This window comes from Bacillus sp. RCC_6_1 (assembly GCF_041360755.1).
GTDB lineage: Bacteria > Bacillota > Bacilli > Bacillales > Bacillaceae_G > Bacillus_A > Bacillus_A cereus.
Map to the genome: position 1 here is coordinate 33,486 of NZ_JBFUPV010000003.1, position 418,761 is coordinate 452,246.

Consider the following 418,761-nt stretch of genomic DNA (forward strand, 5'->3'; position numbering starts at 1 on the left):
CTCTTTCGGATCCTCTGGTTTCACTTCTGGTTCTTTTGGTTCTTTCGGTTCCTCCGGTTTCACTTCTGGTTCCTTCGGCTCTTCCGGTTTCACTTCTGGTTCCTTCGGCTCTTCCGGCTTCACTTCTGGTTCCTTCGGTTCTTTCGGCTCTTCCGGTTTCACTTCTGGTTCCTTCGGCTCTTCTGGTATCTTAAGATCTTCTTTTGTTTTCGGTAAAATTGTAACTGTAGGCTCAAGTGGTGGATTTATTTTATCGTCCACTACCGCTCTATTTGTTATCCCTTTACTTGGTGCTGCTTTTACCTTCACTTTAAAAATAATACTACGTTCTTTCGTATCTGTAATTTCTAGATACTTTGCTATTACTTTTCCAAACTCCATTTTTAACTCTATTGGATTTGGTTCAGCCCCTTCAAATCTAATGCTATCTTGCACGTACTCTAAACCGGCTGGAATTTCATCTTCTACCTTTACCTCTGCTAGTTTGCCGTTTTCTACCGTATTTTTGAAACTAATTCGGTATTCTACTTCTTCTCCTAGCTTCGGTTCTTTATTATTTACTGTCTTCGTCGCTTTTAACTTACCATCTTTATATTCTGGCTTTATTGTCGCTGTCGGTTCCATAACTGGATGATCTGGATCATCTACATGAATGATCGCTTTATTTGTTATTTCCTCTCCAACTTTTACTGATTCTTTTACCTTTACTTTAAAGATGATACTTCTTTCTTTCGTATCCATAATTTCTGGATACTTCACTGTTACTTTTCCATTCTCGACTTTAAGTTCTGTTGGCACAGGATTATCACCTACGGCCTCCAGACTTTCTTTCACATACTCTAAACCAGACGGAATTTCATCTTCAATCTTTACATCAACTAACTTCCCGCCATCTACTGTGCCGTTAAAAGTAATTCTATATTCGATTTCTTCCCCTAGCTTTGGTTCATGGTTACTTACTTCTTTCCTTGCCTCTAGTTTCCCATCTTTATATTGAGGTGTAATTGGTATAAGTGACTCAACTGGTGGATTTGTCGGATTATTATCATCCACAACCGCCTTGTTTATAATTTCTTTTCCTACTTGTACCGTTTCTTGTACTTTCACTTTAAAGATGATACTTCTTTTTTTCGTATCCGTAATTTCTGGATACTTTGCTGTTACTTTTCCATTCTCAACTTTAAGTTCTACTGGATTTGGTTCCGGCCCATCAGACTTTATACTATCCTGTACGTATTCTAAACCAGCTGGAATTTCGTCCTCTACTTTTACCTCAGTTAGTTTGCCGTTTTCTACTGTATTTTCAAAACTAATTCGATATTCTACTTCTTCTCCTAACTTCGGTTCATGGTTACTCACTGTCTTTTCAGCTTGTAATACACCCTCTTTATGTTGAGGTTGTATCGCGACATTCGGTTTCTCTGGTGGATTTATAGTATCTTCCACAACCGCCGTATTCACAATCGCTTCTCCAATTTTAGCTTTTTCTTTCACTTTTGCTTTAAAGACGATACTTCTTTCTTTCGTATCCGTAATTTCTGGATATTCTGCGAGTACTATGCCGTTTTTCACTTTTACATGCAACGGTTTTGGATTATCCCCCTCAGCTCTTTCGCTACCTTCTACAAACTCTAAACTGTTTGGTAATTCATCCTTAATTTTCACCTTCGCTAATTTTCCGTGCTCAACTACGTTACGGAACGTAATTCGATACTCTACTTCTTCTCCTAATTTTGGAGCTGGGTTATTTACTGTTTTCTCAGCTTTTATTTTTCCATTCTTATACTCCGGTGTAATAATCGCTTCTGGTTTTTGCGGAGGATTCTTCGGATTATCATCATCCACAATTGCCGTATTCACGATTTTCTTCCCGACTTTTACTGCTTCTGTTACTTTTACCTTAAAGATAATGCTACGCTCAGCTGTATCAGTAATATTTTCATACTTCGCTGTAATTTTTCCAGCTTCTTCTTTTAACTCTACCGGATTTGGTTCATTACCTTCTGCTTTTAAACTATCCTTCACATACTCTAATCCATTTGGTAGTTGATCCTCAATTTTCACTTCTGCTAGTTTTCCGTTTTCTACCGTATTTTTAAAACTAATTCGGTACTCTACTTCTTCTCCTAGCTTTGGATCTTTTTTACTTACCTTTTTATTAGCTTTAAATTTACCATCTTTATGCTGCGGTGTAATATCTACTTCTGGTCGCTCTGGTGGATTTTTTGTATCATCAACAATTGCTTTATTTACAATTGCCTTGTCCACTTCAACGGAATCTTTCACCTTCACTTTAAAGATAATGCTTCTTTCTTTCATGTCAGTGATATTTTCATACTTCGCACTAACCTTACCAGCTTCTTCTTTCAACTCTACTGGGGCCGGCTTATCACCTTCTGCTTTTAGACTATCTTTCACATACTCTAAACCAAACGGAATTTCATCCTCAATTTTCACCTCTGCCAGTTTTCCATCTTTCACCGTATTATTAAATGAAATTCGATATTCGATTTCTTCACCTAGCTTCGGTTTATGATTATTCACCTTTTTATGAGCAGCAATTTTACCATCTTTATATTGTGGTGTAATTTTTGCTGTCGGATCAATTACTGGATGGTTCGGATCATCAACATGGATAATCGCTTTATTTGTAATGTCCTTCCCTATTGTAACCGAATCTTTTACCTTCACTTTAAAGACAATACTTCTTTCTTGCGTATCCATAATCTCTGAATACTTTGCCATTACCTTACCATTTTCTACTTTCAACTCCACTGGTTTTGGCTCTTCACCTTCAGCTTTTTCGCTTCCTTCTACAAACTCTAATCCAGCTGGAATTTTATCTTCTATTTTTACCTCTGCTAGTTTTCCATCTTTCACCGTGTTATTAAAAATAATTCGATATTCGATTTCCTCACCTAACTTCGGTTCATGGTTACTTACTTCTTTTCTTGCCTCAATTTTCCCATCTTTATATTGTGGTGTAATCGGTACATAAGGCTCTTCTGGCAGATTCTTTGTATCATCTACAATTGCCTCATTTACGATTTCTTCTCCCACTTTTACGCTTTCTTTTACCTTCGCTTTAAAGACAATGCTTCTTTCCTCTGTATCTGTAATTTCTGGATACTTTGCCATTACCTTATTATTTTTCACATGTAGCTCTACTGGTTTCGGTTTAGAACCTTCTGCCGTGATACTGCCTTCCACATACTCTAAACCATTTGGTAATGCATCCTTTATATTTACCTCTGCTAGTTTTCCGTTTTCTACCGTGTTTTTAAAACTAATTCGGTATTCTACTTCTTCTCCTAGTTTCGGTTTATGATTATTCGCCACTTTCTGCGCAGCAATTTTACCATCTTTATATTGCGGAGTAATTTCCACATGAGGCTCTTCGGGCTCATTTTTTGTATCTACTACGATTGCTTTATTAACAATCTCCTTGCCTACTTCTGCCTCTTCTTTTACTCTCACTTTAAAGATAATACTTCTTTCTTTTGTATCCGTAATTTCTAGATACTTTGCCATTACCTTGCCGTTTTCAAATTTCAATTCTACCGGACTTGGTTTAGAACCTTCTGCTTGTAAACTGTTCTCCACGTACTCTAATCCAGCTGGAATTTCATCTTCTACTGTAACCTCTACTAGTTTTCCGTTTTCTACCGTGTTTTTAAAACTAATTCGGTATTCTACTTCTTCTCCTAATTTCGGTTTTTTATTGTTTACAAATTTCTCTGCTTTAAGCTTACCGTCTTTATATTCTGGCGTAATCGTTACTTCTGAAGTTGTTGGATCTTTTGTATCATCAACAACCACTTTATTGACAAGGCCTTCACCAACTTTAAATTCTTCTTTTACTTTCGCTTTAAAGACGATACTTCTTTCTTCTGTATCCGTAATCTCTGGATATTTGGCGATTACTTTTCCATCTTTCACTTTCAGTTCTACTGGATCCGGCTTAGTACCTTCCGCTCGTAAACTATCTTTCACATACTCTAATCCATTTGGTAAATTGTCTTCTATTTTTACCTCTGCTAGCTTTCCGTTTTCTACCGTGTTTTTAAAACTAATTCGGTATTCTACTTCTTCTCCTAACTTCGGCGTTTCATTATTTACCGTCTTCTTCGCTTCCACTTTTCCGTCTTTATGCTGCGGAGTAATTTCTGCCTTCGGTGTTTCTGGTTCATTTTTCGTATCATCAACAATTGCTTTGTTAACGATTTTTTTACCGACTTTCACTTCTTCCTTTACTTTCACTTTAAAAGTGATACTTCTTTCTTCTGTGTCCGTAATCTCTGGATACTTCGCCATTACCTTACCATTTTCCATTTTCAATTCTACTGGATCCGGTTTAGTACCTTCTGCTTTCACACTGTTTTCTACATACTCTAAACCTTCTGGTAAAGTATCTTCTATTTTCACCTCTGCTAGTTTTCCGTCTTCTACCGTGTTTTTAAAACTAATTCGGTATTCTACTTCTTCTCCTAACTTCGGCGTTTCATTATTTACCGTCTTCTTCGCTTTCACTTTTCCGTCTTTATGTTGCGGAATAATTTCTGCTGTCGGTGTTTCTGGCGGATGTTTCGTATCGCTCACAATCGCTTCATTAACAATTGAATCGCTCACTTTACCTTTTACTTTCACTTTAAAGGTAATACTTCTCTCTTTTGTATCTGTAATCTCAGGATACTTTGCCATTACCTTACCGTTTTCAAATTTTAATTCCACTGGATCTGGCTTAGAACCTTCTACTTTTAAACTATCTTTCACATACTCTAATCCATTTGGTAAATCATCTTCTATTTTTACCTCTGTTAGCTTTCCATGTTCTACCGTATTTTTAAAGCTAATTCGGTATTCCACTTCTTCTCCTAACTTCGGCGTTTCATTATTTACTATCTTTTTTGCTTCAAGTTTTCCATCTTTATACTGAGGAGTAATTTCCGCTGTCGGATTAACTGGCTTATTTTGCGAATCATCAATAGTTGCTTTATTAATGATTTTTTTACCGACTTTTACTTCTTCTTTTACTTTCACTTTAAAAACGATACTTCTTTCTTCTGTATCCGTAATTTCTGGATATTTTGCCATTACTTTACCGTTTTCAAATTTCAGCTCTACTGAATCTATTCCGGCACCTTCTGCTTTCAAACTATTTTCTACATACTCTAAACCTTCTGGTAAAGTATCCTCTACTGTCACGTCTGTTAGCTTTCCGTTCTTTACCGTATTTTTCATACTAATTCGGTATTCTACTTCTTCTCCTAACTTCGGTGTTTCATTATTTACGATTTTCTTCGCTTTAATTTTTCCATCTTTGTGTAATGGTGTAATTTTCGCTTCTGGTTCTTTCGGATCTTTCATATCATCAACAATTGCCTTATTGATGATTTCCTTCCCCACTTCCGCTTCTTCCTTCACCTTTACCTTAAAGACAATACTTCTTTCTTTCATATCCGTAATATTGTCGTATTCAGCAATAACTTTTCCATCTTTCACACTTAACTTTAATGGAGCTGGTTTATCACCTTCAGCCTTTTCACTGCCTTTTACATACTCTAAACCGTTAGGAATTGTATCCTCTATTATTACCTTTTCTAGTTTTCCATTTTCTACCGTGTTCTTAAAGCTAATTCGGTATTCTACTTCTTCTCCTAGTTTTGGTGATGGATTATCTACTGTCTTCTTTGAATCAATTATTCCATCCTTATGTTGCGGAGTAATTCTTTCCTCCGGTTCAATCGGTGGATTTTTCGTATCATCAACAATTGCTTTATTGACAATCTCTTTATCTACTTTTACTTCTTCCTTCACCTTTACTTTAAAGACGATACTTCTTTCTTTCATATCCATAATATCGATATACTTAGCTTTGACTATCCCATTTTCAACAGCTAATTCTACTGGTTCAGGTGCTTCTCCTTCGGCCTTGATGCTATTTTCTACATATTCAAGACCTTTTGGAATTGTATCTTCCACTCGCACCGTTTCTAGTTTTCCGTTCTCAACCGTATTATGAAAACTAATGCGGTACTCGATTTCTTCACCTAACTTCGGCTTCTTATTATTAACTACCTTTGTAGCAGCAATTTCACCTTTTTTACTTTGCGGTGTAATAACAACCTTCGATTCAACAGGCTCATTTTTCGGATCTTTTGCAATTGCTTTATTTACAATTGCCTCCCCTACCTTTGCCGAATCTTTTACTTTCACTTTAAAAACAATACTTCTTTTTTCTGTATCCATAATCTCTGGATACTTGGCCATTACTTTGCCATCTTCCACTTTTAGTTCTACTGGCTCTGGTTTTATACCTTCAGCTTTCAAACTATCTTTCACGTATTCAACACCTTTAGGTAGTGTATCTTCTACTAGCACCGTTTCTAGTTTTCCGTTTTCTACCGTATTATAAAATGTAATTCGGTATTCCACTTCTTCTCCTAGTTTTGGTGTTTGATTCGTTACGTTTTTTTCTACATCCACTTTACCGTATTTATAATCCGGCGTAATCTTTTCTTCTGGATGCTCAGACTGTCCATTTGGCTCACTCACAACCGCTTTATTAACAATCGTTTCTCCCGCTTTTGCCTCTTCTTTTACTTTCACTTTAAAGGCGATGCTTCGCTCTTTTGTATCCGTAATCTCTGGATATTTTGCGATTACCTTACCATTCTCTACTTTTAACTCTACTGGATTTGGTTCAGTACCTTCAGCTCTCTCACTGCCTTGAACAAATTCTAAGTTAGCTGGAATTTCATCTTCTATTGTAACTGCATCTAGTTTTCCGTTTTCCACCGTATTTTTAAAGCTAATTTGATATTCAACTTCTTCTCCTAGCTTCGGCTTCTTATTTGTTGCTTTTTTCTTTGCAGCAATTTTACCGGCCTTATGCTGTGGTGTAATCTTCTCTTCTAGATTCTTTGGTGGATTTGTTTTATCTCTAACGGTTGCTTTATTAACAATTTCTTCACCAATTTTTGCAGTTTCTTTTACTTTTGTTTTAAAGACGATACTTCTTTCTTCCATATCCATAATTTCTGGATACTTTGCAATTACTTTTCCATTTTCAAACTTCAGCTCTACTGGCTCTGGTTTTACACCTTCAGCTTTCAAACTATCTTTCACGTATTCAAGACTACTTGGTAATTCGTCTTCAATGGTCAATACATCTAGACGTCCATCTTTTGTCTTATTTTTAAATGTAATACGATACTCTACCTCATCACCTAACTTCGGTGTTTTATTAGAAGCTATTTTTCTCGCCTCTATTTCCCCTGGAACTTCTTTTAGGGTAGTAACCGTAACATTTGCATCGTCCTCAGTTTCATACTTTATCTCGGCACTATCTTGTCCCTTTACAACAACGACATTTTTTACTGTTGTATCTGATTGTACAGAATCTTTCACTTTTACTTTGAATGTAATAACGGTACTTTCACCAGGCTTTAAAACACCGCCGTCTTTAGCATTAGCACCTTCACCAACACGGAAATCAATTTGATTATTTACAAACTCCGCTTCATCATCGCTTGCATCATCTGTTTTATTTCCTTTACTACTTCCAGAAACATATTGAATAGACCCTGGAACATACTCTAAACGGTCATCTAATTTATCAAAACCTTTTACATTCGATACCGGCGCTTGATTATTTTTCGTATCATTTTTCACTTCAATTTGATACGTAAACTCTTCACCAGCTTTAATTTCCTTAACTTCTTTACCGGTACTATCTAATGCCTTTTTATCAACTTGTAAGTTTGGAGCATTATGTTCTGTAACGAATGTGGCGTTGTTTAATACGTAAATATCACCACCACCACCATATGCTCTAAAACGCATTTTTCCTTCTTTCAAATCATTCTTTACTTGAGTGGGTCCTTCAAGGTGATACGTATGAATATCTGTACTGAAAGAATTTGTCCAATCTGGATTATATCCTGGGTATTTTTTCGTAACAAATTCGTTAGTGCCATCTACTTGTACTTCTGTCATAGATGAGTCATTAACATCATTATCTTTACCTTTAATATTTTTAAACTTTTGATACCCTAACCCAAAATCATACTCTCCATAATCATAGGCATATCCATCATTATCAGCTGGATCACCTTGCGATGAAAAATAACTAAATTTCGCCTTAAAAGCGCCTTCTTTTGGTGTGTTTATTTTATTAACACTAATATCTGTCCAGGCTGTACTTTTTTGAGAGACTAGCCCTTCCCAAATCTTCATGTCTTTTACTGTTTCTTTATAGTTTTCATAAACTAAGATAAGATTCCAGTTACCCCAGTAATAGCCGCCACCTGTTACATCTTTAATTTGTGGCACATTTGCAACTGTCAACGTTTGAGAAATACCTTGCTGTGCAATTATATTTGTTACATCTGCATACGCTACATATCCTGCGCCACTACCTGAGTAATTAGAAATATAAGGTAGATAATCAGCTTTTCTTATGCTATCAGCAGTTACCTCTGCATATTCTTTATTTCCCATTCTCATTTTGACTGGTTGCCTTACTTGATCCTCGGTAACCTTTCTATCAGCGATATTTCCTGGTAACCCCATTGCTGCTGTCCAGAATAAGTAAGCCTTTTTCACTTTACTTCCAGCAGGAATGTTAGGAAATGCACCTGTTGACGAATTAAAAGTACTATCATCGTTATCAACATCAACCGTCATTTTATTCGTTTTATAACCCATACTTTGTCTGCCATAATGATCAGATGTCAAACCAAGCGTCACATTACCAGTCTGTACTAAATTACCAGGAGCAATTGTAGAATACAACGGGTCTCCAAATCCTTGTTTATCTCCTGTTTGGATTTGAACCTTCGAAGCATTTTCTGATGCAGCTTGTACTTCTGCATCACTCTGCTTTACTGCTAAAGGTGATTGCTTTTTCTCTTTTTCTAGTTGCTTCTCAGCCTCAGGTTGTTTTATCTTCTCTATTTCTGTTTTTTGTGCAGATGTATTTTTATCTTCTACAGATACTTTTAATTTTCCATCCACTTCTTTAGTTTTTGAATCAGTTGTTGATCCGATAGCTTTCTTACTACTGTCAGCCTCATCATCGGTATTAGCTTCTAACTTCTCTTCAGAAGGAAGCCCTTCAACATCTACAGACATGTTTCCTATTTGTAGTTGATCCTTTTGCACACTAATTTTTTGCTTATACTCTTTATTAAAATGTTGCGCACGACGAGCTTTTATTAATACAGTCATTTTTTCATGTGATTTTAAATCTTGAATTTTAAGATTAGAAGAAAGAACCTTTCCTCCATTATCTTTTTCCTCTACATAGAAATCCGCTACCTTATTTTCAAGTAACTTCTCTCCGTTTACTTTCACAGATTGCGAAAGAAACTCAATTCCATTGTCATTATTTTGTTTAATTACTAATTCTCGGATTGGTGTATCTCCCGTATTTTCAATCTTATATTGAAATACGTGCTCCCTCTCCGCTACTTCTCCCTTATACATTTCAGCATTCACTTGATCTGCCTTAATTTTCACATCATTTCCTTGTAACTCATCCCAGCTTTTTTTATTTATCTCTGTAGCAAAAGCACTGGGCGAAGGCAATATGATGGATAGAAGAAGTGTGATCATTGTTACGACATTAAAACACTTCAATACTTGCTTCATATTTTCTACCTTTCTCCTTTCTATATACTTGCTATCCGCCTACTTCATTTCAGTAACCCTTTCATTTAGTAGCCGAATACATAGCAATATATATCCACTCGCAACAATCCGACCTACGAAAATGTATCGTTGAAATCCCAATGTCAACAATATAAATCTCATAGAATATTACTATTTTAATTTATCAAAAATAGCATATATACCGGACACTTATACAAACCTTTACCATACTTTTAATATAGTAAAAACACCGTGCTGTATAGGTTTATATAACAGTTAAAGGATACTTAAAAATTTTAACATACTCCTCATCCTATTTATACATACAATAGAAAATTTACCATTTTTTAGTTATTTTCAGTTTGTTTTTTATGATTAAAATTTTCTAAAAATAACAACCGTTACATGTAAAAATATGTTATATTAAAACAAGAACGAATGTTCTTTTTTTAAAAAAAGGAGGAATTTTTTATGCTACACGAACCTATTATCGTAAAAAAAGAAGCTTTCCACGCAATCGGCGTTTCGGTTACGACGACTAATGAAAAAGAGGCATCTACTGAAGGAAACATTCCACAACTTTGGAACCGATACTTTCAAGAACAAATGATGCATCACATCCCAAATCAACAAACGAAAGAAACATTCGCTTTCTACTCAAACTACGAATCAGATGAAACCGGTACATATCAATTTACAATCGGTATGCCTGTTTCTTCATTAGAAGACGTTCCTGAAAATATGACAACTTTAACAATACCTGCCGCTACATATGCGGTATTTACAACAAGAAAAGGACCAGTTGCTGAAGTCGTTTGTGAAGCTTGGGAATATATTTGGAAATGGTCGAAAGAAAATAAACGTGCCTTCACAACAGACTTTGAGCTTTACGATGAAAGAGCGTTAGATCCAAACAACGTTCAATTGGATATTTATATTGCGTTAGCCTAAAAAAAGATGCCCATTCGGCATCTTTTTTTGTCGTTAAATAGCTACTGGGCAAATTCATTATTATTGTCTACAATGAGAAAGTGCAGTATAGAAATATTAGAAACTGTATAAAACGATTGTTAATAAGTTTTTTAGTTTAAATTCGTCACATAGAAAGGAAGCAATATGGAGGAACTACAACAAAATAAAACTGCTTTAGAAGGAAGCGGAAAACCGTTATTAAAAAATACGAATTTCCTTTTTCTTTGGGCAGCTACTCTTTTTTCAAGCTTTGCTTTAGCCTTTTTTACTTTTTCACAAACGTGGTACATAGCAAAAACATTAAACCTTGAAGCTTCACTCGGTGTTGTTTTCGTAGCCCTTAGTGTTCCAAGGCTTATTTTTATGATTGTCGGCGGCGCTGTAGCTGATAAATTCCCGAAAAAAAACATTATGTTTTACTCCAATATCATTCGAGCGATTCTTGTCGCAACCATTCTCACATGGTTCATTGTCGGTGATGTAACACTATATACATTTGCTTTATTCGCTTTATTCTTTGGACTTGCTGATGCTTTCTTCTGGTCAGCGGATGGATCTATCTTACCGGAATTGGTAGAAAAAAGCCGGTTAACACAAGCAAATTCACTTACACAAATGACGAACCAAGCATCGGTCATCTTAGGCCCTGTACTTGGTGGTATTCTCATTAAATTCACGAACTATGAGACAATCTTTTCCATTACGATTTTATTACTGATTGTCGCTGCCATACTCGTTCAAAAAATACAATTTACGATGCCAGAACAAAAAGATACAGATAAAGGTATGTTCACTTCCATTAAAGAAGGAATCTTATATGTAAAGGAATCGCCATTCCTTTCAACTTTCCTTATTTGTAGCGCTTTTTTAAACTTATTTTTAATCGGCCCGATGCAAGTTGGTTTCCCGCTTTTTGTTAAAAACGTTCTGCATGGTGATTCGCTCCAGTTTAGTTACTTAGAAGCATCTGTAGGCGGCGGAATGGCAATCGGTGCTATCATTGTAGGTTTAAAAAATATTAATCGTAGACGCGGTCTATTTTGTATTATCATGATGCTATTGTCTGGTGTATTCTTCTTAGCCATCAACTTTAGCACCGTACTTTGGCAAGCACTATTAGCCGGCATGTTTTATGGTATTACAATCGCAATGGCGATTGTACCGCTTATGGCAATGATTCAATCGACAGTAAAAGAAGAAATGATGGGACGCGTAATGAGTTTACTTATGCTATCATCAATGGGCTTTATCCCGCTCTCTTATGCATTCACATCACTTGCACTTGCAATGGGAATTCCAATCGTAACCGTTATGAAAAGTGGTGCAATAGCTGTTATCGTCTTCGTACTATTTGTAGCGATTCGTGTTCCAGTTGTAAGGAAGTTCGATTAGCCACTTAGAGTCATGTATTATACGCATGGCTCTTTTTTGAATGGATCAAATAGTGATATTCCCTTACTTCTCCTTAATGCTGCTCCCCATTCTAATCCAACCTCTAAAAATAAATCTCGCACTGTACTGTATAAAAGTGCCCCAATGTCTTTACGAATTTCCCCATATTTATATGCTCTTACAACACTTTTCACGCGCCAAATTAAATTTCCATACACTTCTTCGTCAGCTAATATTTGCTCTAGTAAAACACCTTGTTCTAGTAACCCACTCTTTTTATACGCAAGCTCGACCTTACTCCAAAATATATTAATTTTCTTCGGATTACTCGTCATCGGCACCAGTGCGTATATAAAAGGCTTCGGTATATCATGACGGCAATACGTCTCATCAAGCTCATACGTTCCTTTTCTTTTCTCTTTTATTTGTGAAATGTTTTTAGAAAGAATTGTTTCCCCAGCAATTTTTTGCTCATTTTTACTACAGCCAGTTGCATTATCCTCAGTTTTACAAGCGGACATTTTCATACGGTCATCCATGCGGTCAATCGCAGATGTAAGAAATACATATAAGTTCGCACTATACCCGCCGCGTTTATGCCTTTCTTTTGTTGCAACACGCTTTATAATTCCTAGTTCCTCTAACTTTGCAATTGAACGGCGTACTGTACGAATACTCTTTCCAACATTCGTCGCAATCGTCCCCATTAATGGACAAGCGACTCCTACTGTTTTTTGTTTCTCATTCACCGCATATTTTCCTAAAAAATGAATAATGATAGAATCAGTTTTATTCAATTGAAATCGGTAGCACTTCAAAACTTGTTTTTGATATGTATTAAACTCTTCTTTACTTCGAAATTCACTATATGGTTTCATTAAATTATATAAGCTTCCCATTTATATCACCTCATTTATAAGTAAGAGGCAGGAAGCGAAATTGGCGTGATAGTTAATATTTTTTAATGGAGATGAAAATATGATCGTAATTAGCGCTTGTTTAGGTGGGATTGCTTGCCGTTATGACGGGAATGACAATCTTGTTTCAAAAATAGAGGAGCTTCTGCAAAAAGAAGATACAGTTCTCATTTGCCCTGAAGTATTAGGAGGACTACCAACACCTCGTCCTTCCGCTGAAATTATTGGCGGGAATGGCGACGACGTTTTAGACGGAAAAGCGAAAGTGATAACAAAAAATGGTGAAGATGTCACAGCAGCTTTCGTAAATGGTGCTTATAAAGCATTAGAACAAATTAAAGATTTACACCCAGAATATATTATTTTAAAAGAACGCAGCCCATCTTGTGGTAGTTCTACGATTTACACTGGAGAATTTAACGGTAATAAGCAAACTGGTTTCGGAGTGACAACTGCTTTATTTAAAAGACACGGATTTAAAGTCATTTCAGAAGAAGAATTTGAAAACAAAAAAAGGAATTGACCCTGTTCGTCAATTCCTTTTTATCTGTCTTATTTCACACTTAGTTTTTCTTTCACTTTCGCTGGAAGCTCGTCTTTTTTCACTTCTTCCCAAGCTGTTACACCTTTTTTATCTGAGTGGTATACGCGTAGGAATGCTTCTTTACGAAGATTTTTTTGAGCTATGAATTCTAATTCTTTCTCTTTACCGTCTTTATCAAAGCCAGTCAGCTTATATTCATAATCTTTAAATTTCTGCCCATTACTAGCTTTACTATCAAATTCTTTTCCATCTACTGTAATTTGAACATAATACTCATCTTTACCCATACGGTTTAAATCACAACCAACTAACAAACTTGCAAATACAACTAAAATACTAAATAGTGCAATGTATCTTTTCATTTCCTTCACCTCATATGTTTTTTCTTATATTCTTATCTTAAAGCCCGGAGCTTAAAGAAGAAATTCAAAAACATGACATGAACATTACACTTTTGTAAGATAATAATTATTTCTTCACTTTAGAAATTGTCATTCCATTAAGCTTCTGTATAACGTTTTTGTTTCTCACGCTCATCAGCTACACTACCGCCAATTTCGCCACTTATCACGTAATTTCCTTATACCGTTTATTACGCCTTCTATTATGCCCTCAATTATAATCTCTATTACAAGATATCTCACTAAACTAATAATAGGTTTAATTACGTATCTCCCTATAAATTCAAGAATATCCTCCATCATATTTTCCTCCTTCTTTTAAAAGGAAGCTGCTACTCCTCCGCGTCCAGTTACAATTTCTGCCCTACTGCGGTATATATCAACAAAGATAATACGACAACAACATCCACGATAACGCTATTGAATTTGGAAGAAACTTCGGTAAATACTAATACTGTAGTTAACATGGCTAAGAGAATTATTTTTTCACCTATATTCGGAGATGCTCCCAAAAACTTTATAAAATCAAAGACAACTTTACTACAATTCTTCCCGTAACTAATTTATTATCGTGGTAAACCGTCTTCCACTACATCCGTAACAGTTCCATTCGGTTCAAAGATTACACGTAATGATCCTTCTCCACCATAACCAGTATAGTCATATACTGAATAAGATTTATATTTCTCAATCACATGTGGCTGTCCAATTGCAGCTTTTACCTGATTCGCGGGCATACCTTTTTTGATTTTCAAATAATGATTGTAACTTACTGCTGCCGAATTGTTATTTACATCTTTATACCACGGTACACGATCGTTTTTTTCTTCATATTCCTTTACAGGCCCTTCACTACGTTTCGTAAATACCTGATTCTCTTTATCTGTATCTTTATCTTCATCCTTTATAGCAGTACGTTCAATGTTTACAACATAACCATATGTATTTAATTCAACCATAATTTCATATGTACCATCCGTATCTTTTTCAGTATAAAATACGCGTTTTTCATGGTTATTATAATGTTTTATGTTCTCACCACCATAGTCAATCGTATTAAGAATATCCGTATACGTCATCCCTTCCTCAATCTTTTGAGATTCATCATGAGAAATATAATGCTTTTGTGATGATGGTGCATCCTCATTTTTAATACTTTCACGTTTGCTCGTAGTCATAGGTGTTTTCTTCTGATCTTTTAGTACTTCACCTTCCGCCTTCGCTGGTTGCTTTGCTCCTGCTTTTGTTAATACGTCTGTATCGCTAGAACAAGCTCCCAAAATCGATACTGTAGTCAACGCCATCCCTACTATAAGCACTCTCTTAAATGACTTCACTCTAATCCCCCCGGTGTTTTTTATATCTAATAATCAACGTATTTTAATTAATACGGAACTATTCAGTTCTATACAATTTGCTATAGCCTTCTCGCTCATGCACCTTTTTTGTATAAAGTGAAACTTTAATCAGCCCTCGCCAATCATCTTCGTTACAAATATTAACATTAAATATAACTAATAAATAGTATATTTTTGCTAATCATTTACATTTTTTCTACATAATCTTATCTTAAAATGAACAATATGAATCTCGAATTCACAGCATTAATCATATATACCATATATAATAACATTTAAATTAATATCTAAATTAACTTTACATACATTTCCTGTTTTAACGCAAAAAGAAAAGACCTTTCTAACGATTTTATTCTATCGCTAAAAAGGTCTTTTCTTTTTTGGCTAAAAACTTAGCACTCTTCTGGCTTACCAGCATTCGATGCTGTACGGAAAGATGATCCACATCCGCATGATGCAATTGCGTTTGGATTGTCGATTGTGAATCCGCCGCCAAGCATAGATTGTTTATAGTCAATTTTTACTCCTTTAACAATTGGAGCACTTTCTGTATCGATAACAAATTCAACACCGAAAAACTCAAGCACTGTGTCGTCTTCTTTTGGTTCTACTTCAAATCCTAAGCCGTAAGAAAGACCGCTACATCCGCCGCCGTGTACAGCAAGGCGCACATACTTCTCTCCATCTTCAGCATCTTTTAACATATCTTTAATTTGAAAAGCTGCTTGTTCTGTTACTTCAATCATGAAATACACCTTCCTTTCTGTTCTTAGTCCATTATACATCTTTACGCTTCTATCTTGTACTCATACACTCCGCGGCAAATTACTTCCGCAGGTCCTTTCATCAACACGTTTCCTTCTTCAGTCCACGCAATCATTAAATCGCCGCCAGCTAAATGGACTGTAATTTCCTTACCACGTTCCATCTTTCCATTTAAAATAGCAGCTACAACTGCAGCGCACGCTCCTGTTCCGCAAGCTTGCGTTACACCAGATCCACGTTCCCAAACGCGGAAGTTCATCTCGTCATTATTCAAAATTTCGATAAACTCAACATTTACTCGCTCTGGGAACATTTCATGTGTCTCGAGAACTGGTCCAAGTGTTGTAAGAGGTGCTTTTTCTACATCATCAACAAAAATAACCGCATGCGGATTTCCCATTGAAACAGCTGTAAATGCATAACGATGATTATTGTATAAGAAGTTTTCACGAATAAATGGTGTTTCACCTTCACCAAGCATCGGTATTTCTGCACGTGTTAGACGAGGTGCTCCCATATCGATTTTTGCTAATGTCACGACACCATCTTCTACTGTTACTTCAGCCGTTACAATACCAGCTAACGTTTCAATTGTGAAAACTGTTTCTTCTACTAGTTTATGCTCATACGCATATTTCGCTACGCAGCGTAAACCGTTACCACAGCTCTTTCCTTCAGAACCATCATTATTAAACATACGCATCTTCACCGGAGCTACGTCTGAAGGGCAAATTAAAATCATCCCGTCTGCTCCAATACCAGTATTAATATTTGAAACCTTTTCGGCCACAAGGGCTAAATCTTCTTCAGGAATTTGCTCTTCAAACATATTTACATATATATAACTATTGCCAAGACCATGCATTTTTGTAAAAGAAAATTGGCTCATTTATATTCACTCCAAAAATAATTTGTTATGTTAAGTATAAAATGCATGCTTTTAGAACACAATATGAATGTCCCCCGTTTCTCATATTTGACAACGTTTGGCGATGAGCCACTCTTACACAATTTGTGTAAGAAAAAAGCCCTTCTAAAAAGGGCCTTTTTTTATTTATCCTACTATTTTCGATTGGGGAAGACTAATACTCAGTATTAGTCTTCCCCACGAAATAAAGTTTTATCTAATGAAAAAGGTGCTACTAATTCGCAACACCTTAAAACATTGGATTTTCATCCAAATACTCATATACATTATTAACAAGCTCTTCTACTGTTGCACCTTGTACAACTTCACCATTTACAAGTGCAAATGGTCCTTCAAAACAAATGCCACAATATCCTAAACAACCATACTCCATTACATCTAAATTCGGATCTTTTTCTAATTTTTCTAGAGCTGCTTGTGAACCACTTGCAAGGTTACCTACACAAAATTCAATTAATGGTTTAATCAAAATTCTCCCCCCTGTACTACAAAACAAATTACCTTTTCACTTTATCTATAAGAAGAAAACTAAGCTGTTTCTTGTTGTTTTCGTTACACAGTCTAAACTATTTAGTTACTTCATTACTTCACTTCAAAGTAGATGATTTCTTCTATATAACATGCTACTTACAATGAAAGAGTAACTTAAAAAGAAAAACAGTTTACTTTTCTTCTTATTGTACAACAGAGTATTCATTCATGCATTGTTATTTGTTCACAAATTCGATATAATTTGATTGAGTAAAGTCAAAATATTTTATTAATATAAAATTTTATGATTAGGGGATATTTCAACAGAAAAGGGGTAATCCATCATGAAACACCTCGTAATACTAGGTGGCGGCTACGGTGGAATGAGAATTCTGCAAAGGCTACTTCCAAGCAACCAACTTCCAGATGATGTACAAGTGACATTAATCGACAAAGTACCATATCATTGCTTCAAAACTGAATATTATGCATTAGTTGCGGGTACTATTTCAGAAACGCATATTCGTATACCGTTTCCTGAACACCCACGCCTCAATATTCAATACGGCACAGTAACAAATATTGACCTCGAAGAAAAAGCTGTTCATCTTGATGGCGGCGAAGCGATCCAATATGATGATTTAATTATCGGACTTGGCTGTGAAGATAAATATCATAACGTTCCTGGAGCTAGAGAATATACACATAGTCTACAATCAATTGAACAAACACGTAAGACATATGAACAATTAAATAGTCTAGAACCAAATGCAACAGTAGCTGTCGTTGGTGCTGGCTTAAGTGGCGTTGAAGTAGCAAGTGAACTTCGTGAAAGCCGTTCTGATTTAAAAATCTATTTATTTGATCGAAAAGATAGAATTTTATTCCCATATCCAGAGAAATTAAGTAGATACGTAGAAGAATGGTTTGTAAAGCATAAAGTTAACATTATACGAAACTCTAACATTACAAAAGTAGAACCAAATATTGTGTACAACCACGATGAACCACTTGAATGTGATGCAATCGTCTGGACAGCTGGTATTCAAGCAAATGAAGTTGTTCGAAACCTTCCAGTTGAACAAGATGGTAGCGGACGGGTTGTCTTAACTAAATATCATAATATTCCAAATAACGATCATGTTTACGTTGTAGGAGATTGCGCAGCACTTCCACATGCACCATCTGCCCAACTGGCTGAAGGTCAAGGAGAACAAATTGTCCAAATATTATTAAAACGTTGGAATAATGAACCACTCCCGGATGAACTACCTGTTATTAAATTAAAAGGTGTTCTAGGATCTCTTGGTAAGAAGCACGGCTTTGGTTTACTAGCAAACCAACCATTAATGGGACGTGTACCGAGATTATTAAAATCTGGTCTTCTTTGGATGTACAAATATCATAAAGGTTAATACTTTACAGGCTGTCTACTATGTAGGCAGCCTCTTTGCATCAGTTTTTAAAAATTATCAGACACATCTTTCTCAATATTTATAATGATTTATTTTTCATTTTTATATTAAAAAATATTGATAAACATTGTATGCTATTTGTAAGTTGTTTTATTACTTCCTTTAAGACCGAGTTCATTCGGTCTTATTTTTCATGTGATAAATACTTTTGTAGGAGGCATTACATTCCACTTATGAACTTATCGAAACTAAACAATCGAATAGAAGCGAAAAAGAAAGAGTTAATCTATCTCGTTGAACGATACGGATTCACTCATGATAAAGTGATTTCTTTCAGCCAAGAATTAGATCGTTTACTTAACTTATTAATAAAACTCAAGACGAAGAAAAAACGTTGTTCGTTATAACCATTTTCCCCTCTTTTTTTGATACGATATAACTAGAATCAGAAAGGAGCGATTTATGTTTATATTAAAAGACGTTATATATAAAGATATACTACACATTCCTTATTTACAGATTCAAAAAGAAAAGATTACTTGTATTATCGGTGAAAGCGGAAGCGGAAAAAGCACATTACTTCGCATGTTAAATGATTTACAATCCCCAACATCCGGTACAATTGAATATAACGGAAAGTTAATTTCTGATTATTACCCTATTCAATTACGTCGTGACGTAGTTATGCTTGGGCAAACTCCACCTATTTTTGATGGAACCGTTAAAGACAACCTATTAATGGGACTTCGTCTTTCTGAAAAACCATTTCCAAATGATGATGCCCTGCGGAGTGCATTACAAACCGTTAGCTTAGACAAGCAATTAGAAGATAGCACCTCCTCATTATCCGGCGGTGAAAAACAAAGACTTGCCTTTGCACGTATCGTACTTATGGATCCGCCTGTCTATTTATTAGATGAACCAACTTCAGCATTAGATAGTGATACAGAACGACGCGTAATGAAACAATTTACTGAACTAGCACGAAAAAAGAAAAAAACAGTTATCTTCATCACACACTCACAACAACTTCCAGAAGAAATTGCAGATGATATTATTGAAATTAGCAAAACAAAGGGTGCAACTAGAAAGGAAGTGCTCTCAGTTGAAGGGCGTTATTGAACTCCAAATTTGGCAACTTGCAGCTGCCTATATTTTCATTCTTATTTTAATTGGACTTGTAAAATTAAAAGGAATACCTCGCGAAAAACAAATCGCGCTCGCAACATTCCGTATGACCATTCAGCTCGTACTTGTTGCATATGTCCTTACATACGTATTTGAAAACAGTAATCCATTTTATACAATCGCTCTCATCACTTCTATTACTACCTTTGCAATTTTTAATATTTATAAACGAGTTAACATCCCAATGTCTAAAGAATTAAAACGAGTAGCCGCCCTTTCCATGGTCGCCGGATCAATTGGGCCACTTCTACTATTTATCTTTGTTATTATCGGTCATGACCCTTGGTATGCTCCGCAATATATCGTCCCTATTACAGGAATGTTAGTTGGGAATGCCATGACTGGTGTTTCTCTTGGTGCAAATACGTTCTTAAACAATATGAAATCGCAAAGAGGTCAAATTGAAGGTGCACTTATGCTCGGCGCAACACCGAAAGAAGCTGCTGCTCCGCTCATTCGAGAAGCTTTTGACTCTGCTATTTTACCAACAATTAATTCTATGGTCGGAATGGGAATTATAAGCTTACCAGGCATGATGACTGGTCAAATATTATCCGGTGTATCACCATTCACAGCCATTCAATATCAAATCGCCATCATACTCGGTATTTCTGGAAGTACTGCCTTTGCTGTCATTATCTTTTTACAGCTTGGATATAAAACGTTCTTTAATAAGCGATGTCAGTTGAAAGAGGTTGACTATGATGCGAGGTAAATGATGCATCGTTCTCGGTGAGTGAAATTATATTAACGATTTTTTCAATATATCTATCATAACTCAGAATATATCAACGATTTTGTACGAAATATCGATTTACCGACAAAAAGTGACATAATAAAAAGAGGAGGCTATTCGCCTCCTCTTCTATTTACTTACGCCTTCTTAACGAACTGTGATTTTAACTTCATAGCTCCGAAACCGTCGATTTTGCAATCGATATCGTGATCGCCATCAACTAGACGGATACTCTTTACTTTCGTACCGATCTTCACAACTGAAGAAGTTCCTTTTACTTTTAAATCTTTAATAACAGTAACAGCATCGCCATCTTGAAGAACGTTTCCGTTCGCATCTTTTACAACTTTTGCACCATCATTATTTTCAGCTTCTGCTTCTTGGCCCCACTCATGAGCACATTCTGGACATACGAAAAGAACGCCATCCTCATACGTATATTCTGAATTACATTTTGGACAATTTGGTAAAGTAGCCATAAATTCATTTCCTCCGTTCATTATTTATACGTAAAAATCAAAATTGATGTTTACATCTCGATAAATAAAATTTGTATAGCATTTCTTTATAGTGCCATAGTCTCACGTTATTGACAACCCTACCTCAAATTCTCATTTTTTATTGTATTTTACAAAATTTCAATTTGTATGCCGTTTTTCTATTTGCTCTTCTACTAATTTTAAAAATCTTCGTTGTGCATTTTTATTTTTCACGAGCAATCGAACTCTTAGCTTACTTTGTAAATATGAGCGAACTTTGTAGTTCGTAATAAATAACTTTTGATACTTCTCGTCTTCATATATCATTCGAAACCATTCATACTGCTGCAAGTAACGTATGTTAACATCAATCTTTTTCGTGTGTAAACCCGTACTTAAACTAATAGATCCTATTAGAGCTTCTATTCATGCTGAAATCATTTCTCTCCCCCTAATAAACAAAAGAAGAACCTTCACAAGATTCTTCTTTTCAAAATGAATGAGTTCCCTCTAGAACCCCCAATTATTTTCTTCAATGTAAATTTGATATTCTTCTACTTCGTCTTCACTTAACTTCTTATTATCTTCATATATCTCTTGCCACTCGAAATAATCTTCATCGAAATAAACAGCAAATTTAATTTTCACGTTTTTCTTCTCTGTATAATCATAACCAGTAAACTCTACTACGTCATAATCTTTTTCTTTCTTAACAAACTTCCAAGTTGGATTATCAGTCATAATCTCTAAAGTAACCCCTTCACCACTTGAACGAACAACGTTTTTAATATTCGGTTCAGTTGGTAAAAAGGACAGCCCGAGCGCAGCTAACCCAAACACAATCCCGACTATAACCTGTAAACCAATCATACCAGCAATACTTACGCCACCCTTTGATTGTAAGAAATACGCCTTCTCATGATCAGACGAATCTTCTCCCTTACGAAAAACACGAACAGCATGCTTGTAATATAAACGGTTTCCTTGCCATCCAGTAAATATCATCATTCCTAATTGAAGAGCTAAATTAAATGTTACATAAATCCCATCTGGAATATCTATAAAAGGGGGTATAACTATACTAGGTATAGCCAATAACGCAAATATAATAAATAACTTATACATTTTTCGATAAGCTAACCAAAAAGTTGGGAAGAAAAAGGCTACCCAATTCCATGTATTCCCTTGCGCTGGATTTTCTACTTTCCCCCACTTAAAGTCATAATAAGCTGTATTCTTTTGAACAACTTTATGTAATTCTTGTGGAGAAATCGTTTCTTGTAAAACAGTGTCCTTCACGTGCATCATCCTTTTCTTATTTCTATATACATTTATTGTATATGCACAAAATGAAGGAATCTAACAAAAAGTACACATATTTCATAAAAATGAACGGAAATCGAATATATTCCGACAATTATCCGTTTCTTATTTCATTTTACTTTTAAATATATTAAAATAATCATGTATCATATCTTTAATACACTAAGTTAATTATTTTATATATTCACTAAAAAGGATGCATCAAAATCATTTTTATACATCTTTTTTAGTGAATATATACTACTATTTTAAAACAAACATCTCGACTTAAAAGAGCTCACAAATTAGCCTTCTACTATTTCAAACATATTTCCACTTACACAACTCATGAATAGTTCATTATTAACTTCCTCTGCATAATGTTTCACATGAAACTATCAACATTCCGGGTTACCTTTCTACTATTTTCGACTGGTTTCAAACGTGGACATCTTATGAAAATTTAGTGGAAATAAATATACATTCCATTACTCCGGTACTAGCTGTCGTTCCAATATTAGAAGAAAAAGCGTTTCTACTTCTTACCTGTTTTTCTTTCTACAAATTAAAACAGTACGAACAAGCTAATCACTATTTACAGCAATATTTACATTGCGCCGTGCATCTGAATACCGAGGAAAAAGAGCCCGTATTCTTTCATGAAATTGATATGTATATAAAAAAACTAGTAGAAAGTGCAATGTAATTTCACATTGTTCTTTCTACTAGTCCTTTATCACAATTTTATATCCTATCCTACAACTCCCAAGTAATATTCATTTCTGCAAATGACTCCTTACTAGCTTCCAATCCTTCGCTATCTTCCGTTCCAATCATTGCTACTTCTTCTTTAGACAACTTAATTTCCTCATTTGGCCTTTGGATTTTTTTCTCATACACGAGTTGTAAAAGCTCTATTTGTTCCTCTGTCAGTTCATACTCTTCTTCCAGTCTTTCCATTGCTGATTCTGTATCAAGTAATGGAATTTCTAATAAGAATCCACCGTGCTCTTCCATCTCTTCAAATGAATCAATTGAATACGCACCACTATCCTCAATCCAAAATGCAGTTGTAATAAAAGGAACTGTTTCGCCTTCTACTTCTTCTAATACGTATTGAAGTGCTTCTTCTTTCGCAATATCTATTACTTCCGAAGGTGCCCCTTCAAAATAACTTTTCGCATCAATCCACTCATCCATTCTCTCACTATTCACATCTTGAAGACATACAATCGTGTAATTCGGATGAAACGTAATTGCCCCTTGTCCGCCTTGGCTATCTTGCATACTATAGTTAAATCCATCCCATGAACTTTCATGTGAGAAATCTGGACAATGCGCTACATTAATTGCATGGGCAATCGAATTTAAAACGCATCCTTTCCATAATTGTTCTCTATCTATATGTAATTTATATTTACTCATCATCTTCCCCCATGCACATATTTTTTCTATTATCTTTCCTCTACACAATACTTGTAAATACTTTTCTATCTACTACAAAATGAAAAAGACAATACACCCCACTGTATTGTCCATTTTCTTCCCTACCATTTCTCTCTACACGTCTCAATTAAATGCAGTAAGTACCTCTTCGTCATATCTGCCCTTCTCCACCTTGAGATCATTCGCTTTTCTTTTGGGTTCTGCCGTATTCTAGCTACTTCTTTTAATAAAAGCTCCCATTCTTCCGCTGAACGTTGTGACAAGTATTGCAAGCCTCTATCTTTTGAAACGATTGTTTTATGATCTAGTGTATATAAAATACGTCCCATCGTAACGACAGCTGATTCTACCCACTCTTCTATAAAAAATAAATATGGCTTCTTCGCCTTTTCACTCCAGTACTGTTCTACGTTATATTTCATCGTATTTACTACATCATTCCATTGTATTTGCAGTGGAAGATCTTCTGCTTCTTTTCCGGTAACTGTAATGCCTTGATTTTTCAACGTCCACCATGTGACCGCATTAATGTCCCAATGACCAACATTAGCTTTACCATCTGCACAATACACATACTCGTTCATTTCATCATTGTATTTCCCTAAGTCAGCAAGCGGAATATACATACCGTCCATTCTTTTACCTAGCATATTATCACTAAGTTTCTTATGTAGTTCCACAAGCTGCTGTTTTTCAGCTTCATTCACGGAATCATTTATCACTGTAACAAAATCAACATCGCTCGTTTCCTTATGAAATGCACCTAGTGCGATGGATCCGTAAATATATACCCCGACTATTTTTTCATCCAAAAAAATTTCTTTTAATTCTACTGTGTACCGCTCCATTAACTGCTCTACTTCCGTTGGTAACGCATGCTTCACTCCATTTTTCATATCTATCCCTCCAATAAAAAAAGCCTTTGCAAATTCGCAAAGACTTCTTGTTTTATAAATATTTCTCGATTTCTTCGTAAACATCCTTCAAACGAGGATTTCCTTCTCCAACAATTTCTCCATTTACAAGAACGACCGGATAAAATAAATCTTCTTCCACTACGCGCTCTGCGAATGCTTTTTTATCCGCATCTTCTTGTTCTTCCTGGAAATCAATATACTCGAAATTAAATTTATTTTCTTGTCCTTCATATTTACGACCAATTGCCGCTTGTAACCATTCAAACGTTTCTGTTGAAGATGGCATTCCAACACAGCTCGCACAAATTACTTTCGTCCCATACACTTGAACATTAACCATTTCTTCTCCCCCACTTCTTGTCCCAACAGTATATTCAGATGTCTTATTACATAAGCACATCATTTTACAAACTTATTCCATACCCCTATACTGAAAAAACACGATACAAAATTTCGACAATAAAACAAGAAGAGAAAAAATAGATTTTCCCCTCTATCTTGATTATAATAAAACTGATGAAAGGAGTCGATAAAAATGGAAAACCCACATATGCAAGAACAAGTATTAGAAGTATTAGATAAATTACGTCCATTCTTACTTCGCGATGGCGGAGACGTTGAATTAGTAGACATTGAAGAAGGTATCGTAAAACTACGCCTTATGGGTGCATGCGGAAGCTGCCCAAGTTCTACAATCACACTAAAAGCTGGTATCGAGCGCGCGTTACTTGAAGAAGTACCAGGCGTTATCGAAGTAGAACAAGTATTTTAATTAAAAGCGGAAGCGGCTCGTTCAGAACAGGAGGTCATTGGAGCTCCTGACGAAGAGGCGCTTTTGCCTCACAGGAAGGCGCGAAATGGCCGACTGTTCTAGCCGCTGGAGCTAGATACTAATCTAAAAGCGGAAGCGGCTCGTTCAGAACAGGAGGTCATTGGAGCTCCTGACGAAGAGGCGCTTTTTGCCTCACAGGAAGAAGCGAAGCCACCGAACATTTTAGCCGCTGGAGCTGGATATTATCTAGCGGCTCGTTCAAAGTCACTTGCTAAAAGGAGACCAAATTTGGTCTCCTTTTTTTATTCAAATCACATTTATCCGTTAACATCATAAAACAAAATTGGAAATCCCTCTCAAAAAATGCGATAATTAATACTATATAGTGAATCGTTCACACATATAAAGTAAAAAACATAGGGGGACGACACATGCCAAAAATGGGGAACACTTTTTTAACAATTCAAGAACTAGAAAAGAAAAAAGAATATTTATTAGGCCTTTCATCCGTTATACCAACATGGAATACAAGCTATCAATTTTTATTTAAAGAAATCCAGCAAGAATTATTGGGTAAAGTAAATGAAAAACTCGAAGGGCATCAATTCGTTTTAAATATATGTACAGATCAGCAGGTAGGGGCATAATGTATTACATAAAATTGTGGTATATAAAAAAGAGACCTCACTCGGTCTCTTTTTTATATTTTTAAGATAACCAATCTAATTTTCTAATCCCAAGCTTATCTACTGGTAAACGAAGCGAACCATAAAAATGCTTCATAAATTGCTCTGAGCGGTTCACATCGTGTAAAATGGCTTCTAAGCGATCTCTATATATGCTTTTTTGTTCTTCGTTTCCAGTTTGGTAATATCGTTCGACCGTTTCAAAATAGTGCAGCGGGAACAGGAGCCTTGCAAATAATAAGCGCCAGCCAAATGAGGATAGCGAATAATTCCGTTCATAATCCGTAACAAATTGAACGATTGTTTGCTCCCAGTCTTTCTTTTTTTCTATCGTCATATGGCGGATCCATTCTGCAATATCTCGACTCGGGTGATCATACACCCAATCAAAAGGAAGTTTGAGACGCTTCGTTTGATGCCATAATAAAGGTGTGAATCGTTCTTGGCAAATTGTTGCTGCATCCGTTAGTTGCGGCGTATCATCCATTTCTGTATCGACAACATATTGAATGGCATTTTCTGCAACTCCTAAGTAATACGGGAAGGATTCAATAAACAATTGATCGAATACATCTGAAGGGTGGTTCATCACTTGTGATTGCCAAAACTTTTCTAATTGATCGAGCCTTTTTTCCCATAACGCTTTCCATTCACCAATTCGGCTTAATTGCTCAATTTCTTCTGGAAAGAATGCACCTCGTTTATGGAATATAGAAAGCTCACTTCCTAATGACATAGCATGTCGTTCTAACGTGCGCATACCTTTTAATAAGCAATAATTTTGTTCTTCTATCTCACTTACATAGTAGCCGTGTATAGTCGGAACGAAAGTCGCTACAGTTATATCCCCTTGCTGGTTCATATAATCACTGAGCTTTTTCATCTCTACAAGTACTTCTTCCTCCATTTCTCCAATTGGAACAAGTACATAAATTTTGTTGCGAATCCAAAAGCTTTTATAGGGGCCAAGGGGGATTAATTCTTTAACATGCATGTGATAATGCTCATAAATATGCTGAATCATCGCAGTCGCCACCTATGGTTTTTCTTTATATATATGAGCTTGTGCTCGCCTTTCATTCCTATGCACATGATAAAGCAACGAAACGTATACAAATATTAAAAAGAAAAAAAGGTGATAAACATGAAAGAATCAAATCAACTACAAGAAAGAGCATTAAAACTATTACAAGAACGCGGTGTAACAATTGAAGATATTGCTGAACTTGTTCATTTTCTCCAAAAAAAATATCATCCAAATTTAGAGATGTCAGAATGCCGTTACAATGTAGAACGTGTACTATCAAAACGTGAAGTACAAAACGCACTGATTACTGGTATCGAGCTTGATGTCCTTGCTGAAAAGGGAATGCTAAGTGAACCGTTACAAGATATTGTAAAACGTGACGAAGGCTTATACGGAATTGATGAAGTTATCGCACTTTCTATCGTGAATGTGTACGGCTCTATCGGTTTCACAAACTTTGGATATATTGATAAATTAAAACCTGGTATTTTAGAATACTTAAATGATAAATCAACTGGAAAGGTGCATACATTCCTTGATGATATCGTTGGCGGAATCGCTGCCGCTGCTTCAAGCCGTTTAGCGCACCGAGCTGAGCACTCAGAATAATAGTGTTTTCTAGGCCGTCAGGTTCATGCTGACGGTCTTTCATATTCCATCAGCATAAATTCTCTTCCGCGACTCAAAAAAATAGGCCCTTGCTTAAATCCGATATTTTTATATAACGTAATCGCTCTTGTATTAAATGTCGCTACGCTTAATCGAAACATTTTTGCATTAAACTCTTTCGTGGCAAACGCTATTCCAGCTTGGAAGAATTCTTTCCCCAGTCCTTTCCCAGTTAGCGCCGGCTTCATGCCAAGTCCGATATCAATCACATCTTCTCGACCATATAAATGAGCATCTCTTCCACCTGGTACTTGTGCATTTGCTCCAAAACAAAAATAACCGATGAGGTCTCCTTGATCATCACAACAGCCATAATACGTTCCATCTAATAGCTCTTCCATTACTTCTTTCTCGCCTGAAAAACTATATAAATTATATGGTTCCTCGTACGTCCAAGTATTTATCTCATTTGCTTCTACCTCTGTTAATTTATGTATATCCACTTTCTCTTTCCCCCTATTATATTTCTATTAACAATATTCGATATTCATCTTATAATTCATCTTTCTCAATATATTTTTTTAATTTCTTGCTTCATTTTTATGGAAGATTTTTCTTATTATGTTACGATTAAACAGAATCATTATAAATAAGGTGGTGACAATTTGAATTACTTTTCTTATCTCTCCTCAGAAGAACGGCAAAATTTTTTCTATAAAGAACCTCTTAATTTTTCAAAAAATATAGGAAAAGAACAACTAGCTTACGCACTAGGCGCTACACTATATACTCCTGGCACGAAAGAAACGATTGCGGAAGATATAATTAGAAGGAAACATGTGGATGCTATCTCAATTATTCTTTGTCTAGAGGACGCTATAAGCGATGAGGAAGTAAAACTTGCAGAGCAAAACATCGTCGTTCAAATACAGCAAATCGCTAACTTAGTCAGTGCCAACATACTAAATCAAGCAGACATCCCACTCCTTTTTATTAGAGTTCGACAGCCAAGTCAAATGAAGAAAATTGTTACTGAATTAGGTAGTGCCGTTCATTGTTTATGTGGTTTTGTCTTTCCAAAATTCACACCGATTAACGGAAAGACTTATATCGATCAGCTTGCATATATAAACGAGTTATACTCATTATCGCTATATGGCATGCCGATTTTAGAATCACCCGAAATTATGTATAAGGAAACACGGGCAGAATCATTATTACAAATAAAGGATTTACTAGATTCTTATCACGATTACATCTTAAATGTACGTATTGGTGCTACTGATTTTTCAAGTATATTTAGTATTCGGCGTAATAAATACACACCTATCTATCATATTACTGTTGTCCGTGATTGTATTTCAGACATTATTAACGTTTTCTCAAGGGCAACAAATGAATATATTATTTCAGGATGTGTATGGGAATATTTTTCTAATGATCATGAAGAAGGGCTTATTCAAGAGGTATCACTTGACCATGCAAATGGCTTAATCGGAAAGACAGTTATTCACCCATCTCATATTAAAGTTGTACAGGCAATGCACATTGTCACAATGGAAGATTATTTAGATGCGAGATTAATTTTACAAAATGCAGATACGTATAATGGAGTGCTAAAAAGCAGTTTTTCTAACAAAATGAATGAAGTAAAACCTCATTATGGGTGGGCTCGCAAAACCATTTTAAAATCTAATATTTACGGGGTGCTACATGAAAACAAACAATTCACCGATCTCCTTATTACAAACGCAAAGCAACACGTATAACGTTTTAAATACTATACAAGTTCATGTAGAAGTACGTGATAATCCATATAATTTAGCGCTAGACAATCTTTTTCAAATGGCTGCGAGAATAAATAAGAAACGTAGTTTTTTATTTGTGAGTACAATCCTTGGAAAGCATCTTCCTATTAAACCTACAGTCTCTCTATCAAGTGGAGTTTCTCTCGCTGCAAGATATATGGAAATACTACATAATATTTCTCATCCATTTCAAAAAGAAATTTTAAATCTCATTTCATTAGAAATTGATGAAATCCCAGAGGAAGTATTTCGTTATCAATATCCTCTGCAAGAAGAAGTTTTGTTCATCGGATTCGCTGAAACAGCGACATCACTTGGTCATTCTATGTTTCAATGCTTTCAAAATGCAAAGTATGTACATACAACTAGGGAATCGATACCCCACCTAGAATCTGTCATTACATTTGAGGAAGAACATTCTCATGCAACATCACACCGTTGTTATGTAGATGAAAGCTTTTTTCAAAACAACAATCCAATTGTTCTCGTAGATGATGAGATGACAACAGGAAAAACAGCATTAAATATTATTAGATCTATTCAAAATAAATTCCCACGAGAAGAATATATAATTGCTTCTTTGTTAGACTGGCGTTCTCATACTAATAGAAAACAATTTAAACAATTAGAAGAAGAACTTCAAATTAAGGTTCATGTTATTTCTTTATTAGAAGGCAGTATTCATACAACTGGCCAACCATTAAATATTGCAAAAAAAGAGATTCAAATTGAAGAAACAAAACCTGATTTCAAAAAACATACCCTTACCTGCCTAAAATCACCCTATACATCAAATTATATAAAATATACTGGGCGATTTGGCATTTCAGCATATGAACAAAAGCACATTCATTCTTTCGCCCAAGAAGCAGGAAAAACTTTAAAAAGAGAAAGAATTGGAAAACGAACACTCTGTCTCGGAACGGGTGAATTTATGTATATCCCAATGAAAATTGCTGCTGAAATGGGTGAAAATATTTTATATCAATCTACAACAAGAAGCCCTATCCATTCTGTTTCAAATGATGTGAACTACGCCATTCATAATCATTTCTCATATCCAAGTCCTGAAGATTCTACTATTACAAATTACTTTTATAATATTTCACCTCATGATTACGATGAAGTATTTGTTTTCATTGAGCGTGATTTAGGGGAAGAAGCCCTATCTCCTCTTCTACAGCAGTTACAAACAGTTATTCCTTTTATTCATATCGTCTCATTTTCAAATAGCATAGAAAAGGAAGGTTGATAATTATGGTAAAATTAAATTCTCATATTAGTAGTTACAATCCAAATGATGCTATTTTTCTATTAAAAGATATTAGTGATTTAATGAAAGAAAGTTCCACGGAAACTAGAGAACAAGCAATTCAAGCTGGCACACATTATTCCGAAATGTTACCAATGGAATATAAACCCTCTAAAGCGTATATGGATTTATTCTTTTCTTCCCTGCAACAATACAAACACAAACTAGCCATCGCTGTTGGAGTTGTCGCCGAACAGATTATACAAACTAAAGGAACTAACCTTGTCCTCGTTTCATTAGCTCGTGCTGGTACACCTATTGGCATTCTTATCAAACGCTACATACGCTATCAATACAACCTTGATGTACCTCACTATTGTATTTCTATTGTTCGCGGACGCGGTATTGATGAAAATGCACTCCATTATATTTTGGAACATCACCCTAAAGAAACAATTCAATTCATTGATGGGTGGACTGGAAAAGGTGCAATAAAAAAAGAATTAGAATATGCAGTACACACATTTAACGAACGAAATAATACACACATTTCTCATTGTATGGCTGTGCTTGCTGATCCCGGTTACTGTACTTCAATTTACGGTACACGTGAAGATTTTCTTATTCCTAGCGCTTGCTTAAATGCAACAGTCTCTGGACTCATTAGCCGCACTGTACTAAATGACACCTATATCGGTCCAAATGATTTTCATGGTGTTAAATATTATAAAGAGCTAGAACAAGAAGACTTATCAAATTTATTCATTGATGAGGTAACAGATTTATTCCCTTCTGTTCATTCTCATATAGATAATCAATTACGTTATATTACTTCAACTTACACTGATCCCTCTTGGCAAGGATTAAAAGATATACAGTCTATCCAAAATCACTTTGAAATTGACGATATTAACTTAATCAAACCAGGAGTGGGCGAAACAACTCGTGTATTACTCCGGAGAATACCATGGAAAATTTTAATACGGAAGCAAAACAATCCCGATTTAAAGCATATTTTACTTCTTGCTAAAGAAAAGAATGTCCCTATTGAAATCTATGAGAATATGGCTTATTCATGTTGCGGGCTCATTAAGCCTCTTAAGAGGGAAACGATATGATTTTCGCCAGTGATCTTGATCAGACGCTTATTTATTCCCGGAAATCGTTTCGTGCCCCTATAGAAGATGAATCAATTCAACTCATTGAAACTTTAGATGGGAAAGAAATTTCTTTCATATCACATAAAACCATTTCACTACTAAAAAAATTGCAACTGCACTCACATTTCATCCCAGTTACAACAAGAACTATTGAGCAGTTTCAGCGTATTTCTTTATTCCAAGACGAAATCATTCCCGAATACGCCATTACAAGTAACGGCGGTAATATCCTTCATAACGGTAAACAAGATGGTACTTGGAACAGGATAGTAAAAGAAAGACTATCGTTTGAATGTATAGAGGGAAACGACATACTAAAGGAATTTGGACAAATAGCTCATAAAGATTGGGTTATATCACAAAAAACAGCTGATGATCTATTCCATTATTGCATTATTAAACGGGAGAACATTCCTTATGATGAATTATCATCCTTCACTTCCTGGTTAGACAAACAAGGCTGGAATCATTCACTTCAAGGTAGAAAGCTATACTTTGTACCAAAACCAATTAACAAATGGGACGCCGTGCAATATATAAAAGAAATTTTGCAAATAGATACGATTATTACAGCTGGGGATTCTTTACTTGATTTATGCATGCTTGAAAAGGCGAACCATGCCTTTGCACCACTTCATGGTGAGTTAGGGGCAATGCATGATAACTTACAACCTCATATTTTAAAAACAGACGCAATCGGCATATATGCCGCAGAAGAAATCGTAAATAAATCACTTCAAATTATTCACAGTTCATTACCTACCTCATGATCATAATATGCACAATTGCATACGCACCACAATTAAACAAATGGTACAATCTATTTGAATCGCTGTTGCTACACTTCTTGATTAAAGAAAAGGCGTTAACACGGAAATTAGCGTCTTATCAACCTCAAGCAATTGGCACATTTTGTCATCTTAAAAGACACTCCACGAGTGTCTTTTTTTCTATATCCAACAAGGACTTACTCATTTCAAAGTATAAATACATAAAATAATGTAAATCATTACACGCATGAATCACTTTCTAAAAGTTATAAAGTAGATTCAAAATAAAAAAGCACTCTTAACTAGAGTGCTTTTTACTTTCAAACAAGGAGGCTACATATATGGATAGTACTCTCGTATTTAACTTCGGCATTGGTATTGTCATTATTTTATTTGTCTTTTTTGTACTTTGTATGAGCGGGGTATAAAAAGGCGATTTTCGGGCGTCTTTTTATACATACATATGTATTACTTGACTTCTATAAAGGTAGTAACCATAATAGTTACAGATATACAAATAACTATTCACATATCCACAAATAGGAGGAAGAAAAATGAAACATGTAATCGTTTATGCACACCCGAATACAGAAAGCTTCAACCATGCGATTTTAGAAACGGTAAAAAGTGAATTAGAAGGAAAAGGTCACGAAGTACGCGTTCGCGATCTATACGAATTAAACTTTAATCCAGTATTAGGCGCTTCCGATTTCATCTCATTTTCTAAAGGAAATACACCAGAAGATATTAAAGAAGAACAAGAGCATATCTCTTGGGCTGATAGCATTACATTTATTTATCCAGTTTGGTGGGCGGGACTTCCTGCTATTTTAAAAGGATACGTTGACCGTGTGTTTAGCCATGGATTTGCTTATGCTTACGGTGAAAACGGTATTGAAAAGTTATTAAGCGGTAAAAAAGGATTGTTATTATCTACAATGGGCAATACGAAAGAAGCATACACAGCAGGCGGCATGTTTGATGCGATGAAGAAAACAGCGGATGTTGGTATTTTTGAATTTACAGGCATTGAAACAATTGAGCATACATTCTATACAAGTGTTCCTTCTGTGGATAACAGTGTGCGTAAACAATATCTTGAAGAGGTTAAAGACGTTGTGAATCGTGCTTTTTAATAAAATTATATCAGTGATTTTCTAAATATATCAGCGCAACTCAGATTATATCAGCGATTTTCTAAATATATCGGCGCAACTCAGATTATATCGGCGATTTTTCAAATATATCGACTTACCGACAAAAATCGACACTAGTCACAACTGAATGTTAGCCCACACCAATCGGGCTGCCCGCAAATATTAGAAAAAAAGCTGTTCCAAAGTTTGGAACAGCTTTCTTCATTACATCTTCTCAATCCACTCCGTCAAGTTATGCACAACTTGCGTTGGTTGTACTTCGTATTCTGTTAACTTCTCCACAGTTGTGACTCCAGTGTGGACAAGAAGGGTATGCATGCCAGCATTTATTCCTGCTAAAATGTCTGTATCGTAGTTATCCCCAACCATTAATGCTTCATTTTTTTCTATGCCAAGTACTTTTAAAGCTTGTTCCATAATGATTGATTCTGGTTTTCCGATAAAGATTGGATCCACACCTGTTGATACTGCTACAACTGATGTTAATGAACCATTACCTGGTAATAATCCTCGCTCAGTTGGGATGGCAATATCCCCATTTGTAGAAATAAACGTCGCGCCATTACGCACAGCAAGACACGCTTTTGCTAACTTTTCATATGTGATGTCACGATCTAAACCAACAACAACGAAATCAGGATTTTCATCCACAAGTTCAAATCCTTTTTCCACAAGTGCATCGTGTAAGCCTTCTTCACCAATCATATATACAGTTGCGTCTTGTTTACGTTCATAAATGAAGTTCGCAGTCGCCATACTCGTTGTGAATACTTGCTCTGCTTTCGCTGGAATATCGAAACGAACAAGTTTTTCTGCCACTTGTTCTGGTTTACGCGTTGAGTTATTCGTAACGAATAAATAAGGAATGCCGCGCTCTCCTAATGCTTTTACGAAGTCGCTTGCCTCTTCAATTTGTTCTTCTCCGCGATACATCGTACCGTCTAAGTCAATTAAGTAACCTTTATACATCGATTATGTCTCTCCTTCTATGCTAACGTTCTCACCTTATCATACCACTCTTATATTACCCGCTTTTTCCAAAGAAAAAAACGCTTTACCTAAAAGCGCCCCATAACGTTCATTTTTTCTCTTTTACTTGGTAAGAACAACTACAATCGCCCTCACACATATTTGCTAACGTCTTTACATCTGCTCCTGCAAATAAACGCTTATACATCTCTTTTTCATCTTCACATACTTGCGGGAATCTCTCTGCAATTTCCTTTAACGGACAGTTTTGTTTTTCAATTACGAAAGAATTCTCTCCATCTCTCTTTATTTGAACCATATAACCGTTTTTCTCTTGCATAGCTGCTATCTCTTGCACTTTATATGCTAAATTCTTTTGATTACTCACTCTCTTTTGTAACTGTTCTTCCATTCGCTTCGTTCTCTCTTTTAAAACGTAACGAAGTATTTTTTCATCACCCATTCGAGCTAAATCTTCTAGCATATCAATCGCAAATTGCTTATACTCTTTCGGGAATGTATCTTCTCCCTTTTCACTTAATCCATACAAATAAGTTGGTCTTCCGACATGTTGCCTTACCATCTTAGAATAAATGAGTCCGTCTTTCTCAAGATTACTTAAATGTCTTCGGATCGCCATTTCTGTAATCTCTAAAACGTCAGCTAGTTCAGCTACCGTGTGCTCTCCCTTTACTTTCAACAATTGTACAATTTCGTCTTTCGTCGTACGTGCTTCCCCCATACTTCACCCTTCTCCCTTTTCTTTCTCACATACAATATAAGATCCCCAAAAGGCATTCTCTGGGGATCTTATAAGCATAATTATTCTGGTACAAATGCAGATACAGGTCCTAATTCCTTTTCTAAATAACTGCGAATATTTGCTGGGTATTTCTCTACCACTGCAATATGTTTTTGAATCGTCTTATATAATTCATCATGATTCATTTGAATATAGCCTTGCGTAAGCATTTTTCGAAGAAGGATAATTTCTTTCATCCCTTGTCCATCTTCTTCACTTATCACTCGCTCGTCCATTAAAATATCAATAATATCTTCATAGCTTCCTGGATCGCGCATAATAAATCCATCAATCATCGCATTCCCGGCATCTAATACACAATCAATAATAAGATGGGCTATGCGCTCTAATGCGTAAAATTCAAACTCGGTTTCATATATCTTTTTCTCTTGAAATGTACTTGTTGCTCGTTCTAAACATACTAGCATTTGTTCTATTTTCTTTCTGTCTACAAAATACATGAATGTCACCTACCTGGAAATTAAAGCATTTACATTTTAATTGTAACGCTTTCTTCTGAAAAAATCGACAATTTTTCGAATTCACCTTTTCTCCGTTATTTGTTATAGTTATATTTGTATGATTTTTGAAATTGGAGGAATGGAATCTTGGAACGTGAACTCGCACTAGAAATTGTCCGTGTAACAGAAGCAGCAGCCTTAGCATCCGCACAGTGGATGGGCCGCGGAAAGAAAAATGAAGCAGATGATGCAGCAACTACAGCAATGCGTGATATGTTCGATTCAGTAAACATGGCAGGTACAGTTGTAATTGGTGAAGGAGAACTTGATGAAGCACCGATGTTGTATATTGGTGAAGAACTAGGAACAGGTAACGGTCCAGAAGTAGACATCGCCGTTGATCCATTAGAAGGTACAAACATCGTTGCAAAAGGTCTTGCAAATGCAATGGCAGTTATTGCAATCGCAGACAAAGGGAACCTTCTTCATGCTCCTGATATGTACATGGAAAAAATCGCGGTTGGTCCAAAAGCAGCTGGTAAAATTAGCTTAGATGATCCAATTGAAAAAACAATTGAAATTGTAGCAGAAGCTAACAATAAAAAGATTCGCGATCTAACAGTTATCGTTCAAGAACGTGAACGTCATCAAGATATTATTGACCGTGTTCGTGCAAAAGGTGCACGCGTAAAATTATTTGGTGACGGTGATGTTGGTGCGTCAATCGCAACAGCACTACCTGGAACGGGTATCGACTTATTCGTAGGTATTGGCGGAGCTCCAGAAGGTGTTATTTCTGCAGCAGCATTAAAATGCCTTGAAGGTGAAATGCAAGCTCGTTTAGTTCCAATGAACGAAGAAGAAGAAGCTCGTTGTCGTGAAATGGGATTAGAAGATCCTCGTCAACTTCTTATGTTAGATGACTTAGTATCTGGGGATGATGCAATCTTCTCAGCAACTGGTGTATCTGCTGGTGAGTTATTAGACGGTGTTAAATTCCTTGGTGGAGATTTAGCTGAAACATACTCTATCGTAATGCGTTACAAAACAAGAACAGTACGATTCATTAAAACGCATCACCATTTAGATCATAAACCACACTTAAACTTAGATATTTAATAAAGGAGCCATGTGTATGGAAGAACGTTTCTTTCTGTACGACGATACTGTCGCTACAAAAACTCGTTTCGTTAGCTTTATGGGAGAAAATGAGCGTCACGATTTAGCGCTATTATACTCCGATCGTCATTACGGTAAAACAATTGTCCTTGATATGCAACGCAATAAATTTGCAATCATCGGTGCTGACGATTTAAACGAACCAGGCTACTTAGAGCACGCATTTTCTATGACTGAAGAAATTGCAGAAGAATTACGCTCATTTTTATTTGAACTTATATAATTTATCTTAGGCACCAGCTGTTTTAGCTGGTGTTTTTTCATTATAAGTATTTTTAATTTTCAAACTAATATGTTATGATTAAGAATAAATCTATTTGGGTAGAAAGGACGTTATCTACGTATGCCAACATTTACTTTGTAATGGACCAGCAATTGGATAGCATTACTCTCAAAAAAGCACCACGCTTTTTCAAGGGAGTAGTCTGCCCATTCCCATTACAAAGGAACGTAACGCATCTGTAGTATGATGTTTACGGAGGTTCCTAAGGGAACCTCCTTTTATTTTTGTCTTTTTCTCATGTCTTCATACTACAAGACATCCAAATAGCTGTATTACGTTCCTTTGCCACTACTATAAGAGGTGAAGGAAAATGCAGAAAGTACAACTTTCTTGGAGTTTATATGAAAATGAACAAAACACAATCGAAAAGTATTGTAAAAATTGCAGACGCACTACCCTATTTACCGACACAAATATTCGTAGGCATAACGCCAACGGAAAAAACATATACCGCTTTGCCATTTATAAATGTCCGAAAGATCATACGTGGAATCAAAAACTGCGTATTTATAAATCATTTACTGATCACGTTGAAACAGTCGATATGACGCAGCAAGATCAAGCCGAAACAACTACTACTATTTCCATTATGCAACATAAAGAAAACGGCATAGCTAAAATCACGATCGTATTAGACATCGTTTTCGGTTCCCACCGCATCGATAAAGCCTTATCCACATATATTTCCGACTGGAGCCGTACACGCATTGTGGATAAAATTAAAAATGGGGATATTCAATTGAATGGACAACAAATGAAGCCAAATACAATACTATCTGAAGGAGATTATATCTCGATTTGTTTATAATGCAAAAAATCCTCTTACAATCGTAAGAGGATTTTTTTATTTCTTCACTTTTCGTAATACGAAGTGTGCGCAACCGAAGTTACAGTACTCGTATAAATACTCCGTTAACGTACTAATTTTCGTATCATATGTCGCACGCTGGTTACTATCATCAAAGAATCCGCGCAATCTAAGTTGCTCATATCCCCAGTCTCCAACGATATAATCATATTTATTTAAAATTTCTGCATAGCGCTCTTTAAATGCTTCTTCACTAAAACCGTCACGAAAGTTTTTAATTACTTCGTACTGCACATTATTAATGCTCACCGTAGCATGAATCTCTTGCTTTTGCTCCATCATTAACTTCCTCTCTAAGCATTCTTCTTTTTATCGTATCACAAAGCATAACAACCAACAATTTCAAATACAAAAAATTGCAAATTAGTACATGCTATGGAGAAGGAGGTGATACATCGTGAAAAAACAAATTTTACTTTCCCTTCTCACTATTTCCTTATTTGCAGGCTGCCAATCAGCGAACAAAGCTGAAATGGAACGTGAAGAAGGAAGCCGTGTTCTTGTTTCCAATAAAAATGACATGTATCATACGGAAAATACAAATACACGGCTCACAAGGGTCGGCTATTCATCTAAACAAAAGCATGAAGTATCTAACAAACAAGTAGGAGCCATTAACCGTGAGAAAGTTGCTGAAATGATTACAAGTATGACAGTCAAACTTCCTGACGTTACAAACGCCGCTACGCTCGTTACCGATGATGAAGTATTTGTTGTATACCGTGCAAACACAACGGATCCAAAACTCGTAGCAGATCAAGTATATAGAGCTGCTTTGTCCATCGTCCCTCGCTATTATAAAGCATATGTATCAACAGACCAAAAGTTGATTTCCCAAATTCAAGGTCTTCAATCTGGCGCATTAAATGATACAGAATATACGCAAAGCCTCGATATGCTAAAACGTGAAATGAGTAAAAATCCTCATTTGAACAATACGGGAGATCAGACTTTGAATGATATGATTAAAAAGTAAAACAGGTGGAGAAAATCTCCACCTGTTTTACTTTTTATTTTTTATTTTTTATTACGATTCGCATAAACCTCCATCGCATCACACATAAATTGCGCTAACCCCTCACCAAACTTATCGATATTTTTCGTGAAGCGCTCATCAGCGACGTACATTTGACCGAGTCCTTTAAAAGCATCTAATGAATATGCACCGAAGTTTTGCAAGTAATCGTACCACACTCCAATTGCTTCTTGCGCCTCTTTAGAATCTGGTGCTCCGTGTCTAAGCGCTGCTAAATTTCTATAAATAGCATTAAACTCCTCTTGGTTCTCTTTTGACATACCTTTTGCATATTCATTTGCTTTATCTACAGCTGCGTCTCCCCATTTTTCACGTGCTTCTTCTTCATATGGGTTATGGCTGAAATCGAATCCTTCAAATTTCTCTTTATTCGTCATTTCAATCTCTCCTTTTGTATGCTGAATTGTTTTATCAATCGTCGCAATCACCTTATCTAATCTAGCACGCTTTTCAAGAAGCATTTTCTTATGAAGCTCTAGTGCCTCTTCGCGATCAAATGATGGACTCATGATAATCTCTTTAATTTTTTTCAAAGGGAAGCCAAGCTCTTTAAAAAACAAAATTTGCTGCAATGTCTCTAAATTTTCATTGGAATACAGACGATATCCAGACTCTGTCGTCTCGTCTGGGGTTAACAACCCAATTTCATCGTAATGATGCAGTGTGCGCACACTAATTCCAACTAAATCAGCTACTTCTTTTACTCTCATTGTCATTTGTATCTCCCCCTTAGTACATACGATAAAGTATGACGCAACGTTAGAGTCAATAAGTAAATTCATTTTATCTTAAAAAGTTTCATCTATCCTATATTTGATGCATAATAGTTATGTACATATATTAGAAAGCGGTGAAAGTATGGTTTCAAATACTGTAATTGCCAGCATCATCTTTCAACTCATTGTCTCGATTCTGGTCCCAATTATTGTACTCGTTTATTTCCGTAAAAAATATAATATGAATTGGAAAGTGGTCGGCATTGGTGTTCTTATCTTTATCGGATTTACCCAAATTCTTGAAACACCATTCCACCTATTTATGCGCGGTAATCCAACAATCGCTCCATTTTTAGAAAATCCGTTTGTCTTCGCAATTTATGGCGGATTGACTGCTGGTATTTTTGAAGAATTAGGACGCTTCGTTGCCTTCTTCTTCTTACTAAAAAAATATCTAGAATATAAAGATGGCTTCGCTTATGGAATTGGTCACGGCGGAATTGAATCTATTTTAATTGGCGGTTTTTCTGCATTACAAGCATTAATCTTTGCTAATTCTATTAACGATGGTAGCTTCGCTCGACTGATTGAACAAAAACCCGAGCTGAGCATTTTACAGGACATGTTAATTCAGCAACCTGCCTACTTATACTTCCTTGGTAGCTTAGAAAGAATTATGGCACTCGTGCTTCAAATTGCCTTTACAATGCTTGTTTTATACGCAGTAAAACAGAAGAAATATATCTTCCTAGTATACGCTATACTATTCCACGCATTTGTAGACTTTTTCGCGGCACTTTACCAAACAAAAACAATCAATATCTTCGTTGCAGAAGGAATTACACTTCTTTGTACAATTGGCGCTGTCGTTCTTATTCGCAAAATGAAAGCGAAATTAATGAGTGTACCGGAGTAAAAAATAAACCACCAATTGGTGGTTTATTTTTTATGGATTGTCGCAATGATGATAGCTTTTTCCTTCTTGCAGCTCCCTCTTTGTTTCTGCATCTATAACGATATATTTATGAAACTCTTCTACTTCATTTTGAGAAAAGGAAGCAAAAAAATAAACTTGGCGATCAGGATGAACAAAAAAATCTTGAAGCATCACACTACTCCGACAACCCACGGCTGTTTTTTGTAAGAAAGAAAATTCTTCATCGGGCACTTCTTTAAATAAGATTTTTTTTCGAACACTATATGCTGCATTATTGTATTCTTTATAGATTTTCTTATCTAACTGTTTATAAAAAATATCCTCACTCACAAATGACTTATTTCGATTGCTTGGATAATTTACTTTTTGATTCGACTCTGCATAAGTTGTGGACAAGTGTATAAAAAAACAAAGACTAACTACAATACATATCATTTTATTCATGATTGCACCTCAAATGTTCATTATCCACATTACTTTTCCACATATTTAAATCCATATGCCGTTTTACAAGAAAAAGGAATTATTTCCACATTTGTCGAAGTATATAGCGTCAACTTGAAAGATGGGGATGAATTATGAAGAAAATTATTGTAATACGACATTGTTCAGCAACTGGGCAAAAACGTGATGCTGAATTAACGACCGATGGAAAAGACCAAGCAAATACCCTTGCTACATTCCTCTTAGAAAATCATCTACAAATCGATCATATTATTTCAAGCCCATTTGTCCGAGCTATCGATTCCATTCGGCCCTATGCGCTCCAAGCTAACTTATCTATCCAAGAAGATGAACGATTAACTGAACGCATATTGAGCAACGTTCCAATGGATGATTGGATGCAAAAACTAGAATCTACTTTTACAAATATAGATATTGCCTTTTCAGGCGGAGAGTCAACAAAACAAGCAACAGACCGTGCCATATCGCTTATTCAAGACGTTTTACAATTAAACCATACAACAACACTACTTGTTACACATGGCAATTTACTTACGCTCATTTTAAAGCATTTTAATCATACGATTGGCTTTAATGAATGGAGAACTTTAACGAATCCTGATATTTACGAAATTACAATCGACGAACAATGTATCATAAAACGCTTATGGGAAGCATCGTCCAAGTAATATCCCTTTCCAAAACATTCAGTTGACGCCACGAGAAGAAACTGTACTAATAATAGAAAGGGGTATCACTCCATATGTACGAAGATGTACTTGCTCTACTACATAAAACAAATGTTTCTTATGAAAAATTTGAACACGAACCAGTACTCGATTATGAGACAGATCGGATTGTACGTGAGAGACTCGGCTTACAAGGCACTCCAAGTAAAAGCTTATTTTTAAAATCAAAGTCTGGAGATTATTACGTATTTTTTACGTTAGAGGGCACAAGGCTCAACCGGGGAGAGATGAAAGAACTAACAGGAGAACGCTTATCTCTCTGTTCTCCTGATGAACTGCGAGACAAAACTGGTTGTACGCCGGGATGTGTGGCTCCTTTCGGATATTCACACGATGTAACAATTATTGTGGATAACGCTATTTATACGTACGATAAAATTTTAATTACACCTGGTGTACCTGAATTTACAATTGAATTATCCACAGAAGAATTAAAAAAGATTTTATTAACATGTCCAAATACCGTTTTAGAGTATAAACAAAAAGAGAGCTAATCGTTAGCTCTCTTTTTTCATTATTTAGCTTCTGCTGTTTTTTCTTTTGCAGAACGTACTTGCTCGTCCGCATGGTAAGAAGAACGCACAAGTGGGCCAGCTTCACAGTGGCTAAATCCTTTGCTAAGTGCAATTTCTTTAAGCTCTGCAAATTCTGCTGGTGGGTAATATTTAAGAACTGGTAAGTGCTTCTTAGATGGTTGTAGGTATTGCCCAAGAGTTAAAATATCCACATTGTTTGCACGTAAGTCATCCATTGCTTCAATTAAATCTTCTCTCGTTTCACCTAAGCCCACCATAATGCTAGATTTAGTTGGAATATCAGGCTGCATTTCTTTCGCTCGACGTAAAAACTCTAATGAACGTTCATATTTTGCTCTAGCGCGAACTCGGTCAGATAATCGACGTACTGTTTCAATGTTATGGTTTAAAATATCTGGTTTTGCATCCATTAACATTTTTAAGTTTTCTTCTACTCCACCCATATCAGATGGTAATACTTCGATTGACGTAAATGGATTTTTACGACGTACAGCGCGTACTGTTTCAGCAAAAACAGCTGCTCCCCCGTCTTTTAAATCATCACGTGCAACCGCTGTTATAACAACGTGCTTTAAGCCCATTTGTACTACTGAATCTGCCACGCGTTCTGGTTCTTGTAAATCAAGCTCAGTTGGTAAGCCTGTTTTAACCGCACAAAAACGACAAGCACGTGTACAAACCGCACCTAAAATCATAAATGTTGCTGTTTTTCTTACAGCCCAGCATTCATGAATATTCGGACATTTTGCTTCCTCACAAACGGTATGAAGATTTTTAGAACGCATCATTTTCTTTAAGCCTGTATAGTTTTCATTCGTGTTTAACTTAATTTTCAACCATTCGGGCTTGCGCTTATATTCTGTTTGTTTTGTCATGGTTATCAACTCCGCACAATATGAAATAGTTTACCGTGTTCGCTTCTTTCAATGTAACATATCTATTCTAACGTATGAAAGCGATTTGCTCAAATGAAGATTCTAAGATTTTTTCCAATCGTTCCCTATAATGAAATACTCCGTATATCCCACACTAAAAAGAGTGATGTTGTGAAAGGAGTCTATTTCATGCTTCGAAAAATTTCTCTTTTGCTTTCTATTTGTTTTCTTCTCCACCAAAACATCGCTTACGGTGAAGATAATCAGCAAAGCATATACGAAAAGCGCATGGTACTATATAAAGAAACCGAGCAGTCTTCAGGCATTCCATGGTATTACTTAGCTGCAATGGATCAATATGAAAGAAATATACGGAGCGTAAGAAAAGATATTCCGAAAAAACCAGATGCCATCATTTCCCTTTATTTCAAACCAGAAATATGGGCTGGACCTATTAATAGTAACGATACTCTTCCCCATACAATTTCTCTATTTGGCGGAATAGGTTTAGATGGTGACAAAGATGGATTTGCAAATGCAAATAGCGACCGTGATCTTCTGCATACCGCAGCGACTATTTTAAGGAAACAAGGAACATCAGAAGACCGTATTAAAATTATGCTCTGGGAATATTATAGACGTGCCAAAACAGTTGATTTAATTAGCGAATACGCCCAAATTTATAAACATTATGGACGTATTAATTTAGAAGGAAATGCTTTTCCTCTTCCGATCCGTAGTGACCATAGCTACCGTAGTACTTTCGGCGCTGGAAGAAGTTTTGGCGGCAGAAGGATTCATGAAGGAACCGATATTTTTGCCGGATATGGCGTGCCAGTAAGATCGACTTGCTATGGCATTATTGAAACGAAAGGTTGGAACCGCCTTGGTGGATGGCGCATTGGTATTCGCGACCTTCATAACAATTACCATTATTACGCTCATTTAGGCGGGTTTTCAAAAGAAATACAGCTTGGACAAATTGTTGAGCCAGGGAAAGTAATCGGATTTGTTAGTAGCACTGGTTATGGACCTCCTGGCACAGCCGGAAAATTTCCGCCCCACTTACATTTTGGCATGTATAAAGACAATGGCTATACAGAATGGGCCTTCGATCCATACATGCATTTAAGCCTTTGGGAGCGCAAAGAACGAGCAAATACAAAACGATAACCGTAGCTGCATTGCTACGGTTATTTTTTATCCAGTAAAAGCCTGACTGAGCCGAGTTTCACTTTATTTACAACTAACTATCTGTTTTCTTTTTATCAGGTACAGCAACACTTCCGCTTCCATAATACGTAGGCACTTCCCCTTGAACGATACGCGTCGCAATCGGAACATTTTGTTTCACCTTTATCTCTTTCGTATGAAATGGAATAATCACTTGCAATGTTACTTCCATTTCCATAACAATTTGAATTGCTGTAGTATTAATCCCATGCGGCTCAATTTTTTGTTTAATATCTGTATTCACATGTCCAACTGGCGTGAAATGAATCGGAATATCTGGTCCTATATTACCAAGAAGTGCATTATCAGTTACACGCCCAAAAGGAACTGCCATAGTCGCGCCGTTTTTTTCAGCAATACCTAGCTCCTTCAACTTCCCTTGTTCTACTTGCTGTAAATATTTTTCTATGTACGTGGTCGTTGATGTTACGATTTCATTTACTTGCTTTGTATTTAAATTAATTGTGGATACTTTTCCGTTTTTATCATTCTGTACTTTCATTAATGAATCTACATCGAATCCTTCATTAATTCGATCCTTTACTGCCTTCGTCATAATTGCCGTCGCCATTTTATGTGTCTCTACTTCCCCATATTTAATTAAGGTCGGCTGAATATTATTATTCACAATCCACAACCCTTGCGTAAGTAATATAACAAAAAGAATAAACGACATAAGCAGTATATACCGAAAGGCAATAGGTCCCCTTCGAAACCGCGAGTTTTTCGAGCGAAATATACTCATAAAAAAACCTCCTTCTTATATCATTTCTATGCAAGAAGGAGGAACGATATATGCTTATCTCATTTTTAATAATGCTTCTTTTCCGATTGTGCCAGTCGTAATACCTAAAGCTTCGGCTTCAATCGTTACTGATTCTAGCGGTGCTTCAAGAAGTTGTTCAATCGTTCTTACACCAACCGCACGGCCAGCAATAATTCCTCGATCACCTAATTTCTCATTTAAAAGACCTACATCTAATGCACCACACATAATATATCCTTTATCGCTCATTACAGCTAGCAAATTCGTCTTTGGAAGTTTCACCCTAACTGCAATAAACGTATAATTATCAATTATAATTGGCTCCACATTAACCATAGTTCACACTCCTCTCTTTCTTATCTGTATGACAAGAGAAAAATGAGTGTTACAAGTTAACTAGCCTATAGTTTAACGGAAGATGTATAAGTTATTAACATATCTGTTAACACATCTCTAAGTAGTTCTGGCATATAATATTGTTTGTCAGAAAGTGTGGATAGCTCTGGGTATAAGTAGCCAAATGTAAACATATCAATCGTTCCTACTGTATATATACGATCTAATTCCAGCGATTCCCCGTTAATTAATACATCTTCGAGTAAAATTTTATTCCCGGGAATCGTATCTGGAATGACTTCTACACCAGCGTAAATCATTTTCCCCATCACTTTTCCCCGAAATCCGAATCCTTTCACCTCAAGATTCTCCATATTCGGCTTACGTGCTTTCAAAATAACTTCTCTTAATATCTTTCCTGGAACTTTCAAACCACACGGATTAATTGGATGTGGACAAATTCTGTGAATATCTCCGCGCGTTACAACACCCTCTTCTAACCCTTCAAGAAGTACACCAGCGTTCACCATGCCAATCTCTGCATTGCACCATGTTTTCAGCGCACTTGCTAACATGTGAGAAAACGGCGTCTCATGAAACCAATCAACCGGTAATGACTCTTTTAAATGAACGACAGACTCTGCCATTATATGCTCACTTTCTTCCTGCAGTATTTCAATTGTGGATAACGGCTCGTTATAAGCACCTAAACGTTCCGTCTTAATCGCTCTACCGTCTTTTTTCAGCAATTTCTTCATCTCTATATCCACAGTAAGCTGCACGTGACCAACGTAACGCCCCCACTTTTCACAACAACAAAGTAAAGTATTATTCAGTAGAATACCACGCTCAAATAAATGATGCGTATGTGCTCCTAAAATAACATCTATATCATAATGCTCTGCCATATACTCATCCATACTTTTTCCAAGGTGAGAAAGGACAACCGTAATATGAGCCTCATCTTTCACTTCTTCTAAAATAGACTCTAAATGAATAATGGGATCTTCAATATGCCAATCGAGCATCTGATAAAACTCTGGATAAGCTACCGTTAATCCGATAAAAGCAATGGTAATCCCATCCGTCGTTGTATGCAATTTATAAGGCCTTGCCCATGACGGACGTACCCCTTCTTTTTCAAATAAATTTGCGACAAGTATTTCAAATCCAGCATCATCATAGAGCCGATTCAAATGCTCCTTCGCTAACGTAATTCCTTCATTATTTCCGATCGTTACATAATCATATAACGCCTCATTCAAAAGCTTCGTATTCCCAAGTCCATTCGTCGCTTCCGAAATACTATGAAAACGATCCACATGATCGCCGATATCAACCGTCAAAACAGTCTCTCCCGCTTCCTGTCTTCGCTTTTTCTCCCCTAGAACAAACCGAGAAATTTGCGGCCAATTTTCAAAATGACTATGTATATCGTTTGTATGATAAAGGTGGATGATTGTTTCTTTATTTGTATTCAGAGAAAAAACCTCCTCTCAGTTCCTTACTGCCATTTACGCTATGCGCACACAATAATCCTGTAAATACTTTTCGTCTTTTCTTGCTATTTTACATTGTACTCGCATTGTGAGAAAAAGCAAAAGATTGTCCTTTTTATATGAGAAACTTTATTTTTGCCAGTGTGGGGATTTGTTGGTAGAGCGGGGATTTGTCAGAAAGTTAGCCGTGGGGATTTTCCCATAAGTTCTTTGCTGCATTTGTCAGTATTTTAATCTAAATTACTTTCAGTTGCCCTCTTTATGTATAAATGCTCCTTTCCTTTTTGAAGGGTACGGGGTATTCGTTCCTCTTGCTATGTCGTAATTTGTTGATAAGTCGATATCCCTTGTCGAATCGTCGATATATTGAAATAATCGCTGATATATTTCGAGTTATGGACGATATATTTGAAAAATCGCTGATATATTTAACTGAACACCCACCCGGGTATCCTCTCCCAAGCCAAGACAAATCCGCAAAACAAAAAAGCGCCCTGCACAGCAGGGCGCTTTCTTCATACATATATTATCCAGCTTTGCCTCCTAGACCCTCATGTCTAAGAACCTTCCGCACGAGAAGATAAAAAGCATCTTCTGTGCGAAAGAACCTCAGCCAACGGGTCTGAACAGTCGGCTCCGCATTTCTATTTAACCAATAGAACCTTCCATCTCAAACTTGATTAGGCGGTTCATTTCAACTGCGTATTCCATTGGAAGTTCGCGAGTGAATGGTTCAATGAAGCCCATTACGATCATTTCTGTAGCTTCTTGCTCAGAAATACCACGGCTCATTAGGTAGAATAATTGTTCTTCTGATACTTTAGATACTTTCGCTTCGTGCTCAAGTGAAACGTAATCGTTTTTGATTTCGTTGTAAGGAATTGTATCAGATGTAGATTGGTTATCCATGATTAACGTGTCACACTCGATGTTAGAGCGAGAGTTTTTCGCTTTTGGTCCGAAGTGTACGATACCACGGTAAGTTACTTTACCACCATGCTTCGCAATCGATTTAGAAACGATTGTTGAAGACGTGTTTGGTGCTAAGTGAATCATTTTCGCACCAGCATCTTGGTGTTGGCCTTTACCAGCAATCGCGATAGATAATGTTAAACCACGAGCGCCTTCGCCTTTTAAGATAACTGCTGGGTATTTCATCGTTAATTTAGATCCGATGTTACCGTCAATCCATTCCATCGTTGCGTTTTCTTCACAAACCGCACGTTTTGTAACTAGGTTGTATACGTTGTTCGCCCAGTTTTGGATTGTTGTATAACGGCAATAAGCATCTTTTTTAATGATGATTTCTACTACCGCACTGTGAAGTGAGTTAGTAGTGTAAACAGGTGCTGTACAACCTTCTACGTAGTGTACGTGTGCGCCTTCGTCTACAATGATAAGCGTACGTTCGAATTGTCCCATATTTTCAGAGTTAATACGGAAATACGCTTGAAGTGGTGTATCAACTTTAACACCTTTTGGAACGTAGATGAATGATCCACCAGACCAAACTGCAGAGTTTAATGCAGAGAATTTGTTGTCTGTTGGTGGGATTACTTTTCCGAAATGTTCACGGAAAATATCTTCGTTCTCTTTTAATGCGCTATCTGTATCTTTGAAGACGATTCCTAGAGCTTCTAGGTCTTCTTTCATGTTGTGGTATACAACTTCAGATTCGTACTGTGCAGATACACCAGCTAAATATTTTTGCTCAGCTTCTGGAATACCTAATTTATCAAATGTTGCTTTAATTTCATCAGGTACTTCATCCCAAGACTTCTCAGATTTCTCAGATGGTTTTACGTAGTACGTAATTTCATCGAAATCTAAGTCGTTTAAGTCGCCGCCCCATTGTGGCATTGGCATTTCGTAGAACTTATCCAGTGATTTTAAACGGAAGTCTAACATCCACTGTGGTTCTTCTTTCATACGTGAAATTTCTTCAACGATTTCTTTTGTTAAACCGCGTCCAGCACGGAAAATCGAAACGTCTTTGTCTTTGAAACCATATTTATAATCGCCGATATCTGGCAGTTGCTTCGCCATGTTGGTGTGTCCCTCCTTAGATAACCTCGTTTTTAGGAACCTTTAACATTACTTATCTTCGTTTAAGCCCTTTTCTAACGCTTTCCACGCTAATGTTGCACATTTAATACGTGCAGGGAACTTGCATACGCCTTGTAATGCTTCAATATCTCCTAAATCGATGCTGTCATCGTACTCTTTTCCTAGCATCATGTCAGAGAAAATTTTCGAAAGCTGAAGTGCTTCTTCAATTTTCTTACCTTTTACTGCTTGTGTCATCATTGAAGCTGAAGACATTGAGATTGAACATCCTTCGCCTTCAAACTTCGCCTCTTGCACAATACCTTCTTCTACTTTCATCGTAAGTTGAATACGATCGCCGCAAGTTGGATTGTTCAAGTTAACGGTAACACTATCTTCTAATACGCCATGGTTACGAGGATTTTTATAATGATCCATAATAACTTGACGATATAACGTATCTAAATTATTAAATGACATTTGTGAAATACTCCTTTGTCTTGATTAGCGAGTCAACAAATGTATCAATTTCTTCTTTTGTATTATATAAATAGAAGCTCGCACGTGCTGTTGAAGAAGCTTTTAGCCACTTCATAAGCGGTTGTGCACAGTGATGTCCTGCGCGAACTGCAATGCCTTCTACATCTAATACAGTCGCTACATCGTGAGGATGTACGTCTTCAATATTAAATGTAACAAGACCAGCGCGATGCTTTGGACCATAAATTGTAACGCCATCTACTTCTGATAGTCTTTCTAAAGCGTATTGCGCTAATTCATGCTCATGCTTTTCAATATTATCAAGACCGATTTCTTCTAGGAAATCAATTGCCGCACCAAGTCCGATTGCATTACCGATAATCGGTGTACCTGCTTCAAACTTCCACGGAAGCTCTTTCCAAGTAGATTCCTGTAAATCTACGAAATCAATCATTTCACCACCAAATTCAATTGGCTCCATATTGTTTAGCAATTCTTTTTTACCATATAATACGCCGATACCTGTAGGGCCACACATCTTATGAGCAGATAATGCGTAGAAATCACAGTTTAAATCTTGTACATCTACTTTCATGTGAGGTGTACTTTGTGCACCGTCAACGACCATAATTGCGCCATTTTCGTGTGCAATTGCTCCGATTTCTTTTACAGGGTTAATCGTTCCAAGTACGTTAGAAACATACATGATAGAAACGATTTTTGTATTCGGTGTAATTGTTTGACGAGCATCTTCTATTGAAATTGTCCCATCTGGTTGAAGCGGAAGATATTTTAAAGTTGCACCAGTTTTCTTCGCAACTTGTTGCCACGGAATGATATTACTATGGTGCTCCATGTAAGAAATAACGATTTCATCGCCCTCTTTTACATTTTCAAGACCATAGCTAGCCGCTACTGTATTTAATGCAGTTGTCGTTCCGCGCGTGAAAATAATCTCTTCCATTGATTTCGCATTGATAAACTTGCGAACTTTCTCACGTGCACCTTCATACGCGTCGGTAGCTTTCGTACCGAGCGTATGAACACCGCGATGCACGTTAGAATTATATTCTTTATAGTAACGTTCTAACGTTTCAATGACTTGAATTGGTTTTTGAGAAGTTGCTGCACTATCGAAATAAACAAGTTGTTTGCCGTTCACTTTTTGATCAAGAATTGGAAACTGTTTGCGTATTTCATGAATATTCATTAGCGAACTTTCCTTTCAATTACCTCAACAAGCTGTGCCTTTACTCCTTCAATTGGAAGCTCATTAACTACAGGTGCTAAGAATCCATGGATGACTAAACGTTCTGCTTCGCGTTTTGGAATACCACGGCTCATCAAGTAGTATAGTTGGACTGGATCTACGCGACCTACTGAAGCTGCGTGACCTGCCATTACATCATCTTCGTCGATTAAAAGAATTGGGTTTGCATCACCGCGAGCTTTTTCATCTAACATAAGAACGCGAGAAGATTGTTGTGCATTTGATTTAGATGCACCGTGTTCAATCTTACCAATTCCGTTAAAGATAGATGTTGCACTATCTTTTTGTACACCGTGTTTTAAAATCCAACCTTCAGAATGTTTACCGAAGTGAACAACTTTAGTTGTAAAGTTTTGTGTTTGGTTACCACGGCCAATTGTTACTGTTTTCGTATCAGCATATGAACCGTCGCCCATTAAGTTCGTAACGTTCTCTGAAATTGTGTTTCCGTCATTCATAAGGCCTAGAGCCCAATCAATACGGCCGTCGCGTCCTACAACGCCGCGGCGGTTAACGTAAGTTGTTACGTCTTTTGCTAATAGATCAACCGCACCGAATTTCACTTGTGCGCCTTGTTCCACGATTACTTCTGCTACGATATTTGCAATACCTTTAGCATTTTCATTTGCAACATAGTTTTCTACATAAGTTGCAGTACTGTTCGCATCAGCTACGAATAGTACGTGGTTATATACGTTAGCTTCTTCGCCGTCTACTAAGAATACAGCTTGAAGTGGAGTTTCAAGAACAACGTTTTTCGGAACATATACGAATGCACCACCGTTGATTAATGCAGCATGAAGTGCAGTTAGACGATGCTCGTCTACTTTCACGCCGTCTTTCATTAAGTACTTTTGTACTAGTTCAGCATGCTCAGTTGCTGCTGTTACGATGTCTGTAAAAATAACACCTTTTTCTTTTGCTTCGTCTGCTAAAGAAACGAATGCAGTTGTACCAGTGCGTTGTACTAATACGCTGTTATTTTCATCGATTAAGTTTTTCACTGCTTCTGGAAGTTCAGTTAAAGAACTTACAGGCTCTTGCTTAGCAGCGTCGCCTTTTCCGATAAAGTCCCATTTGTCAATTTTCGTTTTATCAGGCGTTGGCATTGGAAGTTCAGTTGCTTGTGCAAGAGCTTGTAAGCGGAACTCAGTCAACCAAGCAGCTTCGTTTACTTCGCTTGCGCGTTGACGGATTGTTTCTTGATCGAAAGGTAATGTACCGATTGTCATGTTTATGCTCCTCTCTTACGCTTCTTGCTCTGTTGTTTCGTCTTCAATACCTAATTCTTTTTTAATCCAGTCGTAACCTTCAGCTTCTAGACGTTGTGCAAGCTCAGGGCCACCAGATTTAACGATACGACCGTTCATCATAACGTGAACGAAGTCTGGAGTGATGTAGTTTAATAAACGTTGGTAATGCGTAATCATTAGGCAACCGAACTCTTCGCCGCGCATTTCGTTAATACCTTTAGATACAACTTTTAATGCATCGATATCAAGACCTGAGTCGATTTCATCTAAGATTGCGATTTTTGGCTCAATCATCATTAATTGAAGGATTTCATTACGTTTTTTCTCTCCACCAGAGAAACCTTCGTTTAAGTAACGTTGTGCCATTTCTGGATCCATTTCTAGGAATTCCATGTTTTTATCTAATGTACGGATAAATTTCATAAGAGAAATTTCATCGCCTTCTTCACGACGTGCGTTAATTGCAGAACGTAAGAAGTCAGCGTTTGTTACTCCGCTAATTTCACTTGGATATTGCATTGCTAGGAATAGACCTGCTTGTGCGCGCTCGTCTACTTCCATTTCTAATACATCTTCACCGTCGATGATGATGCTACCTTCTGTTACTTCATACTTTGGGTGACCCATAATTGCAGAAGATAAAGTTGATTTACCTGTTCCGTTAGGTCCCATAATTGCGTGGATTTCTCCACCTTTTACTTCAAGGTTTACACCCTTTAAAATTTCTTTGCCATCAATTGATACGTGTAAGTCTTTAACCGTTAATGTAGAACCAGCCATCTCAATACCTCCATTAATCCTATATATACATTTTAAAAATTCCTAAAACGTTCATATTCTCATTTTATTCTCATTCTAATTTTATATCAAATAAAATGATATCGCAAACGACGAAAAAAAGTAACCGTTTTTTCACAAATGTATATAAGTATTTCCTTCACATCTTTCTATGATACACCTTTCTTCTTATTTATATAAAGAAAAAAGGACTGGTAATTTTCCAGCCCTTTCCTTATATTTATTCACTTACCGGAAGTACAGCACCTTTATATTCTTTATTAATAAAATCTTGAATTTCTTTTGAATGTAGCACTTCTACTAGCTCTTTAATTTCTTTTTTCTTCTCATCACCTTTACGAACTGCAATGATGTTTGCATACGGAGAGTCTGCTCCTTCAATCGCAATTGCATCCTTTGTTGGATTTAATTTTGCATCAATTGCATAGTTTGAATTAATAAATAAAGCATCACCTTCATTATTTTCATACAGCTTTGGTGACAATCCAGGCTCTACATCTGTTTTAAACTTTAAGTTTTTCGGATTTTCGACTACATCTTTTACTGTTGCCTTAACAACATCTACTCCGTCTTTTAATTTAATAACGCCGCCTTTTTGTAACAGTGCTAGCATACGGCCACGCTCCGCTACGTTATTACTCATAATCACTGTCCCGCCATCTGGTAAGTCTTTTAAGCTTTTATACTTCTTAGAATAAATACCCATCGGCTCTAAATGGATTTTTCCTGCGTTTACAATTTTATATCCCTTTTCTTGAATTTCTTTATCTAAGTACGGAATATGCTGGAAGTAGTTCGCATCAATTTCTTTATCCGCTAACGCTTTATTTGGCAGTACATAATCCTGAAACTTTTTAATCTCTAACTTAATGCCTTTTTTCTCTAATATCGGCTGTGCCTTTTCTAAAATAACAGCGTGCGGCACGTTAGAAGCTCCCACAACAAGCTTATTCTCTTCCTTCCCTCCGCAAGCAGCTAATGTAAATACAGATAATGCTGTAACAACTGACAATAGAATCTTTTTCATATGACGTCCCCTTCTCCCTATAGTTATGTAGTAAAAAAGGACCGGCATACACCAGCCCTTTTTCAGCAATTATTCTTTTACAGGAACAACTGCACCTTTATATTCTTTAGTAATAAAGTCTTCAATTTCTTTAGAATGTAATACTTCTACAAGCTCTTTAATCGCTTTTTTATCTTTATCACCTTTACGAACCACTAGTACGTTTGCGTATGGAGAATCATCGCCTTCAATTGCAATTGCATCTTTTTCTGGGTTTAATTTCGCATCAATTGCATAGTTCGAGTTAATTAAAACAGCGTCGCCTTCTTTATTGTTATACACTTGTGGCAACAAACCAGGCTCAATATCCGTTTTGAATTTTAAGTGTTTCGGATTATCTGCAATATCTTTTGGAGTTGCACTAACTGGATCTACTCCGTCTTTAATTTTTAAAATGCCTTCTTTTTGTAAAATTGCTAAACCACGTCCATGGTCAGTAACGGAATTACTCATAATAATTGTCGCCCCGTCTGGAAGTTCTTTTAAACTCTTATATTTTTGAGAATATACACCAATTGGTTCAATATGAATTTTCCCTGCTATTTCAAAATCATATTTTTTATCTTTAATTTCTTTTTCTAAATACGGAATGTGCTGGAAATAGTTTGCATCTAATTCCTTATCCGCTAACGATTTATTTGGCAACACGTAATCTTGGAATTTTTTCACTTCTAATTCAATTCCTTTTTTCTCAAGTAACGGTTTTGCTTTTTCTAAAATTTCAGCATGCGGTACGTTAGAAGCACCAACAACAAGTTTCTTTTCATCTTTATCTTTCCCGCCACAAGCAGCTAACCCAAAAATTGAAGTTGAAATAAGTGCCGTAAGTAATAATTTTTTCATTTAAAATATCCTCCCGTTTTTATTATCGTTTATCTATTCGAGTCGTTAAACTATCACCAATCCACTGGATTAAAAATACAACTAGTAATACACAAATTGTCGCAACGATTGTTACATCGTTATTCCCTCTCTGGAATCCTTCTAAGTAAGCAAGTGTTCCAAGGCCACCAGCACCAACAACTCCCGCCATTGCTGTATAGCCTACTAAAGCAATTGTCGTAACCGTAATACCAGATACTAATGCTGGTAATGATTCTGGAATTAACACTTTCAAAATAATTGTGCTTGTTTTTGCTCCCATTGCTTTTGAAGCTTCAATTACACCTTTATCAATTTCGCGAAGTGCAATTTCAACCATTCTCGCGTAGAATGGTGCGGCTCCAATAATTAAAGCCGGCAGAGCTGCACTTGCTCCAAGAATTGTTCCAAGAAGAATCTTTGTAAATGGGATTAATAAAATAATTAAAATGATGAACGGTATAGAGCGGAATATATTTACGAATGCTCCAATCACCGTATTAATTGATTTGTTTTCCCATAAATTATCTTTTGCTGTCATGAAGAGTAACAATCCTAAAATTAGTCCTAAAACAAATGTCGCAAGGGCTGCGATTGCCGTCATATATAACGTTTCACCAGTTGCTTCTAACATTTGATTCCAATCAACATTTGCGAGTAACTTATCCATGTGCAATCACCTCCAGCTCTACTTGATCTTGATGAATTCCTTCTATTGCTTGCTGGATCGCTGTTTCCTCACCATTTAAATGAACAACTAAACTACCGTAAGAACCGTTATTCGTTTGTGCAATATTTCCTTGCAAAATGCTAACTTCTATATCACTGCGTTGCATTAATCGTTGAAGCACTGGTCTTTCTACAGCCTCACCGATAAACTGCAAACGAATTACTTTTCCATCTGGATATTTTTCAATTAAACTTTCAATTGTTTCATTTGTATCTTCAGAATCTGTTAACTGCTGTACAAATCGTTTCGTAATATCTTGCTTCGGATTACGGAATACATCAAGTACTGGACCTGTTTCTACAATCTTTCCTCTCTCCATTACCGCTACTCGGTTACATATCTTTCGAATCACGTGCATTTCATGTGTAATGAGTACAATTGTTAAACCAAGGCGCTTATTAATGTCTAATAGTAAATCCAAAATTTGATCTGTCGTTTCCGGATCAAGAGCTGACGTTGCTTCATCACATAAAAGCACTTGTGGATTGTTAGCTAATGCTCTTGCAATACCAACACGTTGCTTTTGTCCTCCGCTCAGCTGAGATGGGTATGCGTCTCCTCTTCCTTCTAATCCAACAAGATGAATTAATTCATCAACACGTTTTCTTCTCTTCGCTTTATCAACACCTGCAATTTCAAGTGGAAACTCTATATTTTCACGTACAGTTCGCGACCAAAGTAAGTTGAAGTGCTGAAAAATCATTCCGATTTCTTGCCTTGCCTTACGAAGTTCACTTCCTGTAATAGCTGAAATCACACGATTTGCAATTGTAATTTGACCTGAAGTTGGTTTCTCTAACTGATTGAATAATCTGATTAACGAACTTTTTCCGGCTCCACTATATCCGATAACACCAAATATTTCACCTTTGTCTATTTTTAAATTGGCATTATCTACAGCAGTGACATCACCGCTTTTTGCTTTATATATTTTCTTTACATTCTCTAATAGAATCATGGTGTATCACCCCTTTTTTTGTTTGGATCGACTCCGCAATTTTTTATTTTTAATGCGTGTAGTCCACTGTTATCATTACTTTTATTATTTGAATGTCCTCCACATTCAAACAATAAAAAAACCTTTCTGCTTTAGAGAAGCAGAAAGGTTTATATGCGTATATAACAACATTATCCCTCTCTCTCATCTCTCAAAGCATTCGCTTTGCAGGAATTGGCACCATTTCAACATAAGTTGACGGTTGCCGGGCTTCACAGGGCACAGTCCCTCCACCTCTCTTGATAAGAGAAATCAGATTCAATTTTCGTCTGATTTGAAATTTATGAAATTGTCTATATTTTATGACTTGAATTGTATCAATATACACTCACCATGTCAACAGAAATTTTCGCGAAAAATGAAACTTCAGAATTTTAAGCACCTACTGACATCGGTTTACATATATGAAACATCGATTCCACTAATAACATCGTTCGGTACGTTCCTGAATATTGTACACGTCCATCGTTCATTAACATTTGCAATCGTACATTTCCATTCACCAATTGTTCTATATCCTTTTCATCTAAGCAAATGATTTGTTCCGTTCCTCTTTCCTCATGTACCAGCTCTATATAATCTCTTGAAATTTGTAACGAACAACTTTCATCTCCAAAGCGAAAATTAACAGTTTTTTCTTCTTGTCTTAAAAGCGGTTCTAAATGATATTGACCATTAGCGTAATTTACAAATGATTGAAGCAAAGAATATAATCTCACCCTAAATCACATCCTTCATATCACTTTCTATTACATACCATTCCCTCTCACTAAAGAGCAATCCTGTTATTTTCGCTCGACAAATACTGTATCCACCCTGCATCTCGACATATTTCCCAAGAAATATGTCGAGGCGGCAAAAATTTTGCCGCCTACTTTAATTCCGTATATAAATATTCAACCGAATGAAATGCGTATATCTTCTTCATCAGTGTCCCATTTTCAAAAACAAGTAAACAAGGTACACTTTCAATCCCATACTCTTTCGCTAAATACGGAGCATAATTTAAATCTAACATCCCAATTTTGAGGCCTTCAATTGTCATCTCAACGACTGTTAACATCTTTTTTGCTAATTGGCATGTTCCACACATTGGAGTATATACATATAATACTGTTTTTTCTTCGTTCTCTATTAGGGCTGTAGCTTCGGCTCCTGTCCAATCAATCACTTCTATCATTCCTTACCGTAAATATTCTGTATAAACGTCAATGTCGGCTCCCCATAATACATTTGCTAAGTGTGTAGATGGCGCAGTTGCCACTTCTCGGTACGAGCGATCAATATAGATATGCTCGGCTTGCGGAAATTCTTTTCGAAATTGTTTCCTTAACTTTTCTCCAGCATCATCAGCATCCACTAGCACATACACTTCCTTATCAAAAAACTGATCAACGAGCTCATCCATTTTCGACAAACCAATTGTACCATTTGTACAAACAATTTCCACCGGTTCACGAATAATAGATTCAATCTTTCTTCTATCTGATGTACCTTCTACAATAATGACTTTTTCTACATAAATCATATGTCATCACCCGATCACCATATACTATATAACCTTGAACTTAGTATATAGTATATTCGTTATTTTCATGTTGTTTCCTGTTTATTTTTGCAAAAGAAAAGCGGAAGCGGCTCGTTTAGAACAGGAGGGCATTGGAACTCCTGAACTAGAGGCGCCTTTTGCCTCAAGTGAAGGAGTGAAATGACCGACTGTTCTAGCCGCTGGAGCTAGACAACGAAAAGCGGAACCGACTGTTTAGCCCTGTTGGCTAAGGTTCTTTCGTACAGAAGACGCTTTTTGTCTTCTCGTACGGAAGGTTCTTAGACATGAAGGGCTAGGAGGTGGAGCTGGACAATGAAAAGCGGAAGCGGCTCTTTCAGATTGTGAGGGGGATGGAGCTTCTGACGTAAAGGCGCTTTTGGCCTTGCAGGAAGAAGCGAAGCCACCGAACAATCTAGCCGCTAGAGCTGGACAATGAAAAGCGCAAGCGGCTCGTTTAGATTGTGAAGACTTATGAAACCTTACCACAAAACAGTTTTTCTCATAATAGCTTATTTATTTACATATAACTTGAATTTCATTATTTCACACAAAATAAAAAAGGACAGCACAAAGGCTGTCCTTTAGTCGACTATAATTAGTCTTGGTTTGTCATTTCTGCATATTTTTCTGCAGTTAATAACTTCTCAACTTGGCTTGCATCAGAAAGTTCAACTTTAACCATCCATGCACCCTCGTATGGAGATTCGTTAACAAGTTCTGGTTGGTCACTTAATTCTTCGTTTACTGCTACAACTTTACCGCTTACAGGTGCGTATAACTCAGAAACTGTTTTAACAGATTCTACGCTTCCGAATGGCTCGTCAGCTTCGATTGTTGCACCTACTTCAGGAAGTTCAACGAATACGATATCGCCTAGCTCACCTTGTGCAAAGTGAGTGATACCGATAACAACTTCATTACCTTCAGTTTTTACCCATTCGTGTTCTTCAGAGTAACGTAAATTATTTGGAATGCTCATGACTGTACCTCCAGTGAATGTATTAATTATGTAAAAATACCTTATTGGTACTTTTTCCACACACTTTCAAACTGCTCTTCGTTAAAACCAAGTGTTACATTCGTTCCATCTGTTACAATTGGACGTTTAATCAACATGCCATCAGATGCTAAAAGCTCATACATTTCGTCTTCGCTTGCATCTTTCAACTTATCTTTTAGACCAAGTTCACGGTAACGCATTCCACTTGTATTAAAGAATTTTTTTAATGGTAATTCACTTTTTTCATGTAAATTACGTAAATCTTCTTTTGATGGTGGATTTTCAACAATATGAATCATCTCATATGCTACATCGTTTGCCTCAAACCATTTCTTTGCCTTTTGACATGTGCCACACTTTGGATATGAATAAAATGTTACTGTCATAAATTCACCTACTTTTTTACTAACCTTTACCTTTATCATATAGAAAACGTTTTATTATTTCAAACCATTATTCGCTAAACTTTTACTTATTTCGTGATAATTTTTAATAATCCTGCGAATTTTTCTTATTTTTCCGCCATTTGTTAAGAAAAAAATAAATATATAAATTTTTTAGATTCTGCACCAAACATATATCTTAAACAAGCGTTTGATTAATTCTCCATTTTTCTTTCTTAACCTTTGAACTACAGGAGTTTCTTCCTACCGAACATACAGCTTAAACAAACGTTTGATTAATTCTCCATTTCTCTTTGTTAACCATTGAGTTACATCAGTTTCTTCCTACCGAACATACAGCTTAAACAAACGTTTGATTAAAAAAATAAGAAGCCTCGTTTACAGGCTCCCTCATCATCTATTCAAATAATCTGCGATGGTTTGAAATACGACGATATACATATTATGAATACTTTCTTCTGTATTTCCACCATTAGATAAACCAATTGCCCATTGTTGCCCTTCACCACTTCCGATATTTGCAAAGCCTTGCGTATACATAGCATTTACATCTTTTCGTGCACTGTTATACTCTATTCCTTTTGTAATAAAAATTGAATATGATTTATCTTGTAAACCGATAAAAAACACTGGTTTCTTTAGCGATGAAAATACATTTTTATACTGCTCTGTTGAGGCTTCTTGAAAGTGATCTTTCATTATTAGAAAACCATCCACTTCCTTAGATTTCTTTTCTAGTTCCTCTAACTTCATTTCTTCAAACTTTACATTCCTAAACGTATCTTTCGGCTTTTCTCCAACAACTCCAATTACGAGTGCTCTTCCGTTATATTCTAATTTCTCTCCTTCTTTATCCTTTGCACACCCAGCACCTACTAGGCATATCAATATAAAAAATAAGAAATACGATAAACGCTTCATTTAGCACCCTCTCCTTCTTTTTAGTCAAGTGACAAAAACGTAAGGTTAATTCAAGAAAATGTAAGTAAAATCGATAGCCCAATTCACGTTTCTATATTATAATCAATTGAATTTACTTACATTACTAAACATAGGAGATCAACATGAAGAAATTTAAACTTTCATCTTTTCTTCCGTTAAGTTATATACTTCTACTCGTGCTCGTAAGTCCCCTTTACGACGTATTAAATAAATCGACTGTTCACGCAGTAGACGTTACAACTGTAGTAGATGATTGGATTCCATTTGTAAAAGCATTTATTATTCCTTATTTACTTTGGTTTCCATACTTATACGGCGCACTTATTTATTACTGCTTTGCTGACCGAAAGCAATATTATGTCACTTTAAGTAGTGTTATTTTTGGAAAGCTTGCTTGTTTTTCTATTTATTATTTTTGGCAAACAACTGTACCGCGTCCGACTGTCGTTGGAACAGATGTATTTTCTGAACTAGTTCGCTATATTTATAGTATCGACCAGCCAGTAAACTGTTTCCCTAGCATTCACGTTCTTACTACATTTGTAATTATGTTAGCTGCCTTTAAGCGTAGAGAACAGCATGCTTTTGAATATTACATCCTTACTTTCTTCGGTACACTTATTATTTTATCAACGCTATTTACGAAGCAGCATGCCTTTGTAGATGCCATTTCTGGAATGACGCTTGCAAGTATACTTTACTTCGGCGTTCAGCTCTTATTGGCCAAAGAACCAATAAGAGTTCCAGTAAAACAAAATCATAGAATGTAGCATGACAAAAAAGCAGACTGTGGCTTCTCAGTCTGCTTTTATATATTATTAAGGAGATTTTCAACTTAAGATTGCGGTACAGTCATATCACCAGAGTGAATACGACCTGCTTTTTTAAGAGCAATGTAAAGTATATAAGAAACAGCTACTGGAATGACGATATAAGTAATTACCATCGCCGGGAGAACTTCCCATCCTTGGCTGGAAATTAAATTAATTGGTGCGATAAGAGAACTTAATCCAAGACCTGCAATTTCCTTTCCTGCTTCCAGTTGGAAAATTAATGCGGATACTGGACCGACTATAGCACTGGCAACGACAGTTGGGACGAGAATCATTGGATTTTTAGTGATATTTGGTAACTGTACTTTCGGAGTACAAAGTGCTTGAGCTAATATGCCACCTAAATTATTTTCTTTCGCTGAGATGACAGAGAATCCGATAAACTGAGCGACGCATCCGGCAAGAGCAGCACCACCTGCAACACCGTCTAAGCTAAGTGCAATTGCTAACGCAGCTGATGAAGCTGGAGAGATAAGTAATAGCCCCCAAACTACTGCAATGACGATAGAAGCAATAAACGGACTACCAGCTGAGCTATCTTTAATAAACGCTCCAACTGCATTTAAAACAGGAGTAATATTATGAGATAACCAAATACCAACTAAACCAGAACCTAATATTGCTGCAAATGGAACGAGCATCATATCTAACGCAGTTTTTCCGCTTAAACGTTTACCAATATATACAGCTAAAGTTGCTGTTAATAATGCACCGATTGGCTCACCTGTTTTAATAATTAGACCGGCTTCAGTAATTGAAATGGATCCGGCACCAATTGCTCCGGCTACCATCGCCGAGAAGATTACAAGACCGTTTGCACCGAGCATAAAAGCAATGCCGGCACCAATCGCCGGTGCCATAAGGGATTTTGCAACAACTCCGATTGTAATAAGTAATGGTATATCAACAATTCTTCCTATATTTTCGATCAGTAAACCAATTCCGAGGGATACGAAAATACCTTGTGCGATTCCAGCAGATGCTTTAAATACACGAGACATTATATATTCCTTCATTCGTTTCACCTTCTTCTATAAGTTAGTAACCAATTGTTTTCATATAATCACGTAAAATATCGTTTGATTTTGCGAATCGAGATTCTTCATCCTCTGTTAAATTGAGTTCTACAACTTCTCTTATACCGTCTCTAGTAATAATAGCGGGTACTCCTGTACAAATATCATATTCACCGTACTCACCATCTAAAATGGCTGATACAGCAATGACACGGTGATCATCATTAAAGATGGAACTCGCAATATATGCTAGAGAATTTCCAATTCCGTAATAAGTAGTTCCTTTACGTTTATAAATTTCCCAACCAGCTTTTGCAGTCTTCTCAACAATTTCATCTAAATCTATTTTACCAAATCGTTCTTTTTGTTCTTCTAAAATTTGCAGAATTGGCTTTCCACCAACAGTTACGTGAGACCAAGCAACCATTTGAGAATCACCATGTTCTCCTAATGAATACCCATGAATACTACGAGGGTCTACATGTAACATTTCAGATAAAATTGTTCTTAAGCGAGAAGAATCTAATGATGTACCTGTACCGATTACGCGATTTCTAGGTAATCCAGATAATTTCCACACTTCATATGTAATAATATCAACTGGGTTCGATGCAAGTAAGAAAATACCATCAAATCCACTTTCCATTACGCCGCCAACAACACTTTCCATAATCTTCGCACTCGCTCCTAAAGTATCTAAGCGACTTTGTCCAGGTTTTGGTGCTGGCCCTGCTGTAATAATAACGATGTCCATATCTTTGCAGTCTTCATAGCTTCCTGCATATACTTTTGTTCTTGTATTTGTAAAGTTAATGCAATGTGATAAATCCATCGCTTCCCCAACTGCACGTTCATGATTTATATCAATTAATAATAGCTCTTCGCAAATTCCTTGATTTACAATGGAATACGCACAACTTGATCCAACTAATCCAGTACCGATAATTGCAATTTTTCTTGTATGTCTTTTCATAGCAATCTCTCCTAATTGATCATATAATCTATTTCTTTTGCTCTTTACACTCCTAATTATAGAGGTTATCACGATAGAAACCATGGATACTTTGTGAAATATTGAACAAAGTTTTTGTCCTTTTTGTGAATTGTTATATTACATTTTCGTCATATTTGTTACAACTGGAAAAATATTTATTATGTATTTATTGACATATACAAAAAGAAAACGAGCGAATAAATTCGCTCGTTTTCTTTTTCCTGTTATTCCGCACTTAATTGGCTTTTTAATTGTTGTACAATCATCGGATTTGCAGGTGCTGCCGGTTTGTAATAACTCTTTTGCTTTGCGTACTCATACATATTACGTTGGCGCATCTCATCTTGATTACGAATTTGAATTAACGTTTGATGTAACTGTTCATTATCAGACTGAGCAATATAATTTGCATAGCTTGTTAAACTTGCATTTAATCCTGCTAAATAATCATTTACCATATCTTTTTCATTCATCTTTCTCTTCCTCCTATCCTAGGAAAGTCATTAATTGCTGTTTCGTATTTCGTGCATCTTGCGCATCTTTTTGTAGCATTTGTTTCAGTTGTGGATCTGTACACGTCTGTGCATACTGCTCCAACTTGTTAATAATTGTTGCGTGTCCACCAATTAAATGACGTAAGTTTTCTACTTCAAGCTCTGTTAAATTTTGCATAGAATACTCCTACCTTTCTTTATTCGTTCACTGTTAGTATTTAGCTATTTTTTGATTGTATACATAAATTAACTTTTTCACGTGCATACAAAATAAAAGATGAATAGCTAAACCATTCATCTTTTATACTCGTTATGTATTTATTTTTATAGAGATACAATCATACTTATACTCACAAGTAAGTTCCATACAATGTGTAAAATAATACTAGGTATAATAGATTGCGTCTTTTTGTATAACATTGCAAATACCATTCCCATAATCGTTGCTGTAATTAGAAGACCTCCATGAAGAATTCCAAAAATGAAGGAAGAAATAATGATACTAACTAAAAAATTATATCTCTTTTCTAAAAATCGATATAAAATACCTCGAAATAGAATTTCTTCTTTAACCGGTGTAATGATAGCAACACTTAACACATATATAATACTTTGTATGCTATTTTGAAGCCTTAAACTCCCTAATTGTTCCTTTTGTTCCGCTGCACTTTCAAAACTAAACACATGTAACATTAAATATTGTGATACTGCAATGATAATAAAACCAATTAATAGATATAAATATGTCTTCCCACTCTTCAAAACGGATACATCCCAAATAGATTTAATAAAATGAAAAACCGGTTTATAGGCTAATAAAACGATAGCAACAACAATTGCATCGAATAAGAGTAAATAATATCCTTCTAATTTAGTACTTAATGCTTCTTCTCCATAAATCTCAAAGGCTAAACCAAGAAATAATCCTCCTAGGAGTGAAATCCCTATAATCATTGCTATCATTACAAATAGATTTTTATATGTTATATTCTCGATTTTTCTTTCCACACTATACGCTTCTAACACTGTTTTACTCACAGTATCCCTCCAGTTATTCTCATTTACCTTATTAAAATCCTTGAATTTGAATATAGGGATAATATAACAAAATTTACAAAAAGAATAATATGCAATTTTACATATTATGAAAACTTTATATTTTATAGTTTTAGGAATAGGATTGCTATGCAATAATTATTATATGAAATTTCAAAAAACACTTCCTATCCACCATAATCCTCGCATCATATAAAACTTATTAGTTAAAGGAGCAATGAACATGAAAACACATGACTTCCTTACAGAAATCCAGAAGGGCTCTGAGCCTAGTCCCTATCAAGACCCCATCGTATTCAGTTTCGTTTGCTTTTTCTTAGCGATATATACATTTTTCAAACCTGCAAAATAATATCATTTCATAAGAAAAAGCCTACCATTCTTTTCGAATCATATGCACTAAAAAACCTTAGAATCACTTCTAAGGTTTTTGTTTGCTTTGCTTCTTATTCACGTAACCCTTTAATAAACGTTTCCAATAATACATGTAAACTTATATCTAGATCTAACGGCAAACCAAATCCGCCTTGCTGTTCAATCGAAGCAAATCCATGACAAATACTTCTGAATCCGCGTGTCGCATGAAGTGCATTCTCTCCTTCTAAGCCATACTGTTGTAATACTTGAAGACAAAGCTTTACAATTCCGTCACCTGCTTTTCTTACTTCTTCATCTCGTAAAAAAGTTGCTTCATATAGTCCAGGATGTTTTCGGACAAATGCTACATACGCTTCTCCTAATGCATGAATTGCTTCATCCATACGTTTATCCTCGGTCGCTTCTTCCAGTCTGTTATACAGCTGTTTGATTCCGTAAATACCAAGATTTTTCCGTACATCTTGTAAACCTTTCACATGATTGTATAGTGAGGGCGAACGTATCCCTAACCTTTGCGCTAATGAAGCTAACGTTACTTCTTGTATTCCATTTGTATCTGCAATTTCTGCAGCTGTTTCTACAATTTTTTGTAATGTAAGTCCGATTCTCGGTGACATAAATTAACCCTCTTTCTTACTTTCTATATTCCGTTTCGCTTCCTTAATAGCAAGCTCTATGACAGTCCCTGGATTCTTTATCATTTCCCCATGCCCTGCCGCAAGTAAGGAAGGCTCATATTCGCTTAACTTCTCTGCACTTTGTAATGATATTTCTTTGCTCCACGTTGCCATCGCAGGAAACGGAAACCAAAATTTCATTTGTCCCGAAACAGCCATACCTCCTCTTGTTTGGAATGCATCCCCAACAATAAGAGCTTTATTCCGTACATCAAGAAACGACATGGATCCTGGTGTATGTCCCGGTGTCATAATTGCAAGAAGCGATCCAACTCGGTCGCCATCTTCTAATAAAACATCAGGTACCGTTTTTACTTTTTTAGGTACACCGCCTTTTATCGGTATATTCGGTTCATCCTTTTGTAACGTCGTATCTCCTTCTAACAGCTTTGCGTCCCGCTTAGAAATATAGACTGGAACATGAGGAAGTACTTCCTTTAATGCGTCTAATGCACCGATGTGATCATCATGCGCATGTGTTAATACAATTTTAGTAATTGGTTTTCCTATTTTCTCAGCCGCCTGTAAAATACCTTTTGCGCTATATGGCAAAGCCGCATCAATTAAAGTTAAACCATCTTCTTCCTCTACAAAGTAACAATTTACAGGAAACGCTCTTGGCAAAAATGACAATTGATATAACGTTTTTTCATGTATCATCCTCATAGTCCCATCTCCCTTTTCACGAAAACTAACACCATTAGTTTTATTATACTAATGGTGTTAGTTTTATGTCACTAAAAAATTTCTTTTTTTCAAAAAAAAGAACAGTAGCCGTATAAACGACTACTGTTCTTTAAAGATATTAAACTGTGTAACGCTCATCTTCTAAAATTTTCGCAGCGATTTCACGTTTCTTCGGAATTACGTTAAGTGGTGTGTGACGAGTTAATTTACGTAATGATGATAACATCATGCGCAGCATGTCGCCATTTTCAACTGCGATAAGTGTTTCTTTCGCATCTGCTTCGATTTCGTTGAATGCTTCTTGGCAGAATACTTCAGTGTATAACACTTTTTGTTTATTCTTTTCAAGACCAGTTGTTTTGATTGCTTTTTCTGTACGAAGAACAGCTGATTCCATTGCGTATAGATTACTTACGATGTCAGCGATATTCACAAGAATTTCTTGCTCTTTATCTAATGCTTTACCGTATTTTTGAGCCGCTAATCCAGCTACCATTAAGCCGATTTTTTTCGCATTAGTTACTAAATATTTTTGAAGTGCCAATGGCTCATCGCCCACTTCTTCTGGCATCATCATCATTAACTCTTCTTGTAATTTTTGTGCTTTTTGAAGAAGTGGTAATTCACCTTTCATCGCTTTACGTAAGAACGTACCTGGTACGATTAGGCGGTTAATTTCGTTCGTTCCTTCGAAAATACGGTTAATACGAGAATCACGGTACATTCTTTCAATCTCGTATTCTGCCATAAATCCGTAACCACCGTGAATTTGAACACCTTCATCTACTGTATAGTCTAATACTTCAGAACCGAATACTTTGTTTAAAGAGCACTCGATTGCATATTCAGCGATAGAAGCTGCTACTGCTTTACCGTCTTTTACTTCTTCTTCAGATAATGTGCTCATGCGGCTTTCGAATAAACCTACTGTACGATATACAGAGCTTTCAGCTGCATATGTTTTTGCTGCCATATTCGCAAGTTTCTCTTGAATTAATGGGAAGCGAGCGATTGGTTGTTTGAACTGTTGACGTTGGTTTGCATATTGTGCTGAAATTTCTACTGCACGTTTCGCAGATCCAACTGTACCAACACCTAATTTATAACGACCGATATTTAAAATGTTGAATGCGATAATATGACCTTTACCGATTTCACCAAGTAAGTTTTCTTTCGGTACTAACGCATCTTCTAAAATTAACGTACGAGTTGAAGAACATTTAATACCCATTTTCTTTTCTTCTGGGCTTGTAGATACGCCAGCGTAGTCTTTCTCTACGATAAATGCTGAGAAGTGCTCTCCATCGATTTTTGCATATACAACGAATACGTCAGCGAATGCAGAGTTTGTAATCCACTGTTTTTCACCGTTTAATACATAATGTGTACCTTCTGCATTTAAACGTGCAGTTGTTTTTGCGCCTAATGCGTCAGATCCTGAACCTGGCTCTGTTAATGCGTATGCAGCTAATTTTTCACCAGTTGCAAGTAATGGTAAATACTTTTTCTTTTGCTCTTCGTTACCGAATAATACGATTGGTAAAGATCCGATACCTACGTGAGCACCGTGAGTAATTGCAAAACCACCAGCGCGAGAGAATTTCTCTGCGATTAACGCTGAGCTTACTTTATCAAGACCAATTCCGCCGTACTCTTCTGGTACGTCAGCGCCTAATAAACCAAGTTCTCCAGCTTCTTTTAAAAGACGAACTGAACGATCAAACTCATGTTGCTCTAAATATTCAAGCTCTGGAAGAACTTCATTTACGATAAAGTCCTCTGTCGTTTTAGCAATCATTTTATGCTCAGATGAAAAATCTTCTGGCGTAAACACTTGATCAATCGTAATCTCATCTACTAAAAAGCTACCGCCTTTAACCGCATTTCCTACTGTTTTTTCCATGAAAATTTCCTCCTTCATATTTTCATGAGCCGCTTCTCTCTTTTTGAAAGAAGCTGGCTCTCCCTTTTTTTATAAACCTTTGTTGCTTCCATTTTTTTTTATAATCCAGTTCCAGCGGCTAGAATGTTCGGTGGCTTCGCTTCTTCCTGCGAGGCAAAGAACGCCTCTACGTCTGAAGCTCCATCCCCCTCACATTCTGAACGAGCCGCTTCCACTTTTTTTCATAATCCAGTTCCAGTGGCTAAAACAGTCGGTCGTTTCACCCCTTCCTGTGAGGCAAAAAGCGCCTCTTCGTCAAGGCTTCCAACGCCCTCCTGTTCTAAACGAGCCACCTGCACTTTTTAAAGTAATTCAAATACTCCCGCTGCTCCCATTCCGCCGCCGATACACATTGTTACGATACCGAATTGTTCGTTGCGGCGTTTCATTTCGTGAATTAGAGATAGTGTTAGTTTTGCTCCTGTACAGCCAAGTGGATGTCCAAGTGCGATTGCACCACCGTTTACGTTTACATTTTCTTCATCTAAACCAAGTTCACGAATAACTTGGATCGATTGAGAAGCAAATGCTTCATTTAGTTCGAATAAGCCAATATCAGATAACTCTAAGCCAGCTAGTTTTAACGCTTTTGGAATTGCAGCGATTGGGCCGATTCCCATTACTTCTGGTGGTACGCCAGCTACTGCAAATGAACGGAATTTCGCAAGTGGCTTCATGCCATCGCTCACTGCTTTTTCGCGATCCATTAATAATACAGATGCTGCACCATCACTCATTTGTGAAGAGTTACCAGCTGTTACAGAACCGCGAACGTTAAATGCTGGACGTAATTTACCTAAAATGTCTAGCGTCGTCTCTGCTCTTACACCTTCGTCTTGTGCGAAAGTGATTGTTTCTTCTTGAAGTTTATTGTTTGATCCAACCGAGCGTAACGTCACATCTACAGGTACTGTTTCATCAGCAAAGTTTCCTGCCGCTAATGCTTTCGCAGCACGTTGATGGCTTCTTACTGCAAATGCATCTTGCTCTTCACGAGAAATTCCATATTTCACAGCAACTTGCTCTGCTGTATGTCCCATACCCATATAATATTCTGGAGCCGCTTCTACAAGGCGACTATTCGGACGAACAACGTGTCCCATCATTGGAACTAAACTCATTGATTCTGCTCCGCCTGATAATACAGCTTCAGAGTGACCAAGCATAATACGCTCAGCTCCGTAAGCGATACTTTGTAAACCTGAAGAACAGTAACGGTTAATCGTAATAGCTGGAACATCGTAAGAAAGTCCTGCTAATCCGCCGATATTACGAGCCATATTTAAACCTTGCTCTGCTTCTGGCATCGCACAACCGAAAATTAAATCATCGATTGGTCCTTCATAATTCGCACGCTTTAACGTTTCCTTTACTACTAACGCCCCTAGATCGTCAGGACGAACTGTTTTTAATGAACCCCTCTTTGCTTTTCCAATTGGTGTTCTTGCTCCCGCAACAATGACAGCTTCTCTCATGAACGATATCTCCCCTCGTTATTAGTTACGTAATGGCTTTCCTTTTACAAGCATGTGCTGCATTCTTGCTTGTGATTTCATCTCACTTACTAAGCTAATAAATGCTTCACGTTCTACATCTAATAAATATTGCTCATCAACCTCTGTTCCGTACGGCACTTTTCCGCCCGCAATGACATATGCAAGTTTCTTAGCAATGTGAAGATCGTACTCTGAAATGTAACCAGATAAATGCATTGCTTCCGCACCAAGTGCAAGAGTTGCATATCCTGTTTCCCCAACAACTGGTATCTTTTTACGGATCGGCGCTTTATAACCAGCTTCATATAAAGCAAGTGCTTTCTGTTTCGCATCGTATAGTAAGTGATCACCATTCACACTAATACCATCTTTATCACCTAAGAAGTTATGAGAAACTGCTTCTTGTCCTGAAGTTGAAACTTTCGCCATTGCGACTGTTTCGAACACTTTATTTGCAACTTTTTGCAGATCAAACTCTACACCGTTTGCCATTTTGTTTAAGTGTTTAATGTATAGCTCTTTATTACCGCCTCCGCCAGGGATTAAGCCAACACCAACTTCTACTAAGCCCATATACGTTTCACTAGAAGCTTGAATGCTCGCTGCTGGTAAGCAAACTTCTGTACCTCCGCCAAGCGTCATACCATATGGTGCTGCTACAACTGGCTTAGAAGAGTACTTAATTTTCGTCATTGCATCTTGGAAGTTTTTCACAACCCACTCAATTTCAAAGTAGTTGTCGTCTTGTGCTTCCATTAAGATCATTGCTAGGTTCGCACCAACGCAGAAGTTCTTCGATTGGTTACCGATAACAAGACCTTTATAATTCTTTTCTACTTCATCAACAGCGTAGTTAATCATTTGCGTAATATCCATACCGATTGCATTGCTCTTCGAATGGAACTCTAAGCAAAGGATGCCGTCGCCTAAATCAATTAAGCTCGCTCCGCTATTTTTCTTTAAGACACCATTTTTTGCTTTTAATTGCTTAAGAGAAATTGCTTTTTTATTACGCTCGATTAGCTTATATTCGCCATTATCGTAATAGTAGCTATCGCCGTTATCATGTTTATAGAAAGTAGTGAAACCTTTCTCTAACATTTCTTTCACCCAAGTAGGAACAACTACGCCGTTTTCTTCCATCTTTTGAACAGATTTTTCAACGCCGATTGCATCCCACACTTCAAATGGCCCTTGCTCCCAGCCGAAGCCCCACTTCATCGCTTGGTCAATTGCAACGATATCGTCAGCAATTTCTTTATGAAGTTTTGCAGAGTATAAAAGAGTTGGTGTAATGATGTTCCATAATAACTCTCCTGCACGGTCTTTCGCGTATACAAGCGCTTTCAATTTATTCGCTAATCCTTTTTCTTGTTTACTTAACTCTACGGATGCAGCTTTTAATTTTTTACGCGCTTCGTATTCCATCGTTTCAGGATTTAATTCTAAAATTTCTTTTCCTTGTTTTAAGAAGAAGCCTTGCCCCGTTTTACTTCCAAGCCATTTTTTCTCAAGCATGTCATGCATGAAAGCTGGTACTTTAAATACATCACGCTCTTCTTCTTGCACATTTTCATATACGTTATTCGCAACGTGTACGAATGTATCTAAACCGACAACATCTAATGTGCGGAACGTTGCGCTCTTCGGACGACCAATAAGTGGGCCTGTTACAGAATCAACCTCCCCAATGCTATAGCCGCGTTTTACCATCTCTTGAAGAGTAACAAGTAAACCGTACGTACCGATGCGGTTTCCAATAAAGTTTGGTGTATCTTTTGCGATAACAACGCCTTTTCCAAGAACGTCTTCGCCAAATAGTTTCATGAAGCTTAATACTTGTGGATCTGTTTCTTTCGTCGGTATTACCTCTAGAAGTTTTAAATATCGTGGTGGGTTAAAAAAGTGTGTGCCTAAGAAGTGTTTCTGGAAGTCGTCTGAACGACCTTCTGCCATTTTTTCAACTGAAATGCCTGACGTATTCGAGCTTACAATTGAGCCCGGTTTACGAACAGCGTCTACTTTTTCAAATAATTTCTTTTTAATATCTAAGTTTTCAACTACTACTTCAATAATCCAATCTACATCAGCTAGACGCTCAAGATCATCTTCTAAGTTACCTGCTTCAATCAGTGCTAGATTTCCTTTCACTGTCAGAGGAGCTGGTTTTTGCTTTAATAGTTTTTGCACAGCCGTATTACTAAAACGATTTCTCACACTTTTATGTTCTAATGTAAGTCCCTTCGCTTCTTCTTCTTTCGTAAGCGCAGGTGGTACAATATCAAGCAATAATGTCGGAATACCAATATTAGCTAAGTGTGCCGCAATTCCCGAACCCATTACGCCTGAACCTAGAACAGCAGCCTTTTTAATTTGGAACATCCAATTCTCCCCCTATTCTTGAATGAATGCTCATTCAATTTTTCGACATAAGTCGCAATCAATGAGTGAGCCTCTACTAATAAATATATGATACTGTTTAAATTTTCGCAATATATTTATTGATAAAATTTTCTGAAATAAATATTTTTCTTTCATTTGGCCATGCTATATATGTATTTTCTTCACTAAAATACACTTTCCCTTTTTATAATCTGACGAAACTGGAGGAATATATATGGCAAAACTTAAGAAGAACCCTTCAAAGGCTGGAATTAGTGCAGCTAGTGTAACTGGAAATGCAGGTCCGCATAACCACGGCGTGGAAAAAGGACGTCAAGGTAATAACCAACAATATAAAAAGCATAATATGGGCGAAAAATAACGCTATATTTTTGGGCAGAGAACGTGGCATAATGATTAATGGCTGCTTTTTCTGCCCAATTTATTTGTAACAAATGAGGGAATTATAATGAAACGAACAATAGTTATGATTGTAATGATTGCTACACTATTTACAGGGATGATTTTCTTCTCTTATGCACAAAGGCAACAATCTGTAAGAGCTGATCAACCTAATATTACTGGGCAATACGGAGTTACAATCGATGCAGACACAGGTGAAATTTTGTATGGGAAACGTGAAGACGAACGCTCTTATCCGGCTAGTATAGCCAAAATGATGACAACCCTTCTTTTACTAGAGAATGTAAAAGAAGATGAAGAAATTACAGTTACAGAAAAAGCAATTAAAACAGAAAGTCAAAGCAAGAAAATTAAACTTCGTGCTGGAGAAAAATTAAAGCGTGATGAGGCATTAAAACTTATGCTTATCATTAGTGCAGATCCAATAGCTGAATCAATTGCAGAACATATCGCAGGATCAAAAAATGAATTTGTGAAAATGATGAATGCTAGAGCGAAGGAACTTGGTACAAAGCATGCGACTTTCAAGAACGCAAGTGGTGCTGATGCACTTGGAAATAAAGTATCGCCATATGACATTGCTATTATTACGAAAGAAGCATTAAAGTATCCAGTTGTTTTAGAATATATGAATTCAACGCGTACAACTCTACATACTTCAGAACGCTCTCCAAACATCGCAAACTACGGACGAGAAGAACTATATGACGATCCATATGCGATTGGAAGTAAAAGCGGTCTATCAGCACTTGGCAAATATACAGTCGTAACAGTGGATGAAAAAGACGGTAAACGTGTCATTAATGTTGTATTATCTTCTACCCGCAAGCAACTGTATCCTGATACGAAGAAAATGGCACATTATGCATTTCAGCAATTAAAATAACCAAGGAGTATTTTCTCCTTGGTTATTTTTTAACCATACCTTTTAATACGAACGCAACGTTTGCTGGACGCTCTGCTAGACGACGCATGAAATATCCATACCAGTCGTTTCCATAAGGTACGTAAACACGCATTTTGTAGCCTTCTTTTACTAGCTCAAGTTGACGCTCATTACGAATACCATATAACATTTGGAATTCAAATTGATCCCTTGGAATGTTGTGTTCTTCAGCAAGTTTTTTTGTATATTCAATAATCGCTTCGTCATGTGAAGCAATTGCAGTATAATTTCCATTTAATAAGTGCATTTTAATAATTTTTTTATAATTGTCATCTACATCTTTCTTGTCTGGGAATGCCACTTCTTCAGGTTCTTTATAAGCACCTTTTACAAGACGTAAATTAGGATTATAAGCATTTAAATCTTCAATATCTTTTTCTGTACGATATAGGTAAGCTTGAATAACAGTACCAATATTATCGTATTCAGATTTTAATTGTTTAAAGATATCAATTGTTTTACCACAGCGTGTATAGTCTTCCATATCAATGGTAACGAACACACCATTTTCTTTCGCCGCTTCTAAAATACGGCGCATATTGTTCATTACGATTTCATCAGAGATATCTAATCCCATAGAAGTCATCTTTAAAGAAAGCTGCGAATCAAGACCTTCTCTTCCAATTGCACGGATTGCTTCAATCGATTGGTTAGCCATTTCATTTGCTTCCGCTTCATTATCAACGAATTCCCCTAAATAATCGATTGTTACACAAAGTCCTTGCTTGTTCAATTGTTTAATAGCTGCTGTCGCTAATTCAATTGTCTCCCCTGCGACAAAGCGACCTGCACCAAAGCGTAAACCGTACTTTTTAGCCAGTTTTGTTAGCGCTTTATTTTTTGACAAGAAAAGAAACGAATTTCGCATTAATTGTTCCATGTAATTCACCCCTATGACTGTGATTTATCTGTTTTTTACCCCTCTTCAAAATTATATCATTGTTTAAAATTATTGGATACAAATAATTATTTAGATAATTTATAAAATACTATAAAAACATTTAAAAACCTATATTTCTGCTTATAAATATACCTGAAATATTTTTCGACATTTAGAAAAATGGAGTTTAATAGGCATAAAATAGGCATGTCGAAAATATTCGACATGCCTATAAAACCCTTAATATTCCATGTAAATTATATAAGGATATTAATACAGAAAACTTACGATTATATTTCCCTCAAGTTTTTTTATTGCTCATTTCGCTTCTCTTCATTCAGCCTTTTAATATCCGTAATTAACTGCACCATCTCTTCTTTCGCATCGGGATACGTCTCATTCCAATGCTTCACTAAAGCTGGCATCGTCTTCGCTATGTAAGAATACAGTGCCCACTTCTGTACCTGTTCTTTTCTCTCTTCATTGCTCTCTCCAAGTAACAGTTCCGTGTATTTCTCTAACAACCCGTCAAATTGTTCGTTAAACTTTTCACTCATCTTATTTACCTCCTATATGAAAAAAGCAGCGAAAATCGCTGCTTTTCTTTATAATTTTGATCGAACAGAGTTTAATTTTTTCTCCATTGTGCTTACTTTATCACGACGATCATCAATACGAATTGTTGTTGCAACACGCTGTGCACCTTTCGTATATGGAACTTCATGCATTTGTTGAATTACTTCTAGAATGACAGGAAGATCTCCTTCAATAATTGTATTCATCGGTGTTAATTGATACTTCACGCGATCCGCATTTTTCTCTAGCACCTTTTGTACTTCTGCTACATATTCACTAACACTTGGATTACCTGTTCCTACTGGAATAATCGATACATCAACAATTGCCATAGTAGTCTTCCTCCTATAATCGTTTCTTATATATCCATTGTCTATTTTACCGAAATCCTCATCATTTTACTAATATGTTACTCTTCCACTTTAAACTGCTCGACTAATCTTTCTAAATCTCTCATATGTTCTGTCAAACTTTCCATCGTGTGAGCTACCTTTTCTAAATGATTCACCTGTGATTCCGTTGCAGCATGTACCTCTTCAGAAACAGCTGCACTTTCTTGACTCGTACCAGCAATTGTATGCATTACCGCTGTAATTTCCCCTTGCTCGTAACCTATGTTATGTACCTCTTCTACAATTTTTTCAACTGAAGTACTAATCGTATTTACGACTGACATAATTGTACGGAACTCCATTTCCGCCTCTGTCGTCACTTTATTTTGCACATCTGCAATGTCTTTCAATTTACTTACAACTTCTACAACCCTTTTTACTTCTAATTGTACATCACCAATCATCGTTGTGATTTCTCCGGTTGCCTCTTTTGATTGTTCCGCTAATTTCCGAACCTCTTCAGCAACAACCGCAAATCCCTTACCTTGCTCACCTGCACGGGCAGCTTCAATCGATGCATTTAAAGCAAGTAAATTTGTTTGATCCGAAATGCCTTTTATAAGCTCAACAACATTTTGAATCGATCCAACTCTTTGTTCTAACTTATCCGATGCTTCTTCTGTATGAACAACAATCGAAGATGATTGTCCCCTCGTACGGATTAAATTCCTCATTGTATTTAATCCTTGCTTAGATGCCTCTTCCGCTTTGCCAGCCACTCCTTTTATTTCACCAACGGAGCTATTCATTTGTTCCACTGACTCCGCCATATTCTCGAGCTGAGCTGAAACTTCATCCACACCATTCGCAAGAGTAGAGGCTCCTCCACTCACATCATCCATTGCTCCTGAAACTTCTCTACTAGCCGCTACTGTTTCATTCGTTAAGTAATGTAAACTATTCGTTGATTGTTGCACCGTTGATACGCTGTTTTTAATTTTACTTACCATTTCATTCATTTGTTCAACCATATCATTAAAGTGCTTAGTCAACTCTCCAACTTCATCTTTACTTGTCACTTTCATTCGCAGCGTTAAATCGCCTTCTGCTACTTTTTGCACGTGATTCTTTAATAGTTGCAGTGGTCTTGCTAATCTTCTTGAGAACAAGTAGGAAGCTACGATTCCAACTAATAAACTAATACATGCCATTATAATAACTGTATTTCTCGTACTATTTAATAGCCCATCGATCGTTTCTTTCGGATAAAAGATTCCTATCGTCCATTTCATCGTATCAAATGATTGACTGTAAACAACTACATCTTCACCTTTTATTGTACTGACCGCATATTTTGTTACCTCTTTATTTAAGCTCTTTATAAGTGGCTCTTTAGAAACATCTTTTCCTATCTTTTCTGGATAAACAAGAGCCATATTTTTATCATTTATAATAAACATTTCTCCGTCATTATTGTATTGAATATTGTGAAGCAACTTCTGAATCGTCCCAAGCGATACATCCATCGCAACAACGCCTAATACAGATCCATCTTGAGCTGTAATTGCTTTAGAAACACCTACACTTAACTTTCCTGTTGCAATTTCATAAGAAGGTTGTCCCCAGTGGACCTTTTTTACATCAGCCTCTGAATCTTTATACCATGGTCTTGTCGTTGGATCGTATCCTTCTGGCACTTGCCCACCTTCAGCAAGATTGGCACTTAATGTTTTTTTATCTTTCGTACCAATATATAAATCTAAAATACCAGGATGATTCTTTTTATACTCTGCAAACTCTTTCGTTAAAAACGCTTCCTCTTCTGGAGTAACCCCACCTTGAAGTATATTACGAATCATCTCACTGTTCGCGTAATACCCCATATCTTCATCCGTTCTTTGAACAAATGTCGTAAGTTGCTCTGTTACAAGATCCATCGCATTTTGAGAATACTCGTCTAAGGAACGCACTTCCTTTTCTTTCTGTAATTGATACACAGCTGTACCCAATATTACGAACATCATAGAAATAAGAACTGAAAACACTACCGCAATTTTTAAACGTAAACTTCTTAACATCTTCCCCCCAGCATCCCCTTCGCATTAAATTAAAATCTTATTAATCATTATATTAAGTATAATAGATAAAATTAAAAAATTGAAATTAATTCTCACCTTAATACAATTAGAAAACGGACTACCACTTGTGCAAAAACAAATAGTTCATTATCCTTAAAATATAATCTCATTCGTTCGGAGGGAACTATGTTACAAAAATTCGGTTTCTCACAATATGAAAGCCAAGCTTATGAAGTTGTCGTATCAAGCAATGAACCATTAGATGCTACAACGATTGTGAAGCATTCAGGTGTTCCAAAAGCAAAAATATATGAAGTGCTAGCACGCCTAATCGATAAAGGAATGGTAATGGATTCTGTTTCAGAAAAGAAAAAACTGTATACAGCATTACCACTAAAGCTAGCAATTGAAAAATTAACGACAGAATTCCAATCAAATATTAAAGAACTGGAAACAAATATATCAAAAAAATCATTTACAGATGACCGTGTGTGGAGCTTAAAAATGCAATCTTCTATTCGAGTTCAAAGTAAGGAACTCATTGAAAGTGCAAAAGAATCAATCCGTATTTCAGCTTGGAATGATACTCTTTTAGAATATCTTCCTTTACTAGAACAAAAAGCAAAACAAGGTGTTCAAATTGAATCCCTTATTGTTGGAGAAGTAGAAACAGACTTAGAAAACATGCATTTTCTAATCCCAGCTGAAGAACCTAATGCATTAGAGCGCTACTTGCTACTCATCGTTGACGATCGTGAAATTTTATTTGCTGGCGTAGAACAAGAGTCATGGCAAGCGATGAAAACAATGTCACAACCTTTCGTGAAGTTCTTTACAGAATTTTTCTATCACGACGTTGCACTTGCAAAGATCACCCAGAAGCACCATGACCTCTTTATGGAAGATGAGGAAATTAAGAGTTTGTTGATGAAATTAAGATACTAATTAAATAATAAAAAGGAGTCTAGTTTTTCACTTAGACTCCTTTTCGTTTTGTTCCTTTATCTCCATCAACAGCTCAATGATTTTCTCATTTTGCTCTACTTGTTTCTCTGAATTTTTATAGATGAAACGAACCCATCTAAGTGCAAAAATAATAAGAAACAAAGGGAGCATTGAAATTAGAAGACCAATAATTGAAAAATTCGTATACATATACATCACCTCGCTACATACAAATTCTCCACCTTTCTACTAAAACCTACAATTTTTTACAAATAAAAAAAGAACCTATCAAACGATAGATTCTTCTTTCACGAACTGAGTAGAGCGTCCTCTTGTAATCGAGAAAATCGCACAAAGCAGAGCTAATATAATAAAGCCACCGCCTACCCAAGCATTATATATAACAGATGATTTTTCGATAACAACTCCGCCTACTGTTGAACCAAGTGCAATTCCTAAATGAAGGGCAGAGTTATTTAAACTTTGCTGAATACCAGCTGATTCTGGTGCAATTTCAATTAAATAGTTTTGTTGCGCTGGTGAAATCGCCCAGCTCAGCATACTCCAAAGTCCCATCATAATGATGAAGAGCGGGAATGAGAATGTCATTAATGGCAGTATGAAGATTGCACACGCAAATACGATAATGATGGAAATAATACTTTTCTTCGATCCCCATTTATCAGCAAGCCATCCACCGAATCCGCCACCAATTACTGCTGCGATTCCGAAAATAAAGTAAAACACACTAATCCAGTTTGCTTCAACATGCATGACATCTTTTAAAAACGGTGTTAAATATGCATACAATGTTAAATGCCCTGTTAAAAACAAAAATGATGTTAACTGTGCACTTACAATTTTTTTATCTTTTAAAGTAGCAAGTTGTTCTTTTATTGATAATACCGATGTCGGTGGTACTTTCGTTAAGAATAATGAAATACAAGCAATTGCCATAACTGTTAATACCGAAATTAATACAAATGGTGCACGCCATCCGTATGCATTTCCGAGTACAAGACCAAGCGGTACTCCAAGTACAAGTGATCCACTAATTCCCATAAAAATGATTCCAATTGCACGCGCACGAAAATGCGGTTCTACTACACTAGAAGCAAGTGTTACCGATAGTGCAATAATTAATGAACCACTGGCCGCACAAATAACCCTTGAGAACATCAGCATTCCGTAATTCACACTAAATGCCGAAATAATATTTCCGATTAAGAAAATCGATAATGCTCCAACATACAATGTTTTTCTTTCAAACTTCCCTGTCAAAGCTAATAAAACTGGACCTGACAAAGCAAATACTACCGAAAATATTGTTATAAGCTGACCAGCTGCACTAATAGATACTCCTAAATCATTGGCAACTAAATCGAGCGTTCCTCCTATAATTAGCTCAACCGTTCCGACTACAAAAGCCGCGATAGCTAAAATATAAACACGAAAATTCAAGTCTTTCCCCACGCTTTCTATTTTGGTTACTACGACTATAGTAACCAAAATAGAAAGTGGAAGCAAGTACAATTTTTTTACAGTAAAAAAGGTAGGCGTATAATACGCCTACCTTTTCATCATTCTGTTTCTTTCTTCTTATTCAAGTACCAATACACCGGCAGTCCCGTAAATACAATTCCAATCGATAAGAAACAACTTACTGGATCGTTAATAATTGCACTACCAATTACAAATAACGAACCTAAAATCGCTACGATTGGTACGATTGGGAATAACGGTACACTATATGCACGCTCTTTATTCTTATTACGTTTTCTTAAAATGAAGACACCAATAAACGTCATTACATAGAAAATATAAATAATGAATACGGAAATCTCAGATAGCTTATTTGGATCACTAATAATCATTAAAATAATTCCTAAAATGATTTCAACAATAATCGCATTTGCTGGTGTTTTAAATCTCGGACTTTCCTTTGCAATAAACTTAGAAAATGGAAGTTGTCCACGCTCTGCCATAGACATTGGGATACGTGGGAACGTTAAAATCTTTCCATTTAAACAGCCGAAAATAGAAACGATAATACCGATACTAATAATTTTTCCGCCATATTCTCCAAGTAACATGCCTGCAGCTGTCGCTGTTGCATTTTCTCCAAGGTCTACAATTTTCGCTGCTGGTAATACATTTAATAATGCCAAGTTAATTAATACGTAAGCAGCCGTTACGATTAAAATCCCTACTGTCATTGCTTTCGGTAATAACTTTGTTGGATTCTTCATTTCTCCACCAATCGAAGCAAGTAAAATCCAGCCGTCATAAGCAAATAACGTTGCTAAAATTGCCATACCGATACTTTGATTTTCCGATATCGGCACAACTACGTTAAAAATATCGCTATTCCCTTTCCAGAAACCTAGAACAACAATTAACACAATCGGAATCATCTTCCCAATTGTCGTGATTGTTTGAACGATACCTCCGTATTTTGTTCCCATACTATTTACAACGCCAAGGAACACAACCGTTCCAATTGCGATTGGTAAATTCCACACTTTATCTAAATAGAAAAAATTAATCATTAAAGAACTAAAGTATAAACCTAATGTTCCGATAATAGCAGGTCCATAAACAATTGTTTGCATCCAACCTGATAAATATCCCCAAAAACTTCCGTAAATCTCCTCTAAATACGTATACAACCCACCATTTTTCGGGATTTGCGCTCCAATTTCAGCTACTGTTAAACCACTTGCTAGCGTCAACAGACCACCAATTACCCAAGCAAGAATGGCCATATTAGAACTCCCCGAGTAATCTAATACGCTCCCTGGTTTCATAAACACACCAGATCCAATAATCGTTCCTACTACGATAGAAAGTGCTACTGTTAAACCAATTTTGTTCTTCTCATCATGATGCATGCTGCGTATCCTCCTTCCAATCCTAGTGTGATGCAAAAATGAAATAAAAAAACACTCCTCCCTAAAAAAGGGACGAGTGTTGTATTCGTGGTTCCACCCTTGTTTCAATTCGTAAAGTAATACACTTCACCAATTTCTCAAGTCTAAATAACGGTTTTTGCCGGCAAGCAATTACTAGATGCTCGTTCACTGCTGCAGTTCAGAGGTGGTAATCTATTTTTCCGTATTAGGAAGCTCACAGCCAAAGGCTTCCCTCTCTGAGAATCGTAAAAAATTGATCGTGTCCTCATCATCACTTCTTGATGTCGAATTTTGTAGTTATTGTTCATTATATTGAATTGTTAGAAAAAATCAATATATTTTTTATATAACATAGGAAATATTTATCTTCTTATATTATAACAGAAGCTGTAATATTTCTCTAATTCCCTCGTATCTTTGGAGCAGTGTAGCTGTAAAAATTATATCAGCGATTTTTCAAATATATCGATTTACCAACAAAAAACGCCAACAATAAAAGGAGGTCTTTCAAAAGAAAGCCCCCTCACACCTGTACCTTTCGGTTGCCCACACGAAAGATACGACTTCATTCAATTATTTCTCATCTTTTTTCATAAAAAACTTATGGTGCGGTAAATCAACATTCAATGCCTCTAATTGTTTCTTTTCATTGTCTAAAATCGCTTTTGCTTTTGTTTTTGTTGCTTCATCTAATCCTGCAAAGATGTCTTCATGCTTCTCTTTCTCTGGAAGTTTCACACCTAATTTTGTTAATTCTTCTTTTGCTTGCTCATGCGTTAATTTTCCAGATTTCTTTTGCTCTAAAATTGACTTTGCTTTTTCTTTTGCCTGTTCATCTAAGTTAGCAAACATGTCTCCATGTTTACCTTTCTCCGGCATTTTCACGCCTAGCTTTGTTAATTCCTCTTTTGCTTGCTCATGCGTTAATTTTCCAGATTTCTTTTGCTCTAAAATCGACTTCGCTTTCTCTTTCGCCTGTTCATCTAAGTTAGCAAACATGTCTCCACGCTTACCTTTCTCCGGCATTTTTACGCCTAACTTTGTTAATTCCTCTTTTGCTTGTTCTCGTGTTAATTTTCCAGACTTTTCTTGCTCTAAAATCGACTTCGCTTTTTCTTTCGCCTGTTCATCTAATCCCGCAAACATTTCTTTACGTTTTTCTTTTTCTGGAAGCTTTACACCTAGCTCCTGTAACTGTTTCTTTGTATCGTCCATAATCGTTTTTACTTTTTGTTTTGTAGCGGCATCTAAATCTTTTTTCACTGTTTTTGTCGCTTGCTCAGCTGTTGGAGTATTTGTTGCCGCGAATGCCGGAACACCGACTCCTCCAATGATTCCGAATGATAAAGCACCTGCAATCGCTAAATAACCAACTGTTTTCTTCTTCATAGGAAATTTCCTCCTTCATATTTCTAAAGCATGTACACTTTCGTATACAACGCCAATAGTAATATTGGTTTCTTAAAATTTCCTTAACGATTCAAATAAAAAACACCGCTCGTAATGAGCGGTGTTTCTCTATGCTTTTTGTAATTGTAACTCTTCACGTTCCATTATTTTTCTTAATACAATTGTTTGTGTCATTGTAAATAAGTTACCTGTTATCCAGTACAACACAAGTCCTGATGGCGCCGCAAACCCCATAAATAGAATCATTGCTGGCATCATAATTTGCTGCATCTTTAGCATCTGTACTTGTTCTCCAGGTGTAATATTCGATTGGAAAACTTTCATCTGAATAAATGTCGTTAACGCTGCAATAATCGGTAATATATGATATGGATCTGCATGTCCTAGGTTCACCCATAAAAACGAAGATGTGCGAATCTCTTCCGTTCTGCTAATCGCATAATACAAAGCAGAGAAAATCGGCATTTGTATAAAAATTGGCCAGCAACCAGCAAGTGGATTCCAACCGCCTGATTTCATTAGTTCTGACATTTCTTTTTGATACTGCTTTTGTTTTTCAAGGTCTTTGCTTACATCACCGTATTTTTTCTTTAGCTTCTGCAATTCAGGTTGCATTTTCTTCATTTTCGCTTGGCTGCGATATTGCGAAATAGCTAATGGAATCATGGCTGAACGAATAACGAGCGTCATAATAATGATAGCAACCCCGAAGCTAGCTCCCGGTATATGATGAGCAACAAATTGAATCATATACGAGATTGGATATACAAAATAATGGTTCCATATTCCCGTACTATGTGAATCAATTGTGCCTGCATTACTGCAGCCAGATAAAACAAAAACAAGTACTACTGATAAACTAATGAGCGCAGCTCGGTATGATTTTAACATGTTCATTCCTCCAATGTTTCGTAATTATTTAGCGAAACATTGGTGTATACGGACCAACCTCATCATTCTCTTCACTTGATTCTTGTCTGCGTACGGAACGAATCATTCCATATTTATAAAAAATTGAAAATAGCGGTACATTTCCCGCACTATCTTCACATGTATCAACTAACGCAAAAGCTCTTTGTCTACCGCTTGATGCTTGTTGACGCACAAAGCGAGAAACATTAGCAAGGAAGAAAACTTCTAATAAACAAAGTGCTGTCGTTACAAACGATATATATAGAATTGCATCCTGCAATAAAAATTCCATCGCTTCACATCCTTAATAAGGTCATTTTAGCACATCGGGCAAATATTCTCTATTTCCTTTTATTTTCAAAAAAGTATTTTGCATATTTTCTCAAGAAAACAATAATTAAGAAACGTTGTATTCGCTTTCTTTAGCATATTCACACACATCAATGAATAGGCTTGATTTATTAGAAATTTATAAAATTTTTGCATTATAATAAAACTATTGCCAGTTTTTGAAAAAACCTTTATTCTCTTCTTGTAATCAAAAATGAATATGGAGATGAAACATACTATGGGTCAACTAGGAGACGCCGATTACGTTCCCGACACCGCCTTTTTATCCTTCCCAGCAGCTAAAACATTTCACTTAGAATTTATGATACAGTTGGTTGTTATTTTTATAGCTTCTATTTTGTATGCAATTTCTATGAATATGTTTTTTATCCCGCATAATATGATTAGCGGTGGATTCGCTGGTGTAGGGATGATTATCGGTTATTTAATGCACTACAATATCGGTGCACTTATCTTTTTACTAAACATTCCTCTTCTTATTTTAAGTCACTTTTACTTAGGCAAGAAGACAACCTTTTTAACAGCTTACTTTGTAGCTGTGTCATCGTTAGCGATGAACATTATCCCGGTACACCAAGTTTCAGACGATATTTTACTTTCTTCTGTATTCGGTGGTGTTATCTGCGGAGCAGCTTCAGGAATTATATTCCGATTTGCTTCTTCAACAGGTGGTTTTGATGTTGTTGGATTGATTGTAGCGAAATATCGAGATGTTTCAATTGGAGCAATCATATTTGTATTCAACTTAATCTTACTTGTAGCAGCAGGTTTTATTTTCGGATGGGATATTACACTTTATACGTTAATTAGTCGATTTGTAGTCAGCAAAGTTATCGACGCTGTGCATACGAAACATATTAAATTAACGATAATGACTATTACAGAAAAAGGCGAGGAAATAAAAAGCGCACTACTACATCACGGCATACGCGGGGTGACAATGGTAGACGCTGTCGGCGGCTATACAAACCATAAGAAAAAAATGATTTACACTGTCGTGACTCGCTATGAGTTAGGCGAAATGAAACGTATTATCCGTCAAGTGGATAACAAAGCATTTATGAACATTACTGAAACAGTTGAAATTGTCGGCCGTTTCAAACGCATATAAAACAGGTTAATAAATTAAAGGGCATAACATATTAGTCATATATAATATGTTATGCCCTTTGTTATTCAACTAACGTACCTTTTAGCATAATAAAATCACTAAGTTTATTACTACAAATCGGAGGATAGCATTCCATATACAATACTATCTGTCCATTCCTCTTTATTCCAAAAATCTTGTATGAAATGGGCTTCCTTTCTCATGCCTATTCGTTCACACAATTTTTGTGAAGCTGTATTACGTGCATCAAGATTAGCCTGTATACGATGTACATTACATTCATTAAATAATTTCAATACCAAACTACTTACTGCTTCTGTAGCCAAACCTCTCCCAGCTACTTCATTTGCAAAACTATAACCAATCTCAACAGTGTCTTTCATATTTGTGTACCATACTGATAAATCACCAACTACTTTAGTTTTGTATATAACTGCCAAACTTAATATTGATTCTTTAGTAAGTACATTATTTGCTAGCTTTTTATTAAATCTTTTCTGCATGTCTTCATGAGTCCACTTATTATGTAATAGGAACTTACATGTATCATCACTATTATAAATAGCAAATACATCCTGTAAATCAGTACTCTTAAAAGGTCTAATTATTAATCTTTCTGTTGTGAACTCCAAGTTAGCTCTCCTCCCTTACATTCATACTATAAAACATTTTTTATAGTATTTAAGCCTCATTCTTAGATCTCACCTTGATTACATATTTCATCATAATAAATTAAAATCCTTCTTTCACTAAACTGCACCGTTAATGGTATTTCCTTACGCTTTTTATTTTTTACACTTATTACAAAATCAGATAATTCTATTATTATGTCCCTAAATGTGTTATAATGAAAGCAGACTCACAAAAAAAAGAGTATATAGACTTGGAAGTTTCTCTTATTTTACAAGCAAAAAGAAACGAGCAGTCGGGTATATTTCAGACACCATACACGTAACGGTTTAAACAACCGATCATCTTAGTTACTCTTCAATGATCTTTTTATAAAAAGATACGTACAATTAAAACTCACTTCAATATACTATACCTACCTTTTTGACTTCCAAATCATCTTATTACATAGGGAGATGAACATATGAATCAATATATACGATATACAATAGCTGTCCTGTTTGCTATTATCGGCGGAACAATCTGCTTCTGGACAAACACTCAGCTTGGAGAGAATATCATCTTTAATGGAATCGAAACGCTTGTAAGCGCTTCAATTTTAGGCGGATACATTTACTTCCTCTTCAATCCAGAAGAAAATGCTCAAAAAACAATGTTATTAACAATGATCGGAATCGTTGGTGGATGTATTTCCTACTCAATGACAAACTATACATTACCACTTCAATTAAGCTCAGCTTTCTTCCACGGTCTATGGACTTGGTTCATTGCATTCTGCCTAGCAGACGTATTCAACCTATTACAAGACACTGAAGAAGATAGCGGTCGTCAAATTGAAAGTAACTCTTAAGCTGGAAGATACTCTTCCAGCTTTTTATATTGTTTTGCATATCCCCGCATCACGATAAAAAGAAGTTACCCTCACGGCAACTTCTTTCTCACATACCCCATCCAGTACCAACCGGATTATATCAGCGATTCTCCATATATATCGGCGATTTCTCCACTTATATCAGCGATTTTTTCATTATATCGACCATTCGACACAGGATATCGACTTACCGGCAATTTTCGGCAACCTATTTATGCTCTATACCCTGCCACTACAATAAAAAGAAGCTACCCAACGGCAACTTCTTTTCCACATACCCCACTTCGTATTCACTAAAATATATCAACGTTTTTTAAAATATATCGATCATTTCTCCACTTATATCAACGATTTTTTCATTATATCAACGGTTCAACACAAGATATCGATTTAACGACAACCTTCGACACTCGAAACGCACAATATACCCTATCCCCCAAGCAACTTACTGCCGAACTCTACGATTAAAAAGATAATTAATAGGATCGCGAGTATCTTTAATGCTACATATGCCACTTTAAAAACAACATAAATGAGCAAGACTATCAAAATAATTGATAAAATTTCCATATTTACTTCCTCCAAGCTTTGCTCTTCTTATCTCATTTTACTCGCCCCAGGCTATTTATGGAACGGCATAAGATGACATATAAAAAAGAGGATACCTCATCCATCGTAAGATACCCTCACCTTCAACTGCTCAAACCATTCTCTTTCTAATTGTAAATATCCAATCTCACTCTTCTCGGCGCTCTTTAATTCTTTATCAGCTTTCTTCATATAAGTATGGGAAGCTTCTAGATCATTCTCTAAATATTTGATAATTCCTTGTGTACGATAATATCCGTTTAAGTCCATTTTTGTAATAGCCTTTGCATGTTCCTTTGCTTCTTGCAAAGAAAGACTATCCATCTCATAAAGGGCTTTATATAAAAGATACCAACTATGAAAACTACTAACGAAAAACTTATTTTCTTTCGTTACAGGTAGTTGAACAATTCTTTCTATATACGGTATCGCTCTTTCCATTCCCTCTTGATCTGCACGAGCAAAAAAGACAAGCATAAGTCTACTCATTATCTCTCTTATCCCTTTATTCTCTTTTATTTTCTCCTCACTCAATTCTACTAATCTTTCATCCCAATCTTTCGGTCTTTTATAACTAAATAACTCACTCGATATTTGAATCTCATATAAATGATTTCTAGCTCTTTCATCATCTTTAATTAAAATAAGAAATTGCATCCCATCACTCATAAGCGTTCCTTTTATCGGCACAATTGTAACCGCAAAGATTGCAAAATGGAAAAAGGAAAAATATAAAAGATATTGATAATAACTCACCATGTATATGTAACCGGAAGTAATACCAAACAGTAAACTCGTAATTGGTCCACCTAAAGTGAGCCACGCCCATTTTTTCGAAAGATTCGGTGTCTCTATAGAAGGTGGTACTAGTGTTGCAACGCCTCCAAAGTAAGCCCATAATTTATTTGCTCGAATGCGTAATTTTCCCTTTTCTTTTTGAATAGTAATGGGTCCTACTGTCATAAATTTAAATGTTAAACCACCTATTACACCAAATACTACATGTCCTAGCTCATGAATGGCTAACACTAATAATGAAATTCCAACTATTGCCCATAGGTTCAAAATTACTTCTAATTTCCCAGTTCGGATTACTCCGTATAAAATGGACAGAATTAACGCCACTGTCATTGAGCCAGCTGGCCTTCTTAAAATATCCACCTTTTTCTCCCCTTAATAAATCATTTTCCTTTGCATTTCGTACATGAACTTCCCAAGATGCAATATCCAAATAAATGAGATTAAGCCAATTAATACAAAATCGATATTACTAGCAGCTGTATATATAACGGCAGCCCACCATACATATGCCAATATTGTATTCGTAAATTCATATGCTTTATATCCAGCCTCATGCACAATGTGCTTTAATCCTTCATCTGCGTTTTTCGTCCACATTTTCATAGATTCCATATACGTTACACCTTGTTCAGGATATAGCTTATTATAACGATTTTTTGTTATGAGTCCGATAATTACTACAGTAGTTAAACAAACAATAGAAGCTACTAAATTCCACACCGCAAATGAAACATTTGTATCCTGCAACAGTGCACGTCTACATGTAATAACTGCATATACAAACCATGCCTGCGTCACTATATCACCTACACGTAAATATATACTTATAATGCCTAATTTTCTGCCTTGTACGCTCTCTTCTTCATCGCGTGCCTCTGCTAACATACGTGTATTCTTCCAAGTATAGTACATCATTAAAATTCCAAAAATAGTACATATACCTATAAATGTATTGGATGATAATTTTCTCGGTTCATCCGAGAGTAAATTTAAAGCTATATAAGACGTTAAAAATCCTCCTATCATACTTAATGTTATTTTCCCCACAGAATCAAATTGTTTTTTTCGCTTACTCTTCATCGTCCTCTTCCCCCTCTACTAACGTAAATATTTCCTCCACCGGTACATTGAAAATTTGTGCAATTTTTAACGACAATACGATAGATGGTGCATAATCCCCACGCTCAATTAAACTAATCGTTTGCCGTGATGATCCAATCGCTTTCCCTAAATCCCCTTGTGATAAACGATGCTTTGCTCGCAATTCCCTCACTCGATTTTGAAGCTTCATGTCTTCCCTCTTTTTCATTTATTTAATTAAAATTGTAAATAATATCCTTATATTTGTCAATTATAATTGTCATTACGACTATAATAATTGACAAAACACTTATTTCTTATCCTGTATCAAATTCCTATAAAGAATGTAAAATGTGCATTAAACATAGTCTTAAAAATAAAATAAAAAAGGCAGTGCTTTTGCACTGCCTTCCTAAATTCTGACATAGAATGGATTTCATATTAACTTGCGTTTTGTAGTAATACTCGTTTTAACTGCTTACGGAAACGAATACCTAACGTAACCGCTACAATCACAATAACTCCAAAAATAATTTTACCGATATGACCTTCTAGCACTCCAAAGATATCATGTAAGTTTCCACCTAACCAGTAACCACCGATTAAGAAGAATGATACCCAAAATAGAGCGCCTGAATAAATTGTAATGGCAAAACGACGGAATGGTAAATTAATAATTCCTGCAAAGTATCCTGTGAAATGACGTACACCAGGAATAAAGAAACCAATAAAAATTAGGAAGTACCCATACTTATCAAACCACATTCTCGTTAAGTCAATTTTTCTTTGTGTTAAAAATACGTATTTCCCATACTTTTGAATGAAAGGCATACCTAATTTATTTCCTAAAAAGTATTGAATCGTCATTCCTACACTTGTCCCAATAAAGGATAGAATAATTAAAATCGGTAAACTTAAATCACCCTTATGTGCTAAAAATCCCGCATATGCTAATGTTGGCTCTCCCGGAAACGGAAGTGCAATATATTCTAACAGCAAGCCGACAAGTACAACATAATACCCGTATTGCTGAAATAATTCATGAATCCATTCCATGTCATCTCTCCTTTCAATCACGTACAACTTCTTACTATTATTGTATAAAAAAATTGTCGAAATAACTATCACAATAGCTTACATTTTTATTACATTTTTGTAAGGGTCACACTAATGATTTTCGTTCTTTATTAAATAGTAAAAATTATTTTCCAAGTCGCAATAGCGAAAAGACGCATTAATAACATGCAGATTTTATCCATTTTTTAGCACTAAAAAAGCTCTCTTATTTTGTTCTCAATAAAAAACCATCACAAACTCATGCTAACTTCATATTAGCTTCATATACGTATTGTAAGATTATATCGGAATTTGTTGAAAAATTTAACCAATATATGACTAAGCATTAATTTGAATAAATATAAGTCGTTTTTCGAAATTGAAAAAAGGGTGAATACGAAATGGAAGCATATAAAATGCACGATTTTATTAATACAAATGTTGAATCTCATCAAAATGAAACCGTTTTTAATTTACAAATATGTGAAACAAGTGAATTTGACGTAAGTTTAACAAAATCTACAACACTATCTTTTATCGTTTCAAAAAAGAATATTAAAATTGTCACGAAAAAATGGATTAATTCAAATCAAGAAAGCATGATTGGCAAAAGCTACATCATTCCAACAAAAGCTTTTCACTATTTCTTACCAATCATTTCTGAAAATGAAGATGAGCTAAATATTCAAGTTCAAAGTTTTGGACTACGTGGTGAGCTTTTATTAAATGAAAGATTACTTATTGATAACAACAAACACAACAGCAAAATCACTACATTCTTTGAAACATTAGATGAAAATGTAAATAAAGCATTACGAGGATTACAACTTCATTGTATGTAAGACTATTACGATAGTAAAAGGAGAATAACAATGAAAAAATTATTATTAAGCGCACTATTATCATTAGGATTTTTAACTCTTCCATTCGCTAGTGCAGAGGCAGCTACAACGAAAGATCAATTAATCGTAGACACTCAGTTAAATAAAATGGATTATTATCAGGATGGAAAATTTATAAAAAGTTTTACTGTCGCTACTGGAAAAGCTGCAACACCTACACCTAAAGGCACTTTTCAAATCGTAAATAAAATTAAAAACCGCCCTTATTATACAGGCAAAATTAAAGGCGGCGATCCACGTAATCCACTTGGTGACCGTTGGCTCGGATTAAATATGGCAGGAACTTACGGAACAACTTATGCGATTCACGGAACTAACAATAATCAAGCAATCGGCAAATGGACAACACTTGGTTGTATTCGTATGTATAACAATGATATACACTGGTTATTTGAGCGCGTTCAGCAGCAAGCTACTGTCACTGTAAAATAGCCTAAAAACAAGATTTATGTGTAGCCAAGAATTTTATGTCTTGGCTTATTTTATTTATTCATTTACAGTAGCAAAACAACTGTATTTACATATATAATAGGAATAGATTTGATTAGCTAATATCTAAACATTGATAAACGTAGATATTAAAATTATACAGTTATAATGTTTTATAAATTTTATAATACATACTATAATAGAACTACTGTAATTCTGAACTATTCAGTAACACTAAACTATTCCCCTTGCTACCTTCATGATTATTTTATAGCGGGGGCTTATTATATGTATAAACAATCTGAGTCACTCGAAAAATGATGAATTCGAATATTGCAGTAAAAAGCGTTATTTAGGAGGTGTTACTATGACGCATATACTGGTGATTGAAGACAACCCAGATATACAAGAACTTATTCGTGAATTTCTAATGGCACAAAACTTTACAGTTGATGTAGTTGGTGCTGGAACAGAAGGTATTCTTCTTTTCCAAAAAAATTCATACGATCTTGTCCTCCTCGATGTAATGTTACCAGATATAGATGGCTATAGTATTTGTAAAATTATGCGAGGACAATCTGATGTACCAATCATTATGTTAACAGGCTTACATAATGAAGAAAGTGAAATTAAAGGATTTGAGTTAGGTATTGATGACTATATTACGAAACCGTTCCATTACACTGTATTTATTAAGCGTGTAGAGGCTGTATTAAGAAGGGCAGCAACGAAGGAAGCAGAAGCTGCAACTATACTACAATTCCATGAATTGATGTTAAACTCTACAGCATATGCAGCTTATGTTCATGGTAATCAAATTGAATTGACAACAAAAGAATTTGAAATTATTTATACTTTACTGCAAAATCGAGGAAAAGTATTATCAAGAAGTGATTTGTTGAATAAGGTATGGGGCTATGAACATTATGGTGATGTAAGAGTTATAGATACACATATTAAAAACTTAAGAAAAAAATTAGGAATTCCTTATATTAAAACGGTGAAAGGCATTGGCTACAAAATCGAATCGTAGCAAAGACAACATCACCAAAAATATTTTCATCAAAACCTTATTATTTTGTATTCTTTTATCACTTTGTCTTTATCAAATTATTTACTTTCTAGCTTCAAACTACGATAAAGAACGTTTTGCGAAAGAAAATGGAACGCCGACTACAGAACAGGCCGATTCAGATAAGCAAAACGACGGAAGTAAAACGAAGCAAAATAAAGCTGTGTCAAAGGGGAGTATTTCTAATTTCCAATCTTCTATTATAGATTATAAATCTCTTTCTACAGCTATCAATCACCTTTTGCAGCCTAGCCAAACTGCAAAGGCAAAAGAACATACACAAAATCTTTCGGGGAAAAATAGCACTTCTAATCCGCCTACAGAAGCAGAAAAGAAAGCCGCTAATAATGATGCCTTACATACACAAAATGCAGCAAGTAAAACAAATGATACAAATGATAATCCAAAGTTAGCAGATGCGTTGCAGCAATTAGCTCCACATATTGGCGCGACAATGCTTGCATTATCACTACTCGGATCATTAATTTATACAAAACTAATTGCCAAACCTTTTCAATATATGAGTGATGCTTTAAAAGATATTATGAATCTTGATTTCTCCGATAAAAAGCTACTTAACAAAAATGCAGATCAAACAGATTTTAATTTGCAAGTAGCTGCTTCACAAGTACCAAATATTGTGAAGAATTTACATGCAAGCAATCAAGATTTAAGAAACGAGCTCAAGAAGGAACAACAATTAGAACAATCTCGTAAAGAATTTATGTCTATGGTGTCCCATGAATTAAAAACACCAATCGCAGCCGTCATGGGACAACTAGATGGCATGATTCACGGAATTGGAGCTTATAAAGATAGAGATAAGTATTTGAAACGTTCCTACGAGATGATGCAAGACATTAACATATTAACGGAAAAAATGTCGGAATTATCCAAAATACAAAACCCTCAATTTAAACCGAATTTAGAAGTCATTTCTTTATCTAATATTATTGAGGATGTTATGAAGAAAGTAGATTACTTTGTATCTGTAAAACAATTAAATGTACAATCTAATATTAAACACGACGTACAAATTTTAGCTGATCCTAAATTTATTCAAACTGCTATTTTTAACATTATTTCAAATGCAATTCATTATACAATTGACCATCAGCACGTATATATAAAGCTTTATGAAAAACCAAATGGTTACGCATTAGAAGTATTAAATACAGGTTCACAAATTGATGAAGATAAACTTGCTCATTTATTTGAGCCTTTCTATCGCGCAAATCCTGATAAACACGGGTTAGTACAAGGTAGTGGTCTTGGATTATATATCGTGAAACAAATATTAGATAAACATCAGTTTCCTTACGGGATACAAAACACAGCTCAAGGTGTAAAATGCTCCATTGTATTCCCAAAAGCAATGTAACATTCACTATAATTACATACCCCAAACTCATACTTCATGTGTGAGTGGCGGAATTTTGTAGAGTGTCTTACTCTGTTTCGTTCGCCCGTTATCCTTATTTGGATAGCGGGCGTTTTTTATTACTTAAAAGGAGGATTTTTTATGGAAAAGTTTAAATATTCATTGCTCGTTTTATTCGGTGCTTGCAGCTACGGCATACTTTCAACTATTTTCAAACTCGGATTCATAAATGGATTTTCAGCACATCAACTCCTAGGGGGACAATATGTCTTCGGATGGATTGGACTATTTCTACTCGTTCTTTTCTTTTCACATCATAAAGTAACAAAAAAACAATTTTTTTCATTACTAACCGTCGGAACAACAATGAGTATGACTGGGATTTTTTACGCTATTTCTGTAGAAGAACTACCCGCATCTATCGCTGTCGTCCTACTCTTTCAGTTCACTTGGATTGGTGTCATTATCGAAGCCATTGCAAATCGAACATTTCCAAGCCGCGATAAGATCATATCTATCCTTATTTTATTTGCTGGTACATTGTTTGCAGGTGGTGTATTTGAAGGCCTCGGACAAAGTTTTTCTACGAAAGGGATTATCTTTGGGCTATTAGCTGCGGTCTCTTTTTCATTCTATGTTTTTGCAAGCGGGCGCGTCGCTACGGATGTTCCGCCTTATACGAAAAGCTTTCTTATGACAACAAGTGCTACTCTTATCGTATGCCTATTCTTTCCGCCAACCTTTTTAACAGACGGTGCTTTGCAAGCTGGCCTATGGAAATATGCTTTCTTCCTCGGCTTGTTCGGTGTTGTCGTACCTGTCATTTGTTTTTCAATCGGTGTACCAAAGGTTGGAACAGGGCTTAGTACGATATTAGGTGCAGCTGAATTACCAACTGCTATTATTGCTTCAATTACACTTGTACATGAAGTCGTAACGTTCATGCAGTGGATTGGAATTATTTTTATATTGGTTGGGATCTTCACTCCTCAGCTGCTTACGGCTAGGAAAGAAAGGAAACACAATCGCGTGCACAGCGCTTGAAAAAATACAGAATTTATATAAAAGATATAACTGCAATTAAAATAAGTAAATTTATCTGGAGGTATAAATGACTATTTTAAGCATCGTATTTTTTGCTATTATGTGTATCTTCTTCCTAATAAGATATATGAAAGAAAAGAAATTTTACGATTTACTTCTCGTTCCCGTTTGTATATATGCAGGAGCAGTGAAAACTCCTTTCGTAGAGTACTTAAACTTTAATACTACATTTAAAATAACGTATGATATTGCAGCTATTATTCTTGTAATCCTTGCTGTACTTTTCTTTTTGAAAGATAAGAAAGAGAATCATACTGCATAACAAAAGACCTTTCATTTACTTGAAAGGTCTTTTTCTCTATCTCATTTTACCGCTCCATACAGCTTCTCTATCTCATGCTCAATTTGTTTTACATCGATTCGCTCAAATAATGGCTGCACGCTATCAATTCTACTTGGCAACGTATTTTGCGGTTCCCAATTTCGGTTCACAATCGACAATGTGTTTCGAACTCTTTCACTTGAAAATGGTAAAAATGGTTCAAGGAGATGGGCAAAATTAGCGATAAGATACACACAGTTATAAATCGTTTCTTCAGATGAAACTGGATCATCTTCTCTTTGTTTCCAAGGCTGCTTTTCATCAAAATATTTATTTGCAAAACGTACTGTATCAAATATTATTTCTAGCGCCACCTTAAATTTAGTTTGCTCAATCGCCTCTCCTACACGCTTATATAATCCTTCTACTTTATCTTTCAGCTCTACCTCAATACTTCCCTTCGGCACGATACCACCATAATATTTTTCGATAAACTTTAATGTCCGGTTCACAAAGTTCCCGTATGCACCTAATAATTCACTATTATGACTGTAAATAAATTCCCGCCATGAAAAATCAGTATCGCGATTTTCTGGTGCGTTGACGGTTAAAAAGTAACGAATAGAATCTGGATCATAGCGTTCTAATATGTCAGGCACCCATACTGCCCAGTTTTTACTTGTAGATAATTTTCTTTTTTCAACTGTTAAATATTCATTCGAAACGATATGACGCGGGATTGCTTCCTCCCCTATTCCAAGTAATACCGCTGGCCAAATGACGGAATGAAACGGAATATTATCCTTTCCGTGCACATAATATGTTTTCGCTTCGCTATCCCAAAACTCTTGATCATCTTTCCCTGTTTCTTCAGCCCAATGTTTACTCGCTGAATAATAGCCTGTCACTGCTTCAATCCATACGTAAATTTTCTTATCTTCATACCCTTCTACTGGAATTGGTACCCCAATTGGTAAATCACGTGATACGGCCCTATCTAGTAATCCTTCCTTTACATATCTCTCTGTTAGTTGAATCGCATTGTCGCGCCATGTCCCTGTTTGTTTGGCAATTTCTACAGCTCTTTTAATTTGCTGCTGAAATGTATGCAATGCAAAATAGAAATGCTCTGTTTCCTCTACAGATGGCGTACTACCACATAACTTACATTTCTTTTCTAACAAATCGAGAGGATCTAAAATAGCAGAACAAGCATCGCATTGATCTCCTCTTGCTGCTTCATGGCAATGTGGACATATTCCTTCTACATAACGATCCGGTAAAAACTGTGTACACGTTTCACAATACGCTTGTTCCACTGTTTTTTTATAAATATGTCCTTCTTCTAATAAACGGAAAAAAACATTTTGAACCGTTTCATGATGGTGCTCACTATCTGTACGTGTATAACAATCATAAGTAAAACCAAGGCTACGAAAACATCGCTGGAACTCTTCATGATACTTATCAGCAATTTCTTTCGCTGTCACACCTTCTTGTTTTGCTCTAATTGCAATCGGTGTTCCATTACAATCACTCCCTGAAACATACAGCACATTCTCACCTTTTGCCCTGTAATAACGCGCTAAAATATCTCCAGGTAACAAACTCGCAATATGGCCAAGGTGTAACGAACCATTTGCATACGGCCAAGCGCCTCCAATAAAAATACTCATCTTACATTCCTCCTTTTAAATATAAAAAGCCCCGCCCTTATCTTAAAAAAGATAAGGGCGGGGCTGTATAAACAGTCGCGGTACCACCTTATTTCGCTAATTACTCACATAATTAGCCTTAACAAGTACGGAGCAATATGCTCTTATACTGTGGTTTTGATAACGAGTACCAACTCTCGTCGCCGCCTACTATTATCATTTGATAAGTTCAGGACGAAGCTCAAAGGCCATTGTTCAAATGAATATTCTTGCTTCTTCTCAGCTACCGAAGCTCTCTGGAAAGAATGTGTTCATCCTACTTTTCCTTTTCAACGCTTTTACGTATAAAAAGTATTGTACGACTTAATCACGGAAAAATCAAACTTTTATCCAGAAAGAAAAGGAAATCCCATCCCCCTGCCGAATAACTATACGTTCACAAAAGGAGTGATAACATTGAATCAAAAACAACTAAGCACTATAAATGAAAAAAGCTGGAATGCAGCTGCTTATGAAGCTTGGACGAATCGCCACGGGGCACCAGCTGATTATGCGAAAAAAATCATGAAAGATCCCACGCGCGAAGTAGCACATTATTTACCTTACATAAAATCCCCAAAAGGAAAATGTATTATTAATTTACTCGGCTCAAAAGGAAATAAAGCTGTCGCACTCGCCCTTTTAGGCTCTGACGTAACAGTTGTTGATATTTCAGCAAGTAATGCAAAATATGCAAATGAACTTGCGGAAGCCGCAGGCGTCTCTATTCATTACATCGTTTCTGATGTACTAGATGTAAATCTCTCCAAATCATTTGATATCGTATTACTGGAACTTGGTGTACTTCATTACTTTCTAGATTTAAAACCACTTTTCACAACAATCTCTCAACTACTAAAGCCCGGTGGAATACTTATCCTTCGCGATTACCATCCAATATACACAAAGCTATTAGGAGTAGACCATCCATCATTTCGAGCAAGTGGAAATTATTTCGATGAAGAATTAATTGAAGATGATGTTGCTTATAGCATCCTTCTTACAGAAGCACAGAAAGAATCGCTACCTAAAACAGCCATCCGTCGCTGGACGTTAGGAGAAATCATTACAACACTCGCGGAAGAACATTTTAAAATTGAAAAACTAGTTGAAGAACACGGACCTCATCAAAGATGGCTCTTCCCTTCTACTGCACCGGAAAGAATCGAAGAACGTATCCCTGGTCTATATACAATAATTGCGACAGCATGCAAAAAAGGATCCCTTCACGGATAGGATCCTTTTTGCATGCTCACGCATATAAGTTGAGGTTGGAGATTACCATAATTCTGTAGAATAGGACACAAGATATTTCAACATTTCGTCTCTGACTTACGTCGTCAAAAAGGGGTATGACCAACATAACGAAGAGTAATGTTTTAGTTGATACTGATAATCGTTATCAACTAATTAGAAGTATACATGATGTCATTTCAAATTTCAATAGCATTTCTAATATTTATTTATGAATTTTATGATATGCAAATGTATACATTTTAAGAACTTTTTCTAATATCAATCTGACTCCTTCCATTATCTGCTATAATTTTCATTGAACAGATTAATAACTTCATAATAATGTTTTTATTAATTTCGTTTTAAATATCTATAAATCATAATAAACAGTTTAAACGAGGGTAGGGGTAACGATGAAATATGTTAGTATTCGAAAAAAACTACTGTTCACACTCTTAAGCATTTCTTCTTTATTTAGCATTGCTCTTATTGTTATTCTTTCATTCGCCATGAATCAAGCAAGTGAAATCGAAACGTTAAAAAATGATGTATCAAAAAGAGCGACGATTTTAAAAGAACGTGGCGATTGGTTCCAAGCACAAGTTGCTGGTTTACAAGAATATTTACTATCACATGATCAAAAAGGATTAGATAAGTTCAACCGAGAAGGGAAAAAATTAGCTGATACTAGAGAGAAAGTAACAAGTGACAAGAAGCTCCCAGAAGGAATGAAAGAAGCTATTTTAATGGGGGGAAAATGGCGTAGCGTCATAGATAATGAGGTACTACCTCTTGCTCGTGAAGGAAAATGGGACGAAGCATCCAAAATTGCTTTAGCACAAACAGATTATGTAAATGATCTTTTAGGTCGTTTTAATAAATATACAAATGAAGAGAATGAGAAACGTGACGCATTAATTGCTGACGTCGAGTCTTCTTCATCACTTATTCAATATATTATTTTCTTCTCACTCATTACATGTACATTAACGTCTATTTTATTAGCATGGTGGTTCTCTGGTAAACTCGTTAAACCAATTCGACAAATTGATGAGAAGTTAAAAGAATTAGCTTCTCAAGATGGAGATTTAACGGCTAGATTACACGTAACAAGTAAAGATGAAATAGGTGACATTGCAAATTCCTTTAATCAAATGCTCACTAACTTACAGCATATAATAAAACAAGTTCAACAAACATCAACAAGTGTAAAAGAAGCTTCCGAAAATGTATTTATCGAAACGACTGCTTCTATGGAAAATACCGCAAGGACCCAAGAAACTATGAATGCTCTTGAACACAATATTCGTTCACAAGTTTCTAGCATTGAAGAAAGTTCAACTGCAATGGATGACATGGCAACAAGTGTTCAGCGTATCGCTGAGTCCGCCTCTTCTGTTACTAGTTTAGCTGTCACAACTTCAGAAAAAGCAGATGATGGGAATAAAGTCATTGAGAAATCTATTACACAAATGCACACAATTAACGAAGCTGTTAACGCTACATCACAAGTAGTTGAGCGACTCATTACACATACAAATCATATCGATACTGCACTTCAATCTATTTCGAATATCGCCGAGCAAACAAATTTACTCGCTTTAAATGCTTCTATTGAAGCAGCTCGTGCTGGTGAACATGGAAAAGGATTCGCTGTTGTTGCTGATGAAGTTCGAAAACTTGCTGAACAATCTCAACTAGCCGCAACTGACATTAACCATTTACTGCATCAAATTCAAGCCGATACTAAAATAGCAAATGACATGATGACACAAGGTCAAGCAGAAGCTTCTGAAGGAATTACTGTTATTCGTACTGCCGGATCTTCATTCTCAGAAATTGTTAACCACATTAACAAAGTCTCTACGCAAATGCAAGAAATGTCTGCAACTGCTGAAGAGATGGCTGCAAGCTCTGAAGAAATGAACGCAGCTTTAAATAATATCGCCTCTATTTCAAATGAAGTTGCTGCAGAAACATTACAAACAGCACATTCAGCTGGTGATCAAGTAAACAAAATGAGTATCGTGGCTAACAAATCATCTGAAATGAAAACAATCGTACAAGAACTTGAAGTTCTCGTCTCTCATTTCAAAACAAACGCTTAAAGTGAACCTTTCGCTTGTAATGACACAAGCCCAAAGGTATAGGAAAGAAAATTTTACAGTCTCTCTTTTTTCAATTTAAAATATCTCTTTCTATCTCTCATTCCGTCTGCTATAATTCCTAAAGGAAATAAGAAAGCTTTATTCCAACTGGAGTAAAGCTTTCTTTCAATTTTTTACATTTATTAATTCTAATACTAAGATTTCACAAAGGAGGCTTTTAATCATATGAATTTTGTAAGTATCAGAAAAAAACTTATGTTCATGATGGGAACGATTTGCGCTTTATTTGGCATCGCCTTAGCTTTTATTTTATTTTTTGCTATTGACCAATCTCGTAAAGCTGAAACATTACAAAAAGAAATTTCTCCACTGGCAACAGAATTGAAAGAGCGTGGAGACGCTTATCAAGTACAGCTATCTGCTTTAAGAGGTTATTTACTACAACATGATCAAGTCGAATTAGACAAGTTTAATGAGATGAGTAAACGTCTTGAGGATTCAAAAGATAAACTTCTTTCTAATCCAAATCTTTCTTCGTCCGTAAAAAGTACAATGGAATTAGGGTCTACTTGGAGAAAGTTCGTTGAAGAAAAAGTATTCACTCTTGCAAAAGAACAAAAATGGGAAGAAGCTTTACAAGTAGCTTCTTCAGAAAACGGAACGGTCTATAAAGTAATTGGTGACTTCACAAATTACAGTAATGAACAAGCTAAATTACGTGAACAATCTATTGAACAAATTGATCAATCTTCACTAGGAATTGAATATGCAGTCTTTCTATCACTTGTTATTTGTATTGTCGTTGCAATTATTCTTGCATGGTGGTTCTCTGGTAAACTGGTGAAACCAATTCAACAAATTGACACGAAACTAAAAGAATTGGCCTCTCAAGAAGGTGACTTAACGGCACGTCTACAAGTAAATAGCAACGATGAAATAGGTGCTATCGCAACATCATTTAATAAAATGTTAGAAAACCTACAACATATCATTAATCGTGTTCAAAAAACATCAGTGGAAGTGCAAACCGCTTCTGAAAATATGCTAGAAAAAACGAATACATCACGTGAGGCGACATTAAGAGTCCAAAGCTCAATGTCCAACTTAAATGCAAGTATTCAATCACAAACTTCTAGTATGGAAGAAAGTTCAACTGCAATGGACGATATGGCAGTAAGTGTTCAGCGTATTGCTGAATCTGCTTCATCTGTAGCGGAACTTGCTGTTGCCACATCTGAACATGCTAGCGATGGAAGTACCGTTATCCAAAAATCTGTTTCACAAATGACAACAATACACGAAGCTGTAAATGCTACGTCAGAAGTGGTTGAACGTCTAATCACTCATACGAAATATATTGATACTGCTGTACAATCTATTTCTAATATTGCTGAGCAAACAAACTTACTTGCTTTAAATGCTTCTATTGAGGCTGCTCGTGCTGGCGAGCAAGGAAAAGGATTTGCTGTCGTAGCTGACGAAGTTCGAAAACTTGCTGAACAATCTAAAACAGCTGCAACAGACATTAATCAATTACTACATCAAATTCAAAATGATACAGAAACTGCTAGCTCTATGATGTCTCAAGGCCGTTCTGAAGCATTTGAAGGTATCAATGTTATTCGTGAAGCTGGTACTTCTTTCACAACAATTGTGGAACAAGTAAATAAAGTATCTACTCAAATGCAAGATATATCAGCAACTGCTGAAGAAATGGCTGCAAGTGCTGAAGAAATGAATGCTTCACTTAATAACATCGCTTCTATCTCTACTGAAGTATCCAGCGAAACTGCCGCAACGGCACAATCTGCTGAACAGAAAGTTATTGTTATGAATGAAATGACAGTAACTGCTAGAAAAATGAAACAAACAGTTGAAGAGTTAGATCAGCTCGTATCTCATTTTAAAACAGAATAGATGTTCAAAAAATATCCCTCTTGCGAAGAGGGATATTTTTTTGAGCTCATTTCCTGCACATTATGCTCATTTCCGTTATAATGAGAATCGATATCATTAAAGTGTAGGAGGGGCTGCTTATGTCACAAGAAGCATTTGAAAATAAATTACTTGCCAATTTAGAAGCTGTTATTGACCCTGAACTAGGTGTTGATATCGTTAATCTTGGATTAGTTTATGATGTTACAGCAGATGAAAATAATAATGCTGTCATTACGATGACTATGACTTCTATCGGTTGTCCAATGGCTGGGCAAATCGTATCAGACGTTAAAAAAGTATTATCAACAAACGTACCTGAAGTTAATGAAATAGAAGTAAATGTCGTTTGGAATCCACCGTGGTCGAAAGAACGTATGTCACGTATGGCGAAAATCGCATTAGGTATTCGCGACTAAATAAAGTGGAAATTTCATCATTTGGGGATAGCGGGATAAAGAAAAGACCTGACTAGGATGTCAGGTCTTTTCTCTTATTATTTTACACCTACTGCATCATAAGCTTTCGTTACAGCTTGTACAGCTTTAGAGTTTTTACCGTATAAATCTTCAGCTGACTGAAGTGCCGCTTGACGCATCATTTTGAAGTCAGAGTTTGCAGTTAAATATTTCGTAAGCGCACGGTAGTAAATTTTTTCTGTCGCTTCACGGCCCACTCCAGTTACTTTCACGCCGTAATGATCTCCGCCTTCAGAAACTAAATAAGCAGCTTTATTATTAATACTACTGTTAATATGAACGCCGCCATTATCAGCTGTTCCAGTATAACGTTTACTATAGTGATCTGGGTAACCTTCACTTGGTTTTAATGGGTTTGGAATAGATGCTGGATCTTTTAGTGAACGAAGCGCATCACCAGGTTTATCAGGTGTATAAATGTCAGCACCTAAATCCCAGCTCTTCTTCTCAACCATAACACCCATAATATCAGATAACGATTCATTTAACGCCCCTGACTCATTTTTGTAAACAAGGTTTGCTGTATGTTCAGTTACAGCATGCGTTAATTCGTGACCGATAACATCAAGTCCAGCAGATAATGGAATGAATGTTTTTCCATCGCCATCACCGTACATCATTTGCACACCATTCCAAGCTGCGTTATTCCAAGCTGTACCTACGTGAACAGTTGAAATAAGCTTCGCACCTTTATCATCGAAAGAGTTACGATTAAATGTCTTTTTGTAGTAATCATATACTTTTCCTGCATTTACATGCGCATCAACTGCAGCTTTATCTTCGAAGAACTTAGATTTACTTTCAACTTCTTCTCCTGTATATCCAAGCCATTGTGAGAATAAATTAAACCAGTTCTCGTCCATATTTTCTGCATCAAATGTATGAACACCTTGTCCTCGTTTACCATCAAACAAGTTGAATTGTCCTGTTTTCGTATCTTGAGCAATTTCAAATGATTGTCTAGCGCCTAATACTCCGTAACCAAATCCAGTAATGTTATCTACAGCGTTATATTTCTCAATAACATTTCCATTCGTTGCATCAACAAAATAATGCCAATACCCTGGAGCTGGTTTTGAAATCGATGCCTTAACTAAGTATGCAAGGTAGTAATTACCGTCCTTTTCATATACAAATAAATCTTTTTTCACACCATCATAACTCTTTACTTTACCAATTTCTTTCTCAATATCTGCCTTTGCAATTGTTTCTGCTTGTTCCGCAGTAATGCTTGCAGCTGCAGGAATATTTTTATCATCTAAATTCGGAATAACTTGTCCGAAGAATGCTTTTACATTATTCTCTTTATCAAGTGTAACAGTTTGGTCAGAAGCGTACACAGGAATGTTATTATGTTTCTCAACTAGCTTCACATGTGTCGTATCAGATTCAGCGTCTTTTTCTTCCCCAACGATATTAAAATGCTTTTCAATATTTCCTGCTAATTTAAACATATCTTTCTTACTCTCTAAGTATTGAAAGACTGTCTCTTTTTTATCTAGTCCTTCCGGTGCTTTCCATTCTTCACCTATGTATGCAGGTGTTTTAAATTCTTGATGATATTGAATTTTTTGTTCTTCCGCTTTCGTTGTCGTTGCCCCAAACGCTCCAAATCCCCCGGCGATAACAGTTAACGCTAATGCTGATGAAATGACTTGCTTTTTCACTATAACATTCCCCATTCCCATAAAGATTTTTGACACTTTTATACAATTCTTATTTTCCCAGCCGATACCTCTACCGAAAATTTGAGAAACATTTTTCAGACAATTCTAATCAAAAAAAGAGGACATCTATTGGATGTCCTCTTTTCCAGTTTGTCATGTAGGGACGATATTACAAGGACAAGCTATAGAAAAAGGGTGTATGCGGTGAAAATCGCTGAGTGAGCAGGGTCTATACATACGCATATCTTATAAGTGATCGCATGGCGAAAACAAGACGCTTATCCATCTATTTTGATCGATTACTTTTTTTGTAGTCTTTCAAAGTAGGGGATAAATCCGCCTTCCAACCATATTCCATAATCGTTCCCTCATGATAAAAACCCTCAAAACCTTCAGTCATGATTAATTTCGAAGAAAAGCAGAAAAATATGGTACAAAATAAGAGGGTGCTTTAGGCGTCTTTTTTATGAAGTAGTTCTACTAACATCAAGCAAATTTAAGCATAAAAATCAAGATATGATAGTGGTTCGAAAAGAAAACCCCTATCATATTTTTGATAGGGGTAACCACACCTTTCGTTCTATATTTTGATTAATATCCTATACGATGATCTGTCCATACATATTTCTTAGGATATATATACGTAGTACTTATATATTTTCCCGCTCTATATAAATCTTGTTTTACTGTATGTTGTGTATATGCTGGTCTTGTTTGTAAATAACCTTGTTTACCAGATGCGATATTACCTGAATAATGTACAGATTTCGTTGTACTTTGTGTAATATCAAAGCCTACAGCACCATTAACAGCGCTTTTACTTGCAGATAATGTACCTGAATAAGAGTTAGATCTTGTTTCAGAAACCGTTTTACCTAAAGAACCTGGTCCCCAGCCAGAAGCAATAGTTTTCCATGATCCATACACTGTGCTTGTTCCACCTGTTTTATATACTTTCCATTGTGAAACACAAGCAACACACCCAGCTTGTTGTTTACCTGATTTGTCATTAACTTGGGGTCTATTATCAGTTATTACAATTGCTCCGTTTTCATCAACAGTATAATTTCCTTTTTGCATTTGATACTCCATATAATCAGCATCATTTAGTTTATTTGCTTCTTCGATAGTTAACTTTGAAAAATCTTTAATTTCCTCAGTATTAAATTTGGTAACAGATAATATTTCTTCTTCAGTTTCTGAAGTATTTGTTATAGTGATAGGTTCCTCAAAATTTTGCACTTCTTTAATTATATCTGCACTTGCAAAAGTAGGTACAAACATTAAATTAAGAGAAAATAAAGCTACAATACTTAACAAAAAAAGGTTTTTATTTTTCAAATGATAGACCCCTCTTGTTTTTAAATGGCATTATTGTATTATATTGGAAATAAAGGTGTGGTTTTTTTGAATAAATCGGTTTTTTTGATATCAATTGGTTTTGTTTTGATTTTTATTATTCAAGTAATGCATTTCCTTTCTAAGCTATCAGGAATTACTTTTATGAAGGAAGGGGAAGTTGTTTCTGGACCAGACATAGGAATTACAATGTATATAATTCCAGCGCTGTTTTTGTTATTTGGATTCTATTTCTTTTTTAAAGAAAGAAAATTCTAAATATTTTTACTTTAATTGGGTTTTTTAACAATTATAAACTTAAATAACTGAAAATGGAATGTTTTTTTAGGATAAGTCGTATATATGAAACTATTAATATATCATATACGCGTGTATGAATTCTGACTTTTTAATCTGAAAAAGAGGACATCTATCGGATGTCCTCTTTTCTATAAACCTTTTATTGTTTTTTCAATTCAATTGCTAAATAGTGTGATTGCTCTTTCGCTTGAATGTGAATATCTTCTTCTACAGATTCTGCCGCATCCCGCATAACAAACGTTTCACCATTGATTACACTGCTTCCTTCAATTTGTACAAGATACAATTGACGGCCTTCTTTCACTGGAAAATGAATTTCTTTTCCAGCCTCTAATGATAAGGAGTATAAATTCGCATCTTGGTGAATTTGAATTGGTGCATTTCCTTCTACTGAAGATACCATATGGAACCATTCATTTTCGCGCTTGCTCCAATCAAATTTAAACTCACCATAGTTTGGTTTATGATCCGCACGGTCTGGTAAAATCCAAATTTGTAATAAACGCAGCGTTTCATCGCCTAAATTATGCTCGCTATGAAATACACCCGTGCCAGCACTCATATATTGAACATGTCCACGCTCAATCGTTCCGCGATTTCCCATGCTGTCTTCATGTGTTAAAGCACCATCTACAACGTAAGAAATAATCTCCATATCACGGTGCGGATGCATATCAAAACCAGTTTGCGCCGCTACTAGATCATCATTAATAACACGTAACGCTCCGAAGTTCATTTTATTTGGATTGTAGTAATTGGCAAAAGAAAAATGAAAATGTGTATTTAACCAACCATGATTTGCTCTGCCCATATTTTTATGATCAACTTTTCTAAACATATCCTTCACCTCATACTATCTCGAATTCGAGATTTATTTTAAAATTTTTTCTTACTGTAACTTTTTTAATAGTGTTAATAACTGCTTTTGTTCCTCTATATTTAAATTATGAAACTTCTCTGCTTGGAACGTTTCTTGAGGTGGGACGATTTCCTCATATAAAGCTCTTCCCTTTTCTGTTAAAGAAATATATTTCGTAGTACCCTCTTGTTCACGCAAAATCCACTCAAGCTGCTCCATTTTATTTAAAAGCTGCGTTACATTTCCTTTCGTAACAAATAGCTTATTTCCAAGTTCTTGCTGCGTTAAACGATTATGTCCTCCAACTTGAGCTAACACATCAAACTGGGCGGCAGATATATTCCATTTTTTCAAATGCTGATTCGTCTCACGAATACTCTTATTATAAAAGCGTGACAAACGAAACCATAATAGTAGCCCTAGTCTATCTTCTGTTTTCATTTCATCACCTCGCTCGTTTCATATCATTAGTTTAGAACTAAACTTTATAAAAGTCAAATACTTATTTTTAATAAGTGAAAAAGCACAGCGCTATTTCTCCACTATGCTTTACTTTAACTTTCTACTCTTATATTCATCCAATTTCCTCTCCGCGAACTTCCTCGCATCTTTTTCAATCCACCGCTCTTCGTACCGTTCACTTCCCACATACAATATATCTCTCTTATGTTGCATCGCATGGCGAAATTCATGCAGTAGCGTTTTGAGAACTTGCTCATACTCTTCCCACATACAAACGAAAATTAATTTCTTTTCTTTATGATAAAAACCACCTACTGGGAATAGGAACTCTTCTTCCTCTTCCCCTAATGATAGAAGTACATCATTTGCATCACACGTATCACAAAAAATAACGGGCGTTTTACATACTTCAATAAGAGAACACAAATCCTCTCTCAGCTTTTTGACATCCCAAGGAAGCTCCGAATCCAACACATACCAATTCTCTACCTGTTGATATACATTTTGAAACTGGAGTTCCATTTCTCTTTATTCCCCTTTCCAAACTCCCTTTTCCTATATGTATGCCACAATATAGTAAATATTAAACGTATTCTTTCATCCTTGAAAAAATGCCAATAAAAAAAGAATCTATGTCGACATAGATTCCTTTTCTGTAATCACTTTTTTTTCATCATTTTTTTTAATACAAAATAACCAATTGCACAAACAATAGCAGCAAGTGCAAAGTATTTCACATATGGCCCCGCAACTTTATTAATACTTTCCCACTCTGTTCCTAATTTAAAACCTAAATATACAAACACAATTGACCACGGAATAACAGCTAATGTAGTTAGCGTAATAAACTTAGCATGTGACATTTTCGCAATACCCGCTGGTATCGAAATAGCATGACGCACAACCGGAATAAAACGTGCGGTAAAGATAACGCCAGTTCCATAACGATTAAACCAATCTTCAGCATAATCAATATGTTTCTTCTGAATTAAAATATATTTTCCATATCGCTCAAGAACAGGTCTTCCTCCATATCGACCAATCCAATAAATGAATAGTTGTGCAATTACACCACCAATTGTACCGAACGCGACAGCGCCCCAAAATGTAATGCTTCCTGTTGATACTAAATAGCCTGCATAAGACAATACGATTTCACTTGGAATAACCTCTAGCATTAATCCAAGCATAATTCCCCAATAACCAAGTCCTTCTAAAAAAACTAAAACCGAATGAATCAACTCTCCTAACATCATTTACCTCTCTTTACTGTTTTCATTACAAAAATAAAAGTACAAGCAGGTAATATATTGTACTTTTATTTTTTTAATTTAGTTAGTCTTCGTATCCCACTTAAAGATTTTATTTAAGAATTTATATACATTCTTCGACTCTTTTGTCAGAAGTGGGCCTAAAATGGATAGTATAAGCACGTATAGTGCTGAAAATGGTTTCAGTACTGACATTAAACCACCGGCGATGCCGATATTAGCCATAATGATGGAGAACTCTCCTCTTGAAACGATTGTTAATCCGATATTTGTTGATGCCTTATGAGATAATCCAGCTTGTCTTCCTGCGATCATTCCTGCTACAAAGTTACCGATTATCGTAAGAAGGACAGCACCTAACGTTAACCATATCGCTCCGCCTAATGAGAACGGATCAATACTTAACCCGAAGCTGAAGAAGAAAATAGCTCCGAAAAAGTCTCTAAATGGAACAACAAGATGTTCAATTCGGTCACTATGCTCTGTCTCAGAGAAAACTAATCCTAGAAGAAGTGCTCCAATTGCTTCTGCAACGTGAATTGTTTCTGAAAAACCAGCAATGAAGAATAACGAAGCAAATACTACAATAATAAAGATTTCATCTGAGCTAATATTGAGCAATTTATTTAATAACGGCGTAGCCTTTCTAGCTACTATAAAGAATAGAAGCATATATCCTAAAGCAATTCCAATTGAAGTAAGGGCACCTAAGAAGGAAGCGTGATCTCCAAGTACTAAACCAGAAACAACTGATAAATATACAGCAAGGAATATATCTTCAAACATAATAATTCCTAAAATTAATTCGGTTTCATTATTACCAGTTCTTCTTAAGTCCACTAACACTTTAGCAACGATAGCGCTAGAAGAAATCGTAATAATACCCGCAATAATTAAGATTTCTAGTAATGGGAATCCCATTATAAATCCGTATAACAAACCAAGTGAAAAGTTAATTAAAATATAAATCGTTCCGCCAATCGCAATAGAGCGTCCAGATTTAATTAGTTTTTTCATTGAAAATTCTAATCCTAGATAGAATAGAAGGAATAGAACCCCAATTCGTCCAAGGAAGGAAATTACACTTGCACTTTCAATAAATTTGAGATCGATAACACCTATTGTCGGTGCATGCGGTCCTACTAACATTCCAAGAACGATTAGAAAAGGAATTACTGAGAATTTAAATTTTCCAGCAATTACTGCTGCAATTGCCACTAAAACTAAAGCTGTACCAACTTCAAAAATTAACGTATCCATCTAATCAGTCCCCCCTATTTGAAAGTAATTCATTAATGATTTTTTTAATTTCTTCTCTCTCACCTGAAACTACAAGCATATCTCCTTCTTCAATCACTGTTTCTGGTCCTGGATTAAATAGCTTCTTCATGTTCTTCTTCATAACCGCGATTATTGTTACGCTATATGTTTTTCTTATTTCAAGATCGCCAATTGTTTTTCCGATTGCTGGAGCTGTATTCTCCACTTTGAACCACTCAATCGCTAAACCTTCAAAAACCATCTCAACATTTTCTAACGCCCTAGGCTTATATACCATTCCACCTAATATTGCAGCGATTTGTCTTGCCTCTGAGTCACGTAGTGAAATACTTGAGATGCTTTCTTCATGGTCTGAATCAAAATGATACATTTCTCTACGACCATCATCATGAATGACAATTACCATCTTTTCATTACCTTTCGTAACGATTTGAAACTTATAACCAATACCCGGAAGTTCACTTTCTCTAATATTCATTTTTAGCTCCTCCATAACTTGTTTATTTTAATTTTCTGTTTTTCTGTCTTTTATTCATCCAATCAACTTTAGAAATTCTAACCACTCAGGATATTTGTGATTTGGAAATCTTTTATTGTAATAATAAGTGGACCCTAAAAAGATACTTAAAGATGTAATGATAAAAAATATATTACTTCTCATTTTCAAACTCTCAAGGCTTACTTTCCATAAAGAATCTTCTTTCAAATTATCCCCACCTTCTCGCTTTAAATTTAGTTTTTTAAAATGTAAATAATTCTAAAAATATTACGATGTAACATAATCATAACACAAAAATGTTTTAAGTAACATAATTTTTTAGAAAAATTGATTCTCGTATATTTTTTGCATATAATTTTCTTATTACGAAAAAAAGGAAGTGTATTATATGGTTGATATCTTTAGCAGATTCCTTGAGGTAACGAATAATATTTTATGGTCATATATTCTTATTGCAATGCTAATCGGCTTCGGTCTTTACTTCTCTTTTAAATTAAAATTTGTCCAAATTACTCATTTCAGTGAGATGGTCAGCTTAATTAGTAAAGGGTTTAATCGAAAAGAAAAAAAGAAAGATAGCATCTCACCATTCCAAGCATTTTGCTTAAGTGCAGCAGCACGTATCGGTATCGGAAACTTAGCTGGTGTAGCATTAGCAATTTCAATGGGTGGACCTGGCGCAATATTTTGGATGTGGTTTATCGCAATTATCGGAGCAGCTACTAGTTTTGTAGAATGTACACTTGCGCAAATTTATAAAGTAAAAGATGGAAGTAGGTTCCGTGGTGGACCAGCATATTACATGGAAAAAGGGTTAAACAAACGCTGGATGGGCGTCTGGTTTTCACTTCTTATTACAGTTGCGTACGGATTAATTTTCAATTCAGTGCAAGCAAATACAGTAACAATAGCGTTTGAAAATGCTTTTGGACTAGAGCGAACAATCGTAGGAGCTCTATTAGCCTTATTAGTTGCAGTTATTATTTTTGGTGGCATTAAGAGCATTTCACGTATTACAGAAATGATTGTTCCGCCAATGGCAATCGTTTATATCGGCGTGGCTATTTTTGTCGTTATTAACAACTTCAGTATGTTACCAAGCATTTTCATGGAAATCTTTAACGGTGCATTCGGTTTAGACCAAGCCATCGCTGGTGGTATTGGAGCAGCAATCAAGTTCGGAATTCAGCGCGGTTTATTCGCTACAGAAGCGGGAATGGGTAGTTCTCCTAATGCAGCCGCAACATCTGATGTATCTCACCCTGTAAAACAAGGGCTTGTTCAAGCGTTAGGCGTTTTCGTAGATACATTCTTAGTATGTACATCAACAGCATTTATCGTATTATGTTCTGGACTTTACAAAGGATCAAATTTAGAAGGTATCGAATTAACACAAAACGCATTAAGTTCACAAATTGGACCGTGGGCAAGCACTTTCTTAGCGATTATTATTTTCCTATTCGCTTTCAGTTCACTTCTAGGAAACTACTATTATGGTGAAACAAATATCGCATTCATTAAAGAAAGTAAAACATGGTTAATGATTTATCGTGTTGCAGTTGTCGGAATGGTATTCTTCGGATCAATCGCTGCTCTTAAAACAGTTTGGAGTTTAGCTGATTTATTCATGGGACTAATGGTATTCACAAACTTAATTGCCATCTCATTCCTTAGCAAATTTGCTTACGCTGCATTAGTAGACTATTTGAAGCAAAAGAAACAAGGAAAAGATCCTGTCTTCGTTGCAAACTCTATCCCTGGCTTAAAGAATACAGAGTGCTGGGATGGGCAAGATGTAGAAGAAAAACAAAAGGCTGTTTAACAAATAAAAGCGGAAGCGGCTCGTTCAGAATCGCAGGACACTTCAAGCTCTCGACCTTGAAGAGCTTTTTGCTTCGAGCGAGAGAGCGAAATGACCGGAGATTCTAGCCGCTGGAGCTGGATATCAATTAAAAGCGGAGGTGACTTGCTCAGAACAGGAGGGCATTGGAGCTCCTGACGAAGAGGCGTTCTTTGCCTCACAGGAAGGCGCGAAATGACCGACTGGTCTAGTCACCGGAGCTGGATATCATTAAAAGCACAAGCGGCTCGTTTAGAACAAGAGCCATACCTCAAACAAAGGCCCTATTACTTCACCGTAATAGGGCCTTTTATTTACAACAGTTCATAATTTGTTCAAATTAATTCCAGCAAAAGGGTTGATTTATAGAGATTACTAGATTATAATTATTATAAATTAGTAATTGATATCACATAACAACTCAAAAGGAGATTGATCATAATGAACAAACAAGTAATCGAAGTATTAAACAAACAAGTAGCAGACTGGAGCGTTTTATTCACAAAACTTCACAACTTCCATTGGTACGTAAAAGGACCTCAATTCTTCACATTACACGAGAAATTCGAAGAACTTTACACAGAATCAGCTACTCACATCGATGAAATTGCAGAACGTATTTTAGCAATTGGCGGCAAACCAGTAGCAACAATGAAAGAATACTTAGAACTATCTTCTATTCAAGAAGCAGCATACGGAGAAACTGCAGAAGGGATGGTCGAAGCAATCATGAAAGACTACGAAATGATGCTAGTCGAACTGAAAAAAGGCATGGAAATCGCTCAAGACTCTGACGATGAAATGACATCTGACCTACTACTAGGCATCTACACAGAACTAGAAAAACACGCTTGGATGCTACGTGCGTTCTTGAATCAATAATAATTAAAAGCGGAAGCGGCTTGCTCAGAATCGCAGGGCATTGGAGCTCTCGACCTTGAAGCGCTTTTTGCTTCGAGCGAGAGAGCGAAATGACCGGAGATTCTAGCCGCTGGAGCTGGATATCACCTAAAAGCGGAGGTAGCTTGCTCAGAATGTGAGGGGGATGGAGCTTTTGACGTAGAGGCGCTCTTTGCCTCGCAGGAAAAAGCGAAGCCACCGAACATTCTAGCTACCGGAGCTGGATATCATTAAAAGCGGAAGCGGCTCGTTCAGAACAGGAGGGTGTTGGAACTCCTGATTACGAGGCGCTTTTTGCCTCGAATGAAGGAGTGAAACAACCGACTGTTCTAGCCGCTGGAGCTGGATATCACTTAAAAGCGGAAGCGGCTTGCTCAGAATCGCAGGGCACTTCAAGCTCTCGACCTTGAAGCGCTTTTTGCTTCGAGCGAGAGAGCGAAATGACCGGAGATTCTAGCCGCTAGAGCTGGATATTACTTTAAAGCGGAAGCGGCTCGTTCAGAGTCGCTTTTTTCTATAGATTGATCGCGCATGCTGATACATGAAATTTATATCAGCGATTTTTCCAATATATCGGCGATTCCCCCCAACATATCAGCGATTTTCCAATTATATCGGCGATTCCATCCAATATATCAGCGATTTTTCAATTATATCGACTTATCGACAAATCACGACAATATTAACACACCCCTCTCCCCTACTTTTATCAATATATTACAATCTCATCTATGTTAAAATATAGGAAACACCCTTTAGTATCATAGACCCAAAAAGCTTTTCCAAATTCATCATTTACTACTTAAATGACGGGAGTGGTTCAGTTGAAAGACTACTTAATTAGAGCATTTTTTGCGTTAATAACAGTTGGGATTCTCTTACTTATAGCTAATATTTTCAATATACGTGTCGAGGTTAAGGACTATGCTTTCCTCGTTGTCGTAGCAATTGGTGGCGGCTGGGGTGGCTGGTACCTGTATAAAAAACAAAGCAATCAAAATAATAAAGGCATTCCAAAGTAATACGGAATGCCTCTTTTTATTGCCTTCTGTAATAAATAATGAAATTCAGACCACTAATACAACCAATCGCAATAAACATACAAAACGATTGTGGATCTCCACCTAGATTATACTCATCAACGATAAATCCAGACATAAACAACGTTATCGCGGAAACACCGATACATAATACCGAAATAAACCAAAGCGAAAATTCATTAATCAACTCTTTCTTCTGTCTCAAAACAATTAGCATAACAAGAATAGACGCTGCTAAAATACTTTTAAAAACCGGACGTAAATATACGAACTCCTCCATCTATTTCTCCTTTCCCAAAAACATTACATCTAAACATTAACATATTTAACCAAATTAAAAACACATGCCATCTTAAATTAAAACGACATGTGTTTCCGTATTTGCTATGATAGTTGCTTCCACTTCGTTCCCAAAACAGGACGCTCATAATTTTGGATTGCATGAATCAGTTTATCTGCTGTCTCTGCTGAAACAATCAATTCTTTATTTGATGGATTCATAAATCCTTCTTCTGCTGCACGTTCAACCATTTGCAAAATTGGTCCGTAAAAACCTTTTATGTTTAATAAACCAACCGGCTTATTATGTATACCAATTTGTGACCAACATACAACTTCAAATAGTTCTTCAAACGTTCCGTATCCACCTGGAAGCGCAATAAAAGCATCTGCAAGCTCTGCCATTTTAGCTTTACGTTCGTGCATCGTCTCTACTTCAATTAATTCTGTTAATCCTGTATGCACAATTTCTCCTCGGAATAGACCGCGCGGCATAACACCTGTTACACGTCCACCTAAACGAAGAACTTCGTTTGCTACTTCTCCCATTAATCCGACACATGAACCACCGTATACGAGCTCATAGTCGTTCTCAACAAACATTTTACCTAACTGAATTGCCTGCTCTTTAAATTCTGGTCTCTCCCCTAAATTAGAACCTGCAAACACACAAATCTTTCTCATCCCTACACCCCGAAACTATATATTGTTATGATACAATGAACATTGTACAACATATTGAGGAGATGAGGAAGAAATGGATATCGTTGCATTTCAAAGATGGGTTGAGGAATTTTACGAAAAACGAAGCTGGTCACAGTATAATGCCTTTATTCGCTTAAATTTCTTAACCGAGGAAGTTGGGGAAGTTTCACGAGTCGTTCGTGCTATTGAAATTGGCCGCGATCGCCCTGATGAAGATGCGAAAACAGAAGAAGAGCTAAAACAAGAACTAAAAGAAGAACTTGGCGATGTACTATCTAACCTTATTATTCTTTCGCAAAAATATGATTTAGACTTACAAGACATTATGGATGCACACGTCACAAAGCTTTCGAAAAGGTTCGAAGTATCTAAATGAGAATATTATCAATTATGGTATAATATTATTGTCACAATACTAAGGGGGATTTTATGTTATCAAAAAAATTGCACGAAGCATTAAATGAACAAATGAACTTTGAATTTTACTCTGCCCATGCTTATATGGCAATGGCTGCTTACTGTACAGCTGAGAGCTATGATGGATTCGCTAACTTTTTCCTTGTACAAGCTGAAGAAGAACGTTTCCACGCAATGAAGCTTTACAACTATATTAATGACCGCGGAGAACGCGCTATTATTACTGGATTTGATAATCCAAATAACGAATACGAATCTGTATTAAACGCTTTTGAAGTCGCACTTGAGCACGAGCGTGAAGTAACGAAACGTATTTACAACTTATCTGATATCGCTTGGGACGAGCGTGAACATGCAACAATTACATTCTTAAAATGGTTCGTTGACGAACAAGTTGAAGAAGAAGCTTCATTCGATAGCATCATTCAAAAATTAAAACGTATTACAAGCGATTCAAACGCACTGTTTATGCTAGATGCTGAATTAGAGAAACGTACATTTACGCCTCCAGCTGAATAATATTTCAATCACCTTAATACATGAATTAAGGTGATTTTTTTGTTTGCTCTCTATCTTAAAATCACCTTAAATTTCCTCATATTTGACATAGTGCCAGCTATAAAATGGTATTATTTTCAATATAAAAACGAATATACGAGGAGAGGAAAAATGAATCAACGTGTAGAAGCTGTTGATGCAATTCGTGGTTTCGCTTTGTTTGGCATTTTACTAGTCAATATGACATTAATTCAATTCGGTTTCTTCACCAGTGAAAAACCAACTTATCTATTCGGCGATCTTGATAAAGGCGCTAATTGGTTTATTCAATTCTTCGGCACACATAACTTTATATCCCTATTTTCTTTTCTATTTGGACTTAGCATTATTTTGTTACAAAAAAGTATTATCGCAAAAGGAAAAAAATTCTTCCCCACATACATAAGACGTATTATCATTCTTTTACTACTCGGCTACATTCACGGCACTTTTGTTTGGGAGGGAGATATTTTATTTGCATACGGAATAATTGGGATTTTCTTAATGATGTTCATCAATCGAAAACCGAAAACTTTGCTCATTTGGGCGATTATTCTACTCGCACTTATTACACTTATGTCTTATCAAACTGATCCATCTACAAATATAAATGATTTTGCACCTTATACTGAAAAAGAACATAAAGTCCATCAAACTGGAAGCTATATGGATCACGTCAACTTTAGATTGACTGAAAATCCTTTTGATTACATGGGAATTGACGGTGCATTCGGATTATTTTTCATATCAGTTTTCGCAATAATTTTTATGTCTCCACTGTTTCTACTCGGAATGTATGTAGGGAAAAAAGGCTGGCTATTTGAGGTCAATAAACATATACCTGCTGTCAAAAAAATATGGTTTGCCACCGGTCTCTTTTCTTTTACAATTAAAATCTTAGCTATGTTCGTAAAGCACCCGCTTTTAATTATGTTACAAGATGGCCTTACACCAGTAACTATGACCTTCTTTTACGGAAGCACAATCATTTTATTATTCCATTACAAAAAAGCAACCCGTCTACTAACATACATGGCGAACATGGGGAAAATGTCCGTTAGTAATTACTTAGCGCAATCTATTATCGCAACAACTATTTTTTACGCATATGGATTTGGCTTATACGGGAAAATCGGCTATTTCTTCGGTATTCTTTTAACCATCGGAATTTATACGATTCAATTATTCGTTAGCACCTATTGGCTCCAGAAATACCGAATGGGGCCAGTGGAATATGTGTGGAGACTGGGAACTTATTTAGAGAAACCACGTTTTAAAAGAGACTTGGATAAAGCAAGTTAAACAAAAAAAGCAATGAGCCTACGCTCATTGCTTTTCTTAATTTATTAAAGCATAACCCCAACGATAATCGCTGATAATATACTTACTAATGTTGCACCGTATACAAGTTTTAAACCGAATGATGATACAACGTTTGCTTGTTTGCCATCGATACTCTTCGTTGCACCTGCGATAATTCCGATAGATGAGAAGTTCGCAAATGATACAAGGAAGATAGATAAAATACCTACTGTACGAGCTGATAAATCACCAGCTACTTTTCCAAGGTCAAGCATTGCAACGAATTCGTTCGTTACTAATTTTGTTGCCATAATTTGTCCTGCTTGTAGCATCTCTGATGTTGGAATACCCATTACAAATGCTAATGGTGAGAAGATGTATCCTAAAATGCTTTGGAATGTGATTCCGAAAATTGAATCGAATACACCGTTAATTGCTGTAATTAATGCTACGAAACCGATTAACATCGCCGCTACTGTTACAGCGATAGAGAAACCAAGCATAATATATTCGCCTAACATTTCAAAGAATGTTTGTTTCTTGTCTTCTTGTAATTCTAAAATATCGTCTTCTTCTTTTACTTCATATGGATTAATGATATGAACGATAATGAATCCACTGAATAAGTTTAATACAAGTGCTGTTACTACATATTTTGGATCAATCATTTTCATATAAGAACCGACGATTGACATCGATACTGTAGACATTGAAGATGCACAAAGTGTGTATAAGCGATTTTTCGGTAATTTGCTTAGTTGATCTTTTACCGTAATGAATACTTCCCCTTGACCAACGATTGCAGCTGCTACCGCATTATATGATTCTAGTTTTCCTAAACCGTTAACTTTACTTAATAGGAAACCGACTGCACGAATGATAATCGGTAAAACTTTAATATGTTGCAGAATCCCGATTAATACTGCTAAGAAAATAATCGGTAATAATACTGTTAAGAAGAATGGTGCTTGTCCATCGTTTGCTAGACCACCAAATACGAAATTAACCCCAGCTTCCGCAAATTTTAAAATGGCGCCAAATCCATCTGCGATTCCTTTTACTAATACGAATCCGACCTTTGTATTTAGTAAGAAATACGCAAGTACCAATTGAATGACAAGCATAAGTGCAATTGGTTTATATTTAATTTTCTTACGATCTGAACTGATAAGGAAACCTAGTACAAACACTACAAGTAAACCGACTAGAAACATTACGAACTTCATATGTGAATCCTCCACTTCTCCCACGAGTTATTGGTCGTATAACGTATAACGAATGACGTCTGACCATTGTTGTTAAAAAATTTAAAACCCCTAAAACTATTCAACTGTCATCTAAAATCAGTAAGCGTTTACATAAATTGCAATTTATAAAAGGTAGCTTCTTCTCTCCTACCATAATTGAAAGTCTGAAATTGATACCACCTACAAATCAAATTGTAAGCGTTATCTAGACGAAATGCAATATAAATTTTAAAAGATTTTTATATGTTAATATATTCCTAATTAATTGGTTTTTTCATGCAAATTTACCATAAAAATAGCCCTAGCTATGAGCTAGAGCCATCTTTTTTTATAACATAACACCAACGATAATCGCTGATAGAATACTTACTAATGTCGCACCGTACACAAGGCGTAGACCAAATGATGACACAACATTTGATTGATTTTCATCGATACCTTTCGTTGCACCTGCGATAATTCCGATAGATGAGAAGTTCGCAAATGATACAAGGAATACAGAAAGGATACCAACTGTACGAGCCGATAAATCACCAGCTACTTTTCCAAGATCAAGCATCGCAACAAACTCGTTTGATACTAATTTTGTTGCCATAATTTGTCCCGCTGTTACCATCTCAGCTTGCGGGATACCCATTACGAATGCTAATGGTGAGAAAATATATCCTAAAATAGCTTGGAATGTAATACCGAACATTGAATCAAACAAGCTATTAATTGCTGTAATTAATGCTACGAAACCAAGTAACATAGCTGCTACTGTAATCGCAATCGTGAAACCAAGCATAATGTACTCGCTTAGCATTTCAAAGAATGATTGTTTTTTCTTATTTTCTAATTTCAGTGTATCTTCTTCTTCTGTAATATCGTACGGGTTAATAATATGAATGATAATGAAACCACTAAATAAATTTAATACAAGTGCTGTTACTACATATTTCGGTTCGATCATTTTCATATAAGAACCAACGATTGACATCGACACTGTCGACATAGAAGATGCACATAATGTATATAAACGATGTTTTGGGATTTTACTTAATTGATCTTTTACTGTAATAAATACTTCTGCTTGTCCAACAATGGCAGCTGCTACTGCATTATATGATTCTAGTTTTCCTAGACCATTTACTTTACTTAACAACGTACCAATAGCACGAATAAATATCGGTAAAATTTTAAAGTGTTGCAGAATTCCGATTAAAACCGCAAAGAATACGATTGGTAATAGCGCTGTTAAGAAGAATGAAACCTCTCCTTTATTAACAAGACCACCAAATACGAAAACGATTCCAGCTTCCGCATATCCAAGAAGTGCGCCAAATCCATCTGAAATTCCTTTTACTAAAATATAACCAACTTGCGTATTTAATAAGAAATAAGATAATGCTAGCTGAATAATAAGCATAATTGCGATTGGTTTATACTTAATCTTCTTTCGATCGGCACTTATAAGAAAACCGAGTACAAATACAACGAGTAATCCTACAAGGAACATAACAAACTTCATTAATAAAATCCTCCATTTAACTCTTCATTAACGTTGAACGTCTGACCATTCAAAACAAGAAATAATCCGAACTTTCCATTTCTCCTCCGTAACCTTCGATTGGATAGGAAATGTCATAAAAACTCTTGTTTCAAAGGCATTTTCCATTCTAACATAAATCACAACTCATATCCGCACTTTTCTTTAAAAAATTACATTTAATTATGAAATGCTCATAAATGTTCGTCTTTTACCATCTATAAACAACTGGATAAAACAAAAAATGAGCATCAAGTTTCACTTGATGCTCACCTCATTATACTGCTTTTTCTTTATCAGCTACTGCTGACTTATCCCAGCACTCTGTATTTTTCAAACCTGGAATAGAATCCGCATAGAATACCGGATCTTTCCCTTGTTTCTTTTGCTTTACGTAATCTGATAATGCCGCAAAAGCATACTTAGAGAGGAATACAATCGCCACTAAGTTAATAACAGCCATAATACCCATGAATAAATCTGCTACATCCCAAACGATTTGAATTGTCGCTACAGATCCTAACATAACCATACCAAGTACAGCAATGCGGTACGCTGTTAATAGCACTTTACTTCCATTTAAGAATTCAATATTTGTTTCACCATAGTAGTAGTTACCTACTAATGAACTAAATGCAAACAAGAAGATTGCAACTGCTACAAATATAGAAGCCCATGGACCGATATGTTGACTTAACGCCTGCTGCGTTAATTGAATTCCATTTAAATCAGCTGCATTATGCACATCTGATAAAAGAATAATAAATGCTGTACAACTACAAATTAATAATGTATCTGTAAATACCCCTAAAGTTTGAATAAAACCTTGTTTAACTGGATGCGTTACGTTTGCAGTCGCTGCTGCGTTCGGCGCACTACCCATACCTGCTTCATTTGAGAATAACCCACGTTTTACCCCTAATAAAATCGCAGCTCCTAATCCTCCGCCTACTACTTCTTTAATTCCGAAAGCATGTAAGAAAATTTCTTTAAATACATATGGAATTGACGTAATGTTTGTTACGACAACGAATAATGCCACTGCTACATAAATAATTGCCATTACTGGAACAATCATTTCAACCGCGCGTGCAATTCGTTTTACTCCACCGAAAATAATAACTGCAAGTAAACCAGCCATAACAAGACCGACTAATCTACTATCTGTTTTGAATGCCCCATCAAAAGCTGCCGCTACAGTATTAGACTGTACAGCATTAAAAATCAATCCGAAACTTACTGTTATTAGAACAGAGAACACAACACCTAACCAGCGTTTATTTAAACCCTTTTCCATATAATACGCTGGGCCCCCACGGAATGCATTCCCATCTTTCACTTTATAAATTTGCGCTAATGTGCTCTCTACAAATGCAGAAGCACCCCCAATTACCGCGATTAACCACATCCAAAATACTGCTCCTGGACCACCCGCTGAGATTGCGATAGCTACACCAGCTAAGTTACCAGTACCTACACGAGAAGCTGTACTCATACAAAATGCTTGGAATGATGATACGCCACTCTTCTCTTTTTGCGCTTTTCTCGTTTTCGAGCTTGCTCCATCCCCAAGTAATCGAATCATTTCACCGAAGTAACGAACTTGGACAAATTTCACACGAAATGAAAAATAGAGCCCTAACCCAATTAACATCGCAATAATGACATATGACCAAAGGATATTATTTACATCCCCAATTACCCTAGCTAAAAAATCCATATTTGCATTGCCCCCTCTTCCTAACAATAAGAAAATTATATTCTAAAAACTTTTAGTAATCAAGAACTTTATGTTAGGTTTCTTGACATGAATACGTTAACTATATTAACATGCTTGTTTTTTTCATAAAAATATAGCTATTACATGCATTTATCCAATACTCAATCTCTTATCCTCTTCGCCCAGCCATACTTTTAAAACAGTACGTTCCCCACAAATAACGAGAGGAACAAACAAAAAAGTTATATTAATAATTACCCCTCACCCTTTTCATCATTTACTACAACAAAAAAGGCGAGCATCAAATTTACCTCGATGCTCGCCTTTTCAATTACACTGCTTTTTCTTTATCTGTTACCACTGGCTTATCCCAGCACTCTGTATTCGTTAAACCAGGAATAGAATCTGCACTGAAGACTGGATCTTTCCCTTGTTTCTTTTGCCTTACATAGTCTGTTAATGCCGCGTACGCAAATCGGCCAAGAAGTGTAATCGCAATTAAGTTCGTTATTACCATTAGACCCATAAATAAGTCTGCCATATTCCATACAACTTGAAGCGTCGCAACAGAACCGAATAATACCATTCCAACTACCGCAATACGGTAAATTGTTAACCACGTTTTGCTTTGCTTAATAAATTCAATATTTGTTTCACCATAGTAGTAGTTTCCTAGAAGTGAACTGAAAGCGAATAAGAAAATAATAATCGCTAAGAAACTGCTCGCCCATGGGCCAATTTGTGAGCTTAATGCATTTTGTGTTAGTTCAATACCTTCTAAATTCGTTGCTTTATATGCACCAGAACATAGTACGATAAATGCTGTTGATGTACATACTAAGAATGTATCTACTAAAACCCCGATTGTTTGAATAAAACCTTGTTTGGCTGGATGCGTTACATCAGCTGTTGCTGCCGCGTTCGGCGCACTACCCATACCTGCTTCGTTCGCAAATAATCCGCGCTGAATACCATATTTCATCGCAGCACCGATACCACCGCCTACAGCTGAATCTAAACCAAATGCACCTTTAAAGATTTCTGTAAACACATCTGGTAGTAAATAGAAGTTTTTAATAACAACGAAAATCGCTACCGCAATATAAAGAATTGCCATTGGCGGAACAATCATTTCCGACATACGTGCAATACTTTTTACACCACCAAAAATAATAACCGCAACTAATACTGCTAATACAATCCCAACAACGTAACGCTCAATACCAAATGCATTTTTAAACGCTAATGTAACTGTGTTTGCTTGTACTGAGTTGAAAATTAAACCGTAACTAATTGTAATCAGAATAGAGAACCAAATCCCCATCCAACGTTTATTTAAACCTTTTTCCATATAATAAGCAGGACCACCACGGAAGCCACTGCCATCTTTTATTTTATAAATTTGTGCAAGCGTACTTTCTACGAAACTTGAAGAAGCCCCGATAATCGCAATAACCCACATCCAAAATACTGCTCCAGGTCCTCCCATAGAAATAGCTAACGCTACACCAGCTAAGTTACCGATACCAATACGAGCTGCAGAACTCATACAAAATGCTTGGAAAGAAGATACACTGCCTTTTTTACGTGTCTTTCCAGTTAACCCATCACTCATTAAACGAATCATTTCCCCTAAATGAGTAATTTGTACGAATTTCAATTTAATAGAAAAATAAAGCCCTAAACCAATTAACATTGCAATAAGAATATATGACCAAAGAATTGTATTTGTTGATGAAATAAATTGCTCTAAAATATTCATACAATTAACCCCTCCTTTTCTCCATAAAACGAATTATATTTAAAAAACATTCAAAAATCAACATTTTTCGACAATTTGCAATTTCCAAATATTAGCCAGGTTCACAGTAACAATATCTTTATGACTGACTACCCTCCCTCTAACTGTGCATACTAAAACAAAAAATAAATTCACAAACAACCCTATTGACAAAAATACCAACCTGTAACTATAATGATTACAACAGGTTGTAACAAACCTAATTACAACAAATTCATTTACTTTCAGATATACACTTTAACAAAACACTTTGGAGGGATTTATTATGAAAATCGGAATTATCGGAGCAACTGGTAAAGCAGGAAGTCGTATTTTAAAAGAAGCATTGGATCGCGGACATGAAGTAACTGCAATCGTAAGAAACGCTACAAAAATTACAGAAGAAAACGTAAAAGTTTTAGAGAAAGATGTATTCTCTCTTACATCTAACGACCTGCAGGCATTTGACGTAGTTGTAAATGCATTCGGTGCTCCAGCAGGCGAAGAACACCTTCACGTAGATGCAGGAAACGTACTTATTGAAGCTATGAAAGGCGCACCAAATACAAAATTACTTGTAGTTGGAGGCGCTGGAAGCTTATTTGTAGACGAAGAGAAAACAACACGTGTATTTGAGACACCAGGTTTCCCGAAAGAATATCTTGCAACAGCCCAAAACCAAGGTAAAAACTTAGAAATTTTACAACAAACAAATGATATCACTTGGACATTCATCAGCCCTTCTGCACTATTCGCATTAGGAAAACGCACTGGTTCTTACAAAGCTGGCAAAGACAATCTTCTTGTTAACTCAAAAGGTGATAGCTACGTAAGTTACGAAGACTTCGCAGTTGCAGCACTTGATGAGATTGAAAACCCAAAACATGTAAACGAACGCTTCACAGTAGTTTCTGAAGCTGAATAATAAAAAAGCTCGTAAAACATAATGTTTTACGAGCTTTTTCTTATTATTGCACTTGCTCTAAACCATTTGGAGTAATCTTAAAGGAAATTTCTTTAAACTTTTTCTTATCTCCTTTTCCAACTAACTCACTCTTTTTATACCAACTTAAACGATCTGACTCGGCATGATACACATTCAATACGTCACCATACTCGAACGCCATACCATTTACTTGTTCTGCAAAATTCTGCGAAGTTTCTTGTCCTTCTGCGGTTACATGCTTTTTCTCAGTTCCATTTTGATCATAAATCGTAAGGCCTATATACTGTTCATTTACAAAGCGATAATGAATCTCATCATTTGTAAATGTTGCATGTAATTTCTTTTCAGCGTGGTTTAACGTAATAATTGAACGTGTAACATCGGACACACCTTGATAGACTAGACTATCCCCATATGTCACTTCTACAGGAACTTCCGTCACTTTCTTATTTCCAAAACGATCTTTCGTTTCTACTTTCACTGTTTGCTGACCAATTTTTGTCATATCTATTTTCCCTACAAAACCTACTACTTCTCCACCCTGTACTTCAACAAAGTTCTTCACGTCTAGCGTTTCGCTATTTGTTCCGATTACTACTTGCTGCGGATTTGCTTTTACTGTTTGCTCACCGTCTAATCTTTCAAATCCATTTTCAGTTATTTTGAAGACTAATTCCTTTATCTCTTTACTTTTTCCTTCGCCCACATATACATCTTTTTGATACCAATGTAAACGAGAAGATTCCGCATGATATACTTTCACTACATCTCCATACTCAAATGCAATTCCATTTACTTCCTTAGCAAATTCTTGCGTATTCTCTAAACCTTTTACTGCTATATTTTTCTTCACTCTTCCTTCTTTATCGTACAATGTGAATTCAAAATACTTTTCATCTTTAAAGTAATCATGAATTAGGTTCTTTGTATCTGTCGCACTCAGTTTTTTCGTATCATGATGCAAAGTTACAATTGATTTTAAGTCACCATCTCTATAGCTTAGCCCATATACAAGTAGGCTATCTCCATATGTTACTGTTAGAGGAACTTCTGTCACTTTCTTATTTCCAAATCGATCTTTCGTTTCTACTTTTACTTTTTGTTCTCCGATTTTTGATGTATTTGGTTTTTCTGCAAAACCAACCACTTCTCCATTTTTTACTTGTACAAATTCTTTCGGATCTAGTTTGTCTACATCCATTCCGACTACTACTTTTTGCGGTTTCGCCGTCACTTCTTGTAAACTATCTTTTAATTCGAACCCTTGCTCAGTGATTTGGAATAATTTCTCTTTTTTATTTTTAGCCTTCCCTTGATCTACAAGTGTATTATTTTGGTACCACTTCAGACGATCCGGTTCTGCATGGAATACTTTTACTACATCACCATATTCAAAATCCAATTCATTTAGTTCCATCGCAAATCTTTTTCCCGTTTCTTGTCCTTCTGCAGATACGCGTTTCTTTTCAATCCCATTTCGATCATATAGCGTTAAGCCCATATATTCTTCTTTTTCAAAGCGGTAATGTATTTCATTATTAGTAAAGTTTACATTTAATTTCTTCTTATTGTGGTGAAGTGTCACTGTCGACATTACATCATCTGAAAGTCCTTGAAAAACTATACTGTCATCATAAAATCCGTTAACTTGGACAGGAATTGAATTTTTATTTCCTTTCTCATCCCCAATTTCTACTAACACTTCCTGTTTACCATTCTCTAGTTTAGGCCATACAATCTTTCCTGTTACTTTTACATTCTCACCTAAATTTCGAACAAGTTTACTTGCTTCATTCTCGTCAGAATCTGTACCAACTAAAAGATTTTGTACTTCATTAGCAGGTTCACCATATGGAACCTTATACGGTTCAACTTGCTTCTCACGAATATCATTACTATCTGTAGCTTTCCAGATTTCCTTTTCTAATTTAGGTAACTTTGATTTTTCTATTTTCTCTCTAATATCATCATTTGGTGTTAATCCCCATTCCTCAAAGAAAGGAATTAAATTTTGCCCTGCCACTTGCGATGTCATATAAATAAATAGCTGCTTTTTCTCTTCATCAGAATGAGGCATTTCACTCTGAGGTAACAAACGATAAGCTTGATGTAACCTAGGATAAAAATGTTCTCCATACACTACATTTAATTGCCAAAACATTGTAAGAGGATTAATGTCATCAATGAATCTTTCTGCTTTAGGCTTCTCTAAATACTCAAATGAGTTTTTATAGTGCTCATCCATTTCTAATTGATTCCCTAACGCCTTTTGAACAGCTAATGAGTAAATATTTACTGTTACTTCCCTTACTTTAGACCACTTCCACGGTTCTTGCTGATGTAAATGACCAACTTCATGCCACGGTCCCCATCCATCCTTCTCAAGTACCTCTATATCTAAAACTCTATTCATTGCAGTTGGAATATATCCTGTATGATAATGTTTTGCAAACATAAAGTCCCCTTTAGCAGGCTTCCGTTTTTCAACAAACTGAACATAATGAGTTGGAGATTTTGCAACCCCAACACTGTCCTCAGATAATCCTGCCACTGCGTTTTCTAAACGGATAATCTTATCATGCAATTTCATTAAATCTGTTGGATCCGTATTCTTCATATATTTCTGCACAGAATCGTAAGTAGTAGTAATTAAGCTTCTCTCACCTTTTAATTCAACTGCATAAGGATCCTTATATTTTTTTAACATTTCATCCCAATCTTTTTTTGTATGCTTACCTAAAATAAATAAAGGAAAGTGACTACCACCATTTGTAACGGAAGCTGTTACTTCTCCTTCGTTATTCATATTATAAAAATATAAAATACCGCCTCTTGAAGATGAAATAACATTTTTCCCTGGTTTTAAATTAAACTCCTCTGGGTCCTTTTCATCATAAGATCTCGTTCCAATAAAAGCTTGGATAGACTGCGTCCCTTTTATGTCAATTGTAATCTCTTCATTTGGCTCTGCATAAATTCCAGTCGGTTCATTAGCGGAAAGTTTCCAAGTAACTCTTAGACGATTATTTTCTTCTTCTACGCTACCTTTCCCCGGCAACTGAAATACTCTCTGCTCAAACTTATTCTCTTTTACCTCTTCTAATTTCCCACCTTTATTTTCTTCCAAAGGTGCTGCATATCCTTTCGATGCTTCGAAAGCTACTGGCGATAATAATGTAGATATACATATTCCAGCTACTAATACCCTACTCGTCTTTTTCTTCGACATAATCTGTGTCCCCTGTTCCTTTATTTAGATAAACTACCCTATATATTCATCTAATAAGTAATCCTATTATTTCTATAAAAACATTTGATGAATGGACTAACACCTCGCGCACCTGCATCTATTACTACCGCATTTCTCTCCATGCATTCGCTTTCTTACATTGTAAAATTTTTATGTAATATGCCCTCCTCACTTCTCTCTATTTGTGATGAGTTCTCTTGCTACATAAAAAAGAGAATAGTAAAAGATATTTTTCAGTATTGTCATCTATACATCTAAAAATAAAAATAACAATAAAAACTTACATTTTCTTCATATATGACCATCTATAGGTAGTTTTTCCAAATGAATTTTACACGCTTTACACTTTGTTTGATAGCCTCTCTAATTAGAATAATGTTACAATTTCGTGAATAAAATCCATTTATTGTAACGTTTAGATTTTGTCACATTTTATTATTTTTAAATACTTTTTAAAACGTTAAAATAGTGTTTCACTCGATTAATTATTATCTTGATATACCTTTAAAGAATTCATATGAAAAAGCATTGGCATATGCCAATGCTTTTTCATTATCTCTTTTGATTCGGTTTATGCGGTTCATTTGGAGTATATGGCTTATTTGGTTTATTTGGAGCCTCAGCCTTTTTCCAACTTACCGCTAACTCTGGACTTGTTTTTTCTTCACTACGCTCAAGTAATACTACTGCATTTTGAATAGTCGGTGTACCTTTATGCGCAATCCCTTGTAATTTCGTTAAATTTCCTGATACTTTAAAGCTAAATCCACCAGCTGGTGTTTGTTTCGGAATTAAAATGCGGAACTTTTCTCCTACATTAAATTCTGTTTTTGTTTCGCCTTTTTCATTTGCAAATTTCACGCCCGCTGGTGCACCTGTTGCTTGCACTTTATACGTTCCGCTTTTTGCATTTGTTTCTACTGTATATAAACCTGTTTCAAAGAAATCATTTTTTAATACTGCTTCTTGTTCTTCTGTAGGAGTTACACTCATCGTAATTTCTTGTAACTCTTCACTAGCGCTTGCTTTTGCAACGATGTCTTTCGTTACTTTCTCTACATTTTTATTGCGGAAATCTAAATCATTAATATCGATTTGTTTTAACGCATTCCACACTGCAAGCTGCGTTGCGTAATGTGCTTCTCTCCAATCAGAAACACCTAATTCTTGTGGACTCTTTTGTGGATATCCATTCAATAGTACACGGTATACGTTAATATCCACTTTCCCCATTTCCGGTAAATCTTGACCGCTTGGAGATTTCAAATCTACATTTAAGCAAAAAGCAATTTTGCCATCTGCGGTTTTAATAAGCTCTGTTCGAATTGGTTTCTTCTTTGACTTACTATAACTCCAATTCATTTCATACTTTGTATGGTCCATAACTTCTGCAAATGCTTTTTGAAGCGGGAATAACACAAATAAAACACTTAAAAACATAGCTAAAATCTTGAACGATTGCTTTATATTCATGTTTACAGCCCCTTATCACAAACTTAATACTAAGTAGTATTTATTTAGAAACTATTTTTATGCACAAAAAAAGAGTGCTTTTACGCACTCTTCTTTCTTACTTTAATCTTAGAAATCGAAGTTATCAGGATCTGGACCAACACGGTGATTTTGATTTAACGCATCGATTTTTTCCATATCTTCTTTCGTTAATTCGAAATTAAATATATCGGCATTTGCAATAATGCGGTGTTCTTTCGTTGATTTTGGAATAGTGATTACTCCATTTTGAAGATCCCAACGTAAAATAACTTGCGCTGTTGTTTTACCGTGTTTCTCAGCAATTTCTTGTAATTTTTCATTATCTAATAATTGACCTTGCATTAATGGTGACCATGCTTCCATTTGAATACCTTGTTCTTTACAGAAAGCTTGTAATTCTTTTTGTGTTAAACGAGGGTGGTATTCTACTTGGTTAATCATTGGTTTAATTTCTGCATCTTTCATTACATCTTGTAAGTGATGAATTTGGAAATTACTTACCCCAATTGCACGTACGCGTTTTTCTTTATAAAGTGTTTCTAACGCTCTCCACGTATCTTTGTATTTCCCTTCTACAGGCCAATGAACAAGGTATAAATCTAAATAATCCAGCTCTAATTTTTTTAAGCTTTCTTCATATGCAGCAAGTGTCGTTTCATATCCTTGATCCGAATTCCACACTTTTGAAGTAATGAATAAATCTTCACGAGAAATGCCTGCTTCTTTTATACCTGCGCGAATTCCTTCACCTACAGCTTTTTCATTTCCGTAAATTGCAGCTGTATCAATGCTGCGGTATCCTGCTTTAATCGCCGATTTCACTGCTTCTACAAGTTCTGGTCCATCCTCTACTTTAAATACACCTAAACCGAACCAAGGCATTTCTACACCATTATTTAATACTGTTTTACTTTGTAAGTTTTTCATTTTATTTTCTCTCCTTTTATTTTACTTGATCTCTTTTTTCTAATGTCATACTCCACGCAGTTAAAACAACAGCACCTACTACCATAATTCCACCTACCCAAGCCGTATGAATTAATCCTAACGAGTTCGTTACAATACCGCCCAAGTAAGCACCAAGAGCAATTCCTGCGTTAAATGCTGCAATGTTAATCGCCGATGCTACATCAACAGCGCTAGGTACAAACCTCTCAGCTAATATAACAACATACACTTGTAGCCCTGGAACATTCATAAATGCGAATAGTCCCATGAAAATAATTGTGATGAACCCAGCGACTTTAAATGGCGCTGTAAATGTTAAAACAAATAATACAATCGCTTGAATAAAGAACATGTAAAATAACGCTCGAATCGGATTATGATTTGATAATTTTCCCCCGACCATATTCCCAATCGCAATTGCAATTCCGTATACTAACAAAATAATTGTAACGGTACTTGCTTTAAATCCTGTTACTTCTTGTAATAACGGAGATAAATACGTAAATGTTACGAACGTTCCCCCGTATCCTAATGCAGTAATAATAAATACAAGTAACAGTCTTCCATTCTTAATCAGCTTAAATTGATCGCGAAATGATACAGACGTACCTTTTTTTAAATTAGAAGGAATTAGCATACTATTGGCGATTAAAGCAACGATTCCAATGGCCACAATAACAATAAACGAGGCCCTCCAGCCAAATTGTTGACCGATAAATGTTCCAATTGGTACACCTGTAATAGTCGCAACAGTTAAACCAGTAAACATAAATGCTATTGCACTTGCACGTTTATTCTCAGGTACAAGCGCAGCCGCAATTGTAGATCCAATTGACATAAAAACACCATGCGCAAATGCAGATACAACCCTCGCAATAAGTAACACAGTAAAACTTGTTGCTACCGCCGCAATTCCATTACCAATAATGAAAATAATCATAATCCACATTAATAACGTCTTTCGCGACATACTAGCTGTTAATGACGTTAATACTGGAGCACCAAACGCTACTCCTAATGCATATAAAGAAACAGTTAACCCCGCTGTTGTAACAGAAACATGTAAATCCTCTGAGATAGATGGTAATAAGCCGACACTAATAAATTCAGTTGTACCAATTCCAAACGCACTAATTGCTAGTGCTAATAAAGCAAACATACTTCTCCGATTCGTCTGCATAACCGAAGAAGATACTGTATATGAATTCAATTGAACTCCTCCTTAATGCGAGAAATCCAATCATAATAGTATGATAAAAAGGCCTTTTTATCTTCTACAAAAATAACTTTACTGTTGATATACGCTATTATGAATGGCTTTACTCTTTTTTTGAAGAACGCACTTAAAAGTACGATAGGTACCTAAAAGTAACATAGGCACTTTTTAGTACCGTACTACTCATTTCCCTCTTACGTATGCTATTATGGAACATATTCAACATGATAAAAAGTACGTACTTTAAAGTGCTATAGGCACTTTTTAGTAACATTTAATTATTTAGCTTCTTTTGTTGGAGAACTTAAATCTACATTCATCAAAGGAGATTTTTATATGAAGAAATACAATATTCCCGTTGAAGCGACTTTAGAGGTTATCGGTGGAAAATGGAAGGTTGTTATCCTTTGTCATCTAACGAAAGGCACAAAAAGAACGAGTGAACTAAAACGTTTAATGCCTGGGATTACACAAAAAATGTTAACTCAGCAATTACGTGAATTAGAAGACGATGGGGTTATTCAAAGAAAGGTATACAATCAAGTACCACCAAAAGTAGAATATTCACTTACAGAATACGGTTGGTCTTTAGAGTCCATTCTTGATTCTCTTTGTACTTGGGGCGAATGCCATCTTGAAAAAAGCGGTAACACATCGATGCTAATTGTAGAAGGTGAATAATAGGAAAAAGGAAAAAACGAACATGAATTTGTTCATTTTTTCCTTTTTTTCTTTATATGTATATACATTTCTAACTGGAACAAAATATTTTATACGCTTTCATACCTTGTCAGCACTACGTTATACACTCAATATCAAATAATTAGGAATCATTTTTATGTTAACATAGGTGTATATAGTATATAATATAGGATATATATTATATACACTTTCCGGTAACGGAGCTTTTCCATTATGCGGACAAGCCATGTATCGGACAGTTCATAAATAATAGGTAAGACGTTATGGTTTTAGATTTATGTTTGCAGCTTACTTGCTGTCATAAATTTAAAGGCATTTTATTGTGTTTTGTGAAACTTTGTATAAAGTTTCGTAAACGTTTACTATCTTACTTATAAAAAATAAGAGTATTGCTATCGTAAAGGAGAATTGGAGATGCCAGAAACTATGACTCAAACAAAGCCAGAACAAGAAACTGTACAAATTTCTGCTAGCCAAGGACAACTTGATGTACTTGATCAGTTGTTAAAACCTGAGGTACAAGAATCATTAACAACACTAGTAGAACAGCTTCCAAAATTAACTGAGCTTGTTAACATTTTAACTAAGTCTTATGACTTCGCTCAAACTGTTGCTACTGATGAAGTATTAAAAAGCGACACTGTTGGTGCAATTACAGAGCTTGTAGAACCTGTAAAAGATACAGTGAAAAGCATGGCTGCAACTGCAATCGAAGCGAAAGATCGTGCTGAAGAAAGCAACGAAGTTATCGGCCTATTCGGCCTGTTAAAATTACTAAAAGATCCACAAGCACAAAAAATGTTCCGCTTTGTGAACGCATATCTTCAAATTAGTGCAGAACGTAACAATAAATAATTTAACTTATAACAACAATTAGTAAAGACGGGGGATATCATACTATGTCAAAACAAATTGTCATCTTAGGCGCTGGTTATGGCGGTCTTCTTGCCGCTTTAAACGTACGTAAATATTACAGCAAATCAGAAGCACAAGTTACAGTGATTAACCAATACCCAACACACCAAATCATCACTGAACTACACCGCCTTGCAGCTGGTAACGTGTCTGAGCAAGCAGTTGCAATGCCACTTACAAAGCTTTTCAAAGGGAAAGACATCGATCTTAAAATCGCAACAGTTGAGTCATTCTCAGTTGATAGCAAAGAAATCAAACTAGCTGGTGGCACTACTTTATCTTACGATGCACTTGTAGTTGCTTTAGGAAGTAAAACTGCTTACTTCGGTATTCCAGGACTAGAAGAAAACAGCATGGTATTAAAATCTGCTGCTGATGCAAACAAAATCTACAAACACGTTGAAGACCGTATTCGTGAATACGCGAAAACGAAAAACGAAGCTGATGCTACAATCGTAATCGGTGGTGGCGGATTAACTGGCGTTGAGCTAGTTGGTGAGCTTGCTGACATTATGCCTAAACTTGCAAAAAGCCACGGCGTAAATCCAAAAGAAGTGAAACTTCTTCTTGTTGAAGCAGGTCCAAAAATCCTTCCAGTATTACCAGACCACTTAATCGAACGTGCAACTACTAGCCTAGAAGCACGCGGTGTTACATTCTTAACTGGTCTTCCTGTAACAAACGTTGCTGGCAATGAAATCGACTTAAAAGACGGTCAAAAACTTGTTGCTAACACATTCGTTTGGACAGGCGGCGTACAAGGTAACCCATTAATCGGTGAATCAGGTCTTGAAGTTAACCGTGGACGTGCAACAGTTGATGCATACCTACAATCTACTTCTCACAAAGACGTATTCGTTGCTGGAGACAGCGCTGTTGTCTTCGCTCCAGACGGACGTCCATACCCACCAACTGCACAAATCGCTTGGCAAATGGGTGAGTTAATTGGATACAACTTATACGCAGCACTAGAAGGCAAAGCATTAGAAGAGTTCGCACCTGTAAACTCTGGAACACTTGCTAGTCTAGGACGTAAAGATGCAGTTGCTACAATTGGAGCAAGCAATACTCCACTTAAAGGCTTACCAGCATCATTAATGAAAGAAGCAAGTAACGTTCGTTACTTATCACACATTAAAGGTCTATTCAGCTTAGCTTACTAATCTGAATATAAGCCCGAATCATGCCCTGCATGGTTCGGGCTATTTTTTATCCGTAATTTTCTCTAACTTATTTATTCGTCAAAAAAATTATATACCCTTTAAATTTATCTAAATATACTGACTTTTTATAATAAAAGCTGTCCCGTTCGGAACAGCTCTTATTGTCGCTTTTTGTCGGTAAATTGATATATTGGGAAAATCGCTGATATATTCGGATTTTCGCTGATATATTTCGAAAAATCGCCGATATATTTTCCAGCCTTACTTATTATCCTAATTTCACAAGGCTGTAGTTCTTCTTCCCTTTACGAATAATAATAAATCTTCCATCAAATGAATTTTCTACAGTAACATCTGTACCCACATCTGTTACTTTCTCACCATTCATAGAAATCGCACCATTATTAATGTCCTCGCGTGCTTGTCGTCTAGACGGTTCAATCCCTAAATCGACTAGCCACTCTACGATGTTTTTCGTCTCTTTTGAAGCCTGGAATGTTGGCATTTCTTTAAAGCCTTGTTCAATTTCATCAGCTGTTAACGATTTAATATCTCCGCTAAATAACGCTGCTGTAATTTTCTCAGCTTGCAGGAACGCCTCTTCTCCATGAACAAATTTCGTCATTTCTTCCGCTAACACTTTTTGCGCTTCACGTTTATGAGGCTCTGTTTCTACCTTCGCTGCTAATTCATCAATACGCTCTTTCGTTAAGAACGTAAAGTATTTCAAGTATTTAATTACATCACGGTCATCTGTATTTACCCAGAACTGGTAAAATTCAAACGGTGTCGTTTTTTCAGGATCAAGCCAAACCGCACCACCCGCTGATTTACCAAACTTCGTACCGTCCGATTTTAATAATAACGGAATCGTTAATCCGAATACTTTCGCCTCATGACCTTCTAACTTACGAATTAAATCTAAACCACTCGTAATATTTCCCCATTGGTCACTACCACCAATTTGAAGTTGAACATCCTCTTTCGTGTATAAATGATGGAAGTCCATCGCTTGCAAAATTTGGTACGTGAATTCTGTGAAAGAAATACCTGTATCTAAACGACTTGCTACAATATCCTTCGCTAACATGCTATTGATGCTAAAGTTTTTCCCGTAATCACGTAAAAACTCAATAATATTTATTTCATGTGTCCAATCATAGTTATTTACCATCTTCACTTCGCTATTTCCACCAAAATCAAATAGCTTTTTCATTTGTGCTGTTAACGCATCTACATTATGCTGAACCACTTCTAACGTTTGAAGCTGACGCTCTGATTGTCGTCCACTCGGATCACCAATTGTTCCTGTTGCCCCGCCAATTAAAATAACAGGATGATGGCCAGCTAATTGGAATCTCTTCATCATCATAAACGGAATCAAATGTCCGATATGCATACTATCACCAGTTGGATCAACTCCGCAGTATAGTGAAATCTTTTTCTCTTCTACTAGCTTACGTAAGCCTTCTTCGTCAGTCTGCTGATTAACGGCGCCGCGCCATTCTAATTCATCAATAATATTCATCTTTTGTCATCCCCTTTATTTTTTAAAAACAAAAAAGCCCCTATGTCTACGATAGACATAGGGACGATTATTCACCGTGTTACCACCCAGTTTGCATAAATAGCATAGCTACTCATACCACTCTTAGCAATAATATCGATTGCTAGTCCGCTTAGCATTACCTAAGATACTCCAGAGTGTAATTCGCAAGTTTGTTTGTGCTAGGTTCCAGCAACCCCTAGCTCTCTCGTTAACAGTGACAAACTGCTACTGGGCTCTTTCAACGTATGTTATTTGTTAAATTATTAGCCATTATATTGAATTGAAAACAAATTGTCAACAATACCCAAATGTTATTTTAAAATAATTCATATCTTCATACGTATTTCGTTATTCTTTATCTTCTCCAATAATCCTTACTTCTCGCTCCAACTTCACGCCAAATTTCTCTTCAACTGTCTTTTGTACGAAGTGAATTAAATCGATGTAATCTTGTGCTGTTCCGTTATCAACATTCACCATAAATCCAGCGTGTTTTAAAGAAACTTCTACTCCACCAATTCGCTTACCTTGTAGTCCTGAGTCTTGAATTAACTTACCAGCAAAGTTATTTGGTGGGCGCTTAAATACGCTACCACATGAAGGATATTCTAGAGGCTGTTTTGACTCACGTTTAAACGTTAAATCATCCATTTTGGCTTTAATTTCTTCATGTACACCTTCTTCAAGTTCAAATCTCGCTTCAAGAATAATGTAATGGTTGTTCGCAAATACACTCTTACGATATCCAAATTCAAATGCTTCTTTCGTCAAAGTACGTAGCTCTCCATCACCTGTCATTACGACAGCTTCTGTTAATACAAACGAAATTTCACCGCCGTATGCACCAGCATTCATATATAATGCTCCGCCAACTGAACCTGGAATACCACAAGCAAACTCAAGACCCGTTAAGTTATGGTCTAAGGCAATACGTGATACGTCAATAATTGCTGCACCGCACTGTGCTACAATCGTCGTTCCTGTTACAGTAACACCTGTAATATGAATTAAACTTACTGTAATCCCGCGAATTCCACCATCTTTAATAATGACATTCGATCCATTTCCTAAAAACGTAACTGGAATATTATATTCGTTCGCATATTTAATAACTTCTTGAATTTCGTCATAATTTGTAGGCGCAACAAAAACATCTGCTTTTCCGCCAACCTTAATATGCGTATGATTCTTTAACATTTCATCTTGTTTAACATGTCCTTCAGGCAATACCGTACTTAAATATTTATAAACCTCTTGCATATTCATTTTACGATTCCTCTATTTCTATATTCATTTTATCCCGTTATACGGGCCCATAATACCCCCACGTACATGAAAGAACCTAAAGTGGTGGATACAGTGTACCCAAAATCAATTCGAGACACCTATAAACCTCTTAATTTATAAGAGGTGCCACTCATATTAAAATATATATTGCATAATAAAGCAACCCAAATGGACTACTAAACTTGACATGTCATCAGAAAGACAACAATTTGTAAAATATATGACTTTTTCAAAACACTATCCCTCAGTATCTTACTATACCACACAAAAAGAAAGTGGTATTTTTTTGTACTTTTTACTTTATTTACATCAATAAAAAAGAGCACATCCCACAGAATGTGCTCTTTCTATACTCTTTATATTACTTTTCGTTCTCTTCTTTTTCTTTATCAAACCATAACAGCTCATCGTTATCAACTTCACCATTATAATTGATTAAAATTTCTTCTCCTGCTTTTATATCTTTATAAGCATAGAAGTTAAATGTATGATTCTCAAAAACGATGTCATACGTTGCATTCGGTGTATATGAATGATTAAATAACATACCATATCCTAAAAGGATTGCCGTATGATTGATTCCATACTCAAATGCGTAATCAGCAAGTAACGTTTTCTCAATATGTTCATGCTGTTCATTCGGATAAGAGATAACTGGTGCTGCGTGTATCAACTCACCCTTTTTAATATCACGAGTTGCAAATACACCTCTATTAAATTCTCCATCACTAAGTTCAGAAGTCTTAACTTCGATCATATGCGTCACCTATATAATTCTTTCTTTGAAGTATTTTATTCCGCTATTTGCGGATAGCTTGATTGGTGAGGACTAATAATAAGTATGTACTAGTCTCACTTTATCTCCTTAAGCTTGGCAGAAAACGCGCAGAAAAGCAATTAAATTCCTATCAAGTATTCGTTTCAATGAAAAAAGAGCACATCATTCGTGCTCTTTCCAAGCAATATTACTTTTCTAAAATATCTTCTAACAACTTCACTTGCTCGCTAACAGTTTGTAACGTCTTCACTGACGTATCATTTCGATGTTTTTCTTCTTCCACACTCGCTAGCACTTCTTCTGTAGCTGTAGAAGTTTGCTGAATTACGTTAGAAGCATGCGTAACATCCTTTACGATATTCGTCGTTTTAACTTGGAAACTTTCTTGTTGAACAACAACCTCTCGCATTACTTCATTAATCGCATCAATAAACTTCCCTAAATCAGTTACATTTGTTAAAACGCTTGCTAACATCTCGTTACATTCTTCTTGTACTCTTTCTGACTTCTCTACTTGCACTTCTACCTTACTTGCTTGATTACTAAACTCCTTCAAAATCCCTTGAATTCTTCCCGCAGAACGATTTGATTCTTCAGCAAGCTTTAACACTTCACTCGCTACAATAGCAAAACCTTTTCCATGCTCGCCTGCCCTCGCAGCTTCAATATTTGCATTTAAAGCTAGCAAACTCGTCTGACTTGAAATATTCGTTATTACATCTACAATTTCATTAATTTGTTTCGATTGCATCATTAAATCTCTAAATATAATTCCAGACTGTGAAACAACATCATTTAAACTTCTCATGTTAGTTTCAAAATTTCTTAGAGTATGTACACTACCTTTTGAAATTTCTAAGCTTTCATCCACATGAGCCGATGCAGTTCTTACTTGAGAGATGATTTGCTCAATATTTCCCTCCATATCATTCAATACTTCTACCGAACGATACATCATCTCTGATTGTGATTGCGTACCAACTGCCACCTCTTCAAAGGCAAAATTAATTTCACTCATCGATTCCATCGACGTGTTCATATTTTGTCTTAAATGATTGAAATTACTATCTAGTTTCACAACTGTTTCTTCAATAAGTCTTTGCGTCTCTTCTAACTCCTGAGCTTTTCTCATTACTTCTTGCTTCTCATCACTTAAACGAAGGAGCAGATTAGAACCGATTTTCGTGACGCCCCACATAGCGATTGTTACAATCGCTAACAAACTTGCGAAATTAGCAGCTTCAGATGAGGCTGTATAAGCAAAAAATTGCTCCGGCCAATAGCTACAAAGGATAAATGTGATCACAACAGCTACCCCGCCAATAATTAAAATGAGGCGCTCGCTTAAATAAATAAGTGAAACAGCTAATGTAAAATAGACCATTTGAAATACAGCCGGGCTTTCATTAAAAGCTTGTACCATAATGTAAGACATTGTAAGCAACATAAATGTCATGATATATTTATACGCTGATTCCATACTTTTTATAAAAGTAAAAAGCGTTCCAAATGCAACGACAGAAATACCACAAATCCAAAATGCTATGGCTCTCTCTGTAAAAATATATCCATAATACCCAATTGCGATTATCCCAAGGAAGAAACTACAAATCGTTATAAACAGTAATAAATGATTTTTCTGTGATTCTTTCTCAAGGTTAGAAAAACAAGTCCTCTTTAACCACTCCATATGAAGCCCCACCTTCTACTTATACATATCAATTACTTCAGTTTAAATACCGCACTTACTGGGTTATGATCGCTATTTTCAAACTTTAAATCTTTCCCTTGTACATTTACAATCTCTACATTCGGTGAAACGATAAAGCCATCAATAATAGTGACGAAATTTTCACCTTCTACATATTTCTTTACATCATCTCTTACAGTCATAACAGACGGATCTACAGCCCATTTAAAGCCACCGTCTGTAAAGTCCTTCGGTAACTCTACTAACCACTCAGGACGCTCTTTCACGAACTTCGGATCACTTAATTGAGCGTTCGAAACCAATTGATTCCAATCTCCACCCATTATTACGTAATCACCATTTTCATAATGCTTGTTCATATATTCTTTTAAATACTCTACTTGCTGTTTTCTAATTTTCCCGCCTTCATCATAAGCAGACAAATGTAAATTTACGAGTCTAACATGTTTTCCATTATTAACAGGAATTTTATATTCCACAATTGCTCGATCTAAATCAAACAAACGCTTTGGCCAAGGCTCCATTCCAGGCAGCTGGAACCTCTTCGCTTCTTGAACAGTGTATTTAGAAAACGTACTTAATCCAGCCTCCGCATATCCCATTGGATTTGTTATTGGCACTGGAACCCATTTCGTATCGTAGTTCTTGCCAAATGACGAAACATAATCAGGTAATCCTTTTTTCAAAAATTCATGTTCATTTACATCAAATGAACGAAGTGACTTTATATCAACTTCTTGTAATAGTGCAAAATCACTATTCTCATTTTGTAAAAACGAAAGCATATTCTTTAAATTAGTTTCCGTTTGCTCTTTACTACTTGAACCAGATCCCTTTCCACCATCCATAAAGAAATCTTGATCCTTATCTAACCCAGCATATCCAATATTAAATGTTGTAACTTTAAACTCATTTCCAGTCGCTAATACGCGCTCCTTATTATTCTCTACCTTCAAGCTTATAACATCAGCAGGCTGTTCTTTAGTAAGTGTTATATAAGCTAGAAATCCTCCTACAATGCCCGCTACTACTAAAACACATGTAAATACGATTTTTAAAAATTTCTTCAAATAAATGACTCCTTTTCACGCAAATTTATTTTTCTTTATTTTCAGTCAAATAAAACAAAACGACACACATAAGAAACATTTTATCATAATTAAAACCGTATATCACTATATTTAGTTGATAAGTAATCGATCCCATTTTAATTACTTAAAAAGCCTTCAGACATCAAAAAAAGAAAAGTTACACCCTCCTCCTCACTGGAAATTAAACGGTATATTTAGTACACTATATGTAATAATCATAGGCGATGGAGTTCGCCATAAACGCTGCTTAGCTAATGACTCCTACCAGTATGGATACTGGTAGGAGTCTATTTTTTTGAGCAAGCTATTTAAAGAGGTGAGAAAATTGATTTATATTATCGTTGGCATTGCTGGTATATTAGGAGCTCTTTCTCGTTATTATTTAGGTCTTAATATCAACACATTTTGGCATCATTCATTTCCATTGGCAACATTACTCATTAACTTAATCGGTTGCTTTTTCTTAGCGTGGCTAACTACTTATATCGCTCGGCTAAACATCTTACCTTCAGAGGTTATCACAGGCATCGGAACTGGATTCATCGGTTCCTTTACGACTTTTTCAACATTTAGTGTAGAAACTGTGCAATTGATCAATCATTCTGAGTGGAGCATAGCCTTCTTATATGTATCATGCAGCATACTTGGTGGCCTCATTATGTCTGGCCTTGGCTATACACTTGGAGATTTCTTAATTAAGAAATCTCTTACAGAAGGTGATTACTCATGATAGAAGCTTTATTAGTCGCAACAGGAGGATTTTTCGGTGCGATTACACGATTTGCAATTAGCAATTGGTTTAAGAAAAGAAATAAAACACAATTTCCAATTGCTACATTCCTTATTAATATAACAGGGGCATTTTTACTTGGGTATATAATTGGCAACGGAGTCACTACAGGCTGGCAACTATTATTAGGTACTGGATTTATGGGCGCATTCACTACATTTTCTACGTTTAAATTAGAATCTGTTCAGCTTCTCACTCGTAAAAAACTATACATCTTCCTTTTATATTTAAGTGCTACTTACATAATTGGTATCGCCTTTGCCTTCCTTGGAATGAAGTTAGGCGGAATATAAAAAAGCGACTCTATTGAGTCGCTTTTTTTCATAAGAAATATGTCCCGCCATATGGAATGGAAAATAAACCAGCTGGATGTACATCGTAATGTATAATTTGCATCGGAAGTTGTGAATACGGCATATATTGACTTTGCATCATTTGTGCAAAATATGCTTGTTGCTGCATTTGAATAGCTTGATTCACAGCATGAATTGTCCCTTGTGCCCCAGCCAGCGTAATAGCAGCTCCTACTTGTCTACCATTATAAAAATAATGATTCATCATGATTCATCTCACTTATTCTTTTTCTTCCATATGGTATGTTTCTATTTCATAGTGAGTGTTTTGTCCCTATCTATTGCCCTTTTTCAGCTTTGAAGTAATAAATCCAAATAGCAATACACCAATACCACTAAGGAACAATATATAACTTATCGGTACTAGGAAAAAGAAAGGTTCTTCAAGAAATCCATCCGCTCCTACTTTACTGTTTGAAGCATGTATCGTTAAAGAAATAATCGCTAAAATCATGAAAGAAATAGCTACTACGTATTTATTTTTCATTTCACATTCTCCTCTACTTATGTAATTCCCCTTAGATTCTTACCATCATATTATCTAAAAAAGAATTAACAGTCAATAATTATTTATTGTTAAACAATAAATAATTATTGAATAAACAAACAACAAAAAGGTTTGCAAAGCATCTTAAATCACTTCGCAAACCTTCTAAATTATAAATATTTACACTTCAAACCTCTTGCTTAATACAATATACATTGCGCAAAATAGCACGAATATCCCAGCATAAATTAACAAAATCTCTACACTAAACATATCCGACAACGGACCAAATATTATCATTCCTAAAGGAAGCGCGCATGAATTCGCAATTTGTACAAGGCTAAACATCCGTCCGTGCATTGATGGTTCTACTTTCTCCTGCAATAACACAGTAACTGGTGTATTGAAGCACGGCATTGTTATACCAATTAAAAAATTAAAGACTAAATACATAATAAATATCGGTGCTATTCCGAGTCCAATCATAAGCAGTCCATATAATGCACAAGCTAGCGCTGTTGTATGCATACGATTACGAAAACCACCCCACGCTGCAATCAATACGCCACCAGCTGCCGCACCCGCACTAAAGGTCATCTCACTAGCAGTAAGTCTCCACATTTCGGCCCCGAAAGAACGAGTTACCATTAAAGGTGTTAAAAAAGCAGCTGGACTTATTAAAATCATGACGATAATCAATAAAACGATTAGCCTTTTAATAAATACATTTTCTTTTAAATAAGTGAACCCTTCTTTAATTCCTTGTAGATTAGATTTTTGCTTACTTTCTACATTCACATGTCCTTCCACATGAATGACAAACATAATACTAATTCCAATCATAGCTGTAATAACATCAATAAAAAATGTTGTTTCAATGCTGGCAATAGAAAGAATCGCAGCACTTGCTGATGGAGAAAGAAACATAATTAAAGATGTAATACTGCTATTTATTCCATTTACTTTCATAAGATACTCTTTCGGAACGATTTGCGGAATTAATGCATTCACAGCTGGCGTTTGTACTCCTGTTCCAGCTGAACGAATGAGTAACACAATAAAAAGTAACCAAATACTTTTATATCCTGTTAAAAATAAAATTGCTAAGACTAACGTCGCAATCGCTATAATTCCATCCGATAACATAATCATCTTTTTACGGTCATAACGATCAATCCAAACACCTGCAAACAAAGATATCGCAATTTGTGGTAGAAAACCGCAAACAGTTGAAATAGTCAACATCACTCCTGATGATGTTGTAAGGGTGATATACCATATAATCGCGTATTGCACGAGAGAGGAACCGAACAACGAAATAGTTTGAGCGGTCAAAAATAATATAATTTTCGTTTTCCAATTGTTTTCACTCATATGTTTCACACCCCCTTAACTAATCCCGTCTCTATATGAAAGATGCTATCTGCCCAATCAAGATAAAAACTTGCTTCGTGAGATACGAGTATAATGCTGCCCTTAAACTTAATTAACGCCTTTTGCAAAGCTTCCTTCGCTTCTGCATCCAAATGATTTGTCGGCTCATCTAAAATTAAGAAGTTACAAGGTGATAGTAATAATCCACACAGTTTCACCTTCGATTGTTCACCACCACTTAACGTACGAATTTCTTGCGAAACGTGCGTATCCTTCACTCCACACGCAGCTAAATGATGGCGTATTTCCTTCATATTCAGTTTAGGAAACTGTTCTGAAATAATTTGAAGCGGCGTTAAAGAATCATTGCTCCAATTTAAATCTTGCTCATAATATCCAATCTTTATTTGCTCTGAAAAGTGAAACTCTCCAGAAATACTAGCAATATTTCCAACGATTGTTTTTAATAAAGTAGATTTCCCTACTCCATTGAAACCTGTAATGACAAGTTTTTGCCCACCCATTACTGAAAAATTCAACTTTGGTAAGAGAGCGAAGTCGTAACCAGCTTCAAGATTATTTACTTCAAGAACTGTCTGAACTGAAATGGGAAGTTCCTGAAAATGAATAGACGGTTTATGAGTAAAACTTGGTGGCGCAATTCTTTCCATACGCTGTAATTGTTTTCTACGACCTTGCGCTATTTTTGAATTCACCCCAGCAATATTTCTACGAATATACTCTTCCGTTTTTTCAATTTTCTTTTGCTGTGCATAATATTGGCGAATATAATCTTTTCGCAAATGCTCCTTTTGTCTTACAAAATCTGAGTATTTGCCGTAATACTTCTTAACTGTTCCGAACTCTACATCACATATGCAAGAAGTTACCTTTTCCAGAAAATCAAAATCATGTGATACGACAATAAACGCTCCTTCAAAATTCATTAAATAATTAGCAAGCCACTCCACATGCTCCTTATCGAGAAAATTCGTCGGTTCATCTAGCAATAAAATATTAGGCTCTTCTAATAAGAGCTTCGCTAAAATTACCTTTGCACGCTGCCCTCCGCTTAATTCACCAATCACACGATTCATCCCAATCACATCAATACCTAAACCGGCTGCCACCTTATTCGTAATACTATCTACTGAATAAAAATCACGAGCCTCGAGCAGTCCTTGAATTTCTGCCGCTTTCAATAGTTGATTTTCATCTCCAGTCATCGCACTTTCTTCATATAACTTGTTCATTCTCTTTTCCATTTCATACAAATCATAAAAGGCTCTCTTTAAATATTGTGAAATGGTATAACCCTCATCAATTTCTGCGTATTGATCAAGATGTCCAATTTGAATATTAGGTTGCCACTTTATGTCTCCCTTATCAGGAATAATTTCCCCCACCAATATTTTCATTAATGTGCTTTTTCCTGCACCATTCTGTCCAACAATTCCCATATGCTCCCCTTTATGCAAATCAAAAGAAGCATTTTCGTATAATACTTTATCTATAAAACTATGTGATAAACTTTCCACTTTAAGTAAACTCATTTTTATTCCTCTTTTCCTGAAATTAAAAAAAGCAGAGAGATAGCGTCATTCGACACTAGCCCTCTGCTTCGTGGTTTTTCCTATACTACTCCAATTTATAGTAAAGACTCATCGGAATAATATACACAAAGGGCCATAGACAAAGCATTGTCTATGGCCCCTTAATCTATTTTATACACCAGCTGAAAAACCATAACGAAATAAGCATAGATACACTATACTTTTTTAGAAAAGTTATTCAGCCGATGAATATAGGGGATTTATACCCCTTGATTAAGCTCCGTACAACGCTTCACCGTATACATTTGTGCGGAGCAAAGTTTTCTAATGAGTTTTACAAATTTTATATAAAGCATATTATGCACCTTCCTTAATACTTAAAAAGGATTTTAGCATACGGTTTTACGAAGCGTCAACATTACTTCCGAATCTTTCAACTACTTGTTTTCAAAATATTGCTTCTGAAACATACACATTCTTATTGCATTATGATAGTTACCATCAACGAAAAACTCATCGATAAGCTCACCTTCTACCATAAACCCAACTTTTTTATAAACATGTACTGCCTTTTCATTTTCCTTATCCACAACTAAATAAATCTTATGCATATTTAGTACGGAAAAAGCGTAATCCATTGCTAAACGCGTCGCATCCACTGCATAACCATATCCTTGATAATTCGGATCAATAATAATTTGGAATTCTGTTCTACGGTGAATATAATCGATTTCTACTAACTCAACTAATCCAACCATTTCATTGTCTTTCTCAACAATAAATCGGCGTTCGCTTTGATCATGTATATGTTTATCATATAAGTCTTGCAGCTCCACAAATGCCTCATACGGCTCTTCAAACCAATACGACATAATATGCGCATTATTATTCAGTTCGTGTACAAACTTTAAATCTTCTCGTTCTAATGGACGTAACTTCAATTCCTGATTCATTCCTATAACCTCCAAGTAAAAGAAACCTCTTCACTTAATTTCTCAATTTTTTTCGATTTCAAACGCCCTAATTTCATTGTAAACTTTCAAGCAACTTGAAGGTCAAGATGTAAAAAAGTAGTGCTGACTTATGTCTGCACTACTACTCTTTTCTCAAATCTCTCATATTTGATATGTATAAAGCAATAACTAAAACAAGAATTGCTCCTGCGTATAATAACGTCTCCATCGGTTCCTCATGAGACACAATAATTAATCGAATTAAGGCCGTAATTCCGATATAAATAAAATAGCGTAACGGGAAATGATAATTCGATTTAAAATACTTAATAATTAATGCAATGAACTCGAAGTATAAGAAATAGACGATGATACTTTCAACCAATTTATAAGACGTATACTCTTTTGCCGAAAAAATATACTGCACGAACGTAATTGTCTCATTCACTAAGAAAATTGATAACACAATGGATAATATAATTAAGGCTATATTTAATATCCATTGCAAAACACTAGCTATAACATGATCGATATTAAATGACTTCATTTTCTCTTTAGACTCCCCTTCGTATAAGTACTTATTTATTATAGCAAAATTACGATTGGAAAGAAGTTAAATCATATATTCGTCCTTTGTTGTTGCCAGTGAAGGTGATGTTCATTGTTTGGAGGAGTCTTTTAACCGCAGAACTAGATTCCATATTAAGAAATTCCCTCAATTCGCTATTAGTAGTTATCACACTAAACAGAAGTGTGTAATCTTGTACAGCACGTAAATGAGCATGTTTAGACATACTATTGCAATTTGAACAACGCCATCCCTGTCTTTCTTTTAACATTGCCATTGTAAAACATTCCTCACACTGTACACCCTTTAGCAATTCCTCTTTTTTAATTTTATATTGCGCAAGAACATTTTGACGTTGCGGAATGTGCTCATTCATAATCTGGCCTATAAGTCCATTTATATTATCAATCACTTTTTCTTTATATTGATTTTTAATCTGTTTTATTCTATTAGGTAAATTTGCACTGTGGATAATTTTACTAGACAGTATTTCATCTGAAGTTTTAATAATTGTACGAGGGGAACTAATTACAACGAGGGATTCAATCGGAATATTATGTAAATCATGTAGGTTCAGCCATTTTCTCAGTTGCATCTCTTGCCGTTTCAGTTGTAAAAGCGGATCTGGGAACCCTTCTTCCGTAGTACCATCTGCTATTCGAATAAGCTGATTGAAATTTGCATCAAAAATTAATGTACCAATAATATTTTTTATTTCAAGAAAAAGAAGAAAATAAGATGAAACTATGAGAGTATCAATTTGGAAATAATGTTTTTGATCAAATAACCTAATATCATGTAAAATATGGTATTCTGCTTCGGGTAAAAAACTAAGTGGATACTCAATCGCCTGCTCTCCTTTATAGCCGGCCATAAATTTCGCTAGACTTTCAACCACCACATTCCTTTTTGGATGATGAGCAGGCAATCTTCTAAGTAAAGCTTCTAATTGCAGCAAATATACGGGCATTTTCCGCTCTTTCACAATTATTTTTATCCCCCTCAAAAATATATCAGCGATTTTTCAAATATATCAGCGCAACTCCAAATATATCAGCGATTTTCGAAATATATCGACTTACCGACAAAAACCGACACAACATACACACATAAAATCTTATACACAGTATAACATCACATCTAAAATCGCAATGTAAGCATAATGTGTATACCCCAATGTGATTACGCCATTTTCAAAATAAGAAATTTACATTCCCCCCATGTAAAAGACCTTTTTATAAGTATGAAAAAATTTTAGGAATTAATTTATCTTTTTTTAATGTTTTATTTAGAGGCAGTTTATAGTCGGGGATTAACATAAGAAACGTAGCGACTAAGTTTATATATGACGCACTGCTACTATAATCGCTAACCGTACTACTTGAAATCATAAAATAAGGAGACGATAAAACATGAACAAAAAAACAAAAGCACTATCATCCGTACTGCTCGGATTCACATTAGCATTAACAGGGTGTGCTGGTACTAAAGCTGAAGAAAATCATGGGAAACAAAAGCAAGAACAAGTTGCTAAAGAAACAAAAAAGGAAAATAAGTTAACGAAAGGCCAAAAAATGGCTAACATTCTTAGCAATACAAATTGGCAAGGTACGCGAGTATACGACAAAGATAAAAATGATGTAACAAAAGAAAATGCAAACTTCATTGGCCTTGCAAAATTTGATGCAAAGTCTGGAAGATATGAATTTTTTGATGCTAAAACAGGTGCAAGTCGTGGCGATAAAGGAACTTTCTTTATCACAAATGATGGGAAGAAGAGAATATTAATTTCAGAATCAATGAAATATCAAGCTGTTGTTGATATGACAAAGCTAAATAAGAATGTATTTACTTATAAACGAATGGGGAAAGATGCTAACGGTAAAGATGTAGAAGTTTTCGTTGAACATGTTCCATATAAAGAAAAAGAGCTTTCTTTCACTGATCCGGACAAGCAGCTGAACACGACTACAGGCGATATCGTTAAAAACATTGATGGAGATAAGATTTTAGGTGGAACCCTTTGGCACGGAACAAAAGTATTAGATGAAGCTGGTAATGACGTAACACAGTTTAATTCGAATTTTATAAGTCTAGCAAAATTTGATGACAAGTCTAATAAATACGAGTTTTTCAATAGCGAAACAGGTCAAAGCCGCGGTGATTATGGCTACTTCGATGTTGTACACGAAAATAAAATAAGAGCCCATGTTTCAATTGGAAATAACAAATACGGTGCTGCTCTTGAACTTACTGAACTAAATAAGAATAAATTTACGTATAAGAGAACTGGTAAAGACCAAGCTGGTAAGGATATAACTATATTCGTTGAACATGAACCTTATAAAGGTGATATGAAACCACAATTTAGCTTTTAAAAACGTTTGATTAAAGATCCTGTACTGAGTTACAGGATCTTTCTTATTAAGCAAGAGAACAAAAAGACGAAAAACATGTAGCTTTTCGTCTGCACAATATTCCCACCTTATAGTTGATGATTTACAAAACTTAAAAACATACCGATACAAAATAAAATTTGTGACCAAGTAAAAAGCGCCCTACTTATAGGGCGCTTTTTTATACTTAATGACTAATACTAGCTGTTGGGTATAATGTTGTTCCTCCAATTGAAACTTTTATTTCATTTGTTAATGGAACATTTTGTTCATTAATAATTGTTCTCCACCATTCCCATGCAAGACCTGTACATTCTCTTGCTACAATTTTTATATTTTTTGAATTTGGTGGGAGTGGGATAACTGTAGAGTAATGAGCCGTTTTGTCTTTTCCGCTACCATCCCATGTTTTATGTGTTAATACTTCGTTACCCTTTTGGTCAAATGTGAATTCATCCCAAGATACATCAAATTGAGCAACGTAAGCACCGTAATGATCAAGTGTCATTTTAGCACTTGAATATTCTGTAGTTGTCGTCTCAATATAATCTGTATTGTTATGAACAGCAGCAGTTGCATTATCTTTTAAGAAAGTACTTGTATATGAAATTGGGTATGCTGGATTTTTAAGACTTAATTCAGCATTATCTTTAATGATATTTCGGATTTCATTGAAATCTTTAGTAACAACCTTGTTATGCTCTTTCGCATCTCCGCCTAATACTACAGCAGTAAAGGTACTTTCTTCAAAAATATCTTTATACTGTCCACTTGTTTCAACGCTGTTATCCTTAAGTAAGGCTTTAAAAGCAGCTTGTACATCTTTGCTCTTAGATGTTGTTTCTAATTTTACATAAATCGTTCTACCATAAGCTACATTTGAAACCATAACAGGTGGAGCCGAATTACTTACGCCTTTTCGAGTTAACTCATCAAAAGTAACACTATTATCAAAAAGGTCGGATGGATTGTTAGGTAGTTCAGCACTTACCGTATAAAATATTTGCTTATACGCCGCTACCATCACTTTTTTCTCTCCGTTTGCAACCGCATTAAAATCAATGTTTAGACTGTTATCAAGATATTTAGCGTTAACATTAAGAGCACTTGCTATTTGTGATTTACTATAAACCATAGATTCCGTATACTGCATTCTTGCAGGTAACGTATGTGTTGTAGAATACTTTTCATTCCAAGTAGATACTAAATCGTCTACTGCTCCAGCTACATTACCATATGTCGGATTTTGGACAGTGATTGTATTTTCTTTTCTCATGCCCGGTAAGTCTATACTAATATTCAAAGGCTTTCTCTTAGCCACTAATAAACTTGGTTGATTGTCTGCAAAAGCTTTATTTGCAAGTTGTACAGCTCCTGGATACGTGCGATTCACTACAGAATCAATAATTGAAATATCGACTGGTGACGTTGTAAGTGATTTTTTCTCGCGTTCCACTACTACAAATTTACCATTTGAATTGATACTTTCTTTCGGAACAAAACTTTCTACTTTATCACCATTTACAGCTAAAACCTCTTGATTATTATATTTAAGATTTGCTATACCAGTATTAATGCCACTAGCATTTTTGGTTACATCAGTTACATTACTTGCTTGTGTTTCTGCGAAGGAAATAGATGAATAATTAATAGTGCATAAACTAACTAATAAACATGTAAGGAACTTTCTTCTTTTAGTGTTTTTCTTAATATTCAGAAAAATCACCCCGTTCTTTTTTTAGTAAAATATGATAATGATTGATAAATGATAGCTAACTGATAAACTTACATAAATGCTTTTAAAAGTTCTTGAATTAACGGGATTACGCCACCTACAAATTTTAAAACTGCCATTGCGATTTCCATATTATTTCCTCCTTTTTATTGCTACGAAAATGTGATTTATCTTTATGCCCTCATTATAGTGACCCCTTACACTTTTATCAATACACTCTGATATGCAATATTACATATACAAAAAACAAGCTGAATTCTTTTGAAAAATTATACAGAGATATTTTTTCGTTTGGTACATACTTGAAAAGGTGAAGCATTCTTTTGCATTTTATGAGTAATCACATAAAAAAAGCTGCTGCCTATAAAATATAGACAGCAACTTCAACTAGAGTAGCTTGCATAATCTACGCAAGACATTTTATAACTAATAAACTGCGATTGGCCCATAAGGACCATTAATAATTTCTATTTTTGTTTCAAAAATATCTGTCAAAAGTGTTGAGTCCATAACCTCTTCTACTGTTCCAAAAGCAGCAATTTGTCCATCTTTCATAGCACAAATTTTATCCGAGTATTTAGCTGCAAAATTTATGTCATGCATGACAGTCAAAATTGTTCTTCCAAATTCATTAGCTGCACGTCTTAAATGCTCCATCATTTGAACAGAACGAGCAACATCAAGGTTGTTTAAAGGTTCGTCCAAAAGTACATATTCCGTCTCTTGGCACAATACCATCGCTACATATGCCCTTTGTCTTTGACCACCAGAAAGCTCATCTAAATATCTATTCTCTAAACTAGTTAAATCTAAGAAATCGATATATTTAGAAATGATAACCTCATCTTCTTTAGTCAATCTTCCCTTTGAATACGGAAAGCGCCCAAATCCAACTAATTGTCTAACTGTAAGCCTAGTTACAAAATGATTTTCTTGTCGCAATATAGTCAAAACTTTTGCTAAGTCTTTTGATTTGGATTCAGAAACATCCATATTTGCTACCTGAATTTGGCCTTCATCCATATCTAAAAGTCTGCCAATCATCAAAAGTGTCGTGGACTTTCCAGCGCCATTTGGTCCAATTAAAGAAGTAAAGCCTGCTTTTGGTATTTCAATATCCAAAGGTCCTATTTTTACCTTATCAGTATAGAACTTTTTAACATTATCAATTTTTATCATAAAGCCCTCTTCCTTAAAACTATAGTTAAGAATATAATTCCACCAAATAATTCAATAATAACTGAAACTACACCTTGAGCATGGAATACATGATACATTAAAAAGTATGCGCTCGTCATTATTAAAAATCCTATAGCAAAAGCCATCGGAAAAATATATCTATGATCATAAGTTGCCGCTGCCTGATAACTCAAAGTTGCTACTAAAAAGCCGTAGAAAGTAAGTGGCCCAATTAGAGCGGTTGAAATGGACATCAGAATAGCAACTAATACAAGCGTATAAATTACACTAGGTTGATATTTAACTCCAAAAGAAGTAGCAACATCCTTTCCTAGTGACAAAACATTCAAATTCTTAGAATGGGCAAAAATTAATACTGCTACAATTATGATCATCGGAATTACAATAGGAAAATATGCAGGATCTGCATGATTAACAGAACCAAATAATCTTGCTTGTAAAATATCAAATTCTGAAGGCGCAAGTAGTTTTCTCATGAAAGTTGACACAGAATTTAACCCGGTACCAATAATAATTCCAACTAAAAGCATAAGTTGTAAATTCCCGTATTTACCGGAAAGTAACCATCCATAAAGTATCAAACTCATGAAGACCATAACAACAACTTGGAATAAAAATGATCCAATTCCATTAAAATTTATTAACGCACTAGCACCAAAGAAGAATACTGTACTCGTTTGAATTGCTGAATAAAGTGATTCGAAACCTAAAAGTGAAGGAGTAATAATTTTATTATTCGTAATAGATTGGAAAGCAACTGTCGACAAGCTATGGCAAACCGCAGCAATAATCATTGCAACAATAGCTACTATCCTTCTCTTAACGACTGGGATAAAAGAAGGTGAATCTATCGGAACTGGATTGTTATAAACTAAAAGTCCATATGAAGAAAGAAGACCTAAAGCAATCAATGTTATGAGTAAAATCCAATAACGTCTTGCTTCCTTCTTAGACCGAAAAGCGCTAGCTGATCTACTTTCATTATGAAGGCTAGAATCGATTTCGACATTTTCTTTTTTTCTATATTCTAATGTGATCATCGTAGCCTCCTTGGTTTTCTTTGTCTCAATAAAATAGTAATAAACACGACTGCTCCCACTGTTGCAAGTATTAAAGAAACAGGTAATTCAAAAGGCTGTATAATTGTTCGAGAAATGATGTCACAGGCAGTTATTGATCCCATTCCGATCACACAAACCCAAGGTAAATTACTCCTAAGATCATCACCTCTAAACATTGAAACGATATTTGGCACAATTAATCCTAAGAAAGGTAAGTGTCCAATAACAGCTGCAACAATTCCAACTGCAACAGAGATAAGAGCAGTCCCAAAAAGAACAATTCTATTGTAATTAACTCCAAGACTTGTTGCGACATCTTCTCCTAGTCCAGCTAAAGTCAATCTATTAGCATACATAAAAATAAGAAAAGTAATGATAACAATCAGCCATAAATATTCATATCTTCCCACCTGAATGTTAGCAAATGAACCTACAAACCAAGTTTCAATACTTTGCGTCTTTTGAAAAAGGAGTCCTAAAAAAGTAGACACTGCAGAAATTACTGCTCCAAGCATCAATCCGATAATCGGAACAATTAAAGACGAACGAAGCTTAACTCTTCTTAAAAATAGAAAGAAAATCATAGTTCCTATAAAAGAAAAAATGATTGCACCAGTCATTCTTTGAACTAAAGTCGGGGCAGGAAATAATAAATACACAAAAAGCAGGCCTAAGCCTGACCATTCAATCGTCCCCGTTGTAGTAGGTTCAACAAAACGATTCTGTGTAATTAATTGCATTACGAGTCCTGCCATCGCCATTGCAGCTCCAGTAAGCATTAATGCAACTGTTCTCGGAACACGAGTGATGAAAAACATCTCCATTCCGTCCTCTTGTCCACGTATATCATAAACTCCAGTAAACAGTGATATAATCCCTAAAATTATAACAACTATAACCGCTATTATAAAAGGTTTTGTCCATATTTTATTGTGATTATAAAACTGGGGTTGAGAAATATTCTCAACCCTAGAAATCATATTTTTTGACACTGTTTCGTACCCCTTTACACTACTTAGCTAAAGTTTTTGCAAGATTTCCAAATAACTCTATATAAGTTTGAATTGATTCATTTGTGTAAGTATCTTCTGGTGCATAAACAACTTGTTGTTTAGAAACAGCAGTTGTGTTTTGAAGAGCTGGTGATTTAGAAATAACATCCTTAGCAGGTGTTGACTTAGCTGCATCAGATGTTGCAGCATCACGATCTAATACGAAAAGCCAATCAGGATTTGTTTGTGCGATAGCTTCAACAGAAACATCATCACCTTTATGACCTGCAGTAGAATTCGAAACTTCTAATGCTGGAGTCCAACCGAAAATTTCATACATAGGTCCCCAAACGCGACCAGAGTGCGGCGCAGCAAAGCCAATATTTCCACCAGTAACGATAACACTCATAACTTTATCTTTTCCGTTATAAGCAGATTTTGCCTTTTCAATAGATTTATCGAAATCAGCTACTAATTGTTTAGCTTCTTTATCTTTAGCAAAGATTTTACCTAAAGTAGTTGTAGAATCTTTAAGTCCTTTTACTAAGTTTTCTCCAGGCTTAGTAGCCTTCTCAGAAACATCAAAATTAAGATCAATAACAGCTGCATTTGGCACTAATTTTTTGATTTCTTCATAATGATCAGCAAATCTTTGACCAACGATTACAAGATCAGGGTTTGCCGCTGCAATAATTTCTAGATTTGGTTCACGGTGATTCCCAATATTTTGAACTTTTTCATCCTTTTTATATGCTGAATCAGCAGGCATGATATCCTTTGGAGCAGCCGCTAATTTAATTCCCCAATCAGATAAAGTTTCAAAAGTTCTGTTATCCAAAGCAACTACATTCTTTGGGTTTACAGGTACTTTAACAGTTCCATGAGCATCAGTGATTTCAACCGTTTTTGGCTTATCACTACCATTATCTTTATTATTAGCCTTCGAAGTTTCTTTACTTGAATCTGAGCAAGCCACTAACATTAAAGTAAAAATTGCTAGAATACTCACTAATTTTAAAAGCATAGATTTTTTCATATGTATACTCCTTATAGTGTGATTTATTTCGAAAATGATGACATCCATAGATTGAATTAGAAGATAACTTTTATTCAATTGAATCGCTATTGATAATCATTTTCATTTGAACATCCTGTTAATTAGTATAGTCATTAATTCTGTGAAAATCTTGTGAATCGTATGAATTCATAAAATCAAGCATAAAAAGTAATATGTGCGGTCAGGACTGTTGATTAACCTTCATTAAATACTTTCTCAACAAATACGGGACAGAGACCTTCCCTTACAAAATACGCGCAGTAATAGCTAATATTTCACAGAAACTACTTTATTATCTTATTTTTATCATTCAACCATTGAATAGCCTCTGCCATGTATCGTTTGAATATATCTATCTTTCTTCTCGCACTTTAGCTTTTTTCTTACATACCCAATATATAAGTCTACTACATTCGGATTTACTACTACGTCATATCCCCAAACTTGATTCAAAAGCATTTCACGGCTTAATATCGTATTTTTATTCTTAATTAAAAATACAAGTAAATCGTACTCGCGCTTCGTAAGCGAGAGATTTTTGCCACCTTTTTTCACAATATTGCTAGATGCATCAACAAAGAGATCTTTAAACTGAAAAAAGTTTGTCTCATTTTGCTGGTTATAGTCACTTCTTCTTAAAATAGCTTGAACTCTCGCTACTAATTCTTCCTTCACAAATGGTTTTCTAATATAATCATCTGCTCCTGCTTGTAACCCTGCTATGCAATCCTCGCTAGAAATATTGTTGGTCACAATAATGATTGGTGTCGTTTTAACAAGTCGTATTTGTCTACAAATTTCTGGTCCCGATATACTTAATGAATCCCAATCCAATATGATAATATCCCAATCTTGCTCATATGCTATATTTAAACCTTGGTTTTCATTGTGAAGTTTTAAAATGAAATGGCCCTCTTGCGTTAAACCGCTTACGATTTTCTTTGCTGAAGACCGTTCATTTTTAATCACCAACACCTGCTTCACCGATGGTTCACCTCTACTTCAATATAAATTATTTAGATAAAAAAATTATCCCGAAAAAATAATTTAAGATTTATAAATTTAAAACCCCTAAATAATCCATTAAAACAGTTTATTAGGAGAACTCTATATAATCTTACAATAGGTATGGATAAAAACACAAAACATATGAAGATTCGAATAAAGTAAAAAAATAATAACTACTTAACAATTGAGCGTTTACAATCTGCTATAGTATCTACCCGCTTATCATCAATAACCATTTTTTATTCTCTCTTTCAGGGATACCGTCCCATCAACTTCAGCATTCTATAAAACCACAAACAAAAAGAACCATAACCTCACCAACCTGGCAAAATTATGGTTCATATTATACAAAATAAAAAACCACCAAATATGTATTGGTGGAGACGGTGGGAGTCGAACCCACGTCCAAAAATATCGGCACTTAAGCTTCTACGAGTGTAGTCGATATATTAGCATTTCGCGAACTCTTCGGCCTATCGACAGGCTTCCAAGTTGCTAGTCTGGTTGTTCTCTTCCTTTGTCCTCAGACGGCGAACTCCGGCGTAGTCCACTTAGTTTGAGTCCCTTACCCTACCACATGGACGATGGAGGGAGGAACCTTTAGTGCAATTAAGCAGCTAAAGAAAGATTGTTTTGTTTGCCAATTATAGGCTTTGACGTTTTAACGAGGCCGATCCCCTCGACTCGCAACCTAAGCTCGAACTATCCCTGTCGAATCCGTAACGTCCCCATGATAAAAATGGAGCATACGAAGAAAATATCGTGATAGCTACTAAGAGCTGTTTTTCAATGTGCAACAATCTTACATAAGTTATTATAACATACGCGCTCCATTTTACAAATGTAAATATCTGTATTACATCTTTTGGCGATCACGGAACGCGCGTGCAATTTCACGTTTAGCTTCTTTCTCTTTTAAATCGTGACGTTTATCGTATTGCTTTTTACCTTTTGCTAAACCAAGTGCCATCTTTGCAAATCCATTTTTTAAATAAATTCTAAGTGGAACTAATGCGTAACCTGTTTCTTTCGCAGCGCCCGCTAGTTTATCAATTTCTTTTTTATGCAGAAGTAATTTTCTCGTACGAAGTGGATCATGGTTGAAACGATTCCCTTGTTCGTACGTATTAATGTGCATATTATGAACCCATACTTCACCATTATGTACACGTGCAAACGCATCTTTCAAGTTTACGCGTCCAGCGCGAATTGACTTAATTTCCGTTCCTTGAAGGACAAGCCCTGCTTCGTATGTTTCTTCAATGAAATAATCATGAAATGCTTTTTTATTCTGTGCAATAACCTTACCTGTACCCTTTGGCATATAACGTCCCTCCTCTATTTTTACTATTGTAACAAATGTTAATAAAAAGCGAAAGTGGCTCGCTCAGAATCTTTGGACATTGGAACTCCCGACAGAGAAGCGCTTTTTGCTTCGTCCGAGGGAGTGAAATGGCCAACAGATTCTAGCCACTGTAGCTGGATTATATAAAAAGCGAAAGTGGCTCGCTCTCAAGCCACGAAGAAAAAAGAAAACGGCCCCGCTTTTCATCAAAGCGAAGCCACTCTTTTCTTACTTACGCTTTTTCTTTTTCTTCTTGAATCCTGGTACGTTTTCGAAGAATGCTTTTTTCTTCTTACCGTTACCATCTTTTTTTCCTGGCTGGCTAGCAGAAGCGGATGCAGATGCGGATCCTCTTCCTTTTCCTTTGCCACCACGGTCAAATTTTCTACCTGTGCCACGTTCACCGCCGCGCTCATTACTGCGCTCGCTACGTCCACCGCGTTTCTTTCTGCCTGTTCTTGGCTGTTCAATAACGACTGGACGATCTTTGAACTTACGGCGAGGTGTGCCTTTCATGCCAACGATTTCAAAGTCGATTGCACGCTCGTCTTTGTTTACGTTAATAACGCGAATTGTAATTTCATCACCGATGCGGAATACGTTTCCTGTACGTTCTCCGATCATAGCGAAATGTTGCTCGTCATAACGGTAGTAATCATCCGTTAAGTAGCTAACGTGTACAAGACCTTCAATTGTATTTGGAAGCTCTACGAATAAACCGAAGTTTGTTACAGAACTAATCATACCGTCATACTCTTCACCGATCTTATCAACCATATACTCTGCTTTTTTCATCTCATCTGTTTCACGCTCTGCTTCAACAGCACGGCGTTCCATATTAGAAGAGTGCTCTGCAATCTCAGGTAATTTTTCACGCCATTTTGCTTGCGTTTCGTTGTCGACTTTACCATTAATAATGTATTCACGAATTAATCTATGAACGATTGTATCTGGGTAACGACGAATTGGTGATGTGAAATGTGTGTAGAACTCAGTTGATAAACCGAAATGTCCTAAACTATCCGCATCGTAACGAGCTTGCTTCATAGAACGAAGCATAACTGTTGAAATAACTACTTCTTCTGGCTGTCCTTGAACCATTTCAAGAATTTGTTGCAGCGCACGAGGGTGCACTTCATTCGCACGTCCTTTTACCGCATATCCGAAGTTCGTTACAAACTCGAAGAAACGCTCAAGCTTATCTTCTTTCGGATCTTCATGGACACGGTACATAAACGGTACGTTCATCCAGTGGAAGTGCTCTGCTACTGTTTCATTCGCAACAAGCATAAATTCTTCAATTAACTTCTCTGAAACAGAACGATCACGCATAACAACATCAGTCGGTTTTCCTTCTTCATCCACTAATACTTTCGCTTCTTTAAAGTCAAAGTCAATTGCACCACGGCGCATACGTTTTTCACGTAAAATTTGTGCCAATTGACCCATCTCTTTAAACATCGGTACGAGCGGCTCATAACGCTTAATTAACTCTTCGTCCTCATCTTCTAAAATGCTTCTTACGTCAGCATACGTCATACGCTCTGTCGTTTTAATCACACTTTGGAAAATCTCGTGTTTAACAACATCACCTAAATTGTTGATTTCCATTTCACAAGATAACGTCAGACGGTCTACTTTCGGATTTAATGAACAAATACCGTTAGATAGACGATGCGGAATCATCGGGATTACACGGTCAACAAGATATACACTCGTCGCTCTTTCCGCTGCTTCAACATCAATTGGAGAGCCTTCTTGAACGTAATGACTTACATCCGCAATGTGAACGCCTAGCTTGTAGTTACCGTTCTCAAGCTTCGTTACTGTAACAGCATCATCTAAGTCTTTCGCATCTGCACCATCAATCGTTACGATCATTTGATCGCGCAGGTCGCGGCGATCTTTTAAATCTTCTTCTGAAATCGTTTCTGGTACACTGTTTGCATGCTCCATCACTTCCTCAGGGAATGCTAAAGGTAAATGATGTTTATGAATGACAGATAAAATATCTACTCCTGGATCATTTTTATGACCTAGAATTTGAATAACTTCACCTTCTGCACTTAAACGATTCTCTGGATAGCTCGTAATTTTCACAACTACTTTATGACCTTCTACAGCACCCATCGATGCGCTTTTCAAGATAAAGATATCACTCGTCCAGCGCTTATTGTCAGGTATAACGAATCCAAAGTTTTTCGATTCTGTATATGTACCAACTAGTTCTTTCGTTCCACGCTCTAAAATGCGTACAATTGAACCTTCTTGACGCGAACCGCTCGATTGAGAACTAAGGCGTGCTAATACTGTATCGCCATGAAGTGCACCGTTTAATTCTGTAGGCGGGATGAAAAGATCATCGTCTCCTGTTTTCTTCTCGTCTGGTACAACGAATGCAAAACCACGTGCATGTCCAATTAACTTACCTCTTACTAAATTCATCTTTTCAGGAAGACCGTAACGGTTGCTACGAGTACGAATAACAAGTCCCTTTTCTTCCATCGTTACAAGTGCCTTTACGAAATCTTTAAAGCCCTCAGAACCTTCAATCCCAAATGCCTCTTCTAACTCTTGTATCGTTAGCGGTTTATACGCTTCTTCTCTCATAAATAATAACAACTTATCAATATGTTCTTGTATGATTTCTTCCAAGCAAAAATACCTCCTTTAAAACCTTATATTATTTAGTGTATCCGAAAGATAGGGGATGTATAAAGTGAAACTTCAATACTCCCCTTATGATTTTTACAGTTTTCACAAAAAATTCCTTATGAAAAAAAGAGGCAACTAGATCTTACCAATCTAGTTGCTCCAAGAAGTTATATACATCCTCATGTAGCTCGTCACGTTGTTTATCAAGTGTAATGACATGCGTAGAGTCTTCATACCATTTAATGTCTTTTAACGTAGATTCTACACCGTTATAAATAATGTTAGCACTATCTGTATTAATCATTTCGTCATGACGTGCTTGTACAACAAATGTTGGCGCATAAATCATATCCACATTGTTACGTACGTCAGCAATTAATTGTTGTAATGCTTTTAATGTATTCATCGGTGTCTTTTGGAATTCCAACATTTCTTGTTCAATTTGTTCAGGTGATTTTTGCTCACGTTTTTTATATTCGCGGGCATATGCCAATATACCTTGGTACATCGTTTCTTCGCTCTTAATATACATCGGTGCACACATTGGTACTACACCTAAAACCGGTACTGTATAACCTAATTTTAAAGAAAATACGCCGCCAAGTGACAATCCAACAACAGCAATTTTCTCAAAACCTTTATCTTTTAAAAGCTGATATGCCTCCGTTACATCTTGCCACCAATCTGTAGGCCCTGTATGAACAAGCTCTTCTGGTGGTACACCGTGCCCTTTATAAATTGGCGCATGACAAGTATAGCCCTTCTTTTCTAAGAAACGCCCTAACATACGTACATCAGCTGAGTTCCCTGTGAATCCATGTAGTAATAAAACAGCGCGGTCTCCACCCTCAAATGTAAATGGTTTCGGAGATGCTAATTTCATCATGTATTTCTCCTCTTTCTCTTCTGTAATCTAGTCGTATTCTTTCTATATCTAGTGTACCATATTTGTATTTCTATAATCTAATTAGAAACATCTTTCAAATAGCAAAACAAAAAAAGAAGAACCATTAGTACCATTCACTAACGCTTCTTCTTTCAATTTTATAAATTGAAGTACGTAACACCAATTGTTAATACAAAGAACAATACAGCTAAAACAATTGTAATACGGTTTAATACCGCTTCAATTCCACGTGCCTTTTGCTTACCAAATAATTGCTCCGCACCGCCTGAAATTGCACCTGAAAGGCCTGAGCTATTACTAGATTGCATAAGTACCATAACAATCATTAAAATCGATACAATAATAAGTAAAACTGATAATAACGTATGCACTTGGCGTACCTCCTACAAAGATTCAGTTATTGTAACTGTAGCATAAATTCTATAGAAAAGCGAGAGCTATAGGGGCGCTCTCGCTTTTCTTCTATTACATAAACATCATCGCAAATAACGGTCCAAGTAAACATGTCAAAATTGCTGTTAATGTCATTGTTACCGATCCAATAACACCTTCATGCTCATTATTTTTCATTGCTCTCATCACGCCCATAATATGAGAAGCACATCCAAATCCGATACCTTTACCAACTGAGTTTGTAACACGGCTCCATTTTAATAAAAGTGGGCCTGTAATCGTTCCAGTAATACCTGCGATAACAACGAAAGCTGCTGTTAAGGAAGGTACACCACCAACTTGTTCAGAAACACTCATCGCAACTGGCATTGTCACCGATTTTGGTAATGACGATAAGATTAAGCTTTTATCCGTTCCCATAAGTGAAGCAATCGCAAAATCACTAGCGATTGCAACTGTTGTACCTACTAATACCCCGCCAGCAATCGGTACAACATATTTTTGCAGAACATGACGTTGTTTATAAAGAGGAATTGCAAATGCTACAACACCGGGTCCAAGTAGCTTTGCAATCCAGCCACCACCACTTTCCATATAATGTTGATATGGTATATCAAGCACGATAAATAGGAAAGCCATTAATCCAGTTGCTACAAGCATTGGAATGGTGAATGGTGTTGGAAATAATTTATAGATTTTTTTAGATAATTGATATAATAGCACCGTAAAAAGAACCCAACCGACTCCGATTAATATTTGGCTCATCGCGACTCTCTTTCCTTCCTATTCGCAAGATATTGTCCTGTATGTCCTGCGACAATAATAATTAAAAATGTACTCGCTACAACTGTAATGAAAAGAGAAATTCCTTTACTCATAAAAAAAGCACCGTAATTCATTAGGCCAAGCGTTGGCGGAATTAATAAAAACGGCATAATAGCAACGAGTGTTTCTGCTCCTAAATCGAACCATTTCACTGGAAGAACTTTTAGGCTAAGTAAAACAAGTAAGAGGAACATTCCAATCAAACTTCCTGGAATTGGAATGTTTAACATTTCTTGCACCCAAGTTCCAACCATATAAAACACGTAAAGAGCAGCAATTTGGACAAGAATCTTTGTAAATTTCATGTTCATCATCCCTCATGTTTATACGATCTTCTGTTAATATCTTTATCATAGTATAAATTGTAAAAAGCTGCAATTTATCAACTTGACAGCAAAAACAGCCTATGTTATACGCTTACAACCTTGATATGACTGCATTTCTAAACAAAAATTATGTCAAAAACCTTGACCTAATATAAAAAGTTTTTATTTTCTGAATTTAAAAGACTATTATTTCAATAAAATAATCTTTTTATCCTTAAACTTACATATATATAAAGTGAAACTTTAATCATTGAGGTTTTCCTCATCCCCATTAATTATTAGCCCTCACCAAGCGGATTTGTACCGGATAAACAAGATAGGTGGTGAACATATGCCCAAAAAAGTTCTCATTTTTTGTGATCCTGGGATTGATGATACGATGGCTCTCCTCTTAGCATTCTTTATCGATGAAATAGAAATCGTCGGTATCGTTGCTGATTACGGCAATGTTCCAAAAAAAATGGCCGTAGAAAATGCTCATTTTTTTAATAACGAAACAAAGAATAGAAATATCAAGATATTCGGTGGTTCAGAACGTCCCCTTACTGGTGCCCCACCTGCGTTTTTTACGGATGTACATGGGAAACAGGGGCTCGGTCCAATTATTCCAAAGGTGAATGTGACTAACGGAGAAATGGAGAATTTTTTTGAAGTCATTCCTCTTATTGAACAGTATAAAGATGAATTAATCATTGTGAGTTTAGGAAGACTTACCTCCCTAGCAATTTTGTTTATCATGTGCAAACAGTTAATGAAACAAATTAAATCTTACTACGTAATGGGCGGTGCCTTTTTACATCCTGGTAATGTTACCCCTATTTCCGAAGCAAACTTTTATGGCGATCCTACTGCTGCTAATATAGTCCTTCAATCCGCAGTTAACATGTACATATACCCATTAAACGTCACTCAATACTCCATCATTACACCAGAAATGGCAGAATACATTGAGGCAAAAGGAAAAGCTCCACTTGTCAAACCGTTATTTGATCATTATTACTACGGATATTATAAAGACGCCCTACCACATTTAAAAGGCAGCCCTTTCCATGACACAATGCCAATACTCGCTTTATTTGATAACTCTATGTTCACGTATCATAAATCACCTATTGTTGTCATGACAGAATCCTCTGCACAAGGAGCAAGCATAGGGGAATTTCGCTCTTTAGTGAACCAGAAGCCATTTATTGATTGGCCGGTTCATCAAATCGCAATTGATTTTGACTATAACCGCTTCTTCAAACATTTCATGTCACTTATGACGGGTGAACAATTTTAGCATAAAAAAACAGACCGTGATTTCTCACGGTCTGTCGTTTATTTCCTACAATTATCGTTTGATGTTATAGAAAGATTTGATACCATCGTAAACAGCGATTTCGCCTAGTTCGTCTTCGATGCGTAATAATTGGTTGTACTTAGCAATACGGTCAGTACGGCTCATAGAACCAGTTTTGATTTGGCCAGCGTTAGTTGCAACTGCGATGTCAGCGATTGTAGCATCTTCAGTTTCACCAGAACGGTGAGATACAACTGCTGTGTAACCAGCACGTTTAGCCATTTCGATAGCTTCGAAAGTCTCAGTTAAAGTACCGATTTGGTTAACTTTAATTAAGATTGAGTTAGAGATACCTTTTTCGATACCTTCAGCAAGTTTTTGAGTGTTAGTTACGAATAAATCGTCACCAACTAATTGTACTTTATCACCGATACGCTCAGTTAATAATTTGTGACCATCCCAGTCGTTTTCGTCTAAACCATCTTCGATAGAGATGATTGGGAAGTCTTTGCAAAGCTCTTCATAGAAATCAACCATTTCTGCAGAAGTTAAGCCAGTACGGCCTTCGCCTGCAAGGTCATATTTACCAGTTTCTTTGTTGTAGAACTCAGAAGAAGCAACGTCCATTCCTAAGAATACGTTCTCGCCAGCTTTGTAACCAGCTTTTTCGATAGCTTCGATGATTACTTCTAAAGCTTCACGGTTAGAACCAAGGTTTGGAGCGAATCCACCTTCGTCACCTACTGCAGTGTTAAGACCTTTGTCATGTAATACAGCTTTAAGTGCATGGAATACTTCAGCACCCATACGGATTGATTCTTTGAATGTTGGAGCACCAACTGGTAAGATCATGAACTCTTGGAAGTCAACGTTGTTATCAGCGTGAGAACCACCGTTGATGATGTTCATCATTGGAGTTGGTAATTGTTTTGCATTGAATCCACCAAGGTAACGGTATAATGGAAGACCTACGAAGTCAGCTGCTGCGTGAGCTACTGCCATAGATACACCAAGGATAGCGTTAGCGCCTAGTTTACCTTTGTTTGGAGTGCCATCTAATTCGATCATAGCACGGTCGATACCAGCTTGGTCAGTTACATCGAAACCTTCGATTTCTGGAGCGATAATTTCGTTAACGTTGTTTACTGCGTTAATAACACCTTTACCAAGGTAACGAGATTTGTCACCGTCACGTAATTCTACTGCTTCGTGTTCACCAGTAGATGCACCACTTGGTACGATAGCGCGTCCGAAAGCGCCGCTTTCTGTATAAACTTCTACTTCTACAGTTGGGTTACCACGAGAGTCAAGGACTTCGCGAGCATAAACATCAATAATTGTTGGCATAATAAATTCTCTCCTTTTTATATAAGCAAATTATTTAATAATTGTTTTACCTGTCATTTCTTTCGGTTGTTCCACATTTAAAAGTGTAAGCATTGTTGGAGCGATATCTCCTAAAATACCACCTTCACGAAGCTCTACATCATTTTTTGTAACGATGAAAGGAACCGGGTTAGTTGTATGAGCTGTCATAGGACCACCATCAGCAGTTAACTCCTGATCAGCATTACCATGGTCAGCAGTAATAAGTGCTACACCATCTTTTGCAAGAATCGCTTCTACAACTTTTCCTAAACATTCGTCAGTTGCTTCTACTGCTTTAATTGTTGGTTCCATCATCCCAGAATGGCCAACCATATCACAGTTCGCAAAGTTAAGAATGATAACATCATGTTTATCATTTTCGATTTCATTTACTAAAGCGTCCGTTACTTCGTAAATGCTCATTTCAGGTTTCAAGTCATACGTTGCAACCTTTGGTGAGTTAATTAAGATACGTTCTTCTCCTGGGAATTCAGCCTCACGACCACCGCTAAAGAAGAATGTAACGTGCGGATACTTTTCAGTTTCCGCGATGCGAAGTTGCTTTAATCCCGCTTGCGCAACAACTTCACCTAAAGTGTTATCAAGGTTCATTGGCTTGAATGCCACGTATCCATCTACAGTTTCACTGAAGTGTGTCATACATACGAATTCTGGAATGTGAGGTACTTTTTCACCACGATCGAACTCACGGAAGTCTTCGTTTGTAAATACACGAGCAATTTGAATTGCACGGTCTGGACGGAAGTTATAGAAGATAACTGCATCATCATCATTGATTGTTGCAACTGGCGTGTTATCTTCGTTAACAATTACAGACGGCAATACGAATTCATCATAGATACCGTTAGCATAAGAGTCTTCTACACACTCTTCTGCTGATTTATAAGTAGGGCCTTCACCATTCACCATAGCACTGTAACATTTTTCTACGCGATCCCAACGCTTGTCACGGTCCATAGAGTAATAACGACCAGAGATAGTCGCGAATTGTCCTACTCCTGTTTCTTTAATTACTTCATTCGTTGCATCGATATAACCTTTTGCTGTTTGTGGTCCAACATCGCGGCCGTCTAAGAATGCATGGATATAAACTTTCTCCACGCCTTCTTTTGCTGCTAAGCGAAGAAGAGCAAACATATGGTTCATGTGACTGTGCACACCACCGTCAGAAAGTAAACCGAATAAATGAAGTGCAGTACCTTTTTCTTTTACGCTTTTAATTGCATTTTGAAAAGTTTCGTTCTTATCGAACTCACCTTCACGAATTGCAACGTTAACGCGTGTTAAGCTTTGATATACTACGCGGCCAGCACCGATATTTAAGTGACCAACCTCAGAGTTACCCATTTGACCTTCTGGAAGACCTACTGCCTCGCCACAAGCTGTAAGCGTTGTGTGAGGGAATTTGTTCCAGTAACCATCAAAATTAGGTTTCTTAGCTTGTGCTACAGCATTCCCGTAAGTTTCTTCACGAAGTCCGAAACCGTCAAGAATGATTAAAGCTGTTGGCTTTCTCATTTTACCGCCCCCAGAAGACCTAAGAACGAAGCAGGCTCTAAGCTAGCACCGCCAACTAAAGCGCCGTCGATGTCAGATTGTGCCATATACTCTTTAATGTTTTCTGGTTTTACGCTACCGCCGTATTGGATACGAACAGCTTCTGCAGCTTCTGGAGAAACAGCTTCTGCAACAACTTTACGGATGTGCGCACATACTTCGTTTGCATCTGCAGAAGAAGAAGATTTACCTGTACCGATAGCCCAGATTGGCTCATAAGCGATAACAGTTGCTTTAACTTGCTCTTCTGTTAAACCTGCAAGTGCTTTTGTCACTTGACCTGCTACTAGATCAAATGTTTTTCCGCTTTCGCGCTCTTCTAAAGTCTCACCACAACATACGATTGGTGTTAAACCATGTTCAAATGCTGCGATAGTCTTTTTGTTTACTGACTCATCTGTTTCAGCAAACATTTCACGACGCTCAGAGTGGCCAAGTACTACATAGCCAACTTTTAAGTCGCTAAGTGCTACTGGGCTAATTTCGCCAGTGAATGCACCATTTTTTTCGAAGTGCATGTTTTGTGCACCTACTTGTAAGTCAGTTCCTTCAGTTGCTGCTACAAGGCGCTCTAAGAATAGAGCTGGAGAGCAAACTACTGCATCAACAGCTGAAGCTGCTGGGATTTGACCTTTAACTTCCTCTACGAAGCTAACTGCTTCAGATAGAGTTTTATTCATTTTCCAGTTACCTGCGATAATTGGTTTACGCATGCTTTGCACCGTCCTTTTTCTTTGGCTGCTACTTATTTGTCGTTAAGACAAACTACACCTGGAAGCTCTTTACCTTCCATGAATTCTAATGACGCACCGCCGCCAGTAGAAATGTGGCTCATTTTATCAGCCATACCGAATTTTTCAACAGCTGCTGCAGAGTCACCACCGCCGATAACAGAGTATGTATCTTCTGCATCTGCTAATGCTTGTCCTACTGCTTTTGTACCTTCTGCGAATGGAGTCATTTCGAATACACCCATTGGTCCATTCCATACAACAAGCTTAGAATTTTTAATTACATCTGCATAAATTTCACGTGTTTTAGGACCGATGTCCACGCCTTCCCAGTTAGAAGGGATAGAGTCGATACCAACGATTTTAGTTGTTGCAGTTTCAGAGAATTCCTCAGTGATTACAACATCAACTGGCATGTAGAAGTTTACGCCTTTTTCTTTTGCAAGTTGCATAAATTCTTTAGCTAGTTCGATCTTGTCGTCTTCACATAGAGATAGACCAATTTCATGACCTAAAGCTTTAACGAATGTGTAAGCAAGTCCACCACCGATGATTAAGTTATCTACTTTGTCTAATAGATGACGAATTACACCGATTTTATCTTTTACTTTTGCACCACCGATGATAGCTGTAAATGGACGTTCTGGGTTAGAAAGTGCTTTACCAAGTACATCTAACTCTTTTTCCATTAATAGACCAGATACTGCTGGTAGGTAGTCTGCGATACCTGCTGTAGAAGCGTGAGCACGGTGAGCTGCACCGAATGCATCGTTTACGAAGATGTCAGCAAGTGCTGCAAATTCTTTCGCAAGTTCTGCATCGTTCTTTTCTTCGCCCGCATAGAAACGTACGTTTTCAAGAACTAATACGTCGCCTTCGTTCATTGCTGCAACCATTTCTTGTGCAACTGGTCCGAATGCTTCGTCCGCTTTTTTAACGTCTTTACCAAGAAGCTCGCCTAAACGTGCTGCTACTGGAGTTAAACGCATTTCTTCTACTACTTGACCTTTTGGACGGCCTAAGTGACTTGCTAAAATAACTTTCGCACCTTGCTCTACTAAATATTGAATTGTAGGAAGAGCTGCACGGATACGAGTTTCATCTGTAATTTTGCCTTCTTTCATAGGTACGTTGAAATCAACGCGGCAAAATACACGCTTACCTTTTAAATCTACGTCACGAATTGATTTTTTGTTCATTGGATTTCCCTCCGACTACTAGTTAGGATTGACAAAACCCACTCAAAAGCTTAACACATTTGCTTTTAAAACGAAAGAAGAGAGAGAGGGAACAAACCCTCTCCCTCGTTTTGTCATTGATAACTTATATAATTAAGAATTAAAGACCTTTTGAAGTCATGTAAGCTGCTAGGTCTACTACGCGGTTAGAGTAACCAGTTTCGTTATCGTACCAAGAAAGTACTTTAACCATGTTACCTTCCATTACCATTGTAGATAATGCATCGATTGTAGAAGAAGCTGTACATCCGTTATAGTCGATAGATACTAATGGCTCTTCGCTGTATCCAAGGATACCTTTTAATTCGCCTTCAGCTGCTGCTTTGAATGCTGCATTTACTTCTTCAACTGTTACTTCTTTGTCAAGTTCAACAACTAAGTCAACTAGAGAAACGTTAGCAGTTGGAACACGTACAGCGCCACCGTTTAATTTACCTTTAAGTTCTGGTAATACTAATGCTACAGCTTTAGCTGCACCAGTAGATGTTGGGATCATGTTTTCAGCTGCTGCACGAGCACGACGTAAATCTTTGTGTGGTAAGTCTAAGATTTGTTGGTCGTTAGTGTAAGAGTGAATTGTTGTCATCATTCCGCGTTTTACGCCGAATTTTTCGTTTAATACTTTAGCGAATGGAGCTAGACAGTTTGTAGTACAAGAAGCGTTAGATACTACGTTGTGGTTAGCTGCATCGTATTGTTCGTGGTTAACACCCATAACTACAGTGATATCTTCGTCAGAAGCTGGAGCTGAGATGATAACTTTCTTAACTGATCCACCTAAGTGTTTCTCAGCATCTGATTTTTTAGTGAAACGGCCAGTAGATTCTACTACTACTTCTACTCCGTAGTCGCTCCATGGTAATTGAGCTGGGTCACGCTCAGCGATAACTTTAATTTCTTTACCGTTAACAACGATGCTGTTTTCGTTAGCAGATACTTCTGCATTTAAAGTTCCGTGAACTGTGTCATATTTTAAAAGGTGAGCTAATGTTTTAGCATCTGTTAAGTCGTTGATTGCTACTACTTCTACCTCAGAGTTGTTAAGAGCTGCGCGGAATACGTTACGTCCGATACGTCCAAATCCATTAATACCAATTTTAGTCATTTGAATTTCCTCCTTGGGGGATTATATTAAAGGGTAAAACCCTTTGTTAACTGTTTTGCTGCACCTTCATCTGTAATTAGAATTGAAGTGTGCCCTTGTTTAATTACAGCCTGTATTGCTTTTGCCTTTGAAGAACCTCCAGCGACTGCAACAACGTGAGATACATTTTGTAAGTCCTCTAGTTGCATACCAACCGTTCTTACTTTATGAACAACATTTCCTTCTTCATTAAAGTAGTAACCGAAAGCTTCGCCAACTGCTTCGCTTGCCTGAATCTTTAACCAATCTGCTTCTGAAGTACTTCTGCGACGTGCCATTGTTAACGCATCACCTATTCCATGAATGACGATATTGGAAGATCGAATCAACTCAAGAACTTCTTTCACGGAAGGCTCTGTCACAATAGACGCATATGCTTCGCTACTAACATGGTCTGGAACATACAATAAGCGATAATTACTCATCGTATTTTGCGCCATCTTGGCACAAATGGTATTGGCTTCTAATTCAACACCTTCTCCAATTCCACCACGTGCTGGGACAAACAGCATATGTAAATCTTTGCAATCAAGTTGCATCATGTCCGCAGCAGCAGCTAGCGTAGTTCCTCCAGCCACAGCAACGATATTATTCGCTGTCAGACGGTCTTTTATACAAGTCACACAAGCACGGCCCATCTCCAGTTTGACCCAAGGTGATTCATCACTATCACCAGGGACAACGAAAACTTCATCCAAGTCTAATGTTTCCTTAAGTTGCTTTTCTAAAACCTTTAACCCGGAAATTTCTTTCATAAAGTCTTCCAAAGCAAGAACTAAAGCTGTTCCTTCTTCTGTCAAAGTCATTCCAGAAGAAGCGACGTGAACTAAGTTTTGTTCTTTCAAAACTTGAACTTCACTTCGCAATACTCGTTCTGTCATACCGAGACTTGCTGATAAGTTTCTTCTTCCAATCGGCTGCATGAGCCTAATGTATTGAAGAATTTGCATTCTCGTTTGCATAACAGGTAGCAGATCAGGTAATAATTTTTTTGTGTTCTGAATCCATGAGCGCATATCTTTTCTCCTCACTACATCGGTTCATTTTCCCTCGTGGTCACTTTACGTCCCGTAGTGACATTTTGTGTCCCACATAGGTTAAAAAAATAATCCCTGCTACGTGTATTATTGTAACAGGAGATAGAAACTTATTCAACTCTTAACTGCATTCTTTATATAGTTTATTATGACACCTTTGTGAATGTTACCATATTCTACTTGTTTTCCGTCCATTTCTACAACCGGAATCATTAAGTGATATTTTTCTAAAAGGTCATTATCTTCATATATATCTATTTCCTCGATTTGAAAAGAATATTCACATTGTACTTCCTGTAAAACTTGTTTCGCCTTCACGCAAAGGCCACAATCTTTTTTAGTATACAGTACAACTTTCATCTTCTTCACCTATCCGATCGTTTTTCGTAATGACGAAGCTGGGATATGCATTTGTTCTCTATACTTCGCCACTGTTCTTCGAGAAATAACAATTTCATGCTCTTCTTCTAATAATTTTGAAATCTTTTGATCTGAAAGTGGCTTTTTCTTATCCTCTGCCCCAATTAGCGTTTGAATAAATTGTTTTACACGTTTTGTAGAAACTGCTTCATCTTCAGTCGTCGAAACGGCATTGCTAAAGAACGATTTCATCTCAAATAAACCGTGTGGTGTTTGCACATATTTATTTCGCGTCGCACGACTAATTGTCGATTCATGCACACTTAACTCTTCCGCTACCTCTTTTAAAGCGAGAGGTCTTAAATACTCTGGACCTTTCCAGAAGAAATCACGTTGTTTTTCCATAATAATAGTCATTACTTGCAGCAATGTCTGTTTTCTCTGCTTCAAACTGCGCATAATCCACTGCACATGCTGATACTTTTCTGATACGTAAGATGCTACTTCACTTTCACTATTATTAAGAAGCGCACTATATTCAGAATGAATTTCAATTCTCGGCATATTTCTCTCATTCATTTGTAAAACGAGGCGATCGCCATCTTTTTTCACCGCCATATCAGGTACAATGTAAAGTGGTTTATCTGAAGAAAACGCAAGACCTGGTTTTGGTTGTAATGACGTTATACAATTTACCGCAATCTGCAATTCCTCATTACTACACTTCAACACTTGAACGAGCTTTCGCCAATCTTTCTTCACAAAATAAGCGAAATGATCTTCTACAACCTCTTCTGCTAATCCATTACGTCTTTGTAAGCGCTTCAATTGTAAGGTTAAACATTCCTGAATATTACGCGCCCCTACCCCTGCTGGCTCCAGTGATTGGACAAGCTCTACAGAACGGTCGACTACATGAATATGTGCAGAAAGGAGCTCTGCTAACTCTTCATTCGTTTCTTGTAAATATCCATTTCCATCCATGTTCATAATAATGAAAGAAGCTACTTTTCGCTCTTCTTCATCTATTTTATAATACTGTATTTGATTTAATAAATGTTGCTGAATCGTTGTAGAATCCACACTGTAGATCTCCATCTGATTCTCGACTTGTTTGCTGGTACTTTTACTGTTGTTAGAGCTCTTTTTCTTCTCCCTCTCAAAACCACCTAACTCAATAAGGGGATTCTCTAACGATTGCTCATACAAAAACTCCGATAATTCTTGTACATTATACTGGAGCATTGTAATCGCTTGCCTTAACTCTTGTGTCATTGCCAAACGTAAGCTTTGTTCTTGTAAAAGACTTGCCTTCAAACTAATCTCCCCCTTGTTTCTATTGTACAATAAGTTTGGTAAAAGGAGAATCCTCACGCAGACACCCATTCCAAAATATTATTAATTTATATGTATTAATGAGATTTACAACTTACAACCGAAATTTGAATAATATTGAAAGAAAATAATAAAATTAAAAATTATTATCAAGTACTAATAGTAAATCTTATTACTAGATATAACAAGAGGTAAATAAAAAAAGTCCTAACCTACAAAACGTAAGTTAGGACTTTTTGACGCGCCCAGAGGGATTCGAACCCCCGGCAGACGTGGTACCGGAAACCACCGCTCTATCCGACTGAGCTATGGGCGCATGATTATAGAAAACACTTCATTTTCTTCTCATAATAATAGCAATAAAATCCATCTAAATCAATAAAAATATCCCCGTAATACCTTATGCATCTTAGCTAAAAGCATATAAAATCCATTCCACCCCTAAATTTTCCAATCATAAATTCTCCCCAACTCACAAATTATAATCTTTGAATTGATATTCCAAAGGGGGCTTCATTCAATGACTGTAATTACAAAATTAAAGCAGACTGTTTCTGGATTAAAAAGTGCACAAGCTAGCTTAGAGGGATTCGCTCTTGATACGGATAACCAACAAGCTAAGCAACTTTTCCAAACAGCTGCGCAGCAAACACAAACGATTATCGATTCTTTAAACCCACGTGTTGAAGAAGTCCAACAAGAAGAACCACAATACTCACAGCAATAACGAATCAGTCTTGCTGTGAAATAGAAAAAGGATGATATGCAGTCATCCTTTTTCTATCACATTACATATTGCAATAGAAATGGAATGATGATTATGCGAAAGATTGGACTTATAACCGCGTTATTTATACTTCTATTTAGTTCTTTTACCGGTTGTGATCATAGCCCATTAGATAAAAAGGTAAGGAAAGAAGAAACAAAACGAACAGAAAAAGAAAAGGGTCCAAAATTAACAAAGATGAGTACAGAATCCTTTAATCAATCTATATCGCAAGGAGCTAAGAAAAAGGCCCTCGCTATGGATGAAATTATAAAAAGCGCAGCAGTGAATTCAAATTTAGATCTCTACATAGCGGTTATACCTGAGCATCATGAAAGGTTTGGATTAAAACCTTTGCGCAAGAAACTTCAAAAGCAACTAAGTGATGAATATCCTACTTTCGATGTTCGTGTTAGTACAGATAAAAAAATCTTTATGTTACTCGAAAAGCTTGCAAACAAAATTAAGAAAAAAGAAGTATCTAAAGATGAGATCAAAAAACAGTTAAAGCTAATCGGATCAGAAATGGAATCTAACACTTAACGCTTTCGAATAGAAAAGGAAGGATTGCAATGTCAAGTAAAGATAAAAACTTAACCCCTGTACAACAGGAATACAAAAAATTTGAGCAAGAACGCGAACCGAAACGCCCTGTTCTAAAAAATTGTTTAAAGGCCTTTTTCGTTGGTGGTTTTATCTGCCTAATCGGGCAACTGATATCAACTTTTTATATTACGTATTTCGATTTTACCGAACGCTCAGCAGGAAATCCAACAGTCGCAACTCTCATTTTTATCTCAATGTTGCTAACCGGATTCGGTGTATACGATCGTCTCGGTCAGTTTGCAGGTGCTGGAACAGCTGTACCTGTCACTGGATTTGGTAACTCTGTTATCTCCGCGTGTATTGAACACCGAACGGAAGGTTTTGTACTTGGTGTCGGCGGTAATATGTTTAAACTAGCTGGTTCTGTTATTTTATTTGGTGTATTTTCCGCTTTCGTCATCGCACTTATTAAAACTATTCTCGTTCAATGGGGAGGGCTATAAATGTTACAAGGACACCGAACGTGGGTATTTGAAAACAAACCAGTCATTATTTCAACAGGGGTTGTCGGTGGACCATTTGAAGCAAAGGGGAACATCCCAGAAGACTTCGATATCCTTCATGAAGATTTATGGCTCGGACAAGATTCCTATGAAAAAGCACATAAGATTTTATTCGAAGAAGCTTGTAGTCGCGCTACTGAAAAAGCAGAGCTTCGTAAAGATGATATTCAATTCGTACTCGCAGGAGATTTAATTAATCAAATTACTCCAACAAGCTTTGCTTGCCGCACACTTGGGACTCCTTATCTCGGATTATTCGGGGCTTGCTCTACTTCTATGGAAGGTTTAGCACTTGGGGCAAGTATCGTAAATGCAAAAGGTGCAAAATATTTATTAACTGGAGCTTCAAGCCATAATACAGCTGTAGAAAAACAGTTCCGCTACCCTACCGAATACGGTGGACAAAAGCCGCCTACTGCACAGTGGACAGTAACCGGAGCAGGAGCCGCTATTTTAAGCGATACTGGACACGGTCCAAGAGTAACCTCTGCAACAATCGGCCGAGTGGTTGATATGGGATTAACGGATCCGTTTAATATGGGAGGCGCAATGGCTCCAGCTGCAGTTGATACAATTGAAGCCCATTTACGTGAACGTCAAATTGATGCCTCTTACTACGATTTAATCGTAACAGGTGATCTCGGACATGTAGGACGCGAAATTGCTTATGACTTACTACATAAACACGGAACGAAAGTAACGAGCGAACAATTTCAAGATTGCGGAATTATCATTTATAGAGAAGGACAACCTGTCATAGCTGGTGCTAGCGGACCTGGATGTTCCGCAACAGTCGTATACGGTCATTTATTAAACCGAATGAAAAGAGGAGAGTTCAAAAAAATACTTGTCGTTGCGACAGGCGCTTTACTATCTCCACTTACATTCCAACAAGAAGAAACAATTCCGTGTATCGCTCACGCCGTTTCGATTGAATTTGGAGGTGCAACGCAATGATTTTTTTCTGGGCTTTCGTCATTGGCGGACTTATATGTGTAATCGGCCAACTTATGTTTGATGTCGGCAAACTAACACCTGCTCATACAATGGCAACACTCGTTGTTGCTGGAGCTATATTAGATGGATTTAATTTGTATGAGCCATTAATTGATTTCGCTGGAGCCGGGGCAACTGTACCTATTACAAGCTTTGGTAATGCCCTCGTTCATGGCGCAATGGAAGAAGCTGCAAAACATGGCATCGTTGGCGTTATTACCGGCATGTTTAAAGTAACGAGCGCCGGTGTATCAGCGGCTATTATTTTCGGCTTCATTGGAGCATTGTTATTCAAACCGAAAGGATAAGAGGTGTTTATATGACTGTTATCGCTAGCGTAAAAACTTGCCTTGCTAGTGTAAGGGGCGCTCAAGCAAGTTTAAGCTCCCTTTCATTAAATTCACAAGACGAAGAATCAAAACGCGTATTTCATGAATGTATGTTAGAAATGGACAGCGTCATCGCTGATTTAAAGGATAGAATTTCAGTATTAGAACGTGAAGAACCTCAATATAAAGGGTTTTAAGTAGACTGGAGGAAACGACTATGTCTCACCTGCCGGAATGGACACTTGTCATTCTTCGCTCTGTATTCATATTAATTATTTTATTCGCTATTACGAAATGGTTAGGGAAAAGACAAATCTCTCAGCTTTCCTTTTTTGAATACATAGCCGGAATGACGATTGGTGACATCGCTGCCCAAGTATCTACAGGGCTCGATTCAAAATTTTTTCACGGCGTCTTTGCGATACTCATTTTCGCTGTGGTACCTTTTTTAACAGGAATCCTCTCTTTAAAGAACAAAACAGCTCGGGACTTCTTTGAAGGGAAATCTACCGTATTAATAAAAGACGGAAAGATACTCGAAGATAACTTAAAGAAAGAAAAATATACGAGTGACGAATTACTGGAACTTCTCCGTGGAAAAAGTGCGTTCAGCGTAGCTGAAGTCGAATTTGCTGTCTTAGAACCGAGCGGAGAATTAAATGTATTATTAAAGAAAGATTCCCAGCCACTTACAGCAAAAGATATCGGTTTAAAAGTACCAAACGAGAAAGAACCACAAACTGTTATTATGGATGGAAATGTACTAGATGAACCTCTTTCAGCAAGCGGACATAACCGCGCTTGGCTACATTCAGAATTAGAAAAACTCGGTGTTGTTATTGAAAATGTCTTCCTCGGTCAAGTGGATTCATACGGACAACTTACTATCGACATTTACAATGACAAACTCCAAATGCCTTCTCCTCAAAATAAACCTTTATTATTAGCATCTTTAAAAAAATGTCATGCTGATCTTGAACTATTTTCCCTAGAAACAAAGTCGAAATCAGCAAGCGAAATGTATAGTAAAAACGCGAAACAAATCGAAAAGATTTTAAATAAAGTAACCTATCTTTTAAAAGACTAATTATCGAAAGAACGCTTCAGTTAAAAGGCGTTCTTTTCTTTTTTCTCCAGTTTTCATAACGTTTAAATTTATGTAATTCGGTTATGATGTTGAAGATACATAAGCAGGGAATTTCGAAAACATAGCGAATATTTCATGGTACAACTACATATTTTTTTGATTTAAAGTGGTTTCGTTTGACCTTTATTGACCATAATTGTATTATAAGACTAAGAAAGCTTTATAAGGAGGAAATAACAGATGAATTTAATTCCTACAGTAATTGAACAAACAAATCGTGGAGAACGCGCTTACGATATTTACTCTCGACTATTAAAAGACCGCATCATTATGCTTGGTAGTGCAATTGATGACAACGTAGCTAACTCAATCGTTTCCCAGCTTTTATTCTTGGAATCTCAAGATCCAGAAAAAGATATTCACATCTACATCAACAGCCCTGGTGGTTCTATCACAGCAGGTATGGCAATCTATGATACAATGCAGTTTATTAAACCACAAGTATCAACAATCTGTATCGGTATGGCAGCATCTATGGGTGCATTCTTACTTGCAGCAGGTGAAAAAGGAAAACGTTATGCACTTCCAAACAGTGAAGTAATGATTCACCAACCACTTGGCGGAGCACAAGGTCAAGCGACTGAAATCGAAATCGCTGCAAAACGTATCCTATTCTTACGTGAAAAACTAAACCAAATTCTTGCTGACCGCACTGGTCAACCACTTGAAGTACTACAACGCGACACAGACCGCGACAACTTCATGACAGCAGAAAAAGCTTTAGAATACGGTTTAATCGATAAAATCTTTACAAATCGTTAATAACTAAAAGCGAAAGCGGCTCGTTTAGAATCGCAGGTCGCTGGAGCTGGATACAACTAAAAGTGGAAGCGCCCTATAATTGGGCGCTTCTTTTATATATTGTTCCCCGCTCACATACCCCATCCAGTATCTCTCTAAATATATCAGCGATTTTTCAAATATATCGAACGCAACTCCGATTATATCGGCGATTATTTTAATATATCGACGTTTCGACATAACTTATCGACTTACCGACAATTCTCGACAAGCACGTACCCCTTAAATACCCCTCCTCGCTAATTCGCACAGACAACAAAAAAGCTATCGCATATACGCGATAGCTTTTTATTGTACATATGCAGCTAATGCTTCTAAAGCCTCTTCTGCATCTGAACCTTCTGTTGTAATTGTTATCATGCTCCCAGTTCCAATTGCTAAGCTCATAATCCCCATTATGCTCTTTGCATTTACTGTCTTTCCATCTTTCTCGATGAAGATATCTGCATGAAAGCGATTTGCCTCTTGTACAAACAACGCAGCCGGACGTGCTTGTAAACCGTTTTTTAATGAAACCTGAACTCGTTTTTGAACCACAGCTCCATTTCCCCTTTAACCTCTTATTTTTTTGCTACCGTTTCCCCCGCGCGTAATTTCTCTGCAATTTCATCGATTTTACGCAAACGATGATTAATACCCGACTTACTAATCTTCCCCCCGGATACCATCTCACCTAACTCTTTCAATGTTACATCTTGATAATCTCTTCGTAATTGTGCAATCTCTTGTAGTTTATCCGGCAATATATCAAGACCAACTGTCTCATCAATGTAACGAATATTTTCAATCTGCCTTAGTGCTGCACCAATTGTTTTATTTAAATTAGCTGTTTCGCAGTTCACTAAACGATTTACAGAATTACGCATATCACGTACGATTCGAATATCTTCAAATCTTAAAAGTGCATTATGAGCACCTATAATATTTAAAAACTCTGTAATTTTTTCTGCTTCTTTCAAATACGTAATGTACCCTTTTCTTCTCTCCAGCGTCTTACTATTTAAATCAAATCCGTTCATCAGTTCACATATAGCATCATTATGTTCCTTATATAACGAAAAGATTTCTAAATGATAAGATGATGTTTCTGGGTTATTTACTGAACCACCTGCTAAAAATGCTCCGCGTAAATACGATCGTTTACAACACTTCTTCTCAATTAATTCTTGTGATATATTTCGAATAAATGAAAAGTCATCTCGAACAATATGAAGATCAGCTAATATTTCGCGAGACTTCTCAACAAGCCGCACAATATATACATTATTTTTCTTCAATCGCATTTTTTTACGAACAAGTAATTCTACCGTCACGTCATATCCTTTTTTCAAAAGCGTATAAATCCTTCTTGCAATTGCCGCATTTTCCGTTTGAATATCGATAGATAGACGACGGTTTGAAAAAGAAAGCGACCCGTTCATTCGAAGTAACGCTGATAATTCTGCTTTCTCACAGCATTCCTTCATCTCAAGATTCGTCAACTCTTTCTTTGTTTCTGATGCAAATGACACAGTCAACACCTCCTTATACGATTATTATGAAACAAAATTCTTGTCCTATATGAATGAGGAGCGCTACCTCAAACGAGGCAACGCATATTTATAACAATGAATATAAAATGGAAGCTAACTTTAACGTATCATGCCTTACAACATGATCATCATACTTCGCTAATCCCTCTTGAATAACATCAATATTATTTTCAACAAAACGTTCTTCATCCACTACAACTGGTGTAGACATTTCTTCATCATATAACTTACGTAATTCACAAGGAATCTCACGGTTATTTACAATTGCAGTATTGATAAATGGTTGCCCTAAATGATCGTGTAACGCCTGCACATGATCAAAAGCAGTATATCCCATCGTTTCACCCGCTTGTGTCATAACGTTACATACATATACCTTCTTCGCCTTTGCAGCAAGAACTGCGTCTCCAATTTTGTTAACAACTAAATTGGGTAATATACTCGTATACAAACTTCCTGGGCCGAAAACAAGTAAATCAGCTCGTTTAATCTCAGCCAACGTTTCATGCAATGGCTCTACATCTTCTGGAGTTAAAAAGACGCGATTAATCTTCTTTCCGTAATAAGGAATCTTTGATTCACCTGTTACAATTTCTCCATCTTCAAGTTCCGCATGAAGTACCGCACTTTGATTCGCTGCTGGTAATACACGTCCTCTGACATTTAATACTTTACTTGTTTCCGTAATTGCATGGAAAAAGTCTCCTGTAATCGAGGTCATACCTGCCAATAATAGATTTCCTAACGCATGACCTTTCAGTCCGTCTCCTGTTGTGAAACGGTGCTGAAATAAAGCTTCCACCAGTGGCTCTACATCCGATAACGCAACAAGTACGTTACGGATGTCACCTGGAGGTGGAATTTCTAGCTCATCACGTAATCTACCCGAACTACCACCATCATCAGCGATTGTAACAACTGCTGTAATATCAACAGGATATTGCTTTAATCCTCTTAATAAAACAGAGAGTCCAGTTCCGCCTCCCATGATGACAATTTTAGGTTTTCTCTCTTTTTTCATCCCTTAATGGCCCTTTCTCTTCTCCACATCACGATGAGATACATGAACACTATACTCTGGTTTCAAATGTTTCCCAAGGTATTCTGTAAGCGTAACAGAACGATGCTGTCCACCTGTACATCCAATTGCAATTACAAGTTGACTTTTGCCTTCTCTTTTATAATGAGGCAGCATGAAAGTAATCAGATCCGTCAACTTCTCTAAAAACTTATGTGTCTCATTAAATTTCAGTACATACGAAGAAACTTCTTCATCTAGTCCTGTTAATGGCTTCATGTGTGGAATGTAATATGGATTTGGTAAAAAACGAACATCAAATACTAAATCTGCATCAATTGGAATACCGTACTTAAATCCAAATGACATAACATTTACACGAAATGCTTGCTCAGTTTCTGTTGAGAACAAGTGAACAATTTTTTCACGTAATTCTTTCGGTTTTAAATCCGATGTATCAAGCACAATATTCGCTCGTGCCTTCATATCTGTTAATAAATTGCGCTCTGCTTCGATTCCCTTTAACGGCAAACCAGTTGGTGCAAGTGGATGCGAACGTCTCGTTTCTTTATAACGAGTTACAAGCGTACTATCTTTCGCATCTAAAAATAAAATATGAGGAATAATCCATGTACGTTCTGATAAATCATCAAGTGCTCCCCATAAATGTTCGAAAAACTCTCGGCCACGTAAATCAATACCAAGTGCCACTTTATTCATTTTCCCTTTTGAATCCGCCATAAGCTCAATAAACTTTGGCAATAACATCGGTGGTAAATTATCTACACAAAAATATCCTAAATCTTCAAAACTTTGTAAAGCTACTGTTTTTCCAGCTCCAGACATCCCTGTAATAATTACCATTTTTATATCATTATTCTCTGTCATCGTATCCTCTCCTTGACGGTTTAACTCGGATCTAATCGATATGAAAGCAACTCAAAATCTGGGGTATATACAAATGTACCGTAGATTATGCCATTTCCTTTAATTAAATAATCAATAATGTGATAATCTCCTGGCGCCATTGCTAAATCATCAATTTTATCAAATGTATGCCAACCAATGATGCCTTCTTCGCTCTCTAGTTTGTTTTCTCCTGCAAAATCTGTCGCTAAAAAGGAGAACATCATCCATTCAGAAACAACTTTATCACCTTCTTGGATGACAAAGGTGAAGACCCCCTTTAACGCTGGGTTTTTCAAATAAATACCTGTTTCTTCGCGATATTCGCGAACAACGGAATCTCTTACAGTCTCACCACGCTCCATTTTCCCGCCTGGTGCAACCCACCAATTCCGGCGAGGTTTTTGGAGTAAGAGTACTTCATTATCTCTAATTAACACACAGTTTGTCACTCTTTGCATGTTTCTTCACCTCAGCTACTTGCAGTAAAATTCCTCACTGCATACTTCTTTCATTATACTATCAAAAACAGTTTGCTACAACGAAGGAGCCAGTCCTCTTTCGCTAAGCATATGCTACTCAGCAATTTTAAAAAAGCTTTCTATAACAAGCAATGTAAATGCTTAGACTTTTAATGAATAGCATGAAAAATCCCCTTAACGCTTTTTATCGCCAAGGGGATTAAAGTACTTATTTCTTACCGAAATAAGTAACAATCGCAAATCCTAAAATAAAGGTAATGATTGAACTTATAATTGAAAATCCACCAGTCGGAATCCCAGGGAATACAATTACAATCGAACCGATTACAAGTCCAATAATTGCCGCAAATGTCATACTTTTATAACGATCTAATAAAAAACTAATGCCTTTACTACTTACAACAAATCCAACCATAACACCAGCACCGATAACCACGATTAAAGGTAAGTTAAGTGTAGTTAAAGCGTTAATTGCTGTTGGATACACACCAATAATTAATAAAATAAACGATCCACTAATCCCAGGAAGCAGCATTGCCATACTAGCCATCCATCCTGCGAAAAATAAACCAATTGCATTTAAAATTGTTAAAGTCGTAATTGGATCTGCTGCCTTATCTGGTTTAAAGAAAGCTGTAATCGCAACAAGAATTGCTGCAACTATTAATAAAACGATGTGCTTACCTTTAAACGACGACTTTGCATCAGCTTCCCTCATTAACATCGGTAATATACTAATAATTAAACCGAGGAAGAAAAATTGAGTCGGTTCATAATGATTTGCAAGTAAATATTTAATAACGTGACTTAACGTTAAAAATGCCGCTGCCACACCAGCTGCAAGGGGAATTAAAAATCCTAAATGTTTTTTCCATTCACGACTAAAGAATCCACTAATTGCCGCAAGCAATTGTTCATAAATCCCTAACACAACAGCGATTGTACCGCCGCTCACACCAGGAATTAAATCACTAACGCCCATACAAAATCCACGATATATATTACGCCATTCCATACTGAATAAATTCCTCATTTCTTATAGTGATTTTTTCCGTAAAGTCCAGTATATCAATAAGAAAGCTTATAATCCTTATATTTTTTGACAAAACTTTGACATTTTCACACAAAAAAAGAAGAAAGCTCCTGTCGGTAGCTTTCTTCTCACAAGGTATATTATCCCTTATTTTTCTGATACAGTTTTTAATTCCTCTAATAATTCTTCTACGTAATGTTGTGCACTTTGCGCTGCAATACTACCGTCACCTGTTGCAGTTACAATTTGACGAAGCATTTTTTCACGAACATCACCAGCTGCGAAAATACCAGGGATTTTCGTTTCCATACGCTCGTTCGTTTCAAGGTAACCATTTTCATTTGTAATACCTAGTTCAACAAATGGTTTTGATAAAGGTAACATACCGATGTATACAAATACGCCGTCAGTTTTGACTTCTTTCTCTTCTCCACTATTTACGTCCACAAGTGTTACACTTCCTACTTTACCACTTGCTTCGTTGATTTCTTTTATAGTGTGATTCCAAATGAAATCTACTTTTTCGTTTTGGAAAGCACGGTCTTGTAAAATTTTCTGTGCACGAAGCGTGTCACGACGGTGAACGATCGTTACTTTTGATGCGAAGCGTGTTAAGAACACACCCTCTTCAACAGCAGAATCTCCGCCACCAATTACGATAAGCTCTTTTCCTTTAAAGAATGCTCCGTCACATACTGCACAATATGATACACCGCGGCCGCCAAGTTCTGTTTCACCCGGTACACCAATTTTTTTATACTCTGCACCGCTTGCAACGATAATTGCACGTGCTTTATATTCTTTTTTACCAGCAATAATTGTTTTGTATTCTTTACCATCGATGACTTTTTTCACATCACCGTATGCATATTCAGCACCAAATTTCTTCGCATGCTCAAACATTTTATTTGATAAATCTGGTCCTAAAATAGACTCATAACCTGGGTAGTTTTCTACATCTTCCGTGTTTGCCATTTGGCCACCTGGAATACCTCGCTCAAGCATTAATGTGCTTAAATTTGCACGAGATGTATATACTGCAGCTGTCATACCAGCTGGTCCTGCACCAATAATAACGACATCATAAATTTTTTCTTCTGACACACTATTCACTCCTATCCATTCCTACACAATTAAGTTACCCTCATTATACTGTTAGCATCATTTTTTTCCCAATGATTTGCTTATCTTATGTGTGCGTACGCTTAACAGCTTGCACATACTTTCGGACAGTCGCTACAGATACATTATATACATCTCCAAGCTCCGACTGTGTCATTTTATTTCCTTGTTCGCCGCGTACAATGTATTCAATCGCAGCTGACCAGCCGTACACATTTGTAAATATGTCTCCAGATGTATATAAACGTATGAACGTACAAAACCAAAAGTGTAAACACTCTTCGATTAATTCATCATCTTTTTTCGTATAATTGTATAATGCATCCGCAATTCTCGCGCACTGCTCAAATTGCTGTAAATCAGCTGGAATACTCTTATGACTATTAAGTAAAAAGAAGTACTTTGCAAGTTGCGATACGATGGGAACACCGTTCTTCGCTTGCGTTATATCAAAGAAGAATCCAACCTTCTCCGGCGTTGACAATTCATTCATTAAATATAAAGCTAGCATTTGTTCTTCTAGCGTCGCACTTTGCTGAAATGATTTTCGTAATTCTTCAAATAACACATTTTGCCCTTCATCTGCTAAATTCAGCGCATTCCACGGTTCTTTTCCCTTTTTATCAGGATGTAATTCCACGACATATTGCCACATTTTTTCAGCTAGTTGCTGGTCTTTCACCATATACGCAGAATATGCAAACCAATAATAAAAACTAACGTCTCCCTCATATCCTTGACGCTTTAATAGTTTGAACCACTTATATGCATGCTCGAAATAACCAATTGTTGCGAGTGTAGTTCCCAGTTTCAAACGATGTTCAAATGAAATCGGATATACCGAAACTAGCTGTCCCGCTAATGCCTCTACTTGTTTATGCTCTCCAATTGAATATAGAAAAATAAGCGTATTACAAAGCGCATGTATATTACCAGGGTTTTTCTCTAAAATCATTTCTGTTAACTTCAGTGCTTTGTCTACATTACCAGATTGAAAATGTGCAATGGCTAAATTATTATGACCTGACCAAAATTCCGGATAATCTTTCGTAACAATTTCTAATGTAGCAATTGCTTCTTCCAATTGTCCATTACGAATATAGCGATTCGCTTCTTCCTGCATAACAATTAAATCATCTTCATCTTCAATCTCTTCCGCACCCATTGCTTCTTCTTCCATAATCTCAAGAAGTTCTAATGTATCTTCTACGAATTCCTTCTCTTTTGCAACTTCTAAATAACGATCTGCATATTTCTTCGCCTGTTGAAATAACCCCATATATGCATAATTATTTGCAATAAAATAATAGCACTGTTCAAGTTCTGGATTAGATCTAACTAACTTTAAGAAGATTTGATTCGATTCTTGATATTCACCAGCCTCAGATAATACTGATGCTAATTGACATAAAATAAACGGCTCCTTCTCACTTTGTGCCGCTCTTCGAAAATATTTAATTGCATCTTGCAATTTTTGTCCTTTGTAAGCTCTCATCCCTTTTTTATAAAAGAAGTCCGCTAATTGATTAAAAGAGATAACTTGTCCGTTCTCCTTATATATCCTTTGATTTTTCCCCATATATCCTCCAGTTTTTTGTTTTCTTCGTTCACACATTCTTCTATCTATAAGTATAAACGATTCCGTAAAAAACAAAACAGTATATTATACTCAATTATTTCCTTTTTATTCATAAAAAAAGAGGAGAAATGTTACATTTTCACCATGAACCTTCTCTTGCGGTCATTTGCTCTTTCGTATAAATAATACGCATTGGATTTCCACCTACGAAAGCACCGCTCGGTACATCTCTATGAACAAGTGTGCCAGCTGAGACAGTCGCACCGTCTCCAATTTTCACACCTGGTAATATTGTTACATTCGCTCCAATCATTACTTCATTTCCAATGACGATTTCGCCAAGTCGATATTCACGAATTAAATATTCATGTGCTAAAAGCGTTGTGTTATAGCCAATAATCGAATTCTCTCCCACAGTTATCTTTTCTGGGAACATAATATCCGGCATTACCATAAGCGCAAATGATGTTTTCTTTCCTACTTTCATCCGTAAAAAAGTGCGGTACAACCAATTTTTTACGGATAAAAATGGCGTGTAACGCGCAATTTGGATAATAATAAAGTTTTTCATTACCTTCCAAAAAGACACTGTTTTATACACATTCCATAACGAATTTTCTCCTGAAACAGGATAGCGCGTTGTCCGTCGCACTTAGCTCGCTCCTCTACTAACTTACTTGGACCTTTATGAACGGTTCATGTTAGACAAAATCGGTAGCAAATCACTCATTTTATCTAGCATAAAGTCCGGCTTGTAAGCCTCTAAATACGCTCTACCTTTCAACGTCCATGAAACCGCAGCTGTTTTCGTCCCCGCATTTTGACCACCGACAATATCATGATGATTATCCCCAACCATCAATGCCTCTTCTGGTTTTGCATCTAATATTTCAAGCGCTTTTTGAAGTGGCTCCGGATGTGGTTTCACATGCTCTACATCATCAATTGTCACGACAACATCAAAAAATTCATCAAGCTTTGACAACTGTAATCCCATCTCAACGGTTTGTCTCGCTTTCGTTGTAACAATACCAACTTTATAACCTTGCTTCTTCAACTCTCGAACTGTTTCATATACAGTTTCATATTCTTCTACTAATTCATCATGATGATCATGGTTAAATTTGCGATAGCTAGTAATCATCTCTTCAACCTTACTTTCATCAATCTTGCTGAAAGTATCATGCAAAGATGGACCGATAAATGGCAACACATCTTCACGCTTATATTGATTTGGATAATATGTATTTAAAGTATGTAAAAACGAAGAAATAATAAGTTCATTTGTATTAATTAAAGTTCCATCTAAATCAAATAACACGGTATTTATTCTCATCGCCTTAGTCCTTTCGCCTTCCTGAATATGAAAGAAGCAGCATCTTATAATAAGATGCTACTTGTCTCTAATTTTCTAAATACCTTTTATCAGCTTGCCCCATTTTTCGTCTCACAATAATGAAAATAATAGAAATAACAACAAGTCCAATTGACATTACTTGTGCAATACGAAGTGGTCCTAGCATTAAACTATCTGTACGTAAGCCTTCTACGAAGAAGCGTCCTACTGAATACCAAATTAAATATGTGAAGAATAACTCCCCGCGACGTAAATTCACTTTTCTTAATGCAAGTAGTAAAATTACGCCTGCAAAATTCCATAATGATTCATATAAAAACGTCGGATGATAGTACACACCCTCAATATACATTTGATTAATAATGAAATCCGGTAAATGAAGACCTTCTAAAAACTGTCTCGTTACTTCATCACCATGCGCCTCTTGGTTCATAAAGTTTCCCCATCGGCCAATTGCTTGTCCTAGTAAAATACTTGGTGCAGCAATATCAGCCAACTTCCAGAAGGAAACCCCGCGTCGCTTCGCAAAAAGAATTCCGGTAATAACAGCTCCGATTAAACCACCATGAATCGCCAAACCGCCTTGACGAATATTAATAATTTGACTCGGATTTTGTGCGTAATATTCCCATTCAAAAATAACATAGTACATTCTCGCAAAAAGAATAGCGATCGGTACTGCAATTAATACAAGGTCAACAAATGTATCTTTTGGAATACCTAGCCTTTCTCCCTCGCGAGTTGCCAGCCAAAGACCTAATAGCACACCTGTACCGATAATAATCCCGTACCAATACACAGGAAACGGCCCAAGTTGGATAGCTACACGGTCAAGCTGTGGTACAGAAGCTAACAGCATATGTATATGACCTCCCTCTCCAAAGTTTACTCCTGATTTCCTAACTCAATTGCACTCATTAATCGTTCAGAGAACTGCTGTGCTGCATTGACTCCCATACGTTTTAAACGGAAGTTCATCGCTGCTACTTCAATAATAACAGCCAAGTTTCGACCAGGACGAACTGGAAGTGTAATCTTCGTAAGCTCTGTATCAATAATTTTCATCTTCTCTTCATCAAGACCTAAGCGATCGTAATTTTTCTTTTGATCCCAAATTTCAAGATTAATAACAAGTGTAATACGCTTATAATTTCGTACTGCCCCTGCACCGAATAACGTCATAACGTTAATAATACCTAGACCACGAATTTCTAATAAATGCTCGATTAAATCTGGTGAACTTCCGACTAACATATCTTCATCTTCTTGACGAATTTCTACACTATCATCCGCAACAAGACGGTGACCACGCTTTACAAGCTCAAGAGCTGTCTCACTTTTACCAACACCACTTTGACCTGTAATTAAAACACCAACGCCGTAAATATCTACTAACACACCATGCACAGCTGTTGTTGGTGCTAACTTACCTTCTAAATAGTTTGTTAAACGACTTGATAATCTCGTTGTCGTTTGAGAAGAACGTAATAAAGGCATACCTGATTCACGTGATGCTTGTAATAACTCATCTGGTACATCTTGATTACGAGTTACAATAATACATGGCGTCTCCTCAGTACAAAGCGCTTTCATTCTCTCTTGTTTTTGCTCTGACGTTAACGTGTCAAAGAAAGTAAGCTCCGTTTTACCAAGAAGCTGCACACGATCTGCTGGATAGTATGTAAAAAATCCTGCCATTTCAATTCCAGGTCGTGATAAATCACTTGTATCAATTGGACGATGAATACCTTCTTCACCACTGATTAACTCCAATTGAAATTGTTCAATTAAATCTTTTGTCCTTACTTTCGGCATATGTATAAACCTCCACTCCGCTGCGGGTTCAGTCTCGTTTGATGTAAAATTCCATTCTATCGGATATTGTACCATTTTTTTCTGAAAACAAGAAATACGGTTTCTAATAAATAGAAAAAAACATTTCATACGAATAATGAAATGTTTTTCTTTTTGTCACTTTCTCTTTTTTTCATATAGAGGCTCAACAATTGCCTTTTCAATTATCATATTAAAAATTGAAATACAAATTGCCGCAACAATCGCTACACCAAATCCTGATATATTAAAAGCATCTCCTAATAATGAATCTGCTATTTTTAACGTAATCGCATTAATAACAATTAAGAAGAAGCCGAAAGTTACAACAGTAATTGGTAGCGTAATTAAAATTAAAAACGGCTTTACGAACACATTTAAAACCGCCAATATAATACTCGCAATAATTGCAGTTTGTATATTTGCTACGTAAAATGCATCTGGTGCAATCCCTTTTAAAAGTCCCGATACAGCGATTAACACAACGCTATTTACAAGAAGTGATACAATCCATCTCATTTCGTTACACATCCTTTTAAACATATATATTTCATCATACGCTAATAGATAATAAACGCAAGTATGATACGAACACTTATATCAACTTATTCTATCTTTCATGCTTGTATACCTACTAACATTTCTTAGTAAAATAAGGGCCGCACCATCTATGTTCATGAGTTTTTACAAAAGTCCAAGTGAACTCTTTATCTACAATATAGATATCACCTTTATACGCATCGTCCCTCTCACACAATATATCATCCATATGTAACAAACTCGCATCCTTTATTAACAGTACCTCATCACAGTGTTGGTAGAAAATGTAGCAATCCTTTTTCACTTCATTATGAAACGCGTTCTTTGCTTCTTTACCCTCTAAACACTTCTTTTTCTCATAACTAAATATGTGCCAAAGATACCCACATCCATACTTATCTCCATAAAGAAAAATGTCTTCTTTTTCTTCATCACTTAAATGATTTGCAAAGTGATCCTCCCAGCGCTTTCGAAAATATACACCCCAACTTTGAAACTCTCTTACTTTCATATTTTTCTTCCTTAACACCTCTAAAAACTTCATCTTCTCCCCCTATACAATAAAAACCGAGCGTCATTTCCACCCGGTTTTCATCAATAAACTTATTGCGATAATTCTACTTCTTTTATTTTCTCTTTCATTCTTGCTTTATCACGATTTAAAATCTCTTTTAAATATTTACCTGTGTACGAGCGCTCTTCTTTCACTACTTGCTCTGGCGTTCCGGAAGCAACGATTTGTCCACCTTTATCTCCACCCTCTGGTCCAAGGTCAACTATATAATCAGCTGTTTTTATCACATCTAAATTATGTTCAATTACAAGTACCGTCTCACCGCTCTCAACAAGACGTTGCAGCACTTCTAGAAGACGTGCAATATCATGCGCATGCAAACCAGTCGTTGGTTCATCTAAAATGTATAACGTACGTCCTGTAGAACGACGGTGTAATTCAGAGGCTAATTTCACACGCTGTGCTTCCCCACCAGATAATGTTGTTGCTGGTTGACCTAATTTCATATAACCAAGCCCAACGTCTACAAGCGTTTGAAGTTTACGCTTAATTTTTGGGATATTAGCGAAGAACTCTACTCCATCTTCAATTGTCATCCCTAACACTTCAGAAATATTCTTATCTTTATATTTCACTTCTAACGTTTCACGGTTGTAACGTTTACCATGACAAACTTCACACGGAACGTATACGTCTGGTAAGAAGTGCATTTCGATTTTAATAATTCCATCACCACGGCACGCTTCACAACGTCCACCTTTTACATTAAAGCTGAAACGTCCTTTTTGATATCCGCGCACTTTCGCTTCATTCGTTTGTGCAAACACATCACGAATATCATCGAATACACCTGTATACGTCGCTGGATTAGAACGTGGTGTACGACCGATTGGTGATTGATCAATATCAATTACCTTATCTAAATGTTCAAGACCTTTAATCTCTTTATGAGTACCTGGCTTCGCTTTCGCTTTATATAACTTTTGAGCTAGCGATTTATATAGTACTTCATTAATCATCGTACTTTTACCAGAACCAGATACCCCTGTTACCGCTACAAACGTACCAAGCGGGAATGACATTTTCGCATTCTTTAAGTTATTCTCTTTTGCGCCGACAATCTCTACTTTACGTCCATCACCTTTACGTCTTTCAAGTGGAACTGGAATAAACTCTTTACCGCTTAAATACTTCCCTGTTAATGAATTATCATCTTGCATCACTTCAGCCGGCGTCCCTGCTGAAACGACCTGTCCACCGTGAATACCTGCACCAGGCCCTATATCAAGTAAATAGTCAGCAGCCATCATCGTATCTTCATCATGTTCAACAACAATTAACGTATTACCTAAATCGCGCATTTCTTGCAATGTACGAATAAGACGATCGTTATCACGCTGGTGTAAACCAATTGAAGGTTCATCAAGAATATAAAGTACGCCAGTTAGACGAGAACCAATTTGCGTCGCTAAACGAATACGCTGCGCCTCACCACCTGATAAAGTTCCTGCGGCACGACTTAACGTTAAATAATCTAAACCAACGTTCACTAAGAACCCAACGCGCTCCTGAATTTCTCTTAAAATTAAATGAGCTATTTTTTGTTGCTTCTCCGTTAGCTCTACATTCGAGAAGAATTCTTGTACTTCTTGAACTGAATACTTCGTTACGTCAGCAATCGTTTTATTGCCAACAAATACAGCTAAGCTCTCAGGCTTTAAGCGTCCACCTTTACACTTCGGACAAGCTTGTTCTGCCATATACTTTTCCATTTGCTCACGAACATAATCAGAACTCGTTTCACGATAACGACGTTCAATATTTGGAATAACACCTTCAAATAAAATCTCATTTTCCTTTACTTGACCAAATTCATTTACATAGCGGAAATAAACCTTCTCTTCACCGCTTCCGTATAACACTTTATCAAATAAATCTTTCGGTATATTTTTCACAGGCACATCCATATCAACGCCATAATGATTACATACAGATTGTAAAAGTTGCGGGTAATATTGTGAGCTTGTCGGTTCCCAAGGCGCAATCGCATGTTCCTTTAACGATAAATCCCAGTTCGGGATAACAAGCTCTAAATCTACCTCTAGCTTTGAACCAAGTCCATCACAAGAAGGACATGCTCCGAACGGACTGTTGAATGAGAACATACGCGGCTCTAATTCTCCGATTGAAAAACCACAATGCGGACAAGCATGATGTTCACTAAATAGAAGTTCCTCTTCTCCCATTACATCAATTAACACTCGGCCTCCGCCAAGCTTTAATGCACTTTCAAGTGAATCAGCAAGACGGCTTGCGATTCCTTCTTTTACAACAATACGGTCAATTACAACTTCAATGGAATGCTTCTTATTTTTATCTAACGTAATATCCTCAGATACATCAAGCATTTCACCATCAACACGTACACGAACATATCCTTGCTTCTTAATATCTTCAAGTACTTTCACATGTGCACCTTTACGCCCAGACACGATAGGAGCTAACACTTGTAATTTCGTACGTTCAGGATATTCAAGAACACGGTCTACCATCTGCTCTACTGTTTGTGATGTAATTTCAATCCCATGATTTGGACAAATTGGCGTACCAATTCGCGCAAATAATAAACGTAAATAATCATAAATCTCCGTTACCGTTCCGACAGTTGAACGTGGATTACGACTCGTCGTTTTTTGATCGATTGAAATCGCTGGTGACAATCCTTCAATCGTGTCCACATCCGGCTTATCCATTTGTCCTAAAAACTGGCGCGCATACGCAGATAATGATTCTACGTATCTGCGCTGCCCTTCTGCATAAATCGTATCAAATGCTAATGATGATTTCCCCGAACCAGACAATCCCGTTACAACGACAAGCTGATTTCTCGGAATGGTTACATCAATATTTTTTAAGTTATGTGCTCTAGCACCTTTTACAACGATAAAATCCTTGCTCTTACTCACTTTTTTCACCCTTCCGCTTTTAATTCTAATAGTAAATCTCTTAGTTCAGCTGCACGCTCGAAGTCTAACGCTTTTGCTGCTTCTTTCATCTCTGCTTCCATCTTCGCAATTGTCTTTTCGCGCTCTTTTTTCGTCATTTTCTTAGAAGGAGTTGCTTCGTATGTTTCTGTCTCTTCAGCAGCTGTCGTTGCACGGATAACATCACGAACGCCTTTTTGAATCGTTTTCGGTGTAATACCATGCTCTTCATTGTAAGCTTCTTGTATACTACGACGACGCTTCGTTTCTTCAATCGCAATCCCCATAGATTTCGTTATACGATCTGCATACATAATAACGCGGCCGTTTTCATTACGCGCGGCACGACCAATTGTTTGAATTAATGAACGTTCTGAACGCAAAAATCCTTCCTTATCAGCATCTAAAATAGCTACAAGTGATACTTCCGGAATATCTAATCCTTCTCGCAATAAGTTAATGCCGACAAGTACATCAAATTTACCGAGGCGAAGATCACGGATAATTTCAATACGTTCTAACGTTTTAATTTCAGAGTGAAGATAGTTAACTTTAATTCCTACATCTTTTAAGTAATCCGTTAAATCCTCTGACATTTTCTTCGTTAAAGTCGTAATTAATACACGTTCATTTTTTGCAATACGATCTTGAATCTCTCCTAATAAATCGTCAATTTGCCCTTCAATTGGTCGTATATCAATTGGTGGATCTAAAAGCCCTGTTGGACGAATAATTTGTTCTATTACTTCTGGTGACTGCTCTAACTCGTACGGTCCTGGCGTTGCTGAAACGTAAATAACTTGATTTGTTTTCTCTTCAAACTCATCAAACATAAGCGGTCTATTATCTAGAGCCGATGGCAGACGGAATCCATGATCCACAAGCACTTGTTTACGTGCTTGGTCACCGTTATACATCGCTCTTACTTGTGGTACTGATACGTGCGACTCATCCATAACAATTAAGAAATCTTTCGGGAAATAGTCTAATAACGTATACGGCGTTGCCCCCGCTGGACGAAGTGTTAAATGACGGGAGTAGTTTTCAATACCTGAACAAAAGCCCATCTCGCGCATCATTTCTAAATCATAACGTGTACGTTGCTCTATACGCTGCGCTTCTAACAACTTACCGTTATCATTTAACTCCTTTAAACGTTCTTCTAATTCTTTTTCGATATTTTCAATAGCGACCTTCATTTTCTCTTCACGTGTAACGAAGTGAGATGCTGGGAAAATTGCTACATGATCACGTTCTGCTAATACTTCACCTGTTAACGCATTTACTTCACGAATACGATCGATTTCATCACCGAAAAACTCAATTCGAATACAATGCTCATCAAGTGATGCTGGGAAGATTTCAACTACATCTCCGCGTACACGGAATGTACCACGCTTGAAATCAATATCATTACGTCCATACTGTACATCAACAAGTTCACGAAGCAATTGATTACGGTCTTTTTCCATACCAACTCGAAGCGAAACAACTAGCTCGCGGTATTCTTCTGGAGAACCTAAGCCATATATACACGAAACACTCGCAACGATAATTACATCGTCCCGTTCAAATAATGCAGACGTTGCCGAGTGACGCAATTTATCAATTTCATCATTAATCTGCGCATCTTTTTCAATAAACGTATCTGTTTGTGGTACATACGCTTCTGGCTGATAATAATCGTAGTAACTAACAAAATATTCAACTGCATTATTCGGGAAAAAGTCTTTCAACTCACTATATAACTGCCCTGCTAACGTTTTATTATGAGCCATAACAAGTGTTGGCTTTTGCACTTCTTTAATGACATTTGAAATCGTAAATGTCTTACCCGTTCCTGTCGCTCCAAGCAACACTTGCTTTTTCTTTCCACTATTAATTCCCTCTACAAGCTTCTCTATAGCTACCGGCTGATCACCTTGCGGGGAATACGCTGAGACAATTTCAAATTGACGTTCCAAGAAAATCCGACCTCCTCATAAAAATCTGTATTATTATTTTACCACGAATACCTATAAAAAACCTAAAAAAACGAACAGATATTCGGTAAAATTTTCGACAATATACACATAGAAAAAGGAAGGAGTAAATACCTCCTTCCTCTACTAATTCTATTTTTTAGGTACATATACTAAGTCATATCCATTGCGCCCAGCTTCATTCATACAATCTATTAACCGATAAGTACTTTCTGATTCGCGCTGCTCTTTAACAATACCTTTACAACTATCTTTATGTAACCCTTTATCCTTCCCAGCAAATTTGTCTTTTCTATTATCTGACACATAAAATATATCGTTCCCACTATACTCTAACGTTTGAAAAATCGGGTCCCCTTCAAGGGTATACTGTACAATTCTTATTTTATCAACTTCCCTTTGCTCGACATTCAAAACGAACTTTTCAAATTTATCTAGATTGAGAATTCCTGCTCCCTTTACAATGACATCATTCTTCTTATCAATTGTAGTGCTAGATGGTGAACATGCTACTAAACTAAAGAGAAATAGACTTATAAAACTGGTTCTTTTTCCTATTGTCATCCTCTCCTATAAAAATTATTTGTATACCAGAAAAGCTACTTTCAACTATGAAAGTAGCTTTTCTTTTCCTTTCTCCTTCTTCGGAAAAATCACATATGAAAATGAAATCGCTGTATCAACTAAAAATATAATCGCCCACACTTGACTCACGCGACTTGCAGCTTTATTTAAAACGATTCCCGATTCTAACCAATTACCCCATTGTTCAAATGGAATAAATCCATACGCGAAGAAAAAGAATATGTGCACACCAACGAATAAAACAAGATGTAATACCCAATTTTTTATTTCCTGCTTTGCATAGGCCATACCTGTTAATTCTACCTGTTCTTCAATAATAGGCGCCGGTTCATTACGCCATTTCGCAACTGATTTTTGTACAAATATATCAAGCTTCTTTAAATCCTTTTTCCCGTAGAAAACTGCATATAATAAAATGATTACAGTAATAATCTGAAAGTTAGAGAACTTTCCTGTTTGATAATAGTCCACTACCCCTAAAGTTAAAATAAATACTTCATTTACGAGGAGTACAATCCCCATAATAAAACTCGCCCTTTTCAAACGGAATCCGTAGCGAAGTAAAAAGAAACCGATAGCTGATAACCAAAATACAATTTCTGCCCCAATTAAAAAATACCAACGATATTCTGCGAGTATACTCATTTATCCTTCTCCCTTTCATCATAAATACGAAAAGCCTCATCCATATATACTAAAAGTTCTTCTTCAATTGGATACATGCTCATTTTCTGTGAATCTTCCTTTGATTTTCTAACTTCCCATAACTTATCTAAAAACGCTTCGTCACCATTAGCCATTTCTAAACATTTCTGCAGTAATTTCTTCGTTGCCTCTTGTACTTCATCACTCGCGACTTCTTTACCGTCTTTCATAAAAGTACGTAATTGCTTTAATAAATCTACCCATTCTAAAACATTCGGATCTTCCTCACTCATATTTGGCAAATTCTGAAGCAATTTTTGTTCTTCCTTTGAAAATACTTCATTTTGAAATATTTCACGTATACGAGGAGACTGTTTTGAAAGCTGAATAAGTTCAAACATAACTTTCCAATCAAGTTCTCCCTCTACATCTACCGAATAAACAACTGCTTGTAAAATACGCTCCATTCGATTAAATTTCTTTTGTTCTTCCTGTACAAACCGAAGTTGTTTTTCAAGCGAATTTTTTAAATCCAGCTCACCTTTTACTAACATATTCGCAGCTTCTTTTAATGAAAATCCCATTTCTTTCAAAAATAAAATTTGTTGCAAACGAATAACGTCATTTTCACTATATAACCGATGTCCACCCTCTGTTTTTCCGCTCGGCTTTAATAAATCTATTTGATCATAATAACGTAGTGTACGTACTGTAACCCCTGTTTCTTTCGTCAATTCTTGTATTGAAATCACTACCATCACCTCTTCCCTCTCATTATAAAAGATGACGTTACGTAACTTTCAAGCGTTTTGTAAAAAAAATACAAAAAGCTGTTTATACAAAGTGTATAAACAGCTTTTATGGAAATAACCCCTTTTGTATGGCGCGCCCACAAAATAAAATAAGTGCTCCAACAACAACACTCGTTGCCGTTTTATGATAATGGGCTAATAATAATAAATAATACGATAAACCTACAGTACCAATCATAATACAAATGCTCGGCACTGGATTACGAGAAAAGTTTTGCATTCCCCAAAGAAGCGAAAATATAGCTGTAGCGACACATAACACCGGTAATCCCATCCCAGTTCCCCTTTTTCTATCTATTATTCCTTGTTGCTAACACGCTCGTTGATGCGATACTAATTAATAAATCAAAACCAATCCTTATATATTTAAACGTTTACTCTAATTGAAATCTCTCAAACTTATCGTTCATTTTCTCTCCCCTTACTCCAGCGTAAAGATTTCCTCCACCTTCACTCCAAAATACTTGGCGATTTTTAAAGATAACTCTAGACTCGGATTGTAATGATGGTTTTCAATCGCCACTATCGTCTGCCGCGTCACTTGCATCGCCTTTGCCATTTCAACTTGCGTTATATGATTTTGCTTTCTTAACTCTTTTATTTTATTTTTCACACCCATAGGCTCCACCTTCAAAAGTAAAGATATCTTTACTTAAATTATAAATATTTTCCAGTTATAAGTAAAGATATCTTTACAAATTTTAGAAAAACGTTTCACTGAACACCTACTCTAATAAAGTACAAGAGTAATTCAATTTATATCAGCGCAACTTAAATTATATCGGCGATTTCCCAAATATATCAGCGCAACTCCATTTATATCGGCGATTTTTCAAATATATCGACTTACCGACAAATATCGACATCCGTAGCGCTACTATAATCATAAGAAAAAGCTGTCCCCAAATACCTTCGGGAACAGCTTTCTCCTCTACTACATAAATCCTAGCGCATATACAAGAACGTATCCAAGAACCGATAAGCAAACCGAGCCAATCAGCCCCGCCACGAACGCTTTGCTTCCTAACTTACGGAACGTTTTAAACTCTACATTTAAACCAAGTCCTGCCATCGCCATTGCGATTAGCATATAAGCAATGACAACAATGTATCCCGCAACAACTTCTGGAATAATCCCGAGCGAATGCACTGCACTCATCGCTAAAAATCCGAAAATGAACCATGGAATTGGAAGGTCGCGCCACGATCTTTTTTCCTTGCTTCCTTCACTCTTTCCAAACCATAATCCAATTAAAATTGCTACTGGTACGAGCATTGCAACGCGCGTTAACTTCACGATAACTGCGATGTCTACAGCTGTACTTCCTCCTGGCGCCGCAGCTGCGATAACATGAGCAATTTCATGCAGCGTGGCCCCTGAGAATACACCGTAACCATATGGAGATAGGCCAAGCACTGGATATAATAACGTATAAATAAGCGTAAATATCGTACCTAAAATAGCAATAATTGCAGCCCCAACTGCCGTTTCATCATCTTTTGCTTTCACTTGCGGCGCAATTGCCACGACCGCTGCCGCCCCGCAAATTGCTGTACCACATGCTGTTAAAATCCCAAGTTTCTTTTCTACCTTAAATACTTTCGTTAGTCCATATACAACGAAAATCGTAAATGTAATAACAACCGCTGCGATGACCAATACTTTCGGCCCTGCCTTCGCAATATCAACAAGATTTAATCGCATTCCAAGTAAGATGATTCCAAAGCGCAGCAACTTCTTACTCGCAAAGTTCGTCCCTGCAATCGCATCTTGAGGGACTCCAATTGCCGCACGCCAAACCATCCCAATTAGAATAGCAATTACTAATTGTCCCATAATATTTAAAAATGGAAGCTCTGCTAAATATTTCGCGGCAATTGCGATTAATAATGTAATCCCAATTCCTTGCGAAAATCCAAAACGCTTCTTCTTTTGTATAACAAGTGTTTGTTCCATTTTGAACCACTCCAATAATCGTATTGGAACATGCATGTTCTTTCTACTTACATTATAAGAGAGTTTCTATAATAAGTTTAATACCAATACCAAATCTCTATCATTAGAAATACTTATGATAAGATAATAGAAAAAGAAAGGAGCCCATTATATGAACGTAGACATTTTAAAAATTTTTGTTACTGTCGTTGAACAGAAACACTTCTCCCGTGCAGCAGAATTATTAAACCTTTCACAGCCTGGAGTAAGTATGCATATACGCAACTTAGAAAACGAATTTGGCACTACACTTATTCAACGCTCCCCGAAGCACGTCCAAGTTACTGAAGCTGGAAACATATTATATATACATGCAAAGCAAATGCTCTCTCTTTACGAAGATGCTAAACAAGAAATTAATGAACTACATAACGTTGTAACAGGAACACTTCGCATTGGTGCTAGTTTTACAATTGGCGAATACTTACTTCCAAAAATACTGGCTAACTATGCGAATGAAAATCCACACGTCGAAGTTCATACTTTCATCTCAAATACAGAAGACGTTTTGCAAAGCCTTCGCTCTAATCAAATTGATATCGGCCTAGTGGAAGGACAAGTCGTATACGCCGACGTAGATGTTGAAACATTTATGCAAGATGAAATGAAGCTCGTCGTCCCGCCAAATCATCCATTACTCCGCACAAATGAAATAAATGAAAGTACACTCCAAGATCAAGTATGGGTATTAAGAGAAAGTGGTTCTGGTACACGCGCTTATAGTGACCGCTTTATTCATCAACACCATTTAAAAATGAAACGATTCTTTACATTCAGTAGTATCCAAAGCGTAAAGGAAGCTGTTAGTGCCGGGCTTGGCATCGCTATCCTTTCTGATTGGACTGTACGGAAAGAGCTATTAGCAAAAGAACTATTCCACGTCGAAGTTCCAAATGAACAACTAATCCGTCCGTTCTCCATCGTGCGCGGCAAATATTTTATTCCGTCTAAAGCTATTCAAGTGTTCTTAAATCATGTAGATTCTTTTGCGAAAAAACAGAGTTGACCTTCACATTAGTGTGAAGGTTTACAATACATGTAAAAGGAGTGAAATACATTGCGAATTGGAGAATTATCAAAAGAAACTGGCGTTAGTGAAAGATCACTAAGACATTACGAAGAAAAGGGCTTACTCCCTTCTAAGCGCCTTGCAAATGGTTACCGTGATTTTGATGAAAGTGCCATCGAAAAAGTGGAGCTTATTCAAATGTACTTACAAATTGGCTTAAATTTAGAAGAGACGGCAAGGATGCTGCGCTGCCTTGAAATTGAACCGCACCTGTACGACAATCCGTGCAGCAGTATCCTTACGCTTTACGAAGATAAACTCAATGAAGTAACAAAGCAAATCTCATTGCTTTCCAACATCCAAACGAATTTGCAAAAACACGTTTCACTCCTAAAACATGCAAAAGAAAAGGGATGATTACATGTTTGTTATACATGGCAGTTCAAGACAAAACGGAAATACAGAAGCTTTAACACATATGATGATAGAGGACATTGAAACAGAACAAATTTATTTGCGTGATCATACCGTCTATCCTATTACAGACCAACGTCATGATGCAGAAGGATTCCAATCCGTAAATGATGACTATGAGCAGTTAACGAAACGCATGCTAGAACACGACACGATTATCTTTGCTACACCATTATATTGGTACGGAATGAGTGGACATATGAAAAATTTTGTTGATCGCTGGTCACAAAGCTTGCGCGATACATCCCTTCATTTCAAAGAAAAAATGAAAGGCAAAAAAATGTATGTTGTCATCGTTGGCGGGGACAACCCAAAGGTAAAAGCATTACCGCTTATTGCTCAATTCCAATATATCTTTGATTTTGTTGGCTCTTCATTTGAAGGTTATGTTATTGGGAATGCGAATGGACTGGATGAAATTAAAAACGATGCTGAGGCGCTGGCAAAAGCACAATTGTATAATGATACATTCAAAAATAGCGAACAGAAATAAGTTTGACAAACCCTTTTGTATGCGCATACAATAAAAGTAATATTATGAAAGGAAGGTACTTTGACCAATGAAGTTCTAATTCTCTTATTTATTTCATCCATCACAAATAGTGAACAAAAATGATGAAAACTAGCAGGGGATTAGTCTGTCCATTTGTCGATACTTTCTTTCGAAACGATCATGTAAAAAATAGTTTATTTATGTACGATTTTTTACATACAAGGGCGACGTTTATCCTCTCTAGTGAAACTAGGGAGGTTTTTTTATGACTATTTTATTCGCAAGTAATATTGAAAAGAGCTTTGGTGATCGCACACTATTTACATTACCATCACTGGAAATTCAAGCACAGGATCGCATAGGAATTGTCGGAGTCAACGGAGCTGGTAAATCTACGTTATTACAAATATTAAGTAAAGAAATAGAAGCTGACAGAGGCATAGTAACTCATCATAGTTCTATCAGCATCATTCCTCAGCTTAGCGAAGAACTACCGGAAACTGCTTCTTCTCTTGCAAAAGGAAAATGGAGTATTTCAAACGTTACCGACGCAATGAGCGGCGGTGAACGAATGCGGCTAAAGATCGCCCATGCTCTCGAACAAAATGCAGGCATTTTATTCGCTGATGAACCAACAAGCCACTTAGATATGGTCGGTACAGAGCAATTAGAAAAGGCACTTTCATCTTATAAAGGAGCACTTGTTTTAATATCGCATGATCGTGAATTTCTAGATAATATATGTACCAAAATTATTGAAATTGAAGATGGTACTATTCAAGAGTATAAAGGGAATTATTCCAACTATCGAAAACAAAAAGAACGTGAACGAATACAAAAACAAGCAGAATATGAGCAATATATACAAGAAAAAAATCGTTTAGAGCAATCCATTCTACAAAGAAAGCAACGTGCTTCTAACATGACAAAAATCCCAACGCGGTTCAGTTCATCTGAATCTAGACTTTATAGGTTAAGTGGGGCTCATGGCCAAGAACAGGTTAGCAAAGCAGCGAAGGCATTAGAGACACGTCTCGAAAAACTAGAAAAGAAGGAAAAGCCAAAGGATCTTTCTCAAGCTCAATTTGACGTGCAATACCATACTCCCATTCATAGTAAGGTGGCAGTACAATTCAATAAAGCAACAAAGAAAATAGGCGACCGCACACTATTTAAAAATATGAATGGAACTATTGCCCCTGGTGCAAAGCTTGCCGTTTTAGGGGCAAATGGAAGCGGCAAAACCACTTTGTTCAACATGCTTCTCACAAACGAGCGTGGCATGCAGCTATCGAAAAGTTGTAAAATTGGATACTTCGAACAAACATTATCTATTTTAAAAACAGATAAAACGATTTTAGAAAATGTTCTAGAAGAAACAAACTATACAGAAGCATTCGTTCGCACAATACTTGCACGACTTCTATTCCGCCGTGAGGATGTTCATAAACCTGTGCACGTTCTAAGCGGGGGTGAACGAATGAAGGTTGCACTCGCAAAAGTATTTTTAGGAAACTATAATATGCTTCTGCTAGATGAACCGACAAACTATTTAGACTTAGCAACGCAAGAAGAATTAGAAACCATGTTACAAGAATATCCTGGCACAATACTTTTCATTAGCCATGACCGTGCCTTTATTCGCTCTGTTGCAGACCATATTCTACAAGTAGATGAGAGTGAACCAAGAATCTTCCACGGTAATTACGAGCAATACACAAAAAGAACCACCGGAGCTTCTGTAAACGTTACTGAGCAAGAATTGTTACGATTACAAACAAAATTAACAGAAGTCATCGGCCGGATTTCCATTCCAAATCATCACGATGACATCACATCTCTCGAACAAGAATACGCAAAATTATTAACTCAAATTCAAAAATGTAAAGAAGCACTCTAATGTCTTCCCTATATATCGACGGGGCCTTCCACATTTCCCAAGAAATATTGAATCTTCGACATAGAATACAAAAAGCCGTGCATCAGCACGGCTTTTTACTTTATATGCGGACAGCAGTCCCGCTCACCGCAACCATTAACATACCTTCGCGAACTACTTCGTAATCCACGTCGATACCAACAATTGCATTTGCATTTTTTTGTCTTGCGAAAGTTTTCATCTCTTCCATTGCGATGTCGCGTGCTTCTTTTAATTTACTTTCATAAGCGCCAGCACGACCACCGACAACGTCACGAACAGAAGCGAAAAGGTCACGAACGATATTCGCACCCATAATCGCTTCTCCATTGACGATATCGATATACTCAATAATTTCTTTTCCTTGAATTGTAGACGTTGTTGTTACAATCATACTTTATAGCCTCCCATATGAGATTTTTACCTACTTATGGTGCACTAATTCAGTACAAATTATATTTACGAACTAAACTGAGCTTCGTATAACCTACTGTATCCTCCGCCTTGCTCAATTAATTCATTATGTGAACCTTGTTCTGCAATGCCATCTTTATTTACAACGACGATGCGATCTGCATTTTTAATCGTTGCAAGTCTGTGAGCGATAACTAGCGTTGTGCGACCGACAGCTAATTCAGCAAGCGATTTTTGAATCGCAAGTTCTGTCTCTGTATCTAGTGCAGAAGTTGCTTCATCCAATATTAGAATTGGCGGGTTTTTCAAGAACATACGAGCAATAGCTAGACGCTGCTTTTGTCCACCTGAAAGTTTCACGCCGCGCTCACCGATAACAGTATCTAAACCTTCCGGCTGTGAGTAAATTAAATCTTCTAACTGCGCACGTTTTACTGCCTGCCAAATTTCAGGCTCTGATGCCTTTAAATTTCCGTAAGCGATATTTTCACGAATTGTTCCTGAAAATAAGAACACGTCTTGCTGCACAATTCCAATTTGCTTACGAAGTGAAGATAATGTCATATCTTTCGTATCAATCCCATCAATTTGAATTGATCCAGATGATTGCTCATAAAAACGTGGTAATAGGCTACATAACGTCGTTTTCCCAGCTCCTGATGGTCCAACGAACGCAACCGTTTCACCTGCATGTATTTTCAAACTAATGTCATTTAAAATTGGTTCTTTATTTTCATATCCGAACGTAATGTTGTTATATTGAATATCACCATGTACATGTTTAACTTCCATTGCATCTTTAGAGTCTACAATGTCAGGCTCTGTTTCAAGAAGCTCTACATATCTTTTAAAACCGGCGATTCCTTTCGGATAGCTTTCGATTACCGCGTTAATTTTTTCAATTGGGCGGAAGAAAATATTCGTTAATAGAACGAATCCAATAAATCCACCGTACGTTAATTCTCCTTGCAGAACAAACCATGTACCGCATATTAAGACGAAGAGCGTTACGAGCCGCATGAGCATATAACTAATCGATGAATTTAACGCCATAATTTTATACGCCATTAATTTCGTTGTACGGAAACGAGCGTTGTTGATAGCAAATTGCTCTTTCTCAAACTTTTCATTTCCGAATGCTTGTACAACACGAATTCCCCCAACATTGTTCTCAATGCATGCATTAAAATCAGCAACGTCTGAGAATAAACGTCTAAATGTACCTGTCATTTTTTTATTAAAGTAAAGTGCTAACCATAATAGGAATGGAATGACGAAGAACGTTAATAACGCTAACTTCCAGTTGATCATCATCATAAATGAGAATGCCCCAACTAAAGTCATTACGGCGATAAATAGATCTTCTGGTCCATGGTGAGCAATTTCCCCAATTTCCATTAAATCGTTTGTAAGGCGTGAAATTAAATGACCAGTTTTATTATTATCAAAAAATCTGAATGATAGCTTTTGAATATGATCAAATAATTTCTGCCTCATATCTGTTTCAATGTTAACACCAAGCATATGTCCCCAATATGTAACGACATATTGTAAGCCTGCATTTAACATATAAACTGCGAGTAAACCGAAACAAGCCCATAAAATAAGCGTCCAGTTTTGCCCTGGCAATAACTTATCAATAAATTGATTTACGATAAGCGGGAAGCCGAGTTCTAATAATCCTGCGACAACCGCACAAGAAAAGTCGAGTATAAATAAACCTTTATACGGTTTATAGTACGAGAAAAATTTACGCAGCATATCTTACCTCCATTTTCCAAAATTAAAAAGACTCCCTAAATGATAACCATTATCAAATAATTATTCAAGTTATCCGTCTATGAAACTGAAAATAAGCTTTGCGATAGTTGTCGTTTTTTGCTGGAAAGTCGATATATTCGAATAATCGCCGATATATTTCGAGTTGCGCTGATATATTTGCAAAATCGCCGATATATTTCAAGTTACGCTGATATATTCGGATAATCGCCGATATAAATTTCATTTACTAACTACTCTCCCCTCCCCCAAAAACAAAAAAGGTACCACCACAAGGTGATACCATTCCTTCTATTACATCGCTTCCGAATCCCACTCATGCTCCTGTTCAACGAATACAATACCTAATTCGTGATGTCCACCAGCATATAATGCAGTTTGTGCAAGACGAAGCTCACCATTTGTATCTAATACTTCTAATTTACAAAATGCTCCTGTAGTCTTGGTTTGAAGCGCATCATAAAATTCCTCGGCGCTTTTTGGAATGACTCCATTTACTTTCGTAATAATTTCTCCAGGCAGTAATTTTAGCTCTGCTCCAATTGTATTTGGAATTGTATCTAGTACAACGAGCCCATCATTGCGTGCAGCAAAATATGCTGGTCTTGTTTCATCGGCAATTTTCTCTTGCATCGAGATTGTGAAACGCCCAAGCATTGCGACTCCCATTGCGATAATTGCAAGTACGTGCCACCAATAACTTGCGATTCCTAAAACGAGCACAAGTCCTGCTAATCCATAAACACGTCTTCCTGTAAATAATAAAGCTTCCGTCGGCTCATAACTTTTAATCTTTCTCATAAATCCAATTAAAAATGGAACGAGGAATAGAGAATATGTATTTGACCCTATTGAAACGACAGGCCACCATGAAATAAACTGAGTTACCGCATCACCCGGTACAAGAATAAAAATAGGAACGATCCATAAACGCTTTGATTCGTGTAAACCAATCTTTAATCCACGCTTCCCCTTCCTAATCCTCGGCGTCGAATATCCTACTGCGTTTTTAGAAATCAATAAGCCTTCTACAATAAGCATAACGCCTAGTAAAATAACAAGGGATACAATGGTACTCTCTTCACCTTCTCGAAGCTGTAAAAAGGAAACTGGTAGCTTAGAAGATAATAGAACACATACAATCGCAATGCTAAATGTATAAGCCGCCGATAAATATCGATACATAGCCGTTAATCCAAATAATAACGTCCAAATTAAAATGGCCCATAAGCTCGCTTTAGAAACAACAAGTCCAAGCCCAATCGTAACAATAGATACTACTAATCCGTATCCAATCCCTGCAAATAGAGAGGTTCGCAGTTCAAACCAAATATCATAAACTTTAAAAGAAAAATCTTTTCGTTCTCTTAACATACGTAAGTATCCAACGAAGATACTACTTATTACAAATATATAGACAGCAGGGTGTAAGAAAAAACGTCCAACTGCCCGCATTATTTCAAAAATCCACGCCTCCATGAACTCATTCACCACCATTTATATCATTCTTTCTTTTTATATTATCATAACTAAACAAACGTTTGTTTAACACAAAAAAATACAGGCAGCAAACTGCCTGTATTTCTTCTTATTTTGCCATTAATTTTAATGCTGACTGTAATTGTAGATCATTTTCTCCAGAACGAATTTTTTCGATAATTTTAGTTTGAATCGCTTCAGCTGTCTTTTTATCAAGCTGTCCTGTCGCTTCCATCTCATTTGCATTTTGGAATGCTTTCAGAGCCGATTCTGTCTCTTTACTAAAGTATCCATCTTCACGACCTGGTACATACCCTAAGCTCTTAAGCATTTCTTGAGCATGTTTTACTTGTACATCATTTGAATTGTATGAAAGTGTTTTTTCAATTTGAATTGGTGTCGCATGATAATAATTTGGTTGCTTCACTTCTACTGTTGGCGCGATTCCTTTTTTATGAATCCAGTTCCCATCCGGTGTTAACCATTTAAACATCGTTAATTTAATGTTGCTGCCGTCTTTAAATGGAACAGCTTGCTGGACAGTACCTTTACCAAATGTCTTTTCACCAATTAAATCGTATCCTTCTCCTTCTTTTAGCGCACCCGCTAAAATCTCTGAAGCAGAAGCACTTCCATTATCAATTAATACTGAAATTGGATATGGTTTTCTCTCTTTCAGTTCCGTAGAGAATTTCTTCTTCTCACCATTTCGCTGCTCTACTTGTAGCATCGGCTTTTTATTCGTCATAATTTCCCCTAGTATATCTTCTACACTATTTAAATAGCCACCAGGATTACCACGTACATCAATAACTAAGCCTTTTATATTTTTCTTCTCTAACTCTTTTAACTGATCCTTAAATTCTTTCGCTGTATTTTCAGCAAAAGAAGTGATTTGCATATAACCGATATCTTTTCCACTCTCTTGCTTCACAGAACTAAATACTGTAAAGATTGGAATCTTTTCACGCTTAATTTTAAATACGATCGGATCAGTTACTCCCGCACGTTTAATTTCAATTGCGACAGTCGTTCCCTTTTTACCACGAATTTTTAATACTGCTTCTTCACGTGATAAGTCTTTCACACTGTTTCCATCTACAGATAAAATTTGGTCATTCGGTTTAATTCCTATCTTTTCTGCTGGTGAACCTTTAATTGGCGATACGATAATAAGCTTACCGTCCGTCTTGTTCACCTCAGCCCCAATCCCCTCTAATTCGGGATCAAGCGATTCACTAAACTGTTTGGCTGTTTCTTTATCCATATACGTGGAATAAGGGTCCTTCAGCGTAGACAACATACCTTGTATTGCACCTTCAACTAACTTTTCATCTTTCACGTCTTCCACATAACGTGAATCAATTAGTGCATACGCCTCATTAATTTTTGCCAAATTCCCTTGCGCAGTGCTAGCATTCCCACTCGAAATTGTTTGCGTTACTTCTGATGGGTTAACCCCAAATACAGACATGCCTGCAAACATTCCGCCAGCACCAATTAAAAATGCAACAACCATTCCAATAATTGCAACTCTACGTTTCAATGCGGAATTCCCCTTTCCAAAACACACAGGTGGTGTAGCAAAAGGCATCACACAGTGTGTGATGCCTTTACCTATTTCTACTATATGATAAGCTTGTACGAATTATGTTTGCAACTTTTTATACTTTTAAGAAGCGACGAATTGACATTACACTTCCCCACATACCGATTAAAGCACCGATTAACACTAGTAAACCAGCTAATTGGAATACGAACGGACTGTATGGTAGAAGCTCGAAAATTGTTCCGCCAAGTTTTTCATTAAACACACCTTGCAACGAATTATACGTAATTAGAATTAGGCCAATTGGAATAATTGATCCTAATACTCCTAAGAATAATCCCTCTAGCAAGAATGGCCAACGAATAAACCAGTTTGTTGCACCAACAAGTTTCATAATTTCAATTTCTGTACTACGAGCATAAATTGTAATTTTAATTGTATTAGAGATTAAGAACATCGCTGTGAATAAAAGACCAGCAATTAACGCAATCCCAATGTTACGACCAGTTTTTACAGTATCAAATAATCGTTCAACTTGTCCTTTTCCGTACTGAACATTACTAACAAACTGCATTTTTTCAACCTTCTTCGCGATTGTCGCTGTATCGGTTGGTTCTTTTGCTTTTACAACGAATACGTTTTTAAGTGGGTTATCTTGTTCAAATAACTCAAACGTTTTTCCACTATCACCTAAGCTTTTAATTAAACGTTTTAACTCTTCTTCTTTAGAAGAATATTTAATAGAATCTACTTTTGCAATCTTACTCATATCTTCTTCTAATTTCTTTTGATCCGCTTCTTTTGCAGCTGGATCAATGTGTACACGAATCTCTACATCTTGCTCTACTTTCGTCGCAAAATGGTTCATATTCATAATCGCTGTTAAAAAGACACCTACAAGTAATAATGTAACTGTTACTGCACTAACAGAAGCAAATGTCATCCATCCGTTACGTGATAGATTCTTTACACCTTCTCGCAAATGTCGACTAAGGGTCTTAGCCTTCATATCCGTATCCTCCCTCAATCTCATCTCGAACAATTTTTCCGCCTTCAATCGCGATTACACGATGACGGATTGTATTTACGATATCTGCATTATGCGTCGCCATAACGATCGTTGTGCCGCGCTCATTAATGCGAGTAAAAATATTCATAATATCAAGAGCTGTTTCAATATCTAAGTTACCTGTTGGCTCATCGGCAATTACAACCTTTGGTCTATTTACAATTGCTCTTGCAATAGCCACACGTTGTTGCTCCCCACCTGAAAGCTCACTTGGAAGTGCGTCTGCACGATCTTCAAGGCCTACAAGACCTAGAACTTCTGTTACACGCTCACGAATTGCATCCGGTTCTTCTTCAATTACTTCTAAAGCAAACGAAACATTCTCATATACCGTTAATTTAGGTAGCAATTTAAAATCTTGGAAAATTACGCCTAATTGACGACGAAAATACGGAACGTCTCTTTCTGCCAATGTTTCGATAGTAAGTCCATTTACATTAATAGATCCTGTAGATGGTTTCTCTTCACGATACATCATTTTAATAAATGTAGATTTCCCGGCTCCACTCGGTCCAACTACGTATACGAATTCACCTTGTTTAATGTTAACTGTAAGACCAGCAATGGCTTTCATACCATTCGGGTACTCCTTATAAACATTCGTCATTTTTATCATTATTTATCACCCAATACTTAATGATTTTTTTCGAAATACTTTTCTGTACATCTGAAAATAAAAGACATCCTTCATTTTCATTTAGTCATCCTTGTTGAAGGTAGTTTACTTATGCTTTCTCATAAGCAATACCACTCTATGTAATATATTTCAGCAAAATTCTACAAACCCCATTGTAACATCAAACGGTTTCCAATTTGGATACATTTTTGTTACAGTTATGTTACATACCAGAAAAAAGGAAAACGAGCTGACTATATTATCAACTCGCCCATTTCACCTTTTTATTTATGTTCAGCTAACCATTCAGATACTTTTTTCGCATCTTCACCTTGAATAAGTCCTGGTGACATTGAACCACGGCCTTTTTTAATAATCTCTTCGATATCTGCAGCGTCGTACTTACCGCCTACTTTTCTTAAATCAGGTCCAGTTGCCCCTGATAAATCTGTTGCGTGACATCCCGCACAACTTCTTTGGAAAATTTGTTCTGCGCTGTCTGTGCTTGCAGACTGTTTCGAAGACTTACTCTCTTCTTTATTTCCGCATGCTCCTAAAGCAAAAACAACCGATGTCCCTAGCGCAATAGCCAACAATTTCTTTTTCACTTCTATCGCTCCCCATTGTTGATATTCTTTTTATTCCTAACACACTCATTTTCATTATAAGCATTATCTTTATATAGAAAAACTAAGGTGTATTTCATATTCCTCAAAAATACAGTGAGAACCTTGATAAAATAAAGCTTTCATAAGTTGTTTCAATTCTGTGAACAACTTAAAAAACTTCTATAAAGTATCCTTTTTAAAAGGAAAATTAGAAAAGTTCTATATAAATCTTTACCCTATTACCGCTCTATTTTACTATTCTCTACTTTTTACAAAACAATATACAGCATTGTAATCTACATATAATCCCATCAAAAAGAGAAGTTGTCGTTTCCAACTTCTCTTCCTCTTTACTTCATCTATAAAAATAGAATCAAATTCTTTATATTCTTTATATCCTCTATTGTCCTCAGCATGCGCCAACAATTTCGTTGGCTTTTTTTCGCTTATTAGATACGAGAACGTAAGTAAGCATCAATAAATGGATCAATCTCTCCATCCATAACAGCTTGTACGTTACCAACCTCCGTATTTGTACGATGGTCTTTTACAAGAGAATACGGGTGGAATACGTAAGAACGGATTTGGCTACCCCATCCGATTTCTTTTTGCTCTCCGCGAATTTCATCTAATTCTGCTTGTTGCTCTTCTAGTTTCTTTTGATATAATTTCGCTTTTAACATTTTCATCGCATGCTCACGGTTTTTAATTTGAGAACGCTCCGACTGACATGTTACAACCGTATTTGTCGGTGTATGTGTAATACGAACTGCTGAATCTGTCGTATTTACGTGCTGCCCACCAGCTCCACTTGCCCGGTACGTATCAATTTTTAAGTCTTCTGTACGTACTTCGATTTCAACTTCATCATTGAACTCTGGTACAACTTCACAAGATACGAACGATGTATGACGGCGCCCTGAAGAATCGAATGGTGAAATACGTACAAGACGATGTACACCTTTCTCTGCTTTTAAGTAACCGTAAGCGTTATGACCTTTAATTAATAAAGTTACACTCTTAATACCAGCTTCATCACCTGGTAAATAATCAACCGTTTCTACTTTGAATCCGCGTTTTTCAGCCCAGCGTGTGTACATACGTAATAACATAGAACCCCAGTCTTGTGACTCAGTTCCACCTGCACCTGGATGTAATTCTAAAATCGCATTATTTTTATCATAAGGATCACTTAATAGTAACTGAAGCTCATACTCATTCATTTCTTGAATTAAGCCTTTTACTTCTGATTCTAATTCCTCATGTAAATCTTCATCATACTCTTCTTTTAAAAGCTCATGCGTGATTTCTAAATTTTCGAACGTCTCATCTAACTGACGGAACTTTCCAACCATATCTTTTAACGCATTCGCTTCATTAATTACAGCTTGTGCGCCTTGTTGGTCATCCCAAAATCCTGCGCCCATCATTTTTTCTTCTAATTCTGCAATTTGTTTCTCCTTAGTAGGGAGGTCAAAGAGACCCCCTAAAAGCCGCTAATCGCTTAGCCATTTTCTCTAATTCCTGTCTAATTTCTACTAATTCCATTTCCTTCACCTCTATGTAATTGCTGTTACTTTCGTATGAAAACAAGGGAAACTCTCTCCACTTATTACGGAGAGAGTTTAATCCTTCTTAATTATACATTTTTGATATAAAAGTTTGCAAAACAGCCAAAGCTACCGTCCTATATTACTGAACGATACCACAGCAGTTTTTATATTTTTTACCGCTACCACATTTACATAAATCGTTGCGGCCCACTTGGTCACCTTTTACAACTGGCTTTTTCTTTGCTTCTTCGCCATCGCTAGAAGGATGAACAGCTTCACCTTGAACAACTTCTTGACGTTCTAAGTTTTGTTCAATTTCAGCTTTCATAATGTAACGAGAAATTTCCTCTTCAATAGAGGCAACCATTGACTCGAACATCGCGAACCCTTCCATTTGGTACTCACGAAGTGGATCGATTTGACCGTAAGCACGTAAATGAATACCTTCACGAAGGTGATCCATCGCATCAATATGCTCTGTCCATTTCGTATCTACAACGCGGAATACAACAACCTTCTCAAACTCACGCATTTGCTCTTCTGGCATAAGCTTTTCCTTTTCATTGTATCGCTCTATTAATTTCGCGATAATCGGTTCGCTCATTTCCTCAGGAGCAAGGCGACGTAATTCTTCTTCTTTTACATCTCCGTCTTGAAGAAGGTTTGTATTTAAGTAGTCAACAAGACCTTTAATGTTCCAATCTTCTTCAATTTCCTCTTGTGTATGAAGGGCAACAGCACGTTCTACTGTAGATTTCATCATACCTTCAATAATGCCGCGTAAGTTGTCAGACTCCATTACCTCTTGACGCTGTTTGTAAATAACTTCACGTTGTTGACGAAGTACATCATCATATTGCAGTAACTGCTTACGTGCATCATAGTTATTTCCTTCAACACGTTTTTGTGCAGATTCTACCGCACGAGAAACCATTTTACTTTCAATCGGCTGAGAATCATCCATACCAAGGCGGTCCATCATTGCTTTCATATTATCTGAACCAAATCGGCGCATTAATTCATCTTCCATCGATAAGTAGAACTGCGTAACACCAGGGTCCCCTTGACGACCAGCACGACCACGTAACTGATTATCAATACGACGACTTTCGTGACGCTCTGTACCGATAACTGCTAAACCAACGTTTTTCACATCGTCTCCAAGCTTAATATCTGTACCACGACCTGCCATGTTCGTCGCGATTGTTACAGCACCTTTCATACCAGCCTCTGCAATGATATCTGCTTCACGAGCATGGTTTTTCGCATTTAAGATGTTATGACGTACACCTTTACGCGTTAACATTTTTGAAATAAGCTCTGAAGTTTCAATTGCAACTGTACCTACAAGAACAGGTTGTCCTTTTTTATGACGATTTACAATATCCTCAACAACAGCATTGAACTTACCTTCCATTGATTTAAAGATTAAATCGGCACGATCATCACGAATAATCGGTTTGTTGGTCGGAATTACAATAACGTTCATATTGTAAATGTTACGGAATTCCTCTTCCTCTGTTTTCGCTGTACCAGTCATACCAGATAATTTTTCATACATACGGAAGTAGTTCTGGAATGTAATTGTTGCAAGCGTCATGCTTTCATTTTGAATTTCTACACCTTCTTTTGCTTCGATCGCTTGGTGTAATCCTTCGCTATAACGACGACCTTTCATAAGACGACCAGTGAATTGGTCTACAATTACGATTTCGCCTTCTTGTACAACATAATCTGTATCACGGTGCATAACAACGTGTGCACGAAGTCCCTGATTAATATGGTGAAGAAGTGCTACATGTTTTAAATCGAATAAGTTTTCAATATGGAAAGCTTTCTCCGCTTTCGTAATACCATCTTCTGTTAGCATTACATTTTTCGTTTTCACATCAAATGAATAATCTTTTTCATTTTCTAACGTACGAACAAATGCATTTGCAAACATGTATAGCTCTGTTGATTTTTGAGCTTGTCCTGAAATAATAAGCGGCGTACGTGCTTCATCGACTAAAATAGAATCGACTTCATCGATAATAGCAAAGTGAAGTGGACGTTGAACGCACTGCTCTTTATATAAAACCATGTTATCACGTAAGTAATCGAATCCAAGCTCATTATTTGTGCTATACGTAATATCAGCAGCATAAGCCTCTTGTTTCTCTTCGCGTGACATACTATTTAAGTTAATTCCTACCGTTAAGCCAAGGAACTCATGAAGTTGTCCCATTTCGCTCGCATCACGTTGTGCTAAATATTCATTGACTGTAACAACATGAACACCTTTTCCTGTTAAAGCATTTAAATATACAGGTAATGTAGATGTTAACGTTTTACCTTCACCCGTTTTCATCTCAGAAATATTCCCTTCATGTAAGGCAATACCACCCATTAACTGTACGCCATATGGACGCATTCCAAGAACACGAGTTGCCGCTTCGCGAACAACTGCAAAAGCTTCAGGTAGTAGATCATCTACTGTTTCACCTTTTGTTAGACGTTCTTTAAATTCAAGCGTCTTTCCTTTTAATTGTTCATCAGTTAGTGGCTTAATAGATGACTCTAATGCATCAATTTGCTCAACTGTCTTTTGCATACGTTTAATTTGGCGTTGATTTACATCAAACACCTTTTTTAAAATACCGATCATAGGAAATACGCTCCTCTTTTTATTAAAATAAAACTTCCGATTGTTTTCTTTTTCTCTATTACAATCAGTCGTTATAAAAATCAAATGTATGTTATGCCAATTTTTCTCCTAATTAAAAAAACTAAAATGTATATACCTAATGATAATTGTAACACTTGTCTCATAACTATGACAACAATCGGCAAGATGTCGGGCCTTATATTCAGAAAAAGTTTTTATTTCATTTGTTACGTTCCTTTTCTCTGTCTCGCTATTTCAATTTCACGTTACAAATTTCGTATTAAATCTAAGTCATATTCTTTCAAGTTTCCTTTTAAAGAATATGACTACCAGAAATTCCTTAATAAAATCTAAATCGACAATTACAAAAAGCCGGAAACTTTGCAGGTGCAGCATCCATAGATACTTACACCTACAAAAAAACTCCGACTTTAAAAGATATTGTTATGTTGCAAGATCTACAAACACCATTAAAATATAGCTGTATCAATCATAAATTTTATTAATTTATCGGTATTTCTAATTCATGATATTTCCCTTTCTTATCCTTTATACAAGAAATGAATTTCACTTTAGTTGATTCATTTGAAAAGTTTTTATAATTTTTATAAGGGTCATCTCCTATAAAATAATTTGTCCCTATATACCCTCGTACTGTTTTACCAGCAGGTATTACAGGATCAAACTGATATTTTTTAGGTAATTCCATTGAATAAGGCATTAAATTATAAAACTCACCTATTTTAGAATAAAACATTGTATCGGAAATAGACTTATTACTAAGCAAGTTAATATCTCGATTTGTTGTATTTGTAATATCTAAAGGTAAAACATACGTCACTACTTCACGGTCTTCATAGGGATCATAAACTTTTGTAGGATCAAGAGGATTGAGTGCATGAAACGTAACTCCTTGCCCATCTTCAAAAGTTCTATTAGATAAAAACTCATCTTTTACCACTTTATAAGATTCATTATTAAGATTTAATGTTTTAAATCTTAATAAACTAGCAAATATACATAGCAACAGACACAATCCAATACTTATTAAGATATGTTTTCTCGTCACTCTTAATCTACCAACTTTCCATTATTAACATGTACAATACGATCTACCATTTCATTATCTAGAACATGCACATCATGACTGGCTACAACAATAGTCGTTCCCTTGGCTTTTTCTACTTTCAAAATATCTAAAACATCTTTTATCCCATCACTATCTAAAGCATTAGTTGGCTCGTCTAATAACAGTAATTTTGGTTGTTCCATTAAAGCTTGCGCTATCCCTAAACGTTGTTTCATACCTAAAGAGTATCTTTTATACTTTCTCTTATCTGTTTTATCAAGTCCAACCCTTTGAATAATATTATAAATCTCCTCATCGGAGATTTTATTGTTAATCGATGATAAAAATTTCAAATTCTGAAAACCAGTATACCCTGGAATAAAACTTGGATATTCAATCAATATTCCCATAGAATCAGGAAATTGCTTTTGTTTTCCAATTATTTCATTATCTATATAAACAACTCCAGAATTCAAGCGCATTAACCCTGATATAGCGCGTAAAATCATCGTTTTACCAGAGCCATTATGCCCCTTCAAAACTAAAAATTCGCCTTTTTTTACTGACAAACTAATATTATCTAACACAATATTTCCTTTTAATCTTTTCGTCATACATTCACATTTAATATAATTGTCCATAAATTATTCACCTATCACATCTAGTTTTTTAAAACAAAAACTACCTAATAAAATCATTACAACAACAATTACTACTCCTATTAAAAGTAAATCATTATATTGAATAGATTGATTATTACCTAAAGTCAATTGAATTGAACTGTGATCAACAAAATACCAACGATTTGGCATAACAAAAGAGCCTAAAAAATAAATACTATGAAAGAAAATAGACAAAAATAGGTACAACAACATTAGTACAAAAACAATAGTTATCGGTATATAAAAAGTTAAAAACTCAAAAATCAAAGCTAATAAAAAGCTTATATTTATTTGAATTAGCATAGTACCTAATATCTTATAAGGAAATTGACTATATAAATTTAAAAAATTATACTCGCCTAAAGAAAGCAAATAGTAAGCGCTAAACCAAATAAAATACATACCAATCCAAATAATAATTATATAAAAAAACAAAGATAATATTTTCGTTAACCACAGAAAATGCTTCTTCTTAACACGAGGAAATAAATAAACACCATTCTGTTGAATATCTGAAAAAGCAAAATTCCCTACAAGCAACAAAGGAGTGATTTGAAAGAATATCCAATAAAAAGGGATAGAAAATCGCCCCTCCTTATAAAAATAAGATAAATCCACAAAATCTACTCCATGAAAAAATCGATAAAAGGTAACATCTACTAATACAGATTCTTTACCATTACTAAGAGGCTGATTGTATAAAAAGGCAATTGCAATAATAGCGTAAATTAAGAATAAAAAAACCAGTATCTTGATGGAATCTCGAAACCTTACATATAAATCTCTTTTTAACAAATAATATAAGATCATAATGTAAACTAGACCACCTCTGTCTCATCATTCATAGAAATATAACTTTTTTTAGATAAAATCCATACACTTATAAAAAAGATAAAAAAACAGCCAAATAAGCGTATAAATAAACCAGTAGCATCTTCAAAGACATTTATATAAAAAGCATTTGTAAATAAAAATCCATGTAATATAAATCTATCTAATAAAACAGCAGTAATCATACATATTATTACAAGTAAACTAGGTAAAAATAATTGCAATAAAGCACTTATCATACATATAAAAACACTCGCAAATAATTGAATGCAAAATAATAATGGATAATTTACATCAACACTAGTTACAGCCATCATAGTTGACATCAAAAACAACTGTAAAATCATACTCCCAGCAAAAAAGTAAACAAAAACGAATAATTTTAAATAATATATAGAAACTAATTTCAATGCATTATTCACTCTGTAAACAACATAAATACTAAAAAAGTTCGACATAGAATATACAGAAAAAACAATTGTTAAAGGAATAAATATAGTCGACAAATTATACAACGACATAACCTTATACAAAGCTTCCAATTCGTTCATTTTCTCTTTTACAATTCCGGGTTCAAAATAATTGAACAAGCAACCAATGATACTAACATTAAGTACAAAAAGAATACTTAACCAAACATATTTCATCCTTATAGTTTCTTTCATAACATTATAAAAGAACATGCTTCCTACTCCCCCGTAAATAAAGAACTACAGAACAAAACCAAATACATAACAGTACACTAAGAAAAATTTGTAATTCAAAAAAGCCAAAATCTTTAATTAAATAATCTTTAGGATTGAGAATCCCTTTTCCAATACCAAGCCAAAAAATATGTAAAATAAATGGAACTAAATAAATAAAATAAACTCGTTTTATAAAAAACGAAACTGATAAAGCTAAACTCGAAAAAACCGCACCGTATAAACCATTTAAAAATACATACATTAGAAAATATAAAGTAGGGTACCTATAATAAACTATATGAAATTGAGCTGTTGGCGAAACAGTAGAAGCCATATAATTTAATATTGGATGCGGAGCAACTGTTGGATAAGTCATCACATATAAATAAAAATTAAATAGTAAAGGGACACTTATAATAAAAAAAGATACAATAAAATTAATAAAATAAAGCAGCTTAAAATAATAACATGTTCCCATCTTAGAAATAACAGGATAAATAAATCCATAATTTTTATCAATTCTATAAATCCCTGCTACAGCCATTGCGGAAAGCATAGGAAATATAAGTAAATAAAACTCACTATAAAACGATAATCTATTAAAATATAAAATATTAGATAAATATGGGGATACCTTTATAATCCCAGCATCGTTAAATCCTTTAGTTGTCACAAACATAGCAATATATTGAGCAATAACAATTACTAACATAATAAATAAAGACAACCAAAACATCCTACCTTTTAAAATCCTTCCTAAAAAGTAACTCATCTATAGCTCCTCCATAAACCATTAAATTTAAATCTTTTTTAATATGAACAATTGATCCGCAACACCATAACATTTCTTTTCTTTATTTAACCAAATGTAACGAAAAGAAACATTTGCTCTCTCTCCTTCAAATTTAGGAAACTCAACTTCATACTGATAAACATCATTTGCGCCTTTTCTTTTTACACTCTTAACTTCTTGTTTCCACTGAATTACTTCTCCATCAGTTTGTTCAATCCGTCCCAAGAGATACGTTGGTTTTTTCTTATTCGTAACACCCGTCAAAAAAACATAATAATTTTCTGGTATAACTCCTAATTTCAATTTTTTATTTGAAAGCTTATCCTCTATTAAACTATCATTTTTTTCTATTTGTCCTTGAAAGAAATCATCACCATTTTCACTTTCCAAAAACACTTGTTCAAAAATAGTATTTTTGTTAATTCCTTTTAATTCAATACTTTTCAAATTATCTTTTTCCGTTAAAGTATCTTCAATATGTACAATAGGTTCATCTACTTTCTTTTGACAAGAAACTAAGAAACTAATACTCAATATAAAAAAACAAACTAAAATATATTTTGAAATAAACCTCATTACAGCTCCTCCTATTTTAAAAATGAAATAGCAGGAAAAGTCGTATAATCCGGATTTGAAACTATACGACTTTTTCTAGCACTATAAAATAAATAATTTCAATTTATAATTTCTAAATCAATATTCAATGTAAGGTCCACTAGGTCTTACACTATCAGGGCTCCAAGCAGTAGGATAAGCATTATTTTCTCTAGAATAACCACCAAATCTCACAGGCACATTTTTCCCATGGTTTTCATATGCATAATTTTGAAAAAGATATCTTCTACCTGGTATCACTGTTCCTTCATGCTTACCTGAAACATTTACCCATTTTCTATCTTCTGCATTTTTATTTTTATCTGCTTCTGTCCAAACATTGAAAGAACCTCCGCCCTTCTCACTGCTCTTCACACGCATATACATAGAGGTAGGCGTCTCTTTAGGACGTGCATTAGTATAATCATATGGACTCCAAAGTCTAAAGGTAAAATTCACATGGTCATCCCTTGTACTAGCCTTAGCCGGTTCGGTTAAAGCGAAAGTACTAGCTAAAATACCTAACGATAAAACAGATCCAAACATAAAACGACTTTTTTTCTTAATGCCCACTAAAAGCACCTCCGATAATTTGTAGCATTATATTGATTGTATTTTTCCACTGAAGGAACAAAATCAATATAATACAATATTATGGTAACAACACCTCAACACACCTTCAATGGATTTCAGAATATTTAATATTACTTTTACACTTGCGAACATTTCGTTAAATTTTTAAAAACAATACTATATCCCTAGCAAAGAATTACTTGTAAAGGTAGCTACATTCCTATGCCTGTTCCAAATAATAAAGAGTAACTCATCTCTCTAAGTTTCGAATTTTCTCCTGCTGTTTTGAGGAAATACCGCCTAAAAATCACTTCTTAATGAAATCGGCTACTTATAAAACTTTTTTAACCTTGCTGCGAAAAATACAAAAAAAGCGCAGCCATTTCGGCTGCGCTTTCGAATTATTATTTAGTTTCGATTAAACCGTATTTCCCATCTTTACGGCCATATACAACATTAGTTTCGTTTGTATCAGCATTTGTGAAGACGAAGAAATTATGTCCTAGCATATCCATTTGTAGGATTGCCTCTTCAACGTCCATCGGTTTTAAATCGAATCGTTTTGTACGTACAAGTTCTAATTCATCTTCTTCTACCTCATCCAAAACAGCTACTGCTTCTGGAAGGATAAAGTTCGTTTTCATAGAACCTTTCTCACGTAACTTACGATTTACTTTTGTTTTATGTTTACGAATTTGTCGCTCAATTTTATCAACTACTAAATCGATAGCAGCGTACATATCGCTATTAGTTTCTTCTGCACGAAGTAATAAATCAGTAAATGGTATTGTTACCTCGACACGTTGCTTGTCAGAGTATACTTTTAAATTAACTTTAATCTCTGGGAATGTATCAAAATAACGCTCTAACTTACTTAGTTTTTTCTCTACATATTCCTTTAATGCTGGAGTTACTTCAATATTTTCACCACGAATGTTGAATTTCATAGATGAATTCCTCCTTTCAAGCCTATGTATTATAATTTCGACATTGGCTTAAAAACTCCTTCTAACTTTTTTAAAAAAATTAGTGGAATTGCGATTTTTTTATCGTTTTTTGTTGAAATGAAAAGATGCATCGTTTCTATCTTTATTTTATCCTATTAACATCGTGAATAACGAATATAACTGTGGACAATTCGTTACAGAAAAGAAACAACTTTTTGACAACTTACACTATAACAAAAACCCCTTGCGAAAAACAAGAGGTTCTACTACATATATATAACGTTGCCACAAACGCAGCTTTCTCTTCCAAAAACAATATACCCTACAGTTTCACAACATTAGCTGCTTGTGGTCCACGTGCTCCATCTACAATGTCAAACTCTACTTGTTGCCCTTCTTCTAATGACTTATATCCATCTTGTTGAATAGCAGAAAAATGGACAAATACATCGTCACCATCTTCACGCTCAATAAACCCAAATCCCTTTTCTGCATTGAACCATTTCACTCTTCCTTGCATGTTCATTCCATTCCCTTCACTCTAAAAATCAGGGCATTCGCCCCATATTTTGACTATAACGAATGACAACATATGAAGTCAAAGAAGACTTATCGCCTTTTTATTATCCCTTTCGACACTGCCATATTAACTTCTACAAAGTGTCAAACTAGATACTTCTCTTGCCCCTCTTTCATATAACAAACTTCCGATTTGCCTAACTGTAATCCCTGTCGTATACACGTCATCAACGAGTAAAATATGTTGCCCAGAAAACATCTCTTCTCCCTGAAAATAAAACGGATTGCTTCCTGACACCCTTTCTTTACGTGTCTTCTTACTTTGCTTTTCTGTTTCCCTTCTTCTTAATGATGGATAAGAAATTTTGACAGGCAAACAAGTTGCTAATAACTCAGCTTGATTAAAACCACGTTCAATTTCCCTTTCCTTACTAAGCGGAACAGCGATAACGGTTGAAACATTGGCAAAATGCTTTTGAAATAAATTTCGAAAAGGACGATAAAAAATGTGCACTAACTCTGCATCCCCCCGAAACTTAAACTGCGCTACTATTTCTTTCATCTCATCATCATACATATATAACGAACGGTTTTTAAAAGAACGATACTCCTCCTCTTTCATCCACCTTATACAATCTATACAAATACCGTCTTCTTGAAATGAGGCAGGAATAAATTCTAAAGGCCGCCCACATTCCATGCAAATTTCTCCTATAATATAGGAAAGTTTCTGCTCACATCTATCACATATATATTTTCTATGACACTTTACAAAAAAAGTGTACCAACTAACCTTTTCTACAAAACACTCATCACAAAGTAAACAATGCATTAATCAATCAATCCTTGTTCTTTCGCATTTTTATTCATACCTTGAATATGTTTTTTCGCGCGCACCATCGCCTCTGTCTTACCATAGTGAAAATAAATGACCTCTCCATACGGCGCTTCAAAGCTCCGCCCTGCTCGGCCCGCAATTTGTACGAGCGCACTTTCTGAAAATATTTCTTCTTCCGCCCCCAAAACTGCGACTTGCAAATTTTTCACCGTTACGCCTCGCTCTAAAATTGTCGTTGTAACTAATAATGGGATTTCTCCCTTTCTGAAAGCCGCTACTTTTTCTTTTCTCCCCGGATCTTCTGCATGTACACCTTCAATTCGATTATTTAATAGTTTTAACAACAAGCTTATTTCTTCTATATATCGCACATGGGGGACGAATAAAAAAATAGGGGAATTTTTATTTAAGTATGTTTGTAACCACTGTAGTAAAACTCGAGGAATTCTTTTATGCATGAGTTTTTTTTTCCAATTCCCACACCAACAAAATAAAGGAACTGGCAAAGGATGACGATGATATCGTCCAGAAACAATAACACCTTTTTGTTTACCTTGTTTAAGTTTTCGCTTCCACGTTTCATCTGGAGTCGCAGTTAAATAAATACGCGCCGCTTTTTCTTTCATCGCTTGTTTTACCGCGTACTGTAACATTCGATCTGCACAATATGGAAAAGCATCTATCTCATCTACAACCATGACATGAAACGCCCTATAATAACGTAATAATTGATGCGTAGTCGCAACGACTAGTACTGCATCTTTTTCTTTATCCACACTCCCTCCATATAAAGCCGCTATCTGTATATATGGAAATACTTCTTGCAATCTCGGTGCTAATTCCAGAACAACATCCGTTCTCGGCGTTGCGATACAAACTCTTTCTCCCTTTTGAAGCGCTTCGTTAATTCCGTAAAACAACATCTCTGTTTTCCCAGCCCCGCATACAGCCCAAATAAAAAATGATTCTTTTTGCTTAATAGCCTCTATAACTCCTTGCGCCGCCAAATTCTGGCCAGTAGACAACGTCCCGTTCCACTGTAACAAGTTTAAATTCTTTTCTCTCTTTCTTTCAGCAATCCCGCGAACAAGTACAGCACATTCACTTACCCTCCCCATCGTTATACACTTCCGGCAATATGCGCACACTTTACTGCACCTTTTACATAAAAACGACGCAAATAGCCGCCGATCTACATTTCCGCAGCGTTGGCACATATATTTAGAATTCTTCTTTTTTACACCTTGTACACATACGATCTCTCCCTTCTTTTTCAAATCGTTTAATTCCCTCTGTAAATCTGAAGAAAGTTCTTCTAATAGCAACTGTTTCCCCGCTAGCATCAACAATCACCTCCAGCACTACTATAAACCTTTCTCATCATCTCGTAAAAACTCAAAAAAGCCGATAACCTACTTATAAAATAGTAAGCTATCGACTTTATACACGTTTTTTATTCTTTTATAAATCCTAGAATCGACCGTATCCTAAGAAATGTTTTTGGTTATACGAACTGTTAATATCACCGTACGCAATTCCTTTATCACTAGCATGGATCATTTGGCCATTACCAACGTAAATACCGATGTGAGATGGACCTGCTTTATAAGTACCTTGGAAGAATACTAAGTCTCCTGGTTGTGGGCTATCTACTTTAGAAACTGAGTTCCAGTAACCCCTAACGTCTTGACGACCTACACCAAAGATGTAAGAAATGAATCCACTACAGTCAAAACCACCGTTTGATGGAGATGCACTTCCCCAAACATATGGCTTACCTAAATATTGCTTAGCTTTACCAATTACGCCAGTATCCGGTGGAGTTGGTGCTGGGTTTTGCTCTGGTGTTTTCTTTTCTGCTTTAGGTGCCTCTTTTTTAGGCTCTTCCTTTTTAGGTTCTTCTTTTTTAGGCTCTTCTTTTTGAGCTTGTCCACCATTGTTTGCTGGTGCAGCTTGCTCTGCAGATGCTTGTGCTGGCTGAGCTTGCGCAGCTTTAGCAGCTTGCTCTGCTTGTTTTTGAGCAGCAGCTTCTTGTGCAGCTTTTGCTTGTGCTTCTTCTTCGGCAATGCGTTGTAATTGTAATGCTTGTTTCTCAAGCTCTTTCAATTGACCTTCCGTACTTGTCATTGAAGTTACAACTGTATCCATTTTACCGCTTAAATCGTTTACCGCTGTTGCTTTTTTCTCTTTTTCAGCGTCAAGTTCTTTCTTAGCAGTTTCAATTTGAGCTTGTGCTTCTTTTAATTCTTTTTGTTTTTCTTTTACCGTTGCAACATCTTTTTTCACACTAGCTTGGTCTTCTTGTTGTGTTTTCATGATATCTTCATCAGACTCAAGAATTTTAGAAACAGAAGTTAAACGATCAACTAAATCTGCAACGTTTTTAGAGTTTACAAGAACTTCTGTTACAACGTTCGTATTTGGTTGTTCTTGAAGTGCAACTAAACGCTTTCTTAATAGCTCTTCACGTTTTGCAATCTTTGTTTGTAATTCTGCAATATCTTTATTTTTCTTTTCAATTAATTGCTCAGTATCAGCAACTTTTTTCATTGTTTCATCAAGCTTTGCAGCATTCTCTTGAACAGATTTATCTAAACCTTGAATTGTTTTGTTTAAGTCATTCATTTGCTTTTGTAATTCATCACGTTCTTGTTGTTGTTTATGTAAAGTGTCATTTTGTGTGTTAATTTGTGATTTCACGTCAGAAATTTTATCTTCTGCAAATACATTTGGTGTTAGCCCAGAAAACATTAATCCTGCAACTAATGCACAAGATGCCATTTTTAGCTTTTTCATTTTATTTTTTACACCGCTTTCTTTTTTCTTTTTCCGTATATAACCTATAAAATTTATACCATAATTCGGGATTTTTTTTGCTAATGTTACGTTTTTGTAAAACAAATGTAATATTATATGTAGCTCTAGCGCAAAATGCGTATATTTTTGTATGTATGTGTAGAAATTTATATAATTTTCTCACTTCTATAAACAAAGAAAAAACGTAAGGAATCCCTTACGTTTTATTAAATATACGAATACAAATGAAATACTACTTCATCCATTTCTCAGCCCAATTTTGGACCTCATCCATAACACTTTCTAACGCTTTTCCCTTGTCAGTTAAGCCATACTCGATTCGAACTGGTACTTCTGGATAGACATTACGAACTACAATGCCCTCGCTTTCCAATTCCTTTAAACGCTCTGACAACATACGATCGCTCATATTTGGGATAATATCTGCGATTTCTCTAAAACGTTTCGACTCTTCAAGCAAAGATTTAATAATTAAGCCAGTCCACTTCTTACTAAGCAGAGTAAAAGCTGACTCAAACTTTGGACATAAACAAGAATTATGCTCCATATGTTTCACCTCTCTTCCATTATAATATAGTTTCTTGTAAAAAGTAAGTTATAAAACTTTCCTCATTATTTTATTTTACGTACATTTTACCATTTCCAAATATTAACTTGTCAACTAAACGTAACATACCCGTAAAAAAACCCTCTTAAAAAGAGAGCTTTTTATATCTTTATTACTTCGTATACCATCCAAGACCTAATGCACCTTCACCTAAGTGCGTACCAATTACAGCTCCAAAATAACCTGTACGAATTGTGACGTGAGGATATTTTGCTTCTAATTCTTTCTTCCATTCATGCGCTTCCTCTTCACGTTGCGCATGAATGATAACTGCTTCCATAGGTACACCTTTACTTGCTTGCTCATCAAAAATTTCAATGATACGTTTTAATGCTTTTTTACGTGTACGAATCTTTTCAAACGGAATAATGATTTTATCTCTAAAATATAAAACTGGCTTCACTTGTAACAGACTGCCGATGAAAGCTTGCGCGCTATTTAATCGACCACCACGTTGTAAATGATGTAAATCATCAACTACAAAATAGGCGTCCATCGTTTTCTTCATTTCATCAAAACGAGCGATAATCTCTTTTGGATTCTTTCCTTCACTTGCTAACTTTGCACCTTCACGCACATAAAATCCTTGTACTTCACAACTAATTTCAGAGTCATACGTGTATACATCAATACCTTCTACCATCTGTCCAGCTGTTGTTGATGTTTGATATGTACCACTAATTCCACTTGATAGGTGAATACTAATAACTGCATCATAATCTTTAGCTAGTTCTTCATATAGCTCAACAAACTTTCCGATTGCTGGTTGAGAAGTTTTTGGAAGTTCCTCTTGTTCACGTACTTTCACATAAAAATCATCTGCTGAAATTTCAGCTTCTTCTTGATAAGATTCTGTTCCAAACACAACGTTTAATGGAATCATATATATATTGAGTTCATCACGAATTTGCTTCGGTATATATGCCGTACTATCAGTAACAATAGCTATTTTCATTTTCGTACCTGCCTTATAAAAAGTTTTATTTCCTAATTTTACACGAAAACTACAAATGGTGCATCCATACATGAAAATGCCGGTTGAAATTATACCTACCATCTCGACAAATTACAACAAAAAGATAAAATACTCACCAAAAACTTCAGCATATTTAGAAAAAATGTTTGAATATAAAAAGGCTCGCTTTTAAAATGGAAAGTACTAGTCATTTTGATAGATAGGGGCGTACACAAGTGCTATTACAATATTTTACAATCAAAGACTACGGCGAACACGAAATCGTCATTCAAAAATCAAGATTTATTTGTTATATTAGCCGAGCAACAACTGAGGAAGAGGCTCAAGAATTTATACAAAAAATAAAAAAACAACATTGGAATGCAACACATAATTGTTCCGCTTATTTAATTGGCGAACAAGATCATATTCAAAAGGCAAATGATGACGGTGAGCCTAGCGGTACAGCTGGCGTACCAATGTTAGAGGTACTAAAAAAACGCGGACTCAAAGATACCGTCGTCGTCGTAACACGCTATTTTGGTGGCATTAAACTTGGCGCAGGTGGATTAATTCGTGCATATGGAAAGTGTACAAGCGAAGGCATTAATCATGTCGGTGTTGTCCAGCGAAAACTAATGCGTGTGATGCAAACCGAGATTGATTACACATTACTTGGCAAAGTGGAAAATGAATTACGCAATTCAAAATATGCCATTAAAGATATTCATTATCTAGAAAATGTCACATTTGATACGTATGTAGAAGAAGACGGCAAACAAGCATTTACAGATTGGATGATTGAATTAACAAACGGGAAATGTACAATTACAGAAGGAGATATGTTGTACTTAGAACAAGATGTTATCTAAGAATAACCCATTTATCACCTTCAAAGATTAATGTAGTGAATTACTTCCCTACAAATGAACTAACGAACTAAGGAGATTATATATGGAAGAACGTTATTATCATCTCCAAAATAGCAGAATAAAAAAGAAGCGAAGAAGGAAACTTTTCTTCTTCCTTATTTTCGCATTTTTATTTGGCAGTATAGGAGTTTATGTGTTAAATTCTTACTCTTCTCTTATGGGGATGTATAGTGGTTTTACTCGTGAAAAATCGGATTTAAGAAACGAAGATGTAGAAATTACAAAGGAACCTTTTACAATTCTCATTATGGGTATAGAAGATTATGCGACAGATGGTCAAAATGGTCGTACAGACTCATTAATGTTTGCAACAGTCAATCCGAAAACTAAAAAGATTTCGCTTATGAGCATTCCTCGTGATAGCCGCGTTCCGATTGTTGGAAAGGGAAAAGAAGACAAAATTAATGCCGCTCATGCTTACGGTGGAGAGGAAATGGCAATCAAAACTGTAGAAGGTTTTCTAAAAGTTCCTGTAGACCATTATATTAAAATTGATTTCCAAGGCTTTAAAGGTATCGTTGATGCTGTTGGCGGTGTTACCGTTGACGTACCCTTCGATTTTTGGGAGCGCTCTGACGTGGATTACTACAAAAAAATTCAATTTAAGCAAGGACAGCAAAACTTAAACTGTGAAGAAGCACTTGCTTACGTCCGTATGCGAAAGCAAGATCCAAATGGCGATTATGGTCGTGCTGCTAGACAAAGACAATTACTGGCCGCTGTTGCCCAAAAGCTAAACTCCACCTCTACTGTATTTAAAATTAAAGATTTAACGACTGTAGTTGGAAAATATATAAAAACCGACATTCCTATTTCAGACGGACTTGCTCTTTACAATAAACTCTCTGGATTTGATCCTTCTACAATACAAACGTTAAAGCTTGAAGGCGAAGACAAAAAGATAGGCGGTATTTATTACTTCCTTCCAGATCCAATCAGTGTCGAAACGGTGCGTAACGAAATTGAAAAAGAATTAGGAGAAAAAGCAAAAAATCCAACTACAAAAAACAATTCAAATCCTGATTCAAATTCAAGTTCTAATTCTAACGAACAAACAAAAAAAGCAACAAACCAAAATAAAACACCAACTGATCCGCCACCTTCTACAAATGCTCATGCAGAGTGGATTATGCGCAATCAGCCGTAACAAAAAGGCCCAATCTATGCGATTGGGCCTTTTTTATTTACTTATTAAAGTGCTGTAAAATTGCTTCTACAATACGCTCTGATGCACGACCATCACCGTAAGGGTTAGATGCTTTCGCCATCTTATCATGAGCTTCTTTATCTGATAACAGCTCATCAGCAAGACCAAAGATTGTCTCTTCGTCTGTTCCTGCTAATTTCAGCGTACCTGCTTCAATACCTTCAGGGCGCTCTGTTGTATCACGAAGAACAAGAACTGGTACACCAAGTGATGGAGCTTCTTCTTGTACACCACCAGAATCCGTTAACATTAAGTATGAACGAGCTGCAACATTGTGGAAATCAATTACATCTAGCGGCTCAATTAAATGAATACGGTTATGTTCACCTAAAATTTCATTTGCTATTTCACGAACAACAGGGTTCATATGAACAGGGTACACAACTTGTACATCTTCATGTTTGTCAACAAGACGCTTAATTGCACGGAACATATTACGCATCGGTTCACCTAAGTTTTCACGGCGGTGAGCTGTCATAAGTACAAGACGATCATTTCCAAGTTTCTCTAGTACAGGATGACTATATGTTTCTTTTACAGTCGTTTGTAGCGCGTCAATCGCTGTATTTCCTGTAATGAAAATACGTGACTCATCTTTATTTTCCTTCTGTAAGTTCGTTGCTGATTTTGCTGTCGGTGAGAAATGAAGATCCGCCATTACACCTGTTAATTGACGATTCATCTCTTCTGGGTATGGAGAATACTTATCCCACGTACGAAGGCCCGCCTCAACATGACCTACTGGAATTTGATTATAAAAAGCAGCTAAACTTGCAATAAATGTTGTTGTTGTATCACCATGTACAAGTACAATATCCGGCTTCGCTTCTTTCATTACTTTATCCAAACCTTCTAAACCACGCGTTGTAACATCAATTAAAGTTTGGCGGTCTTTCATAATATTTAAATCGAAATCTGGCGTAATTCCAAAGATACTTAATACTTGATCTAACATTTGGCGATGTTGTGCTGTTACAGTCACAATCGATTCAATTTTTTCTGGGTGTTTTTGCAACTCTAATACAAGAGGTGCCATTTTAATTGCTTCTGGACGTGTCCCGAAAATTGTCATTACTTTTAAACGTTCAGTCATGTGATTGCCTCTTTTCTTTCACTAATTACAGCTTCTATTATGACATATAAAAATATGCATGAGTACATCCCTTTTTAACGCATAACAGAAACTTTTCTATTACAAATACTTTTTCTTCCCACCGAGTAATAATCTATCTTTTGTTTCTTAACATCTTCATCAGTATAACAATTTCTCCCATCAAATAAAATAGGCTCCCTCATAAGTTGTACGTACTTTTCTAACGGATAAGTTTGAATATCTCCCCATTCTGTTACGATAAAAACCGCACTCGCATCTCTAATCGATTCATCTATACATCTACTATATTGTATAGCATCTCCAAATATATTCTTTACATATTGAATTGCTTTTGGGTCATAAAGAACAATATCTGCACCTATATTAATTAATGCTTCTATTATAATAAGAGATGATGCCTCTCTAATATCATCCGTATTCGGTTTAAAGGATGCGCCAAGAACTGCAATCCGCTTTTTATTCATGTTCATAACTTTTTTCGCTTTTTCAATCAATAGCAGCTGTTGCTTATTATTTACTTCAATAACTGCTTTTAACAAACGAAAATCATGAGCAACATTTCCCGCAATTTGTACCAGTGCTTTCGTATCTTTCGGAAAACACGACCCTCCGTAGCCAATGCCCGCATTTAAAAAAGATGCACCGATTCTCTTATCCATTCCCATCCCTTTGGCAACATCCAATACATTCGCGCCTACCTTCTCACATATATTTGAAATTTCATTAATGAAACTAATCTTTGTAGCTAAAAAGGCGTTCGACGCGTATTTAATCATCTCCGCACTTTTAATATCTGTAACATACGTTTCTAAGCATAATTGACTATACAAACTCTCTACTCTTCTTGCTACTTCCTTACTATCCGCTCCAATTACAATACGATCTCCATGAAAGAAATCATAAATACCTGAACCCTCACGCAAAAACTCTGGATTCGATACGATATGTACTGTATGCCTCTCTTTTAACTTCTCCTCAATCCATCCCTTCATTACATCATTTGTGCCTACTGGAACTGTACTTTTCGTAACAACAATAATATCGTTCGTCGCATATAATCCAATATCGTTACAAGCACTCTGAATATACGTTAAATCTGCCGTCCCATCTAATAAAGGTGGTGTTCCAACTGCAATAAATATAAACTCTACATCATCAAATGCCTCTTCTTTATTTGATGTAAAAGTTAAAGCATTATTCTCATATGCATAATTTATTAATTCATGTAATCTGGCCTCATAAATAGGTAAATCCCCTTGTTTTATCCGTTCAATTTTTTCATCATCTATATCAAAACATGTAACTGAATGCCCTAATTTTGCCAATCCTACTCCTGTAATCAATCCAACATATCCAGTACCTACTATCGTAATTTTCATTTCCTTTTCGCACAGGAATTTACAATAGAAAAGATATGAAAATTAGAATTCTCCCTGCGCTTCCCCCTCTCATATTAAAAATGAGAAAACCCTTTTCCTTCTTCATTATATGAATTACTTCCCTTACTTTTTTTAAAGTTTTTGTAAAATTAAATGCACTATAAAGTAAAACTTAATCAGTGAGAATCAGGCTGACAGGTCACGCGTGATAAATTCCCACATTTTAACATGAAACTTACTCATTTCTACGTGCAACACTTATAATACTGAAATAAAAGTATTCACTATTGAAGAAAAAGAGGAAATGTTACATTCCAAAGCCCAGTACGATTAACCTTCTTATATGATTCAACATTCTATATACAATTGTCATATATTCTATCCGCTTCCATTAACCGTAAAAAGAAAAAAAGATTGAATTCTAATCTTTTTGTGATACCATATGTTATGAGCCTGTAAATAAACATCATAATTTTCAGATAAATATATTTTCAAAAAAAAATTACGTTAGACTATAAAGGGTGGGGTATTAATGGACTCACAAGTGATTTATGCCATTTTGGCATCATTCATCACTGTACTCGTCGTTACTCCTTTAGTTATTAAATTAGCTTTTAAAATAGGAGCGACAGATAAGCCAAACGCACGTAAAGTGCACCAAAAGATTATGCCACGTCTTGGCGGGTTGGCAATATTTATTGGTGTAGCTGTAGGATTTGTTGTCGGCGGCTTATATGAACAAAGAATGTTATCGATAACGCTAGGTGCGATTATCATTGTAATCATCGGAATTTTAGATGATATGTACGAGTTATCTGCGAGAGTAAAATTCGGTGGACAACTGTTGGTTGCCATTATGATTGTAAAAAGTGGATTATTAGTGCAAGTATTATATATCCCATTCCTTGGGGATACTGAACTTGGATGGCTTGCTTATCCAATTACAGTATTTTGGCTTGTAGGTATTACGAATGCAATCAACTTAATTGACGGCTTAGATGGATTATCTGCTGGGATTTCATCTATCGTACTTGCAACGCTAGCATATATGGCCTTCACTAGCCCATGGGGTACTGGAACAGCTATTATCTTGCCACTTGCATTAATTATATTAGCAAGTACAATTGGATTTTTATTCTACAACTTCCATCCAGCAAAAATTTTCATGGGAGATACAGGAGCACTATTTTTAGGATACTGTATTTCTGTTATATCGTTACTTGGATTATACAAAAGTGTAACGTTATTCAGTTTTATCGTTCCAATTATCATTTTAGGTGTACCTATATTTGATACGATATTTGCAATCATCCGTCGTATCGTAAATAAAAAACCTATTTCAGCACCAGATAAATCGCATTTACATCACCGCTTACTTGCAATGGGATTCTCTCATCGCAAAACGGTACTAATTATATACGCATTCGGTATTTTCTTTAGTGTAAATGCCATTATTTTCACTAGTGCAACGTTATGGTTATCCATTATTCTTCTTTTCGCTTTGATTTTCTTCACAGAAATCATCGCTGAAATAATCGGGCTTGTACATGAACGCTACAAACCAATCATTTCCTTTTATAAAAAAGTGAAAAAACGCGAAGACTAATTGTAGTATAGCCTTTTCAATTATGAAATATTCAAATAGCATCCTCTTTCTTATAAGAGGATGCTATTTTTTATTCTCATTTTATATTTCCAAAATATAGATTGTTTGAGAGTTCCTCTATTGGAGAAAGCTATACATAATAAGAAAAGTATCAAGTTTTCTTTTTACATCTTGATTGTCAAACTGAGGGTGAATGTTATGATCAAGCGAGTATTTCAATGTATTATTTTATTTTTAACGATTACTATGTACGTATCATCTAATACTGAAGCAACAACTGTTATTCCTGCTGAATATCATCCAAATACTGAAACAACTTCTCCTACACAAAAAATTGCGTACTTAACATTTGATGACGGGCCAAACAAATATACTACACAAATTTTAAACATCTTAAAAGAAAAGAACGGAAAAGCAACTTTCTTTGTTATTGGCGGAAAAGTGCCACATTACACAAAAACGATGCAACGATTAATTAAAGAAGGACATTATATCGGGCTCCACAGCATGTCACATGATGTAAAACGCCTTTACACTGGTGACCCTTCCACTTTAATTGCAGAAATGGAGCAAACACAAAGCATTGTCCAGCAAGTTACGAAATTAAATACACATCTCGTTCGCGTTCCATATGGTAGTATGCCTTATTTAAAAAAGAATTACCGTGACGCACTTGTATCGGCCCAGTATAAAATGTGGGATTGGACGATCGATACATACGACTGGAAAAGCTATGACAATCCTTCTGCCATACTCGAAAGAGTACGTAATCAAAGTGATGAACAAGTCGAAGTCATTTTAATGCATGATTCGAGTGTAACCGTACAAATACTGCCAAAAGTAATTGATTATTTACAGTCACAAGGATACAAACTTCTTCCCTATAATCCTTCTTCTCATCTCAAGGTAAATTTTTGGAAAGACACAAGATTGTAACAGCTTTAGTGCCTATGTGCTAAAGCTGTTTTATTTTTCTCTTCCCACCCTTCCCATTTTTGTGTAAAATTTTAAATAGTGATGAAGTTTCGAGGTGAATAGAAATGAAACGAATAGATCTCATTTTTAACGCAATACAAAAAGGCAATTATACAGAAGGTGTAACCGCATCAGAACTCGCTACATTTCTGCAACTAGATCGCGCCAATGTAAGTAGCGATTTAAACAAACTTGTAAAAGATAAACGTTTATTAAAAACAAATACGCGACCTGTTCGTTTTTACATAGAAACGAACAGGTCGTTGGAAACGCATTCAAAAGACATAACTTCATTAGATACATTTGCAATTGAAAATATGAGCCTTAAAATTGCAATTGAAAAAGCGAAAGCTTCTATTCTCTATCCTCCAAACGGTATGCATACTTTACTACTGGGAGAAACAGGGGTCGGAAAGTCTATGTTTGCTTCTTTAATGCACGAATATGCAATTGAAGTTGAACAGCTTCCAAAAGATGCACCATTTATCGTATTTAACTGTGCTGATTATGCAAATAATCCACAGTTACTACTCGGGCAATTATTTGGGATTAAAAAAGGAGCTTATACAGGAGCAAGTGATCAAAAAGGGTTAATTGAAAAAGCACATGAAGGAATTCTTTTCTTAGATGAAGTACATCGCCTGCCTCCAGAGGGACAAGAAATGCTTTTCACCTTTATTGACCGCGGAGTATACCGCCGCCTTGGAGAAACAGAGAACGAACGTAAAGCACAAGTATTAATCATTACTGCAACAACAGAAGAACCAAATTCATTTTTATTAAAAACATTTACAAGACGTATACCAATGACTGTTACGCTGCCACCACTTCGTGAGCGTACACATAAAGAGCGCTTTGCTTTACTACAGCGATTTTTCACAAATGAAGCAATTCGTCTGCGAAAAGACATTCACGTTAGCCCAAATGCAATGCGTGCTTTCGTCTTTTACAATTGTCCCAATAACATTGGTCAATTAAAAACAGATGTTCAAATTGCCTGTGCGAAAGCCTATTCTGATTTGGTCACAAAGAAACGTGATTCTGTCTATGTTTCAAGTTCAGATTTACCTTGGTATATGAAAGAAGGGTTGTTCATTGAAAGGAAGAGCCGTCACTTATACCAAATACCAAATGAAACATTTGTATTTACAGGTGAGGAAGGTTGGAGTAATCATAAAACAGAAGATGAAAAACGCTCTTCTATTTACGATTATATTGATTATAAATACGAAGAACTTCAAGCACGTGGTATTGAAGAGGAAGAATTAGAATTACTAATAGAAAATGATGTTCAAAGCTTTTTCGTACAATATTTTAACCAAATATCAAAAAAAACAAGCCATGAAAATGTTTTTAAAATTGTGGATCGTAATATCGTTTCCGTATGTGAAAAAATAGCGGAACTTGCTGAAAAGCATTTATCTAAGACGTTTGATGAAAAAGTATTTCTCGCTTTAAGTTTACATGTACAGACAACTCTACAACGTTTACAAAGCGGAAAACAAATACATCACCCACAATTAAATCAAATTCGTACGAAATATAAAGAAGCTTTTTCCGTAGCTATGCAATGCATTCAACTACTGGAGGAAGAATTACAAATAACAATGCCTATTGATGAAGCTGGCTTTTTAACAATGTTCTTCGTTGTTGATCCAATTCCTGCCTCACAAACAGAAGTAAAAGTATTAATATTAGCACACGGTAATGGCATCGCAACTGAAATGGCAAACGTCGCAAACGAACTTCTCGGCATTGAGGAAGTAACCGGTATTGATATGCCGTTACACGAATCACCGAAAGATTTCTTGGAACGTGTGAAAGTGTATATGAAAACACTACAAAATGTAAATGGGCTTCTCTTACTTGTCGATATGGGGTCACTTGCTTATATCGGTGACATATTAGAAACGGAGTTTAAAATCCCTGTACGTGTTCTCTCGATGACGAGCACACCACACGCACTAGAAGCAGCTCGAAAAGCTCAGCTCGGTTATTCATTAGATGCGCTGTATGAAACAGTAAAAAATTTAACACCATTTTACTTAAACGTACAAGAAGAAAAGAAAAAACCTCTCTCTCCAATGAAATCTGTTATTTTAACAGCTTGCTTAACTGGTGAAGGAAGTGCTTTAGCTATTCAAAAAATGTTAGAGAACTATTTACGATTTGATAAAGACTTAATTGAAATTATACCAATTAGTATCGTCCATGAAAAAGATTTAACGAAAATGATTGAGAACATAAAAAAAGAGCGTAACATCATTTGTATTGTCACGAATTTCGATGTGCAAGTACCATGCTTAACATATCATTTCCAAGACATCGTAAACTACACAGCGATTCAGCCAATTCAAGAATTAATTACGTATGAAGAAACATATGCAAAAATGGCGGATATTCTTGAACAACAAATGCAGCGTAACGATGGAGCATTACTTATCAAAACAATTCGTTACGCATTAAATACAATTCAGGAATTAATTTCCTTACAGCTAACTCCTGATAGCTTAATGGGTGTTATTCTGCATATGAGCTGTATGGTTGACCGTCTTCAAAAAGGAGAAAGCCTTCTTCCTCACCCTGATAAAGAGAAAAGAAGACAAGATGAGTACTGGATGTATATGAAAGTAAAAAAAGCGTTGCAACCAATTGAAAATACATTTGAAATACAAATACCTGATGACGAAGTATTTTATGTTATGGACTTCTTTATTAAAAATCAGCCTGTGAAAAATTAATCGAGGCCGTTTTTAAAAATATCGACCGTAACGTGAGTTATATCAGCGATTTTCAAAATATATCGATTTACCGACAATAATCGCTAAAACTAGCACCTTATATAATGAGAAAAGGCTGTTCCAACATATGGACAGCCTTTTCCTCTATTTCTTTACTTTTCTAACTCGCCCTCTTATTTCTCCTCTTTTTTGTGATTTCGTATGGACATTAACATATACATTTGCTTGAATAATTTCTTGAAGTAAATGTACGAATGATTTCCCTTGTAAAGGTCCCTCAAAATCCTCTACATTCACTACACCAGTAATACTTCCCTCGTTCAAGCTAATCCCTTGCTCCAGTGGACCATACAAATATAAAACAACAGGACCAATTTGAGTAGACTTCCCTAAATGAATTTGACAAGATGTAACCTTTTCTATATTTTTTAGTATTACTCTGTAATGCAATTTCGTTAAATCATCACTAAAAATAAACTCTGCTACCCCAAAAGCTTCTGTATTTACAGGAGGCACTTCCCTCTTACCTGTTAACCTGGCAAAGAAATGTGTTGTCATAAGGCATTCTCCTTATATAAATTTCCCAGCACTACTTCTACTACTTTATGGTTTAAACATAATCATTTATGACTTTTTCAATTTTAATTACAAAGAAAAGATTCACAAAATCTTTACATTGTGATTGTTCCTGTAGATTGAAAGTCTCTTGTATAATGCACATAGAAAAACATTATAGGAGGTTCCATTGAAAACTAACAAATACACTTTTCATACATTATTAGAGATTTTTCTCGTCTCATTTAAATTAGGACTTACTTCATTCGGCGGTCCTGTCGCTCATCTCGGCTATTTCCACCACGAATACGTGCAAAAAAGAAAATGGATGGATGAACGAAGCTATGGAGATTTAGTAGCACTATGTCAATTCCTTCCCGGTCCTGCCAGCAGTCAAGTCGGTATGGGGGTTGGATTATTACGGGGCGGTCTATTAGGAGCTATTATTTCATGGATTGGATTCACTTTACCGTCTGTGCTTGTTTTGGTTTTCTTCGCCTCATTCCTTAATCAGTTCGATCTTGGAAGTGCTGGCTGGATTCATGGACTAAAACTTGTAGCAGTCGCTATTGTCGCTCATGCCATATGGGGAATGGCGCGAAAGTTAACTCCAGATCGAAATCGTGCAACGATTGCGATTGTAACTGCCGCAATCGCCTTATTATGGCCAAGTAGTTGGACACAAGTCATCCTTATTATAATATATGGCTTTATCGGTTGGTTTTTATATCGCAACCAACCAATTAGCCAATCTCAAAATATAAGAGTACCTATTTCAAAAAAGATAGCAGTTTCTTGCCTCGTCTTATTCTTTGGACTATTACTACTGCTACCAATATTAAGACCGTTCTCTTATTACATCGCTTTATTTGACAGTTTCTATCGCTCTGGCGCACTTGTATTTGGAGGAGGACACGTCGTGCTGCCCCTTCTTGAAGGTGAGTTCGTACAAAACGGAATGATGACGAAAGAACAGTTCCTAGCTGGATACGGATTAACACAAGCAGTACCAGGACCACTATTTACATTCGCCTCTTATATAGGAGCAGTGTTAAACGGGACGCTTGGGGCAATAATCGCAACAATTGCGATTTTCCTCCCTGCTTTCTTACTCGTTATTGGTGTTTTACCATTTTGGAACAATGTGAGAAAAATATCATTCATACAAGGCGCACTACTTGGTGTTAACGCCGCAGTTGTTGGTATTTTAATTGCCGCTTTTTACGATCCCATTTGGACGAGTACAATTATAAATGCTTCAGATTTCGTTTTCGCTTCGCTTCTTTTTTGCTTACTAGCTTTTTGGAAAGCACCGCCTTGGGTTATCGTTATACTTGGAGCTTTTGGCGGATATATTCTATCCATTTTGTAAATAAAAAACGACGGCATGATGTAGCCGTCGTTTTTCTATTAAAACTTCACAAGTTCTATCCCTTCAGGCAACTCACTCTCTGTTAAAATACGCAATTCCTTCACACGATCCATTACGTAAGAAGAACGCTTCACAAGCTCTGGATCAATATAAGCTGGATGAACCATAATTTCTACCGTTTGTTCACCTTGTACTCTTTCTTTTAACTTCACAAAGTAATCTTCCGTCACACCATCCGCATAAAAGTCACTGTAAAATACATCAGAAAATGGATGCACCGCTCTATCTTCCCCACAACGACGAATTGGAACATTATATTTAGCTGCTAATCTCTCAAGAACATCGTGTAAGATCGGTAATCCGTGTACATGATGATGACTATCTAAATGAGTTGGTGTTAATCCGTAAGATAGGAATTTCTCAATTTGAGCAGTCCACTCTCTCTCAACTTCTTCTGGATTTATATTCCCTTCCCTTACAACACTTTGTTTATGAAACAATCCGTCGCTACCTACAAGTGATGGTACGTTTCCAAGAAGTGGTTCCCCTGCTGTTAATACGAGATGTACGCCTACTCCGAGTAGGTTATACTCTTTCGCTAAGCGTACCGCATGCTCTGTTCCTGGCATATTCATCATCATCGTCGTTGAATTTACAAGTCCATTTATATGACCATCAATAATGCCGTAATTTGTACCTTCTGTAAGACCGAAATCATCTGCATTTACAATTAACTTAATCATCATAATACCTCCTAATAGAATAAAAAAAGCGGGCTAAATAGCGCCGCTTTTACTTCTCTACCTTTTTAAAGAACTGTGGAAGATACTCTTTATGTGCTTCCAACATTTCATCTAAAATTTGTTTTGCAACTTTATCTGATGGTACAAGTGGATTGATTGTCATAGCAAGCAGCGCCTTATGATAATCCCCTGTAACAGCAGCTTCAATTGTTGTGCGCTCGAATGATTTAATTTGTTGTACTAAACCGCGAACTGGTACTGGAAGATCTCCAACTGCAATTGGTTTTGGGCCTTCTTTCGTAATAATACAGTTCACTTCAACAGCTGAATCATGTGGTAAGCTTGCAATTGTTCCGTTGTTTCGTGTATTAACAGGCTGGATATCACCTTTATTATTGTAAATAGACGTAATTAAGCTACATGCTGCATCACTATAATAAGCTCCGCCACGTTTTTCTAATTGTGGTGGTTTAATATCTAAGTTCGGGTCTTTATATAACTCAAATAAATCATTTTCTAATTGTTTTACTACTTCTGCACGTGTACCTTTTTCAACAGAAGCCTCTTTCTCTTCTTCTAACATTTCACGTGTTTTGTAGTAGTAACGATGGTATGGACATGGAATTGCACGAAGGCCGCGAATAAAGTCTGGTTCCCAGTTAAGCGCTGCGATATTTTCCATCGTAATTTGTTTTTCTGGATCTGTCACAAGCTCTAACACACGATCCATTACACTTACGCCATCTAAGTATACATCTAGTCCGTATACCATATGATTTAAACCTGCGAAATCAACGTGAACACGACTTGCATCTACTTCAAGTAATCTGGCAAGACCCATGCGGATTCCGATTGGAACGTTACATAGACCAACTACTCTTTGAATATTTGTATAACGAAGGACAGCCTCTGTTACCATACCAGCTGGATTTGCAAAGTTAATTAACCATGCATTCGGACAGAGCTCCTCCATATCTTTACAAATATCTAAAATAACAGGAATCGTTCTCAACGCTTTGAATAGACCACCAGGACCATTTGTTTCCTGACCGATTACATCATATTTTAACGGGATTGCTTCATCTTTTGCACGTGCTTCTAATAAACCAACGCGAAGTTGTGTTGTTACGAAATCAGCATCTTTTAATGCCTCACGGCGATCAAGTGTTAAATGTACCTCGATTGGTAAACCTGATTTTTTCACCATACGTTTCGCTAAGTTACCAACGATTTCTAACTTTTCTTTTCCTGCCTCAATATCTACTAACCAAATTTCACGAACAGGAAGCTCATCATAACGCTTAATAAATCCTTCAATTAACTCTGGTGTATAACTAGATCCACCGCCGATTGTAGCAATTTTAATTCCAGTCATGCTTTATTCCCCTTTCGCTTCAAGCTTTTTATAAAGATCGATAAACTCTGCTGCTAATTCTTTCACTGTAATCGCATTCATTAAATGATCTTGTGCGTGAATTAAAAGAACACTAACCTCTGTTTTTTCTCCTCTTGCTTCTGATTGTATGAGCTCTGTTTGGAAATGATGCGCTTCATTAATCGCTTCTTTTGCCTTTACCATCGCTTCATCTGCTTCTACCATTTTCCCCTGTTTGGCAAATTGAAGTGCCTCCATCGCAAAGCTTCGTGCGTTACCACTATTTAAAATCAATTGGAATGGAATTTGTTCTGCTGTAGTCATTATAATTACCGCCCTCTCTATAAGGTTCAACCGATTTAAATACCCCTTCAGTTTGAACATGTCTATTAAAGTATGAATTTATTAATGATAGTTTAGTGTTCATATAGATGTTTTTCATCTTTTTGAACATGATATAAAGGTAATTGTTCTCACAGACACTGTTGCCTGTGAGAACAATTACTATGTTACATAGGTACAGAGTTGTTGTTTCCTTGTGCTGCTTTCTCAGTACGGATAACTGAACGATCGCATGCGACAACAAATGGGAAATAGATTATCATTGCAAGTATAAAATTAAATATTTGTAAAATGGCACCTGAAATATGTCCACCTGTTACAAGATAACCACTAATAATCGGTGGCACGTTCCAAGGAACCATTGCAACAGTTTTTGGCACCCAACCAAAGTAAATTGCTGTGTAAGAAGTAATAACCAAAATAACTGGTGTTAAAATAAATGGAATAAACAAAATTGGGTTTAAGACAATTGGTGTACCAAAGATGACTGGTTCATTAATATTAAATGCACTTGGTCCAAGCGATAACCTTGATACCCCACGTAGTTGTGCACTTTTAGCTATAATTAATATTACTACCAGAAATGCTAATGTTGCACCCGAACCACCAAGGTATACAAAAGTATCAAAAAATGGTTTTGTAACAATATTGGGAACCTCAAATGCGGATGTCCCACTTTGGAATAGACTTATATTTTTCTCCAATGCTGGCAAATATAACGGTTCGATAATCCCTCCAACAATATTGGGTCCATGCAAACCAAAGAACCAAAGAAGATGTAGTAATAGAGCAATTACAATTGCACTTGGTAATGTTCCCACTAAACCTTGTAATGGTACTTGTAGTGTATTAAAAATAAATTCATGAACACTAGTACCTGATAATTTCACCGCTAATTGAATACTTGCAACCAAAGTTAAAATAACAAATGCTGGTACTAACGCTGCAAATGATTTCATTACTGCAGGTGGAACACCCTCTGGCATTTTTATTGTAAAGTTTCTTTGTACAAAAAAGCGAAACGCCTCTGTAACAAAAATTGCAACAATTAATGATACAAATAACCCTTGTGCACCTGTCCAAAGAAAACTTAGTCCACCTTCTTTAGGAGTTGTTGGTGTAAAAATAATTAACGCACCAAATGAAATAAGCCCCGCTGACAATCCGTCAACTCCATATGATTTTGCTAAATTGTAACTCGTAGTTACCGCAACCATCAAAGCTAATACCCCGAAGGAACCTGTCCACATGCCACCACCAATTTGTTTCCACGTTTCACCGAATAAATCTTTCATAAAATCTTGGAACGCCGGAATTGGTAAACCATTAACCAATATTGCCATCGAACCTACTAAAATAAGTGGCATAACTGCAATAAATCCGTCTCGGATCGCAGCTAAATGACGTTGCGATCCGATTTTGCCAGCGACAGGAACAATATACTTCTCCATAAATGCAATAAACTTTTGCATTTCGCTTCCCCCCTAATTATTTTTTAAGTGTTAATGCGTGATCTAAAACTGCTTCTCCATTCATCATGCCGTAGTGCATTGGATTGATAACGTCGATTCCAACGTTTTTCTCATCAGCAAGCGTTTTCATTGAAGAGAGCATGTAACGAACTTGTGGTCCTAGTAATAATACATCTGCTTGATCGATATTCGTTTTTACTGCATCCCCAGATACAGCCCAAATCTTGCCTTCTAAACCGCGAGCTTTTGCAGCCGCTTCCATTTTTGTAACTAGTAAACTTGTAGACATCCCTGCTGAGCAACATAATAAAATATTCATTTGAAAATCCCCCTTGTATAGTATAAAAAATTTATGTTATTTATTTTTCTTTACGCTATTTACCAATGCAATTAGCGTGCCAACTTTTTAAAATCAATAAAATCAGTGCTTTTCCAAGCATTTTCTTTGTGTGTTAACGTTTTCAATTGGTGTGTCGTTCAAAAATCACACAGTGTGTTATAAAACAACACACTTTTAACACATAACTGTATGAAAATAGATTAGTGTTTAGTTGCAAGTACAATAGTATTCTTTCTTATTTATAAATTCAATATTTCCCTTACTTCCATTAGGCGTCCTTTATTTTTCCTTTTACAACTTATTTTTACCTTTAATATGATAAACATTAAAAAAATTCTCCCTTGCGTTTCTTGAAATATTTAACAAAAATGTAATTACTTTAGTATTTCTAAAAACAAATAGATAAGAATGTACTTTATATAAAAATCACTTGATATTATTCAAAAAAATATAGAGTAATTTTCTTTCCCCCTATAAACCTCCTTATAGGAAAAAAGAAAATTACTCTATAAAATTAATCATTTCATATTTACCAGAATCAAAAATATTTCTTATGCTATCAAAATTATTAGTATACTTATCAAATAATCCTACTGACAATCAACCTGGAAATATCTAACATAAAATTAGGTATCCATATTATTAAATATACGAAATGTTCACACGTTAAAAAGACGACTAATACTTTTTATCACATAATTTAAAATCAAAGAAGAATTCATCTTATAAAATGAGTATTTATATCCATTTCTACACAAACTATTAACAAATCTCATGATATATGAAAGGTATTAGCTATATAAGTAAGTATAGTAATATTCATTTAGCTTAATAAAAATATTGAGTCCCATTTATTTGTATCGGATTTTAATAAATCTAAAAGAGGTAATAAAATTGAGACTATACCCGTTACAAAAGATAAATCAACTATAGGTGCATCATCAGATTTAAACCCCATAGGCAGAGAATCATCATAATAACTTAAAATTTTAGACAAACAAAATTTTATAATTTCTAATAATCTAACATCCTTTTCTTCTTGATATAACTTTAATGCTATATGCATGTAACCAGCATAGCCATGACAAAACATGGGAGAATCAAAATTAATATTCTCTTTCCTCTGTGATGGAGCATTACATAAAAGAGCATTTAGAGCTAATGTTTTTACTGTAGATTCTCCGAGATACCTACCACTCAAATATAATGTACTTGCAATTCCACTATTCCCATAACACCAACTAGGCCTGTAAGTATTATCTTTATTATAATTATTACCTTCCGATAAGATAATTTTTTCCGGCCAGGTATTATCATCGTACTTTATCTGTCTTAAAAAATTAATTAATGTTTTAAGCGCAGTTTTTTGATTAGCAACTTCAACACCTTGTTGGCCACAAATAGCAAGTAAACTCATCAGGCCAGATATACCATGAGATATACCTATATCAACATATTCCCCCCAAAAATTTTTATTAACTGAACTGGCTATCTCAGAATTTTTTATCGAATTTATTGAATTAAAATCATGATATATAGAAATTATCCTATTTAAAATGTCTTTTAAAAGTCTTAAGGACTCATCATTCCTTTTAAAATGTAACAAATATCTTGCAATACCTGTCAAACCATTTACTAACTCAAGATTCTTCATAGAAAATTTTTTATAATTATTTGATTTAATAACACTCTCTATAATTACCTTATTCATATCTTTTACTAATTGTACCTCTCCATTCACATTATATAAGCAAAAGTTTAAAAGAGGTAAGCCACTATAAAAAGATATGCCATTAATAGCTTTGTTTTTAGGATTCATTACACGTGATAAAATTTGAATGTTTATTTTATTAAATTCGCTATTAATACTGCTTAATTCATTAAATAGTAAGCAAACTGATAATAAATCATTACTGGGTATTTTATTTAATAAAATTTTCTTCACAGTATCATTAATAACATTATGTATAACTTCCTGCTTAAAAAACTCCTTCATAACAAACACCTTTTCTATTATAAATAATTTTGTTCCCTCCATAATTCTGTATAATACGAATTCGTTTTCAATAAACTTTGATGATCTCCTTCCCCAATAATACAACCATTTTTCATTACAAAAACTTTTGAACAATTAGTAACAAACCTTAATGAATGGGTTATATTAATAGTAGTAATAGAATCATCAAGATTGTCCAATAAATCATTTATTTTTTTTGCCGTTATAGAGTCTAAATTAGATGTCGCCTCATCCAATATAAATATAGAAGGTTTTTTTAACAAACATCTAGCTATAGCTAACCTTTGTCTTTGTCCACTCGATAAATTTGCACCTTTCTCTTCTAAATAAGTGTCATATTTATGTGGTAATTTTTCTATAACATTTTCTAAAGCCACCTTTTTACATACTTCAATAATTTCCTCATCGGTAATATCATTATTCGCCATTTTCAAGTTTTCCTTAATTGTTCCACTAAAGAAAAAGTTTTCTTGTGACATATATACAATTTGGTTTCTAAGATCTGTTTTTTTAAAATTGTTTATTGGTTTCCCTGAAATCAATATATTCCCTTTTTCAATTGAATAATAATTTAACAACAGCTTAGCAATCGTTGTTTTACCAGAACCACTCTCACCTACAAAAGCAACTTTTTCGCCAGACTTAATTTTAAAACTTACATTTGAAAGGACTAAATCTCTTGATCCATATCTAAAATCCACATTTTTAACTTCAATGTATTTAATAGTGTTTAAAGATTGAAGCGAGTTCTCATTTATCTTATCTATTTCTAAATCCAACATTTCCTTAAGTCTATCTCCGGCAACCAATGCACTTTGAATTTTCGGCTGTAAACCTAATAAGCTTTCAATAGGACTAAAAAAATAAATTAACAATGAATTAAATGTAATTAATGTTCCTAAAGATATTTGATGATCTATGACTTTTAAAGCCCCTATCCATAATATAATAATAGTAAAAACACCTTTTATACATTGCTGTATCGTTATCTGTAAACTAGCAGTTGCTGCAAATTTAGTGACTTTATTAATATAATCTCTATATTTTATTTTTAAATCTGCAATAACACTATTTTCTATATTAAAAGATTTTACGTACTCAATACCATTAAGGGTTTCTACCAAATACCCATTGACTTCAGATTCAGAAATAAGAGTATCCCTATTTTTCACTTCTAATACTTTTTTAAAAGAAATAATACAAACAATATACAAAATAATAGGAATCAAGGATACATAAAAAAGGGATGAATTCAACTGATAGAGCACAATTCCACCACTAATTAAAAGAATTGTATCCATCATGAATCCAATAGCTGCTGAAGAAAGAGCATCTCGAATAACGGATGCATCTTGGTACCTTGAAATTACCTCTCCTACCCTTCTGTTTGAAAAAAAATTCATTGGTAAATTAGTAACATGATTATAAACCTTTGACATAAGAGGAATATCAATACGCTTTGAAAAAATAAAAATCATATACTGGCGACTAAAATCAATTATCGCTTTACCAACTACTGCAGAAATTATACCTAAAGATAAAAATCTCAGATTGTTAACTTGATTTAAAGGTAATATTTTATCCACTAAATATTTAAAATAAAAAGAATTAACAATGGCTAATGTTGTAGAAATAATTGAAAATAAAAAAATTAAAAATAATATTTTTTTCTCTCCAACAATAAGCTCAAAAAATAAGCTAAATATACTATTATCATCTTTTTGATTTTTGAAATTAGCATCCGGTTCCAATAGTAAAACATAACCTGTCCATAACTCATTAAATTGAGTAAGAGAGAGGATTCTTAATCCAACTTGCGGATCAGAAATATACACTTTATTATTTTTTATCTTATTAATCACTACATAATGATTCATACCTTTCAATGGTTCTAAATGTGCTATAAAAGGGTAAAACTGCAAATCAGTTACCTGATTTTTATCTTTGATAAATAACCCTTTCGTATTAAAATTCAACTCTTTTGCAGCCTTTAACATCCCGTAACCACTAGTTCCCATTCGGTCAGTACCAGCAATACTTCTAATAAAGGATATACTCTTTTTTAAGCCATAATGACGGCAAATAATTGCTAAACACGCCGGACCACAATCTCGACTATCCTGTTGGAGAATCTTTTTAACCATAAATTAATTCATTCCTTCGTTCAATGAATTTATATGCGATACTAAATATTTAACACTATGACTTTCTTCCAAATTATGTTTTATTAATTTAATATTCTCTTTTAAATCATCATTTTCTATTAAAAATTTACTGATAGAATACAAACTATTGGAGTTAATTGGATATGTTTTTAAATTTATACCGATTTGTTTTTCACTAATTTGTTGAGCATTTAGAAACTGTTCACTCATTAAAGGATTAACAAGAATCGGTACATCATAGTATAAAGATTCCAATATACTATTATAGCCACCGTGTGTGATAAATAATTTTGCTTTTCTTAAAATGTCCTCCTGATTAACAAAAGATTCTATTCTAATATTATTTGGCAATGTTTTTGTTTTTATAAATGGAGCATTTGCATAGTGGAAACCAATAATAACTTCATAATCTTTGTTCGCAAAAGCATTAATTACATAATTATAAAATGTCATTTTATTTACACCTACAGTACCAGACGAAATCAAAATAACATTTTCTTTAGAGTCATTAAAATCTCTAATATTTTTAAATTTCATGGGTTGTACAATCATAGTATTCGATTCATTTAATTCAGGCTGAAGCAGAGTACCTCCAAAACAGAAATTAAATTCTTCTCCCGGGTCAGTGGTACAAAGTGGGGAAAATGGCCTTACATTAAATTTTTCGCATAAATTTAATGTAATTTCTTCAGTTTTTAACAATAACTCTTGAACTTCATCATCCATAAAATGATCTAAATTCCAATGGAAATAGCCCGATAAAATTTCTCTTGGATTATTTATCAGGTGATCATGATTATATATCATACTTGTAGCATATCCTATTAATTTTACATTCAATTTATCAGCTATAAATCTTCCATAAAGTGCACAAGCATCTCGAATAATTAAATCCGGATTAATTTCCTGAATCAATGGAAGTAAGTATTTTTCATACACCTTTGCACCACTTAACATATATTCAAGAGGTTTCTCCACTTCAATCAACAATTCATTTATATCTTTTTTCTCACTAGGATCGATATATGACCATAGCATTTTATTATGTTCTTGTATAATTTTATTACATTCTTTTTCACAATTTTCGTTATAAAATTTATAATTTATCTTTTCATTTCGGCAAAATGAATCATAATCTTTGTCTAAAAAACAATAAACCTCATTATCTATTACTAATTCGTCTAAAAATTCTTGAATTGCTTTAATATGACTATAGCTTGAATGTGTTAATACTACTATTTTCACTTTTTCCCCCTCCTCATGTAATTGTTGAAGTTGAATATTAATATTCAACTTCAACAACACAAAGTATCCTCATTATGCTCTGCAGCAACCTAATTCCGTATAAGTATTAGATGCATTAGAGTTTCCAGTTAGTGCAGTAAGCCCAGTTATAATACTTGGTAAATTTGTACCCCATTCCGCTGAAGAAGTTCCTCCACCGTTTACTTCCATAAAAATATCATCTTCAAAACTCTCTTCTAAATTAAAATCAGCAGCCTTAATATTTTTTAAATTACCCATTTCTACAACTCCCCTTTTATGAATAGTTTACAAATAACTCCTAAAGATTATGGTAGGTAAAGAAAATATTAAAAAGTTTAACTTCCCACTTTTTTCACCTCCTTTAATGCGGAATAAACTAAAAATTTTTATTTTACTTAGTTAAGTAATCAAACAATAAAAATGTTTATTAAGAATATTCTGTAATAAAAATTATTTTATCAATATTTTACTTTTTTGTAAACATATGAAAAAAACTTTCTATCAGAATGCGCTTACATTATAATTATAGAATATATCTATTTATTTTTTTTGTAAATATATTCTATAATTTTATATTTTTTTACTTTTACAAAGCAGACATGCTATAATTTATTTGATTAATCTGTTAAATCATTCTAAATTCATCTCGAAATATCATACATGGAGGTATCTATAATGAAAAATGGAACTTTTGCTATTGGAGATACTGTTACAGTTAGATCTCCTTTATTTTCGGCTAATGTAAATGTTATTGGAGAAAAAAAATATAGTTATGCTGATATATTGGATCTTTTTTCAAATCCAATAATTCGAGAAGCTATACTCACAACCAACTTAGCCTTTTATAATATTATAAAAAATAATAAAGGTAACAAGGAACAAATAATCAACACATTTAGTAATTATTTACAAAGAATGTCTATAAGAGCTACCCCTTTAGCCTTGCTATCAAGTGTCTCTTTACAAAATATAAATAACCTCCATAAACTAGAAACAAATGATTTATCTCAGCTAAAAAAGCATACTAGAATTGATATGGATTGGTTATTTGAATTTACAAAACACTTAGAAGACAATTGGGATATACTTTTATTTCTGGATGTAAAAATAAATAACACAATCTTCAAAACATCTAATTATGTAAATAATATATATTTGAGTTATTACGGAAAAAAATATGAAGATATAAAAAAAAATGGAAGTACTACACTTTCATTAAAAAACACCCAGATTCTAGAATATATAATTGATTCTTGTAAGACTTTTACAAATTTTAATAAATTATTTAAAGATCTAAAAGAAATTTCTATCGGTGTGGTGGAACCTCCTGTCATTTTTTCGTTTTTACGAAAACTTATAAATGATGAAATACTTATTACTAATCTGCGTCCTTGCATAGGATCAAATTCAATATTTGAAGATATAATTGATGTATTAAAAGCTATTCCTACCGCTGAGCTATATTACAAAAAACTTCTTTACATTCAAAAATTACTTAACGAGTATGATAATTCGATTATAGGTGAGGGGGAAGAAATATACCTAAAGATTGTAAATACCCTTAAAAAAATAGTTGAATCAAAAAATTATTTACAAGTTGATACAACATTTTCGCCCAAAAATACTGAGGCCATAAAAATAGAATTAAATGACTTAAATTCACTGGCACATTTCCTTTATAAAACTAATATTAAAGACATAGAATCCGTATCACTAAAAGAATATAAGAATAAATTCGTTGAAAAATATGGAACTGAATGTGAAATACCTTTACTAGAACTAATTGATAAAAATAGAGGATTAGGTTACCCTGAATCATATGACATATATGATAAAAATAACCCACAATATAATAACTTAAAACAATATGTTACCGATAAAATAATAAACTGTTATCTTAATGAAAATAATGAAATTTCCCTTATAGACGAAGAGATTGAACAATTAAACCTCAATCAAAATGAATCTAATATTCTAAATTTCGAGCTTAATTTTATGATTAATAATGATTTCAATAAAAATACAAACTATGCCTTCTCGCTAATGCCCAATATTGGATCTATGAGAGCTAATAAAATGGCAGGTCGATTTTTAAACTATTTTAACAGCACCGATAAAGATAATTTAAAATTAATGATAGATGAAGAGAAAAATTTTTTCGATTCTCAAAATTCGCTATTAACTGAATTAACCTATTTTCCCGAAAAAAGCAGAATAGCTAATATATCTCAGACAAATTCTTTTTTAGATTATGAACTTCCTATTGCAACTACATCAAATAAAAACCCAAGCAGTACCATAGAATTAAATGATATTGTTGTTGGCTTATCCTTGGAATCTAAATTTTATTTAAAATCATCAAAATTAAATAAACAGATTATTTGCACTAACTCTCATATGATGAATCCAAATATATGTCATAGCCTATATCAATTTTTATATAAGATTAATCCTTTACCAAAATCATTTACCTTGTTACAAGTGATTTCAGAAATTAAAAATTCACAAATTTATACTCCTAGAATAACCTATAAATCTATTATATTATCACCTAAAACTTGGAATATACCATCTAACTATTTAATAGACAGTGATATCCATGCTTTGCACTCTTCTATATTAAAAATTAAAAAGGATTATAAAATTCCTAATCAAGTCTATTTATTAATAGGTGATAATAGGATATTAATAAACATCAACAATTTTCATGAAATGCACAAAATAAAAAAGCATTTAAAAAAATATTCAAGTGTTTCCTTAACTGAAATAGAACCATTCCTTTTAAATTCAAAAAAAAATCTAAAAATACATGAAATAGTTATTCCCTTTTCACGTGAAGATAAAGAAAATATAAAACTACCTAAAATATCTATCCAAACTAACAAGAGCTATATAGCTAAAAAATATAATCCTTTAGGAAAATGGAGTTATATAAAACTGTATACTTCCGAATATAAACAAAACGAGCTACTAATAAAATACATCAACCCTTTTATCGAGAGATTACAAAAAGAGGGAATAATAGAAAAATTTTTCTTCATAAAATATCTAGATCCTAATCCACATATAAGATTAAGAATTTTATGGTCAAAATCATCTCCAAATCGCTTTGATTTATTGAATGATTTTCTGGAGTTTCTACAAAATAAGGAAATTATCTTCTCCACTGATATATGTTCTTATACTCCTGAAGTAATTCGGTATGGTGGGCCAAATGCCATAGAGGCAGCAGAAACTTATTTCTACCATGATAGTAAATTTATCTCTCAAATTCTAGATGTAACTAAGTTGCAACCTGAACTCGATTTATCTATAATCAGCGTTATAACTTTGCATCACTTTTTAAGTTGCTTTAACTTCACCCTTTCTGAACAAAACAAATTACTTTCTAACAATACTTCACATAAACTGTTCAGAAAAGACTATAGAAACTCTCGAAAATTATTGATGCATTTATCTAACGATAACAATAATTGGATGAATTTAAGAGAAAATAAAAAATACTGTTTTTTATACGAACTCCTTATTCAAAGAGAAGAAGGAATAATTAATTATCGAAAAACTTTAGATTTATTAATAAATAACGGTACTCTTTCCAACAACCTTGAAAACATTGTATTTAGCTGTATCCATATGTATTGCAATAGACTATATGGTACCAATCGAGAAAGTGAACAGAAAGTAGTGACATTAACAAGTCACACAATTAACGATCTCTCTCACTTTAAATCTAATGTTTCATTAGTATAAAACAATTAGATTCAATTTGAAATAATTGCTTTATCTCCCCTTTCAAGTTTGAATTCAAAATCGTGTATTAACCATTCCATTAAAGTATTAATGAGCTATCTATAACAGTAAAATAATTTGTTATGGATAGCTCATTAACAAATCATTCATCAAAAGATGTTCTTTCTAATATTTGATGTAATTATAAATTTCGTTTTACCCTTCGTATAGATAAGCACTCTCTCAAAAAGGTTTATTTTAAAATAAAAATCAATTAAAAGTATAAAAAAATTTTTTAAGACTAAAAACAAGATATCAAGATGCTTTTATATTAAAATCCTCAATTTTTAACTTTAGCCTCATTTATCGCTTCATTATTCTTAATTTATAAACCTTATTTTAAAATTTATTATTAATTTTTCTACCATTTCAATTTATTATTCAACTATATATATTTAAGGATGTTAAATAAAGAATACACAAAAAACCTAAAAATTCCGACAAAAATAAAACTTCTTCACTTAAGTCTAAATAACCATAAATTCACAAATCCAAGCAAACTCTACTAAATTACATAGAATAGAATAACACAATTCGAAAGGGGATTCCTATGCCAAAACATAGAAAACAAAGCAAAATAAAGATTTATAGAATAACAAGCTATAAAAAAGACAAACGTTCTGAATTAGACTCTAACAAATTTGAACTAGAACAGCAGGAGGTAGAAAATAAGCAAGACAAGCAGGGCAAACAAGACAAGTAAGATAATCAAGTACAATCGGAAAATGTAGTCATAGTACCCACAGATTCACACAACTTAGATATATGGGATGAAATTTCTCTAAAGGAAATACAAGCTGGTGAACATACGAGTTTATTTGCAGAACAAAGTAATTATCAAAATATTGCTTTGTTGCAAGTTAGCGATATCCGTTTATATTTGGACAAGCAACTACAATTCAGTTCCGTCGATGAGCAAATTTATCATGAAGCACTCGTTCATCCGATTATGTCAAAAGTAATCGATCCAAAACGTGTTCTCATATTAGGTGGTGGCGATGGTCTTGCCTTACGAGAAGTTTTGAAATATGAAACTGTGCTACATGTAGACCTTGTTGATTTAGACGAGGCGATGATTACTATGGCACGTAATGTTCCAGAAATAGTATCTTTAAACAAAAATGCTTTTTTTGATAATCGAGTGAACGTGCACGTATGCGATGCAAAAGAATTTCTAAATTCACCTTCATCTTTATACGATGTAATCATTATTGATTTTCCAGACCCAGCGACAGAGTTGTTAAGTACTTTATATACAAGCGAACTATTTGCTCGTATAGCTACATTCTTAACAGAAGATGGTGCTTTCGTCTGTCAATCTAATTCACCTGCTGATGCACCTCTAGTATATTGGAGTATCGGTAATACAATTGAACACGCTGGATTAACTGTGAAGAGTTATCATACGATAGTTCCTTCTTTCGGAACTGACTGGGGATTTCATCTTGCTACTAATTCTGCCTATGTACTCAATGAAATTGAGCAATTATATGTAGTACCAACTCCTCGAACATTGCCTTCTCTTCTTGCTCCTTTATTTCAATTTAAAGAAGAACATTTAGATCACCGTAACAATGCCGTTTTAAATTTAGAAGCGGACCTTACCCTACATCAATGCTACAAACAGGAAATGAAGTTTTGACGATATTATAGTAAGGAGTGCTACCCTATGGAATATTCTACTTTTGGCAAGCATATAATAGTAGATTTGTGGGGAGTGGACTTTTCCCTATTAGATGATATGCACTTTTTAGAATACCATCTAGTTACAGCTGCAGATTACTCTCGTGCCCATGTTTTAAACGTAAGTAAAAAAGAGTTCCAGCCATATGGTGTTACTGTATTAGTGTTATTATCAGAAAGCCATCTTTCCATTCACACTTACCCGGAACAAAATTTTGCAGCTATTGACTGTTATACTTGCGTTACAACCGTTGAACCACAAATAGCGATTGATTATATCGTAAATATATTAAAACCGGAACGGATGCATATAAAAAGATTAATTCGTGGTATAGGAGAAATTGTTACTGCCGATTAATTATAACTCTTACTCATCCGAAAAAAGGAGGATTGTAAATACACCATCAGTGGGATGAACATTCCACTGATGGTACAGGCACATACATAAAGTGAACCTTTAATTAGTGGGGTTTTACTGCCCGTTAATTCGAGATAAAAAAACCTTGCATAAGCAAGGTTCATTCATCCACCGACATCTTCCTATATAACTCTACAAACTCACTCGCTAATTCCTTCACCGTAATTGCATTCATTAAATGGTCTTGCGCGTGTACCATTAAAAGAGTAACTTCGGTCTTTTCGCCACCAGCCTCTTTCTGGATAAGCTCCGTTTGTACGCGGTGCGCCTCCTTTAATTCCTCTAGTGCTTCTTGTAATTTAGCTTCAGCTTCTGTAAACTCCCCACGCTTCGCACAATCAATTGCTTCCATTGAACAACTTCTCGCGTTTCCCCCATGCAAGATTAAATGAAAAGCTTTCGTCTCTATCGTATCCATTGTAGTTCTTTACTCCCCCTTTTCTTCCGCCAGTTTTTGTTTATCCCATATTTTTAAGAACGGTAAATAAATGAAGAATGCTAGCGCAAAGTTAACAAGTTGCAAAATAACACCTGAAATTTTCCCGCCCGATCCTAAATATCCACTAAAAAGAATAGGTGTCGTCCAAGGTACAGCGGCCCCACTCGGACGTGCAACCCACCCCCATTCCATTGCAAAGTAAGAAACAATTGTTAGCACGACTGGAACTAATATAAATGGAATTAGTAAAAGTGGGTTCATCACAATCGGCATACCAAAAGTTACCATCTCATTAATATTAAATATACCAGGTGCAATTGACAATCTCCCTAAACTTTTTAATTGTTGACTTCGTGCAAATAGTAACATTCCGACAACTAGAGCAAGCGTTGCACCAGAACCGCCCATATAAATCCATAAGTCAAAAAACTGTGCCGTAATCGTATTTGGTACATCTTGCCCAGCTTGAAAAGCAACTCGGTTTTGATCCATTAACGACAACCAAACGGGGCTCATTACACCACCAACAATAGTAGCACCATGAATTCCACACGACCAAAGAACATGAACGAGAATAACTGCTATTATTGCGCCCCAAAGACTAGCACCAAGTACACTAAGTGGTTCCTGTAAAATTTGTCCTACAATATTATGGATACTGCCAAAAGAAGTATTTTCTATAATTAAGCGTAAAATCCAAATAACTGTTACAACAATAAATCCTGGAACAAGTGCTGCAAATGAACGCGTGACAGCTGGTGGAACTGTCTCTGGCATCTTTATAATTATCTTTTTTTGTACAATAAACCGATAAAGTTCAGTAGATATAAGTGCAATAATCATTGCTACAAATAACCCTTGGCTTCCCATTAATGCAGCTGGGATAGCGCCTTCTACAAGTACACTTTCTTTTGTACTTGGTATAATATATGCAACTTGAAATGGAGTCGCAAGTAAAAACGTCACAAGCGACAATGCCCCGGATGCTAAAGCATCTACTTTATAATACTCTCCAAGTCTGTAAGCGATTCCAAAAACAGCTATTAAAGCCATTATATTAAAAGTTGCACTAACTGGATACCCTAAAGCTCGCTGCCAATTCTCCCCAAACAAACCTGCCATAAAATCGTTATATCCCGGTATCGGCAGTGCACTAATAATGAGGAAAAACGATCCAATAATTAAGAAAGGCATCGTTAAAATAATTCCATCTCGAATTGCTTGTAAATGCCTCTGCTCTGCAACCTTCCCTGCTACCGGCATCACATACTTCTCTAAAAACCGTATCATCTATCCCACTCTCCTCATGGTTTCATTAACAAAGCTGCTTGCAAGATAGCTTCTCCATTACAAAGTCCGTAATGAACAGATTGAATGACATCAACAGGTATCCCTTTATCCTTACATAGTTCTTTCATTTTCGGTAATAAATAACGTACTTGCGGTCCAAGTAAAAGGACATCAGCTTTATCAATATGACTATTCACTTCAGAACCTGATACTGCCCAGATTGTTACTTCTATCCCTCTTGCCTCTGCTGCTTTCTCCATCTTTGTAACAATCAAACTGGAAGACATTCCCGCTGCACAGCAAAGTAAAATATTCATCCCGCTTCCCTCCCCCTTTTTCTCTACCTAAGTTATGGTGCACTCCTTGCCACCACTAGGTTACAAATATATATGTCTAGATTTCCTGCTGTATGCCGAGCTTAAAAACAAAAATTTCTTGATTTTCACGCTATTCCATTTATCCGTATTCTCCTAGTAAAGGGGCCCCTAACTCGCTATAATGATTCAGTATGATTTTTTTAATTGATAGGAGGATATATTTATGAAGGCATATCGCTTTCCACTTATTTTATTATCTTCTATCCTAATTGGTGGTTTCATTGGTTATTTCATGGGTGCCGATGCAGTTGCTTTAAAGCCGCTTGGTGACATTTTCTTAAACTTAATGTTTACGATTGTTGTACCTCTAGTGTTCTTTAGCATCGCATCGTCTATTGCTAATATGGATGGATTAAAACGTTTCGGTAAAATTATGTCTAGTATGGCTGGGACTTTCTTATTTACAAGTATTTTAGCTGCTATTTTTATGATTATTGTCGTGAAAGTATTCCCGCCAGCACAAGGTGTTGTACTAGAACTAACACAACCTGACAAAGCCGGCAAAGCTGTTAGTGTTGCAGATCAAATCGTCGGTATTTTAACAGTATCTGACTTCTCGAAGTTACTATCTCGTGAAAATATGTTAGCTCTTATTTTCTTCTCTATCTTAATGGGGATTGCAACTTCAGCAGTTGGCGAAAAAGGAAAGCCATTTGCTACATTCCTACAAGCTGGTGCAGAGATTTCAATGAAGGTTGTATCTTTCATTATGTACTACGCTCCAATCGGACTTGCTGCTTACTTCGCAGCATTAGTTGGCGAATTCGGACCACAACTTCTTGGAACTTACTTCCGAGCAGCAATGGTATACTATCCTGCTTCTCTCATTTATTTCTTTGTATTCTTCACATTCTATGCATACCTTGCAGGTCGCAAACAAGGTGTACAAGTATTTTGGAAGAACATGGTCTCTCCTACAGTTACATCACTTGCAACTTGTAGTAGTGCCGCAAGTATTCCAGCAAACTTAGAAGCAACAAAGAAAATGGGTATTTCTTCAGACGTTCGTGAAACAGTTGTCCTTCTTGGTTCTACTCTTCATAAAGATGGCTCTGTTTTAGGCGGCGTATTAAAAATTGCTTTCTTATTCGGTATTTTCAACATGGAATTCGAAGGACCGAAAACATTAGCAATCGCACTTGTTGTTTCTCTATTAGTAGGAACAGTAATGGGCGCTATTCCAGGCGGCGGTATGATTGGTGAAATGTTAATCGTTTCTTTATATGGCTTCCCGCCAGAAGCATTGCCAATTATCGCAGCAATCAGTACAATCATTGATCCTCCTGCAACGATGTTAAACGTAACAGCAGATAACGCTTGTGCCGTAATGACAGCTCGCCTTGTAGAAGGTAAGAACTGGATCAAAAACAAATTTGCTTAATAAATAGAAAGAGGATGCTCCAAACGAGCATCCTCTTTCTTTGTTGTTAATCCATTCCGCCACAAATTTGTTAAAACCTTCACAAATATTCCACACCTCTTATCCATTCTCCGTACTATAATCATGTATGGAAAAGGAGATGGATCTAATGACTCAAAGCGCACCAGAATTTAAAGTTTTGCAAAGCATTGCATTTCTCGCTGTCGTTTTGCAAAGTTCTTTATTATATACAATGAATCAAGGAAATGTCTTACTTGAGCAATCCCTCATTATGGGCATGCTATTTAATCTTGCAAAATTCTCAGCACCAGCATTCATATTTATCGTTGGATTTCACTTAATTCGTCACTATACAAAGCAATTAGTATATAAAGAATATATTTCCGAAAAAGCGATACACTTACTCATTCCTTATTTCTTTTGGTCTATTCTTTACTTATTAACAACAAATGATCTTATTACGTTACAAAGTGGAATAAAAAGTTTATTACTCGGAACAGCCGCTCCCCATCTTTGGTACGTTATTATGATGTTCCAAATTCACTTATTGTTCCCTTTACTATGCACACTTTTTTATTGGTTTCAAAAACGAACAGAAAATAAAAAAGACATATATAAATATATGACCTTTTTCGCTTGCCTATATTTTCTATTAATGTGGTTCTCTTCTCACTATATTTTTAATGGAGAAAAATTAACAAGTTCAACAATTTTACATTATACAGATCGATCATTTCTATTCTACTCATTCTATTTCGTTATGGGCGGCATTGCCGCTGTAGCACTAAAAACTTGGCGTCTATTCGTCATGAAACATATCCCGCTTATAACAATATTATTTTTCATCTTATTTTTATTCATCAATTATGAGTTGTTTAGTTTTTACGGAGCAAACTCTATTCATTTAACTGTTTCTACCTATTTAAAACCATCTATGTTTTTATATATCGTATGCGAAATTATCATACTGTATGTGTTATCTATTATGATAGTACAGCGTCGTGGTTTCTTATATAAAACGTTACGTTTCATTGGTAATTACACGTATGGTGCTTATTTAGCTCATTTATTCTTCTTGCAACTATGCACAAAACTTCTTTCCTTATTCACACTGCAAGAAAATACTATATTATATGCCCTATTACTATTTGTGTTAACGGCCATTATCTCTATTTCAACAATGGTCATTTGTAGCACAATACCATTTCATACTTGGATTACAGGGCCTTCTCCTACAACAAAGATGAAATGGACGAAGGTTGTATTACGAAAAAATCATAAAAAACTATTCAAGCCATATATTTGATATAATAATACGCATATAAAAAGAAAGCGAGAGACACCTATGATTAATCAAGTTGGACAAATTATGCTATATGTAAATAACCAAGACGAAACAGTACAATTTTGGACAGAAAAAGTAGGGTTCCAAATCATTGCGGAAGAAAATAACGGAAACGGATTCCGCTGGATTGAAATTGCACCGGCGAAAGAAGCAGGAACAAGCATCGTCCTTCACGATAAAGCGTTAATCGCGAAGATGCAACCTGAACTAAACCTAAATACACCTTCACTTATGTTCTTCTCAAATGACTTAGACCGTCTATATAAAGATCTTTCTGAGAAAAATGTCACAGTTGGACAGGTTGTAGATTTACCTACTGGTAGAGCATTCAACTTTGCTGATAATGAAAATAATTACTTTGCAGTAATGGAACGCAAATAAAAAATAAGCTATCCGAAAAAATCGGATAGCTTATTTCATTTTAAGAAACTCGTTCTGCATTCGTTTCTCTATGCTGTATATGGCTCGTGACCCAAGCAATTCCACCGGCAACAACGAGATAACATAACAATATTAAAATTTGCATTTGTAATTGCGACCAATCTCCTAAAGAAATAACATCTTGTAATCCTCTAAGAGAATGAGACATTGGGAGAAACTGTCCAATTTTGCTAAGAACAGCTATGTTTAATTCTCCTGGGAAAGTACCTCCGCTCGTCGCTAATTGCAGGACAAGAAGCGTTACCGCTAAGAATTTTCCAACAAGACCAAATACTGTTACTAACATAAGAATAAATGTCATGAACGTAAAGGAAATAACAATACTTGATAAAACAAAAAGTGGCACACTTGCAACTTCTAATTTCATAACTCCTAGCACAACTACATCTACGAGTAGCGCTTGAATGAGTCCAATTAAATATACCAATCCTAGTTTATTGATAAAATGTACCGTTCCGCTTACCTTCATGTTTTGTCTGCGGCCAAGAGGTAAAATATTCGATGCCATAATTCCGCCAACATAAAATGCAAGTGATAAGAAATATGGTGCAATGCCTGAACCGTAGTTAGGAACGTCAGAAACTGTTGACTTCACTAACTGAACTGGCTCTGAGAACATCGTATTGCGTGCATCATCATTACGAACATCCGCTATCTTCTCTGCGCCCTCTCCTAATTTCGTAGAAAGTTCTTTCGCACCATCATCAAGTTTAACAAGTCCATTTGTTAATTTACTAGCACCGTTATTCAGCTCCGTTCCACCACTCGCAAGCTGATTTACACCTTCTTGCAGGGATGTAAATCCATTTCCCCACTTCATAAACCCATCAGCCAAATTCGATGCACCATCTGCTATCTTTTTCGTTCCAGCAGTAGCTTCATTTAACTTAAATCCGAATGTATTCATGCCTTCTTCAATCTTATGTTGACCATCAGTTAGCTTCTTCGCACCTTGTGTCAATTGTTGTTGGCTATTATTTAAAGTACTTGTTGCTTTAGCTAGTCCATTAGACGTAGCAACAATTTTTTGAAAAGCTGGATCTTGCTGCACTTCTGGATGATTTTTCACGTACTCTTCTAATTGTTGTTTTACACTATTTGCCGCATTGTCCGCTTTCGCTTGCCCTTCAGCAAGTTTTTCATTTCCATTCACCCATTCATTTGTACCAGCACTTAATTCACTAATTCCTGATTGTAACGTTTTTTCACCTTGTGCTAATAACTCCATACCACTATGAAGTGATGTCGCTCCTTGACTCAGCTCATTTGCTCCCCCGGTTAAAGCAGATTGACTGGATGCAAGCTTTTCAGTTCCTTCTTTCAATTTCGATGTCCCATCACTTAAACGATCAATACCATTCGCAAGCTGACTTGCTCCATTTTTTGCATCGGTCGTTCCTTCATGTAACTTCTCAGCACCATTACTTGCATCACTCAACCCTTGTGCCAAATCTTGAAACTTTGAAAAAACACCTTCTGTATATGATTTCGTAATACTGTTTGAGATTTTTGTTTTCATATTTTCAACAGCTGTCGTTCCAATTTGAGCCGCTACAAAGTTTTTACCTGGATTTACTTTGTACTGCAACTTTGCTGGCTCTGGTTTCTCATCCATAAGTGTACTTACCTTTTTAGAGAAATCTTCCGGAATCGTAACAACCATATAATATTTATCTTCTTTTAACCCTTCATCCGCACTTTTTTCTGATACGAAATGAAAAGCCAATTCCTTATTCTCTTTTAAATTTTTAACAAAATCGTCTCCTGCATGAATTGTTTTTTCATCCATCGCAGCACCCTTATCTAAATTCACAACCGCAACAGGTAATTTATCTAATTTTCCGTACGGATCCCAATATCCAGCTAAAAAGAATCCTGAATAAATTAACGGAACGATTAATAAAAAAATTAAAGCGATACGTCCATGTTTATGGTGCCACATCGCTTTCCAATCTTTAAATATAAGTTTAATTCCCTTCATGAAACATACTCCTCTTCTAATTTAACACCCTTCGAATGGTTTAACAGATTTACTATACACGTCACTTTACATACTGTATAATACATCTTTAATTATTAATTCATTCCTTTTGGTCTATAGAAAGGAGACTCGAAATGGAACTGCTCCAGTTAAAATACTTTCAGACAGTTGCACGACTAGAACACATGACAAAGGCAGCTGAAGAATTGCATATCGCGCAACCTTCACTCAGCAAAACAATTGCTAGACTCGAAAAGGATTTAGGAGTCCCTTTATTTGATCGCCAAGGCCGACAGATTACTTTAAATTCTTTCGGAAAAGTATTTTTAAAACGAGTAAAACGTATTTTTCATGAATTAAGTGAAGGGCAACGAGAAATTAAAGATTTAGCCGAATTACAACAAAGCTCTATTACACTGGCCGTTTCTATTCCAAGAATATTACCAGAACTACTTGGCTCTTTTTTACTAGAACATCCTAACGTTCGATTCCAACAATTTCTTGCATCCACTCCTTCTATGAAACGACAACTAGATAATATAGAAATTGACTTTTGTATCTCCTCTGTGCCAATTGAAGGTGAGGAGATTGTTTGGGAACCACTTATTACAGAAGAAATTTTCTTAGTCGTCCCTTCAGGCCATCGTTTATCAGGCCGAAAAAATATCCACCTGCATGAAGTAAAAAACGAACCGTTTATTAGTATGAACACTGGCTATGGATTTCGACACTTAACGGATGAATTTTGCAAAGAAGCTGGTTTCACTCCGCATATTGCTTTTGAAGTAGATGAACCGACCGTGATTAGCGACCTCATTAAGCAAGGTCTCGGCATCGCTTTTGTTCCAAGTTTAACTTTATTAAAAAACTCTACTTTAGCATCAAGCAAGTTGCGTATTATTGAACCCAATTGTCAGCGAACCATCGGATTAAGTTGGTCAAAAAAACGCTACTTATCAAAAACAGCTCAGCAATTCCGTGAATTCGTGATTGATTACTTCTCCAACATTAGGACGTAAAATTATATCAACAAATAAAAGTTGCCACCCTCATATGGTGGCAACTTTTATTGTTCACTCTTTTTTAATTCCATTTCAGCTAAAAGTGGTAGTACATTATCAAAAATATGCGTATTATTATTTTCACCTGTTACATATCCACCATAATATCTACTAAATACGTTATCATTTCGGAATGTGGCCATATGATCATACAATTCTTTCGCAAACTTTTTATCACCTGTTTGTAGTACGTACAAAATCGTTAATCCGTATGCGGCTGGCGATTCATAATTCACAGTTTGTTTTCCCGTTTCTAAATTGTAACGACCGTATAGCTTTCCATCCTCCTGGAATTTCTTCTTTATAAATTCCAAATAAGCAGTTGATGAAAGACCACCTAAACTTCGATGATATGCAACGTATGATTGGTCAATAAGATTCACTTCTTTATCGTACGTAAATGTACCATCTTCTTTATACTCTTTCGGGAATGCCCAGCCATGCCTTGGATAGTCCGCTAAAAATTGAACGACTTCCTGATATTGCTGAGCAGAAACTTTGTCGTACTTCTTCATATAGGAGAATGCACGTGGATTTATGTATGATGTTGTTACAAAATTATTTTGTTTCCCTGCATCTGCATCATAATAATCAACATAATAATTATCTTTTTTATTATAACGAAGTACAGCATCACTTAATTGATCGGCAAGGTTTTTATAACGCTCTTCCTTATACATTTCATAAGCACGATATAATTGTTCTATAATACGAAGATCATCTATAAGTGCATTTGTAGCTGACTGCCTCTCTCCCTTTTCAGAGAGTTTCCATAAAACGATATGATTCTTATATACGAAATTATCTTGAATAACCTTTACTTGCTCATCAAATAACGCCTGATCATCTTTATCAAGTGTATATTGTAACCATAATCCCGCTGATTCTGATAAAGCTTCACGTCCCTTGGCTTCACCCGTACCTGCCTTAGTATCTACTAAACGATACGTGGCAAGAGTTCCATTGTCATTCACCATATGTCTTAAAATAAAATTTTCTGTACGGTTTCCTTGTAAAGCTGACCAAAATACAATTCCACCTAAAGCGATTAAGAAGATAACTCCAATCCCTATATATAAACGTTTCCGCAATCTTTTCACCTCCCTAGTAAGGCTAACCTTAATTTTATCAGAACATACATAAATTTAAAAAAGACAATCCACTAGATTGTCTCCCCCATTTCTATCCCTCGTAAACCTCTTTAGAAGGTTTATATAGCGATTGTACAAGCCGATCATATTCACGACGTGTAATCTCTTTATTATATAGCTTCAATAATAAATCTCTATGCTCTTTTGAAAATGCCATCTTTTTAATGACTTCAGGATACATAAAACACCCTCTCCATTTCACATAAACTTCTTCTTTTCTAAAAATAGAACTTATGTTCGCATAAAAGATTATAAAAGATTCCTGTAAAAAAAACAAACAAAACATGAGAAACTATTTATTTCTTTCTATTCAAAATATTACAACATTATATTATCATATTCACTTTTTAAATACATATATATTTTTGGTAGTTTTTTTGAATAAATCTTCCAATTCAATCAGAAAATAATGGCAAAAAAGAAGAGGAGTTTACATATGGATACGGTAACATTAGCAAGAGCATTTTTTGGTTCTTCATTAGCATTCCACATTATTTTTGCAACACTTGGCGTCGGACTTTCATTGATGATTTTTATAAGCGAAATACTCTATCACTGGAAGAAAGACTCCGACTATGCCATTATGGCGAAAAGATGGACAAAGGCGTTTGCTATTCTTCTCGGTGTAGCAATTCCAACTGGAACAATTGTTGGTGTGCAAATCTCACTTCTTTGGCCTGGTTTCGCCAAAATTGTTGGGCAAGTTATTTCTGTTCCCTTCCAAATTGAGATTTTCGCCTTCTTTTTGGAGGCTTTATTCATGTCAATTTACGTATATGCAGCCGATAAACTTCCTCCATTTATGAGATTAATCTCGCTATTTTTCGTCATGCTTGGTGCCACGGCATCCGCCGTGCTTATTACATCAGCAAATACATGGATGAATACACCAGCAGGCTTTTCAATGAATCCAGATGGATCTGTTTTTAACGTTGATCCGTGGAAAGCTTTCTTTAATCCAAGTTTTGGCACAAGTGCATTTCATGTCGTTATTACGGCTTATGCAACCGGTGCGGCTGTCATTGCTTCTATTGCTGGATTTAAATTATTGAAGAAAAATTTAAGTACACGTGAAATTGCTTATCATAAAAAAGGGCTGCTATTAGGGCTTGTCGTTACATTTATTACAGGCGCTACGATGTGGCTTTCAGGACATGAATCAGCGATTGCCTTACATAAACACTCACCTGAAAAACTTGCATCTGCTGAAGCTTTATTTGAAACGACATCACACGCACCGCTATCCATTGGCGGAGTTGTGGATCCTAATACACTTGAACTAAACTATGCACTTGAAATTCCAAACATGCTTAGCTTATTAGTGGGACTAGACCCTAGCACTGTCGTAAAAGGACTAAACGAATTCCCACAAGAAACATGGCCACCATTTTATACACATACACTATTCAACTTAATGGTAGGAACTGCTGCGTTTACCTTCGCTGTTGCAACAATTGCACTCTTATATTGGTATTTCGTGTACCGAAAAAAGGGAACAGAACTACCGAAGTGGCTACTTTGGGGGGCTGCCGCATGCGGACCAATTATGATGCTCGGTATTGAATTCGGATGGATTTTCAGTTGTAGCGGTCGTCAACCATGGACAATTTATGGTATGCAACGTACCGTCGATGCATCTACACGCGCTGATTTCGTCGGTCCTTTATTTGTTTTGTTCATCATTTTGTATATTGGACTCGCTATTTTAACAGTCATTGTTCTACGGACATTCTTTAGAAGACATCCATTAAAGAATGATTTACAACACCAAGGAGGCGATTCTCATGTATGAGGAAAGTATTGCAATCATCATCTTATGGGCCCTTATTTTCGTATACAGTATACTAGGGTCCATTGATTTTGGCGCTGGTTTTTGGGGCATGGTATACGCAAAACATCCGACGCTCGCTGCTAAACTTGCGAATCGGTACTTATCACCAACTTGGGAAGTAACAAATACGTTTCTCGTTTTCGTCGTTGTCGCATTTCTCGGCTTCTTTCCGAAAGCGGCCTTTACTCTTGCGACAGTAATGTTCGTACCAGTTATGTTAATTTTAGTGCTCATTGCAGTACGTAGTACATTTATGGTATTTGCTTACTCCTTGCCAAAATACCAATACCTTCTTCGGGTTATTTCAGGTATTACTGGTCTATTAATTCCAGCACTATTAATTACCGTTTTACCCGTTACAGAGGGAGCCTATATTACAATGTCTGAAGGAAAGGAAGTACTCCTATATGGAAAACTTCTTTCTAGCCCAGTTATCTACTGTTATATGCTCTTCGGACTAACTTCTGAACTATTTCTCTCCTCTCTCTTTCTTGCTGATTTTTCGAGAGAACAAAGTTCAGAAGATACGTATAGAATTTATAGAAGAAATGCTATCATCCTTGGTCCTGCAACGCTCGTTACGGCAATTATTGCCCTCGTTGTAATGGATCCAGAAACACATTGGGTTATGCAAGGATTAATAAAGCAATTCCCGTGGTTTACAGTTTCTATTGTTTTATTCGTTATCGGATACTCGTCCCTTTGGTGGACAAACAAAAAGTACAATACACTAGGATACCCTCGCATTGCCGTTTTAGCTGTCGTCGCTCAATATGCATTTGCAAGCTATGCTTACGGGGTCGCGCATTTACCGTATATTATTTATCCTGACGTAACTGTATTTACAAGCTTTACAACGAAAGAAACGTTCTATGCACTGCTCATTCTATACGCAATTGGGATTGCAATTTTATTACCAGGATTTATTTTCTTCTGGAACTTATTCTTGAAGGATCGTACTTTTTTGAAGGAAAAATAATATAGCATTGGAGTCTGTTCCAAAAGGCATTTTGGGATGGGCTCCTTTTGTCGTGTTTTGTCGATAAGTCGATATATTTTAAAAATCGCTGATATATTTTGAGTTGCGCCGATATATTTCAATAATCGCTGATATATTTTAACTTGCGCCGATATATCTCAATAATCGCTGATATATTTTAACTTGCGCCAATATATCTCAATAATCGCCCATATAAATTTCATTTACTATCTTACTGCCCAATAATTTATAGACTCCTCTCATAATAGTTATTTCACTATTCGTGACACTTGTCCTTTAGCATGAAAAACACATATTCGGTTCATCTCGTTATACGTCTAGTTCTTCTTATTTTTTGCTGAATATACTACCAATATAAACTTGAGACAAGCTACATCTGTTCAAGGGAAAATAGAAAGGTAGGCAAAATATGAGCATTGAAATATGGATTACTATTATTGTATTTTTCTTAACGATGATCGTTATCTTTTGGCGACCTCGCGGCTTAAATGAGGCATGGCCAGCAGCAATCGGAGCTGGTATCATCATAATTACTGGACTTGTATCAAAACCAGACATCATGGATATTATAAGTAAAATTGGCGGTGCTTCCATAACAATATTAGCAACTATTGTTATGGCAGTTATATTAGAAAGCTTCGGCTTCTTCCATTGGTCCGCAGCGAAACTGGCAAATCTAGCGAAAGGTTCTGGACGCCGTCTATACTGGTATATTCAATTATTATGTTTTCTTATGACTCTTTTATTTAATAACGACGGTAGTATTTTAATTACAACTCCCATTTTAATTCTTCTTCTAAAAAACCTTCAATTAAAACCACATCAACAAATTCCTTATTTATTAAGTGGTGCTTTAATCGCTACGGCATCTAGTGCACCAATTGGTGTAAGTAATATCGTAAATTTAATCGCATTAAACATCGTCCATATGACTCTTTATATGCATACCGCTATGATGTTTGTACCTGCAACATTAGGCTTATTATTTATGTCATGGCTCATGTATACAGTTTTGAAGAAAAAACTTCCAAAAAAATTACCTGTTTCTTCATATGATATTGAAGAAATTTTCTTCACGAAAAACTTCCATCCACTAAAAGGAAATAATTCTGTCGATACGAAACAAAAACGGACAAGATTCATGTTAAAAGTATTAGGTTTCGTCTTCCTGATGCGCTGTCTTCTATTCGTTGCATCCTTCTTATCCATCCCAATTGAAATCGTTGCGGTACTTGGTTCACTCGTTCTGCTCATTTGGAGATGGTACTACTTACGAACAAATCCTGTCGACATTTTGAAAAAGACACCGTGGCACATTTTAATTTTCGCCTTCTCTATGTACGTCATTATTTACGGACTACACAACGCAGGATTAACAGCTGCACTTGTACAATGGCTCGAGCCAGTTGTGAATCAGCATCTACTCTATGCTAGCTTTGCAATGGGCGGACTTGTATCCATCCTCTCTAACGTCTTCAATAACCATCCTGCCCTTATGATTGGTACAATCACATTAACAGAAATGGGACTAGATCCAGTCACATTAAAAACTATCTATCTTGCAAACATCATTGGTAGTGACATCGGTTCACTATTACTACCAATTGGTACGCTAGCTTCACTCATTTGGATGTATATTCTGAAACAAAACAAAATTAAAGTAAAATGGAAAGACTATTTAAGTGTATCCCTTATCGTTATCCCGCTCACAACAGTCGTCACACTATTCCTCTTATTCTACTGGGTACATCTCTTCTTCGCCTTATAAACAACAGAAGCCCCATTTGCTACCGTCTTAGCAAATGGGGCTTCTTCTATAATAAAGTTAGGTACTACAGTGTGATCAATCAAGTAAAGAGGTGTAACATGTTATTGATATAAATGACTACCAGCTTCTTTAAATTCTTCTGCTTTCTCTTTCATTCCTTTTTCAATTGCTTCTGTCGTTTCTAAATCATTTTCTTTTGCATATTCACGAATATCATGTGAAATTCTCATACTACAAAACTTCGGTCCACACATTGAACAGAAGTGAGCTGTCTTTGCCCCTTCTGCAGGCAACGTTTCATCATGATATTCCATCGCACGTTCAGGATCTAAAGATAAATTAAATTGATCGCGCCAACGGAATTCGAAGCGTGCTTTTGAAATTGCATCATCACGCTGATGAGCCGTTTTATGTCCTTTCGCAAGATCAGCCGCATGCGCTGCAATTTTGTACGTAATAACACCCGTGCGTACATCATCTTTGTTTGGCAAACCTAAATGTTCTTTCGGCGTTACATAACAAAGCATCGCTGTTCCAAACCAGCCAATCATCGCAGCTCCAATTGCAGATGTAATATGGTCATAACCTGGTGCAATATCTGTCGTTAGTGGCCCAAGTGTGTAAAACGGCGCGCCCTGACAAATATCAAGCTCTTTCTCCATATTCTCTTTAATTAAGTGCATCGGTACGTGTCCGGGTCCTTCAATCATAACTTGCACATCATGTTTCCAAGCAATTTTTGTTAATTCACCAAGTGTTTCAAGCTCAGAAAACTGTGCTTCGTCATTTGCATCTGCAATAGACCCTGGACGTAATCCATCTCCAAGAGAGAACGAAACATCGTACTGCTTCATAATTTCACAAATCTCTTCAAAGTGAGTATATAGGAAGTTTTCTTTATGATGGAATAAACACCACTGCGCCATAATCGAACCACCGCGCGAAACGATACCTGTCGTACGCTTTGCCGTGATTGGAATATAACGAAGCAATACACCAGCGTGAATCGTAAAGTAATCAACGCCTTGCTCCGCCTGCTCAATTAACGTATCACGATATACTTCCCACGTTAAATCTTCTGCAATTCCGTTTACTTTTTCCAGCGCTTGATAGATCGGTACAGTTCCAACTGGTACAGGCGCGTTACGAATAATCCACTCACGCGTCGTATGAATATTTTTACCTGTAGATAAATCCATAATCGTATCCGCACCCCAGCGCGTTGCCCATGTCATCTTCTCTACTTCTTCTGCAATCGAAGAAGATACAGCTGAGTTTCCGATATTCGCGTTTACCTTCACATGAAAATTACGCCCGATGATCATCGGTTCAGCTTCTGGATGATTAATATTCGCTGGTAAAATAGCGCGGCCTTCTGCGATTTCCTTACGAACAAACTCCGGCTCTACCCCTTCACGAATCGCAACGTATTCCATCTCAGACGTAATAATGCCATTACGTGCATAGTGCATTTGCGTAACATTTGCACCTTGCTTTGCTCTAAGTGGCTGGCGATCCATTTGCGGGAAAACAGGTGTATGCTTCGAAGCTACTTTCACACCGTCATCCTCTGGTTTCACTTCACGCCCTTCGTATGCTTCTACATCACCACGCCCCATAATCCAAGAATGGCGCGGCGTTGGAATTCCTTTTTCCAACTCGACCTTATACGCAGGATCTGTATAAGGACCGCTCGTATCATACACACGGATTGGTGGATTTGGAACGCCATTCGTTTCGCTTTGTTCAATCTCACGCATCGGCACTTTCATACCTTCTCGTGGTCCATCCACATATACTTTCTTACTCCCTGGTAAACTCGACTTCAATTCAATTTGCTCAGCTGAAACAGATTGTTTCATAAATTTTGTTGCCCCCCTGTTCGTGACAAGGACAAGATATGGCCAGCGCATGCCAAAATAAAAAGAGCCAGGTCCATAAAAAAATAAGGACCTGGCTCATAAAGACATCATTATGTAAAGCCGTTAACTTCCCTACGCTGGTACGAGCCAGATCAGGTCCAAAGGGTTAAGAAGTTCACGCGCTTCTCTCTCAGCCTACGCATACGTTAGGCACCCCTAGTTTATCACTGATTTAATTTTCAATACTTTCCCATCATACACGATAATCTGAAAAATGAAAAGTTTATTTCTTTTGCTCTTTACGGAATCATCCACGTTAAATAATACGCCTGCACATACGTCATAATACCAACAATAATTACGAAGAACAAACTATGCTTCACTGTAAAACGGAACAAATCCGATTCTTTTCCAGCAAGACCAACCGCCGCACAAGCGATCGCAATCGACTGCGGGGAAATCATTTTCCCTGTTACACCGCCTGTTGTATTTGCTGCAACAAGAAGCACTTCAGATACGCCGACTTGCTGCGCTGTAATGGCTTGTAAATTTGAGAACAGTGCATTCGCAGACGTATCAGACCCTGTTAGGAATACGCCAATCCAGCCTAAGAATGGTGAGAAGAACGGGAATAGTCCGCCAGTTCCGGCTAATGCTAACGCTAACGTAGAAGATAGACCAGAATAGTTTGCGATAAATGCAAACCCTAGTACAAATCCGATAGATAGAATTGGCATTTTTAATTCGCTTAACGTTTCTTTAAATGTCACTGCTGCATCTTTTACATTCATTTTCAAAATAAACATGGAAATGATACAAGCAATTAAAATCGCTGTTCCAGTTGCCGATAATACATCAAACTTCAGAATTGCCTCGTAAGGCGTTGGTTTATTTACAATTGGCTCTGCTTTCATTACTAGATTATGCAGACCTGGAATTTCAAACTTAAATACAAGACTTTCTAAAGCCCCTCCTGGAGCGAATAATGCCTTAAAGAAACTTTGGCTCCAAATGACTACCATAACCGTTAATACGATAAATGGGGACCATGCCTTCACTACTTTTCCAAACGTTAATTTGGGCATCGATGCTACTGTCGTTGTTGCTGCTACTTCACTATTTGCTTGCCCAGATTGATAAGTTTCTTTCGGCTGCCAAACTTTTAAGAACAGCGATAAACTAATTAAACTTACAAGTGCCGATGTAATATCCGGAAGTTCCGGCCCTAAAAATGTCGCTGTAATGAACTGCGTAATCGCAAATGAACTACCCGCTACAAGTAACGCAGGCCACGTTTGTCTTATACCTTTAAATCCATCCATTAAAAATACGATAAAGAATGGAACAAATAATGATAGGAACGGTAATTGATGCCCAGCCATTTGTCCAATTTTATGTGGATCAATACCTGTTACTTGTCCAGCAACTGTAATCGGAATTCCCATCGCTCCGAACGCCACTGGTGCAGTATTTGCAATCAAACAAAGACCTGCTGCGTATAAAGGATTTAACCCAAGACCCGCAAGAAGCGCTGCTGTAATCGCTACTGGTGCCCCAAATCCTGCCGCTCCTTCTAAAAATGCTCCAAATGAAAATCCAATTAAAATAACGAGTAGACGATGATCGTTCGTAATCGATAATACCGATGCACGAATCACATCAAATTGACCTGTTTTCACAGAAATTTTATATAAAAATACGGACATAATGATAATCCAAGCAATTGGCCATAACCCATACAAAAAACCGTACCCGGTTGCTGCCATTGCCATCGTGAACGGCATTTTATAAGCGAATAACGCTACTAAAACTGTAAGTACAACTGTAATAAATCCTGCCACATACCCCTTCATGCGGAAAACTGCTAAAGCTAAGAAAAAAAAGATAATCGGAATAAGTGCGACCGCTGCCGAAATCCAAATGTTTCCGAATGGATCATAAACTTGTGTCCATGTGTTCATTGTTCTCTCCCCCTAAAGAATCCCCTTTTAAATAGAATAACCTCATCAATAGACTATCAGGTCATCATACCTTTAAGCCTAAAATAAAAAAACGTTTAAGAAAACGTTTTCAACAACTTTCATTTATACTGTACCATAACAATTTCTATTAAAAAAGATTTTTTTGAAAATTTTATTATTTAACAGAAAATCTTACAAAATCGTCACGTTCTTGTAATGTTCATCGATAGGAAGTTTGCCAAAATTATTGCATAATAATAGTATAACAACAGAAATTATTCATGAGGTGATATATATGAACGGAAATAAAATATTAGCTGCGTTATCATACTTTAGTGTACTATTTGCCCCTATCTTATTCCCTATTATCGTTTGGATCGTGGGAGACGCTGAAACAAAACCACATGCAAAACGTGCTCTATGGACACACATCATTCCAAGTATCGCTACATTCATTGGCGTAACTATTCTAGGAATTATGGGTCTTGGATCTGATCAACCAGATGTAACACTTGGAATTGGATCAATGATTGTCTTAGCTATTTGCGGAATCATCAGCTTATACTACTTCATCTGGAACATTGTAAAAGGAATTAAAGTGCTGAAAGCTTAATTTTAAACAAATGTTTGTTTAAAAAGGGCCCCTTGCAATTTGCAAGGGGCCCTTTTCCTAATTCGTTCACTTTATCTTCTGCGTTTCTTCTTTTTTCTCATCATTTTCTTTCGGCGCGTATTCACTTTATCCGCTATAATGTGGAGCGTACTTGCCACAACAATTCCCATTAAGAACGTTACAATTTCAACCTCATGCTTCTTCGCAATTTCTATTAAATTACCATCCAGTGCGATTACATTTAATAGTAACAAAAATGGAGAAAAGACGATTAACATGTACGCAATACGAATTACATCACCAAGTATAATCGTATGTGTAAAGAAAGATCGATGCGGCATTACTTTCTTATAAGGATACCAAAATATACGTAAGAAACCCCATTTGTTATAAGCATTACTGTACGTATCTAAATCTGGTGTTAAAAATGAAGTACCTACTAAAAAACCAATCGCAAAAGTTAATAAAAAATCAAAATTTGTTAATCCATACGAAAAGAGCAAAAACAAAACAACCGGAAGGGATATTAAGTTTATTTTCGTATGCGTTCTTCCTGATGGCATAATGCACTTCCTCGCTTACGTTCGTCCTGTCACCTTATGACAGGTTTCACCTATTGACCTAATTTCTGATCGATAAATGTTGTGTCTATATCCGAACCAAACCATTCTGCCAACTTCACTCGTGCCTTATCTTTCACATCTTCATTGACGTATAACGACACCTGTATTAGTGCGGCCGTTAACGCCCCCAAATCATCCGTATAGCCAATTCCAGCAATGAAATCTGGAATCGCATCAATCGGTGCAATAAAATAAGCAAGTGCTCCAATTACAATAATTTTCACTCGTTTTGGAACATCGGGTCTTTGCAAAACGTAAAACAGTAATAAACTTGCATAAATGACCGATTGCCCTGCTTGCTTTGCAACATGTTTTACTTTCTTCCAAAACGCTTCAACTGAAAATTTTTGTTTCATGTAAAAAGCCTCCCTATTTTTAAAAAGAAATAAGCTACAATATGTTATCAGTAAAAGTTCATGGAAATTACACAAAACCTATCAATGAACTTTTATTGTAACAAACAAACAAAAAAAGAACAAGTGTTCGTTAATTTTCACACTATTTCCTTCATATAATAGATTTCTAGATAACCCTTACCCATATTCATTTCTTATTTCTCAACAAAGAAAATTTTCACTTCCACTTAACATTCTGCTCTACCTTTGTTATATTTTCTAGTTGACGGACATATAAACGAATGTTAAAGTTTTCTCTGGTAGTGACAAATCTTATACAAAAAATGTAAAATGTTATAGTGTTTCTCAGAAATGAATTTTGTTGTATAATACAGAAATGACGTTATGCTTATGAGCAACAAAAGAAACCAAAAGGGTATGCATAGTTATAGTCGTATATGGGTGAATATAGAACCTTTAATTATGGCCAAGAAAACTATGTATTTTTTATTTTAGCATTTTTCGCTCCAAAATCGACCAAGCCTGATAGAGAAAGGGTGGAAATGAATGAAAGAAACCTTGAAATCACAATTTCAAAATGTGCGTTTCACTGTATTCGTAGCTTTAGCCTTATGGCTGAAAACTTACCTTATTACACGCACAAGCTTTGATTTAAAACTTGAATCTTTCATGCAAGAATTCATTTTATTCCTTAGCCCATTAGCAGCATCATTACTGCTTGTTGGTCTTGCATTATTTGCAAAAGGGAAAAAACGTAACTATATAGCACTTGGAATTAATTTTGTCTTAACAATTGTTCTTGTTGGTAACGTAATGTTCTACGGATTCTACAATGACTTCGTTACATTACCGGTGCTAGGACAAACATCTAACTTCGGAAGTTTAGGTTCTAGTGTGAAAGAATTATTTAACTACAAAATTATCCTTGCATTTGCAGACATTATCATATTCTTCGTTCTGTTGAAGAAAATGAAAAACTTTGCACCTACAGAGCGTGTAGCACGCCCGATGCGTTCCCTATACTTCGTATCAACAGTTGCTATCTTCTTCGCAAACTTAGGACTTGCAGAAGCTGAACGCCCAGAACTATTAACACGTTCATTCGACCGCGTTATGCTTGTTAAAAACTTAGGATTATATGTACACCAAGTATACGATCTTGGCTTACAAGCAAAATCAAGTTCACAAAAAGCGTTCGCTGACGGTAGTAAATTACAAGAAACAGAAAACTACGTAAAAACAACACAAAGTAAACCAGATCCAAATATGTTCGGTACTGCAAAAGGGAAAAACGTAATTGTTGTCTCTCTTGAGTCATTACAAACATTCTTAATTGGTGCAACAGTTAACGGACAAGAAGTTACACCATTCTTAAACCAATTTACGAAAGAAAGTTATTACTTTGATAACTTCTTCCATCAAACTGGTCAAGGTAAAACATCTGATGCTGAATTCCTAGTAGATACTTCGTTATATCCACTAGACCGCGGTGCTGTATTCTTTACACACGGTAACAATGAATATACAGCAACTCCAGAAATTTTACGTCAGCAAGGGTATCACACGTCGGTATTCCACGCAAACAACGCAACATTCTGGAACCGTAACATTATGTATCCAGCACTTGGTTATGATCGTTACTACAACGAGCTTGATTACAAGATTACGCCAGAAACAAAATTAAATTGGGGATTAAAAGATATCGAATACTTCGATCAATCTATTGATATGTTAAAACAAGTGAAGCAACCATTCTATACTCGCTTCCTTACTTTAACGAATCATTACCCATTCACTTACGATGACAGTACGAAATTAATCGACGAATATAATTCTGGTGATGGAGTATTTGACCGTTACATGGTAACTGCTCGTTACTTAGACGAAGCAATGAAACACTTTATTGAGCGTCTAAAAGCAGAAGGTATTTACGACAACTCAGTAATCGTATTCTACGGTGACCACTACGGTATTTCTGAAAACCATAACCGTGCAATGGCACAGTTCTTAGGAAAAGAAGAAATCACTGCATTTGACCATATGAACTTACAAAAAACACCGATGTTTATTCATGTTCCAGGTCAAAAAGAAGGTAAAACAATTTCAAAACCAACTGGTGAAATTGACATTAAACCAACTATTCTAAACTTACTTGGTGTAGATTCTACAAATGACGTTCGATTCGGTCATGATGTATTCTCACCTGATAATAAAGGATTCGTTGTTCTTCGTGACGGTAGCTTCGTTACAGATAAATACATGTACACAAACAGTACATTCTATGACCGTGCTACTGGCGAAGTTGTACAATTACCGAAAGAAGAATCCCAGCCACTAATTGATCGTGCCCAAAATGAATTGAACATGTCTGATAAAATCATTGAAGGTGACTTACTTCGCTTCTCTGAAAGTAATAAGATCAAAACTGGTGAAGTAAAAACAGTTATTAAAGAAGAAAAGAAGAGCGCTGAGTAATCTCAGCCTCTTTTTTATTTTCTTCCATACAACTACTTATATTCATTAACTTTAAAATTACATAACCTTTACCAAATATTCACATAGTGTTAATGAAGAATCTCTATAATAAAATATGTAAACGAGGTTCTACATATTTCTTATCTCTCATCTTTCGTAAGATCCCTTAAAGAAATGTGTAAATCTTTTGTTTCTACTTTCTTATAATTGTCTTTCAACTTGTTTTGTTTCCATACACAAAGCATTCAACGAGACAATGTCCCTATGAAAGATAGCTACCCTCCTTGTGCAGCATTCCATAAGAATGTTGCTTTTTTTTATTTAAAAGCAGGATTCTCATTTCTTATTTTCGAATTTGTATATACAAAATGCTGTAAAGTGAAACTTTAATCAGCCCTCATCAATCGGGCATTTACGGGCAGTGATTCGCCCACTTCACTTCTTTGCTCTACCCGAATTTGTAAGTAGGGGCTTTACTGCCGTTAATGCGGGGTAGATCATCCTTATTTCTCTATGATTTACAAATACATATATGGTCATATGTAGAGAATTGCTCACATAAAAATTACTATAGTGATTTTTATCTCGCATGAATGAAAGTTTCACGTTACTTACGTACTTACGAAAGGATGGGACGGAAATTGGCATACGAAAAATTTGTACTTTGGAATGATGAAGTTATTGATACAACAAAACAACAAACGTACATAGAACTTGAAGAGAGAGGTTCGCAGTTCGGAGATGGTGTCTATGAGGTTATTCGCCTATATAAAGGGAACTTTCATTTATTAGATCCGCACATAACGAGATTATATCGATCCATGGAAGAAGTAGAATTATCGCTCCCTTTCTCAAAAGCTGAGCTCATCACTTTACTTTACAAATTAATTGAACGAAACCATTTCCACGAAGATGGCACCATTTATTTGCAAGTATCTCGTGGTGTACAAGCTCGCACACATGTATTTTCATATGACAACCCTCCGACAATTTATGCCTATATTACAAAAAAAGAACGACCAGCTTTATGGATTGAATATGGTATACGCGCTATATCAGAACCCGATACTCGATGGCTACGCTGTGACATTAAATCATTAAATTTATTACCAAACGTACTAGCTGCTACGAAAGCTGAACGGAAAGGCTGTAAAGAGGCACTTCTCGTAAGGAACGGTATTGTAACGGAAGGAAGCCATTCCAACTTCTTTTTAATTAAAAACGGAACGCTTTACACACATCCAGCCAATCACCTTATTTTAAATGGCATTATTCGTCAATATGTCCTTTCTTTAGCGAATACTCTTCACATTCCTGTGCAGGAAGAACTTTTCAGCGTTCGTGACGTTTATCAAGCAGATGAATGCTTTTTTACAGGCACAACGATTGAAATTTTACCAATGACCCACCTTGATGGGACCGCGATTCAAGATGGGCAAGTTGGGCCTATCACCAAAAAACTGCAAAAATCTTTTAATCAAATCTTATTACAATCCAATATGGCATCTTCTTAAACACGAATAATTTCTGTCCTTTCATATTCAATATATGCATTTAAATGGAAATCAAGGTGCAATTTTATGCCTTGATTTTTTTCTTGTAATCTTTTTGTCATATTCAGATTCCTATATAAGTCTTGACAGTAATCGACATGCTCTTTAGAATTTTTAACAGTTGGTAAATATTTCTTCACTACATTACAGACAGAAAGGAATCGACAAATTATGAAAAAGTATCTTGCCGGTCTTGCGGCAGTGTCTGTAGCAGGAGGAGCAGCACCTACACTTGATAGTGTTCAAGCTGCACCTGAACAAAATACACAAAAAGCTGCTACAACTGTCCAAGCTTCTGCGTCAAACAACTCATCTTATACGGTAAACGCGAGCGTCTTACATGTTCGTGCGGGATCAAGTACTTCTCACGACATCATCTCACGTGTTTATAACGGTCAATCACTAAACGTGATTGGCGAAGAAAATGGTTGGTTCAAAATTAACATTAACGGAAAAACAGGCTTTGTTAGTGGCGAATTTGTATCAAAAAGTGGAGCAGCAAACAACAATGTAAGCACAGGTGGAAACAATAAAGTTACTGCTGATGTATTACGTGTACGTACAGCTCCTAACACTTCTAGTTCTGTTTCTGGACGTGTATATGCAGGACAAACATTAAACGTAATTGGACAAGAAAATGGTTGGGTGAAAATTAACCATAATGGACAAGTAGGTTATGTAAGTGGCGAATTCGTATCTGGCGTTTCTTCTAATGCAGGTTCTTCAAACAACAATACGAATAATAACAACCAAGAAGTAAAACCAGCAAGCGGAAACTATACAGTAAATGTATCTTCCCTTCGCGTTCGTACAGGTCCTAGCACTTCTCACACAACTGTAGGTTCTGTGACAAAAGGACAAGTAGTACAAGTTGTTGGAGAAGTTCAAGATTGGTTCAAAATCAATTACGCAGGACAAACTGCTTATGTAAGCAAAGACTATGTAACAAAAGGCGGTTCTAACGAAAACGTTACAGAAGGCAACAAACAAGAGCAAAACAATAATAATGGAACTATTCAAACTGGTGGTTCTTACGTGGTTAACGCTACATCTCTACGTGTTCGTACAGGCCCTGCCGCTTACCATAGTGTAATTGGTGGCGTTTTAAATGGTACAACATTAAACGTAGTTGGATCTGAAAACGGTTGGTTTAAAGTAAATTACCAAGGAAAAACAGGCTTTGTTAGTAGCGAATTTGTAAAATTCGTTAAAGGTGGCACTACTACTCCTGAGCAACCAAAACAACCTGAAAAACCTAACCAAGGTGCAATTGGCGACTACTACATTAATGCTTCTGCACTAAATGTACGTAGCGGCGAAGGTACAAATTATAGAATCATAGGCGCACTTCCACAAGGACAGAAGGTTCAAGTAATCTCTGAAAACTCTGGATGGAGCAAAATTAACTACAACGGTCAAACTGGTTATATCGGAACACGTTACCTATCTAAAACACCAGTTGGAGGCGCAGTAGATAATAAGCCTAACAATAACCAAAATAACAATCAAAACAATAGCAACAATAATAATACAGGCAACAATAGCGGCGACAGTTCTTCCGTACTTGCATATGCAAAATCAATGCAAGGTGTACCGTACGTTTGGGGCGGAACTTCTGCTAACGGCGTAGACTGCAGTGGCTACATCTACCACGTATTTAAGAAATTTGGTCATAACATTAGCCGCCAAAGTGTTGCAGGATATTGGAGTAGCCTACCACAAACTTCAAGTCCACAACCTGGTGACTTAATTTATTTCCAAAACACTTATAAATCTGGTCCTTCTCACATGGGTATTTACCTTGGGGGCGGATCATTTATCCAAGCTGGAGATAAAGGTGTAGCAATCGCTTCATTAAGTAACTCTTATTGGAAGAGCCACTTCTTAGGATACACGAAAGCACCTTAATTAATAGTTTCAAAGCCTTCTAGTTTACTAGAAGGCTTTTTTGTACGATTTCAACACATTACTCCCTTTCCCCTAGCTTCCCTCTATAAAAATAATGTATCCATTCTTCCATTTCATACACTTTATTCTGCAAAAACAATGCATAACGTTATCATAATGTATATATTTCCATAAAAAACATAACCTATTTCATGTCTATTTATTTTATATGTGTTTTTTTGAAGAATTTTCTTTTTATTTAAACTTTTCATTAGACGTTTGACCTCCGATGTCCATTATGATAAGTTACTTAAGATGTTATATTCGTAAACGTATAGACAACTGGTTTATACACTGTTTTTACTATGAGGAAGGAGCATACACTGCATGAATCTTTTATGGGGAATTGGCGGCGTGATTGGAGTATTAGCAATTGCTTTTCTACTATCTTCCAACCGCAAAGCTATTAATTGGCGCACAATTTTAATCGCGCTAGCATTACAAATGTCATTTTCATTTATCGTATTACGATGGGATGCTGGTAAAGCAGGTTTAAAACACGCTGCTGACGGTGTTCAAGGATTAATTAATTTTTCTTACGAGGGAATTAAGTTCGTTACTGGGGATTTAGTCAACGCAAAAGGACCTTGGGGATTTGTATTCTTTATTCAAGCACTACTTCCAATCGTATTTATTAGTTCATTAGTAGCAATCTTATATTATTTCGGTATTATGCAGAAATTTGTTAGCATCGTTGGTGGTGCATTAAGTAAACTTCTTGGAACTTCTAAAGCAGAAAGCCTAAACTCAGTAACGACTGTATTTTTAGGACAAACTGAAGCTCCAATTTTAATTAAACCTTACTTAGCACGCTTAACAAATAGTGAATTCTTCACTATTATGGTAAGCGGTATGACAGCTGTTGCTGGATCCGTTCTTGTCGGTTATGCAGCAATGGGTATTCCGTTAGAGCACTTATTAGCAGCTGCAATTATGGCGGCTCCATCGAGCTTATTAATTGCGAAACTAATCATGCCAGAGACAGAAAAAGTAGATAATAACGTTGAACTTTCTACAGAACGTGAAGACGCAAATGTTATTGATGCAGCTGCACGCGGCGCATCTGAAGGTATGCAACTTGTTATTAACGTAGCAGCAATGTTAATGGCTTTCATCGCATTAATCGCTTTATTAAATGGATTATTAGGATGGGTTGGTTCTCTGTTCGATATTAAACTTAGCCTTGATTTAATCTTTGGTTACTTATTATCACCATTCGCAATCTTAATCGGGGTTTCTCCTGGTGAAGCGATACAAGCAGCAAGCTTTATCGGTCAAAAACTTGCAATCAACGAATTCGTTGCATACGCAAACTTAGGACCACACATGGCAGAGTTCTCTGACAAAACAAATCTAATTTTAACATTTGCAATCTGTGGATTTGCAAACTTCTCTTCTATCGCAATTCAATTAGGTGTAACAGGAACGTTAGCTCCTACTCGCCGTAAACAAATTGCACAATTAGGGATTAAAGCAGTTATCGCTGGTACATTAGCGAACTTCTTAAACGCAGCAGTTGCAGGTATGATGTTCCTATAAACTTATATAGAGTCTTCTCTTTCTACAAGAGGAGACTTTTTTCATGCAATCCAAACGTCTTTTATGTATCTATTAATCAATTTATCCTAAATATAAGCACATTATGATACAATAATGTTTAAGTCTTTTTATTTTTCTTATGAAAATAGAGATACTACTTGTTGTTGCCCTTCAAAAGAGTTTAACGACATGGTCAATTTCTTAATAATTGCGCATACTACAAGTATCTATTGATGAAATAGCTTTAAGGAGGAAAGTTTTGTGAAAGATAAGTTCTATAAAATCCTCTCTATGTGGATTTTACAAATTGTATTTTATTTTACTACTGTATATGTGACGAAATATGAGCATGCTCTCATTTTTACAATAATATACGTAATCGTAAATGTACTATTCTTATTTTTAGCTGACAAAACAGCATTTGTTTTCTTCATACTAGGAACCATTATTTCCGTATTTTATTTGTTCTATCAAGCATGGCTTCACTTATGGAGTACATCAGATCAATGGCAATATATGATTACCCACTTCCTGATGGCAGCTAACTTCTTCATTGTATACATAACAACTCACCTATTGAAAAAAGTGATTCATGAAAATAAAGCTTTAACTGAGCGTGTGAGAACATTGGAACAATATATTGGAGAATCCAAATTACTAACAAGACAAGAATTCGAGAGACGCCAAGCGTTATTAACGACTGCAATGAATCGTCGTAATGAAACAGGCATTATTGTTTACTTTGATTTCACTTCCTTTAGTAAATATACAAAGGAAAGTGTTATGGACCGTGTAGCTTCTTTATTAGTTGAAACGGTAAGGAATGATTTTGACCTTGCTGCTGAATATGATAATAATACGCTAGTTATTTTATTACAAAACACAAATGAAGCTGGTGCTGACATTGTAATGAACCGCCTAAAACCAAAAATGGAGCAATGGCTTGCTGCTGAAGCAATCAAAGATATAAAAATTTCACGCGAGCAAATTGGAAACAAAGGACAGACACTGTTATGATGACTCTCGTTATACTTCTTTTATTCCTTCTGTTTTGCGTACTCGTTTTTTGGATTAGTATCACATTTTCAATTAAATATGTACTTATTTTTACGGCCTTTCTATTCTCTGGCTTACTCGTTTACTACTCTTTCTTAACAATCGCGGGCTTAATTCACCGAAATAGTAAACGAAAAGATCGTATGCTAGAACATTATCCGAGCGTCGATATTTTCATACCTGCCCATAATGAAGGCGTCGTTATTAAAGATACTTTAGAGGCGATGGCAAAGATTGAATATCCAGGAAAGCTAACTATTTATTTATTAAATGATAACTCTCAAGATGAAACACCTGAAATCGGAGATGATTTCGACAAAGCTTATGCTCATATTCGTCATATTCGTGTTCCTCCCGGTGAACCGAAGGGTAAATCACGTGTACTAAACTATGGGCTTAGCATTTCAGATGGTGAGTACTTCTGTGTTTACGATGCAGATAACCAACCTGAACCACACGCACTGCGAATGCTTGTAGAACACGCTGAAACAACTGAAGATGCTGTTGGAGCTGTTGGACACGTTCGTACAGTAAACGAAAAAAGAAACTGGTTAACGCGAATGATTTCGCTAGAATTCCAAATCTTCCAGCTCCTTATGCAATCTGGACGCTGGTTACTATTCCAAACGGGCTCGCTGACAGGAACAAACATGCTTCTTCGTCGCTCCGCACTAGAAGAGCTTGGTGGCTATGACCCTTACGCAATTGCAGAAGATGCTGAATTAACATTACGAATTACACAAAAAGGTTATCTCTTACCAATCGTCCCAGAATCAGTTACTTGGGAACAAGAACCAGAGCATTTAAAAATTCTTATTAAACAACGTACACGTTGGCTCCAAGGAAATTTATATATTTTAGAAAAAATGTTCTCATCATTAAGTTTCTTTAAAGGAAAGCTGCTTGTTCATTCCTTACAACAAGTTCTAGTGTATGTTGTATTTTGGCTATTCCTAATCATTTCGAACGTTTGGTTTGTAATTGGGCTGCTCGGGATATTCCAAATTCAATATAGCATTCCGCTACTATTTATGTGGTATGTCGCATATATTACATATGTTTCTCAATTATTTAGTGCCCAGAGTGTCGAACGAACCTTTACACCGACTAATATTTTTATTAGCGTTATTATGTACTTTACGTACGCACAGCTCTTTACGTACTTATTTATTCGTAGCTTAATCTTATACTTACGTGCAAAGAGCAAGAAACAAGTCATTGGCTGGGATAAAACAGTTCGATTCAAAAAAGATAAATAATAAAAATAAGCACAGAGCGCCGTATGCTCTGTGCTTATTTATTGCCGTATAAATTATATATCAGACAATACCCCTTAGCTGAAAGTAATTTCACGTCCATCCCCCAACGAACGATCGACCTTCATTTATATACGAAAAAGTGATTGCTATTTTTGTAGAACCAATTGCTTCTCTTGCTGTTCTTTGCGCGTTTCAGTCTTAGGTTCCGTGCTTTCTTGGACACTACGATGTGCCACACGTTTCAAACAAATATGCTTCCACTTTCTTTCGTAACGTTTCATTATTCTAGATGTCCCCCTTGAATGCGCTTTAAAACTATTTGAAATCGCTTACAGGAAATAATATAGCACATATATATAAACGTGACAACACATTTCCGACAATTTTTTGTCAAAAATATGAATAGAATTCGTAAGGGATCGAATATTGTCGAAACCTATCGTTTTTTCTTCGTATAAAAGGCATACTACTTATATGGTAAAGTATTTTATTTCCCCTACCTGCATTTTAAATTCCTTCTATATAAAGTGAAACTTTCATTAGCCATCACCAATCGGGCTTTTACAAGCAGCTCGATTTATTTGCTTTTGCTGAATTTTGAGGTGGGGTTCTTACTGCTCAGCAAATAGAGGGATAAAAAAAGAGCTGATATGAAATCAGCTCTTTTCCTTCTATTAATAATGACGCTTCATACGTCCTTCTTTTTGTAACTCTTTAAATAATGCTGCCATCATAAAGAAAATAACAAAGACGAACGGGAATGCTGCAATGATAGCTGCCGTTTGTAATGCTTCTAATCCGCCAATATATAATAGCGTAGAAGCTATCGCGGCTAGAACGATACCCCAAATCATTTTAATACGATTTGGTGGGTTTAAACTACCATGTGTCGTTAACATCCCTAAAACGAATGTTGCAGAGTCTGCAGATGTAATAAAGAATGTTGCAATAAGTAAAATACCTAAAACTGATAAAGCTGATCCAAAGCTGCCCATCTGATCGAACATAGCGAATAATCCTACTTCTGTTCCCATCTCTTTCACTTTTTCGAAGATATGTGCATCACCAAACAGCTCCATATGAATACCTGTTCCGCCGAAAACGGAGAACCACAGTGCACCAATTACGGTCGGTACGAGTAACACACCGATAACAAACTCACGAATTGTACGGCCTCGTGAAACACGAGCAATAAACGTACCTACGAATGGTGACCACGCAATCCACCATGCCCAATAGAAAATTGTCCACGATTGAATCCATTGGTTTCCACCTTCGTCTAATGGACTTAAACGGAAGCTCATGCTTGGTAATTCCTGAATGTAAGAACCGATTGTTGAAGTGAAGTAATTCATAATAAAGTTTGTTGGACCCGCAAATAATACAATAATCATAAGTGCAAACGCAAAAATAATGTTCGTATTACTTAAATATTTAATTCCTTTATCAAGACCTGTTTGCGCAGATAACATAAATAATACTGTTACGATTGCAATAATAACTAACTGTGTCGTTAATGAATTTGGGATAGATGTTAAATAGCTAACACCACCTGCAATTTGTTTTGCACCGAGACCTAATGACGTTGCAACACCAAACACAGTTGCAAAAACAGCTAACACATCAAATGAATGAGCAATACGCCCGTGTTCCCCGCCCTTAAATAACGGACCTACTGTCGCACTAATCGTACTTGCTTTTCCTTTTCTAAAGGTAAAGTAAGCAATACATAACGCTACAAACGCATATAGTCCCCAAGGATGTAATCCCCAATGGAAAAATGAAAAACGCAGTGCAAGACGCGCACTTTCCTCAGTTGCACCTTCTCCAAACGGAGGTGCGTATAAATGGTTTAATGGTTCGGCAACGCCCCAGAAAACTAACCCGATACCCATACCAGCACTAAATAGCATAGCAAACCATGTCATATAACTATAATCAGGTTCGTCATCATCTTTACCTAAACGAATAGAACCGTATTTCGAAACAATTAAAAAGATAGACACACCTAAAATAATAGAAACGGAAATAATATAAAACCAGCCGAACTTACTAACTAATGCAGTTTGAATTGCGGTTGTTACATTTCCTAAACTACCTTTTCCAATAATAGATTCGGGAATAATCCCCCAAATTGTAAATGCAATACATAATGTTAATGAAACGATGAATGTTTTTGTCAGTTTCCTCATCAAATCCCCCTTCGTAGGTTTCGCTTTTGTAAATAACATAAATTCCGATATGTAAAATCGGATAGAAAACTATAATTTTGCGGTGATTTTCTTACTTTCACCTTCACCAATTCGAATTCTTATGGACAGCCTTACCTTTCGTATAACCTTTTCACTCTGCAAGAGCTACAAGTTAGAAATACTGCTGTCAAATTGTGTGAGAAAAACGCGGATAGGAATGTATTTTCCTAAAAAAGGATGTGTTACATATGTAAAAAAGGGCAAATTTCTTCCTTGCAACCCTTTCGTTTTGTAACAATTATGCGGTTTTTTTGCTAGTATATAGCACGTGTTTATAGCTTCACAAACAAAATGTTTATGTTTATATAACTATATTACCCATAAAACGGTAAAATACTCAAGGAATGTAATCGTTTAGTAAACATCATGTAACATTCCTGTAATATTTTTATTTACGTCGAAAAAAACATGTTGTATTAAATATTTTGAATATAACTAGAAACCTATGAGTCATATAGAATGAAAAACGCTTTCCTATATTTTTTGTTATATTACAGGATATTAACGACTTATTACGAATGGTTTGTAATTGTGTGTTTTCCCCAAATCCGAAAAAATCTGTTGCTATAATGAGGACACGAAAACAAACGCAATGGAGGCTATCATGAAAAAATTAATTGGTATAGCAACAGCAGCAGTTTTTGGTCTTGGGATTTTCACATCATCTGCTAATGCAGAAACTGTTGTAACAACAGATGTACTAAACGTACGCGAAAACCCTACTACGGAATCAAAAGTTGTCGGTAAATTACTAAACGGTAATAAAATAGATGTACAAAATACAGAGAACGGATGGTCAAAAGTTACTTTAGACGGTAAAGACGCATTCGTAAGTGCAGAGTTCACAAAAAGCATCTACTACGTAACAGCTAACGTATTAAACGTACGTGCTGAAGCGAACACAAACTCAGAGGTTCTTGGAAAGTTGAAGAAAGACGATGTAATCGAAACAACGAACCAAGTACAAAATGAGTGGTTACAATTTGAATATAACGGGAAAACAGCTTATGTTCATGTTCCTTTCTTAACAGGTACAGCACCTGTAATTGAGAAACAAGAAACAACGGCTCCCGCTAAAGCTGAAGCACCAGCTAAGGCTCAAACACCTGTAGCACAAGCAAAACCAGCTGCTAAGCCTGCTGTGAAAGCTGCTGAAACTAGCGAACCATCTGGTGGTCGTGAGTTAACAGTTGTAGCTACAGCATATACAGCTCACCCGAGCGAAAACGGTGGCACATATGGCGGCCGTGTATTAACTGCAATGGGTCATGATTTAACTGCGAATCCAAACATGAAAATGATCGCTGTTGACCCGAAAGTAATCCCATTAGGATCTAAAGTATGGGTAGAAGGTTACGGAGAAGCTATCGCTGGAGATACTGGTGGTGCAATTAAAGGTAACCGTATCGATATCTTACTTGGATCAGATAGCGCTGCTCAAAAATGGGGACGCAAAACTGTTAAAGTGAAAATTTTAAAATAACCAATAACCGCTAAATTACAAGCCGGTTCTCTTTATTGAGAGCTGGCTTGTATTTATTTATAATACATATAAGGAGGCTATGCCCATGAATGTACAAGCAAAAGTAGACTGGATTGGTACGCCAAAACCGTACATATATAAAGATGAAGTGACATATAACGCTACTTCTATTGATTTTTCACTCGCTGGCGATGATAACCGCTATAAGTTAATTGTGCTCAAGTCTGAAAACAATACACATTACAAAATTGTGCAATATGGAATAAAACCAGGCTCTCAAAAGCCATTTCCTATCGACATTCCATTTGAACAAAACATGTTACCAATTATAGAGCAAATATTACATGATCCATATGTACAAGAAATATTAAAGGAAACACACTCATAATTGTAAAAAAATATATCAACGGTTCGACACGAAATATCGATTTAGCTACAAAAAAGAAGCTGTTCAAATATTGAACAGCTTCTTTCATATTAACGAGTTGGACCAGATACATCTTCTGATTTCAACGTATTATTTGCACCAAGAGAATGATACAGCATCTTTCCATTTCCATTCACAGTTACAATATGTTCGTTATTAAAACTTTTGAACTTCACAGATCCATCACCGTAACGAATATGATACTCTTCATATGTCGTTACTTTATATTTCGTATCACTTTGACGCTCTACATTACGAACTTCCATCGTTAATAAGTCTTCTGTAATTCCTTTTTTGTGTAAATACTGTATATAATCACGGTCTTCCTTATACGATTTCCCGCTCTTATCATAATTATTTTCAATTAAACTAAAATCATTTAATGAAATTGCACGTACGTTATCATAAATATGATTTCTTACAAATTCGCCCACCGCTGAACTTGATGTTTCTTTCGGGAATTTTAAGTAATACGTGCTTTGGTCTCCAATTTTAACACTTTCAGATTTCATCACACCAAAATCAGTAGTTTTCTCTAAATGTACTTCTACTGTTTCATCTGTGGATACAGGACCAAGCTTATAACTTCCATAATTTAATTTTCCACGTTTTTTCCCGTTCACAAATACAGTTGCATCACTTTCATCAGAAGAAATGCTTACATACTTGCCTTCAAGCGATAAATCCACTTTCACCTTCTCGCTCTGTTCATCCGCTAGATCTACTTCTTTCTCTGTTTCTAATTCAGTCAGTTCTGTCTTCGCCGTTGCCTTTACAACATATGTACCTGGGAAGTATGGCCCCAACTCTTTCGAAGTTTTATCACTAGAAAGCTCTGTTTCTTTTTTGTCATTCACATATATCTCTGCATTTTTTGCAGTTGTACTAATGCTCATATAATAAGATTTCATGCTAAACTTATACTTTGGATATAAGAACCATTCTTTTCCCTCTTCTACTATTTCCCCGTCCTTAAATGAAGATTTATCTTTAGTTAACTTTTGATCTACTGTCTCTTTCTGTAAATAAGACAGTAATTGTTTGTTGTAAGAAGGATTCTCTTTTAAATAACGCATGTACGCTTTAATATCCTCTGTCTTAATCTTTAAGCTTGAATCATTCGCTTTTACAAACTCATCAATTGCATTAATATCTTTCTTTTGGAATGCTTCAATCATTACATTTACTTGCTTTTCTTTTGAAAACTTATATGCTCCAAATTTATATGCCCCAAATAATAATGCAGCAATAACAGCAAAACCAATGATCAAAAATAAATTTTTCTTACTTTTCACTGATTTTGTCTCGCTTTGTAATTCTGTATATGAAGCAGCAGTGTTATCAACGATTACTTCTACTTTACTCCCACACTCCGGACAAAAGTTCAAATGGTCTGCAACATTCTTTTTACATGTTCCACAAAACTTCAACGTGCTCTCCTCCTATTTTTTAGCTAATTTCATTCCAGCAAATGCTGCTACATATGTCACAATCAAGCTAAACAAAGTTAAATATATAAATGAATTTTGCATAGATAATACCGTTCCACTTGTTCCAAATAAACCTGTTACCGTTCCTGAAACATTAATTTGGAACTTAGAAATTATATTCATTACAATCATCATAATTGTGTAAGAACCACTGCATACCGCTAATGTAATATATATATTGGCGGTCGGTAATTTAGCTAACTTTCTTCCCGCTCTAAACATAAAGAACAATGGAATAATAAGCAGTAATAAACCATAATGGAATACATTATTCACTTTATCGAATTCTGCAAGGCTTTCCTCATTTGCTCCTTTTGAAATCAATATCTCTCTAAGCTCTACGCCATTTACAGAGACGCCTGATATAAATGAAAACGATAGTGTGCTCTCATATGTATTTGATTTCTTACCAATTCTAGTAAATTCTTTACTAAGTGCTGGACTTGATACTTCTAACGGCGCAAAATGAGCCATACTCCATAATTGAGGTGTTAACTCTAATGCTAATAATGTACTTTCAGATTTTAAAGTTGTTATTTCTTTTAATGGCTCAATACCGTCTTCCTTACTTACTAACGCCATAATACAAACCGCTACCGCTGTTACTAAAAGTCCTTTTATCATAGCTGAAACACCGTAATACACAGACGCTCCATATGGCATTAACTCTTGAAATGCTACTGCCATATTGTTTTTGCTTGTATGAGCAATAAATCCTAATAAGGTAAATAATGTCCCACATACAAAACCACTCAATAAACTCTTAATCGCTGAATAGCCAACCGTAATCTTACCTGCTTCTGAGAATGGAATTGCAAAAGATTGTGATGCTATAAAACTTATAATGAATAAAAAGACGCCATAAATAATACCAACTGTTGCTGCCATAAAGATTTGATCTTTAATCGTTTTCGCAACATGCTGTTTCCCTAACCAAATTCCTGTACCAACGAAAATAATAAATGGAATGATTAATAATAATGTAAATGGAGTATGCCAAGATAAAGAAAATATCAACCCACTATCATCGTTAGCTGTAAAACCAAGTAAATGGTAACTTAACATCGTAGAAGTTGCACTCGAATAAAAACTTGGCAACATTTCTAATTCTTTCGCAAATTTGCTAAACATCTCACTTAACATAGAAGCAAATAATAAACTACCAATCCAACCAGCAATTAACATGAGAATACTTGCAACAGCCCCACCAATAAAGCCTTTTTGTAAAACGGCTTTATCTGCTTTAAATTCAACTTTAGGAGCACCATCCATTGTAGGCAATTTTACAGATTGTTCTTTTTTCTTCACAACAGATAAAGAATACCCACACTTTTGACAATATAAATTTTTTTGAGCATTTTCACTGCCACAACCTTTGCAGTATTTTGCAGTATCTTTTTCTAATGTTACTGCATCTATAGCTCCTGCAATCTCCATACTACCTTCATTTGGGCAATAATTTACTTCTTCACCATGTTGTTTTCCACATGTGCGACAATACATTTAATTCACTCCCCACTTTGCTTAATTCCACAAACTGGACAGTAAGTAGAGTTTTTATCGATATGCTCATTACATGAAATACAATTTACCGTTTCACCTTCATTTTCTACTGCTAACATCGGGTTAGGTTTTCCACACGAACCACAAAACTTATCATTTATTGATAAAGGTCCACCACATTCACATGTAGCTTTTTCACCTTGTTGTTTTTGCAATTCAACAATGCGCTTTCTTGCTTGATAAATAGCTACATCAAATTCTTGAACTGGAGCAATCATTTCTTTTAAGCTCGCTTCATTTACTCCACTTCCTCTTAATTGAACATACACTTGCTGCCCAACCTCTAATAGAACCTCTGCTTTTTTCTGCATTTGCACTTGCATTCCCTTTTTCAATTGAGCAATTTCTTGTGCAACTTGCAACTTCATTTTCCCTTGTTCTATTCCTTCTTGTAACTTATTCATTCCACTACCTAACTTCGTCTGTAAATCTGACAAATTACTTCTCCTCCTATACGTATATATTCATATATGAAATTAACATTTTATATATTACCATGATTTTCAAGTTATGTAATCCAAATTTCATTTTTTCTGTTTTGAGCATTTTTTGTTTATAATGGTAAAGGAAAGAAATATGTGTACGGAGGAATATTATGCTGCAACACTCAATTACGAAAGATGAAATTATGATGATTGCGAATGAGTTCGTTCAAGGACTAGATCCACAGCAAACAGCTGATCAGGAACATGTCGCTACAGCTCGGCACCTATATCGTAGTGGTGTTGTCTACAACGTTGACTTTGATGGTTATACACTGTCAGGAACTGTAGATGCGGAAGGCAACGTATATAGCGTTCATATTCCGATTCGTAATGTCGCTGAAAGTTATTGTGATTGCTTCGCACCAACACAATGTGAGCATATGCTCGCTGTATTACTATCTGCAGCGTCTAGTTTCGGGCAAGTAGGAGATGTATTAACTTTATTTAAAAATAATACGAAACCTTCCCTTCCTCCTATTAGAACTGCAAGACAAGTATTGCAATCATCAGCTTTTGAAGAAACGGATTATAAAAGTTGGGAATCATATTTTGAAAAAGAATATGAATCATTTAAAAAAGAACAAGCTCGCCTTACTTATAAACAAATGTATTTTCTTATGAGTATCTTTACAGATTTCTATACGAAGCTTGAGCGGAAAGCTCCGCGCGTCATCGCCATACATGAATTATTCAGGTTACATGCAGCAATTTACTGCTTTCAAAAATTATTAGAAGAAATTCAGGCATTCGAAGCAAACAAAACGTATTCTTATCACCAACCTGTTAATGTCATTCGCCTATTTGTCGATAAAGTGGAATCCATCGTTCGGGACTTACAATCAGAAGCGATTCCTTCAAAGTCTGAAATAATTTTGCAAGAAACAGCTCGTCTCGTTCATGAAGTATTCTTCTCTACCGACGCTTATACGCAAGAGCGATTTTTCATTTATCGTCACATATGGAGTGAACTTTTAAACAATAAAGAGAACATACAAGAGGAAGAAAAACGAATCGATACGAAAATCAATCCACTATCCAAAGCATTAGCGTCTTCTCATCTTCTCTTTTTAAATGATGAAGATTTACTAGCGATGGACTTACTAAAGAAACAACCTGCTTCTGTTGTGAGTCTATACTTCTATTGGTTAGAAGAACTATTAAGTGCCATGCAATGGGATCGTGCAAAAAACTGGCTTTCCTTTACGTATAAACAAGTAAAGAAAACGATCCAAGATCACGAAAATACGATTTTCATAAAAGATATCGTTCGGCTATTTGTAATCATGTATGAAACATACGCAACACATACAAATGAACAAGCTGGTTTTGAAATGATTTTACAAGAACTATTACCGTATAGTTTCACAAACTACGAACAGTACGTACTCGCGAAAAAACAGTATCGCACATGGGCAGAGCTTCATCTCTTATATGGATTTGAGGCAATTGAACTGTTGAAAGAGCCACTGAAAGATATTGAAAAAGAAGCGCCAGAAGTGGCACTTCCTCTTTACCATCTTGCTGCTGTAGAGGCGATTGAAGAACGAAATCGTAAATCATATAAACGTGCAGTTCGTTACTTAAAGAAATTACGTACATTATATAAACGATTAAAACGCACCGATGAATGGGATGCTTTCATTATTCACATCGCCAATCTCCATTCACGTCTGCGTGCACTACAAGAGGAATTACGGAAAGGAAAATTAATCGATGATCAATCAAACTGAAGTAACAATTAGGCTCCAGCATGTTAGTCAAGGTTGGTTCCTTTGGGGAGAAGATGACAGCGGTACTCCATTATCCGTAACAAGTTGGAAACGAAATGCATTCACATGGCACTCCACTTCTTTCTACGGTACGTTTCTAAAAGAAGCAACCTTCGAAGGAAAACAAGGTGTGCTGCTAACAAATGCACAAGCCTTTGAATACATTGCAAACAAACCGATGAATTCCTTTGCACATATTCAAATAAACGGCACGATTACAGCACTTACGAAAGATGCAAATGAACTATGGGATGCCTTTACGAGTGGTAGTTTCGTACCAGATATGAATCATTGGCCTAAACAACCATCTTGGAAAGTTCAAAATACACCAATTGAAGATGACACATTAGCATCGCTTTTCTCAGCAGCAGTAAATGAAAGCATATTACAAGACAACCGCTCAAATGACGGCTGGGAAGATGCTAAAAGACTATATGAACATTATGACTTTACGAAAAGACAACTGGAAACAGCACTACATGAAGAAGATTGGCTTCGGAAAATTGGTTATATTGAAGATGATCTTCCGTTTACAATCGGACTAAGACTACAAGAACCACAAGAAGAATTTGAAATGTGGAAGCTTGAAACAATTGTGACACCAAAGCGCGGGGCGCATCGCATATATGTATATGAAAACATCGATTCCTTACCGAAAAGATGGCACGATTACGAAGAACGGATTACAGAAACACAAGAAGGTTTTAGTAAACTCATACCGTGGTTAAAAGAAGGAGATACGTTCCGAAATGAGCTCTTTGAAACAGAAGCGTGGAACTTCTTAACAGAAGCAAGCAATGAATTACTTGCAGCCGGTATTACAATTTTACTACCATCATGGTGGCAAAATTTAAAAGCAACAAAACCGAAATTACGTGTCCAGCTGAAGCAAAATACAGCACAAACACAATCGTTCTTCGGTATGAATACGCTCGTTAATTTTGATTGGCGCATTTCGACGAACGGCATTGATTTATCAGAAAGCGAATTTTTTGAACTCGTTGAACAAAATAAACGTCTATTTAATATAAATGGTCAATGGATGCGACTAGATCCAGCCTTTATCGAAGAAGTAAGGAAACTCATGAACCGTGCCGATAAATACGGACTAGAGATGAAAGATGTCCTGCAGCAACATTTATCAAATACGGCTGAAACAGAAATTGTAGAAGATGATAGTCCGTTTACTGATATTGAAATCGAACTAGATGGATATTATGAGGAACTATTCCAAAAGCTGCTTCATATTGGAGATATTCCAAAAGTAGATGTTCCTACTTCACTAAACGCAACACTTCGCCCGTATCAACAACACGGCATTGAATGGTTATTATATTTACGAAAACTTGGATTTGGAGCATTGCTAGCTGACGATATGGGACTCGGGAAAAGTATTCAAACAATCTCTTACTTACTATATATAAAAGAAAACAATCTCAAAACAGGCCCTGCATTAATCGTAGCGCCGACATCTGTTCTTGGAAATTGGCAAAAAGAATTTGAGCGTTTCGCACCGAATTTACGTGTTCAATTACATTACGGAAGTAATAGAGATAAGGGCAATTCTTTTGAAGATTTCCTTCAATCAGCAGATGTTGTATTAACATCTTATGCATTGGCTCAACTCGATGAGGAAGAACTAACTTCATTATGCTGGGATGCTGTTATTTTGGATGAAGCACAAAATATTAAGAACCCACATACGAAACAGTCGAAAGCAGTACGAAACTTGCAAGCAAATCACAAAATCGCTTTAACTGGTACACCGATGGAAAATCGCCTCGCTGAACTTTGGTCCATTTTCGACTTTATTAATCATGGATATCTCGGAAGCTTAGGGCAATTCCAACGCCGCTTCGTCACACCAATTGAAAAGGATCGTGATGAAGGAAAAATCCAGCAAGTTCAACGGTTTATCTCACCATTTTTACTGCGCCGAACGAAGAAAGATCAAACAGTCGCATTAAATTTACCAGATAAACAAGAACAAAAAGCTTACTGTCCTCTTACTGGTGAACAAGCTTCCTTATATGAACAACTTGTTCAAGATACACTACAAAATGTCGAAGGATTAAGCGGAATTGAAAGACGCGGCTTTATATTACTTATGCTGAACAAGCTAAAACAAATTTGTAATCATCCAGCTCTTTATTTAAAAGAAGAAGAGCCACAAAATGTCGTTGAACGCTCTATGAAAACAAAAACGTTAATGGAGCTCATAGAAAATATAAAAGATCAAAATGAAAGTTGCCTCATCTTCACTCAATATATCGGCATGGGGAACATGCTAAAACGTGTGCTAGAAGAAAAATTCGGCCAGCGTGTCCTCTTCTTAAACGGTAGTGTACCGAAAAAAGATCGCGACAAGATGATTGAGGAGTTCCAAAACGGAACGTATGACATTTTCATCTTATCCTTAAAAGCTGGCGGAACAGGATTAAACTTAACCGCTGCCAACCATGTCATTCACTACGATCGTTGGTGGAATCCAGCTGTGGAAAATCAAGCAACAGACCGCGCATATCGCATTGGTCAAAAACGATTTGTTCATGTTCACAAACTCATTACAACAGGAACATTAGAAGAAAAAATTGATGAAATGCTAGAAAGAAAACAATCTCTAAACAATGCGGTCATCACAAGCGATAGTTGGATGACTGAACTATCAACAGACGAACTAAAAGAATTACTCGGTGTATAAAGTGAAACTTTAATTAGGCCAATCACGTAGAGTTTTACTACCCGCAAAAAAAAGCGCTAATCTCGAAATGAGATTAGCGCTTTTTTCTATTCCAAAACCAATTACTTATTATAATCCCCGTTAACCCGCCGCACGTATCAAGCAATGAATCTTGCCACATTGGTGTACGGTCTCCCGTATACCATTGGTGAATTTCATCAAATGTTGCATAACCGGCAACGAAAAGAAGGGCATATATAAAACATCTTTTCCTCGAATGACCTGATCGATGAAAAGCGTAATAAATCAATGAACCTAGCATAAAGAACACCATAAAATGAGCACCTTTACGAAGGAAAAACTCAATAAATCCGCCTACCCCTTTATTCGCAATACTAACAGGGGTTCCTCCACCATAATCAATAGATACCCATGAAAAATGCTCTTTCACAAATTCAACATTTACATATTGTTCAATATCTGAACGCATATCCTGCTTTTTATATGGTTGTGCCGAAGAATAGAAAATCAGCCCCATCCATAGTAATACAGGAATCCAAAATAACCATTTACGATTCATTATCCAGAATTCTCCTCTCTTAATCTTTTAAGGGTACCAAAAAAAAGAAAAAATTTCACGCCAAAACATGACATTTGTACCCTATTTATAAAGTGAAAGGAGGTGATACACATGGCAATTGAAACAATCGTAATGGATTTAACTTTACGTCTTGTCTTAAACAACGGATTAGATAAGAACGGTAAAACAGTTTTCAAGAGCAAACAATTTAAACGTGTTAAAACAAACGCGAGCTTAGATCAAGTACACAACGTAGCTCATGCTCTAGCTTCCTTACAAGCATCACCACTTCACGCTGTGCAACTTGTAAGCACATCAGATCTTTCTAAACTATAAAGTAAAACTCGGATTAGTGGGGATTTTATTCATCCCCGCTGATTATTAGACCACAATTTAACCGGCAGACCCGAATCCCGTAAATAGCTTGATAAATACAAAGGAGGGAATAACACATGCAAGTACTAGAGTTGATTTTCGCGAAAGAAGATGGAAAAACAGTCGTTTTTTCTATCGATACGCCCATCACACCAATCGATGCACAAGTCGTAAATCAAGTAATGGATACAATCCTTGCCTCATCTGTATTTTCATCCATTGATGAAAATACACGAAAAAAGGGAGCTCGCCTTGTAGAAAAAAATGTATCTGAAGTTCCAATTACTCTATAAAATTAAAAAGACGAATCTGCATCATTTTGCAGATTCGTCTTTTTTCTTCGGCATTTCAATCGGAATAAAAATCTTTGAGAAACCGACGCATACGTACTTATAATGTTCTTCACCTATATCAAACTCAGTCGTATATGTTGAGAAGAATATATAATCATTTCGCTTCGTATAATGATCAATTAATAACCCAACTTGTGGCTCAACATACTTTTTCGCTAACTTTTTACCGGCCGATGCCAAGTCGCCAAGGAGACCCTCTTCATTCTCTTTTTGAACTTCATCTAGCTTCTTACTCACATCATTACGCTTCATAAACTGCTTCGCTGCCCATTCTGTATATTCGCCCTTACTCGGATTACTGTTTGCTAAATATACTAGGAGAACGACAACTAAAGCCATAATAATATACTTTTTCTTCATACTATATCACCGCCTACTCTTTTCTATTTTCATATATATGTACAAGCGATGCAAATTAGAAAGACTATCACCTATTGATTGTAAACGAATAGACAAAATTTACAATATGAAATAGAATATTAACAGTAAATTTACTTAATTTATATATAATTATATTCGGAATAAAAATTATAAGGGAGGATATAGAATTATGGATAATGAAAACAACATTTTTATTTCTAGTTCTACAATGATGCTTGAACCATGTAAACACCCTTATTACCGCACAAAAATTATCGACAGTAGCGGGAACCATCTTTACTCCTGTCAAACTGCTCTCCAACTTATACAGAAATCTTGTCTAACAAATATTCATTCTACTTATCAAGGGAGACGTAATGCCGTAAAAACAAAATTTAAATTCAAACAAAACGTTCCAATTCCGATCAATCATAGAGAATATATTTGTGCTTTCCCAACAGAATCTCCTGCTTCTCCAAATTGCATTTGGCTTTTCTTCAAACATGTTCATACAATAGAGTTTTTCAAAAAAGCTAAACAAGCTAAAATTCATTTTTCAAATGGAGCTACCGTAACGATACAAATTAGTCCCCATAAGTTAAGCCAGCAATTATGGAAAGCTGGATATGTATTATCCCAAATGAACATGCAAGATTCATCACCTTAATAACAAATAGAATGGAAGGTAGTATTTCCTTACCTTCCATTCTATTTTCTATTTTTATCCTTTTACACTATCCCGCATTTTCTCGATTGCTTGCCGATACATCCATCTTACTTGATAATATGTCATTTCCGTCTCTAAAGCGATTTCTCCCATCGTCTTCCCTACAAAAAAACGTTCAAAAATAATATACTTCTCCTTCTCGTCTAACACACTCATAAAATCCTTCACTCTTATTTCAACATCTTCAAAATGAAAGATATCCTCATACTCTCCTACACATACACACCTCTCCTGCACTGCGAACTCTTTCTTCAATCTCTCTAATATATAACCTCGCACCGTTACAACTGCATATGCGGGAAAACTCCCTTTCTCTGCATCATACCTTTCATACGCATACCAAAGACCAATTAAACCACATTGATAATACTCTTCATAATCTTTACGAATACCTAATTTCTTTATTTGATTTACAATCATACCTTCATACAAAACAACTGCCTCTTTAAAAGTCGCTGGCTTCACACAGTACCCGTTTCTAAAAGGTATACCTTTCTAGTATTCCGCGGTACCTTCACAATATAAAAATAAAGAAAAGATTTCATTGTGAGTAATTTTAAATACTACCGATGGAATTTGAAATTACACTAGATAGTATTTGAAATTTTGTTGGTGGTATTTGAAATAGGGGTAAAAATAAAAAAGGTGACTCTCTTGAAGAGTCACCTTTTTAAAATAATATGTTATGCACCAAAGCCGCTTACTAAACCTCTTACAACGCCTAATGCAATTGTTAGGATAAAGAAGATTACAATTAAAATCGTAGCTTGTTTCTTACTTAAACCAGCTACAATGTGTAAGCCTAGTCCTGTTAGAATGAGGCTCCAAATATTAAAAATTTCAATTGAAGAGGCAATTCCATGTGCTACTGTCCCTTGTTCAAATAAAGGAGCTAAACTTGTATAAACATCAGTGCCATTTCCATCAAAAATAAAGCCTAATCCTGCATTTAACAACCCGCCGATATAATAAACAAGATTAGCATATAAGTAAATCGATAATATTTTCATGTATGGTGTATCATTGCTCATAAACATCATAATAATTTTATAAAAACCTGCCGCAATAAAGAGACCTATAGGTGTTCCTAATAGACCAACAAGTGCGCCTCCACCAAGGGTAAATCCTTTTACCATTGCCCCTGCTTCACCATTTAATTCTTTTGCCAATTCTGGAGTACTAATTAATGTTAAGTAAGACACTGCTGTTGCTATAATCGTTCCTAATATAACAAATAAGACAAATGCCCCCCAAACCGGACTTTTCGTCTTCATTCTCTCAAACTGCTCACCTGGAGAAGTAATCATTCCAAATAATGATGGCTTTTTTGAAACTACATCTTGCGTATTAATATTAGCTTCCATTATAACGCCTCCTTCTATTTATATAACCCGTTCTAACGGGCGGTTCACTTCCTCATATAGAGGCTACGAACCGCCCACTAGAACGGTAATGTGTAGTTCTACTACACTATTAATTACTCATAACGCAATGCTTCAATTGGATCTAATTTCGCAGCTTTATTTGCTGGAATTAATCCGAAAATAATACCGAGTGTCATCGAGAACAGTACGCCTCCAACGACAACTTCCCACGAAACGAGCGGTGGCCATTTTGCGAATGTAGAAACGATATATGCTCCGCCATACCCAAGACCAATTCCGATTAAACCACCTAAAAGTGTTAACATAACAGCTTCAATTAAAAACTGTAATAAAATTTTACTACGCGTTGCTCCAAGCGCTTTACGTATCCCAATTTCGCGCGTACGCTCCGTTACAGATACGAGCATGATATTCATAACACCAATACCACCAACGACTAATGAAATACCAGCGATACCACCGATAATCATCGTCATGATGCTAGTTACTTTAGAAACATTTTCTTGGAGTTCTTTTAAATTCACCAGTTCATATTTACCTGGGATTTCACTTGGCTTACGACTATTTAATACATCAACAGCTCGTTTCCCTGCTGCTTCTAAATTGTCTACATTTTTAGCTTGAATTGCGATATTTTGAATATCATCTGTCCCATATAAAACAGGCCATAACGTAAGAGGAATTAACGCTTCTTCCATTTCAAATCCCATAAATTCATTATCTGATGTATACACACCAATAATTTGCATTGGCTGTCCCTTCATCTCAATAATTTGTCCAACTGGGTTTACGTCCTTAAATAACGTTTCCTCTGTTTTTGTGCTAATCATCACAACGTTATTCGCGTGAGAAATATCTGATTCATTTAAGGAGCGGCCCTTTACAACCTTTACTTTATTAACCGCAAAATATTCATTATCAAGTCCAATAACATTCAGCCTTGCTTTTTTATCATTTACATCAAGTGTCTCTGTTGTCGAATTTGTTGTAATAACGTGTGAAACATCTTTCACTTGTTTTACTTCCAAAATATCCTCTTCCGTTAACTTCGGTATTTCAAATCCACCTATAGCAAATTCATCATTAATATCTGCTTTAAATTGAATTGGCATAAGGTTATTACCACCAGAACCTGCGAATTTTGATTTCAACATCGCTTCCCCGCCTTGCCCAATTGCAACGACAGTAATAATCGAACCTACCCCGATAATAATACCCAGCATCGTAAGAGCTGAACGCAGTTTATGAGCTAAAATAGAAGATAAGGCAATTTTTATACTATCTAGTAAACTCATACCGCACACCTTCTATCTTCTGTAACTTTCCCGTCTCGCAGTACAATGCGGCGGGAAGAATACGCTGCCACTTCCTCTTCATGCGTAACCATAACAATCGTCGTACCTTCTGCATTAAGCTTCGTGAAAATATTCATAACTTGCTCACCAGACTTCGTATCAAGTGCACCAGTCGGTTCATCGGCCATAATAAACGTTGGATTATTTGCAATCGCTCTTGCAATCGCTACACGCTGCTTCTGTCCACCTGATAACTCATTTGGTAAATGATGCACGCGATCTGCCAATCCAACTTTACCTAGCGCCTCCAAAGCACGCTTGCGACGCTCTGCTTTCTTCACGCCACCGTATACGAGCGGAAGCTCAACATTTTCCACTGCTGAAAGACGAGGCAGTAAATTAAAATGCTGGAATACAAAGCCAATATATTCATTACGAATTAAAGCAAGCTTTGACTCGTCTGCTGTTAAGATATTCACGTCATTCAGCATATATTCGCCTTCTGTTGGACGATCTAAACAACCGATAATATTCATAAGCGTCGACTTACCAGAGCCAGACGGTCCCATAATCGAAACGAACTCACCGCTCTGAATCGTTAAACTAATACCGTGCAAAATCGGCACTGCCAACTTTCCTTGATAATACGTTTTAGCAATATTATTTAACGTAATCATTTCTCTTTCACTTCCATTCCGTCATACACATCGTCGGAAGGATTTTTAACCACCTTTTGCCCCACTGTTACGCCTTCTACAACCTCTGTCCAGTCCCCATCAGTAGAACCTTTTTTCACATTTTGTTTACGAAGCTTACCTTTATCCTCAACATAAACAAATGCATCATCGCCTTTTGCTACAATACTCTTACTTGGGACAGCAATCATCTTCTTATTCTCTAAGTTTACTTGCAGAGAAACGTGGTAACCTGGAGATAAACCGTCTTGGCTATCAAGACTTGCTTTATATGTATATTGAGACATATTTTGAGTTGCTTCACCCATGCCGCCAGCTTGCGCCATCTCTGCACTTGTTGGGAACTCACTTACCTCTGTAATCTTACCTGTCCACTTCTTCTTATTATTTGCTTTCGCCGTTACAGTGAATGTTTGATCTTTTTGAATTTGTGACTTCTGAAGCTCAGTTAACGTACCTTGAACTTGAAATGGATCTTTAGAAGCTACTTGTAAAAACGCTTTTCCTTGACCACCTAACGCTTGAGATGAGCTTTGTGCCGCATCTTTATCTAACTTTTGAACAACACCAGCGAAATTACTATAAATCGTAAGTTCTTTCTGCTTCTTACTTAACTCTTCTTTCTGCAACTTTCCTTTTTCTTTCTCAAGGTCAATTGTTTTTTGCCCTATCTCTAACTCGTTTACTTGCTCGTCCATCGGATCTGTTACTTCTTTCCCAGCTCCGCTATCTTTCGCCTTCTTAATTTCTTTCTTCAACGAATCAATCTTCTTTTTCCCTTGATCGTAACGCATATCCGCCATCTTCTGATCAAGCTCAGCTTGCTTCATTTGAAGATTAATCTCTTCATTATCATAAGAGAATAACTTCGTACCTTTTTCTACCTCTTGCCCTTCTTTTACCTCAATATCTTTCACTTTCCCTTTGGCCGGATCTGCATAGAAGCTTTCAATATTGCCAGGCTTCACCTGACCAGAAATTAACTTCGTATTATTCAGCTTACGCTCTGTCACTTTCTCAAAACTTACAGCATCAGCATTTGTTGATGCACCCTTCTTCTTACCTTGCATAACAAAAATATTAATTGCCGCTACAATAACAATTAGTGCAATAACCCCAATAATAATCCATTTCTTCTTCTTGTTTGGAGTACGAACCGTATTTGGTAACATATTCTCGCTCCCTTTTATAACTTAATAGTTTAATATAAAAATTGTATAAAACTTTCTGAAAATAGATTACATATTATTACATTATTTTTACAAAGTTTTACACATCCATTTATATTGTAACAAAAATTCCAATGATTAGAAATATGACATTATATCTTTTAAGATAGATTTAAGGAAAGGAAAAAGGATAATTTAAATTGAATTTTCAAGTACTTTTTATATGAATGTAAGCCATCTTTTATTAATAAACTTCTTACCAAGATAAATTATTAAAATCATTTTTGTCATATATATTTGACATTTCATCTATTCAATTATAAAATGTCACATATAAATGACATTTCGGTACACGAGGTCTACAACCATCAATGGGAGGGTTATATTTGAATAACGTTAAACAATATCGAAAATCTGAAGGGCTATCGCAACTAGAGTTAGCTAAAAAAGTTAACGTGGCGAGACAGACAATAAATTTAATTGAAAACAATAAATATAATCCCTCTTTAGCCTTATGTATCGAATTAGCAAAAGCACTAAAAACAGATTTAAATAGTCTATTTTGGGAGGGAGATTAAATGATGAAAATTGAATGGAAAGAAAGAGTTTATAATAGTTTTGTTGGAACACTAAGTGAGAGAGATGAATATCAAAAACAAGAAATCAATAAAGAGTTATCTGTAGCTGGAATTGGTTTATGGTGGTTAAATATGTTGGTAATGCTTATTATGTTACTTGTTGATACTATGAACCACACAATATCTATAGGAACTATATTTATTTTTCTATCTAATATGATTTACGCTAATTATTTAGCCTTTAAATTCAAGAAAAAAGGTTTAAGTGATACTGAATGTGCAACAAAAGAAGAATATTTACAACACAAGAAAAAATTAAGAAAAGCTGGCTTAAAAGCAGGTGTGCTTTGGGGCTTTCAAATGTTTGTTTTTATGAATTATATCCTTCCCTATGTAGGTTCAGAGGAAATCTCTATTTCTTTATTTAAGGTTGTAATTTTCATGTGTGGCGGCGGATTTTTCGGTATAACCATGTATCTATTTGGTTTATGGAATCTAAAAAAATTATATTAATTAACAAAAATCATTTATATATTAAACTGCAATTTTTCATACTGTTTGTTTTTTCTAATATAAAAGCTATCCAATCACACACAATTGGATAGCTTTTCAAACAAAATATTACGCTACTTTAGGATCTTTTCTCTCATGTCCACGTTGAACAATAAATAAGAAGATTGTTGATAAAACCGCACCTGTTAATAGTAAGATGAAACAACCATCCCAGCCAGAACTATCAACAATAACACCAATTGCTGCGTTAGCTACAAGACTTCCGCCTACATAACCGAATAGACCACACATACCAACTGTCGTACCTACTGCAAATTTCGGTACTAATTCCATCGCACTTAAACCGATTAAGAACTGTGGTACATAAATTAAACAACCGATAATAGAAACTGCAATACTTACAACAAGTACGCTAGTTGCTTGCCAATATATAAACGTACCAATAACAACTCCAACCATACTAATAATACATAATGGCATACGTTTTCCTTTAAATAATTTATCACTTAAAAAGCCAACGATTAATGAACTTGGAATTGCCATACCTTCAAAGATTGCATATGCCGCATGCGCTTCTGCTTTTGAAAATCCTTTAACTGTCGTTAAATAAAGTGGAACCCAGTTAATAACACCGAAACGAATTAAATAAACAAAAGCATTCGCAATACATAAGAACCATACAAATTTATTTTTCACTACATACTTCATTAAAATTTCTTTTGGTGACATCTTGTTAGCATTATCTGCTTTTTCAAGATTTTCATAGTCATTACGATACTCATCAATTGGAGGAAGACCTTCAGATTCTGGTGTATCCTTCGCATTGATCCAAACAAGTACTGCAATTACCATTGCGATAATCGCTGGGAAAATAAACACGCCACCTTGCCAATGATTTTCACCGAAAATACCTACACCAATTCCGACAAGTGGTGGCACAAGCATTCCACCAACGTTATGTGAAATATTCCAAAGACCTGTTTTCGTACCGCGTTCTTTCTTCGAGAACCATTTCGTCATAACAATACTACAAGGTGGTGCTCCCATACCTTGTACAATACCGTTAACAACAAGTAATGTAACAATCATCCCAAATGATGATGCAAAGCCGAAACAAATATTTACAAGCCCTGATAAGAATAAACCGACTGCGATAAAGCGCTGGGCGAAAGCTTTATCTGATAAATTCCCCATAAAGAACTTACTAAATCCATAAACAATTGCCATTACTGAACCTAGTAGACCAATTTCAGCTGTACTAAAACCATATTCTTGTACTAAATACGTACTTGATAACGTAAAGTTACTACGAACTAAATAATAAGCAGCATATCCAACTGAAATCCCGATTAACACACGAATACGTAGTAATCGATATACACGATCGATCATATCCGCTGGCAATCTTTCAATTGCAGGTGCTGGCTTGAGCCATTTAAACATATATTTCCGTCTCCTTTTCTCACTTCAGAGAGAGACGCTGTCTATTCCATATCTCGATTATTCCGCTATTTGATATATTTTGGTTCGTCCTTCTAACCGGCTGTCCTTCTATTTCTTTCTCATTCTTCGCAAACATCGTTGGTACGCCAAACGACACTTTTTCTAAAATATGCCCCGCTTCTTCTGATAAACAATAATCAATAAATAAATCCGCAATAATACCACTCGGTGCACGTTTTAGTTTAGAAATCGCATTAACAGATAACCCTGTTTGCTCAGGTTCGTTACTTAAAATCGGAAAGCCTTGTTTTTGAAGCATTCTCTGATCTCCCATAAAGTTGATGCCTATCATATATTCACCGCTCGCAACAAGTTCTGCTGGGATGTAACCATTCACTGTAACTTCTCCAACTTGTTCTGCCAGATTCTTCACATATCCCTTCGCTTCCTCTTCACCTAACGTATCAATAAGTGATTGGAAAAACGTATATGCTGTACCTGAAACATTTGGATCGGGCATGACAATCTTTCCTTTATATACTGGATTCAATAAATCTTTCCATCTTAACGGATACGAGAGACCAAGCGGCGCTATTTCCTCGTTCCACCGCTCTTTATTAATCGCAATTGCCAGCTTCTCCACTTCATAACCGTACCAATAACCATCTTTATCTTTAACAGTTTTTGAAATACGATTTGCATGTTGGCTTATCACAGGAATAGAAAGATTTTTTTGCTTCATCATTTGGTGCGCATCTACTGTACCGCCAATAATAATATCCGCCTTCGGATTTCCAGCTTCTTCTTCCACTCTACGAAGAAGTTCTTCTGTTGAAAGACGAATAAATTCATACGTACATCCACGTGGTTTACAAAATGATGAAAGTAACGCTTCACCAACTTCCTCACGAGCCGCCACATACGCAACAATATGACGATCATCCAAAATAGGGAGACCATTTTTACTATATTTAATAGAGGTTGTATCTCGAGAGCAACTAGACATCGCTCCTCCAATTACTAGCAAAAAGAAGAAAAAGGCTATCTTTCTCATGACGCATTCTCCTTTACGAATAACTCTGCTAGAGAGCCTTTCATATACATGACATTCCCGTTATTATCACCGAGATATTGCACAACAAAGTACGATGGATACACAGAAATCGTAAGAATATCTTCACGATCATTCTTTACACGCTTACCTGTTTTATAAGCTGTAATATAAGCAATCGGTTCATTCTGCGATTGTAATAACTTCTGAATCTCTCCGTAATCTGTAATTTGCTTTGCGTATCGAATAGAATCAAGTATGTGCGTAAGATTGATAGTACGTACCACATCGCCTTGACGTACTACGACATCCTTTGCTGAAGCAAAGAAATCACTAATACGCTCTGGCGTGTAATACAGGCTTAATAAATACGTTTGAAGTGCTGAAATCATCGGATCCATGCCATTCTTTCCGTATACATTTTCCCCATACTGGAACAAGTCACCTACTGCAAAAGTACGCTTATGTCCATTCAAGTACGTTACTTCTCCAGTAAATACTTGTTCTTGGCTCTTAACGTCCCCTGGCTCTATTCGAATTCGGTCAAAGAATGAAACAATCGTATGCAAACGAACTTCATCCGTTACAACAATTTCTCCCCACTTTTCATGTCTTACTTTCACTTCAATTGGAAGAGATTCATTCACCCTTTGTAAAACGGCTTGTTTATCATTTACAATGTTGATTCGATTATAGATTTGCTTCTCCATAACATAAAACAAAACAAGAGAAACAATCATACAAATGACAAACATAAGAATTTGAAATGATAGCCTTTTCATTTCTGCCTACCTCCAAGATAAAAAAACGTTGTTTCGAAAATACCGCATAATTGTTTCATAAATGTATCATTTAACCGCTTTCAAGTTTTTTATGTCTTCCATCCTTCTCGGAAGCAAAAATGTAATGAATATTGTAGTACCTACTTCTTCACTACTCTCAATCCGCATGCTTCCGCCCTGCTTATTCATAATTTCCTGACAAATATACAAACCATAACCATTCCCATAACTAGAAGGAAGTGCCTTTCCTTTCGGAGACTCATTCCACTCTGCAAGCACCACTTCATCTATACCGATCCCATCATCATGAACAAAAACCTTCGCCTCATGCTCATTTACAATTACATTCATACGAATGTGAGAAGCATCACTATACTTAATTGCATTATCAAGCACATTTAAGAAAATTTGCTTCGTCTTATCAAAATCCGCAACAACATGTACATCCGTTAACTCATTTATCACTTCAATTTCAAATTGATTTAGGCGAGGTTTCACAATTGAAATTGCTTCTTCTGCCAATTCCTTTATATTCACAACTGTAGGAGACACTTCAAACGTACTCTTCCCATATTTCGAGGACTTAAGCAGTTCCTCTACAAGTGATAATAAACGCTCACTTTCCACAGCCACATAACGAAGACTTTCCTGTACATCTTCTTTTGATTGTAACTTCGGAATTAAATCAACATAACCGATAATTGCCGTTAGCGGTGTTTTTAACTCATGCGTAATGCGGTCTAGGAAATCTTTCTGCTTCTCTTTCTCCTCCTGCAATTGCTTAATATGCAGTTCAATTCCATCAGCCATCGCGTTAAAAGATGCGGAAAGCTGAGCGATTTCCACGTACTCATTTAACTCAATCTTACTCTTATAATCACCATTCGCGAGCCTCTGTGCCATTTGTCTCAACTGATCAATTGGTTTATGCAGAGACTTCGCTAAACGAATCGCAAAGAAAATACCGGTAGCTACTAAACAAAGAGACGTCATTAAGAACGTCCAGCTCACATTTGTTAAAACTTCCTTCTCACCCGTTAACTCATTTATAAAACGAATACTTCCAATGACATCGTTTCCATAATATACTGGGCTTGAAAACAAAAGAATAGGAGCTGGATCCGCCTCCTCAAAAACGTAAGACTTCTTTCCCTTCAAAGAACTTTCAATGTCGATGTTACGGTGGAGCAATGCTCCTTTTTGTGTATCTGCAACAACATCGCCATTCTTCCCAATCATCTGCACACGGACATCCATACGCTTCGCTAAATACGACGCAATTAAAAGTGAATTCGGACCAAGCGTATCCACTTCTGCTTCCTTCTCTAAATAATTCATCGTATAAATTTGTGCTTCTACACTTAACTTTTCTAAAGAATCTGCTGCGTTATGATACATATTCTTTTCTAACGTAATATAAACAACTGCATATAAAAGAACAAAAATCGGAATTAACAGCCCAACTATTCCAAACACCATATTTCGCTTTAAAGACATACCATCACCACTTAACAATCCAGTTTATAGCCAACGCCATAAATTGTCTTAATATATTCCCCGCTCGTCCCAAGCTTCTTTCGAAGTCTCTGCACCATAATATCAACTGCTCTCGTATTTCCGATATACTCAAATCCCCATACTTTCTCAAGCAACTCATCCCTCATAAACACACGCTGCGGATTTGAAACAAATAACTGACATAAATTAAACTCTCGGTACGTTAACTGAATCTCTTGTCCACTCACATGTACCTTTCTTTCCTTAGGACAAATCACTATCTCTCCAGCCTCAATTACTTCATGACTTACAGCCGCCTCCGTCTTCTTTACACGCCGCGCCATATTCTTAACCCGAAGAATAAGCTCCGCATAATTAAACGGCTTCGTCACATAATCATCAGCACCAAGCTGCAAGCCAAGCAACTTATCATTCATCTGACTCTTTGCTGTTAACATAAGCACCGGAATATCCCTATCCCTCTCACGGAACAAACGAAGCAACTCATACCCATCCGTATCCGGAAGCATAACATCCAAAATCAATACATCCGGTCCTTCATTCCATCGCTCTAAAGCTTCTCTCCCATCAGCCGCTGCCAATACTTCATAACCTTCCATCTCCAACTGCATCCGAATCAAATTACGAATACTCGATTCATCATCAACCACAAGTATTTTCATCATTCTCCTCCTTCCACCACGTATTATAGTACAGTTTAGTATAGCAAAAATCTTATAAAAAAAGAGAGGGTATTGTCGAACATATTTTGTCGACGATACCCTCTCCCCTTTTATTATTTAGCTACAAAATAATCCGTTACATATTGTGCCCAAACTTCATGACCTTTAGCAGTTGGGAAACCAAACTCTTCTTTTAAGTATGGTAGGATAGCCTTTGTCGATGCATCCGGCCATGCTCCCCAATGATCAATATATGTATAATTATTTTGCGTCGCAAATTGTTTTAATGCTTCAATCGCTTTCGGATAATTTTTCGCACCATACACTGGATTTGATGGTTGAATCATAATCGTAGCGCCCTTTGCACTAGTAGAAAGTGCTTGAACGAACTTCTGTGTACTCGCAACAGAGTTCCCATTACCAGTTTTACCGTTATCAGTAATAAATGGCGGCTCAAATAAAATCACATCTGGATTCTCTTTCGCAATCTCTTTATCACGCTTATTCGCAATTAACTCTTCTGTGCTTTCACCCTTATATTCCTTTACAGTCACATTCCATAAACCTTTACCGTAAGCAGTTTCTAAATTAGACGTTAACTTAGCTGCCCAAGCACCTTTTTCAGATGAAGAAGCTTCATCACCAACAATAATAAGGTTTACTGCCTTTTTATCCTCAGCAGCTTTCTTTAACTTCTCTTTCACTGCATCTGGCAAATTCTTCGCGTATGCCTCATTAAAAGATGACTTCGCATCTTGTTTTTTCTCTTCTTTTTTCTCTTCTTTCTTTGCTCCGCTATCTTTCACTTCAGCTTTTGTTTTCGTTACTTCACTCGTTTGTCCCGTTGCATTTGCAACTTTCTTATTCCAGTACAATTTACCGCTCACAATCGAAGCAACAAACAATACAAAAACAACAAGGACAAGTACTGCTTTCTTATTCATCGATTCACCTCATCTATTAATCTCACAATATATAATACTAATATAAATTCACGCAAAAATAAACCCAACTCCTTCCAAAGGAGTTGGGTTATTACATACTACTTAGTCACTTCAAGATGCGCTCTTAATTTATTCGTTAAATCTTGTTTTGCAGCATCTGGAACATAGTAGTACCAAATACCATCAGCCGCTATGTGGCCGTCACCTGGGATTTGGATATCTTCACTATTCTGCAGACAATCTTTATAATTCTTTTGCATATCAAACATTTGATCTTGCGTTAAGTTTGTTTTCACGTTCTTTTGGATTGCTGTTAATACATCACCATAACTTGCTAGCGAAGAGAAGCTTGCGCCTTTCTTAATAACAGCCTGCATCACTTGGCGTTGACGCATTTGGCGACCAAAGTCACCTCGTGGGTCTTCTTTACGCATACGTGTGAATGCTAGAGCTTGGTCACCTGTTAAGTGGATATTTCCCTTTTGGAAGTGCTTTCCTTCTAGAGAAAACTCTAAATCATTATTAACATCTACACCGCCTACTGCATCGACAATGTCTTTAAATCCTTCCATGTTCACTTCAATATAATAATTAATAGGAACATTTAAGAACTTTTCTACAGTTGCGACAGACATGTCTACGCCACCAAATGCATAAGCATGGTTGATTTTATCACTTTTTCCTTTTCCAACGATTTCTGTGTATGTATCACGAGGGATACTTACTGTTTTCATTGAATTATTTTTTGGATTTAACGTGATGACCATTAATGAATCTGAACGACCTTTATCTTTACCGCGCTCATCTGCACCTAATAATAGAATTGAAACAGGTTCAGATTTATTGATTTTTTCTTCTTGTTTATTATCTTGATCGCGTTTTAATGGTTTATGAACTTCATCTAATGTTTTTGAAACCGAAGAATATATATTATAAGCGTAAACCCCTCCACCTATAATTAGTACCCCTATGATTCCTAATATCCAAAATAGGATTTTCTTTTTCATTGCTATAGACCTCTTCTTTCCATTATTCCGAACTATTTTTCAGATAATACAAATACTAACTTAGTCTACTATACTATGATTAATATTCTCTAACTAATATATCATCTTTTACACACTAGGCTGTTAATTATTTGATTTTATAATAATCTACATACCAATTAACAAATTCTTGTAAACCTTTTTCAATGGATGTTTCAGGTTTAAATTCAACAGCTTTCTGCAATAAATCCGTTGATGCATAAGTAGCTGGTACATCCCCAGGTTTAATAGGTTCAAACTCCTTTTTAAATTCTACCGCTCTTCCTAAGGAGTTACTTAGCGCTTTCTCTAACGCTTTAATAAATATCATCAACTTTTCAGGATTATTATTACCAATATTAAATACCTTATGCTTTACATCTTCTATAGGAGGATTATTTAAAAGACGTTGGATCCCTTCAACAATATCATCTATATAGGTAAAATCGCGATATAAGTCGTTTTCAAAATCTCCATTATTAAAAATCTTAATCGATTCACCAGCAAAATACTTATCAGTAAATCCAAAGTAAGCCATATCTGGACGTCCCATAGGGCCATACACCGTAAAGAAGCGAAGTCCAGTAGCAGGAATTTTGTACAAGTGACTATACGTATGTGCCATTAATTCATTTGATTTCTTAGTAGATGCATAAAGTGATACTGGATTGTCTACAAAATCTGTTTCCTCAAATGGCACCTTTTTATTAGCACCGTAAACAGAACTAGATGATGCATATACAAGATGATCTACTGGGTAATGTCTACAAGCTTCTAAGATATTATAGAAGCCTATAATATTACTTTGAATATATACATCTGGATTTTCAATCGAGTATCTTACACCTGCTTGTGCAGCTAAATTCACGACAATATTTGGCTTGTACTCCTCAAAGAGCTTAATAACTATATCCTTATCGGAAATATCGCCTTTAATAAAGGTGAAGTTCTCACATGGCTTAAGTTGCTCTAAACGAGCATATTTGAGATTCACATCATAATAATCATTTACATTATCAATACCTATTACTTTGCAACCTTGCTCTAATAATTTTTTAGATAAAAAATATCCTATAAAACCAGCTGCTCCAGTAATAAGATATGTTTTACTATTATCTAGAGACTTGTATTTCAACTTCATTCAACTCCTTAATACGATCTCTATTTGTTGATTTTCTACCTACAGAATGGTATTCTACGCCCGCTTCCTGCATTGACCGAACATCATAAATATTTCTTCCATCATAAATTAGTGGTGTTCTCATTAACTTTTTATACATCTCTGGAGTTAGTGCCTTCACTTCTCCCCACTCTGTGAAGATAAAACAAACATTTGCCCCTTCTAAAGCTTGTTCAATATCTGTAACATATGTTATATTTCCTTTTTTATTTCTTCCCTCTGGATACACTTTTGCAAAATTATTTGCACCAACTGGATCAAAAGCATAAATGTCTGCACCTTGCTCTAATAATAAAGGGATATTTTCAAGAGATGCAGCTTCTCTTAAATCATCTGTACCCGGTTTAAATGTTAAACCTAATACCGCTACTTTAAGACCGTTAAAAGTAATTAACCTTTGACTTGCTTTTTTGTATAATAAAGTCTTTTGATTTTTATTTACATCAATAGCAGCTTTTACCGTTTTTAACTCGTAACCATTTTGTCTCGCTAAATATTCTAATGCCTTAGTATCTTTTGGGAAACATGATCCACCAAATCCAATACCTGCATTTAAAAATTTACTTCCAATACGATCATCAAAACTCATACCTTTTGCCACATCTTGAATGTCCGCACCAACTAACTCACAAAGGTTTGCAATATCATTCATATAAGAAATCTTAAGAGCTAAGAAATCGTTAGAGGCATACTTAATCATTTCAGCTGATCTTCGGTTTACTGAAACGATAGGTAAATGAAATGGTTTATAAAGATTCATTAATACCTCTTCAGCCCATTTACTTTCTGTACCGATAACAATCCTTTCTGCATATAACGTATCATGAACAGCAGAACCTTGAGCTAAAAATTCTGGATTTGATGCTACTTCAACTTTCACATTATTAACTAAAAAGTCTTGAATAAACTGCTCCACCTTATCATTTGTTCCAATTGGAACAGTTGATTTTACAACGACAAGGCAATCTTTTTCTACACTTTCAGCAATTTGTTTTGCTACAGTTGCAATATATGAAAGATTTGCAGAACCATCCGCTTGTTCTGGAGTTCCAACTCCAATAAAGATAGCATCTGCGTCTTTATAAGCCGACTTATAATCTGTTGTATAATTAATTCTACCAGTAGCATAATTTTTCTGCATTAATCCCTCTAAATCAGCCTCATAGATTGGTGAAACTCCTGATTTCATTAATTCTACTTTTTTTTCATCAATATCAACACAAGTTACTTGATGTCCTACTTCAGCAAAGCATATACCAGCTACTAGGCCAACATATCCTGTTCCCGCTACGGCTATTTTGTACATAATTGCACCATCCTTTATCCCTTTTTTACAAGTTAAACTTGAGAAATTATACAAAATCAAAATTTGTATAACCCTATTTTGAAAATCATCCCTCTATTTTTTGTATTTGATCATTTATTATTTTCTGCGATACTATAAAAGTAATCATATATACTAAAGACATTACTGCGGTATATAAACCAATTGCCCAATATGAATCTAAAGATAATATTATAGCTAATACAAATACCAGTAAAACAATAAAAGTCCTAAAAATATCCAAGAATAGAGCCTCTTTTTGTTTTTCAAAAACTTCAAAAACCCTACTAATTGGCATGAAAATTAGTCTTGCAAAAGCTAAAAATGCAATTATTCTTGCATATATTCCCGCTTCATACCAACTATCTCCAAAGACTAACGAAAATAAGAACGGCCCAAACAAGAGCAGTATTATTAAAGGTACTAATCCTAATAAAAATAGTCTTTTAAATAAAGTTAAGGATAATTCTTTTAATTTTTGAGGGTTACTTTTACCTGCGTTTGCAGCTTCACCATAAAAAACATCTCCCACTGAATTACCAATTAACATCATTGGCAATCCCACTATTCCATTCGCTAAACCATAATAACCAATCACTTGTGCTCCATATAAAGAAGTTATAAAAAAAATTGGTAATTGAATCCCAGCTGCATTTAATAATTGACTTGGTGCCAAAAACTTTGGGAATCTAATATACCTTTTCGCCCCCCATAAAATCTCTTTTTTACGTATTTTTTTTAATAACCCTTTATCTTTTTTTATTACTGGCACTAGTAATGTTGTTATTCCTGCACTCGTTCCTAAAATATGTCCTAATAAAAGACCAATTGGTCCTAAATTTATTAGACCTAAGGCGATTTTGGTAATATTGGAAGAAACACTTTGACTCAACTTAGTTTTCGAATATGACTTATAATCTTTTTGTCTAAACGCCCATTGAGAAAAAATATTATATAATCCTACAAATAAGATACCTAAAGGAATTAAATATATAAATTCTGATAATACTCTAGCATCAAAAAGACCTAAAAAAGCTTCTTTAAATAAAGCTAAGATTAAAGTTATTAAAACTATATATATAATTAGAATAAAAATGCTTAATGCTAATATATTTATTGCCTTTTCATCATCATCTGCTATCGCTATTGCTGATTCATACTTTAGTGAACTTACAATTGTTAGCATTCCTAATAACGCCATATAAACTGTTAAAATCCCATAATCTTCAGGCGTATATATCCTAGTTATAATTGGCGATACTAATACATTTAATAATTGAGCGAGTCCTGTACCCGCTGAAACCAAAAGAACACTAGCAGCAAACTTACTAATTGCAAACTTTTTAAATTTATTCACGTACTTCACCTTAACCTCAGGACTACTTATAGACTTTCACATTACACCTAAGTAAACCATATTTAATTTTTATATTCTTCAGTCTCTATTAATAGCTTTTTATTTCCTATATTATTTATTGTAATTAAATAGGATAATCAGTTTTATTGAACATCCATGATTTCTAGTAAAACCTTCTCCCATCTACTTTCCCATAATTCCTTGCTAAAAGACTGTGAGACTGTCTGGTATGCATTTTCAACAAGATCTTCTCGTAATTTCTTATTAATAATTAATGTTTCTATAGCCTCATACAAAGCTTTCTCTTCAGGATTTATCAACAGTCCATTATAATTATCTAATACTATGTTAGTCATTCCCCCGACATTTGTAGCAATCACAGCACACCTAGATGCCATCGCCTCTAGCAATGATAAAGATGTTCCCTCTGAACCAATAGTAGGTATTACTGCAATATGATATTGTTCATGAATTTCTAGGCTCTTTTCACTCTCATAAGTAATAAAATCCACCTTTGTATTATCTTTAAATAAATTCTTTAAGTAGGATTCATCAGGTCCACTACCAGCAAAGGTTATTTGTACATTATCATATTTTTTCACAATTCTATTAACGACAGATGCAAACAACCTTGATCCTCTATATTTTTGAAATCGTCTTGCAAAGATAATCTTAATATCCTTTGGTTTCTCTTGATTAGTAATTCTTATCTCTGTGGCATTTGGTATGACCTTAACATCCTTTTCTATGTATGCTACCTGTGTCCTATACCAATTAAGGAAATTATAGTCTACTCCGACCAAAACTTTAACATTATTAAGTCTCTTAGCTGTCCTATAAGCCATAATAGCTCGCCAAAAAACAAATAATAAATTTTTTTGATGAGAATAGTGTTCGTGTCCTCTGACGTCCCATGTTATACCATGTTGTATACCTATAACCCTTTTTTCAGAATTTTGTACAGACATCGTCTCACAAGCAAAAATAATAATATCTGTGTCAGAATTATATTGTTCCTGACATTTATTAAATAACACTTGATTTTTTCTTCTTTTGCTCCATGAAGAATTCATTTTTATACCATATACATCTACACTATTAAACTGTTTTTTAAAATCTTTCTCCGCAAATTGATAAATAACCGGAATTAAATTAAGCTTTTGGGTAACTTTAATAAGTAATTTTATATATGTTTGAATACCACCAATACTCATTTCACTTCCATCAGGTTTATAAAAATTTTCATACAAAATAAACACTTTTCTCATATGATTCAAATCCTTACATTAAAAATTCTTTAAAATAATTAATAGATAACAATTTATCCGCTTCTTTTATCTATTAATTATTTTTTTTGCAACTACTATCCCTTTATAAAGATTTTTTTCAATAAATACTTTAGTAAATATTAAGAGGTATAATTTATTTAATTTATTTTGAGCTACTAGAGATAAAACCAATTTTTGATACTTCATGTTGAATCTCTCAGGCATAGAAAGGTTTGCTAGTTCTGATTTCTGAATAACTTCAGAAAACCAATTTTTTCTTTCATTTCTATTAAAATTGAATTTTTTAGAGAATGATAATTCTAATGCTTTTATTATTTTACATATATACTCGCGTTCAATCATATCCAAAACAATTTCATTTTTATCATTCCATTTAACAATAATATCTTCTCTGTATCTTTTTAGACTCATTACAATATCCAAATAATCAACTGGGAACTTATCCCACTCCCTTTTTAAGTCATTGGTATTGTATACATATAGTATATCCTCGATAAAGCATACTTTCTCTACATGATTTATGTAACGTGAGATAAAAACCTCATCTTGATGTCTTTTCAATGGAGGATATTCTATTTTATTTTTTTTAATCTTGGTTAAATCAAAGAATTTATTCCATGGTGCTCCCTGTATACCGAATTCATCATTCATATTAAAAAAAATATGGTAATTATCTCTAATATAATTACCCTCATAAATTTTCTTTTGATATTTTTTTTCTGAAATAAGGTTTCCATTTATATCTATATTCTTGAAACCAAAAACTATCAAATCACTCTCATACTTTAACATTGCATTGACTAGAGTCTTTACTGTGTTAGGCTCTAATAAATCATCTGCATCCGGAAAATATACATAATCACCTGTCGCCATTTTGATACCATAATTCCTTGCGGGACCAGAACCTTGATTTTCAGTATGATAAACCTCTATTTTTTCATATTTTTCCGCTAATTCTTTACATTTACTCAAACTTGCATCCTTCGATCCATCATCCACCAAAATTATTTCGATATTACTATAACTTTGCCTCACTATAGATTCGACACTCAGCTCGATCTTATCTGCCATATTATAAACAGGAATTATAATACTAACTTTTTTCATCTTCTAATATATCTCCTTTAACCCGGCATATATTTAACATGGCTGCAATATATAGATAAAAATCCCCTTCTATCACAAAACTCCCTGATACAAAAAATCTTAAAAAAAAGGCCGCAGTAAAAAATAACGCAAAGACCTTAGATATCGTATCTTTATTAAAAACAATTGCCTTTGTGATTATAAATATTAATAATAAAATAAAAAGTGTACCAAATACATATCCAAATGAGAGTAGTATCTCATAGAATATGTTATGCACGTAAACAGAACTTACAACTAATCTATCACCAAACAAACCATACATTCCAAACCCCATATTTTCTAATGCATATCGTGCCTCATCATAAATAGCATTCCTTGTATTTGATTCCAATAGTTGATTATTTAACATTTTAGTTAGAAATCTACTATCGGTTAATTCTTCTAATTTCATTAGAAGAATTAATATTTCATTAGAAAAGAAGAATAATAAAATTAAAGACAGTATTACTGCCATAGCACACATTATGACCGGAATAATACCACCTTTTCTTAGTTTAATAAACTCATACAATACAATAAATACTAACAAATATAAAATAGGTGCCCTAGCTCCGAATACAAGTACATTAGTAAAACTTGCTAAAAAAGCAACTAGATTAATAATCGTAAACTTAGTCCTTAATGCACAATAAAGAATCATTATAAAAGGTAGTAAAGAATATGAAAACTCCATATAACTAACATGTTCGACATATCCAACTAGTACGATCCCCATGGTACTTAAAAGAACAGCTAAATAAGCAAATTTGCACAATATACTTAATGCCACGTTCCAATTATTAATCTTACTTACAACGAAAATTGCTATAGGGATAAAAAAGAAATAAACTAATAACATATTTGTTTCTAATAAATACAAACGACTATTTTCAAAAATCATATAGTTTAATAAAAAAACCATAAGAATTAAAAAATAAACTAAAACTCCTTTTAAATAAAATCCCTTATATTTTAAAACTTTTGACATAATAATCATTAATACAATTGCATATATTAAAAAGGTCAATGCAGATGTACTTGAAGTATGGAACTGTTGTACTGAAATAGTATTTATGAATTCAATTATTACCCCTAGTATAATCGTCCATCCTAGTGATTTTATATATGCTATATTTTTCTTTTCTAAGACAGATTGCTCTATATTTTTTTTAAAAACTATCATATTCTTCTTTAACTCCACCTTTGTAAACACAATTATGTTTATAAACTGAACATATGGATACTTTATTAATAATTGATTATTAATGGTATTTTAATTAAGAACTGATAGAGTCTCATCTTATCAACTCTAAAATAATTTGTTATCAAATCCATTTTTCAAATTTCTAGATTCTTATCCTCTACTATTTAAATAATTTTTAACTTTACCTATCAAAACAATTGGCAATACTAAATTCATTTTTGCAAATGGTAGCATAAAACGAACCCTTGATTCTAAGCTATCTTTATCTAATTTAAACCCAAAATTAGCTTTATACTTCCTCAATGCTAATCTGCTTTCTTTCACTGATTTACGGAATCCATAATAAATTACATTTCTATATATCGAAACGACTAGCGCAGTAAATGCAAAACTAACAAGAGTATCCTCATATTTCTCATAGACATTAATCTTTTTCATGTACTTTCCTAACTCTTCACAAATAGGTCCATATGGGTCTTTATTATAGCTCCCTGATTGACTATTAGGATGTATAACATAATGATATAAACCTTTTTCAAGGAACTCAATTTCCTTTGCATAATATAATAGTTTAAAACTATACAGAGCCTCTTCCCCAATTCCAGCTTCTGAATATTTTATATTATTGTTGATTATTAAGTCTTTTTTTACAGCCTTTCGTACGCCACCCCAAGGCATTTTCCCTGTCATCTGATGTCTAATAATAGTCTCTATTGTTTTTTCCTTATATATTGACATTCGTTCATTTTTAATAAAATTCCCGGATATATCTTCTTGCACTATATCAATAAAAATAACATCCGCATCTTTTTTATTTGCAACATTAGCAATGGAAAGGAAATATTCATCTTCTATCCAATCATCAGAGTCTACGAATACTATATATTCCTTCCTATTAGCCTCCCCATCACTAAAGTTAGAAACGTACTCTATAGCAGCATTTCTTGTTCTTCCAGGTCCCTTATTAGAAGAATTATGAAACACTTTTATTCTATCATCCCTTTTGGCATATTCATTCATTATTTGCAAACTATTATCAGATGAGGCATCATCTAGTACAAAGGCTTCCCAATTTTGATACTTTTGCAAGATGACACTCTCTAAACATTTTTCAAGATATTTTTCAGAGTTATGCACCGGTATTATAACTGATATTTTCACTCCACTTTCTGACATATCTTAACCCCTTTCTAATTATTCCTATGATTTCCTTAAAAACTTCTTATATAACCAATTCTGCAATTTTAGCGGGCAAAGAAACATCACTGTTTGTCCTATACTAACCACCAAATAATCTCCGAATCCTGAATAACCTAGTTTCCATAACCTACGAATAGTAGCTATATAACTTTTTGTATTCTCCCAACTCTTCCTACGCTTAGACAGGTCACTATTTGATCGAAAGAGTAATAAAGATTCTTCCAGATTTGCAGCCTTAAATCCTAGGAATAATATACGACCAAATAAATCCACATCTTGATTTCGACGTAAATCTGAATAACCACCACACCCGAGTACTTTACTTTTTTTATACATAACTGTAGGGTGATTAAAAGGGCTTCTCCTTTTTGCAAACTCATAAATATCATTATGTGTATGTGGAACAACTCTAGACGAAATAATTTCACTTGGATTATCATAAAATTCATCTATCATTGTTCCAACTATGACAAGTTCCTTATCTTTTTTAAAAGCTAATAATTGCTTCTCACATCTTTCTGGAAGAGATATATCATCAGTATCCATCCTAGCAACAATTTCATTTCTACAATTTTTCAATCCAAGATTTAAGGCTAATCCTAAACCTATATTTTTTTCGCTTACAACAATATTAAACATTTCAGGATACATTTCACTATATTGTTGCAATACATCCTCTAGTTCATTTGACAAAGGGCCATCTTTGACTATAACAATCTCATCCGGCAGCACAGTCTGATTTAACATACTTTCAATACTCTGTTTTAAATACTCTGGTTTTTCTTTACTATAAAGTGACATTAATACACTATAATTTTCCATAAAATCTACCTCTCATAGGGCTAATTAATAATAAAAATTAATCTAACATCAATTTCTTACTTTCATTAATAGCAGTATAATATTCATCCTCGGTTATTTTATTCTCTCTTAATAAATAATCACCAAGATCTTCAGCTGTTTCCATACCTTCAGTACTTATTCCATCTCTCTTAAACACCTTAGAAATTGTTATAAAAATTATTCTCCAATCTCCTAAAAAGGAAATATCATTAATATATTGCAGATCAAAATTCAATTTTTCTTCCCAAGTAACACAATTTCGACCATTAACCTGAGCCCAACCCGTCAATCCTGGCAAAACACCATGTCTCTTTCTTTGTTCTTTTGTCATAAATACCATATCTCGAACCAATTGAGGTCTTGGTCCTACTATTGACATATCTCCTTTAAGAATATTAAATAACTCCGGCAATTCATCAAGTGAAGTAGAACGTAAAAATTTCCCGAATTTCGTTAACCTTATATTATCTGGCATTAGCTCGCCATTTTCATCTTTTTCATCTGTCATCGTCCTAAATTTATACATCATAAAAACTTTCTCATCTAATCCTGGTCTTTTTTGTTTAAATAAAACTGGACTACCTAATTTCGTTTTTACAAGTATAGAAACTATAAGAAACAATGGACTTAATACTATAATAGCAATTAAAGACAGTATAAAATCCATCGGCCTTTTTATAAACCTACCATAGATACCAATTTTAGAACTCCTCATTACGCTATCCACAACCCTTTAATAATTTTCACAACTTTTTCTAAATCTGCTTCTGTCATCTTCGTATCGCTTGGTAAACATATACCATTCTCAAAAAGTTTTTCTGATACATCTGTACCAACAAAATCATATTTCTCAAAGAACGGCTGCATATGCATTGGCTTCCAAACCGGTCTAGATTCAATATTTTCTTCTTCAAGGGCTTCCATCACATCTATTGGACGGATCTTACCGTTTAGTGTCATAGAACTTAGCCAATAGTTTGGTTCATTCCACTCATTACTAGGCATAAATTCAATGCCTTCAAGATTTCCTAATTCTCTCTTATAAAAATTGAATATGTATCTTTTCTTCTGAACTCTCTCGTCTAATACTTTAAGTTGGCCTCTACCAATTCCAGCAACTACATTACTCATGCGATAGTTAAAACCTAATTCACTATGTTGATAATGTCTTGCTTGGTCCCTACTTTGAGTAGCCCAAAATCTTGCTTTTGCAATACGTTCTTCATCATCAGAAACAAGCATACCACCACCAGAAGTAGTGATAATTTTATTACCATTAAAAGAAAAGATACCATAATCTCCAAAACTACCCGTGTGTTTACCTTTATAATAAGTACCCAAAGATTCAGCAGCATCTTCAATTAAAGTAACATCATGTTTTTTACAAAGCTCAATAATCTTATCCATATCTGCCGAAAGACCATAAAGATGAACTACTATAACTGCCTTTACATTTGGATACTTTTCAAAAGCCTCTTCTAATGCTTTAGGACACATATTCCAAGTTTCATAATCACTATCTATGAAAACAGGCGTAGCATTTTGATAAATAATTGGATTTGCTGTAGCTGAAAATGTAAGTGTTTGACAAAAAACAACATCACCTTCTCCTATTCCAGCTGCTTTTAATGCCATATGAATTGCTGCTGTTCCAGAAGATAGTGCTGCCGCTGCATTAGATCCTACTTTCATAGCTAATTCTCTTTCAAATCCATTTACATTTTCCCCAAGTGGTGCAATCCAATTTGTATCGAAAGCTTCCTTCACATAATGCATTTCATAACCTTCATCACTCATATGTGGTGATGAAAGAAATATTCTATCTCCCATTTTTAAAACTTCCTTCCCTTGAATTAATTTTTAAGATTTACTTTATTATTTGCAATATCTAATAGTCGTTCTCTTATTTCTTCTTTACTAATTCCTTCAAAGTCATTCATAAACTGCCTTAAAATCCCTTGATCAATTAAAACAGCCTTTCCTATATGAATTTTAGGAAAAATTTGTTCTGGATGAATTTCACCTTCATTTAATAACTCTTCATACATTTTTTCACCTGGTCTCAATCCAGTAAATTCAATTCCAATTTCTTCAATAGAAAAACCTGAAAGGGTAATCAAATTTTTAGCTAAATCCACAATTTTTACTGGGGCCCCCATATCTAGCACGAACAATTCTCCGCCCCTAGCCAGTGTACCCGCCTGAATAACTAATCTTGAAGCTTCTGGTATTGTCATGAAGTAACGAATCATATCAGGGTGAGTAACTGTTACAGGTCCACCTTTTTGAATTTGTTTCTTAAATAGAGGAATTACACTTCCCCTACTTCCAAGAACATTACCAAATCTAACCGCAACAAAACGTGTACCAGTACTAACCGATGCCATATGCTGCACAATCATTTCTGCAAATCGTTTTGTAGCTCCCATTACATTTGTTGGATTTACAGCTTTATCTGTAGAAACCATTACAAACGTATTCACTTTAAACGTATCTGCCGCTTCAGCTACATTTTTCGTACCAAAAATGTTATTTTTCACAGCTTCTTCTGGATTACGCTCCATTAAAGGAACATGCTTATGTGCAGCCGCATGGTATACAATATACGGTTGATGCTTTTTCATTATTTCAAAGATTTTATGACGATCTTGAATATCAGCAATTTCTGTTGTAATTTCAACTGTATCTTTATAGGTAACTCTCATTTCCATTTCAATATTATAAATGCTGTTTTCACCATGCCCTAAAAGAACAATTTTAGCTGGTTTGTATTTCATCACTTGACGACAAATTTCTGATCCAATTGATCCACCAGCACCTGTTACTAAAATTGTTTTACCTGTAATCTTCTCTCCAATTCCTGCATCATCTAGCTTTATTGGTTCTCTACCTAATAAATCTTCCACTTGTACATCACGGAATTCATTAACAGAGAGTTTTCCATCTAAAAGATCTTCAAGCATCGGTACAATTTGTGTTTTCGCCTTCGTTTTTCTACACTTCTCAAAAATCTCGTTTATTTGACCTCTATTTAATGAAGGGATGGCGATAATAATATGTTCTATATCATTATCTTCTACAATTTCTTGAATATGATTTGTTGTGCCAACAACCGGCACATTATAAATTTCCAATTTTTGTTTATTTCTATCATCATCAACAAACGCAATCGGATACAAATCTGCTTCTTTATTATGTTGTAATTGACGCACTACCATGGTCCCTGCTGAACCCGCACCAATAATTAATGTTCGTTTTTTATCAGTAGCTTTTGTAATATATGTATCACGGAACATACGCCATACGAAGCGAGAGCCGCCGATTAATAATAAATGTAGCATCCATGCGATTGCTAAAATTCGAACATAAATATCATGATTTATAATCTGTTGAACAATTGCCGTTACGATAATCGAAAGCGTTATTGCTTTAAATATTTGTTTTAATTCCCCAATACTTGCATATTCCCAAGCCTTGTTATACAACTTATAAATAGCTGCAAAAACATGATGACTACATAATAACGTAATCGAACTAATAACTACTGTCGCAGGAATTTTACTTAATATATTGGGATGTATGAACCAATAACTTAAGTAAACAGCAGTTAACACGATAAATGAATCTAATAAAATTAATAACGAGAGCCGTTTTCGATAACTCAATATACCTGTTCCCTTCTTTATACAATTCATATCTTATTTTGATAATAAAAAAGGACATTCTCTTATGAATGTACCTTTTCTTTTTTTACAAGTTCTTTCATATATTCCATTAAATCAACTTTTAATTCTTCATTTTGAAGTGCCATTTCAATCGTGGTCTTAATAAATCCAAACTTCTCCCCAACATCGTAACGTGTACCTTCGAAGTCATAAGCAAATACACGTTGAACTTCATTTAATCGTTGGATTGCATCTGTCAATTGAATTTCCCCACCAGCACCTGTTTGTTGATTCTCAAGGAACATAAAGATTTCTGGCGTTAATACGTAACGTCCCATAATTGCTAAATTTGATGGTGCTGTTCCTTGAGCTGGTTTTTCCACAAATTGACGCACTTGATAACGGCGATCATTTTGTTCAACTGGATCGATAATACCGTAACGATGTGTTTCGTTTTCTGGCACTGTTTGTACACCTATAACGGATGAGTGTGTTCCCTCATATTGATCCATTAATTGGCGCAAACATGGCGTTTCTGCTTGCACAATATCATCACCAAGTAATACCGCAAATGGTTCATTTCCAATAAATTTACGTGCACACCATACTGCATGCCCTAAACCCTTTGGTTCTTTCTGTCTTATGTAATGAATATTAATTTTTGAAGAAGCTTGTACTTTCTCAAGCATCTCATGCTTCCCTTTTTCTAGTAAGCTTTGCTCTAATTCAAAAGAATGATCAAAATGATCTTCAATCGCACGTTTACCTTTTCCAGTAACAATAATAATATCTTCAATTCCTGATTCTATTGCTTCTTCTACTATGTATTGAATTGTCGGTTTATCAACAATTGGTAACATTTCTTTAGGCATTGCCTTTGTTACCGGTAAAAATCTCGTCCCCAGTCCCGCAGCTGGAATAATTGCTTTTCTTACTTTTTTCAAATCTAGTACCCCCAAATATATTATTATATCCATATGTAACAATAACAGAAACCCTACTTATAGGGTCGTCTTTACAACTCCATAAGTAGAGTTTCTAACATAAATAAATTATGGGCATCTAACCCATCCTCACGTCATACTCCCGACGACAAGCGTCTAAGGTAGGTGCGAAATAAAAATTTCTACCCACAGCACGACCGAGTGCCTCCGTTGATAACGGTTAGGAGGCATCACCAATTCTTTATTTAAAAAATACCGAACAATTTTTTACGACGAATTTGTTCTGGATCTTCTTTGTAAATTGCCTTCCCGCTAATTAATAAGTACGGATTTTCTTTCAAATCACTCATAACATTCATTCCGAATTCTTTCTCAATTAGTTCATAGCTTTCTGCTAAATGAAATCCTCTCGATGTCGTGTTATGCGCATCTGATGCGATCATATGTGTTAAATTATGTTCCACAAGTTGAAGTGAGAATTTTTTAATTTTTTTACCAAAATTCCCTAGTAAACTCCCTGCTGTTACTTGCGTTAATGCCCCTTTATTTACAAGGTTATATAACTTATCTGGCCGCTCGATTAACTCGGCATTACGTTCCGGATGAACGATAATCGGAATCATTCCCTTTACACGTAATTCGTATAATAATTGTTCAGCATAACGTGGTACGTGATTAGATGGAAATTCAATAAATATGTATTTATTTGTTTCGTTTAAAGTAACAATTTTACCAGCTTCATAGTCTTCTAATAAATCGCCATATAACCTGACTTCTTGTCCCGGTAAAATAGTAAGTGGGATATTATATTGTTGTAGTTCATCATTTAATTGTTTTACGTGATGAATAATTGAGGTACGTTCATTTACATATTTTCCATTTTGATGGTGCGGCGTTGCGACAATTGTATGTATTCCTTCTGACACGGCTTGTTGTGCCATTGCTAAACTATCTGTTACTGTCTGTGCACCGTCATCGATACCAGGTAAAATGTGACAATGTAAATCTATCATTTGTTTCATCCTCCCTCTCTCATATAAAATTCTTTTTTCCCTTGAATATGAGATATCGCTCATATTCAAGGGAAAAAAGGAGATATGTTTTTACCATATCTCACTTTAAAACTAGTTTGCACCGTAGTAATAATATAAGCCTTCTTCACGTTCACGGTCATTTAGAACAACGCCTAACAATTTACCTTTTGCAGACTCCAATAATCCTTTTGCTTTTACTGCTGTTTCTTTCTCTGTTGATTCACTACGAACAACAAGAATAGAAGCATCACATACATTTGCCATAATTTGTGCGTCGGTAACAGCTAAAATTGGTGGCATATCAAAAATAACTAAGTCGTACATGCTGTATGCTTGTCCAAGAAGTTCTTTCATTGATTTCGAACCTAACAATTCGGCCGGGTTTGGCGGGATTGGACCACAAGCTAAAAAGTGTAGATTATCTACAGATGTTGTTTGCACACATTTTTCTAAACGTTCACTCTGTGTTAGTACGTTCGTGAGTCCAAAAATGTTATCTACTTGGAACATTTGATGCATTGCTGGTTTACGCATATCTGCATCAATTAATAATACTTTTTTTCCTTGTTGAGCAAACACAACTGCCATATTCGCTGTCGTTGTCGTTTTCCCTTCACTTGGGTTTGCAGACGTGACCATTAATGAATGTAAATTCGTATCAACAGCTGCAAATTCAATATTCGTTCGAATATTACGATATTGTTCTGAAATTGGTGATTTCGGTTGCTGATGAGCAATTAATTGACGACGTTGACGATGATTTTTTTTCTTTTTAAATAAATTAAGAGCCAATTGTTTGTCCCCTCACTTTCCTTGATGATGGAGCGTGTGATTTCACGTTCATTGTTTCTTCATCCATACGAGCTACAATTCCCAATACTGGTAAGCCAAGTAAATTTTCTACATCTTCTTCTTTTTTCACTGTGTTATCTAAGTATTCTAGTAAAAATGCAAGACCAACTGAAGCCATTAAACCAACAACGAAAGCGATTGCCACATTTAACATCGGGAGCGGCTTAATCGGAGATTGATTTTCTGCCACTTCTGCTTTAGATAATACTGTTACGTTATCAACGTTCATAATTTTTGCAGCTTCATTTTTAAATACATCTGCCGTTGCATTCGCAATATCACGAGCTAGTTTTGGATCTTTATCCTCAGCTGTTACAGAAATAACTTGAGAATCCTTTTCATTCATAACATTAATTTTCTTTGTTAAAGCTTGCGCTGTCATATTTAAATTTAATTTTTCATTCACTTGTTCTAAGATTACTGGACTTTTAACAATAATCTTATATGTATTTGTTAATTGAATATTTGTTTGCACTTCATTGTACTGAATTGCCGCCCCTTCTTGCTTCTTCTGATTAACAAGAATTTGCGTCGAAGATTGATAGATTGGCGTCATGAAGAAAAAGCTAATGATAGCACTTACAATAGCTGCACCAAAGGCGATTACGAGGATCATTGCTAAACGTTTTTTTAAGATATGAAATAACTCTTTTAAACTAATTGTTTCTTCCATAGGTTCCTCCAACTTTCTAAAATTTACACATAGGAAAAATTATAACATATAAATCTTACATTTTTTATTTTTAATAATTCAGTTCTATATTTGTTCACAAGAAACAAGTTTAATCTTACAAAATAATCTTAAATATGACAACACATTCCAATGATTTCCCAAAAATTTTATCATATCATGCTTTTTACATTGTATAACTTGATAAATAATTTTCAGAAAACAAAAAAGCCAACATTTTTTGTTGGCTTTTTCATATTTTAGTAATAACCATACTGCTCTTTTTCTTCTCTTTTGTCGTTCAAAACAACACCTAGTAGTTTTCCTGATGCTTTATCTAATATTTGTTTCGCTTTTACGATTTTATCTTTTTCCGTCTTTTCACTGCGTACAACAAGTACGATTCCATCACATTTATTCGCAAGTATTTGTGCATCTGTAACCGCAAGGACAGGTGGTGTGTCAATTAATATAATATCAAACATGTTATATGCTTCTAGCAACGCCTCGTCCATTGCCCGGCTTCCTAATAGTTCTGCTGGGTTTGGCGGGATTGGACCTGCTGCCATTAAGTATACGTTCTCTATATCTGTTTTTTGAATGCATTGCATAAGTTTTGCTTGTCCTGATAATAAGTTCGTTAACCCATTTGAACTATGAATAGCAAATAAGTTTTGTATCGTCGGCTTACGCAAGTCAGCTCCAATTAATAAAACTTTCTTTCCTTGTTGTCCGAAAACAACTGCTAAGTTTGCGATTGTGGTTGTTTTCCCATCACCTGGGTCGGCTGAAGTAACAATAATAGAACGAACATGATTATCTACCGATGTAAACTCAATGTTTGTACGAATGTTACGGTATTGTTCTGTAATACGCGATTTAGGCTCTTTATGTGTAATTAATTGTCGTAATGGTTTTCTTTTCTTTCTCCCGAACATATTCATAATCTCCTTTTGTGAAATGCGACATTTCCCTTTTCTCTCTCTTATGCTCGATTTCATACGTCTAATTAATATTCTTGCTGATTTCCCCACATTTCATCATAATCAATAACATTCTACTTTGTCTTATTTAAGTACCTTAACAATATGACAATGCCCTTATTTCTTTATTACCTTTATCACTTATCCTGTTTTCTAGATAAACAATAAAGTAAGTATATGGTAATTTCCATCTATTTACAAGTAATTTTCTGATTAGTTTGTATATTATCGTTTCATCGTTATATAGCGGAAATTAAAAAAATCTCCTTGTCTTTTTACAAGGAGATTTTTTAGTACTATCTATTCTTTTTTATCACCAATCGCAAATGTAATTTCTGCCTCACATGCAACTTCACCATCTACTGTTGCGATTGCTTTTCCTTTTCCAATCGGGCCGCGTACGCGTGTCATTTCTACTTCTAGACGAAGCTGATCACCTGGGCGTACTTGTTTTTTGAAACGGCAATTGTCGATACCTGCAAAGAAAGCAAGTCTTCCGCGGTTTTCTTCTTTCTTTAATACTGCAACTGCTCCGACTTGTGCTAATGCTTCTACAATAAGTACACCTGGCATAACTGCATAGTCAGGGAAGTGTCCGTTAAAGAATTCTTCATTTGCGGATACATTTTTAATCCCAACCGCTCTTTTGCCTTCATCTACTTCTAATATTTTATCAACGAGTAAAAATGGATAGCGGTGAGGAATGATTTCTTTAATTTGTTCTATATTTAGCATGTAACAATCGCCCCTTTTGTAATATTGGTCTTACCACTTGGACATATTGCTATTATCCCATTTTGTTTATTGTTTGTCATTACAAAGTAACATTTTATATTTAGCACAACTTCCTAAAAAAAATGCACACACTCTATTCCATTAAAATAGTTGCACATTTTTGCAACTGACACGGAGGTGGAAAAGAGTGTATGCCCAAATTAGGGAAAGGCAATATGTATTGAAACATTATTTGCCTTAATGTCGTATTCGACTCATTATATTATAAACGTTTTCAATTAAGGAAATATTAAATTTAACCATATATATGAATATTTTACCTGTTTCCTTCATATTTCTCTATTTTCCTTCCATTTTCGCAAAAAAACAAAATAAAAAAATAAAAAAAACAAAAAAAGAACTAAGGCATTAGCCTTAGTTCTTTCAAATTATCTCAAAGCACGCTTTGGTAATCTGTCGATATTCTCTAACATAATACCTGTACCAACCGCAACGCAGTGCATTGGGTTTTCAGCAATTAATACTGGTACTTTTAGTTCTTCTGCTAGAAGCATGTCGATACCGTGTAGTAAAGCTCCGCCACCTGTTAGAATAACACCGCGGTCGATGATATCTGCAGATAATTCTGGTGGTGTGCGCTCTAATACACCTTTTGCAGCTTGTACAATAACAGCTGCATTTTCTTTTAATGCTTCTGTAATTTCTTCAGAGCATACTGTAATTGTACGTGGTAAGCCTGTTACCATGTCACGTCCGCGAATTTCAAGTTCTTCGCTACGTGCACCTGGGAATACTGTACCAACTTTAATTTTAATATCTTCTGAAGTACGTTCTCCGATTAATAGCTTATACTTACGTTTAATATAGTTTAAGATCTCCATATCAAACTTATCGCCAGCCATTTTGATAGAGGAAGAGGTAACAATATCACCCATAGATAGTACAGCGATATCTGTTGTACCTCCACCAATATCAACAACCATGTTACCGCTTGGTTGGAAGATTTCCATACCAGCACCAACTGCGGCTACTTTTGGTTCTTCTTCTAAAAATACTGTTTTACCACCTGAACGTTCAGCAGCTTCACGAATTGCTTTTTGTTCTACTGATGTAATATTTGTTGGACAACAAATTAAAATACGAGGTTTTGAAAAGAAGCTCTTTACGTCCAATTTGTTAATGAAATACTTTAACATTGCTTCTGTAATTTCGAAATCTGCGATTACACCATCTTTAAGTGGACGAATTGCTACAATATTACCAGGCGTACGTCCCACCATGCTTCTCGCTTCTTCACCTACTGCTAATACTTTACCACTATTACGATCAATCGCCACAACAGATGGCTCATTTAATACAATACCCTTACCTTTAACATGAATTAATACGTTAGCCGTACCTAGGTCAATTCCGATATCTCGCGCAAACATTCCCGTTTTTTCCTCCTCGATATTCAAAATCAGGTTACACCCGAATTCTTTTCACCTAATTTCTGATTTTATCATAAATTTAACAGAAACGTAATATTCGCAAAAAGAATTCTTCTGAAAAATATTACCGAATGTGAACGGAATGTTTGCTACTGTAACATTATTGACGTACAGGCTTCTCTACATCTTCTTTTCTATACTTTTGTTTTGTTGCTTCTCCCCCTCTTAAATGACGAATAGACTTATGATAATCAAGAATTTCTTTCACTTCATTTGCGAGCTCTGGATTAATTTCTGGTAGACGTTCTGTTAAATCTTTATGGACTGTACTCTTTGATACCCCAAATTCCTTTGCAATGACACGCACTGTCTTTCTTGTCTCCACGATATACTTACCAATCTTGATAGTTCTCTCTTTGATGTAATCGTGCACACCACTCGCCTCCCTAATTTGGATGTGAGAAGGGTGAAATGAGCCTCGCTGCATACGACTAAGAAGTAAGTGTGAGTGCTGTTTGTAAGCGTTAAACATTCTTGGATTTATAATGAAATGATTCACGATTTCTCACCTCAAACACTCTCTTTGCTTTGGTTTATACCATTGTATTGCCCGCACTACTGATATATGCTACATGTTCACTATTTTTGCGGACTAAGTTAAGAAAAATTACGTTTTTTTGTGAGAAATACGTTAAAACTGACTATTATAGCGAAAAAAAATGACACCTTATATATAAGGTGTCATTCTTCTCGTTCCAATTCTTCTTCTAACAATTGATGGTGGGGAACCTCTTTCTTACCGGCAATGTAATAATATAAAGTGAATAAAACAAACAATAAAATAATAGCAGTCGACAGAACAAACAAAAGTGACACAGTATCCCCTCCCTTTTGTAATATATATTCGAGAATCTCGTCATTTTTCCTTGTTATTGCAACTTTTTTCTCGAAATTGAGTATTTTTATATAAAAATAAAAAAATCAGCTCCCCTAGTGGGAACTGATTTTTTCACTTTCTTATTCTTGTGAAGAAGAATCGTTAGATGATTCTGTAGAACCATTTGTTGATTTTTCTTCTTTCTTCGGTTCTTCTTTTTTGTCACTAGTTGAACCGCTTGTTGATTTCTCTTCTTTTTGAGACTTGTCTTCTGTTTTACTTTCAGGTTTCGTGCTCGTTGACTTCTCTTCTTTTTGAGATTTGTCATCAGCTTTTTTACCAGAAGCATTCGTAGCCTTTGCAGCACCTGCATCAGCTTTAATTTCTGTTACTGATTTATTTAAGTAACGTTCAGGGTTCACAGCCACATTGTCTTTACGTACTTCAAAGTGAACGTGAGAGCCTGCCTCTTTATTCATTGCACTTAGACCGGATGTTCCTAATACTTCACCTTGTGCAACTCTTGCACCTTTTTCTACTTTCACACTGCCTAAGCTTTGATAAGATACCGCTACACCATTTCCACTATCAACTGTTACAACATAACCAAGAAGTGAATCTTTTTCAGCTTTCGTTACTGTACCACTTAAAGCAGCAGCAACATTGAATTCTTTTCCATTCTTCGCAGCAATGTCAATTCCTTTGTTTGGGGAATATGTGTTGTTATAAAAGACAAGTGCTTTTTCTTGTTCCGCCTCAGTTGCTGCATCTTCATAGAATTTCTTCTGTACGACTACTTCCGCATTCGCGGCAGCTGGCATTTTCACTACTTCTGAAGATTTCGTTACTGGTACTGCTGGATCTTTCGATTGTGTATACGGTGTTGCTTGATCGTGGTTTGGAGTCTTCTTCGGATTAGCTCCTTGGAACCATAGCGCAACCATTAAGATTACCGCTGCACAAGCAATGTATAGTGCCGGAAACACCCATCTTTTTTGAAATAAATGTACTACCTTTTGCGACTTTTTATTATTTCTTCCTCGCATTCCATCATCACCTCAGCAATCATTTTGAACAATATTCACGTATCCTATACAACGTATAACTAATTACTTTTCGACAAAATCTGTAAAAATATGTATAAGAATTGTAAAATTTCCGAGGAAATGATAGAAAAAAGAAAAAACTGAGCACTTTTGGCTCAGTTTTTAGTCTAATTGTTTCTTTTTATATACGATTAAACATACAAAGAGCGATATAATAAGCCAAACTGCAACATTTAATACATGCCCACTAATACTACCAAATCCCGCCCCACCTACTAAACTGTTAAGTGCTTTCACAATATGAGATGTTGGAAGATATCCAATCATCGTCTTAATTACTTTATTTTCAACCATTGGCTCAAACTGTACAGCCAAATACATCGTCATTAATATCGGCATTCCAATTATTGATGTTTGTGGTACAGATGCAGCTAACAATCCAATCATTGTTCCAATCACAATAAATAAAATTGTTCCACATAAGAAAATAAATCCTAGCAATAATAGATTTCCACTGAATTGATCCAAAATAAATAAGTTCACAATACAAATGCCCAATGTCAAACATACTGTTAATATACTTTTTCCAATTAGAACTTCAACCGAAGATGCCGGTGATAGCATTAATACACGTAATGTATGTTTTTCTTTTTCTTCTGCAATTATCATAGATTGAACAAAGCCTGCGACAAATAGGAAGGCCGTTATAGTAGTAATGCCTAACATTTCCTTTCCCACTCCAAATCTGCTAAACAAAAATGAAAGTATAATTGGTAAAAATGCCATTAACAACACTTGTGAATTTGTCTTAAAATCTTGTACTTCTTTTCTAAAAATAGCTGATACACGTCTCATTGAAAATGTCATTATAATCCCCTCCCAGTAACTTCAATAAAAATATCTCCTAGCGTCGGCTCGTAAGAATGAATGGATAATAGTTCCCCTTTTTTCATCCATTCTGAAATGCGTTTTGCACCTAATTCATCTTTTTGTACCGTTTCTTTCTTCTTATCCTTTAACACGACTTGTATTTGATCTTTCGCGTATTGTAAGCGAAGGTTCTCCGGTGTATCAAGTGCTACAATCTCTCCGCCACACAGGAAGGCAATGCGGTTACAAAGCGTTTCTGCTTCATCCATGTTGTGAGTCGTTAAGAAAATCGTCGTTCCTTCTTCATTTAAGTCTTTTAAGATTTTATGAATGTTTTGTACGTTTACTGGATCAAGTGCAGATGTTGGTTCGTCTAAGAAGAGGATATCTGGTTTATGAAGGATTGCTCTCGCTAGTGTGACGCGTTGCTTCATTCCCTTTGATAATTTTTTTACTGTTGTTTTTTTATCATCTAATAGATTCACTTGTGCTAGTACTTCATCGATTCGTTCTTTTTTGCAATCGTATAAGTCACAAAATAATAATAAGTTATCATAAATGCTAAGTCTTTCATATAAGCCGCTGTTATCTGTTAAAATACCAATTCGTTTGTAATCGATGCTACTTGGTCCTGTAATATCTTTCCCTAATACTCTTACCGTTCCAACACTATGAAGCAATTGAGAAGTTAAAATTTTTACTGTTGTCGTCTTACCAGATCCACTCGGTCCAAGGAATCCGAATATCTCTCCTTGCTTCACCTCAATATTTACATTTCGAAGTGCCGTTTTTTCGTTGAAACTTTTCATTACATCTTTCATTTCAATTGCCAATGTCATTTCTTCATCCCCTTTGTTTTTCTTCTTTATAGATGAAAGTCGCTTTAGCGCTTTTCGTTCGTTTGTTTCGCTTTTCTTGACTCAATCATATGAAAAACAAAGGATAGGCGCATTAAAATACCGGTAAAAGGAGTATTTTTACCGGTGAATGAATCGCATGTTGAGCTTATTGGAGCACTTTTATAGTCCAATAACACCTTTTAATTCATCCATTCGTCCTTTTGAAAGCGGGATTGAACTTTTTCTTTCGTCGTCTAAAATTAAGCTAAAACTGTTACGAGTCCAAGTAATCACTTCTCGCACTCTTTGTAAATTCACAAGGTACGAGCGATGACATCTAAAGAAACCAAAACCTGTTAACCTTGCTTCTAGTTCACCTAATGTTAAAGCGCATACGAAATCTCCTTCACGAACGTGAATATGTGTTACTCCGTTTTGTGTTTCAATGAAATGGATTTCCATCGGATCAAGTAAAATGATTTTATCGTTCACTTTCGCAGGTATTCTTTCTAACTTCATTTGAGGAATTATTTGAACGACCTTCTCTTCATCGACTTCTTCTGCTTCCTCTTGTTCAATTTCTACTTTTTTCACACCGTCATTGTTTAGTATGTATACATCTTCCGTTAACGAAAGGGCATCCGATAGGAAAGATGACGTAATAAAAATTGCTTTTCCTTGCTCTTTCATTTTCATAATCGCTTTTCGAATAATAATCGTACTCTCTGTATCTACATTTTGCTCTGGCTCTTCCAAAACGACTAAATCCGGATTATGAATCATCACTCGCCCAATATGAAGACGACGTTTCTCTGAAAATGATAGTTTTTCTATTTTAACGTTTAACTTATCTAAGAGACCAACATATTGTACAACTTCTTCCTTACTCATATTTGATTCATAAAGTCCCATTAAAAACTTAAAGTATTCCTTCACCTTCAAACGATCATATGCTTCATCCTTCAAAAAACAAAAGCCTATGCGGGAATAATTTTTCTTTCCAATTGCTTCCCCTTCAAACAGTACGTTGCCAGTTGAAGCTTCTTCTTCACCAATAATAATGCGGTGTAACACTTTAGCTGTATGATTATTGCATTGCAAAACAATACATTGTCCTTTTTCAACCTTTAGCTCAATTTCCGGTAACTGGTTCGCCTTCCCTAACTGTTTCAACTCTAGTAACGCCATTTCATTTCCCCCAAATGCCTTTTTATCCTATTATATCAAACAATTAATGGAAAATTATGATATTTTAAACAGAAAAAATAGGTGCCAGAGTTCTGACACCTATTTCTTCACCATCAGTTTTCCTTCATAATCATTCATCGTCTTTATTTCAACGCCTTTATAGTAATGAGCGACGATATCTGTATATTTCTTTCCTTCCGCTGCCATGCCGTTCGCCCCGTATTGACTCATACCAACGCCGTGACCGAACCCTTTCGTCGTAACGATGATTTTATCTCCTTGTTGTTTCCACGTGAAATCAGAAGAACGTAAATCTAACTTTTCACGAACTTCTTTTCCTGTTAATGTTTTTCCTTGAAAAGCTACATCCTTTACGCGCTTTCCTTCCGTAAGGTCTTTAATATTTCCAACCTTCCCGTCTGCTAGCACTTTCACACCGAGACGTTTTTGAAAATCAGCTACTGTAAATGTTTGCTCGCTCGTAAACTTTGGAGAGGCTTGATCCCACGGACTATCTACACTTTTCAAGTACGGATAATCATTTCCCCAATAGTCAGCTGCATTTTCTGTTCGGCCATTACTCGTTGAAAAGAAGGATGCTGAAATTGGTTTTCCATCATACGTTAAAACTTGTCCTGCTGTTTTCGAAACGGCTTCTTCAATTTTCTTCAAATTATTTTCGTAGTTATTACCCCATTGCTTCTTCAATTCATCTTTGCTTTTGTACACTTGATCTTTCACCGTATCTGTCACGTCCGCATTATTTTTCTTTCCTCCGCTTAGCATACGTTGTACTACAAATGTTCTCGCTGCTAATGCCTGTGCCTTTAGTGCCTCTATTTCAAAACTGGCATTCATCTCAGAAGCTACTACACCTGCCACATACTCCTCCACTGGTAATGTTTCTACCTTCTTCTGTTTTTCGCGATATACAGCAACTTGAACAGCTGTATCTACTTTTCCTGGAGCTGGTATACTTTCTATCGCTGGAGGAGTTTTAGAGGCCGTTTCTTCCCCTACTTTTGCTTTCGCAAATGGAATAACAAGGGCTGCAGGTACAATGATAACGAGCGCTATTAAGAGCGCTACTGTAATAAAAAGTGGCTTTGAAAATTTCATCCTATTTTCCCCCAATATAAAAGCTTTACTCCATTCATTCTTATGGAACAACTCTTTCTTTTAGAACATACTTAAGGGGAAGAGTATAAAACGGAAATTTTCTAAATATTTTTACTGGTACGTGCATAAGTATAGAATTTATTGACTATAACAGTAATAACCCAAAAAAATAGCCCCTATGTCAAAAGACATAGAGACTATTTCAATTAAGCGTGAAGATCAGAAACTTCTTGTTCTTTCACTTCTTCTACTTTTTCGTTTACACGTTCAATAGTTGCACCTAATGCAGCTAATTTCTTATGGAAGTTTACATAGCCACGGTCAAGATGTTTTAACTCAGTTACACGAGTATAACCTTCTGATACTAAACCAGCTAAGATTAATGCAGCTGCAGCACGTAAGTCAGTTGCTGCTACTTCAGCACCTTGTAAGCTGTTTGGACCGTTCATAATAACAGAACGACCTTCAATTTTAATATCAGCATTCATACGACGGAATTCTTCAACGTGCATAAAGCGGTTTTCGAATACCGTTTCTGTAATCATGCTTGTTCCATCAGCTTGTAGTAATAATGCCATCATTTGTGATTGCATGTCTGTTGGGAAACCTGGGTGAGGCATAGTTTTAATGTCAACCGCTTTTAACTTATCTGGGCCGATAACACGTACACCTTCGTTTTCCTCAATAATTTTAACACCCATTTCTTCCATTTTCGCTGTAATTGAGCGTAAATGTTCAGGTACAGCATTTTCAATTAAGATGTCTCCACCAGTAATTGCTGCTGCAACCATGAATGTTCCCGCTTCAATACGGTCAGGAATAATAGAGTGGTTTGCACCATATAATTTATCAACGCCTTCGATACGAATCGTTCCAGTTCCAGCTCCGCGTACTTTCGCTCCCATCGCATTTAAGAAGTTAGCTAAGTCAACGATTTCTGGTTCTTTCGCTGCGTTTTCAAGAATTGTTGTCCCTTTTGCTAATGTAGCTGCAGACATAATGTTTTCTGTCGCGCCTACGCTTGGGAAGTCTAAGTAGATTTTAGCTCCTTTTAGTTCTCCCTCAACATATGCCTCAACAAAACCGTTACCAACCTGTACTTTCGCTCCCATTGCTTCGAAGCCTTTTAAATGTTGGTCAATTGGACGTGAACCAATTGCACATCCACCAGGAAGTGCAATACGAGCACGACCGTTACGTGCTAATAATGGTCCCATTACTTGAACAGATGCACGCATTTTACGTACATATTCAAATGGTGCTTCAATGTTTAGTTCTTTAGAAGAATCGATTGTTACTTGATTATTTTCAAATACGACTTCAGCATTTAAATGACGTAATACCTCATTAATTGTGTATACATCAGACAAAACTGGTACTTCAGATAGTACATTCTTTCCATCACTCGCTAATAGGGCTGCAGCGATTATAGGTAATACAGCATTTTTTGCGCCCTCAACACGCACTGTGCCGTTTAACCGCTTTCCGCCACGGACGATGATCTTTTCCAAATTATTCCCCTCCGTGTCCTTTTTTCAGTATCTATTCACTCAATACTCAGAAGTTATGATCGGTGTGCCAACCACAATTGTATCTTTGTTGTCTGTAGAACGTATTGCTATTTGCACATTTATTTTCTCTCTATTTGTTGAAAGAGCGTCATCCCACTTTTTATTGTATGCGGAGACTGACACAAATGCTCTTTCTTCTACTTGTTCGATCGCTCTTGCTGAAAGATCTTTCAAAACCTGATTGGTTTTATTTTGCAAAACACCTTCAATCTTATCATTCAGTACACCTTGAACACAAGTGTAAATTATAGGTTTTTCACTAAAAATTTTATTCATGTTTTGAACATACTTCGGGTCCCATTTCGCCCCACTTACTTCAAAGATAATGAAAGTGTTTTCTTTAGTATTTTCTTTACTCCAAGTTACTACTACTCGTTCTTCATAAGAAGAAAGCTTTTTATAGGATGTAGCTTTATATCCATCTGGAGATTGCTCTACTTCCCACTTTTGAATATTTGCCTTTTCCTTCACATCGTTTAACAACTTTTGAAACGTATGTATGTTAGAAATTGTTTTTGTTTCTCTCGCTAACCATGACCATTTTTCTACTTTAGCATCATTTTTCTCCAAAGCCTTGATCATGCTCTCCATTTTCTGTTCATCGCTTATCGGTTTCATCTCTCTATATCCAACCAAAAATAAAACAACACTAAGTGCAACAATAAGAATGGCTTTAAGCTTCAATTTCATCCCCTCCTATCCCCATTGTTAACGGAGATTTGAGGTTCTATACACTTACTTTACTAAATACGTTAAACTCTTCGAATAGCCTAAATAATCAAGGAAAAAGTTACTTACAGATGTCCCAATTGCAATTGTAATTAAGATGAGTAATACTCGCGTCTGCAGCACTTTTCCGGACTTCATTAAACGCTCAATGTGAATGCCTTGTAAGGCCCACCACGTAATGGTAATAAACAATAAATGCGAAACAATGGCAATCAGTGCTTGTTGCCCTAAAAGTTGTGCCAAAAAATCGACCCCTTTTTACTCAGCTACTACTTATGAAAGAATATAAAAACGATACCATAATAAGTAGGAGCTACACTTTTTCAAATGCACATAGACATCTTACATTTTACATCGTGATTTTCTTTCCAAAAACGTATATCTACATTACAAGTTAACACAAAATAAAAAGCGCAGAGTACTGACTCCACACCTTTTATTTTCACTATTGTACCACGTTCCCTAAGAAGAAGAAATCTTTCATTAATGGAAAATATTCATAAAAGAAATTGTACCCAATCATCGGCATAATCCCTAGTATTACAATCGAAATTGCACAAAGACTCATAACAACCTTTATATTTAACGGTAACCGTATTCTCTCTTCTGTCTCTCCTGTGCGGAAAAACATTTGTTGTAAAATACGGAAATAATATACGAATGAAACAACCGTCGTACCCATCATAATCGAAGCTAGTACGTAATGTGCTGGCTCTACATGAAGTGCGCCTAAAAAGATATTAATCTTTCCAATGAAGCCAGCCGTTCCTGGTATCCCAGCCAGCGATAAAATAAAGATTGTCATCATAATCGCTGCAAATGGTGACCTTTTATATAAACCTGTGAAAATCGTTATATTTTCCTCATCATTTTGTAAGATTAAGCCGTGTATGATAGCAAATGCACCTATATTCATAAGCATGTATGCCAGCATATAAAACCACATGCTATCCATCGTAAATGGTGATAATGCCACAAGTGGAACGAGTAAATACCCTGCATGAGCAATGCCCGAATAAGCAAATAAACGCTTTATATTGTATTGTTTTAACGCGACTACATTCCCAACAATCATCGTAATACTTGCTAGCACCGCAATATATATACTCATATGCCCATATAAAGATTGCATATCTCCTTGTATTAATACACTTGCAAAAACCATAAGGAACAAACGAATAATGAGTAGGAAACCAGCAATTTTAGAAATCGTTCCAAGAAAAGCAGTAACTGGTGTAGCCGCTCCTTCATATACATCAGGTGCCCACATATGAAACGGCACTGTGGCAATTTTAAATGAGAGACCGACTAGCAATAAAAGAAATGCGAGAGCTAACAATAACTGAATACCACTAGCAAGTTCCCCAGTGAGTACCTTTTGCATATCTACAATGTTAGTTGAACCTGTAATACCATATAAATAACTCATTCCGAAGAGCGTAATCGCCGTTCCAATTCCTCCGCTAATGACATATTTCATTGCCGCTTCATTTGATGCACGGCTCTTTTTTCGTATTCCTACTAAAATATAAGAAGAAAGTGAAAGTAACTCCAAACCAACGAAAAGGGTAATGAAATCAACACTAGAAGCCATGAACATCGCACCAAGAAGTGCCATTAAAAATAAGTAATAATATTCACCCTTATCTTCAATTGGATTCTTCTTATCATCGCTCATTGCGGTGCATAAAATGAGAGCTGAGGCACCTAATAGCAACGTTTTAAACCCTTTTGAAAATCCATCTAACACAAACGATCCATTTAAAATATCTCCTGCTGGTTCGCTATATAGAGTAATTAATGACACGATTGCTAATACGATGGCAGCAATCGCACCAAGAGCTACATATCTATGGTTCAGCTTAAAAAACAAATCACATATGGAAAGAAGGATGGCGGCGCCGAGAATAATAAATTCTGGCACCATTAGATGCCACGATAAGCTAAGTAACGTATTCATATCCATCCTACTTCACCCCCAATGTTTTCAATGTATTTTGAAGCGGATCCCCTAGTATTTCTGGCATAACTCCAATTGCAATAATACAAAAGATAAGTAGTAAAACAGGGACATACTCCCATCCGTGTATATCAGTTTTTGCTTCCCACTCTTTCTTTCCAAATGTCACTTGAAGTGTCGCCCTTAATACATATACAGCGGTTAAAATGATGCCAATCACACCGACTGCAGCAATGACGGGCTCTCCTTGAAATAAACCGAGAAAGGCAAGAAATTCACTAACAAACCCAGACATCCCTGGTAATCCAAGCGATGCCATTCCTCCTGCTAAAAAGAATCCGCTAAGTATCGGTACACTTTTCGCAAGTCCGCCTAGCACCGTAATATCCGAAGTTCCAAACCGTTGTTCTATAACACCCAGTAGGAAGAAGAGCAAGGCTGCAATTAAACCATGTGATACAACTTGGAATAGCGCTCCTTGTGTACCAGGTGCATTAAGTGACGCAAGTCCCATTAACACAATTCCCATATGCGAAATACTAGAGTAAGCCAGTACTTTCCTAAAGTCCGTTTGGATGAGCGCTAAAAAGGCACCGTATAGTAGATTAATTACGCCTAATATCGCAATTAGTGTTGCAACATCGTGAAAATATTCCGGGAATAGCCCTTTCCCGAAGCGAATAATACCGTACGCTCCAATCTTCAGCAAAACACCCGCATGAAGCATAACTACAGCTGGATGCGCTTCTATGTGTACATTGACCATCCAGCGGTGCAACGGAAAAACAGGTAGTTTAATTGCAAAAGCAATCATTATGGCAATAAATACACTAAGCTGCAAACTACTTGGGATGACGAGTGCTCCCTCTGCACTTACGCTTCTTAATATCTCTTTCAGCTCCACAATATTTGTTGTACCTGTTTTCGCGAACAAAATTGAGAAAACAATGAGCAAAATAGCTGAGCCAATACCGTTATATATTAAATAACTATACGCAGCCTTTTCACTCGACAATTTTCCCCACTTTCCAATTAATAAGAACATTGGTGGCAACGTAATTTCAAAGAAGATAAAAAACAACATTAAGTTTTGAGCAGCAAAGACGCCGAGCATTCCTATTTCTAGCATAAGTAACAGCATATAAAATGCTTTTAAATTTCTTTTAATAGAAAAGGCTGCAATTGCTGCAAGCGTTGCTAGAAGAGCCGTCAGTACCATCATGACAAGCGACAAACCATCAATACCAAGCTCGTAATAAATAGAAAACCACCTTTTATCCACCGCTGTAAAATCGCCGAACTTAATCCATTTCACCTTTTCATCAAATAGTGACAAATTCTTTCCAGAAGCATATGTACAAGCGAGGACGATAGCAATTCCAAATGGAAGTGCCGTCCCAAATAAGCCAAGCGCCCGCACTGTACGCAATTCCTTTTTCGGTGTTAATACAAGCAATAAAATTCCTAAAAGCGGGGAAAAAATGAAGAACGTTAACAACAAATCATTCATCGTAAATCCCCTCCCGTATAGAGCAAAATAATGACGAGTACAGCGAGCGAAACCGCCGTTACAGTACCGTACACTTGTACATTCCCGTTTTGAAGTTTCGATCCAAGATTACTTGTGCCTTTAACTACACTTCCAATTAAAACTGCAATTCCTTCGACTACATACACTTCAAATAAGCGAAGCACATGAGCGATTCCTTTCGTAATAGGGATCACCGTCATGTTGTATAGTTCATCCACATAATATTTTTCTTTCAAAAGATTATAAAGAGATGTTTCCGTACCCCCAGCCCAATCTCTAGAAATTGATTTCTTGCCATATATGAAATATGCAAGAGCGATTCCCGCAAATGAAACGAGTGTCGCAACAATCATAATCCAAACTGGTCCATGCGCTTCTTCAACCTTAAACCCTACATCTTTCGTCAACCAATCTCCGAGAAACGTCCCAAACCACGGTGTATTTATATATCCTGCCACTACCGCAAGAACGCCGAGAACAATCATTGGATACGTCATAACGCGAGGCGATTCATGCACTTCTTCCTTCGTCTTCGTTTCTCCAGTAAAGACAAGAAAGTATAGGCGGAACATATAAAATGCTGTTAAAAACGCCGCAATTACCGCTAAAGTAAATAAAACGTAATTGCCATTCATCCACGTCGCCGCTAAAATTTCATCTTTGCTGAAAAAACCGGAAAGCAGCGGAACACCGCTAATGGCAAGGGTACCTATTAAAAATAGCGTACCAGTTACTTTCATCTTCTTCTGTAAACCACCCATTTTATTAATGTTTTGCGTATGCACAGCATGAATTACACTTCCTGCTGCCAAAAATAGTAGTGCTTTAAAAAAAGCGTGTGTCGTTAAATGGAATATACCAGCTACATAACCGGCAGAACCTAACGCGAGCATCATGTACCCGAGCTGGCTAACTGTAGAATAAGCAAGCACCCTCTTTATATCTGTTTGCACAAGACCGATAGAGGCCGCAAAGATTGCAGTGAAAGCTCCAACGATTGCCACTGTCTGCATCGCCACTGTACTTGCTGAAAACAGAGGAAACATCGTCGCTACTAAATATACGCCAGCTGCGACCATCGTCGCCGCGTGAATAAGTGCCGAAACGGGCGTTGGCCCCTCCATTGCATCTGGCAACCACGTATGAAGCGGGAACTGACCTGATTTTCCCATCGCCCCGATAAAAATTAATATCGCTGTTATTGTAATCATGTAAGGAGGTAGATCCCCTGTATAAATCGCCCTAAATATTGCGTCATATTCAAAACTACCTGCGTACCAAAAAATTAAAATCATCCCGATAAATAAACCAACATCCCCAATACGGGTCATAATAAAAGCCTTTTTTGCAGCAGCCTTCGCTTCTTCTTTAAAGAAATAAAAACCGATAAGTAAAAATGAACCAAGGCCAACTAATTCCCAAAATATATAAAGCTGTAATAAATTCGTTGATATAACAAGCCCTAACATCGCAAATGTAAAGAGTCCTAAATATGCGTAAAAGGTTGGTAATCGTTCATCACCTTTCATATAACCTTTCGAATACACATGTACAAGTAGACTCACAAGCGTCACGATAAATAACATTAAAGCTCCTAATGCAGTCACTTCAAAGCCGAATGATATATCCACATCTCCAGCTCTAAGCCACACCCACTTATGCTTCACGCTTGCTTCTGAAAACCTTTCTATTAACACAAGTACCGCAAGTATAAAGGAGAGAAAGACGAAAAAAATACTAAGTACGCTGCTTCCTTCTCTAATTTTCTTCCCGAATATAATAAGTAACAAAAACGAAACGAGTGGGAAAAGCGGTATGAGCCATGCATAATCGATCATTGTTTCCTTCCCCCTTTTTCGGTCACAATGCTATCCTTTAAGCGTATCCATTTCATCCACCTGAACTGTTGTACGATTACGATATAAAGCAATTAAAATAGCGAGTCCTACCGCCGCTTCCGCTGCCGCTACAGCCATCGTAAACAGTGAGAAAATTTGACCTGTTAAATTCGGAAATAAGCCTAATTTACTAAACGCCACTAAGTTTAAATTGGCAGCATTCAGCATTAATTCGATACAAACTAATACGATTACTGTATTCCGCTTTGTTAAAGCTCCAAATAGACCGATGCAAAACAAAATAATCGCAAGTGTTAAATATGCAGAAGCTGGAACGCTACTCATTGGAATCCTCCTCTTTCTCATCCTTTTTCGCAAGTACAATCGCGCCAACGAGTGCTACAAGTAAAATAACTGAAGTTAGTTCAAATGGGATAATATATTTTGAATAGAGAAGTGTACCGATTTGAAGTGTGTTGTTTTCATGGAGAGGTAAACTTCCTTGTGTGCTTTCATTTGCAAAATCAACATTATTAACAGCGAAATACATAACCGCTCCAAATGCTACAACTGCAAAGAAGATAATCCATTTTCGAAGAGTAAGACGCGATTCATTTTCCGCGTTATGTTTCGTTAACATAATGCCGAAAATCATAATAATTGTGATTGCACCAGAGTAAAGTAAAATTTGTGCAACGCCTATAAATTCAGCTGATAAAAGAAAATACAAACCTGCAATGCTGAGAAATGTCAGAACGAGAGCTAGCATCATGTGCATAACTTTCGTTAAGTTCAACATAAGAACACCGCCGATAATTGCAGACAAGGATAGTATAAAGAATGCTACAAACTCGCCATTCATGCCTTGTTCTCCTTCCTGACGTTTTCGTCGTTTTCGTCAAGCCACTGCAAATTTTTAAATAAGTCATCACGTGAATATTCCGCGAGTTCAAAGTTATTTGTCATGACAATTGCCTCTGTCGGACAAACTTCTGTACATAAATCACAAAGAATACAAATTTCAAAATTAATATCATACGTGTCGATAATTTTTCCTTTTTTCGTAGGATCCGGATGTTTCTTTCCTGTTAACTGAATACAGTCTGTCGGACAAATGTTAGAGCACTGATTACAAACAATACATTTCTCCGGATAAAATTTTTGAATTCCACGAAAACGGTCTGGCAACGACAACGGTTGATTTGGATAATCATACGTTACCTTCTTCTTGCTCAAATTACTTAATGTATATTTTAATCCTTTAAATAGTCCTTTCATCTCTTACTGGCACCCCCCTCATAGATTAGAAGAATAACTCCTTAATCAATGCCGTTAAGAAAATATTTGCAAGTGCAATCGGCAATAATACTTTCCAACCAAACTCCATTAACTGGTCACCTCTTATACGCGGGAACGTAACGCGGAACCAAATTAATAGAAAGACTACACTGCTAAATTTCAAAGCAAACCATACGGCACCTGGGATAAATCCAAGAAACATGACTGGATTCCATCCGCCTAAAAAGAGCACTGTAATTAACGATGCCATCCCGAAGAAATATACGTACTCTGAAAGCATGAAAAACGCCCAGCGAAAACCTGAGTATTCCGTATGATATCCAGAAACAAGTTCTGACTCCGCTTCTGGCAAATCGAATGGCGTTCTATTTAACTCTGCAACTGCTGCGATTAAGAAAACGACGAAGCCAATTGGCTGTACGAAAATGTACCAAACCTTCTCCTGCGCCGCTACAATCTCATTTAAATTCAGACTACCAGCTAGCAAAACGATACCAATTACACTCATTACGAGCGGAATCTCATAAGAAATCATTTGCGCCGCCGCACGCATTCCTCCTAAAAGGGAATATTTATTATTCGATGCCCATCCCCCAGTTACAACACCTATCGTCGTAATACCGGAAACAGCAATATAATAAAGTAGCCCAACTCCAATATCTGCAAATTGAAATTTATCAGTGAACGGGATAACTGCAAGCACCATAAATGCTGGTGCAAATGCAATGACAGGTGCTAATATAAACAGCGGTTTATCTGCTGCTTTCGGAATACTATCTTCTTTCAATAATAGTTTTAAAACATCAGCTACCGTTTGCAGTAAACCAAATCGGCCTCCAACCTGGTTTGGGCCAATCCGCCCTTGCATAAACCCCATCACTTTCCGTTCTGCCAAGATTCCATATGTAACGAAGCCAAGGACTGCAAATAGTAGAAGTACCGCTAATCCGAAAAAAATGAAGAAATTCGTCCAGCTTGAAGGTGATTGTAAGAGCGTCTCAATCATTAGCCATCAACCTCCCCAAGTACAATATCAACTCCACCTAAAATCGTAATTAAATTAGCGATGTTTTCACCTTTCAATAACTTTGGTAAAATTTGCAAGTTATAAAAAGATGGCCTACGAAACTTCAAACGGTACGGCTCTTTCTTTCCGTCACTAGCGATATAACACCCAATCTCTCCGCGCGGCGATTCGATACGTACAAATGCTTCTCCCTTAGGTGCCTTAATAATTTTTGGTACTTTTGCCAGCACAGCTCCATCTTTCGGGAACTGCTGAACCGCTTGCTCAACAATCTTTAAAGACTCCTCGATTTCTTGCATTCGGCAAACGTAGCGATCCCAAGCATCTCCCACGCTTCCAACAGGAATATCAAAATCAAAACGATCATAAATCGAATACGGCTCATCTTTGCGAAGATCCCAGTTTACTCCAGTGCACCGCAAATTTGCTCCGCTTAAAGAATACGAAATCGCTTCTTCCGCGCTATATATACCAACGCCTTTCACACGATTTAAGAAAATCTCATTACCGCTAACAAGATCATGATAACCTGCCAGTTGCTCTCTCATATACGGAACAAACTCTTCCACCTTTTCAATCCAACCATCTGGCGCATCCCACTTCACACCACCAACTCTCATATAGTTAAAAGTAAGCCGTGCCCCGCATAATTCATTTAATAAATTTATAATCATCTCTCGTTCACGAAACGCGTACAAAAACGGGCTAACCGCTCCTATATCAAGAAGATTCGTCCCCCACCAAACGAGATGGCTGGCAATTCTTCCTAGCTCCATCGCAAGTACTCGCAAGTATTCGGCACGCTCTGGAATTTCAAGCCCCATCATCGTCTCTACAGCATGGCAAATGACGTAATTATTCGTCATAGCTGATAAATAGTCCATTCGATCTGTATAAGGGATAATTTGCGTATACTGTAAGCTCTCAGCGATCTTTTCCGTCCCGCGATGTAAATACCCAATAACAGGTGTAGCTTCTTTAATAATTTCCCCGTCAATCTTAATTACGAGCCTGAACACACCATGTGTACTCGGATGCTGAGGTCCTACATTCAAAAGCATCTCTTCCGTGCGGATCATAGCTACACCTCCACATCATACGGTTCATAGTCTTTTCTAAGCGGATATCCTACCCAATCCTCTGGCATTAAAATACGTGTTAAATTCGGATGCCCTTTAAATATAATGCCGAGCAAATCGTATGCTTCTCGCTCCGGCCAGTCAGCCCCTTTCCAAAGCGCTGTCACAGATTCGACTTGCGGCGTTTCCCGGTCTAGCTTTACCTTCACCGCTACCGATTGTTTCTTACTATATGAAAACAAATGAACATACACTTCCATATGTGTCACAAAATCCGTCGCATGTAGCTCTGACATATAATCAAAAGCAAGTCCCTCATGGAATCGCAGTGACTCCATCACTTCATAATATTTTTCGGGATCCACCACAAGAGTTGGCACATCCTTTGACAGTTTATTAATGTAGGAATCTACTAATGCACCCTCTCCTAACTTCTCCCTAATAGCCTCAACATACTGATTTAAATACGGCTGATTTACGGACAGTTCTTCCTGCTTCGGCTCATCCTCTTTCTTACCTTCAGCCCCCTTTGTCTTCGCTCTTGCAGCCGCTGCTGCTTTCGCTTTTGCCGCTGCAATTGCCTTTGCCTTTTCATCTCCCGAATCCCCATCACCTTGCGAGGCTTTCTGCTTCGCCAATGCTGCCGCTTTTGCCTTGGCAGCTGCCACCGCCTTCGCCTTGGCTTTCGCTTTTTCTTCTTCCGTTACTTCTTCTGTCCCTTCTCTTTTCTGCTTCGCTAACGCCGCCGCTTTTGCCTTGGCTTTCGCTTTTTCTTCTTCCGTTACTTCTTCTATTCCTTCTCTTTTCTGCTTCGCTAACGCCGCCACTTTTGCTTTTGCAGCCGCTGCTGCCTTCGCCTTGGCTTTCGCTTTTTCTTCTTCCGTTACTTCTTCTATTCCTTCTCTTTTCTGCTTCGCTAACGCCGCCGCTTTTGCTTTTGCAGCCGCTGCTGCCTTCGCCTTGGCTTTCGCTTTTTCTTCTTCCGTCACTTCTTCGGTTCCTTCTCTTTTCTGCTTCGCTAACGCTGCCGCTTTTGCTTTTGCAGCCGCTGCTGCACGTCGTTTTGCTTCTTCTATAGTAATATCATCGTTTTTTGGTAGCGCTTTCTCTTTTTCATGATCTTCTTCCTCAAGCTCACTTATTTCCGCCTCGTGTTTCGCTACAAGGCGTTTTCTCGCTTCTTCTTTTGCACGCCTAGCTGCTTCTTTTTTCAGCTCCTCTAAATCTTTATTTGGATTGCTCATTTATTCGTCACCTGCTTCCCGGTCTTTGCTTCGTAACGAATTTTTTCTTTTAATTTATTAATTCCATAAATTAAAGCAGCTGGATTTGGGGGACAACCAGGAATATACACATCAACTGGTACAATTTGGTCTACACCTTTCACAACAGCATATGAATTTACATACGGACCACCTGCTGTCGCACAAGATCCCATCGCAATAACCCATTTCGGTTCGGGCATTTGATCATATAAGCGCCGAACAATAGGGGCCATCTTCTTCGTTACCGTTCCCGATACAATCATGACGTCCGATTGCCTTGGTGAAGTCCGAAAAAATGACCCAAATCGATCTAAATCATAATGTGATGAACCTACTCCCATCATTTCAATTGCACAGCACGCCAGTCCGAATGTCATCGGCCATAAAGAATTGCTCCTCGCCCATCCTTTCAACTGTTCCAATGTAGAAAAAAAGATATTTCGTTCTAATTCTGCTCGCTCATTTGGATGTAATTCCTCAAAATTTATAACCATTGTAACACCTTCTTTTTCCAAGCATACGCTAATCCAACTAGCAACATTACAACAAAGATGAGCATTTCAATTAATGCAAATAAACCTAGCTTGTCATACGCAACAGCCCAAGGATATAAAAATAAAGTTTCTACATCAAAGATCACAAACAATAAAGCGAAAATATAATAACGAGCATGAAACCGAATATTTGCATCATGAAAAGGCTCAATTCCACTCTCATACGTCGTCGCCTTTGCTGCACTTGGTTTATTTGGGCGCAGCATCCTTCCTAATGTAAGAGCCACTACCGGCAGCAATATACCTAATAGCAAGAAAATCAAAACGATCATATAACTATTTTCATATACACTTGCCATTGTGAAACCCTCCCCCCTAAATTAAGAACAAGTTCACATAGTAAACAATATGTCCTAGTTGCAGTAATTATTATTTTTAAATTTTTCTAAATAATGCAACTATTCTAATCATTATAGCAAACTTCAAATTCCTATGTCGATATGTTGGGAGGCAGAAACAAGAATTATTAAAATCTACCTTTACAACTTACTATAATTGTGCAAAATAAATATAAAACTTATATATGCTTTTCAAGAAACCGTAGGTGATATAAATGAAAAAACAAACACATGTAAGTATTCTTATAAGCATTGTATTGCTGTCTATAACGCTTCACTATGTAGCGATGCCTTTTCTATATGAATACTCATTTTCTTTTCAGCTATTAATCGGAACGAGTACCCTATTAATTGATATTATCGCTTGTAGTTATATACTTTATTTTTCAAACATGAAAGAAGGGCTATCTCGTTTATTTTGGATCATATTATCTGTTGGAGCTCTCTCTTATTTTATCGGTGATATAGTCGTTGCCTATCAGCGTTTAATTGTAAAGGACTTCTATACGTTCGTTGATCCATCTGACTTTTTTTACTTACTTTTTTTAGTTAGCTTTACGTTTGCCTTTCTATACGAAATCATTTATAACCGAGATTTATTAGAAAAACTTTTTATGCTATGTGATATTTGTATTATCGTTACAGCCCAATTTACTTTAAGTTACTACTTACTTATTGAACGAACTATTCATATCTTTACAACATCCTATATCGACATATTTGTTCAACTTACCTATCCAATGGCTGATTTACTCTTTCTCTTAATAGGAATCAACCTTTTATTCAAACCACTATCCTTATTACCTAAAAAGGTCGGTGCACTTCTTGGCAGTGCTTTAATTTTATATGCTACTACAGATGCGATTTATGCGTATATAAAATACTTCATACCAGAGTATTCTATGTTTACAGTTACTCCTTTCTATCAAGTAACCTTAGTACTAGTAGCAATCGCCTGTATTCTCCATACAAAAAAGCCTGAAAAACAAGAACAAGTACTACTAACACCTAAAATTGGTGAATCAATCCGATTATCATTACCGTATATTTCGGTAGTAATGCTTATTGTTTTCATATTAGTTGAATACGTTTTTGCGCCTATTATAGTAATCGGACTTATAATAACTTTCTCTTTCGTGCTCATACGTCATAGTTTAGTTCGAAAACAAAATAAAATCTTATTGCTAGCTCAAATGCAATTCAACTCAGAACTCGAGAAACAAATTAAACTACGTACAGAAGATTTAGTAGAACAGAAAAATGAACTCTATCATAATCAACAAATGTTTAAATCTTTATACGAGCATCATCCAGATCCAATCTTCACATTAGATTTGTACGGTAATTTTCTCAAAGTAAATAACGCTGGTACTACTTTACTCGGTTATCAAACGAATGAATTATTAAACCAGCCTTACTATTCACTCATATACGAAGAAGATTTAGAAGAAATGATTAACGCCTTTCATCGCGTGAAAAAGGGGTATTCTATCTCTTTAGAAATACGGGCGTACCATAAAAACAGAGATACTTACTACTTGCACGTTACCGCCGTACCGATCTTTTTAAAGGAGAAAATTTCTGGGGTTTATTTAATGATTAAAGATATTACGGAAAGCAAACAACAACAAGAACAAATTAATTTCCTAGCATACCATGATACTTTAACAGAGCTTGCAAATCGACGTGCATTTCATCAACATTTAGAACAGGCAATTGCACGAGCAAAAATATCGAAAAAGCCTTTTGCTGTTATGTTTCTCGACCTAGACCGTTTTAAAGTTATTAATGATACCCTCGGTCATCGAGTAGGAGACCTATTGCTCATCGCAGTAGCAAAAAGGCTCGAAAGAATAGCAACATCAAATATGAAACTCGCGCGGCTAGCTGGGGATGAGTTCACAATCCTTATCGAGAATTACAAAAAAAAGCCAGATGTCCAAAAAATAGCTGATAGGATTGTAGCGGCCATGAATGAGCCATTTGAAATCGAAAATCAACATTTACAAATCTCACCGAGCATCGGAATTGCAATATATCCTGAAGCAGGTGAAGATGCGCTATCCATTTTGCAGCATGCTGATATGGCCATGTACGAAGCAAAGAATAAAGGAAAAAACGGTAGCTCTCTTTACACGAAAGAACTATATAAAAAAATGGAACGAAAAGCTCGAATTGAAAAAGATTTGCCAATCGCTTTAGTAAACAAAGAATTTTATCTCGTTTATCAACCACAAATTGATACGACAACAAATAAAATTATCGGTGCTGAAGCTTTAATACGTTGGAAACACCCACTATTAGGTGACATTTCACCATGTGAGTTTATTCCAATTGTAGAAGAGACGCCACAAGTAGTCCCACTTGGACATTGGGTATTACAAGAAGCTTGTCTCCAATTAAAAATATGGCATACCTTTGGCTACCAAAATTTAAAAATAAGTGTTAATTTATCCGCAAAAGAATTCCGGCAAGATCAATTAATCGAAAACATTTCACAAATATTAAACGACGTGCAAGTCGATCCAAAATATGTAACACTTGAGTTAACAGAAAGAATTGCAATGATTGACGAGAAAGAAACGTTATTGAGACTGAAGCAATTAAAAGAATACGGTATCCAAACTTCCATTGATGACTTCGGTACTGGGTATTCTTCTCTTGCTTATTTATCAATTTTTCCAATCGACACATTAAAAGTACCGAGAGAATTTACACAATTAGCTGATCATCGTCCTGAAGAACGAGCCATCGTTTCTACAATACTTTCCCTCGCAAATACTTTAAATCTTTCAGTCGTTGCCGAAGGAATTGAAACCGAAAAACAGCTTAAGTTTCTGCAAAAACATAACTGTAAATATATGCAAGGTTACTATTTCAGTAAACCACTTACTAGTAATCAGTTTATAAAATTTCTACAAAAAACCCCCAGTATGAACAAATAATTCATACTGGGGATTTTATAATGCTAAATATTTTTCTCATAATATTCTTCTGCGATCTCTTCGTAAAAAGCTGCAGATGTCGTATAGAAATATGGAATTAACCACAGGAATCCAATTCCTAATGTAATACAACTTAATATAAACCAGCCAATAAAACTTAAACATAAAATGAAATACTCCATCTTATGTCCATCCATCATACGACGACTTTCTGTAATAGCTTGGTTCAGTGAATACTCAGGATGATCGTTTATAATAAAGTATGTCATCGCATAAGAAAATGATTTAATAATACCTGGAATAATGAACAATAACGTCCATAAGAAAAGATAAAGATTTACTAATAAATATAATAAAAATGATTTTAGAAATCTCTTTCCCTCTGAAAACCAAATGAATATATTACCAATACTAGCTTGCTTTTCACGAAGGATATTTAAACCAAGGTAATATCCACCTAAAGTTAACGGTCCAGTAACAAAAAATGTAAGAATATTCGTTGAAAGTGAACCATTTGTTTTTTGCCAACCGAAAATTAAAGAAAATCCCCAATCAACACTAAAACTAAAAGCCGTGATAAGAATTGAAATGAGTAGTGTAGCTCCAACAGCTAATCCCCATTTCCCTTCTAATGAATCTAGTGCTTCTCCTTTTAAATCACTAATCATGCGTAGCCTCGCCTCCTATACACAATAATTCTATTAGTATAGCATGTTCCTATTGAAATTCACCTTTTGAAATATAGCGATAAAAGTGTGCTGTCGTCGTACTCATATACGGACTAAACCAAAGAAATCCTATTCCAAAAGTAAGAAGCGCTAAAATAGCCCATCCTATGAAGCTCAGCCATAAAAGAAACAAATCTAACTTATGACCCTTCATAAGATTCTTACTTTCCTTCATCGCCTGCGAAACACTATATTCTGGATTTTCAATCATCACATAGTACGTCAGTGCATAAGAAAAATACATCACAATCATACCAACAATTGAAATTGCTAATAGTACGAAGAAAGCTATTGCAAATGACGTATTCCCTTCTTCACCTAACAATGCAAATAAGCCTATTAACAGCATCGGAATCCATGTACCTGTATATAACAAAATCGCAAGCATTGCCCACATTGTTTTCATCATTCTTTTAAAGCCACGAAATCCTTCAAATAAGTAATCTACTTTAGCATCTTCTCGTTTACTAATCTGTAAAAATACATTTGTATAACCATATGACGTGATCCCATACGATGCGTTACTCAAAATTATTATAATGCAATAAAAAATTCCAAAGGTAATACCTGCTCCAATTGACATCGTTTCCTCTTCAAATGATCCCGTTAAGCTTGCAACTGAGAGAAATATAATAATTCCTGGAATTAATAGTATAAGCATTGCAGCCATCGAAACGACATAACTTAAAATAAAATATAAAATTGTTGATCCAACACCTAGTCCCCATTTTCCCTTTAAAGAGTACAATGCTTCTCGCTTCATTTCACCAATCATTGATTCATCCCCTTTATGAAATATAAATTGTTGTACACTTCTACTTATACAAGCATCAATATAATTATACCAGTTTTGTAAAATTATCCATAAAATACACAAAAAAAATCCGTAAAGGCAAAGCCCTTACGGATTTTTTCACTTCATATCGGAAACGTTTAAACGGTTCACGGCACGTTGTAATGCCATTTCTGCACGTTTAAAGTCAACATGTGCTTGTTTATCTTGCAGACGTTGCTCAGCGCGACGCTTCGCTTCATTTGCGCGATGGATATCGATATGGTTTGCTTCTTCAGCAGATGATGATAATACAGTCACTTTATCTGGACGAACTTCGATAAAGCCACCGCTTACTGCTACATAATCAGTGTGTCCACCATTTTTCAGACGAACTGCACTAATTTTTAATGGTGCAACAGTTGGAATGTGACCTGGTAAGATCCCCATTTCCCCACTCTCTGCTTTTACACTTACCATTTCTACTTCTTTTTCGTAAACCGGTCCATCAGGAGTTACAATACTGACTGGAAATGTCTTCATACTTCGTCCCTCCTAAGGCCTTACGCCATCATTTTCTTCGCGTTTTCAATAACTTCTTCAATGCCACCTACTAAGCGGAATGCATCTTCTGGAAGGTCATCATATTTTCCTTCTAGAATTTCTTTGAAACCACTAACTGTATTCTTTACAGGTACGTAAGAACCTTTTTGACCTGTAAACTGCTCAGCTACGTGGAAGTTTTGAGATAAGAAGAATTGAATACGACGAGCACGATGTACAACTAACTTATCTTCTTCAGATAACTCATCCATACCTAAGATAGCGATGATATCTTGAAGCTCTTTATAACGTTGTAAAGTTTGCTGTACTTGACGAGCTACTTCATAATGTTCTTCTCCTACGATTTCTGGAGAAAGTGCACGAGATGTAGATGCTAATGGATCTACGGCTGGGTAAATACCCATTTGCGTTAAACGACGCTCTAAGTTTGTTGTTGCATCTAAGTGAGCGAACGTTGTAGCTGGTGCTGGGTCAGTATAGTCATCGGCTGGTACATATACCGCTTGGATAGACGTGATAGACCCTTTATTTGTAGATGTAATACGCTCTTGTAATTGACCCATTTCTGTTGCAAGTGTTGGTTGGTAACCTACCGCAGATGGCATACGACCAAGAAGGGCAGATACTTCAGAACCCGCTTGCGTGAAACGGAAGATGTTATCGATGAACAGAAGTACGTCTTGTCCTTGCTCATCACGGAAATGCTCAGCCATTGTTAAACCTGTTAATGCAACACGTTGACGTGCTCCAGGTGGCTCGTTCATTTGTCCGAATACCATCGCAGTTTTCTTGATTACGCCAGAATCGCTCATTTCGTGGTATAAGTCATTACCCTCACGAGTACGCTCACCTACACCAGCGAATACAGAGATACCACCGTGCTCTTGTGCGATGTTGTTAATTAATTCCTGAATTAATACTGTTTTACCTACGCCGGCACCACCGAATAGGCCGATCTTACCACCCTTAATGTAAGGAGCAAGTAAGTCTACTACTTTAATACCAGTTTCAAGAATTTCTACTTTAGTAGATAATTCTTCGAATGCAGGTGCTTGACGGTGAATTGGATCACGATGTACATCTGCAGGAACCTCACCATCTAAGTCAATTGCATCACCTAATACGTTAAATACGCGACCAAGTGTTACATCACCAACTGGTACAGAGATTGGTTTACCAGTATCTTCTACTTCTGTGCCACGAACAAGTCCATCTGTGGAAGACATCGCAACTGTACGAACTGTATCATCACCTAAATGAAGTGCAACTTCAAATGTTAAGTTAATACTTCCGTTTTCGTTGCTTTGTTTTACCGTAAGGGCGTTGTAGATTTCTGGTAGCTTTCCGCCATCAAACTTAACGTCTACAACCGGACCCATGATTTGCGTAACGCGCCCTTTATTCATCGGGTTCCCTCCTAGCTTTCTTTTAATTAGCCAACTTTCTACGAGCAGCTAGCTTTTAATTTTTTATTGGTTTATAGCTTACGCGACTCTTTTGACAGAGCCGCTTCCGCTTTTTATTGAATCTAGCTCCAGCGGTTAGAATGTTCGGTGGCTTCGCTTTTTCCTACGAGGCACAAATCGCCTCTACGTCAAAAGCTCCATCCCCCTCTCATTCTGAACGAACCGCTTCCGCCTTTTAATACTATTCTAACGCTGCTGCTCCACCAACGATTTCCGTAATTTCTTGCGTAATCGCTGCCTGACGCGCACGGTTGAATGAAAGTGTAAGTGAATCGATAACTTCCATTGCGTTGTCTGTAGCACTCTTCATTGCTGTCATACGCGCTGCGTGTTCACTTGCTTTACCGTCTAGTAATGCACCGTACACTAAGCTTTCTGCGTATTGTGGCAATAGTACTTTTAAAATTTCTTCTTCAGAAGGTTCGAATTCATAAGCTGTCGTCGGTTTGTCAGACGCCACATCAGTAAGCGGTAAAATTTTATTTTCCGTTACCTCTTGTGAAATTTTACTTACGTAATGGTTGTAGTAGATGTACAGCTCATCATAAGCACCATCTGCGAACATCGCAATTGCTCGAGAAGCAAGGTCTTTAATATCAGTAAATGATGGGTGGTCAGATAATCCAACTACTTCATCAATAATGTTAAAGCCGCGACGTTTTAAATAATCACGTCCTAGTCGTCCAAGCACAATAATAGAATATTGGTTTGAATCCATATTATGACGTTCACGAATTACGTTACTTACTGTACGTAATACGTTACTGTTATAACCACCTGCTAGTCCGCGATCAGACGTAATAACGATGTATCCTGTACGCTTTACAGGACGCGCATTTAGCATTGGATGATTAATCCCTTTGCTTCCTTGCGCAATGCTCGCTACTACTTCTTGAATCTTTTCCATATACGGAACGAAAGATTTAGCATTTTGCTCTGCACGGTTTAACTTAGATGCAGATACCATCTCCATCGCTTTCGTAATTTGACTCGTTTTCTTTGTCGAGTTAATCTTCGCTTTTATATCGCGTAAAGATGCCACAGGTTTTCACCACCTTTTTTCCGGAAGTTGGCACGATTAGTAAGAATCCTCTTCCTAATCTACGTTGCAAGATATTCTTGCTCATGATTGAAGGAAAAGAATAGGTGCACCTACTCTTTTCCTTTACATGACCTTTAGCAATCTCAGAGCCCGAGATGCCTTTTATATATACTATCTAGCTCCAGCGGCTTGAATGCTCGGTGGCTTCACTTCTTCCTACGAGGCAAACACCGCCTCTTCGTCAGAAGCTCCATCCCCCTCACATTCAGAACGAGCCGCTTCCGCTTTTATTATTCAGAAGCTACAAATACTTTTTTAAATCCATTGATTGCTGCTGCAAATTTGTCGTCATCCGCAAGTTTCTTAGTTGTGCGGATTTCTTCTAATAAGTCAGTCGCATTAGAATCTAACCAAGCATGGAATTCTTCTTCAAAACGAGTGATATCTACTACTGGGATATCATCTAGGAATCCACGTGTTAAAGCGTAAAGAATGATAACTTGTTTCTCTACACGTAATGGTTTGTGTAATCCTTGTTTTAATACCTCAACAGTACGAGCACCACGGTTTAATTTCGCTTGAGTTGCTTTATCAAGGTCAGAACCGAACTGAGCGAACGCTTCTAACTCACGGTAAGATGCAAGGTCAAGACGAAGTGTACCTGATACTTTACTCATTGCTTTAATCTGAGCAGATCCACCTACACGAGATACAGAAGTACCCGCATCGATCGCTGGACGTACGCCAGAGAAGAATAGGTCAGATTGTAAGAAGATTTGTCCATCCGTAATAGAAATTACGTTTGTTGGGATGTATGCTGATACGTCCCCTGCTTGTGTTTCGATGAAAGGTAGTGCAGTTAAAGAACCGCCGCCTTTTGCATCACTTAATTTTGCTGCACGCTCTAATAAGCGAGAATGTAAGTAGAATACATCCCCTGGGTAAGCTTCACGACCTGGAGGACGACGTAATAGTAATGACAGCTCACGGTAAGCCGCTGCTTGTTTTGATAAGTCATCATATACTACTAATACGTGTTTACCATTGTACATGAACTCTTCACCCATTGTTACACCAGCGTAAGGAGCTAGGTATAATAATGGAGCTGGTTGAGAAGCAGATGCAGTTACAACGATTGTGTACTCTAATGCACCGTGCTTACGTAGTGTTTCTACTACGTTACGTACAGTTGATTCTTTTTGTCCAATTGCTACATAGATACAAATCATATCTTCATCTTTTTGGTTAATGATTGTATCAAGTGCAACCGCTGTTTTACCAGTTTGACGGTCACCGATGATTAACTCACGTTGACCACGGCCAATTGGTACAAGAGCATCGATCGCTTTAATACCTGTTTGAAGTGGCTCATGAACAGATTTACGATCCATTACACCTGGTGCTGGACTTTCGATTGGACGAGTGTTTGTTGTATTGATTGGGCCTAAACCATCAACTGGTTGACCTAATGGGTTTACAACACGACCAATTAGTTCTTTTCCTACCGGTACTTGCATGATGCGACCAGTACGACGAACTTCGTCACCTTCACGAATTTCTGTGTAAGGTCCTAAAATGATAATACCTACGTTGTTTTCCTCTAAGTTTTGTGCTAGTCCCATAACGCCGTTAGAGAACTCTACAAGTTCACCAGCCATAACGTTATCAAGACCATGAGCACGCGCGATACCGTCACCAACTTGGATAACTGTACCAACATCACTAACTTCGATTTCAGACTGATAGTTCTCGATTTGTTGCTTTATCAGTGCGCTAATTTCTTCAGCTCTGATGCTCATGTGCTTCACCCCTATCTATTCTTCATTAATTCACGCTGAATACGTGCTAATTTTCCTTGTAAACTTCCGTCATAAATGCGATTTCCAATACGTACTTTAATTCCGCCTAGTAAATCTTCATCTACAACATTTTTCACGCGAATTGCATCTTTTCCCGTTCTCTTTGCAAATGCTTCAGCAATGTTAAGCTTCTCTTCTTCTGATAGAAGACGAGTAGAATATACAGTTGCATCCGCTACGTTACGTTCTTCATTAGCAAGAACAACATATTCATCTGCAATTTCAGGTAAGATATCAATGCGTTTGTTATCAATTAAAATATATAACGTATTTAAAATAGATTCAGAAACAGATCCGAATACGTTTGCAAGAAACGTTTTCTTTTGTTCCTTTGAAATGTTCGGTTGCGTTAAAAAGCTATGTAGTTCTCCGTTCTTTACATAAACGTTTTGTACAAGGCGTAATTCCTCTTCAAACATTTCTAATACGTGTTTTTCTTTAGCAATTTTAAAAAGAGCGACAGCATAACGTTTTGCTACAATCCCATTGCTCATCGCGCTTCTCCTACTTCTTTAATATAATCGCGAATTAACTTCACTTGATCTTCTTCTTTTAATTCTTTTTCAATTACTTTAGAAGCAATTTGAACAGATAAAGAAGCAACTTGTTCTTGTAAAGCAGCAATTGCTTGCTCTTTTTCGCGTTGAATTTCTTGTACAGCAGATGCTTTAATTGATTCTGCTTCTTCTTTCGCAGCAGCAACAATAACATCTTTTTGATCTACAGCTTGCTTTTTCGCTCTTTCGATTAACTCTTGTGCTTCAACACGTGATTGTTTTAACATTTCACGTTGTTCTTCTACTAACTTCTTCGCCTCAGCATTACTTCTTTCTGCAGCGTCGATTTCATTAGTAACATGCTCTTCACGTTCTTTCATAATTCCCATTAAAGGACCCCACGCAAATTTGCGTAGCATTACTAATAGAAGTAAGAAAATGAACAATGTATAAGCAATCGTTCCAAATGGAATGGCAGCACCTAATAATAAAGTTGGCACAAGGATTCACTCCCTTCAAAATATCTAAATTGATCATATGAAAAAAAAAGACATACGTTTCATTCATAAAGCAATGGCGAAGAAAGTTCGGAAAAACACTCTTCGCCATCTATGTAAGGGGAGTCTCCCTTATTTGTTCATTACGATGAAAGCAATAACTACACCGATGATTGGAAGTGCCTCAACTAAAGCAACCCCGATGAACATAATTGTTTGAAGTGCGCCTTTTAATTCTGGTTGACGAGCAACACCTTCGATTGTACGTGATACGATAAGACCGTTACCAATACCTGCACCTAATGCTGATAAACCAATTGCAATTGCAGCTGCGATTACACCTAAACTCATTTAATTTGTCCTCCTTTGTATTATAAAAAAATAAATTTTTTCTTACTTAAATTATATTAATGGTCATGGCTTACTTTATGAGCCATATAAACCATCGTTAACATAACGAAAATAAATGCTTGGATTGATCCAACGAATACACTGAATCCCATCCATGCTAACATTGGTACAAGCGCACCTAATGCCCCAAGGACTGATGCTCCGCCCAACTTAGCAAGTAATCCTAATAAGATCTCACCTGCATAAATGTTACCAAATAAACGAAGACCTAACGTTAATGTGTTAGCAAACTCCTCAATAACCTTTAATGGGAATAAGAATTTCATAGGTTGGAAATAACCTTTTACGTACTCTTTCGTACCCTTCATCTTAATTCCATAATAATGGGTGAGGGTAACTACCATCACGGCTAATGTTAATGTAACTGCTGGATCAGACGTTGGTGATCTCCACCATGCAATATGTTCGCCAGCTTCAGTTGCTGAATACATGAATGGTAAACCAAGGAAGTTCGATACGATGATAAACATGATAAGCGTAACGCCAAGCGTTAAGAAACGTCCACCTGTTTTCCAGTCCATCGTACTATTGATAATCCCTTTCACGAAGTCAAACACCCATTCCATGAAGTTTTGCATCCCGGTTGGGCGAAGAGCTAAGCTGCGAGTTCCGATAACAGCGATTAAGAAAACAATAACTGCTGCTACAGTAACCATCATAACTGATGACAAATCGAACGTTAAACCTAGAAATTCAACTAATTTACCGTGTTCCACTAGTAATTCACCTCTCTTCCCTGCTCTTATACTCTAAATAAAGAAAATCTATGATCATGACAAGGTATCCTGTCAGCAATCCTACACCTAGGCCCCACATCGCGATTAACTCTTGATATTTGGCTGCAAATAAAATTAATAACCCAATCGTGGCGAATCTTGAATATGTACTTACCGCTGTTGCCTTGAACTTCACGTTTTCTCCATTTGTTACGCGATCTAGCAGCTTGTCTGTTCTACGTGCAATGATGCGCAAACTAAGAAAACTGAAAATCGTCCCGATAATCAGTCCAAGAAATACATCCTTGTAAGAGGTAAATCCCCATCCTAGCACTAGAAGCGCAAGCAAGTAGTACATATATTTCTTTTGTCTTTGGACAAGTCCATGTACGTCTATCATCATTGCTCTCCCGAATAGTAATGTCGAATGAGTCGAATCATTGCGTATACCCCTGTTCCTAGTCCGAGTAATAACCCTATAATAAGAAACAACGGAAACGTTCCAACCTTATTATCAATCCACTGCCCACCAAAGATTCCAACAAGAATAGAACCGACTAATTGAGCAAGAATACCTGACATTAAAGCATAAGCTTTTATATGGCTGCGATCGTTTTTTTGCAAGGATTCATCCCTCCAATATGTAACCCTCATTCACGATGTGTTAATAATAACTCATTTTTTTGCATAAATCCTATACAAAACAAAAAGTTTACATTTTCGTCACGGAATAGATGTAATTTTGTCACTGAAAGCCCTACCATCTATCCCCGTTGTTAGCATACAATAGGGTATTAACAGTGTCAACGAGAAATCGTAAAAAATCTAAAAATTTGAGTATTAGGCATTTCCTCCCAAAAATGAAAACGTTCCCCTTCTAAATACTGGTTACATATATGCAATTTCTAACAGTTTTCTCTTTATAATAGAAGGAAATGTTCACAAGTTTGTCACTATTATATTTTCGAGATATAACGCTTTTCTTCCATAATATAGTGTTCCTCAGACGTAAGACTTCTATATTATATGTGAGGTGTATGCAACTTATGTTGTATATACGATGTATATTTATCCTCTCCCCTACTTGCTTACAACAAAAAAGACGAGCTGGGGAATCTCCCCTGCTCGTCAGTTGTCTTACTTCGTTCCGAATAAACGGTCACCAGCATCACCAAGACCTGGTACTACATATCCGTGGTCATTTAATTTCTCATCTAATGCTGCTACATAAATATCAACATCAGGATGTTCTTCTTGTACTACTTTTACCCCTTCTGGAGCTGCAACGATACACATTAATTTAATTTGTTTCGCACCGCGCTTTTTCAGAGAGTTAATTGCTTCAGCCGCAGAACCACCTGTTGCTAGCATCGGATCTAGTACGATAAAGTCACGCTCTTCTACATCCGTTGGAAGTTTCACATAGTATTCTACCGGTTGCAATGTTTTAGGGTCACGGTATAAACCAACGTGTCCTACTTTTGCTGCTGGAATTAATTTCAGAATTCCATCAACCATTCCTAAACCTGCACGTAAAATCGGAATTAAACCAAGTTTTTTACCAGCGATCACTTTTGTTGTCGCTTTGCTTACAGGTGTTTCAATTTCAATGTCCTTAAGTGGAAGGTCGCGAGTAATTTCGAAAGCCATTAAACTTGCTACTTCGTCCACTAATTCACGAAAATCTTTCGTACCTGTATTCTTATCGCGAATATATGTAATCTTATGTTGAATTAACGGGTGATCAAATACATACAGTTTTCCCATGTGAATCTCTCCTTTAGATGATATTCATGCGTTTGCACGCTTTTTACACTATTTACGATTGTAAAGAAAACGCTACTAATATTCAAGGGCAAATTTGGCAAAATCATGATTTTACGATGAATCTATCTAGTATCTTTACCAATTATGGGAGCTGTATCCTTCATTATATCGCCAAAATTTATTCATCATTTGTATACATACTTTAAAAATAATATATGTCCACAAAAAAGACCGCCAAAACAATTAAGTCTCGGCAGTCTTCTTCAATCTATTATAGATTTGGATACATTGTGAATTTGCTAGTTAACGCTTCTACACGCTTACGTACTTCTTCTAATGCAACTTCATTTTCATGATTTTTTAATGTATAAGCAATAAGTGACGCAATTTCATCCATTTCTTCTAAACCGAAACCACGAGATGTTACAGCTGCTGTACCGATACGTACACCACTTGTTACAAATGGGCTTGCTGTTTCAAATGGAATTGTATTTTTGTTCACTGTAATACCAACTTCATCTAATACGTGCTCTGCTACTTTACCTGTGATTTCTAAGTTACGAACATCAATCAAGATTAAGTGATTGTCTGTTCCGCCAGAAACAAGTGTAAGTCCTTCTTTTTGAAGACCTTCAGCTAAGCGGTTCGCATTGTTAATGATATTTTGTGCATATGTTTTGAAATCATCTTGAAGTGCTTCACCAAATGCAACAGCTTTTGCAGCGATTACATGCATAAGTGGACCACCTTGAATACCAGGGAAGATTGATTTATCAATTTGTTTTGCAAATTGCTCTTCACATAAAATCATACCACCACGCGGACCACGTAACGTTTTATGTGTTGTCGTTGTAACGAAATGTGCATGTGGTACTGGATTTGGGTGTAAACCAGCAGCTACTAAACCAGCGATATGTGCCATATCAACCATTAAATAAGCGCCCACTTCATCTGCAATCTCACGGAATCGCTTGAAATCGATAACACGAGGGTATGCACTTGCACCTGCAACGATTAATTTTGGTTTATGTTCTTTCGCTTTTGCTAATACATCATCGTAATTAATACGGTGAGAGTCAGCATCCACGCCATATTCTACGAAATTATATTGTACTCCACTGAAGTTAACAGGGCTTCCGTGTGTTAAGTGACCACCATGAGATAAGTTCATACCAAGTACTGTATCGCCTTGCTCTAAAATCGTAAAGTATACTGCCATGTTCGCTTGTGCACCAGAGTGTGGTTGAACATTTACGTGCTCTGCGCCGAAAATTTCTTTCACGCGATCACGTGCGATATCTTCTACTACGTCTACGTGTTCACAGCCACCATAGTAACGTTTTCCAGGATATCCTTCAGCATACTTATTCGTTAAAACAGAACCTTGTGCCTCCATTACTGCTTCACTTACGAAGTTTTCCGAAGCAATTAACTCAATCTTTGAACGCTGTCTTCCTAGTTCTGCCTCAATTGCAGCAAATACCTTTTCATCTTGACGTTTTAAATGATCCACCAAAATCCCCCTTTTCTGAACGAATTACATCGATTCCCAACAGTTTTTTCTTATTTATTCAGAAAAAACGAAAATTCAGGTTGTAATTCTTTCGAACCTTCATGTTTTCAACTACATTCTAACATGACTTTCTATATCATAAAAGAAAAAAAAGACCGAAAATCGGTCTTTTCTTTCTTCTATTATAAAGTCAGACAACATACCTTTTATCTTATGATAAACAGTTACTATATGACTTCCTAATTTCTCATATTTAACGGCAAGTGATAGTCTCTTCCACTGCCGCATAGACAGCACGCGCTCCACCAATTAGTTTTCCACGTGTTTTGGCCATCGTTACATGCGCACTTCCAATTGCCTTCACACTTGTACGAACCGGAACAGCTACATGCTTTAAATGCATACCGATAAATGTATCACCAATATCCATTCCTGCATCAGCTTTAATAAACTCAACTACTACCGGATCTTTCAAATTGTGATACGCGTATGTCCCCAATGCACCACCTGCTGATCTAACAGGCGTAACTGTTACAATTTCAAATTGATATTTTATCGCTACTTCTCTCTCAACTACTAAAGCACGGTTTAAATGCTCACAACATTGAAACGCTAATTCAATACCTGTTTGCTCTTGAAATTGTTTTAACTCAGAGAAAATCGCCTCTGCTACTTCCATCGTTCCTGATGTTCCAATTCTTTCGCCTAGCACTTCGCTCGTGCTACAACCCACTACAAAAATTTGACCGCTTTGTAATGAAGCTTGTTCTTGGAAATCAGAAAGCGACATTTGTAGCTGTTCTCTTACCTTTACGATTTCTGTCATTACGCCTCTTCCTTTCACAGGTTGGTTCACCAAATTATATTTCACACTACTGATAGTTAGAATCTATTACTTTGTTTCGTATGTTTTAATTTTTCCTACGCGGTTTTCGTGACGACCACCTTCATAGTCAGTTGTTAACCAGATTTTCGCGATATCACGCGCTAGACCAGCACCAATTACACGCTCACCCATCGCTAGCATATTAGTGTCATTATGCTCTCTCGTTGCTTTCGCGCTGAAAGTATCATGAACTAACGCACAACGGATACCATTTACTTTGTTTGCTGCGATTGACATACCAATGCCTGTCCCACAAACTAAAATACCACGATCTACTTCACCATTCGCTACCATTTCAGCTGCTGGAAACGCAAAGTCAGGGTAATCAACAGAACCAGCTTCACATTCACAACCTAAATCAATATATTCAATATTTAACTCTTCTAATAAACTTACAAGTTCTTTGCGGATATTCATACCGCCGTGATCAGATGCTATTACTACTTTCATTTTTACCCCTCCAAAGTTTCAATCAATTATCTTCATTTCACACTCGCTACCTCACATAGGAAGAAGTGATCTCCAATATCGTATTATACACGAAACATCAACCTACTGAATGTTTTTTCAGTAAAGTTTGTACAAGTTTTTCCATCTCATCTAACGTTTCTTTATAAATAGAAAGCGAGCCTCCAAATGGATCTGAAATGTCCTTGCCTATACCTTCAGTTAATCCATATAACGTATTTAATTTCTTTTCAACGCTCGGATAATGCCCAAGTACAATTTGCTTATGGTTTTCTGTCATCGTTACGACAATATCAGCCCAATCAAGCAAAGTTTCATTTATTTGCTGCGCCGCATGATCAATTAAAATTCCTTTTTCAGCTAAAGCTTCCTTCGCATGTACCGATGCATCGCTCCCAGGATAGGCGAAAACACCAGCAGATTGCACTTCAAACTTATCTCCTCCGTGATGACGAAGCAACGCCTCAGCCATTGGACTACGACATGTATTGCCAGTACAAACAAATAACACTCGTTTCATTCAAACCCACCCCTATATTCGATTTCTTACCATTCATCATAACTTACATTAGAATAGAACAAAAGAAATGTGAATATACAAAAGGCGCATTTCTCTTATATTTTTTCTAAGAAAAATGCGCCTTATCCACATATATGTGAAACCCTATTTCCAAGTGCCTAGAGTATTTTAACATACATGCTGAACATGCAACAAAAATAAGGAATCCATTTCATACGAAACGGATTCCTCTTATATTGCAATTATTTCATTGTAACTTTCATTACTTCTGTTGAACCTTTTGTAGCTGCTACGCCTACAGTTGTCTTAATAGACTCAGCTGCATCTGTGTTTGTAATAACAATTGGAGTAATTGTGCTTTTCGCTTTTTCACGGATTAATTCTAAGTCGAATGAGATTAATTTATCTCCAGCTTTTACAGCTTGGCCTTCAGAAACGTGAGCTTCGAAACCTTCGCCTTCCATTTTTACAGTTTCTAATCCAACGTGGATTAAAATTTCTGTACCGTTTTTCGCTTTAATTCCGATAGCATGTTTTGTGTGGAATAATTGTACGATTTCACCATCAACTGGAGATACAACTACACCTTCAGTAGGATCGATTGCAACACCGTCACCCATCATACGACCAGCAAATACTGGATCTGGTACTTCTTCAATATTTTTCACTGCTCCAGTTAATGGAGCTACGATTGTTTCTTCATTTGTTTTTGAACCAAGACCGAATAATTTTTTAAACATAGGATAGTCCTCCTTATAATTTACCTAAAAGTTTATAGGGCAATCCCTAGTAAAGCTCGGGATACATGTAAGACTTCATACTTCGAATATTATACTGTAAAAACGCTTTCGAAATAAATTACGTCATTACTAATAGACTCTTATTGTAGCGCTTCACAAAATTCCAGTCAATTCTGATTGTCTGAATAACAATTAGAAGTTAACTTCTATTCATATTTTCTCTTTTTTTGCCCAACTTGTCTAGAGGTCTTTACTACATTTTATTTTTTGTTGTTAATTTGTAAAATTTAATTCAAACTTTTTTCAAAATCCACTTGACTAAAGTAAGTAACTATTTTATTATTACTTACGTAAGGTAAGTTAATAACTTTTAGGAGGTTTTTAAAAATGATGGATTTCGGTCTACTTATTATTCGTCTTATTATAGGAATTACATTCATGGGTCATGGCGCTCAAAAATTATTTGGTTGGTTCGGCGGTTACGGTTTAAAAGGAACAGGTGGCTGGATGGAGTCAATCGGTTTACGTCCTGGTGTATTTATGGCATTTATGGCTGGCGCAACTGAATTACTAGGTGGTTTCTTATTTGCATCAGGTATTTTCATTGTAGTTGGTTCATTATTTATCGTTGGAACAATGTTAATGGCTATCTTCACTGTTCACGGAAAAAATGGTTACTGGGTAACACAAAACGGATATGAATATAACTTAATGTTAATCGCTGTCGCTGTTGGTGTAGCTTTAATCGGACCTGGCGCATACGTTTTACTTTAATTTTTATCTCAAATTTGAGATTCTTGAAAAAAGAACTTACTTCATTACAATTGAAGTAAGTTCTTTTTATGAAACAAAATATTATTTCCAGCAGGATTTTCTCATCGTTATCTTGTAAACAAACAATAAGTATTCATATTTAGAAAGGGGATTACAAGCATGTTATCCATTAATCCAAATGAACAAACTGAAAAAGATAATTACAAATTACTTACTGGAAGTATCATCCCTCGTCCTGTCGCATTCGTTACTTCTGTAACAAAAGAAGGCGTACTAAACGGAGCACCATATAGTTATTTCAATATTGTCGCTGCTAATCCACCACTTATCTCAGTATCTGTACAACGAAAAGCCGGAGAAAGAAAGGACACTTCCCGAAACGCAATTGAAAAAGGAGAATTTGTCGTACATATTTCTGACGAATCATATGTAGCAGCAATTAACGAAACAGCAGCTAACCTCCCGCCAAATGAAAGTGAAATTGAACTAGCAAAACTAACACCAATCGAAAGTGAAGTCATCTCTGTTCCAGGTGTAAAAGAAGCAAATATTCGAATGGAATGCGTATTAGAACGTGCAATTCCACTTGGCGGAACGGAAGACTCACCAGCTTGTGATCTACTAATTGGACGCGTCGTTCGTTTCCACGTTGCCGAACATCTATATGAAAAAGGGCGCATTCACGCCGAAGGACTCAAACCAATAAGCCGCCTAGCAGGACACAACTATGCAAAATTAGGAGAACAATTTGAATTGGTTAGGCCAGTTTAAAAGTGGAAGTGGCCCGTTTAGCTCTGACCAGCTAAGGTTCTCTCGCACAAAAGGTGCTTTTTACCTTTCGTGCGGGAGGTTCTTAGATGCGAAGAGCTGGCCCCTGGAACTGGATAATATCTAAAAGCGGAAGCGGCTCGTTCAGAATCGCAGGACACTTCAAGCTCTCGACCTTGAAGCGCTTTTTGCTTCATGCGAAGAGCTTGTCGCTGGAGCTGGATATATTTAAAAGCAAGGCGGCTAGATTCCTCCCATCACTCAAATATAAAATCCCCTGCTTTTTAGCAGGGGATTTTATCATTGTAATTCTTCCTTCTTTTCCTCTAAAGTAGGCATTTTCTCTTTTTTCGGCTTCCCTAGCTTAATTACGAAGAAGTATAGGGAAAGCAATGTGATAAGAAAAACAATTAAAAACGGGTACGGAGAGTAAAAGGCACGCGCCGCCTCAGTCTTTCCCGCAACAAATTTCAATGACTCAATATCTAAAAACTCAGCAAACATTTGTACACCGAGCATACTAAACCAAAAAACAAAAAAACTAATAATAATACCAAAAACTTGCTTCAATCTCGTCATTCATCTCATCCTTTCTATATCTGTAATTTTTAGTGCAATAAATATAGTACAAACAAAATATTCACAGAAAGGAACTATCTCACCATTCACGAATTAACTTAATCCAACCTAACATCGAAATTTGCAAAATAATACCCCAAATTATAAGTCTTCTTAGCCATCGAGGATAGAAGGTCAAAAATTTAACATACCATTCCAATAGCTTGTTCATAATTCCCTCCTACATAAAATTATATAGGAAAAAGGATATATAATCCAAACCCAACCAAAATGATACCACCTACTATCTCACCATATGTACCGAGCATATCTTTCGCATGTCTCCCAATTAATAAACCCATCCACGCTAATAACATGCTAACAAATCCAAAAAGTAAAATCGTAATAATTGTTTGTGCTCCATAAATACCAAGACTAAGTCCTACTGAGAAACTATCTATACTGACGCCAAATGCAAATACGAATAAACTAATTCCAATAGGGGCTGTTCTAGTCTCTTCATTTTGTAAAATGCTCGAATATACGATATAAAACCCTAGTCCGATTAATAAAATAGCACCCGCAAAATGTGCGATATCTCCATACTTCTCTGATAAAAAACGACCTAGTACCATTCCTATAAACGGCATAATAATATGAAATATCCCTATCGTCATACCAATATACAGGATTTGTCTTAACTTTAGGGGTATCATCCCCATACCAAGACTCACCGAGAACGCATCCATCCCTAAGGCGAATGCCATAATTATTAAAGGTATTAGCTGTTCAAACGTCATTCATGCCCCTCCTTGGACGTGCTACTTCACAATATGCTTATCCAAGGAGAAATATTCTGTTTGCTAATCTTACCTTATCATTCAATAATAATATGATGTCCTGCCGCTTTTGTTAAACGATTCATAATTGCATTCCCTATTCCTTCATTAGGGAATGACTCACTAAAAATAACATCCACTTCACTTGCATCAAATGTTCTAAGTACATCATATAATTTAGTCGCAACACTAGCTAAGTCACTTCTAACACCACAAGATAATATAACATCTGCACTATATACATGCTGATACTCTTCTGTCGTTAATACACCTACTTTAAATCCTTCTTCCTTTTTCTCATCCACAAGATGCTGAATAAACTCACGTGAGCCCTCAACAATACTAAGTGGTGCTTTCGGGGCATAATGTGTGTATTTCATTCCAGGCGATTTCGGTTTTTCCTTCTCATCCTTTAAAGCTGGATCTAAAGAAACAGTACCTATCACCGCTTCTAATTGTTCTTTCGTAATCCCACCTGGACGTAATATTGTTGGAACCGCGCTTGTACAATCAATTACAGTTGATTCAACGCCTACTCCAGTTGCACCACCATCAACAATACCTGCAATCTTACCATTCAAATCTTCATATACGTGAGAAGCTAATGTTGGACTTGGACGCCCTGAACGATTCGCACTTGGTGCCGCAACAGGTACATTCGCCTCTTCAATAAGAGCAAGTGCAATTGGATGATCAGGCATTCTTACTCCAACCGTATTAAGTCCTGCCGTCACCTTCTCTGAAATCCCTTCTTTTCTCGGCAAAATAATTGTTAATGGTCCTGGCCAAAAATGCGCCATTAACTTCTCGGCAACTGGTGGAATTTCTTTCACAATCCCATCTAACTGAGATTTTGTACCTATATGGACAATGAGTGGATTATCACTCGGTCTTCCTTTCGCTTCGAAAATTTTCGCGATTGCTTCATCATCCATCGCATTTGCACCTAACCCATATACTGTTTCCGTAGGGAAAGCAACCGCCTCATTTTCTCTTAATAATTTTGCTGCTTCTTGTAACTGTGGATAATATTTTTTTCTTTCCACAACATTATCCACAACCCACATGTTTGTATGCATTTTTTTCCACGTCCTTTTCTACCCTTAAATACTTGTATATTTTTAGTTTACTATGAGATTTATCCAAAAGACAAACAAGGTTTATCCACAAAATGTGGATAAACCTAATTAATCCGTGGATAACTTTGTGAATAGCTGACAATTTAGTATTATTGCATTCTGCTCTTTTATATTTTTACAAAAATGTTCTAGTTGTTGAATTCCCTCTGGAACCTCATCCTTTTCTATAGTAAAAAAGTCAAAAAACTGAAAGATCGGTACAGATTGTGGATGATTTGTTAGTAAGTACAATTGTTGAACACTTTTTTCTTTCATATACTGCAAAAACATTTCAAAAAAATATAAGAAAGTCTGTTTATCCACATGAGGTGTGAATAAACAAGAACGAATAAGCACATCTTCCCCACTTCGTTCATAACCAATTACAGCTCGTATTTCTTCCGCCTCTTCCAAAATCATAAATTGTGCGTACAACTCATTTATTTTATCATCTTTTTTATTAGCTTGTCCGAAAAAAGAATGTAATCTTTCCACATCTGCTTTCGTAGCAAAATACACTTTCTTCATAATAAATCCCTCCTCATTTTTATATATGAAGAGGGATTTATTAATAGTACTATTTAGAGAATAAAGATGTAAAAGCTTCTACAATAAACAATTTAACTTCTGGCTTTTCTTCTTCCTCTTCTACTTTTACATACTCATTTTGCTTTTCTTGTTTTTTCTCCACAGGTTTCTCCACTTTTTCCACAGTTTTTATTTCTTCTTTACTTACAGGCTGCTCTTCGACTTTTGTTTCATTTTTTACTACTTTCTTTTCAGAAGCTGTTACTTTTTTTACTACTTCCTGCTTTACAGCTTTCGTTTCTTTTACCTTATCTACTTTCTTCTCTTCTTTATCTATTACTTCCTCATCTAGTTGTTTCACCTGCTCCTCTTCAGGAGATTCCGCCTTCACAACGTGCTCTTCTTTTCTTACAGCTGTCCCGCTCGAAAAATCTAAGAAACACATTGGTGGAAATAATACACACCACCAGTTCGCCCCTTCACCTTCTCCAATTGTGATTAATACTGCTTCATATTCTCCTGCTGGATAAATAAAATTCCCGTATACCTTTGTAGGAAACTTTACATTCTTACTAAATTTCACTTGAAATGAATCTTTACTTCCTTCTCTTTTTAACGTATTTTCCACCGTTTTCTCGATTTCTGGAATATGACTTTGAATTACTTTGCGTGCCTCTTCAAATGAAGTTAAATCCGCTACCCACCCATCAATTTGTGCTTTTACTTCATCACGCACTTTACGCTTTAATGCCTGGTCTTTATCTGAATCACTATTTGCTAAAATTCGTAATCGAACGGCCTCTTTCGGAATAACTGAAGGCCCTTTCGCATCAGCTTTCATATATCCAAACTGCACAAGTAACTGTGCACCAATTAATAGTATAAGAAGATAAGCAATAACTTGTTTTTTCATTTCCTCCACCGTCCCTTCTACAAGCAGTGTGGACAGACTTTCATCTTTCTAAACTATTAAATTCAAAATCTATATGAATTTTTCCATAAAAAAATAGAGTAAGGTGTGAACCTTACTCCATCTCTGCAAATACCATACGATCTTTTCCGTTAATATCGAAAACAACCTCAACATGAGCATGTGGAAAAGCTTGTTGTAACAATCTTTTTACATCCTCACCTTGTCCTACTCCAATTTCAAACGCCACAATCGCTTTCTTCTGCAACACATTCGGCAATTCTTCCATAAAACGGCGATAGAAATCTAATCCGTCTTCACCACCAACAAGTGCTCTCTTCGGCTCATGCTCTTTCACAACAGGAGAAAGACCACGCCAATCCTCTTCCGGTATATATGGAGGATTTGAAACAACAACATCTAGCTTTTGACCCGTTTTATGAAATGGTGACAATAAATCACCGTGATAGAACGTTACTTCTGCACCTAAAGCTTTTGCATTTTCTTTTGCAACTTCAATCGACTCTTGTGCAATATCTACTGTATACACATGAAGATTTTCATTTTCTAAAGCAAGCGTAATAGAAATCGCTCCACTACCTGTACCTATATCTGCTACATGTAGTTTCTCATCACCAAAATGGCGCTCGATTCTTTCTAATACTCCCACTATAAGCTCTTCTGTTTCCGGTCTTGGTATTAATACTTCTTCATTCACAAAGAAAGACCGTCCATAAAACATTTCATAACCAATCATATATTGAATAGGAATACCTTCTACATGCTTGTGGATAAACTCCGTAAAGCTTTTCTCTTGATCCTCAGTTATTTCTTCACGCATATTCATAAGTAATCCTGTTCTGTTCACCTTTAATACATGACAAAGGACAATTTCTCCCGCATTTTCATCTCGTCCATTTTTTTGTAAAAAAGAAGAAGCCCATTTCAGGGCTTCATAGACACGCATTACTCAGCTGCCTCCATCTTTTGAGCCTGATCTTCCATCACTAAGGCATTGATGAAATCGTCTAACTTACCTTGTAAGATTTGATCTAGCTTTTGAATCGTTAAACCGATTCGATGGTCTGTAACACGGTTTTGCGGGAAGTTATACGTACGAATACGCTCTGAACGATCTCCCGTACCAACAGCTTGTTTACGGTTTTGATCATACTCAGCTTGCGCTTCTTGTCTAAACTTATCATAAACACGTGCGCGTAATACTTTCATCGCTTTTTCTTTATTCTTGATCTGTGATTTCTCATCCTGACAAGATACAACTACACCAGTCGGTAAATGCGTTAAACGCACCGCTGACATCGTTGTATTAACGCTCTGTCCACCAGGTCCACTAGAAGCGAATGTATCAACACGAACATCTTTCTCATGAATATCAATTTCTACTTCTTCTGCCTCTGGTAATACAGCTACAGTTGCTGTAGATGTATGAATACGTCCACCAGATTCCGTTTCAGGAACACGTTGTACACGGTGAGCACCATTCTCGAATTTCAGCTTCGCGAAAGCACCTTTACCATTAATCATAAAGATAATCTCTTTATATCCACCTAACTCTGTATAGCTAGCCTCAATAATCTCCGTTTTCCAGCCCTGTACCTCAGCGTAACGGCTATACATACGGTATAAGTCACCAGCAAATAAAGCTGCCTCGTCTCCACCAGCAGCTCCACGAACCTCAACGATAACGTTCTTATCATCATTAGGGTCTTTTGGAACAAGTAAAATTTTCAGACGCTCTGATAATGTTTTATCTTGTGATTCTAACTCAGAAACTTCTTCTTTTACCATTTCACGCATTTCTGCGTCTAACTTATCTTCTAACATTGCTTTGGCATCTTTTAATTGCTCACGAACATCCTTATACTCACGATACACCTCTACCGTTTCCTGTATATCAGACTGTTCCTTTGAATATTCACGAAGCTTATTTGAATCACTAATAATCGCTGGATCACTTAACAATTCATTTAACTTCTCATAACGATTTTCTACAGCTTGCAAACGATCTAACACATCATTCACCTCTACATCCTAGTATCTAATACAAATAGTATATGGTACTTACTCAAAAAAACGCAAATTATATTTAAAAGTGGCGGTGGCTCTTTCAGCTCTGACCAGCTAAGGTTCTTTCGACCTAAAGGTGCTTTTTACCTTTTGGGCGAAAGGTTCTTAGATGCGAAGAGCTAGCCACCAGAACTAGATATATTTAAAAGCACAAGCGGCTCTTTCAGAATCGCAGGCCACTTTCAACTCTCGACCTTGAAGCGCTTTTTGCTTCAAGCGAGAGAGTGAAATCGCCGGAGATTCTAGCCGCTGAAGCTAGATAATATATTTAAAAGTGGCGGTGGCTCTTTCAGCTCTGATCAGCTAAGGTTCTTTCGACCTAAAGGTGCTTTTTACCTTTTGGGCGGAAGGTTCTTAGATGCGAAGAGCTAGCCACCAGAACTAGATATATTTAAAAGCGTAAGCGGATCACACCACTCATTCTCTCTATTTTGAAAAAAACCCGCCTTGCGCAGCGAGTTTTACTTATCTTTGTTTGCAGGTACTGCATGACAATGACGACAACGCGGTTCATACGATTCTGAAGCTCCAACTAAAATAATTGGATCATCAAATGCCGCTGGTTCTCCATCAATTAATCGTTGTGTACGACTTGCTGGAGATCCACATACAGAACATACTGCTTGTAGTTTTGTCACATGTTCAGCAATCGCCATCAGCTGAGGAACTTGTCCAAATGGTAGACCACGGAAATCTTGGTCTAAACCAGCTACAATGACACGATAGCCACGATTTGCCAATACTTGCACCACTTCCACAATGTCCCCATCAAAAAATTGCACCTCATCGATTGCAATAACATCCAGCTCTTCTGTAATATGTTCAAATATATCTTTTGAAGCTGAAACAGGAACTGCTTTTACCTTTAATCCGTTATGTGATACTACATCTTCTTCACTATATCGATTATCAATACATGGTTTAAATACAATTGCATGTTGTTTTGCAAATTGCGTACGGCGCACACGGCGGATTAGCTCTTCTGACTTGCCAGAAAACATACTACCGCAAATCACTTCAATCCAGCCATTTTGATTTATTAAGTACATGAAGCTCTCCTTTCATCTACTTTTCAGTTAAAAGTAGGGTAAAGGTATAATATTTTCGCAAAAAAAACAGACAAGCGAATACATACACTTGCCTGTTTTATGTTTTTATTACTTAAGACCGTATTTCTTATTGAAGCGGTCAACGCGTCCGTCTGCAGTAGCAAACTTCTGACGTCCAGTGTAGAATGGGTGAGAATCAGAACTGATCTCAACTTTTAGTAATGGATAAGTGTTACCATCTTCCCACTCAACAGTTTCGTTAGATCCTTTAGTAGATCCGCTTAAGAATTTGAAGCCTGTGTTTGTGTCCATGAATACAACTTTCTTGTAATCTGGGTGAATTCCTGCTTTCATTCTTTTCATCTCCTTCCGCCCTGAATCATTTTCGAAACAGAGTTTTTCATCTTCAGCTGCATACACAACTATATTGATGAAACACATATGATGAAATTATAACAAGGCTAACTTCATTTTGCAACTACCTGTTTTTGTCTTTTTAATTTTAAAAGCGCAAGCGGCTCGTTCAGAATGGGAGGGGGATGGAGCTTCTGACGTAGAGGCGCTTTTTGCCTCGTAGGAAGACGCGAAGCCACCGACCATTCTAGCCGCTGGAGCTGGATATTAAATTGAAAGTGGAGGTGGCTCGCTCAGCTCTGACCAGCTAAGGTTCTTTCGCCCTAAAGGTGCTTTTTACCTTTCGGGCGGAAGGTTCTTAGATGCGAAGAGCTAGCCACCGGAACTGGATATCATTTAAAAGCAGAAGCGGCTCGTTCAGAATCGCAGGGCATTGGAACTCTCGACCTTGAAGCGCTTTTTGCTTCGAGCGAGAGAGTGAAATGACCGGAGATTCTAGCCGCTGGAGCTGGATATTAACTTAAAAGTGTAGACGGCTCGTTTAGCTCTGACTGGCTAAGGTTCTCTCACTTATTTCTCTCTTTAATATCACCTAAACAGCATAAAAAACTCGCTTACTATAAAATAAGCGAGTCCTGATTTTTTCCCTTTACTTAGTTGTTACATACCTTTTTGAGTCTGCAACAATGTTTTGTAAAAACTCTTCATTTGTCTTCGTTTGACGAAGCTTACGTAAGAAACTTTCAACAAAGTCTGGTGTATCACGCATTGTTTTACGAATGCCCCATAACTTGTCTAAATGTTCTTTTGGAATTAATAGATCTTCTTTACGTGTACCAGAACGACGAATATCGATCGCCGGGAAGATACGACGTTCAGCTAATGAACGATCTAAGTGAAGTTCCATATTTCCAGTTCCTTTAAATTCCTCGTAAATAACATCGTCCATACGTGATCCTGTATCAACAAGGGCTGTTGCTAAAATTGTTAAGCTACCGCCTTCTTCAATATTACGCGCAGCTCCAAAGAAACGCTTCGGTCTATGGAAGGCAGCTGGATCGATACCACCTGATAATGTTCTACCACTTGGTGGAATAACGAGGTTGTAAGCTCGAGCTAAACGGGTAATACTATCCATTAAAATGATAACATCTTTCTTGTGCTCTACAAGACGCATCGCACGTTCTAACACAAGCTCAGCTACTTTAATATGATTTTCTGGCACTTCATCAAAAGTAGAACTTACAACATCTCCTTTAACAGAACGTTCAATGTCTGTTACTTCCTCTGGACGCTCATCAATTAAAAGTACAATCAATTCTGCTTCCGGATGATTTGTTGTAACACTATGCGCGATTTCTTTTAATAGACTTGTTTTACCAGCCTTTGGAGGCGCAACAATTAAACCACGTTGTCCAAATCCAACTGGTGCGATTAAATCCATGATGCGTGTCGGTAACTTTTTAGGTTCCGTTTCCAATTTCATTTGGCGATCTGGGTATAATGGTGTTAATGCAGGGAAATGCACACGCTCTTTTGCTGAATCTGGATCATCTCCGTTTACAGCTTCAACTTGTAATAACCCAAAATAGCGTTCATTTTCTTTCGGAGGTCGTACTTTACCAGAAACCTTATCTCCATTACGTAAATCGAAACGACGAATTTGCGAAGCTGAGATATAAATATCTTCTGAGCTTGGAGAATAGTTTATAGGACGTAGGAATCCAAATCCTTCTGATTGAATAATTTCTAATACGCCTTCCATGAAAAAGAAACCTTCTTTTTCTGCTCGAGCTTTCAAAATAGAAAAAATTAACTCTTTTTTCGTTAATTTGCTATAATACGAAATCTTAAATTCTTTCGCAAGCTCGTATAACTCTTTTAATTTCATGTTTTCTAATGCTGCAATTGACAAATTCATTCAGACACCACACTTTAACGTTATTCTCTTTTTTCATGGGTAAAGGGAAAAAATACGGAAGGCAAATAATTAATAATGAAAGGCAATAAGTTCAAGTAGGGTAATATTCACTATTGTAACCCTTTTATCTAGTTTTAATCAATACGTTGGAACACAAATACAAGAAGCGAAGACAAGAAAATTTGTCTTCGCTTCTTATTTAATTTAGTTCCAGCTCCGATAGTTAGAAAAGTCGACCATTTTAACCTTTCTGAGCGAGCCGCTTGCACTTTTTATTTAATCCAGCTTCAGCAGCTAGAATGGTCGGTGGCTTCACTTCTTCCTACGAGGCAAAAAGCGCCTCTACGTCAGAAGCTCCATCCCCCTCCCATTCTGAACGAGCTGCTTACGCTTTTTATTTAATAACCAAGTTTGGTTTTTTATTCAAGCTATGACGTCCATCCACGAAGCGAACTGTGCCTGATTTTGCGCGCATAACAAGGGATTGCGTTGTTCCTACGCTACCTTTAAATTGAACACCGCGTAATAGTTCTCCATCTGTTACGCCTGTTGCTGCAAAGATTGCATCGTCACCTTTTACTAAGTCCTCCATGCGAAGGATACGATTAATGTCTTCTATGCCCATTTTTTTACAACGTGCTAATTCAGCTTCGTTTTGTGGCAATAGTTTTCCGTGAATTTCTCCACCTAAACATTTTAAAGCAACTGCTGCTAATACACCTTCAGGTGCTCCACCAGATCCAAATAAAATATCTACACCTGTACGATCAAACGCTGTATTAATCGCTCCAGCTACATCTCCATCATTAATCAATTTAATGCGCGCACCAGCTTTACGAATTTCTTCGATAATTTCTTGATGACGTGGACGATTTAAAACTGTCGCTACAACATCTTCAATATCTTTATTTTTCGCTTTCGCAACTGCACGTAAGTTATCAATAATAGGCGCATCAATGTCGACCGCCCCAACTGCTTCTGGGCCAACCGCGATTTTATCCATGTACATGTCAGGGGCATGTAACAAATTACCGTGGTCTGCAATTGCAATAACAGCAAGAGCATTCCAGCCACCAGCTGCTACGATGTTTGTCCCTTCTAAAGGATCAACCGCAACGTCTACACGTGGTCCATATCCTGTACCTAATTTCTCTCCGATATATAGCATTGGTGCTTCATCCATCTCACCTTCACCAATTACAACTGTACCTTTCATCGGAATTGTATCAAATACATCACGCATAGCTGATGTTGCTGCACCGTCTGCCTCATCCTTTTTCCCGCGCCCCATCCAACGCGCTGATGATAAAGCTGCAGCCTCTGTTACACGTACTAACTCCATAGATAAACTTCTTTCCACGATAATCCCTCTCCTTTAAGTCTTTATATTTCTGCCGTATTTTGTGAATCGTGTTTTTCTATAAAGTGTACTTCCGCAAGTAGTGATGCTTCGCTTCCCCCTTGCGGAAGTATCACTTATGCGTTCTTCATTTCTTCAATTTCTTGCTTTGTCATTTGTTCTCGCCAAATGTTTGCTCCAAGCCCTTTAAGCTTGTCCACTATATTCTCATAACCTCGATCAATATGCTCAAGTCCTGTTACTTCTGTAATTCCATCTGCCATTAATCCTGCAATAACAAGTGCCGCTCCTGCTCGTAAATCACTCGCCTTCACTTTTGCACCTTGCAATAATACAGGACCAGTTACAATTGCCGAACGACCCTCTACTTTAATTTGAGCATTCATACGACGTAATTCATCAATGTGTTTGAAACGGGCACCGTAAATTGTATCTGTTACAACTCCCGTCCCGTGCGCCTTTGTTAAAAGCGTCGTAAACGGCTGTTGTAAATCCGTTGGAAAACCTGGATATACAAGCGTTTTGATATCAACTACTTTTAACTTTCTATTACCGTTCACCGTAATTTGATCATCGTTCGTTTCAACTTGAACACCAGCTTCTCTTAGCTTTGCAGTAACTGATTCTAAATGCTGAGGAATAACGTTATCAACCGTTACTTCTCCTCCTGATGCAGCTCCTAGAATCATATACGTACCAGCTTCAATACGATCTGGGATGATAGTATGGTGACAACCATGTAAAGAGTCAACACCATCTATTCGGATTACATCAGTACCAGCACCTTTAATACGTGCTCCCATGCTTGTTAACAATGTAGCTACATCAATGATCTCAGGCTCTTTCGCTGCATTTTCAATAACAGTTCTACCTTTTGCTCGTACAGCTGCTAGCATAATATTAATTGTAGCTCCTACACTAACAACATCTAAATAAATACGTGCCCCGCGTAGCTCATCTGCTCTTAAATAGATGGCACCTTGTTCATTCGTAACATGTGCACCTAGCGCTTCAAACCCTTTAATATGCTGATCAATCGGCCTCGGGCCTAAATGACATCCACCCGGAAGCCCAATAACAGCTTTTTTAAAACGGCCAAGCATTGCACCCATTAAATAATAAGAAGCGCGCAATTTTTTCACTTTTCCATTTGGCAAAGGCATTGCAACCATGTTAGAAGGATCGACTACCATTTCTTCCTCCTGTCCATAAGTTACTTTCCCTCCAATTTCCTCTAGTAAGTCTCCTAACATTTTCACGTCCGAAATATTAGGGACACCACCAATAGTTACTGGAGTATCTGCTAAAATTGTCGCTGGAATTAATGCAACGGCACTGTTCTTTGCACCACTTACTCGAATTGTTCCATTTAAAGCTCTTCCGCCTTCAATTAGCAATTTTTCCATATTGAGCTCCCTTCTTGTGAATGTATTTACTTTCTATCTTTTTATAGAAAGCTCCCCTTAAGAATCTCAATTACTCTTTCCATCCCAAAACTCAATAAATAGGAAACCATTATCTTCATTTCTCCTGTAGCACGAATAGATAAAGATCAACTATTCATCGAATGTACTTTATCAATTTAGATACGTTATCACATTTATTAATAGGACTATGCACATTATTTTCTATTTAAAGACAAAAATGATAAAATCTTTAGACTTGTTCACGCTTTCATTATACAACGAAAGGAAACCGTCTAAAAGACTAGACGGTTTCCAAAACGGAATTTTATTCTTACGCTTTACCGTTAGAACCGAATTCGCGAATTTTACCAATAACAGTTGCTTTGATAGCGTCGCGGCCAGGTCCGATAAATTTACGAGGATCGTAAACTTCTTGGTCTTTGTTTAATACTTCACGAACAGCTTTTGTAAACTCGATTTGGTTCTCAGTGTTTACGTTGATTTTTGAAGTACCTAAAGAGATAGCTTTTTCGATATCAGCAGTTGGGATACCAGTACCACCATGTAATACTAAAGGTACGCCAGTGAAGTCACGAACTTGTTCCATTTCAGCGAATCCTAAGTTAGGCTCACCTTTGTAAGGACCGTGTACAGAACCTAAAGCTGGAGCTAGGCAATCGATACCTGTTGCTTCAACAAGGTGCTTACACTCTGCTGGGTCAGCGTAAATTACGCCTTCAGCGATTACGTCGTCTTCTTGTCCGCCAACTGTTCCAAGCTCAGCTTCAACAGATACGTTACGAGCGTGTGCGTATTCTACTACTTGTTTAGTAGTTTCAACGTTTTCTTCGAATGGGTGGTGAGAAGCGTCGATCATTACAGATGTGAAACCTGCATCGATTGCTTCTTTACATTTTTCGAAGCTTGAACCATGATCAAGGTGAATCGCTACAGGAACAGTGATGTTCATTTCTTCGATTAAAGCTTTAACCATAGCTACAACTGTTTTGAAACCAGTCATATGACGAGCTGCACCCTCAGATACACCTAGGATTACAGGAGATTTTTCTTCTTCCGCAGCAGCTAAGATAGCTTGAGTCCACTCTAAGTTGTTCATGTTGAATTGACCAACTGCGTATTTTCCTTCTAGTGCTTTGTTTAGCATTTCTTTCATAGAAACTAAAGGCATGGTGAATCCTCCTAAAAAACGTTTTTTGTATCCGATAAGTTCTTATCGCTGGTAGTATGACCAGAATAAGGTAAAATATGTATATCTACATACCGGACTTTTTTCTACACTCAATAGGATAACAACTTGTACTCAAAAACTCAACCGTATTCACCTGCACAATAGTCCATGTAAACGCTTTTTTCCATATTTTTTATAAAAAATTCATTTTTACGCCTCTACAGCGAGCTCATTTCTCACAGCTTGACGAATTTCATCAATATCAAATGGTTTAGCAAAATGCATTAAAGCACCTAAATCTTTTGCTTCTTGGATCATATCAAGCTCTCCATAAGCAGTCATTAAAATTACTTTAATACTCTCATCAATTTCTTTTACATGCTTTAAAATCTCTATACCATCCATGCCTGGAATTTTCATATCTAACACTACTAAATCTGGATTATCTTTTTTCACGATATCTAAAGCTTGAAATCCATTTGCTGCTTGGAATGTCTGATAACCTTCTTTTTGGAACACTTCATGTAATAGCACACGAATCCCATATTGATCATCAACGATTAAAATTTTACCTTCCATAATTCCCAACCTTTCTGTGTAAGTACAAGATTTAAAGCTTCTTATATCTTAACGATTTATTTTCGCTATTCTTTGGCAAATTCCTTCCTATTCTTTCTTATTTTACCGTTTCCTATTTTGTTATGCTACCCTACGATTTCACCTTTCTAAAAAAATAAACTATAATGAAAGCCGGCAAACACGTACGAAGGGAGTAACATTATGTTAAAAATTTTTTCAACTCAATTAAGTGGTTATTTCTCCAGAGTTTCTCAAAAAGAAGAAATGAATATAGAAGATAGTGCTCGTTTACTTGCTCAAGCACTAGTTGGCGATGGTTTCATTTATTTACATGGTACAAATGAAATGGAAGGCGTTGTTGCCGAGGCACTATTCGGTGCTGAACCAATGAAGCAAGCAAAACGCTTATTTGAAAATGGTAAAGAAGCAGAAGTAACCTCTGCGGATCGTGTACTTCTTATTAGCCGTTTTTCAACAGATGAAGCGGTTGTAGAAATTGCAAAAAAACTACAAGAAGAGGGACACTCTATTGTCGGCATTTCTGCTCTTCAAGAAGGTACGGAATCACTCGAACGATATACAGACGTACATATTGATACAAAACTGTTAAAAGGTCTTATTCCAGACGATGAAGGTAATCGCTACGGATTCCCAAGTTTAATAGTAGCTTTATTTGCTTATCACGGAATCAAATTTACAATCGATGAAATGTTAAATGAATATTAAAAAAAAGCGCCTTATTTCAGGCGCTTTTTTTATTACTTGCTCTCTTTATTCGTAATAGAAGCTCTTACGAAGTCATGGAACAATGGTTGTGGACGGTTTGGACGAGAAACAAGTTCTGGGTGGAACTGTGCTGCCACGAACCAAGGGTGGTCTTTTAATTCAATGATTTCAACTAGACGGCCGTCTGGGCTTGTACCAGAGAATACAAATCCTTCTTTTTCCATATCAGGACGGAACTGGTTGTTGAACTCATAACGATGACGATGACGCTCATATACAACCGGCTCATTATAAGCATTGTAAGCATTTGTTTCTTCAGCAAGCTTACATGGGTATAGACCAAGACGAAGTGTACCACCTAGGTCCTCTACATCTTTTTGTTCTGGTAATAAGTCGATGATTGCATATGGTGTGTCAGGGTTGATTTCAGAAGAGTTAGCACCTTCTAAACCTAATACATTACGTGCGAATTCGATTGATGCAAGTTGCATACCTAAGCAAATTCCTAAGAATGGAACTTTGTTTTCACGAGCATATTGAATCGCAACGATTTTACCTTCTACACCACGATCGCCGAAGCCACCTGGTACAAGGATACCATCTGTATCGCCAACTAATTCTTTTACGTTTTCTGCTGTTACGTGCTCAGCATTTACCCATTTTACTTCTACATCTGTGTCGAATGAGTAACCAGCATGACGAAGTGCTTCTACAACAGAAATATAAGCATCTTGAAGTTCTACATATTTACCAACAAGAGCGATTTTTGTTTTCTTAGAAAGATTACGCACTTTGTTAACTAGCGCAGTCCACTCTGTCATATCTGCAGCTGGATTGTCTAATTTTAAGTGGTCACAAACGATTTGGTCCATGTTTTGTTCTTGAAGAGATAATGGAACCGCATATAAAGTATCTGCATCGCGAGCTTCGATAACTGCTTTTGTATCGATGTCACAGAATAATGCAAGCTTGTCTTTCATATCTTGAGAAACAGGCATTTCTGTACGAACAACGATAATGTTTGGTTGAATACCTAAGCTACGAAGTTCTTTAACACTATGTTGTGTTGGTTTTGTCTTCATTTCACCCGCTGCTTTTAAGTACGGGATTAACGTACAGTGAATGTACATTACATTGTCACGACCGATGTCGCTCTTAATTTGACGGATTGCTTCTAAGAATGGTAGAGACTCGATGTCACCAACAGTTCCACCGATTTCTGTAATAACAACATCCGCATTTGTTTCACGACCAGAACGATATACGCGTTCTTTAATTTCGTTAGTAATATGAGGAATAACTTGAACTGTTCCTCCTAAATATTCACCGCGACGCTCTTTTTGAAGAACTGAAGAGTAAATTTTACCTGTTGTTACGTTGCTGTATTTGTTTAAGTTAATGTCGATGAAACGCTCATAGTGACCAAGGTCTAAGTCAGTTTCTGCGCCATCATCTGTTACGAATACCTCACCGTGTTGGTATGGGCTCATAGTCCCTGGGTCTACGTTAATGTATGGATCAAACTTTTGAATCGTTACGTTTAAACCACGATTTTTTAAAAGTCTTCCAAGAGATGCTGCTGTAATACCTTTTCCTAAAGACGATACTACACCGCCTGTTACAAAAATATACTTAGTCATGAAAAAGCTCCCTTCTATTTTGCTGTTATATAATCACCGTTGCAAAGCGCAACGTATGTAGATAACACTGTATCCATCTTATTGTTAGACTCTTTTTATTTTCTAAACAAAAAACAAAAAAGAAAATTGCTCCCCTCATCACAAAAAGTAATAAGTAGGGAGCAATTTTCTTTTATATTTACACTTTAAAAGTATTATCGTCCTTTTTTAAAGAGCCCAAAAATGATTCTACATGGACGATAATGAAAAGTCAAGAACTACAGTTCTTCCTCTTCTTCTTCTTCAGTTTCATCATACTCAAGTTCTTCTTCAGCGAAGTCGTCGTCATCTTCGTCTAAATCATCAAGATCGTCGTCATCTCCGTCTTCTTCTTCAAGAACCTTGTCCAAATCTTCTACATCGTCTTCTTCTTCACTTACGTCTGCATCGTCGAAGTCATCTTCGTCTTCTTCAATGTAGTCGTCAAAACCGTCTTCTTCAACTTTACGTTTCTTCTTCGGTTTTGGTTGAGGCAAGATTTCTTCATCAATTTGCTCATATGGGTACCAGCTGCGTAGTCCCCAACGATTTTCTCCTAAATTAATGAAACGTCCATCGATGTTTAAGTCTGTATAAAATTGTGCGATTTTCGCATTAACTTGCTCTTGAGATAGTCCCAGCACTTGAGCGATTTCTTGAACCAACTCGTTGAATGTCGTTGCTTGTTTTTTATCCCCTAAAACGCTATGTACAACTTCAATCATTGAACATTCTTTTAGCTCTTCTGGTGAATATTGCTTAAAATCCACTTATGCGGCACTTCCTTTCATCAAATATAACCTTATATATAACGGCCTGCTTAAAAAAATCCATACTATTCATTATAAACAAAAGTCGCACAAATATGCTACAAAAAAAAACGGGAAACTTTTATAGGGTAGTAAAATTATAATTTGTCTGTTCCTTATTTCGGAAGCATATGGGCCCCTTGCAATACATACCTAATTTGCATTTCTGTATATTCTTCGAGCGTATACAGTTTTTGCAGCGCCCAGCGTCTAAATCCCCACATCTGTCCTTGTATAAAAATATTATGCGCAAGAAGCTGTATTTCTTTTTTATTTAATGTAAATGTTCCATTTTCCGTACACTGTTCTAAAATATTCTCGAACATTCCTACCATTTGAAACTCCTTTTCTAATACATACGGAAGTGATTCTTTCGGTAAAAAGCGTACCTCTTGATACATTATCAATACTTCTTCCTGTAATTCGTCCATCACTTTAAAGTAATTCGTTATTGCTATCTTTAAACTTTCTATACTCCCTTTTTCTGTACACACTACTTCCTCTAATCTTTCTTTTACATGTTCATATATACTATCACAAACTAAATATAAAACATCATCTTTGGTACGAATGTACTCATAAAGTGTCCCTATACTAAACCCAGCCGCTTTTGCAATCTCTCTCGTTGTTGTACGCGGAAATCCTTTTTGTTTAAACAGTTGCACCGCACCTTTAATCATTTGTTCACGTCTTAACGCAACTAATTTTTCATCTTTCACCGATGCATGCACATTATGTTTAACCATTCCCTTCACCTCTCTCTATTATTTTTTGGAAGGAAAAAGCGTAGGAAAATACCTACGCTTTCGTTCCTACTTCGTTAACATACGAGAAATTACAAGCCTCTGAATCTCTTGTGTTCCTTCATATATTTGTGTAATCTTTGCATCTCGCATATAACGCTCTACTGGATAATCTTTCGTATAACCGTAACCACCAAATACTTGCACCGCTTCAGTCGTCACCTTCATCGCTGTATCTCCTGCAAATACTTTTGACATCGCTGATTCTTTTCCATACGGAAGCCCTTCTGATTCAAGCCAAGCCGCTTGATATGTTAAAAGGCGTGCTGCTTCTACATCTGTTGCCATATCCGCAAGTTTAAAGCCAATCCCTTGCTGCGCCGCAATTGGTTTTCCAAACTGATGGCGCTCCCTTGCATATTCTACAGAAGCATCTAAAGCCCCTTGTGCAATACCAACCGCTTGCGCCGCAATACCGTTACGACCTCCATCTAATGTTTGCATCGCAACTTTAAACCCTTGCCCCTCTCCTCCAAGTAGATTCTCTACAGGAATACGGCAATCTTCAAACATAATTTCAGTCGTTGGTGAAGAGCGAATCCCTAGCTTGCTCTCCTTCTTCCCAACTGAAAATCCCGGTGTATCACTTTCTACAATAAATGCACTCGTACCGCGCTGCTTCGATTCAGGATCAGTTAGCGCAAAAACAACATAAATATCAGCAATACCGCCATTTGTAATGAAAATTTTTGATCCATTTAAAATATAATGATCGCCATCTCTCTTTGCGATTGTCTTCATTCCACCAGCATCCGATCCAGATCCTGGTTCCGTTAAGCCGTATGCACCAATTTTCTTCCCTTCAGCCATCGGCCGTAAAAACTTTTGCTTTTGCTCTTCCGTCCCAAATTTAAAAATTGGCCATCCCGCAAGTGAAGTATGCGCAGACAGTGTTACACCTGTTGAAGCACAAACGCGAGATAATTCTTCAATAGCGATTACGTATGCTAAGTAATCGCTTCCAATTCCACCGTACTCTTCAGGCCATGGAATACCAGTTAAACCAAGCTCTGCCATTTGATCAAATAACTCTCGATCAAATCGCTCTTCTTCATCACGCTCAGCTGCTGTTGGTGCCACTTCATTTTTAGCAAAATCTCGAACCATTTTTCTTATCATTTCATGTTCTTCTGATAGTTTAAAATGCATCTCCGTCTCCCCCTCGCCCTTTTATAAAGCACGGCTAATAACAAGTTTCTGTATTTCACTTGTTCCTTCATATATTTGCGTGATTTTCGCATCACGGAAAAATCGTTCTACTGGATAGTCTTTCGTATAACCGTAACCACCAAATACTTGCACCGCCTCAATCGCGACTTCAACCGCTGTCTTAGAAGCAAATAATTTCGCAATAGATGCTTCTTTACCGCATGGTAATCCTTGTGCCCTAAGAGATGCCGCTCTATATACGAGTAACCTTGCTGCCTCGACACTTGTTGCCATATCTGCAAGCTTGAAGCCAATCCCTTGCTGCGCCGCAATTGGTTTTCCGAATTGCTCACGTTCTTTCGCATAATCAATTGCACAGCCAAGCGCCGCTTCAGCAATTCCTAACGCCTGCGCACCGATTCCAATTCGCCCAACATCTAAATTCGCCATCGCCACTTTGAATCCTTGTCCTTCTTCCCCAAGTAAATTCTCAGCTGGCACTTTCATATCTTCAAAAGTAAGTTGTACTGTACGAGAACCGAGAAGTCCCATCTTATGTTCATCTTTTCCAATGATTAAACCAGGTGTATCTTTCTCTACTATAAATGCAGAAATACCACTTTTTCCTGCCTCTGGATTTGTAGAAGCGAATACAATGTATGTACTTGCTTCACCACCATTTGTAATAAACACTTTCGATCCATTAATAATATAATGATCACCTTTTTTCACAGCTCTTGATTTCAAACTCCCTGCATCTGATCCTGCATTTGGCTCTGTTAAAGCAAATGCACCTAAATATTCCCCGGTTGCAAGTTTAGAGACATATTTTTTCTTCTGTTCTTCTGTTCCAAAATATAAAATCGGATTCATTCCAACTGACGTATGTACAGCTAAAATTACACCAACTGTTGCACTTACCTTTGAGATTTCCTCAATTGCTAGAATGTAAGAAATAAAGTCCATTTCTGCCCCGCCGTATTTTGCAGGCGCTGGAATACCCATTAATCCAAGCTCACCCATCTTTTGCAAAATCTCTTTCGGGAACACCCCTTGTTCCATACTAGGAACAAAGGGAGCTATTTCCTTCTGTGCAAAATCCCGAACCATTTTCCTCATCATTTGCTGCTCTTCATTAAAACGAAAGTTCATATATTCCGCCTCCATTTGCTATATATCCTTTAAATAATTTGGTAAGACCACTATGTTGTAACAAAGGGGACATTTATTCGTAAACGTAGAATCCACGACCTGTTTTACGCCCTAACCATCCTGCATTCACATACTTACGTAATAATGGACATGGGCGATATTTACTATCTCCTAATCCTTCATGCAACACTTCCATAATGTATAAACACGTATCTAAACCGATAAAATCAGCGAGTGTCAAAGGCCCCATCGGATGGTTCATACCAAGCTTCATGACTTCATCAATTGCTTCTTTCGTCGCTACACCTTCATATAACGTATAAATTGCTTCGTTAATCATCGGTAGTAAAATGCGGTTTGATACAAAACCTGGGAAATCATTCACTTCAACTGGTACTTTCCCAATTTTTTTCGTAATATCTTCAATTGCTTCATATACCGCATCATCGGTAGCCAAACCACGAATAATCTCAACAAGCTTCATAACTGGGACTGGATTCATAAAGTGCATACCGATTACTTTTTCCGGACGCTTCGTTACCGCTGCAATTTCTGTAATTGGCAGAGATGACGTATTCGTCGCTAAAATTGCGTGTTCTGGAGCAATTTCATCTAGATTCGCAAAGATTTTCTTTTTAATATCCATTTTCTCAACAGCTGCTTCAATAATAAGATCCGCTTCTTTCACACAATCTAAATCAAGCGTTACTGTAAGACGATTTAATGTCGCTTCCTTCTCTTCTTCCTTCATGCGTCCTTTTTCTACTTGGCGCGCTAAGTTTTTCGTAATGATAGCCATTCCTCTATCTAATTGCTCTTGCTTTAAATCTTGTACCTTCACGTCATATCCTGCCATTGCACATACTTGTGCAATTCCTGATCCCATTTGCCCTGCACCAATTACAACAATGTTTTGTACACCCATTTTTTCTTCCCCCTTAATTGTTAATAAATTTTATACCCTCGAACTTTAATTAGTGAACTTCAATCATCACTGCGTCCCCTTGACCGCCACCGCTACAAATCGAAGCAATTCCAATTCCGCCGCCGCGCTGCTTAAGTGCATGGATTAGTGTAACGATAATGCGCGCTCCGCTTGCTCCAATTGGATGTCCCATCGCTACCGCGCCGCCATTTACATTCAATTTTTCCGGATCAATTCCTGCGATTTCTGTACTTGCAATTGCTACCGCTGCAAATGCTTCATTAATCTCGAATAAATCGATGTCTTCAATTTTCTTTCCTGTTTTTTCAAGCAATGCGTTAATTGCATAACCTGGCGTTCTTGGGAAATCTTTAGATTCCACTGCAATTGCTGTATGTGCCAAAATTGTCGCTAATGGCTTTCTTCCTTCTTGCTTCGCTCTGTCTTCGCTCATTAATACAAGTGCGGCACCACCATCATTTAGTCCCGGCGCATTACCAGCTGTCACCGTCGCTGTCTTATCAAATACAGGTTTTAACTTTGCTAACTTTTCAATCGTTGTATCTTCACGTGGCGCCTCATCCTTTGCAACGACAATAGGATCGCCTTTTCTTTGCGGAATCGTTACTGGCACGATTTCCTCTTCAAAACGCCCTTCTTTATGCGCTGAAACCGCACGCTGATGGCTACGATATGCCCATTCATCTTGCGCTTCGCGAGAAATTCCATCTTCCTTCGCAACTTCTCCGCCATAAACGCCCATGTGTGTACCTGAAAATGCGCATGTTAAACCGTCAGCAACGTTTAAATCAACAACTTCGTTATTGCCCATTCTGTATCCCCATCTTGCTCCGCGTAAAATGTAAGGACTGTTACTCATCGACTCCATACCGCCAGCTACAATTAGTGATTGATCGCCAGTACGAATAATCTGATCCGCCAACGTAACCGCACGAAGTCCTGATGCACAAACTTTATTCACTGTTTCCGTCTGCACTTCCCATGGGATTCCAGCAGCCCTCGCAGCTTGGCGCGATGGAATTTGCCCCTGTCCACCTTGAATAACCGTTCCAAATATAACTTCTTCAACATCACTAGCCTCAACATTTGCTCTTTCAAGCGCTGCTTTAATTGCAATTCCTCCAAGTTCCGTCGCTTTTACATCTTTTAAAGATCCTCCAAATTTTCCAACTGGTGTTCTTGCAGCACTTAAAATAACTGTTTTATTCATGTTTCTTTCCCCCATTTCATTTTTTAACACTGAGCGCTCGCTCGGTATCCCTACGTTGAGAAGAGGTGCAATCATTGCACCTCTTTCTAAAGTTGTATACATTCTTACAAACTACATCGCTTCTTTTTTCTGTCCGATAACAGATCGTTCTAAAATCTCTGTCACATCAAGAGTTTGAACCTTCTCTTCTACCTCTTTCGCTTTCGTTCCATCACTGATCATCGTTAAGCAATATGGACAACCTGTACCGATAATGGATGGCTGTACAGCTAATGCTTGTTCTGTACGAGCAACGTTAATACGTGAACCTGTTGTTTCTTCCATCCACATTAAGCCACCACCTGCGCCACAGCACATTCCCGTTTCACGGTTACGTGCCATTTCTACAAGATTCACTCCAGGAATCGCTTTCAAAATGTCACGTGGCGCTTCATACACTTCATTGTATCTTCCTAAATAACAGGAATCATGGTACGTAACTGTTTCTTCAATAGCGTGAACAGGCTTTAAGCGCCCTTCTTTCACCCACTGAGCTAACAATTCTGTATGATGATAGACTTCTGCTTGCAAGCCAAAGTCCGGATACTCATTTTTAAATGTGTTATAAGCATGAGGATCAATCGTAACGATTTTCTTCACTCCTGCCTTTTCAAATTCTTCGATATTCTTTGTCGCCATCTCTTGGAATACAAATTCATTTCCAAGGCGGCGTGGTGTATCTCCAGAATTCTTTTCTTTATTACCGAGAATTGCGAATGAAATGCCTGCTTCGTTCATTAACTTCGCAAACGATATCGCAATCTTCTGACTACGATTGTCGTATGATCCCATTGAACCAACCCAGAATAAATACTCGAATTCCTCCCCAGCTTTTGATTTTTCTTTTACAGTTGGAACTGTTACTTCGTCATCACCTTGGCGCCATGTTTCACGCTCTTTACGGTTCAGCCCCCACGGATTTCCTTGACGCTCGATATTTGTCATCGCGCGTTGTGCTTCCGCGTCCATTTTCCCTTCAGTCAAAACGAGATATCGACGTAAGTCAATAATTTTGTCAACATGCTCATTCATAACTGGGCATTGATCTTCACAGTTACGACACGTTGTACATGCCCAAATCTCTTCTTCTGTAATAACATCTCCGATTAAACTCGGATCGTAAGCGAGCGTTGTAGACGCTGATTCTTGTTGCCCTTTTCCAGCTGCCATCATCGCTAACTGATTTCCTTGTGTATTATTGAAGGCAACTACTGGAACCCAAGGTGCTTTTGATGTTACCGCAGCTCCTTTATCAGTTAAATGATCGCGAAGTTTTAAAATTAAGTCCATCGGTGATAACATTTTTCCTGTTCCTGTTGCCGGACACATATTTGTACAACGGCCACACTCTACACAAGCGTATAAGTCAATAAGTTGATTTTGTCTAAAGTCTTCAATTTTACCAACACCAAATGTTTCTTGCGTTTCATCTTCAAAATCAATCTTTTCAAGCTTCCCTGGGTTTGAAAGACGACCGAAGAATACATTAGCTGGTCCTGCAATTAAATGCGCATGTTTAGATTGTGGAACATACACTAAAAACGTTAACAAAATTAGTAAATGCACCCACCAAGAAAAATAGAACACTGAAATGGCTACGGTTTCATTTATCCCGCTAAAAACGTAAGCGATTGCAGAAGCAATTGGTTCACTCCATGAAAGCTCCTCGCCATGCCATATAAGTCCCATACCGTTACCAAGTAGCACAGAAATCATTAAACCACCGATAAAAATAAGAACAAGACCTGATTTGAAGTTACGTTTTAAACGAACAAGCTTTTCTACATAACGTCTATGAAAAGCCCAAAATACTGCAATTAAAATAACAAGTGTGACAATTTCCTGGAAGAATGTAAATGCAGGGTATAGTGGTCCAAGTGGAAGATGTGATCCTGGTGCGAGTCCTTTCCAAACGAAGTCAATTGCTCCAAATTGGACAAGAATAAACCCGTAAAAGAACATAACGTGAATGATGCCGCTTTTCTTATCTTTCAGCAGCTTTTTCTGACCGAAAACATTGACCTTAAGGAGATCCCAACGCTCTTTAAAACGACGGTCAAACTCAATTTTTTTTCCTAATTGTATGTAGGCCATTCTCGTCCGTATAAGATATACAAACAAATATCCTGCATAAGCAATAACAGCAATGGCAGCCAGCCAATTAATAATCAGTAAGCTATTCATTTTTATGCTACCCCTCTCTTTGTAAGCCCTCTTTCTTTTTGAATCTTCAAAAATATATAATTTTCTGAATTATATTCCCTATCCCCATTATATAATGAGTGAGCATTCAGTCAACAGTTTTTTGTTATAGAACAACACATTTTTTCATAAAGCTGTTTATTTCGGTGAAACTATAAAGTGAAACTTTAATCAGTAGGGGCGGTTGTTCCCCGCTGATTATTAGTTGAACCAATCGGGCTTTTACGGGCAGTTGATTTCCAAACTAACTTCTACTTATCCAACAGTTTTTGAGGTGGGAAGCTTACTGCCCGTTAAAGCGGGATAAAGTGAAACTTTAATCAGTGCAACATACTATCCTCTAATGAAATTTATAATAACAGCCGTACTACCCATATCATTTGTAACACACTGAAGGTGAAAAGAATGCAAAGGAGGGAATTCACTGATGCTCTACTTATCTCTTTTGTTAATATCCGTTGCTCTTTGGATTACAATTGACCTTTCATACGGGCGACTTCTTCATTTAAAACGAGTAAGCTCTCGCACTTTCCCTTTACGTCAAAGTGATTTTCACCTTTATACATACGGGAAAGATTTATATGACGCTTTATTTACTGATATAAAACAAGCACAGCATCACATTCATATTTTATTCTTCATTGTAAAAAATGATAAAATCAGTCGTGAATTTTTAAAATTGCTGATTGATAAGGCTCAGGAAGGAATTGAAGTACGACTTTTACTTGATCGATTTGGCAGCCATTCTTTATCAAACGAAGCTATTCGCTCCCTGCAAAAACATGGTATATCTTTTTCATTTTGTCATAAGGTAAAATTTCCTCTGCCTTTCTTTTCTGCTAATCAGAGAAATCATAGAAAAATTACAGTGATTGATGGGAAAACCGGCTATATCGGGGGATTTAATATTGGCGAAGAGTATCTAGGGCATAATGAACACTTAGGATTATGGCGAGACTATCATTTACGTCTTACAGGAGAAGGGGTTCAAGATTTACAAAAGCAATTTTTGCATGATTGGTTTGATGATACGAAACAGAATTTATTGGATGCTTCTCTTTATTTTCCAAAACAACAACCAGGTACCATCCTGCATCAATTTATTCCGACTGATGGTGCTTATTTACAGCATACTTTTTTACATTTAATTAACGCGGCAAAAAAAGAAATCTGTATCGGTACACCATATTTCATTCCTGGAAAAAAAATTATGAATGCCTTATTAAAAGCAAGAGAAAGAGGGGTTCAAATCACAATTCTTGTTCCAGAAAAAGCTGATCACCCTCTCGTTCGGGAAGCAAAATTCCCGTACTGCCGAAAATTAATACAGGCTGGTTGCAATATTTATGCATTTCAACAAGGGTTTTTTCACGCCAAAATTATTATAGTGGACGATGATATTTGTGATATCGGAACGGCAAACTTTGATATGAGAAGTTTATATATTAATCATGAAATAAACTGCCTGTTATATAATAAACATTTCATTCAAACAGTAAAAAATAAATTCCATGAAGATCTAGAGAATGCATCCGTACTTTCCTATAGCGATGTAAACCCGCCTTCTCTTATCGATAGAGGAAAGGAATGGATTGGAACAATGTTTGCTTTCTTTTTATAGGAAAGACAATGAATAAAAGAGGTGTATCTCATATGATTATACGGTTTGGATATGTCTCACATGCAATGGCACTCTGGGACTGTTCTCCTGCCAAAACAATGACGTTTACAAGCTTTAAGAAACTTAGCAAGCAAGAACGAGAAGACAAACTGTACCATGTTATAAAGCAAAATTTAGAGCACACAATACGTATCCTTCATTACAATATAGCGCATGAAATCCCACTATATCGCCTATCGTCTTCCATCGTCCCACTTGCAACACATCCCGAAGTCGAGTTTGACTATATTGGGGTATTCACACCACTTTGGCGTAAAATAGGGGCTTTAATTAAAGAACACAATTTACGAATAAGTTTTCATCCAAATCAATTTACGCTATTTACAAGCGACAAGCCACATATTACTACTAACGCTATTACGGATATGACTTATCATTATAAAATATTGGATGCTATAGGCATTGCAGATTCTTCTTACATTAATATTCATGTAGGTGGAGCCTATGGAAATAAAGAAAAGGCGATTGAGCGCTTCCATGAAAACATAAAAAAACTTCCTACACATATAAAAAAACAAATGACTCTTGAAAATGATGATAAAACCTATACAACCGCTGAAACTTTATCCATTTGCCAAAAAGAAAATATTCCATTTGTATTTGATTATCATCATCATATGGCCAATCTTTGCGAGGAACCACTAGAAGAGTTGCTTCCTGCAATTTTTGAAACTTGGTCACATACAAATATCTCTCCTAAAGTTCACATTTCCTCCCCGAGATCGGAAAAAGAATTTAGGGCTCATGCTGAATATATCGATTTAGAGTTTATTAAGCCTTTCTTACACATTGCAAAAAAACACAATCATAATTTCGATATTATGATTGAAAGTAAACAAAAAGACTTAGCACTATTCCAATTAATAGATGAACTTTCTGCTATAAGAGGAATTAAAAGAATAAGTGGTGCAATGTTACAGTGGTAAATTGTAACTTTGCACCATTTTTTCAAAAAAGTAATTTTTATAGTAAAAAACATTCTGTTTTATATGCTATTATTTAAATTAGCATTTTCTCCCCGAGATTCAACTTTATTGAAACGGAGTCATAATATGATTAATCAAAAAAAGTATATACAATCTGTCATAATATACATATTTATATTTGCTCTTTGGATATTCCTTATACCAAATGAGTCGAATATAAAAGAAATCGGGATTCTTTTCTTATTCTGTTTCGCTGCACTTTTTTCTTGCTATTGCTTATGTAAAGCGATTAGAAAAATGACGCATGGTGATAAATTATTTTGGATTTTATTATTATGTACTTGTCTATGCGGGTTAGCTATGGAAATAACTTTATTTCTTCCTTCACTTTCTATTCATAAGCAAGTTATATTCTCATATAAAGCATTACCTTTTTTTATCATACAATATGTTTTACTCTTTGTTGGATTTGCTATAAAGTTTATAAAAATTTACTCTATTAAGGGTCTTGCTCAATTTTCATTCGATAGCATCTTTATTGTTATTATGAACATTTATTTCACTTTAACTTTTATCTTGGACCTTTCAAGCTTCCGTATGTTAACAAAGGAAACTTGGATTTTAATTGGCTATTTTATTGCACAATCATTAGTAATTTACGCCGTTATTAGTCTTTATAGAAGAGAACAATATTCTTCTAGTAGAATCGCATTAATTATCGGTTTCACTATTATACTCGTATACGGTTACATTCATCTGTTTCAATTAAATTTTGGGATGAAAACTTCTCCTGAATTTAATTATTTAATACACACTGCTTCTATTTTATTAATTGGACTTTCTTCCATACTATATATCTTGGATAAACCAATGCAACATGAAACGAAAGCAAAATATTATCGATTCGATTATGTACGTTTTATACTACCTTATTTTAGTATAATTATTACTTTTTCCTTTATTATCATTCAACCTTGGGATGATAAATTTATGTTAATTGGTCTCGTATTATCACTTATTTTGTTATTCTTGCGGCAACTTTACATGTGGAAAGATAATCAAGCACTAATCCTTACATATGAACAGTTGACTACACAACTAGAGGACGAAGTTGAAGAAGGTGCATTTGCATTATCAAAAAGTGAACAACGCTATAAGTCTTTATTCGAAGATCATCCCGATGCCGTTTTCTCTTTAAATATGAATGGCATTTTTCAACAATCTAATAAGGCATGCGAAAGCTTATTTACTGCCTATTATTGTGAAGTAGCAAGCTATTCTCTGGTACACTTCATTGATTCAAAAGACCACGAACTACTAAAGAAGGCTTTACAAATTACAAAGGAAGGTAGGCCACAAACGTTAGAAGTTCGTACAAAAGAACAAGAAGGCTATTATTATTATCTTCATATTACACTTATCCCTACTTTTATAAACAAAGAAGTGGTCGGAATGTTTGGGATAGCGCGTGATATTACCACTCTATATGAAAAACAAAAACAAGTAGAGCATTTAGCCTTTCACGATGCACTTACTGGATTACCAAATCGTCGAAAGTTCGAAAAAGATTTAAAAGCCATTTTAAATACAGCCCAAACTAACGCAAATGATGTCGCCGTCATATTCCTTGATTTAGATCGATTTAAAAAAATTAACGATAGACTTGGCCATGACGTTGGAGATTTATTATTAATTGAAGTAGCAAAAAGATTACGCGGTTGCTTGCGTTCAAAAGATATCGTCGCTCGCCAAGGTGGAGATGAGTTTACAATTCTGTTACCAGAAATGTACTCAGAAAAAAGTGCAATTTTTATAGCTGAACAGATTTTAACTATTTTAAACAAACCATTCTTCATTCAAGGCGAAGAACTCTCTATTACACCAAGTATCGGAATTGCGATGTACCCTGATTATGGAACTGATGTAAATGAATTAATGAAAAATGCTGATATGGCTATGTATCGTGCGAAAGCAAATGGAAAAAACCGATTTGTTTTCTTCTCAAAAGAAATGAGTATCGCTCAAAATGAAATTCAATTCTTAGAAGGTGAACTTTCAAAAGCATTACAACAAAATGAATTTTTCCTTGAATACCAGCCACAAGTAAGCACAAAAACAAAACAAATTATCGGTTTTGAAGCATTAATACGTTGGAAGCATCCAAAACTCGGTATCGTATCTCCTGCCCAATTTATTCCTCTAGCAGAGGAAACTGGTTTTATTATTGAACTTGGCAATTGGATTTTACGTACTGCCTGTTTAGAGGCAAAAAGATGGCATAATCAAGGTTTCTCTCACTTAAAAGTTGGTGTAAATTTATCTGTTGTTCAATTTAACCATGCAGATTTAATCCCAACTATTTCAAAGGTGTTGGAAGAAACAGAACTGAAACCAGAAGCACTAGATATTGAAATTACGGAAAGCATCGCAATTAATCAAAATCAATCTGTAGTTGCAAAACTAGAACAACTTCAAAATCTCGGTATTCAAATTTCAATCGACGACTTTGGAACTGGTTATAGTTCTTTAGCTTATTTAACAAAATATCCAATCAACACATTAAAAATCGCTCGAGAGTTTATTTGTGGAATTACAACTAGCCCTTTAGAAGAAGCAATTGTCTCTTCCATTATTACACTATCAAAAGAACTAAATTTAGAAGTGATTGCAGAAGGTGTAGAAACAGAAGAAGAATGGAAATTTTTACATAAACAAAATTGTGATCACATTCAAGGATTCTTTATTAGCAAACCTGTTTCTAGTAAAGACGTTTGGATGTTACTCCATAAAAAAACAACCGTCTAAGTAAGACGGTTGTTTTTTTTAAAACTCAAAAGGCATATCTGAAGCTAATTGTACCTCTTGATCATCATGAGAAATTACTTGGCTTTTCTCTAAAGCTGTATCCGCTAATGAAATACCCCATGTCATTGCTAACGTTAATAGACTACCGATAAGTAGTTTCTTCATATTCCATCACCCACATTTTTTCTTTTAATATATCATGAAAATTTATCCATATATTATGCAATTATGCATATTTAGTTTTTGCGTTATTTTATTTCGGCATTTTTTTCATAAACTTTTCTTTATACGTATGCATTTCTAGTATATCAAAAAAGAAATAAGCTTTTTCATAAGCTTCTTCACTCTCTGCCTCATCATAGCCTAGCTTTTCTAAGCATTCACCTTTTTGATAGTATAGCTGCCCAATCAATGCCATACTATTAATTCGACACGATATTTCAATAGCTTTATTTATTTGATAAAGAGCCTCTTCATATTGATTATCTAAGTATAATGTTTTCGCATAATTATGTCTTACCTTCACATCAAACTCTTTATTTTCAGGTAATGCCTCTAATTGCTTTAATATACCTTCAAATAACTCCATGCCCTTCTTAAAGTAACCATTTTCAGCATAAATATTTGCAATTGCATTCTCTATATAAAGATTTTGGTACACATCAATCCCAGTTAATTGTTGATTTAACAATTTTTTTAATTCTAAAATACAATATTCATAATCACTTTTCTTCAATACATACGCTGCTACATGATATTGCCATTGAAGAAATTGCTGAAACTCAGGATGATATTCTTCCTTTTTCAACTCATTCCATACTTTATTATAAATTTCTTTATATTTCTTTTGCTTACAAAGCATAATGATTTGATCTTTTAACTGCTTTTTCCTCTCAATATCGGAATAAATGAGTACCTCATAAAAATGAATAATGGGAACTTGTAACTTTGCTGCAATACCTTGCAATATATCCATACTTGGGTATACCGCACCCGATTCAATCCTGCTCACTTCCGATTGATGACATATGTTCTCGGATAACTGTTTTTGTGTTAATCCTCTCAACACTCTAATTTTCTTAATTTCACTTCCTAATTTCTCTGCGTGCATACTTACTCACCATCCCATTATAACAATCTAATTTGTTAAGTTGTCATACCACTACAATAATGTGAATTCGACAATTTTTGATATGAAATAATGCATAATATATATAAAATTCGGCAAATTTTTCATACAATTCATCTCACATACAATAATAGATTAGGAGTGTTATAGATGAATTATAGAAAACTTGCTAGTGCTTTCGTTACATTCGGTCTTCTTTGCCCTTTATCAACAGAAGCTATTCATGCTCAAGAATTAGACAAAAGTGTAGTCAAAGTTGAAATTGCTCAGCCTGGTTTAACAATCGGGAAATTAACACAACCTCAAAATGATACGAAAGAAAATATTGCTAAAAAGTATTTAAAAGGTGAGGTAAATGGGGCGAAAGCTCAACAAGAACAAGTCACTACTGAAAAAAATGTAGATTTCCAACCTACAAATAAAGAAACCAAAGAAAATCAAACCGAAGTTCGCCTTGCACAAACATATAAAAACTATAAAGTATATGGCCAAGATCTCATTGTAAAAGTAGATAAAAATGGAGTGATCACAACTGTTAGTGGTAAAGTTGTTCAAAATTTAAATCAACAACCTAATCTTACTATAACAAATTTTTTGTCGAAAAATGAAGTAAAATCTAAATTACGCGATATAGTTCAAATTCCAAGTGATGCAGTTGAGACAGAATTCTCTAGTGAAACCGTTGTTTATAAGAAAAAAGATGGCTATTATACATTCGCAACTGTTATTACATTTACTTATGAAAACAATGAACAAATCATAAACGGCAATGCTATCGTTGATCTAAAAACTGGCGAAGTACTTTTCCAAGAAAAGTTCATTAAAAACAAAGAGAATAAGACTATAAATCAAGTAACATCACCTAGATTATCCCCTGCAAGTGAGCAAGGAACTGGGAAAAATGCACTTCAAGAAAACATCTCTTTCAATATTGCCAAAGGAACTGATGGGAAATTTTATTTAGCGGATTTATCACGCGGAAATGGTATTTATATTTATAATGCAAACTACGCCGATTCCCTCGGAGGATATAGTCAAGCTGGTTATCCAGGGACACTAATTTCAAGTAGTACTCCTAATTTTGCAGATAAAGAAGCCGCGGGCGCTATGAAGAATATGAGTGATATTTACGATTACTTTAAGAAAGAACATAATCTAAAAAGTTACGACAATAAAGATTCAAAAGTTGTTGCTAGTGTACACGGTTTTGATTCTACTGAAGTTAGTGATGGTGTAAAAGAAGACTATGTAAATGCATTTTGGCATCCCGCTTGGAACCAAATGGTATTTGGTGATGGTTTAGGCGGAAAACTAACATCCGCTCTTGATGTAACAGCTCATGAATTTGGACATGCTGTATTTAGTGGCACGACGAAAAATAAAGTCGTGAGATATCCAAGCGCTGAAACATCTGCACTAAACGAGGGATTAGCGGATTTCTGGGGTACACAAATCGAATATTACGTAAAGAAAGATAAAGGAAACTGGATTATGGGCGATACATTAGGTGGCCTAACAATTCGTGATATCCCAAGGGAAATTGGTGACGGCGGTCATAAATTATATACAAATTTACAAGATTTCTATAACGATGGTAATAATCAAGAATCACACGTGAATTCTGGTATTATCAGTCACGTATTATATCAATTAGCTGAAGGTAAAACATATAACGGTGTTGCTGTTCAAAAGCAAGGAAATGAAAAAGTAAGTAAAGTTGTTATGCGTACATTGCAAAATTATGCAACTTCCGCTGAAGACTTTGAATCACTTCAATCTCATATTGTACAAGCTGCAAAAGATTTATATGGCACTGCCGTATCAAATGAATTTGCAAAGGCATTTGAAGCACACGGTTACAAACCGTTACAAAAAATAAATAAAGTAATAGCGGTACAATAATAAAAAAGAAGTTTACCAATCATAGGTAAACTTCTTTTCATATCCAACCCTTTTCTTCCGCAATTGTAATTGCCTCAATTCTATTTTTCGCATCGAGCTTCGTTAATACTTCAGAAATATAATTACGCACTGTACCCGGCGAAAGATAAAGTGCCTTCGCAATTTCGTTTGCCGTCTTTCCTTCTTTCGCAAGCAACAATACTTCCTTTTCGCGATCTGACAACGGATTTTGCTCCTGCCATAGGCCGAACATTAAATCTTGGGAGACCTCTCGTTTTCCCTTCATTACATTACGAATTGCTGCCGCTAAATCTTCACTTGGGCTATCCTTTAATAAATAGCCGTGCACACCAGCTTTCATTGCTCTTTCAAAATATCCCGGCCGTGCAAATGTTGTTAAAATCATTACTTTGCATGATGATTTTTCTTTCTTTAACGCTTCAGCAACATCTAATCCACTTTGAATCGGCATTTCAATATCCATAATACTTATATCCGGTTTTAACGATTCAATTAATTTTAGCGCCTCTTCCCCGTTTGCCGCTTGTCCAATTACTTCGATATCATCTTCTAGATCAAGCAGAGCCCCTAACGCACCACGAAGCATCCGCTGATCTTCTGCAATAATAATTCGGATCATGCCCTCACCTCATCTTTTCCTGTTCTAATAACAACTGGAACTTTTACTGTTAACAACGTCCCTGGATTGATTGTACCTAGTTCAACAAATCCATCAATAAGAGCAATTCGTTCTTTCATGCCGCGAATACCATTTCCATCATGATTTTGATCTGTTAAACCAATTCCGTTATCTTCTACTTTCAAAATTAGTTCACCTTGTGATTCTAATACAGAAACTGCGCACCGCGTCGCCTTACTATGTTTTACAACATTTGTAACGGCCTCACGTAAACACATCCCGACAATATTTTGTTCAATTGGTGATAACGAGCTCGATCTTGCTTCTTGCCTCACTTCTAATTCAATATTAGCTGCTTGTAAGATTGCTTTTATTTGCTCTAGCTCTTCTTCTACCGTAATCATACGCATATCAGAAATTAATTCTCTCAGCTGTTTTAAGGCTGTACGAGACGTTTGTGTAATTTCCTTCGCTTCCGCACTTGCACGCTCCGGATTTTTCACAATTAACTTCTCTACAAGCTGGCTTTTCAAAGTAATAAGAGATAACGTATGCCCTAATGTGTCATGAAGATCTCTTGCAATCCGCTGCCGTTCTTCACGTTTTACTAAGTCTTTAATTTGCTCGTTCGCCTCATCTAATTGATTTCTTAACATCTTTTTCTGATTAAAATTACGCATACCAAATGGCGTAAGAAGCATTAAAATAAACATCGGGACGATATTTACTAAACTTGTTGGTGTTAGTTGATTCATATTTACAAATACAAATGCTCCAAGCATTACAGCTAACAAACAGAGTAATACCCGAAATACTTTCTTACTTGGTGCAAATCCCATCGCACTTGCCGTGAAAAAGCCAAAGAATATCATGAAGGGATTATAAAATAAAGCAAATAAAAAGATGAGTATCATTTGAATGCATGCCCATAAAATAAACGTCTTCTGAACAAAATATAGCTGACGGTATGTGATAATAAAAAGTATCAACATACCGCTTCCTAGCACAAGCTTCCATCCTGATGCTTGTGCTAAATGGTAAATTGGAAATAATAAATACACAAGCCACATGTACGGAAAAAATCCCATATGTTTCGGAAAAATCTCAATCCTCTTCTTCTCTATCATTTATACCGCTTCCTGTCTTTTTCTTATATATATTGATACTACAACAAATATAAGGAAATAACCTCCTAATACCGCGATATTTTCCCATCCAATTGATTTTCCAGCTACAATATCCCACGCACCACTTCCGAAATGGTATGTTGGTGTCCATTCACCAATCGTTCTTAATATTTTTGGGAATACTTCAATCGGCATCCATAACCCGCCAACTATAGCTAAACTCATATTTAAAATATTAGCTAAGCCAGCAGCTGCGTCCGCCTTCTTAATGGAACCTATTACTGTTCCTAACGCTAAAAATGGTGTTACCCCTAACAATAACCATAACCCCGCACCAATCCATTGCCCTACCGTTAACTCAACATGATTAATTAGTATCCCTGCAATAAAGATAACTAATATTGAAAAAGCATTTACTACTGTTTGAGCGATAATTTTTGCTGTTAAATATGCTCCCTCTGGAAGCGGTGTAATTTTTAGAAGATGTGTCCATCCTTGCCCTCTTTCCTGAGAAAGCCTTACACCGAAACTAAAGAGTGCAGTCCCTACAATACTGAAAGTTGCCATCGAAATTAAATAATGTGCTTTCCACGCATCTCCGTTTTGTGGTACTTGAACAACATTTGTGAAAATGTAGTAAAACATAACAGGCATTAATAATGAGAAAAAGATAAATAATTTATTGCGGAATGTACGTAAAATTTCTATTTTGCACTGCATCCATAACGCTCTCATGCGATTTCCTCCTTCTGATTTGCAACGAATTGTTCAAATGCCTCATCAAGACTTCCACGTTCAACTGAAACATCTGTTACAGGTAAACTCCTTTGATAAATGGCTTTTAAAGTTGCATCCGTATCCTCCGTTGTTAAAATGAAGCGGCCTTCGTTTGACTTTACTTCTATTACATTTGGTAATTCCTTTAGTAATTTTGTAGGAATGCTTTCCTTTGAGTAAAATGTGATTGTTTTTCTCGAAATCGTTGCTTTCATTTCGTCTGGTGTACCATCTGAGATAATCTTTCCGTTCGCAAATAATAAGATACGATTTGCTAAAGCATCTGCTTCTTCTAAATAATGCGTCGTTAAAATAATCGTTTTCCCTTCACTTGCTAACTTTCGAATCGTTTCCCAAAACGTTCTTCGAGACGTAATATCCATTCCGACTGTCGGCTCATCTAAAAATAACAAATCCGGATTTCCCGCAAGTGCAAGCGCACAGTTTAACCTTCTTTTTTGCCCACCTGATAATTTCTCACATCTTTGCTTTCGCTCTGATTCTAAATTTGCTAACTGCAGTAACGTTTCTTTCTCTATAGGATTCGTATAATAACTACGGAATAACTCAATTGCCTCTTCCACCGTAATACTATCAATGACACTTACTTCTTGCAGCATCGCACCGAGGCTATTACGAACATCTCTATGCTTTGGACTCTTTCCAAATATAGAGACCTTACCTTCCGTTGGTTCCTTTAATCCAAGCATCATCGACATCGTCGTTGTTTTCCCCGCACCATTTGGACCAAGCAACGCTACTATTTCCCCTTTATTTACATGAAATGAAACATTATTTACTGCGTTTTTATGTTTAAATGTTTTAGAAACATCATTTACTTCAATAATCTTTTCCATCTCTCCACCCCCGCTGTTTCTTATATTTACATTGTATTCCTTGGAAAACTTAGGAAACAGTATGATGCGTCATGACATCGATATGACAATTGTCATGTATTCTTTATGAGAGGAATCAGCCCCCATACCGCAAGCGAGTAGCAGGACGAAAATAAACATGATACAATCGGATAAGATATATATTCGAGGAAGGACAGTGGTTTTCATGATTATTCGTAATGAACAAGATTTAGAAGGCTTACGAAAAATCGGCCGCATCGTTGCGCTTGCACGTGAAGAAATGAAAAAACAAGCGAAGCCAGGTATGACAACGAAAGAGCTTGATTTGATCGGTAAAAAAGTATTAGATGAGCATGGTGCTATTTCTGCACCTGAAAAAGAATATGATTTTCCAGGTGTAACTTGCATTAGTGTAAATGAAGAAGTTGCTCATGGTATTCCAGGAGATCGTGTATTAAAAGAAGGCGACTTAGTAAACGTCGATGTATCCGCTGCACTTGATGGCTATTATGCAGATACAGGCATTTCATTTGTTCTTGGAGAAGACGAGGCAAAAGAAAAACTTTGCCAAGCAGCGGTTGATGCATTTTGGGCAGCAATGAAAAAGGTTAGAGCTGGCTCAAAACAAAATCAAATTGGTCGTGCTGTTTCAAACTTCGCACATAAAAGTGGATACAATGTTATCCAAAACTTAACTGGTCACGGCATTGGTCTTAGCTTACATGAAGCACCAAATCACATTTTAAGTTACTATGACCCAATGGATAATGCGCTTCTAAAAGACGGTCTTGTTATCGCTGTAGAACCGTTCATCTCTATGAAAGCTGATCATATTATTGAACGTGGTGACGATGGTTGGACATTCGTTACACCAGATAAAAGTCTTGTTGCACAATGTGAACATACCGTTGTCGTAACACGCGGTGAACCAATAATCTTAACAGAAATCTAATACCAAAAACGGCTGTTTTGTAGATTTATTCCACATAAAACAGCCGTTTTTTATTTTTGGGAAAATATGTGAACTAGTGTTGAACTCTTTATCATTTAAGTATATAATCTTTAGCGGAGGTTACTTAAGCTTATCTTTACTAAAAAGATATTGTAACTAAGGAGTAAAACACCTTCTTTCCTATTGTTTAAACAGGCTCAAAAATGACCGTAGTAACGTGTTAGTCGAATATTCTGTAATCCTTATATTTCTCTAACAATGTAAGAAACTATCACCTTTCAACTTCGGTCCACTAATCGCACAACTCTCTTTAGACAAAATAAATGACTATTTTCAAAGTACATATTGTCTTCATTCTGACCAAAACCAACCCTATCTAGATTTTTATTTCCACATAACTTTAAGGCAAAAATAAGCCTTCACAAAGGGATACACTACATTGGTTAGTATGTATCGTAAAACTTACCTTTATAACCATTCTTTTTTACTAGATATACATGAAAACTATCTCACATATAAAGGTCTGATATCATTATTTATATCAGTATTTTTTTCGACATTTTTTGTCGAATTGTGTATATTTCCATAGAACTGTGTAAATATACATTTTGTTTTACGTTAAATAATATTGCTTTGAACATAATTCTGTTTGTCTGAGAACGCGTATAGAAACGGAGGGATAACAAAAATAAATAGCTTATAACAAATACTTTTAATATTCCATTTGTTCATGTGGAATAAGTCCCCAATGGACAAATGAATGTTCAGAGGAGGAAAAATGAAAAAACTTTTTAATGTATGTTTAATTGTATTCGTACTATTTTCGCAACTTGCTAGTTTTCCATACAATCAAGTAAAAGCGGAAACCTTAACAGGAGATTCCTTATTTGACACTGTTGAAATGAAAGATGCGACGAATCATATTATTGACGAAGCAAAAAATCCTAACAATTTAATAAAGATAGGATCAACCATTCAAGTAGAATACGCTTGGTCAATAAAGGATCAACAAGTTGCACACGCAAATGATACAGCAGTAGTTCAAATACCACTTGCATTAAAAGTATCTAAAGATTTGCAAGGGGATTTAGTAACAGATCAAAAAAATATTGGTCAATATTTTATAACAGCTAAAGATAATAAATTAAAATTAATATTTAATGATCAAGTAGAAAATTTGAAAGACGCTAAAGGAAAAATTAAAGTTGATACCGTGTTTAACTCAACTTTAAAAACTGGGGAAAAATCAGTTCAAATCGCTTTTCCTTTAGGAACAATGGTTCAGCCTATATCAGTTCCTGTTCAAGTAGAAAACTCTAAAGAAGATGGCATCAAACAGGATACTAATAAACAAGCGCAAGATCCAGTAGCTAAACCTGTTACTGACAATCTGGAGCAAGATCCAGCAACTAAAACTGTTACTGATAATCCGGAACAAAACCCAGCAACTAAAACTGTTACCGATAATCCGGAACAAAACCCAGCAGCTAAAACTGCCACTGATAATCCGGAACAAAACCCAGCAGCTAAAACTGCCACTGATAATCCGGAACAAAACCCAGTAGCTAAAATTGCTACTGACAATCCAGAACAAAAGCTATCAAGCGACCCTGCTGAGAATACAAATTCAGGTCCAAAGCAAATAACAACAAACATTTTAACCGGTGTAAAGTTGACGGATAAAGACGGAAAACCATTTACAGAGGATAACCGTCCAAGTACAGATTCCCCTGCCAATATTGAGTTTACATGGGAACTTTTAAAATCAATGAATGTGAAAAATGGAGATTACTATATTTTTGATCTTCCTAAACATTTTAAGATTTACAATACAATTAACAGTCCTTTATATGATAGTGAAAACCATCAAATTGGTAATTTTACTGTTACAAAAGATGGAAAAGTCACGATGACATTCAACGATTATGTTGAAGAGCATCCAGATGTTGCTGGTAACCTACAATTAAAGACAGAATTTAATAAAGCTGAAATTAAAGGTACAACAACACAAGAAATTCCTTTCCCGATTAAAGATAAGGATGTTTCTATTACAGTTGACTTTAAGCCTAATGTACAAACAGCTACGAATAAAAAAGGATTACCTGATAGACCAATTAATACAAATGAAATTAATTGGAAAGTAGAGATGAACAAAACGCAAGACATCCTTAAAAACGCTGTTTTTAAAGATAACATTCCACAAGGTACAAACTTAAATAAAGATTCTATTAAAGTTTATTATTTAGAAGTTGATGTTAATGGGAATGTAACGCGTGGTGCAGAAGCTGAGCCAACAGATTACAATATTATTTCATCCGATGGCTCAAAATTGGAGATTGCTTTTAAAGATTCTATCAATAAAGCATATCAAATCGAATATGCCACAAAAATTACTGATGAAAATATTAAAAGTTTCCGAAATAACGTTACGATAACGAGTGATAATCAAAAGCAACAAAACGCAAGCTCTACTGTAACGGTTTCTCGTGGTACACACTTAAATAAAACAAGTAAATATGATCCAAAGACGCAAACAATTGAATGGACAATTACTTACAATGGTGATCAAAGAGAGATCAAAAAAGCAGATGCGATTTTAAAAGATATTTTTGACGATACACACGAACTAGATGCAAATTCTATTGTTGTAAAAAACGCTTCATATAATGAAAAAGGAACGCTTGTAACAGGAGATGCTGTTAATAATTACACTGTAAGTAACAAGAAGAATGGCTTCGATTTACAGTTTAATGATGATATTAATAGTGCTTATGTGATTACCTATAAAACCAAGCCAACTAATAAAGTTATAGAAGATGGAAAAGTAAAAAATAAAGTTACAGCTGATAATGATTCAAGTAAAGAAAATGAAGCTAGCTTCAAGCAGCAAAATATTATTAAATCTAATAATAAAGCTGAAACAAATTATAAAGACAAAACAACAACTTGGACAATTATAGTAAATAATAACAACTATCCATTAAACAACGCGATTATTACGGACACCTTTGATCATGGTGGATTACAATTAAAAGATAAGAAACTAGAAATTAAAGACGGAAATTATACCCTTCAAGCTGGGACTGACTATGTTTTAGATGTAACAGATAAAGGCTTCAAAATCACTCTTATAGGTACGTATCAGTCTAATATGACAAAGACATTAGTCGTAAAATATACGACAGACTTTGATTATACAAAGCTAGAAAGTGGTAAAACTTCATTTAAAAATACAGGTAACCTTTCTTGGATAGATACGGATTCTAATCCACAATCAAATAAAGTTGAAGCTAATTTCGATCCTGATACTTTCACAAAGGCAAATGGTTATAAATACGGTTCTTATAACGCCCAAACGAAGGAAATTACTTGGATAATAGGCTTTAACTATAATAATGTTGAGATTAAAGATCCTTATGTTATAGACGTCATACAAGATAAACAAAAGTTAGTGCCTGGATCCATTGAAGTGCGCGATATGATTTTAAATGGAAATCCTGATAATGCACAACCCGGTAATGCTGTACCAACTGAGAAATATGAACTTGAAGAACCTACAGAGGAAAATAAAAACACCCTAAAGGTTCATTTCAAACAATCAATTAATTCACCTTACTATATTATCTTTAAAACAAGCCTTGATGGTGAACTTATCCAAGGCACCTACAAAAACGAGGCAGATTTAAAAGATGGCTCTAAAATCGTAAACACCCTTACAGGTGACACTCAAGTAAATAAAGGTGGCAGCTTCGTTACTAAAAAAGCTGTGCAAGACGACAACTATATTAATTGGAGTATCGCAATTAACGAAAGCCAATCAACCATTGCAGATGCCGTTGTAACAGATGACCCAACCGAAAACCAGGTAATTGTGGAAGATTCATTCCACTTATATCCTACAATTGTTGATCCATATGGAAATTTAACAAAAGATACAGTAAACGAATTAAAAGAAGGAACAGACTATAAACTCAAAATAACAACAGACAATAATACCGGAAAGCAACATTTCGAAATTGCCTTCTTGAAAAAAATTGATCGAGCTTATATTTTAGAATATCGCTCACTTATTAATGCAGATGATAAAGAAAAAGTAAGTAATAAAGCGAAAATCGCAGGCAATAAGTTGACAGTTAAAAACACAGAAACTACTGAAACGATTGAAGTGAGAATGTCTTCTGGTTCAGGCGGAGGATCTGCTACTAAAGGCCGTGGAAACCTTGAAATTATAAAGGTAGATAACGACAATAAGAACGCACTATTAGCTGGGGCAGAATTTACTTTATACGATCGTACAGGTAAAACTGTTATCCGTAAAATTGCAACAGACAAAGACGGTATCGCTAAATTTAATAATTTAAAACGCGATAAATATTTATTAAAAGAAACAAAGGCTCCTGAAGGCTATGTAATTAGCTGGGATTTAAAACAAGGGAAAATTGTTGAACTTGGTACACAAGAGACTACAACATATAAACTTGCAAATAAGAAGTTTGTCGGTAAAGTAGTTTTAACAAAGTCTGATGACCTGAATAAAAACGTCACACTGCAAGGTGCCGTTTTCACACTACTTGATAAAGATAAAAAAATAATTTCAGAACACGAAAAATTAACAACAAATGATAAAGGACAAATTACTGTAGATAATTTAAAACCAGGAACTTACTACTTAAAAGAAATAAAGGCTCCTGAGCATTATCAATTAGATGATCGACTTATTGAATTTACAATCGAGGAAGATCAAACAACAGTAATTAATAAAACGGCCCAAAACAGCTTAATTAGAGGCTCAGCTATCCTAACAAAAGTTGATAAAGAGGGTAATCCTTTAGAGGGTGCTGTATTTAGTGTACGGGACCAAAATAACAAAAGAATTCCTGGTTATACCAAATTAACGACAAATGGTAACGGACAAATCGAAGCGAAAAATTTACTTCCTGGAGAGTACCAATTTGTTGAAGAGAAAGCACCTGAACATTATGAAATAGATAAAAAACCACTTAAATTTACAATTGATAAAAGCCAACAGAAAGCACTTACTGTTACCGCGACAAATCACCTCATTAAAGGTGGTGTCACTTTAACGAAATTCGATGATGTCGATGGCACTGCCCTTGAAGGTGCTGTATTTAAAATTGTCGATGCGAATGACGAGAAACAAGTAATTCGTGAAAATATAAAAACAGGTTCAGATGGAAAAGTTACCGTTAAAGATCTAGAGCCTGGTGTTTATAAATTTATCGAAACAGAAGCTCCTAAGGATTATACGTTAAGTACAAACCCTATCGAGTTTACAATTGATAAAAGCCAACAAGCTCTTGCTACTGTTACGGCAAATAACAGCTTAAAAACGGGCGAAGTTGAATTATTAAAAGTTGATGAGTTTGGTGAGAAAAAACCCCTTGAAGGTGCAGTATTCAAGCTTGTCGATACAAATAATAATGACGTTTCCCCTTACACTAACTTAACTACTGATAAACACGGTAAAGTTAAAGTTAGTAACCTACGTCCTGGTACGTATAAATTTATTGAAATAGCTGCTCCTGAACATTACGTTTTACGAGCAGAACCTATTGAATTTACAATCGATAGAAGTCAGAAAGAAACTCTACTTGTGAAAGCTGAAAATGCTTTAAAACCAGGAGATGTTGAATTAACAAAAGTTGATGATATCGATGGTACAGCTCTTGAAGGTGCTGTATTTAAAATTGTTGATGCTAATGATGAAAAGAAAGTCATTCGCGAAAATGTAAAAACTGGTGCGGATGGTAAAGCTATCGCTACTGGCTTACGCCCTGGCGATTATAAATTTATCGAAGTAACAGCACCGAAGTATTACGACAAAAATACAAAACCAATTAAATTTACGATTACAGAAAGTCAAACAACTCAGGCTACTGTTACCGCTAAAAACAGCTTAACAAAAGGCGGTATTGAGTTAACAAAAGTGAATGCTGCAGATGAAAAGGAAACACTTGAAGGTGCAGTATTTAAAATCGTTAATAGAGATACTAATGAAGATGTTCGTACGGACCTTGTTACGAATAGTAAAGGAATGCTAGTTGTAGATGACTTACGTCCTGGTAACTATAAACTTATCGAAACAAAGGCTCCACCTTATTACGATGTAAATGTAGAACCAATTGAATTTACAATCGAAAAAGGACAACAAAAACTCCTTCCACTTACATTTAAAAATAGTTTAACGAAAGGAAAAGTTAAACTTATTAAAGAAGATGATGTGGAAAGTAGTAAAGCTCTTGCCGGCGCTGTATTCACATTGCAAGACGCAACTGGCAAAGAAATTATGAAAGATTTAACAACAGATGATCACGGAGTATTAGTTATTCCTGATTTAGCACCAGGGGATTATCAATTTATCGAAACAAAAGCCCCTGAACATTATAAATTAGACAAAACACCTATTAAGTTCACAATTAAAAAAGGTAGTAAGGAAGATCTTCCTATCCCTGTTACTGTAAAAAATAGTTTACTTACAGGTGGCGTCACTTTAACAAAAGTTGATGATGTTGATGGCACTACTCTTGAAGGTGCAGAATTTATAATCGTTGACGCTCATGATACTAAAAAGGTAATTCGAAAAGGTTTAACGACTGATAAAAACGGTAAAATTACTGCTTCTGATTTACGTCCTGGAGACTATCAATTTATTGAAGTAAAAGCTCCAAAAGACTATACCTTAAGCAAAGACCCTATTCCGTTCACTATCGAAAAAAGTCAAAAAGAGAATATTACTGTTACCGCTACTAACAGTTTAAAGAAAGGTGCAGTAACATTAACAAAAATTGATGACATCGATCGTACGATGCTCGAAGGTGCAATCTTTAAGATTGTGGATATGAATGGTAAGGAAGTTCATACGAATCTTGTTACAGATAAAAACGGAAAAATTTCTGTTTCTGATTTACGCCCTGGAGACTATCAGTTCATTGAAACAAAAGCTCCTGAGCACTATGTATTAGATGAAACAACGATTCCATTTACAATTGAAAGAAGTCAAACGAAAGAGATCAATGTTACAGGCAAAAATGCTTTGAAAAAAGGTAGCGTTGAACTAACAAAGATTGACGATATTGATATAAATACAAAACTTTCTAACGCCGTATTTAATTTATTAGATGCAGACGGTGAGCTAGTTGAAGAGGGCTTAAAAACAAATGCTGAAGGTAAAATTGTTGTTGAAAATCTACGTCCTGGTACGTATCAATTCGTTGAAACAATTGCTCCTGAACATTACGATTTAGATAAAAAACCTATCGTATTTACAATTAAAAAGAGCCAAACTGAAACTCTTCATATCACTGCTACAAATGCTTTAACAAAGGGTGCAGTTAAACTTTCTAAAGTAGACGATATTGATGGCACTGTTCTTAAAGATGCAGTATTTAAAATTGTTAATATGAACGGTGATGTAGTTCATAAAGACCTTGTTACAAATGAACAAGGAATAATCGAAATTAACGACCTACGTCCTGGTGATTACCAATTCATCGAAACGAAAGCTCCTAAGCATTACGTTTTAGATGAAACACCAATCAAATTCACTATTGAAAAAGGACAGAAGAAAGTTATTTCTTTAACTGCTACAAATAGCTTAAAACAAGGTAGTATCGAATTACTTAAAGTTGATGATTTAAACACTCAAACAAAACTTGCCGATGCGGTATTTAATTTACTAGATCAAGATGGCAAAGTACTTAAAACAGATTTAAAAACAAACAGTGAAGGTAAAATCGTTATCGAAAACTTACGTCCTGGTACGTATCAATTCGTTGAAATAACGGCTCCTGAACACTATGATTTAGACAAAAAACCAATTATATTTACAATTGAAAAAAGCCAAAAAGATATTGCTACCGTTACTATGAAAAATAGTTTAACAAAAGGCGGCGTGGAACTTTCTAAAGTGGATGACGTCGATGGCACTACTCTTGAAGGCGCAGTATTTAAAATTGTGGATATGAATGGCACTGTAATTCGCAAAGATCTTGTTACGAATCAACAAGGTAAAATTAGCGTTTCTGACCTACGTCCTGGTGATTATCAATTCATCGAGACAACGGCTCCGAAACACTATGATTTAAACAAAGAGCCAATTCCATTCACAATCACAAAGAGCCAAGCTGATCCTATCTCCGTTACAGCTACAAATAGCTTAACGAAAGGCACTGTGGAACTTTCTAAAGTAGATGATGTAGATGGTACTGCTCTTAAAGATGCGATATTTAAAATTACTGATATGAATGGTAACGACATTCGCACTGAACTTACAACAGATGTACATGGAAAAATTTCTGTTTCTGATTTACGTCCTGGGGACTATCAGTTTATTGAAACGAAAGCTCCTGAACACTATAAATTAGATAGTACACCTATTAAGTTTACAATTAAGAAAAGCCAAAAAGAAAAGCTCCAAGTTACTGCTACAAATAGCTTAACTGAGGGTGCTGTAGAATTAATAAAAGTGGATGATATAAATCCAGATACAAAACTTTCTGATGCAGTGTTTAACATCATCGATGCGAAAGGTAAAATTGTTCGCACTGATTTAACTACTGATAAAGATGGGAAGATTTCAGTTTCTGATTTACGTCCGGGAGATTATCAGTTCATTGAAACGAAAGCTCCAACTGGCTATGATTTAAACGTTAAACCAATTCCTTTCACAATTACGAAAGGACAATCTCAGGTTACCTCTGTTACAGCCTTAAATAGTTTAACAACAGGTTCAATTGAGTTAACTAAAGTTGATATTGATCACCACGGAACACTTGAAGGTGCCATTTTCAATATTTTAGACCAAGATGGAAAAGTCATCCGAGAAGGTTTAAAAACAGATCAACACGGAAAAGTAATCGTAAATGATTTGAAACCTGGTAATTATCAATTAGTAGAAACAAAGGCTCCTAAAGGCTATCAATTAGATGCATCACCAATAAACTTTACAATTGATAAAGCCCAAGCTAAGCCACTACAAATTACAGTTTCAAATAAAAAAATTGAATCTTCTTCAGGTGGAGATGACAAGCCAATTACTCCTCCAAATAAAGAAGATAACAAAGGCAATGAAACATCTGAGAAACACGAAAACGGAACTTCCGAAGAAACATCGAATAAAACAGATAACAAACAGCAAGATGATCGAAATACGGATAAGCACCTTCCAAATACAGGTCATAAAGAAGACCCTACACAAACAGTAGGTATTGTTCTTCTACTAGCTGGATTATTAAGTATTTTAGCTACAAAACGCAAAAAAAATTATTAATAATTTTTTCACATCCAATCAATCTCTCAATTGATTGGATGTTTTTTTATACAAAAAGGACGATACATAAAGTATCGTCCTTTTAACGGGGTGAGGCTGCCCAAAAGTACGGAAAACCTTTGAACAGCCTCTTATTTTCATATGGATGCCTTACATATATCACTGATAATAATTATGAAATGCGGAAACATAATTACCATCAACTGATTCAAACATGAGAAATGAAACCCTACAGTGGTTCCATTCCTCTACATAATCTAAAGTTTGGGTACACTAGATTCATGCAATGTAGGAGCTTTCAGAGTAGAAAGCGAACCTTCGTTTAAAATGATAGCATACATATCTCCCTCAAAAATATGCAAATATGCATATATCGTTTTTTTATTTCTCAATGTCAGAATATTGAAAAATAAAAGGTGTGAAGGTAAAATAAAGTCATTATCCGTCTTCTTTTGTCAGTCAGAGAGAATAGAAGAATAGGAGAGGAAAAAATGAGAAAATCATTGAAACAAAAAATAGTAAGCTCTTTGCTTGCTGTATCACTTGCTGTTAGCTTAGCTCCAATTGGGCAAGCAAAAGCGGATTCCACGTCAGAGGTTACACAAACTCCATCTATTACAAAACAGATTGATCCAAACCGCGCGATTGAACATGTTCGTTTCTTATCTGAAACAATTGGTCCTCGCCCCGGTGGAACAAAATCCGAAGAATGGGCTTCTCGTTACATTGGTATGCAGCTTAAATCAATGGGCTATGAAGTAGAATATCAACCATTTCAGGTGCCCGATCAATACGTTGGATTCATTGAATCACCCCTATCAACAAAACGTAATTGGCAAGCTGGTGCTGCTCCTAATGCACTAATTTCTACAGAAGCTGTTACAGCTCCCCTTATCTTTGTTCAAGGTGGGACAAAATTAGAAGATATTCCAAATGAAGTAAACGGTAAAATTGTTTTATTTGAAAGAGGAACGACAGTTACCGACTATAATAAACAAGTTGAAAATGCTGTTAGCAAAGGTGCAAAAGGTGTTCTTTTATACAGTTTAATTGGCGGACGCGGAAATTATGGACAAACCTTCAATCCCCGCCTAATGAAAAAGCAATCTATCCCTGTCTTTGGTCTTGCTTATGCGCAAGGAAATGCATTTAAAGAAGAAATCGCTAAAAAAGGGACAACAATTCTTTCCCTAAAAGCGAGACATGAATCTAAATTAACATCTCTAAATGTTATCGCCAAAAAGAAACCAAAGAAGAGTACAGGTAATGAAAAAGCAGTCGTTGTAAGCTCGCACTATGATAGTGTTGTCGGAGCACCTGGCGCAAATGATAATGCTTCTGGAACTGGATTAGTATTAGAACTAGCTCGTGCTTTTCAAAATGTAGAAACTGATAAAGAAATTCGCTTTATTACCTTTGGTTCTGAAGAAACTGGATTACTTGGTTCGGATTATTACGTGAATAGTCTATCCCAAAAAGAACGCGACCGTATTTTAGGTGTCTTTAACGCCGACATGGTTGCAACAAATTATGATAAAGCAAAGAATTTATATGCTATGACACCTGATGGCTCTACAAACTTTGTAACAGACGCTGCCTTGCAAGCAGGTAAACAACTAAATAATAACCTCATCCTACAAGGTAAATTCGGTTCTAGTGATCATGTTCCATTTGCTGAAGCTGGTATTCCTGCTGCTCTATTCATTTGGATGGGTGTCGATAGTTGGAACCCATTAATCTATCATATTGAGAAGGTATACCATACACCTCAAGATAACGTATTAGAAAACATTTCACCTGAACGAATGAGAATGGCATTAGACGTTATCGGAACAGGAGTTTACAACTCGCTTCAAAAACCTGTTCCTCAAACTGAACAGAAAGCTGCTTAATCATTTAAAAGACCACTGATTTTTGAAGTGCACCCCAATTGTTAGACACATAATTAACAATTGGAGGTGCATTTTTTATGGCTAAATTTTCTTCAAAAGATAAAATACAAGCAGTAAAACGATATCTAGAAGGTACGGAAGGCGGAAAAACCATTGCTAATTCTATAGGGGTTCATCCTAGAGAACTTTATCAATGGATTAAACGGTTTGAATTTTCAGGGGAAAAGGCGTTTGAAAAACGCTATACAACTTACCCTCTCGAGTATAAACTAGATGTAATTCATTATATGAATGAAAATGGGACATCTCTGAGAGAAACAGCTGCTTTTTTTAATATTCCTTCTTGCGAAACACTCCGAAAATGGAAAGTAGCTTATGAAACAGAAGGATTAGATGCCCTAAAATCAAAGAAAAAGGGGCATCTAACCATGGCCAAAGAAAAAGCTAAGCTACAACATTTAAAACAAAACGAAGTATTTCTTGAAGGTTCTATAGAAGCGCTACAAGCAGAGAATGAACGTCTGCGTATGGAAAATGACTATTTAAAAAAGTTGA

399 protein-coding genes, 1 tRNA gene, 1 other RNA gene, 4 pseudogenes, 3 riboswitches and 3 other annotated features are annotated in these 418,761 nt (G+C 36.1%); of the genes and pseudogenes, 111 read left to right on the plus strand and 294 right to left on the minus strand.

Annotated features, from left to right (window positions below; translation table 11 throughout):
* The coding region (locus AB6801_RS12295; RefSeq protein WP_370941082.1) for an isopeptide-forming domain-containing fimbrial protein at positions 1–9,654 on the minus strand (9,654 nt) is incomplete at its 3' end.
* A 471-nt stretch (positions 9,655–10,125) separates the two neighbouring features.
* On the opposite strand from AB6801_RS12295, the gene AB6801_RS12300 reads away from it, so the two are divergent.
* Together AB6801_RS12300 and AB6801_RS12305 are read left to right on the plus strand one after the other, a co-directional pair.
* Entirely contained in the window at positions 10,126–10,605 is a 480-nt protein-coding gene (locus AB6801_RS12300; protein ID WP_000902159.1) for a GyrI-like domain-containing protein, read from the plus strand.
* 165 nt (positions 10,606–10,770) lie between these two features.
* Complete coding sequence (locus tag AB6801_RS12305) at positions 10,771–12,018, plus strand: MFS transporter (protein WP_000391942.1); 1,248 nt, start codon at positions 10,771–10,773, stop codon at positions 12,016–12,018.
* A 17-nt stretch (positions 12,019–12,035) separates the two neighbouring features.
* On the opposite strand, the gene AB6801_RS12310 is transcribed toward AB6801_RS12305, so the two are convergent.
* Positions 12,036–12,917 carry a helix-turn-helix domain-containing protein gene (locus AB6801_RS12310; protein ID WP_000535260.1) on the minus strand — a complete coding sequence of 294 codons (882 nt, stop codon included), beginning with the start codon at positions 12,915–12,917 and terminating at the stop codon, positions 12,036–12,038.
* A 79-nt stretch (positions 12,918–12,996) separates the two neighbouring features.
* On the opposite strand from AB6801_RS12310, the gene AB6801_RS12315 reads away from it, so the two are divergent.
* A complete protein-coding gene (locus tag AB6801_RS12315) occupies positions 12,997–13,458 on the plus strand; it encodes a 2-thiouracil desulfurase family protein (protein ID WP_000635484.1) in 462 nt (153 codons plus the stop codon).
* Positions 13,459–13,487: 29 nt separating this feature from the next.
* Here the strand turns inward: AB6801_RS12315 and AB6801_RS12320 are convergent, their stop codons facing one another.
* The 7 genes and pseudogenes from AB6801_RS12320 to AB6801_RS12350 all read right to left on the minus strand — a co-directional run bounded on the left by AB6801_RS12320 (position 13,488) and on the right by AB6801_RS12350 (position 17,400).
* Entirely contained in the window at positions 13,488–13,841 is a 354-nt protein-coding gene (locus tag AB6801_RS12320) for a YxeA family protein (RefSeq protein WP_000833145.1), read from the minus strand.
* Between the two features lie 143 nt (positions 13,842–13,984).
* Positions 13,985–14,050, minus strand: a pseudogene (locus tag AB6801_RS12325) (methyltransferase); the annotation flags it as partial.
* Positions 14,025–14,180, minus strand: a complete 156-nt coding sequence (locus AB6801_RS12330) for a hypothetical protein (protein WP_176522407.1) — start codon at positions 14,178–14,180, stop codon at positions 14,025–14,027. The pseudogene AB6801_RS12325 and the gene AB6801_RS12330, both read right to left, overlap by 26 nt.
* A 266-nt stretch (positions 14,181–14,446) precedes the next feature.
* Positions 14,447–15,217 (minus strand): hypothetical protein, encoded by a 771-nt coding sequence (locus AB6801_RS12335; RefSeq protein WP_097998032.1) that lies wholly within the window; start codon positions 15,215–15,217, stop codon positions 14,447–14,449.
* A 413-nt stretch (positions 15,218–15,630) separates the two neighbouring features.
* Positions 15,631–15,984, minus strand: a complete 354-nt coding sequence (locus AB6801_RS12340) for a HesB/IscA family protein (RefSeq protein WP_000573825.1) — start codon at positions 15,982–15,984, stop codon at positions 15,631–15,633.
* A 41-nt stretch (positions 15,985–16,025) separates the two neighbouring features.
* Positions 16,026–16,892: a diaminopimelate epimerase gene (dapF, locus tag AB6801_RS12345; RefSeq protein ID WP_000077397.1), complete on the minus strand. Its 867-nt coding sequence runs from the start codon at positions 16,890–16,892 to the stop codon at positions 16,026–16,028.
* A 268-nt stretch (positions 16,893–17,160) separates the two neighbouring features.
* Positions 17,161–17,400, minus strand: a complete 240-nt coding sequence (locus tag AB6801_RS12350) for a YuzB family protein (RefSeq protein ID WP_000595026.1) — start codon at positions 17,398–17,400, stop codon at positions 17,161–17,163.
* 346 nt (positions 17,401–17,746) lie between these two features.
* Between AB6801_RS12350 and AB6801_RS12355 the strand changes: the two genes are divergently transcribed.
* The 4 genes from AB6801_RS12355 to AB6801_RS12370 all read left to right on the plus strand — a co-directional run bounded on the left by AB6801_RS12355 (position 17,747) and on the right by AB6801_RS12370 (position 20,720).
* Positions 17,747–18,817, plus strand: coding sequence for an NAD(P)/FAD-dependent oxidoreductase (locus AB6801_RS12355; RefSeq protein ID WP_000682077.1), 1,071 nt, complete (start codon positions 17,747–17,749; stop codon positions 18,815–18,817).
* A 233-nt stretch (positions 18,818–19,050) separates the two neighbouring features.
* On the plus strand, positions 19,051–19,224 hold the full coding sequence (locus AB6801_RS12360; RefSeq protein ID WP_001054089.1) for an aspartyl-phosphate phosphatase Spo0E family protein: 174 nt from the start codon (positions 19,051–19,053) through the stop codon (positions 19,222–19,224).
* Positions 19,225–19,279: 55 nt separating this feature from the next.
* A complete protein-coding gene (locus AB6801_RS12365) occupies positions 19,280–19,939 on the plus strand; it encodes an ABC transporter ATP-binding protein (protein ID WP_000470265.1) in 660 nt (219 codons plus the stop codon).
* Positions 19,923–20,720, plus strand: coding sequence for an ABC transporter permease (locus AB6801_RS12370; protein WP_097796600.1), 798 nt, complete (start codon positions 19,923–19,925; stop codon positions 20,718–20,720). The genes AB6801_RS12365 and AB6801_RS12370 overlap by 17 nt, the downstream gene beginning before the upstream one ends.
* Before the next feature lie 158 nt (positions 20,721–20,878).
* Here AB6801_RS12370 and phnA read toward each other — a convergent pair whose 3' ends face one another.
* From phnA to AB6801_RS12385, 3 genes are all read right to left on the minus strand, one after another.
* Positions 20,879–21,220: an alkylphosphonate utilization operon protein PhnA gene (gene phnA / locus AB6801_RS12375; RefSeq protein WP_000212737.1), complete on the minus strand. Its 342-nt coding sequence runs from the start codon at positions 21,218–21,220 to the stop codon at positions 20,879–20,881.
* 159 nt (positions 21,221–21,379) lie between these two features.
* Positions 21,380–21,646 carry a hypothetical protein gene (locus tag AB6801_RS12380; protein ID WP_229192416.1) on the minus strand — a complete coding sequence of 89 codons (267 nt, stop codon included), beginning with the start codon at positions 21,644–21,646 and terminating at the stop codon, positions 21,380–21,382.
* An 84-nt stretch (positions 21,647–21,730) separates the two neighbouring features.
* Positions 21,731–22,528: a DUF2628 domain-containing protein gene (locus tag AB6801_RS12385; RefSeq protein ID WP_370941083.1), complete on the minus strand. Its 798-nt coding sequence runs from the start codon at positions 22,526–22,528 to the stop codon at positions 21,731–21,733.
* Positions 22,529–22,895: 367 nt separating this feature from the next.
* Between AB6801_RS12385 and AB6801_RS12390 the strand changes: the two are divergent.
* Positions 22,896–23,228, plus strand: a pseudogene (locus tag AB6801_RS12390) (DUF4304 domain-containing protein); the annotation flags it as partial.
* 50 nt (positions 23,229–23,278) lie between these two features.
* On the opposite strand, the gene AB6801_RS12395 reads toward AB6801_RS12390, so the two are convergent.
* The 3 genes from AB6801_RS12395 to AB6801_RS12405 form a co-directional block, all read right to left on the minus strand.
* Complete coding sequence (locus AB6801_RS12395) at positions 23,279–23,947, minus strand: hypothetical protein (RefSeq protein ID WP_000049704.1); 669 nt, start codon at positions 23,945–23,947, stop codon at positions 23,279–23,281.
* 122 nt (positions 23,948–24,069) lie between these two features.
* Positions 24,070–24,864, minus strand: a complete 795-nt coding sequence (locus AB6801_RS12400; protein WP_116291564.1) for a nucleotidyltransferase domain-containing protein — start codon at positions 24,862–24,864, stop codon at positions 24,070–24,072.
* A 52-nt stretch (positions 24,865–24,916) separates the two neighbouring features.
* The gene (locus tag AB6801_RS12405; protein ID WP_000248588.1) at positions 24,917–25,225 is read right to left on the minus strand and encodes a YuzD family protein; all 309 of its coding nucleotides are present in this window, start codon (positions 25,223–25,225) and stop codon (positions 24,917–24,919) included.
* A 195-nt stretch (positions 25,226–25,420) separates the two neighbouring features.
* On the opposite strand from AB6801_RS12405, the gene AB6801_RS12410 reads away from it, so the two are divergent.
* Together AB6801_RS12410 and AB6801_RS12415 are read left to right on the plus strand one after the other, a co-directional pair.
* Positions 25,421–25,657, plus strand: a complete 237-nt coding sequence (locus AB6801_RS12410; protein ID WP_000431159.1) for a NifU family protein — start codon at positions 25,421–25,423, stop codon at positions 25,655–25,657.
* Positions 25,658–26,088: 431 nt separating this feature from the next.
* Positions 26,089–26,304, plus strand: coding sequence for a carbonic anhydrase (locus tag AB6801_RS12415; protein ID WP_097998034.1), 216 nt, complete (start codon positions 26,089–26,091; stop codon positions 26,302–26,304).
* Positions 26,305–26,365: 61 nt separating this feature from the next.
* Here the strand turns inward: AB6801_RS12415 and yutH are convergent, their stop codons facing one another.
* Positions 26,366–27,367, minus strand: a complete 1,002-nt coding sequence (gene yutH, locus AB6801_RS12420; RefSeq protein WP_000614218.1) for a spore coat putative kinase YutH — start codon at positions 27,365–27,367, stop codon at positions 26,366–26,368.
* A 120-nt stretch (positions 27,368–27,487) separates the two neighbouring features.
* Between yutH and AB6801_RS12425 the strand changes: the two genes are divergently transcribed.
* Positions 27,488–27,979 carry a phosphatidylglycerophosphatase A family protein gene (locus AB6801_RS12425; protein WP_097998035.1) on the plus strand — a complete coding sequence of 164 codons (492 nt, stop codon included), beginning with the start codon at positions 27,488–27,490 and terminating at the stop codon, positions 27,977–27,979.
* A gap of 23 nt (positions 27,980–28,002) precedes the next feature.
* Here AB6801_RS12425 and AB6801_RS12430 read toward each other — a convergent pair whose 3' ends face one another.
* Complete coding sequence (locus AB6801_RS12430; RefSeq protein WP_097998036.1) at positions 28,003–28,482, minus strand: GNAT family N-acetyltransferase; 480 nt, start codon at positions 28,480–28,482, stop codon at positions 28,003–28,005.
* Between the two features lie 162 nt (positions 28,483–28,644).
* On the opposite strand from AB6801_RS12430, the gene AB6801_RS12435 reads away from it, so the two are divergent.
* The 5 genes from AB6801_RS12435 (at position 28,645) to AB6801_RS12455 (ending at position 34,105) form a co-directional block, all read left to right on the plus strand.
* Positions 28,645–29,748 (plus strand): HpcH/HpaI aldolase/citrate lyase family protein, encoded by a 1,104-nt coding sequence (locus tag AB6801_RS12435; protein ID WP_001106078.1) that lies wholly within the window; start codon positions 28,645–28,647, stop codon positions 29,746–29,748.
* Positions 29,693–31,039 carry a phosphoribosyltransferase family protein gene (locus AB6801_RS12440; RefSeq protein WP_097998037.1) on the plus strand — a complete coding sequence of 449 codons (1,347 nt, stop codon included), beginning with the start codon at positions 29,693–29,695 and terminating at the stop codon, positions 31,037–31,039. Before AB6801_RS12435 ends, AB6801_RS12440 begins: the two co-directional genes overlap by 56 nt.
* Positions 31,040–31,044: 5 nt before the next feature.
* Positions 31,045–32,157: a cysteine protease StiP family protein gene (locus tag AB6801_RS12445; protein WP_000239908.1), complete on the plus strand. Its 1,113-nt coding sequence runs from the start codon at positions 31,045–31,047 to the stop codon at positions 32,155–32,157.
* Complete coding sequence (locus AB6801_RS12450; RefSeq protein WP_000575383.1) at positions 32,154–32,969, plus strand: HAD family hydrolase; 816 nt, start codon at positions 32,154–32,156, stop codon at positions 32,967–32,969. Before AB6801_RS12445 ends, AB6801_RS12450 begins: the two co-directional genes overlap by 4 nt.
* Before the next feature lie 554 nt (positions 32,970–33,523).
* The gene (locus AB6801_RS12455; RefSeq protein WP_000683437.1) at positions 33,524–34,105 is read left to right on the plus strand and encodes an NAD(P)H-dependent oxidoreductase; all 582 of its coding nucleotides are present in this window, start codon (positions 33,524–33,526) and stop codon (positions 34,103–34,105) included.
* Positions 34,106–34,330: 225 nt separating this feature from the next.
* Here the strand turns inward: AB6801_RS12455 and AB6801_RS12460 are convergent, their stop codons facing one another.
* The 3 genes from AB6801_RS12460 to AB6801_RS12470 all read right to left on the minus strand — a co-directional run bounded on the left by AB6801_RS12460 (position 34,331) and on the right by AB6801_RS12470 (position 36,358).
* Positions 34,331–35,095 (minus strand): TIGR01457 family HAD-type hydrolase, encoded by a 765-nt coding sequence (locus tag AB6801_RS12460; RefSeq protein ID WP_000276467.1) that lies wholly within the window; start codon positions 35,093–35,095, stop codon positions 34,331–34,333.
* 109 nt (positions 35,096–35,204) lie between these two features.
* Positions 35,205–35,837, minus strand: a complete 633-nt coding sequence (locus tag AB6801_RS12465; protein ID WP_000503346.1) for a helix-turn-helix transcriptional regulator — start codon at positions 35,835–35,837, stop codon at positions 35,205–35,207.
* Positions 35,838–35,917: 80 nt separating this feature from the next.
* Positions 35,918–36,358, minus strand: a complete 441-nt coding sequence (locus tag AB6801_RS12470; RefSeq protein ID WP_097998038.1) for a DUF86 domain-containing protein — start codon at positions 36,356–36,358, stop codon at positions 35,918–35,920.
* A 147-nt stretch (positions 36,359–36,505) separates the two neighbouring features.
* Between AB6801_RS12470 and glpX (AB6801_RS12475) the strand changes: the two genes are divergently transcribed.
* The 3 genes from glpX (AB6801_RS12475) to AB6801_RS12485 all read left to right on the plus strand — a co-directional run bounded on the left by glpX (AB6801_RS12475) (position 36,506) and on the right by AB6801_RS12485 (position 38,628).
* Positions 36,506–37,477, plus strand: coding sequence for a class II fructose-bisphosphatase (gene glpX / locus AB6801_RS12475; RefSeq protein ID WP_000439090.1), 972 nt, complete (start codon positions 36,506–36,508; stop codon positions 37,475–37,477).
* A gap of 16 nt (positions 37,478–37,493) precedes the next feature.
* A complete protein-coding gene (locus AB6801_RS12480; RefSeq protein ID WP_000392606.1) occupies positions 37,494–37,760 on the plus strand; it encodes a DUF3055 domain-containing protein in 267 nt (88 codons plus the stop codon).
* 370 nt (positions 37,761–38,130) lie between these two features.
* Positions 38,131–38,628 carry a hypothetical protein gene (locus AB6801_RS12485; RefSeq protein ID WP_001174575.1) on the plus strand — a complete coding sequence of 166 codons (498 nt, stop codon included), beginning with the start codon at positions 38,131–38,133 and terminating at the stop codon, positions 38,626–38,628.
* Between the two features lie 36 nt (positions 38,629–38,664).
* Here the strand turns inward: AB6801_RS12485 and AB6801_RS12490 are convergent, their stop codons facing one another.
* A complete protein-coding gene (locus tag AB6801_RS12490; protein WP_000435943.1) occupies positions 38,665–38,967 on the minus strand; it encodes a YutD family protein in 303 nt (100 codons plus the stop codon).
* Between the two features lie 118 nt (positions 38,968–39,085).
* Between AB6801_RS12490 and AB6801_RS12495 the strand changes: the two genes are divergently transcribed.
* Positions 39,086–39,664, plus strand: coding sequence for a YhcN/YlaJ family sporulation lipoprotein (locus tag AB6801_RS12495; RefSeq protein WP_000744128.1), 579 nt, complete (start codon positions 39,086–39,088; stop codon positions 39,662–39,664).
* A gap of 41 nt (positions 39,665–39,705) precedes the next feature.
* Here AB6801_RS12495 and AB6801_RS12500 read toward each other — a convergent pair whose 3' ends face one another.
* Positions 39,706–40,440 (minus strand): MerR family transcriptional regulator, encoded by a 735-nt coding sequence (locus AB6801_RS12500; protein WP_000178768.1) that lies wholly within the window; start codon positions 40,438–40,440, stop codon positions 39,706–39,708.
* A gap of 100 nt (positions 40,441–40,540) precedes the next feature.
* Here AB6801_RS12500 and AB6801_RS12505 point away from each other — a divergent pair, with 100 nt between their 5' ends.
* The gene (locus AB6801_RS12505; protein ID WP_002101508.1) at positions 40,541–41,356 is read left to right on the plus strand and encodes a YhfC family intramembrane metalloprotease; all 816 of its coding nucleotides are present in this window, start codon (positions 40,541–40,543) and stop codon (positions 41,354–41,356) included.
* 30 nt (positions 41,357–41,386) lie between these two features.
* Here AB6801_RS12505 and AB6801_RS12510 read toward each other — a convergent pair whose 3' ends face one another.
* Entirely contained in the window at positions 41,387–41,821 is a 435-nt protein-coding gene (locus tag AB6801_RS12510) for a hypothetical protein (protein ID WP_001038438.1), read from the minus strand.
* Between the two features lie 134 nt (positions 41,822–41,955).
* Here AB6801_RS12510 and AB6801_RS12515 point away from each other — a divergent pair, with 134 nt between their 5' ends.
* Complete coding sequence (locus AB6801_RS12515; protein WP_000721050.1) at positions 41,956–42,510, plus strand: histidine phosphatase family protein; 555 nt, start codon at positions 41,956–41,958, stop codon at positions 42,508–42,510.
* A 74-nt stretch (positions 42,511–42,584) separates the two neighbouring features.
* Positions 42,585–43,064 (plus strand): YbaK/EbsC family protein, encoded by a 480-nt coding sequence (locus tag AB6801_RS12520; protein WP_000272747.1) that lies wholly within the window; start codon positions 42,585–42,587, stop codon positions 43,062–43,064.
* Positions 43,065–43,084: 20 nt separating this feature from the next.
* Here AB6801_RS12520 and lipA read toward each other — a convergent pair whose 3' ends face one another.
* On the minus strand, positions 43,085–43,981 hold the full coding sequence (gene lipA, locus AB6801_RS12525; RefSeq protein WP_000166372.1) for a lipoyl synthase: 897 nt from the start codon (positions 43,979–43,981) through the stop codon (positions 43,085–43,087).
* A gap of 189 nt (positions 43,982–44,170) precedes the next feature.
* Here lipA and AB6801_RS12530 point away from each other — a divergent pair, with 189 nt between their 5' ends.
* Positions 44,171–45,154, plus strand: coding sequence for a M23 family metallopeptidase (locus AB6801_RS12530; protein WP_370941084.1), 984 nt, complete (start codon positions 44,171–44,173; stop codon positions 45,152–45,154).
* 73 nt (positions 45,155–45,227) lie between these two features.
* On the opposite strand, the gene yunB is transcribed toward AB6801_RS12530, so the two are convergent.
* The 18 genes from yunB to AB6801_RS12620 form a co-directional block, all read right to left on the minus strand.
* Positions 45,228–45,959 carry a sporulation protein YunB gene (yunB, locus tag AB6801_RS12535; RefSeq protein ID WP_000021802.1) on the minus strand — a complete coding sequence of 244 codons (732 nt, stop codon included), beginning with the start codon at positions 45,957–45,959 and terminating at the stop codon, positions 45,228–45,230.
* Positions 45,960–46,013: 54 nt separating this feature from the next.
* Positions 46,014–46,316, minus strand: coding sequence for a YunC family protein (locus AB6801_RS12540; protein WP_097998039.1), 303 nt, complete (start codon positions 46,314–46,316; stop codon positions 46,014–46,016).
* Between the two features lie 65 nt (positions 46,317–46,381).
* Entirely contained in the window at positions 46,382–47,797 is a 1,416-nt protein-coding gene (locus AB6801_RS12545) for a bifunctional metallophosphatase/5'-nucleotidase (RefSeq protein WP_227256026.1), read from the minus strand.
* 666 nt (positions 47,798–48,463) lie between these two features.
* On the minus strand, positions 48,464–49,861 hold the full coding sequence (gene sufB / locus AB6801_RS12550; protein ID WP_001118827.1) for a Fe-S cluster assembly protein SufB: 1,398 nt from the start codon (positions 49,859–49,861) through the stop codon (positions 48,464–48,466).
* A 48-nt stretch (positions 49,862–49,909) separates the two neighbouring features.
* Complete coding sequence (gene sufU, locus AB6801_RS12555) at positions 49,910–50,341, minus strand: Fe-S cluster assembly sulfur transfer protein SufU (RefSeq protein WP_000009523.1); 432 nt, start codon at positions 50,339–50,341, stop codon at positions 49,910–49,912.
* Positions 50,331–51,551 (minus strand): cysteine desulfurase SufS, encoded by a 1,221-nt coding sequence (sufS, locus tag AB6801_RS12560; protein ID WP_001020760.1) that lies wholly within the window; start codon positions 51,549–51,551, stop codon positions 50,331–50,333. The genes sufU and sufS overlap by 11 nt, the downstream gene beginning before the upstream one ends.
* Positions 51,551–52,843, minus strand: a complete 1,293-nt coding sequence (sufD, locus tag AB6801_RS12565; RefSeq protein WP_000152167.1) for a Fe-S cluster assembly protein SufD — start codon at positions 52,841–52,843, stop codon at positions 51,551–51,553. Before sufD ends, sufS begins: the two co-directional genes overlap by 1 nt.
* 15 nt (positions 52,844–52,858) lie before the next feature.
* Entirely contained in the window at positions 52,859–53,644 is a 786-nt protein-coding gene (gene sufC / locus AB6801_RS12570) for a Fe-S cluster assembly ATPase SufC (RefSeq protein WP_000929160.1), read from the minus strand.
* A 238-nt stretch (positions 53,645–53,882) separates the two neighbouring features.
* Entirely contained in the window at positions 53,883–54,689 is an 807-nt protein-coding gene (gene metQ, locus AB6801_RS12575) for a methionine ABC transporter substrate-binding lipoprotein MetQ (protein WP_000722399.1), read from the minus strand.
* Between the two features lie 69 nt (positions 54,690–54,758).
* Positions 54,759–55,571 (minus strand): methionine ABC transporter substrate-binding lipoprotein MetQ, encoded by an 813-nt coding sequence (metQ, locus tag AB6801_RS12580; protein WP_000735096.1) that lies wholly within the window; start codon positions 55,569–55,571, stop codon positions 54,759–54,761.
* A 22-nt stretch (positions 55,572–55,593) separates the two neighbouring features.
* Positions 55,594–56,259 (minus strand): methionine ABC transporter permease, encoded by a 666-nt coding sequence (locus AB6801_RS12585; protein ID WP_000359401.1) that lies wholly within the window; start codon positions 56,257–56,259, stop codon positions 55,594–55,596.
* Positions 56,252–57,277: a methionine ABC transporter ATP-binding protein gene (locus AB6801_RS12590; RefSeq protein ID WP_000601762.1), complete on the minus strand. Its 1,026-nt coding sequence runs from the start codon at positions 57,275–57,277 to the stop codon at positions 56,252–56,254. The genes AB6801_RS12585 and AB6801_RS12590 overlap by 8 nt, the downstream gene beginning before the upstream one ends.
* A gap of 180 nt (positions 57,278–57,457) precedes the next feature.
* A riboswitch (SAM riboswitch) is annotated at positions 57,458–57,565 on the minus strand.
* Positions 57,566–57,690: 125 nt separating this feature from the next.
* Entirely contained in the window at positions 57,691–58,035 is a 345-nt protein-coding gene (locus AB6801_RS12595) for a hypothetical protein (RefSeq protein WP_001242139.1), read from the minus strand.
* Between the two features lie 152 nt (positions 58,036–58,187).
* Positions 58,188–58,496 carry a thioredoxin family protein gene (locus AB6801_RS12600; RefSeq protein WP_002062684.1) on the minus strand — a complete coding sequence of 103 codons (309 nt, stop codon included), beginning with the start codon at positions 58,494–58,496 and terminating at the stop codon, positions 58,188–58,190.
* 3 nt (positions 58,497–58,499) lie between these two features.
* Positions 58,500–58,844, minus strand: coding sequence for a toprim domain-containing protein (locus AB6801_RS12605; protein WP_000640870.1), 345 nt, complete (start codon positions 58,842–58,844; stop codon positions 58,500–58,502).
* 616 nt (positions 58,845–59,460) lie between these two features.
* On the minus strand, positions 59,461–59,844 hold the full coding sequence (gene gcvH, locus AB6801_RS12610) for a glycine cleavage system protein GcvH (RefSeq protein ID WP_000026896.1): 384 nt from the start codon (positions 59,842–59,844) through the stop codon (positions 59,461–59,463).
* Between the two features lie 41 nt (positions 59,845–59,885).
* Entirely contained in the window at positions 59,886–60,251 is a 366-nt protein-coding gene (locus tag AB6801_RS12615) for an arsenate reductase family protein (protein WP_000218968.1), read from the minus strand.
* Between the two features lie 411 nt (positions 60,252–60,662).
* The gene (locus AB6801_RS12620) at positions 60,663–61,190 is read right to left on the minus strand and encodes a hypothetical protein (protein WP_000826877.1); all 528 of its coding nucleotides are present in this window, start codon (positions 61,188–61,190) and stop codon (positions 60,663–60,665) included.
* Positions 61,191–61,333: 143 nt separating this feature from the next.
* On the opposite strand from AB6801_RS12620, the gene AB6801_RS12625 reads away from it, so the two are divergent.
* A complete protein-coding gene (locus AB6801_RS12625; RefSeq protein WP_000713771.1) occupies positions 61,334–61,981 on the plus strand; it encodes a phosphatase PAP2 family protein in 648 nt (215 codons plus the stop codon).
* A 65-nt stretch (positions 61,982–62,046) separates the two neighbouring features.
* On the opposite strand, the gene AB6801_RS12630 is transcribed toward AB6801_RS12625, so the two are convergent.
* The 10 genes from AB6801_RS12630 to AB6801_RS12675 form a co-directional block, all read right to left on the minus strand.
* Complete coding sequence (locus AB6801_RS12630) at positions 62,047–63,060, minus strand: PTS sugar transporter subunit IIC (protein ID WP_000666172.1); 1,014 nt, start codon at positions 63,058–63,060, stop codon at positions 62,047–62,049.
* 22 nt (positions 63,061–63,082) lie between these two features.
* Complete coding sequence (locus tag AB6801_RS12635; protein WP_000820651.1) at positions 63,083–64,033, minus strand: L-lactate dehydrogenase; 951 nt, start codon at positions 64,031–64,033, stop codon at positions 63,083–63,085.
* Between the two features lie 245 nt (positions 64,034–64,278).
* Entirely contained in the window at positions 64,279–64,527 is a 249-nt protein-coding gene (locus tag AB6801_RS12640) for a spore coat protein (protein WP_001002987.1), read from the minus strand.
* Between the two features lie 13 nt (positions 64,528–64,540).
* Positions 64,541–64,726, minus strand: coding sequence for a hypothetical protein (locus tag AB6801_RS12645; protein ID WP_001180555.1), 186 nt, complete (start codon positions 64,724–64,726; stop codon positions 64,541–64,543).
* 146 nt (positions 64,727–64,872) lie between these two features.
* Positions 64,873–65,586 (minus strand): CPBP family intramembrane glutamic endopeptidase, encoded by a 714-nt coding sequence (locus AB6801_RS12650; RefSeq protein ID WP_065702912.1) that lies wholly within the window; start codon positions 65,584–65,586, stop codon positions 64,873–64,875.
* Between the two features lie 464 nt (positions 65,587–66,050).
* Positions 66,051–66,599, minus strand: coding sequence for a TetR/AcrR family transcriptional regulator (locus AB6801_RS12655; RefSeq protein ID WP_061654810.1), 549 nt, complete (start codon positions 66,597–66,599; stop codon positions 66,051–66,053).
* A 3-nt stretch (positions 66,600–66,602) separates the two neighbouring features.
* Positions 66,603–67,325: an MBL fold metallo-hydrolase gene (locus tag AB6801_RS12660; protein WP_001242324.1), complete on the minus strand. Its 723-nt coding sequence runs from the start codon at positions 67,323–67,325 to the stop codon at positions 66,603–66,605.
* 139 nt (positions 67,326–67,464) lie between these two features.
* Positions 67,465–69,249, minus strand: a complete 1,785-nt coding sequence (locus tag AB6801_RS12665; RefSeq protein WP_000416291.1) for an acyl-CoA dehydrogenase family protein — start codon at positions 69,247–69,249, stop codon at positions 67,465–67,467.
* A 341-nt stretch (positions 69,250–69,590) separates the two neighbouring features.
* Entirely contained in the window at positions 69,591–70,763 is a 1,173-nt protein-coding gene (locus AB6801_RS12670) for an acetyl-CoA C-acetyltransferase (protein WP_097998978.1), read from the minus strand.
* Positions 70,764–70,784: 21 nt separating this feature from the next.
* Positions 70,785–73,166 carry a 3-hydroxyacyl-CoA dehydrogenase/enoyl-CoA hydratase family protein gene (locus AB6801_RS12675; protein WP_000486378.1) on the minus strand — a complete coding sequence of 794 codons (2,382 nt, stop codon included), beginning with the start codon at positions 73,164–73,166 and terminating at the stop codon, positions 70,785–70,787.
* 235 nt (positions 73,167–73,401) lie between these two features.
* On the opposite strand from AB6801_RS12675, the gene AB6801_RS12680 reads away from it, so the two are divergent.
* On the plus strand, positions 73,402–73,548 hold the full coding sequence (locus AB6801_RS12680) for a YuzL family protein (RefSeq protein WP_001096344.1): 147 nt from the start codon (positions 73,402–73,404) through the stop codon (positions 73,546–73,548).
* Between the two features lie 87 nt (positions 73,549–73,635).
* A complete protein-coding gene (locus AB6801_RS12685; protein ID WP_097998043.1) occupies positions 73,636–74,475 on the plus strand; it encodes a D-alanyl-D-alanine carboxypeptidase family protein in 840 nt (279 codons plus the stop codon).
* A gap of 22 nt (positions 74,476–74,497) precedes the next feature.
* On the opposite strand, the gene AB6801_RS12690 is transcribed toward AB6801_RS12685, so the two are convergent.
* The 4 genes from AB6801_RS12690 to AB6801_RS12705 form a co-directional block, all read right to left on the minus strand.
* Positions 74,498–75,415 carry a proline dehydrogenase family protein gene (locus AB6801_RS12690; protein WP_000436772.1) on the minus strand — a complete coding sequence of 306 codons (918 nt, stop codon included), beginning with the start codon at positions 75,413–75,415 and terminating at the stop codon, positions 74,498–74,500.
* Positions 75,416–75,726: 311 nt separating this feature from the next.
* On the minus strand, positions 75,727–75,972 hold the full coding sequence (locus AB6801_RS12695; RefSeq protein ID WP_001290594.1) for a YusU family protein: 246 nt from the start codon (positions 75,970–75,972) through the stop codon (positions 75,727–75,729).
* A gap of 48 nt (positions 75,973–76,020) precedes the next feature.
* Entirely contained in the window at positions 76,021–76,323 is a 303-nt protein-coding gene (locus tag AB6801_RS12700; protein WP_001018860.1) for an MTH1187 family thiamine-binding protein, read from the minus strand.
* Positions 76,324–76,400: 77 nt separating this feature from the next.
* Positions 76,401–78,401: a methyl-accepting chemotaxis protein gene (locus AB6801_RS12705; RefSeq protein WP_000946354.1), complete on the minus strand. Its 2,001-nt coding sequence runs from the start codon at positions 78,399–78,401 to the stop codon at positions 76,401–76,403.
* Between the two features lie 186 nt (positions 78,402–78,587).
* Here AB6801_RS12705 and AB6801_RS12710 point away from each other — a divergent pair, with 186 nt between their 5' ends.
* A complete protein-coding gene (locus AB6801_RS12710) occupies positions 78,588–79,346 on the plus strand; it encodes a TrmB family transcriptional regulator (protein ID WP_000939479.1) in 759 nt (252 codons plus the stop codon).
* Between the two features lie 27 nt (positions 79,347–79,373).
* Here AB6801_RS12710 and AB6801_RS12715 read toward each other — a convergent pair whose 3' ends face one another.
* The 6 genes from AB6801_RS12715 to AB6801_RS12740 form a co-directional block, all read right to left on the minus strand.
* Positions 79,374–79,556 carry a hypothetical protein gene (locus AB6801_RS12715; RefSeq protein ID WP_097998044.1) on the minus strand — a complete coding sequence of 61 codons (183 nt, stop codon included), beginning with the start codon at positions 79,554–79,556 and terminating at the stop codon, positions 79,374–79,376.
* 78 nt (positions 79,557–79,634) lie between these two features.
* Complete coding sequence (locus AB6801_RS12720; RefSeq protein ID WP_002062676.1) at positions 79,635–80,819, minus strand: MFS transporter; 1,185 nt, start codon at positions 80,817–80,819, stop codon at positions 79,635–79,637.
* Positions 80,820–80,926: 107 nt separating this feature from the next.
* Complete coding sequence (locus AB6801_RS12725) at positions 80,927–82,237, minus strand: APC family permease (RefSeq protein WP_097998045.1); 1,311 nt, start codon at positions 82,235–82,237, stop codon at positions 80,927–80,929.
* 65 nt (positions 82,238–82,302) lie between these two features.
* Positions 82,303–82,539 (minus strand) — a binding site (T-box leader).
* A gap of 292 nt (positions 82,540–82,831) precedes the next feature.
* Positions 82,832–83,647 carry a hypothetical protein gene (locus tag AB6801_RS12730; RefSeq protein WP_000730882.1) on the minus strand — a complete coding sequence of 272 codons (816 nt, stop codon included), beginning with the start codon at positions 83,645–83,647 and terminating at the stop codon, positions 82,832–82,834.
* Positions 83,648–83,776: 129 nt separating this feature from the next.
* The gene (locus tag AB6801_RS12735; protein ID WP_000920518.1) at positions 83,777–84,559 is read right to left on the minus strand and encodes a membrane protein insertase YidC; all 783 of its coding nucleotides are present in this window, start codon (positions 84,557–84,559) and stop codon (positions 83,777–83,779) included.
* 28 nt (positions 84,560–84,587) lie between these two features.
* Complete coding sequence (locus tag AB6801_RS12740) at positions 84,588–84,872, minus strand: hypothetical protein (RefSeq protein ID WP_000394930.1); 285 nt, start codon at positions 84,870–84,872, stop codon at positions 84,588–84,590.
* A gap of 276 nt (positions 84,873–85,148) precedes the next feature.
* Here AB6801_RS12740 and AB6801_RS12745 point away from each other — a divergent pair, with 276 nt between their 5' ends.
* The gene (locus AB6801_RS12745) at positions 85,149–86,042 is read left to right on the plus strand and encodes a YitT family protein (RefSeq protein WP_000530044.1); all 894 of its coding nucleotides are present in this window, start codon (positions 85,149–85,151) and stop codon (positions 86,040–86,042) included.
* A gap of 110 nt (positions 86,043–86,152) precedes the next feature.
* On the opposite strand, the gene AB6801_RS12750 is transcribed toward AB6801_RS12745, so the two are convergent.
* A complete protein-coding gene (locus AB6801_RS12750; RefSeq protein ID WP_000397305.1) occupies positions 86,153–86,674 on the minus strand; it encodes a GNAT family N-acetyltransferase in 522 nt (173 codons plus the stop codon).
* 461 nt (positions 86,675–87,135) lie between these two features.
* On the opposite strand from AB6801_RS12750, the gene AB6801_RS12755 reads away from it, so the two are divergent.
* A complete protein-coding gene (locus AB6801_RS12755) occupies positions 87,136–87,522 on the plus strand; it encodes a DUF3938 domain-containing protein (protein WP_001077776.1) in 387 nt (128 codons plus the stop codon).
* A 450-nt stretch (positions 87,523–87,972) separates the two neighbouring features.
* Here the strand turns inward: AB6801_RS12755 and AB6801_RS12760 are convergent, their stop codons facing one another.
* The 5 genes from AB6801_RS12760 to AB6801_RS12780 form a co-directional block, all read right to left on the minus strand.
* A complete protein-coding gene (locus AB6801_RS12760) occupies positions 87,973–88,113 on the minus strand; it encodes a DUF3985 family protein (protein ID WP_000404758.1) in 141 nt (46 codons plus the stop codon).
* 96 nt (positions 88,114–88,209) lie between these two features.
* A complete protein-coding gene (locus tag AB6801_RS12765) occupies positions 88,210–89,262 on the minus strand; it encodes a site-2 protease family protein (protein WP_033668377.1) in 1,053 nt (350 codons plus the stop codon).
* 42 nt (positions 89,263–89,304) lie between these two features.
* Positions 89,305–90,012 carry a DUF3169 family protein gene (locus tag AB6801_RS12770; protein WP_000837723.1) on the minus strand — a complete coding sequence of 236 codons (708 nt, stop codon included), beginning with the start codon at positions 90,010–90,012 and terminating at the stop codon, positions 89,305–89,307.
* Positions 90,002–90,223, minus strand: a complete 222-nt coding sequence (locus tag AB6801_RS12775; protein WP_000776168.1) for a helix-turn-helix transcriptional regulator — start codon at positions 90,221–90,223, stop codon at positions 90,002–90,004. Before AB6801_RS12775 ends, AB6801_RS12770 begins: the two co-directional genes overlap by 11 nt.
* A gap of 230 nt (positions 90,224–90,453) precedes the next feature.
* A complete protein-coding gene (locus tag AB6801_RS12780) occupies positions 90,454–91,068 on the minus strand; it encodes a DedA family protein (RefSeq protein ID WP_000454754.1) in 615 nt (204 codons plus the stop codon).
* A gap of 401 nt (positions 91,069–91,469) precedes the next feature.
* On the opposite strand from AB6801_RS12780, the gene AB6801_RS12785 reads away from it, so the two are divergent.
* The 6 genes from AB6801_RS12785 (at position 91,470) to AB6801_RS12810 (ending at position 96,218) form a co-directional block, all read left to right on the plus strand.
* Positions 91,470–91,910, plus strand: coding sequence for a DUF3978 family protein (locus AB6801_RS12785; RefSeq protein ID WP_000388768.1), 441 nt, complete (start codon positions 91,470–91,472; stop codon positions 91,908–91,910).
* 30 nt (positions 91,911–91,940) lie between these two features.
* Positions 91,941–92,402: a L,D-transpeptidase gene (locus AB6801_RS12790; RefSeq protein ID WP_000735058.1), complete on the plus strand. Its 462-nt coding sequence runs from the start codon at positions 91,941–91,943 to the stop codon at positions 92,400–92,402.
* Between the two features lie 364 nt (positions 92,403–92,766).
* Entirely contained in the window at positions 92,767–93,432 is a 666-nt protein-coding gene (locus AB6801_RS12795; RefSeq protein ID WP_000148833.1) for a response regulator transcription factor, read from the plus strand.
* Positions 93,410–94,852, plus strand: coding sequence for a sensor histidine kinase (locus tag AB6801_RS12800; protein ID WP_000201959.1), 1,443 nt, complete (start codon positions 93,410–93,412; stop codon positions 94,850–94,852). The genes AB6801_RS12795 and AB6801_RS12800 overlap by 23 nt, the downstream gene beginning before the upstream one ends.
* Positions 94,853–94,993: 141 nt before the next feature.
* Positions 94,994–95,896 carry an EamA family transporter gene (locus AB6801_RS12805; RefSeq protein WP_048568696.1) on the plus strand — a complete coding sequence of 301 codons (903 nt, stop codon included), beginning with the start codon at positions 94,994–94,996 and terminating at the stop codon, positions 95,894–95,896.
* Between the two features lie 67 nt (positions 95,897–95,963).
* A complete protein-coding gene (locus tag AB6801_RS12810) occupies positions 95,964–96,218 on the plus strand; it encodes a hypothetical protein (protein ID WP_000154132.1) in 255 nt (84 codons plus the stop codon).
* Between the two features lie 41 nt (positions 96,219–96,259).
* Here the strand turns inward: AB6801_RS12810 and metG are convergent, their stop codons facing one another.
* On the minus strand, positions 96,260–97,894 hold the full coding sequence (metG, locus tag AB6801_RS12815) for a methionine--tRNA ligase (RefSeq protein ID WP_097998046.1): 1,635 nt from the start codon (positions 97,892–97,894) through the stop codon (positions 96,260–96,262).
* Between the two features lie 50 nt (positions 97,895–97,944).
* Positions 97,945–98,215, minus strand: a binding site (T-box leader).
* Between the two features lie 114 nt (positions 98,216–98,329).
* On the opposite strand from metG, the gene AB6801_RS12820 reads away from it, so the two are divergent.
* From AB6801_RS12820 to AB6801_RS12835, 4 genes are all read left to right on the plus strand, one after another.
* A complete protein-coding gene (locus tag AB6801_RS12820) occupies positions 98,330–99,148 on the plus strand; it encodes a class I SAM-dependent methyltransferase (RefSeq protein WP_061654804.1) in 819 nt (272 codons plus the stop codon).
* A gap of 413 nt (positions 99,149–99,561) precedes the next feature.
* Positions 99,562–101,256: a methyl-accepting chemotaxis protein gene (locus AB6801_RS12825; protein WP_000878440.1), complete on the plus strand. Its 1,695-nt coding sequence runs from the start codon at positions 99,562–99,564 to the stop codon at positions 101,254–101,256.
* A gap of 225 nt (positions 101,257–101,481) precedes the next feature.
* A complete protein-coding gene (locus AB6801_RS12830) occupies positions 101,482–103,173 on the plus strand; it encodes a methyl-accepting chemotaxis protein (protein ID WP_016110910.1) in 1,692 nt (563 codons plus the stop codon).
* A gap of 119 nt (positions 103,174–103,292) precedes the next feature.
* Positions 103,293–103,610, plus strand: coding sequence for a metal-sulfur cluster assembly factor (locus AB6801_RS12835; RefSeq protein ID WP_000076422.1), 318 nt, complete (start codon positions 103,293–103,295; stop codon positions 103,608–103,610).
* A 77-nt stretch (positions 103,611–103,687) separates the two neighbouring features.
* Here AB6801_RS12835 and AB6801_RS12840 read toward each other — a convergent pair whose 3' ends face one another.
* From AB6801_RS12840 to AB6801_RS12875, 8 genes are all read right to left on the minus strand, one after another.
* Entirely contained in the window at positions 103,688–105,337 is a 1,650-nt protein-coding gene (locus tag AB6801_RS12840) for a M4 family metallopeptidase (protein WP_370941085.1), read from the minus strand.
* 591 nt (positions 105,338–105,928) lie between these two features.
* Positions 105,929–106,678 carry a hypothetical protein gene (locus AB6801_RS12845; protein WP_370941086.1) on the minus strand — a complete coding sequence of 250 codons (750 nt, stop codon included), beginning with the start codon at positions 106,676–106,678 and terminating at the stop codon, positions 105,929–105,931.
* Between the two features lie 457 nt (positions 106,679–107,135).
* Positions 107,136–107,834 carry a pirin family protein gene (locus tag AB6801_RS12850; RefSeq protein WP_061654802.1) on the minus strand — a complete coding sequence of 233 codons (699 nt, stop codon included), beginning with the start codon at positions 107,832–107,834 and terminating at the stop codon, positions 107,136–107,138.
* Between the two features lie 51 nt (positions 107,835–107,885).
* Entirely contained in the window at positions 107,886–108,296 is a 411-nt protein-coding gene (locus AB6801_RS12855) for a MarR family winged helix-turn-helix transcriptional regulator (RefSeq protein ID WP_000845467.1), read from the minus strand.
* Positions 108,297–108,404: 108 nt separating this feature from the next.
* Entirely contained in the window at positions 108,405–108,839 is a 435-nt protein-coding gene (locus AB6801_RS12860; RefSeq protein WP_000422794.1) for a DUF3920 family protein, read from the minus strand.
* Positions 108,840–108,976: 137 nt separating this feature from the next.
* The gene (gene uptA, locus AB6801_RS12865) at positions 108,977–109,570 is read right to left on the minus strand and encodes an undecaprenyl phosphate transporter UptA (protein ID WP_000900214.1); all 594 of its coding nucleotides are present in this window, start codon (positions 109,568–109,570) and stop codon (positions 108,977–108,979) included.
* A gap of 78 nt (positions 109,571–109,648) precedes the next feature.
* Positions 109,649–110,848 carry a cation:proton antiporter gene (locus AB6801_RS12870; protein ID WP_000380223.1) on the minus strand — a complete coding sequence of 400 codons (1,200 nt, stop codon included), beginning with the start codon at positions 110,846–110,848 and terminating at the stop codon, positions 109,649–109,651.
* 4 nt (positions 110,849–110,852) lie between these two features.
* On the minus strand, positions 110,853–111,347 hold the full coding sequence (locus AB6801_RS12875) for a cation:proton antiporter regulatory subunit (RefSeq protein WP_001026075.1): 495 nt from the start codon (positions 111,345–111,347) through the stop codon (positions 110,853–110,855).
* A 409-nt stretch (positions 111,348–111,756) separates the two neighbouring features.
* Between AB6801_RS12875 and AB6801_RS12880 the strand changes: the two genes are divergently transcribed.
* The 3 genes from AB6801_RS12880 (at position 111,757) to AB6801_RS12890 (ending at position 115,130) form a co-directional block, all read left to right on the plus strand.
* Positions 111,757–113,190 (plus strand): alanine/glycine:cation symporter family protein, encoded by a 1,434-nt coding sequence (locus AB6801_RS12880; RefSeq protein ID WP_000227591.1) that lies wholly within the window; start codon positions 111,757–111,759, stop codon positions 113,188–113,190.
* A gap of 459 nt (positions 113,191–113,649) precedes the next feature.
* Positions 113,650–114,090 (plus strand): Dps family protein, encoded by a 441-nt coding sequence (locus AB6801_RS12885; protein ID WP_001041895.1) that lies wholly within the window; start codon positions 113,650–113,652, stop codon positions 114,088–114,090.
* 842 nt (positions 114,091–114,932) lie between these two features.
* The gene (locus AB6801_RS12890) at positions 114,933–115,130 is read left to right on the plus strand and encodes a hypothetical protein (RefSeq protein ID WP_000656313.1); all 198 of its coding nucleotides are present in this window, start codon (positions 114,933–114,935) and stop codon (positions 115,128–115,130) included.
* Between the two features lie 16 nt (positions 115,131–115,146).
* Here the strand turns inward: AB6801_RS12890 and AB6801_RS12895 are convergent, their stop codons facing one another.
* A complete protein-coding gene (locus AB6801_RS12895; protein ID WP_000390910.1) occupies positions 115,147–115,428 on the minus strand; it encodes a hypothetical protein in 282 nt (93 codons plus the stop codon).
* 104 nt (positions 115,429–115,532) lie between these two features.
* Positions 115,533–116,111: an LOG family protein gene (locus AB6801_RS12900; protein WP_001225751.1), complete on the minus strand. Its 579-nt coding sequence runs from the start codon at positions 116,109–116,111 to the stop codon at positions 115,533–115,535.
* Between the two features lie 73 nt (positions 116,112–116,184).
* On the opposite strand from AB6801_RS12900, the gene AB6801_RS12905 reads away from it, so the two are divergent.
* The 3 genes from AB6801_RS12905 to AB6801_RS12915 all read left to right on the plus strand — a co-directional run bounded on the left by AB6801_RS12905 (position 116,185) and on the right by AB6801_RS12915 (position 118,388).
* Positions 116,185–116,508 carry a MazG nucleotide pyrophosphohydrolase domain-containing protein gene (locus tag AB6801_RS12905; RefSeq protein WP_000355749.1) on the plus strand — a complete coding sequence of 108 codons (324 nt, stop codon included), beginning with the start codon at positions 116,185–116,187 and terminating at the stop codon, positions 116,506–116,508.
* Positions 116,509–116,561: 53 nt separating this feature from the next.
* Complete coding sequence (locus AB6801_RS12910; RefSeq protein WP_097998971.1) at positions 116,562–117,068, plus strand: ferritin; 507 nt, start codon at positions 116,562–116,564, stop codon at positions 117,066–117,068.
* A gap of 150 nt (positions 117,069–117,218) precedes the next feature.
* Positions 117,219–118,388 (plus strand): DUF418 domain-containing protein, encoded by a 1,170-nt coding sequence (locus AB6801_RS12915; RefSeq protein ID WP_016110912.1) that lies wholly within the window; start codon positions 117,219–117,221, stop codon positions 118,386–118,388.
* A 44-nt stretch (positions 118,389–118,432) separates the two neighbouring features.
* Here the strand turns inward: AB6801_RS12915 and AB6801_RS12920 are convergent, their stop codons facing one another.
* The 4 genes from AB6801_RS12920 to AB6801_RS12935 all read right to left on the minus strand — a co-directional run bounded on the left by AB6801_RS12920 (position 118,433) and on the right by AB6801_RS12935 (position 124,645).
* Complete coding sequence (locus AB6801_RS12920) at positions 118,433–119,614, minus strand: NupC/NupG family nucleoside CNT transporter (protein WP_000673874.1); 1,182 nt, start codon at positions 119,612–119,614, stop codon at positions 118,433–118,435.
* A gap of 349 nt (positions 119,615–119,963) precedes the next feature.
* Positions 119,964–121,145 (minus strand): NupC/NupG family nucleoside CNT transporter, encoded by a 1,182-nt coding sequence (locus AB6801_RS12925; protein ID WP_000673839.1) that lies wholly within the window; start codon positions 121,143–121,145, stop codon positions 119,964–119,966.
* Positions 121,146–121,440: 295 nt separating this feature from the next.
* On the minus strand, positions 121,441–122,883 hold the full coding sequence (locus tag AB6801_RS12930) for an alanine/glycine:cation symporter family protein (RefSeq protein WP_000346417.1): 1,443 nt from the start codon (positions 122,881–122,883) through the stop codon (positions 121,441–121,443).
* Positions 122,884–123,214: 331 nt separating this feature from the next.
* On the minus strand, positions 123,215–124,645 hold the full coding sequence (locus AB6801_RS12935) for an alanine/glycine:cation symporter family protein (protein ID WP_087948316.1): 1,431 nt from the start codon (positions 124,643–124,645) through the stop codon (positions 123,215–123,217).
* A gap of 304 nt (positions 124,646–124,949) precedes the next feature.
* On the opposite strand from AB6801_RS12935, the gene AB6801_RS12940 reads away from it, so the two are divergent.
* Positions 124,950–125,588: an NAD(P)-dependent oxidoreductase gene (locus AB6801_RS12940; RefSeq protein ID WP_097998970.1), complete on the plus strand. Its 639-nt coding sequence runs from the start codon at positions 124,950–124,952 to the stop codon at positions 125,586–125,588.
* A gap of 43 nt (positions 125,589–125,631) precedes the next feature.
* Here AB6801_RS12940 and AB6801_RS12945 read toward each other — a convergent pair whose 3' ends face one another.
* The 4 genes from AB6801_RS12945 to AB6801_RS12960 all read right to left on the minus strand — a co-directional run bounded on the left by AB6801_RS12945 (position 125,632) and on the right by AB6801_RS12960 (position 132,481).
* Positions 125,632–128,838, minus strand: a complete 3,207-nt coding sequence (locus AB6801_RS12945) for a putative mucin/carbohydrate-binding domain-containing protein (protein WP_141530642.1) — start codon at positions 128,836–128,838, stop codon at positions 125,632–125,634.
* A 573-nt stretch (positions 128,839–129,411) separates the two neighbouring features.
* On the minus strand, positions 129,412–130,332 hold the full coding sequence (locus tag AB6801_RS12950; protein ID WP_001022514.1) for a thioester domain-containing protein: 921 nt from the start codon (positions 130,330–130,332) through the stop codon (positions 129,412–129,414).
* A 108-nt stretch (positions 130,333–130,440) separates the two neighbouring features.
* Complete coding sequence (locus AB6801_RS12955) at positions 130,441–131,280, minus strand: aldo/keto reductase (RefSeq protein WP_000793548.1); 840 nt, start codon at positions 131,278–131,280, stop codon at positions 130,441–130,443.
* A 16-nt stretch (positions 131,281–131,296) separates the two neighbouring features.
* Positions 131,297–132,481: an MFS transporter gene (locus AB6801_RS12960; RefSeq protein ID WP_165851662.1), complete on the minus strand. Its 1,185-nt coding sequence runs from the start codon at positions 132,479–132,481 to the stop codon at positions 131,297–131,299.
* 372 nt (positions 132,482–132,853) lie between these two features.
* Here AB6801_RS12960 and AB6801_RS12965 point away from each other — a divergent pair, with 372 nt between their 5' ends.
* The 3 genes from AB6801_RS12965 to AB6801_RS12975 all read left to right on the plus strand — a co-directional run bounded on the left by AB6801_RS12965 (position 132,854) and on the right by AB6801_RS12975 (position 135,297).
* Positions 132,854–133,198 (plus strand): winged helix-turn-helix transcriptional regulator, encoded by a 345-nt coding sequence (locus tag AB6801_RS12965; protein ID WP_000760475.1) that lies wholly within the window; start codon positions 132,854–132,856, stop codon positions 133,196–133,198.
* Positions 133,199–133,633: 435 nt separating this feature from the next.
* Positions 133,634–134,074: a DUF1641 domain-containing protein gene (locus AB6801_RS12970; RefSeq protein ID WP_001115311.1), complete on the plus strand. Its 441-nt coding sequence runs from the start codon at positions 133,634–133,636 to the stop codon at positions 134,072–134,074.
* 44 nt (positions 134,075–134,118) lie between these two features.
* The gene (locus AB6801_RS12975; protein ID WP_000043203.1) at positions 134,119–135,297 is read left to right on the plus strand and encodes an NAD(P)/FAD-dependent oxidoreductase; all 1,179 of its coding nucleotides are present in this window, start codon (positions 134,119–134,121) and stop codon (positions 135,295–135,297) included.
* Positions 135,298–135,565: 268 nt separating this feature from the next.
* On the opposite strand, the gene tyrS is transcribed toward AB6801_RS12975, so the two are convergent.
* The 5 genes from tyrS to AB6801_RS13000 all read right to left on the minus strand — a co-directional run bounded on the left by tyrS (position 135,566) and on the right by AB6801_RS13000 (position 141,692).
* Positions 135,566–136,825: a tyrosine--tRNA ligase gene (gene tyrS, locus AB6801_RS12980; RefSeq protein WP_001021092.1), complete on the minus strand. Its 1,260-nt coding sequence runs from the start codon at positions 136,823–136,825 to the stop codon at positions 135,566–135,568.
* A gap of 56 nt (positions 136,826–136,881) precedes the next feature.
* Positions 136,882–137,097: a binding site (T-box leader), on the minus strand.
* Between the two features lie 97 nt (positions 137,098–137,194).
* Entirely contained in the window at positions 137,195–138,112 is a 918-nt protein-coding gene (gene murB, locus AB6801_RS12985) for a UDP-N-acetylmuramate dehydrogenase (RefSeq protein WP_001057102.1), read from the minus strand.
* A 382-nt stretch (positions 138,113–138,494) separates the two neighbouring features.
* Complete coding sequence (locus AB6801_RS12990; protein WP_000573649.1) at positions 138,495–138,890, minus strand: SET domain-containing protein; 396 nt, start codon at positions 138,888–138,890, stop codon at positions 138,495–138,497.
* A gap of 208 nt (positions 138,891–139,098) precedes the next feature.
* On the minus strand, positions 139,099–140,601 hold the full coding sequence (locus AB6801_RS12995) for a DUF4077 domain-containing protein (protein ID WP_000455077.1): 1,503 nt from the start codon (positions 140,599–140,601) through the stop codon (positions 139,099–139,101).
* Positions 140,602–140,633: 32 nt separating this feature from the next.
* Positions 140,634–141,692, minus strand: coding sequence for an endonuclease/exonuclease/phosphatase family protein (locus tag AB6801_RS13000; RefSeq protein WP_000714047.1), 1,059 nt, complete (start codon positions 141,690–141,692; stop codon positions 140,634–140,636).
* A gap of 232 nt (positions 141,693–141,924) precedes the next feature.
* A riboswitch (Fluoride riboswitch) is annotated at positions 141,925–141,984 on the plus strand.
* Between the two features lie 54 nt (positions 141,985–142,038).
* On the opposite strand from AB6801_RS13000, the gene crcB (AB6801_RS13005) reads away from it, so the two are divergent.
* Both crcB (AB6801_RS13005) and crcB (AB6801_RS13010) read left to right on the plus strand, forming a co-directional pair.
* A complete protein-coding gene (gene crcB / locus AB6801_RS13005; protein WP_000639312.1) occupies positions 142,039–142,443 on the plus strand; it encodes a fluoride efflux transporter CrcB in 405 nt (134 codons plus the stop codon).
* Positions 142,440–142,796 (plus strand): fluoride efflux transporter CrcB, encoded by a 357-nt coding sequence (gene crcB, locus AB6801_RS13010; protein ID WP_000568582.1) that lies wholly within the window; start codon positions 142,440–142,442, stop codon positions 142,794–142,796. Before crcB (AB6801_RS13005) ends, crcB (AB6801_RS13010) begins: the two co-directional genes overlap by 4 nt.
* 28 nt (positions 142,797–142,824) lie before the next feature.
* Here crcB (AB6801_RS13010) and AB6801_RS13015 read toward each other — a convergent pair whose 3' ends face one another.
* The 7 genes from AB6801_RS13015 to AB6801_RS13045 all read right to left on the minus strand — a co-directional run bounded on the left by AB6801_RS13015 (position 142,825) and on the right by AB6801_RS13045 (position 148,782).
* Entirely contained in the window at positions 142,825–143,064 is a 240-nt protein-coding gene (locus tag AB6801_RS13015) for a DUF3947 family protein (RefSeq protein ID WP_000980955.1), read from the minus strand.
* Between the two features lie 66 nt (positions 143,065–143,130).
* Positions 143,131–143,343 carry a DUF3955 domain-containing protein gene (locus tag AB6801_RS13020; protein ID WP_000792611.1) on the minus strand — a complete coding sequence of 71 codons (213 nt, stop codon included), beginning with the start codon at positions 143,341–143,343 and terminating at the stop codon, positions 143,131–143,133.
* Positions 143,344–143,523: 180 nt separating this feature from the next.
* On the minus strand, positions 143,524–144,717 hold the full coding sequence (locus tag AB6801_RS13025) for an MFS transporter (RefSeq protein WP_001293760.1): 1,194 nt from the start codon (positions 144,715–144,717) through the stop codon (positions 143,524–143,526).
* 5 nt (positions 144,718–144,722) lie between these two features.
* The gene (locus tag AB6801_RS13030; RefSeq protein ID WP_000054864.1) at positions 144,723–146,270 is read right to left on the minus strand and encodes an ABC-F family ATP-binding cassette domain-containing protein; all 1,548 of its coding nucleotides are present in this window, start codon (positions 146,268–146,270) and stop codon (positions 144,723–144,725) included.
* 437 nt (positions 146,271–146,707) lie between these two features.
* Positions 146,708–147,223, minus strand: a complete 516-nt coding sequence (speG, locus tag AB6801_RS13035; RefSeq protein ID WP_001071092.1) for a spermidine N1-acetyltransferase — start codon at positions 147,221–147,223, stop codon at positions 146,708–146,710.
* A gap of 142 nt (positions 147,224–147,365) precedes the next feature.
* Entirely contained in the window at positions 147,366–147,770 is a 405-nt protein-coding gene (psiE, locus tag AB6801_RS13040; RefSeq protein WP_000834708.1) for a phosphate-starvation-inducible protein PsiE, read from the minus strand.
* Positions 147,771–147,819: 49 nt separating this feature from the next.
* Complete coding sequence (locus AB6801_RS13045) at positions 147,820–148,782, minus strand: nuclease-related domain-containing protein (RefSeq protein WP_033667456.1); 963 nt, start codon at positions 148,780–148,782, stop codon at positions 147,820–147,822.
* Between the two features lie 421 nt (positions 148,783–149,203).
* Here AB6801_RS13045 and AB6801_RS13050 point away from each other — a divergent pair, with 421 nt between their 5' ends.
* Positions 149,204–150,169: a DUF4822 domain-containing protein gene (locus AB6801_RS13050; RefSeq protein ID WP_001036621.1), complete on the plus strand. Its 966-nt coding sequence runs from the start codon at positions 149,204–149,206 to the stop codon at positions 150,167–150,169.
* Between the two features lie 205 nt (positions 150,170–150,374).
* On the opposite strand, the gene alo is transcribed toward AB6801_RS13050, so the two are convergent.
* From alo to AB6801_RS13115, 13 genes are all read right to left on the minus strand, one after another.
* On the minus strand, positions 150,375–151,913 hold the full coding sequence (alo, locus tag AB6801_RS13055) for an anthrolysin O/cereolysin O family cholesterol-dependent cytolysin Alo (RefSeq protein ID WP_000576744.1): 1,539 nt from the start codon (positions 151,911–151,913) through the stop codon (positions 150,375–150,377).
* A gap of 435 nt (positions 151,914–152,348) precedes the next feature.
* Positions 152,349–153,101: an iron ABC transporter ATP-binding protein gene (locus AB6801_RS13060; protein ID WP_000590071.1), complete on the minus strand. Its 753-nt coding sequence runs from the start codon at positions 153,099–153,101 to the stop codon at positions 152,349–152,351.
* The gene (locus AB6801_RS13065; protein WP_000631244.1) at positions 153,098–154,162 is read right to left on the minus strand and encodes an iron chelate uptake ABC transporter family permease subunit; all 1,065 of its coding nucleotides are present in this window, start codon (positions 154,160–154,162) and stop codon (positions 153,098–153,100) included. The genes AB6801_RS13060 and AB6801_RS13065 overlap by 4 nt, the downstream gene beginning before the upstream one ends.
* A complete protein-coding gene (locus tag AB6801_RS13070; protein ID WP_000042063.1) occupies positions 154,159–155,175 on the minus strand; it encodes an ABC transporter permease in 1,017 nt (338 codons plus the stop codon). Before AB6801_RS13070 ends, AB6801_RS13065 begins: the two co-directional genes overlap by 4 nt.
* Positions 155,176–155,194: 19 nt before the next feature.
* On the minus strand, positions 155,195–156,211 hold the full coding sequence (locus AB6801_RS13075; protein WP_000749436.1) for a siderophore ABC transporter substrate-binding protein: 1,017 nt from the start codon (positions 156,209–156,211) through the stop codon (positions 155,195–155,197).
* 327 nt (positions 156,212–156,538) lie between these two features.
* Complete coding sequence (locus AB6801_RS13080; RefSeq protein ID WP_000815809.1) at positions 156,539–157,216, minus strand: response regulator transcription factor; 678 nt, start codon at positions 157,214–157,216, stop codon at positions 156,539–156,541.
* 399 nt (positions 157,217–157,615) lie between these two features.
* Positions 157,616–157,970, minus strand: a transfer-messenger RNA (tmRNA) gene (ssrA, locus tag AB6801_RS13085).
* A gap of 126 nt (positions 157,971–158,096) precedes the next feature.
* The gene (gene smpB / locus AB6801_RS13090; protein ID WP_001123919.1) at positions 158,097–158,564 is read right to left on the minus strand and encodes an SsrA-binding protein; all 468 of its coding nucleotides are present in this window, start codon (positions 158,562–158,564) and stop codon (positions 158,097–158,099) included.
* Between the two features lie 249 nt (positions 158,565–158,813).
* Positions 158,814–161,240: a ribonuclease R gene (gene rnr / locus AB6801_RS13095; RefSeq protein WP_000391096.1), complete on the minus strand. Its 2,427-nt coding sequence runs from the start codon at positions 161,238–161,240 to the stop codon at positions 158,814–158,816.
* Between the two features lie 142 nt (positions 161,241–161,382).
* Positions 161,383–162,123, minus strand: coding sequence for a carboxylesterase (gene estA / locus AB6801_RS13100; RefSeq protein ID WP_000761986.1), 741 nt, complete (start codon positions 162,121–162,123; stop codon positions 161,383–161,385).
* Between the two features lie 161 nt (positions 162,124–162,284).
* Positions 162,285–162,518 (minus strand): preprotein translocase subunit SecG, encoded by a 234-nt coding sequence (gene secG / locus AB6801_RS13105; RefSeq protein ID WP_000557264.1) that lies wholly within the window; start codon positions 162,516–162,518, stop codon positions 162,285–162,287.
* A gap of 94 nt (positions 162,519–162,612) precedes the next feature.
* A complete protein-coding gene (locus AB6801_RS13110) occupies positions 162,613–163,305 on the minus strand; it encodes an LrgB family protein (RefSeq protein WP_000078309.1) in 693 nt (230 codons plus the stop codon).
* Positions 163,302–163,670, minus strand: a complete 369-nt coding sequence (locus tag AB6801_RS13115) for a CidA/LrgA family holin-like protein (RefSeq protein WP_000673222.1) — start codon at positions 163,668–163,670, stop codon at positions 163,302–163,304. Before AB6801_RS13115 ends, AB6801_RS13110 begins: the two co-directional genes overlap by 4 nt.
* 352 nt (positions 163,671–164,022) lie before the next feature.
* On the opposite strand from AB6801_RS13115, the gene AB6801_RS13120 reads away from it, so the two are divergent.
* On the plus strand, positions 164,023–164,973 hold the full coding sequence (locus AB6801_RS13120) for a nucleoside hydrolase (protein WP_001125050.1): 951 nt from the start codon (positions 164,023–164,025) through the stop codon (positions 164,971–164,973).
* A 51-nt stretch (positions 164,974–165,024) separates the two neighbouring features.
* Here the strand turns inward: AB6801_RS13120 and eno are convergent, their stop codons facing one another.
* From eno to AB6801_RS13165, 9 genes are all read right to left on the minus strand, one after another.
* Positions 165,025–166,320 carry a phosphopyruvate hydratase gene (eno, locus tag AB6801_RS13125; RefSeq protein WP_001142111.1) on the minus strand — a complete coding sequence of 432 codons (1,296 nt, stop codon included), beginning with the start codon at positions 166,318–166,320 and terminating at the stop codon, positions 165,025–165,027.
* Positions 166,321–166,350: 30 nt separating this feature from the next.
* Positions 166,351–167,880, minus strand: coding sequence for a 2,3-bisphosphoglycerate-independent phosphoglycerate mutase (gpmI, locus tag AB6801_RS13130; protein ID WP_001231158.1), 1,530 nt, complete (start codon positions 167,878–167,880; stop codon positions 166,351–166,353).
* Entirely contained in the window at positions 167,877–168,632 is a 756-nt protein-coding gene (gene tpiA, locus AB6801_RS13135; RefSeq protein ID WP_001231038.1) for a triose-phosphate isomerase, read from the minus strand. The genes gpmI and tpiA overlap by 4 nt, the downstream gene beginning before the upstream one ends.
* A 32-nt stretch (positions 168,633–168,664) precedes the next feature.
* The gene (locus AB6801_RS13140) at positions 168,665–169,849 is read right to left on the minus strand and encodes a phosphoglycerate kinase (RefSeq protein ID WP_001036350.1); all 1,185 of its coding nucleotides are present in this window, start codon (positions 169,847–169,849) and stop codon (positions 168,665–168,667) included.
* 139 nt (positions 169,850–169,988) lie between these two features.
* On the minus strand, positions 169,989–170,993 hold the full coding sequence (gene gap / locus AB6801_RS13145; RefSeq protein ID WP_000161236.1) for a type I glyceraldehyde-3-phosphate dehydrogenase: 1,005 nt from the start codon (positions 170,991–170,993) through the stop codon (positions 169,989–169,991).
* A 26-nt stretch (positions 170,994–171,019) separates the two neighbouring features.
* Positions 171,020–172,048, minus strand: coding sequence for a gapA transcriptional regulator CggR (gene cggR / locus AB6801_RS13150; RefSeq protein WP_001258185.1), 1,029 nt, complete (start codon positions 172,046–172,048; stop codon positions 171,020–171,022).
* Between the two features lie 135 nt (positions 172,049–172,183).
* Positions 172,184–172,429 carry a glutaredoxin family protein gene (locus AB6801_RS13155; RefSeq protein WP_000869730.1) on the minus strand — a complete coding sequence of 82 codons (246 nt, stop codon included), beginning with the start codon at positions 172,427–172,429 and terminating at the stop codon, positions 172,184–172,186.
* A gap of 9 nt (positions 172,430–172,438) precedes the next feature.
* Positions 172,439–173,746 (minus strand): RNA polymerase factor sigma-54, encoded by a 1,308-nt coding sequence (gene rpoN / locus AB6801_RS13160; RefSeq protein ID WP_000647952.1) that lies wholly within the window; start codon positions 173,744–173,746, stop codon positions 172,439–172,441.
* Between the two features lie 258 nt (positions 173,747–174,004).
* Positions 174,005–174,080, minus strand: a tRNA-Arg gene (locus AB6801_RS13165).
* A 204-nt stretch (positions 174,081–174,284) separates the two neighbouring features.
* Between AB6801_RS13165 and AB6801_RS13170 the strand changes: the two genes are divergently transcribed.
* From AB6801_RS13170 to clpP, 8 genes are all read left to right on the plus strand, one after another.
* Complete coding sequence (locus AB6801_RS13170) at positions 174,285–174,491, plus strand: DUF1657 domain-containing protein (RefSeq protein ID WP_000216166.1); 207 nt, start codon at positions 174,285–174,287, stop codon at positions 174,489–174,491.
* 93 nt (positions 174,492–174,584) lie between these two features.
* Entirely contained in the window at positions 174,585–175,073 is a 489-nt protein-coding gene (locus AB6801_RS13175) for a YhcN/YlaJ family sporulation lipoprotein (RefSeq protein WP_087948320.1), read from the plus strand.
* A gap of 29 nt (positions 175,074–175,102) precedes the next feature.
* Positions 175,103–175,579 (plus strand): stage V sporulation protein AC, encoded by a 477-nt coding sequence (gene spoVAC / locus AB6801_RS13180; protein WP_000095408.1) that lies wholly within the window; start codon positions 175,103–175,105, stop codon positions 175,577–175,579.
* Positions 175,580–176,596, plus strand: coding sequence for a stage V sporulation protein AD (gene spoVAD, locus AB6801_RS13185; RefSeq protein ID WP_000938972.1), 1,017 nt, complete (start codon positions 175,580–175,582; stop codon positions 176,594–176,596).
* Positions 176,593–176,943 (plus strand): stage V sporulation protein AE, encoded by a 351-nt coding sequence (spoVAE, locus tag AB6801_RS13190; RefSeq protein ID WP_000575919.1) that lies wholly within the window; start codon positions 176,593–176,595, stop codon positions 176,941–176,943. Before spoVAD ends, spoVAE begins: the two co-directional genes overlap by 4 nt.
* 11 nt (positions 176,944–176,954) lie before the next feature.
* Positions 176,955–177,161 carry a DUF1657 domain-containing protein gene (locus AB6801_RS13195; protein WP_000215909.1) on the plus strand — a complete coding sequence of 69 codons (207 nt, stop codon included), beginning with the start codon at positions 176,955–176,957 and terminating at the stop codon, positions 177,159–177,161.
* A 20-nt stretch (positions 177,162–177,181) separates the two neighbouring features.
* On the plus strand, positions 177,182–178,051 hold the full coding sequence (locus tag AB6801_RS13200; protein WP_000018924.1) for a DUF421 domain-containing protein: 870 nt from the start codon (positions 177,182–177,184) through the stop codon (positions 178,049–178,051).
* Between the two features lie 240 nt (positions 178,052–178,291).
* Positions 178,292–178,873 (plus strand): ATP-dependent Clp endopeptidase proteolytic subunit ClpP, encoded by a 582-nt coding sequence (gene clpP, locus AB6801_RS13205; protein ID WP_001049162.1) that lies wholly within the window; start codon positions 178,292–178,294, stop codon positions 178,871–178,873.
* Between the two features lie 327 nt (positions 178,874–179,200).
* On the opposite strand, the gene AB6801_RS13210 is transcribed toward clpP, so the two are convergent.
* The 22 genes from AB6801_RS13210 to AB6801_RS13315 form a co-directional block, all read right to left on the minus strand.
* The gene (locus tag AB6801_RS13210; RefSeq protein WP_000250307.1) at positions 179,201–179,449 is read right to left on the minus strand and encodes an HPr family phosphocarrier protein; all 249 of its coding nucleotides are present in this window, start codon (positions 179,447–179,449) and stop codon (positions 179,201–179,203) included.
* A gap of 23 nt (positions 179,450–179,472) precedes the next feature.
* On the minus strand, positions 179,473–180,423 hold the full coding sequence (gene whiA / locus AB6801_RS13215; protein WP_000006560.1) for a DNA-binding protein WhiA: 951 nt from the start codon (positions 180,421–180,423) through the stop codon (positions 179,473–179,475).
* Between the two features lie 88 nt (positions 180,424–180,511).
* A complete protein-coding gene (locus AB6801_RS13220) occupies positions 180,512–181,465 on the minus strand; it encodes a gluconeogenesis factor YvcK family protein (RefSeq protein ID WP_000712186.1) in 954 nt (317 codons plus the stop codon).
* 3 nt (positions 181,466–181,468) lie between these two features.
* On the minus strand, positions 181,469–182,350 hold the full coding sequence (gene rapZ / locus AB6801_RS13225) for an RNase adapter RapZ (RefSeq protein WP_000138459.1): 882 nt from the start codon (positions 182,348–182,350) through the stop codon (positions 181,469–181,471).
* A 20-nt stretch (positions 182,351–182,370) separates the two neighbouring features.
* Positions 182,371–182,829 carry an NUDIX hydrolase gene (locus AB6801_RS13230; RefSeq protein ID WP_001190080.1) on the minus strand — a complete coding sequence of 153 codons (459 nt, stop codon included), beginning with the start codon at positions 182,827–182,829 and terminating at the stop codon, positions 182,371–182,373.
* A 229-nt stretch (positions 182,830–183,058) separates the two neighbouring features.
* Entirely contained in the window at positions 183,059–183,865 is an 807-nt protein-coding gene (locus AB6801_RS13235) for a DUF368 domain-containing protein (protein ID WP_000455196.1), read from the minus strand.
* A gap of 165 nt (positions 183,866–184,030) precedes the next feature.
* The gene (gene trxB / locus AB6801_RS13240) at positions 184,031–184,987 is read right to left on the minus strand and encodes a thioredoxin-disulfide reductase (RefSeq protein ID WP_001288079.1); all 957 of its coding nucleotides are present in this window, start codon (positions 184,985–184,987) and stop codon (positions 184,031–184,033) included.
* A gap of 85 nt (positions 184,988–185,072) precedes the next feature.
* On the minus strand, positions 185,073–186,584 hold the full coding sequence (locus AB6801_RS13245) for a tetratricopeptide repeat protein (protein WP_000517720.1): 1,512 nt from the start codon (positions 186,582–186,584) through the stop codon (positions 185,073–185,075).
* Between the two features lie 139 nt (positions 186,585–186,723).
* The gene (locus tag AB6801_RS13250) at positions 186,724–187,236 is read right to left on the minus strand and encodes an acyltransferase (RefSeq protein WP_001255070.1); all 513 of its coding nucleotides are present in this window, start codon (positions 187,234–187,236) and stop codon (positions 186,724–186,726) included.
* A gap of 33 nt (positions 187,237–187,269) precedes the next feature.
* Positions 187,270–187,920, minus strand: coding sequence for a pyrophosphatase PpaX (gene ppaX, locus AB6801_RS13255; RefSeq protein WP_033667189.1), 651 nt, complete (start codon positions 187,918–187,920; stop codon positions 187,270–187,272).
* Between the two features lie 67 nt (positions 187,921–187,987).
* Positions 187,988–188,800 carry a prolipoprotein diacylglyceryl transferase gene (gene lgt, locus AB6801_RS13260; RefSeq protein WP_000922848.1) on the minus strand — a complete coding sequence of 271 codons (813 nt, stop codon included), beginning with the start codon at positions 188,798–188,800 and terminating at the stop codon, positions 187,988–187,990.
* Positions 188,801–188,826: 26 nt separating this feature from the next.
* Positions 188,827–189,756, minus strand: a complete 930-nt coding sequence (hprK, locus tag AB6801_RS13265) for an HPr(Ser) kinase/phosphatase (RefSeq protein ID WP_001127250.1) — start codon at positions 189,754–189,756, stop codon at positions 188,827–188,829.
* A gap of 156 nt (positions 189,757–189,912) precedes the next feature.
* Positions 189,913–190,293 carry a phage holin family protein gene (locus AB6801_RS13270; RefSeq protein ID WP_001267308.1) on the minus strand — a complete coding sequence of 127 codons (381 nt, stop codon included), beginning with the start codon at positions 190,291–190,293 and terminating at the stop codon, positions 189,913–189,915.
* A 115-nt stretch (positions 190,294–190,408) separates the two neighbouring features.
* On the minus strand, positions 190,409–190,858 hold the full coding sequence (locus AB6801_RS13275) for a DUF4275 family protein (protein WP_000670205.1): 450 nt from the start codon (positions 190,856–190,858) through the stop codon (positions 190,409–190,411).
* Positions 190,859–190,917: 59 nt separating this feature from the next.
* The gene (gene uvrA / locus AB6801_RS13280; protein WP_000045576.1) at positions 190,918–193,794 is read right to left on the minus strand and encodes an excinuclease ABC subunit UvrA; all 2,877 of its coding nucleotides are present in this window, start codon (positions 193,792–193,794) and stop codon (positions 190,918–190,920) included.
* Between the two features lie 5 nt (positions 193,795–193,799).
* Positions 193,800–195,776, minus strand: coding sequence for an excinuclease ABC subunit B (gene uvrB, locus AB6801_RS13285; RefSeq protein WP_000441055.1), 1,977 nt, complete (start codon positions 195,774–195,776; stop codon positions 193,800–193,802).
* A 150-nt stretch (positions 195,777–195,926) separates the two neighbouring features.
* A complete protein-coding gene (locus tag AB6801_RS13290; RefSeq protein ID WP_000152001.1) occupies positions 195,927–196,358 on the minus strand; it encodes a DUF4362 domain-containing protein in 432 nt (143 codons plus the stop codon).
* Between the two features lie 45 nt (positions 196,359–196,403).
* Positions 196,404–197,024 carry a hypothetical protein gene (locus AB6801_RS13295; RefSeq protein WP_000025225.1) on the minus strand — a complete coding sequence of 207 codons (621 nt, stop codon included), beginning with the start codon at positions 197,022–197,024 and terminating at the stop codon, positions 196,404–196,406.
* Positions 197,021–197,782, minus strand: a complete 762-nt coding sequence (locus AB6801_RS13300; protein WP_000260336.1) for a MerR family transcriptional regulator — start codon at positions 197,780–197,782, stop codon at positions 197,021–197,023. The genes AB6801_RS13295 and AB6801_RS13300 overlap by 4 nt, the downstream gene beginning before the upstream one ends.
* A 100-nt stretch (positions 197,783–197,882) precedes the next feature.
* Positions 197,883–198,110 (minus strand): hypothetical protein, encoded by a 228-nt coding sequence (locus tag AB6801_RS13305; RefSeq protein WP_000524139.1) that lies wholly within the window; start codon positions 198,108–198,110, stop codon positions 197,883–197,885.
* A gap of 147 nt (positions 198,111–198,257) precedes the next feature.
* Positions 198,258–198,455: a helix-turn-helix transcriptional regulator gene (locus AB6801_RS13310; protein ID WP_000538364.1), complete on the minus strand. Its 198-nt coding sequence runs from the start codon at positions 198,453–198,455 to the stop codon at positions 198,258–198,260.
* Between the two features lie 315 nt (positions 198,456–198,770).
* A complete protein-coding gene (locus AB6801_RS13315; protein WP_000438439.1) occupies positions 198,771–199,793 on the minus strand; it encodes a YeiH family protein in 1,023 nt (340 codons plus the stop codon).
* Positions 199,794–199,944: 151 nt separating this feature from the next.
* Between AB6801_RS13315 and AB6801_RS13320 the strand changes: the two genes are divergently transcribed.
* From AB6801_RS13320 to abc-f, 4 genes are all read left to right on the plus strand, one after another.
* Complete coding sequence (locus AB6801_RS13320; protein ID WP_001099987.1) at positions 199,945–200,838, plus strand: LysR family transcriptional regulator; 894 nt, start codon at positions 199,945–199,947, stop codon at positions 200,836–200,838.
* A gap of 51 nt (positions 200,839–200,889) precedes the next feature.
* Positions 200,890–201,258, plus strand: coding sequence for a MerR family transcriptional regulator (locus AB6801_RS13325; protein WP_001219199.1), 369 nt, complete (start codon positions 200,890–200,892; stop codon positions 201,256–201,258).
* A 4-nt stretch (positions 201,259–201,262) separates the two neighbouring features.
* Positions 201,263–201,808: a flavodoxin family protein gene (locus tag AB6801_RS13330; protein ID WP_000497612.1), complete on the plus strand. Its 546-nt coding sequence runs from the start codon at positions 201,263–201,265 to the stop codon at positions 201,806–201,808.
* 265 nt (positions 201,809–202,073) lie between these two features.
* Entirely contained in the window at positions 202,074–203,708 is a 1,635-nt protein-coding gene (abc-f, locus tag AB6801_RS13335) for a ribosomal protection-like ABC-F family protein (protein ID WP_087948321.1), read from the plus strand.
* Positions 203,709–203,808: 100 nt separating this feature from the next.
* Here abc-f and AB6801_RS13340 read toward each other — a convergent pair whose 3' ends face one another.
* From AB6801_RS13340 to secA, 9 genes are all read right to left on the minus strand, one after another.
* Complete coding sequence (locus AB6801_RS13340) at positions 203,809–204,120, minus strand: heavy metal-binding domain-containing protein (protein WP_000637523.1); 312 nt, start codon at positions 204,118–204,120, stop codon at positions 203,809–203,811.
* Positions 204,121–204,185: 65 nt separating this feature from the next.
* On the minus strand, positions 204,186–205,901 hold the full coding sequence (locus tag AB6801_RS13345; RefSeq protein WP_087948322.1) for an ABC transporter ATP-binding protein: 1,716 nt from the start codon (positions 205,899–205,901) through the stop codon (positions 204,186–204,188).
* Positions 205,902–206,213: 312 nt separating this feature from the next.
* Positions 206,214–207,398, minus strand: coding sequence for a PDZ domain-containing protein (locus AB6801_RS13350; RefSeq protein WP_000388615.1), 1,185 nt, complete (start codon positions 207,396–207,398; stop codon positions 206,214–206,216).
* Positions 207,399–207,507: 109 nt separating this feature from the next.
* The gene (locus AB6801_RS13355) at positions 207,508–208,944 is read right to left on the minus strand and encodes a S41 family peptidase (protein ID WP_000830313.1); all 1,437 of its coding nucleotides are present in this window, start codon (positions 208,942–208,944) and stop codon (positions 207,508–207,510) included.
* 118 nt (positions 208,945–209,062) lie between these two features.
* Positions 209,063–209,956, minus strand: a complete 894-nt coding sequence (gene ftsX, locus AB6801_RS13360) for a permease-like cell division protein FtsX (protein WP_000645027.1) — start codon at positions 209,954–209,956, stop codon at positions 209,063–209,065.
* Positions 209,946–210,632: a cell division ATP-binding protein FtsE gene (gene ftsE, locus AB6801_RS13365; protein ID WP_000594321.1), complete on the minus strand. Its 687-nt coding sequence runs from the start codon at positions 210,630–210,632 to the stop codon at positions 209,946–209,948. Before ftsE ends, ftsX begins: the two co-directional genes overlap by 11 nt.
* Before the next feature lie 284 nt (positions 210,633–210,916).
* Positions 210,917–211,240: a cytochrome c551 gene (cccB, locus tag AB6801_RS13370; RefSeq protein WP_000727971.1), complete on the minus strand. Its 324-nt coding sequence runs from the start codon at positions 211,238–211,240 to the stop codon at positions 210,917–210,919.
* A 449-nt stretch (positions 211,241–211,689) separates the two neighbouring features.
* Positions 211,690–212,788, minus strand: a protein-coding gene (gene prfB, locus AB6801_RS13375) for a peptide chain release factor 2 (RefSeq protein ID WP_096001716.1) whose coding sequence is annotated in 2 segments (ribosomal slippage) — positions 211,690–212,715 and positions 212,717–212,788 — 1,098 coding nt in all. Because the reading frame shifts where the segments join, the coding sequence is not laid out codon by codon here.
* Between the two features lie 144 nt (positions 212,789–212,932).
* A complete protein-coding gene (gene secA / locus AB6801_RS13380; protein ID WP_000579387.1) occupies positions 212,933–215,440 on the minus strand; it encodes a preprotein translocase subunit SecA in 2,508 nt (835 codons plus the stop codon).
* A gap of 356 nt (positions 215,441–215,796) precedes the next feature.
* Between secA and AB6801_RS13385 the strand changes: the two are divergent.
* A pseudogene (locus tag AB6801_RS13385) lies at positions 215,797–215,946 on the plus strand (tyrosine-type recombinase/integrase); the annotation flags it as partial.
* On the opposite strand, the gene AB6801_RS13390 reads toward AB6801_RS13385, so the two are convergent.
* The 14 genes from AB6801_RS13390 to AB6801_RS13455 form a co-directional block, all read right to left on the minus strand.
* Positions 215,943–216,470: a hypothetical protein gene (locus tag AB6801_RS13390; protein WP_033667453.1), complete on the minus strand. Its 528-nt coding sequence runs from the start codon at positions 216,468–216,470 to the stop codon at positions 215,943–215,945. The pseudogene AB6801_RS13385 and the gene AB6801_RS13390 overlap by 4 nt on opposite strands.
* A 41-nt stretch (positions 216,471–216,511) precedes the next feature.
* A complete protein-coding gene (locus AB6801_RS13395) occupies positions 216,512–217,150 on the minus strand; it encodes an ATP-binding cassette domain-containing protein (protein ID WP_000371027.1) in 639 nt (212 codons plus the stop codon).
* Positions 217,151–217,153: 3 nt separating this feature from the next.
* Positions 217,154–217,918: a hypothetical protein gene (locus AB6801_RS13400; RefSeq protein ID WP_370941095.1), complete on the minus strand. Its 765-nt coding sequence runs from the start codon at positions 217,916–217,918 to the stop codon at positions 217,154–217,156.
* Between the two features lie 71 nt (positions 217,919–217,989).
* Positions 217,990–218,685: a hypothetical protein gene (locus tag AB6801_RS13405; protein ID WP_000466510.1), complete on the minus strand. Its 696-nt coding sequence runs from the start codon at positions 218,683–218,685 to the stop codon at positions 217,990–217,992.
* The gene (locus AB6801_RS13410) at positions 218,672–219,460 is read right to left on the minus strand and encodes a hypothetical protein (RefSeq protein WP_000120047.1); all 789 of its coding nucleotides are present in this window, start codon (positions 219,458–219,460) and stop codon (positions 218,672–218,674) included. Before AB6801_RS13410 ends, AB6801_RS13405 begins: the two co-directional genes overlap by 14 nt.
* A 27-nt stretch (positions 219,461–219,487) precedes the next feature.
* Positions 219,488–220,057 carry a hypothetical protein gene (locus AB6801_RS13415; protein WP_001211057.1) on the minus strand — a complete coding sequence of 190 codons (570 nt, stop codon included), beginning with the start codon at positions 220,055–220,057 and terminating at the stop codon, positions 219,488–219,490.
* Between the two features lie 117 nt (positions 220,058–220,174).
* Entirely contained in the window at positions 220,175–220,648 is a 474-nt protein-coding gene (locus AB6801_RS13420) for a hypothetical protein (protein ID WP_000511546.1), read from the minus strand.
* 404 nt (positions 220,649–221,052) lie between these two features.
* Entirely contained in the window at positions 221,053–221,595 is a 543-nt protein-coding gene (gene hpf / locus AB6801_RS13425; protein ID WP_000671186.1) for a ribosome hibernation-promoting factor, HPF/YfiA family, read from the minus strand.
* Between the two features lie 322 nt (positions 221,596–221,917).
* Entirely contained in the window at positions 221,918–222,115 is a 198-nt protein-coding gene (gene cspC, locus AB6801_RS13430; protein ID WP_001990088.1) for a cold shock protein CspC, read from the minus strand.
* Positions 222,116–222,241: 126 nt separating this feature from the next.
* Positions 222,242–222,946 (minus strand): ComFC family protein, encoded by a 705-nt coding sequence (locus AB6801_RS13435; RefSeq protein ID WP_033667188.1) that lies wholly within the window; start codon positions 222,944–222,946, stop codon positions 222,242–222,244.
* On the minus strand, positions 222,946–224,295 hold the full coding sequence (gene comFA / locus AB6801_RS13440) for an ATP-dependent helicase ComFA (protein ID WP_087948324.1): 1,350 nt from the start codon (positions 224,293–224,295) through the stop codon (positions 222,946–222,948). Before comFA ends, AB6801_RS13435 begins: the two co-directional genes overlap by 1 nt.
* Before the next feature lie 127 nt (positions 224,296–224,422).
* Positions 224,423–225,853: a C40 family peptidase gene (locus AB6801_RS13445; protein ID WP_000499471.1), complete on the minus strand. Its 1,431-nt coding sequence runs from the start codon at positions 225,851–225,853 to the stop codon at positions 224,423–224,425.
* Between the two features lie 148 nt (positions 225,854–226,001).
* Positions 226,002–226,316, minus strand: a complete 315-nt coding sequence (locus tag AB6801_RS13450; protein ID WP_000400857.1) for a winged helix-turn-helix transcriptional regulator — start codon at positions 226,314–226,316, stop codon at positions 226,002–226,004.
* Positions 226,317–226,488: 172 nt separating this feature from the next.
* Positions 226,489–227,331 carry a DegV family protein gene (locus tag AB6801_RS13455; RefSeq protein WP_002103834.1) on the minus strand — a complete coding sequence of 281 codons (843 nt, stop codon included), beginning with the start codon at positions 227,329–227,331 and terminating at the stop codon, positions 226,489–226,491.
* 236 nt (positions 227,332–227,567) lie between these two features.
* On the opposite strand from AB6801_RS13455, the gene AB6801_RS13460 reads away from it, so the two are divergent.
* Together AB6801_RS13460 and AB6801_RS13465 are read left to right on the plus strand one after the other, a co-directional pair.
* The gene (locus AB6801_RS13460) at positions 227,568–228,203 is read left to right on the plus strand and encodes a YigZ family protein (protein ID WP_000926665.1); all 636 of its coding nucleotides are present in this window, start codon (positions 227,568–227,570) and stop codon (positions 228,201–228,203) included.
* A gap of 82 nt (positions 228,204–228,285) precedes the next feature.
* Positions 228,286–229,410: an LCP family protein gene (locus tag AB6801_RS13465; RefSeq protein ID WP_370941088.1), complete on the plus strand. Its 1,125-nt coding sequence runs from the start codon at positions 228,286–228,288 to the stop codon at positions 229,408–229,410.
* Positions 229,411–229,447: 37 nt separating this feature from the next.
* Here the strand turns inward: AB6801_RS13465 and wecB are convergent, their stop codons facing one another.
* Together wecB and AB6801_RS13475 are read right to left on the minus strand one after the other, a co-directional pair.
* Positions 229,448–230,563 carry a non-hydrolyzing UDP-N-acetylglucosamine 2-epimerase gene (gene wecB, locus AB6801_RS13470; protein WP_000140145.1) on the minus strand — a complete coding sequence of 372 codons (1,116 nt, stop codon included), beginning with the start codon at positions 230,561–230,563 and terminating at the stop codon, positions 229,448–229,450.
* A 74-nt stretch (positions 230,564–230,637) separates the two neighbouring features.
* Positions 230,638–231,963 (minus strand): UDP-glucose dehydrogenase family protein, encoded by a 1,326-nt coding sequence (locus AB6801_RS13475; protein WP_000704917.1) that lies wholly within the window; start codon positions 231,961–231,963, stop codon positions 230,638–230,640.
* A gap of 532 nt (positions 231,964–232,495) precedes the next feature.
* Between AB6801_RS13475 and AB6801_RS13480 the strand changes: the two genes are divergently transcribed.
* The 3 genes from AB6801_RS13480 to AB6801_RS13490 all read left to right on the plus strand — a co-directional run bounded on the left by AB6801_RS13480 (position 232,496) and on the right by AB6801_RS13490 (position 237,285).
* Positions 232,496–233,569 carry a glycosyltransferase family 4 protein gene (locus AB6801_RS13480; RefSeq protein WP_000378319.1) on the plus strand — a complete coding sequence of 358 codons (1,074 nt, stop codon included), beginning with the start codon at positions 232,496–232,498 and terminating at the stop codon, positions 233,567–233,569.
* Positions 233,570–233,767: 198 nt separating this feature from the next.
* A complete protein-coding gene (locus AB6801_RS13485) occupies positions 233,768–234,505 on the plus strand; it encodes a polysaccharide deacetylase family protein (RefSeq protein ID WP_000597152.1) in 738 nt (245 codons plus the stop codon).
* A gap of 104 nt (positions 234,506–234,609) precedes the next feature.
* Positions 234,610–237,285 (plus strand): sigma-54-dependent transcriptional regulator, encoded by a 2,676-nt coding sequence (locus tag AB6801_RS13490; RefSeq protein ID WP_000820961.1) that lies wholly within the window; start codon positions 234,610–234,612, stop codon positions 237,283–237,285.
* 144 nt (positions 237,286–237,429) lie between these two features.
* Here the strand turns inward: AB6801_RS13490 and exsM are convergent, their stop codons facing one another.
* Complete coding sequence (exsM, locus tag AB6801_RS13495; protein ID WP_000207046.1) at positions 237,430–237,843, minus strand: exosporium regulatory protein ExsM; 414 nt, start codon at positions 237,841–237,843, stop codon at positions 237,430–237,432.
* 187 nt (positions 237,844–238,030) lie between these two features.
* Between exsM and AB6801_RS13500 the strand changes: the two genes are divergently transcribed.
* A complete protein-coding gene (locus tag AB6801_RS13500) occupies positions 238,031–239,212 on the plus strand; it encodes a chromate transporter (RefSeq protein WP_000856214.1) in 1,182 nt (393 codons plus the stop codon).
* Positions 239,213–239,250: 38 nt separating this feature from the next.
* On the opposite strand, the gene chbG is transcribed toward AB6801_RS13500, so the two are convergent.
* The 9 genes from chbG to AB6801_RS13545 form a co-directional block, all read right to left on the minus strand.
* Positions 239,251–239,955, minus strand: coding sequence for a chitin disaccharide deacetylase (gene chbG, locus AB6801_RS13505; RefSeq protein ID WP_000593492.1), 705 nt, complete (start codon positions 239,953–239,955; stop codon positions 239,251–239,253).
* A gap of 49 nt (positions 239,956–240,004) precedes the next feature.
* Positions 240,005–241,330: a 6-phospho-beta-glucosidase gene (gene celF, locus AB6801_RS13510; RefSeq protein WP_000145762.1), complete on the minus strand. Its 1,326-nt coding sequence runs from the start codon at positions 241,328–241,330 to the stop codon at positions 240,005–240,007.
* Between the two features lie 3 nt (positions 241,331–241,333).
* Positions 241,334–241,657, minus strand: a complete 324-nt coding sequence (locus AB6801_RS13515; protein WP_000989059.1) for a PTS lactose/cellobiose transporter subunit IIA — start codon at positions 241,655–241,657, stop codon at positions 241,334–241,336.
* Positions 241,658–241,839: 182 nt separating this feature from the next.
* Positions 241,840–243,144 carry a PTS cellobiose transporter subunit IIC gene (gene celB / locus AB6801_RS13520; protein WP_001168838.1) on the minus strand — a complete coding sequence of 435 codons (1,305 nt, stop codon included), beginning with the start codon at positions 243,142–243,144 and terminating at the stop codon, positions 241,840–241,842.
* A 16-nt stretch (positions 243,145–243,160) separates the two neighbouring features.
* Entirely contained in the window at positions 243,161–243,463 is a 303-nt protein-coding gene (locus tag AB6801_RS13525) for a PTS sugar transporter subunit IIB (RefSeq protein WP_001023567.1), read from the minus strand.
* 844 nt (positions 243,464–244,307) lie between these two features.
* Complete coding sequence (locus AB6801_RS13530) at positions 244,308–245,480, minus strand: lanthionine synthetase C family protein (protein WP_000657485.1); 1,173 nt, start codon at positions 245,478–245,480, stop codon at positions 244,308–244,310.
* 17 nt (positions 245,481–245,497) lie between these two features.
* A complete protein-coding gene (locus tag AB6801_RS13535) occupies positions 245,498–247,645 on the minus strand; it encodes a peptidase domain-containing ABC transporter (protein WP_002062627.1) in 2,148 nt (715 codons plus the stop codon).
* 3 nt (positions 247,646–247,648) lie between these two features.
* Positions 247,649–248,911, minus strand: a complete 1,263-nt coding sequence (locus AB6801_RS13540; protein WP_098851945.1) for a glycosyltransferase — start codon at positions 248,909–248,911, stop codon at positions 247,649–247,651.
* A 72-nt stretch (positions 248,912–248,983) separates the two neighbouring features.
* Complete coding sequence (locus AB6801_RS13545) at positions 248,984–249,190, minus strand: hypothetical protein (RefSeq protein ID WP_000527384.1); 207 nt, start codon at positions 249,188–249,190, stop codon at positions 248,984–248,986.
* A gap of 417 nt (positions 249,191–249,607) precedes the next feature.
* On the opposite strand from AB6801_RS13545, the gene AB6801_RS13550 reads away from it, so the two are divergent.
* From AB6801_RS13550 to speD, 3 genes and pseudogenes are all read left to right on the plus strand, one after another.
* On the plus strand, positions 249,608–252,682 hold the full coding sequence (locus tag AB6801_RS13550) for a lantibiotic dehydratase (protein WP_000788472.1): 3,075 nt from the start codon (positions 249,608–249,610) through the stop codon (positions 252,680–252,682).
* 589 nt (positions 252,683–253,271) lie between these two features.
* Positions 253,272–254,363, plus strand: a pseudogene (locus tag AB6801_RS13555) (polyamine aminopropyltransferase).
* Between the two features lie 27 nt (positions 254,364–254,390).
* Positions 254,391–254,762 carry an adenosylmethionine decarboxylase gene (gene speD, locus AB6801_RS13560; RefSeq protein WP_000456822.1) on the plus strand — a complete coding sequence of 124 codons (372 nt, stop codon included), beginning with the start codon at positions 254,391–254,393 and terminating at the stop codon, positions 254,760–254,762.
* A gap of 160 nt (positions 254,763–254,922) precedes the next feature.
* Here speD and AB6801_RS13565 read toward each other — a convergent pair whose 3' ends face one another.
* Genes AB6801_RS13565 through AB6801_RS13575 form a run of 3 tightly spaced genes read right to left on the minus strand, consistent with a single transcriptional unit; the run spans position 254,923 to position 256,868 of the window.
* Positions 254,923–255,240: a PTS sugar transporter subunit IIA gene (locus tag AB6801_RS13565; RefSeq protein WP_000379645.1), complete on the minus strand. Its 318-nt coding sequence runs from the start codon at positions 255,238–255,240 to the stop codon at positions 254,923–254,925.
* 9 nt (positions 255,241–255,249) lie between these two features.
* Positions 255,250–256,551, minus strand: coding sequence for a PTS cellobiose transporter subunit IIC (gene celB, locus AB6801_RS13570; RefSeq protein WP_000617782.1), 1,302 nt, complete (start codon positions 256,549–256,551; stop codon positions 255,250–255,252).
* A 14-nt stretch (positions 256,552–256,565) separates the two neighbouring features.
* Complete coding sequence (locus AB6801_RS13575; RefSeq protein WP_001023554.1) at positions 256,566–256,868, minus strand: PTS sugar transporter subunit IIB; 303 nt, start codon at positions 256,866–256,868, stop codon at positions 256,566–256,568.
* 223 nt (positions 256,869–257,091) lie between these two features.
* Between AB6801_RS13575 and AB6801_RS13580 the strand changes: the two genes are divergently transcribed.
* The 3 genes from AB6801_RS13580 (at position 257,092) to AB6801_RS13590 (ending at position 260,035) form a co-directional block, all read left to right on the plus strand.
* Positions 257,092–258,309, plus strand: coding sequence for a dicarboxylate/amino acid:cation symporter (locus AB6801_RS13580; RefSeq protein ID WP_000649376.1), 1,218 nt, complete (start codon positions 257,092–257,094; stop codon positions 258,307–258,309).
* A gap of 148 nt (positions 258,310–258,457) precedes the next feature.
* Positions 258,458–259,615 carry an acyltransferase gene (locus AB6801_RS13585; protein ID WP_000194317.1) on the plus strand — a complete coding sequence of 386 codons (1,158 nt, stop codon included), beginning with the start codon at positions 258,458–258,460 and terminating at the stop codon, positions 259,613–259,615.
* A 39-nt stretch (positions 259,616–259,654) separates the two neighbouring features.
* Complete coding sequence (locus AB6801_RS13590) at positions 259,655–260,035, plus strand: VOC family protein (RefSeq protein WP_000610162.1); 381 nt, start codon at positions 259,655–259,657, stop codon at positions 260,033–260,035.
* A gap of 40 nt (positions 260,036–260,075) precedes the next feature.
* Here AB6801_RS13590 and AB6801_RS13595 read toward each other — a convergent pair whose 3' ends face one another.
* Positions 260,076–262,076: a YhgE/Pip domain-containing protein gene (locus AB6801_RS13595; protein WP_000676216.1), complete on the minus strand. Its 2,001-nt coding sequence runs from the start codon at positions 262,074–262,076 to the stop codon at positions 260,076–260,078.
* Positions 262,077–262,210: 134 nt separating this feature from the next.
* Between AB6801_RS13595 and AB6801_RS13600 the strand changes: the two genes are divergently transcribed.
* Positions 262,211–263,095, plus strand: coding sequence for a LysR family transcriptional regulator (locus AB6801_RS13600; protein ID WP_370941089.1), 885 nt, complete (start codon positions 262,211–262,213; stop codon positions 263,093–263,095).
* Positions 263,096–263,142: 47 nt separating this feature from the next.
* Here the strand turns inward: AB6801_RS13600 and AB6801_RS13605 are convergent, their stop codons facing one another.
* A complete protein-coding gene (locus AB6801_RS13605; protein ID WP_048568618.1) occupies positions 263,143–264,228 on the minus strand; it encodes a hypothetical protein in 1,086 nt (361 codons plus the stop codon).
* A 91-nt stretch (positions 264,229–264,319) separates the two neighbouring features.
* Entirely contained in the window at positions 264,320–264,469 is a 150-nt protein-coding gene (locus AB6801_RS13610; protein ID WP_000283181.1) for a hypothetical protein, read from the minus strand.
* Between the two features lie 255 nt (positions 264,470–264,724).
* On the opposite strand from AB6801_RS13610, the gene cydA reads away from it, so the two are divergent.
* The 3 genes from cydA to AB6801_RS13625 all read left to right on the plus strand — a co-directional run bounded on the left by cydA (position 264,725) and on the right by AB6801_RS13625 (position 268,887).
* Entirely contained in the window at positions 264,725–266,080 is a 1,356-nt protein-coding gene (gene cydA, locus AB6801_RS13615) for a cytochrome ubiquinol oxidase subunit I (RefSeq protein WP_000381987.1), read from the plus strand.
* Complete coding sequence (locus AB6801_RS13620; protein WP_000272788.1) at positions 266,073–267,098, plus strand: cytochrome d ubiquinol oxidase subunit II; 1,026 nt, start codon at positions 266,073–266,075, stop codon at positions 267,096–267,098. The genes cydA and AB6801_RS13620 overlap by 8 nt, the downstream gene beginning before the upstream one ends.
* Positions 267,099–267,528: 430 nt before the next feature.
* A complete protein-coding gene (locus AB6801_RS13625) occupies positions 267,529–268,887 on the plus strand; it encodes an arsenic transporter (RefSeq protein WP_000021120.1) in 1,359 nt (452 codons plus the stop codon).
* A 101-nt stretch (positions 268,888–268,988) separates the two neighbouring features.
* Here AB6801_RS13625 and thiC read toward each other — a convergent pair whose 3' ends face one another.
* Positions 268,989–270,749 (minus strand): phosphomethylpyrimidine synthase ThiC, encoded by a 1,761-nt coding sequence (gene thiC / locus AB6801_RS13630; RefSeq protein ID WP_087948327.1) that lies wholly within the window; start codon positions 270,747–270,749, stop codon positions 268,989–268,991.
* A gap of 112 nt (positions 270,750–270,861) precedes the next feature.
* Positions 270,862–270,977: riboswitch (TPP riboswitch) on the minus strand.
* 71 nt (positions 270,978–271,048) lie between these two features.
* Complete coding sequence (lldP, locus tag AB6801_RS13635; RefSeq protein ID WP_074595179.1) at positions 271,049–272,710, minus strand: L-lactate permease; 1,662 nt, start codon at positions 272,708–272,710, stop codon at positions 271,049–271,051.
* A gap of 295 nt (positions 272,711–273,005) precedes the next feature.
* On the opposite strand from lldP, the gene AB6801_RS13640 reads away from it, so the two are divergent.
* Positions 273,006–273,323: a magnetosome magnetite crystal formation protein family gene (locus AB6801_RS13640; RefSeq protein ID WP_001014099.1), complete on the plus strand. Its 318-nt coding sequence runs from the start codon at positions 273,006–273,008 to the stop codon at positions 273,321–273,323.
* Between the two features lie 71 nt (positions 273,324–273,394).
* Here the strand turns inward: AB6801_RS13640 and AB6801_RS13645 are convergent, their stop codons facing one another.
* Complete coding sequence (locus tag AB6801_RS13645; RefSeq protein ID WP_001139060.1) at positions 273,395–273,886, minus strand: metal-binding protein; 492 nt, start codon at positions 273,884–273,886, stop codon at positions 273,395–273,397.
* 50 nt (positions 273,887–273,936) lie between these two features.
* A complete protein-coding gene (locus AB6801_RS13650) occupies positions 273,937–274,302 on the minus strand; it encodes a YkvA family protein (protein ID WP_000810369.1) in 366 nt (121 codons plus the stop codon).
* Between the two features lie 546 nt (positions 274,303–274,848).
* On the opposite strand from AB6801_RS13650, the gene AB6801_RS13655 reads away from it, so the two are divergent.
* The 6 genes from AB6801_RS13655 to AB6801_RS13680 all read left to right on the plus strand — a co-directional run bounded on the left by AB6801_RS13655 (position 274,849) and on the right by AB6801_RS13680 (position 284,131).
* Entirely contained in the window at positions 274,849–276,777 is a 1,929-nt protein-coding gene (locus AB6801_RS13655) for an LTA synthase family protein (protein WP_000665350.1), read from the plus strand.
* A gap of 629 nt (positions 276,778–277,406) precedes the next feature.
* Entirely contained in the window at positions 277,407–278,291 is an 885-nt protein-coding gene (locus tag AB6801_RS13660) for a D-amino-acid transaminase (RefSeq protein ID WP_074595267.1), read from the plus strand.
* A 210-nt stretch (positions 278,292–278,501) separates the two neighbouring features.
* On the plus strand, positions 278,502–280,238 hold the full coding sequence (locus AB6801_RS13665) for a C40 family peptidase (protein ID WP_000760267.1): 1,737 nt from the start codon (positions 278,502–278,504) through the stop codon (positions 280,236–280,238).
* Positions 280,239–280,604: 366 nt separating this feature from the next.
* Entirely contained in the window at positions 280,605–281,816 is a 1,212-nt protein-coding gene (locus AB6801_RS13670) for a NupC/NupG family nucleoside CNT transporter (protein WP_001051029.1), read from the plus strand.
* Positions 281,817–282,077: 261 nt separating this feature from the next.
* Positions 282,078–282,833 (plus strand): nucleotidyl cyclase domain-containing protein, encoded by a 756-nt coding sequence (locus tag AB6801_RS13675; protein ID WP_000653234.1) that lies wholly within the window; start codon positions 282,078–282,080, stop codon positions 282,831–282,833.
* Positions 282,830–284,131 (plus strand): glycosyltransferase family 2 protein, encoded by a 1,302-nt coding sequence (locus AB6801_RS13680; RefSeq protein WP_000988745.1) that lies wholly within the window; start codon positions 282,830–282,832, stop codon positions 284,129–284,131. Before AB6801_RS13675 ends, AB6801_RS13680 begins: the two co-directional genes overlap by 4 nt.
* A 146-nt stretch (positions 284,132–284,277) precedes the next feature.
* Here AB6801_RS13680 and AB6801_RS13685 read toward each other — a convergent pair whose 3' ends face one another.
* Together AB6801_RS13685 and opuD are read right to left on the minus strand one after the other, a co-directional pair.
* Positions 284,278–284,412 (minus strand): hypothetical protein, encoded by a 135-nt coding sequence (locus AB6801_RS13685; RefSeq protein WP_000833067.1) that lies wholly within the window; start codon positions 284,410–284,412, stop codon positions 284,278–284,280.
* A 393-nt stretch (positions 284,413–284,805) separates the two neighbouring features.
* The gene (gene opuD / locus AB6801_RS13690) at positions 284,806–286,323 is read right to left on the minus strand and encodes a glycine betaine transporter OpuD (RefSeq protein ID WP_001230118.1); all 1,518 of its coding nucleotides are present in this window, start codon (positions 286,321–286,323) and stop codon (positions 284,806–284,808) included.
* 664 nt (positions 286,324–286,987) lie between these two features.
* Between opuD and AB6801_RS13695 the strand changes: the two genes are divergently transcribed.
* Together AB6801_RS13695 and AB6801_RS13700 are read left to right on the plus strand one after the other, a co-directional pair.
* Positions 286,988–287,866, plus strand: coding sequence for a cell wall-binding protein EntA (locus AB6801_RS13695; protein WP_000733346.1), 879 nt, complete (start codon positions 286,988–286,990; stop codon positions 287,864–287,866).
* A gap of 85 nt (positions 287,867–287,951) precedes the next feature.
* Positions 287,952–288,254, plus strand: a complete 303-nt coding sequence (locus tag AB6801_RS13700; protein WP_001102540.1) for a DUF3910 family protein — start codon at positions 287,952–287,954, stop codon at positions 288,252–288,254.
* Positions 288,255–288,343: 89 nt separating this feature from the next.
* Here AB6801_RS13700 and AB6801_RS13705 read toward each other — a convergent pair whose 3' ends face one another.
* Genes AB6801_RS13705 through AB6801_RS13715 form a run of 3 tightly spaced genes read right to left on the minus strand, consistent with a single transcriptional unit; the run spans position 288,344 to position 291,783 of the window.
* Positions 288,344–289,723 carry a zinc ribbon domain-containing protein gene (locus AB6801_RS13705; RefSeq protein WP_000666899.1) on the minus strand — a complete coding sequence of 460 codons (1,380 nt, stop codon included), beginning with the start codon at positions 289,721–289,723 and terminating at the stop codon, positions 288,344–288,346.
* Positions 289,724–289,735: 12 nt separating this feature from the next.
* A complete protein-coding gene (locus AB6801_RS13710) occupies positions 289,736–291,286 on the minus strand; it encodes a zinc ribbon domain-containing protein (protein WP_000271642.1) in 1,551 nt (516 codons plus the stop codon).
* A 5-nt stretch (positions 291,287–291,291) separates the two neighbouring features.
* Positions 291,292–291,783, minus strand: coding sequence for a zinc ribbon domain-containing protein (locus AB6801_RS13715; RefSeq protein WP_001281753.1), 492 nt, complete (start codon positions 291,781–291,783; stop codon positions 291,292–291,294).
* Between the two features lie 158 nt (positions 291,784–291,941).
* Here AB6801_RS13715 and AB6801_RS13720 point away from each other — a divergent pair, with 158 nt between their 5' ends.
* Both AB6801_RS13720 and AB6801_RS13725 read left to right on the plus strand, forming a co-directional pair.
* Positions 291,942–293,561, plus strand: coding sequence for an SWIM zinc finger family protein (locus tag AB6801_RS13720; protein WP_000939137.1), 1,620 nt, complete (start codon positions 291,942–291,944; stop codon positions 293,559–293,561).
* A complete protein-coding gene (locus AB6801_RS13725; RefSeq protein ID WP_000610111.1) occupies positions 293,545–296,301 on the plus strand; it encodes a DEAD/DEAH box helicase in 2,757 nt (918 codons plus the stop codon). The genes AB6801_RS13720 and AB6801_RS13725 overlap by 17 nt, the downstream gene beginning before the upstream one ends.
* Before the next feature lie 73 nt (positions 296,302–296,374).
* Here the strand turns inward: AB6801_RS13725 and AB6801_RS13730 are convergent, their stop codons facing one another.
* Positions 296,375–296,860, minus strand: a complete 486-nt coding sequence (locus tag AB6801_RS13730; RefSeq protein WP_001080707.1) for a VanZ family protein — start codon at positions 296,858–296,860, stop codon at positions 296,375–296,377.
* A 111-nt stretch (positions 296,861–296,971) separates the two neighbouring features.
* Here AB6801_RS13730 and AB6801_RS13735 point away from each other — a divergent pair, with 111 nt between their 5' ends.
* Together AB6801_RS13735 and AB6801_RS13740 are read left to right on the plus strand one after the other, a co-directional pair.
* Positions 296,972–297,196, plus strand: a complete 225-nt coding sequence (locus tag AB6801_RS13735; protein ID WP_000963861.1) for a DUF1659 domain-containing protein — start codon at positions 296,972–296,974, stop codon at positions 297,194–297,196.
* 116 nt (positions 297,197–297,312) lie between these two features.
* Positions 297,313–297,528, plus strand: a complete 216-nt coding sequence (locus AB6801_RS13740; protein ID WP_001197593.1) for a DUF2922 domain-containing protein — start codon at positions 297,313–297,315, stop codon at positions 297,526–297,528.
* A gap of 21 nt (positions 297,529–297,549) precedes the next feature.
* Here the strand turns inward: AB6801_RS13740 and AB6801_RS13745 are convergent, their stop codons facing one another.
* Entirely contained in the window at positions 297,550–297,948 is a 399-nt protein-coding gene (locus AB6801_RS13745; protein WP_000731405.1) for a DUF4359 domain-containing protein, read from the minus strand.
* Between the two features lie 190 nt (positions 297,949–298,138).
* Here AB6801_RS13745 and AB6801_RS13750 point away from each other — a divergent pair, with 190 nt between their 5' ends.
* Complete coding sequence (locus tag AB6801_RS13750) at positions 298,139–298,615, plus strand: competence protein ComK (RefSeq protein ID WP_000368309.1); 477 nt, start codon at positions 298,139–298,141, stop codon at positions 298,613–298,615.
* Positions 298,616–298,669: 54 nt separating this feature from the next.
* Here the strand turns inward: AB6801_RS13750 and AB6801_RS13755 are convergent, their stop codons facing one another.
* From AB6801_RS13755 to AB6801_RS13775, 5 genes are all read right to left on the minus strand, one after another.
* Positions 298,670–299,140 carry a sigma-70 family RNA polymerase sigma factor gene (locus AB6801_RS13755; protein ID WP_002197020.1) on the minus strand — a complete coding sequence of 157 codons (471 nt, stop codon included), beginning with the start codon at positions 299,138–299,140 and terminating at the stop codon, positions 298,670–298,672.
* A 218-nt stretch (positions 299,141–299,358) separates the two neighbouring features.
* The gene (gene yknW, locus AB6801_RS13760) at positions 299,359–300,039 is read right to left on the minus strand and encodes a YknW family membrane protein (RefSeq protein ID WP_061655211.1); all 681 of its coding nucleotides are present in this window, start codon (positions 300,037–300,039) and stop codon (positions 299,359–299,361) included.
* 113 nt (positions 300,040–300,152) lie between these two features.
* Positions 300,153–301,355, minus strand: a complete 1,203-nt coding sequence (locus tag AB6801_RS13765) for an ABC transporter permease (protein ID WP_000054354.1) — start codon at positions 301,353–301,355, stop codon at positions 300,153–300,155.
* Positions 301,352–302,032: an ABC transporter ATP-binding protein gene (locus AB6801_RS13770; protein WP_000631626.1), complete on the minus strand. Its 681-nt coding sequence runs from the start codon at positions 302,030–302,032 to the stop codon at positions 301,352–301,354. The genes AB6801_RS13765 and AB6801_RS13770 overlap by 4 nt, the downstream gene beginning before the upstream one ends.
* Positions 302,029–303,222, minus strand: a complete 1,194-nt coding sequence (locus tag AB6801_RS13775) for an efflux RND transporter periplasmic adaptor subunit (protein ID WP_000937316.1) — start codon at positions 303,220–303,222, stop codon at positions 302,029–302,031. Before AB6801_RS13775 ends, AB6801_RS13770 begins: the two co-directional genes overlap by 4 nt.
* 383 nt (positions 303,223–303,605) lie before the next feature.
* Between AB6801_RS13775 and AB6801_RS13780 the strand changes: the two genes are divergently transcribed.
* Both AB6801_RS13780 and AB6801_RS13785 read left to right on the plus strand, forming a co-directional pair.
* On the plus strand, positions 303,606–303,797 hold the full coding sequence (locus AB6801_RS13780) for a helix-turn-helix transcriptional regulator (RefSeq protein ID WP_001067016.1): 192 nt from the start codon (positions 303,606–303,608) through the stop codon (positions 303,795–303,797).
* On the plus strand, positions 303,798–304,310 hold the full coding sequence (locus AB6801_RS13785; RefSeq protein ID WP_098869184.1) for a DUF3278 domain-containing protein: 513 nt from the start codon (positions 303,798–303,800) through the stop codon (positions 304,308–304,310).
* Positions 304,311–304,418: 108 nt separating this feature from the next.
* On the opposite strand, the gene pgtP is transcribed toward AB6801_RS13785, so the two are convergent.
* The 46 genes from pgtP to nuoA all read right to left on the minus strand — a co-directional run bounded on the left by pgtP (position 304,419) and on the right by nuoA (position 350,664).
* On the minus strand, positions 304,419–305,753 hold the full coding sequence (gene pgtP, locus AB6801_RS13790) for an MFS transporter (protein WP_000477602.1): 1,335 nt from the start codon (positions 305,751–305,753) through the stop codon (positions 304,419–304,421).
* A 19-nt stretch (positions 305,754–305,772) separates the two neighbouring features.
* On the minus strand, positions 305,773–306,807 hold the full coding sequence (locus tag AB6801_RS13795) for an ABC transporter substrate-binding protein (protein WP_001225645.1): 1,035 nt from the start codon (positions 306,805–306,807) through the stop codon (positions 305,773–305,775).
* The gene (locus tag AB6801_RS13800; RefSeq protein ID WP_000826624.1) at positions 306,804–307,586 is read right to left on the minus strand and encodes a DUF3919 family protein; all 783 of its coding nucleotides are present in this window, start codon (positions 307,584–307,586) and stop codon (positions 306,804–306,806) included. Before AB6801_RS13800 ends, AB6801_RS13795 begins: the two co-directional genes overlap by 4 nt.
* 66 nt (positions 307,587–307,652) lie before the next feature.
* The gene (locus AB6801_RS13805; protein ID WP_098869182.1) at positions 307,653–309,083 is read right to left on the minus strand and encodes a HAMP domain-containing sensor histidine kinase; all 1,431 of its coding nucleotides are present in this window, start codon (positions 309,081–309,083) and stop codon (positions 307,653–307,655) included.
* Between the two features lie 11 nt (positions 309,084–309,094).
* Positions 309,095–309,766: a response regulator transcription factor gene (locus tag AB6801_RS13810; protein ID WP_000699553.1), complete on the minus strand. Its 672-nt coding sequence runs from the start codon at positions 309,764–309,766 to the stop codon at positions 309,095–309,097.
* 113 nt (positions 309,767–309,879) lie between these two features.
* Positions 309,880–310,710 (minus strand): SGNH/GDSL hydrolase family protein, encoded by an 831-nt coding sequence (locus AB6801_RS13815; RefSeq protein WP_370941090.1) that lies wholly within the window; start codon positions 310,708–310,710, stop codon positions 309,880–309,882.
* Between the two features lie 98 nt (positions 310,711–310,808).
* Entirely contained in the window at positions 310,809–311,717 is a 909-nt protein-coding gene (gene tagU / locus AB6801_RS13820; protein ID WP_016118919.1) for a polyisoprenyl-teichoic acid--peptidoglycan teichoic acid transferase TagU, read from the minus strand.
* A gap of 127 nt (positions 311,718–311,844) precedes the next feature.
* Positions 311,845–312,870, minus strand: a complete 1,026-nt coding sequence (locus tag AB6801_RS13825; protein WP_033694300.1) for a GDP-mannose 4,6-dehydratase — start codon at positions 312,868–312,870, stop codon at positions 311,845–311,847.
* Positions 312,848–314,221, minus strand: a complete 1,374-nt coding sequence (locus AB6801_RS13830; RefSeq protein ID WP_370941091.1) for a UDP-glucose dehydrogenase family protein — start codon at positions 314,219–314,221, stop codon at positions 312,848–312,850. The genes AB6801_RS13825 and AB6801_RS13830 overlap by 23 nt, the downstream gene beginning before the upstream one ends.
* An 85-nt stretch (positions 314,222–314,306) precedes the next feature.
* Positions 314,307–315,596 carry a lipopolysaccharide biosynthesis protein gene (locus AB6801_RS13835; protein WP_154213892.1) on the minus strand — a complete coding sequence of 430 codons (1,290 nt, stop codon included), beginning with the start codon at positions 315,594–315,596 and terminating at the stop codon, positions 314,307–314,309.
* A 143-nt stretch (positions 315,597–315,739) separates the two neighbouring features.
* Complete coding sequence (locus AB6801_RS13840) at positions 315,740–316,864, minus strand: glycosyltransferase family 4 protein (RefSeq protein ID WP_084063848.1); 1,125 nt, start codon at positions 316,862–316,864, stop codon at positions 315,740–315,742.
* A gap of 66 nt (positions 316,865–316,930) precedes the next feature.
* The gene (locus tag AB6801_RS13845; protein WP_016118924.1) at positions 316,931–317,992 is read right to left on the minus strand and encodes a glycosyltransferase family 2 protein; all 1,062 of its coding nucleotides are present in this window, start codon (positions 317,990–317,992) and stop codon (positions 316,931–316,933) included.
* A complete protein-coding gene (locus AB6801_RS13850) occupies positions 317,979–319,196 on the minus strand; it encodes a hypothetical protein (RefSeq protein ID WP_016118925.1) in 1,218 nt (405 codons plus the stop codon). The genes AB6801_RS13845 and AB6801_RS13850 overlap by 14 nt, the downstream gene beginning before the upstream one ends.
* Positions 319,197–319,367: 171 nt before the next feature.
* The gene (locus tag AB6801_RS13855) at positions 319,368–320,393 is read right to left on the minus strand and encodes a glycosyltransferase family 2 protein (RefSeq protein WP_370941092.1); all 1,026 of its coding nucleotides are present in this window, start codon (positions 320,391–320,393) and stop codon (positions 319,368–319,370) included.
* A 24-nt stretch (positions 320,394–320,417) separates the two neighbouring features.
* The gene (locus AB6801_RS13860; RefSeq protein WP_016118927.1) at positions 320,418–321,239 is read right to left on the minus strand and encodes a glycosyltransferase; all 822 of its coding nucleotides are present in this window, start codon (positions 321,237–321,239) and stop codon (positions 320,418–320,420) included.
* Between the two features lie 37 nt (positions 321,240–321,276).
* Positions 321,277–321,975 (minus strand): sugar transferase, encoded by a 699-nt coding sequence (locus AB6801_RS13865; RefSeq protein WP_016118928.1) that lies wholly within the window; start codon positions 321,973–321,975, stop codon positions 321,277–321,279.
* The gene (locus AB6801_RS13870; RefSeq protein WP_098770356.1) at positions 321,975–323,090 is read right to left on the minus strand and encodes a DegT/DnrJ/EryC1/StrS family aminotransferase; all 1,116 of its coding nucleotides are present in this window, start codon (positions 323,088–323,090) and stop codon (positions 321,975–321,977) included. Before AB6801_RS13870 ends, AB6801_RS13865 begins: the two co-directional genes overlap by 1 nt.
* Before the next feature lie 23 nt (positions 323,091–323,113).
* Positions 323,114–324,925 (minus strand): polysaccharide biosynthesis protein, encoded by a 1,812-nt coding sequence (locus AB6801_RS13875; protein WP_016118930.1) that lies wholly within the window; start codon positions 324,923–324,925, stop codon positions 323,114–323,116.
* A 62-nt stretch (positions 324,926–324,987) separates the two neighbouring features.
* Positions 324,988–325,869, minus strand: a complete 882-nt coding sequence (bpsC, locus tag AB6801_RS13880) for a UTP--glucose-1-phosphate uridylyltransferase BpsC (protein WP_000757831.1) — start codon at positions 325,867–325,869, stop codon at positions 324,988–324,990.
* A 245-nt stretch (positions 325,870–326,114) separates the two neighbouring features.
* Positions 326,115–326,882 (minus strand): tyrosine-protein phosphatase, encoded by a 768-nt coding sequence (locus AB6801_RS13885; protein WP_016118932.1) that lies wholly within the window; start codon positions 326,880–326,882, stop codon positions 326,115–326,117.
* A 111-nt stretch (positions 326,883–326,993) separates the two neighbouring features.
* The gene (locus AB6801_RS13890) at positions 326,994–327,695 is read right to left on the minus strand and encodes a CpsD/CapB family tyrosine-protein kinase (RefSeq protein WP_016118933.1); all 702 of its coding nucleotides are present in this window, start codon (positions 327,693–327,695) and stop codon (positions 326,994–326,996) included.
* The gene (locus AB6801_RS13895; RefSeq protein ID WP_016118934.1) at positions 327,685–328,428 is read right to left on the minus strand and encodes a YveK family protein; all 744 of its coding nucleotides are present in this window, start codon (positions 328,426–328,428) and stop codon (positions 327,685–327,687) included. The genes AB6801_RS13890 and AB6801_RS13895 overlap by 11 nt, the downstream gene beginning before the upstream one ends.
* Positions 328,429–328,685: 257 nt before the next feature.
* On the minus strand, positions 328,686–329,363 hold the full coding sequence (locus AB6801_RS13900; protein ID WP_000467945.1) for a CpsD/CapB family tyrosine-protein kinase: 678 nt from the start codon (positions 329,361–329,363) through the stop codon (positions 328,686–328,688).
* 345 nt (positions 329,364–329,708) lie between these two features.
* Positions 329,709–330,143 (minus strand): 3-hydroxyacyl-ACP dehydratase FabZ, encoded by a 435-nt coding sequence (gene fabZ, locus AB6801_RS13905; RefSeq protein ID WP_000931959.1) that lies wholly within the window; start codon positions 330,141–330,143, stop codon positions 329,709–329,711.
* Between the two features lie 428 nt (positions 330,144–330,571).
* Complete coding sequence (mreB, locus tag AB6801_RS13910; RefSeq protein ID WP_000457978.1) at positions 330,572–331,573, minus strand: rod shape-determining protein; 1,002 nt, start codon at positions 331,571–331,573, stop codon at positions 330,572–330,574.
* Positions 331,574–331,733: 160 nt separating this feature from the next.
* Positions 331,734–332,006: a sporulation transcriptional regulator SpoIIID gene (gene spoIIID, locus AB6801_RS13915; RefSeq protein ID WP_000544012.1), complete on the minus strand. Its 273-nt coding sequence runs from the start codon at positions 332,004–332,006 to the stop codon at positions 331,734–331,736.
* Between the two features lie 308 nt (positions 332,007–332,314).
* Entirely contained in the window at positions 332,315–332,449 is a 135-nt protein-coding gene (locus tag AB6801_RS13920) for an ABC transporter ATP-binding protein (protein WP_098341131.1), read from the minus strand.
* Positions 332,450–332,590: 141 nt separating this feature from the next.
* The gene (gene spoIIQ / locus AB6801_RS13925) at positions 332,591–333,496 is read right to left on the minus strand and encodes a stage II sporulation protein SpoIIQ (RefSeq protein ID WP_098341130.1); all 906 of its coding nucleotides are present in this window, start codon (positions 333,494–333,496) and stop codon (positions 332,591–332,593) included.
* A 162-nt stretch (positions 333,497–333,658) separates the two neighbouring features.
* On the minus strand, positions 333,659–334,363 hold the full coding sequence (locus AB6801_RS13930) for an ABC transporter permease (protein ID WP_098341129.1): 705 nt from the start codon (positions 334,361–334,363) through the stop codon (positions 333,659–333,661).
* Complete coding sequence (locus AB6801_RS13935; RefSeq protein ID WP_098341128.1) at positions 334,363–335,205, minus strand: ABC transporter ATP-binding protein; 843 nt, start codon at positions 335,203–335,205, stop codon at positions 334,363–334,365. The genes AB6801_RS13930 and AB6801_RS13935 overlap by 1 nt, the downstream gene beginning before the upstream one ends.
* Before the next feature lie 180 nt (positions 335,206–335,385).
* Complete coding sequence (locus AB6801_RS13940; protein WP_098341127.1) at positions 335,386–336,393, minus strand: LytTR family transcriptional regulator DNA-binding domain-containing protein; 1,008 nt, start codon at positions 336,391–336,393, stop codon at positions 335,386–335,388.
* A gap of 99 nt (positions 336,394–336,492) precedes the next feature.
* On the minus strand, positions 336,493–337,512 hold the full coding sequence (gene spoIID, locus AB6801_RS13945) for a stage II sporulation protein D (RefSeq protein ID WP_098341126.1): 1,020 nt from the start codon (positions 337,510–337,512) through the stop codon (positions 336,493–336,495).
* Positions 337,513–337,718: 206 nt separating this feature from the next.
* A complete protein-coding gene (gene murA / locus AB6801_RS13950) occupies positions 337,719–339,023 on the minus strand; it encodes a UDP-N-acetylglucosamine 1-carboxyvinyltransferase (protein WP_000411274.1) in 1,305 nt (434 codons plus the stop codon).
* Between the two features lie 39 nt (positions 339,024–339,062).
* Positions 339,063–339,767, minus strand: coding sequence for a YwmB family TATA-box binding protein (locus tag AB6801_RS13955; protein ID WP_000767916.1), 705 nt, complete (start codon positions 339,765–339,767; stop codon positions 339,063–339,065).
* A gap of 51 nt (positions 339,768–339,818) precedes the next feature.
* Entirely contained in the window at positions 339,819–340,055 is a 237-nt protein-coding gene (locus tag AB6801_RS13960; RefSeq protein ID WP_000057889.1) for a DUF1146 family protein, read from the minus strand.
* 202 nt (positions 340,056–340,257) lie between these two features.
* Complete coding sequence (nuoN, locus tag AB6801_RS13965; RefSeq protein WP_033668383.1) at positions 340,258–341,772, minus strand: NADH-quinone oxidoreductase subunit NuoN; 1,515 nt, start codon at positions 341,770–341,772, stop codon at positions 340,258–340,260.
* Positions 341,773–341,779: 7 nt separating this feature from the next.
* On the minus strand, positions 341,780–343,282 hold the full coding sequence (locus tag AB6801_RS13970) for an NADH-quinone oxidoreductase subunit M (RefSeq protein ID WP_030029470.1): 1,503 nt from the start codon (positions 343,280–343,282) through the stop codon (positions 341,780–341,782).
* Positions 343,279–345,141, minus strand: coding sequence for an NADH-quinone oxidoreductase subunit L (gene nuoL / locus AB6801_RS13975; protein WP_000568224.1), 1,863 nt, complete (start codon positions 345,139–345,141; stop codon positions 343,279–343,281). Before nuoL ends, AB6801_RS13970 begins: the two co-directional genes overlap by 4 nt.
* 30 nt (positions 345,142–345,171) lie before the next feature.
* Positions 345,172–345,486, minus strand: a complete 315-nt coding sequence (gene nuoK, locus AB6801_RS13980) for an NADH-quinone oxidoreductase subunit NuoK (RefSeq protein WP_000100079.1) — start codon at positions 345,484–345,486, stop codon at positions 345,172–345,174.
* Positions 345,479–346,003: an NADH-quinone oxidoreductase subunit J gene (locus AB6801_RS13985; protein ID WP_001012814.1), complete on the minus strand. Its 525-nt coding sequence runs from the start codon at positions 346,001–346,003 to the stop codon at positions 345,479–345,481. The genes nuoK and AB6801_RS13985 overlap by 8 nt, the downstream gene beginning before the upstream one ends.
* Entirely contained in the window at positions 346,000–346,419 is a 420-nt protein-coding gene (gene nuoI / locus AB6801_RS13990; RefSeq protein WP_087948343.1) for an NADH-quinone oxidoreductase subunit NuoI, read from the minus strand. Before nuoI ends, AB6801_RS13985 begins: the two co-directional genes overlap by 4 nt.
* A gap of 25 nt (positions 346,420–346,444) precedes the next feature.
* The gene (nuoH, locus tag AB6801_RS13995; protein WP_000573426.1) at positions 346,445–347,446 is read right to left on the minus strand and encodes an NADH-quinone oxidoreductase subunit NuoH; all 1,002 of its coding nucleotides are present in this window, start codon (positions 347,444–347,446) and stop codon (positions 346,445–346,447) included.
* Positions 347,446–348,546 carry an NADH-quinone oxidoreductase subunit NuoD gene (nuoD, locus tag AB6801_RS14000; RefSeq protein ID WP_000621434.1) on the minus strand — a complete coding sequence of 367 codons (1,101 nt, stop codon included), beginning with the start codon at positions 348,544–348,546 and terminating at the stop codon, positions 347,446–347,448. The genes nuoH and nuoD overlap by 1 nt, the downstream gene beginning before the upstream one ends.
* 2 nt (positions 348,547–348,548) lie before the next feature.
* Positions 348,549–349,790 carry an NADH-quinone oxidoreductase subunit C gene (locus AB6801_RS14005; RefSeq protein ID WP_098341125.1) on the minus strand — a complete coding sequence of 414 codons (1,242 nt, stop codon included), beginning with the start codon at positions 349,788–349,790 and terminating at the stop codon, positions 348,549–348,551.
* Entirely contained in the window at positions 349,787–350,305 is a 519-nt protein-coding gene (gene nuoB / locus AB6801_RS14010; protein ID WP_000236331.1) for an NADH-quinone oxidoreductase subunit NuoB, read from the minus strand. Before nuoB ends, AB6801_RS14005 begins: the two co-directional genes overlap by 4 nt.
* On the minus strand, positions 350,296–350,664 hold the full coding sequence (nuoA, locus tag AB6801_RS14015; RefSeq protein WP_000179273.1) for an NADH-quinone oxidoreductase subunit NuoA: 369 nt from the start codon (positions 350,662–350,664) through the stop codon (positions 350,296–350,298). Before nuoA ends, nuoB begins: the two co-directional genes overlap by 10 nt.
* A gap of 254 nt (positions 350,665–350,918) precedes the next feature.
* Here nuoA and AB6801_RS14020 point away from each other — a divergent pair, with 254 nt between their 5' ends.
* Complete coding sequence (locus AB6801_RS14020) at positions 350,919–353,648, plus strand: EAL domain-containing protein (protein ID WP_000745005.1); 2,730 nt, start codon at positions 350,919–350,921, stop codon at positions 353,646–353,648.
* A 23-nt stretch (positions 353,649–353,671) separates the two neighbouring features.
* On the opposite strand, the gene AB6801_RS14025 is transcribed toward AB6801_RS14020, so the two are convergent.
* The 19 genes from AB6801_RS14025 to AB6801_RS14115 form a co-directional block, all read right to left on the minus strand.
* Positions 353,672–354,316: a DUF975 family protein gene (locus tag AB6801_RS14025; RefSeq protein ID WP_000622463.1), complete on the minus strand. Its 645-nt coding sequence runs from the start codon at positions 354,314–354,316 to the stop codon at positions 353,672–353,674.
* A 49-nt stretch (positions 354,317–354,365) separates the two neighbouring features.
* Entirely contained in the window at positions 354,366–355,151 is a 786-nt protein-coding gene (locus AB6801_RS14030; protein ID WP_000578829.1) for a DUF975 family protein, read from the minus strand.
* Between the two features lie 138 nt (positions 355,152–355,289).
* A complete protein-coding gene (gene atpC / locus AB6801_RS14035) occupies positions 355,290–355,691 on the minus strand; it encodes a F0F1 ATP synthase subunit epsilon (protein ID WP_000847211.1) in 402 nt (133 codons plus the stop codon).
* A gap of 20 nt (positions 355,692–355,711) precedes the next feature.
* Positions 355,712–357,118, minus strand: a complete 1,407-nt coding sequence (gene atpD, locus AB6801_RS14040) for a F0F1 ATP synthase subunit beta (protein ID WP_001032593.1) — start codon at positions 357,116–357,118, stop codon at positions 355,712–355,714.
* A gap of 241 nt (positions 357,119–357,359) precedes the next feature.
* Complete coding sequence (gene atpG / locus AB6801_RS14045; RefSeq protein ID WP_000157696.1) at positions 357,360–358,220, minus strand: F0F1 ATP synthase subunit gamma; 861 nt, start codon at positions 358,218–358,220, stop codon at positions 357,360–357,362.
* 290 nt (positions 358,221–358,510) lie between these two features.
* Entirely contained in the window at positions 358,511–360,019 is a 1,509-nt protein-coding gene (atpA, locus tag AB6801_RS14050) for a F0F1 ATP synthase subunit alpha (protein ID WP_000027518.1), read from the minus strand.
* Between the two features lie 11 nt (positions 360,020–360,030).
* A complete protein-coding gene (atpH, locus tag AB6801_RS14055) occupies positions 360,031–360,573 on the minus strand; it encodes a F0F1 ATP synthase subunit delta (protein WP_000064683.1) in 543 nt (180 codons plus the stop codon).
* The gene (gene atpF, locus AB6801_RS14060) at positions 360,570–361,076 is read right to left on the minus strand and encodes a F0F1 ATP synthase subunit B (protein WP_001142618.1); all 507 of its coding nucleotides are present in this window, start codon (positions 361,074–361,076) and stop codon (positions 360,570–360,572) included. The genes atpH and atpF overlap by 4 nt, the downstream gene beginning before the upstream one ends.
* 129 nt (positions 361,077–361,205) lie before the next feature.
* Positions 361,206–361,424, minus strand: coding sequence for a F0F1 ATP synthase subunit C (gene atpE, locus AB6801_RS14065; protein ID WP_000052064.1), 219 nt, complete (start codon positions 361,422–361,424; stop codon positions 361,206–361,208).
* Positions 361,425–361,480: 56 nt separating this feature from the next.
* Positions 361,481–362,200: a F0F1 ATP synthase subunit A gene (gene atpB, locus AB6801_RS14070; protein ID WP_000399871.1), complete on the minus strand. Its 720-nt coding sequence runs from the start codon at positions 362,198–362,200 to the stop codon at positions 361,481–361,483.
* A gap of 7 nt (positions 362,201–362,207) precedes the next feature.
* Positions 362,208–362,600 (minus strand): ATP synthase subunit I, encoded by a 393-nt coding sequence (locus tag AB6801_RS14075; protein ID WP_000567600.1) that lies wholly within the window; start codon positions 362,598–362,600, stop codon positions 362,208–362,210.
* Positions 362,600–362,824, minus strand: a complete 225-nt coding sequence (locus AB6801_RS14080) for an AtpZ/AtpI family protein (RefSeq protein ID WP_001171223.1) — start codon at positions 362,822–362,824, stop codon at positions 362,600–362,602. Before AB6801_RS14080 ends, AB6801_RS14075 begins: the two co-directional genes overlap by 1 nt.
* 26 nt (positions 362,825–362,850) lie before the next feature.
* The gene (locus AB6801_RS14085; protein ID WP_000232962.1) at positions 362,851–362,964 is read right to left on the minus strand and encodes a DUF4024 domain-containing protein; all 114 of its coding nucleotides are present in this window, start codon (positions 362,962–362,964) and stop codon (positions 362,851–362,853) included.
* A gap of 373 nt (positions 362,965–363,337) precedes the next feature.
* Positions 363,338–363,967, minus strand: coding sequence for a uracil phosphoribosyltransferase (upp, locus tag AB6801_RS14090; protein WP_000517539.1), 630 nt, complete (start codon positions 363,965–363,967; stop codon positions 363,338–363,340).
* A gap of 271 nt (positions 363,968–364,238) precedes the next feature.
* Positions 364,239–365,480, minus strand: a complete 1,242-nt coding sequence (glyA, locus tag AB6801_RS14095; protein ID WP_000349809.1) for a serine hydroxymethyltransferase — start codon at positions 365,478–365,480, stop codon at positions 364,239–364,241.
* Between the two features lie 253 nt (positions 365,481–365,733).
* Complete coding sequence (locus AB6801_RS14100; protein WP_000136375.1) at positions 365,734–366,306, minus strand: TIGR01440 family protein; 573 nt, start codon at positions 366,304–366,306, stop codon at positions 365,734–365,736.
* Between the two features lie 66 nt (positions 366,307–366,372).
* Positions 366,373–366,816: a ribose 5-phosphate isomerase B gene (rpiB, locus tag AB6801_RS14105; RefSeq protein WP_000869542.1), complete on the minus strand. Its 444-nt coding sequence runs from the start codon at positions 366,814–366,816 to the stop codon at positions 366,373–366,375.
* Between the two features lie 97 nt (positions 366,817–366,913).
* Positions 366,914–367,354 (minus strand): low molecular weight protein arginine phosphatase, encoded by a 441-nt coding sequence (locus tag AB6801_RS14110; protein WP_000832368.1) that lies wholly within the window; start codon positions 367,352–367,354, stop codon positions 366,914–366,916.
* Between the two features lie 242 nt (positions 367,355–367,596).
* Entirely contained in the window at positions 367,597–368,094 is a 498-nt protein-coding gene (locus AB6801_RS14115; protein WP_000473665.1) for a PTS sugar transporter subunit IIA, read from the minus strand.
* Positions 368,095–368,481: 387 nt separating this feature from the next.
* Between AB6801_RS14115 and AB6801_RS14120 the strand changes: the two genes are divergently transcribed.
* The gene (locus tag AB6801_RS14120) at positions 368,482–368,868 is read left to right on the plus strand and encodes a DoxX family protein (RefSeq protein ID WP_000968616.1); all 387 of its coding nucleotides are present in this window, start codon (positions 368,482–368,484) and stop codon (positions 368,866–368,868) included.
* A gap of 159 nt (positions 368,869–369,027) precedes the next feature.
* Entirely contained in the window at positions 369,028–369,639 is a 612-nt protein-coding gene (locus AB6801_RS14125) for a flavin reductase family protein (protein ID WP_000949055.1), read from the plus strand.
* 297 nt (positions 369,640–369,936) lie between these two features.
* Here AB6801_RS14125 and AB6801_RS14130 read toward each other — a convergent pair whose 3' ends face one another.
* The 15 genes from AB6801_RS14130 to spo0F all read right to left on the minus strand — a co-directional run bounded on the left by AB6801_RS14130 (position 369,937) and on the right by spo0F (position 383,535).
* Complete coding sequence (locus AB6801_RS14130; RefSeq protein ID WP_000197472.1) at positions 369,937–370,215, minus strand: DUF3935 domain-containing protein; 279 nt, start codon at positions 370,213–370,215, stop codon at positions 369,937–369,939.
* Positions 370,216–370,294: 79 nt separating this feature from the next.
* Entirely contained in the window at positions 370,295–370,426 is a 132-nt protein-coding gene (locus AB6801_RS14135; RefSeq protein ID WP_001037636.1) for a hypothetical protein, read from the minus strand.
* Positions 370,427–370,445: 19 nt separating this feature from the next.
* A complete protein-coding gene (locus AB6801_RS14140; protein WP_000142463.1) occupies positions 370,446–370,994 on the minus strand; it encodes a manganese efflux pump MntP in 549 nt (182 codons plus the stop codon).
* Between the two features lie 77 nt (positions 370,995–371,071).
* Positions 371,072–372,112: an L-threonylcarbamoyladenylate synthase gene (locus AB6801_RS14145; protein WP_000557351.1), complete on the minus strand. Its 1,041-nt coding sequence runs from the start codon at positions 372,110–372,112 to the stop codon at positions 371,072–371,074.
* 108 nt (positions 372,113–372,220) lie between these two features.
* Positions 372,221–372,679, minus strand: a complete 459-nt coding sequence (locus AB6801_RS14150) for a GNAT family N-acetyltransferase (RefSeq protein ID WP_000758446.1) — start codon at positions 372,677–372,679, stop codon at positions 372,221–372,223.
* A gap of 49 nt (positions 372,680–372,728) precedes the next feature.
* A complete protein-coding gene (spoIIR, locus tag AB6801_RS14155) occupies positions 372,729–373,592 on the minus strand; it encodes a stage II sporulation protein R (protein ID WP_000745063.1) in 864 nt (287 codons plus the stop codon).
* 112 nt (positions 373,593–373,704) lie between these two features.
* Positions 373,705–374,556: a peptide chain release factor N(5)-glutamine methyltransferase gene (prmC, locus tag AB6801_RS14160; protein ID WP_097999216.1), complete on the minus strand. Its 852-nt coding sequence runs from the start codon at positions 374,554–374,556 to the stop codon at positions 373,705–373,707.
* Positions 374,556–375,623, minus strand: coding sequence for a peptide chain release factor 1 (prfA, locus tag AB6801_RS14165; protein WP_000887064.1), 1,068 nt, complete (start codon positions 375,621–375,623; stop codon positions 374,556–374,558). Before prfA ends, prmC begins: the two co-directional genes overlap by 1 nt.
* A 515-nt stretch (positions 375,624–376,138) precedes the next feature.
* Positions 376,139–376,726: a thymidine kinase gene (locus tag AB6801_RS14170; RefSeq protein WP_000280859.1), complete on the minus strand. Its 588-nt coding sequence runs from the start codon at positions 376,724–376,726 to the stop codon at positions 376,139–376,141.
* A 108-nt stretch (positions 376,727–376,834) separates the two neighbouring features.
* Positions 376,835–377,080, minus strand: coding sequence for a type B 50S ribosomal protein L31 (locus AB6801_RS14175; protein ID WP_000643433.1), 246 nt, complete (start codon positions 377,078–377,080; stop codon positions 376,835–376,837).
* A 649-nt stretch (positions 377,081–377,729) separates the two neighbouring features.
* Positions 377,730–379,001: a transcription termination factor Rho gene (gene rho, locus AB6801_RS14180; protein WP_001053903.1), complete on the minus strand. Its 1,272-nt coding sequence runs from the start codon at positions 378,999–379,001 to the stop codon at positions 377,730–377,732.
* 394 nt (positions 379,002–379,395) lie between these two features.
* On the minus strand, positions 379,396–380,361 hold the full coding sequence (gene glpX / locus AB6801_RS14185) for a class II fructose-bisphosphatase (RefSeq protein WP_000442340.1): 966 nt from the start codon (positions 380,359–380,361) through the stop codon (positions 379,396–379,398).
* Positions 380,362–380,477: 116 nt separating this feature from the next.
* Positions 380,478–381,767 carry a UDP-N-acetylglucosamine 1-carboxyvinyltransferase gene (murA, locus tag AB6801_RS14190; RefSeq protein WP_000413254.1) on the minus strand — a complete coding sequence of 430 codons (1,290 nt, stop codon included), beginning with the start codon at positions 381,765–381,767 and terminating at the stop codon, positions 380,478–380,480.
* Between the two features lie 331 nt (positions 381,768–382,098).
* Positions 382,099–382,956, minus strand: a complete 858-nt coding sequence (locus tag AB6801_RS14195; RefSeq protein ID WP_001131855.1) for a class II fructose-bisphosphate aldolase — start codon at positions 382,954–382,956, stop codon at positions 382,099–382,101.
* Between the two features lie 210 nt (positions 382,957–383,166).
* Positions 383,167–383,535 (minus strand): sporulation initiation phosphotransferase Spo0F, encoded by a 369-nt coding sequence (spo0F, locus tag AB6801_RS14200; protein WP_000398594.1) that lies wholly within the window; start codon positions 383,533–383,535, stop codon positions 383,167–383,169.
* 201 nt (positions 383,536–383,736) lie between these two features.
* Here spo0F and AB6801_RS14205 point away from each other — a divergent pair, with 201 nt between their 5' ends.
* The gene (locus AB6801_RS14205; protein WP_000912402.1) at positions 383,737–384,261 is read left to right on the plus strand and encodes a DUF2529 domain-containing protein; all 525 of its coding nucleotides are present in this window, start codon (positions 383,737–383,739) and stop codon (positions 384,259–384,261) included.
* Between the two features lie 32 nt (positions 384,262–384,293).
* Here AB6801_RS14205 and pyrG read toward each other — a convergent pair whose 3' ends face one another.
* The 8 genes from pyrG to AB6801_RS14245 form a co-directional block, all read right to left on the minus strand.
* Complete coding sequence (gene pyrG / locus AB6801_RS14210) at positions 384,294–385,901, minus strand: CTP synthase (RefSeq protein ID WP_000170460.1); 1,608 nt, start codon at positions 385,899–385,901, stop codon at positions 384,294–384,296.
* Between the two features lie 257 nt (positions 385,902–386,158).
* The gene (gene rpoE, locus AB6801_RS14215; RefSeq protein ID WP_097797092.1) at positions 386,159–386,689 is read right to left on the minus strand and encodes a DNA-directed RNA polymerase subunit delta; all 531 of its coding nucleotides are present in this window, start codon (positions 386,687–386,689) and stop codon (positions 386,159–386,161) included.
* Positions 386,690–386,844: 155 nt separating this feature from the next.
* Positions 386,845–387,474: a TetR/AcrR family transcriptional regulator gene (locus tag AB6801_RS14220; RefSeq protein ID WP_000238599.1), complete on the minus strand. Its 630-nt coding sequence runs from the start codon at positions 387,472–387,474 to the stop codon at positions 386,845–386,847.
* Between the two features lie 66 nt (positions 387,475–387,540).
* Positions 387,541–388,680, minus strand: a complete 1,140-nt coding sequence (gene acdA / locus AB6801_RS14225) for an acyl-CoA dehydrogenase AcdA (RefSeq protein WP_050822179.1) — start codon at positions 388,678–388,680, stop codon at positions 387,541–387,543.
* Between the two features lie 21 nt (positions 388,681–388,701).
* Positions 388,702–389,832 carry an acyl-CoA dehydrogenase gene (locus AB6801_RS14230; RefSeq protein ID WP_001011179.1) on the minus strand — a complete coding sequence of 377 codons (1,131 nt, stop codon included), beginning with the start codon at positions 389,830–389,832 and terminating at the stop codon, positions 388,702–388,704.
* Positions 389,833–389,905: 73 nt separating this feature from the next.
* On the minus strand, positions 389,906–390,757 hold the full coding sequence (locus tag AB6801_RS14235) for a 3-hydroxybutyryl-CoA dehydrogenase (protein WP_000538880.1): 852 nt from the start codon (positions 390,755–390,757) through the stop codon (positions 389,906–389,908).
* 49 nt (positions 390,758–390,806) lie between these two features.
* Positions 390,807–392,090, minus strand: a complete 1,284-nt coding sequence (locus AB6801_RS14240) for an acetyl-CoA C-acetyltransferase (protein ID WP_100240226.1) — start codon at positions 392,088–392,090, stop codon at positions 390,807–390,809.
* 9 nt (positions 392,091–392,099) lie between these two features.
* The gene (locus AB6801_RS14245; protein WP_001086776.1) at positions 392,100–394,211 is read right to left on the minus strand and encodes a (Fe-S)-binding protein; all 2,112 of its coding nucleotides are present in this window, start codon (positions 394,209–394,211) and stop codon (positions 392,100–392,102) included.
* Positions 394,212–394,656: 445 nt separating this feature from the next.
* Between AB6801_RS14245 and cls the strand changes: the two genes are divergently transcribed.
* From cls to AB6801_RS14260, 3 genes are all read left to right on the plus strand, one after another.
* On the plus strand, positions 394,657–395,850 hold the full coding sequence (gene cls, locus AB6801_RS14250; RefSeq protein WP_097863087.1) for a cardiolipin synthase: 1,194 nt from the start codon (positions 394,657–394,659) through the stop codon (positions 395,848–395,850).
* A gap of 32 nt (positions 395,851–395,882) precedes the next feature.
* Complete coding sequence (gene uvsE, locus AB6801_RS14255; RefSeq protein ID WP_002101584.1) at positions 395,883–396,836, plus strand: UV DNA damage repair endonuclease UvsE; 954 nt, start codon at positions 395,883–395,885, stop codon at positions 396,834–396,836.
* Positions 396,837–396,962: 126 nt separating this feature from the next.
* Entirely contained in the window at positions 396,963–399,641 is a 2,679-nt protein-coding gene (locus AB6801_RS14260) for a DUF4084 domain-containing protein (protein ID WP_048568662.1), read from the plus strand.
* Positions 399,642–399,659: 18 nt separating this feature from the next.
* On the opposite strand, the gene AB6801_RS14265 is transcribed toward AB6801_RS14260, so the two are convergent.
* Positions 399,660–399,806 (minus strand): quorum-sensing peptide PapR, encoded by a 147-nt coding sequence (locus AB6801_RS14265; RefSeq protein WP_000734744.1) that lies wholly within the window; start codon positions 399,804–399,806, stop codon positions 399,660–399,662.
* Between the two features lie 88 nt (positions 399,807–399,894).
* A complete protein-coding gene (locus AB6801_RS14270) occupies positions 399,895–400,752 on the minus strand; it encodes a helix-turn-helix domain-containing protein (RefSeq protein ID WP_000542907.1) in 858 nt (285 codons plus the stop codon).
* A gap of 168 nt (positions 400,753–400,920) precedes the next feature.
* Between AB6801_RS14270 and AB6801_RS14275 the strand changes: the two genes are divergently transcribed.
* Positions 400,921–402,672 (plus strand): M4 family metallopeptidase, encoded by a 1,752-nt coding sequence (locus tag AB6801_RS14275; protein WP_048568663.1) that lies wholly within the window; start codon positions 400,921–400,923, stop codon positions 402,670–402,672.
* 37 nt (positions 402,673–402,709) lie between these two features.
* Here AB6801_RS14275 and AB6801_RS14280 read toward each other — a convergent pair whose 3' ends face one another.
* Genes AB6801_RS14280 through AB6801_RS14295 form a run of 4 tightly spaced genes read right to left on the minus strand, consistent with a single transcriptional unit; the run spans position 402,710 to position 406,073 of the window.
* Positions 402,710–403,312, minus strand: coding sequence for a response regulator transcription factor (locus AB6801_RS14280; RefSeq protein WP_000619245.1), 603 nt, complete (start codon positions 403,310–403,312; stop codon positions 402,710–402,712).
* Complete coding sequence (locus tag AB6801_RS14285) at positions 403,309–404,439, minus strand: sensor histidine kinase (RefSeq protein WP_000570626.1); 1,131 nt, start codon at positions 404,437–404,439, stop codon at positions 403,309–403,311. Before AB6801_RS14285 ends, AB6801_RS14280 begins: the two co-directional genes overlap by 4 nt.
* On the minus strand, positions 404,440–405,174 hold the full coding sequence (locus tag AB6801_RS14290) for an ABC transporter permease (RefSeq protein ID WP_001202431.1): 735 nt from the start codon (positions 405,172–405,174) through the stop codon (positions 404,440–404,442).
* Entirely contained in the window at positions 405,171–406,073 is a 903-nt protein-coding gene (locus tag AB6801_RS14295; RefSeq protein WP_097999219.1) for an ABC transporter ATP-binding protein, read from the minus strand. The genes AB6801_RS14290 and AB6801_RS14295 overlap by 4 nt, the downstream gene beginning before the upstream one ends.
* A gap of 157 nt (positions 406,074–406,230) precedes the next feature.
* Between AB6801_RS14295 and map the strand changes: the two genes are divergently transcribed.
* The 4 genes from map to AB6801_RS14315 all read left to right on the plus strand — a co-directional run.
* Positions 406,231–407,025, plus strand: coding sequence for a type I methionyl aminopeptidase (gene map, locus AB6801_RS14300; protein WP_003313889.1), 795 nt, complete (start codon positions 406,231–406,233; stop codon positions 407,023–407,025).
* 778 nt (positions 407,026–407,803) lie between these two features.
* Entirely contained in the window at positions 407,804–416,314 is an 8,511-nt protein-coding gene (locus AB6801_RS14305; protein WP_370941093.1) for a SpaA isopeptide-forming pilin-related protein, read from the plus strand.
* Between the two features lie 491 nt (positions 416,315–416,805).
* Positions 416,806–418,206 carry a M28 family metallopeptidase gene (locus tag AB6801_RS14310; protein ID WP_001232226.1) on the plus strand — a complete coding sequence of 467 codons (1,401 nt, stop codon included), beginning with the start codon at positions 416,806–416,808 and terminating at the stop codon, positions 418,204–418,206.
* Between the two features lie 77 nt (positions 418,207–418,283).
* The coding region (locus tag AB6801_RS14315) for a helix-turn-helix domain-containing protein (protein WP_370941094.1) at positions 418,284–418,761 on the plus strand (478 nt) is incomplete at its 3' end.

Excerpts from the sequence above, each read along its gene's own strand:
- AB6801_RS12300 (WP_000902159.1), top strand. The coding sequence starts at position 10,126 with ATGCTACACGAACCTATTATCGTAAAAAAAGAAGCTTTCCACGCAATC.
- AB6801_RS12305 (WP_000391942.1), top strand. The coding sequence starts at position 10,771 with ATGGAGGAACTACAACAAAATAAAACTGCTTTAGAAGGAAGCGGAAAA.
- AB6801_RS12310 (WP_000535260.1), bottom strand. The coding sequence starts at position 12,917 with ATGGGAAGCTTATATAATTTAATGAAACCATATAGTGAATTTCGAAGT.
- AB6801_RS12315 (WP_000635484.1), top strand. The coding sequence starts at position 12,997 with ATGATCGTAATTAGCGCTTGTTTAGGTGGGATTGCTTGCCGTTATGAC.
- AB6801_RS12320 (WP_000833145.1), bottom strand. The coding sequence starts at position 13,841 with ATGAAAAGATACATTGCACTATTTAGTATTTTAGTTGTATTTGCAAGT.
- AB6801_RS12330 (WP_176522407.1), bottom strand. The coding sequence starts at position 14,180 with ATGGAGGATATTCTTGAATTTATAGGGAGATACGTAATTAAACCTATT.
- AB6801_RS12340 (WP_000573825.1), bottom strand. The coding sequence starts at position 15,984 with ATGATTGAAGTAACAGAACAAGCAGCTTTTCAAATTAAAGATATGTTA.
- dapF (WP_000077397.1), bottom strand. The coding sequence starts at position 16,892 with ATGAGCCAATTTTCTTTTACAAAAATGCATGGTCTTGGCAATAGTTAT.
- AB6801_RS12355 (WP_000682077.1), top strand. The coding sequence starts at position 17,747 with ATGAAACACCTCGTAATACTAGGTGGCGGCTACGGTGGAATGAGAATT.
- AB6801_RS12360 (WP_001054089.1), top strand. The coding sequence starts at position 19,051 with ATGAACTTATCGAAACTAAACAATCGAATAGAAGCGAAAAAGAAAGAG.
- AB6801_RS12365 (WP_000470265.1), top strand. The coding sequence starts at position 19,280 with ATGTTTATATTAAAAGACGTTATATATAAAGATATACTACACATTCCT.
- phnA (WP_000212737.1), bottom strand. The coding sequence starts at position 21,220 with ATGGCTACTTTACCAAATTGTCCAAAATGTAATTCAGAATATACGTAT.
- AB6801_RS12385 (WP_370941083.1), bottom strand. The coding sequence starts at position 22,528 with ATGATGCACGTGAAGGACACTGTTTTACAAGAAACGATTTCTCCACAA.
- AB6801_RS12395 (WP_000049704.1), bottom strand. The coding sequence starts at position 23,947 with ATGAGTAAATATAAATTACATATAGATAGAGAACAATTATGGAAAGGA.
- AB6801_RS12400 (WP_116291564.1), bottom strand. The coding sequence starts at position 24,864 with ATGAAAAATGGAGTGAAGCATGCGTTACCAACGGAAGTAGAGCAGTTA.
- AB6801_RS12405 (WP_000248588.1), bottom strand. The coding sequence starts at position 25,225 with ATGGTTAATGTTCAAGTGTATGGGACGAAAGTAATTTGTGCGAGCTGT.
- AB6801_RS12410 (WP_000431159.1), top strand. The coding sequence starts at position 25,421 with ATGGAAAACCCACATATGCAAGAACAAGTATTAGAAGTATTAGATAAA.
- AB6801_RS12415 (WP_097998034.1), top strand. The coding sequence starts at position 26,089 with ATGCCAAAAATGGGGAACACTTTTTTAACAATTCAAGAACTAGAAAAG.
- yutH (WP_000614218.1), bottom strand. The coding sequence starts at position 27,367 with ATGATTCAGCATATTTATGAGCATTATCACATGCATGTTAAAGAATTA.
- AB6801_RS12425 (WP_097998035.1), top strand. The coding sequence starts at position 27,488 with ATGAAAGAATCAAATCAACTACAAGAAAGAGCATTAAAACTATTACAA.
- AB6801_RS12440 (WP_097998037.1), top strand. The coding sequence starts at position 29,693 with ATGAAAACAAACAATTCACCGATCTCCTTATTACAAACGCAAAGCAAC.
- AB6801_RS12445 (WP_000239908.1), top strand. The coding sequence starts at position 31,045 with ATGGTAAAATTAAATTCTCATATTAGTAGTTACAATCCAAATGATGCT.
- AB6801_RS12450 (WP_000575383.1), top strand. The coding sequence starts at position 32,154 with ATGATTTTCGCCAGTGATCTTGATCAGACGCTTATTTATTCCCGGAAA.
- AB6801_RS12455 (WP_000683437.1), top strand. The coding sequence starts at position 33,524 with ATGAAACATGTAATCGTTTATGCACACCCGAATACAGAAAGCTTCAAC.
- AB6801_RS12460 (WP_000276467.1), bottom strand. The coding sequence starts at position 35,095 with ATGTATAAAGGTTACTTAATTGACTTAGACGGTACGATGTATCGCGGA.
- AB6801_RS12465 (WP_000503346.1), bottom strand. The coding sequence starts at position 35,837 with ATGGGGGAAGCACGTACGACGAAAGACGAAATTGTACAATTGTTGAAA.
- AB6801_RS12470 (WP_097998038.1), bottom strand. The coding sequence starts at position 36,358 with ATGTATTTTGTAGACAGAAAGAAAATAGAACAAATGCTAGTATGTTTA.
- AB6801_RS12480 (WP_000392606.1), top strand. The coding sequence starts at position 37,494 with ATGGAAGAACGTTTCTTTCTGTACGACGATACTGTCGCTACAAAAACT.
- AB6801_RS12485 (WP_001174575.1), top strand. The coding sequence starts at position 38,131 with ATGCAGAAAGTACAACTTTCTTGGAGTTTATATGAAAATGAACAAAAC.
- AB6801_RS12490 (WP_000435943.1), bottom strand. The coding sequence starts at position 38,967 with ATGGAGCAAAAGCAAGAGATTCATGCTACGGTGAGCATTAATAATGTG.
- AB6801_RS12500 (WP_000178768.1), bottom strand. The coding sequence starts at position 40,440 with ATGACAATGAGAGTAAAAGAAGTAGCTGATTTAGTTGGAATTAGTGTG.
- AB6801_RS12505 (WP_002101508.1), top strand. The coding sequence starts at position 40,541 with ATGCATAATAGTTATGTACATATATTAGAAAGCGGTGAAAGTATGGTT.
- AB6801_RS12510 (WP_001038438.1), bottom strand. The coding sequence starts at position 41,821 with ATGAATAAAATGATATGTATTGTAGTTAGTCTTTGTTTTTTTATACAC.
- AB6801_RS12515 (WP_000721050.1), top strand. The coding sequence starts at position 41,956 with ATGAAGAAAATTATTGTAATACGACATTGTTCAGCAACTGGGCAAAAA.
- AB6801_RS12520 (WP_000272747.1), top strand. The coding sequence starts at position 42,585 with ATGTACGAAGATGTACTTGCTCTACTACATAAAACAAATGTTTCTTAT.
- lipA (WP_000166372.1), bottom strand. The coding sequence starts at position 43,981 with ATGACAAAACAAACAGAATATAAGCGCAAGCCCGAATGGTTGAAAATT.
- AB6801_RS12530 (WP_370941084.1), top strand. The coding sequence starts at position 44,171 with ATGCTTCGAAAAATTTCTCTTTTGCTTTCTATTTGTTTTCTTCTCCAC.
- yunB (WP_000021802.1), bottom strand. The coding sequence starts at position 45,959 with ATGAGTATATTTCGCTCGAAAAACTCGCGGTTTCGAAGGGGACCTATT.
- AB6801_RS12540 (WP_097998039.1), bottom strand. The coding sequence starts at position 46,316 with ATGGTTAATGTGGAGCCAATTATAATTGATAATTATACGTTTATTGCA.
- sufB (WP_001118827.1), bottom strand. The coding sequence starts at position 49,861 with ATGGCGAAGCAACTGCCAGATATCGGCGATTATAAATATGGTTTCAAA.
- sufU (WP_000009523.1), bottom strand. The coding sequence starts at position 50,341 with ATGTCATTTAATAATTTAGATACGTTATATCGTCAAGTTATTATGGAT.
- sufS (WP_001020760.1), bottom strand. The coding sequence starts at position 51,551 with ATGAATATTCATGAAATACGCAAACAGTTTCCAATTCTTGATCAAAAA.
- sufD (WP_000152167.1), bottom strand. The coding sequence starts at position 52,843 with ATGACAATCGGTACATTACCTTTCGATCAAGAAACAATCCGTCAACGC.
- sufC (WP_000929160.1), bottom strand. The coding sequence starts at position 53,644 with ATGGCTGGTTCTACATTAACGGTTAAAGACTTACACGTATCAATTGAT.
- metQ (WP_000722399.1), bottom strand. The coding sequence starts at position 54,689 with ATGAAAAAGATTCTATTGTCAGTTGTTACAGCATTATCTGTATTTACA.
- metQ (WP_000735096.1), bottom strand. The coding sequence starts at position 55,571 with ATGAAAAAATTATTACTTACGGCACTTATTTCAACTTCAATTTTTGGG.
- AB6801_RS12585 (WP_000359401.1), bottom strand. The coding sequence starts at position 56,259 with ATGGATAAGTTACTCGCAAATGTTGATTGGAATCAAATGTTAGAAGCA.
- AB6801_RS12590 (WP_000601762.1), bottom strand. The coding sequence starts at position 57,277 with ATGATTCTATTAGAGAATGTAAAGAAAATATATAAAGCAAAAAGCGGT.
- AB6801_RS12600 (WP_002062684.1), bottom strand. The coding sequence starts at position 58,496 with ATGATAGAAGTGATTGATTGGACAGGAGCCGAAGCTACAGCCCTAATA.
- AB6801_RS12605 (WP_000640870.1), bottom strand. The coding sequence starts at position 58,844 with ATGATTTATGTAGAAAAAGTCATTATTGTAGAAGGTACATCAGATAGA.
- gcvH (WP_000026896.1), bottom strand. The coding sequence starts at position 59,844 with ATGAGCATTCCAAATAATTTACGTTACTCTGAAGAACACGAATGGGTA.
- AB6801_RS12615 (WP_000218968.1), bottom strand. The coding sequence starts at position 60,251 with ATGACAGTAACATTTTATTCATATCCAAAGTGTGGCACATGTCAAAAG.
- AB6801_RS12620 (WP_000826877.1), bottom strand. The coding sequence starts at position 61,190 with ATGAAGCGTTTATCGTATTTCTTATTTTTTATATTGATATGCCTAGTA.
- AB6801_RS12625 (WP_000713771.1), top strand. The coding sequence starts at position 61,334 with ATGAAGAAATTTAAACTTTCATCTTTTCTTCCGTTAAGTTATATACTT.
- AB6801_RS12630 (WP_000666172.1), bottom strand. The coding sequence starts at position 63,060 with ATGAAGGAATATATAATGTCTCGTGTATTTAAAGCATCTGCTGGAATC.
- AB6801_RS12635 (WP_000820651.1), bottom strand. The coding sequence starts at position 64,033 with ATGAAAAGACATACAAGAAAAATTGCAATTATCGGTACTGGATTAGTT.
- AB6801_RS12640 (WP_001002987.1), bottom strand. The coding sequence starts at position 64,527 with ATGAATGAAAAAGATATGGTAAATGATTATTTAGCAGGATTAAATGCA.
- AB6801_RS12645 (WP_001180555.1), bottom strand. The coding sequence starts at position 64,726 with ATGCAAAATTTAACAGAGCTTGAAGTAGAAAACTTACGTCATTTAATT.
- AB6801_RS12655 (WP_061654810.1), bottom strand. The coding sequence starts at position 66,599 with ATGTCACCGAGAATCGGACTTACATTACAAAAAATTGTAGAAACAGCT.
- AB6801_RS12660 (WP_001242324.1), bottom strand. The coding sequence starts at position 67,325 with ATGAGGATGATACATGAAAAAACGTTATATCAATTGTCATTTTTGCCA.
- AB6801_RS12665 (WP_000416291.1), bottom strand. The coding sequence starts at position 69,249 with ATGGAAAAAACAGTAGGAAATGCGGTTAAAGGCGGTAGCTTTTTAGTA.
- AB6801_RS12670 (WP_097998978.1), bottom strand. The coding sequence starts at position 70,763 with ATGAGAGAAGCTGTCATTGTTGCGGGAGCAAGAACACCAATTGGAAAA.
- AB6801_RS12675 (WP_000486378.1), bottom strand. The coding sequence starts at position 73,166 with ATGTTCCAAATTAAAAAGGCTGCTGTTCTAGGTTCAGGCGTAATGGGT.
- AB6801_RS12680 (WP_001096344.1), top strand. The coding sequence starts at position 73,402 with ATGGCAAAACTTAAGAAGAACCCTTCAAAGGCTGGAATTAGTGCAGCT.
- AB6801_RS12685 (WP_097998043.1), top strand. The coding sequence starts at position 73,636 with ATGAAACGAACAATAGTTATGATTGTAATGATTGCTACACTATTTACA.
- AB6801_RS12690 (WP_000436772.1), bottom strand. The coding sequence starts at position 75,415 with ATGGAACAATTAATGCGAAATTCGTTTCTTTTCTTGTCAAAAAATAAA.
- AB6801_RS12695 (WP_001290594.1), bottom strand. The coding sequence starts at position 75,972 with ATGAGTGAAAAGTTTAACGAACAATTTGACGGGTTGTTAGAGAAATAC.
- AB6801_RS12700 (WP_001018860.1), bottom strand. The coding sequence starts at position 76,323 with ATGGCAATTGTTGATGTATCGATTATTCCAGTAGGAACAGGTAATCCA.
- AB6801_RS12705 (WP_000946354.1), bottom strand. The coding sequence starts at position 78,401 with ATGTTAAGAAGTTTACGTTTAAAAATTGCGGTAGTGTTTTCAGTTCTT.
- AB6801_RS12710 (WP_000939479.1), top strand. The coding sequence starts at position 78,588 with ATGTTACAAAAATTCGGTTTCTCACAATATGAAAGCCAAGCTTATGAA.
- AB6801_RS12715 (WP_097998044.1), bottom strand. The coding sequence starts at position 79,556 with ATGTATACGAATTTTTCAATTATTGGTCTTCTAATTTCAATGCTCCCT.
- AB6801_RS12725 (WP_097998045.1), bottom strand. The coding sequence starts at position 82,237 with ATGCATCATGATGAGAAGAACAAAATTGGTTTAACAGTAGCACTTTCT.
- AB6801_RS12730 (WP_000730882.1), bottom strand. The coding sequence starts at position 83,647 with ATGAAGAAGAAAACAGTTGGTTATTTAGCGATTGCAGGTGCTTTATCA.
- AB6801_RS12735 (WP_000920518.1), bottom strand. The coding sequence starts at position 84,559 with ATGTTAAAATCATACCGAGCTGCGCTCATTAGTTTATCAGTAGTACTT.
- AB6801_RS12740 (WP_000394930.1), bottom strand. The coding sequence starts at position 84,872 with ATGGAATTTTTATTGCAGGATGCAATTCTATATATATCGTTTGTAACG.
- AB6801_RS12745 (WP_000530044.1), top strand. The coding sequence starts at position 85,149 with ATGGGTCAACTAGGAGACGCCGATTACGTTCCCGACACCGCCTTTTTA.
- AB6801_RS12755 (WP_001077776.1), top strand. The coding sequence starts at position 87,136 with ATGAATCAATATATACGATATACAATAGCTGTCCTGTTTGCTATTATC.
- AB6801_RS12760 (WP_000404758.1), bottom strand. The coding sequence starts at position 88,113 with ATGGAAATTTTATCAATTATTTTGATAGTCTTGCTCATTTATGTTGTT.
- AB6801_RS12765 (WP_033668377.1), bottom strand. The coding sequence starts at position 89,262 with ATGACAGTGGCGTTAATTCTGTCCATTTTATACGGAGTAATCCGAACT.
- AB6801_RS12770 (WP_000837723.1), bottom strand. The coding sequence starts at position 90,012 with ATGAAGAGTAAGCGAAAAAAACAATTTGATTCTGTGGGGAAAATAACA.
- AB6801_RS12775 (WP_000776168.1), bottom strand. The coding sequence starts at position 90,223 with ATGAAGCTTCAAAATCGAGTGAGGGAATTGCGAGCAAAGCATCGTTTA.
- AB6801_RS12780 (WP_000454754.1), bottom strand. The coding sequence starts at position 91,068 with ATGGAATGGATTCATGAATTATTTCAGCAATACGGGTATTATGTTGTA.
- AB6801_RS12785 (WP_000388768.1), top strand. The coding sequence starts at position 91,470 with ATGGAAGCATATAAAATGCACGATTTTATTAATACAAATGTTGAATCT.
- AB6801_RS12790 (WP_000735058.1), top strand. The coding sequence starts at position 91,941 with ATGAAAAAATTATTATTAAGCGCACTATTATCATTAGGATTTTTAACT.
- AB6801_RS12795 (WP_000148833.1), top strand. The coding sequence starts at position 92,767 with ATGACGCATATACTGGTGATTGAAGACAACCCAGATATACAAGAACTT.
- AB6801_RS12805 (WP_048568696.1), top strand. The coding sequence starts at position 94,994 with ATGGAAAAGTTTAAATATTCATTGCTCGTTTTATTCGGTGCTTGCAGC.
- AB6801_RS12810 (WP_000154132.1), top strand. The coding sequence starts at position 95,964 with ATGACTATTTTAAGCATCGTATTTTTTGCTATTATGTGTATCTTCTTC.
- metG (WP_097998046.1), bottom strand. The coding sequence starts at position 97,894 with ATGAGTATTTTTATTGGAGGCGCTTGGCCGTATGCAAATGGTTCGTTA.
- AB6801_RS12825 (WP_000878440.1), top strand. The coding sequence starts at position 99,562 with ATGAAATATGTTAGTATTCGAAAAAAACTACTGTTCACACTCTTAAGC.
- AB6801_RS12830 (WP_016110910.1), top strand. The coding sequence starts at position 101,482 with ATGAATTTTGTAAGTATCAGAAAAAAACTTATGTTCATGATGGGAACG.
- AB6801_RS12835 (WP_000076422.1), top strand. The coding sequence starts at position 103,293 with ATGTCACAAGAAGCATTTGAAAATAAATTACTTGCCAATTTAGAAGCT.
- AB6801_RS12850 (WP_061654802.1), bottom strand. The coding sequence starts at position 107,834 with ATGTTTAGAAAAGTTGATCATAAAAATATGGGCAGAGCAAATCATGGT.
- AB6801_RS12855 (WP_000845467.1), bottom strand. The coding sequence starts at position 108,296 with ATGAAAACAGAAGATAGACTAGGGCTACTATTATGGTTTCGTTTGTCA.
- AB6801_RS12860 (WP_000422794.1), bottom strand. The coding sequence starts at position 108,839 with ATGGAACTCCAGTTTCAAAATGTATATCAACAGGTAGAGAATTGGTAT.
- uptA (WP_000900214.1), bottom strand. The coding sequence starts at position 109,570 with ATGTTAGGAGAGTTGATTCATTCGGTTTTAGTTTTTTTAGAAGGACTT.
- AB6801_RS12870 (WP_000380223.1), bottom strand. The coding sequence starts at position 110,848 with ATGGATACGTTAATTTTTGAAGTTGGTACAGCTTTAGTTTTAGTGGCA.
- AB6801_RS12875 (WP_001026075.1), bottom strand. The coding sequence starts at position 111,347 with ATGAATATTAGAGAAAGTGAACTTCCGGGTATTGGTTATAAGTTTCAA.
- AB6801_RS12880 (WP_000227591.1), top strand. The coding sequence starts at position 111,757 with ATGGTTGATATCTTTAGCAGATTCCTTGAGGTAACGAATAATATTTTA.
- AB6801_RS12885 (WP_001041895.1), top strand. The coding sequence starts at position 113,650 with ATGAACAAACAAGTAATCGAAGTATTAAACAAACAAGTAGCAGACTGG.
- AB6801_RS12895 (WP_000390910.1), bottom strand. The coding sequence starts at position 115,428 with ATGGAGGAGTTCGTATATTTACGTCCGGTTTTTAAAAGTATTTTAGCA.
- AB6801_RS12900 (WP_001225751.1), bottom strand. The coding sequence starts at position 116,111 with ATGAGAAAGATTTGTGTGTTTGCAGGTTCTAATTTAGGGGAGAGACCA.
- AB6801_RS12905 (WP_000355749.1), top strand. The coding sequence starts at position 116,185 with ATGGATATCGTTGCATTTCAAAGATGGGTTGAGGAATTTTACGAAAAA.
- AB6801_RS12910 (WP_097998971.1), top strand. The coding sequence starts at position 116,562 with ATGTTATCAAAAAAATTGCACGAAGCATTAAATGAACAAATGAACTTT.
- AB6801_RS12915 (WP_016110912.1), top strand. The coding sequence starts at position 117,219 with ATGAATCAACGTGTAGAAGCTGTTGATGCAATTCGTGGTTTCGCTTTG.
- AB6801_RS12920 (WP_000673874.1), bottom strand. The coding sequence starts at position 119,614 with ATGAAGTTCGTAATGTTTCTAGTCGGTTTACTTGTAGTGTTTGTACTA.
- AB6801_RS12925 (WP_000673839.1), bottom strand. The coding sequence starts at position 121,145 with ATGAAGTTTGTTATGTTCCTTGTAGGATTACTCGTTGTATTTGTACTC.
- AB6801_RS12930 (WP_000346417.1), bottom strand. The coding sequence starts at position 122,883 with ATGGATTTTTTAGCTAGGGTAATTGGGGATGTAAATAATATCCTTTGG.
- AB6801_RS12935 (WP_087948316.1), bottom strand. The coding sequence starts at position 124,645 with ATGAATATTTTAGAGCAATTTATTTCATCAACAAATACAATTCTTTGG.
- AB6801_RS12940 (WP_097998970.1), top strand. The coding sequence starts at position 124,950 with ATGAAAATCGGAATTATCGGAGCAACTGGTAAAGCAGGAAGTCGTATT.
- AB6801_RS12945 (WP_141530642.1), bottom strand. The coding sequence starts at position 128,838 with ATGTCGAAGAAAAAGACGAGTAGGGTATTAGTAGCTGGAATATGTATA.
- AB6801_RS12950 (WP_001022514.1), bottom strand. The coding sequence starts at position 130,332 with ATGAATATAAAGCAATCGTTCAAGATTTTAGCTATGTTTTTAAGTGTT.
- AB6801_RS12955 (WP_000793548.1), bottom strand. The coding sequence starts at position 131,280 with ATGAAAAACTTACAAAGTAAAACAGTATTAAATAATGGTGTAGAAATG.
- AB6801_RS12960 (WP_165851662.1), bottom strand. The coding sequence starts at position 132,481 with ATGCAGACGAATCGGAGAAGTATGTTTGCTTTATTAGCACTAGCAATT.
- AB6801_RS12965 (WP_000760475.1), top strand. The coding sequence starts at position 132,854 with ATGAAGAAATACAATATTCCCGTTGAAGCGACTTTAGAGGTTATCGGT.
- AB6801_RS12970 (WP_001115311.1), top strand. The coding sequence starts at position 133,634 with ATGCCAGAAACTATGACTCAAACAAAGCCAGAACAAGAAACTGTACAA.
- AB6801_RS12975 (WP_000043203.1), top strand. The coding sequence starts at position 134,119 with ATGTCAAAACAAATTGTCATCTTAGGCGCTGGTTATGGCGGTCTTCTT.
- tyrS (WP_001021092.1), bottom strand. The coding sequence starts at position 136,825 with ATGAATATTATTGATGAATTAGAATGGCGCGGCGCCGTTAATCAGCAG.
- murB (WP_001057102.1), bottom strand. The coding sequence starts at position 138,112 with ATGAATATGCAAGAGGTTTATAAATATTTAAGTACGGTATTGCCTGAA.
- AB6801_RS12990 (WP_000573649.1), bottom strand. The coding sequence starts at position 138,890 with ATGATCGAAGTTAAGACTTCTGAACTTAGTGATGGAGAATTTAATAGA.
- AB6801_RS12995 (WP_000455077.1), bottom strand. The coding sequence starts at position 140,601 with ATGGAGTGGTTAAAGAGGACTTGTTTTTCTAACCTTGAGAAAGAATCA.
- crcB (WP_000568582.1), top strand. The coding sequence starts at position 142,440 with ATGATAGAAGCTTTATTAGTCGCAACAGGAGGATTTTTCGGTGCGATT.
- AB6801_RS13015 (WP_000980955.1), bottom strand. The coding sequence starts at position 143,064 with ATGATGAATCATTATTTTTATAATGGTAGACAAGTAGGAGCTGCTATT.
- AB6801_RS13020 (WP_000792611.1), bottom strand. The coding sequence starts at position 143,343 with ATGAAAAATAAATACGTAGTAGCTATTTCTTTCATGATTTTAGCGATT.
- AB6801_RS13025 (WP_001293760.1), bottom strand. The coding sequence starts at position 144,717 with ATGAGTGAAAACAATTGGAAAACGAAAATTATATTATTTTTGACCGCT.
- AB6801_RS13030 (WP_000054864.1), bottom strand. The coding sequence starts at position 146,270 with ATGAGTTTACTTAAAGTGGAAAGTTTATCACATAGTTTTATAGATAAA.
- speG (WP_001071092.1), bottom strand. The coding sequence starts at position 147,223 with ATGAATCAGGAATTGAAGTTACGTCCATTAGAACGAGAAGATTTAAAG.
- psiE (WP_000834708.1), bottom strand. The coding sequence starts at position 147,770 with ATGAAGTCATTTAATATCGATCATGTTATAGCTAGTGTTTTGCAATGG.
- AB6801_RS13050 (WP_001036621.1), top strand. The coding sequence starts at position 149,204 with ATGAACAAAAAAACAAAAGCACTATCATCCGTACTGCTCGGATTCACA.
- AB6801_RS13060 (WP_000590071.1), bottom strand. The coding sequence starts at position 153,101 with ATGATAAAAATTGATAATGTTAAAAAGTTCTATACTGATAAGGTAAAA.
- AB6801_RS13065 (WP_000631244.1), bottom strand. The coding sequence starts at position 154,162 with ATGATCACATTAGAATATAGAAAAAAAGAAAATGTCGAAATCGATTCT.
- AB6801_RS13075 (WP_000749436.1), bottom strand. The coding sequence starts at position 156,211 with ATGAAAAAATCTATGCTTTTAAAATTAGTGAGTATTCTAGCAATTTTT.
- smpB (WP_001123919.1), bottom strand. The coding sequence starts at position 158,564 with ATGCCAAAGGGTACAGGTAAGGTTATTGCACAGAATAAAAAAGCATTT.
- estA (WP_000761986.1), bottom strand. The coding sequence starts at position 162,123 with ATGAAATTAGCATCTCCGAAACCATTTACATTTGAGGGTGGAGACCGC.
- AB6801_RS13110 (WP_000078309.1), bottom strand. The coding sequence starts at position 163,305 with ATGAGCCAAATATTAATCGGAGTCGGTTGGGTTCTTTTTACGGTGCTA.
- AB6801_RS13115 (WP_000673222.1), bottom strand. The coding sequence starts at position 163,670 with ATGAAATTTACAAAGATTCTTGTCCAAATTGCTGCTCTTTACGTGTTT.
- AB6801_RS13120 (WP_001125050.1), top strand. The coding sequence starts at position 164,023 with ATGCCCAAAAAAGTTCTCATTTTTTGTGATCCTGGGATTGATGATACG.
- eno (WP_001142111.1), bottom strand. The coding sequence starts at position 166,320 with ATGCCAACAATTATTGATGTTTATGCTCGCGAAGTCCTTGACTCTCGT.
- gpmI (WP_001231158.1), bottom strand. The coding sequence starts at position 167,880 with ATGAGAAAGCCAACAGCTTTAATCATTCTTGACGGTTTCGGACTTCGT.
- tpiA (WP_001231038.1), bottom strand. The coding sequence starts at position 168,632 with ATGCGTAAACCAATTATCGCAGGTAACTGGAAAATGAATAAAACTCTA.
- AB6801_RS13140 (WP_001036350.1), bottom strand. The coding sequence starts at position 169,849 with ATGAACAAAAAATCAATTCGTGACGTAGATTTAAAAGGTAAGCGTGTA.
- gap (WP_000161236.1), bottom strand. The coding sequence starts at position 170,993 with ATGACTAAAATTGGTATTAATGGATTTGGACGTATCGGACGTAACGTA.
- cggR (WP_001258185.1), bottom strand. The coding sequence starts at position 172,048 with ATGCGCTCATGGATTCAGAACACAAAAAAATTATTACCTGATCTGCTA.
- AB6801_RS13155 (WP_000869730.1), bottom strand. The coding sequence starts at position 172,429 with ATGAAAGTTGTACTGTATACTAAAAAAGATTGTGGCCTTTGCGTGAAG.
- AB6801_RS13170 (WP_000216166.1), top strand. The coding sequence starts at position 174,285 with ATGACTGTAATTACAAAATTAAAGCAGACTGTTTCTGGATTAAAAAGT.
- AB6801_RS13175 (WP_087948320.1), top strand. The coding sequence starts at position 174,585 with ATGCGAAAGATTGGACTTATAACCGCGTTATTTATACTTCTATTTAGT.
- spoVAC (WP_000095408.1), top strand. The coding sequence starts at position 175,103 with ATGTCAAGTAAAGATAAAAACTTAACCCCTGTACAACAGGAATACAAA.
- spoVAD (WP_000938972.1), top strand. The coding sequence starts at position 175,580 with ATGTTACAAGGACACCGAACGTGGGTATTTGAAAACAAACCAGTCATT.
- spoVAE (WP_000575919.1), top strand. The coding sequence starts at position 176,593 with ATGATTTTTTTCTGGGCTTTCGTCATTGGCGGACTTATATGTGTAATC.
- AB6801_RS13195 (WP_000215909.1), top strand. The coding sequence starts at position 176,955 with ATGACTGTTATCGCTAGCGTAAAAACTTGCCTTGCTAGTGTAAGGGGC.
- AB6801_RS13200 (WP_000018924.1), top strand. The coding sequence starts at position 177,182 with ATGTCTCACCTGCCGGAATGGACACTTGTCATTCTTCGCTCTGTATTC.
- clpP (WP_001049162.1), top strand. The coding sequence starts at position 178,292 with ATGAATTTAATTCCTACAGTAATTGAACAAACAAATCGTGGAGAACGC.
- AB6801_RS13220 (WP_000712186.1), bottom strand. The coding sequence starts at position 181,465 with ATGAAAAAAGAGAGAAAACCTAAAATTGTCATCATGGGAGGCGGAACT.
- rapZ (WP_000138459.1), bottom strand. The coding sequence starts at position 182,350 with ATGACAGAGAATAATGATATAAAAATGGTAATTATTACAGGGATGTCT.
- AB6801_RS13230 (WP_001190080.1), bottom strand. The coding sequence starts at position 182,829 with ATGCAAAGAGTGACAAACTGTGTGTTAATTAGAGATAATGAAGTACTC.
- AB6801_RS13235 (WP_000455196.1), bottom strand. The coding sequence starts at position 183,865 with ATGGAATGGCGTAATATATATCGTGGATTTTGTATGGGCGTTAGTGAT.
- AB6801_RS13245 (WP_000517720.1), bottom strand. The coding sequence starts at position 186,584 with ATGGGGAAAAATCAAAGGATATATAAGGAGAACGGACAAGTTATCTCT.
- ppaX (WP_033667189.1), bottom strand. The coding sequence starts at position 187,920 with ATGAGAATAAATACCGTGTTATTTGATTTAGATGGAACTTTAATTAAT.
- lgt (WP_000922848.1), bottom strand. The coding sequence starts at position 188,800 with ATGCTGTTAGCTTCTGTACCACAGCTTGACCGTGTAGCTATCCAACTT.
- hprK (WP_001127250.1), bottom strand. The coding sequence starts at position 189,756 with ATGCCGAAAGTAAGGACAAAAGATTTAATTGAACAATTTCAATTGGAG.
- AB6801_RS13270 (WP_001267308.1), bottom strand. The coding sequence starts at position 190,293 with ATGAGATGGATTGTATCACTTCTTGTAAATAGCGTTGTGTTAATCGCT.
- AB6801_RS13275 (WP_000670205.1), bottom strand. The coding sequence starts at position 190,858 with ATGAAGTTTTTAGAGGTGTTAAGGAAGAAAAATATGAAAGTAAGAGAG.
- AB6801_RS13290 (WP_000152001.1), bottom strand. The coding sequence starts at position 196,358 with ATGACAATAGGAAAAAGAACCAGTTTTATAAGTCTATTTCTCTTTAGT.
- AB6801_RS13295 (WP_000025225.1), bottom strand. The coding sequence starts at position 197,024 with ATGAGTATACTCGCAGAATATCGTTGGTATTTTTTAATTGGGGCAGAA.
- AB6801_RS13300 (WP_000260336.1), bottom strand. The coding sequence starts at position 197,782 with ATGGTAGTGATTTCAATACAAGAATTGACGAAAGAAACAGGGGTTACA.
- AB6801_RS13305 (WP_000524139.1), bottom strand. The coding sequence starts at position 198,110 with ATGGGATTACCGGTGTTATGTGTCGCTACAGCTATATTTTCGCTTCTT.
- AB6801_RS13310 (WP_000538364.1), bottom strand. The coding sequence starts at position 198,455 with ATGGGTGTGAAAAATAAAATAAAAGAGTTAAGAAAGCAAAATCATATA.
- AB6801_RS13315 (WP_000438439.1), bottom strand. The coding sequence starts at position 199,793 with ATGGAACAAACACTTGTTATACAAAAGAAGAAGCGTTTTGGATTTTCG.
- AB6801_RS13320 (WP_001099987.1), top strand. The coding sequence starts at position 199,945 with ATGAACGTAGACATTTTAAAAATTTTTGTTACTGTCGTTGAACAGAAA.
- AB6801_RS13330 (WP_000497612.1), top strand. The coding sequence starts at position 201,263 with ATGTTTGTTATACATGGCAGTTCAAGACAAAACGGAAATACAGAAGCT.
- abc-f (WP_087948321.1), top strand. The coding sequence starts at position 202,074 with ATGACTATTTTATTCGCAAGTAATATTGAAAAGAGCTTTGGTGATCGC.
- AB6801_RS13340 (WP_000637523.1), bottom strand. The coding sequence starts at position 204,120 with ATGATTGTAACAACAACGTCTACAATTCAAGGAAAAGAAATTATTGAG.
- AB6801_RS13345 (WP_087948322.1), bottom strand. The coding sequence starts at position 205,901 with ATGCTGCGTAAATTTTTCTCGTACTATAAACCGTATAAAGGTTTATTT.
- AB6801_RS13350 (WP_000388615.1), bottom strand. The coding sequence starts at position 207,398 with ATGGAGGCGTGGATTTTTGAAATAATGCGGGCAGTTGGACGTTTTTTC.
- ftsX (WP_000645027.1), bottom strand. The coding sequence starts at position 209,956 with ATGAAGGCTAAGACCCTTAGTCGACATTTGCGAGAAGGTGTAAAGAAT.
- ftsE (WP_000594321.1), bottom strand. The coding sequence starts at position 210,632 with ATGATAAAAATGACGAATGTTTATAAGGAGTACCCGAATGGTATGAAA.
- secA (WP_000579387.1), bottom strand. The coding sequence starts at position 215,440 with ATGATCGGTATTTTAAAAAAGGTGTTTGATGTAAATCAACGCCAAATT.
- AB6801_RS13395 (WP_000371027.1), bottom strand. The coding sequence starts at position 217,150 with ATGGACAATTATATTAAATGTGAATGTATGACGAAAAGATTAAAAGGA.
- AB6801_RS13405 (WP_000466510.1), bottom strand. The coding sequence starts at position 218,685 with ATGTTCTTTTATAATGTTATGAAAGAAACTATAAGGATGAAATATGTT.
- AB6801_RS13410 (WP_000120047.1), bottom strand. The coding sequence starts at position 219,460 with ATGAGTTACTTTTTAGGAAGGATTTTAAAAGGTAGGATGTTTTGGTTG.
- AB6801_RS13415 (WP_001211057.1), bottom strand. The coding sequence starts at position 220,057 with ATGAGGTTTATTTCAAAATATATTTTAGTTTGTTTTTTTATATTGAGT.
- hpf (WP_000671186.1), bottom strand. The coding sequence starts at position 221,595 with ATGAAATTCAACATTCGTGGTGAAAATATTGAAGTAACTCCAGCATTA.
- cspC (WP_001990088.1), bottom strand. The coding sequence starts at position 222,115 with ATGCAAGGAAGAGTGAAATGGTTCAATGCAGAAAAGGGATTTGGGTTT.
- AB6801_RS13435 (WP_033667188.1), bottom strand. The coding sequence starts at position 222,946 with ATGCATTGTTTACTTTGTGATGAGTGTTTTGTAGAAAAGGTTAGTTGG.
- comFA (WP_087948324.1), bottom strand. The coding sequence starts at position 224,295 with ATGCTAGCGGGGAAACAGTTGCTATTAGAAGAACTTTCTTCAGATTTA.
- AB6801_RS13450 (WP_000400857.1), bottom strand. The coding sequence starts at position 226,316 with ATGGAGCATAATTCTTGTTTATGTCCAAAGTTTGAGTCAGCTTTTACT.
- AB6801_RS13455 (WP_002103834.1), bottom strand. The coding sequence starts at position 227,331 with ATGAAAATAGCTATTGTTACTGATAGTACGGCATATATACCGAAGCAA.
- AB6801_RS13465 (WP_370941088.1), top strand. The coding sequence starts at position 228,286 with ATGGAAGAACGTTATTATCATCTCCAAAATAGCAGAATAAAAAAGAAG.
- wecB (WP_000140145.1), bottom strand. The coding sequence starts at position 230,563 with ATGACTGAACGTTTAAAAGTAATGACAATTTTCGGGACACGTCCAGAA.
- AB6801_RS13475 (WP_000704917.1), bottom strand. The coding sequence starts at position 231,963 with ATGAAAATTACGATAGTAGGTACTGGATATGTTGGATTGATTACAGGA.
- AB6801_RS13480 (WP_000378319.1), top strand. The coding sequence starts at position 232,496 with ATGGACTCACAAGTGATTTATGCCATTTTGGCATCATTCATCACTGTA.
- AB6801_RS13485 (WP_000597152.1), top strand. The coding sequence starts at position 233,768 with ATGATCAAGCGAGTATTTCAATGTATTATTTTATTTTTAACGATTACT.
- AB6801_RS13490 (WP_000820961.1), top strand. The coding sequence starts at position 234,610 with ATGAAACGAATAGATCTCATTTTTAACGCAATACAAAAAGGCAATTAT.
- exsM (WP_000207046.1), bottom strand. The coding sequence starts at position 237,843 with ATGACAACACATTTCTTTGCCAGGTTAACAGGTAAGAGGGAAGTGCCT.
- chbG (WP_000593492.1), bottom strand. The coding sequence starts at position 239,955 with ATGATTAAGTTAATTGTAAATGCAGATGATTTCGGTCTTACAGAAGGT.
- celF (WP_000145762.1), bottom strand. The coding sequence starts at position 241,330 with ATGACTGGAATTAAAATTGCTACAATCGGCGGTGGATCTAGTTATACA.
- celB (WP_001168838.1), bottom strand. The coding sequence starts at position 243,144 with ATGCAAAAGTTTATTGCATTTATGGAGAAGTATATTGTTCCTGTCGCT.
- AB6801_RS13525 (WP_001023567.1), bottom strand. The coding sequence starts at position 243,463 with ATGAATATTTTATTATGTTGCTCAGCAGGGATGTCTACAAGTTTACTA.
- AB6801_RS13530 (WP_000657485.1), bottom strand. The coding sequence starts at position 245,480 with ATGAAGGAGTTTTTTAAGCAGGAAGTTATACATAATGTTATTAATGAT.
- AB6801_RS13535 (WP_002062627.1), bottom strand. The coding sequence starts at position 247,645 with ATGGTTAAAAAGATTCTCCAACAGGATAGTCGAGATTGTGGTCCGGCG.
- AB6801_RS13545 (WP_000527384.1), bottom strand. The coding sequence starts at position 249,190 with ATGGGTAATTTAAAAAATATTAAGGCTGCTGATTTTAATTTAGAAGAG.
- AB6801_RS13550 (WP_000788472.1), top strand. The coding sequence starts at position 249,608 with ATGAAAAATGGAACTTTTGCTATTGGAGATACTGTTACAGTTAGATCT.
- speD (WP_000456822.1), top strand. The coding sequence starts at position 254,391 with ATGGAATATTCTACTTTTGGCAAGCATATAATAGTAGATTTGTGGGGA.
- AB6801_RS13565 (WP_000379645.1), bottom strand. The coding sequence starts at position 255,240 with ATGGATACGATAGAGACGAAAGCTTTTCATTTAATCTTGCATGGGGGA.
- celB (WP_000617782.1), bottom strand. The coding sequence starts at position 256,551 with ATGATACGGTTTTTAGAGAAGTATGTGATGCCGGTAGCAGGGAAGGTT.
- AB6801_RS13575 (WP_001023554.1), bottom strand. The coding sequence starts at position 256,868 with ATGAATATTTTACTTTGCTGTGCAGCGGGAATGTCTTCCAGTTTGATT.
- AB6801_RS13580 (WP_000649376.1), top strand. The coding sequence starts at position 257,092 with ATGAAGGCATATCGCTTTCCACTTATTTTATTATCTTCTATCCTAATT.
- AB6801_RS13585 (WP_000194317.1), top strand. The coding sequence starts at position 258,458 with ATGACTCAAAGCGCACCAGAATTTAAAGTTTTGCAAAGCATTGCATTT.
- AB6801_RS13590 (WP_000610162.1), top strand. The coding sequence starts at position 259,655 with ATGATTAATCAAGTTGGACAAATTATGCTATATGTAAATAACCAAGAC.
- AB6801_RS13595 (WP_000676216.1), bottom strand. The coding sequence starts at position 262,076 with ATGAAGGGAATTAAACTTATATTTAAAGATTGGAAAGCGATGTGGCAC.
- AB6801_RS13600 (WP_370941089.1), top strand. The coding sequence starts at position 262,211 with ATGGAACTGCTCCAGTTAAAATACTTTCAGACAGTTGCACGACTAGAA.
- AB6801_RS13610 (WP_000283181.1), bottom strand. The coding sequence starts at position 264,469 with ATGTATCCTGAAGTCATTAAAAAGATGGCATTTTCAAAAGAGCATAGA.
- cydA (WP_000381987.1), top strand. The coding sequence starts at position 264,725 with ATGGATACGGTAACATTAGCAAGAGCATTTTTTGGTTCTTCATTAGCA.
- AB6801_RS13620 (WP_000272788.1), top strand. The coding sequence starts at position 266,073 with ATGTATGAGGAAAGTATTGCAATCATCATCTTATGGGCCCTTATTTTC.
- AB6801_RS13625 (WP_000021120.1), top strand. The coding sequence starts at position 267,529 with ATGAGCATTGAAATATGGATTACTATTATTGTATTTTTCTTAACGATG.
- thiC (WP_087948327.1), bottom strand. The coding sequence starts at position 270,749 with ATGAAACAATCTGTTTCAGCTGAGCAAATTGAATTGAAGTCGAGTTTA.
- lldP (WP_074595179.1), bottom strand. The coding sequence starts at position 272,710 with ATGAACACATGGACACAAGTTTATGATCCATTCGGAAACATTTGGATT.
- AB6801_RS13640 (WP_001014099.1), top strand. The coding sequence starts at position 273,006 with ATGAACGGAAATAAAATATTAGCTGCGTTATCATACTTTAGTGTACTA.
- AB6801_RS13645 (WP_001139060.1), bottom strand. The coding sequence starts at position 273,886 with ATGCCATCAGGAAGAACGCATACGAAAATAAACTTAATATCCCTTCCG.
- AB6801_RS13650 (WP_000810369.1), bottom strand. The coding sequence starts at position 274,302 with ATGAAACAAAAATTTTCAGTTGAAGCGTTTTGGAAGAAAGTAAAACAT.
- AB6801_RS13655 (WP_000665350.1), top strand. The coding sequence starts at position 274,849 with ATGAAAGAAACCTTGAAATCACAATTTCAAAATGTGCGTTTCACTGTA.
- AB6801_RS13660 (WP_074595267.1), top strand. The coding sequence starts at position 277,407 with ATGGGACGGAAATTGGCATACGAAAAATTTGTACTTTGGAATGATGAA.
- AB6801_RS13665 (WP_000760267.1), top strand. The coding sequence starts at position 278,502 with ATGAAAAAGTATCTTGCCGGTCTTGCGGCAGTGTCTGTAGCAGGAGGA.
- AB6801_RS13670 (WP_001051029.1), top strand. The coding sequence starts at position 280,605 with ATGAATCTTTTATGGGGAATTGGCGGCGTGATTGGAGTATTAGCAATT.
- AB6801_RS13680 (WP_000988745.1), top strand. The coding sequence starts at position 282,830 with ATGATGACTCTCGTTATACTTCTTTTATTCCTTCTGTTTTGCGTACTC.
- AB6801_RS13685 (WP_000833067.1), bottom strand. The coding sequence starts at position 284,412 with ATGAAACGTTACGAAAGAAAGTGGAAGCATATTTGTTTGAAACGTGTG.
- opuD (WP_001230118.1), bottom strand. The coding sequence starts at position 286,323 with ATGAGGAAACTGACAAAAACATTCATCGTTTCATTAACATTATGTATT.
- AB6801_RS13695 (WP_000733346.1), top strand. The coding sequence starts at position 286,988 with ATGAAAAAATTAATTGGTATAGCAACAGCAGCAGTTTTTGGTCTTGGG.
- AB6801_RS13700 (WP_001102540.1), top strand. The coding sequence starts at position 287,952 with ATGAATGTACAAGCAAAAGTAGACTGGATTGGTACGCCAAAACCGTAC.
- AB6801_RS13710 (WP_000271642.1), bottom strand. The coding sequence starts at position 291,286 with ATGTATTGTCGCACATGTGGAAAACAACATGGTGAAGAAGTAAATTAT.
- AB6801_RS13720 (WP_000939137.1), top strand. The coding sequence starts at position 291,942 with ATGCTGCAACACTCAATTACGAAAGATGAAATTATGATGATTGCGAAT.
- AB6801_RS13725 (WP_000610111.1), top strand. The coding sequence starts at position 293,545 with ATGATCAATCAAACTGAAGTAACAATTAGGCTCCAGCATGTTAGTCAA.
- AB6801_RS13730 (WP_001080707.1), bottom strand. The coding sequence starts at position 296,860 with ATGAATCGTAAATGGTTATTTTGGATTCCTGTATTACTATGGATGGGG.
- AB6801_RS13735 (WP_000963861.1), top strand. The coding sequence starts at position 296,972 with ATGGCAATTGAAACAATCGTAATGGATTTAACTTTACGTCTTGTCTTA.
- AB6801_RS13740 (WP_001197593.1), top strand. The coding sequence starts at position 297,313 with ATGCAAGTACTAGAGTTGATTTTCGCGAAAGAAGATGGAAAAACAGTC.
- AB6801_RS13745 (WP_000731405.1), bottom strand. The coding sequence starts at position 297,948 with ATGAAGAAAAAGTATATTATTATGGCTTTAGTTGTCGTTCTCCTAGTA.
- AB6801_RS13750 (WP_000368309.1), top strand. The coding sequence starts at position 298,139 with ATGGATAATGAAAACAACATTTTTATTTCTAGTTCTACAATGATGCTT.
- yknW (WP_061655211.1), bottom strand. The coding sequence starts at position 300,039 with ATGGAAGCTAATATTAATACGCAAGATGTAGTTTCAAAAAAGCCATCA.
- AB6801_RS13765 (WP_000054354.1), bottom strand. The coding sequence starts at position 301,355 with ATGAGTTTACTAGATAGTATAAAAATTGCCTTATCTTCTATTTTAGCT.
- AB6801_RS13770 (WP_000631626.1), bottom strand. The coding sequence starts at position 302,032 with ATGATTACGTTAAATAATATTGCTAAAACGTATTATCAAGGAAAGTTG.
- AB6801_RS13775 (WP_000937316.1), bottom strand. The coding sequence starts at position 303,222 with ATGTTACCAAATACGGTTCGTACTCCAAACAAGAAGAAGAAATGGATT.
- AB6801_RS13785 (WP_098869184.1), top strand. The coding sequence starts at position 303,798 with ATGATGAAAATTGAATGGAAAGAAAGAGTTTATAATAGTTTTGTTGGA.
- pgtP (WP_000477602.1), bottom strand. The coding sequence starts at position 305,753 with ATGTTTAAATGGCTCAAGCCAGCACCTGCAATTGAAAGATTGCCAGCG.
- AB6801_RS13795 (WP_001225645.1), bottom strand. The coding sequence starts at position 306,807 with ATGAGAAAGATAGCCTTTTTCTTCTTTTTGCTAGTAATTGGAGGAGCG.
- AB6801_RS13800 (WP_000826624.1), bottom strand. The coding sequence starts at position 307,586 with ATGAAAAGGCTATCATTTCAAATTCTTATGTTTGTCATTTGTATGATT.
- AB6801_RS13805 (WP_098869182.1), bottom strand. The coding sequence starts at position 309,083 with ATGTCTTTAAAGCGAAATATGGTGTTTGGAATAGTTGGGCTGTTAATT.
- AB6801_RS13810 (WP_000699553.1), bottom strand. The coding sequence starts at position 309,766 with ATGAAAATACTTGTGGTTGATGATGAATCGAGTATTCGTAATTTGATT.
- AB6801_RS13815 (WP_370941090.1), bottom strand. The coding sequence starts at position 310,710 with ATGAATAAGAAAGCAGTACTTGTCCTTGTTGTTTTTGTATTGTTTGTT.
- tagU (WP_016118919.1), bottom strand. The coding sequence starts at position 311,717 with ATGAAAAAGAAAATCCTATTTTGGATATTAGGAATCATAGGGGTACTA.
- AB6801_RS13830 (WP_370941091.1), bottom strand. The coding sequence starts at position 314,221 with ATGTACAAAATAGCCGTAGCGGGAACAGGATATGTTGGCCTAGTAGCT.
- AB6801_RS13840 (WP_084063848.1), bottom strand. The coding sequence starts at position 316,864 with ATGAGAAAAGTGTTTATTTTGTATGAAAATTTTTATAAACCTGATGGA.
- AB6801_RS13845 (WP_016118924.1), bottom strand. The coding sequence starts at position 317,992 with ATGAAAAAAGTTAGTATTATAATTCCTGTTTATAATATGGCAGATAAG.
- AB6801_RS13850 (WP_016118925.1), bottom strand. The coding sequence starts at position 319,196 with ATGATAGTTTTTAAAAAAAATATAGAGCAATCTGTCTTAGAAAAGAAA.
- AB6801_RS13855 (WP_370941092.1), bottom strand. The coding sequence starts at position 320,393 with ATGTCAGAAAGTGGAGTGAAAATATCAGTTATAATACCGGTGCATAAC.
- AB6801_RS13860 (WP_016118927.1), bottom strand. The coding sequence starts at position 321,239 with ATGGAAAATTATAGTGTATTAATGTCACTTTATAGTAAAGAAAAACCA.
- AB6801_RS13865 (WP_016118928.1), bottom strand. The coding sequence starts at position 321,975 with ATGAGGAGTTCTAAAATTGGTATCTATGGTAGGTTTATAAAAAGGCCG.
- AB6801_RS13870 (WP_098770356.1), bottom strand. The coding sequence starts at position 323,090 with ATGGGAGATAGAATATTTCTTTCATCACCACATATGAGTGATGAAGGT.
- AB6801_RS13885 (WP_016118932.1), bottom strand. The coding sequence starts at position 326,882 with ATGATAGATTTACATTGTCACATTTTACCTGGTATCGATGACGGTGCA.
- AB6801_RS13895 (WP_016118934.1), bottom strand. The coding sequence starts at position 328,428 with ATGGAAGAAACAATTAGTTTAAAAGAGTTATTTCATATCTTAAAAAAA.
- AB6801_RS13900 (WP_000467945.1), bottom strand. The coding sequence starts at position 329,363 with ATGTTCGGGAGAAAGAAAAGAAAACCATTACGACAATTAATTACACAT.
- fabZ (WP_000931959.1), bottom strand. The coding sequence starts at position 330,143 with ATGCTAAATATAGAACAAATTAAAGAAATCATTCCTCACCGCTATCCA.
- mreB (WP_000457978.1), bottom strand. The coding sequence starts at position 331,573 with ATGTTTGCGCGAGATATCGGAATTGACCTAGGTACGGCTAACGTATTA.
- spoIIQ (WP_098341130.1), bottom strand. The coding sequence starts at position 333,496 with ATGCGAGGAAGAAATAATAAAAAGTCGCAAAAGGTAGTACATTTATTT.
- AB6801_RS13930 (WP_098341129.1), bottom strand. The coding sequence starts at position 334,363 with ATGACATTTTCAATGAGACGTGTATCAGCTATTTTTAGAAAAGAAGTA.
- AB6801_RS13935 (WP_098341128.1), bottom strand. The coding sequence starts at position 335,205 with ATGACATTGGCAATTGAAATGAAAGATGTAATGAAAAGTTTCAACGAA.
- AB6801_RS13940 (WP_098341127.1), bottom strand. The coding sequence starts at position 336,393 with ATGGCGTTACTAGAGTTGAAACAGTTAGGGAAGGCGAACCAGTTACCG.
- spoIID (WP_098341126.1), bottom strand. The coding sequence starts at position 337,512 with ATGAAATTTTCAAAGCCACTTTTTATTACAGTAGCGCTCTTAATAGCG.
- nuoN (WP_033668383.1), bottom strand. The coding sequence starts at position 341,772 with ATGAATACGTTACTTAGCTTATCGTGGCATCTAATGGTGCCAGAATTT.
- AB6801_RS13970 (WP_030029470.1), bottom strand. The coding sequence starts at position 343,282 with ATGAATGATTTGTTGTTAACGTTCTTCATTTTTTCCCCGCTTTTAGGA.
- nuoL (WP_000568224.1), bottom strand. The coding sequence starts at position 345,141 with ATGATCGATTATGCATGGCTCATACCGCTTTTCCCACTCGTTTCGTTT.
- nuoK (WP_000100079.1), bottom strand. The coding sequence starts at position 345,486 with ATGAGTAGCGTTCCAGCTTCTGCATATTTAACACTTGCGATTATTTTG.
- AB6801_RS13985 (WP_001012814.1), bottom strand. The coding sequence starts at position 346,003 with ATGAATGGCGAGTTTGTAGCATTCTTTATACTATCCTTGTCTGCAATT.
- nuoI (WP_087948343.1), bottom strand. The coding sequence starts at position 346,419 with ATGAAAGGACTATTTAAAGGATTAAAATATACATTAAGTAATTTGAGC.
- nuoH (WP_000573426.1), bottom strand. The coding sequence starts at position 347,446 with ATGATTGAGACGCTCTTACAATCACCTTCAAGCTGGACGAATTTCTTC.
- nuoD (WP_000621434.1), bottom strand. The coding sequence starts at position 348,546 with ATGATCCGCACGGAAGAGATGCTTTTGAATGTAGGACCTCAGCATCCG.
- AB6801_RS14005 (WP_098341125.1), bottom strand. The coding sequence starts at position 349,790 with ATGAGCAATCCAAATAAAGATTTAGAGGAGCTGAAAAAAGAAGCAGCT.
- nuoB (WP_000236331.1), bottom strand. The coding sequence starts at position 350,305 with ATGGTTATAAATTTTGAGGAATTACATCCAAATGAGCGAGCAGAATTA.
- nuoA (WP_000179273.1), bottom strand. The coding sequence starts at position 350,664 with ATGGCAAGTGTATATGAAAATAGTTATATGATCGTTTTGATTTTCTTG.
- AB6801_RS14020 (WP_000745005.1), top strand. The coding sequence starts at position 350,919 with ATGAAAAAACAAACACATGTAAGTATTCTTATAAGCATTGTATTGCTG.
- AB6801_RS14025 (WP_000622463.1), bottom strand. The coding sequence starts at position 354,316 with ATGATTAGTGATTTAAAAGGAGAAGCACTAGATTCATTAGAAGGGAAA.
- AB6801_RS14030 (WP_000578829.1), bottom strand. The coding sequence starts at position 355,151 with ATGATTGGTGAAATGAAGCGAGAAGCATTGTACTCTTTAAAGGGAAAA.
- atpC (WP_000847211.1), bottom strand. The coding sequence starts at position 355,691 with ATGAAGACATTTCCAGTCAGTATTGTAACTCCTGATGGACCGGTTTAC.
- atpD (WP_001032593.1), bottom strand. The coding sequence starts at position 357,118 with ATGAATAAAGGGCGCGTTACGCAAATCATGGGTCCGGTTGTAGACGTT.
- atpA (WP_000027518.1), bottom strand. The coding sequence starts at position 360,019 with ATGAGCATCAGAGCTGAAGAAATTAGCGCACTGATAAAGCAACAAATC.
- atpH (WP_000064683.1), bottom strand. The coding sequence starts at position 360,573 with ATGAGCAATGGGATTGTAGCAAAACGTTATGCTGTCGCTCTTTTTAAA.
- atpE (WP_000052064.1), bottom strand. The coding sequence starts at position 361,424 with ATGAGTTTAGGTGTAATCGCAGCTGCAATTGCAATTGGTTTATCAGCA.
- AB6801_RS14075 (WP_000567600.1), bottom strand. The coding sequence starts at position 362,600 with ATGATAGACGTACATGGACTTGTCCAAAGACAAAAGAAATATATGTAC.
- AB6801_RS14085 (WP_000232962.1), bottom strand. The coding sequence starts at position 362,964 with ATGGTAGGGCTTTCAGTGACAAAATTACATCTATTCCGTGACGAAAAT.
- upp (WP_000517539.1), bottom strand. The coding sequence starts at position 363,967 with ATGGGAAAACTGTATGTATTTGATCACCCGTTAATTCAACATAAGATT.
- AB6801_RS14100 (WP_000136375.1), bottom strand. The coding sequence starts at position 366,306 with ATGACAGAAATCGTAAAGGTAAGAGAACAGCTACAAATGTCGCTTTCT.
- rpiB (WP_000869542.1), bottom strand. The coding sequence starts at position 366,816 with ATGAAAGTAGTAATAGCATCTGATCACGGCGGTATGAATATCCGCAAA.
- AB6801_RS14110 (WP_000832368.1), bottom strand. The coding sequence starts at position 367,354 with ATGAAACGAGTGTTATTTGTTTGTACTGGCAATACATGTCGTAGTCCA.
- AB6801_RS14115 (WP_000473665.1), bottom strand. The coding sequence starts at position 368,094 with ATGTTTAAAAAATTATTCGGTCTTGGTTCAAAAACAAATGAAGAAACA.
- AB6801_RS14120 (WP_000968616.1), top strand. The coding sequence starts at position 368,482 with ATGATGGATTTCGGTCTACTTATTATTCGTCTTATTATAGGAATTACA.
- AB6801_RS14125 (WP_000949055.1), top strand. The coding sequence starts at position 369,028 with ATGTTATCCATTAATCCAAATGAACAAACTGAAAAAGATAATTACAAA.
- AB6801_RS14130 (WP_000197472.1), bottom strand. The coding sequence starts at position 370,215 with ATGACGAGATTGAAGCAAGTTTTTGGTATTATTATTAGTTTTTTTGTT.
- AB6801_RS14135 (WP_001037636.1), bottom strand. The coding sequence starts at position 370,426 with ATGAACAAGCTATTGGAATGGTATGTTAAATTTTTGACCTTCTATCCT.
- AB6801_RS14140 (WP_000142463.1), bottom strand. The coding sequence starts at position 370,994 with ATGACGTTTGAACAGCTAATACCTTTAATAATTATGGCATTCGCCTTA.
- AB6801_RS14145 (WP_000557351.1), bottom strand. The coding sequence starts at position 372,112 with ATGCATACAAACATGTGGGTTGTGGATAATGTTGTGGAAAGAAAAAAA.
- AB6801_RS14150 (WP_000758446.1), bottom strand. The coding sequence starts at position 372,679 with ATGAAGAAAGTGTATTTTGCTACGAAAGCAGATGTGGAAAGATTACAT.
- spoIIR (WP_000745063.1), bottom strand. The coding sequence starts at position 373,592 with ATGAAAAAACAAGTTATTGCTTATCTTCTTATACTATTAATTGGTGCA.
- prmC (WP_097999216.1), bottom strand. The coding sequence starts at position 374,556 with ATGCGTGTCTATGAAGCCCTGAAATGGGCTTCTTCTTTTTTACAAAAA.
- AB6801_RS14170 (WP_000280859.1), bottom strand. The coding sequence starts at position 376,726 with ATGTACTTAATAAATCAAAATGGCTGGATTGAAGTGATTTGCGGTAGT.
- AB6801_RS14175 (WP_000643433.1), bottom strand. The coding sequence starts at position 377,080 with ATGAAAGCAGGAATTCACCCAGATTACAAGAAAGTTGTATTCATGGAC.
- rho (WP_001053903.1), bottom strand. The coding sequence starts at position 379,001 with ATGAATTTGTCAATTGCAGCATTAGAAAACATGAAATTAAAAGAGTTA.
- murA (WP_000413254.1), bottom strand. The coding sequence starts at position 381,767 with ATGGAAAAATTGCTAATTGAAGGCGGAAGAGCTTTAAATGGAACAATT.
- AB6801_RS14195 (WP_001131855.1), bottom strand. The coding sequence starts at position 382,956 with ATGCCTTTAGTTTCTATGAAAGAAATGCTAAACAAAGCACTAGAAGGA.
- spo0F (WP_000398594.1), bottom strand. The coding sequence starts at position 383,535 with ATGGAAGGTAAAATTTTAATCGTTGATGATCAATATGGGATTCGTGTG.
- AB6801_RS14205 (WP_000912402.1), top strand. The coding sequence starts at position 383,737 with ATGTTAAAAATTTTTTCAACTCAATTAAGTGGTTATTTCTCCAGAGTT.
- pyrG (WP_000170460.1), bottom strand. The coding sequence starts at position 385,901 with ATGACTAAGTATATTTTTGTAACAGGCGGTGTAGTATCGTCTTTAGGA.
- AB6801_RS14220 (WP_000238599.1), bottom strand. The coding sequence starts at position 387,474 with ATGGTTAAACATAATGTGCATGCATCGGTGAAAGATGAAAAATTAGTT.
- acdA (WP_050822179.1), bottom strand. The coding sequence starts at position 388,680 with ATGCATTTTAAACTATCAGAAGAACATGAAATGATAAGAAAAATGGTT.
- AB6801_RS14230 (WP_001011179.1), bottom strand. The coding sequence starts at position 389,832 with ATGAACTTTCGTTTTAATGAAGAGCAGCAAATGATGAGGAAAATGGTT.
- AB6801_RS14235 (WP_000538880.1), bottom strand. The coding sequence starts at position 390,757 with ATGGGTGTACAAAACATTGTTGTAATTGGTGCAGGGCAAATGGGATCA.
- AB6801_RS14240 (WP_100240226.1), bottom strand. The coding sequence starts at position 392,090 with ATGTATACAACTTTAGAAAGAGGTGCAATGATTGCACCTCTTCTCAAC.
- AB6801_RS14245 (WP_001086776.1), bottom strand. The coding sequence starts at position 394,211 with ATGAATAGCTTACTGATTATTAATTGGCTGGCTGCCATTGCTGTTATT.
- cls (WP_097863087.1), top strand. The coding sequence starts at position 394,657 with ATGCTCTACTTATCTCTTTTGTTAATATCCGTTGCTCTTTGGATTACA.
- uvsE (WP_002101584.1), top strand. The coding sequence starts at position 395,883 with ATGATTATACGGTTTGGATATGTCTCACATGCAATGGCACTCTGGGAC.
- AB6801_RS14260 (WP_048568662.1), top strand. The coding sequence starts at position 396,963 with ATGATTAATCAAAAAAAGTATATACAATCTGTCATAATATACATATTT.
- AB6801_RS14265 (WP_000734744.1), bottom strand. The coding sequence starts at position 399,806 with ATGAAGAAACTACTTATCGGTAGTCTATTAACGTTAGCAATGACATGG.
- AB6801_RS14270 (WP_000542907.1), bottom strand. The coding sequence starts at position 400,752 with ATGCACGCAGAGAAATTAGGAAGTGAAATTAAGAAAATTAGAGTGTTG.
- AB6801_RS14275 (WP_048568663.1), top strand. The coding sequence starts at position 400,921 with ATGAATTATAGAAAACTTGCTAGTGCTTTCGTTACATTCGGTCTTCTT.
- AB6801_RS14280 (WP_000619245.1), bottom strand. The coding sequence starts at position 403,312 with ATGATCCGAATTATTATTGCAGAAGATCAGCGGATGCTTCGTGGTGCG.
- AB6801_RS14285 (WP_000570626.1), bottom strand. The coding sequence starts at position 404,439 with ATGATAGAGAAGAAGAGGATTGAGATTTTTCCGAAACATATGGGATTT.
- AB6801_RS14290 (WP_001202431.1), bottom strand. The coding sequence starts at position 405,174 with ATGAGAGCGTTATGGATGCAGTGCAAAATAGAAATTTTACGTACATTC.
- AB6801_RS14295 (WP_097999219.1), bottom strand. The coding sequence starts at position 406,073 with ATGGAAAAGATTATTGAAGTAAATGATGTTTCTAAAACATTTAAACAT.
- map (WP_003313889.1), top strand. The coding sequence starts at position 406,231 with ATGATACAATCGGATAAGATATATATTCGAGGAAGGACAGTGGTTTTC.
- AB6801_RS14305 (WP_370941093.1), top strand. The coding sequence starts at position 407,804 with ATGAAAAAACTTTTTAATGTATGTTTAATTGTATTCGTACTATTTTCG.
- AB6801_RS14310 (WP_001232226.1), top strand. The coding sequence starts at position 416,806 with ATGAGAAAATCATTGAAACAAAAAATAGTAAGCTCTTTGCTTGCTGTA.